Source organism: Pontibacter sp. T17 (assembly GCF_057219875.1).
Window position 1 is genome coordinate 1,140,399 of the sequence record NZ_JBXVVW010000001.1, and the last position, 461,373, is coordinate 1,601,771.

The window sequence follows — 461,373 nt, forward strand, 5'->3', positions numbered from 1 at the left end:
CGCGGGTACCCATGCCCTGCTCACGGCCATTACCGTTCTGGTGATTGCCTGTCCCTGTGCGCTGGGTCTGGCTACGCCTACGGCCCTGATGGTGGGCATAGGCCGAGGCGCAGAAGCGGGTCTGCTCATCAAAGACGCCGAGGCATTGGAAACCGCCTGGAAGATTGACAGCATAGTGCTGGACAAGACAGGCACACTGACCGAAGGCCATCCGCAGGTGATGGAGTGGCAGTGGGCCAAAGGCACCGAGGCGCTACATGCGAAGCTGAAGGGCGCTGTGCTGGAGCTGGAGACACGCTCGGAACATCCGTTGGCGGAGGCTGTAGTAACGCATCTGGCTACCCAGGGTGTGCTGGCCCGGCCAGTGAAGAGCTTCGCCAGCGTAACCGGGCAGGGTGTGCGTGGCGAGCTCAACGATGGGTATCTCTTTCTGGGCAACTGGCGGATGGTGGAAGCCGAAGGCGCCGCACTGCCGGAAGACCTGCAACAGCACGCCGAACGCATGGCGCAGAATGCCCAGACGGTAGTGTTTCTGGGCTGGCAAAACCAGGTGGTAGCGGTGCTGGGCATTGCCGACCCCCTGAAGCCTACCACCGTGGCCGCCATAGCACGGCTGAAGGAAATGGGCCTGACGCCCTATCTGCTGACGGGCGACAACGCACAGACTGCCGCAGCGGTGGCAAAACAGGCAGGAATTGACATAGTGAAAGCCAATGCCATGCCCAGCGACAAAAGCGCGTTCATACGCGGGCTGAAAGCCGAAGGCCACAAAGTGGCAATGGTAGGCGACGGTATCAACGACTCGGAGGCCCTGGCCCTTGCCGACCTATCGGTGGCGATGGGTGCAGGCTCGGCTATTGCGATGGAAGTGGCGGGCGTAACGCTGGTGAAGGGCGACCTCATGCGCCTCCCCGAGGCCATCACCCTCTCGCGTAAGACGATGCAGGTGCTGCGCCAAAACCTCTTCTGGGCTTTCCTCTACAACGTCATCGGCATACCGATAGCCGCGGGGCTTCTGTACCCGGTCAATGGCTACCTGTTGGACCCCATGCTGGCGGGCGCAGCAATGGCCATGAGTTCGGTGTCGGTAGTGAGCAACAGTCTGCGTCTGCGCTTCACCCGCCTTTCCTGAAGAGGCCTCTCATACACCTCATTTCCAAACAACAACCTCACTTTTTCAGACCATGAAAACGCAACAGTTTGAAACCAATATCAAATGCGGGGGCTGTGTAGCCGCCGTTAGCCCCAAGCTGAATGAAATGGAGGGCGTTAAATGGTCGGTAGACCTGACGACCCCCAAACGCATTCTGACTGTGGAAGGGGAAGTAACCGCCGAAGCGATAGAGGAAGCAGTTGAGGCCTGTGGCTTTATGGCCAAGCCTGTGGAAGGCTGATCCGGGCGCACATTCTCTCTCTACCACTCGACTCTTGCAGCCCCCTGCCTCGTCCGGCAGGGGTACTGTTTTTTAACGCTGTAGGGGAGTGTGGCTTGACTATCTTTGCCGCCCTACCCACAATCAATCGACAGAACATGAGTATGCAACGCCTGAAGGGCAAAGTAGCAGTGATTACGGGCGGCGCCCGAGGCATAGGCCGTGCCGCAGTGGAAACCTATGTGCGCGAAGGTGCCGCCGTCGCTATTTGGGACGTCGTAGCCGATGCCGGCGATGCGCTGGTGAAGGAACTGACTGCTGCCGGGGGCAATGCTGCCTTCTTCAAGGTGGACGTAACCCAGCTGGCCGATGTGGAAGCCGCCACGCAGGCAGTGCTCGCCAAGTTTGGGCAGATTGACGTGCTGGTGAACAATGCCGGCATCACCCGCGATGCCTCGCTGGCCAAGATGACGCCCGAGCAGTGGCAGCAGGTGCTGGACGTAAACCTGACGGGTGTGTTCAACTGCACCAAGGCCATCAGCGCCCACATGGTGACCCGCAGCATGGGTTCCATCATCAACACCAGCAGCATTGTAGGCGTGTACGGCAACATCGGCCAGACGAACTACGTAGCCACCAAGGCGGGTCTTATCGGTATGACCAAGACGTGGTCGAAAGAACTGGGCCGCAAAGGTGTACGGGTCAACGCCGTAGCGCCAGGCTTTATCGCTACGGAGATGATCGGCACCATTCCCGAGAAAATCATCCAGACGTTCATCGAGCGTACGCCGCTGGGCCGCACGGGTCAGCCGCAGGACATTGCCAATGCTTACCTCTGGCTGGCATCAGACGAAGCCTCGTTCGTAAATGGCCAAGTGCTTGGCGTAGACGGTGGTCTGGTAATGTAGTACAGGGCTGCTACCTAAAAAGTGGGGGTTGAAACTGGCAATAGATTTGTATATTGCCAGTTCAGCCCCCAATTGCTTTCTGTACGTTTTGCGAATCAGTACACACGTACGGTTGGTCACCAGCCCCAGCTACAGCCTCTCAGGCCTGTATCGGGTGCTGATGGCGGTTCCGCTGTTGCTCACCTTTGCGGTGCCCGCGCTGGCGCAGTCGAATGCTGCGGCCCGGTCAGAGGCGCTGTTCACCTTCAGCAACGGCCGCTCGGTAACATTGGAAGAGTTTGAGCAGGCGTTTGCCAAGCAGATGGGCACCCCGGAACGGGCGTTGAATGCCTCTGAGGCCGAGCGCCGGGCGTTTCTGCAACAGTATATAGACTTCAGCCGCAAGGTATTGGCCGGTGAGACAGCGGGTGTAGACACCACGCAGGAGTTCAAGGCCGAGTATCAGGCCTACATCCGCCAGCTGGCCCAGAGCTACCTGGTGGAGACGGAGATTCTGGAACGGCTCGAGAATGAAGCCATCAGGCGCAGCCGCGAACAGGTATACGCCAGCCACCTGCTGGTAGCGCTGCCTGCGGGCGCCCACCCCGACGACACGCTTTCAGCTTACCGCCGTGCACGGGCACTGCGCGACAGCATCGTGAAGTTTGGCCGCAAGTGGGAGTACATGGTAGCCCGCTACAGTGACGACCCCAACTCGCGCGTCAACCGCGGCGATCTTGGGTTCTTCGGCGTTTTCGAAATGCTGTATCCGTTTGAGTCGGCGGCCTATGAAACACAGGTAGGCAAGGTCTCCATGCCGATTCGCACCCAATACGGCTATCACCTCATTCGAGTAGAGGCGCGGATCCCTGACCAGCGCAGCCGGCGTGTATCGCAGATTGCGACACTGGATCTGCCCAATGGAGGGCCTTACCCTGACAGTCTGGCCTCGCGCCGCCGCGCCGAGATCCTGTACCGGCGCTTGCGTGCCGGTGAGCCGTTCCAGGATCTGGTGGAGTGCTGCTCGGAAGATCCCCAGTCGGTGCTTTCGAACGGCGACATGGGCTTCCAGCATCTTTCGCCCCAGCTGGAAATGGCCAAGGCGCTGTTGAAGCCGGGCGAATTTTCTCCTCCGGTACGGTCCAAGTTCGGCTGGCATATACTGTATATGACCGAGGAGGTGGGGCCCAAACCCGAACAGGCGCTCCGGGCTTCCATCCGTTCGCAGATTACCAGAGATGGCCGTGTTCAGTTGGCCCAGGAGGCATTTCTGAGTCAGCTGCGCCGCACCTATAAACTGCGGGTCAACAAGTCGGTCATCAAGGATTTGCAGAAGGCGCTGGGCGCTGAGTATTTCACGCTCTCGCTGTTCTCGGCCAACAAACTGCCGGTAGAGCTGCTGCGGGCGGTGGTGTTTCGCTATGCCCGCAATCAGGAAGTGCGTGTGCGAGACCTGCTCCAGTTCCGTACCCTGATGATGGACCTCTACGACGAGATTCCTCAGGGCATGTCGGCATCAGATGTTATCACCCGCGACGTTTATCGTCTGGCCGATTCGCGCCTGCTCGAATACGAGAAAAGCCGGCTGCCTCAGCGCTATCCGGCATTCCGGGCGCTTTCCCGCGAGTACCACCACGGCATGGTGCTCTTTGCCATGATGGAGCAGAATGTATGGCAGCCTGCCCAGCAGGATGAAGAAGGATTGCGCCGCTTTTACGCTGAAAAGTTGCAGCGGATACCTGAACTTCCGAGTTTCCGGATGGCTCGCGTAGTGGCCGCTGACAGCCAATCGCTGGTGCTGCTGCGCAGCAGAATCAACGCATCCAAAGGGCGTCCTGCTCCAGAGATAGAAGCCGCACTGGATCTTACGCGGCTGGGTGGGGGCTCGGCTCGGTCTGCCAACAACAGCCAGGCTGCGGCCTCGGCCTTCCAGTGGCAGGAGGAAATCGTCTCCTCGGCTGAGATGACCGACGAGGAAATACAGCGGTTTCTGGCAGAAGGCCCCGGTTTCTGTACGCAGCCGCAACTGGCTGGTGCCGTATATCAGATGGACTGTCTGCTGGAGATTTCGCGTCACAGCACCCGCGACTTTGAAGTGTTACGTCCCGAACTGGTACAGGCCTATCAGCAATACCTTGAGCGCCAATGGCTGGCCCGCCTCCGCGAGCAATACCCTGCCACCATTCATGAAGATGTTTTCCGTCGTGCGTTCCGCCGCTAATCCTGCATGAAGCGTTTACTCACTGCGCTGGGAGGTATGGCGCTGACAGCCCTTCTGGCTTCCTGTTCCAATCCCGCATCGCCCGACGCCGTCGCACAGCAGGGCAGTGCAGCACTGACGGTACAGGAGTTGCGCGACAACCTGCCGCCCAATCTGACACCCGCCGACAGCGAAAGGCTTGCCAAACTCTACATTGATCAATGGCTGCGAGATGAAGTGCTGGCACAAGCTGCCCTAGACTCGCTGCCCGACGCGGAGAAGCGCATTGCGGCCCGTGTCCAACAATATCGCCGGCGCCTGCTGCGCATGGAGTTGCAGGAGCACTGGGCCCGCACCCAACTGGATTCCGCCGTCGCCGACTCGGAGTTGCAGGCCTATTATACTTCACATGCCGATGTGTTTGTCGCCCGTAGGCCCTACTATCGTTTCTTCTATCTCTACGTGCCAAAGGCAATGGCTACACCCGTGTTTTCCCGTCGGTTGGCGCTGCTGAAGCCTGAGGAATTGGCAGGGCTGCGGGCCGAACTTCAGGCTGTGGCAGGTGCCAGGGTGAAGCTGGACAGTCTGTGGTCTGATGGCGCTGAATTACAGCTGATGGAGGCACCTTCGGGTCTACTGGAGACGTATCTGAAAAATCCACCGCGCGATCGGGTGTTGGTGGTTGTACCTCCGGAAGCAGATGCCGAATTTGCACACGTATTTATGATGCTGGGTGCAGTGCAGCCTGGCCAACCGTTGCCGCTGGCCTTGGCCCGCGATGCTGCACGGTCGGCACTGCTCTCGCGCCGGCGAAACCAACTTGTCGAACAGTCTGAATCCCGCCTGCTGAAACAGGCTCAAAACCATGAATAAGTCTCGGGCGCTTGCCTTTTTCTGTCTGATGATCTCGCTGGGGCTGGGTTTGTCTGCCTATGCGCAGATGCCTGCCGCCTCCGCGCCCGCAATAGACCGCGTGTTGGCGGTAGTAGATAATGAAATCATCCTCCAAAGCGAGGTTGATAACCAGTATCGCTACATGATACAGAATGGCAAGAAGGACGATGGGACGCTCCGGTGTCAGGTGCTGGAAGAACTGTTGGCCAGCAAGCTGATGCTGGTGAAAGCCCGGCTGGACAGTCTGGAGGTGAGCGACGACCGTGTGGAGCAGGAAGTGCAGCGTCGTATCGACTACATGGCCCAACAGATGGGCAGCCAGGAAGAACTGGAAAAGGTATACCGCAAGACCATCCCGGAGATCAAAATGGATCTGCGCGACCAGATTCGTGACCAACTGCTGGTGCAGGCGCAGCGCGATGCCATCCTCGATAAGATTACGGCAACTCCTCGTGAGGTGCGTGAGTTTTTCGATCGCATTCCCAAAGACTCTCTACCGTATTTTCCTGCCGAGGTGGAGATAAGCCATATTGTAATTGAAGCCAAGGCCAATGAGAAGTCAAAGGCCGAGACGCGCCAAAAGCTGGAGGGCATACGCGCGCAGATCATGAGTGGCGAAATGACCTTTGAGCAGATGGCCCGGTATTATGGCGAAGATGGTACCCGCAACCGCGATGGGTACCTTGGAGAGTTTGGTCGTGGCATCATGGACCCAGCGTTTGAAGAAGTGGTGTACACGCTGGAAGAAGGCCAAGTGTCGCCTGTGTTTGAAACACAGTTTGGCTTCCACATTGCGAAGCTGTTGAAGCGCGTTGGTGATAAAGTACAGGCCAGCCATATTCTGCTGATGCCCCAGCTGACGCCTGATGCCGAGGAACAGGCCAAGAAACGGCTGCGAGAAATTCGAGAACTGATTACCACCGATTCACTGAGTTTTGCGCGTGCGGCTTCGCAGTTTTCCGAAGACCGCGACAGCAAAGACAACGGCGGCATTATTACCTCTTCGTCTGGCGACTTCCGTATTCCGCTGGATCAACTGGAGGCTGATCTCTACTTCAAGGTGGATGGCATGAAACCCGGAGAAGTGTCAGAGCCGATGGCGATGACTCAGGAGCCGGGCAACCCACGCAAGTCGTATCATATCATCATGCTGCGCAAGCGCCATTCGCCCCACCGCGCCAACCTTGAGCTGGACTTTCTGAAGTTTCAGAATGCCACCATACAGGCAAAAAATGCCACCGAGATGGACCGCTGGTTTCAGCGTGCCCGTCAGCAGGTGTATATTGAAATCAAGGAAAGCGAGTGCAGCCAGGCCCTTACCGACTGGCGCCAGTAAGCTCTCTTTTCGCTCCTCCATCCCCCCGCGCAGACCCGTGCAATTTGCCAACGATGTACAGGCAGCCGAAGTGCTGCAAGCCCGTTACGCCAGCCTCAAGCAGGAGGTAGGCAAGGTTATCATCGGGCAGGAAGAGGTCATTGACCGCCTGTTCATCGCGATGCTGTGCCGCGGCCATGCCCTGCTGGTGGGTGTGCCGGGCCTGGCCAAAACACTGCTCATCAGCACACTGGCACAGGCGCTGGACCTCAAGTTCAGCCGCGTACAGTTCACGCCCGACCTCATGCCCTCCGATATTCTCGGCACCGAGATTCTGGAGATTGAGGCCGAGACAGGCAGGCGCTTCTTCAAGTTTGTGAAGGGGCCAATCTTCGGCAATGTAGTCCTGGCCGATGAGGTAAACCGCACGCCACCCAAGACGCAGGCCGCACTGCTGGAAGCCATGCAGGAACGCCGAGTGACTGTAGCCGGGCAGACTTATCCATTGGACGAGCCCTTCTTCGTACTCGCTACCCAGAACCCCATTGAGCAGGAGGGCACCTACCCATTGCCTGAAGCTCAGCTGGACCGCTTTCTCTTCAACCTCTACGTAGACTATCCCAGTCATGCTGAGGAGGTTGCTATTGTAAAGGCTACTACTGCCGAGCAGACGGCCAAAGTGCAGCCAGTGCTTACGGCTGCCGAAATCGTACATTTTCAGGGTCTTGTGCGCCGCGTGCCCGTGCCCGACAATGTGGTGGAGTATGCCGTCAATCTCAGCTCACGCACCCGTAAGGGCGCCGACCCAGAGATCGACCGTCTGGTGTCGTGGGGGGCAGGCCCGCGTGCCTCGCAGGCGCTGGTGCTGGGCGCCAAGGCGCACGCACTGCTGCGCGGTAAGTACAGCCCGGATATTGAGGATGTGAAGGCCATAGCGCTGCCAGTGCTGCGTCACCGGATCGTCCCCAGTTTCACTGCAGAGGCCGATGGCATCACTGCCGACGCCATTGTGCGTAAACTGTTGGCCTAGCGCTTGAAGAAAAAAAAGAAAAGCAGGGCGGTCTGTTCGCCCTCGCCGCCATCACTGCGGCCCATGTATCGGCCACTGTCGTCATAGACACGCCCACCATCTACTTTGCCCTGATATCGGCCACTGCTGTCGTAAATGCGCCCGCCGTCAATTTTACCTTCGTAGCGGCCGTTGGCGTCGTATACCCTGCCGCCATCCACCTTGCCGAGATAGCGGCCCGAGCCGTCGTACACACGGCCACCGTCCATCTTTCCCATGTAGCGCCCGCTGTCATCGTAGATGCGGCCACCGTCCACGCGTCCGGTGTAGCGGCCACTGCTGTCGTAGGTCCGCTGGGCGTTTGCCGCCGATGGCAGCAGAAGCAGAAGTGCCAGGGCCAGCAGCAGACTAGTGCTTGCGCTGCCACAGACGCCACCAAGGCGTGCCAGGACTGTCGTGATGCTCATAGTGGTAGCCGAAAAAGTAGCAGGAGACAAAAGCCCAGAGGTGATTGCGTCCTTGACTGCGGCTGCGGTGCCGGTTGTCAGGCGCATGGGTGCCTCGATGGGGCAGCCAGGTGCCAAAGAAGAAGAGCTGGAACGTGCTAAGCACCGCTGGCAGCATCCAGAACAGGATAACATTCTCCAGCGGGAAGAAAAAGCGGTACAGCACATTGAACGTGAGGGCCATCAGCAGCATCTGCCACAGGTTCACATATTCCATCAGAAACTTCAGGTACCAGGGAAAGAATGCATCTGAGGCACCGTCAGCATGGTAGTCGGGGTCGTGGTTGGTGCCTGCGTGGGCGTGATGCAGGTGGTGCTTGCTGCGCAGACGGAAATAGCCGTTGTAGGCATGGAGCGTAGCGCAGAGCCAGCCGAGCACATCGTTCAGGCGGCGGTTGCCGGGGGCGATGGTGCCGTGCATGCCGTCATGGGCGGTGATGAAGAGCCCGGTGTAGAGGTGGGTTTGCAGCAGCACCCAGAGCCAGGGCCACGGCGAGCGCCAATCGTGGGCGTAGGGCAGTGCCAACGCCAGCGAGCCAACCCAGGCCATAAGTATCAGCAGCGCCATACCTACGCCGAGCCATTGCGGTACAAGGCTTTGCGGCTGTTTGCGGGAAAGAGGAAGCTGCATGTGTAGCTAACAACATACTGCCGCCGGAGGTGCCCCGACGGATCAGTGAGGCTGCATTTTCTCTACCCGCCGGGTGTGGCGGCCGCCCTCAAAAGCTGTCGCCAGAAAAGTGGTGGCGGCGGCTTCGGCGTCAGCGGTGCTGATGAAGCGGGCGGGCAGACACAGGATGTTGGCATCGTTGTGCTGGCGGGTGAGCGCAGCAATCTCGGGTGTCCAGACCAAGGCAGCGCGGATATCGGCGTACTTGTTGGCCGTCATGCACACCCCTTCGCCCGAGCCGCAGATGAGGATGCCCCGGCCTTCGGGCAGGGCAGGCTTCAGGCCCTGCACCAGTGCGTGGACCACGTCGGGATAGTCCATACTGTCGGTGGAGTGGGTGCCATAGTCGGTGACGGTGTGGCCCTGCTGCTGTAGAAAGGCAATGAGGTGCTGCTTGAGGTCGTAGCCGGCGTGGTCGGCAGCGATATGCAGATGCATGCGGACGGAGGAAGAGGAGGGGTGGAATGAATGCACGTAAAACTACAACGCCCAACAATGCCGTGCTGTATCTTACAGGAGATGAAGGACAGAAACCTCCTGACATGGGCGCTGCTGCTGGTGCTGGCTTTAAGCTGTGACGCATCGGCCGACCAACAGGCCCAGCTTGCAGCACTGGAAGCCCTGCCCCTGGCCGAGCAGATGGCCCGATGGGAAGACCCCGCCCGTATGAAATGGCAGAAGCCCGAAGTGCTGGCCGCTGTGCTGGCAGGGCCAGAGGGGCAGACGATTGTGGAAATAGGCGCAGGGACAGGCTTCGTATCGAGGGTGTTGGTGGGGCTGCGCACACAAGACACCGTATGGGCGCTGGAGCCCCAGTCCGAACTGCTGGCCGAACTGAAGCAGCGTGCAGCTACCCTGCCGCCTGAAGCCGCCAACCGGTTGCGCTATGCCTCACTGCCACTGGACCACTCGGCATTGCCGGTGCAGTCAGCCGACAGGATTGTGCTGGTGAATACCTACGGCCACCTGACCGACCGTGTGGCTTACTTCAGGGCACTGCACATGGCATTGCGGCCCGAAGGGTTTCTCTGCATTGTCGATTTCCGCCGGGGCGACTTTGCACTGGAGGTTGCCACCGATACCATGGCCCGTACGCCAGAAACCGTCATCGCCGAGCTGCGGCAGGCCGGGTATCATTCGTTTGACCTCGATACCCTGAAACTGCCCTATCAGTACATCCTGCTGGCGCGTTAGAGCAGGGTGTTCTGTAGGCGCTTGGCGTGTTCGGGATAGTCGAGGCTGAAGTGCAGCCCGCGACTCTCGTGGCGTATCTGGGCGCTCTTGGTGATGAGGTAGGCCACGGTAACGAGGTTGCGCAGTTCGCAGATTTCCGGGGCCAGTTTGGTGCGCTGGTATACGCTTTCCACCTCTTCGTAGATGAGAGCGATGCGGCGGCGGGCACGTTCCAGGCGAAGGTTGCTGCGCACGATGCCCACGTAGTTGCTCATGATGGTCTGCACCTCGCGCAGGTTGTGGCTCACGAGTACCCATTCGTCTGTGTTGACGGTGCCTTTGTCGTCCCAGTCGGGTACTTCGCTGTTAAAGCTGTTGGAGGCGAGTAAGGATAGCGCTGCTTCCAGTGCGGTGTGGCCATAGACGAGGGCTTCGAGTAGCGAGTTGCTGGCGAGGCGGTTGGCACCGTGCAGGCCCGTATGCGAGCATTCACCGATGGCGAACAGGTTGCGGATGCTGCTGCGCCCCATTTCGTCCACGTCTACGCCGCCACACTGATAGTGGGCTGCGGGCACCACGGGAATCATGTCTTTGGTGAGATCGTAGCCCTGCTTCAGGCAGTGCTCGTAGATGGTGGGGAACTCGTGCAGCAGTTCCTCGCGGGGGATGTGGGTGGCGTCGAGCAGGACGAAGTCGGTGCCCGACTGCTTCATCTCGCTGTCGATGCTGCGGGCCACGATGTCGCGGGGGGCCAGTTCCAGCCGCTGGTCATAGCGGTGCATGAAGCGCTGCTTATTGTAGCTGTTGCGCAGGTAGGCGCCTTTGCCCCGCAGGGCCTCGGTGATGAGAAAGGCCGGGCGGGTGCCGTTGGGGTTGTAGAAGGCGGTAGGGTGAAACTGGTAGAACTCCATGTTGGCCACCCGCGCCTTGGCCCGATAGGCCATCGCTACACCGTCGCCAGTAGCCACGCCGGGGTTGGTGGTGGTGAAGTAGACGTTGCCCGCGCCGCCGCTGGCCAGTACGGTCACCTTGGCCAGAATGGTAAGGATCTCGCGGGTGTTGACGTCAAGTGCATAAGCGCCGTAGCACTCGATGCCAGGGTGGCCGCGGTTGACATACACCCCCAGGTGGTGCTGGGTGATGAGTTCCAGGGCGAAGAGGTGCTCTACGACCTCGATGTTGGGGTTGGCCGCTACGGCGGCGGTGAGTGTGCGGCTGATTTCGGCGCCAGTGGCATCGTGGCTGTGGAGGATGCGGTTTTCGCTGTGGCCCCCTTCGCGGCCCAGTTGCAGGGTGCCGTCGGCGGCGCGGTCGAATTTGGCGCCCAGTGCCATGAGTTCGCGAATGCGTTCAGGCCCCTCGGTGACGACGCGGCGCACTACAGCTTCGTTGCACAGGCCATCGCCTGCGATGAGGGTGTCAGCTACGTGTTTCTCAAAGCTGTCGCCATCGGCAAACACGCCCGCAATGCCGCCCTGTGCCCAGCGGGTGTTGCTGTCTTCGCGCTGGCTTTTAGTAATGAGCAGCACTTTGCCGTGCTGTGCGGCCTTGAGCGCGAAAGAAAGCCCGGCTACACCCGAGCCAATGACGAGGAAATCTACAGTGCGACGCGGCATGGCTGCAATGGGAGGATGAGCCCCAAAGATGTCGGAAAATCGGTACGCTGCTACTCTTTCTCCTGCTTTATCTGGTGCAGGAAAACCTGTTGGAGGAGCAGGCGCTCGGGCTCAGAAGGCGTAAGTTCGAGGATGGGCGGTAAGTACTGTGTCCGGTCATCTTTCTGGTAGCGCAGGCGGAAAGTGTAGCCACCAGTCTGACCAGGGAGCGAGCGGTACTCCCAGCGCTGACCGTCGGGTAGAAGTTCGCGGTAAGTTGGTGGGCCCAGAAGAATGAGCAGGGCACCCTCGCCACCACGCAGCTCGGGGCTGATCCAATGTGTCTGCGTTTCCAGCAGCAGATTCCGTTGGCCGTTCAGCCAGTCAAGCGCTGGCTTGTAAACGGCGCGCGCGCGCGATCGGCCCAGCATTATGTCCAAATAGTCGGTATTGCGGGGTATTCCCGCTTTACGATTCAGCATCTGGTGCTCGTCGGCGGGGACCAGAAGACTCAGCAGGGGTATCCACTGGTCGTAGTCGGATCGTCGGCGCAGGGTATCGGGGCAGTTGAGCCACCATAGGGGCTGCTTCAGACTGGTGTCGGCCAGCACGTACAGGCTGCCCATTTCAGGTTTCAGTGGCAGTTCGCCAGTTATAAGTGTGTTGGCCTTGGGGTAAGCGGGTCTGTTGGGTTCGAGACGGAGCAACGCAATGGGACCCCTGGGGGCCCGGACGATAAGCGCCTCCTGTGGCGAGACGAGAGTGTCGGTGTAGGGGGTCAGGTCTTCCTGCCACACAACGTCAAATGTAGAGTTATCGGCTGGGGGTGGGGTCCACCGGAGCAGGTTGGCGGCGGTGTAAGCCAGACGTTCGCAGCGGAAGCGCAGCCTGACAATGAGGGGTTTGCCAGGGGCTGAATTGGGTATGCGGAGCGAAAGCAGAAGGCCTTGTGCGACTTCCCAGCGGTCGGCAGGACCCAGCTGGGCATATTGCCGGAAAAGCAGGGTATGGGGTTCGGAGACAGCAAACTGTTCAATGTAGAGGTCAGCGGCGGTGGTGAGGCGTGCCTGAAGTACGATGAAAGCGGGTGGCAGGATGAGCCGCAGTTCAAGTGAGTCGGTAGACCAGGGCCGGAGTTCCGCCGGCTGCTGTCGAGGTTGTCCCGGCCCCAGCCGAACAGAAGGCTGAGCGAGGAGGGCGATGGGCACCAGCCACAGCCAAAGGAGGAGGGAGATTCTCATGGATAGTCAGGGCGTGGAAGGCCAATGCCAGAGGCAAAGACAGTGAGAAGGTTGCCGTAGTGACGGGTGAAGAGTGGGTGCTCGGTCTGGAAATGGGGCATGCTGACGCGGCCGATGAAGCGGCGGTCAGATAGGACGTTGGCATCGCCAGTGGCGAGATGACGTTTGAAGGAGCATTCGTGGCCGGCGAGGGCGTGCATTTTGTATAGCACTTCCTTGGAGCACCACACACGGTAGAAGAATACCTCGGCCAGGGCGGGGTCGGCGTGGAGATGGTCTTCATAGGCCTGACGCTCGGTGTCGTTCATGAACATACGGCGTACAGCGAAGTCGCGGGGCTGGCCCAGTTGCTCGATGTCAACCCCGACCGGATGGCGCACGGAGGCTGCGACAGCCACATAGCCTTCGGTGTGGCTGATGCTGACGTGCCAGGCGTTGTTTGCGAGGTAAGGGCGGCGGTGGGCGTCTTTGCGCAGATGGCGCATGGCCTCGGGCCCAATGAGCAGCATCAGGGCGTGACGGGCGGCCAGCCATTGCAGGCGCTTCTCAGGGTGGGTGACGGTGGTGAGCTCGCGCTGGTCGTCGGGGGACAGGTGAAGCCTGCGCGCGAAAAACTCTGGCGGTTCGGCGATTTGCCAGAATAAAATCTGGGCGTCGGTTGCTACGTTATCTTCCAGCGCCAATTGTGGCATAACTTTGAGTGCAGAGCACCAATAGAACGAGCATGCAAAATATCTGGCTTTTTCAATTTGAGGAGGGTTTGGACGAGCAGCAGAGCCAACTGCTGGCCGAGGCCCTGCGTACCAAGCTGGCCGATTGGAAGGCCCACGGCACACCCGTGGCCTCCAAGGTGGTGTTTCGGTACGGGCAGTTTCTCTTCATCGAGGCCTTGAATGAGGTTTCGGGCTGCGGAATTGACTGGCTGCACCAAGAGATGTTTGCCCTGTTCCAGGAGTTGGGCATCAAGTTGGTAGACAACAGCCAGATCTTCTACTGGTACGGCGACTGCATCGAGCGTATCGACTTCCGGGAACTGCAGGACGCCATCCGCTCGGGTAAGCTTACCGCCGACACCATTGTATTTGACAATCAGGCTATACAGCAAGGCGAGTTTGAGCGCTGGGAGGCCCGACTGATGGACACCTGGATGCACCGCTATCTGACAATGGCCGCCCATTGAGGTTAAAAAAATCTTAATCGCTGCAAAGTAATATTAACATCCCTCAACTGAGGGATGTTTTTGTTTGTGGCCGGGCTTAAAAAATGTAGAAAATGGCCATACGCGAAGCTCAAAAAAGACGAAGCCCCGCACTGGGCGGGGCTTCTCGCTTCCTGAAGAACTATTACAAACCCATCCTAACTCCAGTCCTTCATTCGGCGTATATCGTTGAAAATCAACTATCAGTGCGTGTTGCTTATGGTTTCGCCAGTGTTGACTGACGCTACCGTACGGCTGCGGGCTGCAAACCTGCGACCAATCCACGCCTTAAAGTTATCGACTGTGAGATAAACTACTGGCACCACAAACAGGGTAAGGAACATGGAACTGGTAAGACCACCAATGAGTGCCCATGCCAGACCGTTCTTCCATTCAGAGCCGGCACCAGAGGCCAAGGCAATGGGCAGCATACCCAGTACCATTGCCGCGGTGGTCATGACGATGGGTCGCAGGCGTTCGCGACCGGCCTCGATGAGCGCGTCAAAGCTCTTCATGCCGTTTTCCTTCTGGTGGTTGGCAAAGTCGACCAGCAGGATGGCGTTCTTGGCCACCAGACCCGAGAGCATTATGATACCCAGTGCCGAGAAGATGTCGAGGATCTTGCCGGTGAGGGCCAGAGCATAGAGCGCCCCTACCACCGCTACAGGTATGGAGAAGAGAACGACGAAGGGATAGACGTAGCTGTCGTACAGGCCCACCATGATGAGGTACACGAAGAGGATGGAGGCGAAGAAGGCGATGACCATGCTGGCGCCTGATTCATCCTGATTCTTGCGGTTGCCTTCATAGGAGAAGCGTACGCCGTCGGGCAGCTTGATTTTCTCGAGCTTCCGGTCTACCTCGGCGGTGAAGTCACCACCGGGGCGGCCGATAATCTCAGAGTTGATCTGGATGCTGGTTTCGCGGTTGTAGCGCTCCAGGCGGTTGGGGCCAATGGCCTGATAGACATCGGCAAACTGTTGCAGCTGCACCATCTGGCCCAGTTTGGGGCTGAAGAAAGCGAGACGGCGGATGTTGTCGATGTTGGTGCGGTCGAAGTTATCGAGCTGTACACGGATGATGTAATCCTTGTTGTTGTCGCGGTACTTCGAGTCGTCGTTGCCAGTGAGTGCGGTTCGGAGCGTCAGGCCCACTTCAGCGATGGAGAGGCCGAACTGGGAAAGTTTCTCACGGTCAATGTCCACACGGGCTTCGGGCTTACCCTCTTTGGAAGAGAGGCGGGCATCGGAAGCGCCGGGGGTAGTTGCCACAGCGTCAAGAATCATGTTGGCACCTTTCAGTACGTCGGCGTAGCTGCTGCCCGTAACCACGAGCTGTACAGGCGCTTCGTCGGCGGAGCCAAAGAAACCTACTGGACTGGCGCGGAACTTGGCCCCAGGGATGTTGGACATGTCGCGCTTGATGTCAAGCGAGAACTGGTCGGTGCCACGGGTACGCTGCTCGCGTGGAACAAGCAGTACGGTGAGGTCGGCTTGGTTGTTGGCAACCGTCTTTACGAAGCCGTCCTGCGTCTGGCCCACCGAGGTGATAACCCGCACGATTTCAGGGTAGGTAGACAGTCGGCGTTCTACTTCCTGTACAATGCGGTTGGTTTCTTCAATGGTGGCATCTTCAGGGGTTTCGATCTTGAGCACGAACTCGCCACGGTCTGACTGCGCAATGAAGTCGCCACCGATATAGCCCATGATGATAAGCGAGCACGAACTGAGGAAGATCATGAAGGTACCTACCCCGATGATGATCTTGTGGCGCAGCGCCCACTGAAGCGAATTGCCATACCAGTCGATAATGGCGTTGAAGCCCCGTTCGAAAGCGAGGATGAAACGGCCACCAAAGGTATTGGGATTGGGGTGCTCCAGGCGGCTGAAACGGCTGGCCAGTACCGGAGTAACGGTAAAGGACACGAACAGCGACATTAGGGTACTCACGACCACAACGATGGCGAACTCGCCCATGATGTTGCCGATAATACCACCCACAAACGCCAGCGGCAGGAACACCACAACGTCTACCAGGGTGATAGACATGGCAGTGAAGCCGATTTCGTTACGGCCATCTAGAGAAGCGGTACGGCTGTCCTTACCCATCTCCAGGTGGCGGTAGATGTTCTCGAGTACTACGATGGAGTCGTCAACCAGGATGCCAATTACGAGTGAGAGCCCCAGGAGGGTCATCAGGTTGAGGGTGTAGTCGAGTGCATACATCACGATGAACACGCTGATGAGCGAGGCCGGGATGGCTACCATGATGATGAGCGAGTTGCGGAAGCTGTGAAGGAACAGCAGCATCACCGCAGCTACGAGGAACACGGCCAGGACAAGGTCGTGGCCTACGGCATTGGCAGCCTCTAGGGTGTAGGTCGAGGAGTCGTTGCCGATTTCAAACTTTAGGTTGATGTCCTTGTAGAGGTTTTCCAGCCGTGCCAACTCAGCGCGTCCCAGCTTACTCACGGCCACGGCGTTTGCATCGTTCTGCTTGATGATGAGCATACCGATGGAGGGGCGACCATTGATGCGGTTGAGCGATTCAAGGTCGCGGATGCCGTCGGTAATGTCAGCCACATCGCGGAGGCGTACGTCGCCTTTGGGAGTGCTGGCTACTACGAGGTTGCGCAGCTGCTCGATGGAGGAGAATTTACCTGCAACGCGGACAATGAGTTCGTTGCCCTGCCCTTTTACTTTGCCCGTGGGAAAATCAACGTTGAAGGCATTTACCATCTGGGCTACCTGGCCCAGGCTGATGTTGTAAGCCTTCAACCGTTCTTCGTTCACATAGACACGGACTTCGCGGCGTTCGCCACCCACCAGGATGATCTGGCCTACGCCTTCCACACTGGAAATAGTAGGCACAAGGTTGTCTTCCACGAGGGTATAGAACTCGCGGGGCGACATGGTGGAGGTGACACCCAGTGTGAGAACGGGCAGTTCGTTGGGGTTCAGTTTATTGATGACCGGGTCGTCTGCATCATCGGGCAGCTGGGTGCTGATGTTGTTGATGCGTCGCTGGGCCTCCTGCAGGCGCAGGTCGGTGTCGGTGCCTTCAGCAAACTGAACAATTACGAAGGATGCGCTTTCGAGGCTGGTAGAACGAATGGTGCGAATGGAGCCCAGACTGGAGATTGCGTCCTCGATTTTCTTGGTAACGGAGTTTTCGACCTCACTGGGCGATGCTCCGGGATAGGTGGTCTGTATGGTAATAACAGGCCAGTTCATCGACGGCAGCAGTTCATATCCCAGCAGGGAGAAGCTGCCCAAGCCCAACACGCTCAGCACGGAGAAAATCACCACGACGAGCGAGGGCCTCTTGATGACAAGTTCGGTTAATGACATGTTTCAGGAGGAGTGAGTGTGAGGGGGTTCCCGATTACTTCACGATGATGACCTTGGCGTTGTCGTAGAGATTGAGCTGGCCACCCACTACTACTACGTCGCCTGCTTCAAGACCTTCGGTCACGCCGAGTTGGTCGCCAGCTTCACGGCCAATCTTGATTTTGCGGAGTTGGGCAACATTGTCTTTCACAACGTATACCTGCGGAGCTTTGGAACTGCCCACGAGGGCGTTGCGTGGTACGATAAGACCATTGCCACCGGCCAGAGAAATGAAGTCGACGCGGGCAAACATACCAGCTTTGAAGGGGTAGCGAGCTGGGTTGCCCATTACCACGTCAACAGGATATGTGTGCGAGCCATCGGCTTTTACCCCAATGGACTGGATGCGGCCCTCGAAGGTCTGTTCGGGGTAGACGCTTGAAGTGACACGGGCGCGGTCGCCGAGTTTGAGGCGCACAACGTCTTCTTCGGGTACGTTTACGCGAATCTTCAGCGTGTTGATGTCCACGATGTTGCCAATCTGTGAGCCTGGGGCCAGCGTGGCGCCCAGATCTACCAGTTTGCTGGAGAGACGACCAGCGAAGGGCATGCGCACTCGCGTGTTGCTGAGGGCCTTACGGGCCTGAATCAGTTGAGCCTCGGTCATTTTCACTTGCAGCTTCAGGGCCTCGAGGTTGGTTTCGGTGCCGATGTTCTGGCTGCGGAGATTGTTGTAACGGTCGAGGTCTGACTGGGCTTTCTCGTGTGCGGCTTCGGCCGACATAACCCCAGCGCGTGCCAGTTCGTCGTCTACCTGAAGTAACACTGCGCCAGCCGGGAGAAAGTCGCCGATTTTCACATTCATCGAAACTACCCGGCCGTTGGTTTCCGACACCAGCATGACGTCGCGGTTAGCTTCTACGCTACCCGTGAGGCTGAGTGCCTGGTCAAGCTTGCCTTCGCGAACGGCAGTTACGTTGACAGCGATTTCAGAAACGACGGTTTCTTTTGGGGCTGCGGCTTCAGACTTGGCTTTGTTGGTTTGGAGGGTCCAGATAATGAGCGCGATGACTGCTACCACGCCTAAGCCTACCAGAGCTTTTTTCATAACAGAAGGAGGAGTGAAAGGGTGAGTGTGAGTGGTTGAGTTAACGAAAGAAACTTTTTAAGTATTGCGCGTTTCCGGCTGGTTAAATTTTTTTAGTCCCCAAAGGCAGTATTCAGCAGGTGCACAAGAGAACAGAGGGCCGTAAACACGCGTTGAAAACAGAGTCTTATACGTGAAAGTTCAACGTTGACAAAATTGGCAGGCAGTTTTGAAAGCGGCAACCTTTGTACTAATTATGTGGAGCGAAGCGTAAGAGATACGACTCCAAACCGATGAAGCGGACCATCCAATCGTTGCTGCTGGTGTGGGCCCTGACGATAAGTCTGGTGCCGATGCAGTCGATGCGCGAATTGGAGAAGGTGCCAGCACTGCTGGATCACTACCTGACGACACACAGAGTAGAACAGCCCAATCAGTCGTTCTGGGAGTTTCTGGCCGAGCATTACAACACGCCCAACCCCTCGGAGCACAATCCGGCACACAACCACGGCAAATTGCCAATGTTCTCCGGTGCCTGTGGTGTGGCAGCCCAAGTGCCAGCAGGACTTGAGATGAACGTGCCGAGCCAGAGTGCACCAGTTCGCCAAGTGCCACAGCTGCGGTTTGCTCCCACTCGGCTGTCAGTAGCCGATATTTTTCAGCCACCACGAGTGGCCTGAGAACCCGCACTCTTGTGGTGCCTGCTGTCCTGAAGACCAGGGTAGCTAATGCCTGCTGATGTACAGGCGTCTTTTCCTTTACTTTTTTCTTTCAAGAAATGATCGACGCGATCATTCACTACAGCATACGCAATAAGCTGGCAGTGGTGCTGCTGCTGGTGTTATGGCTGGGTTGGGGTATCTGGTCGGTGGCTACGCTGCCGATAGACGCCGTGCCCGATATCACCAACAACCAGGTACAGGTTGTGACACGCAGCCCCAGCCTGGCGCCACTGGAAATAGAACGCTATGTGACGGCGCCTATCGAGTTGGCGATGGCAAATATACCCGGGCGTACCCAGACCCGTTCGGTGTCGCGCTTTGGCTTATCGGTGGTGACACTGGTATTTGAAGACAATGTGGACCTGTATTGGGCCCGGGCGCAGGTGCTGGAAAGGCTCACTTCGCTGCGCGATGTAATTCCGCCGGGGTATGGCACTCCCGAAATGGCACCGGTGACTACCGGTCTGGGCGAGATTTATCAGTATACCCTGCACTTTACCCAGCCCCGTACCGACTCGGTGGCAGCTGCTATGGAGCTCCGCAGCATTCAGGACTGGATTGTGCGCCCCAATCTGCTGGGGATACCAGGGGTGGCTGACATCAGCAGCTTTGGTGGTTATCTGAAAGAGTACCAGGTACAGTTGAAGCCTGATCAACTGACGGCAGCTGGCCTGACAATAGACGATGTATACAATGCCCTTGCCGTCAGCAACGGCAATGCTGGCGGAGCCTACATAGAGAATGCAGGAAAGGCCTACTTCATCCGGGGCGAAGGCCAGGTGGCCACGCTGGACGACATCTCCAAAACGGTTATCCGTACCAAAGACGGGGTGCCCATTCTGATGCGCGATGTGGCCACTGTCGCATTCGGCAGTGCTGTACGCTACGGGGCACTGTCTATGGATGGACAGGGCGAAGTAGTAGGGGGCATTATTCTGATGCAGAAAGGCGAGAACGCCCTTCAGGTGATAGACCGTGTGCATGCCCAGGTGGAGAAAGTGCGGGCTACACTGCCCCCAGGAGTGGTGTTGGAACCTTTTCTTGACCGCAGCGACTTCGTGGGCCGTACCACAGCCACCGTGCGCAACAACCTCATCGAAGGTGGACTGATCGTTGTGTTTGTGCTGGTGCTGTTACTGGGCAGCTTCCGCGCGGGGCTTATCGTGGCGTCAGTAATACCACTCGCCATGCTGTTTGCCGTAGGCCTGATGCGGGTGTTCGGTGTATCTGGTAATCTGATGAGCCTGGGGGCAATAGACTTTGGCCTGGTGGTAGATGGGGCGGTCATTATCGTAGAGAATGTGGTGAGGCGCTTCAGCGAGCATGTCCGCAAGCACCATAACCTGAGCCGGACCGACCAGGAAGATGTGGTGTATCATGCAGCAGTAGAGATACGCAGTTCGGCAGCTTTTGGTGAAATCATCATCCTGATTGTGTACGTGCCGCTGCTGTTTCTGGCAGGTATTGAGGGCAAGATGTTCCAGCCGATGGCCCTGACCGTGTGTTTCGCCATTCTGGGCGCGCTCATTCTGTCGCTGACCTATGTGCCGATGATGTGTGCTGCTTTCCTGAGCCCCAAGGACGCACACGCCGAGGGTGAAGGCAACTTCGCAGACAGGATCATTAACACGCTGTATGGTGGATTCTACCGCTTTTTCCGACGCGCGATGCGGGTGCGTAAAGCGGTGGTTGCGGGTGCCCTGGTGCTGCTGGTGCTGGCTGGCGGCTTGTTTCTGCGGATGGGAGGTGAATTTCTTCCGCGGTTGGACGAAGGTGACTATGCGCTGGAAGTGCGCTTGCCGGTGGGCGTGAGCCTAACCGAGACCCTGCGCATCTCGGCCATTCTGGAGCGTGAGCTGAAAACCCGCTTCCCAAACGAAGTGAAGCACGTGATATCCAAGATCGGTACCGCTGAAATTCCGACGGATCCCATGCCGATCGAAGCGAACGACCTGATGGTTATCCTGAAGCCCCAGGACGGTTGGACTGTCAGCTCAAAGGCCGAACTGACCGAGAAAATTGCAGCGTTCATCCATACGGTACCTGGTGTGGGCATTGCCATTCAGCAGCCGATTGAAATGCGCTTCAACGAACTGATTTCCGGGGCCAAGTCGGATGTAGTGGTGCAGGTGTTTGGGCATGACCTGTCCGAGCTGTCGCAGCAGGCCGACCGCATTGCGGCACTTGTGCGCAAGACGGAGGGTGTAGCCGACGTAGTGGTGCAGGCAGTGGAGGGTTTGCCGCAGATCCAGGTTGTGTATGACCGGACACGCATGGCCACCTATGGTATCACAGTAGACCAGATCAACCGTGCCCTTCAGACGGCTTTTGCCGGAGCAACGGTGGGTACGGTGTATGAGAACGACTGGCGGTTTGGGCTGACGCTCCGATATGGGGCAAGTGATCGCGCAAATGTGGAGTCGGTGAAGCTGCTGCGACTGCCCAGTGCCACCGGAGCCATTGTGCCGCTGGAGGCAGTGGCCGAAGTAAAACTGGAGAACGGCCCGGCGGAGATTACGCGGGAGCAAGGGTCGCGGCGGGTCAACATTGGCTTCAATGTGCGTGGCCGTGACGTAGAATCAGTGGTAGGCGAGTTGTCGCAGGCGGTGGATGCGCGTGTAAAACTGCCGCCGGGCTACCGGGTTGCCTATGGGGGCCAGTTCGAGAACCTGCGGTCGGCCAAGGCGAGGCTCGCTGTAGTAGTTCCCATCGCACTTGCTGCTATTTTCCTGCTGCTGTATCTCACATTTCACTCTGTAATAGAATCGTTGCTGGTGTTTGCTGCTATCCCGTTTGCAGCAGTTGGTGGCGTGTTGGCCCTCACAATGCGGGGGTTGCCATTCAGCATCTCGGCAGCGGTGGGGTTCATTGCGCTGTTTGGTGTCGCAGTACTGAATGGTATTGTGATGGTGGCATTCCTGAATCAGTTGAAAGCTGAGGGGATGCGTAATCGCTGGCGTCGGATTTATACCGCATTGCGCATCCGGTTTCGGCCGGTGCTGGTAACGGCGTTGGTAGCCTCGCTGGGCTTTCTGCCAATGGCGTTGTCGCATGGTGCTGGCGGCGAAGTGCAGCGGCCCCTGGCGACGGTAGTCATTGGTGGCCTGGTGAGCTCAACTCTGCTGACCCTGCTGGTGCTGCCAGCCATTTACTCTTTTCTCTTCCGCAACACGAAAGGAGAACAGGCATGAAGAAGCAAATGAAATGGTTGATGGTACTGATAGGCATGTTGTCAACCGCTTGGGCCCGTCAGGGTGCCACCCCCGCCGAGCAGCAACTGCTGTCGGCTACGCTGGCAAACGACCCTGACCTGCGCGCTGCCAATACAGCCGCTGCACAGTTGCGGGCATTGATACCTTCGGCGGTAGATCTGGGCATGCTGGATGTGATTGCCGAAGCACCGTCCGGCGAATTCTATACGCTGGGGGCTGGGGTGAAAATGGAGATGCCCTGGGTGTATGCTACCCGAAAGCAGGAATTCCGGCAGAATGCAGAAGTGGCCAGTGCCAGTGCGGCCAACTCACGTTTGCTGCGGATTGCGGCGCTGCGCAGCCTGTATCAGACTGCTTGCTGGCGCACAGCCCGGCTGGCACGGCTCACCGAGCAGGACTCCCTGCTGCAACGCCTGGCGGCGGCTGCCGAGCGGCGCTATCAACTGGGTGCCAGCAATTACCTAGCTGCGCTCAATGGCAAGCTGCGTGCCGGCCAGTATCGGGTGCAGGTACGTAATGAACAGGAGAGCGAGCGTACGGCACGTGAGGTGCTGGCACTATATGCCCACGACAGTCTGCTTCGGCAACTCTCATATGATCTTCAGGCCTACGGGTCGCGTGAAATGGACTCCGCAGATGCCGACCATCCCCTTCTTGCAGCCGAGCGTGCGCGGGTACTGGCAGCCGAAACCGGTATCAGGCTGGCGCGCCAGCAGCGGTTGCCCTCCTTTACATTCGGCTACCTGAATCAGGGCCCTACTCCGGGGCATAGCCCTGCGCTGAACTTCCGGGCTGGGCTTTCCATTCCATTTGCGTGGTGGGCAGGCAAAGCCAAAGTGGAGGCGGCACAACTGGTATTGGTGCAGCGCAGCGCCGAGCAGGAAGCGTTGGCCCGCCAGCTGAAGCAGCAGCGCGCTCAGGCACTGGCACGGTATCGGCAGGCCGGGGCACACCTGCGGCTGCTGGAGTCGGAAGGGCTGGCACAGGCCGACGAAGTACTGCGCGCTGCCCAGCGGAGCTTCGAACTGGGTTCCGATGATTTCTTTCTCTATCTCAACAGCATAGACCAGGCGTATCAGGTGCAGCTGCAATACCTCGACGCCGTGCTCGCATTCAACCTTGCAGCCATTGAACTTGACTATCTCCAGGGACTATGATCTTCCAACCTTCCGGCCTTCTCAGAGGTCTTTTCATACTGTGTGCAGCGGCTGTAGTGGCTGGCTGTGGCCAAGATACTGCGGGGCAGAAGCCTGCCGACAGTACGGGGCCAGCTTCGCTGACACTGAGTCGAAAGCAGCTGGCGCAGTATGGTGTGCTGCTGGATTCACTTCAACAGCGTACCATCCGTCCTATGCTCACCTTTAACGGAAAGGTAGTCGTGCTGTCCAACAGCCAGGCATCGGTGCGTACGCAGTTGTCGGGTGTGGTGTCGGCCATTCTGGTGAAAGAGGGCAGCGCCATTCGCAAGGGGCAGCCTTTGCTGCGGCTCAGCAGTCTGGCGCTGGTGGAACTGCAACAGGCCTATTTAAGTGCAGCTGCGGAAATGCAGGCACGAAAGCAGGCCTATGACCGTCAGCGCCAACTCTATGAAGAGAAAATTGGGTCAGCCGCCGACTACCAGACGGCCCAGGCTGCCTATGAGGCTGCACTGTCGCAGTGGAAAGCCTTTGCCGAAAAGCTGCGACTGGTAGGGCTGAACCCCGCCGCCTATGCCTCGGCTGAGAAAGCGGTGATTCAGCGTGAGTTGGTAATTGTGTCGCCGATGGATGGCTATCTCTTCAAGTTGCCAGCTACCATTGGTATGCAGGCCGAGCCCAGTGTAGAACTGGCACATATTCTCAGCCTGTCTGACCTGCACGCCGATCTGTTTGTCTACGAAAAGGACATCAACCGTATCCGGGAGGGGCAGAACGTTGAAATTCTGTTCTCTGACCGGAATATACCCAGTGTTATCGGTCGGATCGAGTTCATCGGCCGCTCGGTGGAAACGGCCGACCGCATGGTGATAGTGCATGCTACGTTTGAAGCCCCTAAAGGATATGTGGTATTGCCGGAAATGGCCATAGTTACCAGGGTGCAGGCACAGGGTGCTGCAAGTGTGCAGCCAGCCCTGCCGATGGATGCCCTTCTGCCCGAAGGGGAAAAGGCGCAAGTGCTGTGCGCTACGCCAGTCGGTGCCGACTCGGTGCGTATTGTGCGACTGGAAGTGGCCACCGGAGCCTCTGATGGCAAATGGACGGCTATTCAGTTCAAGCAGTTGCCTCCAGCGGGTGCACAGTTTGTTACAGCAGGTACACTGCTGGTGGCAGGGGCTTTCAATCAGGAAGGCGAATAGCTGCTTATCAGGAACGAATCAGCCGGGTTTTCAGCGCAGGATCAGTAGCCGATGACCTTGCGCTGAAACGCTTTTTTGCCGCTGTTGTACAGCTCGGCATCGCTGGCATGGCGGGCTGCCAGTTCCAGTTTTATCTGTAGATAGGCTTGCCGTAGGGCCGGGTCTTCGCGCAGCTCGTTGCGAAACGACAGTTTGCGACGCCAGTCTTCGCCGCCCAACTGCACAATCTGAACTTTATAATGACGGCCGCGCTGGTCGTTCCACTCCAGTGTGTGCTTATGGGATTCCTGCTTACGGAAGGCGGGTTCGTGATAGCCCAGGTCCTGCAGAATCTCTTTGTATTGGTAGGCGTAGTTGCAGTCGTCCACCCCCAGCAGAATATCAATGGTGGGTTTGGACGGCATATCGGGCACGGCAGTGCTGCCTACATGTTCAATGGATACCTCTCGCAATTGAGGATGCTGGCGCAGGCGGGCAAGTTCTTCGGCAAACTGCTGTGGCCAAGTAGGGTCATATGGCGCAAGCAGATTGTCGAACCCAGGGGGCGACAAGGTCATAAGTAGGGAAGTCTGACAGGCTGTTGTACCTGAAAATAGGTACAGGCGTATCCGAACACAACAAAATGTCTAAAACGGACCAATAATTTCCCGGGTTATTTCCAGCACGTCGCTGATGGGCGCGGTGTGCTGGTTGTTGGGTTGGCGCAGGGCCATGGTAAGGGCATCAGCTACTACACACTGCTGTGCATCGATGGCCACCAGACGGCCGTGCAAGGTGGTTCCGTTACGGAGTACAATCCCCACTTGGCTGTTTTCCCAAAGCTGTAGTCTGTCAAGTGGCAGGGGAATGCGCAGGCGTTCAGTACGGGTTCCCATAGGCTCAGTTGTTGATGCGCTGATACTGATTGAGGCTGCCGGGGTCCAGTTGCTCCATCACCTGCAGGAAGGCCTGCTTTTGCTCGGTGGGGGCGTTGTAGAAAACCTGAATGAGTTCGTTGGTCTTGGCGTCGATAAACGACTGCACCACGATGATATTGGGATTGGAGCGTATCAGCACCTGCAGTTGTTGGAGACAGTCCAGAATCACGGTGCGCCCCTTGGCGGGGTCTTCACTCATGATGTCCATACCGGCACGATGGTAACGGTAGAGGATGTCGTGGAAGGCACGATAGCTGTTGTTCAGCAGGTTTTCAGTGAGCCAGTAGCGGTTGCGCTGGTTCTCGCCCGACCGCCAGCCGGGTTCGCCAGCATTCTGTGCCAGACTTACGGTTTGCTGTGCCAGCTGAAACCAGTTGTTACCTCCGCTGGGGCTGAAACTGTCGGCATCGTAGCCCAAGGCCAGATAGGCGTAGAAATTGAGTATGCTGGGCAGGTTGCCAATGTAGGTGTTGTCAGAGAACTGTAGCGGCTGAAAAGGCTGGTAGGTAATCTGGAAGTCTTTGTCCTGGTAGTTGACCAAGGCGGTTTCGTAAGTGGAGTTATAGACGGGGCGGGTAATCTGTACCTGAAGGGTGCCCAGAAAGCGGTCCTGCGCGGGTATGCTGGTGAGCACAATGGTGAGGACGCAACGTATCCGTTCGTAGGGCGCGACGGTCAGGTTTGTCCAGCGGCGGTTGTTCAGGTAGCTGGCGATGTCGCTCTTCAGCTGGTCCAGGATAGAGCGGTCGATGCCTTGTGCAGTGGGGGCCTGTAAGTTAACGGTGACGTTAAGCTCCTGTGCATGCAGGGCCTGTGTCAAAGCCAGCGCCAGCGCCAGAAGCAGGCTGCGAATCATCATAGAGGCAATCTAGCAAGCTCAGCGGCAAAAGTCTGCATGAGACTCAGGCCAATATCGGCTTTCGACATAAGCGGGAGAGGCACGGTGCGGCCGTCACGGTGCAGCAGTGTCACTTTGTTGGTGTCGTAGCCAAATCCTGCGCCGGGATCTGCCAGGGTATTCAGGACAATGATGTCGCACTTCTTCCGCTCAAGCTTTTCACGGCCATAGGCTTCGGCGTTGTTTGTTTCCAGGGCAAAACCCACCAGCAGTTGGTTGGGGCGGCGGGTCTGTCCCAGTCCGGCCAGGATGTCGGGGTTGCGTACCAGCGACAGTGTCAGCCCATCGGTGTTGGCGTCCGACTTCTTGAGTTTTTCCGCGGCTGCGTGGGCTGGGCGGTAATCTGCCACCGCGGCTGAGAGAATGAAGATGTCTGCGGTGTCGGCATGTGCCTGTACCGCCTGCTGCATGTCGATGGCTGTAACCACTGGCACTACGTTAATGTCGGGTGAGTTGGGCCGAAGGGTAGTGGGTCCTAGAACCAGTGTTACGTCTGCCCCCATCTGGCGGGCCGCTTCTGCAATTGCGATGCCCATTTTGCCAGTGGAGTGGTTGCTGATGTAACGGACCGGGTCGAGGGCTTCTTGAGTGGGGCCAGCGGTAAGGAGCACCTTGCGGCCTTTCAGGAGTTGCGGTGTCGGGGCCAGTATCGCCACCACCGCTTCCAGCAGAGCTTCAGGCTCGGCCATGCGTCCCAGGCCTTCCAGTCCACTGGCCAGATAGCCGGAGGTTGCTTCTACCAAATGGGTGCCACGGGCTTTCAGCAGTGCCAGGTTATGCTGTGTGGCAGGGTGCTGATACATCTCACGGTCCATGGCAGGGGCCATAAGCACCGGACAATTGGCGCTTAGCAGAACCGCCTGAAGAGCGTCGTCGCAGAGACCGTGTGCAAGTTTGGCCAGTGAATTGGCTGTAGCGGGGGCCACCAGAATGAGGTCGGCGCGATGGCCCAGCTGCACGTGCCGGCTCCAGTCGGGCTGGTTGCCGCTGCCCACTTCATCGGCCCAGAGGTTGGTGAAGACCGACTTTCGCGAGAGGGTAGCAAACGTTAGCGGCGCTACGAATTCGCGCGCCGCTGGTGTCATTACAACTTCCACCTCGGCGCCTTCCTGTTGGAGCAGGCGCAGGAGAAGCACAGACTTATATGCAGCAATGCTGCCTGTAACGCCCAGAACGATGGTTCGGCCCGCCAGGCGCATAGCAATCAGGATTCTTCAGCGTCGCGGAAGTACACCTGACGGTTGGCGTATTCGTCAATCGCCAGCAGGGTAGGCTTGGGCATTGCCTCGTAGTATTTGGCAATCTCAATCTGCTCGCGGTTTTCTACTACTTCTTCGAGATTGTCGCTGCTGGTAGCAAATTCGGCCAGCTTCTCGTTGAGTTCGTGCTTGAGCTTGGCGCCAATCTGGTTGGCCCGGCGGCCCAGTACCGATACAGTTTTATAGACGTTGCCGGAAGATTCCGACAGCTTGGCCATGTCGATGGGCTGAATGCTGTTGCTCATATCGTAAGGTAAGAAAGCGCTGGGGTAAAACGAAAGTCCGGAAGTAAATAGTATCAGTTGGCCGTGGGGGCAGGGGCTGGCTTGTTTTTGGCAATGCGCCGCATTTTGTCTTCCACATCCTGATAGATGCGCTCTGCCGAGCGGAGATACTGGCTGTTGGGATAGCGGGCCAGGAATCGGTTGTACATGGCCATCGCCTCCATGTAGCGGCTTTCCTGCTTGTCGGGTACGCTGTTATCGGCGTATAGCACCTGCGAATGGAAGAGGAGATACTGCGCCCGTTCGCGATAGGGACTGTCGCCATACTCATCCATCACGACCTTGAGGGCTACAGTTGCTGCCTTGAAGTGCGAAATGCGATAGTAGAGTTCACCTTCGTAAAGGGCCTTGCGGGCCATGCGGTCGCGCAGCTCGCGAATGGTTTTGTTGGCCGTCTCCACACGCTTGGAGGTGGGGTAGAGGCTGAGAAACAACTGAAAACTCTCGATGGCTTTGGCTGTTTCGGTTTGGTCGTGCTCAAAATCGAGTGCCATCGCCCGGTGCGACTCACCTACCATGTACATGGCATCTTCAGTGTAGTCGCTGTTGGGGAACTGGTCTACATACTGCTGAAAGTGGTGAGCAGAGGTGATGTACTCCCCCACCTGGTACTTGGTGAGCGCATAGTAGTACGTAATGGATGCAGCGCGGGGCGAGCCACGGTAGGCACCAATAAGCTCTTCAAACAGAATGGAGGCAGCTTCGTATTTCTTCTTGTTATAAAAGTAGAAGGCTGCAGAATCGCGGTCAGCCAGGTTGCGGCTGCGCGACATTTTAACGTACCGGTTACAGCCAGTGCCAGCGAAGGCTGCGGCAACCGCCAGAAGAAACAGCAGAACACGAAAGCGCACGACAAGCGGCATAAGGGTAGACCCAACCATAATCAGGCAAAGGTAGGGAGGAGGAGGATTCGTGCGCCAAAAAAATGGAGAGGGGGGTTTGGGAAGTGCCCTTCTTAACATTAAGATTATTTCACACCTCAAATGGCGCGGGTTTTGGGTCCCCGTTTTGGTTTTTTGCACAACTTGGTTGCGTCCAAATCGATTTGTCCAAAATCGACGTCTATGAGAAAATTCCTTACTCTATTGATCCTAGTCGGGTCAGGGGCAACTGTGTGCGCCCAATCCGACGCCCGAAACCGAGGTGAAGCCTCGGGGACGGAAGCACAGCAGGGGACACGCACGGTACGAGGTACTGTGGTGGACGCTGCAGGTGAACCCCTTGCGGGAGCCTCTGTGAGTATTGTCAACCGTGCCAATGGCAGTGTAGTTGGCGGCACCTATTCTGACGGAACTGGCGCTTTCCAGGTCGCCATTCCGGCAGGTGGAGACTATGTGCTCCGTGTGAGTTACGTCGGCTCAAAAACGCAGGAAATCAATCCTGCGGGGCGCGATAACTTCGACATCAAGCTGGCAGGGGAAACCGAGCTGGAGGCTGTTATCATCTCCGGTCTGGCATCTACCACTACCCGCGCTAACGCCACCACCTCGGTAGGGGTAGTCAGCGCAGACCAACTGGTAGGTACCACCCGCCCAACGACACTTGACAACGCCCTGAGCGGCAAGGTGCTAGGTGCCACAGTTACGCAGAACTCGGGTGCTCCGGGTGGGGGTGTTTCCGTGAAGTTGCGGGGTATTTCGTCCATCTCCCTCTCCAGCGAACCCTTGTATGTAGTGGATGGGGTTATCATGAACAACGGCTCGGCCGTGAACAACTCGGGCAACAGCTATATCACCAACGCTGGCACGGGTCAGGATAACACCACCAACCGTATGGCCGATATCAATCCGGCCGACATTGAAGAGGTGCAGGTGCTAAAGGGTCCTGCCGCGGCAGCCATCTACGGTCTGCGGGCCAACGCGGGTGTTATTGTGATCCGAACCAAGCGGGGCCAGCCTGGCAAAACCCGGGTTACCTTCCGCCAGGATGTTGGTTTTATCGAGGCTACCAAGTTTCTGTATCCAACTTCAGATTATTGGAATGAAGAAAGGGTGGCCATCGGCTGGGGCCCCTCTGAGGTGGCCAACTTCCAGACTGCCAAAGCTGCAGGCAAGCTCTACAACTATGAGCGTGAGTTCTTTGGTAACACGGGTGCCCTGTACGAAAGCAACCTGCAGGTTTCCGGTGGTAACGAGCGTACCACTTTCCATCTGTCGGGCACTACCCACAACGAAACGGGTATCATGCTGCGCACAGGCTACAGCCGTAACAACCTGGCGGTGCGGGCCAGCCATAAACTGACCGACAACATCACGCTGGATGCCTCGATGAACCTGCTGAACTCTGAAAGCAACCGCGGGTTTAACGGAAACGACAACAACGGGGTTTCGGTAGCCTACAACCAGTACAGTATTCCTGCCTGGGCCGAGTTGCATGCCAACCCGTTGACCGGCGTATTCCCCGACAACGACTACGGTTCAGAAAACCCGCTGGCGGTAATCGAGCGGATGGTTAACCGCGAGCGCGTCAATCGTTACTATGGCTCAATATCGTTAGACTGGATGCTCTTTTCGAAAGAGAAGAGTTTCCTGAAACTGAATGCATTGGGGGGCTTTGACATTTCGAACGTAGACAACTTCGTTCATGCGCCCAACGACATGCAGTTTCAGCGCCAGAACTTCCCGGCATCACAGGCGGGTGCGTCCGTTGCTACCAATACCTATCGTCTGCAGGCAAACTGGCAGGCTTTTCTGGTGTACAACTGGCAGCTTGCGGATGTCAACCTCAATAGCCAGCTGGGTGTTACTCGCTTCATTACACGGGGCCAGCGGTCTGCACTGATTGGCCGTGGCCTGCCGCTGAACCAATACAACCCTCAGCGCGGGGCTACACAGTCGCTTGAGTTTACGGATGGTCCCTTCACATGGGACGTTGGTTTTACCTTCCAGCAGGACTTCAACTGGAAAGACCGCGTCATGGGCTCGGTAGGTATCCGTGCCGACCGTACCAGCCTCAATGGTGGCGACCCGAACAAACTGTATTACTTCCCCCGCGCTTCACTGGCGGTGAACGTAGCCAACTTCGATTTCTGGAACGTTGATTTCGTAAGTCAGCTGAAGCCCCGAGTTTCCTGGGGACAGTCGGGTGGAGTGGCCAACTACGGTGACTATACCTTCACGACGGCTACTCAAAACATTGGCGGCAATGCAGGCGTGGTATTTCCAACCACACTGCCTAACCAGAATGTGCAATTCGAGCGCAAGCAGGAGATTGAACTGGGCCTCGACCTTGGCTTGCTGGACAACAAAGTGCGCTTGGAGATGAACTACTTCATCAACAAGACGTTCGACTTCCTCGGTACCTATATTCTGGCATCGTCTGTTGGTTACCAGCAGGTGAACTCGTATCCGATCGGTGATCTGGAGAACCGTGGTATCGAACTCGGTCTGGTGGTTACGCCCATCAACAAGCCAAACGTCAGCTACACGGCGATCTTCAATTTCACGAAGTACAAGACCGAGGTTACCCGTCTGATTGTGCCTGAGATTTCTTCTTATGGCCGTGCATTTGGGGGGCCGTATGGCCAGAATCCGGTTGGGGTAGGCAAAAACCCCACCGACTGGTATGGTCGTGACATTGATGGTACCAACCGTCGGTTTGGCCCCAGCCAGCCCGATTTCGAACTCAGCTGGGCCAGTAACCTCACCTTCCTGAAGAACTTCCAGTTCAATATGCTCTGGATCTGGCGTAAGGGGCAGTACAACTCGCAGTTTGCGACCAACTATCTGGACCTGCACGCACAGTCGCCCGACTTCTTCGATCCGTCACCAGACCCCGCTTATCAGAGTCTGGGCGAGTTTCGCCTGAACGAGTGGGCTGATGCCTATGCTGGTTATTACCTCGTGGATGCCAGCTTCATCCGCCTCCGTGAAATCGGCCTGAAGTATAACCTCCCCACATCGTGGACAGAAAGTTGGAGTAAGGGTGTAGTCAAGGGCTTGAGCGTGGGTGTATCGGCCTACAATCTGGTCACGATTACCAAGTATCCTGGTTATGATCCTGAGGTTTCCAACTTCGGTATCCAAACCCTCGGGGGCCAGCAGGATCTGCTTTCGCACCCGAACACCCGTCGTGTGATCTTCTCGCTCAACGTGCAATTCTAACCCTACTGTTCCTCATGAAAAGAATACTGAAATACATGCTGGCAGTGGGCCTGATGGGTGCTGCCAGTGCGGGCTGTTCGATTCTGGAGGTCCCCTCCCAGCTCGACACCAATAACCCGATAGCAGATAACTATCTGAAAAACGCTACCCGCTCGCAGCTGAAAGAGCTGTTTGTTGGGATGCAGGCGCGCCTTCGTGCGGCATTTGCTGGTGCTAACACCGGGTACATGTCCATGATCACTTCCTTTGGCCGCGAAGCCCTGTACTACTCCAATCAGGACAGTCGCTTTTTCTCGGTTGCCATGGGTAATGTGCCCATGGATAACACGTCCTTCTATCACGCATATTATCTGACTTTCTCTTATGCCCGTAACCAGGCGGCACAGGCAGAAAAAGCTGCCATCAATGCCCGGATTGGCGAACTGTCTACCGGCGAGTTGAAGGCTTATCGGGGGTATGCGATGACGGTTCAGGCAATCTGTATGTTGCATCAGCTGAATATGCTGTACCAGAATGGTATACGTATAGATCTGGCTGATCCGCTGAAGCCTGGCCCCTTTGTTTCATATCAGGCGGCGCTGACTGAGATTCTGCGACTGTTGAATGATGGCTATGCGCTCATGAATGATGTTGAGGCGGATATGAGTGGCACAGATGTCTTCTTCTTCACCAGCGGCTGGAACGATTATGTTACAGCTTCGACGGGTGCCAACACGGCTGAAAAGATGGCTCGTCTGAACCGCGCGTTCGCTGCTCGGGTTTATGCCTATCGTGCCAATGCTACCAGTTCGGCTGCCGACTGGGGTGCTGTGCTGACGGCTATCGACAACTCCTTCTACCCGGATGCCGATGCCCCCGATAGCACCAACTTTAGCAATACACGTTATGTTGGGCCGAAAAACTTCTTCAGTGCCGCTGCTGGTGAAGCGTTGAACCCCCAGTTCTACAATCCGAATCTGGCTACAGGTACCGCACTGGTACCCGTTGCGTTTGTTAATGATGCGGAGCCTGGTGACACACGCGTATTTGGTACACCAATGGCTAACGGAGGTAATGCCAAAATACGTGTTAGAGCCGCCAACATTGCTACGCTCACTAACGGTGTGATTATCAACTTCCAGCATGAGATGGCAATGTATGCTTCCAACACTACGGCTTCCTACATGATCCGTGGCGAGGAGCTTGCACTGCTGGCTGCCGAAGCCAAGTACAACACTGGGCTGGAGACCGATGCGCAGAACATCATCAATGTGGTTCGGGCGCAGTATTCACTGGGTGCTGTGACGCCTACTGGCACCGCACTGCTGGATGAAATTCTGAAGCAGCGTCGTTACTCGCTCGCTTTCGAAGGCCATCGTTGGATTGACCTTCGCCGTTATAACCGACTGGATGCTGCCTGGGTAGCTTCGGTGCGCGACAACGGTGGCAATCCGTATGGAGCTGTCGTAACGCAGATGCCCAAGCGGATTGACGAAATCAACTGGGACAACGCGAACTGAGGAGTGAACTGGAAAAGCAAAGAGGCCCGCATCGCGGGCCTCTTTGCTTTTTGAACATTGCAGAGTGGCCTGGCGTTATAGGTAATATGCTGGGCCACCGCTTTTCTACCTTTGACCCGAATGAGCCACAGGGTGGAGATTTCGAATCGTTGTTGAAACTCTTCCTCGAATTGCTCACCTACACCAGCGGCGACGTACAGGAAGCCCTTTCCTGGATGACGCAGTTGGACAGGCAATATGGCCTCACAACCCCGGAGTATGCCATGGGCGACTTCATTCAGGACCTCAAAGACCGCGGCTATATACGGGAGGAGGAAGGCGGCTCGGGCGTGTTTCAGCCCTCTGGCAAGGCTGAACAGGCCATTCGAAAGCAAAGCCTGGAAGAGATCTTCGGCAAGCTGGCGAAAAGTGGGCAGGGCCAGCACCGGACCTCTTATACAGGGCAGGGCGATGAGAGCACTGCCGACGTGCGGCCCTGGCAGTTTGGCGACTCGCTCGACTCCATCCTGCTGACCGAGTCTATCCGCAATGCACAGGTGAACCACGGCCTGAGCGACTTTGCTCTGGCCGAAGATGATCTGGAGGTCGTCGAGCGTGAGTACAAGACCATCACCAGCACCGTGCTGATGATCGACATCTCGCACTCCATGATACTCTACGGTGAAGACCGTATCACGCCTGCCAAAAAGACGGCCATGGCGTTGGCCGAGCTGATAACTACCCGCTATCCCAAGGACACGCTGGACATTATTGTCTTTGGCAATGATGCCTGGCCTGTAGAAATTAAAGACCTGCCGTACCTTCAGGTAGGGCCTTATCACACCAACACGGTGGCAGGGCTGGAGCTTGCCATGGACATCCTGCGCCGGCGCAAGACGCACAACAAGCAGATTTTCATGATTACCGATGGCAAGCCCACGTGCCTGAAAGAAGCGGGAGACTACTATAAGAACAGCTTCGGGCTTGACCGGAAAATCGTGAACAAAACGCTGAACATCGCCGCTGCCGCCAAGCGCGCCAACATCGGTGTGACAACCTTCATGATCGCTCGTGACCCTTATCTCCAACGTTTTGTGCAGGAGTTTACTGAGACTGCTGGTGGCAAAGCGTTCTACGCCAGTCTGGATGGCCTGGGCGAGTATCTTTTCGAAGACTACATCCGCAATCGCCGCCGCAGGGTACGCTGAAGCCGCTGCGGTGGTTTCTGGGGAGTGCAGTTATTGGTAATTTGCCCCCGTGAAAGGCATCATCCTTGCCGGTGGCTCCGGCACCCGACTGTATCCGCTTACGCAGGTGATCAGCAAACAGCTGATGCCCGTGTACGACAAGCCTATGATTTACTACCCGCTCTCGACGCTGATGCTGGCCGAGATACGCGAGGTGCTGATTATTTCCACGCCCGAAGATCTGCCGGGTTTCAAGCGCCTGCTGGGCACAGGCGAGCGGCTGGGCATGAAGTTTTCCTACGCCGAGCAGCCCAAGCCCGAGGGGCTGGCGCAGGCCTTTACCATCGGTCGTGACTTTATCGGCACTGACAGCGTGTGCCTCATACTGGGCGATAATATTTTCTACGCGCATGGCTTGGGCGAACTGCTGAAAACCTGCCAGCAGCCGCAGGGAGGCATCATCTTCGCCTATCACGTACTCGACCCCGAGCGCTATGGCGTAGTGGAGTTTGATGCGACCGACCGCGTGCTGTCCATCGAGGAAAAGCCGCTGAAGCCAAAGTCGTCCTACGCTGTTCCGGGCCTGTATTTTTACGACAATCAGGTGGTGGAGATTGCCACCAACCTGAAACCCTCGGCCCGAGGCGAGTATGAGATCACGGACGTGAATGCAGAGTATCTGCGCCGTGGGCAGCTGCATGTACGTAAGATGAACCGCGGCACTGCCTGGCTGGACACCGGCACGCATGCCTCGCTGTTGCAGGCGGGCAACTTCGTTCAGATTATTGAAGAGCGGCAGGGCCTGAAAATCGGCTGCATTGAGGAAATCGCCTGGCGGAAGGGCTTCATTACCGCCGAGCAGCTGCGCGAGATAGCCGCCCCGCTGGAAAAGAGTGGTTACGGCACCTATCTGCTGAACCTGCTGAAAGCCCGCTGAGAGTGAATTTTCGACAGTGCGAAGGTGTTCTGTAGAAGATGGCCAATCCGCACCGTACCCTCACCACGCTGGGCGCTCTTCGCGCCAGTGGCTACCAAAGCCGAAGCATCAAGGACGAACTCAGAGAGAATCTGATAGCGGCTCTGCGCGACCGCCGAAAGGTATTCTCTGGCATCGTGGGCTACGAAGACACGGTGATTCCGGAGCTTCAGACCGCCATTCTTTCGCGGCACAACATTTTGCTTTTGGGCTTGCGCGGGCAGGCCAAAACGCGGATTGCCCGCCAGATGGTGGAACTCCTGGACGAGTACATGCCGGTAGTTGCGGGCTCGGAACTGAGCGACGATCCGCTGAACCCGCTTTCTCGCCAGGCCCGCGACCTCATTGCTGAGGCTGGTGACGACACCCCCATCGACTGGGTACACCGCGAGGCACGTTATACCGAGAAGCTGGCAACGCCGGATGTGTCGGTGGCGGACCTTATCGGCGATCTGGACCCCATCAAAGCGGCATCGCTGAAGCTGACGTATGCCGACGAACGGGTCATTCACTTTGGGCTGGTGCCGCGTTCACACCGTGGGATTTTCGTCATCAACGAACTGCCCGACCTGCAGGCCCGCATTCAGGTGGCGCTCTTCAATATCCTGCAGGAGAAAGACATACAGATACGCGGTTTCCGCCTGCGCTTGCCACTGGATGTACAGTTTGTGTTCACGGCCAACCCGGAAGACTACACCAACCGTGGCAGCATTGTTACCCCGCTGAAAGACCGCATCGAAAGCCAGATACTGACGCATTATCCGCGTACGGTGGAGCTTTCCCGCGAGATTACCCAGCAGGAGGCCCATCTGGCAGACGCCCAGCGCAAAGCTGTTGCCAGCTTCCGTCTGGTGGAAGACCTGGTAGAGCAGATTGCGTTTGAGGCACGGCAGAGCGAGTTCGTTGACTCCAAGTCGGGCGTGTCGGCCCGTCTCACTATCAGCGCCTTCGAGAACGTGGTGTCGGCAGCCGAGCGCCGCATGTTGCTGGCGGGAGAAAAGACCACCAGCCTGCGGATTGCAGACCTCTATTCCGCCGTGGCCAGCATCACCGGGAAGATAGAACTGGTGTATGAGGGCGAGCAGGAGGGCCCCGGCAAGGTGGCGCACACGCTGATCAGCAAGGCTATACGCACGGTGTTTGCGCAGCTGTACCCCAATCCGGAAAAACTGAAGCGCAGCAAGCAGCCAAGCCCATACGAGGCAGTTTCTGCATGGTTTGGCAAGGGGGGAACGGTAGACGTGCTGCGCGATGCCCGCAAGCAGGAATATGAAATGGCGCTGAACAGCGTGGAAGGTCTGCGCGAACTGGTGAAGGTCCTTCAGCCCCAGGTGCGTGACGAAGAGCTGTTGTTGCACATGGAGTTTGTACTGCATGGGCTGGCCGAATATTCTCTGCTGGGCAAGAAGATGCTGGTGTCGCCGAATGGGGGTGCTGTGCTGTCGTTCCGCGATATGCTGGGGAGTATGTTCAGTCTGGATTCCCTACAGGACGAAGAAGGCGACGAGGACGATTCAGACAACCGTGGCCGAAAGCGACGTTAACCGGGCAGATGCGTAGCGGCTTCCTGCTAAGTTTGCTGGCATGAATGCCAGCGCAACGGATGCCGTAAAAACAAAGGATTCCTCACAGTCTTTACGCACCTATCTGGTGCAGGAAGCCAAGGCAGTATTGAAGTCCGGCTTTGGTGCATTGTTGCGTACCATGGCAATTGGCATCGCTGTCAACGCCGCAGTTGTAGTTCTGGTGTCGGTTCTGCTCAAAACAGGAGTTCTGCACTTTCAAGACGAGAACACCTTTCTGGGAGTAATACGAGCACTGCTCCTTATTCTGTTTTTCTGTCTGCCCATTTTAGTGGCCGTGGTGTATCTGGTGGTGGGGCAGCGACAGGCGCTGCGCGCTGCGCTAGGCACGTTGGTCGAGCGACATAATGAGCATCTCTGGAAGGCGGTTTTCCGGGCTGTCTGCCAACAGTTGCCAGCTGACGCGGCTTCCATCAACCACAAGCTGTCAAAGGCCGATGCGGTAGCAGGGCTGATCAAGGGGCTGCCGATGCCGGCATATCGGTTGGTGTGGCTTCTGTCCAAGGCGGTACCAGTATTGCCTACGCTTCTACAGACGCTGAAGAGTATGCCGGCCAATACGGAAGAGGCCGTGGAGCTGGCTGGTACTGGCTTTGCCAATCAACTGAAGCCGATGTTGGCCAGGCTGCCAATCATGCCGTCGCAGAAGCCCGTTTGGATAACGGTTGGGATAAACCTGGTGCTTCTGTTGGGGCTTTGCCTGTTCCTGTTTTCCTGAAGCTGACTGGGGCTTTCAGCGCGCGAAGTGGAGTTTGCTGCGGAGCGGTTCGGGAATGGCCTCGCCATAGGTACCGAAGGCCTTCACGAAGACGCCTTTGACGCCACTGGTGCTTTCGATAGCATAGAGGACAGACTCGTCGGACGGATTGGTGGCGCCTTCAAAGCGGTATTGTTCACGCACATCGAATTCATCGTGTTGCAGGATGACGTCCTGGGCGGGGCACTCAAGGCAATCGCCATTCAGGTTGAAGTCGTGCAGGAAGCCGCGCTTGCGCAGGTCCGTCAGGGCTTCAGAGAGAGTATCATAGCTATACATGGCACAAATAGAAAAGGGAATACAAAGTATGTATTCCCTTGGCAATGTGTAAGATTCCGCCTTAGCGGCCTTTCCACTCGGGTTTGCGCTTCTCAATAAAAGCGGCCATGCCTTCTTTTTGGTCTTCGGTGGCGAAAAGGCTGTAGAAGTTGCGGCGCTCGGTGTCCATGCCCTGGCTCAGGACAGGCTCGAATGCCTGGTTTACTGCCTCTTTGCCCATTCGCACGGCCAGTGGCGCCTGCTGTGCCACCTCGGCAGCCAGCTTCAGAGCTTCGGTTAGGTAAATTTCGACAGGTACTACGCGGTTGACCAGGCCAAAGCGGTAGGCTTCGTCGGCGGGCAGAAAACGGCCTGTCAGCACCAGTTCCATAGCACGGGCTTTGCCCAGGGCGTGGGTAAGGCGCTGTGTGCCACCGGCGCCGGGAATAACACCCAGTTTGATTTCGGGCTGGCCAAACTGCGCACTCTCAGACGCGACAATCATGTCGCAGAGCATGGTGAGTTCGCAGCCTCCCCCCAGTGCGAATCCGCTGACTGCGGCAATCAGCGGCTTGCGAACGGCCTTCAGCATGGCCCACTTATGAAACTGCTGGCGGTCGATCATCTCGACAAACGACTTTCCGGCCATTTCCTTGATGTCGGCGCCAGCGGCAAAGGCTTTCTCATTGCCTGTGATGACAATAGCCCGTATAGTGGCATCGGCATCCAGTTGGGTGCAGGCATCGGCCAACTCTGACATGACGCCCAGATTGAGGGCGTTGAGTTCTTTGGGGCGGTTGATGCGGAGGAGTGCAACGCCGGGATAGTCGTCAGGACGCTCAAACAGAATGAATTCGTAAGCCATGGTGGTCTCAGGTGTGAGTCTGGGAGCCCGAAACTACATAAAGCCGGGCAACCCACAAGCAGCCTAAGCGACGGCGGTTCCGTACCTTTGCAGCATGAATGCCAAGCGCAAAGTAGCCCTGTTGATTCTGGACGGGTGGGGGATAGCCGAGGACCCCAGCGTGAGTGCCATTGACGCCGCTCAGACGCCGTTTTATGACAGCATCCGTACCCGTTATCCTTTCACCCGGCTGCGCGCCAGTGAAGGCTGGGTGGGGCTGCCTGCGGGCCAGATGGGCAACAGCGAGGTGGGGCACATGCACCTGGGCGCAGGCCGCGTCATTTACCAGGAGTTGGTGCGGGTAACCAACACCATTCGCGATGGCGGGCTGGCACAGCTGAAAACCTGGACGGATACCGTTGCTTACTGTCAGGTAAACAACAAGCCCCTACACCTGATAGGTCTGGTGTCGGATGGCGGTGTTCACAGCCATATTGACCACCTGCTGGGCCTGCTGGATGCGGCTCAGAAAGCGGGTATCGCCCAAACTTATGTGCATGTCATCACCGATGGGCGCGACACCGCACCCGACAGTGGGCGGCGCTTTCTGATTCAGTTGGAGGCCCATCTTGCGGCCTCGGGCTATGGGCGGATTGCCACGATATGTGGCCGCTATTATGCCATGGACCGCGATAAGCGCTGGGAACGCACCCACCTGGCTTGGGACCTGCTGGTGAACGGCAAGGGCGAGGCTTTCGATACCGCAATGGCTGCATTGGAAGCCAGTTATGCCACCGGTGTGACGGATGAGTTTGTAAAGCCCGCAGTGATAGGGGCACCTGTAACCATCGCTGATGGCGATGCTGTGCTGTTCTTTAACTTCCGTACCGACCGTGGCCGCCAACTGACCTCGGCGCTGTCACAGAAGCCATACTCCGAGCAGCAGATGCACCCCCTCAGGCTGCACTATGTGACCATGACCCGCTACGATGAGACGTTTCAGGGGGTGGAGGTGCTGTTTGAGAAGGACGATGTAAGTCACACACTTGGTCAGGTGCTGGCCGAGAACGGCTGCACCCAGATACGCATTGCCGAGACTGAGAAGTATCCGCACGTCACTTTCTTCTTTAACGGTGGACGGGAGGAGCCCTTCACCGGCGAGCGGCGCATTCTGTGCCCAAGCCCCAAGGTGGCAACCTACGACCTGCAACCGCAGATGTCGGCTTTTGATATCCGAAATGCCATACTTCCGGAAGTGAAAGCGGGCGCAGCCGACTTCATCTGCCTGAACTTCGCCAACCCCGACATGGTAGGTCACACCGGTGTGTTTGAGGCCGCAGTGAAAGCCTGTGAGACCGTGGACCAGTGCGTGCAGGCCGTGGTGGAAGCAGGCCTTGACCACTACACGTTCATCATCCTGGCCGACCACGGCAATGCAGACCGCTTGCGCAACCCCGATGGAACGCCGCATACCGCACATACGCTGGCCGAAGTGCCCTGCATTCTGATTCCCCGCAAGGGCGACAGCAGTCACTTCACGCTGTCTCCCGGTGCCTTGGGTGATATCGCGCCTACCATTCTGCACCTGATGGGGCTGCCGATTCCGTCACAGATGACGGGCAAGGTACTGGCGACTGAAAGCTGATTTACAAGCTTTTCAGCTTCAGGTATATGAACGCGAACGCCCTTCCAATTGGAAGGGCGTTGCTCAAAACCCACTCAAAAACACTCACTAAAGTCGTATAAGCTGGAGGCGCTGGGTGTGCGTCCCGCTGGTAAGGACGAGGTAATAGCTGCCAGTGGGTGCCTGGCTGAGCCAATTGCGTATCTGGGTTGTGATGGATGTCAGTGAGCCTTTAGCGTTCAGTTGTACAGTACCGGAACTGGCAATGACTGTCAGTTGGTGGTCGTTGCTGTAGCTGACATCTGGAGACACCAGCGTGATGTCGAAAGAGGCCGCATCCAATACCGGATTGGGACTCAGTACCCAGACGGTATTGTTGGCGTCAACGGCACTGACAGTACGCTTGATTTCAATGATGGCGGAGTTGGTTGCAGTGCCATCAAAGTCTATCTGTCGTACACGATAGTAAGCAGACTGAGCACTGGCTGGCCAGGTGCGGTCAGTGAGGGAGTAGTTGTTTACTTGGGAAGAAGTACCTGCGCCAGCAACGGTGCCGACAACTTCAAATGCGTGGCCGTCCCAGGAGCGTTCTACTACAAACTCACGGTTATTGATTTCAGCGGCGGTAGCCCAGAGTACATGCGCGCCGCCTTGTACATACTGTCCCTGAACGGCGAGCCAGCGCACGGGGAGAGCGCCCCCGCCAAGGCCGCCAGTAGCTGAGGCCGATATGCCGAAATCGCTGAAGGTAGTAATCCCGTCAGAGGCAGCCCCAACGGTAGAACCCGACTTGGTGCTGGCTTTTTCATTGAGCGTACGGCCCCAAGGAGATGAACCGTTGTTACGCTTTACAATAGCAAAGCCAAGCATACCAGAGGTATTGGTAGAGCCGTTTAATATGGCCTGAGTGTTCACGTGTCCAGTTGTAAGTGGAAGGTTCGGCGCGACTGTCCAATAGCCGCCATCGAGCAGTTGGGTAGCAGGGCTGCCAGGAGCGCCGGGGTAGGGAATGGTAGCCGAGCCACCATTGGCGCCGAGATCTGCGGAAACGCCAGCGGTGAAAGTGCCTTCAAACCATTGAGGACCAGTTACATCAGCGGAAGGGCTCAGCGTGAAGGGCTGATAGTAGGTGCCATCGCCCAGCGGCAGGGTAGCGGTTGTGCCAGGGGCGATACGATAATGCACTTTGCCATTGATGTGACCGGTATTGCTGCCACCAGTATGACTGGCCAGGTCGATGTGCAGACCTGCGGGCACATTGAAAATGGAGGCGCCCAGGTCCAGTGTGGCGGCTGTTTCGCCTTTGTCGTCAATAACGATACTGTTGTCGGCAATGTTGATCGACGTAGGGCCAGTGGCAGTGGTAGTGATGTTGGCCACTGATGTTGCAGCCGAGGGCTTCAGGGTAAGTGCCGTGCCTGACTTGGGCTGTGCAGTACCACGGAACCAGCCGTTGTTGAGGGCGATGGTGCCGGGCATTGTGCCGTAATCAAAAGCCGTTTGCAGACAGCCATCACAATAATCGCCTTTGGTGCCATGGGTGTTGAAACCCACACCGTAAATGGCGGCTGTGATATTGCTTCTATCGCCCGTAAAGCCAAAGTCAGCGAGGTTCTGGTCTGTGGCGGCGTTGAGGTACGGGTTGATGGTTTTGTAGCGCAGAGGGGTGGTTCTGTTGATGCTGATTTTGCCGAGGATGGTGGCTTCATCCGTAGCGCCCCACCAATTGCCTGCGAGCAGAGACTGTTGGGCGCCAGTAAGGTTGGTTTCCTGGTAAGCCAAGCCTGGTGTTGCAAGGTTGTTGCCTACGATTTCATTCAGATGAACGACTGCGGCAGAAGTCGGTTTGGTGACTATGATGCCCTGCAGGTTGCCACTGAAGTGGGAGTTCTCAATGCGTTGATAGTAAGAACCCAATTGTGCTCCTATGCCAGTACCCTGTGTGGAGATAGCGAAGCCTGACACAAAGAGCGAGTCATTGGGGTTAGCCGGGGCCGAGGCAGGCCCCATGAGGGCACGTATGCCGATGCGGTTTGTTGCGGTACCAGGTTCGCTGCTGGCCACGATACGGCCTTTGTCGAATTGGGCGCGGATTACCCCCGCAGTTGCTGTTTCATGCAGGGTGTAGATGCCAGTAGGGAATTGACTGATGTCGGTATTGACAAACAGGACTTTGGTAGGCTGGTTGTTGGGGCTGCCTCCAATGCCCAAGCCCGTCGTAAGCATGACGCCAGCATAGGAAGTAGTGGCTGTGGCAGGAAGATCGGCGGGGCCAATCAGTGTGTTGCTCAGGAAGTACTGGGCGTTTGAGGGACTTTGGGATACCTGTATGCCAGCGATGGTCCCAACCGCAGACTTCGTAGCGGCAGGAATGTTTGAGATGTTTACTGTGTTGTCGCGGACATGAAGCCGTCGGTTGTTCAGCTGACTTTCGACCATGATGCCGTTCACGGCAGTAAGGCCAACGCCACCTGCATAGGTACCAGAAGCATAGCGGAGGGTGTTGTTTCTGACCACTAGGGAATCGGCTAGGCTGAAGTTGTTGTTTACGTAAATGCCTGCACGATAAAACTCTATCGTGTTATTGGCTATTTCGTTTTTGAATCCAGTGTTTACACCATAGTGGTTCTGGTACTGAATACCCAGGCGCACCCGCTGTAGAGAGTTGTCAGTGACATTGCCATAGGTATTGTCGAAGAGCATGATCCCAGCACCCGTCCCCGAGAGGCCAGCAACGTTGTAAATGAGGTTACCTCTAATGGAGAGATCCTTGCTGGTGAGCGAACCTGGGTCCAGATAAATGCCCTCTTCTCCAAAATGCCGGAGGATGTTGTTTATGAGGGTGAAGCCCGAGTTGTCGCGGCTGGAATAGCCGGAGGTGTAAGTGAAGTCTGTAATGCCGAGAGCGGCCTGTACGTTAACCCCATTCACGGAAGTGCCGGTAGGAGTGGCGGGGTTGTTGCCATCAAAGAGCAGGCCGTTGATTGTGGCATTGCGTACCCCATTCACGTGCATAAGGGTTGCGTTGTACGCTCCTGTGACCGAATAGTTGGGTTCGCTGACACCGGCAGGAAGGCAAATGACGGTTTCGTTGGCTGCGACACGCGAGGGGTCGGTGCCAGCTGTTCCTGCATAGAAGCCTGCGATCTGAATGCCATCCAGTGAGTTGTCGGGCCGATTGACGAGGTCAAGGAAGTAGGGGAATCGACCAGACGAGACGTTAATCACCGAGCCGGTGCCCGCAACTGATATGGCATCCTGCAACAGCACCCGACTGTTCTTGCCAGCCGAAATCGCGTTGGAGTTGACGGTGATGCTTTGGGCTGTAAGGCCCACCTGGGTGACACTGATATTATCGATGCTGCCGAGGAATGGAAGCACAGGGTCAAAGTGTAGTTTACCTCCGGTCAGATCGGTACGGAGGTAGAAGATGTAGCGGCCATTGCTTTGAATGATGGGGCTCTTCACAGCTCCAATGCCCACCTGAATAGAGCCCGGTGTGCCTGCCTGAAGGCCCTGTACTTCGAAGCGGACTTCATACAGAGTCAAAGGTTTAAAGGTAAAAGCTTGATATACAAGTGGCGATACCGGGAAAAAGGCAGGATGGGTCATACGGCGGGTTACTGCATCATACGCCCAGTCGGCTGGAACATTCCACTCCCCACCCCCATTGAAGGGCGCATTCAACTGCCCGTTGACTATCAGATTGATTTCGGGGAATTCAACCGATGCATGGTCTTCACCGAGGATAATGCCGTCGAATTGAGCCTGGGCATTGCTGGTAATAGTGAAGTTGGCATCAGTAAATATCTCAAACGCAATCTGTTTGTCGATGTAAACCGTTTCGGTGTAATAACTGGCCACCAGTCGAACGATGTCTCCATTGGCAGCCGTCATGATTGCTTTCGAGGCAGTCTTGAATGGTGAAGACATGTCGCCATAATTGGCATCGTCCCCATAGAAAGGATCAACATAAAAGGTCTGCTGCTGGGCAAACACACTTCCTGCCATCAGCAGTAAGCCCGACAGGAGCCAGCGTAGGCATAGAGTACCGAGTAGCTTCATGGATGAATAGTAGAGAGTTCGGGGCGAAGCTATTCCGGATGGCAATCTGACTTGGTTAAGCAGTTATTAATGACGGAATTAGACAGATGGTCTTTTGATTGGGTTTTTTAACAACTTGTTGGGTACTGGCTGTCGTAAGTCCTCCTTACTTTGTTAAAGAGTCTTACGCAACCCTCATTCCCTCTGTTATGACCCGTATAGGAGCTTTCTTGCTGGCAGCTGCCAGTGTAGTGGTATTGGCATTCGCCCCTGCTGGAGGCGACGAGCGCTATGGTTCCAAAATCAATGAAAAGGGAGCTGTGGCCGCCACACAGCTGCCTCAATTACTGCAAGGCAAGCAGACCGTGACGGCCAAAGTGCGCGGAGTCGTGGGGGCCGTGTGTCAGCAGAAAGGCTGCTGGATGACGATGGACCTGGGCAACGGCCAGACGATGCGTATCCGCTTCAAGGATTATGCCTTCTTTGTGCCAAAGGATTGCGCAGGCCGTGAAGCAGTCATCGAAGGCGAGGCAACCGTAGAGGTTACATCTGTGGAAGAGCAGCGGCATTACGCGCAGGACGCTGGCAAATCGCAGGCCGAGATAGATGCCATTACGCAGGAAAAACGCCAGATTACCTTTGAGGCGGTAGGTGTCATTCTCAAGAAGCGCGGTTGAGCATGAGGCGCTTTTTGAAGTTGCTGCCAGTGTTTCTGCTGGTGGGGAGCTTTTCTACTGCCTGGCTGCCAGTGGAGTCTTCAGAATTGGCGCTGTTGATGCGTGCCATGTATGAAGATGCCGCGGGCCTGCGCAGGAAAATAGAAGCAGGGAAAGTGAAACTGGGCAAGCTGCCCGAGGCCCACCGGAACATTACCAAGGCCAAACCGACCGATGCCAGTGACAGCGGTCCGGCATTCGAGGCGTTTGCTGCCAGTTACGTGAACCAACTGGAGCAGTTGTATAATCCTGCTGACGCCATGCCCAAGCGTGAGCGATGGAACCTGGTGGTGAGCCAGTGCATGAGTTGCCATAAAGTGCACTGCCCCGGCCCACTGAAGCGCATAGAGCGGCTGAAGCTGCCTTGAGCACTCACAGTATACAGGCAAAAAGCCCCGCATTCCAGCGGGGCTTTTTGTTACCACTGGACTTTGCCGCGGAGAATATCTCGGAACATGAGAAAGTCGCTGGCGAGGCTGAATGCCGGGTACTGAAAAGTGGCAGGTTTGTTTTTCTCGAAGAAAGCGTGGCCTACCCAGGCAAATCCATAACCAACAGCTGGAATGAGCAGAAGCCCCCACCAGGTTTGTGTAGCCAGCGCCCAGATGAGCACGAATGGTAATAGCCCTGTTCCAATGAAATGCAGTCGCCTGCTGGTAGCGTTGCGGTGTTCGTGCAGGTAGAAGGGATAGAACTCGGCCAGTGTACGAAAGCGGATTCCATCGGCGGGTTTGGGAGCGTCCATAGGTCACAAAAACAGGTTGCCCACTGAAGTTACGATTTTCAGTGGGCATGATCTTGCTGCTGATGCTGCGTTTTTACCGTATCACGCAGCCTGTTGTGTGGCTGTTTCTTCGCTCACGGCAGGCTGCACGATAGGCAGGCTTACGGTGAAGCGTGTACGGCCGGGTTGGCTTTCCACACGCATGTCGCCATAATGCTTGCGAACAATCTTGCGACAGATATCGAGGCCCAGGCCCGTACCTTCGCCACGGGGCTTGGTGGTGAAGAAGGGCTCGAAGATCTTCTCGATTTTGTCGGCGGGAATGCCTGAGCCACTGTCTGTGATGTGCACCTCGGCGAATTCGCCCACCCGCTCAACCTCTATAGCCAGCTTACCCACGCCGTTCATGGCCTGAATGGCATTCTGGATGATATTGGTCCAAACCTGGCTGAGTTCGTCGGCGTAGGCAGGAATCATGGGCAGGGTGTCATCGTACTTAGCCTCCACCTCAATGCCATACTTCAGTTGGTTGTTGTAAATGATGAGGACCGTCTCAATGTGCTCGCGCAGGTTGATGGGGGCAACCTCCTGCTTATCCTGAGTATGGGCATAACTCTTGAGGGCAAACACCACTTTCTTGGTCTTGTCGGCAGCCAGTGAAATGTTGTCGAGGTTCATTTTCAGCTGGCCCAGCGAGTAGAAGAGTTCGGAGAAGGGGGTGCCCTGTGGGTCGGCGAAAATGGTCAGATAGGGTGTGAGATCGCCGTAGAAACCAGCGTCTACGATTCGACGGGCCATGTCTTCGGCTTCCTCCTGAATGCCAGCTTCGCCGAGGGTTTCGGCAAACTGGCGGCGCAGTTTGCGCTCTTCCTTGGAGGAGAGGTGTTCGCGTTCCTGGTAAAGAATGACCTCAATGAACTTATATACCATGGCGCGTTTCTCTTCCGAGACACTGGCCAGCAGTTCGGGCAGACGGTTGAGCGCTGCAGGTAACAGGTCAATCATGTTGACGGCACTGGCCTTGATGGCACCCAGTGGGCTGTTCATCTCGTGGGCTACACCAGCTACCAGTTGGCCAAGTGCTGCCATTTTCTCGGACAGGACCAGCTGCTGCTGTGCACTTTGCAGGCCATTGAGGGCATTGGCCAATTCGGCCGTGCGTTCATCTACACGGGCTTCGAGCTGGTCGTTGGCGTCTTCGAGCTGCTGTTGGAACAGGCGCATCTGTTCCTGTGCGGTTTCCAGTTGGGAGATGTTCTGGCGCAATTCCTCTTCCTGAACTTCCAGAATGCGCGATTTCTCGTTGGCCTCTTCGTAAAGCTGCTGGATACGTCGTTGGCTGGCAACAGAAGCGAGTGCGCCGCCAAGCTGTTCACCCATGCGTTGCAGCAGGTTGCGGTCGGCTTCGGTCAGGGGGTGGAGGGTAGAGATTTCCAGAAGGCCTTCCACGCGGTCGTTGTGGATGAGCGGCACCATGAAGTTGGCCTTGGGAGCGATTGCTACCAGGCCCGCAGCTGCCATGCTCTTCAGTTGATTGGGATTGTCGATGTACCAGGTTCGGGCACTTTTAGCCACCTGCCCTGCCAGGCCCTGCCCCATGCGGATCTGTTTTGGGGTGTCTTTATGGAGTGCAAAGCCAGATACCAGAGTCAGGTGTGGGCCATCAAGCGGGTTTTCAGTAACCTGATACAAGGCCCCCTGCAACATTTTGAAGTCGGGAGCAATAGACCCCAGTAGCGCGCTGCCCCAGCGTTCCAGGCTTTGGCCAGGCTGCCAGCGGAGTAGACGCTCGAAATCGGCCATGCGCTCGCGTTCGCGCCGGCGGTTTTCAATCAACTCCATGGTGCGCCGAAGCTCTTCCTGGGAGGTTTCCAGTGCAGCATTCTTTTCTTCCATTTGGCGGCGCGAGGCTTCCACCACTGCCGCCGAGGCTTGGAGTTCGGCGGTGCTCTTCTCAATCTGCACCATCTGTTTCTTCAGCCGCGCTTCTGAAATCTTCATCAGCGAGTTCTGCTCACGGGCAGTATTAAGGAGCTTCTCATTCTCGAGAGCTGATGCCGCGAACTGCCGCTGAAGGTAGATAAGGCTTACAATGGCAAGCAGACAGCCAGAGGTTTCCAGCAATGCCTGCAACAGCGGACCTTCATTGGCAGTGGCATGTTCGGTCCGAATGAGGTCGAATGCCCCTGGCAGAAAGAATAGTACTACGTTGGCAACAAGACCTGAAATGAGCAGGGTGCGCTCTTTCTGCGTGAAGAGAATGAGCGGGAAGGAAATAATGCTGAACTGCAACACCCGTATGCCGGTGGGGTCTACATAGTTCAGCGATGAATAGCCGATGATGGCGGGAGGCACCACTGTCAGTAGAAACCTGCTAAGGACATGATAGCCCAGCCTGTTGAGCACCAGATAGCCGATGCAGCTGAAAAAGATGAGGAGCGTGGAGTAGATGTTCAGCCAATCCCAAGCAGCATAGGAGTAGACCATAAACACTACCGAAAGCAGCAGGCTGGTAACGGAGAGGACATTAGACGTCCGGATTTTCTGCCGGATGCCCAGGTCCTGGGTTTTCTGTGTGCCCAGCGACAGCAGCGGTTCTATCAGGGAGGTTAGTGTCATGATGCGTCAGGTAAGCGCAGTATTATTTTTTGTTACGGGCAGTAGCAACCTTTCTTTCAGCGCCGTTGGCTGCATCCATGCTGCGTTTCAGCGTTTCCAGCTCGGTGACGTTACGTGCAACTGCGGCCGCGCCCAGGATGGTTCCGTCGGTATGGCGAACAGGGAAGTAGCTGGTTTCAAAGTAAAAATCGAGGCTTTCCATGACATAATGAAGCGGCTCGATGAAGCTTTCGCCAGAGAGGGCACGGTCGTAAAGTCCTTTGTAGTAGTCGTGCTGTTCGGCGGGGAGCAGCTCGTAAACTGACATGCCGTAGGCCACTTCGCGGCCAATCTGACGGTAATTGGTGCGTACTACTTCGTTTACCATCTGCACGCGATAGTCGGTGTCGATGTAGACGATGGTGTCGGTGCTGCTGTTCAGGAAAGCAGAGAGCATCTGGAACTGGCGGTTGGCCTCGCGCTCCAGCTGCTTGCGATAGGAGATATCGCGCACTACCGCCTGAATGACGGTCTTCTCGCCCATGCTGATGAGCCCCAGCTGTACCTCTGCTTCAAACTCCTTGTGTGTGGTGTAATGCCAGTGGAGCCACTCAAACTGTTCTTTCCCGTTCGACATGGCCTGTTGAATGCGCATCATGGCAGCATCGCCCGATGACATGCCATCGGCCTGGTGCTCGGGCGAGAGGTGCACAGGTGTGAGTGTGCACATGGTGGCTACATCGGGTACACCAAAGAGTTTGAGAGCGGCGGTGTTGCAGTCGATAATAGCGGGGCCATCGATTATAAGGATGGCATCGAGAGAGCCTTCGAAGAGCGCGCGACTCTGTTTCAATGCATCGGCAAGCTGCTGCTGTGCACGTCGCATTTCTTCCTGCGTGGCTTCCAGCTCTTCCAGGTTCTGGCGCAACTCCTCCTGCTGGGCTTCCATTTCCTCATGCGCCTGCTTCAGGGCTATCTCCTGTTCTTTGCGCAGAGTGATGTCTCGGGTAAAGAGGGAGAAGGCAATGACTTTGCCATTGGCATCTCGGATAGGGTTGTAGGAGACATCGAAGAAAGTATGAACCCCGAGTGTATATGAATCAACCTCCAGGTTGAACTGCTCGCCTGACAAGGCACGGTTCCAGAGCACCTTGAAGGTATCGACTTCATTTGGGGGTACGATTTCGAGCAGCGACATACCCTGCCGCATTTCTATACCGGCGGAGCCGTATTCGCGAGTGGCAACATTGTTGAAATAGATGATCCGGTATTCCGAATCGATCACCATGATGGTGTCGGAAGTGGAGTTGATGATGCCGTTCAGCCTGGCTTCATTTTCCATGACAGCCAATTGCGCACGGCGCATTTCTTCCTGAGTGGCTTCCAGTTCTTCGAGGTTCTGGCGCAGCTCCTCCTGTTGGGCCTCCATTTCCTCGTGGGCCTGTCGCAATGCCTGCTCCTGCTCCTTACGAACGGTGATGTCGCGGGTGAAGAGGGAGAAGGCGGTTACGCGGCCCTGCGCATCGCGAATCGGGTTGTAGGTAACGTCGAAGTATTGGTGGCCACCAAACGACTTGGAGTCTACCTCCATGGTGAACTGTTCACCGGCAAGGGCTCGGTCCCAAAGGGCCTTAAAAGTTGGCAGTTCGTCCTGCGGCACAAAGTCAGGCAAGGGGGTGCCGTGCTTGAGTTCAACGCCCATGGCGCCATATGCCTTAATGGCCACGTCGTTGAAGAAAATGATCCGGTACCGGTGGTCGATTACCAGAATCATGTCGGTGGTAGAGTTCAGGATCCCCTGCAGCTGCGCCTCACTGTTTGCGATGGCCTGCTGTACACGGCGCATCTCCTCCTGTGTGGCTTCCAATTCTTCCATGTTCTGGCGCATCTCTTCTTCCTGCGCCATCAGGGCCTCTCGCTGGGCCTGTGCTTCCTGATACAGTTCCTGTATTCTTACTTGACTGCGTACGCTGGAGAGACTGGCGGCCAGACTTTCCGAGAGTGTGCGCAGCAGTTCGAGGTGTTGCGGTTCGAGGCTGCGGATGGCCGCAACTTCCAAGACGCCCTCTACGGTACTGTTATACAATAGGGGTTGCACCAGCAGTACCCGTGCTTCGATACGTGCCAGACTGGACTGTGTATGGGCCTTGAACTCGCTGTTGCCATCGAAGTAAAGCGTTTGCCCTGACAGCATGGCCTGGCCTGTAAGGCCTTCGCCCTCCATGATGGTGTCGATGGCATCGGCAGGGCAGGCATAACCACCTACCCGCTTGAGCAGGCGCTGGCCACTGTGATTGGTTTCGGCAATGTAGAGTGCTGCCTGCAGGCCATTAAGGTAGGGTACCAACTCCAGTAGCAGGGTGTCTGCCCAGGACTCCAGGGTGTGTTCCACTTTCCAGCGCATGAGCTCCGAGAAACGTGCCAGACTGGCATCGACAAACCGTTTCTGTTCCAGCTCGTGTTTGTTGCGGCTCAACTCCTCGATAGTACGTTGGAGTTGCTGAACATCGGCAGTATCAGGTGATGCAACAGACTGCTGGATTGGCGGTGTTTCCATTGTGGGAGGAGTTCAGTTATCAGGTGTGCTGGGCCAAAATAACGGCTTGTATCTGATACACTTAGCGGGTATTCTGAAAATACGCCTTTTGCGCAGTCCTTCAGGGCGGCGGGGTTTCGTCTGGCCCGTAGTGCCGCCTGCAAAAAGGCGTAGGCCAAGTTGTTTCTGCCGCGGCAAGATTGCCAGTAAAAATCGGTAAAAGCCCTTAGGGAATGCTTGTGAACGGCACATTCCAATCAGCCGAACGGCTGAAAATGAAGCAAATTGCCAGTTGGGTTTTTGGGGATGAACCAGCGTTAAGGAGGCGTCTGACTCATACCCCGAATAGGGTAGTCGGTTCAGGCGCCGAAATGCTGGGCCAGCGCCACAAAGTCGGTCAGCGTAAGTTGCTCGGCACGCTTGTCGGCGTAGGCTTCAGGAGCCTCACCCAATGACTTGAGGGCATTGCGCAGCGTTTTGCGCCGCTGCCCAAAGGCCGTTTTGACTACTGTGGCAAAACGGGCGAATTTGAGGCCCAGTGCAGGGCTTTCGGTTCGCCGTTCCAGCGAGATGACCGCACTCTGCACCTTTGGTGGTGGCCGGAAAACGCCGGGCGGAACGGTAAACTCGTATTTGATGTGGAAGTAGGCCCCGAGCAGAACGGAGAGGATACCATAGTCTTTGCCGCCGGGCTGTGCAGCCAATCGCAGGGCCACCTCGCGCTGAATCATACAGATAGCCCGGCGGCAATATTGCCGCTGTTCGATAAGCCGGAAGAAGATGGGCGAGGAGATGTTGTAGGGCAGGTTGCCTACTACCACGAAGGGTTGGGCGGGAAATTCATACTGGAGAATGTCGGCATGCACGATTTCCAGATGAGGGGCTAAGCCCCCCATCTGCTGCCACTCGCGGAGGAAGCCAATGGACTCGGTGTCAAAGTCGACAGCAAGCGTACGATGATTGGTATCGGTGAGGTACTTGGTAAGTACTCCCTGGCCGGGGCCTATCTCCAGCACTGTCTCGCCGGGGATTGGCTGCACCAGTCCCACGATTTTCCGGGCGATGTTTTCATCGGCCAGGAAGTGCTGTCCCAGGTGTTTCTTGGGCCGGAGTGGGGTGGGGGAATCGGCAGCCATAGGCGGGTTTCCGGGCGTTTTTGTGCATTTTTGCCCGGCCTGTGTGTTACAGGTTGCAAACCTACGCTAAATCGTCACGAATCGCATGAACGTAACAGTCGCCCGCCAACTGGATGCCGCCATACCGGTGGCCGTATTTGTGGCTGAAGGAGCCGAGGCCGCCATCACCCAGGCGTTGCCAGATGCCCTGCGAAGCCAGTTTCCGCTGTTGGCCGAATATGCCAAGGCAGATGAGACGGCACTGTTTCATACGCCAGGCGCCTCTGTGTGGTATTATGGCGTAGGCAACGCCAGCAAGCTGGCCGCCGAGAAGCTGCGCAAGGTAATGCATGGGGTTGTGGGCCGTGCCAATGGCCTGAAGCAGACACGTGTGCAGGTGCTGCTGACGGGCATGGGTTCGTCGGAACTGCTGCTTTCGGCTGTGGCAGAGGTGGCAGTACTCTCCAACTACCAGTTCCTGCCCTACAAGACCAAGGACACCGACAAGCAGCGCAACAAGCTGATGGAAGTGGCCATCGTGACGGATGTGCCCAATGCTGAGGCCATAGTAAGCCGTGCCGTGCAGACGGCCAAGGCGGCATGTGTAGCCCGTGACCTGGTAAACGAACCCCCGAACGTACTGACCCCTACCGAGTTGGCTGATCGTGCCGTGGCTTATGGCAAGGAGTATGGCTTTTCGGTAGAGGTATTCAACAAAGCAAAGATCGAGAGCCTGAAAATGGGTGGCCTGCTGGCCGTGAACCGTGGCAGCCAAGGCGAACCCCGTTTCTCTATTCTGGAGTGGAAGCCCGCTGACGCCCGCAACAGCAAGCCTGTGGTGCTGGTAGGCAAGGGCATCACCTTCGATACGGGCGGCCTGAGCCTGAAGCCAACGCCCGGCAGCATGGACAGCATGAAGAGCGACATGGCTGGCGCCGCCGCAGTGGTGGGCACGTTCATTTCGCTGGCGGCGAACAAGGTGCCCGTGCACGTGATTGGTCTGATTCCAAGCACCGACAACCGCCCCGGGGAGGATGCCTACACACCAAACGACGTCATCACGATGTACGACGGCAGCACGGTGGAAGTGCTGAACACAGATGCCGAAGGCCGTATGATTCTGGCCGACGCGCTGGCCTTTGCCAAGCAGTATGAGCCCCTGCTGGTGATAGACCTCGCGACTCTGACGGGGGCTGCCGTTGTTGCGGTAGGCACCCAGGCAACTGCCTTCTACAACACAGCGGATGAAAAACTGGGCCAACACATGCTGGCTACCGGTTTTGCTACACACGAGCGGCTGGTACAGATGCCGCTATGGGACGAGTATGGCGATCTGCTGAAGAGCGACATCGCCGATATGAAGAACATTGGCGGGCGCTATGCCGGCTCCATCACGGCGGCCAAGTTTCTGGAGCGTTTCACGGCCTATCCGTGGATGCACCTGGACATCGCAGGCCCGGCGTATCTGGATGGCGCTGACAGCTACCGTGGCAAGAATGGCACCGGTGTGGGCGTGCGGCTGTTGACCGAGTTTCTGCGTACGCTGCCCGTCTGAGGCGGCCCCACTGTTCCTCTCACTCACCTCAACTCTGATACTCCATGAAAGACGGCAAATTTGTAGTTGGCATCACAATGGGCGACCCGAACGGGATTGGCCCGGAGCTGGCGCTGAAGCTCTTCAGCGACGCCCGCATGTTCCGGACCTGCATACCCGTGGTATATGGCAGCGCCAAAGTGTTGGGCCAGTATAAAGAGCTGTATGGCATGGAGGAGCCAGTGTTGCAGACCCTGAAGCAGGCACAGCATGGCAACGACCGCAAGCTCAGCATCATTGAGACCTCACCGTGGCTGGAAGCGGCCACTCCCGGGGCGCCCAGTGAAGAGGGTGGCAAAGCCGCCTACGAGGCGTTGGAACGTGCCGTGCGCGACCTGAAAGCCGGTGAGATAGACGCCCTGCTGACGCTACCGATTGATAAAGCGACCATTCAGAGTGATGTCTTCAAGTTTGTGGGCCACACCGAGTATCTGGCACAGCAGGCCAGCGCACAGGATGTGCTGATGCTGATGGTGCACGACCACCTGCGTGTGGCAGTGGCGACTACCCACATACCTGTGGGCCAGGTGCCCAAGGCGCTTTCGGCCAATACCATTGCCAACAAGCTGAAGCTGATGGCTGCTTCCATCCGGCTTGACTTTGGTGTGGCCAAACCCAAGCTGGCAGTATTAGGCCTCAACCCCCATGCAGGCGACAACGGTGTCATCGGCACAGAGGACCGCGACATTGTGGTGCCTGGAATTGACAAAGCCCGCAACGAAGGCCTGCTGGCGTACGGCCCTTATCCGGCTGATGGCTTCTTTGCGATGGGCAACTGGCGCAAGTTCGATGGCATTCTCGCCATGTATCACGACCAAGGCCTGGTACCCTTCAAAACGCTGGCCGAGGGCTATGGAGTGAACTTCACTGCAGGTCTGCCGTTCATTCGTACGAGCCCCGATCATGGTACAGCCTACGACATTGCAGGCAAAAACCTGGCCGATGTGACCAGCACCCGGAATGCCCTGTATGTAGCCGTAGATACTGTGCGAATGCGTACTGAAAACCGTGATTTGCTACAGAACGCCCTGAAGCCAGCCCCTCTACCCGACTTCATGCGGAACGAAGTAGACGAGGTGCTGGGCGACGAAGCCTGATTGTATCAGAACAAACAAAAAGGGGCTTTGCCCCTTTTTTCATGCCTGTAAAATGGCAGCGGCATCCTTATAGGGATGCCGCCTGACCAATCATACCAACCTCTCTCTGCTTCTTTTAGAACGTGGGTTCGAAGCCCATGTTATACCAAGTGAAGGCGAAAATATCTGCACTTGTTTCGATATTCTTTTTGGTGTTGCTGGCACCGTGCCCGCTCTGTGTGTCGATGCGGATCAAAGTGGGATTTGGGCAGTTCTGGCATTCCTGTAGGCGTGCGGCAAACTTGAAAGAGTGCGCAGGTACTACACGGTCGTCGTGGTCGGCTGTGGTGACAAGTGTAGCCGGATAGCAGGTGCCGGGCTTCAGGTTGTGGTACGGCGAGTAGGCGTACAGATACTTGAAGCCGTCGGTGCTGTCAGAGCTGCCGTAGTCGGCAATCCAGTTCCAGCCGATGGTGAACTTGTGGAAGCGCAGCATGTCCATTACGCCTACTCCGGGCAGGGCCACGCGGGCCAGTTCGGGACGTTGGGTCATGAAGGCGCCTACCAGCAGGCCACCGTTGCTGCGGCCTTCAACGGCAAGGTGTGCACTGTCGGTATACTTCTGGGAGATGAGCCACTCAGCTGCGGCAATGAAGTCGTCGAACACATTCTGTTTCTTGTCCTTCATGCCCTGCTGGTGCCAGGCTTCGCCGTATTCGCCGCCGCCACGCAGGCAGGCTACTGCGTATACACCGCCCTGTTCCAGCCAGGCTATGCGCAGGGCGTTGAACGAGGGGTTCATGCTGATGTTGAATCCGCCATAGCCATAAAGAATGGTTGGGTTCTGGCCGTTTAGCTCCAGTCCTTTCTTGTAGATGATGAACATGGGCACACTTGTGCCATCCTTGCTCTTGTAGAAGACCTGTTTGGTCTCGAACTGCTTGGGGTCGAACTTCAGTTCGGGCTGGCGGAAGAGTTCACTCTTCTTGCTGGCGATGTCGTACTTGTAAATAGTGCCCGGTGTGGTATAGTCTGTGTAGGTGTAGAACACCACCTTCTCGTCTTCATGGCCACCAAAGCCACCCACAGTGCCAAGGCCAGGCAGGTCTACGTTGTTTTCCAACTGGCCCGCGGCTGAGTAAACAGCCACCTGGTGCACCACATCTTTCATGTAGGTGATGAAGAGCTTGCCGCCGACCCAGCTGGCATTGTCCATCACTTTGTCTTTGCTTTCAGCTACAAGGGTTTTCCAGGCCGCCTCCTGGGGCATGGCGGGGTCTACCAGCACTACCTTGCCGTTTGGGGCATTGCGGTTGGTAAACATGATGAGCTTGTCACCGAGGTTGCCCAGCACGCCGTACTGATAGTCAAAGTCTTGTATGACAGGGGTAAAGCTCTGCTGGTTCTTAGCGAGGTTGCGTACCCAGATGGCGTTGCCATCCTTGCCACGCCCACGGTCTGAGATGTTGAGGATCAGGTAACGCTCGTCTTCCGTAACATCCACGATGTGGAAACGCTCGGGGTTGGCTTTGTCTTCATACACCAGCACATCCTGTTCCTGAGGGGTGCCCAGCTTATGGTAAAACACCTGATGGTTTTCGTTTTTACCGCTCAGTGCCAGTTTTTCATCTTTTGGGGCAGGGTAGCGGCTGTAGAAAAAGCCGTCGTTGTACCAGCTTAGGCCCGATACTTTCACCCACTTCACGCGGTCGGTCATTTCTTTGCGGCCATCCAGCTGCATGACACGAATCTCCTGCCAGTCGGAGCCGCCTTCAGACAGACCGTAGGCGATATACTGCGCCCCTTTAGAGGGAACGAACATTGTCATGCGGGTTGTGCCGTCAGCAGAGAGCTTGTTGGGGTCCAGCACAAGTTCGGGCTGGCCGTCGAGGCCCTTCTGCACATACATGACAGACTGATTCTGCAGGCCATCGTTCTTGCCGAAGAAATAGAACTCGCCCTCGCGGAAAGGGGCGCCAATTTTGGGGTAGTTGTATAGTGCTTCCAGCCGCTGGCGCAGGGCCTCGCGGTACTTGATCTGATCCAGATAGGCGAAAGTCACCTTGTTCTGCTCGGTTACCCAGGCTTTTACATCGCTGGCGGTGTCAGCTTCCAGCCAGTGGTAGGGGTCTGCAACGGCGGTGCCGTGGTAGGTGTCGGTGTGCTCTATTTTGCGTGTCACAGGATATTGTACAGCGGCCTGTTGTGTTCCGTTGCCACATCCAGCAGCGGCAAAAGTACCAGCTGCTGCTACGCTGAGCAGCCATTTTTTTCCAAGGTGAATCATCGGAGAAACCTGTCTGTTTGGTTTCTCCGAAATTAAGGGTCTCGGATAGGAATGCAAGTTTTTTAACAACCCATGCCCAAAAAGGGGCTGTGGCGCAGGTTGGGTCAGCCTTCCCAGGCTGAGAGGCCTTCTGAGCAGTTGCGGCAGATATCGATGTTTCGGCGGCCCTTCAGAATCTGTCTGCGGAAGGTGTTATACGGCCTACTTCGCCAGATGGCTCTGATATCATGGGCTGGGAATTGCCCCATAACATATTGCGCGTCTTTGTCGAAACAGCAGGGCAGAACTTTGCCGTCCCAGGTCAGCTCGGTACCCTGCCACAGCTTCCAGCAGTGGTTGGGCAGTTGACTGTTAATCTGCCATTGACCTTTGGCATCCTGCCGGTAACGGCTGTATTGCGATAGCGTGGGAATGAGTGCGGCTCCTGGGCCGTTGTGGTCGTATACCTGGGCGGTTTTGATGGATACACGGTCTACCCCCAGCTCCCTGCCAAGCTTGCGCACGGCATCTATTTCGTGCTGGTTGTGCCGGAAGACAATGAACTGTAGGTCAATCAGGGGTGTCAGTGATTTCAATTGCCGTTTCCACTTCACAATGTTGCGCACGCCCGACAGCACCTTCTCGATGTCTCCCTCGATTCGGTATTGCGCGTAAGTTTCCTGAGTAGCGCCGTCCAGCGAAACAATCAGATGCGAGAGTCCGCTTTCCACGGTGCGTCGGGCGGTGTCGTCGTCGAGAAAGTGGGCGTTGGTGCTTGTCTGTACATACATATTGCGCTGTGCCGCTTCAGATACCAGATCCAGAAAGTGGGGGTTCAGGAAGGGCTCGCCTTGAAAGTACATTACCAGAAAGGTGGTGTCGGGTGCGATTTCGTCTATCAGCTGGGAAAACAGCCCAGGCAACAAACGACCAGTTGGCCGCGTGAAGCTTCGCAGGCCACTGGGGCACTGTGGGCAGCGCAGGTTGCAGGCGGTGGTGGGTTCTATGCCTATGCTTATCGGCATACCCCAATGCACGAGTCGGCCGGTAGCTCTACTTATATAATAGGAGACCAATACCAGCAGGTAGTTCCACAGGCGGCGCAGGGTCAGGGCCCGGAGTAGTATGCGCAGTTCCTGTGTCATCATGTGGTGGGCTCGAAAAAAGAAAAGGCTACCAGGCTGTAAGCGCGTGTGTCTACACAACCGGGCACGTGGGTGTAATTTTCAGATGCGGGGTGCTCCAGCACGATAACGCCTTCTGAGGCCACCCACCCCGCTGATGCGCGTGTTACCAGCTCCAGTTTGTTTGGCAGGGCATAAGGCGGGTCGAAGAAGAGCAGGTCAAACGAGCGGGGTGGCTGCTGGAGATATCGGAAGATGTCGGCCTGCACCACTTCCAGTTGGGGCAGGGGGAAGCTGGCGGCCAGGTCGCGGAGCCAGCGTGCTACCTTGGGGTGCTGGTCTACAGCAACGACCTTGGTGGCGCCACGGCTGATGCATTCAGCGGCTATGGCCCCAGAGCCAGCAAAACCATCCAGAACGTTGGCATTTTCCAGCGGATAGCGATGGGCCAGAATATTGAAGAGGGCCTCACGCGCGCGGTCGGTGGTGGGGCGAAACGGCAGGCCCGTTGGGGGCTCGATGCGCCGCCCGCGAAATTCTCCTCCAATTATCCTCATGCCTGACGGAAGAGCAGGTGGGCAAACTCGCTGTGAGAATAGCCCGCTGAGGCGAAAGCGGCCTGTTGAGGGAAGTGAGTAGTGACGTCGGTGTAGCCGGGCAGGTGGGTCTGCAACAGAGTGCGGGTAGCAGTCTGATGACTGGCACGACCCAGAACGAAGACTGCCGTTTTATTTGGTGTCAGCCCGAGTGTCTGCAGGGTAGAGGTTGCGTAGTAAAGAACGTCTTCGGCAGTTTCGGTTTCGTAGTCGTTGGCCAACAACAGGCCTGCCGGACCAAAAGCCAGTAGAATTGAGCGTTCGGCAACCAGCGCAATGCAGAGGGAGGCCTCTTTACCCAAGGCGGCATGAATGCGGTTGGCTTCCAGCAGATAGGGGGTAACGCCATGCTTCAGGACATACCGCTTGAAGTAGAACTGAAGGCGTTTGACGTAAAACTGCGTCAGGGCGTAAACGTTATTGATGCCGAGTGGGCGGATGAGATCGCGGTAGAAAGCGTCGTCGGTGTCTGAGACGGTGTGCTCGGTGGCAAGATACTTGCTCTCTGAACCATTGGGTGCGTATTCAGAAGGGACGAGCATCCAGCGGCGGGTGAGGGTATAGATTTCGACAGAGGAATAGCGCTGCTTCAGGGCTTCGTCTTCAAAGCATACTTTATCGAAGAGCTCGTATACCGGTATCCCTGTCGGGTTCTGATATTCGCGCAGCAGCATTACCTCATGTATGTCGTTAAGGACAGCAAATTGAATGGCCTCGCCCGCAATGGCCAGCACGAGGCGGTAAGAGGCACTGCTGCGGAGGTCGTAGACCTTGCTGAGGTATTGGGCCGTTGTTTGGCCAGACGTTGCCGGGGTGTTCGCGAGAGCCATGTGCAGGGAAGCGGGCCGAAAGTTCCGCTTGGGCGACAGGACGAATCTACGTAATCTTGCTTTCTGGACGACAGGAAGGCCAGTACCAGAAACTTTCTGAAAAAAGTTTGTCTCGGTTACAGGCACTTTATATCTTTGCGTCCTTCATTTGGAAAAAAGATGTTTGCCATAGTCGACATAGCTGGGCAGCAGTTCAAGGTGACGCAGGATCAGTACCTGTACGTACACCGTCTGCCGCACGAAGTTGGTACCACCGTAGAGCTGGAGCAGGTATTGCTTACGAGCAGCGATAAGGGTACCAAGGTAGGCGCGCCCACCGTGGCCGGCGCCAAGATTAGCGCCAAAGTTGTTGAGCACCTGAAGGACGACAAAGTCCTCGTGTTCAAGAAAAAGCGCCGCAAAGGCTACAAGAAGTCTATTGGCCACCGCCAATACCTGACCAAGATTCAAATCGAAAAACTCACCTTCTAAAGCTTCCGCTTCGTCATGGCACACAAGAAAGGCGCAGGTAGCTCCAAGAACGGCCGCGAATCAGAAAGTAAACGTCTCGGCGTTAAGCTGTTCGGCGGTCAGCTGGCTATTGCCGGTAACATCATCGTTCGCCAGCGTGGTACCAAGTTCCACCCCGGCAAAAACGTAGGCATTGGTAAGGATCACACCCTGTTTGCCCTGTCTGACGGCACGGTAGCCTTCAGCGAGAGCAAAACCAACGGCCGCAAGTACGTACACGTAGAGCCTCTGGTCTACGAGGCCTAAGACTTACATACGGATGAAGAGGAGCGTCGCCCCCGGGTGGCGCTTTTTGTTTTGGGGGGAATGCATGTTGCTGCCGCTTGCGTTATCCGTTCATGGCAGTAGTGATACGCAAGCAGAATAAGCAGGGTGCCTGGCGTTGCGCTGTAGATGAGGGGCAGCCTGAAGTGCTGCTGTTTCTCCACGGAACCCCGGGATGGGGTTGGGCACATCGCAACCTCTTTACAGGCGCACTTACGCAGAAGTATCAGGTCCTGGTACCCGACAGGCCCGGTTTTGGTGGCAGCAGTGGCGCTGGGTGCATTCCCTATCTGCGGGCACAGGCTGCCTGGCTGTGGCTGTTATTGAAAGCAGAAATCGGTGCCCGGCCAGTTGTAGTAGCTGGCCATTCTTATGGCGGGCCCTTGGCACTGCGTATGGCGTTGGACTATCCAGAGCGTATACGAGCGGCGATACTGATTTCTGCTGGCCTGGACCCCCGTTTGGAACCACAGGGCTGGAAACACCAGTGGTTTGACTTTCAGCGTAAACTGCCTGGATTTCTGGGGGTAAGTGGCGAAGAGATGTGGCAGTTGCCCGCCGAACTGAAGCAGCTGGCGCTGGACGCAGCATCGTTGCAGGTGCCCGTGACGCTGTTGCACGGCATGCAGGACGCCATCTGTCCGCCCGCCAACCTTCCTTTTGCAGAGCGTACGTTACCATCCCGTCTGCTGCACATAAAAACAGAGCCGCGCGCAGGTCACCAGTTGCCCTGGACCCACGCGCGGATTGTAGAAAAAGTACTGCTGGAGGCTTAGTTGCGGAAGGCCGCCTGTACCTCGCCTGCCGTTACGGTAACAGCATCTCCGTTGTCGTTCTCAGCAGTGAAGCTGAAGGTGCCACGGAAGATACCGTCTGCCTGATTGTTGATTTCCGTAATGGTAAAACTGCCGCTGACCGCATTGAAGGTTTGGCCTGTAGCCGCACCTCTTACAATGCTGGCACTGCCTTCGCTGGGGGATACGTTGAAGTCGTAAGTGCCAGGAGTAAGGCCCAGAATGGTCAATTGCAGTGTCGGGTAGGCTCCTGCGCCTGCGCCCTGAGGCAACGTAATGGTCACGGTGACACCGCTGGCCGAGCGTTGGGTGAAAGCACCGGAGAACTGGTAGAGGGTGTCGTTGAGACGCAACTGAGCGTAGTCGCCCGGAATGGGATTCGGTTTCTCAGTATCGCACCCGGCCAGCAGCACCAGAGCTGCCGTGCAAGCCAGAAACAGTGTAGAAAGGGTCTTGAGCATGGGGTTTATTCAGCTGATGTTTCAGAAGTGGATTCTGTTGAAGTATCTACCGCAGAATCAGTGCCAGAAGTTTCCATGTTTTCGTCAACTGGCTCTTCTTCTTCATGACTCAAACGGGCGATGGCGGCGATTCCGTCACTATCGCGGAGGCGTATGAGGCGGGTACCCTGTGAGTTGCGGCCCAGCAGGCGTGTGTCGGCTACGGCCATACGGATGGCAATGCCTTCTCGGGTGAAGATCATGAGGTCGTGCTCATCGCTGGCCTGTAGGATCTTGCAGAGAGGGCCTGTCTTGTCGGTGATATTCAGCGTCTTAACGCCCTGCGAGCCACGCTTGGTCTTGCGGTACTCGCTCACTTCGCTGCGCTTGCCGTAGCCTTTCTCTGACACAACCAGCAGGTGGGCGGTTTCGTCTTCCACCACCACCATACCGATGACGCGGGCGTTTTCCTCCTCGGCCAGGCGAATGCCACGGACGCCGGTGGCACCACGACCCATGTCGCGCACGTCGCTGATATCAAAGCGGTTGGCCATGCCATTGGTAGTGGCCATGATGACCTGGCTGCTCTCCGTGCAAAGGGCTGCGCCTATCAGTTTATCGCCATCGGTAATGTTGATGGCAATGATGCCCGCCTGACGTGGACGGCTGTAGGCCGCGAGTTCGGTTTTCTTCACCACCCCGCGCTCGGTGCACATGAGGATGGAGTGCTGGTTCAGGAAGCTCTCGTCGTTGAGCTTGGGCACGTTCAGTACGGTGCGGATGGAGTCGTCGCTCTCGATCTGCAGCAGGTTCTGGATGGCGCGGCCCTTGCTGGTGCGGGCACCTTCGGGAATGTTGAACACCTTGAGCCAGTAGCAACGTCCTTTCTCGGTGAAGAGCAGCAGGTAGTTGTGTGTAGTGGCAGTGAAGATGTGCTCTATGAAATCTTCTTCCTTGGTGGCCGACCCACGCGAGCCCGTGCCTCCGCGCTTCTGGCGGCGGTATTCGTCAACAGCGGTGCGCTTGATATAGCCCTGCTGCGAGATGGTGATGACCACCTCTTCGTTGGCGATCATGTCTTCCATGGTGAACTCCTCGGCGGAGTATTCGATGGTAGACCGACGCTTGTCACCATACTTCTTGGCTACCTCGGCCAGCTCTTCCTTGATGATGGCCATGCGGCGCTCTACTTTGGCGAGAATGTCGAGGAAGTCGCGGATACGGTCAAGGATTTCCTTGTATTCGGCCTTGATCTTCTCGATTTCCAGCCCGGTAAGACGCTGAAGGCGCATATCCAGAATGGCCTTGGCCTGCATTTCCAGACGGGTGTCAAGGTCCTGTTCGCTGAAGAGGTCCAGCAGTTCGGGGGCGTTGTAGGTGAGGTTGCCCGGGCGCAGTACCTTTTCGATGAGCCCCTTTCGAGCGTCTTCGGGCGTCTGTGCGCCGCGGATGATGGCGATTACTTCGTCCAGTGCGTCGAGGGCCACATTGAGACCGATCAGCAGCACCGCCCGCTGCTTGGCTTCCTGCAGCTCGAATTGTGTACGGCGCGTCACCACCTCGTGGCGGTGTTCTACGTAGTACTTGATGAGGTCCTTCAGGTTCAACAGCATGGGACGGCCATTGACCAGCGCCACGTTGTTTACGTTGAAGGCCAGCTGCAGGGCTGTGTACTTGTAGAGGTTGTTGAGTACGACGTTGGGCACGGCGTCGCGGCCCAGGTCGATGACGATGCGCATACCCTCGCGGTCCGACTCGTCGTTGACGCGCTGGATGCCTTCAATCTTGCGGTCGCGGGCCAGCTCGGCAATCTTTTCGATGAGCAGGGCCTTGTTGACCTGATAGGGGATTTCACGAACGATGATACGCTCGCGCTGCGCCGAGCCGGAACCTACGGTTTCGATTTCAGCTTTGGCGCGGATAACCACACGGCCACGGCCAGTGCGGAAGGCTTCGCGTACGCCCTCAACACCGTAGATGATGCCACCCGTTGGGAAGTCGGGGGCGGGTACGTGCTTGATGAGCTCGTCTATTTCAATGGCCGGGTTGTCGATGTAGGCGTTGATGCCGTCGATGACCTCGCGCAGGTTGTGGGGGGCCATGTTGGTGGCCATACCTACGGCGATACCACTGGCACCGTTGACCAGCAGGTTGGGAATCTTGGCGGGGAGAACGGAAGGCTCGGAGAGTGAGTCGTCGAAGTTGGGGACGAAGTTGACCGTTTCCTTGTCAATATCAGCCAGCATTTCCTCGGCCAAGCCACGGAGGCGGGCCTCGGTGTAACGCATGGCGGCTGCACTGTCGCCGTCTACCGAGCCAAAGTTACCCTGGCCATCGACCAGCGGATAGCGCAGGCTCCAGTCCTGGGCCATGCGCACCATGGTTTCGTACACGGAGGAGTCGCCGTGGGGGTGGTATTTACCCAGCACTTCTCCTACGATACGGGCCGACTTCTTGTGAGGGCGATTGCTGGCCAGGCCCAGGTCGCTCATGCCGAAGAGTACCCGGCGGTGAACCGGCTTCAGGCCGTCGCGCACATCGGGCAGTGCGCGCGATACGATGACGGACATCGAGTAGTCGATGTACGCCGCTTTCATTTCGTTCTCAATCTCCCGCAGGATAATGCGGGCATCAGGCTGTTGCTGTTCAGTGCTCATGCAGCGTTGTTAGTTCGTCGGGGCAAAGGCCACCTGCCTGCGTGGGGCTCACGTGCGTACGCATGCGTGCACGCGCGCGCGAGGCAAGGGTCTAAGATAGCGAGAAAAACCGCTGAAACAGCAGTTGGGACAGCCTATTGCTGTTCGCCGATGAAGATGTTCATTTCCTGCCGACGGGTTTCTACCTGGTGGCGGATGAGGTCGGCGGCCTGGTCGGGGTTGGCGATGGCCTGAAGGATGAAGTTGGGCGCATCGGCCTCGGATGTCACCAGTTCCACATGCCCCAGATTGAACATTCGCAGCAGCAGGGGCTCTACAATCTTGAAGTCCTTGATGCGATAAAGTTCGCAGTTGAGGCGCTGCCGCACCAGCACACCGTGTGTGACAAGTATGCGCGTGGGCGTCAGGGTATAGTGATAACTGGCAGTGATAAGCGCGGGAATGCCGGCCAGCGGAATGGGCGCCAGCAGCCCCCACCAAAAGCGGAAGTAAACAGCAGCGACCGTTGCCACCAAGGCCAAAAGAAACCAATGTAGATTGGTGAGCTGTGATGGCTGGCCGTACCAGAGAATGGGCTCCTGCTGGGGTGGGGTAGGGCGAACGGGCTGCTGCATGGCTGCAATATGCAGTGCGGCAGCCTGACGGGCAAATTCAGAGAGACTCAGACCAGCGATTCGGTGCGGAGTTTGGCTTCATAGCGCCTGCGGAACCAAGCGGAAAGCAGCACTCCCACAAGTGTGGGCCAGGTCCAACGCAGGAGGGTAGGCATGAAGGCCAGATTAACCGAAGAAAAGGCCGTGACGGTGGCAATGTAGGCAGCCATCATCTGTTGAATGTGGTAAAACAACCAGAAGTGCCGCGGCAGGCTCTGTTGGCGGAATAGACGAAGGTCGCGAACGGCCAACGTTACGGATATGCCACCAAAGAACAGCGAAAGCCAGCCGAAGTTATGGGAGAACTGTGAGCGGACAAGCAAGGTGGCACCCAGCCCAAAGAGCCCCAACCCTGCCAGCAGCAGAACCCCGGCCATGGCCCATTCCAGACGGCCAAAGCGCTGGGCTTCGTGCAGTTTCTTGTAGCCAAGAATGCGATAACCCATCGCCGAACTGTAGAAGCTGAGCACAGCAATGAGCATCAGGAAAGGATTGGGTTTCAGCAGTGTCATCAGCACGGCCGATACTGCCACCAGCGCCATAGCCCAGAAGTAGAGCTTGCCCATCAGGCGGTGAGCCCGTTGCCCTTTGCGTGATCCAATGGCCCAGGCACCTGTAACCAGTGCCGTGAAGCCAGCGGTAATGTGGAGTGCGAGAAGTGAAGCGTAGAGTGTCATGTGTTTGCACCAATGGCTGAGCCATCGTTGCAAACCTCATTCACCAAGCAGGGACAAGCCAGCGAAATGGGGCCAGCGTCCGGTGTTGGGGCAATCTGCGGGGCGAGTGGCGATGCGTTGGGGCGAACGGTAAAGCCTCACGGTCAGCATTTAGCCACTGACGGAAGTCATGGGTGCTACGTCACTGCCGTCGAAGTGGATGCGGTAGGTACGGTGCACCTTGCCGGGGCTGGCTCCTGTGCCGCTTTGCAGGGCTCGCGACAGTGGATTCCAGTCGCCCACCCATCCGAGTTCGATTTCCGTCAGGCCCAGTTCGCGGGTAATGGGGAAGGCATAGCCTACCATGCCCACGTCAAGCCCGTACTTCTGGAAGCGCGGCCGAACACCCACGATGATGGTGCGGCCACGGGTCAGGATGCCCTTTTTACGGTACCAGGCGTAGTTGTTGCGGCTGCGGAGCAGAAAGAGTAACTGCTTCCACAAGGGGAAGCGGCCGTTCAGCGGCTTGAAAATCTGGTTGAGGTCGGGCAGGGTGAGGAGCATACCGGCGGGCTCGTCGCCCACGTGTGAGAAGATCATCAGCTTCTCAAGCATAATCTGTTTCAGGTCTTTAGCCAGCGCCTGTGCCTGCTCGTCGGTGAGAGGCGTGAAATGGCGATGGTGCGCCCAGGCTTCGTTGTAGATGGTCTGGAAGCAGCGGACGTAGTGGTCGAAGTTTTTGCGCGTAGCGTGGTCAAATTTTACACCAGGCTTGCGGCTAACCCATTCGTACACTTTCTGGTAGCGCTCTGAAAACTCCTTGGCGTTGTCCAGGTGCATGGACACCTGATCGTAGTAGCGTTGCAGGCCATAGCCCTCCAGCAGTTCGCTGTAGTAGGGTGGGTTGTAGTTCATGCCGAAGGCCTGTTGCGTGAAGCCCTCGACGAGCAGGCCCGAATAGCGGTCGTTCTCGCCGAAGTTGGCGGGACCTTCCATGGCAGCCATGCCTTTGCTTTCCAGCCACTGGCGTGCGGTGTCGAGCAGCAGATGGGCGGCTTTGGGGTCGTTCACACATTCGAAAAAGCCGAAGGCGCCAACGGGGCGTTCGCTGCGGTCGGATTTGCTGCGCTGAAAGAATGCGGCAATACGACCACAGAGGTTGCCCTGAGCATCGGTAAGCAGCCAGCGCATGGCCTCGCCCGTGCGGAAGGCCTTGTTATGCTCGGGCTGGAAGATGCGGGTCAGTTCGGAGTCAAGTGGGGCTACCCAGTTGGGGTCCTGGCGGTACAGGGCCTTGGCTACATCAATGAACTGCCGATTATGGGCCGGTGTCAGCACCGGGAAAATCTGATAAGGCGTGTTGGGGGCAATTCCAGAAGCTGAGTTTGTGCGTATGGCTTCAGGAACAGCGTGCGTCGTCATACCTCTAAAATACGAACGCGCACCAGCGTTTTGCCGATGCGCGTCAGGATTTTTACAAACGAATGGCTCAGTTCAAAGCGGCAAGGCCGGGCAGAACTTTGCCTTCCAGATACTCCAGCAGGGCACCCCCGCCAGTTGATACGAAGCTCACCTTGCTTTCGAGGCCGGCTTTCTCAATGGCAGCGGCACTGTCGCCCCCGCCGATGAGGGTGTAGCAGCCTTTGGTGGTAGCATCGGCCAGCGCCTGTGCCACGCCAAAGGTGCCTTTAGAGAAGGCATCGAACTCGAACACGCCCATCGGCCCGTTCCACAGCACAGTTTTGGCAGCGTGAATGGCGGCGCTGGCGGCTTCTATGGACTTGGGTCCAATGTCCAGCCCCATCCAGCCGTCGGGGATGGCGTCGTTGGCTACGGTTTTATGAGCGGCGTCGGCGGCAAAGCGGTCGGCGATGACGCTGTCAGACGGCAACAGCAGGTTCACACCTTTGGCCTTGGCCTTCTCGATGAGGGCTTTGGCCAGCTCCAGCTTGTCGTCTTCGCAGAGCGACGAGCCGATGTTGAGACCCTGAGCCTTGAGGAAGGTGTAGGTCATGCCGCCACCGATGATGAGGGTATTGACGCGCTCGAGCAGGTTCTCGATTACGCCAATTTTGTCGCTCACCTTGGCGCCACCTACGATGGCCACATAAGGCTTCTGTGCCTGCTCCAGTACCTTCTTGGCATTCTCCACTTCGGCTTTCATCAGGAAGCCGGCGTAGCGGTCGGCGAAGAACTGGGCGATGACACTGACCGAAGCGTGGGCACGGTGAGCCGCACCGAAGGCGTCGTTCACGTAGATGTCGCCATGCTTGGCCAGCTTTTCAGCAAACGCCTTTTCGCCTGCTTCTTCCTCGGCGTAGAAGCGGAGGTTTTCCAGCAGCACGACATCGCCTTTGTCCAGATTGGAGGTAATCTGGTAGGCTTCTTCCGAGATGCAGTCACCGACGAAGAAAACGGGGCGATTGAGCATTTCGGCCAGGGCATTGTGCACCTGACGCAGGCTGTATTTGGCATTGGGCTTGCCTTTGGGGCGGCCCATGTGCGACATGATAACCACTGCACCTCCTTTGTCCAGAATGTGCTGGAGAGTGGGCAGGGCTTCGCGCATACGGCGGTCGTCGGTGATGTTACCGTTATCGTCGAGGGGCACGTTGAAGTCCACCCGTACGATGACGGTTTTACCGGCGAAATCCGCCTGGTCGATGTATTTGATCATGTTCGGGCGTCAGCGAAATCAGCCGAGGTTGGCCATGCGGGTCACGAGGTCGGCGGTGCGGCAGCTGTAGCCCCACTCGTTGTCGTACCAGCCTACTACTTTTACGAGGTTGCCGATTACCGAAGTGCTCTTGGCGTCGAAAATGCAGCTGTGACTGTTGCCGAGGATGTCGGTAGATACCAGCTCGTCTTCGCTGTATTCCAGAATGCCCTTCAGTGCACCTTCAGCGGCAGCCTTGACGGCAGCGTTGATTTCGGCGATGCTGGCTTCTTTCTTCAGGATGACGGTGAAGTCGGTCAGCGAACCATCGGGTACAGGCACGCGGGTAGACACGCCGTCGAGCTTGCCCTTGAGGTGGGGCAGCACTTCACCTACAGCCTTGGCAGCACCTGTGGTGGTGGGCACAATGTTGTTGGCGGCAGCACGTGCACGGCGAAGGTCCTTGTGTGGGGCGTCCTGCAGGTTCTGGTCGGCGGTGAAGGCGTGGATGGTGGTCATGAAGCCGCGGTCAATGCCGAAAGCTTCGTCCAGCACCTTGGCCATGGGGGCCAGGCAGTTGGTGGTGCAGCTTGCGTTTGACACGACGGTCATGCCGGGCTTTAGGATATGGTCGTTGACACCGAGCACGACAGTGGCGTCGATGCTGCCCTTGGCAGGGGCTGAGATGATGACCTTCTTGGCACCAGCAGCGAGGTGCTGACGCGCCTGGTCGCCATCGGTGAAACGGCCAGTAGATTCAATCACAATGTCCACACCGGCTTCGCCCCAGGCGAGGTTGGCGGGGTTCTTTTCGGCCGAGGCCAGGATACGCTTGCCGTCGACAGTGATGCTCTGGTCGTCGGCGGTGACTGTCAGTCCCAGGCGGCCATGCACGGTGTCGTACTTCAGCAGGTGTGCCAGGGTCTGGTTGTCGGTCAAGTCGTTGATCTTGACAACCTCTACATTCTCGTGCTTCAGGAGGGCACGGAATACCAGACGGCCAATGCGGCCGAAACCATTGATACCGACACGAATCTTGGACATTTCCGGGTGTGTGTTGGGTGGTTGAAAGGGAAAGTGGCTGCAAAAATAGTAAAATGATTGACCCTGCACCCGAAAACAAAAATCCCTTGGAATGAGGATTTTGGCGCTTCACCTCAAAATTTTTTCGGGCAAGCTCTTGCGCCGTTTCACCTGACCCTCTACCTTTGCTGCCCGATTCAACGCTGATGGCGACGCAAGTCAAGTACAGCTAGAGTTGAATTGACAATCTGCCCCGTTCGTCTAGGGGTCTAGGACATCGCCCTTTCACGGCGGTAACAGGGGTTCAAATCCCCTACGGGGTACGAACACTACACAGCCTCTCTGGATTCCAGAGAGGCTGTTGTGTTTTGGGGCGGCCTGTATCTGGTTTTCAACCGGCAGAGCCCCTCCGATTATGATGGTTTGATGATGGGAGTTGTAACGGGCGCTTTCCAGGCCCCCTTTGGCTTGATAGTTGTCTTCCTCACCGAAACCTTTCAAACATGAAACGACTCTCATTCCTCCTCCTGGTTCTGCTGACCAGCAGTTTTTCCCAGCGGGCATTTGCTCAGATTGAACTCGGTGCAGGCCTGGCGCTGGTAGCGCCTTCGGGCAGCTTCAGCAGCGTGGCTGGCGCCGGCTTCGGCGTCAACCTCCAAGGGCGCTACTCGCTCAATGACAAGATGCGCCTTGGCCTCAATACCGGCTACTGGAACTTCGGGGAGAAGGTTGTTGCGCTGAACGCCACAGCCAGCAATCCACGCGAGAATGCGTACTCAGCGTCTGCCGTGCCGCTGATCGGTACCTTTGAGTACAGCTTTGACCTCGGCCAGTTCGACCCCTATCTGATTGGTCAGGTGGGCATACTGTTCGTTTCTTCCGAACTCACCTACCGCGAGTACAAGAACAACGTGCTGGACTTCCAGTCTACCACCAAGGCTTCCAGCTCTGAAGCGGGCATTGGTCTGGGCGGCGGTGTGCGCGTAGCGCTGAGCGACAAGTTCGACCTCGATGCCAGCTTTGTCCTCGGCCTCTACGGCGACGCCCGTGTGGTGCCGTTCAACATCGGCTTTATGTACAAGCTGGGCAAGTAACACTCCGCAGCACTGACTCCAGCAGCCCTGCCATTCGGCGGGGTTGTTGTGTTTTGGTACGGGCTGCGCTAACTAGTGGGAAAATCCCCCATCGCCATGTCCACCGAACCCGTTTCCCGTGTTGTATTGCTGGCAGGAGCCACCGGATTGGTGGGCTCTGAGCTGCTAAACGGCCTGCTGGCCGATGTCACCGTCACTACTGTGCATGTGCTGGCCCGGCGTCCATTGGCATTGACCAACCCCAAGGCGGTGGTGCATGTGGTAGATTTCAAGCGGCTGCCCGAACTGCCACCGATAGAAGAGGTGTATCTGGCGCTGGGCACCACTATTCGGGTGGCAGGCAGCCAAGCGGCGTTCCGGGCGGTGGACTATGAGGCCAATCTGGCGGTGGCCCGCGCTGCCGAAGCCTCCGGCGCCCGCTGCTGCGGACTGGTGAGCGCGCTGGGCGCCGATGCTAAGTCGCGCATTTTTTACAACCGCGTGAAGGGCGAACTGGAAGACGCCCTGACTGAACTGCCGTTCGAAGGCCTCACCATAGCGCAGCCGTCGCTGCTGATGGGAAACCGCGAGCGGCTGGGGCAGCCGTTCCGCCCGATGGAGAAGCTGTCCATTATGCTGAGCCGCTTTCTGGCGCCGCTCATTCCCAAAACCTATCGTCCCATTCCTGCCGAGAAAGTGGCCCGCGCTCTGCTGGCCTGCACGCCCACCACACACGGCAAGCGGGTGCTGCCCTCAGCTGAGATGCAGGGGTATTGAGGGGCTGAGGTTTCTTAAGTATGGTTAAGCGCTTGGTCTTTTCAGACGCGGCTCCCATCTTTGTGCTCTGATGGCGAGCCCCTTACGTCAGGGGTAGTGTGAACCCAACCGATACTACAATGGAAATCAACGTGTCTGCTTCCGTCTGTTCCGATTGCATGACCTTGATTTCTACCTGTTTTGAGTATCGTACTTCACAACCTCGCCTATACCCACAGCGACCACACGCCGCTGTTCCACAACCTTAGTCTGGGCATATCCACTGGCAGCCACGTAAGCCTCATCGGCGATAATGGCGCTGGCAAGTCAACGCTGCTGCAACTGATGGCCGGGCGGCTGAAGCCCGTGTCCGGCTCTGTTGTTACCAGCAGTCGGCCGTGGTATGTGCCTCAGCTGACAACGCCGCCCGTGGGATACACCCTTGCTGATGCCCTCGGCATAGCTCAGATATTGGCGGCGCTAACTGCCGTATTGGCTGGGGACGTTACGCCGGAACTGCTGGACCTGCTGGATGGACAGTGGGAAGTGGAAGCCCGTGCACAGGAAGCATTGGCCCATTGGGGGCTGGAGGGGCGCGAGCTTCATCAGCCCCTGTGTGACCTGAGCGGTGGCGAGCAGACCCGGGTGGCGCTGGCTGCATTGCGCCTACACCAGCCCGAAATCATACTGCTGGATGAGCCCACCAACCACCTTGACTACCGTGGCCGCCGGCAACTGGCCGATTTTCTGGCACAGACCAAGGCCACGCTGGTGCTGGTGAGCCACGACCGTGCCCTGCTGGACCAAAACCACCTGACGGTAGAACTGGCGCGGGGGAGCATCACCACCTATGGGGGCAATTACAGTTTCTATAAGGCCGAGCGCGCTGCCATGCTGGACGCGCTTCAGCAGGACCTGCAGAACCAGGCCAAGGAACTGCGGCAGGCCAAGGCAACTGCCCAGCATGCCCGCGAGCGGCAGGAACGCCAGGCGCGCCAGGGGGAAAAGCAGACAGGCATGCCCAAGATTGTAAAGAACACCCTGCGCAATCAGGCAGAACGCAGCGCCGCCCGCTTGAAGGACGTGCACGCAGAAAAGCTGGACAGCCTGGCCGAGCATCTGACCGAACTGCGTAGCCAGTTGGGACGTGAAATGCCGCTGCTGCTGCGTTTACCTGACAGCCAACTGCCAGTGGGCAAGCGACTGATCAAAGCGGAGGGGCTGAACCATCAGTTTGGCGAAATGCCACTGTGGGGCAGTCCACTAGATTTTGAGTTGGCCAGCGGGGCGCGGGTGGCTATCAGCGGGCCCAATGGCGCGGGGAAAACCACGCTGCTGCACCTGCTGTTGGGGTTTCTTTCCCCAGTCATAGGCACAGTAGAGCGGGTGGGCTGCCGGTCGCTCTACCTTGACCAGCAGTACAGCCTGCTGGCCCCCCACCTGTCTGTAACAGAACTACTGGCCTCGTTCAATCAGCAGGGGCTGCAATCGCACGAGCTGAATACGCTGCTGCACCAGCACCGTCTGCACCGCGAGCTGTGGGACAAGCCAGTGGCCAGCCTCAGTGGCGGCGAAAAGCTGAAGCTGGCCCTGTGCTGCCTGTCGGTAAACAGCCAACCCATCGACCTGCTGGTGCTGGACGAGCCGACGAACAACCTGGATGTGTCGAGTCTGGAGGTATTGGTCGCGGCGCTTCAGGCGTACAGTGGTACCATATTGGTGATTTCGCACGATGCTTCCTTTCTGGAGGATATTGGCATTACAGAACGGCTGGAGCTGAGCGCCGGCCTCGCTTAACCGGGTGGTTCATCATCTTCCCATCATGTTGGGTGGTTAGGTTTGCTTTTGTTCAATCGACGTATTCAAAGTCCTTACTGTCCATTTCGATGAAAGCGAGCCTTTTGGTTTCATCCGTTCTGGCAACCGGTATGGTGGTGTTTGGGCAAACGCATGCCCAGACAATGTCTCCGGAAGGTGGTCTGGCCAAGGGTCCTGCCGCTAGTGCAGACCATGGTCAGGCGATACGTACAACAACTCAGGGCACCTTCTCCTCAGGTGCAGACAGGGGGGCGTCAGGCGAGCAATCGCGGCCGCATCCCGACAATCACGGGTTGGAGGTAAGTACCACCGCCCGCAACAGTGAATTGACAGGACAGGCGAAAGGCGCTGCTGTTAGTGCCATAGCTAGTGAAGGGCGTTCTGTCCAGCGAGGGAACAGCAGTGCAGGGCGTGCGCACCGACCGGCGCGTACCGCTCGCGCAAACCGAGCTGGCGAACGAAGTGTCTCCAACCGTTCCATCGGCCGCAGTTCTGCTGCCGCTGGTCGCAGGGGGCGCGCCCACTAACCGTTTAACAGATGGGTTTTATAAAGGTGGATAGGGATGCAGGTCACTGCATCCCTTCTGTTTTCTACCGTAACTTTCAGCCTGGATCTAAAACGGTTATGAAAACGCTATTCCTGTCGTGGCTGTGTTTGCTGGGGGCTACCACGCTCCTACAGGCGCAGGCACCTGCTCCGCCACCACAGACAGGCAGTGGTGAAGAGAAAAGCAATGCACAGGCTGCAACCCCTACGGCGGAGGTTGCCATTGGCACCAATGCAGCTGCCTCTCGGCCAGTAAAGGTGGTGCCTAATGCTACCCGTAAGCCCAAACCGGCGCGTGTACTGCCTGGCGCAGCGGGTGCAGGTCCTGATAATGCCCGTGCTGGCCGGACGGGCCAGGCGGGAAAATCTGCACGGGCTCCACGTGTTGGTGCGCGTGCGGGGCTGCCTTCTGGGGCAGGAAATTCCAATGCTGGCGGCCGCCGCCGCAGCAAGTAATCTGTTTCGCTTCTACCTGCTAATTCATGAAACAGTTACTTGCTGGCCTGCTGGCCACGGTTCTTTTTGTGCTGGGCATCAGTCCGTATGGCTATGCCCAGCTGATGGCCGATGCGGCACTGCCAGCCGTGCGCGACACTGTAGATGTTCAATTGTCTACTGTGACACCCCAGACCGGGAGCCTGGTCGCTGGTATCACACTGGGTAACAATGCCACCTTTTTTGGGCGTACACAGGAAACGCAATATCCTTATGTGGCGCTGGAGCTTACCTACACCACGCCATGGGGGCTCTGGGTCTCGGTGATGGGGCACGATCTATTTGCCACCACCGCCATAATAGACGAGACCGATCTGTCTATCGGCTGGGATTTCTTGCTGACGTCCCGCATGGATGCTTCGGTAAGCTACTCTCACTTCCTGTTTCCTAATAACAGCCCGCTGGTAGCCTCTACCGTCAACAACTCGCTGGACGGCTATCTTGGCTACGATTGGGGATATGTCTACACCCGTTTGAGTACTGCCTACGTTTTTGGCAAAACAAGCGATGTGTTCGTGGTGCTGGAAAACTCGCGCTATTTCGAGCTTGCAAGTGTATGGGGTGGAACGCTTGACGTGGAGCCACGCGTGAGTCTGACCTGGGGTACTCAGCGTTTCGCAGAGACAAGTATCGTTGAGCGTCAGAACCGAGCAGCCGCAGGCCAGGGAGTAGGCAACGGCAACGGTAATGGTGGCGGTAATGGCAACGGCAATGGCAATGGCAACGGCAATGGCAATGGGAACGGGAACGGCAATGGGAACGGTGGTGGCAGTGGTAACGGCAACAGCAACAGTGGCAGGGTCAATGTCATAGAGTCCACCATTGAGCGGTCGCAGTTTCGGCTTCTGAACTATGAGTTGCGCGTACCCGTCACCTACACCCGTGACCGGTACACCTTTCAGCTTTCCTGGCGCTATATTGTTCCGACGAACTTATTGCCGGGTGATGTCACCATTGCCCGCAGCTATCTGACGGCAGGGTTTTATGTATCCTTCTAACGGCAACCAATGACGGCCCTGATTGTTGAGGATGAGCGTACACTGGCACGTGAGTTGGGGCTGTTTCTGCACCAGCACAACTTTGCCGTTACCATCGCGCGAACAGCACAGGAGGCGCGCAAAGAATTGGCGGACAACGAGTATGACTTTCTGCTGCTGGATCTGGGGTTGCCCGACGGCGATGGCCTGGCGCTGCTTTCCGAGGCAAGGGAGAATGGCCTGACAGCTTCGGTTATCATTCTTACTGCCCGCAACGAGGTAGAGCATCGTATTCAGGGGCTGCATGTTGGAGCCGACGACTACCTGCCCAAGCCCTTTTCGTTACCCGAGCTGCTGGCTCGAATGCACGCCGTCAATCGCCGTCGCTTTGGCCTCAAGCGTTCTGTAATTGACTGCCACGGATTTCAGCTGGACTTACAGGCCCGCAAACTCACCTACCAGGAGCAGGAAGTTGCGCTCTCCACCAAGGAGTTTGAGGTGCTGAGTTATCTGGCCCTCAATCGTAACCGGGTGCTGACCCGACTACAGCTTACAGAGCACATCTGGGGCAATGTGTCGGACATCGGCTTCGAATCCAATTTTATCGACGGCCACATCAAAAACCTGCGCAAGAAACTGGGGCGTTACGCCGGCGTAGACTGGCTGGAGACCGTCCGCGGTATCGGTTACAGGGTAAGTATCTAACAGCGCAATTCTGTGAAACTGGCCGCCAAGTTCACGCTCTTCAATGGGCTTTCGCGCACACTGATTCTGGTGTTGTTCATCGGGTTGCTGCCGCCCGTGTTGCGGCGTGTGGCTGTATTCAGTACCGATGCCAAGCTGCGAAAGCAACAGGAACAGGTAGTGAACATGGTGCGCCAGAATGGCATTTCGGCTTTTCTGGATGCAGATGAGAACTCCTACGGCAGCTATAACCTGTTGAAAGACGAGTTTATCTCACTGGAGCAGATTCCACCAGGCCCTACAATTGACATAATAGAAGATTCACGCCGGGCGGTAGAAGAGGAGGTAATAGAGTACAGGGTGCTCAGCTATTCTTTCGATCTGGAAGGGAAGCAGTATCTGCTTGAAATCGGGCACAGTACTACCAGTATCGGTGAAGTGGAAGACACCTTCCGGCAGTATGCCTTCTATATTCTTCTGATAGGCATTCTGCTCACCATGGCCACCGATATTCTCTACTTTACCTATCTGCTGCGGCCATTAGAGCGGATTCGGCATGTCAGGCTGAAGGATGTGCGCAACCCTTCTGCCTTTGACTTTACACCCATAGCCACCACTACCGACGATTTCAGGGAGTTGGACCTTAGTCTGCAATCCATGATGCGGTCTATCCAGACGTCTTTTGCGCACGAGCGGCGGTTTATCGCCGATGCTTCGCACGAACTGCTCACACCGCTGGCGACCCTTCAGCACCGCTTTGAGAATATGCTGGTGGACGAATCGCTGTCGGAAGAAAATACCATTCGCGTCATGGATTCGCTGCGAACGGTGCATCGGCTGCGGGTCATCATCAAGTCGCTGATGCTGATCTCAAAGATCGAAAACGATCAGTTCCCTCGGCACGACCGTGTTTCGCTGGCCGAACTGGTGGAGGAAGTGACCGAGGAGCTGCAGGATCGACTGGCTCTTAGCGATCTCACCCTGCATGTGGAGATACCGGGAACGTTGGTGCTGGCCAATGTCAACCGTGGCCTCATCAGTACGCTGCTGATGAACCTGCTGCACAATGCCATCAAGTACAACCGCCCGAACGGTCGTATTGAGGTGGTGGGCAAAGCGTTGGCCGACGGCGCTGTGCAGCTGGAGGTGCGCGATACCGGCATCGGTATTGCCAAAGAGGAATTGCCACATCTGTTTGAGCCCTTCCACAAGGCAAGTAACTCCGACGCCGACTCCTATGGTCTGGGGCTGTCCATCGTCAAGACAATTGCCGACAAGCACGGCATGCGTCTGGAAGTCAACTCCATCGTGGGTATCGGCACTTCAATTGTGCTGGTGTTTCCAGCGGCCAGCTAAAGCTCAGCGGCTCTGGAGCCACTGGCGCAGCAGGGGCCAGCCGTAGACAATCATCGCGCCGACTGCCATGCCCAGCATCAGCATGGCGAAAGTGCGGGCGTTTTTCTGTGCAGGCGTCATGGGTGCGAAGATAGCGGGAAGTGATTGAGGACAGGTGGAAGTAGCTACTTTCACACATGCTTCCTCCCTTCTCTCCCGGTTTCCAGCAGTTGTCAGTTTTTGACCAAGCCAAAGGGGAGCATTTCCCTGTGCTGGCGTTTTATCCCTCGCAGGGTGCAGCCAGCGCCTTTCAGGCTGGCCCTTACACAGTGGAGGTGGGCCTGAACGCTCCCATTATGGAAGGGCGGCATCCGTTGGTGGTGCTGTCGCATGGCAGTGGCAGCTCGCCGTGGGTGTACCGTGGGCTGGCCATGGCGCTGGCGCAGCAGGGGTGTGTGGTGGCCCTGCCCGAGCACCCCGGCAACAACCGCAACGATAACTCGCGCCTCAATACCCTGCGGAATCTGAGCGATCGTCCACGGCATGTACAGTGCGTGTTGGATATGTTCAGAAGCGGCAATTGGGCGGCGCACACCACTGAGAAAGCTGTTTTATTCGGTCATTCGATGGGCGGCTATACAATGCTTGCATTGGCTGGCGGAAAAGTAACGGCATTGCCCCAGGAATCGTCTGAGCAAATCCCGGTAGATACAGTTACCGACACCCGGATTGCCGGCCTGTATCTGATGGCGCCCGCCACGCCGTGGTTCCGGCTGCCCGGGGCACTCTCGGACCTTCGGGTTCCGGTACGGGTAGTGACCGGGGAGGCTGATGCAGTCACCACTGCCATACACTATCAGATTTTGCAGGAGGCAATGCCCGCTGCTGTGGGAATGAAACATTCGTCTATCCCGAATGCTAATCACTACGCGTTTCTGACGCCCTTCCCGGATGCTCTCCGTTCGCCCGAGTTTGCCCCCTCGCAGGATATGCCTGGCTTTGACCGTGCAGCCTTTCAGGTGTGGTTAGCCAATGATGGCCTATCGTTTGTTCGAAATTGCAGTTAGCGCTTGAATTGTTAGGTTCCCACGGCGCCTACAGAGCGTGTAAGTAGGCTGAGAAATAGCTACTAAGGGCTAAGGGCTCTCTCTTTTAGGTTGTGAGATGGAGATGTTTTAATGTGAAGCAAGTGCGTAAGTGTTAATTCGCTATTGATTAACTTTTATTAGCAGGTATTAACCAAAGAAATGTATTTCCATATGTTAAGAATATGTCTATAACATTGATTATCATAGATTTAAGCCTGTTATATTATTTTAATTTTTGTTGGCAGTTGAGGGTGCAGCGAATTCCGAGTTTGCGTGTCTGTTTTTTGCAATTAAAAACACTCACGAATGCTTAGAAATTCTACCCTGGTAGGATTGGCTCTTCTTTCGCTGGGCGGCAGTGTGTATGCGCAGGACGTGCGCGACCGCGGCACCTCGGCTTCAGCGAGCCAACCCACAGCAGAACGCACCTTCACAGGCCGTGTTCTCGACAAGAGTGGACAGCCCATGGTTTCTGTAACCGTGATGCTGGTAACGCTCAATGGCCAAAGCGTCATGGGCACCTACACCGACATGGACGGTAACTACAAGATGACGACGACCCAGGAGGGACCTTTGCGCATCCGGGTTACAGCCGTCGGCTTCAAAACCTATGAGCAGAACGTTACTGGTGGCTCCAGCACGCTCAACATAGCACTGGAAGAAGAAGGCGTCGGCCTTGACGAAGTTGTGGTGGTAGGTTACCGTCCGCAGCGCGCCGAAGAAGTAACGGGTTCCGTGGCCCGCGTTAGCGGCGAGCGGATTGCCGCACTGCCAGTACAGTCGGCAGAGCAGGCCCTGGCAGGTCGCGTTTCGGGTGTGAATATTCAGCTGCCCAACGGCCGTCTGAACAACCCAAGCCGTGTACGTATCCGTGGCACCAACTCGATTACCCAAAGCGGCGAACCGCTGTATGTGATCGATGGTATTCCGTATGCGCAGGGCGACTTCTCGCAGGGGCAGTCGAGCGTGCAGAACCCCCTCTCGATTATCAACCCGGCTGATATTGAGACGATGACCGTACTGAAGGACGGTGCATCGGCAGCACAGTACGGTTCGCGTGCCTCCAACGGTGTAATCATGATTACCACCAAGCGTGGCAAGGCTGGTGCTACCCGTGTAAGCTACGACATGCAGGTCGGTTTCACCGAAACGCTCAAGCGTCTGGAGCTGCTGAACGCCTACCAGTATGTAGACATCAAGAACGAAATGCGTGCCAATGCAGGGCTTTCGCCCATTGCTAGCCTCTTCACCATGCCCGATGGCTCTATCGCCAATACCGACTGGCAGAACGAGGTGTATCAGCGCGGCCTTCAGCAGCAGCATACGCTTGCTGTTACAGGTGGTAACGAGCGTACCCAGTACTACCTTTCACTCGGCTTTACCGACCAGGAGGGTATTCTGAAGACGAACCGCTTCCGTCGCGGCAGCCTGAAAATGTCGGTAGACCATCAGGCGACCAAGTGGCTGAAGATGGGTGTGAACAGCACCATAAGCCGGGTATACTCTGATGGCCTGAACACAGGTACCAACAGTCTCAGCGGTTCGGTGCTTGCTGCCTACCGTTTGTGGCCCAACGTGCCTGCCCGTCTTAATGGCGATTACTACATCGACCTTGTTGGTAACCGCATTGGTCAGGGTAATAACACACTGGCCATTTCTAGCAACTGGCCCAACATCGCGTATGTACTTGACAAGAACAAGTCCATCACTGATGAGTGGATCATGCTCAGTACTGCCTATCTGGAAGTGAACCCCATTCAGTACCTGACGCTTCGTGGCGAAGTGAGTGTCAACTTCAACGGCATTGAGGATTATACCTACTGGAACCCCACTCACGGTGACGGCGTTGGTTTCCTGGGCTATGTAGAACAGTGGTGGCAACCCCGTTATCGGTACACCTCTCGCGTCACAGCCAATTACACCCGCGCTCTGGGCTCGGATCACAAGATTGGTATTCTGGTAGGCTGGGAAACCCAGCTCGACGATCGTAAAGGTTTCCGCGCACGTGGCACAGGTCTCTCAGATCCCGCCTATGATGATATCATCTCCGGTACTTTTACAACACCACTGGTACAGGGCTTCAAGCTGCGCAACAGCTTTGACTCTTACTTCGGAACGGTAGATTACAACTATCAGGGCAAGTACATTGTGGCTGCCAGCCTGCGTAACGACGGTCTGTCGAACCTGGCTCCCAGCGTGCGTCGTGGTACTTTCTACGGCTTCTCGGTAGGCTGGGTAGCATCCAATGAAAACTTCTTTCCCTTTAAGGACGTCATCAACCAGTTTAAACTGCGTGCCAGCTATGGTCGCAACGGTAATGCCCAGGGCCTTGGTACCTATGCATACCTCGGCAGCTTTGGTGCAGGCCAGTATGGCAGCAATAATGGCTCTGTCTACAATGCGGCAGGTAACAGCCAGCTGACATGGGAAACCAACGACAAGTACGATGTGGGCTTTGACATGGGACTGTTTGAAGACCGCGTACGTGTGACAGCCGACTATTTCCGCATCATCAACAGTGGCCTGATTCTGAACATTCCAGCTGCTCCGTCAGCGGGTCTGCCCTCCAGCATTGCCACGAACATTGGTGCCTCGATGTCGGAAGGCTTTGAACTCAGCATCAACGGAACTGTTTTCCAGAATGGCTCTTGGACTTATGACATGGGGCTGGACCTCACCTTTGTGGAGTCGTTCGTAACCAGCTATCCAGAGCTTGCCACACCCTTCCCTCAGTCGAACCTCTCGATCGTGCGGCCGGGTGAATACCTGGGTTCGTTCTATACTCTGCGATGGGGTGGTGTCAACCCTACCAACGGTTTCGGTACCTGGTACAACCGCTTTGGCCAGCAGATTCAGTACAACCAGTTGCAGAATCCTTCTGTTAACGGTGACGAATGGCTGTTCATGGACGGCACGGCCGCACCTGCCCCCAACCTGGGCCTCGGCGCTACCGACGACCGTGTATTGGCAGGCCAACCCAACCCCAAGTGGTTTGGTGGCTGGAACCACACCCTCCGTTATGGCAACTGGGACCTGTCGGCACTGCTCCGTTTCTCACTGGGCTTCCAGGTTTACAATGAGACTCTGCGCAGCAGCCTTCTGAACCTGAACAACAATAACAACGGTGCGGTGATTATGGGCCGCTGGACACCAGACAACCGGAATACCAACATCCCTCGTCTGTCGTTTGCTGACCCACAGACATTCCAGGCCTCAACCCGCTGGATTGAAAATGGCGACTTCCTGCGCATCCAGAACGTAACGCTGGGCTATACCCTGCCACAGCGCTGGGTAAGCAAGATGTCTATGACCAGCATGCGCCTCTATATCAGTGCCAATAACCTTGCCCTGTTTACCAGCTACTCAGGTATCGATCCTGAAGCCAACTCGCAGGGTCAGGCCAATACCGGCACAGGTCTGGATATCGTACAGGCCCCGCAGGCCCGGACTTTCCTTTTTGGTGCTTCTGTCCAATTCTAACCTCTAACTCACACCATTCCATGGTTTCCAAAACATTGAAAGGCGTTCTGCTGGCCTCGCTGCTGGCAACGGCCTCTGGCTGTGGGGAAGCATTCCTCGACGCAAATCCAGAAGACCGCATCACAGAAGAAGCGGCCTATAATACACCTGCTCGTGTAGAACTGGCCGCCAACGGTTTGTATCACGGCCTGCAAGGGGCCACCAATGCGGCTAACTTCCTTGGCGCGACAGTACAGATTGCGGGCGACGTGCGTGGCGAAGACATCATCACCAAGAGCTTCTTCACCACGATTGCCGAGAATGTGCAGACCCCCAATACGGCCGAGGTGGTTAACACCTGGACGCGCGGGTACTATGCCATCAACCTGGCTAACCTGATGCTGGATGCGCTGACGAATAAATTCCCCAATGTCGTATCGGGCACTGCCAAGAACGGATATCTGGGCGAAGCTTACTTCGTACGTGGCATATCGCATTTCTACCTCGTAAACCTGTATGCCCAACCCTACCAGTGGAATGGCGCAACAGGTATCGGCGGCACGGGCACCCATCAGGGTATTCCGCTGCGCCTGACGCCAATCATTGACCTTCAGGGTAACGATGCACCCCGCGCCACGGTAGCAGGTGTGTATGCACAGGTGCTGGCTGATCTTGACCAGGCTGAAGCACTTCTGCCCGGTGTGCGTGCTACGGCTTCACTTTCGAAGTCGCGTGCTACCAAGGCCGCAGCGATTGCAATGAAGGCCCGTGTGTATCTCTACATGGGTAACTATGCCAAGGTGATTGAGGAGTGCAACAAGCTCGTTCCGGCTGTTGCGCCCTATGCTTCCAGCGGCCCGCTGGGATCGTTGGCGCTCACGGCTACGCCGTCGGCAGTCTGGGTATTCCCTGCTGTTTCCTCCGAGTCCATCTTCTCAATTGCATTCGATTCGTCTGACCCTGCTGGTACGAACAACGCACTGGCTCAGTTCTACAACCAGCGCGAACTGCTGTTCATCAACCGCAGTCTGCGTAATGACTCGCGTTGGGTAGCAGGCGATCTTCGTCGCACCTCACCGATGATTCGCAAAGACTCGCTGGTGAACAAGTACACCCGCTCGTCTACACAGGATGACTGGGCCCCGGTAGTGCGCTACGCAGAAGTGCTGCTGAACCTTGCCGAAGCCGAAGCCCGCGTGGGCGATGAGACCCGTGCGCTGGCGCTGCTGAATGCGGTGCGCGACCGTTCAAAGCCGGCGGCTACCCCCTCTTACGGTGCATTTGTCACTCGTAATGACCTGGTAGATGCCATTCTCTTTGAACGCCGTATCGAGTTCATCGGTGAAGGACATCGCTCTTTCGACCTTATTCGTACCGGCCAGGGGTTGACCGACAAACGGCGTGAAGATTACTCGCTTATCAGTGACATTCCGTTCGGCAATAACCTCATCATCTGGCCGATTCCTTCCGGCGAACTGAACACCAACCGACTGATTGGTGGACAGAACCCCGGCTATTGATTCGTATCAGTACTGCTGAAAAGCCTGCCCGGTATAGGGCAGGCTTTTTTGTTTACTGCAATAGCTGGTTGAGCAGTACCACGCTGAAAATGCTAAGCAGAAACCAACCGAGAAAGCCCTCGATTACCGTGAGATAGCCAACCACACCGCCCACACGCAGTTCGCCAAAGCCCAGGGTTGAGAAGACATTCAGACTGAGGATGACGGAATCTACGGCCTTGCGCAGTGTGAAGTATAAGATGGAGAGGACAACGGCAACAGCCAGCAGCCAGAAGAGCCGACTCTGCTGACGAGGAGTCAGCTCACTCCAGGAGTGGCTTCCGTGCGGCATAAGCCGACGATACAGCCATCCCTCTGTGTGTAGGAAGAGGTTATAAAGAGGTATGCGAGGCAGGTGAAGTAGAGGGCGATAAACTGCCGGAAGCAACTGCCCATGCCGTCGGAGGCGCCGTCGGACATCATCAGCCCGGGCATGGTCATCGAACAGGATCAGGTGTTCCAGATACAGCCGGTATGGGCTGCGGGGCGAAGTCAGAAAGTGGGTGTAGAGGAGGTACTGTGTGCGCAGACTACGGTGCAACACGTCACCGTAGCGGAAGGGGGTAATGAAGTAGATTCCGGCGAAGCCGAGTATCACCCAGAAGGAGAAGAGCAGGGCACGATAGGTGTTGGTGCCATAGTCGGAGAAAACGTACATCAACCGGTTGAGGATATAGAGGACGTACTGTTCACGGCGGCCCTGCCGCTCATAATCGGCTAGATACTGGTTGGTCTCGATGTTCTTGAACTCGATGTAGGACGAGTCGGCGCTGAAGCGGTCTCCAAGTGCCCGATACGTTTGGTACAGGTTGGTGTAGGCGGCTACAAGTGCCGGATACAGCGTCTGGCGTGGATAGGCAGATATCTGATGGGCATTGGCTACGGTGGTGTCGCCCAGCAGTTCGCTGATCCGATGGTTTTTCAGCGAGGCCCACTCCACCTGGGTATTCAGCGGGTTGAGGCTCAGGCCGGTCAATACCACTCCTTTGGGTAGCGCCAGCTGTGTCAGCAGAAACATGTTGGAAACCGTACTGCGCCCAAGTAAAAGGGGCACCTGCAATTGACAGTGAGTAAGCCGCAGATTGGTGAAGGTAGATTGCGACAGGTTAACACTTAACGACGACACTGGCATACGGCGGGTGGAGTCGTGCGCCGAAAGGAAAAACCTGCAACGGTCGAGGGTAAAGTCCAGTGAGGCACTTCGTGCGTCGATAGTGAGCAGGCCATTCTTGGTGTTGTCAAAGGTTTCATTGAAGTGCGTCAGATCTGTGACGGTGAAGCTGCAGTCCCGGAACGATACATAGTCGGTGTAGGCTGCATTGCGGCGCAACACAACACCATTGAGAAAATGGCAGCGTTCGAAGCGCAAAAAGTCTAGGCTGGAGCCCTCGATGCGTACGGCCGACTTGAGGGTGCAGTCTTCAAACCAGATTTTCAGGCCGCTACAGTTAACGAAGTAGAATTCACCCTCAATGGTCGCATTCCGCAGTACCCACCAGTACTGTGGGTCAAACGTGCAGTTTTCAAAGCTGTAAGTGGCCGGAAACCGATGGCGCCGTGTCGTGTCGGCCCACCACGCATCCATGCCGGCTTCATCTTTCACTACGTCGAATCTGACGTTGAGGTTCTGGAACAGAATACGGCCGGGGCGGGCATTGCGCATTGCCTCCATCAGCTGGGTGAAGGTGACGGTGCGCCCGCTGAGATCAGAGGTGTAGATGTTCTGTTGGGCGTTGAGTGTGTGTGGCAAACCCAACAGCAGATAAACGGCCAAGAATCGAAGAATCAGTAGCACAGAGAGAGGAGGCCTGAAATGCAGCACAGCGAGTGTTTGACGGCGAACCTCAAGTTAGCCGATTCGGCTCTTCAGCTGAGCACAAGTCAGTTAGCCATTTTTGATGTATTTTACAGACGAACCTAAACTTATCAAGTAATGAAGCATTCGGTAGTTTTTCTGTTTTCGGTAGTCGCATTTCTGGTGATCCCCGCCGCACATGCACAAACCATGGGTCCTTTGGCCGTGCACTCGCGCAGTAATGTGTTTGTGGCTGGAAAGGTGCAGGATGGCGAAATGGGTGGTGTACTGCCAGTAGCTGTCCAATTGGTGCAGGGGGCCCAGGTTATCTCTTTCGAGGGTGTAACAGGCGAACTGGCCTGCGCTGATGATCAGTTTTTCTCGCCCGACGGAGGCGACTGTGCAGGTGGCAGCACGGATCTCAACAGCAAGGGCGCTATTGCAGGAATTGTCCACCGCCAGAAGTCGCTGTTTCTGGTAGGCGTGTTTCTCGGTGCTACCCAGCCAGCAGCAGCACCCGCACGTCTGGATTTCTCCGATGGCAAGGACAACGCAGAAACTTTCAGCCCGGGGCTGAATCAGGTGTTTTTCATTGGTGACGGGCAGACCGAAGCCGGAACAGCCCAGAAGTTCAAGGTGCCAGCTGGAGCCCGGACGCTGTATCTGGGTATTGCTGATGGCTATTCATTCCAAGGGGATCCTGGGGCCTACAACGATAACAAGGGTACGGTGTTTATCGAGGCCATTCATGTAAATCCGAAGTAAGGGACTTTGCTTCGCTAACTGGGTGGGGCCAGCGCCTCGCCCAGTTTTCTCAGTTCCAGAATGACAGGCAGCACCAGTCTGCCGCGCTCGCTGATGTTGTATTCTACCCGGGGTGGTACCTCGGGATACTGTGTGCGCTCGATGAAGCCGTCGAGTTCCAGTTCGCGCAGCTGCTGCGTCAGCATTTTGGGCGTGATGCCCTGAATCATTTTGCGCAGCTCGCCATAGCGACGTGTCCCGTCTTTCAGTCGCCAGAGGATGGGGAGTTTCCAGCGGCCACCGATTTTCTCCAGCGCCAGTTCTACGTGGCTGTGGTAGGTTCGGCCCTGATAATCGAAAGTTGGCATTTTTATTAGATTGTAAATCAACATTTAACACCAAAAGGTGCGTATGGTACCAAACAGTACATACTTGTTATAGGGAAATATAGAGGTCTAGTTTGCACATATACAACTTCTCGACCTGTATGAGTGCAAACCTTTCTATTCTGAATCCGTCGAAGCCCAAGCGTGTACTGCTGCTGGCTTCCAACGCAGCGGTGTCACCTGTTACCGGCTGGCCCGTGGGCCTGTGGATCGCCGAACTGGCGCACCCGTATCATGTATTTGCGGAGCAGGGCTATGAGATTACCATTGCCAGCCCGGAAGGGGGCAAGTTGGAAATTGACGGCTTCAGTGACCCGCGGCATGAGTCAGGCTATTCGGCCCATGATTTCCTGAGCCTGGGCTTTCTGGAAAGCAGCCAACATTCGGCTCTATTGGCCAATACACAGCGCATGGATACGCTGGACCCCGCCAGCTTTGATGCCGTGTTTATCTGCGGTGGTCAAGGTCCAATGGTTACTATGTATGATAATGCAGCCGTACACCAGTTCGTAGCCAAAGCCTATGAGGCTGGCAAGGCAGTGGCGGTAATCTGCCATGGTACCTGCGTGCTGCTGAAAACCCGACTTTCTACTGGGGAACTGCTGGTGCAGGGCAAAACGTGGACAGGCTTTGCCGACAGCGAGGAAGCCTATGCCGACAGCTTTGTAGGCATGCGCATCCAGCCGTTCTGGATTGAGACCGAAGCCCGAAAGTTGGCTGACTCCAACTTCATTACAGGTCCGCGCTTTGCGCCATTTGCTGTGCGCGATGGCCGCCTGATTACGGGTCAGCAGCAGTATTCCGGCGCGGCTGCGGCCAAGCTGGTAGTGGAGGCACTGGGTGTCTGATATCGCATGCTATGAAAGCGCAATCTCATTTTTCCGTTAGCCGCCTGGAGGCTTTCAGCGATGGGGTACTGGCCATCATCATCACGCTGATTGTTCTGGAGGTGAAGCTGCCGCACGATACGCCGGAAGCGGTGCTGGGGGAGGCTCTGCGGAGCCTTCTACCGAAGGTTGTTAGCTGGGTTATCAGCTTTGGCGTGCTGGGGGTTTTCTGGTTCAATCATCATCGGCTGTTTGCTCTGTTGAAGACCGTAGACGCAGGCCTCCTGTGGCTGAACCTGCTTACCCTTTTGATGCTGTCGCTATTGCCGTTCCCTACCAGCCTGATGGGCGAGTATCCTTCCAGTGCTTTGGCCGTCAGTCTATTCGGCATTACCATGGTGCTGGCCAGTCTGGCCTTTGCCTGTATGCGCTGGTATGCTACCCGCCATCCACTGCTGCTGAAGGATGGGGCGGATATGGCGGCGCATCGGCGGATGATTCGTCGGTCGTTTCTGCTGGGGCCAGCGGCTTGGTCTCTTGCCACTGCCATGGTGATGCTGCACCCTTTTGCCGCACTGGGATGTTATGCTTGTATCCCTCTGTTTTTTGTAACCTCGTACAGCCTGGTACAGCCAGGCACTGACCACTGATTCAACCTCACTTCACTTTCAGTTATGAATATCGCAATCATAGGTCATGGCCACGTGGGTGGCGCGCTCGCCAAGGGTTGGGCCAGCAAGGGCCACTCGGTGTGGGTAGGCGTCCGCGAGCAGCCAAATCCCAAAGCCGAAGCATTGGTAACGGCCGTCCCAGGGCTTAAAGTAACGGATATTGCCGCCGCCGCCGCCCATGCCGATGTAGTGGTAATAGCCGCCGTGCCCGCAGCTGTACACGACATTGCCAGCACCATCAAGCCGCATGTCAAGGGCAAAGTGGTAATTGAAACGATGAACAGCGTGTCGATGAAGCCGCAGGATTTTCATGACACCTACACCGCCTTGCGTACGCTGCTGCCTGAGGCTGATGTAGTAAAAGGTTTCAACAGTACTGGTTTTGAGAACATGGCAAACCCCCATTACAGCGATGCGCTTGCGGCCGACATGTTCATGGCCGGTGGCAGCGCCAAGGCCAAGGAGACGATGAAGCAGCTGGCGCTTGAGCTGGGCTTTGCCAACTGCTACGACTTTGGGGGCGAGGCGCAGGTGCCGCTGTTGGAGCAGTTTGCGCTGGCGTGGATCAACCTGGCCTTCAAACAGGGGCTGGGCCGCGACTTCATGCTGAAGCTGCACTTCAGGCCCAAAGGCCACTGAGGTGCAGCAACCCGCCTGCCGGCACCGCTACGAGCACCAGCCAGGCAGGGTTGAGTTTTGTGCGCCACAGCAATACCGCGCCGCACAGCAGTGCGAGGCCCAGTCGTAGGGGCTGGTGGTGCAGCGGCCAGGCCAACTGAACGATGGTGACTGCCAGTACACCAATGGCTGAGGCCGCTACATACTGCAGAAACTGTTGGAACCACCTGTTGCGCAAGAGGCGTGGCAGGTGGGGTGCCAACGCCGCAATGAGGACAAAGGCAGGCAGAAAGATGCCCGCTGTAGCCGCCAATGCGCCTTTCAGGCCCAGTAGCTTGTAGCCTATCCAGGTGGCTGTAGCGAACAGGGGGCCCGGCGTGATTTGCCCGGCCGCAATGGCATCCAGCAGTTCTACGGGAGTCATCCAGCCGTGCCGGGCTACAAGCTCTTCATTGAGGTAGGCCACCAGTAAGTAGCCACTGCCATAGAGTGTGCCACCTATTTTCAGGAAGATGCCGAAGAGTGTGGGTAGGGTAGGGGCCGCATAGGCACTGCTGCTGGCTCCTGCCGCGCCCAGTACCAGCAGGCTCCGGCTGTAGGGTGGACGGAAGGTGGGGAATAGTGCTGCTGTTGCCCACACTGCTGCCAGGCCCAGCAGGACAGGGGCTTCCGGCAGCCCCAACGCTACCAATAAGGCAGCAATCAGTGCAATGAGTATGCGGGGTGTGGTAGTAAGGGTGCTGCGCGAAAGCCGGTAGACGCCCGCCAATACGATGCCCACTGCGACAGGAGCGATGCCCCAGAGCCAAGGTTCTACTGCGGGCAGTTTTCCGTAGGCAGTGTGAAACCAGGCAAGGCCCAGCGTGATGCCTACCGCGGGCACAATGAAGGAAACCCCCGCCACGATGAGTCCGGCCCACCCTGCCCGGTGATAGCCAGTGTGGATGACCATCTCGGTGGAGTTGGGGCCGGGCAGAAGGTTGGTGAGGCCCAGCATTTCGGCAAAAGCATCGGCACTGAGCCATTTGCGCCGTTCCACTACCGCACGCTGCAACAGGGCGATGTGTGCCGCCGGCCCACCAAAAGCAGTGCAGCCCAGCACGAAACAGACCCAGAAGACTTCACGCAGACGGGAGGGCATGGCTGAAGGGAGACGCGGAAGATGCGATTGGGCGCAAGTTGGCGAGAGATTCCCCCACATCCAGAGCTCTCCACCAAAGGAAAGTACGCGCGTGCAGAGCAAATGTATGTGAAGTGGAAAACCCTTGGGCGGGTAGGGTGTGGACAACCCCGATGACTGTTGGGTTCAGCTGTTTGGTGAACGCAAAAATGCATGCACAGTAATGGGTTTTTCAGGCTGTGCAAGTTCTCCTTTCACAACCTCGCAGGTACCTAAAAGTGGCTGGGTGCATAACCCTCGACTTATCCACCTGGGGGTAAGTGTGACTAGTGTCTAGCGGCAATGCGACGTACCTTTATATCTGCATCCAAGGCGTTGGTTTGGCCGATTTGCAGCGACAGACTTTGGTTTGTAACTGCTTGAGGCTGATGAAAAAGGAATCAGGTGAGAAGCCTGAGCTGACGCGCAACCGTATGGGACGCCCAACTGTTCGTCCAGGCCTGACCCGCAAGGGAAAGGCGGGCAAAGTCACTGGCCCTGAGGCTGGGAAGACGAGACGAAACAGGTCCTGAGCCGGGAGACTTGCCCCACCTTGTGATGGAAGTGTCTGCGCGACTCAGACAGCTTTCCGGTGCTCTGGTAGTGGTGCCTTATATAAGGTACTGCGTCTGGGGTGTCGGCGGGCCATCGGCAGTGCAGCGCTCAGTTTGTTGGTACCTCTCATTTCCATCCTGCCGAATGGCCGAATCTTCTACCCCCTTGCCTACAGCCGCCGAGCGCGAACGGCTGTTGGCTGCCGAAACCCGCCAGTTCATGGCGGTGTTCCCCAATACCACGAATCATTACGATACGCTGTTTGGGGGCACTACGCTGAAGCACATGGACGAAGCTGCCTTCATCTGTGCCACCCGTTTCAGCCGAAAGAAGATGGTGACTGTTTCCTCCGACCGTGTGGATTTTCATCATCCCATTCCGGCAGGCACCTTGGTAGAGCTGGTGGCCAACGTGGTGCATGTAGGCCGCACAAGCCTGCGGGTGCGTGTAGAAGTTTTCGTGGAGGAGATGTACCGTGCACACCGCTACCAGGCAGTATCGGGCGACTTCACCATGGTAGCCATAGACGATACCCGCCGCCCCGTTCCCATCAACGACCTTCCGTCTGCCCACGCCTGATAACTCCTTCCCATGTCACAGTCCATCAACACCGCCAACGAGCCCCTGCTGCGCGACAACCCCAACCGGTTCGTGCTGTTTCCCATACAGAACGATGCCATCTGGAAAATGTACAAGAAGGCCGAGGCAAGCTTCTGGACAACGGAAGAGATTGACCTTACACCCGACCTCGTAGACTGGGAGAAGCTGACCGACGACGAGCGTCATTACATCAAGCACGTGCTGGCGTTCTTCGCCGCATCGGATGGCATCGTAAACGAGAACCTGGCAGTAAACTTCATTCAGGACGTGCAGGTACCTGAGGCCCGCTGTTTCTATGGCTTCCAGATTGCCATTGAGAACATCCACAGCGAGACCTACAGTCTGCTCATTGATACCTATATAAAAGATGGTGCAGAGAAGGACAAACTGTTCCGCGCCATCGAAACCGTGCCAGCTGTGCAGAAGAAAGCAGAGTGGGCAGTGCGCTGGATCACGAACGCAGAGTCGTTTGCCGAACGCCTGATTGCCTTTGCAGCGGTGGAGGGCATATTCTTCTCGGGCAGTTTCTGCGCCATCTTCTGGCTGAAGAAACGCGGCCTCATGCCTGGCCTGTGCTTCAGCAACGAGCTCATCAGCCGCGACGAAGGCCTGCATACCGACTTCGCCTGCCTGTTGTATTCCATGCTGCAGCAGCAATTGCCTACCGATCGTGTACGCTCCATCATCCTGGACGCCGTAACCATCGAGCAGGAGTTTATCCGCGAGGCGCTGCCCGTAAGCCTTATCGGCATGAACGCAGACCTGATGAGCCAGTACATCGCCTTCGTGGCCGACCGTCTGCTGGTGTCGCTGGGCTTGCCCAAGCACTACAACGTAGAAAATCCCTTCCCCTGGATGGAAATGATCTCGCTGGCTGGTAAAACCAACTTCTTCGAGAAGCGGGTTGGCGACTACCAGAAAGCAGGCGTCATGGCCAACAAGGAAGACCAGGTGTTCAGCCTCGATGCCGATTTCTGAGCACCCCTTCATTCACAGAACCAGAACTGACCGAACCCACTCCATATACCGCTCCGATTGTCATGTCAACGCATAAAGCACAACCCAACAATGAGACCCGTCCGCAGGAAGGCGTGGCTCCCCTGCATCCGTACGGCACCGACGGCATGTATGTAACCAAACGCAGCGGTCTGTCAGAGCCGATGGATGTGCGCAAGATTACCCAGCGTCTGGAGCGGCTGATGTGGAACCTGGATACCCGGCACGTGCATGTGACGGAAGTGGTGCGCCGCGTGCAGCAGGGCATGTACAGCGGTATCTCCTCGCGCGACCTCGACAACCTGGCTGCCGAAACCGCCGCCGCGCTCACCGTGCATCATCCCGACTATGCCATGCTGGCAGCGCGTATAGCCGTGAGCAACCTGCACAAGGAAACCCATGCCAGCTTCCGGCAGGTGGTGGAGGCGCTGTTCCGCTTCGTCAACCCAAAGAACAACGAACCGGCGCCTATGGTGTCGGAGCAGTTCTATCGGCTGGTGCAGGAGCACGCGGATGTGATTGATGCACACCTGGAGTTTCGGCGCGATTATGAGTTTGACTACTTCGGTTTCAAGACGCTTGAGAAGTCATACCTGATGCGGCTGGATGGCAAGGTAGTGGAGCGCCCGCAGCATCTCTTCATGCGTGTGGCACTGGGCATTCATCAGCACGACCTCGCCGCTGCGTTCGAAACCTATGATCTCATGAGCCAGAAGTGGTTTGTGCACGCCACGCCCACGCTGTTCAATGCCGGCACCCCCAAGCCGCAAATGTCTTCATGCTTCCTGCTGGCCATGAAGGATGACAGCATCGAAGGCATATACGATACACTGAAGCAGAGCGCTCTCATATCACAAAGTGCAGGCGGCGTTGGGATCTCTATCTCCAACATCCGCAGTTCAGGCGCCTACATCCGCGGCACTGGTGGCACCAGCAATGGCCTGGTTCCCATGCTTCGCGTGTTCAACGACACCGCTCGCTATGTGGATCAGGGTGGTGGAAAGCGCAAGGGCGCATTCGCTATGTACCTTGAACCCTGGCATCCAGATATCTTCCATTTCCTGGAGCTGAAGAAGAACCACGGCAAGGAAGAAATGCGCGCCCGCGACCTCTTCTATGGTCTGTGGATTCCCGACCTGTTCATGAAGCGGGTAAAGGAGAACAGCCACTGGAGCCTGTTCGACCCGCAGGAAGCGCCCGGTCTGGTAGATTGCTGGGGCAAGGAGTTTGAGGCACTGTATGCCCGCTATGAACAGGAAGGCCGTGCCCGTCAGGTGGTGAAGGCTCAGGATCTCTGGTTCCAGATTCTCGACAGTCAAATCGAGACCGGTACGCCCTACCTGCTCTATAAAGACCACGCGAACGGCAAGAGCAACCAGCAGAACCTCGGTACCATTCGCAGCAGCAACCTGTGCACGGAAATCATCGAGTACACCAGTCCCGACGAGGTAGCTGTGTGTAACCTGGCTTCCATTGCGCTGAACCGCTTCATTGTGTCCAACGAAGAAGCCGATGGCCGCTACGAGCTGTCGCGCTACGGCGATGGCTGGGTAGACCACAAGCGGCTGTTCGAGATTTCACGTGTAGCCACGAAGAACCTCAACAAGATTATCGATCTGAACTACTATCCGGTGCCCGAGGCCCAGCGCAGCAACATGCGTCACCGCCCGATTGGCATTGGGGTACAGGGCCTGGCCGATGCGTTTATTGCACTGCGTTTGCCCTTCGAGAGCGAAGAAGCCCGCCGTCTGAACCGCGACATGTTCGAAACCATCTACTTCGGTGCCCTCACCGCAAGTATGGAACTGGCGGCCGAGCATGGGCCCTATGAGACCTATGCGGGCAGCCCAGCCAGCAAAGGCCAACTGCAGTTTGACCTCTGGGGCGTACAGCCTACCGAGCGTTGGGACTGGGCAGACCTGAAGCAGAAGATTGCCGAGCATGGCCTCCGTAACAGCCTGCTGGTAGCGCCTATGCCCACGGCTTCCACCAGCCAGATTCTGGGCAACAACGAGTGCATCGAACCGTATACTTCCAACCTCTACACCCGGCGTGTACTCAGTGGCGAGTTCATCGTAGTGAACAAGCACCTGCTGCGCGACCTCGTGGAGCGTAACCTGTGGAACGAGCAGATGCGCCAGCGTATCATCGCGGGCAATGGCAGCATCCAGCACATTGCTGAAATTCCTGCCGAGCTGCGCGACCTTTACAAGACGGTGTGGGAGATCAAGCAGAAGGCGCTGATTGACCTGGCCGCCGACCGAGGTGCGTTCATCTGCCAAAGCCAGAGCATGAACCTCTTTGTGCAGGAGCCCAACTATGCCAAGCTTACCTCCATGCACTTTTATGGCTGGGAGCGCGGGCTGAAGACGGGCATGTACTATCTGCGCACCAAGGCGGCCACAGAGGCTATCAAGTTCACGGTTGATTCTGCCTATCTGCAGCCTGAACTGCCACTGGAGCTTCCTCCTGTTGACCCTGCCGCTGCCTATGAGGGGATGGCCTGTGCGCTGGATAACCCCGGTGCCTGCGAGGCCTGCGGTAGCTGACTTTTTTCTCCGATGATTGAGGCCCCATACCACGTATGGGGCTTTTTTATGATGGAGAAGGAGTTACCCACTTTTGGCCTTTTCGGTCCCCAGATTGGAAATGAGAGTTTGCTGTCTCGTGCGTATTAAGCCGATGATTCGTGGGCATGTCAGTATTTCCATCCTTTCCCCTCTTTTTGTTTTAGACATTTGGGCAACAAATGGATTTATTTAATGCGTTTATAGTTGTTTGTACATCGGTTTTTATGCGTATAAAAAGTGCCTTCTTGTAGCAGAGAATGGGTGTTCGGTCTGTATCAGAATGGGACGGAATCGATAGTTAATCGATTGTCACTGAAAATGGTGATGACAATAAAGGCTGATTTATGCAACCGAATTAATAGATTTGCATGTCGTCGTTCTACGGGTAATACTGTAGGCCGTAGACGCAGATTAGGCACACCACCTTTATGAAAAACCCTCTACCCAAGCAGTGGGGATGGCTCCTCGCATTCCTGCTGTTGATGATTTCCCCCGCGGCCCACGCCACGATTTACTATTCGGCGAATGGGGTTCCTAACGCCAACTGGAACAGCCCAGGCAGTTGGACGTTGAACGCCACTGGCGGCGGTTTCACACTGGCTTCCTCCGGCCTCATTACGGCTGGTCCAGGCTCAGGACAGGGAAACGGCACTGTCGCCGACTCAGTCGTGATTCTGGAAGGCGCCACCATTGTGATGAACACAGCCACCGCGCGCACGATCGCCTATTTGGAGATTCGTTCTGGTGGCAGGCTGATCATTACCAATAACATCGCCCACAACCTGGGTGTTGTGGTGGGTCAGGGTACCATGCGGTTCACAGTGAACCCTACGGCGGTTACTGCTGCCAACGCTACCGCATTTATGTCTGCTACGGGTGGTACCGTAGAACTGGCGGGTGCAAGTCACACGGTTAGCAACACACTTTTCGGGCAGACCTACAATAACCTGACCCTTACCGGTGGCACTGCCAACAACAAGACCATTACCAGTCTGGTAACGAAAGGTACTCTGCGAGTTGACAGTCTGGCAACGATGGTGATTGACCATGCGGCTGTACGTACGATTTCAATTGGGGGTGACTTCACCATCACCAGCACCCTGCCTGCGGGTCAGTTCTCTGTTAACAGTTCGGCCGATGCCGGTAACCGGGAGCATGATATTACTGTAGGTGGCAACGCAACTTTTGGTGGTGCTGCCACGGTGCGCCTCAGTGCCTCCGCCACAACTTACCGCGTGAATATCAACTTCACTGCGGGTGATAAGAACCAGACTTTCGGCGTTAATTGCCCTACTACTGTCTATCGTGTGGTGGTAGACAAGGGTACGGATGCTACCTACGAACTGCATCTGTTTGCCAACAACACCAGCAACCTGACCATTCAGGGCCCCACCAATGCTTGTGGTGGCACAACAGGCGCCGACCTGCCCACTACCTGTAACAACGGCCTGGCCTTGCGTGCAGGCATTCTGCGTATTGGTGCCAACATCAACCTGGCAATGGCGATCGGTGGCAACTACAACATCGACTTTGATGCCGAGCTGCAGATTGACGGTGGCACGCTCACCTTTACCGGCGCTACTGCGATTGTGCCTTATGGCATTCTGCGTGTAAAGAGCGGTACACTCAATGCTACCATGAACGATGGTATTGCCATCCGCTATGGTGGCCAGTGGATCACCGAAGGCGGTACTACCAACGTGAACGGTTTCCGCGTAGCCCTCGTCGGTGGTGTTAACAACAAGCCCACCATTCGCATCACGGGTGGCACCATCAACCTGGCAGCCAACGGCAGTACCACTGCTAACATGAGTCTGGACGATCCAAACACGGTGTTCCAGATGAGCGGTGGCCAGATCAACATCATTAATAATGCCAACCGTAACTTCTGGAATGTTACCTCTGCTTCTGAGAACATTTCAGTGACAGGTGGCCTGGTACGCGTGCGCACCAGCTCAAGTGCCGGTAACATCATTGCAAACAACCCCTTCTGGGACCTGGAAGTGGTGCGCTACGGCAACAACAACTCTGTAACTGCTGCGTCGGCAATTACGGTTCTCAACGACCTGACAATCATTGACTCCACCGCTGGTGCAGCCAACGTGCTGACCATGGGGGCCAACAACCTGAGCGTAGGCCGGAACTTTGTCATCAATGCCGGTGCCGAGTTTGCACCGGGTACGGGCAGCTCTGTGCTTTCGTTCATTGGTCGGAACGGCAGCCGTTTTGAAAACCGGAACACAACGGGAACCTATGCGCTGCAAAACCTGACGGTAGATAAAGATGCTGATACCAGCACAGTTCGCCTCGTGAGCACAGGCCGTGCCACCAACAGCGTGTTTGCGACGGTAGCCCAAACGTTGAGCATAGTGCGCGGGCGGCTCGATTACAACGCATTTGAATTGGGTATTGCCGGGACGGTTTCCATAACTTCCACCAATACCCGCATCGGCGGCAGCACTTCTGCTGGTCGCCTGCACCTGACCAGCGCTTCGGCTCAGACCATCACGGTGCCAGCATCTGCCAACTTCCGCATTGGCCGCCTGCGGCTCAGCGGTGGGGGCCTCAAAACCCTTTCGGGCAGCAGCATCGACACGCTGAATGTACTTCAACTGGCGGGTGCCATTTTTGACATTGGCCTGAATGGCGTGATGGTGCAGGACTCACTGGTGGCTGGTACGGCCTTCTCTGCCACAAACCACATTCGCACTGCCGGCGATGCGGGCAACTCAAGTCTGATCCGCTTCATCGGTGCCGACGGTACTTATACCTGGCCACTGGGTACGTTCGAGTCGGCCGCAACGCGTTATCGCCCGGTCACCGCTACTTTCACGGGTGTAGCTGCCGCAGCTAACCGCGGCTACCTGGCCATCAGTTTTGATGTAGACCGTTACGCTGGTCTTGGTGGCGCCGACCCCAACGCACTGCAGGCACATTGGTTCACCCGCGTGGTGTCGGGCTTTGCCACACCTCCGACGGTTCGCTATACCTTCCAGTCGGTTGCAATTGACTGGCCTTCCGGTGTGGTAAACAATCCCAATACGTGGTTCCCCGGTGAGGTAAACCTCTCGACAGCAGCCCGCACCTGGCAGAATGGTGCAGGTGCCAGCATTGACGGCACTGGCTTGCTGACCCTGCCTACCGCGGGCCTTCCCGTGCGCAACGCAATGTTTGCAGCTGGCACTGGTACTGCTGCGGGTGATGCCTTCTTCGGCACGGTAGCACGCTTCTGGTATCGTGATGCTGCTGCCAATGGCGACGCGCAGGATGGCCAGCCCTGGAGCAACAACACCATCTGGTCTACCGACGCAACGCTCACCTACGATGGTGCCGCCTGCGCCTGTACGCCTACGGCTGGCTCGATTATCTATCTGTCGCGCGACCCTGACATTGCCGACCGCGACGGTGCACACTGGTTGTATACAGAAGGTGTTGGTGTCAACCTGCCTCCGGCGCTTGCTGGTGTGGTCTTTGAAGACCGTGGTGGCTCTGGCTGGGCACCCCGCATCACCATTCGCCAGACATCAGGTAACGTAAACCTGGGTCTGCTTCGCAAGGTGAGCACAACCTTCACTACGGAGATTTTTGTGGAGGGCCAGCCTGGAACGCCTGATGTGATTCCGACACTGGTAGGTACTGACTTTACCGAGTACAACGCCTCGGCAAACGCCCGCTTTAACTTCCGTGTGATGGGTGCCGGCGAACTGAATGTACTTGCATCGAATGGCTTCCCGACCACTTACCCCGAGCTTCGCATCGAGGGTAACGGCAACAATACCGACCGTTTTGTTGTGTTCGAAGACAACATCAACGTAAACGAATCGATCCTGCTTGACTTCGGTGGTGGCCTGCGCCTCCACGATGGTGCCAATGGCGACATTACAGTTGCAGAAGGTGTTCGCGTAGGCGCTCCAGGTGGTGGTGAATATGGCCGCATCGAGTTCAAAGCATCGGGCGCTGTGGCCCGTCGCCTCGAAATCCTGGGCACCTTTGCCAACGTAGCTGCCAACCCCGGTCTCCAGATCTCCGGCTCCAACTCGGTGTTTACGGTTAACAATGTAACCAGCGGTCCGACTGGTGCCCCGGCGCATCAACTGATTGTACATCGTGGTATTACGCTGTTGGCTGGCAACGCTACGCTGGATCTCTTCAGCGATGCAGCCACCGATCCCCGGCATGTTGACCTGTACTTCCGTGGTACACGTTCGGCTGTGTTTACCAACACGGGCGCAATCACGCCTCAGTTCAACCGACTCGTGATGGACAAGGAGCTGGCGGATTCTACCTTCCGTATCAACTCCAACTTCACCATCAGCACTGCGGCAGCTGGCGCTACCACTACCAAGCCGGTGGAACTCCGTACCGGTGTGCTGATTCTGAATCCGACGAGCACCTTTGTTACGCTGAACCTTACAACCGGTACTACCGATTTCAATATCCCGAGCACGGCGGGTCTGCGCCTGTTGAACAACGTGCGGGCGGTAGTAAGCAACACCGGCACCGATGCTTTCGGTATCAACCTGGATGGCTCTCTGATGCTGCGCGGCAACGCTACGCTTACCATGAGTGGTGGCAACGGCGTGGTCAGCAACATTACCTACTCGGCTTCCGGTCGCTCTACACTCGACTTCGGCGGTGGTAACGTTTATATCGATGGTGGCATCCGTCGCTCGGCACTGTCCAGCGGTGGTGTACTGCGCTATCGCCAGAGCAACGGTACGATTTACCTGGGTGACAGCATCACAACGGCTGCCCAAACGATGGTGCCCACCAATCGCGGCATTTTCGATATCGAGAACAATTCCGGCAGTACCTTCTCTATGCTGGGTGGTACACTGGTGATTGTGCGTCAGCGTACGACTGGTACATTCCCCGAGTTCTATATGAACCTCGTGGTGCCCGATGATTCCATGGCAGTGGGTGCGCAACTGCAACTGGGTACGGCCGCTGTTACCAACCCCACTGGTGTGGGTGTGAACGTGGCTGCAACGCCAGTAGCTCAGAACGGTATTCGTGTACAGAGCCGTATCGTCGGTGGTCTGAACGTAGTAGCAGGTGCAGGTGCGCTTGTTGGCAGCCAGCAGGTGAACAACCTGACTGTGCGTGGCAATGTGACCATCAATGCCAACACCACCTTCAACACAGGTGCACTGAATCTGACTGTACGTGGTAATTTCACCAATGCGGGCACTTACACCAGCACGGGTACTACCATCTTCAGCAGCCCCACCGCAAACCAAACGGTTACGGCTACTGCCAACACGACCTTCGGCAACCTGCAAATCAGCAACACCTTCACTGGTGGAACCGTTACGCTCGCAGGTGCAGGAACGGTAGCTGTAACAAGCAATCTTGAAATCCTCTCCGGCACTTTTGCCGATGGTGGTAAAACCGTGAACGTCGGTGGTAACCTGACCATCAATACCACCCATTCCGGTGCTGGTGCCATTCGGATGACGAAGGCAACCCTGCCACAGGCGGAGATCAATGCAACTGGTGGCGGCGCCCGCCAGGTACAGAACCTGACGATTGCGACCAACTCGGGTGTACGAACACTGGCGGCCTTCAACATCAATGGCACGCTGACATTCGATAACACCTTCTCTCAGCCTACTCTCGACATCGGTAACAACCGTCTGACCTTCACTGCAAACGCAGGCTCGCCCGCAAATGCCAACGGCCAACGTTTCATTGTGATGTCAGGTGCAGTAGGTGCGGAGGGTGTAGCCAAACAGTTTGCAGCCGCACCAGTAGGTGTTACGTTCGACCTCCCCATTGGGGTAACGGGCAAGTATACTCCTGCCAGCTACACTATTTCTGGTACGGGCAGTCCCTTGCTTCGTGTGAAGGCTGTTAACAGCAAGAACCCCGCAACGCAGGGTGCTGGTCGTACGCCTACGCCGATCAACCGCGCGTTGAGCTACTACTGGAACGTTGCGCAGGCTTCTGGCAACATCACTTCTCTCCAGCAGCGTTACACCTACGCCCAAGCCGATGTTCCAGCAGGCGATGAGACAGATTATCGCGCTGGCTACATCAATGCCGGTCTCAATTCATGGATTGTAGAGACGGTGCCTGATACGATGTCGGTAAACACGACGACAAACGTCATCACGTTCAACAACCGTTCGAACATTGCTTCCGACTACACCGCGGGCCAGTATGTAAGCCCAGCGGATCCACGTGAGTTTGGTGATATCGCTGTGTATTACTCCAGCGGTGTTTCCAGCAACTTCAATGCGCTCACTTCATGGTGGACAACGCCCACGGGCCCAACCAACCCAACGGTGGCTCCGAGCCCCTCGGCTGCTGGTGGTGCTGCCCGTCTGGTTATTCAGAATGGCCACTCCATCATCGCCGACCAGGACAACCTGCAGGCATTTGCCGTCGACATCTGTCCCACCTGTACACTTGATGTACAGGGTAACATTGGCCAGGTCTACAACCGAGTTACGGGCTCCGGTTCGCTGCGTATGGCCCCCCTTACTGGTGCTTCGGTAGCCAACCTGCCTGATGCTGATTACAGCTCGTTCACTACGGCAACTGGCGGTACCTTCATTTTTGGTGGTACGGCGGTGAACTACACCATTCCTGCTTCATTGACTCAGGTGCGCAACATACGCCTCGAAGGAACGGGCAACCGTACCATCGGCAATAACATGACGGTGCTCGGAGACGTAGCAGTAGCTGGTGGTAACTTTGGCTTTGGCAGCAACACGCTGACTGTAGGTGGTAACTTCAGCCACACTGGTGGTACGGTTGCCAAGAGCGGTAGCGTAGTGTTCAATGGTACGGCTCAACAGACCTTTACCGGTATTACAGCTGGTACTAACTTCAACAACGTAACCATCAATAATGCGGCCGGTCTGGTAATTGCTCCTGCTGGCGGTAATCTGGTGGTAGACGGTGTGCTGACCTTTACCAATGGTATCATCACCGGTAACGTGAGCAACGCTACCAACCCTGATGCCGCGGGCAGCGTATACTTCACTGCCAACGGTTCGCATACTGGTGCCAGCATTACCAGCCACATTCGGGGCTGGATACAGAAGAAGTCGAACGGTGGTCTCACCTTCAGCTTCCCAACGGGCGACAATGGTGTGTATGTAGACTACCGCCCAATTGAAATTTCCTCGGCGTCAAACAACACCTGGCGCGCGCGCTTCTTCGGTGCGGGTTATCCCGACGTGGATGTAGTAGCCGCTGGTGTAGACCAGGTAGGTGCCACGCGTGAGTGGTGGCGTGTAAGCGATACCACCAACGGCGGCACAGCCTCGGTGCGGGTGTTCTGGGGTTCGGGCAGTTTGGTTGATCCTGCTGCTACTGTTTCCAACTTCCGCGTAGGTGTCTACAATGTTGGCACCGGCCGCTGGGAGCCCTCGCTGAGCTCACCCTCTGGTACCACTGCCGCTGGCAGCGTGCTTACCAACTCGCCTTTGACCTTCAGCGCCAAGGATATCTCGCTGTACTCACAGGGTTCGCCTCTGCCAGTAGAATGGCTGATGTTCCGTGGCTACATGGATCCGGCGGGCAAGGTGTACCTGAACTGGGCTACTGCATCTGAACTCAACAACAGCCACTTCATCGTAGAGCGCTCGGTAGACGCCCTCACTTTCACGCCGCTGGGCCGCGTGCAGGGCAATGGCACCACCAACGTAGTGTCTAACTACCAGATGATGGATGAAGCTGCACCCCAGGATCAGCCGTTCATCTACTACCGTCTGAAGCAGGTAGACTTCGACGGCCAGTCGAGCTACTCGCCGATTATCGAACTGGATGTACAGCAACGCCTCTCCGGCGACCAGCGTGACCGCAACAATCAGTGGACGCTGGCTCCCAACCCTGTAGTGGGCGAAGACCTGAACATCCTGCTGACTGGTTTCGATGTGAACCCTTACGATGCTCACCGTGTGACGCTCATCAGCCCTAATGGCAATGTTGCCTTCGTAGGCCGTGGCACACTGGCCCAAGTGGCTAACAGCCTGCGCCAGCAGATGAGTGCACTACAGGCAGGCATCTACAGCCTTGTAATCGAAAGCGGCAATGCCCGCCAGAACATCCGCCTTGTGAAGTTCTGAGTCGGCTGACGCTGGAAGCACAACAGGCACCCTTCATAGGGTGCCTGTTTCTTTTTGCTTGGATGTGAAAGGCATCACAAAAAAAGCCCCCGTCATATGGCGGGGGCTTTCGGTATCGTGGGGCTGGCTTAGCGGCTTAGATAAAGGTTGCGCTCGGAGTACAGCTTTTGGAAGAACTCATCTTCCAGCGAAGCAATGAAGCGGATTTCCTCGCCCGTAGACTTCATTTCGGGTCCCAGCTCCTTGTTCACGTTGGGGAATTTATTGAATGAGAAGACCGGAAGCTTTATGGCGAAGCCATCGAGATGGCCGGGCAGGTCAAAATCGGTCAGCTTATGCGTGCCCAGCATCAGCTTGGTGGCATAGTTGACGTATGGCTTGCCGTAGGCTTTGCAGATGAAAGGCATGGAGCGCGAAGCTCGTGGGTTGGCCTCAATGACGTACACCACCTCGTCTTTCACGGCAAACTGGATATTGATGAGGCCTTTCACTTTCAGGGCCACAGCAATTTTGCGGGTGTAGTCTTGTATCATCTCCTGCACCTTCGGGCTGAGGGTGAAGCAGGGCAATACCGCTGTGCTGTCGCCAGAGTGGATACCCGCGGGTTCGATGTGTTCCATCAGGCCGCAGACATACACGTCGTCTCCGTCACACAGGGCATCTACCTCACACTCAACGGCGCCGTCGAGAAAGTGGTCGATAAGGACCTGGTTGCCGGGCAGGTCGGCCAGGACGTCAATTACGTGCGACTCCAGCTCGTCGTCGTTGATGACAATGCGCATGCGCTGGCCACCCAATACATAGCTGGGACGCACCAGCACCGGGTAGCCGATGTCATTGGCTACATCTACGGCATCGCCAGCGTTGAGGGCTACGCCGAAAGGGGGGTAGGGAATCCCGAGGTCGCGAAGCAGGGTGGAGAAGCGGCCACGGTCTTCGGCCAGGTCAATGCTGTCGAACGAGGTGCCAATGACCGGGATGCCGTATTTGTGAATCTTCTCGGCCAGCTTGAGTGCTGTTTGGCCACCCAGCTGTACAATGACGCCTTCGGGTTGCTCGTGGCGAATGATGTCATAGACATGCTCCCAGAACACGGGCTCGAAGTAGAGCTTGTCGGCGATGTCGAAGTCGGTGGAGACGGTTTCGGGGTTGCAGTTGACCATGATGGTCTCGAAGCCGGCTTCCTTGGCCGAGAGTACCCCGTGCACGCAGGAGTAATCAAACTCGATGCCCTGACCAATCCTGTTGGGGCCACTGCCGAGAATCAGCACCTTGCGGCGGTCGCTGCGTATGCTTTCGTTCTGTCCGTCGAAGGTAGAGTAGAAGTAGGGGGTCTGGGCGTCAAATTCTGCGGCGCAGGTATCTACCATCTTAAAGACGCGTTCGATGCCCAGTTCTACGCGCCGGGCGTGGATTTCGCTTTCCAGGCAGCCAACGAGGTAAGCGATCTGGCGGTCGGCAAAGCCCATGCGCTTGGCTTCGCGCAACAGCTCTTCGGGCAGCGATTGCAGGTCGTGGCCGGCCAGCTCCTGCTCCACTACCGTCACACGCTTGATCTGGTGCAGGTACCACTTGTCGATGTGCGTGGCCTTCTCGATGGTCCGGGTAGGTACCCCCAGCATCAGGGCATCATGGATGCGGAAGAGGCGGTTCCAGGTGGGGGTGTGAATGTCGGCCATGAGCTTGTCATGGTCGCGCAGCTCCTTGCCGTCGGCGCCCAGGCCGTTGCGCTTGATCTCGAGGCTCTGGCAGGCTTTCTGCAGGGCCTCGGTAAAGCTGCGGCCTATCCCCATGACTTCGCCCACGGACTTCATCTGCAGGCCCAGCGTGCGGTCGGCCCCCACGAACTTGTCGAAGTTCCAGCGCGGAATCTTCACGATGACATAGTCGATGGCGGGTTCAAAGAACGCACTGGTGGTCTTGGTGATCTGGTTGCTGAGCTCGTGCAGCCGGTAGCCGATGGCCAGCTTTGCGGCAATCTTGGCGATGGGGTAGCCCGTGGCCTTGGAGGCCAGTGCCGATGAGCGGCTCACGCGCGGGTTCACTTCGATGACTACGATGCGCCCGGTTTCGGGTTGCATCGCAAATTGCACGTTGCAGCCGCCAGCAAAGTTGCCACCCTTGGTTACCAGTGCGTTTACCACCATGAGGGCTTGGTCGCGCATCTTCTGGTAGTGGGTATCGGCCAGCGTCAGTGCAGGGGCTACGGTAATGGAGTCGCCGGTGTGTACGCCGGTGGGGTCAAAATTCTCGATGGGGCAGATGACGATGAAGTTGCCATCAGCATCGCGCATCACTTCCAGTTCGTATTCCTTCCAGCCGAAAATGCTTTCCTCGATAAGTACTTCATGTACAGGGCTGGCGTGCAGGCCGTGATTGAGGGCGCCATCGAAATCTTCTTTGCGGTGTACAAAACCACCCCCTGTGCCGCCGAGCGTGAACGAAGCGCGGATGACCAACGGGAAGCCAATCTGTTGTGCCACTTCCTTGCCTTCGAGAAAGGAGCGGGCAATACGAGCCTTGGGCACGTCGATGCCGATTTCAGTCATGAGCTGACGGAACTTCTCGCGGTCTTCGGCAAGGTCGATGGCGCGGAAATCAGCGCCGATTACCTTGACATTGTGCTTTTTCCAGAGGCCAGCCTTCTCGCAGTCCATGCAGAGGTTAAGGGCCGTCTGACCGCCCATGGTCGGCAGTACAGTGTCAATATCGTTTTCCTCAAGTATCTGTGCGATACTCTGGCGGGTGAGCGGCTTCAGGTAAACACGGTCCGCGGTGAGCGGATCGGTCATGATGGTAGCCGGGTTGGAGTTGATGAGCGTCACCCTGATGCCTTCTTCGCGAAGCGCCCTCGCTGCCTGAGTTCCACTATAATCAAATTCACAGGCCTGGCCGATGATGATCGGACCACTGCCTATCAGCAGGATGTGGCGGATGGAAGTGTCGCGGGGCATAACGGAGAAGAAGAACGCAAAAACCGCGCAAAGTTAGGGCTTATTCCAAACGATGCCAGAGGCCTGCTGCGTTAAGTTCTTGTTGAAACACTTTTCGGTGCAAATCACGGCCGGGATTGGCATTTTTAACACCCTGCGGGCGGTAATGTTAAGCCTGTCTGCTTTTTTTGCATTAGCCTGATTCCTACAGACAAACAAACCCACGCTATGCAATCTGGTATGACCTCTCCTATGGCGGATTCACCGCCAGCGATGGAACAAGCTGAACTGAAGAAACTTCAATTAGAGCTGGCGCAGTTGCGGGCTTCGCGCGAGGAATTCGAGCGCCAGCGCTTTGTGGATACCAACCTCAACCACTTTCTGCAGCTGATGCGCTGGCAGACGGGCGACTCGCTCCAGACCTGGGCCGAGCGTCTGCTGGACTCGCTTATTCCATTCCTCAATGGGCTGCATGCGGCGCTGTATGTTGTGGATGAGAAGCGCTCCCAAACGCTCATACTTGCAGGTGGATATGCCTGCCCCGAAGACGTAATCCGCGAACTGACGTTCGGGCAAGGGCTGACTGGCCAGGTGGCCAAAAATAGAGAAGCCATTTACCTCGACGACCAGTCGAGCTTTCAGGCTTACACACACTCGTCACTGGCCAAGGTAGAGGCCCGGGTGTTCCTGGTGCAGCCACTCGTGTTTAATGACAAGGTGGAGGGCGTATTGGAAGTTGCGGCACTGGTGCCGCTGAAGCAGGAGATCATGGAACTGCTGCGGATGCTGAGCCAGGCCATTGCTGCAAATATGAACACCATCCGCAGCCAGATGCGGATTCAACTGCTGCTGGAACAGGCGCAGGAGCGAGAGCAGGCCCTGCGAGCGCAGGAAGAGGAGATGCGCCAGAATATGGAGGAGCTGGAGGCAACCCAGGAGGAAATGCGACGGGTGCAGAATGAACTGACCCGAAAGGAGAATAACCTCAACGCCATCATCAACCAGACGACCGACAGCATCACCCTGATTGATGCACAGTATAAGCTGATCGTAGACAACGATGTGGTAAAGGCGCGCCGCCGGGCAGTGTGGGGCGTGGCACTGGAGCCGGGACAGAGTGTGTTTGATGGCTTCCCGAAAGAGTACCACGAGACCTGGAAAAACTACTACGACAAAGCCCTGAGCGGCGAGGCGCAGAAGTTTGTAAACCAGCGTAAGGATGGCGATATAACCCGGTACATAGAGTACAACGTGTACCCTACGCGCGATGCGCAGGGGCAGGTCTTCGGGTGTGCCATCATTTCGCGCGACATCTCGGACCGCTATCACATGCAGGAGCAACTAGAACAGCTGCTACAGGATGCACAGTCGCGCAACGACGAACTGAACTCGCGGGAGGAAGAACTGCGCCAGAATCTGGAAGAGCTGCAGGCTACGCAGGAGCAGATGCGCCGCATGCAGGAAGAGCTGCGGGTGAGCGACGAGCGCCTGCGCAACCTGTCGAGTAATGCGCCAGTAACGCTGTACCAACTGCGGGTTAATCTGAACACAGACGACCGCCAATTCCTGTACGTGTCGGACAACGTGAAGTCGTTGCTGGGGTACACACCTGCCGAGTGGATGGCGCTGGGAAATATGGGTTTTGACGACGTGGTGCACCCAGAGGACCGCGAGGCCATGAGCCGCAGCTTTCTGGAAGCTATGCAGCATCGTACGCCCTTTGACCACACAGCGCGTATGCGCATGAAGAATGGGCGCTACCGTAAAGTGCTGATGCGAAGCAACATGCGTTTCCTTTCGGACGGCGTAGTAGAGAATGACGGATTCCTGCTGGAAGCCTGAAACGAGCCAGGCGGCTGATTGGCTATCTTGGCGCTGCGCTACTGTTCCCGTCTGGCGATTACATGGAATTCTCATACTCTCCCTGGCTGCTGTTGCCGGGCGCGCTATTGGCGCTGGCGGCAGCGGGCTGGGCTTACTGGCCTTACCTGCGCCCGCTTTTTCGGCGCGAGCATCCGGTGCTGCCCACTTATCAGGTAGCACTGCTGACGGGCCTGCGGTTGCTGGCACTATCACTGGTAGTGCTGCTGCTGGTAGGGCCTGTTGCGTCGCTGGTGCGCGAGCGGGTAGAGAAGCCGATAGTGGCCGTGGTGGTGGACAACAGCCAAAGCATGGTGGCCAGCCGCGATTCGGCATTTGTGCGCCGCCAGCTACCCGAGAATGTGAAAGCTCTGTCCCAGGCGTTGGCACGCCAGGATGCTGAGGTGTCGCTGCTTTCTTTCGATCTGGGCATACGGCCTCTGGGCTCGCCCGATTCGTTGCGCTTCGACCAGCAGGGCACCGATGTGGCCCGGGCACTGGATGATGTCACGACGCTGATGGCGCAGCGGAATCTGGCGGCGGTAGTGCTGGTGTCTGATGGCATTTCGACCGAAGGAGGAAACCCTGTTTTGGGTGCAGGGCAACTGTTGGCGCCAGTGTATTCCGTTTTGGTGGGCGACACATTGCAGCAAAAGGACCTTCGTGTCGAAAACATTCTGGCGAATGACATCGCATACAAGGGTGCTGAAACGCCCCTGCGGGCCTCGCTTCGCAGTTTTGGCTTTGCGGCACAACAGGTAGAGGTTCGCCTCTTGCAGGCAGGCAAGGTGCTGGAACGGCGTAGAGTGATGCTGCCTGCCGAAGGCAAGGCTGAAGTTGATTTCATTGTGAAGCCTGGGGTGGCAGGCATGGTGGAATATGAAGTGGCAGTGGAAGTGCTGCCGGGGGAGTTCACGGCCCGCAACAACCGCCAGCGGGCTTACATCAATGTGCTGGAGACGAAGCAGAAGATTGTGCTGCTGGCAGGTGGACCCCACCCTGACATTGGAGCGTTGGAGGCTGCCCTGGGACAGTTGGACCGCTACGAAGTGGTGACCCTGGCACGCAAGGACGAAAGCAGCTTCTACCGAAACCCGACGCCCGCCGACCTTGCCGCTGCTGGGCTCTTCATTCTGCACAACTTTCCTTCCAGTCTGGCCGACCGCGAGCTGCTGAAGCAGGTGCTGGCTCAGGTTGACAGTCGGCAGGTGCCCCTGTTCCACATCATCGGTACCCGAACGCTGACGCAGGTAATGCAGGGGAGCGGCAATTATCTGAGCATCGCCCTGCAGGGGCCAACGGTCCGTCGTGCTACAGAGACGCTCCTGCAACTCACGCCAGGTTATCGCTACCACTCCACCTTTACATTCGACGAGAATTTTTACGAATGGCTGGCCGATGCACCGCCACTGTTGCGGCCCGATGGCGACTGGCAGCCACGACCCGGTGCGGAAGTCTACGGCACTGCCAACATACGTGGCTTTGCACTGGCCGCCCCCATGTTCGCCATACAGGAAGCGCAGGGCCGCAAAACCGTTACGCTGCTGGGCGAGGGACTGTGGAAATACCGTGCCTACGACTTCTCGTCGGGTAAGAGCTTCGACCGCTTCGATACCTGGATGCAGAACCTGGTGCAGTGGCTGGTGGTGAAAGACGACCGCCGGAAGTTTAAAGTGCGGGCCGCGCGTCAGCTGTTTCAGGGCAACCAGCCTGTGCTGTTCAAGGGGCAGGCATACGACGACAGTTACCGCCCACTGGCCGATGCCGAAATCAAACTGGTGCTGACCGACAGCAACCGCCGCAAGCAGGAGTATTTCCTGCGGCAGGCTGCTCCAGGTAGCTACCTGCTGGAACTGCCGCCGCTGCCTGAAGGTGCCTATTCCTACGAAGCGACAGGCCGCAAGGATGGCCGGGACATTGGCCGCGATGCCGGGCGTTTTTCCGTAGGACGAAGTATGGCCGAATATGTGCGGCTACAGGCCGATGCCGGGCAGTTGCGCCAATTATCTGTGCGCACAGGTGGCCGCATGGTGCTGGCCCGCGATATGGCAGCCCTGGCCGATTCGGTTGTGGCTCAGGCTGCGTTCAGGCCCATGTTGCAGCAGGAGGTGCAGAGTACGGCTCTCCACGATCATCTGTGGCCGCTGTTGCTGCTGCTGATCTTCCTCTCGACAGAATGGGTGCTGCGCAAACGCTGGGGGCTGGCTTGAGGGCCGAACCTTTTTCCGCACTTTTGCCTTCCCAATGACAGTGCCAGTAATCGCTGGCCCGACAGCCTGTTTCTCCTGTTTACATGCGCTCAATCCTCTGGTTTCGTAACGACCTGCGCCTGCACGACCATCCAGCATTGCTGCATGCAATAGCCGATGGCGAGGTGCTGCCGGTGTACATTCACACGCCACGGCAGCAGGGCGGTACGCACTTTTACGGCTTCCCGCGGCTCACGGTGCACAAGGCCCGTTTTCTGTTGGAGTCGCTGGCCGAGCTGCGGCAAGCGCTTCAGAAGCGCGACAGTACCCTGCTGTACCGCGAAGGACGCCCGGAAGTTGTGCTGAAGCAGCTGGCCGAAACCTGGGGGGCTCAACAGATTGTCGTTCATGAAGAAGGCGGCACAGAAGAGGCGCAGGATGTGGCACGCGTGACACAGGCCGTAGCCCCGCTGGGCGTATCAGTGGTGAGTGTGTGGGGCTATTCGCTCTATCATCCTGATGACCTGCCGTTTGACCTGGCCCATCTGCCAGAGATGTTCACCGAGTTCAGGAAGCGGGTGGAGGCTGGCGCACTGGTACGCCGGCCCCTGCACACACCTACACGGCTGCTGACGCCCGATGCGCCCGCCGCTGGCAGCCTGCCAACCGTGGAGCAGCTGACAGATTATGCGCATCCGCTGGTAGCCGAGGCGATGGAAGACCGGGGGCGGCTCCCTGCGGGCAACGTGTATGCAGGTGGCGAAACCGCTGGTTTGGCCCGCGTGCAGCAGTACCTGTGGGATGCGGATCTGCTGCGCCGCTACAAGGACACCCGAAACGGCATGCTGGGATTGGATTACAGCAGTAAGTTTTCCCCTTGGCTGGCCGTGGGTGCGCTCTCCCCGCGGTATGTGTGGGAGCAGGTGCAACAGTATGAGCAGCAGCGCGTTCGCAACGACAGTACGTACTGGCTGGTGTTTGAACTGCTCTGGCGCGATTACTTCCGCATGATTCTGCACAAGCATGGGGCACGCCTGTTCTTTGCAGAAGGCATACAGCGGTTGCCATTTCCCTGGAGCGACGACGAAGACCTGTTCCGCGCCTGGGCGCTGGGCCAGACGGGCTATCCCATCATAGACGCGGCCATGCGCGAACTCATCGCCACAGGGTTTATGGGCAACCGCGCTCGCCAGCTGGTGGCCAGCTTCCTGACCAAGAACCTGGGGCTGGACTGGCGCATGGGCGCCGAGTGGTTTGAGGCCTGGCTGATGGACTATGACGTGAGCAGCAACTATGGCAACTGGCAGTATGCGGCAGGCGTGGGTAACGACGCCCGGGGCTTCCGGTACTTCCACATTCCCAAGCAGGCCGAGCAGTATGACCCGCAGGGAGCGTATGTGCGCTACTGGTTGCCCATGTTGGCCGAGATGCCCAACGCGCGGGTACATGCCCCTGGCAGCGTGGAAGGATACCCCGCGCCTGTGGTAGACCTGATGGCGAGCCTGAAGCGCAATGAGCGCCTCTATAGCGAAGCCCTGGCCGATCCGCGCCTGCACAAAGGCAACTTCCGGCTGCAGAAGTTCGTGCGCCGCAGCGCCCACGACCGCCGCCGCAACTAATTGATACAGTTTTGGGTTTTAGGGAAAGGTTTGCCGAACTTTGCGGCGCCAAAACACGCTGATATGGCCATTCACATCACAGAAGAGTGCATCAACTGCGGCGCCTGCGAGCCCGAGTGCCCCAATACTGCCATCTATGAAGGTGGTGCCAAATGGACGTTTGCCGACGGTACCAACCTGACTGGCAGCATTGATTTTGGTGGCGGCATCGTCATTGAAGCTGGCCAGAAGATGGATCCAATCTCGAACGAGATCTACTACATCGTACCCCAGAAGTGCACCGAGTGCCAGGGCTTCCACGAAGAACCCCAGTGCGCGGCCGTGTGCCCGGTAGACTGCTGCGTACCCGACCCCGAGAACGTTGACAGCAAGGACGACCTGCTGGCCCGCAAGGCCTGGCTGCACGCCTGACGGTTACCCAACTGATACAAATGAAAGGGCACCCATTGGGTGCCCTTTCTGCTGGTACAGGGTAGTTGAAGCCTACCAGACCCGGAAATCGTTGCGGAGGTTCTCGGCACGGCTGGTGGGGGTTTGGCGGCCCTCGGTGAGGCGCGGTACCTTGGAGATGACAAACCGCTGAAGCTCGGACAGCGCCACCTTGCCATCGGTGTTGTAGTCGGCCTTGCGGTCTTTCAGGCCCGAAAGCACACAGTAGGTGAACACGCCGTTGTTCCATACGGCGCTTTCCAGCGCAAACTCATTGCCCCCGGCTGAGGAGATGACGACAGTGCCAGTGCCCTGGCGCATGTCGGTAAATAGCACACGGGCCAGTTCGGCAGCATTGTTGGTGCCAAAGGCTTTTTTGCGGCGGCGCATGACACCGCCGGCACGGGCCGTAACGCGCTCGCCGGGCAGTGTTTCAGATGTGGTGACGGGGTGTATGCCGGGTGCGGCTCCCGCTGCGGAGGCATCGTCTACCTCGCCCGAGTGGCAGGTGTCCATGAGCAGGAGTTTGCGCAGGGGCTTCAGGCCGTCGAGCAGGCTCTCTAGGTCATCGTAGCTGAGGCCACGGCCGGCGGGGTTGGCAAAGTCAATGTCGTGCGTGGCAAAGTAGTAGTCATAGTTCTCTGCCAGCAGCCCGTGCCCTGCAATGAACACCACAATCTGGTCGTCGATGCCTGCCGGGCTCAGAAAACTCTGTTTGGCTGCCAGAATGGCCTCGCGGGTGGCTTCGGCGTCGCCAATGAACTTCACCTTCACTTCGCTGTACAGTTCGGGTGTCAGCTTCAGGGTAGCGATGAGGTCGTTGGCGTCCTTGTTGGCGTAAGTGAGGTTAAACTCCGACTGCTGGTAAGCCGATACGCCCACTGCCAGCACATACAGTACGGGCTTGCGCTTGCTGGGGTTGTCGTAGTTGACTTCCACATACTGGGGTATGCTGGCTACGCCTCGCTCGTTGTAGGCCACTACGACAATCTCGTTGGTGCCGCTGCCCAGAGGCACATCAATAGTGCCGTTGAAGCTGTCTCCCGACAGCGCAAAGCCCGTTTTGCCATTGACGGGTACGTCGTTCACCAGCACTTCCAGCCGGCGCAGTTGGTAGCGCGGGTCGTGTATTGCAAGGGGCAGTTTCAGTACAGGCTGCTGCACCAGCAGTGGGATGGAGGTATGTGGTAGCTCCACTACCGGCTGTTCCAACTCGGTTTCCAGATCTTCGGGCTTGTAGCCCAGGCGCTTCAGGCGGTTCTGATACGCCCGTTGGTACGACTGTATGAGCGTTGGGGGTGTGAGGCCGATACGGGCCAGCACCAGGTCGGGACGGTTGTACTTGAGGTCAAATGCCTCGAAGGGCAGCATCTGCTCGCCTTTGCGGAAGGCCAGTGCCCGCGCAGCGCCACGCGAGCAGGTGTAGTAGTTGCCTGGAATGCGGATGAGGTAATCGCCCTCGCCGGTGGTAAAAGCCTCGGCTTTCAGGTCGCCAGTGTTGGCGTCCCACAGGCGGATGGTACCGTCTTCGGTGGCAGTGGCAATGAGCGTGCCATCAGGTGAGAGGGTAGCGGCCACTACGGCTCCTGAATGCCCTGTGAGCTTGCGGATGACGGTGCCAGCGGTGGCATCCCACAGGAAGACTTCCTCATTCCCCGCAGCAGAGACAATGCGGCTGGCATCCTGCGAAATGGAGGCGAACAGCACTTCGGTGTTGTGGCCCTGCAGGCGCTTCAGCTCCTGGCCCGACTTGAAGTCAACCAGCTGAATATCGTTGCCCTGCGTTACGACGGCGGTGCGGTTGTCGCCCGCCATAGCGCCACGGAACAGGCGATTGGGGATTTTCTCCAGTATGGCACCTGTTTCGGCATCCCAGCGGATAAGCTGCTTGTCGCGCCCGCTGGAGATGATGACCTTGCCACCCTCGGCAAAATCCACAAACGTAACAGGCCCCAGGTGGCCCAGGAGCGTACGTTCCAGCGCACCGGTTTCCAGGTTCCAGACTTTGATTTCCTTGCTGAATTTGGTGTAGCTGAGGGCGCGTTTGCCGTCGGGCGACACCGCGGCATAGTCGGTGTCTTCCTTGCCGGAGAAGTTGATGCTCATGCGGCCATTCTCGAGGTCAAGCCGGAGCGACGACTGGAAGCGGCGGGCGATGAGCAGCTGTTTGCCGCCCTGCACAAAGGATAGAAAGAGCGGTTTGGAGAAGTTCTGGGTGCTTCGAAAGGTGCGGATTTCGCGGCCGGTGGCAATGTCCCACAGCTTCATGGTGTTATCGCGGCTGGCAGAGAGGGCCAGTCTGCCATCGGGTGAGGCCGCCAGTGCAATGACGCCACCTCGGTGGGCTTTCATGACGCGCCCTGTGGCTTTGGCCTGTTTGCCAGCACCAAGGGTCCGCATCGAGTCAATGTCCCAATACCGCAGCGTTTTGTCACGGCCGCCTGTGAGCAGGTGTTTCTGGTCGGGCATGAGGCGGGCAAATACGGGTCCGCCGCCATGGGCGCCTACGCCTACGCTTTCGATGGACTTGTCGCCCTCGAAGCTGCGGTACAGGACCACGCTGAAGGGGTTGGCGCTTTCATCTGAGGTACCATAAGCAGAGAGCAGGCACTTGTTGTCGTCAGACAGCTGGATGGAAAACACGTACACATCCAGAATGAACTTGGGCATGGCGGCCAGAAAGGTCCAGCGTTTGACCTCGGCACCGGTGCTGAGGTCGAACAGGATGCTTTCCTTGGGGTCTGACCCGGCCGAGGCTACATACAGGCCGTCTTTGGAGAACGTGACTGCGTTGATGGCAAACTTGTGGCCTTTGATTTCCTTCTGCAGTTTGCCAGTGGCTACGTCCCAGATGCGCACCAGCAGGTCGTCGCCACCAGTGGCCAGGAGTTTGCCGTCGGGAGAGAATGCCAACGTGTTGACCTTGCCCGTGTGGCCTGACAGGAGAGCTTTTTGCTGGCCGGAGCGGCGGTCCCAGAGGCGGACGGTGCCGTCTTCGCTGCCCGAGGCCAGGGTCTCGCCATTGGGATGAAAGGCGACGGCGCGCACATCGCCGGTATGGCCATAGTAGGTGCGGATTTCGTAGCCTGAGGCGATGGACCAGAGCTTAAGGGTGTTGTCGGCGCTGCCGGACAAGGCAAACTGGCCGTCAGGAGCATAGGCCAGTGCCAGAATACGGTCGAGGTGTCCGGTCTGGACAATCGGTTCAACGGCAGGTTCCTGCGCCAGCAGCCTTGTGGGCAGCCAGCACAGCCAAAGAAGGAGCAACAGACGGGGCATGAATGGCAGAGGTTTGCTGCCAAGCTAGCCAAGCCCACCGGAGGGTGTAGAAATCTGACAGTCAGGGACGGTGAAATTGCCGCGTATGGGTCAGCAGTCGCCGTCTACAGTACAAGCACTGCCATCGGCTGCTTCGGGCACATTCACTACGTGGGGCTCGTGCACCTTCTGCCAGGCTGATTGCAGTGCGTTTATGAACGCGAAGGTGTCCTGGGCCCCCTGCACCACAAACTGCTGGTTGAAGAGGAAGAAGGGCACGCCGCCTATGCCAATCTGTTGGGCCAGTTGGGCTTCGCTGCGCACGACATCAGCAAACGAGCCAGACGCCAGCGTACGGGTGGCTTCGGCTCCATCAATGCCCGCTTCCTGTGCCAGCTGCACCAGGGTGGGGTGGTCGCCAATGTTCTTGCCTTCGGAGAAATAGGCTTTCATCAAACGTTCTTTCATGACGTCGCCCCTGCCATGCTGCTTGGCAAGCTGCAACAGGCGGTGAGCATCGAAGGAGTTGGCCACGACGAGGCGGTCGAAGTCGTAGACGAGCCCCACTGAACGGGCCATAGTAGCTACCTGGCGGTGCATTGCGATAGACCAGTTGCGGCTCTGGCCCTTGCGGCGTGCCAGATAGTCGTAGATGTCTACTCCCGGCTGGGGCGCCATATCCGGATCCAGCAGAAAGCTGTGCCACACTACCTCAACTTGGTCTTTGAAGGAAACGGCTTCCAATGCAGCCTCGAGGCGGCGTTTGCCAATGTAGCAGAAGGGGCACAGTACATCTGACCAGATGTCGAGGCGGAGCGTGGGCGTCATAGCAGTATGATAGTGGCTGTAAAACGGAAAAGCGGTAGATGTTGGTACAAACATCACTGGCCGTGGGCCAGTTCATCCAGTGCCGCTTCCACTTCTGACAGCGGAAACTCAGACAGCAGGAAGTTGAGGCGTTCCTCTATGCGGTCATTCCCCAGGTTGCCAATGCTGCCCAGATGCGTGTGCTTCAGGGCGCGGTTGGGCGTGTAGGTGCCCGCTTCAATCTCTTTGGCTACCTCGCGGTAGGCCTGCCGGAAAGGCACGCCTTTGAGCACGCGCTCGTTGACCGCCTCCACGGTAAAGAGCAGGTCATACTGGCTGTTTTCCAGAATGCCCGTGCGGAAGGTGGCGGCCTCGAACATACGGTCAGTCATGTAAAGACAGCGGCACAGGGTATCGTGTGCCGGGAAGAGCATGTCTTTGGTCAGCTGCATGTCGCGATGGTAGCCAGCGGGCAGGCCATGTGACAGGAAAGCGGCTTCGGTGGGCAGTGCCTGCAACCGAGCGCAGTGGCCGCGTACCAGCTCCAGCACGTCGGGGTTTTTCTTGTGCGGCATGATGCTGCTGCCCGTGGTAAAGGCGTCGGGAAACTGGAGAAACCGGAATTCCTGACCGGCATAGAGGCAGGCATCATGGGCCAGCCGGCCTACGGTGTGCGCCACGGAAGCGAAGGCACTGGCAACCAGGCGCTCCATTTTGCCGCGGCCCATCTGGGCGTAGAGCGAGTTGACGACGGGGCCTTCGAAGCCCAACAGCCGGGCGGTAAGGTCGCGGTCGATGGGCAGGCTGGAGCCGTAACTGGCGGCCGAGCCCAGCGGGCTGCGGTTGAGCAGGCGGTACACGGCCAGCAGCTGTTCAAGATCGTCGGTCAGGCTTTCGGCATAGGCCCCCAGCCACAACCCCACCGAACTGGGCATAGCTACCTGCAAGTGCGTGTAGCCCGGCATGAGGATGTCGGCATGGCGGTCACTGAGGATGAGCAGCTGGTCAGCAAGGCGGTGCACATACAGTGCTGCATTGCCCACAGCCCAGCGGAGATACATGCGGACATCCAGCGCCGACTGGTCGTTGCGGCTGCGGGCGGTGTGAATGCGTTCGCCATCGGGGCCAAGGGCCTGGGTCAGCAGGTGTTCTACCTGGCTGTGCACGTCTTCCATCTGCTCAGCGATGACGAAGGTGCCATTCTGCGCCTGTTGGTATAGCTTGCGCAGCTCTGCCACCAGGCGGGTGCAGGCATCGGCAGGCAGCAGGCCCGTCTGCTCCAGCATGCACGCGTGGGCAATGGAGCCGAGTATGTCGAAACGGGCCATCCGCAGGTCCAGCTCGCGGTCGTTACCCACAGTGAAGGCGAAGACGTCGGCGTCGGTGTCCTGGCCTTTGTCCCACAGTTTCATGCCGTTTGAAAGAAAAGGTGATGGAGCAGGTGGATGTAGAACTCGATGCCTGCGCGGAGTTCGGAGAGGAGAATGTATTCGTTTGCAGTGTGGCTGCGGGCGCTGTCGCCGGGGCCTACCTTCAGCGCTGGAAAGGGCATCAGGGCTTTGTCGGAGAGGGTGGGGCTGCCGTAGGGCTTACTCCCCAGTGCCAGACCTGCCTGCACCAAGGGGTGCTCCAGCGCAATGGCCGTGGGCCGCAGACGCTGGCTGCGAGGCGTTACCTCGGCGCGGACGTGCTGGCGGATGACGTCCAGCACCTGTTCGGGCGTGTAGGCGTCGGTAAGGCGCACGTCCACCACAAAGGAACAGCGGTCGGGCACCACATTGTGCTGGCTACCTGCCTGTATCTGCGTGACGGCCATGTGCATGGGCCCCAGCCAGTCAGATGCTTTCGGGAACTGGTAGGTGCGGAACCACTCAATGTCGCTCAGAGCATGGTAGATGGCGTTGTCGCCCTCCTGCCGGGCGGCATGGCCTGCCACGCCGTGGCTCACGCAGTCCAGCACCATGAGGCCTTTTTCAGCGACGGCCAGTTGCAGCTGTGTAGGCTCACCGACAATGGCAGCGGTGATGGGGGGCAACTGGGGCAATAGCGCCTCAATGCCGTTGCGGCCCGAGATTTCTTCTTCAGCCGTTGCGGCCAGCACCAGATTCCACGGCAGGTCGGGGTGGGGCTGCCAGTAACGGAAGGCCGCGATGAGGCACACCAGACTGGCACCGGCATCGTTGCTGCCAAGGCCTGTCAGCCGGTCGCCCTCCACCTGTGGTGTAAAGGGATCGGTGGTCCAGCCCTGTGCAGGCTTCACGGTATCGTGGTGGCTGTTGAGCAGCAGGGTGGGGCGGTCGGGCCGGAAGGCAATGTTCTGTGCCCACACGTTGTTGCCACTACGCAGTGGTTCTGCACCCTGGTGGGTGAGGGTATCGAAGAGCAGGGCGGCGGTGGCGTCTTCCTCGCGGCTGAAGCTGGGCGTGGCAATCAACTGCTGAAGCAGGGCCACTGCATCGGCATATAGCGTGTCTATGGCAACAGGCGTGTGCATGTCAGGCGCTGGTCACGATTCGGGTTCCGGCTGGGGTAGGCTTGTTCACTTCCGTCCAGTGGCCCACCCACACTTCCGCAACACCTGCCTGTGCGGCTTCGGTTGCATTCTTCAGCTTGGGCAGCATTCCCTTGGCAATGATGCCCTGCTCGGTGAGCGTCGGAATCTCAGCGGCGGAGACGGTAGTGATGAGCGAACTGGCGTCGTTTACATCGCGCAGCACGCCGGCTTTCTCGAAGCAGAAGCGGAGATGTACGGTGTAATAGCGCGTGAGGGCAATGGCGACGGTAGCGGCCAGCGTATCGGCGTTGGTGTTGAGCAGGCTGCCCATGCCATCATGGGTCAAGGGTGCCAGTACAGGCACCAGCCCTGTGTTCATCCACTGTTGCAGGCGGAAGGTGTTGACCCCCTCGGGTGTGATGTCGCCCACAAAGCCGAAGTCGATGGGCAGGGGCGGGCGACGCGCGGCATGGATCAGGTTGGCGTCAGCCCCGGTGAGACCAATGGCATCGCAACCACGTGCCTGTAAACCAGCTACCAGTTCGCGGTTGGCCAGGCCGCCGTATACCATGATCACCACTTTCAGCATCTCGGCGTCGGTTACGCGTCGGCCATCAATCATAACGGGCGAGAGGCCCAACTGCTCGGCCAGTCGTGTGGCCAGTTTGCCGCCGCCATGAATCAGCACCTTGGGGCCTTCGAGGGCAGCAAAGCGGTCGAGAAACCGGGCGCAGTCAGTGGCATCGTCCAGCACGTTGCCGCCCACTTTTACGACTGTGAGTTGGGGTTTCATACAGCGAAGGAGGTAAGAATGCGGTGCAGAACGGCCTGCGCCGCAGGCACCCGATTGGCAGCCTGGGGCTGTACCAAGGAGGCAGGGCTATCGAGAATGGCAGCTGACAGCTCGAGGTCGCGGCGCACAGGCAGACAGTGCATCACTCGGGCATTGTGGGTGTGGCGCAGGTGATCGGGCGTCAGCATCCACTCGGGTGCAGATGGGTGTATTCGGCCATAGTCGTGGTAGCTGCTCCAGTTCTTGACGTAAACGAAGTCGGCGTCTTCCAGTGCTTCTTCCAGCGAATAGGCCAAGCGGGCGCCTTTGGTGAAGTCCTCGCTGAGTTCAAAGCCTTTGGGCTGGGCAATGGTGAGGCTGTGCCCAGCGGCCAGCGCCCATTCGGCAAAGGAGTTGCCTACGGCCTGCGGCAAGGCTTTTACGTGTGGTGCCCATGCCAGCACAATTTTTGGTCGTGGGCGGGTCTGGTGCTCCTGTATGGTAAGTAGGTCGGCGAGGCTTTGCAGCGGGTGGCGGGTGGCGCTTTCCAGACTGACGATGGGCCTTCCCGTGAGTGCCACGAAGCGCTCGAGGACGGTCTCGGCGTAGTCGGCGGTGCGGTCGGTGAGCGACGGAAAGCTGCGCAGGGCCAGTATGTCGCAGTAGCTGGCCAGCACGCCAGCTGCTTCGCGGATATGCTCCACCGTGGTGCCATTCATCACGGTGCCGTCGGTCATCTCCATGGCCCAGCCCTCGGTGCCTACGTTCATCACGATGACGTCGAGGCCCAGGCGTTTGGCGGCGATCTGCGTGCTGAGGCGTGTTCGCAGACTGGGGTTGAAGAAAAGCAGGCCCAGTGTTTTGCGGCGGCCCAGCGTTTCGGCCTGCCAGGGGTCGGCTTTGAGCGAAGCGGCCAGAGCCACCAGCGCGTGCATGTCGCCGGCGTCGGCGGCAGAGCGGAAATGAAGGAGGTCAGGCATGGCTGGCGAGTGCGGCTAGCTCCTGTTGCAGGGCGGTGAGGAAAACGTCCGCCTGGGCCTGCGTCAGCGACAGTGGGGGCAGCAGACGCAGGGTGTATTTGTCGCCACTGCTGCCAGTGAAGATGTAGTGCTGATACAGCAGGCGTTTGCGCAGCTCGGCAATGGGCTGTTCCAGCGTCATGCCTATCATCAGGCCCCGGCCCCGCACTTCTTTCACCCCCGGCAATTGGGCCAGTTTTTCCATGAGATACGTGCCCACGGTACGGGCGTTGTCCATCAGTTTCTCGGCTTCCAGTACATCCAGCACGGCCAGGGCGGCGGCGCATGCCAGATAAGCTCCACCGAACGTGGTGCCCAGCAGGCCATGCTTCGGCTGGATGTCCGGGTGAATGAGGACGCCTGCTACGGGGAAGCCGTTGCCCATGCCTTTGGCGATGGAGATGAGGTCAGGACGGATGCCAGCCTCCTGGTGTGCGAAAAACCACCCGCTGCGGCCATAGCCGCTCTGGATTTCGTCGAGAATGAGCAGTGCACCGTGCTTGCGAATGAGCGCATGTGCCTGTTGCAGGAAGCTGGCATCGGGCACATGGATGCCGCCCACACCCTGAATCCCCTCGATGATGACGGCGCAGACATCGCCCTTGGCAAGCTCGGTGCGCAGGGCATCGAGGTCGTTGAACGGAATGCGGGTAACGGCGTGCTGGCTGTTGATGGGAGCCAGAATGGGGGCGTCGTCAGTAACGGCTACGGCGGCGCTGGTGCGACCATGCCAGCCTTTGTCGAAGGCCACCACGCGGGTGCGGCCATTGGTGAAGCTGGCGAGCTTCAAGGCATTCTCGTTGGCTTCGGCGCCGCTGTTGCAAAGAAACAGCTGATAGTCGGGATAGCCGGAGATACGGCCCAGCTTCTCGGCCAGCTCCACTTGCAGGGGCATCTGCACGGCGTTGCTGTAGAAGGCGATGCGCTGCAATTGCTCCTGAATGCGCTGCACAAAAGTGGGGTGGCTGTGCCCAATGCTGATAACCGCGTGGCCGCCGTAGAGGTCGAGGTAGCGGGTGCCATCGGCGCCCCATACGTAGCAGCCTTCGGCCCGCACAGGCTCAATGGAGAAGAGGGGATAAACGTCGAAGGGTTTCATGGGGCTAGAAGGCAATGGATTTGAGGGTGAGGCCAGCGGTTTCAGGCCAGCCCATAAGGAGGTTGAGGTTCTGTACGGCCTGCCCGCTGGCGCCTTTCAGCAGGTTGTCGATGGCGGAGACGACTACCAACGTGCCATCTACGTATTCCAGTTGCAGGGCACACTGGTTGCTGCCTACTACCCGCTTCAGGTGGCTTTCCTGCCCGGCGGGCAGCACCTGCGTGAAGGGATGCTGGGCGTAATATTCCTCGTAGAGGCTGCGGAGCTGGGCTTCTGGGAGGGCCACCTCGGCGTGAACAGTAGCCAGAATGCCGCGCGTGAACGGCCCCCGGTAGGGGATGAAGGACAGGTTGCCACTCCAGTGGGTTTGCAGCGCCTTCAGGGTGTGGCGAATCTCGTTGAGGTGCTGGTGGGCCAGCGGCTTGTACACGCTGAGGTTGTTGCTGCGCCAGTTGAAATGGTTGGTCTCGGTGGGTTTGTGGCCTGCACCTGTAGCACCGGTTACACCACTGGCAAACACGGCCTCGGGCAGCAGGTGATGCTGTGCCAGCGGCAACAGCGCCAATTGCAGCGCAGTGGCAAAGCAGCCGGGGTTGGCTATCAGCCGAGCGGTGCGTGTGGCCTCGCGGTTACGCTCGGGTAGGCCATAGACAAACTGCTCACTGCCCCAATTGTTGGCTACCCTGAAATCCTGACTAAGGTCCACCACTTTACCCTGATAGTTGGCTAGTGGGCCGTCGAGCCATTTGCGTGCTTCACCGTGGCCTACACACAGCAGCAGGGCGTCGGCGGGGAGTGGTACGTCGGCGGTAAAGTGCAGACTTGTGGTGCCGTACAGATCGGCATGGGCCCCGTGGAGAGGATGGCCGGCGTGACTCTGGCTTACGGCCGTCAGCTGGCCCACATGTGGGTGGTTCAGCAAAATGCGCAGGGCTTCGCCGCCTGTGTAGCCCGCCGCGCCAATGACGCCTATGTGTGCTTTGCTGTTCATTGCAGCCACTCCTTTCCGGGGATTTCCATGCCGTTGGTATCGCGGTACAGGGCCAGGGCGTTGCCAAACATGCGCGTGAAGCCCTTCACGTCTTCGCCGCTCCAGGCGTTGTTCATCTCGCCATACTGGCCAAACTTCGACTGCATGAGGTCATGCGGGCTTTCAATGCCTATGAGTTCGAAGCGATAGGGCAGCAGGCGCACGGTTACAGTGCCCGTTACCTTCTGCTGTGTGCTGAGGAAAAACTGCTCCATGTCGCGCATGGCGGGGTCCAGAAACTGGCCTTCGTGCATCCATTGCCCATACCAGGCGGCCAGCTGGTCTTTCCAATAGAGCTGCCACTTGGTGAGGGTGTGCTTTTCCAGCAGGTGGTGTGCCTTGATGAGGATCAGGGGCGCAGCTGCCTCGAAACCCACACGGCCCTTGATGCCGATGATAGTGTCGCCTACGTGGATGTCGCGGCCAATGCCATACGGGGCCGCCAATGCTTCCAGCTGTTGAATCACGCCAACCGGGCCCAGCTGCTGGCCGTTGAGGTGGGTGGGCTCGCCTTGGGCAAAGGTGAGGGTCACTTCCTGCGGCTGGGCGGCAGTTGCCTGTACAGGCCAGGCGTCTTCGGGCAGCGTCAGGTGGCTGGTCAGGGTTTCCTTGCCGCCCACGCTGGTGCCCCAGAGCCCCTGATTGATGCTGTAGGCCGCTTTGGAGAAGTCCATCTCCACGCCTTCGGCTTTCAGGAAGTCGATTTCCTGCTGGCGCGAAAGGCGCTCGTCTCGGATGGGCGTGAGGATGGGCACACCGGGGAGCAGAACATTGAACACGAGGTCGAAGCGTACCTGGTCATTACCAGCACCCGTACTGCCGTGTGCCACGGCGTCGGCTTTCAGTTCACGGGCGTAGTTGGCTGCCAGCAGTGCCTGTGTACAGCGTTCGGCGCTTACGCTCAGCGGATAGGTGTTGTTTTTCAGTACGTTGCCGAAGAGCAGAAACCGCACACAGGTGTGGTAATAGTAGTCAACGGCGCGGATGGTTTTATGACTGGCTACGCCCAGCTGATGTGCCCGCGCCTCGATGGCCGCGAGTTGCTCTGGGCTGAAGCCGCCGGTATCAACGGTCAGCGTATGAACGGTATAACCTTTTTGGGCCAGGTACTTGACACAAAAGGAGGTGTCGAGGCCGCCCGAGAAGGCAAGCACTACGGTTTTCATATGCGGAAGAAAAGGAGAAGGTGGCTTGAATCAGGAAACGAAGGGGTTGCGGAAGAGCGAACGCCGGTTGGCGGCAGAAGCGCTGCCTCCATTGCGGCGGGTAAAGACGAATTGCTTGAGTCGCATCCAACGCTCGAACAAACGGAGGTGCGTGCGCAGATTTCGTCGCTTTTTCCGGCGGCGGGTGGCAGTGGCTGCCACAGTCGGGATGGGTGTTTCCTGAACAGGCGCTGGGGCGGCCTTCTCGGCAGGATCCCACAGCATGGCGGTGCAGAGGCAGTTCTTGCGCTGCTTGCTGGTCAGTATTTCAAAGTTGACACAGCTTCTGCATCCGGCCCAGAACTGTTCGTCCTGGGTTAGTTCCGAATAAGTGACGGGTTCGTACCCCAGGTCAGAGTTGATTTTCATTACCGCCAAACCCGTCGTGAGGCCAAAGAGCTTGGCGTTGGGGTACTTCAGGCGGCTGAGCTCAAAGGCTTTTTCCTTGATTTGGCGGGCCAGGCCATGCTTGCGAAAAGCAGGCGATACGATGAGGCCCGAGTTGGCTACGTAGTCGCCGTGGCCCCAGGTTTCGATGTAGCAGAAGCCTGCCCACCGGGTAGTGCCATCTGGGTGGTGCGCCAGAGCGATGATGGCTTTCCCTTCCCGCATCTTCTCTGCGAGGTACTCAGGGGTTCGCCTGGCAATGCCAGTGCCACGGGCTTTGGCCGATTCGGCCATTTCTTCACAGATGGCAGCAGCATAGACAATATGCTGCTCGGTGGCTACACAGACCTCGAATTCGGGTGTGGGCGTCATGGAACGGAGGCAGAGACAGGAGAGAAAATCAAAACGGCAACGGGTTGAATGGATACACCTGTGACGGGCATACACCACGAATGGGACGCCAGTCTTCGGAAGGATACACTACACCCAGTGAGGGAATGCAGGCGTTTCCGATTTATCAGATGTGGTGGAGGTGGGCCGCGTACTGGCTCAACGACGAATGTAGATCTGAGGCGTACGGTCGTCGAAGCCAAGCGGCAGGCGTCGTCGCAGGGCACGTGCTTCAAGGTGCATCCAGGCACCCAGCGTAAGGTCGTGGCCGTATGTGACGACTGCGTTCATGTGTTCGCAAAAGTATGTAACAGAGAAATCGTTGCAACACACGGGGGGGAATTCTCTCCAGATTGTCCCTAATCAATTTTATTTCAGCAATTTAAATTCGATTAAGGGCAACCCGGCGGGTCTGTAGTGCCTCATGCAGTTGCGGTAAAGCGCAGTTTTTATGCCAGCGCTTTAATCCAATACTCGGCTTTCAGTCGTATTATCCTACAAGAGAACTTTGCCGACCAACCAATCTTCTATTCCTGTGAACGGCACCAGCATCCATGTTTTTCATCTGCCGAATGCCGATCTGTTTCTGCGGCACTTCGCCGCAGTGGTCATTCCAGCCAAGTGGACAGCGCGCCAGCCAGAGCGGGTGGCTTTTCTGCAAGCCGGGGAAATCCGGAATGTCTACCACATAGGGGACCGTGCACTGCTGGCCAATGTAGAAGAACTGTTGAGTTCGCCTTGGCAGGGCATTTGCCAGTTGTATCAGGCCTTAGGCTTGCCCGACGATGGCAAACTGTGGATACTTCCGGCAGGGCAGCGAATGGAACTGCCCCAGCCCATACGCAATGACTTGCAGGACGATGAAGGCCAGCCACGGTCGCTGCCTTTTGGCCTGTTGCGTATTGCTACCATGGAAATGTTGGCACGCGTCACCAGCCTGAAGGAACTGGTGGCATTGGATCTGCTGGAGGAGCCCCCAGCCCAAGAGCCTGTCATCTCATATGTTGAACGTTTGAAGGCCAGCAAGCAACCTTTACGGGAAGACGAGGAAGACCGTCTTGCCGCACTATTGAAGCTGGACATACTGGATACCCCCTACGAAGCCCTGTTCGACGATCTGGTGCAGGTAGCCTCGCTCCTCTGCAATACACCCATCGCGCTCATTACGCTGGTGGATGCCAACCGGCAGTGGTTCAAGTCGAAACTGGGGATGGAGGATGCCCAGACGCCCCGCGAAATCAGCTTCTGCCAGCATGCGTTGCTGAAGCCCGAGCTGATGGAGGTGCAGGATGCCACGCAGGACGAGCGTTTTAGAGAAAATCCACTTGTGACCGGCAGCCCGGATATACGGTTTTATGCCGGGGCTCCACTGGTTACGCAGGATGGATTCCCACTGGGCACCCTGTGTGTGATAGACCGTTTTCCGCGGGCCCTTACAGTTCCCCAGCGGCAGGGGCTGGAGCGGCTGGCTAGGATAGCCAGTGGGCTGATGCAGGCCCGACGGCTGCGTCAGGAATACAACAGCCTGATGCAGAATCAGGCTGTTGGTTGAGGATTAAGCGTGAAAATCAGCGCGGGGTCTAGATTTCGGTACCCATCACAAGCACGTCATCGGTCTGTTTGTTGGGGCCCTTCCAGTCGTGGTAGAACCGGCGTATCAGTTCGTGGTGCTGATTGAACGGCATACCTTGTACCTGTTGCAGGAACTCGCGGAAGCGGGGTGGGGTAAGTTTGCGGCCACTGGCGCCTCCAAACTGGTCGGTTATGCCATCGGTAAAGATGTAGAGTCGGTCGCCTTTTTCGAGCTGAATCTCATTCTGCTCAAAGGGAATGTTCTCATGTATGCCGATTGAGCTGCGGGTTCCTTCGATGAGTTCCATGCCACGCTCTTTGTTGAACCAGATGAGCGGGCGGCGGGCACCTGCAAACTGCAACTTCAGCGTTTTGCGGTTGAGTTTGCAGAGGGCAATGTCCATGCCATCGGCAGGGTTGTTCACGTTCTGCCCGTACTCCTGATGTTGATGGTGCAGGGCGGCCACGAGCATCTTGCGGAGGCGCTCCAACATATTGGCGGGCTCCAGCACTTTTTCGAAGGAGACAACCTGGTTCAGCAGACTGTAACCGAGAACGGACATGAACGCACCCGGCACGCCATGACCTGTGCAGTCGATGGCAGCAAAGAACATTTCGTCATCGCGGTGGAAGAACCAGTAGAAATCGCCGGAGACGATGTCTTTGGCTTCATAAACCACGAAGAAATGCGGCACCAGCGCACGTATCTCCCCCGATGAAGGCAGAATGGAAAGCTGGATGCGACGTGCGTAGTTGATGCTGTCGAGAAGATCATTGTTGATGGTCTGCAGCTCTTCGTTGATTTCGCGAATCTCGGTAGTGCGCTTCTCCACAATCTTCTCAATGCGCATAATCTCTTTGTATGCGCGGAGGCCCCCTACGACCGAAGTGTACAGCTTTTGGGCTGTCATTTCCGTCTTGGCCTTGTAGTCATCGATATCGTAATTCTCGATGATGAACCTTTCGGGCGCCATGCCTGGCTGGCCTGTGCGCAGAATGAGGCGAATCTGACTATTCTGAAGGTCTTCGCGAATGAACTGTACCAGTTGCAGCCCGGCGTCATCCTTCTCCATCACAACGTCTACAAACGCCAGCGCAATGTCGTCGGCATTCAATAGCACCTTGCGGGCCTCTTCGGCCGAATAGGCACTGATAATCTCCAGACCGCGGCCATGGAAAGTGAAGTCCTGAAGGGCCAGACGGGTGACAGAATGAATCTGAGGTTCGTCGTCCACTATAAGAACTTTCCATGGCTCAGCCCCAGCCTGACCAGCTAAGTCTTCTTCAGCGAAGACCATCTGGTCGTCGGTATCAGAGGGAGCGAACATGGCCGAATCGTTCATACGTAAATATTGGCGTGTGGGAGTACGGTGTCAAGAGATAGCCTCGTTCGGGGCAAGAAATACCATTATGCAGGTATCGTAATACAGCGAATGAGGTAGTACACAACCGCGTAAACTTAGGTGGGTACTCATCTCGCCGCTAGTGCTATTTGGCTATAAAAGCTGACTCAGGAAAGGATTTTAGGTATCGTGAGTACGAACGTAGTACCTACACCAGGGGTACTATCTACCCGAAGCATACCCTTGAGGTTGCCAGTAGCCTGGTTGAACGCAATGTGTAGGCCCAGCCCGCTGCCGCCCCCACCACGGTTTGTAGTGAAGAAGGGGTCGAATACCTTTGCCAGGTTCTCCTGCGGAATGCCCTTTCCATTATCCGCAAAACGGATTTCTACTTTTCCTTCGGGAAGTTCAGCAAAGGTGATGTCAATGCGGCCCGTATCCTCAGGGCCAAACGCATGCACCAGCGCATTTACCACCATGTTGATGGAAATCTGTGACAGGGCGCTGGGCTGGGTAAACATCATAATGCCGCTGGGGCCGTGCAGGAAGACTTCGATAGCCGTCTTTTTGATGCGGGGACTGATGCTCATGAGCGTTTCAGACAGGTATTCCCGCAGATCAAACTCACGGAGGTCCTGTATCCCCTGATCTACCGCTACCTTTTTAAAGCTCTGGATGAGTTCGGCGGCGCGGTCAAGGTTCTTTAGAATGATCTGGCTGCTTTCCGAGGCAGTTTCAACGTATTTGTCGAAGTCAGAGCGTTTCATTTGCCCTGAGGTGATCAATTGCTTCAGCTCCTTGGTCTTCATGTCAAGGTGCGAGGCTGCCGTCACGCCAATGCCTACGGGTGTGTTGATTTCGTGTGCCATGCCTGCCACCAGCTGGCCCAGTGCAGCCATTTTCTCACTTTGCAGCAACTGCTCCTGTGTGTCTTTCAGTTCGTTGAGAGCGGTATCCAGGGCTTCATTCTTCTGGTGCAGAGCTTCAACCTGTTCCTCTATCTGTTTTTTCTGTTGAATAACTTCGCTGGTGCGCTCATGCACAATGAGTTCCAGCTTGTGCTTCTCCACTTCCACGCGGCGTGCATAGAGTTTGGCAAACAGGAAGGCGACCATCAGGGCTACGCCTGCATACAGAATGTAGGCAAAGGTAGACTGGTACCAGGGCGCAGGCAGGCTGAAGCTGAGCGCACTGACAGCCGACAGGCGACCAAAGGCGTCGCGGGCCTGTACCTCCAGGGTGTAACTGCCTGCCGGGAGCGAGGAAAACGAAGCAGCTGCAACATTTCCCCAAGCTGACCAGTCGCTGCCATCAAGCCGAGTGCGGTATTGCGTACCTTCTGCATTGAAGAAACTGGGGGCCCCAAATAGCACTTCCAGGTTTCGGAGGCCATCGGGCATGCGCACGTTATCTACTTCGCCAGTGAGCAGATACAAGCCATCCTGCGTGCCCGACTGCCAACCGCCGTACATGAGGGAATCCTGATTGGGCACTGCTACAGCACGGAAAAGCGCAGGTGCCGGAGGTTGCAGTGTAATCGCTTCGGCGCCAAAAGCGAATACCTGACTGAAGGTGGCAAGGTAAACACGGCCATTTGCGAGCGAGGCAGCATTGACGGGCTGGCTGATCAGTGAAGTCAGCCGAACGGTATCTGCTGCGAAGCGGCTGCCCGTGCGGGTGAAGAGTTTTATGCCTTGTTCGGTGCCGATACAGAGACGATTTCCCTGCATGGCCAGCAGAAAGCTGTTATTACCAGCATTGCGCGTCAGCTCGGGGTCCAACGAGGCCTTGTCGTCTTCAATATGATAATACCCTTGTTTGGTGCGGGCAACGATATGGCCCTGTGCACCCAGAATCTGGACCGTGCCTTTTTCGGGCAGGCCCTGAATACGTACTGGGGTGTCGCGCAACAGGAATGCGCCATGGCTTTTGGTGCCATATACGACTTCTCCTGAGGGATCTTCGGCCAGGGCAATCACTTCAGAGGGGGTTTCGGCCCCAGCGGGTTCGCTTTTCCAGGTAGTGCCTTGGCGCTCAAGTTTCAGTATGCCTTTGGAATGGCCGACCCATACGATAGCAGGGTTTACGGCCGACTGCATCAGACGGTAGCAAAGCGGCTGGTCAGATACACGTTTGGCAGCGGTGCCGCTGATCTGATACACCCCTTCGTTGGAGGCCACCAACACCGACCCATCGGCTAGTGGCAGGGCATCCCAGGTTTCCGTACTGATGCCAGAAACCGGCGAGAGCGTTTCATTGCCAGCCAGGACGCCCTGAATGGTAGTAGCGTAGGTTTTACCGTTGGCATGTACTACCTGTGTGATTCTGCTGCTGGCCCCACCGGGTATCATCAGCCGAACAGGAACCTGAACGAGCGCCTGTGAAAGACCACGGGCATGCCCAATCCAGAGACTGCCTTCCTTGTCGACAAACAGCGAATACAGATTGTTGTCGGGCAGACCTGTAGTTTTATTGAGCTGGCCCAATACACTGCCGTCCATTCCAGCCAATATTACACCGCCATTGAGAGTGCCGATTGCCAGGGTTCGGTCGCTGGCAAAAGCGATTTCATAGCTCTGCGATTGCTTCAAGCGAGTGGTCAGTTCCGGGGCTATCTGCTGTGCTTGGCCATTGCGTAACGACCAGACCTCCTCTTTGTCTGAAATGAGCACGAATCCGCTGGCAGGGTTGGCCGCCATGCACACCACTGCTGTTTGGGCAAAGGTGCCTCCGCCGGCAATCACCTGGCTGCCAGCGGCGGTAAGCTCACAAAGTCCTTTTCCACCGATAACGGCATAGGCCTTGCCTTCCATTGATACGCCCGCCATCGCCATACCTCCCAGTTTCAACGGGCTCAGCTTGGGTAGCAGGGGGTCGGTGCCGTCCATCCAGTAGCCGCCATTGTCGGTGAGGAAAAACGCTCCACCTTTCACTGGAAGAATGCGCAGAACCTCTGTAAAAACCTCCTGACCCTTAGGCAGATATTGGCTGATGGATTGATACTTCAGGCTGCCATTGGGCTGCAGTTGCAGCAGCCCCAGGTCGCCTTCACCGCCTACCAGCAGTTGGCCTTCGGGTGTCCGGGCAATAGCCCTTACGGCCATTGGGGTTTCAATGAGTCTCCACCTTACGCCGTCGAAGGTAAGCACACCGTCATTGTTAGCCAGAAACAGCAATCCGCTGGGGTCTTGTACCATCGCCCATATCAGAGGATTAGCTCGATAGTCGGTGCCTTCGTAGTTGCGCAGGAAGTAATTGCCGCCAGCAGATTGGGCCATTACTGCCTGCTGCACCAGCAGGAGCAACAAAATGAGTAAACGGTGTTTCATCGAGGCTGAAGAAAGTAGGCAGAGGAAGGAAAAGACGAAGGAACAGTTGACGCTTAGCGTTTGAAAATCAGTGGATCAAACGTGAGCTGGAGGTAATAGACAGCCCCCACATTCGGGCCGAACGTTACTTCCACATGGCGGTGGTTAAGAATGTTGCTGCCGCCAAGTTTCAGTTGGAAGCCCGATCGTTGGAAGTCGTAGCTGACAGACGCATCAACCAGATTGTAAGCAGGTACAAAGCCAGTGAAGTTGGGGACGACATATTCAAAAGAATCAACCCAGCGATAAGTGAGTCCCACACTGGCTTTCTTCCAGAAGTGACGACCCGTAATGCCCAGGTTGGCTTTGTAGCGTGGCGTGTTGTAGGCATCCACCAGCCCGATATTGGAAGGGCGCCCCAGCTGCTCGAAGCGAATGAACGACATGTTGCCATTTGCCATCCACACATCTGAGATGTCCAACTGCAAACCCAGAGAGTAGCCAAAGCTTACGTAGTTGTCGGGAATGTTGGCCCATACCTGGTAGTTCTCTACACGGGTGATGTCCAGTACGTCGGTTGGCGAAAGCTGTAGGGGTGTCTGTCCTGGAGTATAGCGCGGCCCCACCAGTGGAATCAAGCCAATAAAGTCCTGGTAATCATTGTAAAAGAGGGCGATATCCAGATATGTATTACCAGGCCGCATGGTGGTGCGGAAGCCCAGCTCCCAAGAGGTAATGGTCTCTGAACGTAAAGGTTGGAACACGAAGGTCTGAAGCAGACTGGGGTTCTGATCGCCCTCCTGAAAGGTGTTTGTAAACGCTTTTACTGAAGTGAGCGTGAAGTTGTTGTTCTGCAGACCATAGCGGTTGTAGGTCTCGGGTAGCGTATTGGTTTGGCGATAGATGCCCAGGTTAAGATCCTGAAACTGCTGAACCAGGTTGGGTAGGCGCTTGGTGCGCTGGAAAGACGCCCGAATGAAACCCTTACGGGCATCGTCGGCAGCGAAGGTAAGTGCAATGCGGGGGCTGAAAACAGGGCCGATGTAGCGGGCGCCATCCATGCGGCCCGAAACCTGAATATTGAAGCGGTCATCTGCCAGTTTCTTGCTCAGGTTTACATACGCGCCGTAGTCATAGGCGTACAGGCTTTGTCCAGGCTGGTCTATGTAGAACGAGCCATTCGAGTTTACCAGAAATGAGCGCATACTGCCGCCCACCTGCGCTGTCATCCATTTGATGGACTTGGACAGGTCGTACTGGCCTTCCAGCTGCATCTGGCCCGTGTAGTCTTCTACCTTGCCGCCAGAGCCAGAGTTTGAGTTGGTGCTCCGTGCGGTGGCCAGCGCCTGTGAGAACTCAGCCGAACCTGGCAGGAGCCGGTTGCCACCGACGAAATAGGTAGCCAGAGGGTTGCCCGCTGATTGCAGCGCATTGAAGATGTAGCTGTTGTCGCTTTCGGCGAAAGCGCGCGCAGCTGCATCGCTGCCAGTTGGAATAGGTGGGAGGCCATTCTGCTGACGAATGGCATTGATGTCGCCATTCAGCGATGAATAGAATACGGAGAGATACTGGATGAACCAGTTGATATCGCTTTTGTATGCGCGGTTGATGGCATTGCCCGTAGCCACAAGGTCTACCATGCGCGAGTTTCGCTGAAAGCTGCCATAGCCACGAAGGAAGAATCGCGGGCCGGTGAGCTCCAGCCGGTGCTGGTGAAAGAGGTAGTCGTTCAGCTGGTTGCGTTGAATCAGCGGGGTCATGGCATTGATGAATGCCACGTTAGTCGACATGATGAGTTCGTTGTTCCCAAATCGATGGTGGAGCGATGCGCCAAACTTGTAATTCGAAAACTGGTTGTCGGTGATGGCCTGTTCGGTGTAACCGCTGCGGGCTACACGCAGCACCACGTTGGGGTCTTCAATAGGGCGCTTCCCTGGAAAGTTCAGGAAGTTGAGGAACGAAAAAGTGTAGGACAGCGCATCGCCATAGAGGTTCGTGCCATCATATCCAGGGTTGCCGGGTCCTGGGCGATATTGAAGGTCGTTGGTGGTGCCAGAGTAGTTGGCGCCGTCGGTAGTGTTGGTGCCAATCCAGTCGTCGGCACGGAAACCACTGAGGACAATCTTGTACGCCCATTTGTCGCTGACTTTGCGAGCATAACGGACGGCGGCCTCAAAGAGTGGTGCGGCAGCCTGATCGGCCCGGCCAACATGCGACACGCCGGTGCGAACAGAATAACTGAGCCCGGTATAATCAAATGGGGAGCGGGTGCGAAGATTCAGAAGACCGTTGATGGCATTGGACCCGTACAGTACGGAGGCAGAGCCCACCAGAATTTCGGCATTTTCAATGTCAAGATCTGGGGGGCCCAGAAGGTTGCCCACGCTCGCATTGTTACCCGGGATGGTAGACTCAATGCCATCAAACCGCTGAGAGAAGCGGTTGTTGATTACCGCGAGAAACCCCCGGGCGTTATACACTTTGTATCCAATGCCAACGCTCACGCCTTCCAGCTCCTTACTGATGTTGAGAGCCTCATAGAAGTTGAGTGAGGATGAACTCTGTAACTGGGACAGCGAGAGTTTGGAGATGGAAACTGAGGTCTCTTTGACCTGTTGTGGCATACGGGACGCCGAAATCACAATTTCCTCAGCCGACAGATTGCCCTCGGTAAGGGCAATGCGTACGGTATCCAGGCCGGGCTTTACGGTGAGAATGCGGTTGTTATAGCCAATGTAGCTGACAATGACCGACTGGAAGCCGGTTGTGGGCAGGCGTAGAATGAAAGTCCCGTTGTAATCAGCAAGGGCTCCCCCACTGTTGAAGTTGTCTTTCAGCCGGAGGGTGGCTCCGGGTAGAGGCTCTCCGGTAGCAGCGTCAACAATCTTCCCGATAACCATATAGTTAGGGAAGATTTCTCCCATAGATGCCCGGCCAGTATCCACCGTATCGGAGGTGCGGGTGTTCGCAGCAGGATCGGTGGGGATTCTGCGTCGTCGGGCGTCAGGAATCACCTGTGCTATTGCTGATGCCGAGCAACAGAACAGTAACAGTAGTAGCGATAGACGTTGCACAGAGGAAGAAGAGAGGAGAGTAGTAGTAGTAAGGGCTGGGCGGTGGAAAGGCGCTATCAATACTTCAGGAAACCCCAGCCGTGCTGTTGGCGTCCAATGGTCAGATAAAGAACATAATAGCCGGGGGGCACTGCGGTCAGGTCTATCGGAATCTCGAGGTCGCCATTGAAGGGCGGTAGAGATTGAGTGTACACCACCGCGCCATTTACCGACATCACCTCAATCAGGATGCTGTTGGAGCTGGGGACCGGCTTTCCCTTGAGCACAATGAGACCTGTCGTGGGGTTTGGCGAGATAGAGAAGAGATCTTCGATCTCAAGCTGACTGCGGGGTGTTTCGCCGATCACCCGGAAACGATCGGCGCTGTTGGTGAATGCCGAGATACCTGCATCAATTTGTATCGGGTTAAAACCAACGGAAGCATTCTGCGGTACTTGAAAGCTGATACTGGTCGGAGATATATAACGCAGGTTGGTCACGGGTACCAAACCCAGATACACTTTGATGGAATCATTGAAGTTCTGCCCATTGACGGTAATAGTCGTTCCTTTTTCACCCTCGGCTGGGGAGAAGCTGGAGATAATGGGCTGAGGTATGAGTGTGAAAGGTGTCGGGTAAGTAACATCACCACCTCGGCTCAATACCTTAATTATCCCACCGGTAGTATATCGGTTCGATATGGTAATGAACATAGAGGTGCCAAAACCCGTGATGGAAGGTGTATCAACCACCGTACCGATCATTACGGTACGTACTGAATCGAAATTGGTACCACGAATGGTGAGCGTTGTGCCGATACCGCCAGAGAGTGGCGTCACTGAAGAAATTACCGGAGGACGTACGAAGACAAAGTCTGGAATGGTATCCGTACCGCCAGGAGTCGTGACGATGATATCGCCAGAAGCACCGTTTGCAAGTGTTGCAGTGATTTGCGTAGGACTGTCTACTGTGTAGCTGGCTGGCAGGCTGCCCCCAATTGTGAAACCTGAGACCGAGTAGAAGTCTGCGCCTGCGAAGGTCAGTGTCTCACCAGTTGCGCCGACAAGGCTGCTGGCAGTTAGAAGTGAAGGCTTCCGGAAACCAAATGTTACGTCTTCGCTGCTGGGAGCGATACCACCTGACGTGGCAACTATGACCTTGCCAGAGGATTGGTGGTTGGTGCCGACTCGTATCTGTATGCTGGTGGCAGAGGAAGACACAATCTCAGCTTGGGCACCATTCAGACTAACACTGATGATTTCGTTGAAATTGGTGCCATTGATGGTGATAGTAGAGCCCGGCCAAACATTAGTGGTGGAAAGAGACGAAATAACTGGCGGCGGCAGGTATTCGAAACTTCCGAAGGAGAAAGTCCCCCCCGAGGTGGTAACCTGTATTGGCCCAGTACTGCCAGCACCAACAACTGCTGCAATGGTAAAGCTGTCGACAACTGTGAAGGAGGCGGCGTTAGAGGCTCCAATCCGTACGGTAGTAACACGACCTGCTTCAAATACTCGTCCATTAATACGAACTACCGTACCAGTCGGACCACGGGCTGGGCTGAAACTGTTGATTTCTGGGGAAGGATAAAGCCAGGTGAATGGCCTGGTGACCGTCCCCCCTGGAGTTGTAACACGTATGAAGAGAGAATCGGGGTTTGTAGTAGCCGGAACGGTAAATCGTATGATTCTCGAGTTTACAACCGTAAACTGTGAAGGGGTCAGGGCGATACCGCCAACTCTCACGCGAACATTTCCCAGAAAGCGTGTTCCGTTAACAGTAATCTCAGTGCCAGGGCGGCCAGAAGTAGCGGATATAGATCCGATTGCTGGGGCTTTGTAAAAATAGTTGTAGTTGGGGATGGTGTCACTTCCGTTCAGCAGGTTGATGATGAGTGGGCCATCCTGTCCGATAGTGGCGCGAATCAGAAGCGTTCCAGTTGGTGCCGCAACAGTTGAAGCAGTAAAGGCGAGCACAGTCGCATTAACCCCTCCAATTGTCGCAGAAACGTTGGCTGGTGTTCCAAAGAACTTAAGGCCTCTGATTGTAATGGGATCATCCTCGCCAGCAGAATCGGGCGTTACGGAAGTGATTTCCGGCACGTCATAATACGTGAGTGTTGCTACCGTAAGACTCGAAGAATCTTTTATCCCATTGAAGCGGAAGTAGAGACGTGCTCTGCCGGTAGCACCATTCCCAACGATCACACGTAACGAATCGTTAGAGATACGTTGAATCGGCAATTGGCAGACAACACCCCCAAACTTTACGGAATCAACAATACCAAGATTTACTCCCCGGATGAGTACAGGGCTCCCCAAGCCGATGGTGACAGTAGATACTGAATTGATAGAAGGTCTGGTGGAGTTGAAGGTAAATGTATTGAAGCAGGTAGTAGCGCTCAGCCGATTGGTTACACAGACCTGATTGCCTGAAGCTGAGTCAGGCTTTGCAATGATCAGGGTGTCATTGACAATCCGGAAAGAGAATGCCGACTTGGAGCCAAACTGTACACTGGTGACAGAGCCAAGGTTGGTGCCACGAATCTGTACGGGCTGTAGTGCAACAGCAGTAGCTGGGGTTACTGATAGAATGGTTGGCGGCAGGTTCAGGAATGTGAAACCGTTAAAGACGGCCTGTCCACCCGTAGTATTGACTGTAACAGCCCCTGCAGCCCCGGCGCCCAGCACTACAGTAAGCTGAGTGGAACTGTTGAAAGTGACCCGACGTGCAGGTGTGCCTCCAAAGCTTACTCGTGAGTTCGCTGTGAAGTTCGTGCCAGTGATGACAACGGTTGCTGCTTCCCCAGCCGAAGTGGGCGAAATTGCAGATATGGTGGGTGCCGGTACGTAGGTAAAAGTGTTTCGGCAGGTAGTGCCACCCAGTGTGGTCACGCAAATAGCGCCAGTAGGCGTACTGATTCCGGCAGGAACGGTAACTACTATGGAATCGGAAGTAACGCGGATGAAATTGGTTACACTTACTCCGTTAATGGTAACGGAAGGAGCAGTTTCGTTCAGCTGACGACCCCTGATAACCACTACAGAATCAGTGCCCGCCGTTGCTGGCGAGAAAGAATTAATCTGGGGAGCCGGGTAGGTAAGTGTAAACGCGTTGGTCAGTGTATTGGAGCCACCAGGGGTGGTCACAGTGATGTCGCGCCCTGCGTTTGGGGGCACTGTGACCTGTAAAGAGTTACCAGTTGCCGACACAATAGTGGCAGTGACACCCCCGAATGTGATGGTTGTGTTACCAGGCCTGAAATTGGTGCCGTTAATTGTAATCGTCTGCAATGCAAATGCAGAGTTTGGTGTAGCACTGATTACCTGGGGAGCGGGAATAAAGCGGAAGGTTTTGGCAAGGTAGGTGTATTGCGTGCCAGCGGATGTAACAGAGATGTTGCCAGTTTCACCAGAGCCTACAGTTGCTGTAATTGTAGTGGCATTTTGACTGGTAATGGTGCCTGTAACCGTGCCAAAACGCACTACGGTGGTGTTCTGTAGGTTATTGCCAGTGATGGTTACCGACTGGTCCTGGCCCACTGAGTCGGGGCTGAACCCAGTAATCTCGGCAGGCGGAATAAATTGAAATCCTGCAAGCGAAAAGCTGCCATTGCAAAAGGTGTTCAACACCACGTTTGTCGATCCAAGTGGGACTCCGGAAGGGAGCGTCACTGCCACCGCATTGTTGTTGAGTACGTTGAAGCTGGCGTTGACGCCGCCCACGGTGATTGACTGTGTGTTGGTGAGCGAGATGCCGGATAACGTGATGGTCTGGTTGGCGCCGCCGGTTTTCGGACTGAAATCGGAGAAAGTAGGCAGCGCTCCAAAGCTCCAGACTGCACCTCTATTTCCATTGTCGCCGTAGCCAGCAGAGACAATCAGACTGCCATCCGTTGCAATGGCTGCAGCAAAGCCCTGGCGTGCAGACACTGAGCTGTTACTGCCAAATAGCTTGGTAGGGGCTGAGATAGAGCCTCCGGAACGCGTGTAGAGCCAAACAGAACCACGGCTCACATCGTCGGCGTCACCTCCGATAATCAGGGTGCTGCCGTCGGCGCTAAGGTCTACGCTGATACCAACGCTGGCTTTGGCACTTGTCGGCTCCAGTTTGGTTCCGGAGGCCGACCATACACCACTGGTGCGGGTGTAAACCCAGCCAGCGCCAGTGCCGGCATCATTGCCAGGTGCGCCTAAAATAAGGACGTTGCCACGGGCACTGAGCGATACAGAAGCACCAATGCGGGGAGAAACAAGCCCTCCGATGTAGTCGGTGGGTTTGATTTTGTTTTGGTAAACGAATGTGCCGGAATTGTTGGTGTAAATCCACACAGCTCCAATGGTGATTGCCCCCACGATTTCATCTTCGGGGCCACCTACTGCCAGTGTGCTGCCATCCGCTGCAAATGCAACAGCAGCGCCAAACAAAGGGCGACCCAATGCAGCACCAGCACCGGTAGCCGGTGGTGTGATTTGTACGGGCGCAGCCCATGTTCCACTGCTGAAACGGTAGATGTAAACAGATCCGGTATTAGTGTTTTCAGCCGGAGCTCCTACTGCCAAAGTATTGCCATCTGCCGTAAACGAGAGCGATGCGCCAAGTTGGACGGCCGGAGAGCCTGTGAGCGCCAGCCGCGTTTCATAGCTCCAGATGTTAAGGTCAATCTGGCGTCGAAAGATATAAACAGCACCCGAACCAGAATTTTCACCTGGGGCACTTACAGCAGCGGTTCGACCATCAGCTGAAATGGCAACCTTGGAGCCAAATCGACTGCCTGAGGTCAGCAGCCCCCCACTAACCAGAGAAGCCAATGCTACTGTGCTGTCTACTGTCCAGCCGCAGTTGCCTCGCTTGACTACCCATGCGGCGCCTGTCGCTGAATTTTCCGCTGGTGCGCCAATGATCATGTAACGGGCACTTGCCGACACATCTACAGCCCGGCCTGCTTCTCCGTTGGTGCCAAAAAAAGCAGAGCGGTCATAAACGAGGTCTCGCGGGAAATCGGAGGGGAGGATATCGAAGTTGGTAACCGACTGTACTGTTCCTCCAGAGGTAGAAAGGCTGATACGACCCGAGACAGTGTTGGATAGAATGTAAAGCCTGACCTGATTGGCGTCATTGTATACAACAGGAACGGCTACCGATCCGATGGTAGCCGCTGTAATATTCGATAGGTTGGTGCCTCGTATGGTAACTACCGAGCCAATGGCGCCGTAGTTAGGATTCACCGCCGTAATTGTGGGCGCCTGGGCGTGGCTTTGGGTGATCCCAACCAGCACAAGAAGCAATGTCAGGAGGCCTGCCAGCTTGAGGTGCGAGATTCCCTTAGGGAAGCCTGACTGATTGGGCTTAAGAACTAGACTGACCAGACGCATAATACAAATCCGATTTTTCCCGATGTGTAAAAGTATAGTCGATTGGACAATTAAGGTGACCAATGCGGGGGATTTACCTATCAATAGCGACGATTTTACCACATTAGGGTGACACACAAACACGTCAGTACAGAATGTGCCGTAGTGTAGAATAGACACAGCCCTTAAGTTCGGAATGGCATTTTTTTTAATCGTTCACCATTTGGTTCGAAATTTATACGTAAGCTTTTTAACAGATCCATTATTCGTTATTGGAGTGTTGGATTAGCCAACTCTTCTTGAAATTCAGAAACGACAAAATCGCCTTCGCTGCGGGCTATGACCAAAGTGGCTACGGTATTGCCGACGAGATTGGTAATAGCGCGGGCTTCAGACATGAAGCGATCGATTCCCAAAAGGAGAGCAACCCCCTCTACAGGGATGGTTCCATGTGCGGCAAGTGTGGTGGTAAGGACGATAAACCCGCTGCCCGTGATGCCCGCAGCCCCTTTGCTGGTAAGCATCAGCAGCCCCAACAGACTCATCAGCTGCCAAAAGGGGAGTTCGATACCATACACTTGTGCAAGGAAAATACAGGCCATGCTTAGGTAGATGGAGGTGCCGTCCAAATTGAAGGAATAGCCTGTAGGGATTACGAGGCCCACCACTTTTCGGCCACAGCCTGCTTTCTCCAGTTTCTCAATCAGCCGTGGCAGGGCCGATTCGCTCGACGACGTGCCCAGTACCAGCAGAATCTCTGCCCGAATAAGCCGCAGAATATCCCAGATACGGAAGCCATACCGCCAGGCTATGAGGCCCAGCACCACAAAAACAAACAGCGCCATCGTAAGGTACACGCAGATCATCAACTTCATAAGTGGCAGCAGTGACCCTACGCCAAACTTCCCGATCGTGTACGCCATCCCTCCAAAGGCGCCAATCGGGGCCACCTTCATGATGACCTCTAGGAGTTTAAAGAACGCCGCATTCCACTGCTCCAGCGTGCTGAGGAAAGGGGTTTTCAGGTGCGTTGGCAGGTGGGTAAGACCGACAGCGAACAGGATGGAGAACAACAGCACCTGTAGGATGTTGCCTTCCGCAAATGCCCCCAGTACATTCTCTGGCACCAATGCCAGAAGGGTTTCGCCCCAGCCAGAAGGATGGTCTTCCTGAATGCCCGGTATGGATCTGGCGGCAGTGGCCGCCAGATCGGCAGGTACGGTTACGCCAGCTCCAGGCTGTACCAGCAGGGCAACAGCAATACCAATGGCCAGTGCTGCGGTAGTCACCAGCTCGAAGTACAAAAGCGCCTTGCCGCCGATACGTCCTACCTGTTTCAAATCGCCAACTGCACCAATTCCCAGCACGATGGTGAGGAATATTACTGGGGCAATAACCATCTTGATGAGCCGAATGAAGAGCTTGCCCAGCACCTCCAGTTGTACGGCAACCTCAGGGGCCATGACGCCTACCAGTACGCCTAATGAGATGGCCGTGAGCACCTGGAAGGTGAGGTTGCGGTATAGGGGTTTGGAAGCGGAGGGCGCAGACGAAAGAGCCATGCCTCAACCTACGGCTTGAAGGTGTATCGACAGCAGTTTTATATGCGGACTGGCATTGATTCTATTTTTTATGCTTTGAAAATCACTTTATTATAAAATTGTTCTTGACAGTCTGGAAAATGTGCCGGTAGCTTTGTCCCGTCGTTCTTTTACACTGCTTATCCAGAAAGACTGAGGGAAAGGCCCTATGACGTCTTAGCAACCCCCGGGGGATTCTTAAGCGGAGAATCCAGCGGAACGGTGCTAATTCCTGCCCCACGAGGGGACAGATAAGCCAGAAGAGTTTACCTGCTGCACGATACGGCGTCGTGCTTCCGCTCGCAAATCTCTTCCGGCTGTCCCGGAACGAGATTTTTTCGTTTCAGGCCAGCCAGCTTTGGCCTGCCGTACACTTCCATTTCGGTTGTTTTTGAGGATAATCAGTGCAAAGGCGATGTGTTACATCACCCCTTTTTGCACCACACCCCATGCATCATACAACCGAATGGCTGCACGCTTTGCAGCCCGATCCACTGACTGGCGCCGTTACCACGCCAATCTACCAGACAAGCACGTTTGCTCAGGAAGCCCCTGGCGTTCACAAGGGCTATGACTACAGCCGCACCAACAATCCCACCCGGGCAGTGCTGGAAAACCTGTTGGCCAAACTGGAGCACGGGGCTGCCGGGTTTGCCTTTGCCAGTGGCCTGGCGGCCATTGATGCCGTACTGAAACTGCTGGAAGCTGGCGACGAGATACTGGCTGTTGACGATGTCTACGGTGGCGCCTTCCGCATTTTCACGCATGTGTACCAGAAGTTTGGGGTGACGGTGCGCTATGTTGACACTACACTGGTGGGCAATGTGAAGGCAGCACTGACGCCCCGCACCAAGCTGGTATGGCTGGAGTCGCCGACGAATCCGACGCTCAAGATTTCCGACATAGCAGCCATAGCCGAGGTGGCCCATGCCAACGGCTCGCTGTTGGTAGTAGACAACACGTTTGCCAGCCCAGCACTTCAACAACCCATCCTGCTGGGGGCAGACGTTGTGATACACAGTGCCACCAAATACCTTGGGGGGCATGCCGATCTGATTGCCGGAGCTGTAGTTACACGCAGCGAGGAACTCGGTGCCCGCATCAAGTTCATTCAGAACAGCAGCGGCACCATTCTGGGGCCATGGGACAGCTGGCTTGTAATCCGAGGTATTGAAACCCTGCCCCTGCGGGTGGCTCGGCAGAGCGATAACGCCCTGCGGATAGCCCAATGGCTGGAGCGCCGGCCCGAAGTAAGGCAGGTATTTTATCCTGGCCTGGAAAGTCACGTGAACCATGAGGTGGCCACACGTCAGCAGAAAGGTGGCTTTGGAGGCGTGGTGAGTTTTGTGCTGGTGGAAGACACTGAGGCAGCTGCAGTGGAGTTCTGTAAGAGCACCCGCCTGTTTACGCTGGCCGAGAGCTTGGGCGGCGTTAAAAGTCTGGCCTGCCATCCAGCCTCGATGACGCACAAGAGCATCCCGGTAGCACAGCGCCGCACCGCTGGCATCAGCGATGGACTCATCCGCCTGAGTGTAGGCATCGAATATGCAGAAGACCTCATACACGATCTGGAGCAGGCTTTTGAGCGCGTACCCGAGGCCAATTATTTCACTTCGCTCGCTGTCTGATCGCCATGGCAAACGTTGTGAAATTGGGCATCATTGGCTTTGGCTGTGTGGGCCAAGGACTGTACGAGGTGCTGAAACAAACCGAAGGGGTGCGTGCCGAGATTGTCCGCATCTGTGTGAAGAACCGCGAGAAAGAGCGCCCTCTGCCCGCACACTATTTCCAGTATGACCCCTGGGATCTGATCCTGGACCCAGAGGTGGATGTAGTGGTAGAGTTGACGAACGATCCCGTAAGTGCCTATGAGTGGGTACGTGGGGCGCTCAGAGCGGGTAAGGCTGTGGTTACAGCCAACAAGAAGATGGTGGCAGAGCATTTTGAAAAGCTTCATCGGTTGCAGGAAGAAACCGGTGCCCCTCTACTGTACGAGGGTGCGGTATGCGCGGCCATCCCCATCCTGCGAAACCTGGAAGAGTATTACGACAACGACCTGCTGTCGGCAGTCTCGGGCATCTTCAATGGCAGTACCAACTACATTCTGACACGGATGCTGACCGAAGGGCAATCGTATGCGGATGCTTTGCGTGAGGCGCAACAGTTGGGTTACGCTGAAACCGACCCGCTGCTGGACGTCGGGGGTTTTGACCCAAAGTTCAAGTTGGCAATTGTGTTGGCACATGCCTTCGGCCTGTTCGTAAGGCCGGCGGAGCTACCCAACATCGGCATTGACCGGCTCAGTAGTTTCGATGCTGCCTATGCCCGCGAAAAGGGCTGGAAACTGAAGCTCCTGGCTTTCTGCCGCCGAAACCGCGACCAGATTCTGGCAGGGGTGCTGCCCAGCTTTGTGGAGCCTGACAACCGGCTCTATGGGGTAGATGGCGTGTACAATGCCGTGGTGGTGGAAAGCGCCTTTGCCGAAACGCAATGCTTTACCGGGAAGGGTGCAGGGGCCTATCCTACAGGCAGCGCAGTGCTCAGCGACATCAGTGCCCTGACATACCGCTACAAGTATGAATACAAGAAGTGGCAGCAACGGCAGAAGCGGCACAGCCATCTGGAGATTTCCAATCATGCACTGGTGCATGTATACCTGCGATACCCTACACAGGCCCCGCCTGCTTTCAGCAGCTTCCGGCAGATAGAAGAAGCCTATGCCAACACCGAGGAAGCCTATGTGACGGGCTGGGCTGTATTGGACGAACTACTGGCAGCCACAGGGCCGCGTACCGATTGCAGTGTCGTCCTGCTGCCCGATGCCTTCGTACGCGCGCTCAGTAAAGTGCCTGACGTGTCAGAACACAGTGCGCTGGTACCTGCCTGAGCAGAACAGACTATATGGAGAACCGGCTGTCGCTCCGGCGGAAAGCAAACGTCAGGGGAGGACGTCCGTCAGCGGCAGTCCGGCGCTCCATAGTAACTGAAAGCGCGTCTGAGCGTATTTCGACTGAAACTCTACCAGCTTTACTCTTGCGTCGATTTCAGCACGCTCTCGGGTGTTAACAAGAAAGAGCGAGCTTTCGCCATTGCCAAACCGTTCCACTTCTCCAGCACGAAGACGGGCGGCGTTCTCGGTGAAGGATTGCTGAGAAGCTGTCAGCTGGCGCAATGCATTGGTCTGGTTGAAGAGCTGGGCTACTCCGTTCACGATTTCCCTTTCCAACGACAGCTGCTCCAATTGCACATCGCGTACTTTCAGCTTGGTAGCTTGCAGCTTGCCGCGTTCCTTACGCAGGAACAACGGCATGTAGAAAGAAATGCCGAGCGAATAGTTGTTCTGGATGTAGCGCTCACTGAACTCATTGGTGCCGTTGGGTACCAGTAGCGGCTTGAACTCCAGATTCAGCTGTGGCAGCAGATTCTGGCTTTGCAGGCGACGTTCTATTTCCAGTTGGCGCAGTTTGGTGCGCACCTTCACCAGCTCAGGATGTTCGGCAAAGGCTGCGGCCTCGAGACTGTCGAGGGCAGGTATCCGCACAAAAGCGGTGGCCAGCGAAAGCGTGTCCGGTAACAGCTGCGGGGGCACTTCCAAGGGGTTGCCATTTCCGTCCCAAAGGTGGTTGGAGAGCTGCAGGCGAGCGTTGTCGTAGGCTACCTGCGCTTCGGCCAGCGCAATCTCACGGCGCTGCACCTCCATACGGGCCTCTACGGTGTCGATAGCGGCGGCATCCCCGTTAACCACCCCTGCTGATATACCTTCCAGACGGAAGCGGGCAGCCTCAATCGCCTGCTCCTGCAAGCGCATTTTCAGCCAGTTCTCTACCCAACCATAGTAGTCTTTGATGGCGGTGAGCAACAGTTTGTTCAGCAGCTTGGTCTGTTCGGCGGCATTGAGCTGGCGCAGCAGGCGGGCCTGTTGCAGGGTTGCACGGCGTTCGTCCAGCAGCATGCCACGGCCGATGGAAACTGAGATGCCTGCCGACAACAGCCCGGCGTTGTCGGTATTGTCTTCCGGGTTGATTTTGGGTCCCAAGGCCCGGTCATATCCCAATTTGAAGTCAGCTGCCCACCAGATGGGAATCTTCAGCGAGGTGAAGAGATCACTGTAATTGAGCTGGTCTTTTAAGGTCTTCTCGCGGAAGGTAGTTGCCAGAACAGGGTCGAAGGCCCCACGCGCCATGCGAATTTCGGCCTTGGCCTGTTCGGGCAATAGGCGCGCCTGCTGTGCCAATGGGTGATATTCTATTACCATGGCATAGTAGGCTCCCAATGGGAATAGCGTACTGTCTTTCAGCTGGGCATGGGCGTTGGCCGGAACCAATACTGCCATCAGCAACAGGAGACGGATCAGGAGCTGGCTCATTCTTCCTCCTTAGCAGCTTTGGCCTTGCCTTTGTCTCCGGCCTTTTCGGTGGGCGGTGCTGACAGGGAAGGGGGGAAGCCATTGAGCTGGCGCCAGATCTCAAACCAGACGGGCACTTCATCCAGCATAGCCCAGCCGCGCACGCCGCTGCCTACGCGCAGGCGGTTGGCTGGTGGCCAGGGGTCATCACTTTCATCGGGCACCACCAGAATGCGATAGCGACCATCAACGCTGTTGACGAAATCTACTACCTGCACTTCGCCACCAAACGTGCCTACCGAGATGGAAGGCCAGCCAGAGAACTGGATAACCGGCCAGCCGTCGAACTCAAGGCGAACTTTTCGCCCCGGAGTGATAAGCGGTACATCAGTTGCCGTCACATACAGTTCCACGGCGCGTTGGGGTGCCAGTGGCGTGACGGTGACAACAGGCTCCTGGGCCGCAACCTGTTCGCCAATCCCTTCTTTCAGGGCACGCACTACAATGCCATCTATTGGTGCCCGCAGAATGTAAAAGCCACTGCGGATTTCAATGTTGGCTACCTCATTCTGCATTTTGGCTACCTCGGCTTCAGTCTCCGATGCGTCGGCCAAGGTTGCGCTCAGGTCACTTTGGGCTTTTGCGATTTTCTCCTGGTACTCAGCCTGCACGCCATTGATTTCTATGCGGGCATTGATGAGTTCGTTTCTGGAAAGCAGAAGTTTGTTTTCAGCAGATTGGAGTTTGGCGGTGGCTTCCTGTAGTTTGCCTCGGCGCTGTTCCAGATCGGTCAGCGACTTCAGCCCTTTGTCATACAGGGCTTTCTGGCCCTGAAACTGGCGCTCGGCTATTTCCATGGCCACACGGGCGTTGGCCAACTCGGCGCTGTCAATGGCTACTTTGTTCTGGGCCTGCAATACCTTGTTGCGGGTTTGTGACAGCTTCAGGCGCAGACTTTCCTGCAGCGTGGCAATCTGCCGTTGCAGCGCTTCGGCCTTTTGACGTTTGGCCTTGTAAGCTTCAGTCTTGCTGTCGGTTTGTTCCTGGATGCGTTGCAGGGTTTTAGGATCAAAGTATTTGTCTTTGACTTCGGCAATGCGCACCAGCGGTTGCCCGGCTTTCACGGTATCGCCCTCCTGCACATACCACTGCATAATTTGGCCAGGAATTACGCTGGGTACTTCCTGCGGGCGATCCTGTGGCCGCAGAGCTGTGAGGCGACCTGTGCCAGTAACGTTCTGCTGCCAGGGGAGGAAGAGAATGAGGAGGGTCAGGATCCCGAGTCCAATCATTACCCTGGCGACGTTGCGCCCGCTCTTGGGACTCTTGAGCAGTTCCAGCGAGTAGTAACGCTCTTTGAGACTGCGTTCGGGGAGCGGCTGAGGCGAGAGGCTGAGCGTAGGCCGAACCTCCTCGTGGACGTGGGGTTGGGGTTGGGTGGCCATGCTTACTGACGGGTGGAGGTGAGCGGATGATTCAGCAATGCCTGTACCTCGGCTTTTTCAAGTAACTGCGCAGGCGCACCCTGAAGTACAATATTGCCTTTCACAATGACGACAAGATGGTCCAGTTGGCGTAACAGGTCTGGATCGCGGCTGTATGCCAGGAATGACCATGGGCCTGCTACCATCTGTTGGTACAGTTGATTTCGGATAGGACGGCTGAGGTTACCGAAGGTGTCTTGCACAATCATCATCCGAGGCTGCTCGGCCAGTGCACGGGCAAGTAGTATGCGTGCGCGCGTGGCAGGGTCAATGCCGCGGCCAGTAGCCATCATTTCGGTTTGAATTCCATTGGACTGCTGCTCCAGCCAAGGCTGAAGGCCCGCCACCCGAGCTGCTTGCAGCACCTGCAGGGTTGAGAGGTTGTGGCGGCCAATGGCGATGTTTTCCTCGACGGTGCCTTCGAAAATGTCGTCTGAGCGGAGCAGATGGCCAATGCTGGCCTGGAGATTCGCCAGATTGAGGTCGCGTAGATGGAAGTTGTTGTACGACACAACTCCCTTGCAACGCTCTTCCATTCCCAGAATGGCCTGTATGAGGCGGTCGGCGGAACGGGTGTCATCGGTAATAATGCCCAGCCGTTTCCCAGGTTCAAGGGTGAAGGTCACCTGATTCAACAGCGTGGGGTCGTCGGCTACCGTAAGATCCTTGACTGACAACTGGAAGGCCCCGGTTTCCTCGCCAGCATCAAGATTGCCGCCGCGTGGCATTACGACCGGCAGGTCTGTCACCTGGCCTACCTTCTCAACAGCCGTTAGGAGGTCGTAGATGGTGTCCAGTGCCAGGAAGATTTTTTCGATTGAAGCCAGAATGGTAACAATGACGATTTCAGAAGCAACAAACTGGCCAAGGGTAATCTGGCGATTTACCACCAGTACGCTACCCAGAATGAGCAAGCCACCCGTCACAGCGGTTTTGAATGCAAACATGGCGCCATACTGTGCCACGAGAACTGCAAACTTCTTTTTGCGCTTCTGCAGGTAGCCGCCAACGAGATAGTCCATCTTGTCAACGGGCAGGCGGCTGTCGGGTGCCAGATGAAAAGTGGCATGGTTGCGGGCCAGCTCCTCTGTCCAGTGGGCGACGCGGTACTTGTACTTGCTCTCTTCCAGACTTGCCTTGAGTCCTTTTTTGCCGGTCAGGTAGAAGATGAGGATGAGAATGGCTACCAGCACCACCGAGAAAAAGATGAAGTAGGGGTGGTAGAAGGTGAGCAGCAGCAGGCCGAAGAGAATCTGCAATACGGCGGTGATGAGCTCCAGCAGCAATTTCTTGAAGCCCTTCTGAATGTTCAGGACGTCGAAAAAGCGGTTGAGCAGTTCTGGAGGATAGTAAGGTCGGAGAGCTTCGAGCTTCAGGCGGGGGATACGTACGGCCAATTCAAAGCCAGCCCTGGCAAAAACTCGCTGTTGCAGGGTTTCAACAATATGTGCCTGCAATATCATCAGGACACCTGACAACGCGGTGCCCAGGATAACGAAGCCAATGAGGAGAATAACCGGGTTGAGGATGAGGCCACCAGATACCAGCCCCATGATTGCCTGAATGCCCAGTGGCAGTGTGAGAGAGAGTATGCCAATGGCGATGGCATACACATAGATGTAGAAAATGTCCTTGCGTTCCGACGAAAGGAGGTGCCAGAGTCGCTGCCAGGGCGTGAACTGGACTTCGGGATCTGGGGGCGTAACGAGAGAATGGATCGCCAGCGCAGTGAGAAAGTAGCGTTTGCTGCCCGGCGCTGGTTTTTCGGGGAGTGTCCCGTCGGCCTCACTGTATGCATCCAGCGCGGCATAGGAGAGCAGGCTTTCGTAAAGCTCGTTCACAGGAAGGGCCAGGCTTTCCTCGGTTTCGAGGTCCAGGGCCTGGGCTTCTTTGCGGTGTACGGACAACACCACCAGAGGCTGGATTCGGTTTTCTGACGGATGCCGGCGGAAGACCAGCATCGGCAGCAGCGATTCGTCTACCAGTCGGCTGAGTTCCTGTTCTGTAACCTCATTTTCAAAGAACGTCAGCTGCATGCTGCGGCAGGCCTCGTTCAGTTGCAGCAGAAAAGCAGCCGGCGGGAGCTTCGGGTTGGCGGCTGCGAGGAGTGCTTCCTGTTCCTTGCGCAGCCGTATGGCATCGAAGTCCAGCTTGCTGGCCCTGGCAAAGGCGTCAATTGCGCGTGCGATCCAGATAGGTTTCATGCGAGTGAATGATGGGGCCTGCTGCAAGATGAAACAGGCATTCCACTATCCCCAAAAAAACAACCGGGGAAAATCGTTTCCCCGGGTTTATGAAGATTTTGTGAATGAGCCAATTATAGCTCGTTACCAAGGGAAAAGCTTCTCAAGCGTGGGGTTTTTGCACCAAACCAGCCACGCCACCCATATGGCAAACCCAATGAATACCCAGCCGATGACTTTGTTGACCAGCACCCGGGTTTCACGCTTTAGGGCGGTTTTTTTGCGCATGGTGATGATACTGATGAGGTTCAGCAGCAGGAATGTGCCCACGGCAACCCCCAGTGAAAAGACAATGAGCGGCTCGCGATAGTCAGACAACAAATCGAAACGGCGCAACTGCGTCGCCACCGACATCCACCAGGGCAGCAGGGTGGGGTTGAGGATGTTGAGGCTGATGCCGAGCCAGAAGAACCCACGTGCACGCTTGAGTGGCACTTCCGGTTCGGTCTCTGGTATTTCTTTTCGAAGGGTGAGGATGCCGATAAGCAGCAGGACCGGGATGCTGACAAGTTGGATTAGCGTGACAATGTGGTCGTTATCCACCACCAGTTCAGACCCCAAAACACCCAAAAGGCAGTAGAAAAGCTCTACAGCGGCACTGCCAAGCGCAATCATGACTGCTGACCGGCGGCCTTCGTTGAGCGTGGCTTTGATGACCGCGAAGTTGACTGGCCCAGTGGGCAGTGACGCAAGGAAAGACGCAACGACACCGATCAGAAAATGCGAAATGTATGTCATCAGGCGGGCAAAGCGGTGGCGTAAACGGTTTCCAGTTTGGTACGGATGTAGCGCAGGAAGTGCGCAGGATTCAGGCCCTCGCCTGTTGCCTGCTGGCACAACTGCTCAGAGTTGTAAAGACGGCCCTTATTCCAGATATGTTGCTTGAGCCAGCGGTTGAGGCTGGAAAAATCGCCAGAGGCAAAGGCTTTTTCCATGTCGGGATTGGCCTTAAGTGCGGCGTCGTAGAACTGTGCGGCATAAAAGCTGCCGAGCGAGTAAGTGGGGAAGTAGCCGAAGCTGCCATGGCTCCAGTGCACGTCCTGCAACACTCCGCGCGCGGCATCGGGTACATCTAGCCCTAGATATTCTTTCACTTTGGCATTCCAGGCTTCGGGCAGTTCTGCTACTTTCAGCTTTCCAGCAATCATGTCGCGTTCCAGTTCGTAGCGCAGAATGATATGCTGGTGGTAAGTGAGCTCATCGGACGAAATGCGGATGAGGTTGGGCTGCACTTTATTGACGGCACGGTACAGGTCCTCAACGGTTTTGCCAGTCAGTTTATCGGCAAACAGCTGGCGGAAGTCGTTGAACCAATACTGGCAGAAGGCCATGCTGCGGGCTACGTTGTTTTCCCAGATACGGCTCTGGCTTTCGTGTATACTGAGCGAGCAGGCTTCTGCACCGGGCATGCCATACCATTCGGGGTTGAGGCCCTGCTCATATAGTGCATGACCACACTCGTGGATGGTGGAGTAAAGCATGTCCTGTATGTCATGCTCGTCCAGCCGGGTAGTGATACGCACATCCTCCATGCCGAAACTGGTGGAGAAGGGGTGCGTGCTGCGGTCCTGTCGGCCACGGTCGAAGTTGAAGCCAAGGGCACGCAGTACTTTCAGCGAGAAATTCCACTGGTCCTGCTCCGATACACGCTGGCGTATCAGTTGGTCGTCTACCTGGCGGGCAGCCGCAACCTGATCGATGAGTTTGCGTAAGGGGGTACGCAGCGGGTTGAAGACGCTGTCCACCATTGCGCAGGTCGCCTCGGGCTCATAGTTGTCCAGCAGGGCATCGTAAGGGTGGGCCGAGAAGCCGTAATAGTTGGCTTCCTGCTGCTGTAGAGCCACCAGCTTTTCAAGATGGGGACGGAAGTGACTGAAGTCGGCGGTGCGCTTGGCGTGTTCCCAGGCAGGCTGCGCTGCTGAGGTCGCACGGGTCATGGTCTCCACGAACTCAGTGGGCAGTTTGGTGGCTTTTTCTACTGCCTTCCATAACTGCTGCACGTTCAGTTGTGCTTCCGGGGGTAACGAAGACACCCCTGCCAGCGCACGCTCGGCCAACGGCTTCAATTTCTCCAGTAGTCGGCTGTGTCGGAGCCCAGCGAGGGTGGCCATCTGGGTGGCCCGACGCTCGCCACTGCCTGGTGCCATGTTTACCTCCAGATCCCAGGACATTATGCCCAGGGCGGCGTTGATGTCGGCCAATACTGCGGCCTCGGTTCGTAATGCTTGAATGTCTGTCATGCGCCCTAAAAGAAAAAAGCGGTCGTCCATCGGGCCGCTTCAGGTGCGTTTGGCACTACAAATTACGAGGAAAAACCAACCAGCGAATACCAGCAGGCCCCCAACGGGCGGAACTGGCTTGAACAACGCCACGCCGCCGATGCGATGCAGATAGATGCTGCCGCAGAACAGCAGCACACCTGCCAGTGTAGACAGTATGCTGAGTCGCAGCCATTGTAAAGGCCAGCTCTGGCGCACCAGCGCTGCAAGTGCCACCAGAAACAGACCATGGATCAGCTGGAACTGCGCTGCCAGCTTTACAGCCTCCAGGGCATCGTGCCCCAGATGTTGCAGTGCGTGCGAGCCAACAGCAGAAAGGATGACGCCCGTGAAGCCCAAGAGGGCACCGGAAAGGAGGGCCAGGCGGCTGAGCGATTCGGCGGTCTTCATGCTGCAATATCCAACATGCGTGGCTTTGCTGGGCAATGAAATAACTTGCATCCATGTGCACCCTTCTTTTTGGCTGGCGCGTACACGCACAGGCGCCGCTGGTGCTGGCCGCCAACCGTGACGAGTTTCTGGAGCGCCCCACTGAGCCCGTGCAGGTGTGGGCGCAGGATACCAATGTGCTAGCCGGACGAGACTTGAGTGCAGGCGGTACGTGGTTGGGTGTTACCCGTACGGGCCGTTGGGCCGCCATCACCAACGTGCGCGAACCCCATAACATTAGAAAGGATGCGCCTTCCCGGGGTGCACTGGTAGCTGATTTTCTGCTGGGGACACAAGCTCCCGGCGACTACCTGGCGGGTCTGGTGCCCACGGCCCACCAGTATAACGGCTTCAACCTGCTGGTGGGGACGATGGAAGAACTGTGGTACTACGGCAATCGCGTGGAGGCGCCCCGGCAGCTGCCCCCTGGCATCTATGGGCTGAGTAATGCCACGCTGGATGTGCCCTGGCCCAAGGTGCAGAGAGGCAAGCAGTGGCTGGCGGAGCTGTTGGAGGCAGAGTCTCTGCCAGGTCCGGAAGTATTGCTGGAGCAGTTGGGCAATCCAACCATCTACCCCGACGAGCAGTTGCCATCCACCGGTGTGCCGATGGAGTGGGAGCGAGGGCTTTCAGCATTATGCATCACGCTGCCCAACTACGGGACCCGTTGTAGCACGACACTGTACCTGCGGGCTGATGGAACACTGCATCTGGCCGAGCAGGTGCGCAAACCCCAGCCCTCCTACACCGAGGTCTGCGCGCCGATGGTTCAGTAGGCATCATTCACCCATTCTTGACAGTTTGATAGAAGCAAAAAGAGCGGGCCATCAGCCCGCTCTTTTTGGTATGCTGATGTTAAAGAACTATCAGTAGGGTGTAACCTGACGGTCTTTCGGATACTTCACTTCGAAGGAGAAGGAGAGTTTCCGGCTTTCGCCAGGCTTCAGTTCCAGTGTCCAGGTAATGCGGCCAGTGAAAGGATTGTACTGCCCGCCATGGCCTTCGGCCAGCTTCACTTCTACCGCCGAATTCTGCGAGACAGGGACGTTGTCTTCAACGGTGATGCGCACGGTTTCCTTCTTGGCATTGCGTACCTCGATGGTGTAGCCACGGGTTTCGCGAATCTGGCTGCCGAGGGTCTTGCGGCTGGTGAAGTCCCGTACCTGCTCACGCTTCACGGGCACACGGGCATCGCGGCCCAGGCCGATGTTAAGGGTGTCGCGGGTGTCTGGCGAAATGGAAGTCTCGGCAATGAAGGCTCCTTCAAAATAAACATTGGCGGTGCCGGGCAGAAGGCCCAGTTGTTCCCAGCCACCAATACGTGCCAGCAGGAAGGCGTCACCATCGTTGCGGGGGTAGGTGTAGTAGCCGTAGTCGGCCTGGGCTTGCAGTTGGCGCACATCTACCTGCCGAGCCTTGCCGTCGGCAGGCAGGTCATAGGGCAGTGAAATATCATACTCTACACTCAACGAGGTCTCGATGGCCGTGACGTAGTCGGTGCTGGTAGTGGCTTCAGGGGCCTCTTCTTCTTCTTCGCCCGACCCAGCCACGGTTACTTCACGCAGTTCCATGGCGTCTTGGGTTGCAGCTGGTGCAGCCTGGGCTTTGGCCGCCCGCATCCGCATGCTGGAACCATAGTTGTTGGGGCTGTAAATGGCGATGTACTGAGGTTCCCATTCAGGCGGTGTACCCCCCTGTGCAGGATTGGCAGTAGAAAGCGAAAGGCGCACCTTGTCCCAATCGCGGCCAGTGTTGTTCAGGACATCCGCTTTCATCAGAATGGTAACAGGCTGTCCCAATGCTGAAACCCGAAGGTCATACCGAGGGGCCCAGGCCGCCCCAGTTGCCAGATACTTAAGCTCCAGGGTCACCTTGGTGGCGGCGGCGGCTTTGAAGGTTACCACTACTTCCTTGGTGGGTTGGTCACGGCCAGCGCGCAGTTGGTTCAGTTCTGCCCGCACGCGACTCATCCGCTTACTGGCTTCGCGCAGCATGCTGGCGTTCTGCATTTTTCCCATGCGCACTTCTGCCAGGCGCTTGCGGTAGATGTCGGCCAGCTTCACGAGGTTATCCACGTTGAGGCCGGTCTCGTCGCCTTTCAACTCGCTGTTCTTGAGCAGCAGTTTTTCTTCTTCCTCCAGCACAAACTGGCGGTCGTTGAGCGCCTGAATGGCTTCAGAAAGATTCTGCACGCTGTCTTCCAGTGCAGTGATGCGGGCGGTGCTGGCGCTGCGGTTCAGGTAGCTGATGCGTTCACTGACCGACTGGATGGTGCCACTGCCGGTGCCAGATACCGTGATGCTGCCTGGAACAAGCGACTGCGGCAGTTTGGTGAAAACCAGCAGGTGAGTACCTGGTTGCACCATTTGGCTGGCGGTTTCGGTGATGGCGGCACGGTCGGGATACACCCGCACCGACTGGATACGGGCATCCAGCAACTTTTCAGCCGGGTCGTTTTGGGCAGATGCCACCAGCGGAAGCAGGCAGCACAGCCAGAGGAGTAGTTTTTTCATGGTTCTTGTTGGAAGAAGAAACAGGGTAGTGCAAGGGGAAGTTAGCAAGAGAACCCGCCTTCAATATCACTGAAAGTAGGTGCTCACCAGAAGCGGTTCATCTGGCGGATGCGTTGTTCGTCGCGGCCAATCTGAATCATGGATACGATCATCAGTACCCAGGCCAGCGCCAGAACGTAGAAACTGACCCCCAGGTGCAAAAAAGGATTGGAGGCCGTGAGCGCAGTATCGGCTTCAGCCAGGCTTTCATGCAGGCGGATGGTATGGAATACCCGCCCTCCAATAAGGAGCGCCACTACCAAGGCGCCAAACTTGGCCAGTGAGCCCTGCCGAGGGCGGTTTTCGTACTGCGAAAGTGCGGCTATTACCAGCAGCAGGCCAACGGCGGTAACAATCAGCAGAAACCAGCCGGTGCCGCTGAGGGGCGGATTGGCAGCCGGGGTTTCCACGAAACGGATAGCGTGAACCAGCAACTCTACTGTGCCACGGTCGGCCGAGAGAGACCATGATGCCAGTGGCAGAAAGAAGCCCAGTGACAACAGCGTGCCAGCCAGTAAGAGCAGCCAGGTTTGCGGACGGAAGAACTCGGGGTTCTGGTAGAAGGGGATACGGGGTTTGCTTTCGGTAGCCGACATCTTTTTCGGTAGGTTTGCGATGAGGGCAAAGTACGTCATTACGCTGCGCCCTGCACCTATCAACTCGTTGAATTCTTCCTGTATGACTGAAGTGTTTCTGGTGGACGCCTGTCGCACCCCATTTGGCAAGTATGGTGGAACACTGGGCTCTGTGCGGCCCGATGATCTGCTGGCCCACGTGCTGAAGGCGCTGATGGCCCGCAACCCCAGCGTGTCGCCTGCTGAGATTGAAGACGTAGTGGCTGGTGCCGCCAATCAGGCTGGAGAAGACAACCGTAACGTGGCCCGTATGGCTGCACTTTTGGCAGGGCTCCCTTTAACAGTGCCTGGCACCACTGTCAATCGCCTGTGTTCCTCCGGTCTTCAGGCTGCAATAGATGCTACCCGTGCCATTCGTAGCGGTGAGGGTGAGATATACATTGCAGGTGGCGTGGAGAGCATGACGCGGGCACCTTTTGTGATGGCGAAGTCAGATGCGGCCTGGAACCGCACGCCGGAGATTTATGATACCACCATCGGCTGGCGATTCACCAATCCGAAACTGGCCGAATTGTACCACCCATACACTATGGGTGAAACAGCCGAAAACGTAGCTGAGCGCTGGAAAATCAGTCGGGAGGAGCAGGACGCTTTCGCTGTAAACTCTCAGCAGAAGTGGGCTGCGGCACACAAAGCGGGCAAGTTTGCCGCAGAACTGGTGCCAGTGAGCATTCCGCAGAAGAAAGGTGACCCTCTGATGTTCCAGACCGACGAGCAGCCCCGTCCGGATACCACGATGGAGACGCTCGGTAAGCTGAAGCCCGCCTTTAAGGCTGGTGGCACGGTGACAGCTGGTAATGCATCAGGCGTAAACGATGGCGCCGCAGCCATGATTCTGGCTTCGGGCGATGCCGTGAAGCGCTTGGGCCTGAAGCCGCTGGCCCGCATTGTCTCTGCGGCAGTGGCAGGTGTAGACCCGGCCATCATGGGCATTGGACCTGTGTTCTCAACCCAGAAGGCACTGCAACGCGCGGGCCTCTCCATTGGCGACATTGACCTGGCCGAACTGAACGAGGCGTTTGCCGCCCAAAGCCTGGCCTGCATCCGCGATATGGGTATTGACCCTGCCCGTGTGAATGTAAACGGCGGTGCCATTGCCATCGGCCACCCGTTAGGTGCCTCAGGTGCACGCATTCTGGGTGCATTGGCACACGAGCTTGTGCGCCAGCAGAAACGCTATGGCCTGGCTACGCTCTGCGTAGGGGTCGGTCAGGGTGTTTCGGTCATCATCGAGCGGGCCTAACTCGCTGGAAATCTACACTCCATGCCCGGCCCTTGGCTGGGCATGTGCGTTTTTACAGCGGCTGTTTCCGGGTATTTGGCCGGGTATGTTGGATTTTTGATGATGGGCAGGTGCATTCTGCCGCCTGACCTCACTGGCATGAAGCAATTTCTTCTCTCTCTGCTGCTGCTCGTCGGCACGTGTATCCCCTATACAGTATCTGCGGCCGACACTCCCGCACAGTATGCCGACAAGCTGAACGAGTTTGTTGAGTCCTACACAGGGGCCACGCTCAAAGACCCTTCCAACAAGGGCGCGCGGCGGCTTTCCATCAAGCTGACCAACCTGCATTCAGACCTGAAAGCCTACAGCCAGGGAAAGCTGGCCAAGAGCAAGCTGCTGGAGCGCCTGACGGAAGCCAGTACAGAAACCAAACGCTACAAAACCCCAACAGCCAAAAAACTGGCTGCACTGCTCGCCGAAATCAAAAAGGAAAGCGCCAAGTGGCCGAGCCGTATGAAGGCGGAGGACAAGCCCGCGGAAAGCAGCAGTGAGGCTACACCCACCGAAGCCTCCTCCACATCAACTGCCACGGAGGAAGCAGGCAGCCAGGAAGAAGCCGCAACTGAAACTACAGTTGCCGAAGAAAATGCTGCCGCCGCTGCCCCTGCTGCCGAAGATGCCTCAGCCAATGAAACCGATGCAGCACCCCAGCCTGTGGCGCAGGCGGGCACTCCCCTCTGGGTTGGGCTTGCCATGCTGCTGATTGTGCTGCTGACAGGAGGTGCTATTTTCCTGCAGCACCGCCAGATTACCGAGCTCAAGCACCAGGTAGAACACCTCTCCATCAGCATGGGCACTGGCGACCCTACATTTGCCGTAAACCGCATGCGCGACAGCCAGATGGAGGAGAGTGCTGCCGCGCTCGAAGCCTTCCGCCAGCAGACCGAAGCCCGCCTGGCAGGCCTGGAAGACCTGGGGCACAAAACCGCCACCAACATGGCCCAGCTTACCGAGCGCATCGCCACGCTGGAAACCACCCTGAAAGTGCAGCACGACAAACTGCACACGCTGGAAGTAAGCTCGCTGGGTGGGGGTGTGGTAGTAGCGCAGACAGCCAACGGAAATGGTGCTGTTGCCACTGCTACCGCAACGGCAACGCTTGTGGCCGATGCGCCTATTCACACTACCGAGGATGTAGAAGTGATGGTGCAGATACTGCGGGGCATTGCCTCCACGACTGGTATTCCCCAGCTTACCGACATCAGCAACCGGCTGATGGGTAAATATTCTCAGATGCTGGCCGGTGAGCAGGTTCAGCCGACCAAAGGTGAAATATCGAGCCTCATCCAGTTTGCCTACATCTCTTCGCAGCTGGAAGAAGCGGTAGAACCCTATCTGTTCCTGACTTCTTTCTATCGCAAAGAGAACATCGTAGCAGAAGACCGCATGGTAGGCCGCATGGCCTTCAGCGAGCACTATGCCGACAATGTTACCTTTGATGACTTCCTCTCAGTCGCTGGGAATCCGACTGCCGAAGGGCCCGACTTTCAGTTGATCCGTCGGACGGTAGAGAACAGTCCGCTCTTGCAGGAGGCGGTGAAGCATACCGTGCTTTACACCCGTTGGCCCACGATTCTGCAGCAGAAAGACGGCGTTAAAACCGTGCTCCAGAAAGGCCGTTACATTGTAAAAGGCTGAGCCACACTATGCCCTATACCTTACAGACCCAACCCTTCCGTGTGCCTACCGACGATGGCAAGGTGATTGAAGAACACTTTGGCCACGCCAGTACGCAGGACGGCCGCTTCAGTATTGCGCACATGATAGCGCCAGCAGGCTGGAGCGAGCCATTCCAGGCGCCCGAGTTCGACGAGGTAACCTACGTCATTCAGGGCCGCAAGCTCATAGAAGTGGCCGAGGGCGAAAAAGTCGAGAAGGTAATTCTGGTGTCTGGGCAGTCGATACTCATTCACGGCGGCACGCGTGTGCGCTACAGCAATCCGTTCGACGAGCCTACTGAGTATCTCTCAGTGTGCGTGCCGGCGTTCTCGCCTGCTACAGTCAACCGCGAGGGCTGAGGCGCTTTCAGCCGCGCTTGCGGATGTACGTCTCGAAAGTATAGGAGTGTGGGTTGCGGCTGTCGGGCATGAAGGGCCGCTCGGCTACCTTCTCCCAGTGGTCTGCTCTCAGCGGATCGAAGAACACATCGGCCTCAAATGTTTCGTGAATGCGTGTCAGGTACACGATGTCTACGATGTCCTTCTCCAGTGCTTCGCTGTAGATCTGTTGTCCGCCGATGATGAAAATCTGGCTGCTGTTTCCTGCTGCGGCCAGGGCTTCTTTCAGGCTGTGCACTACGGTAGCGCCTTCGGCCTGATAATCGCGCTTGTTGGTAATAACAATATTCTGCCGGCCTTTCAGGGGTTTGCCCAGGCTTTCGAAAGTCTTTCGCCCCATTACTACAGGGAAGTCCATCGTCAGCTCCTTGAAGTTTTTCAGGTCGGCAGGCATGTGCCAGGGCATCTTGTTGTCCTTGCCAATGGCCCAGTCATCGGCCACCGCCACAACAATGGCAATGGTTTGGGGTGCAGACATGTCAGTTCAGTTAGTGGGTACGGTGGGTGGTTCGGTTCTACACGGCCACCGGCGCTTTAATGGCCGGGTGCGGGTCGTAGTTCAGCAGTTCTATGTCAGCGTAGGTAAAGTCAAAGACAGAGCGGATGGCTGGGTTAAGGCGCACCTGAGGCAAGGGGCGGTGTTCGCGGGTCAGTTGCAGCTTCGCCTGCTCAAAGTGGTTGGTGTAAAGGTGCACGTCACCCAGCGTCATCACCAGGTCGCCGGACAGCAGCTGCGCGTCCTGTGCTACCATCATCAACAGCAGGCCGTAAGAGGCAATGTTGAACGGCAGCCCCAGAAACACATCGGCACTGCGCTGATACATCTGTAGTGACAACTTGCCGTTGGCCACGTAGAACTGAAACATCATGTGGCAGGGCGGCAGCGCCATTTTGCTGATTTCCCCTGGGTTCCAGGCATTCACAATCAGGCGGCGCGAGTCGGGGTTGCGCTTGATTTCGTTCACTACCCAAGCCAACTGATCCACTTCCTGGCCATCGGTGGTTTGCCAGTGGCGCCACTGCGAGCCATACACTGGTCCCAGATTGCCCTCGGCATCGGCCCATTCATCCCAAATGGACACGCCATTCTCTTTAAGGTAAGCGATGTTGGTTTCGCCTTTGATGAACCACAGCAGTTCGTGCACGATGCTTTTCCAGTGGACCTTCTTGGTGGTGAGCAAGGGAAAGCCGGGGCCTTCGGGCGAAAGGTCATAGCGCAACTGATAGCCGAAGAGGCTGCGGGTGCCTGTGCCGGTACGGTCGGTTTTATCTGCGCCTTTGGCCAGGATTTCTTCCAGCAGTTGGTGATAGTTCTGCATGGTTACTTGCCTTTCTTGGGTGGCTGGGGAGTGTTGTTGGCGGCTGGTGCTGGTGCGGCGCAGTAACGCTTGATGAGCCCTTCGGCCTGTTGCAGGCCCAGTTCCTTGGCTTTGTTCAGGTCGGCGCAGGCGATGTTGGGCAGGTTCAGTTGCAGGTGAGTAAGTGCGCGCAGCAGGTAAGCTGGCCCGTAGAGGCCGTCCATCTGAATGGCATTGTTGAGGTCAGGCAACGACTCCTGGTAGCGTTTCAGGTTGTAATAGGCATTGGCTCTGTTGGTATACATCTCGGCGGTGGGGTTCAGCTCCAGTGCGCGGGTAGCATCGTTGATGGTCACCTCATATTCTTTCATCTGCAACGAGCACTGGGCACGCAGGGCATAGGCATTGCCCGAGATGGCGTTGTATTTGAGTACGCTATCGCACAGTGCACGCGCATCGGTATAGCGCATGGCATCGTAGCGCAGGCCGGCCAGTGCAAAGTAGGCCGCGGGGTTTTCCCGCTGTGTGGCCAGCGACTGCTGAAAGGCAGCTTCGGCACCTTCTACATCTTTCAGCAGCAGGCGGGCGGTGCCCAGGTGCACATAGGCTTCGCTGTTTTTGGGGTCAATTTGAATGGCGCGCTCAAGGTCCGTGCGAGCGGGCAGCAGTTTGTCTTCAGCCATGAAGCAGAGGCCGCGCAGTACCATCACTTCGGCATCATCAGGCTTCTGGCTGATGACGCGGTCGAAGTCGGCTCTGGCTTTGGCATATTCGCCGCGGGCATACAGGAGGTTGCCGCGGTTGAAGAAGTGGTCTGGGTTATTGGGTTGCAATTGAATCAGCCGATCGTACTCTGCAATGGCGGCTATTTTGCTGTAAAATTGTCCGTAAAGTGCAGCCCGGAAGGACAGCGCATCAACGTTGTTGGAATCAAGAGACAGGGCTTTATTAGCAGAGGCTATTGCGTACTGCATGCCTCCCGGCGAATTGACAAGTACCTGCGCCAACTCTACATAAATTTTCGGGTTGGTGCTGTCAGCTTTCAGCACCTCGGCATACAGCTTTACGGCTTCGTTGAACTGGAAAGCTTTGGCAGCGGCGCGTGCTTTTTCCAGGTTTTCCGCAGTACTCTGGGCATGGGCAAAAAGCGCTGAAAACACGAGCAAGCCCGTGACCGCCAGTCGAATGAGAGTGGTATTACGCATCATAGTATCCTGACAAATCTACGCAAAAGCCCGACTGGCAGCGGCACTGCCGGTGGAGGAGGGGAATGGTGTAGTTTTGCGGCATGAAAGCCAAAACTCCGAGTCAGAGCCTGGCGCAGATGACCGAAATGGTCATGCCAAACGACACCAATACCCTTGGCAAGTTGCTGGGGGGGCGTCTGCTGCACTGGATGGACATCGTTGCTGCCATTGCGGCGGGCCGACACGCCAACCGGGTAGTGGTCACTGCCGCGGTGGACTTCGTGGACTTCAAGTCGCCCATCGAACTGGCTGAAGTGGTGGTAATGAATGCCCAGGTAACCCGTGCATTCACCACCTCTATGGAGATCAAGGTGACGGTGTATGCCGAAAACCATATTGCCGATCAGCGGCGCCTGACCCACCATGCCTATTTCACTTTTGTGGCAGTAGACCAACTGGGCCGCCCTATCCCCATCAATCCGCTTACTCCGGAGACTGAAGAGGAAAAGCAGGAGTACGAGCAGGCCGCCAAGCGTCGTGAACTGCGTTTGATTTTGGCGGGCAAAATGAAGCCCGAAGAGGCACAGTATCCCCACCAACCCCTAACCAGCATTAAGTAACCGAAATGGATGTGCAACAACTAACCGCGCTGCAACAGCGCGTGGAGGCCGCCTGGAACGACCGCTCGCTGCTACAGGCTGACAACTACCGCGGTGCTGTGGAAACCGTGCTGGACCTGCTGGACAATGGCACTCTGCGTGTAGCTAGCCCGCCTGCTGTCCCCGAAGGTGAATGGACAGTGCATGCTTGGGTGAAGCAGGCGGTGCTGTTGTATTTCGGCATACGTCAGATGGCAGTGGCCGAAGCTGGCCCAATGGAGTTTCACGACAAGATTCCGTTGAAGCGCAACCACGCCAAGTCGGGCATCCGGGTAGTGCCACCGGCTGTGGCCCGCCACGGCAGCTACATTGCGCCAGGTGTCATTCTGATGCCGGGCTACGTCAACATTGGTGCCTATGTAGACAGCGGCACCATGGTAGATACCTGGGCTACTGTAGGCTCCTGCGCCCAGATTGGCAAGAATGTTCACCTGAGTGGTGGGGTAGGCATCGGTGGCGTACTGGAACCGCCACAGGCTGCGCCAGTCATAATTGAGGATGGCGCATTTATCGGCAGCCGCTGTATTGTGGTAGAGGGCGTGCGTGTGGGCGCCGAAGCCGTACTGGGGGCTGGCGTGGTACTGACAGCGAGTACGCACATCATTGATGTTACTGGCCCGCAGCCAGTCATCCTGAGGGGGCATGTGCCCGCCCGCAGTGTCGTGATTCCAGGCAGCTACCCCAAGGAGTTCCCTGCCGGTACTTACCACGTGCCCTGTGCCCTGATCATTGGCCAGCGCAAACCAAGCACCGACCTCAAGACCAGCCTGAACGACGCACTGCGCGAGTTCAGCGTTGCCGTCTGATCCTCGTGCAGTACAGTCTTCAGTCTTCACCGTCACCTCAGCCCGCGTATTGCAGGCTGAGGATGGCGATGTCGTCTGTTTGTGGTAGAATGGGGCCTTTCCAGTCTTCCAGCGCTTTGGCCAGAAGGCCGGGGTGTTCTTCGGCAGGATGACGGGCAATGGCTGCCAGCAGCTCACGCACAGCTGCACGACCCAGCTTGCGGGGCGGATGCTCTTTGCCGCCGTGCTGGTCGCTGAAACCGTCGGACATCAGGTAGAGTGTATCGCCGGGCAGCACTTCAAAGTGCTCGCTGGTAAAGGCTGTATTGCCGTGCAGAGTGCCACCTATGGGCCTGCGGGTGGCAGTCTTCTCAATCAATTCGCCGTTACGCACGAGAATGGCTGAGCGCATGGCCGAGCCGACAGTGACGGTATTGCGCCCCTCAGTCAGTGCGATGATAGACATCTCGATGGAGTCCTGCGTACTGCCCGTCTGGTCCTGGTGCAGGGTGCGGCGCACTTCGGCATCCAGTTCGTCCAGTAGGGAGGCGGGCTCTATCATGCCGCGGTCTTCTACCAGTTTGGTGAGCGTCGTAAGGCCAATGATGGACATGAACGCGCCGGGCACACCGTGGCCCGAGCCATCGCCAAGTGACAGCAACAGCTTGTTTTTCCATTTGCCCAGCCACACGAAGTCACCTGAGACCTTGTCTTTCGGGCGGAAGAAGACACCGGCCTTCCAGCCCGTGGGCAGGTTCAGATTGACGGTAGCCTGATCAGGAATCATGGCCTCCTGGATACGCTGGGCATAGTCTACGGAGTCCTGCAGCTCGTGTTTCTTCTCTTCCACCTGGTTCTCCAGGGCTTCACGGGCATTTTCCAGTTGTGCCTGCAGGGCTTTCTGCTCGGTGATGTCGAAACGCACACCGATGTACTTCACGGGCTTGCCCTCTGGCCCCAGTACGGGTGTAATAGTAGCAGCAACCCAGTAGTAACTGCCGTCTTTGGCGCGGTTCTTTACCTCACCGCGCCAGTATTCGCCCCGGCTGATGGTCTTCCACAGGTTCTGGAACACTTCATCGGGCTGGTGACCACTTTTCAGCATGCGGTGGTTTTGCCCCAGCAGTTCCAGCCGATGATATTTTGCGGTGGCACAGAACGTGTCGTTGACATAGGTGATGGTGCCCTGCAGGTCGGTTTCCGACACGATGGCGGCGTTATTGAGCGCAGTGATCTGGCCACGGAGTTCCAGCTGCGTTTTGTCCAGTTCTTCGGCGGTAGCAGCTACTTCTTCAAGGGTCTGTTGCAGTTCTTCCTCATGCATCTGAAGCTCCTCATAGGCCTGCTTCAGCTCTTCTTCCTGCTGTTTCTGCTCAGTGATGTCGTAGCGTACCGACACATATTTTACTGGCTTGCCAGTGGTGATGTCCAGTATAGGCGTGATAGTGGCGGCTACCCAGTAGTAAGTGCCATCTTTGGCTTTGTTCTTCACAATGCCCTTCCACATTTTGCCCTTAGAGATGGTTTTCCAGAGTTCGACAAAGATTTCGTCGGGCTGGTGGCCGCTCTTCAGGATTCGGTGGTTCTGTCCCAGTAGCTCGTCCAGACTGTATTTGGCTACCCGGCAGAAGGTCTCGTTGGCGAAGGTGATGTTCCCTTCGAGGTCAGTCTCTGATACGATAGCGGAATTATGCAGGGCACTGAGTTGACCCATCAACTCCTGTTGCAGCTTCTGGTAGAGGGCGGCTTCGTTGGCGGCCAGCACCTGCGCATGGTTAGGCTCGCTGTTGCTGAGTTGTTCTTTTTCGGCGGTTGTGGCACTGCGGTCGGTGGCAGGGCCCCGGAACCAAGAGAACAGGGTTTTTACGTCCATGGCGATGCTTGTGAGGAGTTGTTTGTTTGACCGCACAAACATGAACCCCTCCACAGGGCAAAACCCTGATTTCCATCAGGAAAAAGGATGATTGCCTAACCAATAGGCCAAATTCAGTGTAAATACCGGACGCTCTTAGGCTATTTTAACTACCAAGTTGCCCTTACTCTTGTACGGTAGATACTAGTAGAAAGGTGTTACTTAAGGTCTTTCAGGTATTCGAAAATACCAGCCGGGTTCAGAAATTCACCCACACGGTCGGGCCGCGAAGTGTAACGAACAGTGCCGGTTTTGTCTACCAGGAACGAAGCGGGTAGTGGCATTGGGGCAACACCAGGGCGTTTGGCTGGCTTGTAGCGCGAGGAAAAGAAATTACGGTAGTCATCGATTTCCACGCCGTAAGTGGCCGCCATGCGTAGTTTGTCATCGGAAAGCAGACGGTAATCGAGTCCAAGCTTCAGCACCATGGTTTTGTTTACTCCGACAGGATCAGGGCCCACGGCAATGAGCAGGATGTCTTTTTCCTGAAACCGCTGATTGAACTTCTCATAGGTACGGAGCATCATATGGCAGTGTGGGCACCAGTCGCCACGCACGAAAAGCAGCAGGATGTTGCGCTGGCCACGAAAGCTGCTCAGTCGAACAGGATTGCCGTTTTCATCTGGCAACTCAAAGTCTGGCGCCAGGTCACCGGGGTTCACCTGGTAGCCTCTGCGGGTAAACCGAAGCAGTTGCAGCCCTTCGTCTACATACTGGAACGTCATGATGCCCGCAAAGAAGAAATTCACAAGCGGCAACAGCAGGGCGACTACTTTGAGCCCCCAGCCGGGCGCAGCCACAATGGCCATGACCCAGCAGGCAAACATGAAGAACGACAGCCCAAGCTCAAAGAAAATAAAGCGGGTGTGGGTGAAGAATCGAAAGAAGTAAAGCCGCGCCAGGTAAATAACTGCCGTAAGGGCCAGTGTCCATGACATCCAGTGCTGTGTGACGCCTGACAGCCGAAGTGCCCGTTCGAACAGGACAGCCGCAATGAGGGTTGCCAGCAAAACACCTGCAAACTGTGCGTCCTTTGTAATGCGGCGGAGTGCCAGTGCCAGCTTCCAATAGCCGTACTGACAGGGAATAAGCGCGATTAGCACAGCCACCAGCGACTGTTGGCCGATTACGCCTATTGCGAAGGAAAGCAGCATCAGCCCGTAGCCAATGTAGGTGTCTCGGTAGGTATGCTCGCCTTCCAGCTGCGGCGTTTGAGCAAGGGTGGTGTCGGTAGTCATTGGGGAGGTTGAGGCATCTGAATTTACGGAATTGTTCAGGCTTTGGTTTTCCCCGGTTCATGCCGTGGAAGAAGTGCTATTTTTGTCGCTTCCGTAGCGAACTGATATTCTGTTCAGATGAAGTATAGACTAGCGAACAACCTTGCCGGATGGGGCGTTTTCCTCGTGGCAATGGTTGCTTATCTGCTGACAGTAGCACCTACTGCCAGTTTCTGGGACTGTGGCGAGTTTATCGCTACCGCCAACGAATTGGAAGTCCCACACCCGCCAGGAGCACCACTCTTTCTGATGATGGGCCGCTTCTTCGCCATGTTTGCACCAGACCCCACCCAAGTGGCGCTGATGGTGAACCTGGTGTCGGTGGTGATGAGCGCCCTGCTGGCACTTTTCATCTGCTGGACGACGACCATGCTGGCCAAGAAGATTCTGGCCCCCGATACAGCCGAGCCCGAAGGCACTGCCAAGCTTACCATTCTGCTGTCAGGTATTGTGGCAGGCCTTACCTGTACGTTTCTGGATACGGTGTGGTTCAATGCGGTAGAGGCCGAAGTATACGCGGCCAGCTCGGCTTTCACGGCCTGCACCTTCTGGCTGATGATGAAGTGGGAAGCCCGCGCCGATGAGCCCGATAACCTTAAATGGATTGTGCTGGTGGCATTTGTCATTGGGTTGTCTGTAGGTGTGCATCTGCTGCCCCTGCTTACCATCCCAGCGCTGGTGCTCATTTACTACTTCCGTAAGTACGAGTACAGCTTCTGGAGCATGGTGCTGGCCCTGGGCATCAGCGTAGTGATTCTGGTGGTGGTCCAGTATGGCGTGGTGCAGAAGAGCTGGGACGTTGCCTGGGCCTTTGAGCGGTTCTTCACTGGCTCTGAAGCCTACGATGGTTCGAACAAGAAGGGCTTGGGTATGCCGTACGGTACTGGCACGTTCATTTTTGCCCTGCTATTGCTTGGTGGTTTGGGCTTTGGCATCTGGTACAGCCACAAAAAGGGCAACGCCCTGCTCAACGTATCGCTGATGTCGGTGCTGATGATTTACATCGGCTTCTCTTCCTATGCGGTCATTGCCATTCGCTCCAATGCCAATCCGCCAATCGACCAGAACCACCCAGGTAACCTCATCAACTTCCTGAGCTATCTGAAACGCGAGCAGTACGGGAACACCCCGCTGCTGTACGGGCAGATGTACAACAGTGAGCCCATCGGCACAGTAAATCTGGAGCCGCTCTACTTCAAACTCTCCACCCGCGACCGCTACATTCAGGAGGGACAGAAGCAGGACTATAAGTATGAGCCCAGCACGCTGCGCTTTTTCCCGCGCATGCATAACCGCGAGCATTATGCCAGCGGTCCTTTCGGCTACAGCACCTTCGTGAAGAACAAAGGCGCTGACCCCAACAACCCAATGGACGATAAGCCTACTGGCCGCGAAAACCTGGCGTTCTTCTTCCAGTATCAGGTGTATCACATGTATTTCCGCTACCTGCTGTGGAACTACGTGGGCCGCGAAAGCGACATTCAACACGCAGATTGGGAATCGGGCCTGAACTTCCAGGAACTCCGCGATATGCCCAAGGAGATGCGCGAAAGCCGCACCCGCAACCACTACTTCTTCCTGCCGCTCATCATCGCGCTGCTGGGCTTCCTCTGGCACATGCAGTATGACTCCAAGCGGTTCTTCGCCGTTTTTATGCTTTTCCTGTTCACGGGTTTAATGATTGTGCTGTACCTGAATCAGGTGGCACAGGAGCCCCGTGAGCGTGATTATGCTTTCGTTGGTTCTTATCACACCCTGGCCATCTGGTCTGGGCTGGGGGTAGCAGCCATCGCAACCCTTCTACATCGTGCAGGTCGAATGGCACCGGTCATTGCAGGCGTGGTGTGTCTTGCCGGTTCGCCTGCGATTCTGCTGGCCGAAAACTGGGACGACCATAACCGTACTGGCGTGTATGTGCCCCCGGACAGCGCCTACAACCTGCTGAACAGCTGCGACCCTAACGCCATTCTTTTCACCAATGGCGACAACGATACCTTCCCGCTCTGGTACTTACAGGAAGTAGAAGGCGTGCGTACAGACGTTCGGGTGGTAAACCTCTCGCTGTTGAACACCGACTGGTATATTCACCAGCTGAAGCACCAGAAGTGGAACGAGTCGGAGCCGCTGCCCATCAGTGTGGACGAGAACTTCTACATGGGTGAGCGCAATGCGGCGGTGCCCTTCCCTGCGCGTTCGTTCAACGTTCCTTTCGAAACCGAGCAACTCGTGAAGGCGGGTGTTCTCAGTGCAGAGCAGGCCGCACGGTCTACTGGCTTCATGTCTTTTGAAGTACGCCCCCGCGGCTCGAAAGACAACCCTTACTTGATGAAGCAGGATCTGATGGTGTTGGACATGCTGCTTACCAACGCCAAGAATGGCTGGAACCGTCCTATCTACTTCGCCAATACCGTGGGGCGCTCCAGCTTTATCGGGCTGGAAGGCTACTTCGAGATGCACTCGCTGGCCTACCGCATTCTGCCTGTGAAGCCAGCTGCTGTAGACCCAATGATGGGCTATGGTGGCATCAACCTTCCCAAGACCTACGACCGTCTGGTGACCAATGGCAAGTACCGGGGGCTCAACGACCCCAACATTTTCTTCGGCGAAAACATCGACCGAATGGTAGGCAACTACCGCGCCAGCCTGATGCGGCTGTCCAGTGCCCTGCTCGACGAGGCCGAACGCCTGGAGGATCAGCATCCCGTTGCTGCTTCCAGCGCAGGTCGCTCGGAGCAGAAGCGTAATCCTGAGATCCAGTCGCGTATTGATTCGCTGAAGACGAAGTCGAAGGAAGTCATCGCCTTTACCGAAAACACCATCACTGAGCAGGCTATTCCTGTTACCCCTTCGTCGCGCCTGTACTCAGCCGTGATGTATGACCGCATGGGCAACCGTGCACAGGCCCTCGCCGAGCTGCAGAAGCTGGAAGAGGAGTGTGCACCGCGTCTGCAATACCTGCTGAAGTACTACACGCTGATCGAGAGCCGCGACGATATGTCGTATTTCCTCGATCAGGCCCTGGGCTTCTATGTCCGTGCGGGTGAGTACGACAAGGCCAAGGCACTGGCCACGCGCATGTTCCAGATTACCGGTAACACTGTGTATAGCGACCTCATCAAGCAGATTGAGAATCCACAGGCTGCACCAGGTCAGCAGGCTCCACAGGGCCGCTGATACAGTTAGTTGTGCTTCCATACCCGAAAGGCCAGCTTAAAGCTGGCCTTTCGTTTTGCGGGCGTATGCCTGTTCAGGCTGTGGTAGTCGTTTCGCGCTGCCGCAATCTGAGGCGGAGGCGATGAAACATTACGCTGAGGGCAAACAATACGCCGGCCACAGTAGCCATGGCACCTGCGATGGATCCATCGATTTCAGCGGCGAGGTAGTAGCCGCCTGCTGAACTTGCAATGCCTGCAACAACAGCCAGCAATAGCATGATAGACAGTCGCTTAGCCAGTAGCTGGGCGGTGGCGGCTGGTACAATCAGCAATGCCACCACCAGAATGGCGCCCACACTCTCAAAGGCTGCCACTGTTACCAGCGACACCAGCGCCATCAGGCTGTAATGCCACACCTGCGTGCGGAGCCCCAGTGTATGAGCAAAGCCAGGATCGAAGGTGGTGAGTTGCAGTTGCTTGAAGAACACCGCAACAAACAGGGCCACCAGCAGCAGCACTCCGCTGCCTATCCATACGGCACGCGGGCCCAGGTCTGTTCCAGCGGGTGTGAGAATGCGGTCCAGTGGTACGTAGGCGATTTCGCCGTAGAGCACGCACTCCTGGTCCAGGTCTACGTTGCCTGCAAACACCGTGAGCAGCACCACACCCACCGCAAACAGTGCAGTGAACGACAGCCCAATGCTGGCGTCGGCAGGCAGGCGTCCGGTGCGTTGGAGAAATTCGATGAGCAGGGTAGTGGCTACTCCTACGGCTGCGGCACCTGCCAGCATGGTGAAGGGCTCGCGGCTGCCACTGGCCAAAAAGGCCAGTACAATGCCCGGCAGCACTGCATGGCTGATGGCATCGCCTACCAGGGCCATACGTCTCAACACCAGAAAGCAGCCCAGCAGTGCGCAACTGCTTGCCACCAACATGCCAGTGAGGATAATCCAGAACGTATCCATGTGTCAGTAGGGGATGGTACGGTCGTGTGGGTCGGCTGTCGGCTTGTTGAGAATCTGTTCCAGTTCCGCTTCCAGCTCCGGGGTAATCAGGTGTTCAAGTGTCTCTGCATCATCGTGCACGTGGTCGGCAGGAATACGCAGGGCGTGCATCAGGTAGGCTTCCCACAGGCGATGCAGTTTCACAACCCGGCGTGCCCGTTGCATACCTTCAGCTGTCAGTTGGTAGCCCTCGGTATGAAAACTTACCAGGCCTTCGGCTTTCAGCTGCCGCAGACCTTTCATGAGGCTGTCAGGCTCCAGGCCTGTATGGCGGCGCAGTACATCCACGAAGGCAAAGCGCGTGTTCCCTGTCGGCGTTTCTCCCAGGTGATACAGCGTTTTCAGGATGTTTTCGCCAAGGATCTGTCGCCGATTGGCGCGTTGTTTCTGCCAGCGGGCCAGTATGCCACGATTTGGCGCAAAAATCAGCACCACTCCGGCAATAAGCGTAAGGAACAGCACTACCCAAGGCCCTGTCGGCATTTGCGGAAACTGATATGACACATAAGTGCCGGCAATGCCCGAGACTACACCGAACAGCCCTGCCAGAAACAGCAGTTTACCCAGATGATGGGTCAACTGGCGGGCTGCTACGCCAGGTGTTATCAATACGGCCGCCATCAACACAACACCCACGGCCTGAATACCTACTACTACGGCCAGCACGCTCAGGGTAGTAAGCAGCAGTTCCAGCAGGCGCACGGGCAGCCCCAGCGAGCGGGCATAGTCGGCGTCAAAGCAGAGTAGTGTCAGTTCTTTCCGGAAGGCCATTACGGTAATCAAGAGCAGGGCGGCCACCATACCGAAGGTCAGTACGTCGTCGGCTGTGAGGGTAGCTGCCTTGCCGAACAGGAACTTATCGAGGCCACTTTGGGCAGCGTTGCCCGCGCGTTGGATGTACGTCAGCAACAGTATGCCTAACCCAAAGCCTACGCTCAGCACAATGCCGATAGCTGTGTCGGGCTTGATGGGCGTGTGGTTGCTGAGATAATCGACAATGACGATACTAATCCAGCCGGCAATGAAAGCCCCCAGCAGCAGGGCCCAGGGGCTTTTGTCGCCCTGAAGGAGAAACGCCACACAGATGCCAGGCAGGATGGCGTGTGCCACGGCATCGCCCAGCAAGGCACGGCCCCGCAGCAGCGTGAACGTGCCCACCACCGACGCACTGCCGCACAGCAGCAGAATGCCAATCACCACATAGCGGGTATTGGGCTCGGCCAGTGAGAGAAAGCGCAGCAGGTCTTCCATATGCTAGAAGTCTTTACCACTTTCGCGCCGTGGGAACTGCCGCGCCTCAAAGAGCTCGCCCAGGTTGGAGAGTAGGGTAAGGCGGCCCCCATAGGTTTCCTGCAGCAGGTCCTCGGTAAAGGCTTCTGGGGTGGGCGAGCTGGCCACCAGGCGTTGGTTCAGCAGGATGAGCCAGTCGAAGTAGTCGGCGGCGCTGCGCAGGTCGTGGTGCACTACAATAAGCGTCTTGCCCTGGCTTCGCAGCAGGCGCAAGAGGTCCATGATGGCGGCCTCAGTGGCCATGTCTACACCGGCGAAGGGCTCGTCGAGAAAGTAGAGGTCGGCCCGCTGTGCCAGCGCCCGCGCCAAGAACACGCGTTGCTGTTGCCCGCCCGACAACTGTGCGATCTGGCGGTCGCTAAACGCCTGCATGCCTACCTGGTCCAGACAGTGCAGTGCCCATTCCCTTTCGGCTTTGCCCGGGCGGCGGAACAGGCCCAGCTTGCCGTAAGTGCCCATGAGTACGGTATCCAGAACGCTGGCAGGGAAATCCCAGTCGACGCTGCTGCGTTGGGGTACATACGCAATGCGGCCGCGGATGGCTTCCAGCGTCTGGCCAAAGAACTTGGCATAACCGCTGCTGGCAGGCGTAAGGCCCAGCGCCGCTTTGATAAGGGTGCTTTTCCCGGCACCGTTGGGTCCGATGATGCCCGCCAGTACGCCGCCCGGCACCGTCAGGTCTACGTTCCACAACACCGGCCGGCCCGTGTAGCTAACCGTCAGATCGTGGATTTCAAAGGCAGGGTTGTCGACGATGCGGTTCATTTGAGCGCGCCTACAATGGTGTTGACGTTGGCCGTGACCATGCCGATGTATGTGCCTTCGGGTGTGCCATCTGCGCCCATGGCATCGCTGTAGAGCGTGCCGCCGATACGGACCTGATGGCCGCGTGCCGCACAGCCTTCCACTACAGCTTCTATTGCCTTGGCTGGTACCGAGCTCTCGATGAAAATGGCCTTGATTTTCCGCTTCACGATGAAATCCACCAGCTCGTTCACGTCCCGCAGACCCGACTCGGCCACGGTACTGATGCCCTGCAGGCCGCGGACCTCTATGCCGTAGGCCCGGCCAAAATAGCCGAAGGCATCGTGGGCTGTGATGAGCACGCGCTGCTCCTTGGGGATGGATGCAATCTGCACCCGTACCCAGCGGTCAAGTGAATCCAGCCGGTTGACGTACGCTACGGTATGCTCGGCGTAGGTGCTGGCATTGGCCGAGTCCAGTATGGCCAGATGCGCGCCCATTTCGTCCACCGTTCTGCGCCAGAGGGCTACGTCGAACCAGATGTGGGGGTCGTGTGCACCGCCAAACGCGGCTGTCTCGCGCAACTGGGTTTTCAACGCCTCTGCCTCGCCAACAGCAATCACAGGCTTGGAGCGCGCCAGTTTGCTGAGTACATCGCCCATTTTGCCTTCCAGGTGCAGGCCGTTGTAAAAGACGGCATTGGCGCTGGTCAGTCGGCCGAGGTCGCTCTGAGTAGCCTTGTACAGGTGTGGGTCTACGCCCGGCCCCATCAGGGCATGCACTTCTACAAGCGTATCACCAAGGTTGTGCAGGGCATCGGCAATCATGCCCGTAGTAGCTGTGAGAATCAGCTTGTTGTTTTTTGCAGGAGTTTCGGTGGCTTTGCTGCACCCGGCCAAAAGGCTTATAAGGAGAAGTCCGGCAGCGAGAAGCCCGCCCACCAGTCTGAAAGTCGGTCTCATATAAAGCAAAGCTAAATATTATTTTTCGTATGGTCTAAAATTAATTGCTTTTCGCTTTAGTTACTGTCATTTGGCAGCAACTGGCTCAGCTGTTCCTGAAAGGCCATGAGGCTGGTTCCGCCACCTGAATGAATAAGGAGCGCATGGCCCTGCAGCACCTGCTGACTAGCGAGTGTGCGGGCAGTGGCAAACAGCTTGGCGTTGTAAAGTGGGTCGGTGAAGATGCCTTCCTCCCGGGCAGTCTGCAGGATTTCGGCCAGTAGGGCAGGGTTTACGCGGCCGAACTGAGGGGCCACTGACGGGCTATGCAGCTGAACACAGTGGGTCGGATTGCCGTGGAGTGTCTGGCCCAGTACGGGCTCAAGCCAGTGTTTGACACGCGCCAGCTGCTCGTGAAAATAGGCTGGAGTACCTGCCATCTGTACTACGTGCAGGTGTTTAGGATTGGGTAGCAGGCTGTTAAGCCAGGCTGTCACACAGGCCATCAACCCGGTGCCTGCGTCCATCAGAAGGCTGTCGAACCGGATGTGGTGCTCCTGTTCGTTATCCAGTATATCCAGCAACAGGGTGCAGGCTCCGGCCACCGTTTCGGCCTGTGCCCCTCCTTCCAGCACCAGAAACACCTTGCGGCCATCCTGTACTTTGGCTATGGCATAGGCTCCTGCGGTGGCTTCCACCTCATTCCATTCGGGGCGGGGAATCCACCGTATCTGGCTGTCGGGCACTACCATACGGGTTAGCAGTGCATTGCCTCGCTTGGCTGGTTCGCCTCTCAGCCATAGCTGGAAAGGAATCTGTTCTTCGGTCAGCAGCTGGGCCATCCCCAGCGCGTGGTTGGAGCCTGCTCCGCCTATCACGACTACTTCGTCGGGCTTGCGCTGCTGAATCAATGGCAGCAGGCTGGCGTACTTACGCACCTTGCCGCCGCTGATGCCGAAGCCGGTTTCGTCATCGCGCTTTACCCAGAGAGGCCCTTTGGGGGTGTGGATACGGTTGAGTGGATGAATACGGCTGTGCAGTGCCCAGCGTGTATCGAGGCGCTGGGCCAGCCGGGCGCGTAATTCCTGTACATCCAGCATCGGCTCAGCCTTTGAGCGTAACAAGGCAGAGTGCTTCCAGCGTACGCCCTTCGTTCAGCAGGGCCTGCGCTTTCAGGTGCACCTGATCGGGCCCGTGCAGGTGGTCCAGCATACCCATGTGGCGCTCCTTGAAGTGCTCCAGCTCTTCGGGGGTGGGCAGGTGGGTACTGGTAGCCAGCATGCCCAGATCGTTGCCTGTGAGAGTACGGCTCAGACGCACGCTATCAGGCAGGGCATCTACCCCGATACTATGGCCTGGGGGCTTGGGCAATTCGAACAACGCTTCATCGTTGGCCCGGCAGTAGTAATTGGCACCCATGCGTGCCACCAGGTCCAGCTTGCGGGTATCAATACGGCCATTTGCATCCAGTACGTTCTGGTTCACATGCATGCGTACCACCTCGCAGATGATGAGGTTGCCTGCGCCGGGATTGTCGCCCAGCTCCACAATCTGACGTACGGTACACTCCAGCTGTACCGGGCTTTCGGCCACACGGGGTGGCTTCACCAGTTCGCTTGGCAAGGCAGTGAGGCCCGCTTTCGTGAACTCATTGACCCCTTTGGCATATTCGGTACTGGCTACATTGGCCTGGTGCACCAGCGCGTGGTTGACAATGTTGATGACGACCTCGCCTGTAACCTTGGCATTGTGGTAAGTGTCTTTTTGTGCCCCTGTTCTTCCACTGCGGTTGGGTGAGAAGATGACAATCGGCGGGTGCGTGCTGAAGACATTGAAATAGCTGAACGGCGAGAGGTTGGGTGTGCCGTCTTCATCTACTGTGCTGGCAAAGGCAATGGGACGGGGCGCAACAGCGGCCAGCAACAGGCCGTGGGCGCGCGGGTTTTCCAGTGCGCGGAGGTCGAAAGACTGAAACTGCGTATTCACGGCTGCAAATTGTTGAATTGCACGTTCCTAATAACGTTGACGTCAGCGGAATTGCACGTGCTGGCCTGCTACTGTATTGGGCTTTTGCACATTTCCGGTGTAAGTGCTTAAGGATGTTTGGAATAAACAGGAGGCACTGTTACCTTTGCCCTCCCCCGAAAGGAGATTTGTCTAAATGTCTAAAACTCAAACCAAAAACGAGGAGCAGCGCCTCGGTAAACCCGTTGCAGCGTCTACCGATTTCAACTGGGAAGACGAATTCGACTATTCTGCCGACCAGCGGAACAAACTGGCGCAGATGTACGAAGGCACGCTGACGGAAGTCAACGAGCAGCAAATCATCAAAGGCTCCGTGGTATCGGTAAGCGACCGCGAAGTCATCGTAAACATCGGTTTCAAGAGCGAGGGTATCATCCCCCGCACGGAATTCCGCGACACCGACGTGAAAGTTGGTGACTCTGTGGAAGTGTACCTTGAGACGATTGAGAACAAGCTGGGCCAGATGGTCCTCTCGCGCAAGGCTGCCAACAGCATGCGTACCTGGGAGCGTATCAACATGGCGCTGGACAACGACGAAGTGGTTACTGGTGTAATCAAGCGTCGCACCAAGGGTGGTTTCGTAGTAGATCTGGAAGGCATCGAGGCATTCCTGCCCGGCTCGCAGATCGACGTGAAGCCCATCCGTGACTACGACAGCTACGTAGGCCAGAAGATGGAATTCAAAGTGGTTAAAATCAACCACGTACAGCATAACGTTGTTATCTCTCACAAGGCCCTCATCGAGAAAGAGGTGGAAGCCCAAAAGGCCGAAATCATCAACAACCTCGAGCGCGGCCAGGTGCTGGAAGGTACCGTCAAGAACATCACCAACTTCGGTGTCTTCATCGACCTTGGTGGCGTAGACGGTCTGCTCCACATCACCGACATCAGCTGGGGCCGTATCAACAGCCCCGAAGAGGTGCTGAAGCTGGACCAGAAGATCAACATCGTTGTACTGGACTTCGACGACGAGAAGAAGCGTATCTCTCTCGGCCTGAAGCAGCTGGAGCCCCATCCGTGGGAAAACATTGCCGACCGCATACAGGTAGGCCAGAAGGTGAAAGGCAAAATCGTGACCATCGCCGACTACGGCATCTTCGTAGAAGTAATGCCGGGCGTAGAAGGTCTGATCCACGTAAGCGAAATGTCGTGGAGCCAGCACCCCAAGAACCCAGGCGAAATGTTCAAGCTGCATGACGAAATCGAGGCCGTCGTTCTGACCCTCGATACCGAAGAGCGCAAGATGTCGCTGGGTATCAAGCAACTGGGTGAAGATCCCTGGAAGCACGCTGCCGACAAGTACCCCGTAGGCAGCCGCCACATGAGCACCGTTCGTAATATCACCAACTTCGGCCTCTTTGTTGAGCTTGAAGAAGGTATCGACGGCCTCATCCACGTGCAGGACCTCGCCTGGAACAAGAAGATTAACCACCCCTCTGAGTTCACCAAGCGTGACGAGAAGCTGGAAGTTGTGGTACTCGAACTCGACGTTGAGAACCGCAAGCTCCGCCTCGGCCACAAGCAACTCACCGAGGATCCCTGGGAGACCTTCGAAACCGTATTCCCGATTGACTCTGTACACAGTGGTACCATCGTTCGTCTGAACGACAAAGGCGCCAATGTGGAACTGCCCTATGGTGTAGAAGGCTTTGTGCCCGTGAAGCACCTGAAGGTAGAAGACGGCAAGGACGCCCTGAAAGAAGGCGACACCGCTGACTTCAAAGTTCTGGAGTTCAATAAGGACAGCAAGAAGATTCTGCTCAGCCACACCCGCACCTGGCAGGAAGCCTCTCCCGAGGAAGAAGCCGAGCGCAAGAAGGCTGATGGCAAGAAAGCCGCAGGCAAGAAAACTGCCAAGGCTGGCGAAGGTGCCGACGTGAAGGACACCCTGGGTGACCACGGCGCACTGGCCGACCTGAAGGCAATGATGTCGGGCGAGCCCGCTGGCAAGGCCAAGGCTCCTGCCAAGAAGAAAGCCAAGAAGGACGACGAAGCCGAAGGCGAAAGCGAAGAGGCGTAATCTCCGGATTGCATAAGTAACAAACGGGCCGCTCATCAGCGGCCCGTTTGCTTTTTAGATGCTTACGTAAAGAATAGCCTGTTTGTCAAGAGTTGAAGCAGGGTGGGGTTCTCCTATTTTTGGGGCTTCTACATCAACTGCATGAAAACAGCTTACGTATTCCCTGGGCAAGGGTCCCAGGCTCCGGGCATGGGCAAGGCGCTCTTTGATGCCAGCCCCATTGCACGCCGCCGGTTCGACGAGGCCAAGGAAGTGCTTGGCTTCGACATTGCGCAGGTAATGTTCAGTGGCACTGCCGAAGACCTGCAACGCACCTCCGTGACGCAACCGGCCATCTTCGTGCACAGCGTTATTCTGGCCGAGGTAATCAGCGTGCAAAGCCAGGCAGCCATGATGGCTGGCCACTCCCTGGGCGAGTTCTCTGCTCTTACAGCCGCTGGGGCACTGTCATTTGCCGACGGCCTAAGGCTGGTTTCGATTCGCGCAAACGCCATGCAGAAAGCCTGCGACATCACTCCTTCTACGATGGCTGCCATCGTGGGGCTGGACGATGCGCTCGTAGAAGCCGTGTGCGCCGAAGTGGCCGATGTGGTGCCCGCCAACTACAATTCCCCCGGTCAGCTGGTCATCTCGGGTAGCGTTGAGGGTATTGCCAAAGCCATTGAGCTTGCCAAGGCCAAGGGCGCCAAACTGGCTAAGCAACTGGCAGTAAATGGGGCCTTCCACAGTCCCTTCATGGCCCCTGCGGCTGAAGAGCTGGCCAAGGGCATTTCGGAGGCTAAATTCAGCGTTCCCTTCTGTCCGGTTTATCAGAACGTAGACGCCAAGCCGTACACCGACCCTGCTCTGATCCGCGAGAATCTGGTGACTCAGCTTACCAGTGCTGTCCGCTGGACGCAGTCGGTGCAGGCAATGGTGGCCGACGGCGCTACCGAGTTCAAGGAACTGGGCCCTGGCAAAGTACTGGCTGGCCTTGTAAAGCGGATTGCTACTGGCGTAACGGCTGACAGCCAGGACGCGCTCTGAGCCTATGACCTTTGAGTTGCGGGCCGGGATGCACATGGCGCTGGAGATTCTGGCGTTCACCCTGGCCTATCAGCTGTTTCGATGGCAGCGTAAGCGCCGCCCCGATAATCTGGTTGGAGACCAACGCCTGCAGGTGTTGGTCTTCACTGCTTTGGGAGCATTGCTGGGCTCGCGCCTGCTGGGTGCGCTGGAAAATCCCGCCGAGTGGTGGGCCAGCGAGCATTTCTGGCTGTATCTCTACAGCAACAAGACCGTGGCTGGGGGCTTTCTCGGCGGGCTCGTTGGCGCAGAGCTTAGCAAAAAAGTGCTGGGTATCACCCGCTCCAGTGGCGACCTGCTCGTGGAGCCCATCCTGCTGGGGCTGGTAATCGGCCGTATTGGCTGCTGGATTGGCGGGGTGGCCGACAACACCCACGGTCTGCCGTCAGATCTGCCCTGGGCAATGGATCTGGGCGACGGCATTCCGCGGCATCCGGCCCAGTTGTACGAGATTCTGTTCTGCATTGCGCTTTGGCTGCTGATTCGCTGGCTGGGACAGAAATGGCAGTTTGCCGAGGGCGGCAAGTTCCGTCTGTTTCTTGCAGCCTATCTCGCCTGGCGTCTCTTGGCCGACATCTGGAAGCCACATGTAGCCGTTTTGGGGCTGCTTGGCAGCATTCAGATTGCCTCCTTTCTGGGAATGCTGTACTATTGGAAAGTGTTTCTGCGTCCTTCCTCCCTTTTCCGCGCAGAGGCCCCCTCTGAATGCCCAACAGATCCTACACCTACTACGACTTCACCCTGAGCCTGTGCCCTGAGTGCCTGCGCCGGGTGGAAGCAAAGATTGTTTTTGAAGATGGCAACGTGTACATGATGAAGCGTTGCCCAGAGCATGGGCGCCAAACTGTGCTCATCGCTACGGACATCCAGTATTACAAGCAGATACGCAACTACAACAAGCCGAGCGAGACGCCGCTGCGCTTCAATGCGCAGACGCACTTCGGCTGCCCTTACGACTGTGGCCTGTGCCCCGACCACGAGCAGCACTCCTGTCTGACGCTGGTGGAAGTGACCGACCGATGCAACCTCACCTGCCCCACCTGCTACGCCGAGTCCTCGCCCCACCATGGACGGCACCGCACGCTGGAGGAAATCAACGGCATGCTGGACCTCATCGTTGCCAACGAAGGTACACCGGATGTGGTGCAGCTGAGTGGCGGCGAACCTACGGTGCATCCGCAGTTTTTTGAGATACTGGACCTGGCCAAAACCAAGCCCATTCGCCACCTGATGGTGAATACCAACGGTATTCGCATTGCCCAGGACGAGGCCTTTGTGGAGCGCTTGGCCTCGTACATGCCCGACTTCGAAATCTATCTGCAGTTTGACTCTTTCCGCCCCGAGGTGCTGCAGAAACTCCGCGGCAAAGACCTCACCGATGTGCGGCGCAAGGCGCTGGAGAACCTGAACAAGTACAACCTCTCCACCACGCTCGTCGTAACGCTGCAGAAGGACCTCAACACCGACGAGATTGGCCCCATCATCGACTACGCGCTGAAACAGCGATGTGTACGCGGTGTTACGTTCCAGCCTACGCAGATAGCCGGCCGTCTGGAGAACTTTGACCCCAAGACCGACCGCTATACCCTCACCGAGGTGAGGCAGGCCATTCTGGACCAGACCTCGGTGTTTACCCCTGCCGATCTGATTCCGGTGCCCTGCAACCCCGATGCGCTGGCGATGGGCTATGCGCTGAAACTGGGCGGTGAGGTCTTCCCGCTTACCCGGTTTGTAGACCCGGAAGAGCTGCTCGACAACTCGCGTAACACCATTGTGTACGAGCAGGACGAGAAACTGAAGGAGCACATGTTACAGCTCTTCAGTACCGGCAACTCGGTAGACCGCGTTTCTGAGCAGCTGCATACCCTGCTCTGCTGCCTGCCAAGTATTCAAGCCCCGCAGCTCTCTTACGAGAATCTGTTCCGGATTATCATCATGCGGTTTGTAGATGCCTACGACTTCGATGTCCGCTCCATCAAGAAGTCGTGTGTACACATTGCCACACCCGAAGGCGAGCTGATCCCCTTCGAGACGATGAACCTCTTCTACCGCGACCCTGCCAAGCGTGCACGCCTGGCCGAGCTGCGAAAAGAGCAGATTAAAGCCTGATTTGAACTTCATGAACAGGATGACGGTCCTTTTCAGCGGGTGGCTTCTGGTTCTTGCCACATCTCTCGCTAGCTTGCAGGATGGCGCGTAAATGGACTCCCCTGCTGGCATACCTCCTGCTGGCGTTGGTGATTGTCGTATTCTCGTTTCTGGGCGATGACAAGCCCAGAAACACCTCGGGCATCCTGTTGCTGATGGGCGGGGGCTTTACGCTGCCGTTCGCGCTGCTGCTGCTGATCGGAGGAGCCATTGCGAAGAATGCCAATGTTAAAAGAGCGGCGCTGCAACTGCTACTGGGCGGAGTCATTGCCCTGTTGTTGGGCTTTGGCTTTTGCGCCAACGGCGAGGGTATGGGCAGCTTCAACTGATGCAAGAGGTATGAAGAACTGGAAGGGCTGGCTTACATTGGTGTTGCAGCAGGTGCTGGGGCTGGCCGTATGGGCATTTGTCATCTGGCTGGCCATTCTGGAGTGGAACGATGACCCCACCTGGGCCAAGTGGCGTCCCTGGCTGGGATGGAGCATCATGGGCCTGGTGGCACTGGTGGTGCTGAGTATCGTGATCAGCGAAGGGCGCCGCAAGGGCTGGAAGACAGCCTTGAACATTCTGTGGCTGCTGCTGGTTGGTGTCTCGCTCTGCGGAGGCATACCATGGGGGCTGTTTGAGGCTGCCAAAGCATTGTTTGGCTGATTGCCGCAAACCAAAAGTTGGGGGGTATGTCGTAAAGGCTTAACTTCGTGCGGCAAGTGGGGGAGTGTGCATACGCTGCCAATGCTTGCCTTCGTTACGCTGACGAACGGCCTTCCGTATGCCTGAATCCACAGTCGAACAGACCCAGAAAATCGAGGAAGTAAAGCGCATCTTCAGCGCCTATCTCGACAAGCGCGGTCAGCGCAAGACGCCCGAACGCTTTGCCATTCTCGAAGAGATCTACAGCCGCAACGACCACTTCGATGTCGAGTCGCTGTACATCCACATGAAGAATAAGAATTACCGTGTGAGCCGCGCCACGGTGTATAACACGCTGGACCTGCTGGTAGAGTGCGACCTCGTCATTAAGCACCAGTTTGGCAGTAACCAGGCCGTGTATGAAAAGTCCTATGGCTACCGCCAGCACGACCACCTCATCTGCCTCGACTGCGGCAAAGTGTTCGAGTTCTGCGACCCCCGTGTCTCTGATATCCAGAAGATGGTGGGTGGCCTGCTCAACTTTGAGGTGAAGCACCACTCGCTGCTGCTGTATGGCAACTGCCAGAACGCCAACTGCGACCGCATGAATACCGACGCCTGAGGCGCTTACTCCCGCGACAAACCCATTCCAATCCTCTTTTTCCGATGTCTGTAGATGTACTCCTCGGCCTCCAGTGGGGCGACGAGGGCAAGGGCAAAATTGTGGACGTGCTGGGCCACCAGTACGACATTGTTGCACGCTTTCAGGGTGGTCCCAACGCAGGCCATACCCTCGTGATTGACGGCAAGAAGTATGTGCTCCACCAGATTCCCTCGGGCATCTTTCATGCAGGCACCGTGTGCCTCATCGGTAACGGGGTTGTGCTCAACCCGGTGATTCTGCAACAGGAACTCGATGGGCTGAAGGCCGCCGGTGTTGATCTCGGTACGCGTCTGCTGCTCTCGCGCCGCATCCACCTCATTCTGCCTACGCACCGCCTGCTGGACAAAGCCTATGAGGCAGCCAAAGGCACAGCCAAAATCGGCAGTACGCTGCGCGGCATCGGCCCGGTGTATCAGGACAAGATGGCCCGTCGGGGCATTCGTCTGGGCGACATTTCCGCCGCCGACTTCCAGCAGCGTTATGACGAAATCAAGCGCCACCACCTGCAACTGCTCGCCATGCTGGGCCTGACAGAGGCCGAGTACAGCGCCGACCTCAAAGAGTGGGAAGACCTCTTCTTCCATACCCTGCCTGCCCTGCGCAGTCTCACGCTGGTAGACAGCGAATATTATCTCAACGAGGCCTGCCTGGCTGGCAAGCGCATTCTGGCCGAAGGCGCACAGGGCGCCCTGCTGGATATTGACTTTGGCTCCTATCCGTTCGTTACCAGCAGCAATACCACAACCGGTGGTGCTTGCTCAGGTCTGGGAGTTCCGCCCAAGCACTTTGCCAGTGTCTTTGGTGTGTTCAAAGCCTACTGCACCCGAGTTGGGAGTGGCCCATTCCCAACCGAACTCTCTGGCGATTTTGCTGAAAAGCTGCGCCAAATGGGTGGCGAATACGGTGCTACCACTGGCCGCCCGCGCCGCGTAGGCTGGCTGGACCTCCCCGCCCTCAAGTACACCTGCATGCTCAACGGCGTGACAGAGCTGGTGATGACCAAAGCCGACGTCCTGTCAGGGATGGACAGCATTGACGTGTGCACCGCTTACAAGGTAGATGGCGTAGTTACCGACAAGGTCCCCTACGACACCTATGCCCAGATTACGCCTGTGTACGAGACCGTGCCCGGCTGGACGGTAGATCCTGATGCTCCAGGCGAATTGCCAGAAGCGCTCCGGGCCTACCTCGACCGTATCGAGAAGTACCTGGGCCTGCCGGTTCGATACGTGTCATTGGGCGCAGACCGCAAGTACATGGTGGAGCGCCATAAGGCTTTGCACGTCTGAGGCCAATAGACTCAACGAAGAACAAGGGGGCATATGCCCCCTTGTTTGTCGCAATCCCGATTGCTGGTTACAGGAATGGCATGCGCAGTGGCTTGTCCAGCTTTCGCATGTAGAGCGTGACCTCGGCGCGGAAACACACTTCGCCGTCTTTGTCGCGCCCTTCGATGGGGTGTGTCCTGATGAACTTCTCGCCGCGTTCGAAAGCGGCAACACAGTCGGTGATGTCCTGCTCTGCCAGCGTACAGGTAAAAGTAAGCGAGGTGCGTGCTGTGCGAATAAACTCAGCTTTTACTTCCGTGCTGGCCACCTTGGCGTCTATGCCCAGCATATTCAGGCACACGTAATACATCATGCCATGCCAGGGATCGGCGGCAGCCAGCATGGCACCACCCCAGATGCCGCCGTTGAAGTTGGTGTTGATCTTCTGTTTGGCAATACGCACGGTTACCGTCCGGAAGTCGGGCGAGACATGCGTTGCGCGGATGCCGTTAGCCAGCAGTGGGGGCCACATCCGCATGAACCAGCGGAACTGCCAGGGGGTAGGAACGTAACGTTTGCTCATGACCCACGTTGAAGAGTTGCTCAGCCGAACTCTACTGCAACGTCGGCAGTCAGCGGGTGGCTCTGGCAGGTGAGGATGAAGCCTGCTTCCAGCTCTTCGTCGCTGAGGCCTTCGCGTTCGTTCATCTGCACCAGCCCACTCAGCAGTTTGGCACGGCAGGTACAGCATACACCCTCCTCGCATGCATAGGGTGGGTCCATACCCGCATCTACCGCAGCATGCAGAATGGAGCGGTCGGGGTTCACGGTGATAACGCGCTCTTCGCCATCCAGCTTCACCACCACATCCTGTGTTACAATCTCGTAGGTTTCTTCCTCTTCTTCCGAGGCTTCGTCTTCATCGGCCACAGGGGCAGAGTAGTACTCGGTGAAGACGGCACTGTCGGCTATGCCCAGATCGCGCAGGGCATGCTTGCCGCCATTCATCATGGCGTCGGGGCCGCAGAGGTAGAAGCCTGTGTCTGCTTTTCCGTTCTTCAGAATCTCTACCAGCAGTTCGCGCAGCACATTGCCTTCTACCCTGCCTGTGCGACCTGTCCACTGGTGGCTGGGTTGGCTCAATACGTGGTGTACGGCCAGGCGGCCGCCCGCTTGGGCTACCAGTTGCTCCAGTTTGCGCCGGAAGATGATGGAGCCCTCGTTGCGGTTGCCATAAATCAGTGTCACGCGGCTTGCAGGTTCGGCTTCCAGCACAGAGATGAGCATGGAGTACAGCGGCGTAATGCCCGACCCCGCACCAATCAGCACGTAGTGGCGGCCGTTGTCTCCATCAAGGTTGATGAAGAATTTGCCCATTGGCGGTAATGCGTCCACCATGTCGCCCGGCATAAGGTTGTCGCGCAGGTAGTTGGATACCTTTCCGCCAGGAATTGCCTTGATGGTAACCGACAGGTGGTCGTCGCTGATAGGGCTGCTGCTCAGCGAAAAAGCCCGCCTCAGGGTTTCGTTGCCTACGGCTACTTTCAGCGTCAGATACTGACCGGGTTTATAATCAAAGCCTTCCGGTTTTTTGAAGGAGACGGTGTAAGCGTCGGGTGTCTCGTTGGTGAGGCCAAGGACTTCCAGCGGGTGAAACGAAAGAGCCATGTTGGGCAGTAAGTGGGCGGTTGTTTGACGGGCAACAAAGTTAACGCCTGTTTGGTTTGGTGGGGGCGAAAACAAAAGGCCCAACCGCGGAAAAGCAGTTGGGCCTTCAAAGCGTTTGTCAGCGAATTAGATATCGAATTTGATACCCTGTGCCAGCGGCAGCTCGCGGCCATAGTTGACGGTGATGGTCTGGCGGCGCATGTAGGCCTTCCAGGCATCGGAGCCACTTTCGCGGCCACCGCCGGTTTCTTTCTCGCCACCAAAGGCGCCACCGATCTCAGCACCAGAGGTGCCGATGTTGACGTTGGCAATGCCGCAGTCAGAGCCTGCGTGGCTGATGAAATACTCGGCTTCGCGCACGTCGGTAGTGAAGATGGCGCTGCTGAGGCCCTGGGGCACATTGTTCTGGATTTCCAGAGCCTGCTCCAGCGAAGTGTACTTCAGCAGATACAGGATGGGGGCAAAAGTCTCGTGCTGGGCGCAGGGAGCCATCGGGGTGGTCTCCACAATGCGGGGTACCACATAGGTGCCGATGGCGGTGAGCTCGGCGGGCAGCTGTACATCGTCGCCGAAGATTACTTTGCCCTGGCCGCCACGTACGTCGTCGAGGGTGCGGTTCATCATGGTGACGGCATCCTTGTCGATTAGTGGCCCAATGAGTACGCCATCTTTCAGCGGGTTGCCAATGCGGCTGGGCAACTGGCTGTAGATGCTCAGTAGCTGGGCCTTCACCTGCTCGTAAATGCTTTCATGGATGATGAGGCGGCGGGTGGTGGTGCAGCGCTGACCAGCGGTGCCAACGGCGCCAAACACAACGGCCGTCATGGCCATCTTGAGGTCGGCGCTGGGGGTGATGATGATGGCGTTGTTGCCGCCAAGCTCCAGCAGCGACTTGCCCATTCGCTTGGCCACGGTTTCGCCTACTGCCTTGCCCATGCGGGTGCTGCCGGTAGCAGATACCAGTGCCACGCGGGTGTCTTCGGCCATGGCCTTGCCCACTTCGGGGCCACCAACCACCAGGCTGAATACGCCTTCTGGAATGCCATTGCGGCGCAGTACGTCAGCGATGATGTTGATACAGCATACGGCGGTGATGGGGGTCTTCTCGCTGGGCTTCCAGATGGTGACGTCGCCACATACTGCTGCCAGCATGGAGTTCCAGCTCCATACAGCCACTGGGAAGTTGAAAGCGGAGATGATGCCAACAACGCCCAGCGGGTGCCAACGCTCCTGCATGCGGTGGTTGGGGCGCTCGCTCGGCATGGTGAGGCCATACAACTGGCGTGAGATGCCACAGGCAAAGTCGCAGATGTCAATGATCTCCTGTACCTCGCCCAGACCTTCCTGATAGCTCTTGCCCATTTCGTAGCTCACGAGCAGGCCCAGGTGCTCTTTGTGCATGCGGAAGGCTTCGCCCATCTGGCGTACGATCTCACCACGCTTGGGGGCTGGTACGTCGCGCCATACTTTAAAGGCGGCTTCAGCCTTGGCAGCTACTTCATTGTACTCGGCAACAGTGGCCATTCTGGCTACACCCAGTTGTTCGCCGTCGGTGGGCGAAACGATGGTGCGGGTGCCGGCGCTGCCAGCTTTCCAGTCAAGGCCAGTAGAGATGGCATGGGTTTCGGCCCCAATGCCCAAGGCGCGCAGGGCCTCGTTCACACGGGTGCGGATATCAGTGGTTTGAGCGGTTGCGGTAGACATGCGGCAAAGGTAAGAATCCCCGGTAATGGGTGGACTGTCTGCCTAACGATGCCCGCCGGGCACTTCGTGCATTTCCATTTTGTTAGATGTCCGTGACTTTGCCCGCACCGCTGTTTGTTGTCTGGCTGAAACGCGATTTGCGGTTGCATGACCATGCACCATTGATGGCGGCCATTCAGGCAGCTTCTGCGGCCGAAGGGAGAGTCGTGCTGCTCTACTGTTTCGAACCCAGTATCACTGCCGCGGAAGATGCCAGTCCGCGACACTGGCGGTTCGTGTGGCAAAGCCTGTCCGACATCGAAGCCCAGCTACAGACCCCGGGTGCAGTGTGGGTAGCGCAGGAAGAAATGCTGGACGTTCTGGAGCAACTGCGCCTGATGGGGCGCCTGCACAGCCTGTTTGCACATGAGGAGGTGGGCAATGCGCTTACGTTTGCCCGCGACCGTAAAGTATCGACCTGGTGTCGAAAACATGGGGTTACGTTTAGCGAAAGCCCTTTCAGTGCCGTACGCCGGCCGTTATGGCATCGGCAAGACTGGACCTCCCACTGGAATACAGTGATGTCGGCGCCGGTGGTTGCAACGCCGCTGGACCTGCTGCGGACACTCCTGCTGCCATCGCCAGCATCTGCTGAATTGCCCACAAAGTGGACCGGCCAAGATGCCACTTTCCAGCCTGGTGGCGAACGTTATGCCTGGCGCTATCTACGCAGTTTCTTTCAGGAGCGCGTGAAAGGATACGCACGGGCCATCTCAAAGCCTGAGGCCAGCCGCCGCGGGTGCAGCCGGTTGAGTGTTTATCTGGCATGGGGAAACCTGAGTGTGCGGCAGGTGTATCAGCAGTTGGTGGCTGCTCGTCAGGCGGGACAGTCGCGGTTCGACCTCCGCGCCTTCGAGTCACGCATCCGCTGGCGCGACCACTTCATCCAGAAGTTTGAGTCGGAATGCCGGATGGAAACCGAAAACCATAACCGGGCCTATGATTCGCTGCGTACCGAATGGAACGAGGAACTGTATTTGGCCTGGGAAGAGGGCCGGACTGGCTACCCCTTGGTAGATGCCTGCATGCGCTGTGTGGTGCAGACCGGCTACCTGAACTTTCGCATGCGGGCCATGCTGGTGAGTTTTCTTACGCACAGCCTGTGGCTGGACTGGCGCCGGGGTTCACGCCATCTGGCCCGTGCCTTTCTCGATTATGAGCCGGGTATTCATTACCCGCAGTTTCAGATGCAGGCGGGCACTGTGGGCACGCATATCATACGGACGTATAACCCCGTGAAGCAGGCGCAGGAGCATGACCCTGAGGCTGTCTTCATCAAGCAATGGGTGCCTGAACTGGCGTCGTTGCCAGCTGCACTTGCCCACCAGCCCTGGCGCATGACGGCTATGGAGCAACAACTGTACGGCGTGCAATTGGGCCTTCAGTACCCTGCACCCATTGTGCGTCATGAGGATACAGCCAGACGTGCGCAGAAGCTGCTGTGGGACCACCGCAAGAGCCAAGAAGCATTGCAGGAGTCGCGCAGAATACTTCGACAGCACTCAGCACCTGACCCCAAAGCGCAGTAGGCGATACGTGTCAGTCGGGTTTGCGGGTACGCTTGCTTCGAGGCGTCTGCTTTTCCTCCTGCTTTGGCTTGGAGGTAGTGGCTTGAGAGTCGTCCTCGTCGGCCATTTTATCCAGCATCTCAGCCAGTGGCGAGGCTGTCACAAGCGTTACGTTGAAGAAAAGCTCAAAAGTGGTAGGAGATGTAGCGCCGCGTGGTCGCACCTGCACAATCTCGTAAGTAGTATCATCTTCCGTTACCTGCTTGCGGCCCATTACCTCCAGTTGCATCTCGGTCACAATGCGGGTGACATCAGCGGTGGAAATGGCATGAATAGCAAAGTCTTTAGAGCGGCCAGTACCGGTGCCAAAGATGGCTTTCATCAGTTTCACATAGCGGTCACCATAGCGATCGGCCTCCAGTTTGTTCTGGAGTTCCTGATAGCTGAGCGACACAATCAGCATGGCGGTGAGGTTTACTGGGTTACGCGAAAGTACTGCCCGTCCCAGTTCTACGGCTTTTGCATACTGCCGGGCATTGTAGGCCTGTATGGCAATGCGCTCGGGTTCCTCGGTAGGCTGATAGGAAGGCTGGCTGGCAAAGCCCAGATACACACGCATAAGCTCGCTGGGCAGCAGGTAGGGGTCATCCTTTTCAAGGCGGATGCGTAGCCGAGAGTAGTAGTACTCGCTGGTAGGATTGGTGGCATCAGCCAGAATACGGTCTACATCTTCACCCGTAACCTGCGCCGAAGCAGCAGCCGGAAGAAGCAGAGACAGCAGAACAGGGAAGAGCAGCCGCTTCATGTATTGTTTGTTATACTGTAATATACTAACGAAACAAAACCGCCGAAGGTGCATTTCCTTCGGCGGTTAATCCATCAGCGGTTTGGCTTGGTTTATTTGCCTGCAAGCAACTGCGCCAGCTTGGCTTCCAGCGCTTCGCCACGGAGGTTCTTGGCAATGATTTTGCCCTCAGGACTCACAAGGACAGTATATGGAATGGCCTTCACACGATAGGCGGCCGCACCAGCGCTCTGCCAGTATTGGAGGTCGCTGACGTGTACCCAGGTGAGGCCGTCTTTCTTGATGGCCTCCAGCCAGGAAGCACGGTCGCGGTCAAGGCTCACGCCATAAATTTCGAAGCCTTTGGCTTTGTACTGGTTGTAAACCCGCACCACATTTGGATTTTCGGCACGGCAAGGGCCACACCAGCTTGCCCAGAAGTCGATGAGGACATACTTGCCACGCAGTGACGACAGCTTGATGGTTTTGCCATCCGGGGCCGGCAGTTCTATTTCCGGGGCCATACCACCGACGGCGGTATTCTTGCTGGCCTTCACAGCTTCTGCGTATTCCTGAGCTGCCTGTGTGCCAGGGAAACGCTGCACATAGCGGTCAGCGAATGAAAGGAAGAGTTGCTCTTCCTGAACTGCCTGTGACACATCCAGTACAGCGGCCAGCACAGCGCGTTCTGTTCGGCTGCCAGCGGGGGTACGGTTGGCCAGGCGCTCAAGTACCTTCACAGCTGAGTCAGAGGGCAACCCCTGCAGTGCTACCTGCACGTATACGGCCGCTTTCTCGTAGAAAGCAGGCACATAGCCCATCATTGGATCGTTCAGTTCGACGTCGGTAAAGAAGCCGCGGAGAATGTAATCCTGCTGGTTGGCGTAGCCATGACCAGCGGGTAGTTTGTTGAAGGGGATGAAGGTGTAAACCCCAGCCATTTTGCCAACGATACCTGGTTTCGCCTGATAGGTCTTTGCCAGGTTGTTCTGGACGTCAGTCAGAGAATCAATCTGGCGTTCGGCTTTTGCCAGTGCCATAGGATCGCCCCCAGACAGCTGGCGAATCTGAGAAAGGCGGCCCATTTCCGATTGTATGGCTGAGAACTCGCGGGCAAAGCTCCGCAGGTTTGTGTTCATCTCATCCTGCGGAAAACTGGCCTGCTGCTGCAGGTTGGCGAGGTCGCTTTTTACTTCCACTTTGTCTGAGTGGCCAAGGGCAACGTTCAGGTTGTTCTCGCTGTCATTGCCAATCACCAGCGTGTATATGCCGGGGCCTGGGACGTCTACCGTCATATTGAACTTCAGTACAGTGCCTTCGACCTTCACCGGTGCAGCGGCAATGACGCTGGCATCCTGACCAACAATGTCATAGAGCCTGACGCTGTCCTGTTGCAGGTTGGGCCGTGCGTTTGAGAGTTCGCCTACCAGCGTGACAGTCCGTTTGCCTGGATTGGTTTCGGCGGTGGCGGTGCCGCAGGCAGCGAGTGTAGCAGCAGCAGCTACCACGAGCAGGCCATTCAGGGCCTTGGCTTTGAGGTTCATGTTAGTGTAACGTACGGAGAAACAGAAGCGTATGCAGGTCAGCTTTTGCGGGCTTCCAGGGCCTCGCGGGTAAACTGGTTTACAACTTTGGGGTCCATTTTGCCGCCTGAGGCGCGCATCACCTTCCCCACCAGAAAGCCCAGCAGACCTTCCTTGCCGCCCAGGTATTGGGCCACTTGGTCGGGGTGAGCGTCCAGGACCTCGGCTATCTGCTGCTTCAGGGCATCATCGTTGCGCTCAAGCAGCAGGTTTTCCTGGCGGGCCAGTGCCTCTACGTCCAGTACAGTGCCAGCGGCAGCAGCCGACTGTTGAAGCAGCACCGGGAACAGGCCATCGCGAGCTGCCGTGTGGCTGATCTTGCCATCATCAATCAGCTGCACCAGCCGTGCCAGTGTGCCTGGTGCCACCGGGAATTCGGTGATGTCAACTGCGTTCTCGTTCAGGTAGCTCTTCACTGCGCCATTCATCCAGTTGGAGACGCCTTTGTGGTTGGCATGCAGGCGGGTTGCATCCAGGTAGTAATGGGCAAACTCGCGCTGCTCGGTCAGCAGGGTGGCATCGTGCTCAGGCAGGCCATGCTCCTGGGTAAACTGCACGAAAAGCGTTTCGGGCAGCGGAGGCATGCTCTCGCGCAGACGCGCTATGTGGTCCTGTGTTACGCGCAGCGGTTGCAGGTCGGGTTCGGGGAAGTAGCGGTAATCGTCGGCGTTCTCTTTGTCGCGCATGGGCAGCGTAATACCCTGCGTGGCATCCCAGGTGCGTGTCTCGCGGGCTACGGTTCCGCCGCTTTCAATGAGGTTGATCTGGCGTTCGATCTCAAAATTAATGGCGCGGCCTACGTTCGAGATCGAGTTCATGTTTTTCACCTCGGCGCGGGTACCAAACTCGGTGGCATCAATCTTCATCACCGATACGTTGGCATCGCATCGCAGCGAGCCCTCTTCCATGTTGCCGTCGCAGATGTCGAGGTAGCGGACAATCTTCCGAATCTCGGTCAGATAGGCCATGGCCTGCTCGGCAGTGGACATATCCGGGTGTGACACAATCTCGATGAGCCCCACTGAAGCACGGTTCAGGTCAATGAGGGTGTCGTACAGATCCTGGTCGTGGAGGCTTTTGCCGGCGTCTTCCTCCATGTGTATACGCTGGATGCGTACCAGATGCTTGGCCCCGTCTTTCAGGCGAAGCTCAATATGACCTTCTACACAGATAGGGGTTTTGTCCTGCGAAATTTGGTAGCCTTTGGGCAGGTCAGGGTAGAAATAGTTCTTGCGTGCGAAGTAGCAGGTATCGGCAATCTGACAGCCGGTGGCCAGCCCCATCTTGATGGCGAGGTCCAGGCAGGCGGCGTTGAACGTAGGCAACGTACCCGGGTGCCCCAGCGAAATGGGCGATATGCGGGTATTGGCACGTCCACCGAACTCTACGGGGTCAGGGCAATAGATTTTGCTCTTGGACGCGAGCTGTGCGTGTATTTCCAGGCCAATGACAGCCTTGTATCCCTTGTGCATAACAGGTACAGACATAACGAATCAGGCCAGAAACCGGCTCTGAGAATCAGGCGCACAAGTTACCCAATTTGCCCAAGAAAAAGGCCCGATGCAGGGGAATGCAGCGGGCCATAATCTGTAGTTGGCAGTTCCTACTTGCCAGCTTTGGCAGCAGGAGCACTCGCCGAACCAGCTGCAGGTTTACTTACCATAGCAGCACTGCCCATTTTCTTGGCAGCTGGCTTGGCGGTAGTCTTTGCAGCAGCCTTGGGTGCAGCTTTTGCGGCAGGTTTTGCAGCGGGCTTAGCGGCTGTTTTTGCAGCTGCTTTTGGGGCAGCCTTCGCGGCGGGCTTGGCTGCAGTTTTTGCAGCGGGCTTAGCGGCAGCTTTTGCGGCAGGCTTAGCACTGGTTTTCGCAGCAGGCTTAGCGGTGGTTTTCGCAGCTGGCTTTGCGGCTGCTTTGGCAGCAGGTTTGGCAGCCGCTTTAGCAGCGGGCTTCGCGGCAGCCTTGGTTGCAGGCTTCGCAGCGGGCTTTGCGGCCGCTTTAGCGGCAGGTTTGGCAGCTGCTTTAGCGGCAGGCTTTGCCGCTGCCTTGGGGGCAGCCTTCGTTGCTGGTTTCGCAGCAGCTTTGGCGGCCGGCTTGGCAGCGGGTTTTGCTGCTGCTTTGGCAGCAGGTTTGGTAGCGGCCTTGGCAGACGTACCTGCTTTGGCTGCTGGCTTGGATGAAGTTGCTTTTGCCATGACGGTAGAGGTTTGGGTATGATGAATTTGCGTCAAAAATTCTGAACTCACCGCAATGGTTTTCAACGATAATCAATGGGTTTCCTCTCTTGTGTATAAGTAGGGTGTGAATGAGCGGGTTGATTTGTTGTATCACTCAAGTGATACACGTCTAAAAACTGCATTCTCTCGCATGTTGTGCCTGTTTCCTGGTTCTGTATTACTTCGGTGATACGTATGCGATATGGCTGTAATTCACGCTACGATTTGGTCATGCTGTGATGGTGTGGATTAATCGTTGGTGAATCGGCCCTGTTTCAGGCGGATTGTCCTGCCATTCAACGACAAAGAATCGCCCGCAAGTGGCTGTCGGGGTGCGCTGAATTCCAGATCCTCTTCTACACTATGCAGACTGCCACCGGTCTCCCAGGCAATACGCAGCAGGTCAGGATTGACTGGGCTGTTGCGTAATCCGCAGAGCAGGATGTGAACCGGTTTTTTCAGGCGTGGCAACAACGCCATATCCCGCACTGGCGACTTGTTATCGGCAATCAGCACAATGCCATCGTAGTCGCGGTATTTATTTACGGCATACAGCAAGGCCTCAAGGTTGTTCTCAGGTGTGTCGCCTCCGTCACCAGCTTTCATAGCCAGTTCCAGATTCAGCATCACATCTTCCAGATCATCGGGGTCGCAGTCATAAAATCCACCAGTGCGCCCTACATACTTGGGGTCGGTGCCGCGGCCGTTTTTGCTCCGCAGCATATCGTCGCCATCGTTGAACAGCACCAAATGCCGGATGATTCTTTTTTCGAGATGCTTCTGGTGCCACGCGATGATTTCGGCTCCATAGGGATACATGCTGGCGGTCCAGTCCATTACCACCAGCAGATTCTTCCACTCGGGTTTCCGTCGGAAGACGCGGTGGCCGATTGAGTCAGGCGGGGGCTGTATTCCTCGGATGATACGCTGGGCTTCCTGTAAGTGAAACTCTATGAGACCTTCCAGGCTGCCCCCTCTGGTAATGTCAATGCGGTATTTCACCACGAATCCATGGAACATGAGCCGCGCCTCTTCATCACTGGTGCAGCCTGTCTGTGCGATCATGTTCCATCGGATGTCCGGGTTGTCGAAACGCCGGTCCAGTTTTCTAAGCGCCTGTATGCGGGCTGCCATGAGGCCCCGATAGGGGGTCAGCCACTTGTTGGTATCGGCAGGGTAGGCGCTGAATACCAGGTCTACTTCATACGGCACACGGTCTTTGCGGGTGCTGTCCCACGACGTCGGATTCAATATGACAGCCTGCGCGTAGTCGAACGCCAGCATGGCCTGGCTCTGTACCGGGCTGGGGCGCAGGCGGTCGATGGTTCGCACATAGAATTCTTTCCCCGCTATCAAACGGCGAACGGGTGTGCCGGTCGCTGGTTTCTGCGCCCACACACCCGTTACCATCAGGCTCAGCAAGAGCCCCAGTGCTACGCCAAAGGGCTTACACCTTGACAAATGCCCAGCGGAAGAACTCCTTGATGGATACTTTCTTGCCATACATCAATACGCCGACGCGATAGATGCGGCCAGCCAGCCAAGCCATACCTACAACGCCACCAGCAAGTAACACAATAGAAAGGAGAACCTGATAAAGTGGTACTTCGCCACCTGCCAATCGCACCATCATGAGTGTTGGCGAGAAGAGCGGGAACATGGACGTCCAGATGGCCAGCTGACTGTTCGGGTTGCTGATTACAACGTTGGCCAGCATCATGGCCACGATAATAGGCACGATGGCAACCGTAGCAAGCTGCTGGGCATCCTGCGGCTGATCTACCGCCGACCCTATGGCTGCATACAGCGAACCATATATGAGGAAGCCCCCCAGGAAGAATATGATGAAGTAGGCTACAAGACTGAAGTCGAAGCTGCCGATCATCTCGGCGTAGCGTGCAGCGTCAGCAGCCTTGGCGGCTTGGTCGCCGCCCATCGCAGCCAGTTTTTCAGCCCTGCTGGCCATAAAGGCGCCCAGGCCGGTGCCAATACCAGTCATCAGCACAAGCCAAAGCAGAATCTGTGTGAGGCCCACCATGCCAATGCCAATGAGTTTGCCAAGCATGAGGTAAACGGGCTTCACGCTGCTGATTACCACCTCCATAATGCGGTTGGTTTTTTCTTCCATAACAGCCTGCATCACCAGGTTGCCGTACATCAGCATCATGAAATAGGTGAGGAAAGCCATTACAAGGCCTGTGATATATGCCAGCTCAGCACTTTTGTTTTCGGCTTTGCCATCGGCAGTGATTTTGCGCGTCGTGAGCGTGATGTCGACGCTCAGTTTGTCGATTGCTTCCTGCGACAGACCAGCATCCGACAGCCGCGAGGTACGGATGGCATCACTCAGCGCCCGCCGTATCTTGGACTTCACCGTGAGATTGGGGCTGGAGGCTCCGAACACTTCCGCCTCTACGTCGGCTTGGTTCAGATCGGCTGGCAGCACCATCAGCAGTGTCTTTGGCTGTTTCAGTACAGCCTGCTTCAGGGCTTCCACCTCGCCGGTAACGGGGGTGTAGCTGAGGTTCTCGTCGCTTTTGAGGCGAGCAGTCATTTTGCCACTGGGGTCCAGCACCTGCACGGTGTAGCTCTCCCCATCGCTCATAAGGCCTGAAAGTGTGCCAACTGCCATGATGCCGACAAAAAACATTGGCACCAGAAAGGTGGTCAGCAGGAAAGATTTTTGCCGAACGCGAAACAGAAATTCGCGTTGGGCAATTAACCAGAGTTTATCCATAATAGGAGTGGAAGGTGTCAGATGGGAGGAATGGGTTACCGTGTGGCGGGCTGTTGTGCGTTGGACGCAGCCACGGCCTCGATGAAAATCTGGCGCAGATCAGGCAGGTCCAGTTCGAAGCGTACGATGTCGTACTGATCATTGGCCCAGCTGAGGAAAGCCTTGGGCGAAAGCTCGCTGCCCAGGTCTACCTTCATCCGGTGGCCATTCTTTTCCAGCAGACGGGCACCCGCAGGCAGATTGCCAGCAGACAGGTCGCTTTCGGTTTCCAGAATGTAGTGCGGCTTGCGATACTTCATGCGCACTGCTTTCACATCGTCGTCCAGAATGAGCTTGCCATTGTTCACCAGCGCAATGCGGCTGCAGAACTTCTCGACCTGCTCCATACGGTGAGTAGAAAAGATGACAGTGCTGCCCTCGGCTGCCAATTGCTGGATGGTTTCTTCCAGCAGTTGGGCATTGATGGGGTCAAGGCCCGACATCGGCTCGTCCAGAATCAGTACGGGCGGCTTGTGGGCTACCGTAGCAATGAACTGCACTTTCTGCTGCATGCCTTTCGACAGCTCATTTACTTTCTGGTTTCGGGTATGCCAGAGATCAAACTTTTGCAGCCAGTCGCGGGCAGCAGTTCGGGCATCATTGCTCGATTGGCCCTTCAGGCGCAGTAGAAACTCCAACTGCTCAAACACTTTCATTTTAGGGTAGAGCCCGCGTTCTTCTGGCATATACCCAATCAGATGCTGGTGTCGTTCCGACAACTCTTCGTTGCGGAACAGGATGGATCCCTCATCAGGCATGGTGATGTGGGTAATCATGCGGATGAGCGAGGTTTTGCCAGCGCCATTAGGCCCTAACAGCCCCAAAACGGAGCCTTCCGGTATGTCCAGACTGATGTGGTCGACGGCAAGTTTGGTATCGTACCGTTTCACCACTTCCCGGACGGATAAGATGGTTGACATGGAGGAAAGAATGGGAGTCTTGTTTAAGTAAAAAGACCTACGTGCGGCAGAAAAAGATGCACCGCTTACCGCTTATTTTTCAAATATCGGCGTCTTTTTTCGACTAGCCGACCTCATTTTGCTTCTGGCATGCGTTTTGGTCCGTAGTGTTCAGGTGCCTGCGGCGCCAGACTTTGTACATTTGCCAAACTTTCAAACCCTGTTCGTCCATACGATGCGTTCACTCCTTCTGACCCTGCTGGTAGTGGTGTTGGCTGCTGGGAGCCTTCAGGCCCAAAAGCAGAAAATCAACGCTGGCATTGCTGCCGCAAAAGTCCCCACCAAGTACACCGAGGCCATTCAGTTGCTGGAAGAAGGCCTGAAGAACACCGAAGGCATGAAGCCCAAGGAAGTAGCCAAGGCCTGGCTGGAACTTGCCAAGACCTACATGAATGGTGATGAAAGCTATCAGCCACTCAAGAACTTCCGCGATCCGGTGCTGGCTGCCCACCCAGATTATGCCCTGAAGGCCTACAAGGCAATCCTGAGTGCTCGCAAGGCCGATACGGAAGGGGCTGTGTCTGCTGACATCGCTACCATTTACAGCCAAATCGCTGTCAGCCTGTACCAGCTTGCTTACAGTGCCTACTCCAACAAGAATGGCCCACTCGCCGTTGAGGCCATCACTGGGGCCATCACCATCTTCGAAGAGCAGAAGTCGAACGAAAACCTCTTCAATGCTTCAAATCTGGCTGCCTACAGCGCGCTGATGGTACCTGATACTGCCGCATGCGTCCGTTTCCTGGAAAAGGGCGTAAATGTTTACAAAGCCATTCAGAAGCCCGAGTTTCGCGAGTCTGCTATCCAGATGTATCGTACACTCGCTGAACTTGCCATCTTCAGCACTCGCGACTTTGAACGCGCCGAAAAACTCCTCACTGAGTCACGCCAGATGTTTCCAGAAAGTCAGGAGCTGATCGAAACCGAGGTGCGTCTCTACACTCAGCCGGCCATGGCCGACAAGGCGCTGCCCAAAATCAAAGCCGCTTTTGATGCGAATCCCACCAATGAGATTGTCGCGCTGATTTATGCCAATCTCCTCGAGAAGACCGATAAGGACAAGGCACTCGAAATCTACGCCCAGGTAATCTCTCTCAACCCCAACCGGTGGGAAGCCTACATGAATACCGGTGTTATTTATTACAACAACGCCGCCAACCTCAACGACGAGGCCGCCAACATTGAGAAGAAGGACCCCAAGAAGGCAGACGAAATGCGCCGTCAGGCCATGGAACTCTTGAAAAAGTCAGAGCCTTTCTTCGCAAAGGTTTATGCCCTCGACAGTAAAAACTACGACGCTGTTTCTACACTCGTAAACATCTATACCTACCTCAATAACGAGGCGAAGATGAACGAGATGCTGGAAGCTAAGAAGCGCCTGAGCGGTAACTGATTTGCTCAGTCCTGAAAAAGCAAGAGCCCCGTTTTCACGGGGCTCTTGCTTTTTCTCAGCTGTCTGGTTCGCCTCGCAGTTTACGAATGCGCTTCCGGGCCTCTACTTTATAAAGGCTTGCAGGGTAGCGGGTGAGGAGGTCCAGATAATACTGCTGTGCCTGCTCGGGCTGCTGAAGGGTATACTGATATAGTTCAGCTTTCAGAAACAGCGCGTCGTCGGCCAGCACATCGTCTGGAAATTGGGTCAGAATGGCATCCAGCTGCTGAACACACTCGACAGTACGGCCCAGTGCCAGCAGCACATTGGCCTTTTCCCACATTGCTTCATCTGTGATGGGGTGGCGCGGAAAGAGTGCCACAAGACTGTCAAGTACAGGCAGCGAAGGTTTGTAGCTCCGTTGGTAGATCATCAGTTGTGCCTGTGCCAGCAGTTGCAGAGCAGTGGTGGCGCTGTCCAGTCCCAAATTATCCTGTATCACCAGAAACAACTTGATGGCGTCGTTCGAAATGTCGTCGCTTGTGTTGTCTTTGAGAGTCTTCAAACGCGCCTTTGCCAGTTCGAAGTCGCCTTTGAAGTAGCTGAGACGGGCGCTGCGGAATTTTGCTTTGGCACCTGTCTGGCCTTCCAGCATTTCATTCTCTACACGGGCATACAGCTCGGCAGCTTCGTTGTACTCGCCACGCAACAGATGAATATCGCCCAGCAGCAACAGGGCTTCAGCACGGTCGGTTTCGTTGGCCCGCAATTGCACCACCTCGCGCAGTTCGCGTTCGGCGTTGGGCAGCTGGCCCAGATAGAAGATACAGAGCCGGGCTTTGTTCAGCATAGCCTCCTGCAAGGTCTCGTTCCGGCCATAGGTGTCAAACAGCTTGTCGTAATTGGCCACCGCCTGCCGCACTGCGGTGGTGTCAAGTGGGCGTGCAGCAAATGCCTTAAGCTCAAAGTTGCGCGCCTGCTGGGCCAATGCTTCCAATGCATATGGGCTGTCGGGGATGCGAGTGGCAATATGGTCCAGCGCCTCGTTCGACAGCTCATATTGCCCGGCCCGTTGCAGCATCAGGGCCAGCTTGTAAAGCCGTGTACCGCCCTCGCGGCGCTGTCGGTCCAGGGCTTTTGCTTGCAGCAGCGCTTCGCCATAGTTCTCGGTCTGTAGGTAGAAAGCAAGTAACAGTTCGCGCAGGTACAGGTTGTTTGGGGCCTTCTGTGCGCTTTGTAGTAGTTGCTTTTCAATGGCAGCTGCACTACTGGGGCTCGTAAGCAGCGAGATAGAACGCTGAATGGCCGAAAAACTCTGTCGGTTTCCTTCCAGGACGGTCAGCCATTCGGCAGTGGCTTTGTCATATTGGCCCAATGCTGCGTAAACGTTTGCCAGCTCCTCACAGTAAGCTTCGGGCATATTCAGTTTGCGTCGGCCTTCTTGATACAGTGTTTCTGCCCGGGCATAGGCTTTGGCACGGACAAATCCGGCACCTGCGAGTTCAAAGTCGCCAGGCTCCAAAAGGCGGCTTTTCAGCAGACCCACGAAAGCATTGTCTGCCTCAGTTTTGCGGGTGGGGTCCTGGTCAAGTAGTACAATCTGCAACGCCGCATACTGAGGCCGATCGGGGTTTTGTTTCTGCACTTTCTGCAGAAAAACCGTTGCTTCATTGCTGCGCTTCAGTTGCACGTAGCATTCTACCATCCGCTCGATGTAAAGATCAGTCCGGGGCTCCTGCCGGTGCAGCTGCTCATACATTGCAAGGGCCTGCTCCCATTCGCGGTCTATGAAATAGGCGTTGGCCAGGCCCGCTTCCGCCGACCCGTTTTCTTCCTGCGCCTGAAGTTGATATGCCGTCCCCCCAAAAAGGAAGAAGCAGATTGCCAGAATTTTACTCATCATTCCCATTACTACCTCAAGATAACGCTTGGCACTGCTGTGCCAACATAGAACCGGATGGTAATTACATCTGATACTCAGGGTAGGAATGAATCAGAGAAAAAGCGTAGATAAACAAGTGCTGGATGCGGCAGTGGCGTGGTATTGAATGTGCGGTACGGTTTTTAACAGCGCAATTACCGCAGGTATACAGAGTGAACATACGGAGAACCCGGTACGCCTTCCCTGCATTGCAAAATACAGGCATTACTGTATTGAATTGCCTCAGTATCAGCACCACCTTTGTAAAACCGAGAACACAAACCGACAGGAAAGGAGCCCAGCCATGGAAAAGCATTTGAACAAGCACAGTTACCTGCACGGGAATCGTTCCCATCTGACCACACTCCTGGTGGCCTATGTGGTTCTCTTCTCGTTCCTGCTTATTGCCAGCCTCGTAGCCAACTGAGTGCTGGTGCTGCTGACTTGCAAAAGTCTACTACTTACCGCAAACAACACAGACAGACGAAACGCAAACGCCCCATTGGGGCGTTTGTGCTTATATGCGGTTTCTCCTTGCTTTATTGCTGTTCACTGTTCCTGCCTTGTCCGTGCTAGCACAAGGCAAGCTGACCATTACCATTACGGGCCTGCGCTCTTCGCAGGGGCAGGTGCTGGTCAAACTCTGTAACAAAGCCGACGGCTTCCCCAACGATGCGCCCCCTGTAAAGGCGCTCAAACTGGCCATTCAGAACAACTCCGCCTCCGCTGTTGTGGAAGGGCTGCCACCTGGTAACTATGCTGTGGTATTCTTCCATGACGAGAACAGCAATGGAAAGCTGGATACCAACTTCATGGGAATTCCCAAGGAGGGGTATGGTGCGTCGAACAATGCGAAGGGCACTCTGGGACCTCCCAAGTTTCATGACGCCCGCTTTCAGCTGACGGCTCAGCCGCTGGAAGTAACAATGCAGCCCAGTTACTGAGTGGCTATACTTTCATCACGCGGGTGGGGCGTATGCGCGATACGGCCCATGTAGGCAGAATCATCAGGGCTGTGCAGATGATAACCACCGCTGCATTTACCTGAAGAAACTTCATCCAGGGCCAGCTCACAGGCACCTCGCGTACAAAATACGACTCGGGGTTCAGTTGCACCAGTCCGGTAAGGTCCTGCAATGCCAGAAGGCCTAAGCCCAATGCATTGCCTGCCAGTACGCCGATGGCTGCCAGGGCCAGCGACTGCCACAGAAATACCTGCTGCACCTGCGCCACTCGTGCCCCCAGTGCCCGCAACAGCCCAATGGTACGAGCGCGCTCCGTAATTAGAATCAGGATGGCGCACGCCAGATTGACCACTGCTACGCCTGTCATCAGTACCAGAATGAACTGCACATTTTGGTATTGCAGTCCCAGCCAGTTGAATAGGTCGGCATGGCGGTCCAGCACCGAGGTGGCACGTTGAGTGCGGAGCACGGTTTTGTCTATCCGCTCGGTCAGCAATGGGAGAGAGTCCAGTTGTGCATCGGCGCTGAGATGCAGTTCGATGCCCTGTACCTGGTCGGCCTCCCAACCCAGAATGCGCTGCGGCAGCGAGAGGTCGCAGTACACCATCACGGCGTCGAACTCAGCGAAACCCGTTTCATAAATGCCTGTTACAGTGACTCTGCGTGCCCTGACCCGATTCTTGAGGAAGAAAATGGATGCTCGGTCGCCTACCTTCAGTTTCAGCAACTGCGCCAGCTTGCGCGAAATCAATACTTCTTCAGCGGCTTCTGTGGTGCCGAAGCGGGGAATGCGCCCTTCGAGTAGCGCTGCGGCAAACGGAGCAGCATTCCACAGGCTGTCTACACCCTTCAGCACGATGCCTTCCAGTCCTTCCTTAGTTTGCAGAATCGAGGCCTGCTGTAGATAGGGGCTTGCTGCCACCAGATTAGGAACCTTTCGTTGCAGGCTGGCGAGATATTTGGGATTGCGGGGCTGTGGGCGCAGCGAATCGTCGGCCTCGGGCAGATAGGATGTAATCTGTATGTCTCCGACAAATCCGATGAGTTTGCGCTGCACCGCCTGGTCGAAGCCGCCTACAACCCCCAGCGCCACTTCCATTACAGCTACGGCCAGTGCAATGCTGATAAGCGCAAGCAAAACGCCCAGGCGCGTTACCTGGCGGGGATTGTCGAACAGCAGGCGGGCAGCAACGTAGCGGGAAAAGGACACCAGAGCAGGGCGATTGGGCATGCAAAATACACAACCTGCCGCCCATTGGGACGGTAAGCTGCTGGCACTAACTTTGTACCTCTGCCGCCGACCCCCCCCGGAACTACCGAATGAAGGAAATACTGGCGCGTGTGCGCGAAATCGAAATCAAGGTACGCCGCAAGGTTGTCAGCACCTTTGCCGGTGCCTATCGCTCGGCATTTCGCGGCAGTGGGCTGGAGTTTGAGGAGGTGCGGGCCTACCAGTATGGCGACGACGTACGCTCCATCGATTGGAATGTGTCGGCCAAGAACCCTGCAGGCCAACTGTTCGTGAAGGTGTTCCGCGAAGAGCGCGAGCTCAACGTGTTCCTGCTGCTCGACGTATCGGGGTCGCAGGAGTTTGGCCCTGCCCACGAGCGGAAAATGCAGATAGCCACCGAGCTGGCAGCCGTCCTTGCGTTCTCCGCCCAGACCAACAATGACAAGTTTGGCCTTGTGGCTTTCTCCGACAGGGTAGAGCTGTACTGCCGTCCTGCCAAAGGGCGCAGACAGGTGCTCAGTCTAATCTCGCGTATTCTGCGCCTGACCCAACCGGGTGCGCACCGCCAGAGAGGCACCAACCTGCGCGCCGCGCTGGAGTTTTTTCGCCGCACGCAGAAGCGCCGCTCGGTGCTGTTTGTCCTGTCCGACTTCATAGACGATAACTACGAGAAGCAACTGGTGCTGCTTTCGCGCAAGCACGAGGTGACACTCATCCGGCTCTTCCACCCCGAAGAGCGCATCACTGCCAATCTGGGTATCGTGCCCGTGCAGGACGCAGAGACAGGTGGGGTGTCGTGGGTGTTCAGCAGCAACCCACAGTTTCGCCAGCAGCTGTCCAATGCTTTTGACCGAATCGAAGGGCGCATGCTCTTCCTCAACCGGAAGTATGGCATCGGCTACCTGCCCATCAACACTACCGAAGACCATCTGGAGGCTTTGGAGCGCTATTTCTTCAGCCGTTCTGCAGGAGGGCGCCGTGCGGGTTAAGCTGTTGCTGCTTTCTTTTCTGCTGGGGGCAAACCCACTGTTGGCGCAGCAGGTGCCACAGGCAGGGCGCTTGGAGTTCGACTCCGACACCACTGCCGTCGGCAAGCATTTCCATGCCACCGTCGTGCTGCGCTATCCGCTGGGCGCCAAACTGGTTCCGCTGGATTCGGCCAAGGTGTTTGACCCCTTCGAGCTGGTGGCCGTAGAACGCATGGGTGAAACCCGAACTGTTGGCAATGAGCAGGTAGACTCGCTTTGGGTCACGCTCCGCACCTTCCACCTCAACCGCACGCAGGGCACCGCGCTTGAGTATGCCTGGTTCGACGGCACAGACACACTGCGCCGTGTTACGCCGTCCGACTCCATCCGCCTCAACCTCCGCATCGATCCTTATTCCGAGGCCCTGCAACCCAAGCCCGATCTGGACCTCATCCACATCGAGCGGCCGTTCAACTTTCAGCTGCTGCTGGCATTTCTTTCTTTTCTGGGTTTTCTGGGGGTATTGGGCTACGTTTTCCTTCGGAAGCCAGTGTTGCTGTGGTTCCGCCGCCGTCAGCTGACAAAGAGGTACGAGAAACTTCAACTGGCACTTGCCAGCCTGCAAGCCCAGAAGACCGATGCACTGTTGTTCGTTAACGCACTGAATGTGCTGTGGAAAGACTGGCTCGACGAACGCCGGAACCTGCATCTTCGCAGCCTTACCCCGAAAGAATTACGCGAGCAGCTCAATGCCCATCCCTTCCTGGCACCCGAGCACATTCAGCTGCTGGAAGCCTGGTGCAAGGTGGAAGAGCAGCTCAACTATGCCCGTGCAGCTGTAGCACAGGAAGAGCTGGACCGCCTCTATGACCCGCTCGTACAGCTGCTGGAAAATGACTATCAACGCCGAATGGACGCCCTGCGATGATCACTGACTTTGCCGCGCCGTTCTGGCTGCTTTTCCTCTGGGCCATCCCGCTGTTTCTGGTGTGGTACTTCGGTATCTACAAACACCGCCGCCTGCGCATTCAGCTCAGTTATGATCCAAACCGCCTCGTCAAGCGCCGCTTTACCTGGGCCTGGATCCGCTTTCTGCCGCTGACGCTTTTCGTCACGGCTGCGGTGCTCATGATCATTGCACTGGCGCGGCCCCAGAAAGCCAATGATGTTTCGCTGAAGCAGTCTTCCGGAATCGATATTCTGCTGGCGCTGGATGTGTCAGAGTCTATGCAGACGCCCGACTTCGACCCTTCGCGGCTGGAAGTGGCCAAGGAAACCGCCATTCAGTTCATCAACGGCCGCAAGGACGACCGCATCGGGCTGGTGCTCTTCGCAGAGGATGCTTTCTCCTACTCGCCCCTCACCCTGGACTATGACCTCCTCAAAACGCTCATCCGCCAGATGAACCCTACGGTAATTCCGCGACAGGGTACAGCCATGGGCGACGCAGTGGCCATTGGCATCAATCGTCTGAAAGCGGTATCGGGCAAGAGCCGGGTGCTCATTGTACTCACCGACGGTGTCAGCAATAACGACCGGGTAGACCCGGTGTCGGCAGCGCGTTTGGCCGCTGAGTACGGAATCAAGATCTACACCATTGGTGTGGGCAAGCCGTCTTACATCGACGGCAAGGGGAAGCTGGTGAAGACCGATCTGGACGAGGAAAGCCTGAAACAGATGGCCGAGGTGACGGGTGGGGGTTTTTACCGAGCCACCGACGAGCGCAGCCTCTCGGTCATCTTTGCCCGCATCAGCACCATGGAACGCACCGCCGTCAACGAGCGCGTCATTCGTGAGGTAGTGGATCTCTATCCGCTGTATCTACAGTGGGCAGTTATCTGCATGGCACTGGCCATTCTGCTCACGTATCTGGGCATACAGAACGGTCTGGAGGAATAAGCAGGCACCCGGGCCCTCAGTCAATGATTCGACGGGCGTGCAGGTAGCGTTTGGCCCAATACTCCTGCGCCAGATCATCTATGCGTACGCCTTTGCTGGTACTGGAGTGAATGAACTTCACCACGCCCTTCTCGTGGCTTATGACCAGGCCACTGTGACTCACGCGACCGGGGCGGCCCGTCGCAAAGAAAATGAGGTCGCCGGGGCGCAGGTCGGCTTTCTTTACCAGTTTGCCTCGCTGGGCTTGATCGCCACTGGTGCGGGGCAGGGTAACACCTGCTTCCTCAAAGCTCTTCATCATCAGGCCAGAGCAGTCGATGCCGCTGCGGCTGGTGCCGCCAAAACGGTAAGGAGTGCCCATGTAGCTGCGGGCCGCTTTCAGCACCTGTTCTACTTTGGGTGCTGGGCGGGCAGAGGCACGATCGCCTGCAGGGGGGCGGGTGGTAGAAGGGGTGGAGGTGGGGGCTTTGGCGCCGGGCTTCTGCTGCCCATAACTGGGGCCGCCATAGCGTTCAATGAGCGATGGACGGGGCAGGTTCTTGCCTTTCTTGCTGCGTGTGGGCGTGGTCACGCGGCGCCCGTCGGCCGTTTTTTGGCTGTGCTTGCTGCTGCCGCAGCCTGCAACCGCTACGGCCAGAATCATCGCTGCTGTGTAAGAAACCCACTTCATCAGTGGCAAAGTGCACAATTGCCTGTACATCAAATGTCTAACGCCTGAATTCGCTTTCTACATCCCAGTGTCGGACGCCGGGGTAGCCTGTCAGTAAGCAACTGCGTACCTTTAAGGTCTGGTTGCTCCATGCGTATACCTCGCCACATAGTCGATAAAATCTACGCCTCCGCCGACATTGTGGAGGTAGTGGGCGACTACGTGCCGCTGAAGAAGCGCGGCCAGAACTTCTGGGGCCTCTCGCCCTTCAAGGCCGAGCGAACTCCCAGTTTCTCCGTCTCGCCGGTCAAACAGATCTACAAGGACTTCGCCTCTGGTAAAGGTGGCAACGTCATCTCCTTCCTCATGGAGCTGGAGGGCTACACCTATGTGGAAGCCCTGCAACACCTGGCCCGGAAGTACAACATAGAACTGGAGATGGAGGATGGGCCCTCTGCCGAGCAGACCGACCGCCGCGCCAGTCTGCTGGCCCTCAACAAGTGGGCAGCGCAATGGTTTGCCGACCAGCTGAACACCGAAGAGGGGCAGATGGCGGGTCTGTCGTATTTCCGCGAACGTGGCTTTCCGCCCAAGACGCTGGAAGAGTTTCAGCTGGGCTACAGCCCAGAAGCCTGGACCGCCCTCACCGAGGCGGCCATGAAGCACCAGTTTACAATTGAAACGCTGCTTGAAACCGGCCTGACGCTGGAGAACGAAGACCGGACCCGCCGTTACGACCGTTTCCGCGGGCGCGTCATCTTCCCGCTGCACGACGTAACGGGTAGGGTAGTGGGCTTCGCTGGCCGCATCCTCCGTTCCGATGCCAAAGCTGCCAAGTACGTCAACAGCCCCGAGAGCATTGTCTACAACAAGTCAGCCCTGCTGTATGGCCTCTATTTCGGGCGACAGGCCATCCGCGAGGCGGGCGAATGTCTGCTGGTAGAGGGCTACACCGATGTCATATCCCTGCATCAGGCGGGTGTGCGCAACGCCGTGGCCAGCAGCGGCACCAGTCTTACCGAGCAGCAGGTACAGCTCATCAGCCGCTATGCCAAGAATGTACTGATTGTCTATGATGGCGACACTGCCGGTGTCAACGCGGCCAGCCGTGCCGTTGACCTCCTGCTGGCTGGAGGACTCACGCCCAAGGTGCTGTGGCTGCCCGACAACCACGACCCCGACAGCTATGTGCGGCAGTTCGGGCCCTCGCAGTTCCAGGCCTATGCCAAGGAGCAGGGCATGGACTTCGTGGCCTTCCGCATCCGGGTGTTCAATGGCGGTGCCGCCGGCTTGCCCTCTGATCCCGCACGGCACACTGCACTGGTGAGTGCTGTTGCCGAAACCATCGCCCGCATTCCCGACGAACTGGCCCGAAGCCTGTATTGCCGTCACGCCGCCAGCCAGTTGGCTGTAGATGAGCAGATACTCATTTCCACGGTCAACAAGGCCGCACGAGAGCAGTACAAAGCGCAACGGCCACCCCGCGAGCGGAACCCCAACACGGCGCAGCAACCCAGCGACGGCCAGCCGACCTTCAACCCCGATTTGCCGCCCCTGCCCTTCGACGAAGACATGCAGGGCGTGGTCATCATCGGCGAGGACATGCCGCCCCTACACGGCGACCCTGTTTCAGGTAATGGGAATGCCGCTGTGCGTGAGCCTGAGGTTGCAGGTATCGTAGATACCTATCACCAGGAACGCGAGCTGGTGCGGCTGATGCTCAACCACCCTGAGGGCATCGTCTCCCCGCCGGATGGTGCTGGCCCCGTACACCTGTACGACTACCTGATGACCGAGATTGGCGACGTACCCTTTGCACACCCGCCCTTCGAGACGCTCCGCCGCCGCCTCGAAGCCCTGCGGGAAGCCCAGGAGGTCATCAAGCCCGCTCACCTGCTGCACGAACTTCCAGAGATCGAAGCACAGCTGGTGGCCGAGCTTCTGAGCTTTCCCTATGAGCTGTCGGAAAACTGGCTTGCCCGCGAAATCGTGGTGCCCCCCATGGACGCCAACCTGTGGGAGGCTGCCGAAGGTGCCGTCCTGCACTTCATGCACAAGAAAATGCGCGACCTCATACGCCAGAACCAGCAGGAGCTTGCCTCCGCCACCGATGAGGCCGACCTCTTCCGCATCATTTCGCGGAAAAAGCGCCTCGACAAAACCCGTGTAGAGCTTGCCGCCAAGCTGGGTATTGTTATTACACTCTAGTGTAGCCCCAGCCGCTATCTTTGCGCAGCGCCGCCCAACCCCGGCGCCTTTGCTGTGAATCCCACCTGGGTTATTTTCCGGAAAGAAGTCGCCAGCTTCTTCAACTCCCTCATTGCCTACGTGGTGCTGACGGTGTTCCTCGTCGGCATCGGCCTGTTCTTCTGGGTGTTTGCCGGCAACGTGCTCGAGTCAGGTCTGGCCGATATGTCGGCACTGTTTGTTTTCGCGCCCTGGTTCTTCCTGCTGCTCATCCCGGCCATCACCATGCGCGCCTTCGCCGAGGAGTTCCGTACGGGCACATTCGAGTGGCTCTCCACCCAGCCTGTCACCGACTGGCAGATGGTGTTGGGCAAATACTTCGCCGCGGTGGGGCTGGTGGTGTTTGCGCTGGTGCCCACGCTGCTCTATTACTTCACCCTGCAATACCTTGGCAACCCTGCCTGGAACCTTGATTCCGGTGCCATCTGGGGCTCGTACCTGGGCCTCATCGGCATTGGGGCCACCTTTGCGGCCATCGGCATCTTCACTTCCACTCTCACCGATAACCAGATCGTCTCCTTCATCCTCGCGGCCTTCTTTTCCTTCCTCCTTTTCCAGGGGCTGGAGATGCTGGCCAACCTTACCTCGCTGGCCGAGGTAAATGAGTTTGTCTCGGGGTTGGGCCTTCAGGCGCACTATGAGAGCATCTCCCGTGGGGTGGTCGACAGCCGCGACGTCGTGTACTTCCTCTCCGTTATTGGTTTCTTTCTGGCCCTCAGCCGTCTTTCCCTGCAAGCCCGCAAACGATGAGCACTCCTGTTACTTCTGCTGCTGCACGTCCGCGCCCATTCTGGCTGCAGGCACTGGTCGTTTTGGCCATCGCGCTGGTTGTCAATGTGCTGGCCGGGCAGTTTTTCTTCCGGGCAGACCTCACTGAAGACGACCGCTACACGTTGTCAGAAACCACCCTCGCCACGCTCGACAGTATCAAGGCACCGCTGGTGGTGCGTGTGTATGTAGAGGGCGCTTCGTTTCCGCCCACCATCAAGCGTTTCCAGCAGTCTATCCGCACGCTGCTGGAAGAAATGCGCGCACAGGCCGGCAGTAACCTGCAAGTCCGTTTTGTCAACCCGCTGGAAGACACCAGTGCGCTGCGCCGCTTCCGCGAAATGGGCATTCAGCCTGTGCCTGTCCGTGTTTCCGAAAACGAACTGGCTACCCAACAACTGGTCATGTTCCCTGTAGCCGAGGTGGTTTACGGATCTGACCTTGAGGTTATTGACCTGATGAAAGGCACGGCGGCCGAGAAAGACCTCGGCGCGCTGATGCTGGCCGAGCAGCAGTTGGAATACAAGTTCGTTTCCACTTTCCGTCGGCTCATTCTGTCCAGCAGGCCCACCATTGGTCTGTTGCAGGGGCATGGCGAACATGGGCCCGAGGACCTCGGCTATTTCCTGTCCGAAGCCAGCCGTTCGTTCCAGATTGTGCCGGTGGATTTCGCCAAGGGCACTCCGCTCATTCCGCGTGTACTGCCGCCGGATGTACAGCCGATTCCAGGTGCTGCGGCCGTGGATGTGCTGATGATTGCGCAGCCCCAGCGGGCCCTCTCCGAAGCCGACAAGTTTCTCATAGACCAGTATGTGCTGCGCGGCGGAAAAGTACTGTGGGTGCTCGATAACGAGGAGTACTCCCAGATTGATCTGGAACAGCAGGGGCGTACGCTTGCTCAACCACGCCGCCTCAACCTCGACGACCTTTTCTTCAAGTATGGTTTCAAAGTCAACGCCGACCTGGTGCAGGACCGCTACTGCGGCTTCATCGATGCCATACAGACCATCAATGGCCGCGATGTTACATCGCCTCAGAAGTATGTGTTCTTCCCCCGTGTGCTGGTGACGGAGAAGCATCCGTTGCTGCGCAATGTCGATGAAGTGCTTTTCCGTTACGCCAGCACCATCGACACGCTGTCCCGTTCAGGCCTGCGCCACACCGTGCTGCTGAAGAGTTCGCCGCTATCACGCATACAGGCAGGCACTGTCGCCATCGATTTCAACCTGGTGCTGGAAGAAAGCATGGCCAAGCTGCCTCCTCGTCAGGCGTTTATCGACGCTGGGCGGAACGATGGTCTGCTGATGGGGCTGCTCACCGAAGGCACCTTCAGCCCGCTGTTCGCCGGGCGCGGCAGGCCAGAGAACTCAGGCACCTTCCCCCAGTTGGAGAAAGCCGCCGCACCTTCCGCAATGATTGTGCTGTCGGATGGCGCCCTGCCGCTGGGCAACCACTCGCGCGTGGGCAGCCCCATGCCGCCGCTGGATAACACGACGCTGTTGCTCAACTCGGTAGAGTATCTGGCCGGTGACGAAGCACTTACTGCCATCCGGGGGCGCCAGGTGCGCATCCGCGTGCTCGATGCCGTCAAGGCCCGCAGCGCAGCACTGGAGTGGCAGTTGCTCAACATGTTGGGTCCTGTACTGCTGGTGGTGGGCTTCGGAGTGGGGCGGTACTGGCTCCGTCGGCGCCGGAATGCCCGCTGAGGCTCTTCCTCCCGAATTATCCACACATGTGGGCGACTGCGTTTCTCGCGCCCCCCTGCCTGCTAATTTTGACCCTCCCGCAAATCGCGGACCCTGCTACTGATTCATTCTCCTATCGATAGTCTATTGTACCGATGAGCTTCGTCGTATCGTCCTCCGAACTGCAGAAACACCTCTCAGTCATCAACGGGGTGGTGCCCTCCAAGTCGGTGCTCCCCATTATCCAGAACATCCACTTCAAGCTGCAGGGCCCGACGCTCACGCTGTCGGCTACCGACCTCGACAATGCCATGCAGACTGCCCTTACCGTAGAGCCCACTGGCAACGGTAAGATGGACATTGCCCTGCCCGCCAAGCTGCTGATGGATACCCTGAAGGCCCTGCCCGAACAGCCGGTCACTTTTCAGGTAGACAATGAGACTTTCGCCGTAAAGCTCACCACCGACAACGGTGAGTACGAGCTCACAGGTGCCAACGGTGCCGACTTCCCGTCGCTGCCTGCGCCAGATAACACCAGCAGCATCGAAATGCCCCTGGCAGCTCTCACCAAGGCCATTTCCAAAACCCTCTTCGCCAGCAGCAACGACGAACTGAAGCCGGCTCTCAATGGCATGTACTTCGACTTCCGTCAGGGTGGTGCCACCTTCGTTGCTACCGATGCCCACCGCTTGGTGCGCTACCGTCGCCTCGACGTTGCCGTGAGTAACGAAGTAGCCTTCATCCTGCCACAGAAGGCCCTGAAGCTGCTTATGTCTGCCGCCGCTGGCCTGATGGAGACTACCACCATCGAGTACAACCAGAGCAACGCGTTCTTCTCGTTCGGTACCACCCAGCTGGTCTGCCGCCTGATTGACGCCCGTTTCCCCGACTACGAGAACGTAATCCCCAAGAGCAGCAGCAGCAAGCTGGTACTCAACAAGAAGGAGCTGCTGGGCTCGATGCGCCGCCTCGATATCTACTCCAACAAGACCACGCACCTGGGCCGTTTCAAGCTGGACAACAACCTGCTGGAAGTTTCTGCCGAGGATCCCGATTTCTCCAACCGCGCCAAGGAAACCCTCCATTGCCTCTACGAAGGCACCAACATGGAGATTGGCTTCAACGTGTCGCTCATGACAGATCTCATTTCCAACGTTGAGACCGACGACCTGGTGGTAGAACTGGAAAGCCCCAGCCGCGCTGCGGTAGTGCTGCCCAGCAGCCAGGAGCAGGGCGAACACATTCTGATGCTCCTCATGCCTGTGATGCTTAGCGCCACTGTCTAAGCTGTTGATAACCCGTCTAGGAAGGGGACTTTTCTTCCCAAAGCCGGAAGAGGTTCCCTTTTGTATTAAGCCAAGGTTAAATACCTAGGAGAAAACGCGTTAGATAGTTGCACCGAACAGTCTAACCTTCTATTTTGCGTCCGCCTGAATAGAACCATACCGCATGTAGGGTAGACCAACTGCTGAACCGCCAACTGAACCTAGATGAATAGACCGCTATACCGCTTTAATCCTGAGACATTTACCTATGAGCGAGTCCGCGTAGAAGTACGTGCGATCATGCGCAATCTGGGTATCGCTTTTGTGGTGGGCGTTGTGGTAGCTTCTGCTTTCATTGGCTACAGTTTTTATACCGACCATCACGTAGAAGATCAGTACCTCGCTGAGCGCAATCTGGTGCTTGCTGCGTCACTCAAGTCGGTTAATCAGCGCTATGGTACCCTGCAGGCCAGTCTCGATAAGCTGCATCAGAACGACAACTCTTTCTACCGCAGCATCCTGGCACTCGACCGCATTGAGGATGGTGTTTGGAACGGCGGTACGGGTGGTTCAGACAAGTATGAGGCTATTTCGCCGGCAGTGCTTCGCGAGGCGGTGCTCAACAACGATCAGATGCAGTATCGTTTGCTGTTGATGGCAGAAAGCTATGCCATGCTGGAGAAAGCTGCTGCTGAGAAAACAGAATATCTCTCTCACGTTCCTGTTATCCGGCCAGTTCCGGGACGGGTGGTTGGTGGCTTTGGCTACCGCCGCGATCCCTTCCACGGGCATCACCAGTTTCACGCGGGCATCGACTTCGACGCCGATATGGGCACGCCCATCAAGGCTACGGGCGCTGGCATCATCATTACCTCGGGTCTCAACGGCGAAAGTGGCTACGGTATTCAGGTGGAAATTGACCACGGCTTTGGCTTCATCACCAAGTATGCCCACCTGTCGCGTACCAAGCTGAAGATTGGCGATGCTGTGAAGCGTGGCGACGTCATCGGCTACTCTGGTAACACTGGCTACAGCACGGGCCCACACCTGCACTACGAGGTAATCGTACGCGGCAAGAAGACCAACCCCAACGAGTACTTCATCGGCAACTGATTACCCGTTTTCCCACAGTATAAAGACAAAGCCCCGGTATCGCCGGGGCTTTTCATTTGTAGGGGTTGCTGTAAGGCGTTATTCGCTTTCGTCCTTGCCCTGATTACTCTTCATCTCGGCTTTGCGGCGCTGCCAGGCTTCTTCGGTCTCGTCTACGGCTACACGCTCCACACGCAGGGCTTTGCCTGTGGCCAGTTCTATCTCTACCACTGCGCCACGCAGCGCGATAGGCCCGTCAGCCAGTTCGTATTTGTGTGGCGTCTGCAACAGGAAGCGCTGAATGGCCACCTGCGCCTGCATGCCAATCACACTGTGGCTGGCGGCAGTGCAGCCGGCATCGGTCAGGAAGCCGGTGCCGGCGGGTAGAATGCGCTCGTCGGCAGTCTGGACATGCGTATGGGTGCCTACTATGGCGCTGACGCGGCCATCAAGGTAATGGCCCAGTGCAATCTTCTCGGCAGTGGCTTCGGCATGAAGATCTACAAAGAGGAGATTGGTCTCCTTGCGGATTTCACCGATGGCCCAGTCGGCCGTACGAAACGGGCACTGGATAGGGTTATTGAAGAACACCTGTCCCCGCAGGTTGAGCACGCCAATCTTAACACCCAGTGCCTCCAGCGCATACACGCCAAAGCCAAAGCCCGGCACACCGCGCGGATAGTTCATTGGGCGCAAAAGCCGGGGCTCACGGGCCATGTAAGGGAATATCAGGTGCTTGTCGAAGCTGTGGTCGCCGCCAGTCAGTACATCGGCACCAGCTTTGAACAGCCGCTTGGCAATCACTTCATTCAGGCCCTTGCCCTGGTGGGCGTTTTCGGCATTCACTACCACGAAGTCGGCGCCGTAGCGCTGAATCAGGCCCGGTAGCTCGGCACAGGTGAAGGCTACAGCGCTTTCGCCTACTTGGTCGCCGATAAACAGCAGGTTCAGGCTTGTTTTGGTCATGGCAGTAAAGTCCTGGGATCCGCGGGCATCAGTCGTGCTGGGGGCCCCAGTTGTCGAGGTCCTCGCCTTGGTAGTCGAAGTCGGGCATCAGTTCTTCCATCACATGGTCCATTACGTCCAACAGACCGTTGCGGAACTTCAGGAAGTCCTCTTTGTAGAGGAAAATTTTCTGCTTCTGTACCGACTCGTCGTCCAGGTTGCGCTTCCGCTCGGTGATGGTGATATAGAAGTCGTTGTTGCGGGTGGCGCGTACATCGAAAATATACGTGCGCTTGCCAGCCTTTACCTTGTGGGTATACACCTCGCGGGGTTCACGGTACGATTCCACTTCTGCAGTTGGGTTAGATTGCGGGCCAAAGATAGGCACGGGCCTGTCATTATTAGGTATGACGCTTGAGGAAATGCCAATAGAAAGGTTGCGTATAAGCGCCTAGAGGCCTGTGTCTTGAATGGGCTTCTTATCGAAAGGCTGTGCTTTTTCTTCGCTACACAAACGAATCAGCCCTGCCCGGCGTTATTATAGCGGCAATTGGACTTTGACCCCAAGCTGCAATTTCCATGAACATTTACACCGAGGTTACTCCCAATCCAGCGAGTCTCAAGTTTGTAGTAGACCGCACCATTCTGCCCAGTGGCACTGCCGAGTTCCAGACCCGCGAAGCAGCGGAGGAAGGCAGCGTGCTGGCAGCCAAAATATTCCAGTATCCCTTCGTGCAAGGGGTATTCATTGGCCGCAACTTCGTAACTGTTACCAAGACGGAGACCGCCCGCTGGGAAGACATCATCCCTGCCGTGAAGGACGAAGTAAAGAAAGTGCTGGCCGAGCACCAGCAGGTGGTGAAGAATGCCGAATATGTAGCTCCTGCTACCGCTGGCGACGAAGTAGAACAGAAGATCATCAGCCTCATTGAAGAGCAGGTGCGCCCTGCCGTGGCTATGGACGGCGGCGACATCGTATACGAAGGCTTTGAGGACGGTGTAGTAAAGTTGCGGCTGCGCGGCAGCTGTGCTGGGTGCCCCAGCAGCATGATGACACTCAAGAGTGGTATCCAGGCCCTGCTCACCCGCATGGTGCCTGAAGTGCAGGCCGTTGAGGCCGTATAAACCAGCAGGGTACAGCCCCGCTGTTCTCTCACTTGCGGAATTCGAAATCCTGCGACACCCCGGCAACACCGGGGTGTTTGCATGTTAGCCCCTCATGAAACGACAATACCCCGCCGGGGCGGGGTATTGAAGGGATTACAACTCTTCGGGCCTGACTTGGCCTGCCAGCTGCTTAGAAGTTGATGCCGTAGACAGCCTCGCTGCCATCTGGGTAGCGGCCTTCCACCAGCGCACTGTTGCGGCCTGATTTCTTGCGGGTATCCAGAATACGCTGGATGTCTTCTGCCGACTTCACAGGCTGGTCAGAAACGTGCGTGATGATAAACCCTTCGCGAATACCGGCAGAGCGGAGAATGCCAGGCTGCACACGGCTTACCTGTACACCCGCACTCAGGTTCAGCTTTTTCATTACCTCGACTTTGGGGCTGGTAAACTCAGCACCCAGTGTGCGGGCAGCACCCGTTACCTCGCGGGCTGCTACCTTGGTTTCACCAGCGCGCGAGCGAAGGGTTACCTCAACGGTCTGGCTGTTTGATCCGCGCAGGAAGGTCACTTTTACCTTCTCGCCAGGTCGATGCCGGGCTACAATCTCCTGAAGTTCAGAGCTGTTTTTTACCTTCTGGCCATCCAGTGCCACAATCACGTCGCCAGCTTTGATGCCCGCGGCGCCCGCAGCACTGTTGTCACTGGTGCCACCTACATATACACCCTGCTGGGTGCTCAGGCCTTCGCGGGCTACGAGTTCGGGAGAAACATCAGCGATGCTGATGCCCAATACTGCGCGCTGCACCGAGCCAAAATTCAGCAGGTCATCCATCACCTTCTTCACAAGGTTGGACGGGATGGCGAAAGAATAACCGGCATAGGTGCCCGATACACTGCCTGCAATGGCAGTGTTGATGCCTACCAGTTCGCCTTGCGTGTTCACAAGTGCGCCACCCGAGTTGCCAGGGTTAACGGCAGCGTCCGTTTGGATGAAACTTTCGATACGGAGGCTGTCCTGCAGAATGCCAAGTGCACGGCCTTTGGCACTGACAATGCCTGCGGTTACTGTGCCTGTGAGACTGAAGGGGTTGCCTACAGCCAGTACCCATTCGCCTACTTTCACGGCATCGGAGTTGCCCAGTTTCAGGGCTGGGAGGTTGCTTTCCTTGATCTTCAGCAGGGCCAGGTCAGTCTGTGGGTCTGTGCCAACGATGGTGGCCTTGTAGCTTCGGTTATCCGACAGTACTACCTCAATGTTGTCGGCTTCGGCGATCACGTGGTTGTTGGTAACGATGTAACCGTCGGCACTGACGATAACTCCTGAGCCGCTGGCTGCACGTGGGCCGCCTCGGTAGCGTCCGCCTTCTTCGCCAAAGAACTCCCGGAAGAAATCGCGCTCTTCGTTGCGGCGGAGGTCGTTGGCCACTACCTGCTGGGTGGCTTTGATGTGCACCACTGAGGGTAGGGTTATCTGCGCCGCTGATGTGAAATCTACCGCGCCCTCTGGGGCGTAGCGGGCATAGCGGGCGTCGATGCCCTCGGCAGCCTGCTTGGCATCGAACGTAAGCACCTGCCGTGGGGCCAGCAATGAATAGGCACCCAGCGAAACCAGGCCGCCAGTCACTGCAACGGCCAGGTATTTGAGCATTTCAGCAGAACGTTTCATAAGATCGGTTTCGAGTGTGTTTGATGTCCTCGGGTAGAAAGGCTCAATAGGAACAAGCGAGTTCGTTTACCCAAATAAACGCAACTCCTACGAAAGTTGTCGTAGCTTTAGAATCTTTTAACAAGCAGGCTGCCGGTGGGTTTTCTACAAACCCAACATGCCCCAATGGGGCATGCGGGTCTCTTGGCAGCGCTTGGCTGCTCTCACTCCTGTCAGTTTACGGCAATCTGGTTCACTAGGGTGCGGGCTTCATCCTTGGGCAGCGTTACCGTCAGGATGCCGTCCACATAGCTTGCCGCGATGCTTTCCTTCTTCAGGTTGTCGGGCAGGCGGAACACCCGGCTGAACACGCCATACTGGCTTTCCAGTACATGGTACTTGCGGCCGTCGCCCTCGCTCTTTTCAAACTTGCGTTCGCCACTGATTACCAGCTTGCGGTCCTGCACTTCGATCTTGAAGTCTTCTTTCTTCATGCCCGGTGCGGTTACATGAATCAGGTAGCTGTCTTTTTCCTCTACCACGTCCACCCGAGGCTTGAAACTCGTCACCTCAGGGGTGGCTTCCAGTTCGTTGAACAGCCGGTCCAGCATCCAGGAAAAGGAAGTGGGGTAGAGGGCGGGGTTTTGAAACTTGGTCAGCGTCATGGCTTGAAAGATTTTGTGTGGGGTGTGATGTGATTACACCCTTGATGCCTCACAGCCCGTGCCACTGCATTTTGCCTGACATAATGTTTTGATAAGCAGGTAATTGTGGCATACGTTGCTGTCTTTTTTGCAGGCTTTGCAGACAGTTTGGCTTGGGTGGGCCTGTAAAAATGACAACCTTGCCTTGGCGCATCCTTTGCGGTTTGCGTTGTATCCCTAGCTAAACCGTTATGCAGTATCAGGATTATTACCGCGTGCTTGGGGTAGACCGCGCTGCCTCGCAGGACGATATCAAGAAGGCGTACCACAAGCTGGCACGGCAGTATCACCCCGATGTGAAGCCCGGCGACAAAGTTGCCGAGGAGAAATTCAAGCAGATTACAGAAGCCTACGAGGTGCTCGGTAGTGCCGAGAACCGCAAGCGATACGACGAGATGGGCTCCAACTGGAAGCAGTATGAGCAGTATAAGGCGTATCAGGACCAAATGCGGCGTGCGCGTTCGCAGCGGAGCACCGCTGGGTCAGCAGGTGGCTACGGCGCTGAAGAAGGCGCTGGTGGCTTTTCCGATTTCTTTGGCGGCGGCTTTTCCGATTTCTTTCGCACTTTCTTTGGCGGCAGCGACGAAGAACCCATGCAGCGCACCTCAGGGCTGGACCAGCGCGCCGACGTCACGCTGACCCTCGAAGATGCATTCCAGGGTGGCACAAAGCTGTTGGGCGTGGCCGATCGCACCTTGCGGCTGAACCTGAAACCGGGTATTGCCGATGGTCAAAAGCTGCGACTCAAAGGCAAAGGCCGGGTGGCCAGCGATGGAACCGCAGGAGACCTTTATCTTACTATCCACATACAGCGTCATGCCCGTTTCGAGCGGAAAGGCGACGACCTGCACCTTGACGTGCCCGTGGACATCTACACTCTGCTGCTGGGAGGTGAAATCACCGTTCAGACATTGTCTGGAACCGTAAAAGTGCCAGTTGCGGCGGGGGCACAGCCCGATGCCATACTGCGACTGAAAGGCAAAGGTATGCCTGTCTACAATCGTCCGGGGGAATACGGGGCTCTTTATCTCAAGCTTAAGGTCCAGATGCCCAGTTCGCTCTCTGCCAAGGAGAGGGAGTTGCTGGAACAGGCACGAGCCCAGCGTAAGGCCTGAATCTCTCCCCCTTTTGGGTGAATTCTGCTCCGATCGTCTGTTAGGTGGGGTAACGCACATCCAGTTAAAACCCCATTCTGTATCTTTTAGGAACTAACAGACAAGGTGAGGCGCGTAATCCTTCTTCTCACAGGTATGCTGGCTTTGCTGCCTGTTTCGCTTGTGGCCATCGACTGGTCTACAGCCCTGACCACGCGCAAAGCAGAGATTACTGTTTATTACATACAGGAGGACCCTTACATCATCGAGGAGCCCGATGGTCATCATCGAGGCATCGAGATGGAAATACTCTGGGGCCTACAGCGCTACCTGGCCCAGAAGTACGGGGTTGAGATAACCTATCGCTTCGTCAAATGCCGGAATATCGATGAGACGCTGCGCCGCATACAGGCTGCCAAAACGGATGCATATCTGGGCTTGGCGGCCCTCAGCATCACAGATGAGCGACGCAAGCGTATGGGGTTCACTGTCCCCTACCTGATGGACGTAGAGCTGCTGGTGACCACCGCAGACGTGCCTCAGGCTACCTCACAGGATTTCCGGCAGGTGCTGGCAGGCGTCAAAGCCCTGGCAGGGCCCAACACCACCTTCGAGGAGAACTTCCTCAAGTTGCGCGAGCGGTATTTCCCACGACTGGTAATTGATACCTCTTACGCCAGCATGGCCGATGTCCGGGTGGCTATGCGCACAGGCGCGCGAATGGCTACCTATTGTCCGTTGCCCATCTATCTGCAATCCTTCAGCAAAGAATCAAACCTGCGCCGACAGCCCCTGTTCCGCACCACCCGCCAGGGTCTGGCCTTCGGCCTGCCACTGGGCAGCAGTTGGCAAAGCCCCATAGACCGTTACCTCTCTGACCCCGAAACCCGTCAGGAAATCCAGAAAATACTCTCGCGCTATCTGGGCTCTGACATCGGCGCTCTTCTGCAGGAACTGGCACGCGAAGACAGCAGTTCGCACTCTGAATTACAATTGCTGTTGCAGGAGAATACCTTACAATTCAACGCCATTCAGGAAAGCCAGGCCATTATATCACGCCAGACAAATTGGTTGGTGGCACTGATTTCGGGGGTTAGCCTCCTGGGGCTGCTGACCTTTCTGTTGGTGCGGGCTAACAGTCAGACGCGCCGGGCCAATCGGCAGTTGGAGGAAAAGAGCGCAGAAATTGCCCGACAGAATGGGCAGATCGCTGCACAGAATGGCCAGTTGACCGATGCGCTGGAAGAATTGCAGCGAACGCAGGAGCAGCTGATTCTGTCAGAGAAAATGGCAACCGTAGGTCGTTTTGTCCGCAACCTGGCCCACGAGTTGAATACACCGCTGGGGGCAGTGCGGGCGTCGGCCAATCTGCTACAGGAAATGGGTCCCCTGCTAGTGCGCGATCTGCCCGACTTCCTGCAGTCACTGACGCCGGAAGACCGCGAGCAGTTGGCGCAGCTGATCCTTGAGCCAGGACGCCCCGCAGGCGAACTCGCCCTCAGTACCCGTGAAGAGCGCCTCCTTCGCCGCCAACTGGAAGTACAGTTGGCGGGCATCACAGATGGTGCTGAGGTTGCTGCATTGCTGGCTCGGATGGGGATAACCGACGTTGCAGACAAGCTGGAGTGGCTGGCCCGACCTGGGGCCCGGCATAAGCTCGAACAGGCCATTCGCTTTCAGTTCTTTCAGCGTTCTACCCAGAATATTCTCAAGGCCATTGACAAAACCAGCAGGCTCATCACTACCCTTAAGACCTTCTCCGGTGATTATGACAGCCGGAAACCCGAGGTGGTTTCGCTTGCAGATTCACTCGAGATGGCCTTGGCGGAATTTCAGGCACACTTCAATTACGGCTTGGTGCTTACGCGCGATTATCAGCCCCAGCTGAAAGTATGGGCGTTGGCGTCAGACCTTCACATAATCTGGACAAGCCTGCTGATGAACGCCCTTCAGGCTATGCAGGCGGTGGGCACCCTGGAGGTTCGCACCTGGGCCGACGAAGAATGGGCTTACACCACGGTTGCCGACAGTGGCCCAGGCATACCGGAGGATGTGCTGCAACGATTGTTCGAGCCCTTTTTCACCACCAAGCCCAGTGGCGAAGGGAGCGGGTTGGGGCTTTACTCCAGCCGGCGGCTGGCCGAGCGCTGGTCGGGAAACGTGAGTGTGAAAACAGGGCCTAGCGGCACCATGGTGCAAGTGCGCTTGCCGCTAGTTCACTGATTCCTAAGCCTTCGCGCGGCAATGCCGTTTAGGCTGCCGGTTACTCCGCCCTTTTTTGTAGTTTAGCGGCGCACAGCAACCCGCCCTTGGGTTGTTGTAACAGAAACTGCCATACGGACATGAGTATCCTGGTCAATAAGCACTCCAAGGTTATGGTGCAGGGCTACACCGGTAGCGAAGGCACCTTTCACGCCTCTCAGATGATCGAGTACGGAACCAATATTGTTGGCGGTGTGACCCCCGGCAAAGGTGGCTCCAAGCACCTCGAGCGGCCCGTGTTCAACACCGTAAAGGAGTGCGTTGACACCACCGGCGCCAATGTTTCCATCATCTATGTGCCCCCGGCATTTGCTGCCGACGCCATCATGGAAGCCGCCGATGCTGGCATCCCCCTCATCATCACCATCACCGAGGGCATCCCGACCCGCGACATGATTTACGCCAAGGCGTATCTGGAAGAGCGTGGTGTGCGCATGGTTGGCCCCAACTGCCCTGGCGTTATCACCCCCGGTGAAGCCAAGGTTGGCATCATGCCCGGCTTCATCCACCGCCCCGGCAAAATCGGTATCGTAAGCCGTTCTGGCACGCTCACCTATGAGTCTGTAGACCAGGTTACCAAGCTCGGCATGGGCCAGAGCACCTGTGTTGGCATCGGTGGCGACCCCATCATCGGCTCTACCCACCGCGATATCATCGAGCTCTTCAACAACGACCCCGACACCGAAGCCATCGTTATGATTGGCGAAATCGGTGGCAGCAACGAGGAAATCGCTGCGGAGTGGATTAAGCACAACGTGAAGAAGCCCGTTATCGGCTTCATCGCAGGTCAGACTGCGCCTCCCGGCCGCCGTATGGGCCACGCTGGTGCCATCATCTCTGGCGGCAAAGGCACTGCCAAGGAGAAAATGGCTGTGATGGCCGCTTGCGGCATCCATGTTGTGGAAAGCCCCGCCGAAATAGGTGCTACGGTAGCCAAGGCACTCGGCAAGTAATCTTCGATCTCTGCTGACAGATGCGGGCTGGTATCTGGGCGTTGCTGCTAGGCTGCGCACTTCCGCTCGCTTGTCAGGCACAGTATTTTCCGCGGCTGCTCTGGCAGCGCTTTTACGGCACTCAGGGTCACGACGAGCCAACACGGCTGGTTGCTGGCCCTGATTCTGTTTTGTACCTGGCCTTCAATTCCCGCTCTGCGGTCTCTGGGCGTAACGTTGCTACAGTCGTAAAGCTCAATGTCACGGGCAAAGAGCTTTGGCGCCGCCGTTTTGCTTCGGCTAATGCCCGTGTCACCACATTGGCATTGCGCGATACCGTAGTAGCAGCTGGCGGGCAACTGGCCGCACAATCCGCTGAGGAAGAAGGAGGGAGTCAGTACGGCAGCGATGCCTGGTGGGGTGGTCTCTCGGCCCGAACTGGTCAGGAACGCTGGTTTCAGGGTGCCCGCTCGCCTGGCGGCGACTACACCGCAGCTGTAGCCTTCGACCGCTATGGTGGCTGCATGGCTGCGGGCACAGCTGGGGCCATCAGCACCGACTTTCCTGCCGACCGCGGGCAGGTTGCGCCCAATCTCTGGTTTCATCTGATGAATCGGAAAGGGCAGGGGCTGCGTACCCAAGTGATGGGAGAGGGGCTGGCAGAATACCTGATAGACATGGTAGCAGTGCCCTCCGGCGACTACTTCGTGCTGGTGGAGAAACACCTGCCCAGCAGCAGTGGGGGCCTCCCCATAGCTGCCTGGTTCCTCTTGCGGCTCGACTTCGCAGGGTCGCTCCAATGGGAACGTCAGCTCACCGATCTGCCTTTGGGAGCATTGCCCATGCGGCTGGCACCTTCGCGCAGTAAAGGTGTATGGATTGCCGGAACAGATGGCGAGGGCGGTAGCAGGCAGTTTTGGGTCTCGCGTTTGAATGAACAGGGAGTGCAGTTGTTCTCGGCTTCCTGGGGCGACTTTGGCCACGAAGTGCTCACTGCCCTGCAGGAAATGCCCGATGGCGGTGCCATAGCCACTGGCTGGAGCCAGTATGACGACTGGAAGGATCCTCGCTTCAAGGGCCGCGAAGACCTGTGGGTCTGGCGGCTGGATGCCAATGGCAACCGTTTGTGGGGGCAGACGTACGGCGGCCCGGCCAATGAACGGGGTGTAGACGTTGCCGTGCTGGATGCCAATACGGTGGCAGTGTTGGGCCAGAAAGTTAACGTGTTCGACAGGGCCAATCCCGGTGGCTCGGGAGAAGATGCCTGGGTGCTGCTGTTGCAGGAATCGCCATGCCCCTCACAGCCCGTGCAGATAGGTTGGGCCGCAACCGAGTCGGGTGTTGCACAGCCGGGCAGGCCAGTTCAGTTCCTGAACCAGACGCCTGCTATCGGCGGCGAGCTCTGGCACTGGGATTTTGGCGATGGCACCGAGAGTACAGAGCGTCAGCCCACCAAGACCTATGCCCGCCCCGGAGCCTATCGTGTGCAGGTCAGCCGTTGGCTTAGCGAGGGGTGTGTGGATACAGTGATGCTTGACAGGTCCATCATTGTTCGCTGAAAAGGAAAAGGGCGGCCCACAGGCCGCCCTTCTGATGTACTGATACAGACAACTGGTCAATTGGTCAGTAGCCTGCTGCATGCCCGTCTTTGCGGCTTTCGCTGGCTCCAAAGTAAACAGGCCTTCCATCGGGCTCCCAGCGTACGCCAATGCCTTGGTAGCCACCATACGCGCTGATGCTGAAGCCCAGCTTGTGGCCGCGCCGCAAAAGATCGCGCACTACCTGGTGCGTCATCAGACCGGTTTCCATCTGCACTTCGCCGCCATCAGTCATTGGCGTCACAAGACCAGTAGGCTCCGTGCTGCCTTCGTGGTTGATACGCGGGGCATCCCCTGCTTCTTGAAAGTTCATTCCGAAGTCCACGATGTTCATCAGTACCTGAACATGCCCAAGTGGCTGAAAGCCACCACCCATCACACCGAACGAGAGGAAGGGCTTGCCATCTTTCGTCACAAAGCCGGGAATGATGGTGTGGAAGGGGCGCTTGCCGGGTGCATACACGTTATTGTGGCCTTCTACAAAGCTGAACATCTCGCCACGGTCCTGTAGAATGAAGCCCAGGTCGTCGGGCGTCATACCCGATCCCATGCCGCGGTAGTTGCTTTGAATCAACGATACCATGTTACCCTCGCCATCGGCTACGGTCATATAGATGGTGTCGCCTTCGCGCAGGACTTCGGGGTCGCCTGCGGTGGGCTTGCGGGCCGCACCGTTCTTGATGAGCTTGCGCCGCTCTGCTGCATACTCCTTGGAAATCAGCTTGGTCACAGGTACCTGTGTAAAGGCTGGATCGGCGTAGTACTTGGCGCGGTCTTCAAACACCAGCTTCTTGGCCTCCACAAAGTGGTGGATATGCTCAGCCGAGCCAAAGCCCATCGCCTTCATGTCATAACCTTCCAGAATGTTCAGCATCTGTAGCGCCGCAATGCCTTGGCCGTTCGGGGGCAGCTCCCACAGGGTATAGCCACGGTAATCGGTACTCACGGGTTCCACCCAGGTGCTGGTGTGGCTGGCCAGGTCTTCGTAGCTCAGGTAGCCACCATTACGTTGCACATAGGCTGCGATGGTGCGCGCAATGTCGCCTCGGTAAAAGGCATCACGGCCACCCTTGGCAATCTTCTCCAGCGTGTTGGCCAGATAGGGATTGCGGAAGATCTCGCCTTTCTGGGGCGCCCGGCCATTGGGCATGTAGATTTTGGAAAAGTTCTCAAACTGCGCGAGTGCGCGGCTGTTGCTCTGCCAGTAATAGGCGATGAGCTCGCTTACCGGGAAGCCCTCACGTGCATACTTGATGGCGGGCGCCAGAATCTGCTGCATCTTCAGCCGGCCAAACCTGCCATGCAGTTCAAACCAGCCGTCTACCGCACCGGGTACGGTTACGGGCAGTGGCCCCAGTGCCGGAAATTCGGTCAGGCCTTTGGCTTTCAGCATTTCCAGGGTTAGGCCTTTGGGGCTACGGCCACTAGCATTCAGGCCGTAGAGCTTCTGGGTTTTTGCGTCCCAGACGATGGCGTAAAGGTCGCCCCCGATGCCATTACCAGTAGGCTCTACCAGGCCCAGCACAGCGTTGGCGGCGATGGCAGCGTCAATGGCAGTGCCCCCCGCTTTCAGTATATCGAGGGCGGCTTGCGTTGCCAAGGGCTGGCTGGTGCAGGCCATACCGTTGCGGGCAATGACCTCGCTGCGGGTGGCAAAGCTCTGCCCTGTAATGCGGTCTTGCGCCCCAGCCATTAGGTGTGTGGCCAGCAGACACAGCAGTAGGTATACTCGTTTCATGCGGGGATGGATTTGTTTGTTCATACAAGTTACTGGTCACAACCATAATCCCAATGCCAGAGTGCCACTTCTGGCACGTCTTTGGGTAGCTTTGCAGCCGATGAAAGCATTCATTTTTCTGCTGATGTTGCTGGGGGCTGCACTGACCGCAATGGGCCAGGGACCCAAGCCACCGACGAAGGCATTTCAGGGCCGGGTGGAGTACCGTGTTACCCTTACAGGACCCGAGGCCCAGGCCTTTCAGGGGCTCACGGCTCAACAGCAGACCGTATGGATAGGCGATAGTGCCATGCGCTTCGAGCAGAAGGGTGGGGTACAGTCACAGGTGCTGCTGTTGGACGCCCGCCAGAAGCAGGCCTATGTACTGGACACTGCCGCTGCCATGGCCTGGACGATGGTCGATTCGCTGGAGCATGACACGCTGCTGCCCAAGGTTATCCCCACCGCCGAGCGCTCCACCATCGCTGGCTACAGCTGCGTGAAGTACAAGGTAGAAGTTCGCCACCCCCGCACCCACCAGAAGCAGGTGCAGTATGTGTGGGCTGCCGCGGCATTGCCACTTTCGTCGGGGCTGCGTACAGTGCTGGGTAAAAGTCCTTGGCTGTTCGGCCCCAAGGGCAAAATTCAGGGGACCCCTCTTCGCATCGTCACGGAAAAGCCGCTGGGCAACAAGCTGACGCTCACTTTTGAAGCCGTGAAAGTGGTGCGCGAAGCACCCGCATCGGCACTGCTGGCCCTCCCCAGTCACTACCAGGTGCGGCCCTTCGATCGTCTCAAGTCGTTGCCGCCAGCCGATGAAGCCCGCTGAGACTGTAAGTTCCGCGACCCCCAAAAGACTTAGCCCCGACCATCTGGCCGGGGCTTATGCTGTTGAGCCTTAGGGCAATTACTTGCCTTTCAGTGCGTCTTGGGCTTGCTCGGTCGGAACGATCTCTTCCTTGAAGGAGTACGAACCGGTGTCGGCATTCTTCACCGCACGGATGATTTTCACCATTGCGGCGCCCTTGGTCTTGTCGCGCAGGGTAGCAACTACTTTCTTAGCCATTTCGCTGAAGGATTAGCGGTGTGCGAATTACTTGATTTCCTTGTGCACGGTTACGCGCTTGAGGATGGGGTTGAATTTCTTCAGCTCCATGCGCTCGGGGGTGTTCTTGCGGTTCTTCACGGTGATGTACCGGGAAGTGCCAGGCATGCCGCTCTTGGCATGTTCGGTACATTCCAGAATCACCTGTACCCGGTTGCCTCTTTTCTTAGCCATGACGGTCGATCCTTTGTTGGGACGGCAAAGGTATAAAACACTCTGGGTTTCTACAATGCCGAAGCAGAAATTTTAGACCTGGGCTCAAAGAGCGGAGAGCGGGAACAGGTCGCCACTGCCGAATTTGCCGCGCTCGTCCTTTGCAACCGTGCCGCACGACCACACGGGGTCGTGTTCATAGTAGAGCACCACCTGGTTCTGCACCAGCCAGTCTAGAATGCCTTCTCGCTCGGCCAATGTTACCAGCGGCTGCACATCATAGCCCATCACATAGGGTAGGGGCAGGTGGCCGTGCGTCGGGAAGAGGTCGGCTGCATACAGTAACATCCGGCCCTTGTACTCAATGATGGGCAGCTGCATGCCAGCTGTGTGGCCATCAAAGGTGCGCACCTTGATTCCCGGTATCAACTCTTCGGTAGCACCGGCGGGGGTGTCCACCAATTTCAGCTGGCCAGCATCTGCAATGGGCTGAATGTTTTCGCGGAAGAAAGAGGCTACCTCGCGGGCATTGGGGTGGGTGGCCGTTTCCAGGTGCCGCTTCTGTACCCAGATCTGTGCATTGGGGAAGGCCAGCACAGGCTTGCCTTCGCTGTTCAGTTCGGTTGTGCCGCCGCAATGGTCAAAGTGCAGGTGGGTGAGCAGCACGTCGGTGATGTCGCTTTTGCTGTAGCCCGCGGCGTTCAGCGATTTCTCCAGCGTCTGGCTTTCGTCAAGGCCGTACAGCAGTTTGAACTTCTCGTTCTGTTTCGTGCCCAGGCCATTGTCTATGAGCACCAGGCGGTTGCCTGTGTTTACAAGCAGACAGCGCATGGCCAGCTCTATCCGGTTGCGGCTGTCGGCGGGGTTGGTTTTTTCCCAGATGGGCTTGGGCACCACGCCGAACATAGCACCACCGTCCAGCCGGAAAATGCCTGTGTCAATGGTATGTAGTTGCATGAGAATGAGCGCGGAAGGTGGAGGGAAATAGGATGTCTAATTAGGCACACGCATGCCTGTATATGCACTTTGGCGTGTTGGCAAACATACCCTTTTGGCGAGTTTATTTTTCAACAGACAGGCGTTAAAAAGTCGTGAATTATCCCTCTCCAAATGGCAATCGCCCGCGCCCTTTCGTGCCGTATTATTGTCTCCCCTTCGGCACCGAACGGTTGGCTTCTGGACCTGGGATACAAACCCGGAACGCGCCAACCGCCCGGTCATCGAAGCCCTCTCGAACCTACGCTGAATCCCTGACTCTAGACTGTTTTTGCAGCTGATGACCGACATGCCACAAGGACGGCCGGCCGGAACCGCGTCCCGTCTCCGCAAGCCCCAACAAACGCCCATCCTCACGCAGTTGGGCCGTGTGCCACCTCAGGCGCCCGACCTCGAACAGGCCGTACTGGGTGCCCTCATGCTGGAGAAAGATGCCCTCACCAAGGTGATTGACATCCTGTCGCCCGACGTTTTCTACAAGGACAGCCACCGCGCCATTTTCGAGGCCATACACCAGCTGTTCCAGAACTCAGAGCCCATTGATATTCTCACCGTCACCCAGCAGCTGCGCAAGACAGGTTCGCTGGAGATTGCTGGTGGCGCTTTCTACATCACTGACCTTACTTCCAAGGTTGCCTCGGCCGCGAACATCGAGTTCCATGCCCGCATCATCGCTCAGAAGCACCTGCAACGTGAGCTCATCCGTATCTGCTCGGAAGTGCAGCGCGATGCCTTCGAGGATACCCACGATGTGTTTGACCTTCTGGACCAGGCCGAGAGCGAGCTCTTCAAGCTGTCGGAGAACAACCTTCGCCGCGACAACGTCTCCGTAGGGGACCTCATGACCCAGACCATCAAGCAGCTGGAGGAACTGAAAACCCGCGAGGATGGCATCACGGGGGTCTCTACAGGCTTCCGCAAGCTCGATGAGTTGACCTCGGGCTGGCAGCCCTCTGACCTGATTATCGTGGCCGCCCGTCCTGCAATGGGTAAAACGGCTTTCACGCTATCGCTGGCCCGCAACGCCGCTGTCAAGAACAATGTGCCGGTGGCCTTCTTCTCGCTCGAAATGGCCGCGCCACAGATTGCCCAGCGTCTGCTGTCTGCTGAAGCCGAACTGGACCTCAACCGTCTGCGTACCGGCAAGCTTGAGCCCTACGAATGGGAACAGCTTACATACCGTAGTTCGGCCCTGGCATCCGCTCCGCTCTACATCAACGATACCCCGGCCATTTCCATCTACGACCTTCGGGCCAAGTGCCGTCGTTTAAAGGCTGAGAAGGACATCAAGCTGGTGATCATTGACTACCTGCAGCTGATGAGTGCCGGTGGCACCAAGGCCGGTAACCGCGAACAGGAAATCGCCACCATCTCGCGGGGGCTCAAGGAACTGGCCAAGGAACTCAACGTTGCCATTATTGCGCTGTCGCAGCTGTCGCGTATGGTGGAGCAGCGTGGCGGCGACAAACGGCCTCAGCTCTCCGACCTTCGCGAATCGGGCTCTATCGAGCAGGACGCCGATATGGTGTGCTTCCTTTACCGGCCTGAGTATTACGGCATGGAAACCGACGAGGACGGCAACAGCACACGCGGCATTGCCGAGGTTATCATTGGCAAGCAACGTAACGGCCCAGTGGATACCGTGAAGCTGAATTTCGTTGGCCGCTTCGCCAAATTCGCTGATCTGCACGAAGCTGCTGGCAGTGGAGGAGGCTTTGTGCCTTACGACGGCGGCGGAAGTGGGGGCGGCAGCAGCTACATGCCTCCCGTCAACGACGATCCCGGTCCGAAGTTCAAAACCTTCCCCTCGCGTATGAATGACGACACGACGTTCGAGGGTGGTTACGAGCCTGCCCCTTTCTGACGCGTCGTCGCTGAAAGCAAAAGGCCTCCGCAAGGAGGCCTTTCTATTTTCTGAGCATTTAAGGCGTCTAGATTAAATCAGCTTCAGCCAGCGCAGGAACAGCAGGCCCAGGCCAATGAGCAACACAAACTTCAGAATGCCGAACACAAACTTCAGTACAGTGACGGCTAACACCAGAAGCACCACCAGCAGGAGGACGGTTTTGAGCGTTTTCATCTTCTATTCGATACAGCGGAGATAGTGGCGCTGTTCAGTGTAATGACGCAGCCTCGCAGGGGAAGTTGCATCGCATCGGGTTCTTAACATTTGATAACCGTCAGAAAGGCTTCTCTCCGCGGATAATTCTTAAGAGCACGGCAATCACGGCCAGCACCAGCAGTAGGTGAATGAGGCCCCCAATATTGAAGGCCAGAAAGCCCAGAAGCCATAGAATGATCAGGATAACAGCGAAGAGGTAGAGCATGTGTTGCGGAGAGTAGCTGTCCAGGTTAGGCAAGTTAAATGCCAGATGACCGAAACGCACAGCCATAAAGTGGCACGGGCTACCAATAGCCTACGGTGTCTTGTTTTGTAGACAAACTGGCATGGGCAGCGGCGCATCGTCCACCTAAAGCGAAGACGGATAGCAATACGTTGGGTCTGTCTAACACTTCGTGGAAGGTTTTTAACGCCTTTGAGTTTAAAGTTTGGAACCATTCGGAATCTCAACTACTTTTGCAGCCTGATTTTGCAAACCCGCACAATCGTATTCAAAGGCTTCAGATAATGAGCAGCAACGCCGCTACGAACGTGGGCAAAATTGCCCAGATCATCGGCCCGGTCGTCGACGTCGACTTCAGTGCCGACAGTGCCTCCATCCCCCAGATCTACGATGCACTGGTGGTAACGCAGGCCGACGGTACAGACCTGTACCTGGAGGTACAGAAGCACCTTGGCGAAAACCGTGTTCGCACCATCGCTATGGACAGCACGGATGGTCTGAAGCGTGGCACCGAGGTCAAGCACACGGGCCGTGCCATTTCCGTACCTGTAGGCGCTGCTATTCGTGGCCGTCTGTTCAACGTAGTAGGCCGTGCAATTGACGGTCTGCCTCAGCCCGCCGCCGACGACTACTACCCCATTCACCGTCAGGCCCCCAAGTTCGAAGACCTCGCTACCGAACCCGAAGTACTCTTCACTGGTATCAAGGTTATCGACCTGCTGGCTCCTTACCTCAAGGGTGGTAAAATCGGTCTCTTCGGTGGTGCTGGTGTAGGTAAAACCGTACTCATCCAGGAGCTCATCAACAACATCGCCAAAGCGTATTCCGGTCTGTCCGTATTCGCTGGGGTAGGTGAGCGTACCCGTGAAGGTAATGACCTGATGCGGGAAATGATTGAAGCCAACGTTATCAAGTACGGTAACAAGTTCAAAGAAGGTCTGCACCATAACAACTGGGACCTCGGCTCGGTTGACCTGAACGAACTGAAGGAGAGCACCCTATCCCTCGTGTTCGGCCAGATGAACGAACCCCCCGGAGCCCGCGCCCGTGTAGCCCTCACCGGTCTGTCCATCGCAGAATACTTCCGCGACGCACCTGGCGAAGCCAAAGGCCGCGACATCCTCTTCTTCATTGACAACATCTTCCGTTTCACCCAGGCGGGTTCGGAAATGTCGGCGCTGCTGGGCCGTATGCCTTCGGCCGTAGGTTACCAGCCCACGCTGTCGACGGAAATGGGTGCCCTGCAGGAGCGTATCACCTCCACCAGCCGTGGCTCCATCACTTCTATCCAGGCCGTATACGTACCTGCGGATGACTACACCGATCCCGCTCCGGCTACGACCTTCGCGCACCTGGATGCCACTACCGAACTTTCCCGCGACATCTCGAACCTCGGTATCTACCCTGCCGTAGATCCCCTGACTTCGTCCAGCCGCATCCTGACCCCCACCATCGTTGGTGAAGCCCATTACACTGCTGCCATGCGTGTGAAGGTAATTCTCCAGAAGTACAAGGAACTTCAGGACATCATCGCGATTCTGGGTATGGAAGAACTCTCCGACGAGGATAAGCTGACCGTAGCCCGCGCCCGTAAGGTGCAGCGATTCCTGTCGCAGCCCTTCCACGTTGCCGAGCAGTTCACCGGTATGCCTGGTAAGTTCGTAAGCATCGAAGACACCATCCGTGGCTTCAACGCCATCATCGACGGTGAAGGTGATGCTTACCCCGAAGCTGCATTCCTCTACGTAGGTACCTTCGAAGAGGCTGTAGAGAAGGGCAAGAAACTGCTGGCAGAAGTAGGTGCCTAATCTCTTTCCTCCGCTCCCATGAAAGCACTGAACGTAGAAGTAGTGACCCCCGCAGGCCGCGTTTTCGCAGGCGAGGCCATTGCTGTGCAGCTGCCCGGCTCGGAAGGGAGCTTTCAGGTACTGTACAACCACGCCCCCATCATCAGCACCCTCGGCAAGGGTACGGTGACAGTGCGCATCGCCAAGGGTGAAGAGAAAGTCTTCAACATCGAGGGGGGTGTCGCCGAGGTGGCCAATAACCAGATTTCGGTGCTCGCCAACAGCGCGTCCGAGGCCTGAGCTACAACATCTATCACGGAAAAGCCCCTGCAAAGGGGCTTTTCGCATTTGCTATAGTTGTTAAAACGAAAGATGAATTTTCTTATAATCGTTTTGAACGAATAGTGTTTGAACATGGTTTTGCTTCTGTACTCACATCTGAAGCAATGTCAAACTCTAGCGTACTCTTTTCTCCTGCCCGTATGGGCGCTCTGGAGCTCCCCAACCGTGTGCTCATGGCCCCCATGACGCGCAGCCGTGCCACAGATGAGGGCGTGCCAACGCCTGTAATGGCAACCTACTACGCGCAGCGGGCCAGTGCTGGGCTTATCCTCACCGAGGCTACCGCGGTATCGCAACAAGGTATTGGCTACACCAACATTCCTGGCATGTACTCGGAAGACCAGGTGGCAGGCTGGCGCCAGGTGACTGATGCAGTGCACGCAGCTGGTGGCCGCATCTTCATTCAGCTCTTCCATATGGGCCGAATCTCACACCAGAACTTCCAGCCCAATGGCGAGCTGCCCGTAGCACCCTCTGCCATTGCCGCCGAAGGCCAGCTCTATTCGTATCAGGGGCCTGTAGACATGCCTACACCCCGTGCACTGGAAACCAGCGAAATCCCGGGTATTGTAGCCCAGTTTGCACATGCTGCCCGCATGGCCAAGCTGGCGGGTTTTGACGGCGTGGAGGTACACGGTGCCAACGGCTATCTGCTCGACCAGTTCCTCCGCGACGGATCCAACCAGCGTACTGACAATTATGGCGGCTCCAAGGAGAATCGTGCCCGTCTGCTGCTGGAAGTGACCCGCGCCATCGTGGAAGTGTGGGGTGCCGATCGCGTTGGGGTGCGACTGTCGCCTACCAACCCCTTCAACAGCATGAGCGACAGCAATCCTGAAGAAACCTTTGGTTATGCCGCCGCTGAGCTTGCCAAACTGAACCTGGCTTATCTGCACGTCATCACCCCGATGTCGGCCGATGTGAAGCCCGAAGCGCAGCCCATGCTCAACGTCATCCGAAGCAACTACAAAGGCACTCTCATCGCCAACGGTAGTTTCGGCAAAGAAGCAGCTGAGGCAGTCATTGCCACTGGCAAAGCCGACTTCGTAGCGTTTGGCGCGCCCTTCATCTCGAACCCCGACCTGCCGTATCGCCTGCTGGTGAATGCCGAGCTGGCCCAGCCTGATGTCAACACCTTCTATCAGGGCGGCGAGAAAGGTTATACCGACTACCCAGCCTTGGCCGTGGCTTCTGCCACCCTCTGATTGCGCTTTGTACTTAACAGGAGAGGGCAGCCCGAAAGGACTGCCCTTTTCCATTGGCATGGCCAAAAGAAATCAGAACTTGCACTACGTTTCCGTTACATACCCGCTATGCGTATAGACATCATCACCTGCCTGCCCCAACTGTGCGACAGCCCCTTGACGGCCAGTATCGTGCACCGTGCCCGGCAGAAGGGGATTGTCGAGATTCAGGTGCACGATCTGAAAGAGTATAGCCCCGACCTCCGGCACCGTAAAACCGACGACTATCCTTACGGCGGAGGGGCAGGCATGGTCATGACGGTTCAGCCCATTGCCAATTGCATCCGCAAGCTTCAGGAAACCCACACCTACGACGAGGTCATTTACCTCACGCCTGATGGTGAAACCCTGACTCAGGAAATCTGCAATGAACTTTCGTTGAGCAAGAACCTCATTCTGCTGGCCGGCCACTACAAGGGCGTGGACCAGCGGGTCCGCGATGTCTTCGTCACACGCGAAATTTCCATCGGCGATTACGTCCTGTCTGGCGGCGAGCTCCCCGCGCTGGTTCTCACCGACGCCATCGTTCGGCTGCTGCCCGGGGCCATCTCTGACGAGACCTCGGCCCTGTCCGACTCTTTTCAGGGGGACCTGCTGGATGCCCCGGTCTACACCCGTCCGGCCGACTGGGAGGGCCACAAGGTGCCCGATGTGCTGCTTTCCGGCCACGACGCCAACATCGCAGCCTGGCGCGATGCCCAGTCGCTGGAGAAGACCCGCCTGCGCCGCCCCGATCTCCTGGCCCGCCTGGGTGTCGATGCCATCGAAAATGCCGAGCCCCGCGTAAAAAAATGATAGACAGGTCTAACTGTCTCAGAATTTTTCTATTTTTGCCGTCCGCTAAGTAAAGCCGCCATGCAAGAGCTTGTTAAACTGCTGCACGCTGAAACACTGCGCAGCGACATCCCGGAATTCAAAGCTGGGGATACCATCAACGTTCACGTTCGTATCCGCGAGGGTAACAAAGAACGTATCCAGCAATACCAGGGCGTAGTGATCCAGCGCCGTGGCACTGGCGCTACCGAAACCATGACCGTTCGCAAAATCAGCAACGGTGTTGGTGTAGAGCGCGTGCTCCCCATTCACAGCCCCGCTATCGAAAAGATCGAGGTGATGAAGCAGGGTGCCGTACGCCGCGCCCGCATCTTCTACCTGCGTAACCTCGCTGGTAAAGCTGCCCGTATCAAGGAAAAACTGTCGCCCGAAAAGGCTGCCAAGAAAAACTAAGGCTTCGCTGAAGTTGAACAAGCATCCGGTATCCCCGGATGCTTTTTTGTTTTACTCCCTGCCCATCTGTTGAATTCGGCACTTCACTATCAGCAGTTGTGCCTCATGGCACTCCTGGCCGTTGAGGGGGTGGGGGCATTGCGGGCGCGTAACCTCATTCGTTTTTGCGGTTCACCGGCGGCAGTGCTTGAAACGCCACCTGCAAGGCTGGCATTGGTGCCGGAAGTGTCGCCCAAACTGGCGCAGGCCATTCATGCACCGGGTCTCCGCGCCAAAGCCGAGCAGGAGTGGGAATATTGCCAGCAGCGTGGCATCCGTATTCTGTCCTATCTCACGGCCGATTTCCCGCCACTCCTCCGTGTTGAGCCAGGACTGCCGCTGCTCATCTATGTAGAAGGTACACTGCCTCTGCATGCGGTGAATGGAGTAGGCGTTGTGGGCACACGCCGGCCATCGGAGTATGGCCGCCGGCAGGCCCAGCGCTTTGCCAGTTTCTTTGCCCAGAACAACCTCAATGTGGTGTCGGGGCTGGCGTATGGAATTGATGCTGAAGCCCACCTGGCTGTGCTTGAAGCTGGCGGAGTTACCACTGCTGTGCTGGGGCATGGGCTTGGCAGTCTGTACCCTGCTGCACATAGACCCTTGGCGCGGCGCATTGTAGAATCGGGCGGCGCACTGGTATCTGAGTATCCCTCCTGGGTAGAACCCAGTCACTCGCAGTTTCCCGAACGTAACCGGATCATTGCGGCGCTGTGCCGGGCAACGGTGGTGGTGGAAGCGGCCGAGACGGGCGGGGCGCTCATTACGGCGCGGCAGGCCTTTGAGATGAACCGCGAAGTCTTTGCAATCCCCGGCGCACTGGACAGCCCCACCAGTGCCGGCTGCCACGCGCTGATCCAACAGAACATTGCCCGGTTGGTAGCCACGCCAGAAGAAGTGCTCACAGAGATAGAACCACTGTTCGAGCAGCCTATCTTGGCCCTGCGCCCACCCCGTTCATCGGTGCAGGAGAAGGCACAAGAGGCGCTAACCCTTTTTGCTTTGCCGCAGGATTTGGCCACTACCATCTCCACAGCTCCTGTTGCGGTGTCATTACCTGGAGAGGCCCAGATAGTCCCTACCGAAGCCTCTCTGCCGCCCATATTGCAGACGGTGGTGGCGGCACTTACACCTCAGGGTGTGCATCTGGACCTCCTTTCCACCAGCTTGAGCATCCCCCCGGCCAAGCTGTTGGCACACCTCCTTGAACTGGAGATGATGGGGTTGGTGCAGCCCCTCCCAGGTGGGCGTTATTCCATCGTCAGTGCTTAGCGGCGGTAATCAATGCCGTCCAGTTTGAAGCCCTTCGGTACGGCAAATGACTCCGCAGGCAGTGATTTACGCACGACCTTTGTCGCCACGTTGGTAGTGGTGAGGGTGGGAGTGCGCACGATGGTCTTCAGTGGAATACAGCCATTCAGTCCATCGATCAGGAAGAATGCCTGGCTCTTGTCCTTGTTGGCGAAATAACCCATGTCTACACGAATCTCGGGCGTGATATACACGGTGATCTTCTTTTCAGGGTCGCGCCCTACGGCTGGCCGCACAAAGCTGTAGGCATAGCACGTGTAGGTCTTGCGCTCTTGTCCATTGCCTGTCGAAACGGTGATTTTCAGGCTGTCGCCAGTGGCCACGGCTTTGGGCGCCTGCTTGATGCGTTCGCGGTAGGGCTCGCTCTTGAACAGACGCCTGTTTTTCATGTCCACTACAAAGACATGGTCATACTTATTCAGATACAGCAGTGTCTTGGGGAATGCGCCCTCATACATGTTGATGATGAAGTCGCCCTGGCGATAGTGCTGGTCCATCTTCTGGGGCACCTTGGCTTCCTGCAGCTGCATGGCATCCGGACCTGTGAAGCTGTTCTGGTAGGTAATCGAACCCTCAAACGGCTCGCCAGCCGTCAGGGTACTTTGGGCGTTGGCCTGTATGCAGAGAATTGCCGAAACGGCCAGCAGGAGAAATTTCTTCATGGCAGAGTAGAGTGCCACAAAGATAGTGCCCTTCCTCAGCCGTTGGCGATGATGGTGCCCAGTTGGCTGGCCGAAAGATGGATTTCCACGCAGCGGTTGCCTGAGATGAGCAGTTCGTATGAGAGTGGACTGCCGCTGTTCCGGAATGGGAAGACATCGCCGTCCAGTGCCCGCACGTCAGATTCACTGCGGCCAGTGCTGCCATTTACATCATTCAGGCTGATGCTCACCGAGCCACAGAGGCCAGCGCCCTGATTCAGGTGAAAGTGCGCTGGGTGCTGTGCCCCGGATGCGGTACCTGCAAGCTGTACGGTCACTTTGGCGTAGCCATTTTTCCTGCGGGCAATGGTGACCGTGCCCGAAACGCCCTCACCAGTGGGGGCTGCCAGAGTTCGGGTCAGTTGCTCTCCTGTCAGTTCATTGCCGCCGATGTCAGTACCGGCCAGCCTGGTGCCATTGCGGCGCACCAGCACATGGCCATCCATTGTCAGCAGTTGGTCATATCGTATGTTCTCAGAAGAGGCCAGCCGGGCTACATCTGTAACGCTGGAGCCCGCCTGTAAGGCATTCAGCAGCAGGGCATCGTTGCCGGGATCGGCGAGCGAGCCAAATCGTAGCGCTACCTCAGCACCGTCGGGCAGGCCGGGGGCCGACAGTTCCAATGTAGTGGTGCCATCGGTCCGCTCGCGCAACAATAGGGTCGCAGGGGAAGAGGTACCGGTTTCCTCCAGTGTATAGCGCTTCTCCCGGCCGGTAAAGCCTAGAGTGGGGGTCGGACCTTCATTTCCCGTGCAGGCTCCCAGCAGTGAGCCCGCCAATACCAACATGCGCAACAGCTTCATACCTGTAAGTTAGCCAGTTCAGGGGATGACTCTATGGGTTACAGCGTTTTTCCAGTGCTCTTAGTTCCGGTTGTGTCAATGCGCCCAGTTGGTTATCCCAACTGTTGCCCACATACACCATGATACTTACCAGTTCCATATCCGAGAGCGTAGTGTGGGCAGGCATTGCCTGATTGTAGGTCTTGCCATTCACCAGTATGCTGTCTTTCAGGCCCAGTTTCAGGGCGCAGAGAAACCCCTGATAGCCCTCTTCGCGCAGCCACGAACTGTTGGCTACTGGTGGGTACAGCCCCCCAACGCCCTCTCCCTTGTCGCCGTGGCAGTTGGCACACTGCTCCTTGTACAGCTCGAGGCCATTGGCGTAATACTGCTGCTGTTCGGTGGTGGCACCAGGCGCACACCCTTCCTGCAATAGCAACAGGCCCAACAGCAGCAATGGAAGCGCGAGAAAAGTAAGTTTCATTTGTGCTCGTATTCAGCCAGAAGTACGGGGATGTCCGCAATGAGACGATCTACGTCGGCAGGGTCGGTGCCGTTGTAGAGGCCACGGATTCGTTTCTGCCGGTCGATCAGGATGAAGTGTCCACTGTGGGTGATGTCGTCTGGCCGCTCGCTTTTGCTCACTGCCGGTACCAGATACGAGGCGGCCATGGCATAGATGCTGTCACGCTTGCCGGTCACCATGTGCCATTGGCTGGCTTCTATGCCCAGTTTTGCGGCATAGGCTTTCAGCACCGCCACAGTGTCATATTCCGGATTGATACTGTGGCTGAGAATCTTCACTCGGCGGTCACCCTTATAGGCTTCATATACCCTGAGCATCTGCGCTTTCATGCGAGGACAGATGGTGGGGCAGGTGGTGAAGAAAAAGTCGGCCACGTAGATGCTGCCCTCAAAGGTACGGTCGGTAACGATGGCGCTGTCCTGGTTTACAAACTCAAACGGCTTGATGGTGTGGTACAGGGTATCGGCTGGGGTGCCCGGTGCTTGAGGAATGGCTTCGCGCTCGCCATAGATTGGCAGTCGCCGCGCTTCATCTTGGCACGATAGGCCCATCAGGCCCACGAGTAGTAATAACCAGTATCGCATGGAATGGAGATGTTTCAGTCGTAATATTCAGCTATCAGTCGAAAAGTGTTGCAGTTGGCATCTACGCTGTGACGGATGTCGCGGCTGTAGCCACCCCCCATTACTACCACGCAAGGTATGCCCAGCCGGTGCAACAGCCGTAGGATGCGGTCGTCGCGGTCGGCGGCGCCTTGTTGGGTCAGCGCCAGTTTTCCCAGCCGATCTGTGGCCAACACGTCGCTGCCTGCGATATAGTACACCATGTCGGGCTTGTGGCGGTCTACCACCAGCGGTAACTGCTGGTTCAGAACAGACAGATAGGCGGCATCATCCGTGCCCGTCGGCAGATCAATATCCAGAGTCGATTGCTCTTTTGGTATCGGATAGTTGTCACGCGCGTGCATCGAGAAAGTGAAGGCTTCTGGTACATCGCGCAGCATGACGGCGGTGCCATTGCCCTGGTGTACATCCAGATCAATCACCATGGGCCGACGGATGCGGCCTTCGCGCAACAGGTGCCTTACACTGATAGCCACATCGTTCAGAAGACAGTAGCCCTCTGCGCGGTCGGCATAGGCATGGTGGGTGCCGCCACCCAGATGCGCGGAAACACCGTCCTCCAGCGCATAGAGTGCCGCATGAAACGAGTTGGTGGCACTGGAATGTGCCCGCCGGACCAGTTTGTCGGTGAGTGGGAGGCCAATGCGTCGAACCTCCTTGTCGGTCAGCGACAGTGTTTTCAGCCGATGCCAATAGGTAGCATCGTGTGCACCCAGAAGAACGTCGTCAGGCAGCAGTTCGTCAGGCTCAAAGAACTGCTCGGGTCGTGCGATGCCCAGATATTCCAGCTGGTCGCGCAGCAGTTCGTATTTCCGGTAGGGGAAGGGGTGTTCCGGTGGCAGGTCCAGCAGGTAGCGGTTACTGTAAGCCAGGCGCACCATGGTCAGCGGATTTCCTCAAAGTCTACTTCTTCGGCAATCTCGCGCAGGTCGCGTTTGGGGCTGCTGGCTGGCGTTTTCACTTTGGCCTTCATGCGGCCATCTATTACAATTTCCTGTTCAAAAGCCTGCGTGTGGCTATTGCGCACGTTCTGCTGCCGCCGCACCTCATCCTGCATTTTTCGGGTCAGGCGTCGCAGCATCCATTTCAGTATAACTGGCCCCATGAACGACCATAACAGCCGCAGGGCCAGGTAGCCAACCAAACAATAGAGCAGGAACTTGATGAACATGCGCCGTGGGAAGAACTCAGGCAGAGTGGAACTCGCGGATCACCCGCTCATAGTACGCTTCATAGTCCGGTACGATGGCATCGGCTGTGTAGCGCTTGGCAGTTTGATACGCGTTTTCCGAGTAACGCTGGTAAGTGGCTTCGTCTGATAGAATGGTGTAGGCATTTTCTGCCAGTGTGTCTACATCGCCAACGTCGCTCAGCAGGCCACTCACGCCATGCTCCACCACCTCGGGCAGACCGCCGGCATTGGTACACACTACTGGCAGCCCACAGGCCATGGCCTCCAATGCCGCCAGACCAAAACTCTCCGTCTCGCTGGGCATCACGAAGAGGTCGGCCATGGGCAGAATCTGCTCTATCACATCCTGCTTGCCCAGAAACACCACGCGGTCGGTCAGGTTGTTTTCGCGTACACTGCGCTCGATGGGCGAACGTTCGGGGCCGTCGCCTACCAGCAGCAGTTTCACGTCCAGTCGCTTGCTCACGCGGCAGAACGCCTGATACACATCCTGCACACGCTTCACGCGCCGGAAGTTCGACACGTGAATCATCAGCTTTTCTCCTTTGGGCGTTATCAGCTTGCGCAGCCCTTCCTTTGGAATGCGTTTAAAGCGCGTCAGGTCCACAAAGTTGGGAATCACTTCAATCTCGCGCCGGATGCGGAAGTTCTCGAACGTGGCCTTCCGCAGGTAGTCCGAAACTGCCGTTACGCCATTCGAGTGGTTGATCGAAAAGGTTACCACCGGTTCGTAAGCTGCTTCCTTGCCTACAAGGGTAATATCAGTGCCGTGCAGGGTAGTAACGAATGGCAGGTTCAGCCCCATGTCCTTAAGAATCTGCTGGGCCAGGTAGGCAGACGACGCATGCGGAATGGCGTAATGCACATGCAGAATGTCCAGCTTATGGTACCCCACGGTTTCCACCACCTTGCTGGCCAGTGCCGACTCGTATGGCACGTGGTCAAACAGCGGGTACCCATGTGGGTCTACCTGATGGTAGTAGATATTCTGGGCGAAGGTGTCCAGCCGGACAGGGCGGTCGTAGGTGATGAAGTGTACCGTGTGTCCTCGCTGCGCCAACGATTTGCCCAGCTCCGTTGCTACCACGCCGCTGCCACCAAACGTGGGGTAGCAGACGATGCCGATGTTCATAGGAGTGCTTGCTGAATGAGTGGAGTGAGCCGCAAGGTACGCACCGGGCGTTTGACAACCGGTTAATAATATGTTATTGACGAACTCCAACGCATTCGCGGTATTTAAGGTTCGGTGGGATACTTTTTTGCCTTTCCTGCGTTAATAATCCCGACTTTCAACCAGCAATCCACAACAAGATGAATTCCCCGCTGCCGCGTCTTGCCCGTCGCATGTTCCGGCATTCCGGCGCCGCGCTGGGAATGGGCATTCTCCTGCTGGCCGAGTCGCCCTGCGCGAAGGCACAGACGCCACCCCAGAAAATTGCGGTGGCTCACAACCCTACTGATTCTTCCCGCTTCCGTTCTACTCGGGCGCGTGCGCTGCCCAGCACCCGCCGGCCCGTGGTGGTTACCACCTGGCAGCAGAGCATCGAGATGGCCAACGATGCCTATGCCGAGAAAGCCTACAACCTGTATCTCGAGCGCCTGATGCAGGCACAGCAGTTGGGCCTGGCGCACCCGCGGCTGCTCCTCTCGCTGGCCAGAGCCTATGCCCTGCTTGACCGCCCTGCCGAAGCTTTTCGTGAATTGGATAGGCTCGCTGCTACCGGAGTTTCGGTGCAGCTGGCCGAAGAACCTGATTTTGCGGCCTTGCTTCGCACGCCTGAGGGCATCGCTGCATCGCTGCGCCTGAAGGCCAATGCCAGCCCCATGAACACCAGTGTGGAAACGGGTGCCGTGTGGGAATCGGGGCTGGGCACATCTGCACTGTTGCGCGATTCCCAAACGGGCAAGTGGATCATTGCAGCGAGCCGTAAGCGCAAGGTCATGCTCTATGCTCCTGTGCAGCGCAAGGCTGCCAGCCTTGTAGATGGGCCTCGTGCCCAGTTGGACGGCCTGCGCGCGCCACTTGACCTGGCCCTCGACGAAACCCGCCGCGAACTCTGGGCCGTTTCCGCCGATTACTCCACGCCCATCCCGACAACCGCTCTCCTCCAATACGACCTCGGCACGGGATTGCTGGTGCGCAGCTACAGCCTGCCTGGCAGCACCCCCAGTGCGCTTACGGCACTCGCAGTAGGTGCCACACAACGCTTTGTTCTCGATGCGCTCAACAGTGCCGTCTGGTCGCTGGATATGGCGAATGGTTCATTGACGCAGGTTCAGGGCCTCGCGCACCTCTCACGGCTGGAAGCGCTCGCCCTTTCCGCTGACGAACGGTTTCTCTACCTCGCCGACCACGACATGGGGCTTTTCCGCCTCGACCTCCGCACTGCCCAACTGGTGCGTCTGCAGGCCGCCCAGCCCTTTGGGTTGGCTGGCATCACCGACTTGCTTTACTACCAGAACAGCCTCATTGCGGTGCAGGGCGGGCTCACGCCTCAGCGGATTGTGCGTTTCTTCCTGTCTACCAGCACTACGGCTGCCCAGCAGGTCGTGAGCCAACAGGTACTCGATTCCGGGAATCCCCTTTTTCGCAATCCGGCGCTCGGCTTCGTGCAGGGTGGCAAACTTTACTATCTGGCTGCCAACGTACAGGAACCCCCTATCGATGCCAGTGCTATCGCTACCGATACCAAAGCTGTTATATTGGCCGTGCCTTTAGGCACTCGAAAATGACACAGCCAGCCACTGCTACACTTACTCTGGTTCAGCAACTCATTGTACAGGAGCTTGGCAATAGTGTTGTTGCGACAGACGACTCCAATACCACTGCCGGGCAGCCCTGGCTAGCCATTGCCCCGCAGCACTTCCGCACAGTTATTGAGTTGCTGCGCACGCACCCTGATTGCTACTTCGATGTGCTGGCGTCGCTCTCGGGCGTAGACCTCGGCCCCGATGCCAACCGGATGTGCGTTGTCTACCACCTCCATAGTGTTACACGAGGTCATCGTCTGGCGCTGAAGGTATTCACCAACCGTCAGGCGCCCGCGGTGCCGAGCATCGCCGATCTCTTCCGTGCAGCCGACTGGCACGAGCGCGAAACCTGGGACCTGCTTGGCATTCACTTCGACGGCCACCCCGACCTCCGTCGTATCCTCCTGCCGGAAGACTGGGAAGGCCATCCTCTCCGTAAGGATTACAAGGCCGCCGACGAATACCACGGCATCAAAATTGACTACTATACCTCCTAGACCGCCCGACAGCGGTCTTTTTTGTTTCCTGACCATGACACACGCAGACCGAACCCAGCTCATTGCTTCCTATGCCGCTGCTCCCGACATGCTGGAGCAGGCGCTGCCTCACTTTCCCCGCGAAATGTGGCAGTATCGTTACGCCCACGACCAGTGGACTGTTCATGAGATTCTTGTGCACCTGACCGACTCGGAGACCAACAGCTACGTGCGGTTGCGACGCCTGTTGGCCGAACCCGGCAGCCCCGTGTTGGGCTACGACCAGAATGGCTGGGCCGTGGCACTGAAGTACCACGCACAGGACGCCGATCTCTATGTCCGCCTGTTCCGTCTGCTGCGCGAAGCCTCCGCCCAATTGCTGCAACTGGCAGACCCCGCTGCATTCGATACTGCAACCATCGTCCATTCAGAGCGCGGCGTCATGACCTTTGACCAGTGGCTGCACGATTACGAGCGCCACACGCCTGGGCATATCCAGCAGATGCAGCGCGTGTACGACCACTGGGTGGCTGCCGGCAAACCAGCTGCACGGTAGTTACTTGGGCGCTACCCGCACAAGAAACACCGCCAGTCCCAGAAAAAGCGCATTGGGCAGCCATACTGCTACCCAAATGGGGGCACTGTCGCCTATGATGAGCGAGGCCGTGTTGAGAATGAGAATGTAGAGAAAGCAGAGCACCAGCCCCAATCCCAGTTGCATGGAAATGCCACCCCGGCGTTTGGTGGTGCTCAGTGCTACACCTATCACTGTGAGAATAATGGCTGCGAACGGGTAGGCATACCGCTCCTGTTGGGTCCTTATCAGTTGCGGCAAAAAGTTCGATCCCCGGTCACGCTCTACTTCTATATAATCTTCCAGCTCGCTCAGGGTCATGGTTTCGGCCTGGTTCTCGCGCTGGAAAATATCCTCTGGCTTCAGCTTCAGCGTTGTGTCGGCTTCGCCCCGCTCGCGGTAGGTGTGGGTGCCATCGGGCCGGAAGAAGAATTCCTTCATGCCTACCATCTTCCAGCTGCGGGTGCTGTCTACCCAATTCAGGGTAGCTACGTCCAGGCGCCGAACAATCCGCCGTGCCGAGTCGCGCTCCAGCAACGATACGTTGTTGCCGCGGTACTCATTCTTTTGGTAGCTCTGCATGAAGAAAAACGACTGGTTGTCGATCTTCTTCGCGATGTTTACCAGGGTAGCGTTGTGGTAAGGGTTGTCGGTCCGGCGTTGCTCGAAGGCCAGCCACCGTTGCGTGGCATGGGGCACAATGTAGGCGTTGAGGTAGAACGACGCTGCCGCCAGAACGGTTGCAATTACCAGATAGGGCCGCAACAGCCGATAAAAGCTGATGCCCCCACTCAGTATGGCCACTATCTCGCTCTGGGTGGTCATTTTACTGGTGAAGAAGATGACCGCCAGGAAAATGCAGATGGGGCTCAGCTTGTTCACCATGAAGGGCAGGAAGTTGGCGTAATACTCAGAGAGTATCTCGCTGAAGGGCAGCTTCTTCTCCACGAAGTCGCCCAGCTTCTCGGCCAGGTCCATCACGAAAATGATGACCGTCACCGCCAACACAATGAAAATGAACGTCGTCAGAAACTTCTTGACGATATAGCCATCGATTTTCCGCAGGTACAGCTTCATGGGGAGGGTCAGTCGGCGGCGCGGCGATTCAGTTGGGGTACCAGGTCGTTTTTCCAGGCCACAAAGGTTCCGTCTTCAATCCGCTGTCGGGCTTCACGCACCAGTGCGAGGTAGAAGTGCAGGTTGTGCAGGGTGGCAATTTCCCAGGCCAGCGCTTCACCTGCCACAAACAGGTGGCGCAGATACGACTTGCTGTACACGAGGTCAATCTCACAGGTGGAGGTTGGGTCCAGCGGTGAGTGGTCGTTGCGATAGCGGGCGTTTTTCAGGTTACGGATGCCGTCGCGGAAAAACAGCAGGCCGTGGCGGGCGTTACGGCTGGGCATCACGCAGTCCATCATATCTATGCCGCGGGCAATGGATTCCAGCAGGTCGGCTGGGGTGCCTACACCCATCAGGTAGCGGGGTTTGTGGGCGGGCAGTACGCCACAGCACAGCTCGGTAATGTCGTACATCACCTGGTTTTCCTCGCCTACGGCCAGGCCGCCAATGGCGTTGCCCTCAAAGTCCATTTCGGCAATGGCCTCGCACGAGGCTTTGCGCAGGTCATGATAGGTACTGCCCTGTACAATGCCGAACTGTGCCTGCCGATGGCCATACTTTGGCGGCACCGACTTGAAATAGCTCCGGGCTTCACGCGCCCAGCGGTGCGTCAGGTCCAGGCTTTTACGCGCATAGCCATACTCGCACGGATTGGCCGGGCACTCGTCCAGCACCATCAGTATGTCCGAGCCGATGCTCCGCTGCATGTCCACCACGCTCTGCGGCGTGAACAGGTGCTTCGAGCCATCAATGTGGCTGGCGAAACGCACGCCTTCTTCCAGAATCTTGCGGCGGTGGGCCAGACTGTACACCTGATAGCCGCCGCTGTCGGTCAGGATAGGCCGGTCCCAGGCCATGAAACGATGCAGGCCGCCTGCCGCTTCCAGTACCTCGGCCCCGGGCCGCAGATACATGTGGTAGGTGTTGGCCAGGATGATGTCGGGGTTCACGTGTTGCACCAGCGCCTGCTGCAACACCGCCTTGATAGTGCCCTGCGTGCCAACCGGCATGAAAATTGGCGTGCGGATGGTGCCGTGCGCCGTCTCGATACGGCCCGTACGGGCCGCACCCAGCGTCTTTTCCAGTGTGAAGAACGAAGGGGTTGTCACGCCTGCTTCTCCTTCTTCGTCAGGAAGCCAACCTTGCTCTCGTTGCCAGCCCGTATGCGCTGGATGTTGCTGCGGTGGGTAAACATCACCAGCAGCGGCACCAGAATGGCAGCACCAAGCAGCACATGGTCGCCGATAGGTTGTTGGGTGTATAGATAACCCACGTAGGCAGGCATTACCCATGCAGCGCCCATGCTGGAGAGCGATACCATCTTGCTCACCAGCAGCAGTACAATGAACACGCCAAGCGCAATGAGCGCAGCCCACGGAAAGATGGTCAGCATCATACCGAGCAGCGTATTCATGCCCTTGCCACCCCGAAAGCCCGCCAGCACCGGCCAGATGTGGCCTATAACTGCCAACAGGCCGCACAGGCACTGCACCGTGGCGTAGTCCAAAGCCGTTGCCCCCGCCAGGCTGTCGTCAGACAAAAAGGCTACTGGCAGCAGTGCAGCTGCCACACCTTTGAGGATGTCCACCACCTGTACCGTCATACCGGGCCAGAAGCCCAGGTTCCGGTAGGTATTGGTGCTGCCTGCATTGCCGCTGCCCATCTCACGGATGTCTTTGCCCGATACCAGTTTGCTCACCCACACGGCTGTAGGTACACTGCCAATGAGATAAGCCACGGCGAGCATGGCCCAGAAGGGTAGGGGCGCGGCCGAATAAAGTTGTCCCAGCGTCAGCAGGTTCATATGTTGTTTGTCAGGGAAGTCACGAAACTACGAAAACCCCGCCAAGCACCTGCTGGCCCTGTAACGCAACAGGGGCCCGAAGGCCCCTGTGCAGTAGTAGAAACAGTGTTCTGCTTACTTCAGCACATGCACCCGTATGGCACTGGGGGCCTCGGTGTTGTGGTAAATTCGGATGTTGGCCGGCTTATAGTCTTCCGGCTTGGCGCGGTAGATGTTGATGAACTGTTGCGGGTTGCGGTCTACCAGCGGAAACATCGAGCTCTGGATCTGGATCTGGATGCGGTGGCCCTTGCGGAAGGTGTGCATCACGTCGGGCAGCGTCACCTTCACGTCGGTCACCTGGCCGGGCACAAAGGCTTCTGGTTTTTCCCAGCTGTTGCGGTAGCGGCCGCGCAGCACTTCCCAGCGTACCATTTCCTGATAGCCGCCCATTACCACGGGGGCACGGCCTGGGCGTGGGGCAGGGCTGGCTTCGCTGTTGGGGTGTACGTCCACCAGTTTCACCACAAAATCGGCATCGGTGCCAGTCATGGCCGCTTTCAGCAGGGCTTCGATGGGCCCGGCAAGCGTCACGTCTTCTGTCAGCACCTCGGTTTCAAACACCACTACGTCCGGGCGTCGGCTGGCGAATCGCTGGTCCTGGATCATGTAGTCGGTCGAGCGATTCCACTCAATACGCCCTTGGTAGGGAACCGGGTTCGCTGGGTCCGAAACGTACTCTGAGTAAGCACCGGCAACCGTGGGGCGCTGGGTGAAGGAAAGGCCACCACCGGGCAACAGGTTCAGGTCCTGCGCTACTACGTTACGGGGCGGCCAGGTCTCAAACTTGCGCCAGCGGTTGGTACCACCTTCAAATACAGTGGCCTCGGCGATGGACGGTGCCGGACCTTTGTCCTTCAGGTGGTAATTCATGAAGGGCATGAACAGGCTGTCGAGGTAGTAGTCGCCAGTGCGCTGGCCAAAGGAGATGTCGCCCAGCGACTCGCCCGTGCCCCACCAGCAGCCATGACACCAGGGGCCCATCACCAGTTGGTTGCTGGTGCCGGGGTTTTGTGCTTCGATGGCTGCGTAGGTTTTCAGGGCGCCGTACAAGTCTTCGGCGTCATACCAGCCACCAACGGTCAGAATGGCGGGCTTCACCTGCTTGGCGTGGCGCAGCGGGTTGCGTTCCTGCCAGTAGCTGTCATAGTCTGGGTGGTCCATTATGTCACGCCAGAAGGCAATGGTGTCCTTCAGAAAACGCTCATTTGCCAGTGAGGGGGTTTGCACCTCGCGAAGGAAGAAGTCGTAGCTGTCGGGGTTGCCATAGTCGTTATAATCGCCACCCGAAGCTTTTGGATTGTCGCGCTGGAACCAGGGCAGGAAGTTGAAGAAGTCCATCCAGAAGAAGGCACCACCGTGGTGTACGTCGTCACCGATGAACCACTCAGTCACAGGAGCTTGCGGCGATACGGCTTTCAAGCCTGGGTGGGCCGAGAGTGCGCCTACTGTGCTGTAGAAGCCGGGGTACGAAACACCGTGGATACCCACACGGCCATTATTGCCCACGATATTCTTGATCAGCCACTCAATGGTGTCGTAGGTGTCGGTGCTTTCGTCTATCTGCTTCTGTTTCTTCTTGTCGAGGTTGGCTACCTGCGGGCGCACATGTACGAAGTCGCCCTCAGAGCCCCAGCGGCCGCGCACATCCTGCCGCACAATGATGTAGCCCTCTTTCAGCAGCTTCAGTTGCGACTGCGATACGAACCGCGGCCAGGCCTCTTCGCCATAGGGCGCGCAGCTGTAGGGCGTCCGCGTCATCAGGAAAGGATACTTCTTGTCCTTGCTGGCATCTTTCGGGATGTACAGCGAGGTGAACAGCTTTACGCCATCACGCATCGGTACCATGATTTCCCGCTTGATGTAGTTGTCTTTCAGATACTGGACGGCCGCCTGGGCTTCCGTAGCCTGGGCTGGCTGCTGTGCCAGCACTGCGCCAGCTGGTACCGACAGGGCACCCACCGCCAGCGCTGTCGCCGTCAGCAGACTGCGTAAACGGGTCAGTTGCATGTGATAAAGGGTTGTTGAAGTGTGGACGGGTTTATTCAGGGAGCCCCAAGTTAGCAAAAGCCGTTTCCGCTCCATTCGCGCTTTGACGCCTGTAAAAGGAAACAGCCCGGCTTTCGCTGGGCTGTTGTGTATCTGTGGAGGCAGGACCTGCTACTTGTCCGCTTCGCCCATTACAGGGTCAATCGAGCCAATCAGTACCACGGTGTCGGCCACCATCGAGCCTTCCATCATACGCTCCAGTACCTGGAGGTTGGCAAAACTGGGGCTCTTCATCTTCATACGCCAGGGGCTGCCGGTTCCATCGCTGTAGATGTAGAAGCCGAGCTCGCCTTTCGGCGCTTCGATGGCGTGGTAGGCTTCAGCGCCTTTGGGCGGGCAGGTGCCTACATCGGTCATCATGAAGTCGTGAATCATGCCTTCCATCGAGTAGTACACTTCCTGCTTCGAGGGGTACGACTTCTTGGCGTCGTCGGCACGGACAATGCCCTTCGGCATTTTGTCGAGGCACTGCTCAATAATGCGCAGGCTCTGGCGCATCTCTTCGAAGCGTACGAAGTAGCGGGCCAGGCTGTCACCTTCGGTGCGCACCGGAATGTCAAAGTCCAGCTGATCGTAAATCAGGTAAGGCTCTGAAATCCGAATGTCATGAGCAACACCGCTGCCACGCAGGTTGGGGCCCGTAAAACCATAGGCAATAGCCTCTTCCTTCGTCACCAGGCCTACACCAATGGCGCGGTTCAGCCAGATAGGGTTCTTATCCAGGAACTTGTGCCAGCCGGTGAGTTCTTTGTGCAGGTTGGCAACAAAGCGACGGATTTCGCCAATAACTTCCTCGGTAATGTCAAACTGTACACCACCAATACGACAGTGGCTCACCGTGAAGCGAACACCAGCCAGTTTGTCGAAGATGTTGTAGATGTTCTCACGCTCACGGAAGGTGTACATGAACATGGAGATGGCGCCGGCATCCATCAGCATGGTGCCAAGCCACAGCAGGTGCGCAGAGACACGGGCCAGTTCGCAGGCTACTGTACGGATGTACTGGGCACGCTCAGGGGCTTCAATGCCAGCTACTTTCTCAACTGCCAGACAGAAGGCTACGTTGTTGGAGTAGGGCGAGAGGTAGTCCATGCGGTCCGTGTAGGGCATGAACTCCTGGAAAGTCTTGTACTCGGCCAGCTTTTCGATACCGCGGTGCAGGTAGCCAATGTCCAGCACGCACTTGGCAATGCGCTCACCGTCGAGGTGTGTTACAACGCGCAGTACACCGTGGGTGGCTGGGTGCTGAGGCCCGATGTTCAGGATCATCTCCGTGCCCAGCGGATCGCTCTCGTCTATCTGTACCGAGCTGTGCTTGGTTTCCAGGCGGTGGTAAATGGCGCGTTGGTGTTTCGGGAAGAACGTAGGATTTACCTTCTCCTCGAGTTTCACAAGATCGTTGCTCATATCGCGGGCCGTCGGCAAGTGATGTCTGTTGTTGCGGGGAAGAACATTCTTCTCCAGCGTGCGGTAAAATTAACCCTAATTTCGGAACACCGTACGCTCTGGAAAGTTTCACTTTCCACCAACCCCCCGCAGAATCCGGCATTTAGGTTGATTCTACCGAAACCCCTATCCAAATGGCAATTATTTCTCTCCGGGAAATGGAGTTCCAGGCCTTCCATGGTGTCTATTCGGCCGAGCGCCAGCAGGGCAACCGCTTCCGGGTGACGGTGCAACTGGAGGTGCCCGATGCTGTAGTGCGGCAGGCCGCCGCCTCCGACGACCTTGCCGATACCCTCGACTATGCAGCAGTCTATGACATTGTAGCCAATGGCATGCAGGCGCCTGTCAACCTGCTGGAAAAGCTGGCCGTCAGCTACGCCGACCAGATGCTGGCCCTCCAGCCCTATATCGAGCGCGTTTCAGTGACTGTCGAAAAAATGGCTCCACCGCTGGGCGGAGCGTGTGTCTCCTCGGCGGTAACCTACACGGCCAGTCGGGCGTTTGTCTGAGGTTTATGATGTCGCACCCTCACTGAAACACCCAGTAGCGGCCGATGTCTTCAAAGCCGAGCCTTCGGTAAATCCCCACGCCCATATCCGACGCCTGCAACACCACCCGCTGGCAGCCGTGTTGTTGGGCATGGTAAATCAGGTGTTCTGTCATGGCGCTGCCATAACCCGCACCACGATGGCTGGGCCGTGTCGCAATCCAGTACAGTCCGGCTGTGCCCTGGTCGTCCAATACCACCTCACCCGAGCAAACAGGTAAGTCGTTCAGGTAGCCGACAAAATAGTGCAGTGGACAGGCGGGAGAAAGAATGGCAGGGGCGGCCTTCATGTAGAAGGTGTGAATGATGGGGTTGGGCGGTTCCCACAGCAGGCCCGATATCGATATCAGGTCAGAGAGCGTTGCAGGCGTCGCCACCCGCTCAATCCTGAAGCCTTTGAGATACAGGGCTGGCAATGCCGAAATGGACTTCAGGTCCAGTACCATGCTGGGCAGCAGTTCAGTACGGTGCAGTCGTTGGCTCATCAGTTCAATACCCCATTCGGCCTGGTGTTCATCTGGGGGCACCCACCACGAGAAGCCCTGTCCTGTTGTGGCAAAATGCTCCAGTTCGCGTTCAAAGCCCGGACAGTAGGCTGGCAGTACGCCCGCTGACGTTGTTATAAGATTGAAAGTGTCATCGGTCAGGCCGCTGTCCATTATCCACAGAGGGCCACAGTGTCTCACCATCATGCCTGTGGTGTGGGCGTGCAGCCAGGAAAAGTGCAGCATGAGATTACGTGCCGTGGCACTGACCAATGAAATCCGATCCATTTCGATGGGCTTAAAGCGGGCGTTCGACTGGGTAAAAAAAGTAAAAATGAGCCTTGGTTCAGGGTCTTGCCTGTCTATCTTCGCGCACTCTTACTCCTCCTTATGCGGTATATCCTGATATCTATTTCCCTGATAGTGTTCGGATTGATGCAGACGGCTGAGGCCCAGCAGCAGGCCGATTCCGCACGTGTCGACTCCCTGAATCTAAACGAAATCATCATCACGGCGGGGCGTATACCGGGCCGCTACAGTGAAGTCACCCGCAGCCTCACGGTGCTTTCCCGCACCCAACTGGTGCAGTTGCCCGCCACTAGTGTACAGGAGGCCCTGGCTTTTGTACCCGGTATAGACATCACCCAGCGCGGGCCATTGGGTGGGCAGGCTGACATCTCCGTTCGGGGGGGGACCTTCAACCAGACCGCCGTCCTCCTCGACGGCATTCCCGTAAACGACCCTCAGACGGGCCACTTCAGCCTCAACCTGCCCATCATGGCGCAGGACATCGAGCGCATAGAGGTACTGCGGGGGCAGGCGTCTACAGCTTTTGGCGCCAATGCCTTTGCCGGAGCTGTCAACGTCGTGACCCGCGCCTATGATCGCCGGATGGTGCGCGTGGGGCTGGTAGGTGGCTACTACGGCTACCGGGAGGCCAGCCTGACCGCCGCTTTTCCTGCTGGTCGTTTCCGCCAGCTCATTTCATTGGCGCACAAGGGCCACGATGGCTACATGGTAGATACCGACCTGCGCCAGAACAACCTCTATTACAATGCCCGGCTCACCACCAGCCGCGGCGAATTGCGCCTTACAGCTGGCTATAACCAGCGCGAGCTTGGGGCTTACAAGTATTATCAGGCTACCCCGCCCAACCAGTGGGAGGAAAACGAGGCCGTATATGCTGCCATCACCTGGCAGGCCAATGGCAAATGGAATTTCCGGCCCGAGGCGTTCTTCCGCCGGCATTACGACGACTATCGTCTTTTCCGCGAGCGGACCGACACCGCCCGCAACCTGCACCGCACCCATGTGGCAGGTTTTCAGTTCAACACCCACCGCGAGTGGAGCCTCGGCACTACGGCCATCGGCGGCGACTTCCGGCAGGAATACCTCGCCTCCACCAACCTTGGCGACAACCAGCGTACCAACGCCGGGGTATATATCGAACATGCGTTTGTGTTGCTAGGTCAGCGTCTCACCATCAAGCCCGGCCTGTACGGCAACTGGTTCAGCCCGGTTGGCTGGAATGCCTTTCCCGGTCTGGACCTCGGTTTTGTAGCCTCGGGCTCCCTGCGTTTCTACGCCAATGCGGGCCGCGCCTATCGAGTGCCCAATTACACCGACCTCTATCTCAACCGATTCGTGCCGGGGGCGCGGGTCAAAGGCAACGCCGACCTGCAGCCCGAGGATGGCTGGAGCTACGAGGTGGGTTCTGTATATCAGCGCGGCGCACTCCGTACCTCTTTTGCAGCCTATCAGCGTTACGCCGAGCGTGTAATTGACTTCTCGAAGTTCGACGGCAACAATGCCGCCGAGCCGCTGGTCTCCCGCAATGTAAACAACGTCACGGCTACAGGCTATGAGCTCACGGCTGCACTGGATGTTCGCCAGTTGTGGCCCACAGGACCTCTTACTAGAGTGCAGGCTGGCTATAATTATCTCACCCTCACCAACAACCCCGGCCTCTTCAGCCGCTATGCGTTTAACTACCTCCGCAACCAGCTGTCCGTGCTGGCTACCGCCCAGATTGTCCGCAATCTCACGCTGACTGTTACCTGGCGCTGGAACGACCGCCGCACGCAGCCAACCCCTTACAGTCTGCTTGATGCCCGTCTGCTGTGGCAGCAGAAGAAGGTACAGGCGTGGGTAGAAGGCAGCAACCTCACCACTACGGTTTACTTCGAGAACCTGCTGGCGCCCTCGCAGGGGCCCCCACCCATGCCCGGTTTCTGGCTGCGCGCAGGCATTGCGGTAGAAATCTGGTAACCGCCGTCACACGACACGAAAAAGGGAGGCATTGCCTCCCTTTTTGCATCTGTTCTGTTCGTGCAGTCAGCGTACTTCCGGTGCCAGTACGTAGTTCTTGCTGTTGAGCCCGCGGTGGTACTGGCCGGTGCCGTCCCACTTGCGGCGGCGGGGCGAGGCCAGGCACGCATCGCTGCAACAGCCTTCCATCTTGTCGCCACAGTCGGGGCACAGCAGTACCTGGTCGTTGCAGGCGGCGTTGGCACAGTTTACCATCTTCTCGGTGGCGGTGCCACAGCACACACACGCGCCAATCACCTTTGGGTTTACGGTGTTCACTGGCACTACAATGCGCTGGTCAAACACATAGCACTGGCCCTCAAAGTCTTCGCCGCCAGTCTCATGCCCATAGCGGATAATGCCGCCGTGCAGTTGGTACAGCTTTTCTTTCGGAAAACCGTGGCGCAGCAGCAGCGAGGTCACTTTCTCGCAGCGGATGCCGCCAGTGCAGTAAGTCACCAGCTTTTTGTCGCGCAGCTCTTCTATCCGGTCCATGAACTGCTGCAGGTCGCGGAAGTGGTCTATGTCAAAGGCCACTGCCCCTTTGAAGCGGCCTACTTCATACTCGTAATTCGACCGCGTGTCCAGTATCACCACATCCTCGGGTGTGTTCCGCAGCAGCTCCTGCATTTCCTGCGGTTCTATGTAGTTGCCGGTCTCTTCGGCCGGGTCGTAGGCTTCTTCAATGCCCAGGTTCACCAGCTCTTTCTTCACCCGCACATTCAGTTTGCGGAAGGCATGGGTATCGTAAGGGTCTACCTTGAACTCGGTGCCGTGGAAGAGGGGGTGTGCGTTCATGGCTTCCCGGTAGGCCTGGCAGGCTTCGGGTGTGCCCGAGAGTGTGCCGTTGATGCCTTCCTTGGCAATGAGAATGCGGCCCAGCAAGCCCAGCGATTTGCACAGTGCTTCGTGCTCGGCGCGGGTGGCGACAGGGTCGGGCACGTGTACAAACTTGTAATACAGAAGAACCTCGTAGGCGGGGCGGTCAGTCATCTTGTCTATCCGGGAAATCGAAACGTCAACGCAAAAATACGGCACTCAGTGTACGAACAACGGAAAATGATGTAAATCAGCTTGTCGGCTGAGCCGCGACAAACCGTATACTTGAGTACCGTTTTCCACTCTTTCGGCAACTACCATGGACATTCCAATTGGCATTTTTCTGGGGCTGGGGCTCATTGGGTTTTTCCTCTTCCTCTACTTCGTGCCCCTGGGCATCTATTTCCGCGCTTTGTTTTCAGGCGTTCATGTGGGTCTGTTTACGCTTGTCGGTATGCGTCTGCGTAACATCGCACCCGCACTCATCGTCGACAATCTCATCAAGTCTCGCAAGGCAGGGCTGGCAATCAGCACCAGCGACCTTGAGACACACTACATGACCCGCGGCAATGTCAACAACGTGGTCAATGCGCTGATCTCGGCCGACAAAGCCAGCATCGACCTTACTTTCAAGCAGGCTGCGGCCATTGACCTCGCTGGCCGCGATGTGTTCCAGGCCGTGCACGACTCCGTCAACCCCAAGGTTATTGAGTCGCCGCCAGTTACTGCTGTTGCCAAAGACGGTATTCAGCTGGTAGTGCGCAGCCGCGTTACCGTTCGCGCCAACATCCACAAGCTGGTGGGTGGCGCTGGCGAGCAGACCATCCTGGCGCGTATCGGCGAGGGTATCGTCAGCACCATTGGCTCTGATGAAAGTCATAAGCACGTACTCGAGAACCCCGACCGCATCTCCAAGGCCGTACTGGAAAAGGGCCTAGACAGCGGCACCGCCTACACCATCATTTCAATCGACATCGCCGATATCGACATCGGAGCCAACGTCGGTGCCAAGCTGATGGCCGATCAGGCCGAAGCCGACCTCAAGGTGGCCCGTGCCAAAGCCGAAGAACGCCGCGCCATGGCTGTGGCCGAAGAGCAGGAGTTCATTGCCCGTGGACAGGAAGCCCGCGCGAAGGTTATCGAGGCCGAAGCCCAGGTCCCCCTTGCCATAGCTGAGGCCTTGCGCTCTGGCAACCTTGGTATCATGGATTACCAGCGTCTGCGTAACCTTCAGGCCGACACCGATATGCGACAGTCTATCGCCAAACCCCAGTTGGGTCAGGGCTCCTGATGCCGCTTTCTCCGCTATATTCGCCCGGCTGATTTTCTCGGTCGGGCTTTTTTATCCCTTGTCTGCTTGTATGGGTGTTTCTGAAATGCTGTTTTCGTTTTTGGCCGCTTCCATCTGGATCTGGATTGCCTATCGCATGTGGAGCCGACGAAAGGAAAGCCGTGCCCTGGATACGCTCAAAGACATAGAGTTTCACCTGGCAACGGGCAATGTTGAGCGCGCCGCAACATTGCTCTCCCAGCTTGATGGAATGGCTGTGCAGGACATTGGCGTGCAGATTCTTAAGGGCAAAGTCTTTGTGCAGGTAAAGCGCTGGCAGGATGCCATCAATGCTTTCGAGATTGCCCTGCAACTGTGGCCGGAAGAAGTGCGCGGTACTGAAAATTTCAAACTCAAGGCCGATCTGCATTTCAACAAGGGCCTGGCAGAATTCTTCCTAAACCGAACCGAAGAAGCTCGCGCCGACTATCTCAGCGCCATCAACAACGACCTGACGATGGGGCCGGCCTATCTGGCACTTGCAGAAGTAAGTCTGGCCTTGGGCGACTTCAACGAAGCCAATATCATTGGCCAGTCCAAAACACATCTGGCGGTAGACGCCAGACAGGTGACGGTGTTCCGCTACATGCAGGCCGTGGCACAGCACGCGCTGGGGCAAAGCACTGCCGAGGCCGAAGACCTCATGCGTCGCGAGCTCACCAATGTGCGCCTGGCCAATCTTGAATTCAAGTGGGAAGGACTTCACAGTACAACGCTGGCTGCACTGCCCGAAGCCACCCGCAGTTATGCCGTTCTGCTGAAGCAGAACTGGTAACTCCGGCTCAGGTCTTCTGCTTTTTCTTCTTGCTGGCCGGGAACAGAATGTTGTTCAGGATCAGCCGGTAACCAGGTGAGTTCTTGTGGTTCTTAAGGTCGGTTGGCTCTTCGTTCACAAGGTGCTGGTAGTCCTCGGGGTCGTGCCCGCCATAGAACGTCCACATTCCGCGCCCAAGGTTGCCGTGAATGTAGCGGGCCTCATTGGCAGCGGCCAGCTCGCCCAACACCATGGCACTGGGTTTCAGCTTTTCCTTGCGAAAGGCCGTGGTCTGCCCCATGAAGCCTTTGATCAGCGTCGTGTGGTTCTGGCACAGCATGGTAGGCACTGGGTCCCACTTGGCCGAGAACTCAAACAGCGTGAAATAGTCGGTCTCCTGCGATATGTTGCGGTACTGCGTGGCGTCAATGTCTGAGAACTCTACAAACGTGGGGTCTTCTTCCAGTTGAAAGTTCTGAAAGGCAAACGTGCGGCTGAAGTCCAGCTTGCGTTGTGCATCCGGGTCGGCAGCGTCGCCATCGTACATGGCCTCGCAGATGTCGGTATTGGCCGACGCCAGCGCAATGTCGTAGGTATCGGTGGCGGTGCACATGGCAAACAGGAATCCGCCTTTCTCCACAAACTCGTAGATGCGCGTGGCTACGGCCAGCTTCAGTTGCGACACTTTGCCATAACCATATCGCTGTGCCAGGTTCTCGTTTTCTTCTACCTGCTGCCGATACCATTGTGCCGCCGAGAAGTTGCGCCAGAACTTGCCATACTGCCCCGTAAAGTCTTCGTGGTGCAGGTGCAGCCAGTCGTAGTCGGTCAGCTTTCCGTCCATCACCTCGCCGTCGTATATCACGTCGTACGGTATCTCGGCGTAGGTGAGCACCAAAGTCACGGCGTCGTCCCAGGGCTGTGCGGTCTTGGGCGAGTACACGGCAATCTTGGGCGCTTTCTCCAGCTTCACCGCATCCATGTTTGTAGACTCGCTCGAGATCTGTGCCAGCAGATTCAGCTGTTGCCCATCACTCAGCAGCTCATATGAGATGCCCCGGATGCGTAGCTCCGCCTCCAGTCGGCCAATCTGCGGGATCAGAAAACTGCCGCCACGGTAGTTCAGCAGCCATTCCACAGTCTGGCCCTGAGCCAACAGCCAGTATGCTATACCATAGGCTTTCAGGTGGTCGCTTTGGCGGCTGTCCATTGGAATCAGCACGTAGGTTGCATTGGCCCGGAACACCACCGAGCAGAGCAGAAACAGGAATACGAGGCGCCGCATGCAGGAAAGTTTGTCTACGAGTGTAACGAATCTACAGCCGCAATGTGCATCCTGTGCGCTTTTTCCCGATTTTTAACCTCTCTCCGCTCTTACCCACCCGAATGTTCATACCCGAACTCGCCTACCAACACCTACTGCGGCCCCTGCTCTTTCGCATGGAGGCCGAAAATGCGCACAGGCTCACGTTCCGTCTTGCTTCTCTCCCTGGCTTTGCGGCATTGGCAGGCTTGGGCAAGCCTCCAGTGAATCTTCAGCGCAAGGTGTTTGGGCTGCCGTTCCAGAGCCCTGTAGGACTTGCCGCCGGGATGGATAAAAACGCCGAGTTGCTTGAAACCTGGCAAAAGTTGGGCCTCGGATTTGTGGAAATCGGTACCGTAACACCCCGGCCACAGGCAGGTAATCCCCGGCCACGCCTGTTTCGACTTCCTGCCGACGAAGCCCTGATGAACCGTATGGGCTTCAATAACGAGGGCATGCTGGCCATCGCCCGCCGCCTCGAGAAGCGCCCTTCGGGCCTCATTGTGGGCGCTAACATTGGCCGTAACAAAGACACCCCCAACGAGCTTGCCGCTGAAGATTATCTGGCCTGCCTTCGGCATCTGCATGGTCTGGCCGACTACTTCGTCGTCAACGTCTCTTCGCCCAATACCCCGGGTCTTCGTTCTCTCCAAGACCGTGAGCCTCTTACGCGGCTGCTCGCTGCCCTCCAGCACTTCAACCAAGGCCAGCGTGTTGCCAAACCGCTCCTTCTTAAAATCGCACCTGACCTGGAAGACTCCCAGCTCGACGACGTCATTGCCGTTGCTGCCGACACCCAGCTGGCGGGTATTGTCGCCACCAACACCACGCTTAGCCGTGCGGGCCTCCAGACCCCCCCCGAAGTGGTAGCCGCACTGGAGCCAGGTGGCCTCAGTGGGCGTCCGCTGGCCTCCCGTAGCCGCGATGTCGTTCGCTACCTGCGGTCCAGTGCGCCCGAACTGCCCATCATTGGGGTGGGGGGTATCTTCAGCGGTGCCGATGCCCGCTCCATGCTATCAGCTGGGGCAAGTCTGGTGCAGGTATATTCGGGGCTGGTATATCGTGGCCCTCGCCTCCTTCGTGATATCTATTCGGTGCTAGCCGCATGACCAATCTGATTCCGCAGCTTTTCAGGGTTGTCGTGCCCGTTCGCAACATTGACCAGGCCGTGGCCTTCTATACTGCACTGCTGGGCTTCCCGGGCAAGCGCGTCAGCAAGGGGCGCCACTATTTCCACTGTGGTCCCACCATTCTTGCCTGTTACGACGCTGTGGCTGAAGGGGATGCCGATGATCATGCCGACTTCCGTCGCAACCCCCACTATCTCTTCTTCTCCGTTCTGGACCTCAACCGGGCGCTGCTGGCGGCGGAAACCGCTGGCGCCTTTGTGATGGAAGGTGTAGCAACACAGCCTTCTGGCGAGCAGACCCTCTATCTCACCGATCCATTCGGCAACCCACTCTGCCTGGTCCGTCAGGGTACAGAATTCACCGGGCTTTCCTAAAAAAGGTAAAGGCCCGCATCTGCTTGAACTGGCATATCAATACCTGCTAATTTGTGGGTATGGCTACCAACCGTCTGCAACGCAGCCTCCTGCAATTGAATCGTGTTCCGGCGTTTCTCCGGCCCTGGCTGCAGGACCGGCTGATAGGTCGTGCTGTGCCCTTCACGGGTACGGCAAGCATTCACTTTGAGTTGATGTCGCCCGAGCGCGTTGTGTTGTCACTGGCCAATCGTCGCCCTGTGCAGAACCACATCCGGCAGGTACATGCCTGTGCCACCGCGCTGCTGGGCGAAACCGCAACGGGCATGGTATTGGGCATGAACATTCCCGACCACCGCCTCCCGCTACTCAAGTCGCAGAGTATAGAGTATGTCCGCCGCTCGGAAGGGGCCCTGCGTGCCGAGGCCACCCTGCCAGCCGGAACGCTGGAGCGCATGGAGGCCGACGACAAGGGCGAAGTGGAAATCCCTGTCCGCATTACCGACTCCACTGGCACCGAAATTGTCCAGTGTCGTTACGTCTGGGCCTGGATTACCAAGACACCCAAAGCCTGATACCCATGGCACACGTACCACGCATGCAGGGCCAGAAGTGCTGGCTCACGCCGCTCACCCAGGCCGACACTGAGACGCTATACCGCTGGTTCAACGACCCCGAGGTTTCCATTGGCACCCGCGCCTATGAACGTTACCAGACCCTGGTTTTCCAGCAGAAATGGATGGAGAATCTCCTGTCAGGTGCAACCGACCAGCGATGGTTCGGCATTGTGTCTGAAGAACTCGGCAGCATGGTTGGTACCGTTGGCCTCATGGGAATCGAACCCAGTAATCGAACCTGCGAGTACGGCATTGCTATCGGCGATCCCGCCGCCCGAGGCAAAGGTCTAGCCTACGAAGCTACCCGTCTTATTCTGGACTATGCGTTTGGGGTGCTCAACATGAACAGTGTCTACCTCTGGGTGTACGAGTATAACCAGAAGGGCGTGAAGCTTTACGAGCAGCTGGGCTTTCAACATGCAGGCCGTCGGCGGCAGGCACGTCTGTTGGGGCCGAACGCCTACGATTCCCTGCTCATGGACCTCCTCGCCAGCGAGTACACCTTCTACACCGAAGGGCTGTTTCCGGCCAGGCCCTGACGCCGCCCCCGCTTCACCGGGGGCTCCAGCAGCTTGATGAGTTTCCGCGCCCGGGCCGCAACCGACGGTTTGGGGTACCCCAGAGCTTCCTTCACCAGTCGTGTTGCCATTTCCCTCACATCTGCGTGTCGCAGGCCCAGTTCGGCCAGTGCAGTAAGTGCCGTTGCTTTGGCAAAAGTTAGCGTGCTGGGGCTGTAATACCAGTCGTGCAGGGTGGTTGCTATTTCCAGCACTTCGTCGTCACTCCATTCCATGCGGCCCAGTACAGGCGCAAACTGCAGCCGCATCCAGCCGTCAGCACCCAGCGCAGGCAGGTGTTCCAGTATATAGGTGCGGTATGGGGCCAGCCATTCGGGGTGGTTGCGGGTGGCGGTTTCTATGGCATCCGCTGCCCGCATGCGCACTTCGGGCAGGGCATTGTGCATCAGTTCCAGTGCTTCGCGCAGGGTTTCAGGCCGCCGAGCTATTTCCGCTGCCAGTTCGCCTGAACGGCCATGCGCAGCCAGCCTTCCCCCAGACAGAATTTCTTCCCAGTTCGCCATGAGCGAAAGATAGGGAGGGGCGGGCTTCTTCCCTTTCCCGTAGCTTTGGGGGCGCTATGATGGAAATCCTGTTTTTGCTGGTGGCCCTGCTGTCAGAAGTACTGGGCACCATAGGAGGCTTTGGGTCTTCCATGTTTCTCGTCTCCCTGGGCCAGTTTCTTTTTCCGCTGCAGGTGGTGCTGGCGCTCACAGCCTTGCTGCATGTGTTCAGCAATACCTCCAAGCTCATTCTCTTCAGAAAGGCTGTGGACCTCAGGCTGCTGGCTTGGATGGGCATCCCCAGTCTGCTGATGGTGCTGCTGGGTTCCTGGCTGGGCACACAGCTGGCCTTCGCCTGGGCCGATCTGCTGCTGGCCCTCTTTCTCATTTGCTTTTCCATTTTCATGCTCACCAACCCCGATTATGCGGTTTCGCCAACACCAGCCAGTGCCATTTTGGGTGGCGGTGTGGCAGGCTTTCTGGCAGGTATGGTAGGCACCGGCGGCGCCATCCGCGGTGCTGTAATGGCAGGCTTCAACCTCGAGAAGAACGTCTTCGTGGCCACCTCGGCTGCCATAGACTGGGCCGTTGACGCCAGCCGACTGGGCGTCTACCTTTCGGCAGATTATCTCCCCAAAGCCTACCTCTGGATGATAGCCCCGCTGGCTGTTACGGCTTTTGTGGGCTCCTGGCTGGGCAAGCGCCTCCTTGATACCCTGCCGCAGCAGACGTTCCGCATTATTGTGCTGGTGCTTATTCTGCTGGTGGGCTTCGCCACCCTGACGCGCCTGTACCTGGAGGCAACCGACTACGCCCTTTTACAGGCGTTCGTCGGCTGACAGCAGTACCTTTACGATGGCATCGGCAGTCCGATAGTAGAATGCTGGCATCAGGCGCTCAAACGTGTCGGTTGGCTTATGATAATCGGGGTGGTCTTCTACCCCGAGGTATAGAAAGGGGATGCCCGCTGTGTGAAACGGCCCATGATCCGACGACTGTATCCAGGAGTCCTTCCCGTCTTCTCCGTCGTGCCCATGAGGCAGTTTGATCTGCGTCTGGGCTTTTACGGCATCCACCACGGGTTTCAGAAAGGGGTAGGGTTTTGTCCCGCACACATACAGTTCGCCCTGTGTGTTGCGGCCTACCATATCCAGGTTCAGGTTAAGCTTGATGGCTTTCAGGGGCACAGGGGCGGCTGCAACAAATGCTTTGGCGCCCAGCAGGCCATGCTCCTCGCCGTCGAAAAGTGCAATGATGACGCTGTGACGGGGAGGATGCTGTTTCAGCCAGGTGGCAGCAGCCAGCACGGCTCCCACACCCGACGCGTTGTCGTCGGCCCCGGGGTACAGCTCGCCTTTCATGATGCCCATGTGGTCGTAGTGGGCAGAGATGACAATGAAACTGTCAGGCTTTGCGGTGCCACGTATTACGCCAATCAGGTTGACCCCTTGCTTCTTGCCATCAAACGTTTGCTCAAATCCGTTGCCCAGCGGGGCAATGCCAATGGCCATCAGCCGTTCTATAAGATAACGCCGCGCTTTGGCGCCACCAGCCGTATTGACGCCTCGGCCTTCCAGGCTGTCTGACGTCAGAATCCGAACGTCGGTCAGCAGTTGGGTGCTGTCCACTTTTGGGTCGGCCAGCGGGGCATAGGTCAACATCTGTACGGGAGCCTCGGTCTGGGCGGGGGTCTCTTTGCAGCCCAGCAGGCAGACAAAAAGAGCGGCGGCAAATGGCAGCACATATCGCTGCCGGGTAGTAAACTGCATCACGTTTGAAAGTTACGCGGAGATGTCGATCAAAGAAACCATTCAGCGCCTGTCGCGCGAACTCCATCCTACGGTTGTGGCCTGCCGCCGCGACCTTCACGCCAACCCCGAGCTCTCCTTCGAGGAATACCGCACCGCCGAGGTTGTGGCCAAGCGTCTCACCGAGCTCGGCATTCCCTTCACGCCCGGCGTGGCCAAAACGGGTGTGGTAGGCATAATTGAAGGAAAGGCAGGCGATGGCCCCACACTGGCCCTCCGCGCGGATATGGATGCTCTGCCCATTCTGGAGGCCAACGACACTCCCTACACCAGCCGCAACCCCGGCGTAATGCATGCCTGCGGCCACGATGCCCACACCAGCAGTCTGCTCGGCACGGCCGCCATCCTCAAGCAGCTGGAACCCCAGCTCAAGGGCCGCGTGAAACTCATCTTCCAGCCCTCTGAGGAGAAAATCCCCGGCGGTGCCAGCGTCATGGTGAAGGAAGGCGTACTGAAAAACCCCGAGGTGAAGCAGATCTTCGGACAGCACGTCATGCCCTACCTGCCGGCGGGCAAAGTCGGCATACGATCGGGCACCTATATGGCCAGCACCGACGAAATTTACATGACCATCCATGGCAAAGGTGGCCACGGTGCGCATCCCCACACTACCATCGACCCAGTGCTTATTTCCTCGCATATGGTGGTGGCCCTGCAGCAGGTTATCTCGCGCATCAACGATCCCCGTCGTCCATCCGTCCTCACCATTGGGCGCTTCATTGCGGAGGGTGCTACCAACATTATTCCGGAGAAAGTAACTATCGAAGGCACCTTCCGCGCTTTCGACGAGCAGTGGCGCAACGAGGCCCATCGTCGCATCGAGCAGATTGCCCGTGGCGTGGTGGAAGGCATGGGGGCCAAGCTGGACCTCAATATCATGCGCGGCTACCCCGTGCTGGTCAACGACCCCGCTACCACCGAGGCGGCCCGTCGCCACATTGTAGACTACGTAGGTGCCGAGAATGTCGTAGACCTCGACCTCTGGATGGCGGCCGAAGACTTCTCGTTCTACACCCACGAGGTACCCGGCTGTTTCTACCGCATTGGCACACGCAACGAAGCCCGTGGCATTGTGCACGGCCTGCATACCCCTCAGTTCGACATCGAGGAAAGTGCACTGGAAACCAGCGTTGGCCTCATGGCCTGGCTCACCGTACAGATGCTCAACGGCCAGAACTGACCAGCGTCTGCTTCCTCATTGATTCGCCAGCCCGAGCCTCAGTAGGTTCGGGCTTTTCCTTCTGCGATAATGGCCTTGATGAAGCCCAGCGGCGAGTAGCCGGCAAGTGCGCATTGGTGAAAAATGCACGTGGCGGGCGTCATGGCGGGCAGGCTGTTAGCCTCTATGAAGATGGTTTTCACCTCGCCGCTTGGCTTGATTTTGACGAAGGCGTCAATCCGGGCGTAGCCTTCGATGCCCAGCGTGCGTGCCCCTTGTTCGATGGTGGCGCGTACTGCCGTGCTGATACGCTGTTGTTCGGCGGCATCGCGGCTGAAGCGCGCGGGCGTGATGTTCTGCCCTTCGCCTGCCAGAAACTTCTCTTCCAGCGACAGCACCTCGCCCGTCGCCAGCGTTTCACTCGGCTCAAACACCTGATAGCGGAGGCTGCCATCGGCTTCGTGGTGTGTCAGCATACCCACGGTTACTTCCATGAACCGCTCGCCCGGCTCCATGTCTATCAGTGCCTCCAATAGCGCGACCGGCTTGCTCGGAAACTCATCCTTCGGCCCCACCTTCAGCAGGTCGGCATCAGTAGGCGTCAGCCAGGTGCTGCGGTCACGGAAGGCCGAGCGCAGGTACGCAGCCAGCGCCTCCCGCGTCTTGATCTTCTTTACCGCGCTCGAGCAGCCATCGTCGGCAGGCTTCGCTATCAGCGGATAGGGCAACTGGCCCTCCACCTGCTGCAACACCGCATCGGGGTTCTGCAAAAAGGCTTCTTTCTGCACCAGCAGATGCGCCGGTATGGTCAGGCCCTGCGCTTGCAGGCGCTCGTTGGTCTCATACTTCTGTATGGTCACCTGGCTGGAGGCCGGGCCACTGCCGTTGTACGGTATGCCCAGTTGGGTCATTACGGTCTGCATCTGGCCGTCTTCGCCGGGGCGGCCATGCACCGTAATGAAAGCAAAGTCTATGTGTTGTTTCAGCTCGGCAAAGGGCAGGTGCCTGGGGTGGCGCAGCGCCTGGCCCGCATACAACTGCGTGATGCCACTGGCCCGCTGTTGTATTTCGGCCACCACCGGGTGCGTGGCGGGTGCGCCCTGTTGCATGGTTTGTGCCACGGTCTTGGCAATCTTCTCGGCTATGTCGTCGGCGTTGTCCTTCAGCAGCACGTTCACCGGCAGTTGCCAGAAGCTGAAAGGCGGTTCGGCCGTCAGTCCCAGAAAAGCCTGCTCTTCGGCGCTCAGAAAGCTGTGGTGCAGTACAAAGAGGGGCTTGGCCTCGTACGCCGGGTCCGACGACAGCTTCTCGTACACGTTCCGACCCGACTCCACCGCGATATGGCGTTCGGTGGAGTAGCCGCCCAGAAATACCCCGATTTTCTCTGCCACCTGTGCGCTGCCGCCATGTTGTTCCAGCCGCGCGCGAATGTGCGCTGCCAGCGCATGGGCTTTGCGCTTCAACTTCCCTTCCGCCATGCGGGCCCGCAGCGATGTAAGAATGATGTAGCTGAGCAGTTGCGACGGGTTGAGGCCAATTTCCGCTGCCTGATGAAAGAAGAACGACCCCGGCAGCATGCCGCTGGTGGTGTTCGGGTCGTTGAAATACACCGTGCCGGGCTGTCCATCGGCAGTGGGCGGCGCAATAATGCCGTCTATGCGGGCATACACACGGAAGAACAGCGCCTGCATCAGCCGTTCGGCCTCGTTGCAGATCTTCCTGATCTGGTCGTCAGGCAGTTCGATGGGCGTCACCTTGCGGGCAAGCCCTGGCAGGTACTTGCTCCGATAGTCAAACAGCGCCTGTGGTTTCTTGATCTGTGTGGGGGGCAACGCCAGCGGGGTTCCGTCTGCGTTTTCCACCACTATCACCGAAAACTCCTCGCCTTCGATAAACTGCTCCACCAGCAGGGTTTCGGGCGCATCGGGCGCGCGCAGTTCGGCAGGTGCGGTCAGGCTGTCCAGTGCTTTCAGCAGCAGGTCGGGCTGGCGGAAGAGTTGCACGGGCTGGCCTGGCACATGCAGCTCCAGTGGTAGGCAAAGGGCTTCGCGCAGGTCGGTCAGCCGTTGGGCAAAGGCTATGCGCGCCTCGGCGTTCAACTGCTTCCATTCGCTGGGCACAATCGTTTCCGAGAAGCAGGCTTTGCGGATGCTGGCGGCAAGGTCGTTGCCCTTCTGCACAATCTGCACACCGATGCTGCTGCCCTGTGTAGGGTGCTTTACCACGCACGGTATGCCCACCTGGTCGTGTATCTGCTTCAGTACGGCATCGGGATGCTGGCGGAAAGCCTCTACCGAGATTTCGGTGCTGCGGGGTGTAGCAAAACCCAGCCCCGGCAGCAGGCGCCGTAGCGTGCTTTTGTCCATTCCCATCGTGCTGCCCAGTATGCCGCAGCCGCTGTAGGGTATGCCCAGCCACTCCAGCAAGCCCTGTATGGAGCCATCTTCGCCATATGCGCCGTGCAGCGTCAGAAAGGCAAAGTCCATCAGTTCGGGCAGCTCTTCCCAGCGCAACTTGCGGCCCACCTGTGCTATGGCGGCGTCATGGGCTTCTGGCGTCAGCCCTTCGATGTGCTCCAGATACAGCTGCACCGGAAAGTCCAGCGTGGGCAATGAAGAGGCCGGCGGATAGAAGTCGCGGATGGTGCCCTTGTATACATACTGCCATTCCAGCAGAATGGGTGTGCCCAGGCTGTCGATGAAGATTGGCAGGGCCTCGAAGTGGCGCTTGTCCAGGTTGTCGTAGACAGTGCGGCCACCTGCAAAGCTGATTTCGCGCTCGCGGGAGGGGCCACCCATCAGGATGCCTACACGGGTCTTGGTTGCCATGTGCGTGGTACGGGGTCGGAGAGGGGAGACGCGGCTCAGCGCACCTCGAAGTCAAACATCTTGCGGCCTTCCAGGAAGCCTTCCAGCCGGTCGCCAATCTTCACTGGGCCTACACCTGCCGGGGTGCCTGTGTAAATCAGGTCGCCATTGCGCAGAGTGAAGTACTGGCTCACAAATTCCAGCAGGTATTCTACCTTGTACAGCATCTGCGCTGTGTGTCCTTGCTGGCGCGTCTTGCCGTTCACTTTCAGCTCGAAGTGTATGTTCTGCCAGTCGGGGTAGCCTTCAGGTGGTAGAATGTCTGAAATCACGGCCGAGTCATTGAACGCCTTCGACAGCTCCCAGGGTAGGCCTTTGGCTTTCAGCTGGGCTTGCAGGTCGCGGGCCGTGAAGTCTATGCCCAGCCCTATGCCGTCTACATAAGACCGCGCAAAACCTGGCTGTATGTGCTTGCCAATCTTGCCGATGCGGAACACCAGTTCGCACTCGAAGTGCACATCCTGCGAGAAAGCCGGAATGTAGAATGGATCATTGTTCCGCAGCAGGGCGGTGTCGGGCTTCAGAAAGATCACCGGCTGCTCGGGCACCGGGTTGCCCAGTTCAGAAGCGTGCGCAGCGTAGTTGCGCCCTACACAGATGATTTTCATATGGGCTGCAAGTTACATCCCCGCAGCCCATCTTCACAGGTCTTCGGAGTAGCGGCCTCTGCAACTACCCGACCCTTTACTTCTTCAGGGTGTTGATATAGGCCACCACTGCATTTACCTGGTCGTCGGTCAGGTAGTCGTAGGCTGGCATCCGGTTGTGGTCCAGCATTTTGCCAGAGCCAATCTTGATAATCTGCGCCTTGTAGCCGTTGTCCTTGTCGCTCTCGGCCAGCTTCTTGCTCTTGTAATAGTCGTGCATGCCTTCAGGACCGTGGCAGCGGGCGCAGGCTTCCGTGTAAATGGCTTTGCCAAGCGCTATCTGATCGCCAGCAGGTGCCGTAGTGATTGCCACAGTCACGCGGTCCTGCTCGCTTGTCAGCAGTGTACTGCGGGTTTTGGCAATACCATAGGCATATACCATACCCAGAAAAGCCATCCCCGTCAATACCAGATTAAAGCGCTTCACACCGACGGTGCCCAGCACAATCACTGCTAGGATAGTCGAGTACTTCGCTACCATGTAGGGCGCCGCGCTGTTGGGTGCCATGAATACAAGCGCCAGGCCAGTAAGTGTCATGCCAGCGGCCAGCACTATGTGCAGCACTTTGGTTTTACCATTGAGAGTAGCCAGCAGGCCGCGTTGGCCCATGCCAATGACAACCACTTTTGCCAGCAGGAGAATGGCGTAGAGCACCACCAGCAGATGGTGGGTATGTAGTAGACCTATTTCCACAGTATGGGGAGTTGAAAAGAGTGTTCCGAAAGATAACAGGCCCCGGCACATGGCCGGTCAGTCTCAGGAGGCAACCGCCGGAAATGCGCCCTGAAGAATCGCATTCCGTACTTCTTCCATCAGCCACATCGGCGTGGAAGTGGCTCCACAGATGCCTACGGTGGCAGCATCGTCAAACCACGAGGCGTCGAGTTCGGCAGCTGATGAAACAAAGTGTGTCCGCGGGTTCACGCTTTTGCATACCTCGTACAGCACCTTGCCATTCGAGCTCTTTTTGCCCGACACAAACACCACTACGTCATACTTAGGAGCAAACTCACGCAGTTGTGGTTCGCGGTTGCTCACCTGACGGCAGATGGTGTCGTTGGCTTTGAAAGCCTGCTGCTCTGCGTGGGCTGCGATACGGCGCTCAATTTCAGCCTTGAGCGTGTAGAACTTATCGGTGCTCTTCGTCGTCTGGCTGAACAGCTGAATCGGCCGGGAATAATCCAGCTTGTCCAGGTCTTCCATCCCGCTGATCACCAGTGCTTTTCCGCGGGTCTGGCCCACTAGACCATTCACTTCGGCATGGCCTTCCTTGCCATAAATGATAATCTGTGTTTCCTCGTCTACGGCGCCACGTACACGGTTCTGCAACTTCAGTACTACCGGGCACGAAGCATCCACCAGCGTAATGTTTCGCTCCAGCGCTGTCAGGTAGGTTTCGGGAGGCTCGCCGTGGGCACGAATCAGTACCGTCGTGTCGCGCAGTTGTCTCAGGTCATCGTGGTTGATAATCTGAAGGCCTTTTGCTTTCAGCCGTGCGACCTCCTCGTCGTTGTGAACAATGTCGCCCAGGCAATACAGTGTGTCATTCTCAGCCAGAAAATCCTCGGCCATTTCAATGGCATACACCACACCGAAGCAGAAGCCCGAGTTCTGGTCTATCTCTACGGTTAGTAGGCGAGGGGAGTCGGCTGTCATCATGCGTGAAAGGAATTACACAAAATACGCCTGAATAACGGAAAGAACGGTGAGAATGTTCGGCGTTCAGCGGTGGGCAGGCGTCAGTTCTATGATTTCCTGCGCCCATCGGCATACCAGGTCTATCTGCTGGTCTATGGTCATGTGGGTGGTGTCCAGCAGGCGGGCGTCTTCTGCACGGCGCAGCGGCGACTCCGCACGGGTCGTGTCTATCTCGTCGCGGTGTAACAGGTTGCGCTTCAGGTCTTCTTCGTTGGCAGGCTGCCCCAGGCGCTCAAGTTCTTCACGGCGGCGGCTCACGCGGGCATCCAGCGAGGCCGTCATAAACACCTTCAACTCGGCATCCGGAAACACTACGGTACCAATGTCGCGGCCATCCATCACTACGCCACGGTCTTCGCCCATCCGACGCTGCTGCTCCACCATTTTTACCCGTACTTCCTTAATCGCCGCTACTTCGCTCACCAGCGCCGATACTTCCATCGAGCGAATGGCCTCAGAAACATCTTCGCCGTTCAGCAGCGTGCGGCGCAGACCATCTTCCGACAGCCTGAAACTAATCTCGGTTTGAGCCAGGCCAGCAATTACCGCCGGAAGATCCTGATAGGAAATGTTTTGCCGGATACAGTAGAGCGTAAACGCCCGGTACATGGATCCTGTGTCGATGAAGATGTAGCCGAGACGGGCGGCTACTCCCTTGGCAGTGGTGCTTTTTCCGCAACCAGCGTAACCGTCCAGGGCAATGTTGATTCTACGCACGGGTTGGGGCCGCCGGACTTGGGGTGTACCTGCGGCCCCACAAAAATAAGCAGATGTTCCGCTCGGCAGCCCGGAGGGCACTGCTTTTTGTGGTGTGTGGATTAACTTGCCGTGGAACAATCCACATCTATGGAAAAAATATGAACACAGTGTTTCACGGCCTGTTTCATTTTTAGTTTAAATAATTGATATAAAATGATTTATGCAGTCAACATATAAGCTTTGGTTTAATTGTGTTTCACGTGGATAAATCACAAAGTTGTTCCATGGAGCACTTTTGTTAAGTGGATAAGCCTGTGCATATTGTGTGTATTACCCTTTCCGTCTGCCACAGAAATGAAGCTTCCTGACCGCGTCTATCTTATCGGATTGCCCGGCTCTGGAAAGTCTACCTTGGGCAAAGAACTGGCAGAGCGCTACGGGGCACCTTTCCTCGATACCGACACCCTCATCGAGCAGCAGGCGGGCAGCTCCATTCCCCAGCTTTTCCAGCAGGGCGAGTCAATTTTCCGCCAGTATGAACACGACACTCTGGTCAGCCTGGCTGCCAGCGCGGTCGGCATCATCTCCTGTGGTGGGGGGCTCCCCTGTTTCCACAACAACCTCGAGTTGCTGCGTGCGTCCGGCCTTGTGCTCTGGCTTGATGTCCCGCTGGCCGAGCTCACAGACCGGCTCATGGGGGCGGCTACTGTCAGGCCGTTACTGGCATCTGTTCAGCATGAACCAAACCCCCGCGAAGCATTGTATCAGAAACTCGCCGCCCTCAACACCGCCCGTCGCCCATTCTACAGCCAGGCTCACATACGGCTGCATGGCCGGCGCCTCTCTGCTGACGACCTCCAGCGGTCGGTCCGCGCTCATCTCCACCTTCAGGGGCACAAATGAAAAAGTGCCCCGCAGGGCACTTTCACACATTACTTTCCAGTAGCAGGGGCTGGTGTTTTTGTCAGCGTTGCCCCTTCGTCATACACCACTTGGGCTACAGTTTCACCCACAGCCTGTAGAACCGGCTTTCGTATCTGTTGCAGGTTGTCGCTGCTGCGGTGGTGATGGGGGAAAAAGTCGCCCGAAACCAGATCCCGGTGAATGATATCGATAGTCGGGATTCGCTGGTCGCGGTTCACGTACAGGTGGTCGTCGATGATTTCGGTGTCAGGTGCAAACACAAAGTATTGCCCATGACCAATGCGATGTGCCGTCTGCCACACGCGGTCCAGTACGTTCTGGGCAAACTGCTTGCTGATGCCTTCCTGTGTAAACTGGGCACCTTCGGCACCTACCATGTCCAGCAGAATGCCAAAACGGGCGGTATAGCCTGCTTGGTGGGGGTTTTTTGCCCAGTACTGAGATCCAATGCAGTAGCTGTTCTCCACATTCGATTCGCCCAGGTCTTCCATGTCCCAGAATACCAGGTCTATCCCAACACCTGGATCCTGGAGGGCAAAGCCACGGGCCAACTCTATCAACACGCCCACACCGCTGGCACCGTCATTGGCTCCATCGAAGGGTAGGCGTTGCTTGGCCGGGTCTGCATCGCGGTCGGCACGGGGGCGGGTGTCGTAGTGCGCGCTCAGCATCACTCGGTCCTTGCGCTCCGGGTGCCAGCTGGCAATAATGTTCCGCACGTTTACCACCCCAATGGCCGAAGGGGTCTTTACTTTCTGCTCCCTCACCGTCAGGCCATAGCTTTTCAGTTTGGCAATGAGCCAGTCACCCATTTTCAGGTGCGCGGCAGTGCCGGGTATGCGGGGGCCAAATGCCACCTGCTTTTCTACGAATGAGTAAGCCGAATCCGGATTGAAGGCCGGACGTGCTGCCAGTGGGGGTGGGGTATAGGCAGCAGTTGCGGGCTTTTGCCCGTTTTCACTGCACGCGCTGGCTGTCAGCAGCAGAGCTGCCACTGGCAGCAGTAAGGTTCTAATGTGCATAGTGTTCAGCAAACCAGTCCAGTGTCAAGCGCATTCCATCCTCCAGAGTGTAGGCGGGTGTCCAGCCAAGCTGATCCTTCGCCAGTTGGTTGTTCAGTACGCTTCGGCGCTGTTCCCCTGCTTTGGCGGGGCCATACACTTCCGCGCAACGGTTGCCATAACGGGCGTTCACGATCCGGAAAAGGGTGGTCACATCGGTTTCCTGCCCTGTCCCTACGTTGAATGCTCCAGACCCTGCAAAAGTCAGGGCTTTCAGGTTTGCTTCCACCACATCGGCTACAAAAACATAGTCGCGCGTCTGGCCGCCATCGCCGTTGATGACAGGCTGCTCACCTCTCAGCACCTTCTTGGCAAAAATGGCTATCACACCAGCCTCCCCGTGGGGGTTCTGACGCGGCCCATAAACATTGCCATATCGCAAAGCCACATATTCCAAGCCATATTCATGCTGGTAATAATATAGGTAGCGCTCTACAGTTACTTTGGTAATACCATATGGCGACAGGGGCCTGATTGGGTGGTTCTCGTCGGCAGGGAAGTAGTCTTGTTCGCCATAAGCTGCGCCACCGCTGCTCGCAAAGATGAACTTCTTTACTCCGGCTTTCCGGCAGGCTTCCAGCAGGTTAAGGCTGCCTATGATATTCAGGTTCGCGTCAAACCCAGGGTCTGTTACCGACTTACGCACATCTATCTGTGCGGCCAGGTGGTAGACTACATCGAATTTTTCCTGTTCGATGACTGACGCCGCCTCTGGTGATAGAATACTCAGTTGATGAAAAACAGCACCTGCCGGTAGGTTGTGAACAAAGCCAGAGCTTAGGTCATCCAACACATGCACCTGATGCCCTTGAGTGGTAAGCGCGGCGCTCAAATGAGAGCCTATGAAGCCTGCTCCCCCAGTGACTAGGATTTTCATGCCGAAAGATAGACACTACAGATGGAGTCTGCATTAACCGCAGTTGAACCTTTTGATGGTGACAGGGCTTCAGGCCGACTGAAGTGCCTGAAATTGAAGATGTAACCCGCCGTCCAGCACAATGGCGCCGCCCAGCAGTTTTACGCGGGCAATGGCGTCCGAAAGCTCATTGTGCATCAGGTCTTCCTCAGTGTAGGCATACAGCCCGGCGGGTGCTTTCACAGAGAGATGCACCTCCAGGTCGCCAGCAGCCTCGCTGTGCAGCGCAATGGTCAGCACTTTCCCTCGTAGGTGTACCAGCGCATGGCTCACAAATTCCTGTATCAGTTTGAACAGGTGAAATTCGGTGGCGGCTGGCAGACGGTCGGTCAGATGGGGGGGAACAAAGTGAATCTCTACCCCTGCTTCTTTCGCGGTCCGCTTCAGGTAGCCTTCCAGCGCAGGTATCAAGCCAAAGTCATTCAGCATCGCGGGCATCACGCTTTGCGTCAGTTTGCGCACGCGGCTCACAGCTTCATCCAACAGATTCTTGCTGATTTCCAGATTGGGCGCCGAATTCTGGTCCTGCAGGTTCAGGCTTTCGAGGTTCATCTTGGCTGCCGACAGCACCTGCCCCAATCCTTCGTGCAGGTTGTGTGCCAGTTCTTTCTGCGCCTTATGCTGCAACAGGAACAGGTCCGACACAATTTCAGATGACATCGTTGCCTGGCTTGGCTCAGTCTCGCGGAAGACGAATAGCATACCAGAAATCCCCGTCACGGTATCACCCACTGGTGTAAAAAAACCCTGTATCGGAACCACCCGTTCGCCTAGGTTTATCAGCGTCACGCCAGGGGGTAATTCCAGTTGCCGGCCAGTATTGAGTATGTGTGCGAGGGGGTCCAGTGGAGCCGTGCCAACTGGGTACTCCAGTTTGATAATCTGCTTGTAGGAAGTGCCCAGAAGTTGGTCGTGCGACGACGACAGCACCGCCTCTGCATTCGGGTTACAGAATGAAATCAGCCCATCGGGTTCCACTACCACCACCGCATCACCTACATAGCGCATGGCCTGCATCAGTTGCTGCTGACGCATCCGCTGTTGCTGCTCTACATTAAAACGGTACAGAGCCAACTCTATGTTTGTGCGCAGGTCATTCAGCTGAAAGGGCTTGATGATGTAGCCGTAGGGGCTGCAACGCTTCACCCGGGCTATCGTCTCATCGTCCGAGTAAGCCGTCACAAAAATCACAGGTACGTGCACCTGCTCTCTGATTTTTTCGGCCGTCTGAATCCCATCCAGATCGCCTGCCAGGCGTATGTCCATCAGAATCACGTCAGGACGCGCAACCCCTACAATCGACAAGGCCTCCTCGCCCGACATAGCCATGCCTGCGATCTGGTAGCCGAGTTTCAGGAGCTTGGTCCGGACGGTCTCGGCTATCAGCACCTCATCTTCTACAATCATGACTCGAGGCGACGACATAGCGGATTGGGGGAGGTGCGTACGTGCGTTGGGCGTTTGGCCCAATTGGATTGACTGAACCTAAACAAGGGTTTTTTGCACCTACTAGATAGCGAAATACTGTACCAGTTGGGTGTTACGCAGGTTTCTATTTCCGAAAAATACTGGCTTTACGTGAGGCTACTGCGTAAAAAGCCCTATGTATTTTTAGAAAAACTTAAAATACCGCGTACCCCTTTTTGGCTAGAGCCGGTTCCGGCGCATGCTGTTCGCCTCTCGGCCGGGACCTCGATATTTATTGTCAAAAGGTTGTATGTGCCGTCAAAGTCGCTAACTTTGCAGCCGTTACAGTAATAGGAAGCTAGGAAAATGTACCTCAACCCGCAAGTGAAGGCAGGCATTTTTAGCCAGTACAGCCCCAACAAAAACGCCAAGGACACGGGTTCGCCAGAGTCTCAGATCGCGCTGTTTTCTCATCGCATCAACCATCTGACCGAGCACCTCAAGGCCTCCCCAAAGGATAAGGCTACGCAGACCGGTCTGTTGCGTCTCGTTGGTAAGCGTCGCAAGCTGTTGGCTTATCTCGCCAAGACCGACATTGAGCGCTACCGCGCTATCATTAAGGAACTCGGCATCCGCCGCTAAGCCACTCCACTGCCATGACAGGAGTTCACACCGAAACCCTCCAATGGGAGGATGGCAGCGTATTGCATATTGAAACAGGCCGTCTTGCCCGCCAGGCAGACGGCTCTGTTGTTCTCAAGCAGGGCGATACAATGCTGCTGGCTACCGTTGTAGCCAAGAAAGAAATCGATCCTAAAGTCGATTTTCTCCCACTCACCGTTGACTACCAGGAGAAGTATGCTGCTACGGGTAAATTCCCCGGGGGCTTCTTCAAGCGCGACGGCCGACTTAACGAGTACGAAATCCTGACCTCCCGTCTGGTAGACCGTGCCCTGCGTCCACTCTTCCCGGAAGATTACCACGCAGACACCCAGGTTATTGTCTCGCTCATCAGCAGTGACCGCGATACCCAGGGTGATCACCTGGCTACCATCGCCGCCTCCTGCGCAATCATGTGCTCTGACCTCCCCTTCCCCGACCCCGTGTCTTCAGTGCGCGTCGGCTACAAGGACGGTAAGTACATCATCAACCCCAAGGTCTCTGACCTCGAAGGCACCCGAATGGACCTCATGATCTCCGGTACCATGACCAGCATCGTCATGGTCGAAGGGGAGATGCAGGAAGTGTCTGAAGAAGAATTCCTCGGCGCTATCAAGGTTGCGCACGAGTGGATCAAGAAAATCAATCAGGTACAGTTGAGTCTTCGCGCCAAAGTCGGCAAGAAGACCCGCGAGTACTCCAAGCCAGTCAAGGACGAGGCGCTCATTGCCCGCGTTCGTGAACTTGCTACCGCCCGTGTCAAGGAAATCACCTACACCCCTGCCGAGAAGCAGGTGCGCAGCGATGCCTTCAAGGCTCTCAAGGATGAAATCGTAGCCAAGCTGGCAGAAGAAAATCCTGAGTGGACAACCGAAGATAAAGTCCGTGCCATTAAGGCTGAGTACGATATGGTGCAGTACGATGTCATGCGCAGCATGATATTGGACGACGCCAAGCGCCTTGATGGTCGCCGTACCGACGAAATCCGCCCCATCTGGTGCGAAGTCGGCTACCTGCCCCGTGCACACGGCAGCGCAATCTTCACACGTGGCGAGACCCAGAGTCTCACTACCGTGACCCTTGGCTCCAAGCTCGATGAACAAACCATCGACTACGCTACCAATGAAGGCTCCAAGCGTTTCATGCTTCAGTACAACTTCCCCTCTTTCTCTACGGGTGAAGTGAAGCCGCAACGGGGTCCAAGCCGTCGCGAAATGGGCCACGGCAACCTTGCCGAGCGCGCGCTGAAGGTTCTCGTTCCCAGCGATGTAGAATATACCATTCGCGTGGTATCAGACATCCTTGAGAGCAACGGCTCCAGCTCAATGGCTACTGTGTGCGCAGGAACCATGGCACTGCTCGACGCCGGTATTCCTCTCAAGCGTCCCGCTTCCGGCATTGCGATGGGTCTCATCGTGGAAGGCGACAAGTACGCTATCCTCTCCGACATCCTCGGCGACGAAGACCACCTTGGCGACATGGACTTCAAGACCTGTGGCACCATCAATGGCCTCACCGCCTGCCAGATGGACATCAAGTTGCGGGGCCTGAACTTCGAGGTGCTCGAAAAAGCACTGATGCAAGCCAAGGCTGGCCGCGAGCATATCCTCAGCAAAATGATGGAAACCATCTCTGAGGCTCGTCCCGACATCAGCCAGTATGCCCCCCGCCTCCTTAAGTTCGATATTCCTTCCGACAAAATCGGTGCGGTTATCGGTTCTGGTGGTAAGGTCATCCAGGAAATCCAGCGCACCACCGGCACTACCATCACCATCGAAGAAGAAGGTGGCAAGGGGCTGGTTACCATCGCTTCTGCGAACAAGTCGGCGCTGGAGGCTGCTTACGCTCGTGTTCGTGGTATTGTAGAAGATCCTATCGAAGGCGAGACCTACATGGCTCGTGTCAAGTTCCTCAAGGAAGCGGGTGCAGTCATGGAGTTTATGGGGGGTAAGGAAGGCTGGCTCCACATCTCTGAAATCAGCTATGCCCGCATCGAGAAGATGGAAGGCACACTGGAAGTAGGCGAGGAGTTTCCTGTCCTGTACATTGGGCCCGATCCCAAGAACGGTCGTCTTCGCCTCAGCCGCAAGGCACTTTTGCCCAAGCCTGAGGGTTACGAAGAGCGTCCGCCCCGCCCCCCGCGCGACTGGGGTGACCGTGGCGATCGTGGTGATCGTGGCGGCTTCCGTGGACGTCGATAGTCTCTCTTTCTGATCAACCTGCTCTAAATCACCCACTTACTTCGCATGAACGTACTTGTTACGGGAGGTGCTGGCTTTATCGGCTCCAATCTGGTAGCCAAACTGTTGGAGCGTGGCGATAAAGTTGTGGTCGTCGATACCCTGGTGACGGGCAGTATCGACAACGTGAAGTTGTTCGAATCGAACCCCAACTACACGTTCCACAAACACACCGTTACCGACAAAGCTTTTCTCGAGCCCCACATTCAGTGGGCCGACCATGTGTATCATCTCGCTGCACCCGTCGGCGTGAAGTACATCATGGATAATCCCGTCATTACCATTCTGGACAATATCCGGGGGATTGATGTAGTGCTCGAATTGTCCAATAAGTACCGTAAGCGGGTGATGGTAGCATCTACCAGTGAAGTCTACGGTAAAAGCCTTGACCTCCTGGATCCTACCGGAGTGCGGAAGCTCAAGGAAGAAGACTACCGCGTCGAAGGTTCTACCATGAACCACCGTTGGGCCTATGCCAACACCAAGGCGATGGACGAGTTTCTCAGCCTCGCTTATCACAAGGAGTTTGGTACCGAAGTAGTTGTCGTGCGTTTCTTCAACACGGTTGGTCCTCGCCAGTTGTCGCTTTATGGCATGGTGATCCCCAACTTTGTGCAGAAAGCCGTCCGCAACGAAGACATCGTCATCTTCGGTAGTGGCAAGCAGAAACGCTCATTCATGCACGTGAATGATGTGCTGCGGGCTATCACGGCTTTGATGGATACAGGCAAGGGAATCGGTCAGGTTTTCAACGTGGGCAATCCTTTTGAAGTTACCATTGAGCAGTTAGCACAACGCGTCATCGCTCTTTCCGGCAGCACTTCCAACCTGAAGTATATCAGCTACGAAGAGGCATACGGTAAGGGATTTGAAGACATGGACCGTCGCACCGCCGATATTTCCAAGCTGAAGAACGCTGTAGGCTTCGAAATCGAGTACGACCTCGATATGATTCTCAATGATGTCATTGACTATCACCGCGCAAAGCTGGTGCAGTCATAACCATCAGATACAAACGGTTAGTACGGAAAAGCCCTCAGATGAGGGCTTTTCTCATTTGATACGATCAGGATTCTGATCCGCAAAGGCTGCCCAGCTCCCTTGTTTGCCCCCCCTTTTACTACTGGAGACAAAAGCCGATTTTGGCAGGCTGGGGTTTCCCTGTAGATAATGGCACATCGCCACTGCCAGCGCGTCAGTTGCATCCAGCGGCTTGTCGTTGGGTAGGGCTTTGAGTTCTGGCAACAGACTGGCCAACATGGCCGCCACCTGCTGCTTGCTTGCAGCTCCGTTGCCGGTAACGGCTTGTTTCACTTTACTGGGCGCGTATTCTGTTACAGGCAGATCGCGCAGCATGGCCGCCGCCATGATTACTCCTTGTGCTCGTCCCAGTTTCAGCATCGACTGTACATTCTCTCCATGAAACGGGGCTTCTACAGCCACTTCGTCTGGCTTGAACTCATCGATAAGGCCCAGCGTTCCAAGCAGAATTTTCTTCAGCCTCAGTGGATGTGATAACCCTGTTTTCTGCAATTGGATTACCCCATGCGCTAGCAGTGCCAACCCTTTCCCTGTGTGGTGTATGAGGCCATAGCCGGTTACCGCTGTTCCAGGGTCTATCCCCAGGATAATACGGTCGGTTTCTGCTGTCGTTTTGCCCATCACCGCTGCTGCTGGTTGGCAGCCATTGCTTCTACTGCATCTTTTGCAGTCTTCAGGTCGCAGTCGGTCAATTCGCGATACATCTTGATGGCGTCAATCAAGCGGTTTTGCTGTATCAGCACTTCCACTTGTGACATGCTGGCAGTATCTGCAGTTGCAGAAGGATAAACAGTGCTTGCGGTCGCAGGCAATTGCCAGTTATTCTTCATCAGATAGTTCAAAGCATCTCGGCTTTCCTTCAAGCCCTGACCGCTTGCATCTTTGTACAGCTTCAGGGCCTCTATATACTGGTGCCTCTCCATCGCCGACCGTATTTCCAGCATTTTGGAGGGCGCTATTGCCGCTATCGGCGGCGGAACTTTGATAGGGGAGGCGCTCCCGCTTTTATTGCGCAGCCACCTCCGTAGCAGAACGAGGCCCAGAAGACCCGCTGCGACCCATATAACGATGGTGATCAGGCTTTCCAGGCTGGTGTTCATGGGAGTTATCAGCTGGGGTATGATTCTTCGATGCGCATACCGAACACTGTAACGTCGTCCAGCTGCTCGCGGTCATCTTTCCACTCTTTCCACTCCAGGTTTACGAGCGCACGCTGGGTTGCCATGCTTTCGTGCTGGGTACGCAGTACAAGGTCGCGGAAGCGTCGTGTCGAGAAGCGTTTCTCATCAGGGCCGCCCAGCTGATCTACAAAGCCGTCGGTGTACAGATAAATACCGTCGCCCGGCTTCAGTTGTATCTCGTGGTTGGTGAACACACGCTCTTCCTCCATCTGCTCGCCACCAATCGAATACTTGTCCGGCTTGATAACATGCAGTTCCCAATCCTGATAGTAGTTGAACGGCAGGTTCGCGCCAGCAAACTGGGCCATGTTGGTGGCGGTATCCAGTGTCACGATGGTAACGTCCATACCATCACGGCTCTCGCTGCCCTCTTCATCCTGCTTCAGGGCCGTACGTACGCCAATGTGCAGGTGATAAAGGATGTCAGCAGGCCGTGTAATCCCCTTCTCGTTCACAATCTGGTTCAGCAACAGATACCCAATCAGTGTCAGGAAGGCCCCGGGTACGCCGTGGCCTGTACCGTCGGCTACAACAATGACCTTCTTGCTGCCTTGTGCCGCAAACCAGTAGAAGTCGCCACCGACGATATCCCTTGGGCGGTAGACAATGAAGAAGTTCGGGATGTGCGCTTCTATGAATTCCTTGGCCGGTAGGATGTTCGTCTGAATACGCTTGGCGTACTTGATCGACTCCGTCAGGAACTGTGCTTGCTCTTCAATAGCCGCTTTCTGCTGTTGTACTTCCAGCGATTTCTCTTCCAGCTGCGTGTAAGCCAGTTTCAGCTTATCGGTCAGCAGGCGCTCCTTCTGTTCCAGTACCAGACTTACGGTGTCGGCCAGTGATGTCGCGAACGACTGCTCATCCAGCGTCCAGATACGCGCTGTTTCGCGGTGCTCAAAGCTGATAACGCCCACTGTTTTGCCGCCCTGTCGGATGGAGGCATCCAGCACCGCTGAAATGCCATTGGCGCTCAGCAGCGACTGTGCCAGCTCGCGTGTTCGTGGGTCGATGGCCGCATCGTTGGCTGCGATGATGCGGTCGCGCTCCAGGGTGCGGAAATAGACCGGGAACAGTTCTTTGTCCAGCGTGGTGCCAACTGTATGAGGGTGGCCCTCAGTTGGATAGGTGGCAACACACCGGATGGTGGTGCCGCCGTCTTCATACAGCCAGATGGCGGCACGGCTGGTATGCAGCGTGTCTGAGCCAACCCGCGTTATCAGTTCAAAGGCCTCTTCCACCCGGCCTTCTTTCACCGACTCATTCGACGTCAGTTCCAATAGCGACGACTGCTGCTTCTTCAGGCGGAATTCCTGCAACTTCTGCGCCGTCACGTCGAACATCACGTTGATCGACTTGATGGGCTCACCACTGCTGTCCAACACCGGGGTATTGGTCACCATCACCCAGATGTATTCGCCTTTCTTGTTCTTCTTCTCCAGCTCGCCACGCCAGATTTTGCCATTCAGCACGGTGCGCCACTGCTCCTGATAGAGCGAGTCGGGCTGTCGGCCCGATTTGATGATCGTGTACCGGTGCCCAATCAAGTCCTCGCGGCTGAAGCCCGTCACTTCCAGCAACTCTTCATTCACATACGTGATGTTGCCTTCCATGTCCGTCTCATATACCATCGAGCTGTTGTTCAGCGCGTTGATTTGGCCCGCCAGTTCTATCTGGGTACGACGCATCTCGTCGTTGGCATACTCCAGCTCTTCGGCGTTCTGGCGCAGCATATCCTGCTGTTGCTGGGCTACGTCCAGTGCTGCTTTTATCTGCTCTTCCTGTAGCTTCTGCGCCGTGATGTTGAAACCTACCCCAATGAACTTGTAGGGCTTGCCATCAATGCCCATTACTGGCGTAATGGTGAGCAGTACCCACAGGTCGCTGCCGTTGCGTGCTTTGTTCTTGATTTCGCCTTTCCACACCTTGCCCGCCGAAATGGCCGTCCACAGGTGGTGGAAGAAGGCAGGCGGGTGGTGGCCCGATTTCAGTATGCTGTGGTTTTGGCCCAGCACCTCAGCCTTTTCATACCCATATAGTTTGGCAAACTCAGCATTGGCATAGGTGATGAGCCCCGCGGGGTTCGTTTCCGACACAATGGCGGCGTTATTCAGCGCCGATATCTGGCCACGAAGCTCGGCCTGTGTGCGCCGCATCTCCTCATTGGTAGCCTCGATTTCTTCCGCATTCTGGCGCAACTCTTCTTCCAGTGCCTGGCTTTCTTCCAGCGTCATCCGCAGCTCTTCCTCCATCACGCGGCGGTTGCCCTGCTCCAGCGCCAGCGACACCACATCCGCTACCGACATCACAAAATTCTGCTCATCCAGTGTCCATGAGCGGGGTTCGCCCACACGTTCCACCATCAATGCGCCCACTATGCCACCACCCAGGTGAATCGGCGCTGAAAGCAGCGATTGCACACCAGCAGGTTTCAGATACGGATCGGCCAGCACATCGGTGCGGCCATCGGTCAGGGCCTGTTCCACTGCCAGCACGCCTTCTTGATCTATGGCCGTGAAGAAAGGCGTGTAGGCGTCGCGGCGCAGTTCGGTGCTGTCATAGTGACGCAGTGTAGTGCGCTCATACAGGTCGAGGCAGCGTAGGCGGCCACCGTTTTCGATAAACAGCCACAGGCCTACACGTTCTTCGTCCAGGGCATAGGCGGTCGTTTCGGTTACGCTGCGCAGGGCCTCGCGGACATTGCCCTCTTTCAGGTCGGCATTGCGGGTCAGTTCCTGCAGAGCGCTCTGCTGCTGCATCAGGCGATACTCCAGCTGCTTCTGGCTCTGGAAGTTCGTTACCAGACTTTGCTGCTCGTTCTGCAAGCGGCTGATGCTGGTTTTGTACTTCTCCAGGTCGTCCGATACCGTTTGCAGGCTGCGGCGCAGTTCGCTTTCCTGGTGCTTCAGCGTCGATATCTCATAACCAGCCAGCAGGTACTTCTGTTTGCCATCTCCGTTGGTTGCTAACGGCGTGATGGCGCTGGCCAGCCAGAAAGTGCCGCCCTGTTTGTTCTGGTTCTGCATCACCCCATACCAGGTTTTGCCCCCGCGCACCGAGCTCAGAATGCTCGAAAGCATTTCTCCTTCATGGCTGCCTGTTGCCAGTAAGGCATAGTCACGCCCTTTCAGTTCGTCTGAGGTGTAACCAGTTAACTGACTGAACACACGGTCGGCATAGACCAGCTTCCCGCTGTCGTCCAGTTCAGCAATTGCCAGGGTGCTCTCTACAGCCGATAGCTTGGCTTTGGCGTGTGATAGCTCCGAGGCTGCCAATGCAGCTTTTTTCTCTGCTTCACTGGCCAGTTGTTTCTGCCGGTTTACGTCCGACTCCAAATGGCGCTTGCTCTCGCTCAGCTCATCCAGTTTTCGGGTGATGGTTGCCAACGCAATGGCAACCGATTCCTCATACTGTGTCTTATCGAAGTTGGGCAGCAGATCGCCTTCGGCTATGCGCTCCAGTGTATGGCGCAGGCGTGCGTCGCGCTGCTGTACATAATTCAGATGACTGCCAATCTGCCCCAGTTCACTGTCGCTCTCCGGATGGGGTTGGCCGTCTTGAATGCGTTCCACCATTCGGCTCAGGGGCTGCGCCAGTGTCGATTTCAGACTCAACAGCGATATTACTGTGAACAGCACCCCAACCAATGTCAGAATCCCGATAACTATTACCCCTGGAAGGTTGAAGCCATTGACCCGGCTGCGTACAGTCTGTGCGGTCTGTGCGTGGGGTTTGGCCAGCATGTTGGTCAGTTGCGTGACGCCTTTGGTCAGCTTATCCAATGCCGTGGCATCTTTCAGGCGGGCTTCCAGCGCAGCCTCCGGCTCCTGCTTGGGGCCACTCAGGCGGGTAGTGATGGCTACGCTCAGGCGGTCCAGTTCGTCCAGTGTCAGTGCCAGTTCATCCAGGTCGGCACGTTCGTTGGCGGCCGCCAGGTAATTTTCCCGGTACTGCTTGAAATAATACTGTGGAGAAAGCTCTGCGGTGTCGGTACCTGGTTGCTCGGGTAGCGTGTCCTGTAGCAGCGCCGTCTGCAGCCGTGCAATCCGGATATCGGCGGCATGCGCCAACTCCTGCAGCGTTTGCTGTGCCGTAACGGCCCGCTCCAGTTCCTGACGGTCCTGTTTTCCCGCCAGCGCCGACCAGTAAATACCCGCCGCGCCTCCCAGCAACAGGGCCAGCAGTACTGGTATCAGCAGCAAATTAAGTTTTCCGCTTAGCTTCATGTGCACAGATTGGACAGGGCAGAAATGCCCACCCTCCAATTAGGCGAAAATACGTAAATCCAGCCCGTTTCCGCGCGCCATGCAGGCCAGTTTTCAAGAGGCTGGTGTTGCGCAGAACGAGGCATGTTAACCACCTGACTTCAACTGCCAGCCGCCCCACCGTATATTTGGCCAATGAGATATGCCAACGCCTTGCGCCAGGCCTACCGTGCCGTTTCCCAACGATGGGTGTGGCCTTTTCGTCTGGCGGTCTCGGTGTTGTTGCTTGCCTTCGCATACCACGAGCTCGCCAGCCACACTTACAACTGGCACTCGCTGTTCCCCATAGATACTGCCGGCCCGCTTTGGTTTGCTCTGTTGGCTATCCTGTTGGTTATCCCCAATCTAGGGCTCGAAACTGTCAAGTGGCGTTATATATTGGCTCCGCATTTGGCGGTTTCTATCAAGACTGCTTGGCGGTCTATTCTAGTGGGACAAACCCTCGGTTTCATCACTCCCAGTCGTCTGGGGGAATACGCTGGCCGTCTTTGGCCAGTGCCGGCTCAGTTTCATGCCACGGCGGGCTGGGCCACTTTCGTCTGTCGGCTTGCACAGTTGTCTGGGGCGCTATTTGGAGCGGCAATGGCCTCTTTTTCTTTGGCCTTAGAGAAAACGTCATTTCCATTCGGTCTGGAAAGCCCCGCCTATTGGACACTTCTGGGCAGTGTCTTGCTGGTAGCTACAGCCATCGTCGTTCTCCTGGGTACGCATCCGGGTATCATCGCGGGTGTGCTGCGCTTTACTGTTGGGCGCCTGCTGCGGTTCGTCAACCCATATCTGGAGGCAGCCAGCACGTTTCAGCTGCGGCGGCTATACGGCCTCCAACTGCTCGGCTTTGTGCGCTACCTGGTGTTTGTGCTACAGTTCTGGGTGCTTCTCAAGGCTTATGACAACGCCTCTTCTCCTGCGTTGGCTTTACAGTTTTGCGGTCTGCTCTTTCTTCTCAAGAGCCTCATCCCCTCCATTGCTCTGGCCGAGCTCGGTATACGCGAAACCCTGGCTTTGGCTGTAGCTGGATGGCTGCTGGTGCCGCCAGTGCTGGCCTTCAACGCAACGCTTGGGCTTTTCATCGTCAATCTCCTGATTCCCGCGTTGTTGGGGCTGTTTTTGCTGGGCCGGCAGGCCGATGTCCCAACTGAGGAGGTGGCCGCATGATGCCTTCCTTCTGGCTGTGGCTGTTTGCCGGGCTCTCGCTTCCTATGTTGGGCTACGCCACTTACCTGTTGTGGCATGCCATTCTATTCCGGTATGGGCGCAGAAGCGTAGGGCAAACCACCGAATGGCGCCCTCGTGTTGCCGTCATTGTACCTGCCCGCAACGAAGCTGCCACCATCGGCAAGTGTTTGCGCAGTGTGCTCTACCAAGACTATCCCTCCGATCTCCTCGACATCGTTATGGTCGACGACCAGAGCTACGACGGCACCCGCAATGTGGTAGATGGCATTAGCAGACAGCACCCGGGCCGCATCCAATACGTCAAGCTGCCGTACGACCCACAGTCTGTCGCTCACAAGAAGCGCGCTCTTGCATTGGGCATGGAACAGGCACCTGATGCCGAAGTCATTTTCACCCTCGACGCAGACTGCTGGGCCGAGCCTGGCTGGCTGCTGGCCATGCTGGCACAGATGAAGCCTGGAATCGCTGCCGTAGCGGGGCCCATCCGCAAGGTCACCCGGCGCAATTCCACTTTCGAGAATCTTCAGGCCGTTGAGTCGGCAGGCATGGTTGCACTTGCCGCTGGGGCCATCCTTGCCGGCACCCCTACCATGGCCAATGGTGGTAACCTGGCCTTTCGGCGCAGTGCGTTTGGGGCTGTCGATGGATACAAGGGTATCGACCATGTGGCCTCTGGCGATGACGAACTGCTGCTGCATCGCATGCATCGCATCCTTCGTGGTAAGCAAGGTTTTGCTCCCCGGCCCATCAACTGTGCCCTGCTCCCCGACGCCATCGTCGAAACCCAGGCGCTTCGTATTTGGGAAGACCTTCGTGCCCAGCGTATCAGGTGGGTCAGCAAGGCCAGCGCCTATCGGAATTGGCCCATGACGCTTGCGCAGGTCAACACCTACCTCGCGATGGTCTGCTGGGTAGTAACCCTGTTACTCATTCCATTTTCCCCTGTGTGGGGTGGCATCGCTTTTGGGGTGCAGGCCCTCCTGAAAATCATTGCTGATACCGCCATACTGGCCCCAGCCCTGTCCTTCCTCGGTCAGGGCCGCTATCTGTACTATGCTGTACTCGGACAGCCCATACACGCGGCCTATGTTCTGTGGGTCGGCATTGCGGGCACCTTCAGCAAAGGCTATGAGTGGAAGGGCCGGAAAGTGCGCTGAGGCAGTTATTGATCAGCTTTTGAACCACTTGCGCAGCACCTGGCGATCAAAGCGCTCCCACTCAAACTTCAGGCTTTCATACACGCTGTCCAGCAGGTTGTAGCCCATCAATTCCAGTGGCAGTTTGCTTTTCACTTCTATCGCGCGCTCCGTTTCTACAAACTGCTCGCTGGTGTCGTCCAGCCAGAAACAGATCAGGTCTTCGTGCAGCTTCCACAGCAGGGTGGGGTAGTAGCTCGAGAGCGACAACCGTTCCTTCAGTTCGTCCATTGCGATGCCTTCCATCACCAGGTCGTTGTGGAAGTGCAGGAAGTCTTCCTTGTATAGCGCCACCGCATTTGTATCGTGCGTCGCAGCGATGAAAGAACGTTTGGCTACTGCCAGCTCAAAAAAGGTGAACTGATACGCCAGCACCCGTTCGCGTGCACCATAGCCCTGATAGGCCTGCGAGGCCATCAGGCGCTGCTGGATTTCCTGTCCCAGCCCTTTCCATATCTGTTTGCCAATGGCCTCGGGCGAAGAGAAATGAGTGTAGAATTCACTTTCGGCAATGCCTGTGTCTGTGCACAGGTCGGTTACACTGGGCCTTTCTCCTGCTGCCACACGGCGCTCATAGGCGGCCTGCAGGCGGCTGGTTACATCCTGATTCTTGTCGCCGCTCTCGGGCGTGGTGTATTCAGTTTGTTCAGACATGGTTGCTCGGTTACACTGTTACTAACACAGTTTCCTGAGGAAAGATTACGAATTGGCCGGGGTGTTGCACAAAAAGAAACAGCCGGGCTGGAAAGCCCGGCTGTTGTCTTATGGAAACGGTTCGTATTAGAACTTGCCGCGCAGGCGCAGGCCGCGGGCTACGCGGTCTACAGCTACCACGTAAGCACCGATACGCATCGAAACCTTGTGCAGAACAGAGGCCTGGTAGGTTTCTTCGAAGGCGGCAGCGATGATCTGGTCAACGCGCTCGTTCACTTCGTTCTCGGTGTAATAGTGGCCGCGACGGTTCTGTACCCACTCGAAGTAAGAGCAGGTTACGCCACCGGCGTTGGCTACGATATCGGGTACAGCCAGAATGCCTTTCGACTCAAGGATGGCATCGGCTTCGGCGGCAACGGGGCCGTTGGCACCTTCTACGATGATCTTGGCCTTGATGTTGGGGGCGTTTTGGGCAGTGATTACGTTCTCCAGCGCACAGGGGGCCAGGATGTCGCACTCAAGCTCCAGCAGTTGGGCGTTGGTGATTTCCTCACCGCCCTTGAAGCCTTTCAGTACGCCACCATTCTGGTCTTTCCACTGGATAGCCTGGTGAATCAGGATGCCTTCTTTGTTGTAGTAAGCGCCAGTGTGGTCGCTGATGGCTACAATCTTGATGCCCTGCTGGCTCATCAGCTTGGCGGCATTGCTGCCTACGTTGCCAAAGCCCTGTACCACTGCCGTGCACTTTTCAGGCTGCATGTTCAGCTTGCGCAGTGCGGCCAGTGCGGTGGTCATGACAGAACGGCCAGTGGCTTCTACGCGGCCTTTCGAGCCACCCAGTTCCAGCGGCTTGCCGGTTACCACGGCAGGAATGTATTTGCCGCTCATGAGCTTGGAAAACTCGCTCACAATCCACGCCATTTCGCGCGGGCCAGTGCCCATGTCAGGAGCCGGGATGTCCAGGTCTGGGCCGAATACTTCAATCATCTGGTCGGTGTAGGCGCGGGTCAGACGCTCCAGTTCACCAGCCGACATCGTGCGGGGGTCGCACTGGATACCGCCTTTGGCACCGCCGTAAGGAATGTTCACGGCGCCGCACTTCCACGTCATCCAGGCCGACAGAGCCTTCACTTCGTCCAGGTTCACTTCCATCGCGTAGCGGATACCGCCTTTCGAGGGGCCCAGTACCGTGCTATGGATGACGCGATAGCCTTCGAATACCTTCGTCGTCCCGTTGTCCATCGCGATGGGCAGGTGCACCATCACGATTTTTTGAGGTTGCGAGAGCACATCGCGCTCGTGTTGACCCAGCTTCAGGATGTCGGCCGCAAGGTTGAAGCGGCTCAGCATCGACTCGTAGGGGTTCAGCTCGTGATTGGCAGTGTTTTTTGTGGCGCTCATATGCGTGAGTTTAGGTTGCCCGTCAGGCCAAAGGTGATTTAGGTTATAAGTCTTCGCCTAACGGACGTTTGGTAGTGGTGCGTATGAATCGGGACGCAAGTTAGCAAAGTTGTTTATCGCAAATACGTGTGCTGGAGGTACACATAAATCACTGGCATCGCCAGCAGAAACCCGTCGAAGCGGTCCAGCAGCCCGCCGTGGCCCGGCAGCAGTCCGCCCGAGTCCTTCAGCCCCAGCCCTCGCTTCAGCATCGATTCCACCAGGTCGCCGAGTGTCCCCACCACCGTAGCAATGATTGCCATCACCCACCAGTGGGGCGCAAGTTCGCCCGAGGCATAGAACAGCGCTGTCCAGGCTGCCCCAGCGCCAATTGCCAGCAGCAGGCTTCCGGCCAGCCCCTCCCAGGTCTTTTTGGGGCTCACGCGGGGAAAAAGCGGATGCTTGCCAAACAGCTTGCCGCCGAAGTAGCCCCCCACATCCGACGCCCAGATCAGCACCAGCAGGCCCATTGGCAGTCGCCAGTCATAGCCGCTCGGCAACAGGTAGCCCGCCTGAAACAGCAGCAGAAACGGCACCGCCACATAGGCTATACCAAACACCAGCAGCGCCGCCTGTCGGAAGCCCTCTTCCGGCGTGTTGCGGAACAGTGTCAGGATTAACAGCACAGGCAGCCCCAGCAGTATGAAATGCCAGGCAGGTGGTGGCGGCAGCATCGGCAATACCACCGAGGTCGCATAGCTCCACCCTGTCAGGATGAACAGGAAGCACAGCAGCGAATACGACGCATTCCACTGCACGCCTACTATACGTACAAACTCGGCGTAGGCCAGCAGTGAGAGCGCTATGCACAGAATCAGCAGGCCCAGCCCGCTCCACGTCACCAGCCCTACAACAGCACCAGCCGCTATTACGGCCGTTATTATTCGTGGTACCAGATCTTTGCGGTCAAACCGCGAGGTTGCTTCACGCATGTGGGGTCGAAGTGGGGATAGGGCTTGGGGTTTCTTTAAACTGCTGAATCCGCCATATAAGAAAGCCGGTCATCACTGCCGAGGCAAACGCCACAGCAGCCGGCAGGCTGTCGGGAGAGGTGGCCAGGCCAGCTGGCAGCTGCCCCTTTTCGCTCAGGTACAGTACGGTTACGGCGAGTCCATTGTTTACAAAATGCGCCAAAACGGCGGGCCAAACGCTGCCACTCCAGTGCCGCAGGTAGCCGAACAGTACCCCCATGGCCATCCGTGCCGGAAAGCCCAGAAACTGTAGGTGAATCGCGCTGAACAGTACGCCCTGCACCCAGATGGCCCAGTGGGTGGGCATCACGCGTTGCAGCGTCCGTTGCAACCAGCCTCTGAACAGCAGTTCTTCAGTTACGGCTGGTACAAGGGCAATGACAAGCAGGTCTATCAGCAGGTTGTGGGGTATCAACTGCATCAGCCGTTCGCTCAGGTCGCCTTCCGTCGATTCCACCCATTGCTCAAGCCCTTTCATGGATTCCGGCAGTACAAACTGCTCGGGCGTCAGCGTCAGGCGTTCCAGCAGCGGAAGTGAGATAATGGTAACGGCAAATGCCAGGCCCAGCCAGCGCGGTTGGGGTGGGGCCTGCAAGCCCAGTTCGTCCTTGGTATTACCTGCCAGGTGGCCCAGCAGAACTGCTGCCAGCCCCATGCCAATTACCTGAAAGCAGGCCTGCATCAACAGAATGCCTTGTGCTCCTGCCGGACTCAGCGCCTCCGTGCCTGCCAGTGCAGCTACGGTGTCAATGCCCAATAGAGTATTGGCCAGCGCAAGCCCCATGAAAGCTCCCAGAAGACAAAGCACGAAAGTGGCACACACGCCCCAGATCAGGGCAACCAGTGGTTGGGCGCCTGCGCGGTAAAACAGGCTCGCCGACGGATAATGAAGCATCTCCCAAAAATAAAGGGATGTTTCGCTCTTGCCCGTTTTTTCTTCTCCAGTGGGCGTATTGCGCGCTAAATCCTGCTGCATTTCCGTTAAAGCCCCGTATCAGCCTTCGGATGAACATAGCTCAGATTACCCTGCCAGAGTTTCCACTCCTCCTCGCGCCGATGGAGGATGTGTCTGACCCGCCTTTCCGCGCCGTCTGCAAGGAGCTCGGGGCCGATCTTATGTACACCGAGTTCATCAGCAGCGAAGGCCTCATCCGCGACGCATGGAAAAGCCGACAGAAGCTCGACATCTTCGACTATGAGCGGCCAATTGGTATACAGCTCTTTGGCGGCGATACCGATTCCATGGTCGAAGCCGCGCGTATTGCAGCCAGTGTTGGCCCCGACCTCATCGACATCAACTACGGCTGCCCCGTCAAGAAGGTTGTCTGCAAGGGCGCAGGTGCAGGCATCTTGAAGGATGTTCCCAAGATGGTCGAGATGACCGCCCAGATTGTCCGTGTGGTGGGCGTGGAGTTCGGCCTGCCCGTCACCGTCAAGACCCGCCTCGGCTGGGACGAAGACTCCATCAACATCCTCGAAACAGCCCTGCGCCTTCAGGATGTCGGCATCAAAGCCCTCAGCATTCATGCCCGCACCCGTGCCCAGCTCTACAAAGGTTCGGCCGACTGGTCCTGGATTCACAAGGTCAAGTCGCACCCCGACATCGAGATTCCCATCTTCGGCAATGGCGACGTAGACAGCCCGGAAAAGGCCGTTTTCAACCGTCAGACGTACGGCGTGGATGGCATCATGATAGGTCGTGCCGCCATCGGCTATCCTTGGATTTTCCGCGACATAAAGCACTACATGGCCACCGGCGAGCTGCTGCCACTGCCCACGGTCGAAGAGCGCGTGCGCATCTGCCGCCGCCACCTCGAGGAATCGGTCAAGTGGAAGGGTGACTTCAAGGGCATTGTCGAAATGCGCCGCCACTACGCCAACTACTTCAAGGGCTTGGCTGGCTTCAAGCCCTACCGCATGCAGTTGGTCATGGCAGATACACTGGTGGAGGCCAACGCCCATCTCGACGAAATCCTGGCCAAAGCCGACACCTTCGAGCTGGCCCACCCCGACGAGCGTCCTGTCGTGCAGGTTTATGAAGGCCTTGACGGCTGAGCCCCTAACAGGCGCACAGAAGTTTACAGCAGCCCCTTTTCTTTCAGCAGGGTTCGCAGGGCCTCGACATCGGCAGTATTGGCAAATGCGCTGTCTGGAACCAGTGTAAACGAGTCGCGGTTGAAGTACAGCACCGTGAACCCTGCCAGTCGCTGGGCTTTCATCAGGTTGTTCCACTGGTGCTTGGAGGTTTTACCGTTTGTGAGCTGGGTCTGAAACCCTGCTTCTGTAAACACATGGCGTCGCGGCAGCAGCGCTTCCTGAAACGACGCCTGCCGTGGGTAGCGGTAGTAGCCCGTAAACGTAAGGCCCAGGTACATCAGCAGCACCACCGGGCCCACGATCAGTACAACGGGCGCTTTATAAAGGTAATACCCCACCACGCTGATGGTCAGCAGCACCAGTGACAGCATCACCGTATACATCTGCGACTTCAGCAGCAGAATGCGGGTATAATCGTTCGCTGTGGGCGCAAACGCTTTCGTTTCCAGTGTCATGAGTGGAGTGGGGGAGTGTGGGTGTGTCAAGGAATGCGGTGCAGGCAGGTGTTGCGGCAGGTTTGCAGGTGTTCGCCCGCGTCGTTGTAAAAATCCCAGCGCCATACCACTACTGCCTGCCGTTTCTCGGGGTTGTGCTTCACTTCTTCCATCGTTAAATCGGCGGTGTAGGGCTGGTCGGCAAACAGTGGCTTGTGAAAGGTAACGTCCATCCGAATGCCGCATACCAGGGTATGCACATTGGCGGGCAGCCAATACTTCATGTGCATGCGGTTGCCGGGGTGCAGGCCACTGGAAATCAGTTTGCCAAAGCGGGTGGTCTTGGCAAATTCCGGGTCAGTATGGACAGGCAGGGGGTCTACAGTCTGCCCAAAAGCGATGATATCGGCTTCGGTCAGCACTTCTGGCCCCAGGCGAAAGGTTAGCCCCTGCTCAAAGTGGTGTATGGGTTCCATGCTTGTCGTTCGTGCGGCGCAAAGCTAGCGGAGAAACCCGATCAGTCGTCGCCACTCTGCATACTGTGTTTCTGGTTCTGGATCAGGCGGTCCTGCGTCCAGTCCAGGTGGGCAGCAAAGGGTGCCGTACGGACCGGGCAGTCGGGCTGCTCGCAGGTCGGGCAACAGGCTGGCAGACAGGGGTCAGCGTGAATGAAAATCTCCAGTCTGCGGCCTGCCCCGGCCAGTTGGTCGCGCAGCAGGTGCTCCACGGCTTTCACCTCGTCATGGATAGGGTCCAATGCCAGATAGCGAGGTAGGGTAATGTGGCAGTCGATGTGTATGTCGGCACCATGCCGCACGATACGCAGGTTGTGCAGGTCCACCCACGCTTTACGCCGCGCCGCCGACAGGATTGTCGCGGTCTGCTTCAACAACGCATCGTCCGACTCATCCAGCAGCCCTCCCAGCGCTTCGCGTATCAGTTTGATTCCGTGCCAGATGACCCAGCCGCCCAGTAGCGCCGCAATGACGGGGTCGGCCCAGGTCCAGCCCGTGAAGTAGATGAGAATCAGACCCGCCAGCAGTCCTCCGCTGCTCGCGCTGTCCACCACCAGGTGGCGTCCATCGGCTTCTACCGCTGCCGAGTGGTGCTTTTTGCCAGCACGTATCAGCGCCCAGCCCATTACCAGATTGGCCACCAGCGTCAGGCCAATGATGCCCATGCCATAGTCCAGGCTTTCCAGTTGCTCATGGGCCTCAATGGCCCGCCACGCCTGAAACCAGATGCCAGCCCCTGCCATCAGTATAAGCCCCCCCTCAAAGCCTGCCGCCAGAAACTCTACTTTGCCATGGCCATAGGGGTGTTGGGCGTCGGGCTCCTGCGCACTCACACGCACCGCCCACAGGCCAAAGCCTGCGGCACACACGTTCACAATGCTCTCCAGCGCGTCGGAGAAAATGGCCGCAGACCCCGTCAGTTCATACGCCAGAAACTTCGCCCCCATCAGCACGATGCCCACTATCAGGGCCAGCAACATGTAGCGGGCGCGCAGTTGTTGCGTCAGTTGGGTTTCGGTCATGGAAATGAGGGCCAGATTGGAAGAGGAAAGTTAGCAGAAACTCCAGCCTTTGCCTGAAGGAAAAAAGTACGCCCCGGCCGATGCCAGGGCGTGTATACGGTGCGACAGGCCTGTAAGCCGGATTCTGTACCACTTGCGCGGTTGCCATCATTTATCTGGTGCGACCTACCCCCCGACGCAGTCTTGGACGGGCAGCCCTCGTCCCGGCCCTTGCAGGCTGGAAACGCCGGTGTATGTGGTCTTGCAGCCCCCGGGGTTTACCCAACACGGATGTCACCATCCGCCCGCGTGCGCTCTTACCGCACGGTTTCACCCTTACCAGAGTCGCCTCTGGCGGTTTGCTTTCTGTTGCACTTTCCGTCCAGCAGACCTTCCGGCCTGCCAGCCTGTCGTTTCGACAGCAGGGTGCCCTGCGCTGTCCGGACTTTCCTCCCTTTTTGCAAAGAGCGATGGCACGTCCTGTCGCGGTGCAAACTTCGCATTTTTTCGCCCCCATCCGGCATTTGCATTCCGTTTGTTGTGTTCTGTCGCTGCGGGCAGTAACGTTGTGCCCCATCTGTCTGCTTATGAATACCCTTGCCTCGGCCCTCTTCCGTCTGCACCAGGGTAAGGCCGCCGCCCCCGAAGCTCCACATGTGCAGCGCTTTGTTTTCGAGGCGCTTCGCATTCTTTTCCCTCAGTTCAGGGCGCAGCCCGTTCTCGATGCCAATGCCCTGGAAGTAGATCTCCGCCGTCTCCAGATCGACCTCGTCGAACTGCTGCACCCCCTCGCCAGCCGCCTCCCTCGCTCCTGCGATCTACTCTCAGCCGACTTCCTCTCCGCTCTGCCACAGCTGCAACAGGCACTCCTCGAAGATGCCAGCGCCATTGCCGCTGGCGACCCCGCCGCCGAGGGTATCGACGAAGTCATCGCCGCATATCCCGGCTTCTATGCCATTGCCGTCTATCGCATGGCCAACTGGCTTTATCGGCAGCAGGTACCGCTACTCCCCCGCATGCTCTCCGAGCAGGCCCACATGCGCACCGGCATCGACATCCACCCTGGCGCCACCATCGGCAGTCACTTCTGCATTGACCACGGCACCGGCATTGTCGTCGGCCAGACGGCCCACATCGGCAACCATGTCAAGCTCTATCAAGGCGTTACCCTGGGTGCGCTAAGCGTAGAGAAAGACCTTGCCGGCCAGAAACGACACCCAACCCTCGAAGACAATGTCGTCATCTATGCTGGCGCCACCATCCTGGGTGGCTCGGTGGTGGTGGGGGCGCACAGTATCATCGGTGGCAATGTCTGGCTCACCGAGAGTGTGCCCGCCCACAGCAAAGTCTACCACCGCGGCCAGATCCGTATCAACGCTGGCGTAGCCGAGTACCTCGAGTTTCACATTTAGCAAACTGTTTATGATCCGGCGGTTGCGCGTATGCAATCCGGTAGTTACTTAGACCACTGTATTTAGTCTAATTCGCAACATGCGAGCCCATTCCATTCTCGAAACCATTGGCAATACGCCACACGTACGCCTGAACAAGCTGTTCGACCAGCGGGTGCAGGTATGGGTCAAGCTTGAGCGCGCCAATCCCGGTGGCAGCATCAAGGACCGCATCGCCCTCGCCATGATCGAGGACGCAGAGAAAAAAGGCCTGCTGGCCCCTGGGGCAACCATCGTTGAGCCCACCAGTGGCAACACCGGTGTCGGCCTCGCTATGGTAGCCGCGGTCAAGGGCTATCGCCTCATACTTGTCATGCCTGAGAGTATGTCGGTAGAGCGCCGCCGACTCATGAAGGCCTACGGCGCCGAATTCGTCCTCACACCCCGCGAGAAGGGCATGAAGGGCGCCATCGAGAAAGCCAACGAGCTTCTCACCCAGATTCCCGGTGCCTGGATGCCCCAGCAGTTCGACAACCCCGCCAACATCGATGTCCACGTCCGTACCACAGCCGAAGAAATCCTTCGGGACTTTCCCGAAGGGCTCGATTACCTCATCACCGGCGTAGGTACTGGTGGCCACATCACTGGCTGTGCCCGTGTGCTTAAGCAGCACTTTCCCAATCTCAAGGTCTTGGCTGTCGAGCCCGAGCTCTCGCCTGTTATCAGCGGCGGGACCCCCTCGCCACACCCCTTGCAGGGCATTGGTGCGGGGTTCATTCCCGGCAACCTCGACAAGTCTACCCTCGATGGCGTGGTGACGGTGGCCAAGGAGGAGGCATTCTCCTATGCCGCCCGCGCTGCCCGTGAAGAGGGCATCTTCCTGGGCATCAGCTCCGGCGCATCCCTGGCCGCTGTTGCCAAAACCATCCCGCAGATGGCCCAGGGGGCTCGTGTTCTCACCTTCTGCTACGACACCGGCGAGCGGTATCTCTCCATCGACGGCCTGTTTCCCGCCGAGCAGTAACTGTCAGACCTTTGGTACAAAAGAAAAGCGGGCCACCTCATCAGGTGGCCCGCTTTCATTCAGCTTCTTATCGAAGGCTTACTGTACAGGCTTACCGTCGCTGTTCAGTTCAATCACTTCGTAGCCAAGGCGCTTCAGGCCTTCGCCCACTTTGGCTTTGTCGCCTACTACCACAATCACCATCTGATCGGGGTTGAGGTATTTCTTCGCCAGTGCATTCACTTCATCCACCGTCAGGCGCTGCAGAAGGGCGTTCTGCTGCTCCGTGAAGTTGGTCGGAAGGCCGAAGCGGACCAGGCGCGTCAGGAAGGCCGCCTTCTGGAAGTTGGCCTCGTAGCGCAGGGCATCCTGCTGGCCTACAGAGCGGCGCATGAAGTCGATTTCGTCCTGGCGCACGCCTTTTTCGCGGTACTCCCGGATTTCGCGCATGAACTCATATACCGAGCTGTCAGTCGCCGTTACCAGCACACCTGCGTTAGCTACCCACACGCCTTTCAGCTTGCCAGCGCCATTCAGGCCAAAGCGGGCACCATATGTCCAGCCTTTGTCTTCGCGCAGGTTCATGTTGATGCGCGAGTTGAAGTTCGTGCCCAGCGGATACACCATCAGCGTGCTGCGGTAGTAATCGCCAGTAGCATCGAAAGGCATACCCATCTGGCCAATACGGATTTCGCTCTGTGCGGCACCCGGCTTGTCAATCAGGTAAATGCGTGTCTTCTCGATTTTCGGTACTTCGGGCAGCGTGGCCAGTTGCAGAGCAGGGCCCTTCCAGTCGCGCAGGAAGCCCAGTTTCGTCGCAATGGTCTTCTGCTCTACATCGCCTACAATCGTCAGTACGGCTTGTTGCGGGCTGAAGTACTTCGCGTAGAAGTTCTTCACGTCGTCCAGCGTCAGTGTGCCTACCGAAGCGGCAGTGCCCAGCTGAGATACGCCCAACACATTGCCTTCGCCGGCCAGCAGCATGCTGAATACATTGTTGGCAATGACCGTGGGCTGGGTGGCCTGGTTGGCGATGAACGCCAACTGTTGCTGCTTCAGGCGGTCGAAGTCAGCCTGGTCAAAACGGGGATGAAGCAGGCGCTCGGCGGCCAACGCCAGCGTAGCATCCAGATTCTTCACCTGGGCATTGATCGCCAGCGTGAAGGTCTCGTCGTCCATGCCTATGTTGATGCTGCCACCCAGGCGGCGCAGTTCATCCTGGAACTGTTCTGCCGTGTAGCGCTCTGTGCCTTCGTTCAACAGGCTCATCGCCAGTTGGGCCAGGCCAGCCTTGTCTGGCGTCAGCTGCTCTTGGCGGCGGCCACCTTCCATCGTCAGTACAATCGATACAGTCGGCACTTCCGAGTTGCGGGTGCCTACTACCGAAATGCCGTTACCAAACTTCTCAGTCCAGAAGCTGGGCACCTTGATCACCGGGTTGGGGCCGGCACCGGGCTGCTTGCTGCGGTCAAAGTTGTCCTTCGGCTTGTTGTATTTCAGGCCTGTGTAGTCCACCTGCGGGAACGCATTGCGCGAGCTGTCCGGGCGGAATACTTCGTTCGCTTTGGCGGCCAGTTGACCTGCATTCTCGCCTTTGGGGACCACGCTCACGATAACAGCAGGCTTGCCCAGAATATACTGGCGGAACACGCGCAGTACGTCTTCGCGTGTCAGCGCGTTGATCTCGGCCAGTTCTTCAGCTGTACGGTCGGGGCGGCCAAAGAAGGTCTGGTTGTAAGCCATGGTCACACCTTTTGCCTGTACCGATGACAGGCTCTGGATCAGGCCAGCTTCAGCCGAAGCCTTGTAGCTCTTGATGTCGTCTTCGGTGATGCCGCGTTGCTCCATTTCGGTCAGGGCTTCACGAAGCATTTTCTCAGCTTCGGCTAGCGGCAGGTTCGGCAGGGCACGAACCAGCAGGTTGAACTCGCCCGACAGCTCGCTGCCATTGTTGAAAGCCTGTGCCGCCAGCGCTTTGCGCGACTTCACGAACTTCTGGAACAGAATCGAGCTCTTGCCTTGGCCCAAAATCTGTGCAAGGCAGTCCAGTGCCTGCTCATCCTTGTGGCCGGCAGGAACCGTCGGCCAGGTCATGGATACCTGCGGGAAGCGGATGGCATCAGCGTAGTAGGCATACCGGTCGCTGGTAAGTTGTACTGCCGGCAGGCTCATCTTGTCTACTTTCGGACCAGTCGGAATCGGGCCGAAGTACTTCTCTGCCCACGCAATGATCTGCTTGGGATCTACATCGCCGGAAATGGTCAGGACGGCATTGTTCGGGCCATACCAGCGAAGGAAGAAGTTCTTCAGGTCATTTACGTTCACCCGATCAAGATCCTCCACATAGCCAATGGTCAGCCAGCTGTAGGGGTGGCCATAGGGGTAAAGCGTACGCGCCTGCACCTCAAACGACAGGCCGTACGGAGCATTGTCCACACGCTGGCCGCGTTCGTTCTTCACAGTTGCACGCTGAATCTCAAACTTTTGCTGTGTCACCGCATCCAGCAGAAAGCCCATACGGTCGGCTTCCAGCCACAGCATGGTTTCTACCTGATTGGAAGGTACGGTCTCAAAGTAGTTCGTGCGGTCACGGTTGGTGGTGCCGTTCAGTGTGCCACCCGAGGCCGTTACAATTTTGAAGTGCTGGTCGTCACCTACGTTGTCCGAGCCCTGAAACATCATGTGCTCGAAGAAGTGGGCAAAGCCGCTCTTGCCAATCTCTTCCCGGGCCGAGCCTACGTGGTACGTCACGTCCACATACGCAACCGGATCAGAGTGGTCTTCGTGAATCACAACCGTCAGGCCGTTGGGCAGAAGCCACTTCTCATAGGGAATACCCAGTTGGCCCGCCTTGGGCGTAAACTTCTCCAGCAACTTGGCTTTGCCCGAGGCGGCCGCTGCTGTCGCTGCACCCTGGCTCCGCTGGGCCAGCACGCCTGTGGGCACACTCAGTGCCAGGCCTGCCATTGCCAGCACACCCAGTGCTTTGCGCATGCTTGTAAATGTGTTCATGGATGGATTTGAATGGGTTGGAATAACCTTCCTCAAGATAGGACTACCCCTAGTGGGGTAGGTAAGGTATTGTCGGCTCGTTAAGAATCCTTAACATTTTACTCAGTTTGCTCCCGCTGTCTGGCTCCCCTTCAGGCTGGAGCGCAACAGCAGCGAACCCACTATGCCGCTCAATAGGGTCCCAAGCAGAATGCCCATTTTGGCAATGGTCAGGTGCTGCGAAGGACCATATGCCAGCTCGGCTACAAACAACGACATCGTAAAGCCTATACCCGCCAGGACACTCAGGCCAAATACCATCCGCCAGTTGGCACCTTCAGGCATCTGCGCCCACCCCAGCCGGATGGTCAGCCAGGCCGCGGCCATAATGCCAATGGGTTTGCCCAGCAGCAGGCCCAGTGCCGCGCCCAATGCAATGGGGTCGGCCATGTCACTTGCCTGCACTACTGCCAGCGACACTCCTGCATTTGCCAGCGCAAAAACTGGCATCACGGCATAGGCCACAAAGTTCTTTAGGCTGTGCTCCAGCCGTTGCAGCGGCGGCTGCACGTCTACCGCCAGCCCATCCAGGTATTCCACGGCACTCAACTGCGTGTCGTTCAGCAGCACCTCATCTTTCTTGTGCCGCGCATCCTTGAATGTAGTCAGTGCTTTCTGCACCTGCGCCTGAAACTCATCGGCGTTGAACCGCGCCCGCACCGGTATGGTCAAGGCCAGCAGCACCCCGCCTATCGTCGCATGCACGCCCGACTTCAGCAGCGCCAGCCACAGCAGAAAGCCTACCGCCAGATACGGCCACAGGCTCCGCACATTCATTCGGTTGAGTATGACCAGCACGCCGAAGGCCAGGCCTGCCAGTGCCAACATATTTACCTGTAGGTCGGCTGTGTAGAAAACAGCAATCACCACCACTGAGCCCAGGTCGTCTACGATGGCCAGTGCCGTCAGCATCACTTTCAGTCCAAGCGGCACACCACTGCCTGCCAGCATCAGTATGCCCAGCGCAAAAGCTATGTCTGTCGCCATCGGAATGCCCCAGCCGTGGGCCGCAGGCGTCCCAGCGTTGAACAGCGTGAAAATCAGAGCAGGAGCTACCATGCCCCCCAACGCCGTCGCAATCGGCAGCATCGACTTCCGTGGCGAACTCAGTTCGCCTATCACCACCTCTCGTTTGATCTCCAGCCCCACCACCAGGAAGAAAATCGCCATCAGGCCATCGTTGATCCAGTGCAGCAGGGTTTTGGTCAGGGCAAACTTTCCCACCTGTAGCGTGAACGGCGTATCCCACGTTTCGGTGTAGGTATTTCCCCACGGGCTGTTGGCCCACACAATGGCTAGTATCGCCATGCCAAGTAGAATGATACCACTGGCACTTTCGGTAGCGATGAAGCGCTGAAAAGTCGATACGATGCGAAAAGGAGCAGCCTGCAGCCGCGCTCCCAGGGTCTTCGGTTGTTTCGTCATGTCGTTTCAATAACAGGCCAGCCCCCAGATGGGTGCCCGTTGGCGTTGGGTCAGTTGTGGCGGCAAGATAGCCACCCGCTTCTTAACGCAGCTGCTTCAGCGACGCCCGCAGCCGGCTGAGCATGGCTTCCAGTGCAGGCACACTCACAGCTCCTACGCTGCATCGGCACCAACCCGTCGTCTCCTTCACACCAAAGGCATGAAACGGCACCACTGCCAACCGGGCATCCTCCAGCAGATACAGATAGAGGTCAGTGCTGGTGGTCAGGGTACGGCCCTGTAGGGTGCTTTTGCCCAGTATGTCAAACTGCACCGACAGATACAGCCCTCCCTGTGGCGGCAGCGCGGTTACAGGCAGCCCCTCGGCTTTCAGCTCCATCAGGCCGTTGTACAAAACGTTCAGGCGTTCCACCACTTTGGCGTCCATCGTGGCGCGGAATGCCTGACGCTGGGCATCAGGAAGGCTCAGGTACTCGGCAAGCCCCAACTGTTCTGCTTTCGGGCTCCACGCACCAATCACGCCTAGTATGGCACCTGCCTTTCGAATCAGGTCTTCCGGCGCGGTCATCCAACCTACCCGCAGGCCTGTCGCAGCCAGGCTTTTGGTGGCCCCATCTACGTAAATGGTGTAGTCGCGAAGGCCCGGCACCAGGTGTAGCGGATGGTGATGCTGCTGGCTGTAGCGCAGTTCCTGGTATATCTGGTCATACATCAGGTAAACGGGCTTGGCGCCACGCGGGGCCCGTCGCTGGTTTTCGGCCAGTATCATCTCGCAGATGGTGCGCAGTTCGCTTTCCTCATACATGGTGCCGCTGGGGTTGCCGGGGCTGGTCAGCACCACCAGCACTGCCCGCGACAGATACGGCTCCAGCTCCTGGGCCGTCAGCAGAAATCGGTTTTCGGGTAGCGTGGCAATCTCCACCGGCCGTCCACCCACTATGTGCGTGAACAGGCTGTTGTTCCAGCTCGGCACCGGGTACACCACCGTGTCGCCGGGGTCTACCACTGCGGCATACACCGCATAGAGCAGCGGCCTTGCCCCGCCTCCCACCAATATCTCCTGTATGCTGTAGTCAAGCCCGAAGCGGCTGCTCATGTAGCTGCTCAGGGCTTTGCGAAGGGCCAGTTCGCCCACGGCGGGAGGGTAGTTGGTGGCGCCCGCCCGATACTGGGCTATCACCATTTCGGTCAGCTCGGCTGGTATCGGAAAAAGCTTCGGGTCAAAGTCGCCTACGGTCAGGTCGGCAATGTCCTGCCCTTCGGCTTTTCGCGCCCGCACCTCACCGGCTATCTGAATGATTTCACTGCCCTTCATGTCCTGCGCCAGGGCGCTGAAGCGTTCGGTGGTGTGCGGCATATGTCAAATGGCGGTTGTTTGGAATTTTGTTAACCGTGGTCCAATATCTAGCAAATTCTCAAACAGACAATAACCGTCGTTTAAAAATGGAAAACGATTAACATTCTGCCTGATATGTTGATATTTTATGTCGTTTATGGGCTGTTTGTTGATGCATTCGAAAGAATTTGGGTGGTTATTTATGCAGAGAGGGAAGTGCAGTACTCTGGCGTTCCGTCACAAAAGCTGCACGGCCTGCGTTATACCCCACCATGAAGCAGAAACTCGTCGAGGGCGAAGACTTCTACTACAACGAGCAGGGCCTCATCGTCTTCACGGCCAAATACCTCCGCGACCGTGGCTATTGCTGCGGCTCGCGCTGCCGTCACTGTCCCTATTCCCCCGAGGAGTTCGAGCAGGCGCAGGCGCGCAAGCGCCGTAACCGCCTGGGTTTCTGATTGCGCCGGGTTACTTCGCCAGCGGTGGCCGCCGCTTGTGCCAGTCGGTGCTCTGCTGATAAGCGCGTGCCACTGCCATCAGCGTCCCTTCGTCAAACAGCCGGCCCGTGAACGTGATGCTGCTCGGCGTCCCATTCCTCCGGAAGCCATTGGGCACTACCACGGCTGGGTGGCCGGTCAGGTTGGTCAGCAGCAGGTTGTCGGCCCATGAAGGCGCCAGGTATACATCGACCTGTTCCATCACCAGCGCCATCTCGGCTATCAGTTGGCTGCGCAGGCGCTGGGCTTGCAGGTATTCTACCGCTGGTATCAGCCGTGCCGACCGGAACAGGCTGGGCCAGGCGTCCTTGTGTTGCTGTTTCAGCCGGTCGTCGCCATTCCGCAGGGTCAGCGTGTCAAAGGCTGCGGCAGCTTCCACCATCAGAATGATGGACAGCGGTTCGTAGGCCATCTTCGGCAGTTCTATCGGCACCAGCGTGGCACCCAGTTTGCGCATCTGTTCCAGTGTCGCGCTGTCCTGCGCAGCAAAGCCAATCTTCCGGTCAAAGTCGGCTTTCACGTAGCCGATACGCAGTCCTTTGAGTGGCAGCAGGGCGTCGTAGTTCAGCCCTGCGGCGATGGTGCTGTTGTCCTTGGGGTCTGGCCCCTGAATGGCCCGCAGCACAATGGCGCAGTCGTCCACATCGCGGCAGATGGGGCCAATCTTGTCCATGCTCCACGACAGCGCCATGGCACCGGCCCGGCTCACCCGCCCGAAGGTGGGGCGCAGGCCCGTTACGCCACATACAGTGCTGGGGCTCACGATGCTGCCCCACGTTTCGCTGCCAATGGCAAACGGCAGCAGGCCCGCTGATACCGCTGCCGCACTGCCCGCGCTGCTGCCGCTGCTCCCTTGCTCGGGGTTCCAGGGGTTGCGCGTCTTCCCGCCAAACCACTCGTCGCCGTTCGCCAGTTCACCCAGTGTCAGCTTGGCGCACAGCACAGCCCCGGCTGCGGCCAGTTTCTTCACTACCGTGGCGTCTTCCATCAGATACTGGTTCCGGTATGGGGTCGCACCCCAGGTGGTTGGGTAGCCTCGGGCAGCCAGCAGGTCTTTGGCACCATAGGGGATGCCATGCAGCGGGCCTCTGTAGCGGCCGCGGCGTATCTCGTCATCGGCGCGGCGGGCTTGTGCCAGCGCGGTGTCTTCGGTCAGGGTAATCACGCATTCCAGCTTGGGCCCCAGTCGCTTCAGGCGATGCAGGTAAAAGCGTGTCAGTGCCTCGGACGTAATCTGCCGCGTCCGAAGCAACTCGCCCAGCTCCCGGATGGTCAGGTAAGCAAGGTCGGTGCTGTCGGTGGGCAGGCTTACATGATCTGCTGACGGCATGCGCCACGTCACAGAAGCAAGGGTTGGCGTGAATCCTGCCGGCAGCGGATTGAACACCATCGCTGGGGCCACGGCATTTGGAGGCGACTGCGCCCGGATGGCTGCATAGTAGGCGCGGTATTCCCCCAATCCCTTCAGCATCGAGTCGCGCTCCGCTGGGGTAAATTCCAGCCCCGCAATTGCCTCCGCCGCTTCCACTCGGCCAGTGGTTATCGGCGCTGGCTCAGCAGGTTGGCTGTATCTTCCAGCAACGAAGGCCCCACCCAACAGCAGTGCCAGAACGGCCATCCAGAATAGTTGGTTAAACTTTTTTAACATAACCGAGGGTTGGAATCGCTTTAGTCCCTACTTTCTTGTCTGTCCAAACTTAACTCTATATGCACAAACCCATGTACTCCCGCTTCCTTTTGGGGCTGGTGACGATGATGGTCGTTGGCATTGCGGGCATTCAGGCACAGCAGCTGGACCTCAGCCGCCTCAAGGCCATGAAAGCCCGTGCAGTAGGCCCCGCCGGCATGAGTGGCCGGGTCACAGCCATCGACGTTGTCCGCAACCGTCCCGAAATCATTTACGTCGGCAGCGCCTCGGGCGGCCTCTGGAAGTCTGAGAGTGGCGGCATCCGTTGGGAGCCCCTCTTCGACAGCCAGCGCGTAGCCAGCATCGGCGCCATTGCCATCTTCCAGAAGAATCCCAGCATCATCTGGGTAGGCACTGGCGAGGGCAACCCCCGCAACAGCCAAACCTCTGGCCGCGGCGTATACCGCTCTATCGACGCCGGCAAGACCTGGCAGTTCATGGGCCTCGAGAAGTCCTATAATATCCACCGCATCATCGTCCACCCAGACAATCCCGATGTCGTGTACGTTGGTGTGCACGGCTCCTCCTGGGGCGACCATCCCGACCGCGGCGTCTTCCGCACCACCGACGGCGGCAAAACCTGGAACAAGGTCCTCTTCACCAACGAGCGCTCCGGTGTCGCCGATATGGTCATGGACCCTTCCAACCCCAACAAGATTTTCGCTGCTATGTGGGAGTTTCACCGCGACCCCTGGTTCTTCAAGTCGGGTGGCAAAGGCTCTGGCCTCTATGTCACCATGGACGGCGGCAACACCTGGGAGCAGCGTACCAACCGCGACTCACTCCCTGCTGGCGACCTCGGCCGTATCGGCCTGGCAATCGCCCGCAACAACCCCAACGTGGTCTACGCCAATGTTGAAGCCAAAAAGAACGCTCTGTATCGTTCAAACGATGGCGGCAAAACCTGGCGCAAGGTCAACGACACCCAGGTTGGCGAACGTCCTTTCTACTACAACGAAATCTACGTTGACCCTTCCAACGAAAACCGTCTTTATGAACTCACCAGTCTTGTCAAGATGAGTGAGGACGGGGGGCGTACCTGGCGCGTCATTCTGCCATACTCAGGCGTCCACCCCGACCACCATGCCTGGTATATCCACCCCGACAATCCCAGCTACCTCATCGAGGGCAACGACGGGGGCCTCAACATTTCCCATGATATGGGCCGCAGTTGGCGCTTTATCGACAATCTGCCGCTGGGCCAGTTTTACCACGTTCGTGTAGACAACGACGTGCCCTACAACCTTTATGGGGGCATGCAGGACAACGGGTCGTGGGTAGGCCCCAGCGCTGTTTGGCGTACCGCCGGCATCCGAAACTCCTACTGGCAGGAGCTCCTCTTCGGCGACGGCTTTGACGTTCTGCCTGATCGCGCCAACTCCCGTTACGGCTGGGCCATGAGCCAGGGCGGCAACGTCTCTCGCTACGATCGCCTTACCGGCTATACCAAGCCCGTAAAACCGGCACATCCCAACGGAACCAAGCTTCGCTTTAACTGGAATGCGGCCATTGCCGAAGATCCCTTCGAGCCCGGCACCATCTATTTCGGCAGTCAGTTCCTCCACAGGAGTGCCAACCGTGGCGATACTTGGGACATCATCTCGCCCGACCTCACCACCAACGATTCTACCAAGCAGAAGCAGAGCGAGTCGGGCGGCCTCACCTACGATGCCACCGGTGCCGAGAACTATTGCACCATCATCGCCATTGCTCCCAGCCCTAAGGACCGCAATGTCATCTGGGTTGGCACCGACGACGGCAATGTGCAGCTCACCCGCGATGGCGGTAAAACCTGGACCAACCTGGTTTCACGCATGCCCGGTGTGCCAAAAGGTGGCTGGGTGCCCGTCATCGTAGCGTCCAACCACAACCCCGGCGAGGCCTTCGTCGTAGTCAACAATTACCGCCAGAACAACGACTGGCGCCCCTTCCTCTACCACACCCGCGACTACGGCCAGACCTGGACCAACCTCGTGGATGAGAAGAAGGTTGACGGCTACATGCTCTCCGTAGTACAGGATCCCATCGAGCCCAAACTGCTCTTTGCCGGCAGCGAATTTGCCCTTTACGTCTCCATCGACTACGGCAAAACCTGGACCCGCTGGACAAACGGATACCCCACCGTCTCTACCTACGACCTCGCCATTCACCCCCGCGACCACGATCTCGTCGTCGCAACCTTTGGCCGGGCCTTCTACGTGCTCGACGACATCCGCCCGCTCCGTGCACTCGCTCAGCAGGGTACGGCCGTTCTCGACCGCACCGTGTCGCTCTTCCCCATTCCCGATGCCTACCGCGCCGAAATCCAGCAGTCCGAAGGGCTGCGCTTTGAGGCCGATGGTGTTTTCAATGGACAGAACCGCCCCTTCGGTGCCATGATCTCCTTCTCGGTGAAGGAAGGCAAGAAAGAGGGTGGTGCAGGCATGGGTGCTGGTCGTCCGGGCGCTGGCGCTCCGGCCGCGGCTCCTGCGGGTAAGCCTGCTGAAAAACCCGCTGCTAAGCCTGCGGGTAAGCCCGGCGCTCCTGCCGCGGCTGATACCACCAAGCCTAAGGCTCCGGCAATCCCAACGGCCAACAACGACACCCTGAAAATGGAAATCCTCGACGGTACCAACGCCGTCATTCGCACCCTCAAGTTCGTTCCAGAAACCGGCCTCAACCGTGTGCAGTGGAACCTTGACCGTGCAGGGGTTCGCGGTTTCGGCGGTGGCTTTGGCCGCGGCAATGCCGAGCCCGGTGGCAACACCGTGCTGCCCGGTCGCTACAAGGTGCGGGTCACCTACCGCGATGGCCGCGACAGCCAGTATGTTGAAGTGAAGATGGACCCCCGCACCAACTTCTCCCCCGAGAAGCTGAAGGAGACCGACGACATGCTTCGGCGCATCGAGGTAATGGTGCCTGCTGGTGCCTCTGCCATCGAACGCATCACCGAAATGCGTGCTGCCATCAACGCCACCAACGCCCAACTGCCCACTGGCAGCAAGGAAGAGCAGGCCCACAAGGATGCCAAGAAGCGTGGAGCCGAGTTGCTCGACTCGCTCAAGACCCTTCGCGAACTGTTCCTGGCCCGTGAAGGCGGAACGCAGGGCATTCAGCGTTCAGAGGAACACGTATCGGCAAAGTTCCAGGCTGCCTACTACTCCATTGCCTCCAGCAATGAAGGCGTCGATGCCACCCATCAGATTCTCTTCCGCGACTTTGAGGCCCGCCTCAAGGCCGCTGTGGCGCGCGTCAACTTCTTCATGGCCAACAGCTGGGTCCAGTACAAAGCCCAGATCGACGCCCTGAAGCTCTCGCCCTTCAAGCCTACCGATCCCATCGAGATCAAGAACTGACGGGCACCATAACCGCCGTAAACACACAGGGCTCCCATTTCGGGGGCCCTGTCTTTTTTAGGATCGTGATTGTCAGCGTAGGCCGTGCTGCTGTACCCAGTTGCGTATCATCATCTCGCCATCTTCCGTCAGAATGCTCTCTGGATGAAACTGTACGCACTCTATTGGTAGTTCGCGATGGCGTATGGCCATCAGTTCTGTGGGTTCCGCCGCAGTTTCTGGCACAGTCCAGGCCGTCCGCAGCCAAGTACGGGGCAGTGTGTCCGGTGCTACTACCAGCGAGTGGTACCGCATCACGGTCAGCGTCTCCGGCAGTCCAGCAAACACACCTTGGCTGTCTGTCCTTATCACCGAGGTCTTGCCGTGTACAGGCTTGTGGGCCCGCACCACCTGCGCGCCGTCAAGCCAGCCTGCCAGCTGCTGCCCCAGACAGATGCCCAGAAGGGGTACACGTCCCCAATAGTGCCGCATCAGCGCCTGCGAAAGGGCGGCATCTGCGGGTGCTCCCGGCCCTGGCGATACCACCACGCCCGTTACTTCCAGTTCTTGGGCTTGCGCCAGTGCATTCGCTTCTGGTCGCAGTGTGTGCACGGCTAAGCCACACACCTCCAACAACGCCACCAGATTGTAGGTGAACGAGTCGTAGTTGTCGATCATCAACACCATGGGGCGGCAGCGGCTTTGCAGGCCGTGTTACTTCGTCAACAGGCGCTTGGCCGTCTCACTGATGGCTTTGCCGTCGGCTTTGCCGGCCAGTGCAGCGCTGGCGGCTTTCATCACCTTGCCCAGGTCGGCCGCGCTGACCGCGCCCACTTCGGCTATCACCTGCTTCACGGCGGCTTCCAGTTCGGCGGCATCCAGCTGTTTGGGCAGCAGGGTTTCTATCACGGCCAGCTCTTCCTGCTCGGTTGCGGCCAGGTCTTCCCGTCCGTTCGCCCGGAACTGCTCTATGCTGTCGCGGCGCTGCTTGGCCTGTTTTTGCAGTATCTGCATTTCCTCGGCCTCGGTCAGGGGGGCGTCGGGGTTGCGGCCCTCGGCTGTTTCGGCCAGCAGTACAGCTGCTTTCAGGGCGCGCAGTGCCCGCAGCTGACCCTGTTCCTTGGCCTTCATGGCCGCTTTTATGCCTTCGTCAAGGCGTGCTTTCAGTGACATATTGTTATAGAGAGAAAAAGGTGGAGTGGGGTGGCGGGGTTACTTCAGGGCATTCACCAGTTCATCCACGCCCACCTCGTTGCTGTAGGCTTTCTTCAGCTTGCCAGTGGCGTCGTACACCAGCACCGTTGGTGCTACAGAGTAGCCGAACACGTCGTCGAACACATACTTCGTGTCGCGCACCCAGTAGGCGGGCAGCGTGGTTTTCGGCAGGTACGTCTTCTGGAACTGCTGCACGTCGGCTGCTTCGCTGATGGTCACCCACAGCAGCTGGGTTTTGCCCAGTTTGGCGCCATCTGCCGCCAGCCATTTGGCCTGTGCCTGGCAGTGGTCGCAGAAGGGGTCGTAGTAGATTACGATGGTCGCGTAGCCAGGCTTCAGCTGCTGGCGTGTCAGCTGTTCCTGTTCCTTCCCTGCTTCAGCACGCTGGAAGCTGAAGGCGGGCAGCTGTGCCGCATGGGGCTTGCGCTGCTGGGCCACGGTGGTGCCAGCCATCAGCAGGATGGCCATCAGCAGAAACAGTGCAGTACGAATCATCTGGTTCTTGTTTGTGTTACGCATGCAAAACTAGGGCCGAATTCCTTCCCTCCTTAGCTTTGCACGCAAATTCAAACCCGTGGAATCTACAAACATCCTGACTCCCGAAGCCAAGTCGGCGCTCTTCGCCGATATCTATGTCCGCCTCGAGGAAGTGTTCCATTCCTCCATGCCCGCCGACGAGAAGCTCCATTTCCTCTGCAACATGCTCCGCAACGACGTCCCACACTACGACTGGGTGGGTTTCTACATGGTGGATCCCAACGCACACCGCGAGCTCGTTCTGGGCCCCTACGCCGGCGACGAAACCGACCACGTACGCATCGGCTTCGGCCAGGGCATCTGCGGCCAGGCTGCCGAAACCCATAAGAACTTCGTCATTCAGGACGTCAACGCCGAGAGTAACTACCTCTCCTGCTCCATCCATGTCAAGAGCGAAATCGTGCTGCCAGTGTTCCTCAACGCTGAGTTCATCGGCGAGCTCGACATCGACTCCCACATCGTTGGCCCCTTCTCGCCCGAAGACGAGCGGTTCCTCGAGAAGGTCTGCACCCTCTGCGCCGCTGCCGTCGAGGCCGTGCGCATGGCCTGATGCCCTGAGCGTCAGTTGCGGGCGTCCACGCCCCAGTTCAGCCGGTTGCGCAGCGTACTGAAGTAGCTCCGCGATTGCAACTTCACCAGATTGGCCGTGAACGGACACCGTTTCACGGCCAGTTCGGTGCTGTCGGCTATCAGTTCGGTGCGGTTGTCAAGCGCCACCAGTGCCTGCCCGCTCCGGCTCTCTATCTCAAAGGAAATCACGCTGTTGTCCGGTATCACCATCGGCCGCACAGTCAATGAATGTGGCGCTATCGGTGTTATCACAAAGCTGGCCGTCTGCGGCGAAAGAATGGGCCCGCCACACGCCAGGTTGTAGGCCGTACTGCCCGTCGGCGTGCTGATAATCAGCCCGTCTGTCCAGTAAGAATTCAGGAACTCCCCGTTGATGAACGTGTGCACCACTATCATCTCATTGGTGTTCGCTTTGTGTATCGTCACCTCGTTCAGGCCAAAGTTATGGCCCTCGAAAATGGCATGTGGCCGGCTCTCGATAGTCAGCATCGCGCGGGCATCCAGTTTCCAGCCGTTGCGCAACAGGTCGGCGGTGGCCTGCTTCAGTTCAAACTGGCTCACGCTGGCCAGAAATCCCAGTCGTCCGGCGTTCACACCCAGTATCGGCACCTGAAGCTCGCCTATGAAGCGCGCAGCATCCAATATCGTTCCGTCGCCGCCCACCGAGTACAGAAAGTGGCAGTCGCGTATCTCCTCCCGCCGCTCAAAGGTCTCAATAGCGTCGCTGGGCAGCGCCCCCAGTTCATGCAGGCTTTTCGCATAGTCGGCGTGGATTATCACCCCCAGTCCCTCGGCCCGCAGATACAGCAAAAAGTCGCGAAGGGCTTCGTAGTTGGTGGTTTTCGTCACCCGGCCGAACAGGGCTATTTTCATCGGAGCGCTACAGAGAGGTTCAGGAGGAAGCCAAATCGGCCGAAGTTGTTCTGCACAGCCTCGATCCGCAGTACGTTGTCGTAAAAGTAAGGAACGTCCAGCCCAACGCCATACCCGATCAGCGCACGGTTTTTGTACGTCGGGTCCAGGTTGTTGTACGTGTGGTCCTGGGCTATGCCAATGTCCAGAAAGGCAAAAGGATAGATGCCGAAAGGAAAGTCGCGGAACTGGCGTGGCAGCTTCTGCCAACTTACAATCTTTCGCTCCACCACGGCGTACCGCAGTTCGCTGCGCGCCGTCGCCACAAACGAGGCATCCACCACATAGGTGTCGAAGCCGCGCACATTGGCCTGGTTCAGGTAAAACTTTTCGGGGTAGGGCACGTTGCGTCCTGCCAACCACAACACCTGCGCCCCAAAGGCCGAATACCACCGCGTACGCTGTCCCAGCGGGTGGTACCGGAAGTATTTCGCTTGGAATGTCAGAAACCGTGTGGTTGACAGCCCTTCATAGCCGTTCAGCCCCATAATCGCCTGAAACCGTCGCCCCCGCAATGGAAACGCCCGTACGTCGCGCGAGTCATACCAGAACTCCACTTCCAGGCTTGCATACTGGTCGTACGTCCGTCCAGGCGATGAAAGATATACCGCTGTGCTGTCAAGCACTCCGTCACGTATCCGCAAAGAGTGCCAGCCCGCCGTCACCACTATCCCGTGGTTCTGCGAGAAGCGCTTTTCAAGTCCCGCTTCCACCACCAGTGTGCGTTGCAGGGCAGCTCCTGTCTCTCGGATCCGCAGAGGTACTCCCTCGCGGGTAGAATAGATCAGTTCATCGTTTTCGCCATAGGCAAGCCCGGTTCGCAGCCCTATCAGCTTCTCCGGAATAAGGAAGGGCCGTACATAGCCAAAGCTGTAACGCCGCGAGAAGCCCGCCGTGATACGCAGGCCCAGTTTGTCGTTTCGGCCGGTAAAGTTGTTGAAGGTTACCCCACCTCCATAGGTTGTTCGGTTCAGGCTTGGCCGTTGCAACCACTCAATGATGGTCCGCTCTTCGGTCTTCAGGTACAGCTCTGGCCAGATATACCACCGCTCGGCTACCACAAACCGCAGTTTCAGGCGGGTCCCCTCCAGCTCATAACTCAGCTCTACTTTGTTGAACAGATTGGTGTTGTATACCAACTGCTGATTGCGTTCCAGTACTTTGGGCAGGTCGACCAGGCGTATGCTGTCGCCAATACGCACGTTCAGCTCGCGTATCAGATACCGCTCCCGGGTGCGCTCCAACCCAGTGAACAACACCGAATCCAGCACTACCTGTCGGCTGCTGTCGCTGACAAAGAGATGAGCCTGGGCCTCCGCATTGGGTAGGCTATTCTGTGCGTTAAGTCCAGCGGGCAGCCACAGCAGTAGCATCCACCAGAGCCTGCAGGTCGCGTGCAGCCTGCTCAGGGTCTTCTGCACAGCAGAACGCCGACAGAACCGCCACTCCATAGGCTCCAGCTTCCAGTACCGATACAAGTGTTGATGCGTCAATAGAGCCGATGGCAATTACCGGGAAAGGACTCAAGTTACACAGCCGTGCCAGCCCGTCCAAGCCCAGCGGCGGCAGGCCGGTATCTTTGCTTTTTGTCCCAAACACCGGGCCAACGCCTATGTAGCTCAGTGGCAGGTGCCGCACGGCCTCCAGTTCGGCTTCATTGTGTACGGTAGCGCCAACAACAGCATCGGCTCCCAGCAGTTCCAGTGCCAGCGCGGGGCTCGCGTCGCCCTGACCCACATGTAAACCCCGAGCGCCGATTTCTAAGGCTACATCCAAATAGTCGTTGATAATCAGCCGCGTTGTCCCGTGGGCCAGTAGGCATTTGATGTCTTTCAGTTCTGCCAGATGTTGCCCCCGGTCAAAGCGCTTTTCCCGGTACTGAATGGCATTGGCACCTGCGGCTTGGGCGGCTGTCGCCAGTTGCAGATGACTGTGCCGGGTTTGTATATGGGTGTCGGTCAGCAGGTGCAGACGCGGCAGGGCGGACAGGTTCATCAGCCTCAGACGTTCAGGAAGCGCATCAGCCCCTCGTAGCGGTCATCATTCCCATCTGACTGGCGGGTGTCGGTGAAAGTGTAGGACACCGTGTAGCCGTAGCGCTCGAAACTCATCAGTATCTGCGTCACTTCTGTCACCGAGAGTTTCAGCGTCACATACAGCGCCGTTGTCTCCGGCACGTTTGAAATATTCAGACTCAGAATGGCCGCGCCATTACTCTCAACGATGTCTGCAATCTGCCGTAGCTGATAGGCATGTCGTGGGACTTCCAACACCAAAATGGCACCAGGCTCACTGGCGGCAGCAAGTTCGCCAATGAACTTCAGCAATTCTTTCCGGCCAATGGATCCCTGGTACTGCTGGTCAAGGTTCAGCACCGGTACCACGGCATTGCCTGTTTGGGCGGCAAGGCTCACCGCATCCAGCGCATGCTGGGTATTGTACACAAACGAACCAGCTGCAGGGTACATGAATGCGTCAATAACCACTGCGGCGTCATTCAGCGTGACAGCTCGTTGCAAAGCCTCCGCCGATACCAGGCCCAGTAGTTCACGCTCTTCTACCACAGGCAGCTGTTCTGTGAAATGCTCGCGCATCAGCGCCAGCACCTGGGTGCCTGCGTCCTGGGGCCGGGCCTCCGGCAGCGTAGGGCTGATAAGCGTTTCTGCTAGCATCTTGTGGTTACGACGTAACGAATCGGTCGAAGGTTTAGTTTGTTAACCCATGTTGGCGGTCCAGAAATTCCCGCGCAATCACATTGAACACACTCGGTTGCTCCATCATCGCAGCGTGCCCGCAGTGGTCTATGAAGTGCAGTTCGGCGTGCGGAATCAGCTTTCTGAATTCATGCGCAACATATGGCGGCGTGATATTGTCGTTCAGCCCCCAAATGAGGCAGGTCTTCATCTTCAGCTTTGGCATCTGGTGCGCCATGTTCATCCGCTGGGCTTCCCGCGCAATGTTCAGAATGCGCATGGCCGCCAGCCGGTTGTTCACGATGTCAAACACCTCGTTCACCAGATCTTCCGAGGCCGTCTTGGGATCCCAGAAGGTAAATTCTATCCGCTCGCGGATGAAACTCCGGTCGCCACGCCGTACGAAGCCAACTCCCATACCTGCTTCAAACAAGCCCGAGCTGCCCGTCAACAGTAGCGACTTCACTTTGTCGGGGTGTGCCAGTGCATACATCATGGCCAGGTGCCCACCCAGCGAGTTGCCCACTACGGTCATGTCGCTCAGTTTCATGTGCTCTACAAACTCGTGCACAAATTGCACCAGGCCATCCAGCGTCGCATCTCGGCGCGTCGGCGTGTAGATGGGCAGCAGCGGTATCAGCACTGTGTAACGGTCCGAGAATGCGTCCAGCATGTCGTTCCAGTTGCTCAGCGCACCAAAAAGACCATGCAGCAGCAGCAGGTTGGGGCCAGTGCCCTCCCGGATGTAGTCAAACCCGCCATCATGCCGTATTGTGAGTTCCATCGGGTGCAAAGTTCGCAATTTCCGGCTTGGTCTGCCTAGACTTTTGTCGGCCACTCAAGCGAAAACAGCCAGTCTCCTTGCGGGCTGGCTGTTTATGTTGTGTTAAGGGCAGTATCAGAGCAGCATCCGCATTGGATTTTCCAGCAGGTACTTAAGCGTCTGCAGGAATTCCGATCCTACGGCGCCGTCTACTACGCGGTGGTCGCACGAAAGCGTTACGCGCATTACCTGGCCCACACGGATGGCGCCATCCACAACTACCGGCTGTTCGATGATGGCTCCTACAGCCAGAATGCATGCATCCGGCGGATTGATGATGGCCGTGAACTCCTCAATGCCATACATCCCCAAATTGCTGATCGTGAAGGTGTTGCCTTCCCAGTCGCTGGGCTGCAGCTGTTTGTTGCGTGCTTTGCCAGCCAGGTCGCGGGTTTCCAGTGAAATCTCCTTCAGGCCCTTGGCATCGGCGTTACGAATAACTGGCACCAGCAAGCCTTCTTCTACGGCAACGGCTACACCCACGTTCACCTGCTTGTGGAAACGGATGGTGTCGCCGAGCCAGCTCGAATTAACCTTTGGGTGCTTGCGCAGCGCTACGGCACAGGCTTTTACCACGATGTCGTTGAAGGAGATCTTTACGTCCTTTTCTTCCTCGTTCAGCATTTTGCGGAACGCGGCGGCCTTGTCCATATGGATCGGCATCGTCAGGTAGAAGTGCGGCGCACTGAACTTGCTCTCACCCAGGCGGCGGGCAATCGTCTTGCGCATCTGCGACACTACTACTTCCTCATACTGGGCAGCGACGGGTGCTGTTGCGCCTTTGGCAGCGGGTGCGGCCTTGGCGTTTTCCAGGTCCTTCTTTACGATGCGGCCGTTTTCGCCAGTGCCCTGCACCTGCTTCAGGTCTATACCTTTCTCGGCTGCAATCACTCGGGCCAGCGGTGAGGCCGATACCTTGCTCGTTGTTACCGCATCGAGAATAGGAGCATAACCCGACCGCGGCGAAAGCGCACCCGGAGCCAGATTCGTAGGCTCGGGCATCCGAACAGGGGCAGCAGGGGTACTCGTCGCCACAGGAGCCGTCACCACGGGCGTTGCAACGGGTTCAGCTGCGGGCGCCACTGCGGGTGCAGCCCCAGCGCCTTTGTTCTTGTATTGGGCAATAATGCCGGATACATCTTCGCCGGGCTTGCCTACGATGGCAATCAGCGCGCCTACGGGCACAGAACTGCCAGCGGCTGCGGCAATATGGAGAAGGGTGCCGTTGAAGTACGACTCCAGCTCCATCGTGGCCTTGTCGGTTTCCACCTCGGCCAATATCTCGCCAGATTTTACCGCGTCGCCTTCCTTCTTGAGCCAGTTTACGAGGACACCTTCGGTCATCGTGTCGCTCATCTTCGGCATTTCAATGATCTCTGCCATGCGGGTGAGTTGATGCGTTGGATGGTACAGCCAGAAACCCCGGCTGGTTGATGAGCCGCAAATCTAACAGAAAAGCCGCTATCCAGCGGCATCTTTCCCTCTACTAGTTCTTTCTCCCTGTGTCCATTTGTTACTTATTTTATCGCTTGTATGAAATAGACTTTTTTGCTGATTTTGAATACTTAACAATCTGTTGGTTCAATTTTGGAGTCTTAATTAACGCTTCACATCGCCTATGAGAAGACTATTTACAACTCTCGTGGTGTGCTCGTTGGTTTCTCCAAGTCTATTCGCGCAAAGCGATTACAGAAACAGGGACCAACAGGCTACAACCCAGACTGATCCTGTTCGACAGATTTCCGGTAAGGTGCTCGACTCTGATGGTCAGCCGCTCATCGGAGCTTCTGTTTCAGTGGTCAACAAAGCTAGCGGACAGATTGTTGGGGGCACTTACACCAATTCGGAGGGCGCATTTGCAGTCTCTGTCGACAATCCCGCACAGTATCTGCTCCGCTTCAGCTACGTCAACTATAAAGACGTTAACGTCGCGGCAACGGCCAATTCCTTCAACATCACACTCCAGATGGATGACAACCAGTTGGAGACTGTGATTGTAACAGGCTATCTCACCACTGAGAAGAAACTGTCTACAGGCTCAGGCGCGCTCGTCAGCGGGTCTGCCATCCGCAACCAGCCCGTTCAAAGCTTCGACCAGGCCCTCGCAGGACGCGCCTCCGGCGTCATGATTTCTGCCGCTCCGGGTCTTAACTCACCTCCGGTTATTCGTATCCGCGGTACGGCTTCCGTTAACGGTGGGGTAGGCCCACTCATCGTTGTTGACGGCGTAATCATCGAAAACGGTAACATTTCCGGTAACCGCTTCCTCCCCAATAATGCACTGGGTGGAATCAACCCCGCGGATATCGAGACCATCTACTTCGTGAAAGATGGCGCTGAGGCGGCCCAGTACGGTTCTCGTGCTGCCAACGGGGTGGTGGTAATCACCACCAAGCGTGGTAAAGAGGGGGCTGCTCAGGTCTCCTTTGAAAGCTGGTTCTCTACCGAGCGGATTGCACGCAAAATGGAAGTCCTCAATGCCGAGCAATACATGCGCATTACCAACCAGCGCTGGAAAAACACGCCGGGTGCCGTGACGGAGCCTGCTAAGCCTTCTTACGACATCAACGGCCGTCTTGTAGACACCGACTGGTCTAAAGAGTTTTTCCAGAACGGCTTCGGACAGAACCACACCCTCACCATTTCGGGCGCAGCCAAGGGCGGTAACACCACTTACTATGCGGCCTTTACAACAGGCGAACAGTCTGGCATTATTCAGACGACCCTCTTTCGCCGTAACGCAGCCCGTTTGAACCTCGACCACAAGCTGAACAATTGGCTCAAAACGGGTTTCGCTGCCAGTTATGCCAGCATCTACAACCAGGGTAATTTCATTGCTATATCCCCCGGTACGGTTACTGCTACCGCCAATGCGGCGCGTATGGCTTGGGCGATCCAACCCAACGTGCCCGCTTACAACAGCGACGGAACCCCGCATGTCAGCTCAAATGGTCTTAATGTGGGAAATGGCAACAACGTCCTCCCGGCTCTCAACCAGCCATGGACGCACCCATACTATGACCGGAATTTCAACCGATACAACACCCGCGATGCCCGCATTGTGGCGAATGGCTATCTGGAAATAACCCCTCTTCCAGGGCTTTCCATTCGCTCGCAGTACGGCCTCGATCAGAATACGGTGCTGTCTGATGAATACAACAACCCATATCACGGCGTTTTCAAATTCCTCAATGGCTACATTATCAGCCGTAGCTCGTTGTTTGATACCTGGCAGTGGACTAACTCAATCCGCTATGGGCGTATCATTGCTGAAAAACACCGGGTTGACATTGGCTTCTTTTCAGAACATTACCAACGCACTTATGCTCAGGTTAACGCCTCCGGCTCTGACGTAACAGATCCTTTCTACGTCAACCTCGGCTCAAGTGCCTTCCGTACGCCTGCCGCTACCAGTTCCAATTCCCGCCAGGCTGTTGTATCGTATTTCGGTACGCTCAACTACACATACGCCGATAAATACATCCTTGCAGCTTCACTCCGTCGAGACGGACTTTCTAACCTCCCCGTGAACTCACGTTGGGGTACCTTCTTCGGTGTATCTGGTGGCTGGCGTGTAGGCGAAGAGGCCTTCTGGAAGAATGCTTCGTTCTCCAGTTGGTTCAACGAGTTTAAACTCCGTGGCAGCTATAGCCGTGTCGGTAACGCTTCGCTACCTGGAGGGGCCTACACTTCATTTTCACAGTGGGGGAGTGTGCTGTACAACACGTATGGTGGTCTCGCTCCACTCCAGCTGGCAAACGGCACCCTCAAATGGGAAACCTCATTTGTTACCGATTTTGGTATCAACATGGGCTTCCTCGGCGATCGCTTTTCGCTCAGTTTCGACTGGTATCGCAAAGAGAGTGATGAGCTGGTGCTCGCCAACCTCATGCCTCCCTCGGCAGGTATCCCCAGCAATGTTATTTTCCAGAACATCGGTAAAATCCGCAACCAGGGAATCGAGCTCGAAATCACTGGGACCATTCTCGAAAGGGGCAAGTTCTCCTGGGTGTCTACCCTCAACTACTCGACCCTCCAGACGCTGGTGGTTAACCTGAATGAAAAGAATGATGACATCTTTTCTTCCAGTACGTCTGCGGTTGGGCCCTTTATACTGCGGGCTGGTGGGGAGTTTTCCCAGTTCTTCCTCGTGCCTTACGAAGGCGTGAATCCCGAAAACGGCAACCCCATCTACCGCCGCGCCAATGACCAGCTCGTCCAGTGGGATACCTACACCGCTACATGGCGCGATATGAATGGTAATCTGGCAGCCGCCATCAACGCTGCCGACCGCCGTGTAATGGGCCGTACCCAGCCTACCTATTTCGGCGGCTGGCAGAACACCGTAAAGTATGGCAGCTTCGATCTTTCCTTCCTTATCCGTTTCAGCGGGGGTAACTATGTTTTCAATGGCTCGCGCCAGACCCTCATGAACAACAGCGGGTGGAACAACGGCACAGACGTGCTCAATGCCTGGTCTCCCGACAACAAAGGTGGCTCTGAGCCCCGTCTGGTTGCCGGGGCCTATGCCACAAACGTCCTCTCTGCTGGCGGTCAGTCTACCTCTCGTTTCCTTGAGAAAGGCGACTACGTCCGCATGCAGAATCTTACCCTCGGCTATACCCTGCCTACTGCATTCGTACAGAAGGTCAAGCTGTCCAGCGTACGCTTCTACTTCATGGCGCAGAATCTCTTCCTCATCACTGGCTACCGGGGCGTAGACCCCGAAGCCGAGCGAAATGGCGACGTCGCCATCGAAAGAGGTCTGGACCAGAACTCGATGCCGCTCTCTCGTTCTTTCACTCTTGGCTTTAACGTCACCTTCTGAGTTCTATGGCTATCAAGAACATAATCAAAAGCACACTCTGGGCGGTGCTCGTGGCTGCTACCGTTACCGGCTGTGATGGCATATTGGACCAGGCACCCATCAACGCGCTCAATGACAAAGTCATTTTTCAGGATGCGACCCGCGCCGAGTCCGCCCTCATCAGCGTATATGACGGCGTGCAGAACAACCAGTTCTACGCTGGTCGTGTACAGCTTTATGGTGACATCATGTCGGATGTTTTTGAGAACGTCACCAACAACGGCTCAACCGCGCTGTCGGTTTACCGTTTCACCAGTGTCTCCAACAGCAGCGAGGTAGAAAACGTGTGGACTGCCGCCTACCAGGCAATTGGCCGGGCGAATGTGGTCATTACCGGGCTGGATAACAGCGCTGGGGTTCCCGCGGATAAGTCTACCCAGTTCCGTGCGGAGGCACGCTTCCTCCGGGCGCTGTCCTACTTCACCCTGATGACCTTCTACACTAAGCCGTATAACCTTGCGGCCGATGTTAACACCGAGCTTGGCGTTATTCTTTACACCAAACCCGAAAATGGTGTGCCTCAGCCACGGTCCAGAAGCTCTATCAAGGCTTGCTATGACATGATCCTTGACGACTTGAATTTCGCCGTAGCGAACCTGCCCATGAGTCATGGGAGCGCCAGCGCCAGTGCACAGCGTGCTACCACAGATGCCGCACGCGCACTCCGCATGCGTGTCTACATGAGCATGAATCGCTGGGACGATGTGATTGCTGACGGCCAGATTTTGGCTCCCGCTGGTCTGGTTACGCCCGGTGGCCGTAGGCTTGTAGCTGCCATTACAACCCTGCCGACGTTCAACTCGGAAACTCTGTTTTCGATTCCCCACGCCAGCAACGATGGGCCAAACACCCAGAACCACCTGCCAGGTTTCTACAACCCTCCTGCACTGGGTGGTGCTGGCGACTACTTTGTCGCCGATACACTCGTGAATGATGCCCGTTGGTTGGCTGGAGATGCTCGTCGCACCACGCTGCTCACCACATCGGGTGGTCTTACCTGGCTCATTAAGTACCCCAGCGTCAACCCTCCCATTAACTGGGCTCCGGTTCTTCGCTATCCGGAGGTGCTCCTGAACTATGCCGAAGCACTTGCTCGTAAGTCTGGCACCATTGATGCTACCGCGCTAACCCTGCTCAATGCAGTACGTGGTCGGGCGGTTAATCCTCCTCATCCAGCCCCACCATTGGATTATACTGCTGCCGACTTCGCTACCCAGGACGACTTCTACGATGCAATCCTCCTGGAAAAGAAGATTGAGCACCTGGGCGAAGGCCTCCAGATCTACGACATCCGTCGCCTGGGGCTGTCTTTCCAACCCAAGGATGATCCTATCGGTGGCTTTACGCCACTGGTGGCCCCTACAGATACGCGTTACATCTGGCCAATTGCCAACTCCGAGATTACCCGCAATCCTGCCTGTCAGCAGAATCCGCAGTAATCAGGTGCAGGCAGTCTACGCATGCCAACAGGGCCACTCTATGAGTGGCCCTGTTTTGTTTTCAGCAGCACAAAATCCGCCAGCACCAGCGCCGTCATTGCCTCTACGATGGGCACGGCCCGCGGCAGCACACACGGGTCGTGGCGGCCTTTTCCCGCCAATTCCACTGCATTCCCTTCGGCGTCCACACTCAGTTGCGGGCGCAGTATTGTTGCTACTGGCTTGAAGGCTGCTGCAAAGCGCAGTGCTTCGCCATTGCTGATGCCGCCAAGCACACCGCCTGCGTGATTGGTCTGGGTGCGTATGAGCCCTGCATCGTTGTACAAGAGGTCGTTGTGCTGGCTGCCCAGCCACTGGCTGCCCTCAAACCCACTGCCGATCTCGAAGCCCTTACAGGCATTGATTCCCAGCATGGCCGCGCCGAGACGTGCGTGTAATTTGTCGAAAACAGGCTCTCCAAGCCCATTGGGCATTCCCGTCACCAGGCAACGCACTATTCCGCCAATCGTGTTGCCGGCTTTGCGCACTTCCTCTATCCGGGCAATCATGGCTGCGGCCTGTGTAAGGTCTGGGCAACGAACAGGTGTGGCCTCAATATCGGCTTCTGCTACAACATTGGGCCATTCGCTCGGCATGGAAATAGTGCCCACGCTGTGCACCCACGCTCGGATGTCAATCTCAGTCCGGCTGCGCAGAAATAGTTGTGCCACAGCCCCGCCTGCTACGCGCGCCAGCGTTTCCCGCGCACTTGAGCGGCCGCCACCGCGGTAGTCGCGGTGGCCATACTTTACATGATATGTATAGTCAGCATGCGACGGCCGAAAGGCTTTGGCCAGGTGGCTGTAGTCTTGGCTGCGGGCATCGGTGTTGCGCACCATCAGCGCAATAGGCATGCCCGTTGTCAGACCTTCGAATACCCCGCTCAATACTTCCACCTGGTCAGCTTCATCGCGCCGTGTGGTAATATGGCTTTGGCCAGGGCGACGCCGTGCCATCTGCGTCTGGATGAACTCCAGGTCAAATGCTACGCCTGCCGGGCAGCCATCTACCACAACGCCCACAGCTGGGCCATGGCTTTCGCCGAAGGTGGTTATGCGGAAGTGCCGCCCAAAAGTGTTCGACATCGTCCTTAGAGGGGAGTTTCGGAAAGTTCCAACAGCACTTTTGCCTGCGCTTCTGTGAGACCCATTACGGAAAGTCGTCCCTGTTTAATCAGGCCAATCTCATTCAGGCGGCTATCCGCTTTCATTTGAGCCAGGGTAACAGATTTCGTCAGCGGCTTTTCCGGCACCAGCTCCACACACACCCAGCGCGAATCGTCGGTGGTGGGGTCGGGGAAAGCGGGCTTCGTCACACGCGCAATGCCTACTACCTCCAAACCTATGTTTGAGTGATAGTAGAACACCAGGTCGCCAACTTGCATGGCCTGTAGATTGTTACGTGCCTGATAGTTCCGCACCCCGGTCCAATCGGTGGCGCCATCCTTCACAAATTGATCCCAACTGTATGAATCGGGCTCCTGTTTAACCAGCCAGAATGCCATGTGGTATAATCCCTAGTTTGTAAGTCAACGCGTTAGCCAGTATATAGGTGCCCCGAGGTGGGCTATTTGGCTCTTTCCAAAAACCCACGCCCGCCCCTTTGTAACTCCGGCCAAAACCCTAAATTTGTGCCCTCAAATTACGTAAAAACCGAGGAAGTCAACCCGCTACTGGGTTCAGGGTCATTGCAACGCACGCATGAAAAGCAACAAGAATTTTTTCCTAACGCTGCTGGTCATATTCAGCTTGATCTGCGGCTACAACATCTACTGGTCGGTCAACCGCCTGTCGATGGACGCCGAGCTCTCGGCCATGACGCCCGAGCAGCGCAGCAAGTGGCTGCAGGACGACGCCAACAACAAGACCTATCAGTCCGCCGTAGATAACTCCTTCTCTCTGGGCCTCGACCTCCAGGGTGGGATGTTCATCACCATGGAAGTAGGAGTGGAGTCTGTCGTTTCAGGCCTTGCCCAGAATCCGCAGGACAGCACCCTCCAGCGGGCCCTGCGTATGGCGGTGCAGAAGAAGGCTTCCAGCCAGGACAACTTTGTGGACCTCTTCATTGCGTCCCTCAAGGAAATCAACCCCAACGCCCGACTGGCATCTTTCTTTGCTGGCAAGAACAAAATCGGCTATAATGCCTCCGACAGCGAAGTTGCCGACCTCCTCCGCAAAGAGACCGAAGATGCCATCGATCGCACCTTCAAGATCCTTCGCCTCCGTATCGACCAGTTCGGTGTTGCCAGCCCCAACCTCCAGCTTCAGCCTGGAACCGGCCGCATCCTCATTGAGCTTCCCGGTGTCAAAGACCCCGAGCGTGTACGTCGTCTCCTCCGTGGCACTGCCCGTCTGGAGTTCTGGCCTACTTACACCGCGCAGGAGGCTTCTGCTTACCTCGGTCGTATCAACGAAATCTCCAAGCGCCTGGCAGGTGCTGCGCCTGTAATGGCAGCGGATACCGCCAAGCCAGCCGTCAAGCCCGGTGAAAACGCAGACAGCGCCAAAGCTGCGGCTACCCTCGCCGAAGTCCTTGGTGCCGATTCCAACAAAGCCCAGACCGACTCCAGCATCGCTAACCAGCGGGCTAAAGTCCGTCGCGAGAATCCTTTCTTCGGTACGTTCGCTTCATTTAACGAACAGCAGCCCAATTCGCCCCTTATCGGCGCCGTCTCTGTAGTAGATACGGCCGCGATGAACCGCATCCTGGAAAACCCCCAGGTGCGTGCGTCTCTGCCTGCTGACATGAAGTTCCTCTGGACGGCTAAGCCTGAAGGTGACGGCGCCAAGACCCTTGCGCTGATTGTCATCAAGTCCAATCGCGAAGGCAAAGCCCCCCTCACAGGTGATGTTATTGCCGATGCTGAGCAGGACTTTGACCAGCAGAATGGCAAAGAGCCCATCGTTTCCATGAAGATGAACCCCGAAGGGGCACAAATCTGGAAGCGGCTGACCGAGCAGTACATCGGTAAGTCTATTGCTGTCGTACTCGATAACCTCGTTTATACCTATCCGACTGTTAACGGTGTCATCCCCACAGGGTCCTCTACCATCTCGGGCAACTTCACCGTAGACGAAGCCCGCGACCTTGCCAATATCCTCAAGGCTGGTAAGCTGCCCGCACCTGCTCGTATTGCTGGTGAAGAAACCGTTGGTTCTTCCCTCGGTGCCGATACCATCAGCAAGGGTCTGCTCAGCTTTGTGCTAGGCTTCCTCGCCGTAATGGTGTTCATGGTTGCATACTACCGCGGCTCGGGCTTTGTGGCTGTGCTTGCGCTGGTGGCCAACCTCTTCATGCTCCTCGGCGTGATGGGTGCCTTCAATGTGGTACTTACCCTGCCTGGTATCGCCGGTATCGTACTTACCATGGCAATGGCAGTAGATGCCAACGTACTGATCTACGAACGTGTTCGCGAAGAGATGGAAGCAGGCCGGAACTTCCGCACGGCCCTGGAAACAGGCTTCTCCAACGCGCTTTCCGCTATCGTTGATGGCAACATCACCACGTTCCTTACGGGTGTTATTCTCTTCGTTTTTGGTAGCGGCCCCATTCGTGGCTTCGCTGTGACCCTGATGATTGGTATCGCTACCACGCTGATCTGCGCCCTGGTGATTACCCGTCTCATCATGGAGTACTACGCCAACCGCTCCGACAATCCCACCATGGACTTCGGGTCGCACAAGGTGTCTGCGTACTTCCGTCACATGAAGGTCCCCTTCATCACCAATCGCAAGCGCTACTACGTGGTCTTCACTGTTGCTACGGTGCTCTCGATCGGTGCAATCGCTGCCTTCAACTTTAAACTCGGTGTCGACTTCCTCGGTGGTCGTCAGTACGTAGTTGAGTTCCAGGGGCAGGCGCCAATCGACGAAGTGCGTGCATCGCTTACGACAGCCTTCGATGGCGAACAGCCTGTTGTGAAGACACTCGGTGCCAACAACCAGCTGATGGTTACCACTGGCTTCATGGCCGCAAACGCCGAAGCCGGTGAAGAGGTACAGGGCCGCCTTGAGAAAGGCCTGGCCAAGTTCTCTGGTGCCAAAGTGCTCCGCAGCACAACCGTAGGACCGGCTGTCGCTTCCGATATCCAGACCGGTGCTACGTACGCCGTAGTCTTCTCGCTCATCGCCATCTTCCTCTACATCCTGCTGCGTTTCCGCAACACGGCAATGTCTACGGGTGCTGTTATCGCGCTGGCGCTGAACGTACTCTTTGTACTTGGCCTCTTTGCCCTGCTCGGTCAGGTAGAGTCTCTGCCGTTCTCGGTTGAAGTGAACCAGGACCTTATCGCTGCTCTCCTCACCATCGTGGGTTACACCATCAACGATACCGTGGTTGTGTTTGACCGTATCCGCGAGAACACCGAAGGCCATAAGGAAACAGCTGAGACACTCCCTGCACATTACAACAAGGCCCTCAACGACACCCTGTCGCGTACCATCATCACCCCCACGACGGTCATCATCACTACTGTGGTAATGTTCTTCTTCGGTGGCGATGTACTCAAGGGCTTCATGCTGGCGCTGTTCTTCGGTGTAGTGGTAGGTACGCTTACCTCTATCCTCTTGGCTGCGCCTATCTCGCTCGACATGCTCCTCGCCCGCTTCCGCAAGGGCGCCAAGACTACCGTCTGATAGGCGGCTGTCCGTATCGGCATGCCGCGGCACACACCCTGCCGCGGCATGTTCTGTTTAGTAGGGTGCCGTTTCTCGTCGTATGTTTGTGTTACATCATGCAGGTTAACGTTTCGGAAATCCAGATTACGCTGCCCGACGGCAGCAAGCGTATGGTGCCTTCTGGCACTACGCCCCTCCAGGTTGCTGAGTCCATCAGTGCTGGCTTGGCACGCAATTGCCTCGCCGCCAAAGTCAACGGCACCACCGTTGAGCTCGGCCGACCCATCACCACCGATGCCACCCTGCAGCTCCTCACCTGGGACGACGCCGACGGCAAAAACACCTTCTGGCATAGCTCGGCTCACATTCTCGCCGAAGCCATCGAGTTCTATTACCCCGAAGCCAAGCTCACCATCGGCCCCCCCATCGAGAATGGCTTCTACTACGACATCGATTTCGGCGCTACTACGTTCTCGCAGCCCGACTTCGCCAAGATCGAGCAGAAGTTTCTTGAGCTCGCCCGCTCCGGCGAAACCTTCGAGCGCCGCTCGGTCTCGAAGGCCGAAGCCATCCAGTTCTACTCCGAGCGTAAGAACCCCTATAAGCTTGAGCTCATCGAGAACCTCCAGGATGGCGACATTACCTTCTACTATTCTGGCAACTTCGTTGACCTCTGCCGTGGGCCCCACGTGGCCAACAGCAAGGTCATCAAGGCCATGAAAATCATGAACACCGCAGGGGCCTACTGGCGCGGCGATGAAAACCGCCCCATGCTCACGCGTGTGTACGCCATCAGTTTCCCCAAGCAGAGCGAACTGGAAGAGTATCTCCAGCGCCTCGAAGAAGCCAAGAAGCGCGACCACCGCAAGCTCGGCAAGGAGATGGAGCTTTTCACCTTCTCCGAGAAAGTCGGCATGGGCCTGCCTCTCTGGCTGCCCAAAGGCACCGCCCTGCGCGAAGAACTCGAGCAGTTCCTTCGCCTGACTCAGAAACGTGCTGGCTACCAGCCCGTCGTAACGCCGCACATCGCCAAGAAGGACCTCTACATCACTTCGGGCCACTTCGCCAAGTACGGCAAGGACAGCTTCCAGCCCATCAGCACTCCTGAGGCCGAGGGCGAGTTCATGCTCAAGCCCATGAACTGCCCCCACCACTGCGAGATCTACAAGAGCAAGCCCCGCAGTTACCGCGATCTGCCCCTGCGGCTCGCCGAGTTCGGTACCGTGTATCGCTATGAGCAGAGTGGGGAACTCCATGGCCTCACCCGCGTCCGTGGCTTCACCCAGGACGACGCCCATATTTTCTGTACCCACGAGCAGGTGAAGGCCGAGTTTCTCTCCGTCATCGATATCGTGCTGCACATCTTCAAGCTGTTCGACTTCAAGGATTTCACCGCCCAGATTTCGCTCCACGATCCCGCCAACCGCGAGAAGTATCTTGGCACGGATGAAATGTGGCGCACCGCCGAGAATGCCATTCGCGAAGCCTGCAAGGAAAAAGGTTTGCCAGCGGTGGAAGAGGAAGGGGAAGCTGCATTCTATGGCCCTAAGCTGGATTTCATGGTCCGCGATGCCTTGGGCCGCAAGTGGCAGCTTGGCACCGTGCAGATAGACTACAACCTGCCCGAACGTTTCGAGCTCGAGTACACCGGTGCCGACAACCAGAAGCATCGCCCCGTGATGATTCACCGTGCGCCTTTCGGATCCCTCGAGCGGTTCATCGCCGTGCTGCTCGAACACACTGGTGGCGAATTGCCCCTCTGGCTTGCACCCGTACAGGCCACCGTGCTCCCCATCTCCGATAAGTTCCTCGACTACGCCCGCGAACTCCGCCTCAAGCTCGAACTCGAGGGCATCCGCAGCGAACTCGACGAACGTTCCGAGAAGATTTCCCGCAAGATCCGCGACGCCGAGGTCCGTAAGCTTCCCTTCATGCTCGTCGTCGGCGAGAAGGAGCAGGAGCAGGGTGGGGCCAGCCTCCGACGCCACGGTGGCGAAGACCATGGCATCCTTCCTGCCGAAAACGCCGTGGCAACTATTCGCGCGGCAATACTTGATAGCAAAACTTTGCGTTAATTCGCTTATTAATCCCCTGGAGTTTCAAAGTGAGTCTACCCCCCCGTTATCCCCGTCGTCCACCTGTCAAGCAGAACCCCCACCGTACCAACCGGGAAATCACTGCCGACCCTGTCCGTTTGGTCGGGGAAGAAGAAGAAGCCGCTAATGGCGTGGTATCGCTCGCCAGTGCGCTGGCAATGGCAGAACAGCGCGGGGTAGACCTTGTTGAAATCGCGCCCCAGGCCGTTCCCCCGGTCTGCCGCATTATCGAGTATTCCAAGTTCCGCTACGAGCAGAAGAAGAAAGAGAAGGAGTCCAAGGCAAAGGCGCATGTCACAGTCGTCAAGGAAATCCGCTTTGGTCCCAACACCGACGACCACGATTTCAACTTCAAGCTCCGCCATGCCGAGGAATTCCTCAAAGAAGGCAACAAGGTGAAAGCATACGTTGTGTTCCACGGCCGTTCCATCGTACACAAGGAACGCGGCGAAAAGCTCCTTCGCGCCTTTGCAGAAGCCCTCGCTGAACTCGCCAAAATCGAACTTGAACCCAAGCTCGAAGGAAAGCGCATGTTCCTCATCCTCATTCCGAAAAAGTAATCGGACAACTTTTTTAAAAAACATCCTGGCGGTTTTGGTACCTCCGGGATGTTTCCTATCTTTGCCCTCCCATTTATACGGATTACAAGGCCATGCCGAAAGTAAAAACGCATTCGGGCGCCAAGAAGCGCTTCAAGGTAACCGCATCGGGCATGTTCAAGCACAAGCGCACTGGCATGCGTCACATCCTTACCAAGAAGGGCACCAAGCGCAAGCGTCACTTGAACATCGACTCTGTTGTAGGTCCTCAGAACTTCGAACAGGTTCGCACCATGATGAAGACCCGTCGCCCCAAGCGCGGTCCCATCGTTATCTATCTGGACATGGCTGAGTTCGAAGCCCTGCAAGCTGAAATCGCAGCGGCCGAAGCCAAGTAACCCCACTCACCAATCGCTTAAGCCGAAAACGCCATGCGCTCCGTTAACAACGTCGCTTCCCGCGCCCGCCGCAAAAAGGTGCTCAAGCTTGCCAAAGGCTACTGGGGCAAGAAAAAGAATGTCTGGACCGTCGCCAAAAACCAGGTTGAGAAAGGTCTGGCTTACGCTTACGTTGGCCGTAAGGTCAAGAAGCGCGATTACCGCTCACTCTGGATTCAGCGTATCAACGCTGCCTGCCGCATGAACGGTATCAGCTATTCTGTCTTCATCAGCGGCCTTCACCGCGCCGGCATCACCCTTAACCGCAAGGCTCTCGCCGATATGGCCATGAATGCTCCCGAGGCTTTCAACGCTGTAGTCGCCCAAGCCAAAGCGGCTGTTGCAAAGGCTGCCTAAGGGTTAGTCCCTTCGGTACGATCTACGAGAAAGGCTCCGCTATGCGGAGCCTTTCTCGTTTTCATGGGTCTGATTTCCTCAAGCACGGCCCATTGCCCAGGCAATCAGGGCCGTATCCGTGAACTGCTCAAAGCGGGTCACTTTGCCATCGTGCACTTCATACAGGTGGGCAAATCGCGCCGAAATCGTACGGCCTGTTGTGGCGTAAGTGCCATTGTAGGCCCCAAGGGCTATCACTTTGTGTCCTTGCGTCACATAGCTGTCCACATCGGCGCGCCAGGCACTCCAGTGTTCCCGGAAGCCTTGAAATACGCCCTCGAAAATGGCGTCAGCTCCGTGGTATACTCCACCGTTCGGAAAGCCTTCCATCTGTTTCCACACGATGTCATTGGCAAACAGTGCGCGTATGGCTTCGTTGTCTCGGGCAGCAAAGCGCTGATATAGCGCTTCAATAGTCTCTTGCGGTGTCATGGTTGGTTTGGTTGTGGTTCAAAGGTATCGATCTGTAAGCGCCCCAGCTACTTTTCGGGCAAAAGGCACTACAGTCCATGCTACCGGGAAGGCCACCACAAAACCCAGGGCCCAAGCTTTCGGCCACAACATCAGCGTCGGCAGCGACACGCCGTTCCGAATCATCAGGTTCGCCAGTGATATCGCCCCGCTCATGATCAAGCACATCAGCAGCACAAAAAACAGCCGGAACAGCACGTCTCTGTCCCGGATTCCCATAAAACCCTTCTTCGGGCTCGTGACTTCATTCATGGTTGTGTGAGTAAGAATCGACTTTCACAACCTGCCCTCCAGGCAAAAAGTTTGGCCCCTGCCCAGTGAACCGTTTACTTTCGGCCACAGTTAACACGAATTATACTTTCATCTCACTATGGCACTTTCCATCGGCGATCTCGCCCCCGACTTCACCCTCGTTTCTGACGAGAAGAAGGAAATGAAGCTTAGCGACTTCCGCGGCAAGCCCGTCACCCTGCTGTTCTTCCCCCTCGCGTTTACCAGCGTCTGCACCGCCGAGCTCTGCTCTGTTCGTGACAGCCTCGCTGCCTACAACGCCGCTGGCGGCCAGGTGATTGGCATCAGTGTAGACAGCCCCTTCACCCTCGCCAAGTTCAAAGAAGAGCAGAAGCTGAACTTCCCCCTCCTGTCCGACTTCAACCGCACCGTCTCCGACCAGTACGGCGCCCTCTACACCGACTTCGTCCTCGGCCTCAAGGGTGTCAGCAAACGCGCAGCCTTCGTCGTAGATAAAGACGGTAAGATCGCGCATGCCGAAGTACTTGAGAATGCTGGTAATATGCCCGACCTCGACGCCGTGAAGGCCACCGTCGCCAAAATGTCCTGAGTCTTTTTTACGAAACCTCTGCGAGGGTTCGTTCTTGGTGCGACATCCGTCACCATGTATCTCCTATCGACACCTCCTGCCGCCGGATCGCGGGGCAACGCATGAAACGTAATACGTTCTTCGGCGTCGCTGCCCTCGGTACGGCGGCGGTTTTGTTTGCTGGCACCACCGTTTTCGCCAAGCTCGCCAACCACTCCGGGGTCGATTCCCTCCAGGTGGCCTTCCTCCGTTTCTTTGCCGGCCTCATCTGGATCTCGGCAACCGTCCTTTTCGCCAACGACGGCCACTCCCTCGCCCAGCGCCTACGCCCGGTCAACCTCCGCTATACGCTGCTCCGCGCGTTCTTCAACATCATGGCCTCGGTGTTCTTCTTTCTGGGGGTTCAGCACACCACCATCACCAACGCCAACCTCCTCAACATGACCAGCCCGGTCTATATTTTCCTGCTGGCCCCTTTCTTCCCGGGCTATCAAGGAAGTAGTCGGCTGCAGTATCTTTTCCTGCTCCTTACTATGGTAGGCATGTACCTCGTCGCCGTGCCCGACTTCTCCTCTGTCCGCCTTGGTGATTTCTACGCCGCGCTCAGTGGCCTCATTGCGGGCATTGCCATTACCATGCTGCACCAGGCCCGTAAGTACGACAGTTCCCGCATCATTCTCTTTTACCAGTTCGCCCTAGGCTCGCTAATGGTCGGTATCCTGGCGTGGCCTACCTTCCGGTTCGACGCCTCTGCTATCACCTGGCTGTGGCTGGCGGGTTCGTCTGTTTTGGGTGTGGCGGCTCAGGCACTGCTCACCGTTGGCTACCGATACATCGACGCACCCCGCGGCTCCATCATCTCTGCCAGTCAGATTCTACACGCCACCCTCATGGGTGTCATCATCTTCGCCGAACACCTCACATGGCGCGAGGTTCTGGGCGCATCCCTCATTTTCATCTCGCTCGTGGGCGTCAGTGGGGTAGTGCAGTTTACCCTGCGCCGTGTGCGCCACGTGATGTAGGTTCCTCGCGTCCGCAAGTGTATCTTGTTATTGCATCTGCTTCCGCTCCACCCCCATGTTTCAGGAGAAAGCCTTTTTTCGGAACCTGCCCCTGCTGGAAACCCCGCGGCTCTTTCTCCGTAAGCTGGTGCTGGAAGACGCCCACGATATGTTCCGCTATGCCCAGGATCCCGAGGTCGCCCGTTACGTCCTATGGTCTCGTCATCTCACCCTCAGCGACAGCGTTGAGCATATCCGCGCGGTTCTCGCCAATTACCGCGATGGAAAAGTGTCTGAGTGGGGCGTTATCGAGAAACACTCCAATCGTCTCATGGGTACCTGTGGGTTTGTAGCGGTCGATGCCGAGAACGACCGTGCCGAAATTGGCTATGCCCTGGGCCAGCAGTGGTGGGGCAAAGGCTTCATGACCGAAGCGGTGCAGACTGTCATGCGCCTCGCCTTCCGACAGCTTCGCCTCAACCGCCTCGAGGCCCGTTGTGTTATCAGCAACCTCGCCTCCCAGCGCCTGCTTGAAAAAGTCGGCATGAAGTACGAGGGTCTGCAACGCCAGCTCGTCAAAATCGACGGCCATTACCATGATGTCAAACTGTATGGAATGCTGTACGCTGACTATCAGGCTGCTATGCAGGCAGGGCTAAACCCTGCGGCCATTACGGCATCCAAACCCTAACTGCCAAACGAGGCATGTTTTTTGCTAGAATCTTCTGTGTTATGAAAGCGCGTCTTGTTGCCCCCCGCCTGCTCTTCCTGATGCTTACCGTGGGTGGCGCCAGTATGGTGCCTGTGCAGCGGCAAACTCCGCTCACCGACTCCCTCGTTACGCCTACCCCTGACAGGCCCGCACGCAAGTTCCCTGTCGTGCGCAACGAAAGCTTCAACCTGGGCGAGAAGGTCACCTACCGCCTGCGCTATGGCTGGCTCAACGCCGGAGAGGCCGTATTTAGCGTCTCCGGCCAGATGGCGGCTATCAATGGCCGCAGTTGCTACTATTTCAAGGGCACTGGTCGGTCAATGGGGCTCGTCGAAACCTTCTTCACCGTCCGCGACGAGTTCGACACCTGGGTTGACGCCGAGACCATGCTGCCACAGCGTTACATCCGCAAAGTCCACGAGGGTAAAATCCGCTTCACCGACGAAGTCTATTTCAATCATGAGGCAGGCACCATTCGCGGCGGCAAAGGCGAGTTCTCGACCATCGGCCACACCCGCGATATCCTCTCTGCTTTCTATTACGCCCGCACCCTCGACTTCGGCACCATCCCTGCTGGCCAGTTTGTTGAGGTCCCTATTTTTCTCGACGACAAAGTCTACCGCCTTGGCTTCAAAGTAATCGGCCGCGAAGACGTTGAGGTATCCGCAGGTACCTTCCGCTGCCTCAAAATCACCCCACGTGTGGTTGCAGGCACTGTTTTCAAGGACGAGGACAACATGATCATCTGGGTCACGGATGATGCCAACCACTTGCCTGTCAAAATCTACAGCCCGCTTGTAGTAGGCAACATCAACGCCGAGATTCGCGATATGCAGAATCTCCGCCACCCCCTTACCAGCCGCATCGACGACTAACCGCCGCCACCTGCTGGTTTTCTGCGCGCAGTGGTGCAACTTTGCGCCACTCTACAGCTCCTTCATCTCCACATGACCCTCGCTGCTATCATCAGTCTCTTGTCGCTGGTGGCAATGGAAATTGCCCTCGGTATCGACAACGTCATCTTTGTAGCCATTCTGGCGGGTAAGCTGCCCCCCGAACTTCGGGCCAAGGCACGCCGCTATTGGGCTGTTATTGGCCTCATCATCAGGGTCATTCTGCTCTCGCTGCTTACTGTTCTCATCCGCGAACTGCAAACCCCCATTTTCTCAATCGACTTCGACGCCGCCAACTACCATCATCAGGTTACTGGCAAGCACATCATTCTCTTTGTGGGTGGCCTCTTCCTGCTGGTTAAAGCGGTGAAGGAGATTGACGATAAGCTCGAAGGCCCTGCCGACGAAAACGATGGCTCTGCCAACCTTTCCGGAAAGTCCTTCTGGAGCGTCATGTCACAGATTATCCTCATTGATCTCGTATTCTCTGTTGACAGCATTGTTACCGCCATCGGCCTGGCCGAGCAGCTCTGGGTAATGGTTACTGCGGTGGTCATTGCGCTGGCTGGCATGCTCATCTTTGCCAAGCCCATTGGTAAGTTCGTCGAGCGGCACCCCACCTTCAAGATGCTGGCGCTCTGCTTCCTGCTGCTGGTGGGTATCGTGCTGGTATCCGAGGGCATCGGCCAGCACATCAGCAAGGGCTATATCTACTTCGCGATGGTCTTTGCATTGGGAGTGGAGGTTCTGAATATCCGAATCCGACACGCCCGCGGCCACACCGTCCGCATCAACATGCCCGACCCCGACAAGCTCAACGGCGACAGCGCCGTCTAGAACGCTATTCCGAGTATCGAAATACAGAAGGGCAGCTTCATCGGCTGCCCTTCGTCGTTTTTTCAGGTAATGGCCCTTCCGGCTACATCTGCTCCGGCGAGAAGGCCCTGCCCCCGGCCAGCAGGTACAGCACGGCCATGCGCGTGGCTACGCCGTTCAGCACCTGGTCCAGGATGATGGCATGGTCGCCGTCGGCGACTTCGCTGGTCAGTTCCACCCCCCGGTTGATGGGGCCAGGGTGCAGAATCACCAGCGGCTCGGCGCGGTGGTGGTTCAGGTCTTCCAGCGTGGGCAGCGTCAGGCCATAGTGCCGTGCATACTCCCGCACACTCGGGAAATAGCGGATATCCTGCCGTTCGTGCTGCACACGCAGCATGTTGGCGGCGTCGGCCCACAGCAGGGTTTCCCGCAGGTCATACGACACCTCTACGCCCAACTCGGCTATGTGCCGCGGCAGCAGGGTGGGCGGGCCGCATACCCGCACTTTGGCACCCAGTTTGTTCAGGGCAAAGATGTTGCTCAGCGCCACGCGGCTGTGCAGAATGTCGCCCACGATGGCCACTTTCAGGTCCTCCACGCGGCCAAACTTCTCCCGCAGGCTGTACGCGTCCAGCAGGGCCTGCGTGGGGTGCTCGTGTGTACCGTCACCCGCGTTCACGATCTGCGCATCCACGTGCCGCGACAGGAAGTGCGGCGCACCCGGTTTCGAGTGGCGCATCACCACCAGGTCCACCTTCATCGCCAGTATGTTCTGCACGGTGTCTACCAGTGTTTCGCCCTTGCTCACGCTGCTTCCGCTGGAGGAGAAGTTGATTACGTCGGCACTCAGGCGCTTGGCTGCCAGCTCAAAGCTGATGCGTGTGCGCGTGCTGTTCTCGAAGAAAATGTTCGCGATGGTGATCTCCCGCAGGCTCGGCACCTTCTTGATCGGCCGGTCCAGAACCGACTTGAAGCCGTCCGCCGTCTGAAAAATCTTCAGAATGTCTTCGCGCGTAATGTCCTTGATGCCCAGCAGGTGGCGGGTCGATAGCTGGCTCTGGCGGTGGGGAGCGGTGGGCTGCACGGCGTCGGACATGGCTCGGGGGATATCAGAAGGGGGCTCAGGCGTTCGGGGTGGGGGTGCGCTGCTGTATGTACACCGAGTCGGCGCCGTGGGTCTCTTCCCACTCCACCAGCACTTTCTCGTGGTCCAGCGTGTCTACGGCTATTCCGCGGTAGAACGGCTCTACGGGCAGCTCGCGCATGCGCTGCCGGTCTATCAGCACCAGCAGCTCTACCGACTTCGGCCGGCCATAGCTCAGCATGGCGTCCATGGCGGCGCGCACCGTGCGTCCGGTAAACAGCACGTCGTCTACCAGCACCACGTCGCGGCCCTCCAGGTCAAAGGTGATGTCGGTGGCTTCGGGCAGCAGCGGCGAGTCGCCACACCGGAAGTCGTCGCGGTGGAACGTGATGTCCAGCTCCCCGTAGTAGATCTTCGCCTCGGGCCGCAGGGCTTTCAGCAGCGCAATGAACCGCCGCGAGAGGCGCGCGCCTCGGGGCTGTATGCCTATCACGCACAGGTTTTCCAGCTTCGGGTGGTGCTCCAGCACCTGCCGCGCCAGGCGTTGCAGGGTTACGTGCAGGCGGGCTTTGTCGAACAGCAGGCGGGTGCTCATGGCCGGGACGGGCTTGGGGTCAGGTGGAGACAGGCCTTACGGCCGAACCGGGTACGAAGCTACGCCTTTTGCCCCATTCCGCCCGCACCTTCGCTCAGCAGAATCAGCGCAAACACCGCGTAGTTGATCATGTCAATGTAGTTCGACCCAATCCCCTCCGAAACCTTTGTCTGCCCGGCGTTGTCTTCAATCTGCTTGATTCTTACCAGCCGCACCAGCAGCATGTCCGTCATCGACGTCAGCCGCATTTCCCGCCACACTTCGCCGTAGTCATGGTTCTTCGCCAGCATCGTCGTTTCGGCCTCTTTCGCCCAGCGGTCATACTCCTGCATCAGTTCGGCCAGATTGGGGCGGTAGTTGGCCGCTTCGAAGCGCGCCCGCAGCGCAGGGTCCAGCAGCATCAGCGCAATGATGCAGTAGTTCACGATGCCGATGTACTCGCTCTCGATGCTGTCGCCCACACGGTTCTCGCCCGTCTCTTCCAGCGTGCGGATGCGCCGCGCCTTGATGAACAGCTGGTCCGTGGCCGACGACGGCCGTTGGATGCTCCACGACGCGCCATAGTCCTGCGCTTTGGCGGCAAACAGGGCGCGGCACTGGGCCAGCACCCCTTGGTATTGGGTCAGGGTATCTGCCATAACGAATGGGCCCACGAATATCCGCTAATTTTGTCGCATTGATGACGCCCCTCCCCCGAATTGCGCACGCCCTCAACTGCCGGGGCCACCTCCTGACGCTCGACCGCCCGCGCATCATGGGCATCCTCAACGTCACGCCCGACAGCTTCTCCGACGGCGGCCGCTACAACACCCCCGACGCCGCCCTGCGCCACGCCGCCCAGCTGCTGGCTGACGGCGCCGACGTCCTCGACATCGGCGGCTACAGCACCCGCCCCGGTGCCCCCGACGTCGCCCCCGAAGAAGAACTGCGCCGCGTGGTGCCCGTCATCGAAGCCCTGGCGAAGGAGTTTCCCCACGCCCTTCTCAGCGTCGACACCTTCCGCGCCAGCGTAGCCCAGGCCGCCATCGAGGCCGGCGCCCACATCGTCAACGACGTCTCCGCCGGTAGCCTTGACGCCGATCTCCTGCCTACCGTTGCCCGCCTGCGCGTGCCCTACATCCTCATGCACATGCAGGGCACACCCGCCACCATGCAGCAGAACCCCTTCTACGTCAACGTAGTGGCCGAGGTGTTCGCCTTCCTCGCCGGCAAGGTGATGCAGCTGCGCCAGCTTGGCGTGCACGACGTCGTGCTTGACCCCGGTTTCGGCTTCGGCAAAACGCTCGACCACAACCTCACGCTCCTCCGCGGCCTCTCGCACCTCCAGCTGCTGGGCCTGCCCCTGCTCGTCGGCATCTCGCGCAAGCGCATGTTACGCCAGCTCGCCCACGCCCCCGACGGCCTCGACCTCCCTGCTCTCGACGCCCACCTGGCCCCCACTTCCACCGCCCTCCACTGGGAGGCCCTCCGCGCTGGGGCTCGCCTGTTGAGAGTTCACGACGTCCGCGCCGCCCGTCAGGCCACCGATTTGTTTAGCTTGCTGTATGGAGCTCTTTAGGGTCGGTTTCCTCTCCGTTCGCCTCATCGACGTGCTCGACGTCCTCCTGGTGGCGTTCATCATCTACCGCCTCCACAAGCTGTTCCAGCGCACCATCGTCGTGCAGCTGTTCGTCATCCTCATGGGCATGGTCTTCGCCTGGCAGCTGAGCGAGTACCTCGACCTCGCCCTGCTCAAAACCCTGCTCAACCAGCTCGTCCAGATTGGCGCCATCCTCGTCGTGGTGGTCTTCGCCCCGGAAATCCGCCGCTTCCTCATCACGCTGTCGCAGAATTCCTCGCTGAGGGCCCTGCGCAAGCAGTTTGGCGGCGAAAGCGCCAGCGACCAGCACATGCGCGAAATCATCGAGGCCTGCGAGGCCCTCTCCGCCACCCGCACCGGCGCCATCATCGTCATCGAGGGCAACAACAACCTCTCCAGCATAGAGCAAACCGGCGACACCATCAATGCCGAAATCTCCAAGCGCCTGCTGCTCAGTATCTTCAACCGCACCAGTCCGCTGCACGACGGCGCGGTGCTGGTACGGGGCACGCTCATTGTGGCGGCGCGCTGCGTGCTCCCCATCTCCGACGACCCCGACATCCCCGCCGAACTGGGCATGCGCCACCGCGCCGCCCTGGGCATCACGGAGGTATCAGACGCCGCCGCCATCGTCGTCAGCGAGGAGACGGGCAAAATCTCCGTCACCCAAAGCGGCCGCATCAAGCGCAGCCTCTCCTCCGACGAACTCTTCAGTTTTCTAAGCAACTACCAAAGCCAGAGACTGGGGTAGGGGGGGCTGATGAAGTTTTTTAAGGGAATCGGCTTGATGGCCTAGTTTTTCTGTTTATTTTCGGAAAAAAGTTGCCATGATTCTGGGTATTTTAGCTCGAAACTACAAGACTTACGCTAGTGATGTCTTTATTCCTTTGTTTAGTAAATCTGGAGAACAACTGGCAATCTTTGTTGGGGACAATGGTGTTGGCAAGAGTACTATCTTGGAAATTTTAGATTCATTTTTTAATAATCGAGCTTGGAATATCACAAAAGGAAAGAGCTCTGCTGATTGTTATATATGCCTATTTTGTATAGTACCTATTGAAGGGCTGAAGTCGTGCCGCCAACCACTTAGGAATGCTATTGATGTAATCGACTCTGTTTTACGAAATATACCTGAGCAGATTAGTCTTGATGATTTTGCAAATAATGCTACTAATGGGTTAATCAATTTGTATGAAAATTTAAAAAGAATTAATTTAGTTGATGATTTTTCTAGGAAATCGCACAGGCTTGTTTTTATTGGTATTCGAAATTCTGCTTCTGATGACATATTTTTTGGCAATGAGCTTAGTAATTTCTTTAATGGAGAGATGAAAAAGAATAAGATTAGTAAAAATGATTTAGAGGATGTTCTTTTTTTTATAAGAGGGTATTATAGTTATATACATATACCCATTGAACTTAATGCATTTGATGCTTTGCAATTAGAAGGAGATTTAGTTCAGAAGCTTGTAAGTAATAAACTGGAAATGCAAGTTGCGAGATATTTGAATGAAAAACGTATTCCTTTTGATGGAAAGAATAAAAAATCAGTTCTGGATATTATGAATCAAAGATTGTCTGAGTACATCAATGATCTAAATGAGAAGGTAAAGGCAATTGATCCTAAGTATGAGTTTAAGGTGAAATACGCAAAGAAAGAAATTGTCAATTCTGGTGATCTGACCGACCTTATAATTAAAGCATACTTTTCTCAGAAGGACTTAAAATTTAATGAACGCGATGTTAATGAATTGAGTAGTGGAGAGCAAAGAGTTGCCTTATTGGATGTAATTAGCGCTTTGGTTACTAGGGATTCACGTGTTGAGAATCTGATAATTGGGATTGATGAGCCGGAGGCCTCATTGCATGCAAACAGGCGTTTAGGGCAACTTCAGCGTCTAACTAGCCTCGCAAGTGATAAATGCAGTATAATATTGACTACTCATTGGTATGGGGGGCTTCCTGTATTAGACAGGGGGACTTTGCATCACATTACTAGCAAGCAAATATTTACAAGTGCTGATTGTGCTAAGACATTTGCTAATGTTTCTCTTTTTCCTGAAGATGTTTCACTTAGATCATATTTTGAGCTCGCTATTTCAATTATATCTGCTATGCGCGTAGGAGTTAATTGGATTATTTGCGAAGGCGTTGATGATCTTTTTTATATCAAGAAATACTTGAGTGACAAAATTGAATCATTGCGAATACTACCAGTCGGAGGTTGTGGGAATGTTATAAAGCTATATAATATAATTTTTGGTGCATTATCTCATGGTGATATAGATATTTGCACTGGAAGAGCATTATTTTTGATCGACACTGATCAAGTCAGGGTAAAATTTGATGGACACTCAAGGTTGCCCGATTCAAAAAGAAAATGGGTTATTATGATTCGGCGTATTCAAATTGTTAAGAATCGTTATGAGTTAAAGCCTTTGGAAGCGGCAGGAGACTATGTTGAAACAGAAATTGAAGATTGTTTAGAGCCTGAATCTTTATTAAGTTCAATTAAGTACGCGGTAAATTTAAAAGGTGATGCTGAAGTAAAATCTAGCTTTAGAAGTTTAAATTTTTCAACTAATAATTATTTATATACGATTAAAGGGGGTGGGTTTATTGTTGGTTCTAAGAGTGATGATTTTTATGCAAGCCGAAATGCTCTGATTGATTTCGTATTTCGAAACGATGTTAAATATATAATTGCCGAGTTTTATTATAAGTTGCCTATTAAATTTATTCCGCCTTTGTTTTCATTACTTGAGGAAGAGTTTCAATCATAATTTGGCTACACTCACCCTCCCATCGGGACACTGACCCCGCAGCGGCGTGGATGCCTACGCGCAGGCCCAGCGTCAGGCGGCGGCGCGGCTGCCAAGGCGCTTTCCTCTCTCCTTCACACGTCATTTCGAAGGTTGCCGCAGGCTTCCTAAGAAATCTACTTTTGGCCTTCGCAGAAGGCCAGCCTCGGGTGGCGGGAGAAGGCGGCAAGCGCCTATAGGTAGATTTCTCACTTCGCTGCGCTCGTTCGAAATGACGTGAGTGGTGCGGTGCTGTGCCCCCCCTTTCACCCGCCCATACTCACCCTCATCACCCCCTCCCATCGGGGCGCTGACCCCGCAGCGGCGTGGACGCCCACGCAGGCCCAGCGTCAGGTGGCGGCTCGGCTTCCCAGGCGCTATCCTCTCTCCTTCACACGTCATTTCGAAGGTTGCCGCAGGCTTCCTGAGAAATCTACTTTTGGCCTTCGCAGAAGGCCAGCCTCGGGTGGCGGGAGAAGGCGGCAAGCCGCCTACAGGTAGATTTCTCACTTCGCTGCGCTCGTTAGAAATGACGTGAGTGGTGCGGTGCTGTGCCCCCCCCTTTCACCCGCCCATACTCACCCTCATCACCCCCTCCCATCGGGTCACTGACCCCGCAGTAGCGTGGACGCCCACGCGCAGACCCAGCGTCAGGCGGCGGGGCGGCTGCCCAGTCGTACCCTCTCTCGTCATTTCGAAGGTTGCCGCAGGCTTCCTGAGAAATCTACTTTTGGCCTTCGCAGAAGGCCAGCCTCGGGTGGCGGGAGAAGGCGGCAAGCCGCCTACAGGTAGATTTCTCACTTCGCTGCGCTCGTTCGAAATGACGTGAGTGGGTGCGGTGCTGTGCTTCCCCCCTTTCACCCGCCCACACTCACCCTCATCACCCCCTCCCATCGGGGCACTGACCCCGCAGTAGCGTGGACGCCCACACGCAGGCCCAGCGTCAGGCGGCGGCGCGGCTGCCAGTCGGTGAGGAGCACGCCCGCCACCCCGCGCCCGGTGTATTGTCCCAGTGTTTGCAGTCCGGCAAAGTCGCTGAGGGCGGCGTAGAGGCGCTCGGGCATTTGATGGGTCCACCATCCCACTACGTCTGAGCGCAGCAGCACACCCCGGTGCGGCTTCCACGCCATACTGCCCAGCAGCAGACCGCCGGTCAGCGGTTCGGTCTGGCGGTAGCGCAGCCCTTCGGCGCGCAGTTTCCAGCGCAGGAGGCCGCTGTGGGCATATTCCAGGCGCAGCCGCACGGTCTGCCACGGCACGGCGGACCGCAATATGGTGCTGCCGGTGTCGCGCTGGCCGCTTTCCCACACCACACGTAAGGTGAGGCTGCGCGTGCGGCTCGGCTGCCACTGCACCTGTAGGAAGGTCTCGCTGCCGGTGGAGGGCGCGCCCACGCCGTAGCGCGGGGCCGGGTGGCGAAACTGCTCGTGCCAGCCCTGTAGCACCCAGCCGCGCTGCGGGCGGTACGTCCATCCCAGATATACGGCCTGCTCGTTGGCGGGCGCGCCGGGTATGCGCCCCAGCGACTGTGCCCGCAGCCCCACATAGCCCGCCTCGAACCACCGGACGCCCACTGCCGCCTCGCTGCGGTCGCCCAGGATGGCCAGCACGCCCGCGTGTGCCGCATGACGGCCCCCCAGTTCGTAGCGGCTGCGCGCCACCTCGCCGAAGAAGTTGGCCCCCGGCAGGCGTATGTCCCAGTCCAGTTGCGTCCACCCGAAGGTGCTGCCGCTCAGGGGCTCACGGCGGTAGTAAGTGGCGGCCTGCTGCACGGGCACGGCGTAGTGCTGGAGGTGCTGACTCGCTCCCAGCCGCCATTCGCGGCCCCGCTGCTGACGCTGCCACTGCACCCGCAGGCCGCCCACGGCTTCACCCAGTGTGTTGCGGCGGGCCCATTCGCCTTCGGTGCGGTGCAGGCCACTCACGGCCATACTGCGGGCTTCGGTGTAGTCTCCGGTGCTGTCAGTCAGCAGGTTGGCGTCCAGCCACCGCCACGAGGCCCAGGCCATCGCCTGCCAGTTGCGCTCCAGCGACACCTGTGCCGCCGCTCCCCGCAGAAAGCCCGCTTCGCCACTGCTCCGCCACGGTTGCAGGCCCACGGCCAGCCGCCGCGCCGACAGCACGGCATCGCCACCGCGCTGCCAGCCCAGGCCGTTGCCCATCACCAGCCCCTGCCCCAGGTCTACGGCGAAGTCCCCCACCACAGCCTGCCAGCGCGGCTGGGTATATGCCACAAAGCCGGAAAGAAAGTCGGCTGGGCTGCGCTCGCCGGGGTCTTTGTCGGTGAGGACTCCTGCCGCCCACGGGCCCCGCTGCCACCGCAGCCGCTGTTGCAGGCGCAGGCCACTGCCGCGAAAGGTGCCCCTGGCCGCAGGTGCCCGCACCCCCACCAAACTCCGATACTGCCACCCTGCGGCTGTGGCCGTGGGCTCCAGCAGGACATCGCCGGGCACGTATACCAGCGGGCGCCAGCGTTCCAGCAGGGCGTCGGTCATGCCCGGCAGGGCCTGTAGCTCGTAGAAGGACGTGAGGCCGCCGGTGCTGTCGCGGTGTGCAGCGAGGCGCTGGGCCAGCAACAGATTACTGCCGGGCAGGCGCGCCAACTCGTCGGTAATGGCGGTGTTCAGGTTCAGCGGTCGTTCGGCCAGCTGCGCCCACCAGCCTGCCAGCTGCTCCAGATCGGCGTCGTCGGGCTGGGCGTTGCGGAAGGCCGCATCTTCCAGTTCGGTGGGGAAGAGCGCGGGCGTCTGGGCCTGTGCGGTCTGGGCCAGCACCGCCAGCAGCACGAGCAGCAGGTGTTTCATCGGGGCAGGCGGAAGTAGGTGAGGCCCACGGTGGTACTTACCCCCAGATGCACCTGCCAGGCGCTGGCAAACAGCAGTTGCCAGTGGTGCCACAGTACGGTTAAGCCCGCACTCAGCAGCGCTGGAGTAGGGGCATAGCCCGCCATCACTTCCAGGTCGCAGCTCAGGCGGTGGCGCAGGCCCATCCGGATGGTGGTGGTTTGCTCGGGCGTGGTAGGTTCCAGTGGCAGCAGAACGTCCAGTTGCGCGGTGGTGGCGCTGCCCAGCCGGTGCCAGCCGCTCAGTGTCAAGGTGCGCTGGCCGTGCAGTCGGGTGGTGTGCACGCCCACACTCAGACGGTCGCTGGCGTGGTACAGCAGCCCGGCGTCCAGTTGGTGGCCTGTACGGGTGGGGCCTTCGGGCCATTGCTCCAGCTGCCCCTGCCAGCGTATGCCCAGCACCCAGCGGCGCAGAAACGGGGTGGCGTAAGCAAGGGAGAGGCGGTTCTGCCGCCAGCCACCGAAACCAGTGGTTTCCAGCGCCAGTCCGGCGTGGTGCTGGCCGTGGCTGGCATGGGCGGCAAGGGTATATACGGCCAGTTCAGGCAGGCTGTAAGGGCGGCTGGCGGCGAGGCCCAGTTCATGCGACTGAAATTCGACCAGTGCCGCGCTGTGGCCCATTACGCTCCAGCTGCCCAAGCCCCGCAGCCAGGCGGTTTGTGCTGTGGCAGATGCGGGTCCTTGTGCATAGGCCTTTATGCTCAGGAGAACCAGAAGCCCCAGCAGTAGCAGTAATAGCAGCGAGCGCAGCATTGCCACAAATAAGAACAGCCGGCTGTTGAGGCCGGCTGTAGCTTTTTGACAATCTGCGCGATTGCTTACTTTTTCTTGTAGCGGTTGTAGAATTTGTCAACCCGACCAGCGGTGTCAACAAACTTCTGCTTCCCGGTGAAGAAGGGGTGCGAGGCGCTGGAAATATCCAGCTTCACCAGCGGATAGGTCTCGCCGTCTTCCCACTTCAGGGTGTCGGTCGTTTGGGCAGTCGACTTGCCCAGGAAAGCATAATCGCACGACATGTCCTTGAACACTACGGTGCGATAGTTCGGGTGGATATCTTTTTTCATCGCGAGCGGACTTTCGACTTGCAGGGCTGCAAAGATACAAACCCTCCGCAACTTTCCAAATGCTTTGGCAACTGTTTGTGCTGAAAGTCGTTGCTGCGCCCCCTGTAACGTGGTTTTGGTATGTTTCCGACTTTTTGCCGCCGCCTATTGTCCCTCCCAGAACCCCCTGGCATGCTGCGTTCCATATGCACAGCCTCACCGCCTGTATGTGCAGGTGCACTTTGGCCTGTTTGGCTGTGGCATGCCGTAAAAGGCAGGAGGCATCTTCGCCGCAAAATGTTACCAAGAGGTAAAATGGGCTACTCCACCACGGTCAGCTTCACCATGTTGGTGCGGCCCTGGTCCTGAAGGGGCATGCTGGCGGTGTTGATCACCACGTCGCCGGTGGTGACATAGCCGTCTTCCTTCAGCAGGTGGATGACGTCCTTGATGGTTTCGTTGGTGCCCACGAAGCGGTCGTAGTAGAAGGCGCGCACGCCCCATACCAGCGACAGCGTGTTCAGAATGGCCTTGTTGTCAGTGAAGATGAAGATGTTGGCCTTGGGGCGGTGGCGGCTCAGCTGAAAGGCGGTGTAGCCGCTGCGGGTCATGCTCACGAGGGCGCGGGCATCCACGCCGTTGGCCATTTTCACGGCCGTGTAGCAGATGGCGTCGGAGAGGAAGGTGGGCGAACTGCGGTCGGGCTTGGTGCCGCGGCGGTAGACGGTTTCCTCCTGCTCGGCCTTGGTCAGGATCTTCTGCATGGTCTTGATGACCTCCACGGGGTACTTGCCCATCGAGGTTTCGCCGGATACCATCACGCAGTCGGCGCCATCAAGCACGGCGTTGGCCACGTCGGTGGCTTCGGCGCGGGTGGGCCGCATGTTCTCGATCATGCTCTCGAGCATCTGCGTGGCGACGATGACCGGCCGGCCGGCGTCGTTGCACTTGCGCACGATGCGCTTCTGCCAGAAGGGCACTTCCTCGGTCGGGATTTCCACGCCGAGGTCGCCACGGGCCACCATGATGCCGTCGGCGGCGGCGATGATTTCGTCGATGTTGCTCAGGGCCTCCGGCTTCTCGATTTTGGCGATGACCCGCGCCTGACTGCCTTTCTCGCGCAGCATTTCGCGCAGCATGCGCACGTCGTCGGCGCGGCGCACGAACGAGAGCGCCACCCATTCCACCTTGTTGCGGATGCCGAAGTCGAGGTCGGCCAGGTCCTTGTCGGTCATGCTGGGCAGCGACACGTTGCTGTAGGGCAGGTTCACGCCCTTGCGCCGGGCTATCTCTGTGCCTGCAATGACCTCCAGCTTCACGGTGTGGATGCCGTCGGTGTGCAGCACGCGCAGAATGTGCTTGCCGTCCTCAATGAGGACGAGGTCGCCGGGGCGCACGTCGCGGGCGAAGGTGTCCATCTGAATGGGGATGACACCGTCGGTCAGCTTGGAGATGCCGTTGGAGATGGTGATCTGGTCGCCGGGACTGATGGGGATGGGCGCGTCTAGGTCGCCGATACGCAGCTTGGGGCCCTGAAGGTCCAGCAGAATGGGGATAGAGACCTTCTCGTCCTCGTTGATGCCGCGGATGAGGTCGATGATGCGTTGGTGGTCTTCATGGGTGCCGTGCGAGGCGTTGAGGCGGCACACGTCCACGCCCGAGCGGATCATCTCGGTGAGGATGGGGCGGGTGGTACACGCCGGGCCCATCGTGGCAATCATCTTGGTCCGGTTGAATACGGGTTCAATCATGGTATCGGGAGGAGCAACTACCCCAAAATAGGAGATTGTTGCCACAGTCACGGTTAGAAAGGCATTAGCGTTCCGCACAGTCTGCGTTACGTGTGGCACACAGGTGGATAACACGTGCAACCCGGTACGGATTCCCGGCAACCTGCCACGGGGTGTTTGTGCATAGGCGCGCCAGCCCGCAGGTTTGCACCATGACAGCCACCCAAGCCAACAGCCCCCGTCTCATCCTGCAGCACGACTGCTTCCGGAAGCTCCAGTATGTGTCCGACCTCTTCGACACGGCAATGGGCCAGCTCCAGGCCGACCTCGTGGAGGGCACGCCCTCGGCCAAGGGGCTGCTGACCACCCTGGGCAAGCTCACCAGCCTGTACAGCACGCTGGTGCGCACCGCCGCCGCGCTGGAACCCAAAGCCCCACGCTCCAAAGCCCAGCCCGAGCCCGAAAAGACTGCCGCACCGACTGCCTCCCCCGCGACTGCCGCCGACAGCAAGCCAGCCCCGCCGCAGCAGGCGTCTGCCCCTGCTGCCAGTCCGGCTGCCGCTACGCAGGCTCCTAAGCCCGCACACGCCGCCGCCCCACCGGTGCCGTCTGTCCATCGCTCCAGCGCCACCCAGATGCCCAGCGCCCCCGGCATGCCCCTGCCAGGAAGGTGAGACTGAAAACGCTTCGCAGACCCACCACGTCATTTCGTGACATCAAATCACCGCCATCCGCCTACACGTCATTTCGTAGCGTAGCGGAGAAATCTACCTGTGGGCGGCGTAGAGCCGCCCGACAAAATGCCAGAGAGGCCTTCTGCGAAGGCCAAAAGTAGATTTCTCAGGAAGCCCGGAGGGCAACCTTCGAAATGACGTGCTGTATGAAATGGCTAAGAGCTAGCCCCGATTTTTCTTGCCTTCTGTCAAGTCTTGTTGTATCTTCCAGCATGACACGCACCCATCTGTCGTATATACTTGCTGGTACCCTCGTTGCGCTGGGTATTGGCACCGCGCTCTTGCAGCAGGTGACAGAGGGCAGTGTAGCCTTCGTGCTTACGGGCACGGCCATGCTGATACTGCTGACCCTTCGCAGCCAGGTGCAGCGCTGGCGCGGCCTACCCACAGACTGGGGCCTTACGCCCCGCAGGCTGCTGTGGGCGCTGCTGCCATCGGCTTATTTCTGGAACTGGGGCAGCCAACACATGCAGCTGGTGCAGTTTCAGTACCTGGGCGGTGTGCTGCTGGCAGGGTTTATCCTTGCCGTCGCCGAGCATTTCTTTCCAGCCCGTGAAAGGGTGTAAGACGCGTAAACAGCCCGCGCCATTTCGAAAGCTGGCACCTTCAACAGCACTCCACATGAAGCCCCTCCTGCTGATGCTTTCTTTCTGCCTGCTGGCGCTGCCGGGGTGGGGGCAAGCCTTACGACCGGGGCATTACAAATGGTGGCCGCGTGGAGGTATGGGCAGCGTCATTGAGCTGACCCTGAATCCAGACTACACCGGAAGCATGTCCTTCTTTGGATGTATGGCTGAAGAAGACAATTCTCCAATGACCTGGCAGATAGTAGCCGATTCGCTTGTGGTAACGCTGGTAACCCCTTGGTTGCCAGATCAAAAGCCCTACAAATACGAAGTTAGAGGCAGGAAGCTCTTTTACGGAGATGGCAGTGTCTTCAGATTCCGAAAGCTGGAAGAGCCCCCTCTTACCCCGGAAACAGCCCCGAGTGGGTCTTGAACAGCTTCACGGCGATGGCCAGCAGCACCACGCCGAAGGCTTTGCGCAGAATGTCCATCCCGCCCTTGCCCAGCTTGCGCTCCAGATAGGGCACCGACTTCAGCACCACGTACACAATCAGCAGGTTGATGAGGATGGCGATGATGATGTTGAGGATGCCGTAGGACGCCCGCAGCGACAGCAGCGTGGTGAGCGTACCCGACCCCGCGATGAGCGGAAACGCAATGGGCACGATGCTGCTGCTGCTGCCCGCCCCGGGTTCAGACTTGAAGATGTCGATGCCTAGAATCATTTCCATCGCGATGATGAAAATCACGATGGCGCCTGCTGTGGCAAAGCTGGCGAGGTCTATGCCAATGAGCGCAAGAATCTCCTGCCCCAGAAACAGAAAGCCGATCATCAGCACACCTGCCGCCACAGTGGCCTTGCCAGCCTCGATTTCGTCGAACTTGGCCCGCAGGTTGATGATGACGGGCAGCGCCCCCACGATGTCGATGATCGCGAAGAGGATGAGCGTGATGGAGAGGATGTCGCGGAAGGCGATGGTGAAGTCCATGCGGCGGAGGAGTTTTCGGAGGGAATGGCCCTAAAATAAGCAGCCCCGACTGCCAGTAGACAGCCAGGGCTGGTATTTTCCTTCGGTCAGGGTCAGATGATGCGATTTTCGATGCCGAAGCGCACCAGTTCGGCGCCGTTCTTGCAGCCGCTTTTTACCAGCATGCGTTTGCGGTGGCTCACGACAGTGTCGGGGGCAATGTGCAGCTGCTCGGCGATGAGGCGGCTGCTGAGGCCCGAAGCCATGTGCTTCAGTACCTCGCGTTCGCGGTTGGTAAACAGGCCCTGCTGCACGCGTGGCAGGCGTTCGACGGTCCAGTTGCCGCCGTTGTCATGAAACTCGGCGGTGCCGCGTACGGCCGTTTCGGCCAGGTACAGGCTGAGGTCGTCGTAGATGCCAACGGTGATTTCGGGGTTGCCAGCAGCATCCAGCGAGGCCACCACACACTGTTGCAGAATCCAGCGGTAGCCGTGCTGCGGGTGGCGGAAGCGGAACACCAGGGTGCTGCGGAAGCCCAGACGGCGGTAGCTGGTCAGGGCCGAGTAGATGTCGTACATGTCCTGCTGTATCTGCATCACGTGGGGCAGATCGTCGGGGTGCAGGTGGCTGTAGAGCAGGGGCAGCCCGCCCTGAATGATGACGTCGGCGGCGATGCCGAAGACACGCTGGCTGTTGGCCCCGAACTGCAACAGGCTTTGCGAGGGCAGGTGGGCAGAGAAGATGACGCCCGACACGTAGCGTGACAGGTCGGTGGTAACCAGGGGGTGTTGCACCGAGCTCAGCAACTGACCTATGGCCGCCGGGCTGATGGGCTGGTGCGGCTTGGTGGTGTAGTGCGGCGCAAACAAATCCGACACCTCTCTTGGGGCGGCGGCTGGGGTTCGGCGGGAGATTCGGCTCAGCATCAGGCACAATCTACCGCCACTTGGCCCCCTAAACGATTAACCCGAAAGGGGAGCCCCTATTTTACCCCAAAAGCGTGAGGCCGCCGTACCGCGTTTGCGGTGGGCGGCCTCGGGCCAGATGAGAATTATGACTGTAACTTACAGATAATCCGCTTACAACAAACCCTGCTCGATCGCATAGCGCACCAATTCCATCGAATTGTTGCAGCCCGTCTTGCCCAGAAGTCGCTTGCGGTGGTTGTTGACTGTGTTGGGCGAAATCTTCAGCGACTCGGCAATCTGCTTGCTGCTCATGCCATCCATCAGCATGCGGATGATTTCGCGCTCGCGTTTCGTCAGCAGCTTCGAGAACTGCTCGTCCGACGGCAGGCGGATCAGTTCGTAGGTGTCGCGGCCAGTAGGATAGTGGAACGTGCCGAAGGTGACGTTGTCGTGCTTGTAGGGCGTGATGTCGGTGTAAATGTTCATCACGTACACGATGCTGCCATTGAAGTCGATGTACACCGGCTGGCTCTGCTGCAGAATCCACAGGAGGTCGCCGTTGGCGTGGCGCATGCGGTGTACGAACGAAAACTTGAGATACTGCCGCATGCTTGGCGCCAGGCTGTAGGTCAGCTGGAAGGCTTCACGCTGCACCTGCATGGTGCGGTCGCGGTCGTCGGCGTCGATCCGTTCCGACCAGAACTTCAGCCCCTCGCGCATCAGTAGGTCGGCGGGGTAGCCAAGGAGATCAACCACATTGCGCGACAGATGGCAGATGCGCTTTTTACGCAGGTCGGTTACCGATACCACGAATGGCCCAGCCGGTATCCAGGTCTGGTTCAGCAGATGAAAAAGTTGCAATTCGCTGAAGTCGGGTACATTCGGCGCATACGGCACGCTGTCCCACAGCTGGAAAATATCATCCAGTGTGGCGCGGCGCGAGGGGGCACGTTTGGTCAGCATGACAGAAAGGGTTTGGGACGGGTGGACGACTGTTGTAAACAGCAGGTGGAGAATGGCGCTTGAAATCTAGTCACTTTGGCTACCCTAATTTCTACAAATGACAGTCCATAATTAGCTATTGGGGGGCTGTTGGCAGGAATGCATCCGTGAAATGCGACAAATGGGTGACCAAATTGTACCAGTATGCGGAGGCCTCCCCCATTTGCTGCGGCCCCCGCTTGCGGCCCGGTCTCATTTTAGGCGTAATTTTCCCGTGCCGATACTGGCTGTTACTCCCCCGCATGAAGCTCCCATTCCTCAGCCGCTCTACCCAGGAGGCCGTTGCCCCTGTCGATCCTTTGGCTACTGACCCGCCATTCGTGCCACTTGGCTACTTCCTTGATACATTTTCCCAAGCCGGGAAGCGTTTGTTCTGGGGATTGCTGGCACTGCTGCTGCTGGCCTTGGGCGGCGTCCTCTGGGCTCATTACAACCCCACCACCGCTGTCATGCGTGTGGAGGCCATAGCCGATGCCACTCCTGTGGAAGTAGCTGTGGGCACGGCCACCCACGATTGGCTTGAGGTGCCACAGCAGGCCGTGGCGCACAAGGCGTTTGTCAACTACGCCACCACGCCCATCGAGGTGAGCAGTTGGCTGGTATTGGCTATGCTGGTGCTGCTGGCTGCAGGCTGGGCGGCGGTGTTGGCGGCCAGTTCGCGTATGGCGGGCATAGTCGGCTTCCTGCCTTATCTCGCATTTGCGGCATGGCTTATGTTCAGCGCCGTGCCCGACCTTCTGCTGGGCGAGACACCTCTCCGCCTCGGCGCACTGGCCGTCATCATGGTGTTTCTGCTGCCGGCTTTTGCGTTCAAGCAGAAATATCTGGTATGGGGGCAGCCTGCACAGTGGGCTCTGTTTCTGCTGATGTTGCTGGGGCTTTTCGCTATTGTGTACCGCAAGGACGGGTTGGCGGGGCTGCACCAGGTGGCTACTTTTCCTGTACTGCTGATGGGCCTGCTTACGCTGGGCTTCCTGCTGGTGATAAGCCGCGAGCTTGTGAATGCCTTGGCGGCTCTGGCTTTCCTCCACCGCGACCCCAGCCGTCGTCAGCCTCTGTGGGTGTTCCTTATTATGGCGGTGCTGTTGCTCATTGGCGAAGGCTTTGTTTTGGCTCAGCAGCTGCACTGGCTGCCGCCTTCTGGCTGGCTGCAGCCAGCGCATTTCTTTGTGGCGGCAGCGGCTGTAGCCGTCTTTACCATGCAGAACGTCTACCGTTCGGTCTCGGCCACTTTCCAGACACATCTCAGCTTTGTACTGGCCCTCCTCGGACTCGCCCTCCTGGCCGCCGCTACCGTGTTCTACTATTACGCTTCGGCCGAGTATATGTTCCGGGCGCAGTTTCAGCGCAACCTTATGCTGTACTTCACCACGGTACATTTCCTGTACCTGCTGTACCTGCTGCTTCACTTCACGCCCTACATCCAGAAGCGCTTCAACATTTACTTTGGCCTTTCCAAGCCGCCACGCCCCAGCAACATCAGTCTCATCACGGTGTGGTTCCTGTCCCTGTTTCTCTTTCTCTTTCTTGAGGGCACTGGCGAAGGCTCCTATTCCCTGCGCCTGCTGCGGGTGGTACAGGAAAACCAACTGGCCGACAACGAACTCCTGCGCGACCGCCCCGTCAGCGCACTGGCCCGCTACAACCAGGCCCTGCTGACCTCGCGCCGCGACCCCAAGGCCAACTACAACGCCGCGGGCCTCATGCTGTCGCAGAACGCCTCTATCGTGGATTTGGCACCCTACTATCGCGAGGCCGAGGCCTTTGTGCCCTTCCCCGCCGCACGTATTACCCACGCCAATCTGCTGCGAGCCCGCAGCCAGCCCTTCATGGCCATGCAAACCCTGCAGGAAGGGCTGGAAGAGCGCCTCGACCCCCACGTCCTGGCCAACCTCGCCGCCCTGTACCGCTACTACGACAAGCCCGACAACGCCATCGGCGCTTTGAAGAAGGCCATTCTGCTGGCCCCCGACAACGCCGCCCTTTACGCCAATATGGCGATGGTGTATCACGAGAACAACCGCCCCGACTACGCCCGCGACCTCTATGCCGCTGCGCTGGACTTGGATCCGCAGGACCCCTGGGCGTTGGCCGGTGCCGCCTGGTACGAGCTGACAAGCCCATCCCCCCAAAGCCTGCTGCCGGAAGTACCACAGACCCTGCTGACCGACACCCTCAGCCCTACGTCTTTCCGCAACAACCTGGCGCTGCTGGCCCTGCGCCGCGGCGACTTCGCCCAGGCCAATGCCCTTGCCGCCTCGCTCAACACCGAGGAATATGAACTGCCCGAGGCCCTGATCATCCGCCTCATTGCCAAAGCCCGGCAGGACTCGTTCGACAACGCCGTCAGCCGTTACGCCTACCTGTCCGACAGCTACGGTGGGGCCTATAAGGCGCTTGCCGCCCACAATCTGGGCACCGCCTATCACGGTGCCGGAGTGCCGGAAGTAGCTGCCGACTACTTTGCCGTGGCTGGCGAGAATGGCCGCTGGCGCGACTCGGTGTACCTGGCCCAGATGGTGGCGCTGCAGGGTGCACACGAGCCCGCCGCCCGGCTTCTGAGCCAGCTGCGGGCCTATCACCCCGACTTCTACGCCGAAGGTGGCCGCGAGATGGCCATGCTGCTCCGTGCCAACGGCCAGAGCGAACTGGCCCAGCTCGACTGGGACTTCCGCGACGTAACCCTGCCGCAGTATTACCGCATCGCCGTCTACGCCAATCAGGTGAACCAGATGCCTACTGCCATAGAGATGCTGGGGCTGGTGGCCGGAATCGACAGCACCACCACCCAACCGTACATACTGGCAGGTGAAATGCTGATAGCCCGTGGCGAGTATACCGAGGCCTACAACAACCTCACCGAAGGGCAAAAGCGCAAACCCGCCGATGCCGAGGTGCAGGCCCTGCGCGCGCTGGCGCTGCTGAAGCAGAACAAGACCACCGAGGCCGCCCAGCTGCTGGATCCGCTCCTGGCCGGTGCCGCCGCACAGAACACCACCGTGCGCCGTGTGCAGGCCGAGCGTCTGGCCCTCACAGGCAAGATGGACGCCGCCATTGAGACGCTGACCGAGCTGCACACCCGCCAGATCCTCCACACTGACATCACCCTTCGGCTGGGCCAGTTGCTGTTGCAGAAAAAGGACTTCACTGCGGTGGTCAGGCTGGCCGCCGAGGTTATGGCCCTCAACCGCCGCAACAGCCAACTGTGGGCCATGTATGCCCGCGCCGAGCAGCAGCTGGAGAACGTGACCGCCGCAGGCTATGCCGCCCGCGAGGCCCGCAAATACGCCCTCACGCCCGCCGCCCAGAAGGCCATCGAGCAGGAGTTTGCCGCCGTGCTGCCCTACGGCTCCGACTACAGCCCCACCTTCTAGGGGGGCTGTAGGGGCAAGGCTGCAATTGGCCTTTCCGTACGTAATTTCGAGCGCTGCGAAGAAATCTACTTCGCAGCGTCACTCGTAAAAGACACGTCATTTCGAAGGTTGTCCCATTGGGGCTTCCGAAAAAATCTACCTGTAGGCGGCGTTGAGCCGCCTTCTTTGTTGCAGAGTAATGGGCTGCTCCACACAGCCCACAAGTAGATTTCTCACTCACTTCGCGCGTTCGAAATGACGCAGGCTGAGGGGGACTGGCTGGGGAAGATGGATGCCGAGGATATGGAGAAGATTGACGCGGCGCTGAAGCTGGTGCTGCGCATTCGGTAGCCCCCCCCATATCCTGTAAACGCAAACAGCCCCTGTGCGGAGGCTGTGCGTGGTAGTAGCAATAGGGTTGTGCTGGCTCAGCAGCCGAACTGGCGCAGGTGGTGGTTGGTGTGGATGAAGACCTGGCGGCCCCAGTCCTTGGGCGTGAACTTCCCAAAAATGGGATGCCAGTCAGACAGCTGGGTTTTGTCCATGCGACCAAACACCTCCATCATCTCGATCAGCGCCTGCTGGTCGGCGGCAAAGTCGGCAGGCTTGGAGGCCTGGCCTGTGCCGCGCACCTGGTCTATTTCGGGCGCGGTTTTCACTTTTCCTTTGCTGATGGGCACCACATACAGGCCCAGCCACCGGAAAAACGCCGTGCGAAAAAGGGCCGGATAACCAGGGGCGCTGACCTTGCGCTGGCCCAGCAGCACTTCCAGCGAATCGCGCAGGTGCAGCAGCATCTGGTGGCTGTTCATTACACCCCACAGGGCGGGGCTGTCGGGTTTAACACTGGCAATGCGGGTACAGAGCTGCTTCAGTACGGCAGGATCAAGAGCATTGTGAGCCATGGGGATACGTGTGGTTGAGTGGTGCTGCAAAGGAACGGCGTGCGACAACTGCCGCCAACCCTGTTCGGTCTTTTTAACCGTTTTATTCTGCGGTCAGCGGGGAGGGTACGGCTGTTCGGCTCAAGTGTGCGACAGGAGGCTTGAAGCTGGCTGATGTTAACATAAACCGTGCGATTGCGCCGCCCAAGTGTGTTACTGAGGGGAGCGGATACTGATGAAAGTCATGTTTTCGCATGGGCTGCGGCAGGGTCGGGCAGGGTGGGGGCCTCTAGCTTTGCCACTGTACCCGAAAGTCTCACAACGCCATGTCGGTTCTCTTCTTTCTCATCGGATGCAGCCTGCTGGTAGCAGTGGCATTTCTGTGGCTGTTTGGCTGGGCGGTGCGCAGTGGCCAGTACGACGATACCGTCACGCCGGCTTACCGTGCCCTCTTCGACGCCCCAGCACCCGCTGAGCCCCATGAACCTCCGCACCCTGATACTGGCGGCCAGACTCCCACCTGATATTCCCACAACGCCTGGGCGATATACCAATCTCTCGCTGTCTTTCTCACGCCCAGGCTTTCTTCCTCACCCCCCCCTTGTCTCCTGGAACTCCCACCCCTGTTCAACATATGCAAACTGCCTCCGTCCCCGCCTCCGACCTGCCTGGCAGCTCGGGGCACACCGCCGCCCGCGGCCCGCTGGAGCATTTCGCCTACGACAACGCTATCGTGCGCAACTTCCTCGTTGCCTCGGTGGTGTTCGGCGTAATCGGGATGCTGGTGGGGCTGCTGATAGCGGTGCAGCTGTATGCCCCCGCCGCCAACTTTGGTATCCCCTACACCTCGTTCGGCCGCATTCGCCCGCTGCACACCAACGCCATCATCTTCGCGTTTGTGGGCAATGCCATTTTCGCCGGGGTGTACTACTCGCTTCAGCGCCTGCTGAAGGCCCGCATGTTCTCTGACCTCCTCAGTAAAATCCACTTCTGGGGGTGGCAGCTTATCATATTGGCGGCGGCCATTACGCTGCCCCTGGGTATCAGCACCAGCCACGAATACGCCGAGCTCGAGTGGCCCATCGACATCGCCATTGCGCTCATCTGGGTGGTGTTTGGCATCAACATGATCGGTACCATCGTAAAGCGGCGGGTGTCGCACATGTATGTGGCCGTGTGGTTCTACATCGCCACATTCGTGACGGTGGCGGTGCTGCACATCGTCAACAGCTTTGAGCTGCCCATCGGCTTCACAAAAAGCTATTATGTATATGCCGGGGTGCAGGACGCCCTTGTACAGTGGTGGTATGGCCACAATGCCGTGGCGTTCTTCCTCACTACGCCGTTCCTGGGCCTGATGTATTACTTCCTGCCCAAGGCCGCACAGCGCCCGGTGTACAGCTACCGGCTCTCGATTGTCCACTTCTGGTCGCTGATTTTCCTCTACATCTGGGCAGGCCCACACCACCTGCTGTATACCTCGCTGCCCGGCTGGGCACAGGCGCTGGGCGTGGTGTTCTCGGTGATGCTGATTGCCCCAAGCTGGGGTGGCATGCTCAACGGCCTGCTTACGCTCCGTGGCGCGTGGGACCGTGTACGTGACGACGCTGTGCTCAAGTTCATGGTGGTGGCAGTTACCTGCTATGGCATGGCCACCTTCGAAGGGCCGATGCTGTCACTGAAGAACGTCAACGCCATAGCCCACTACACCGACTGGATTCCGGCCCACGTACACGTAGGTACCCTCGGCTGGAATGGCTTCATGATTTTCGCGATGCTGTACTGGATGCTGCCTCGCATGTACAAAACCCAGCTGTTCAGCACCAAGCTGGCCAACTGGCACTTCTGGCTCGGCACGCTGGGCATTGTACTCTACGTAGTACCGATGTACTGGAGCGGCTTCACCCAGGGCCTGATGTGGAAGGAATTCCGGGAGGACGGCCTGCTGAAGTACGACTTCCTGGCTACGACACTTCAGATTCTGCCCATGCACGTGGTGCGCAGCATCGGTGCCAGTATCTACATCGTAGGCTTCTTCATCATGATCTACAACCTGTGGAAGACCGCAGCACAGGGTCAGCTGGTAGCCAACGAGGCCGATTCGCACCCCGCACTGCCCCAGAGCCTGGAAGGTACCGACGGCAAATACGCCTGGCACCGCATTCTGGAGCGCAAGCCCCTGCTGTTTACTGCCCTCAGTACCGTAGCCATCCTCATCGGCGGTATCGTGGAAATGATGCCTACGTTCCTCATCAAGAGCAACGTGCCGAGCATCGCCAGCGTAAAGCCCTATACGCCGCTGGAACTGGAAGGCCGCGATCTCTACATCCGCGAGGGCTGCAACGCCTGCCACAGCCAGATGGTACGCCCCTTCCGCTCGGAACAGGTGCGCTACGGCGAGTTCTCCAAAGGCGGTGAGTTTGTGTACGACCACCCCTTCCTGTGGGGCAGCAAGCGCACCGGGCCCGACCTGCACCGAGTGGGTGGCCGCTACAACGATGCCTGGCACTTTGGCCACATGCTGAAGCCTGACTCCATCTCCAAGGGCAGCATCATGCCGCCATATCCCTGGCTGCATGACAACGCCCTGGACCTGAGCCTGACCCAGAGCAAGGTGCGCGCCATGAAGCAACTGGGGGTGCCCTACACCGATGCCGACATCGAAGGGGCTGTAGCCAGCGCCCAGGCACAGGCCCAGCAGATTCAGGCAAACCTCAAGGGTACCGGTGTGGAAACCCCCGCTGACCGCGAGATCATCGCCATGATTGCCTATCTCCAGCGCCTGGGCACCGACATCAAGGTGAAGCCCGGCGTGGCAGCCCAGGCAGCAACCGCCACCGCGCACTAACCCCGTTCCTTTTCTTCCACGCAATCCCTGACCCTTATGCGCCAGTTTCTGGAAAACGCCACAGGGCTGAGTATCTACCCCCTGTTCTCGTTCGTCCTTTTCGGCTGCTTCTTTCTGGCAGTGCTGCTTTGGATGGCGCTGGAACGGAAGCGCTACTTCGAGGAAATGGCTGTCATGCCCCTCGACGAACCCCGCCCCGACGCCGTGACTCCCACCTCTGATACCCCCGCCAACCGATGAAACCGCTAAGACTGCTGACTATGCTGGCCGTGCTGGCCAGCGCCCCGGGCCTGGCTCTGGCCCAGCAGGCGGCGGCTGCCCCCGCTGCCGACGAATCCCTGTCGCCCCGCTTTTTCGTCATCGCGCTGGGAGTGATGGTGGGCATACTGGCCCTCTTGGTGCTGGTGCTGCTCTCTGTAGTGGCCGTGCTGGTAGACTTTTATACCAAAGAGAAGACGGGCTATTCTCCACTGGGGGCAGCTGGTGAGGCTCTCTCTGGCTGGCTGCCCGACCTCTCGTGGGACCGCATGGTGGCCCTGAAGCCCGCACAGGGCAAAGAGGCCTCTTTTGACCAGGATCTCGGCCACGACTACGACGGCATCACCGAGCTCGACAACGGCGCTCCGCCACTGTTCAACTACATCTTTTACGGCACCATTGCCTTTTCCATTGTCTATCTGGTAGGCTTTGCCGTGCTGGACTGGAAACACCTGGACCAGGATTGGGAGCTGGCCGAAGAAGAGCGCGTAGCTGCCGTACAAGCCGCCGAGTATGCCAAAACTGCCGCCAACGCCGTAGATGAGAACAACATCGTAGCCCTGACCGCGGCCAATGACCTGACGGCCGGTCAGGCTCTGTATACTGAACGTTGTGCAGCCTGCCACGGCCCCGAAGGCCAGGGCGGTATCGGCCCCAACCTCACCGACGAATACTGGATACACGGCGGCGGCATACAGAACGTGTTCCGCACCGTGAAGTACGGCGTGCCCGACAAAGGCATGATTGCCTGGAACACCCAGCTGTCGCCCGCACAGATGGCCCAGGTGTCCAGCTTCATCCTGACGCTGGAAGGCACCAAGCCTGCCAACCCCAAGCCCCCGCAGGGCGAGGTGTGGAAGGCTGCCACCGACAGCACCGCCGCTACGGCACACCCCGCTGGCCACAACCATCCGGGCATGCCAACCGACAGCACCACAACCGCGGGTAACTGATAACCATCAACTACCCTACCTGACTGTAACCGGGGCGTGGCCCACAACCCCACGCCCCTTTTCGGAAACCGAACTCACAGGAACATGTCTACACCGGTCAATACTCCTCCCTCCGCCCCGACCGGTGCCGCGCCTGGCGATGAAGCCTTCCGCGACACAATCGGCACGCTGACCGCCGACGGCAAACGCCGCTGGATCTTTGCCCGCAAGCCCGAAGGCAAATGGACCGACCGCCGCACCCTCGTCTCGGTGGTGCTGCTGACGGTGCTGTTCGCCGCCCCCTTTGTCCGCATCGATGGGCACCCCCTGCTGCTGCTGAACGTACTGGAGCGCCGCTTCGTGGTGTTTGGGCAGCCCTTCTGGCCACAGGATACCTTCCTGTTCGCCCTGCTGATGCTGGCGGGCCTGCTGTTCATTGCGCTGTTTACCGTGGCTTTCGGCCGCCTCTTCTGCGGCTGGGTCTGCCCCCAGACCATCTTCATGGAACATGTGTTCCGCCGCATCGAATACTGGATAGAAGGCGATGCCCCCGCCCAGAAGGCGCTGGCGCAAAGCCCCTGGACCAGCGAGAAAATCCGGAAGACGGTGCTGAAACACGGCATCTTCTACGCCATCTCGTTTCTCATCGGCAACGTTTTCCTGGCTTACATCATCGGCTCGGAGGCCGTCATCAAGCTGATAACCGACCCGCCCGCCCAGCATCTCACGGGCCTGTTTTTCATGCTGGCTTTCAGTGCGGTGTTCTACCTGGTGTTTGCCCGCCTGCGCGAGCAGGTGTGCATAGCTGCCTGCCCCTACGGCCGTTTGCAGGGAGTATTGCTGGACCGCGAGAGCGTGGTCATTTCCTACGACACCGAGCGCGGCGAGCCCCGTGGCAAAATCCGCAAGGGCGAAGAGCGCACCCACGGCGACTGTATCGACTGCCACCTCTGCGTGCAGGTGTGCCCCACCGGCATCGACATCCGCAACGGCACCCAGCTGGAGTGCATCAACTGCACGGCCTGCATAGACGCCTGCAACCCCGTGATGAAGAAAATCGGCAAGCCCGAGGGTCTCATCCGGTATGCCAGCGCTGCCGAGATACAGGACAAGCGGAAGTTCCGCTTCACAGGCCGCATGATGGGCTATACCGCCGTGCTGACAGTGCTGCTGGCGGGCATTGTGACGCTGCTGGCCACCCGCACCGACGTGGAAACCACGCTGTTGCGCATGAAAGGCACCACCTTCCAGAAGCTGGACGACGGCAGCGTGCAGAACCTGTATCAGCTGCAACTGGTGAACAAAACGTTTGACGCCCAGAGGCTCCGCGTGAAAATCGTGGGGCTGGACAGCCGCCTGACCCTGAACCCCGGCAACCCTGACGGGACGCTGGAGGTGCCGGGCACCAACGAGGGTGGCGTGAAAGACTGCATGCTGATCGTGTCGGCCACACCAGCCGCCCTGAAACAGCCCCACACCGACGCCCGACTGGAAATCTGGCGTACCCTGCCCAACGGCGAAGAAGAACGCCTGGCTTCGGAAACCCTCAACTTTATGGCACCCCAACAATGAGTACAAAACTGAACTGGGGCACGGGTCTGGCGCTGAGCCTGGGAGCATTCATGCTTTTCATCCTCAGCTTTCTGTGGCGGGCCATTACCTCTGACACCGTACGCGGCGACGAGCTGGTTAGCAGCCGCGCCTATGAAGACGGTCTGGACCACGAGCGCACACTGGTTGCCCTGCGCAATGCGGCAGCCCTGGACGAAGCGCTGCAGGTAGATACAAAGGCGATTGGAGGAGTTTCGCTGCGTATCGCGCCTGCGGCGCTTCGGCCACCTGTGCGCGGCCAGATCAAATGGGTGCGACCCGGCGACCCGGCTGCCAGCTTCGAACTGCCGCTGTCGGTTTCGGCCGAGGGCACGCAACTGATTCCGTGGGGGCTGTTACGCGATGGCGCCTGGCGCCTCACCGTCACCTGGGATGCCGCTGGCACCCCCTATCGCGTAGAACAGGAACTGTATTTGCCGCCTGCGCCTGCCGCTGCTGGACAGAAGAAAGGAGTTGCCAATGTGGGATTTCGTTAGCCCCGACCTGGCCTATGTGCTCTCGGCGCTGACGCTGGGACTGGCGGCCAGTCTGCACTGCGGGGCCATGTGTGGCCCGCTGGTGGCGCTGCTGGGCGGCCAGAGTATCCGTTCGGGCATCGTCTATCACGTAGGGCGCATTGGCACGTACACGGTGCTGGGGGTACTCTTTGGTACGCTGGGGCGGAATCTGGCGCAGATGGGGCTGCATCAGGGGCTCAGTATTGCGGCAGGTGTTGCCATGCTGGTGCTCATTGTGCTGCAATACGCCCCGGTGGGCAGCCGCTTCACGCCCGGCTGGATGGTACGGTTTCAAGAGGCGCTGCGGCATGCGGTGGCCCGGCTCATGGGCCGCGAGCCTGGCATGTTGCGCACACTGGGTATGGGCGCGCTGAATGGCCTGTTGCCTTGTGGCATGGTGTACGTGGCGCTGGCGGGTGCGTCGGCGGCGGGTACTGCTCCTATGGCGGCGCTCTTCATGGCGCTGTTTGGCCTGGGCACGCTGCCCCTGCTGGCCGCGCTGACGGCGGTGCACAAACGCGCACGACAATGGCTCTCGCCCTTCTGGGGGCGCAGGCTGGCCGTGGGGGCCGGGATAGTGGTGGGCCTGATGCTGGTAGTGCGCGGGCTGGACCTAAACGTGCCCTACCTGAGCCCGCACCTGGTGCCCACCCACGCCGAGGCGCTGGCAGGCACACCGGTGTGCCACTGAGGGGGGCGGTTCGCCATACATCCACGTCTCCCGATTTATCGGGACTACTTTTGGGATGCCAGTGGCATCCCAGCTCTACTGGCGGGGAAGGCGGCAAGCCGCCTATAGGTAGATTTCTCGCTGCGCTCGAAATGACGTGTAGAAGTGAAGCCTTCCGTCTTCAATGCGAAGTTGCCGTAAGGCGGCCAGTCATCGAATCACGTTTCGTTGTAGTTTGTGGGGAAGACGAATCCTCTTCCCTGCTACTGCCATGACCCGGAATCCTCTGCTCTGGTGGCTGGCCTTTACCATGCCGCTGGGCCTTCATCTGCTGATGCGTCTGATAGCCCTGGGCATGCCCGCCCAGCCTGTGTCCGAAGGTGCAGTGTATGTACACGAATGGAAGCTGGTGACGGCGCTGGTGTACGTGACCCTTCTGGGGTGGCTGCTGTGGCTGGGGTTTCGCACACGACAACAGGGCACACTGCCCGTGAAGCGCCTGTTTGTGTTGCTGGCCGGCATGCTGCTGCTGGACCTGAATATCGCCGAGACGGTGCTGCTGCTGATGGATGGGCAGGTGCAGTGGCCTGAGGGCTGGCCACACCTGGCGTTCCTTTTCTCCGATCTGGTGCCCCCGGCCGTGCTGCTGGCGGGTGGGCTGGAAGCTGGACGTGCATAGCTCGTTTTCACCCTGGTATCTGACCATTTCAAGGATGAAAAGGCCGTGGCTTGAGTCATTTGCCTAAATTGGCTCTGCACCCCTATCGTAACAAAGACCCCTTTTCCGTGAAACGATATATCCAAGAGGTCTTGGCACATCCTACACGCCGTCTAACTGCTATCTATCTCGCTGCAATGGGTGCCATTGTGGCGATTTCAATTGCAGGGATGTACCTGCTGGGGTGGGGGTTGGAGAAAATAGAGAACGACGCCTGGGCTGTAAACCACGCAGGCATGCAACGGATGCGCAGCCAGCGGGTGGTGGGGCTGATTTATCGGTTGGCAGAGGAGTGGGAAGAGAACGACACCAATGCGGTGGCAGAGAGCCGAGCCGAGCTGAAACTGCTGCTGGACCAGTGGGCCTCGGAAGAGGGTGAGCTGCTGCGCATGCTGAATGACCGTAATTCTTCGGCCAGTGGCGATGATACCCTGCGGATCCTTTACCAACGAATCACTCCCCTGCGGCAGCAGCTGACCGCCAAAGCCTGGGAGCTGCTTTCACTGTCGCAGCGCCCCTATACTCCCGGCGCATTTCAGGCAGCGCAGCGCCAGGAGTTGTCGCAGCTGAGCGACGATTTTCTGGCCCACATGAATGAGGCGACTTTCCGCTACGCCGCGCTCTCGTTACAGGAAATCAAGTTTATTGAGTTGCGGGGTATGCTGCTTCGGTTTCTGGTGATTGTGGTGGCGTTGTTGCAGGCGCTGCTGCTGTTCCGGCCAACAGTGCGGCGCATTCATCTGCTGATCAAAGACATACAAGCGGCAAATGCCCTGTTGCTGTCGCAGCAGGAAGAATTGCAGGCCTACAACGAGCAACTGGTGACCACCGAGGAGGAGCTGCGCAGCAACAGTGAGCAGCTGGAGAAAATCAACGAAGAGCTGCGGACCAACCGCGACAACCTGCGTCTGATGTTGGGCAGCGCGCCCATGACGCTGTTTTCGCTGGACATGGAAGGACAGATAATGATGATCGAAGGTACCATCAGCAAGCACCTGACAATGAAGCCCGACCAGCTGTTGGGGCAGAACTACTTTGAGCTGAACGCAGCCGATACCAAGGCAATAGCAGCCATGCGGCGGGCAATGACCGGAGAGCGCGTAACCAACCGGCGGGTGATTGGTGAGGTCCATTACCAGAGTGTGCTATACCCCATGTTGGGTGCCGATGGGCGGCAACGAGGAGTAGTAGGTGTTTCCATTGATATCAGTGACCTGGAAAAAGCCCAACTGGAACTGCGCGACCAGAAAGAGCAGCTGGAGCAGATGAACCGGGTGTTGGAAGACAACCAGGCGCGCTTGCGCACCGTGCTGGACAATGCCCCCATGGCGCTGATGGGCATGGACCTGGGAGGCAGACTGACCTTTATGGAGGGCAAGGCGCTGCCGCTGCTGGGCGCCGACAGCAGCCGCGAGTCGTCGGGGCGCAACATATTCGAGGTGTTTGCCCAGAACGCCGAGCTGCTGCTGAACCTTAAGCGGGCCGTTGCCGGTGAGCGGTTTCAGGCTGTGGGCCACTTCAACGACCGGGTGTTTGAGCATGCGTTTTCGCCGATCCGCGACGGCGAGGGGCAGTTGCAGGGATCTCTGTGTCTGTCCATCGACATTACCGATCGGTTCAAGGCACAGAAGCAACTTTCGGAAGTGAACGCCGAACTGATGGCCCAGCAGGAAGAACTGCGACAGAATGCCGAGATGCTGGAAACGGTGAACACGGAATTGCAGGCCTCTCGTCAGGAGGCACTGGAAGCACAGGGCCGTGCGGAATCGGCGTCGAAAGCCAAGAGCGAGTTTCTGGCCAACATGAGCCATGAGTTGCGCACTCCGCTCATTGGTGTCATCGGCTACGCACAACTGCTGCTGGATTACAGTGACCTGGCCGACGAGCACAAGGACAAACTGCGGGTGATAGCCCAGAGTGGCGAGCACCTGCTGGACCTTATCAACGACGTGCTGGACCTGGCGCGCATCGAAGCCGGGGCCGTGCAGCTGGAACTGCAACCCCTGGACCTGGAGGCATTGTGCGAGGAAATGCGGCAGGCGTTCAGGCTGCGCTGTGGCCAGAAGCTGCTCGGGCTGGAAGTGACGCTGGGAGCTGACGTTCCCAAGCGGGTGAAGGCCGACAGCCGCAAGCTGAAGCAGGTACTCATCAACCTGATGGGCAATGCCGTGAAGTTTACGCAGCAGGGCGAAGTGCGTCTCACAATTGAGCGGGAGGGACTGGGCCTGCGGTTCAGGGTATCGGACACTGGGCCCGGCATTCCGGCCGACCAGTTCGACCGCATTCTGCAGCCCTTTCAGCAGATACAGCAGGCCGATGGCCGCGTGGAAAGCGGCAGCGGGCTGGGGCTGGCCATCGTCAATAGCTTTCTACAGCTGATGGGCACCAAGCTAGAGTTGCAGAGCGCCATTGGTGTGGGCAGCCGATTCTCATTCTATCTGGAACTGGAAGTGCTGGAAGTGCCCGCCAAGCCCGAGCGCAAGGCCACCCGTGACCGAAAGGTGATGGGCTACAACCGCTCGAGCCCTGTTCGGGTGATGATTGTGGACGATGTGGAGCTGAACCGTCGCGTGGCCGCCAACGTGTTGCAGACCGTTGGCTTTGAGGTGGCAACTGTAAGCAGTGGCGAGGAGTTTCTGGCGGAAGTGATGGGCTTTGCACCCGAAGTGGTGCTGATGGACATCCGCATGGGCGGGATGTCGGGCGTGGAGGCGTTTCTGAAGATGCGGGAACTGCCACTGGCCCATGTGCCCAAGGTGCTGGCGGTGACGGCCAGTGTGCTGGACAAAGACCGGGAGCATGTGCTGGAGCAGGGCTTCGACGGGTTTGTGGGCAAGCCGTACCGCCCAGCCGACCTGCTGACGGTGATTGGCCAGCAGCTGGGGCTGGAGTACCGCTATGCGGAGTAGGGGTGGCCTTCACAAAAAGGTTGAGTGTGGTGGGCTGGATTGGGCGTAAGTCGCGCCAGCATGGCCGTGGACGCATTGCAGGAAGCCCAGGTGGAACCGTTGTAGTGGACGCCGGCAGCGAAGTTGAGGGTGGCAAGCCAGGTGTTGTCTCAGCTTTTGGCCAGCAGCACCGTAAGCTCAAAGGGCGTAAACGCCGGCGGAATGCAGAAGGCTATCCACCAGGTTGAGGTGATTGTCGCGCGGGTAAGTCGGGTTGCAGGCGGGTCTGGTTTCGGACGATGTGATTTTATTGTTTCGGGTGGAACTGATGCAGTTTCTGGGCAGTATGGTATTTTTGACACAGCAAACGGCCTGATGCAGAAACTCGGTGTATACCTGTTTATGGTCCTGTACCTCAACATCCTGTTTACACAGGGTAACGAGGCGGGCATGCCGTATGCTTCCAATGGCCCAGCTGATGCCATTAACGGGCTTTCCGAGTTTGTTTCGGAGGTGCTTCTAGGGTATGTAGACGACATGCCCGAAGACGAAGATGCTGACGAGAGCGCAAGTTTTGCCTCCAACAGTCTGCCTGAAATACTACTTCCAGGCATCTGTCGCTTGCAGGCTGTAGCTATGGCCTGCCGACTGGATTATGGGTTGTCCATTTTCGTGTCAACAGTGGCCGGCCCCGCACTGGAGATTGCAACTCCGCCCCCCAAGGAAGACTGACGGACGGTTTGCCTCCAGGCATTGGCCTGCCCACACAAGTGTGTAGGGCGGCTGTCACTGTTATTCTTCCAAAAACATGAAAACCCTTTTTTGGGGGGCTTTTAGCCTTCTATCGTTCTTTTTTGCGGGCTGCACTGCGCATCGGGAAAATACCGAGCAGCCGCTGGCCTATCCAGTAGGTCTGGTGCAGGCGTTGGATACTACCTATCAGACAGAATACGTAGCCGACATTCATTCGGTGCGGAAAGTGGATGTGCGCGCACGGCAGCGCGGTTATCTGGCGAAGGTGCACGTTGATGAAGGCCAGACTGTGTCGGCTGGGCAGCTGCTGTTCACGTTTGACAGCCGACTACAGGAGGAAGCCCTTGCCAAAGCGCGTGCGGCACTGAGCGAAGCGCAGGCGGCCTTGCGCGCCACAGAAGTGGAGCTGCAGAACACTGAGGCATTGCTGGCCAAGAAGATAGTGTCGAGGAGTGCACTGGAAAAAGTGCAGGCACAACGCGATGCTGCACAGGCGCAGGTAGAGGCGGCCCGGGCTGCCATTTCAGAAGCCCAACTGCTGCTGTCCTATTCGGCGGTGCGGGCGTCGTTTGCAGGCGAAATCAACCGATTGCCCTACAAGGCGGGTAGTTTGGTACAGGAGGACGAGATCCTTACCTCGCTTTCCGATAACAGCGAGGTGTTTGTGTATTTCCATGTCTCGGAAGTGGACTACCTGCAGCTGGGCAGGGAGCTGGTTGCACGCCGCGGATTGGAAGTGGCCCTCAAGCTGGCCGATGGGAGCGATTATCCGCTGAAGGGAACGATTGAGACCAACGATTCGGAGGTGGATGCAGCATCGGGGAACCTTGCGTTTCGGGCCCGTTTTGCCAATCCGCAGCGTTTGCTGAAGCATGGTTCGGCGGGTAAGGTGGTGTTGACGCACCGTATTCGCAATGCTTTCGTGATAGACCAGCGAGCTACGTTCGAGGTGCAGGATAAAGTGTGTGTCTACACAGTAGATACGGCCAACAGGGTTCAGCTGAGGTCATTCCAACCGTTGACGCGCATCAATGGCGCGTATCTGGTGTCAGAAGGTTTCCAGCCTGGAGAGCGAATAGTGCTGGAGGGTGTGCAACGGCTGCGGGGCGGTATGGTTATCGTGCCGGAAGCGCGTTCGACGGGGATAGTTGCCAACCGTAAGCCCTAAGCTGCACCGCGATGAAGTCCATATTTATCAGAAAGCCAGTGCTTTCGGCTGTGATCTCTATGATCATAGTGTTCCTGGGGCTGCTGTCGCTTGGCAATCTGCCAATGACCCAGTTCCCGAGTATTGCTCCGCCAGAGGTGAATGTGACGGTGGAGTACACGGGTGCGAATGCGGAGACGGTGACGAAAGCCGCGCTTGTTCCGCTGGAGCGTGCCATCAATGGAGTGCCTGGAATGAAGTATATGTCTTCCGATGCCGGGAATGACGGTGTGGGGGTGATTCAGGTGATTTTTGAGGTGGGGACAGACCCCGACATCGCCTCGGTGAATGTACAGAACCGGGTGGCGGCGGTGATGGGCGAGCTTCCGGCGGAGGTGATCCGTAACGGGGTGAAGATTGCGAAGGAAGAAAACGCCATGCTGATGTACCTGAACCTGTACAGCAGCGACACCACACTGGAGGAGAAGTTCCTGTACAACTTTGCCGACATCCAGGTGCTGGCCGAGCTGAAACGGATTAAAGGAGTTGGGTATGCAGATATACTGGGTGCGCGGGAGTATGCGATGCGGGTGTGGCTGAAGCCCGACCGGATGCTGGCCTACGGGATCTCGACGGCCGAGGTGGCGGAGGTGCTGCAGGCATTCAATGTAGAGGCTGCCCCGGGGAAGGTCGGCGAGAGCTCGGACCGAAAGGCCCAGTCGTTACAATATGTTATTCGCTACACTGGCCGCTATCAGACCCCGGAGGAGTATGGTGACATACCGGTGCGTTCGGAGGTTGGGGGGCGGATCATTCGTCTGCGCGACATTGCCGAGGTTGAGTTTGGCACCACGTATTTTGATGTGGAGTCCAAGCTGAATGGCAAGCCTGCCGCGGCCATCATGATCAAGCAGCTGCCGGGGTCGAATGCCAGTGAGGTCATTGCGGCCATCAAGCAGCGCATGGCCGAGTTGCAGGCCGAGGTATTTCTTCCGGGTATGTCCTATGAGTTCAGTTACGATGTCTCCCGTTTTCTGGATGCGTCGATACATGAAGTGGTGAAGACACTGATAGAGGCATTCATTCTGGTATCGCTGGTGGTGTTTGTGTTTCTGCAGGACTGGCGGTCGACGCTGATTCCGGCGCTTACGGTGCCTGTATCATTGGTTGGGGCATTTCTGTTCATGCACATGCTGGGCTTCTCGCTCAACCTGATCACGCTGTTTGCCTTGGTACTGGCAATCGGTATTGTGATAGATGACGCCATTGTGGTGGTGGAAGCGGTGCATGCGAAACTGGAAGAAGGCGAGACAGACGTGCGGAAAGCCACGGAAGCAGCACTGGAAGAAATCAGCGGTGCTATTGTGGCCATCACTCTGGTAATGGCGGCGGTGTTTCTGCCGACGACTTTCCTGTCGGGGCCTTCGGGCATCTTCTACAAGCAGTTTTCGGCAACCATGGCTTCCGCCATAGTGCTGTCAGGGGTTGGGGCTCTGACGCTGACGCCTGCCCTGTGTGCACTCTTTCTGCGTCCTATGGCTCACGGCCACCATCACAGTGGGTTTTTTGGGAAATTCAATCGGTGGTACGACCGCTCGGCGCACCGGTATCAGGGGCTTCTGCGCCATTTTATCACACGGCGGATGGTTACGTTCGGGGTGTTGGCTGCCTTTCTGGTATTTACCGGGATCCTGTCGCGGCTGCAGCCTTCCGGATTCATTCCGAATGAAGACCAGGGGACATTCTATGTGAGTATCACGACACCTGCGGGCGCCACACTTGAGCGGACAAAAGCTGTAGTGAATGAGGTGCAGCGAATTGGACAGTCGGTGCCTGAAATCGCATCGATTGCGACGCTGGCAGGCACCAACATACTCTCGGATGGTACTGGCGCAACGTATGGTACCTGCCTGGTGAATCTGGTAGACTGGGAGGCCCGTGGCCGTTCCTCAGTCGAAGTGATGGAAGCGCTGGAAGAGGCCACGCGCCATATCCGCGATGCCCGTCTGGAGTTTTTCCCGCCACCGCCAGTGCCAGGATATGGCAACGCAAGTGGTTTTGAGCTGCGCCTGCTGGACAAAACGGGCACAGGTGATCTGAAGCAGATGGAGCAGGTGGTTCAGCAGTTTATCGTGGATCTGAAACAGCGACCGGAGATTGCGTCAGCCTTCACGATTTTCGATGCCAGCTTTCCGCAGTATCTGCTGCACATAGACAAGGACAAAGCAGCCCAAAAGGGAGTGACAATTGCGGCGGCCATGGGCACACTGCAAACGCTGTTGGGCAGCGAGTACGCTACCAACTTCATCCGCTATGGGCAGATGTACAAAGTGATGGTTCAGGCTCTGCCGGAATACCGTTCGCGCCCGGAAGACATACTGTCGCTGTATGTGAAAAGCGAGCGAGGCGAGATGGTGCCACTGTCGAGCTTTGTACGACTGGAGAAGGTGTATGGCGTAGACCAGTTGACGCGCTACAACATGTATCCGTCGGCCGAGCTCAATGGCGAGCCTGCCGAGGGCTACAGCAGTGGCAGTGCCTTACGGGCCATTCAGGAAGTAGCGCAGTCGACACTGCCCAGAGGTTATAGCATAGACTGGGCGGGCATATCGCGAGACGAAGTACAGTCGGGCAATCAGGCGCTGTACATATTTCTCATCTGTCTGCTGTTTGTGTATCTGCTGCTGGCGGCACAATACAACAGCTTTCTGCTGCCGATGCCGGTGATTCTCTCACTGCCGACCGGGATTTTCGGTGCCTTCTTTCTGCTGTGGGCCATGGGCCTTGAGAATAACCTCTACGCACAGATAGCGATGGTCATGCTGATAGGCCTGCTGGGCAAGAATGCCATTCTGATAGTAGAGTTTGCCGTGCAGCAGCAGCGAGATGGCCTGCCGATTGTGGATGCGGCAATAGCGGGTGCCCGGATACGTCTGCGCCCCATTCTGATGACTTCATTCGCATTCATCGCCGGGCTGATTCCCTTGGTGATAGCAACAGGGGCAGGCGCCATAGGTAACAGAACAATTGGGGCAGCGGCAGCCGGGGGCATGCTGTTTGGTACACTGTTCGGTGTGCTGGTGGTGCCTGGGCTGTACGTGGTCTTTGTGCGTCTGGAGAAACGGCGTTCGGGGTCTTTGACCTCTTCGCAAACAGAAGGAGGTGCACAATGAACCACTGCCAGAACTTCGGATGCTGGTTGTTTGCCCTGGTACTGCTGTTGACGGGTTGCGGTATTCGGCCCCAGCAGACTCCCAGTACGCGGCTGTCACTTCCGACTGCTTATCCGGTTGACAGTCTGCCAGCCGCACCGGATACCATTCTGCCCAGCTGGCGGTCTTTCTTCAAAGACAGTATACTGGTGTCGTTGATTGACACCGCGCTGGAGCAGAACCTGGAGCTGTTGGCAAACGACCAGCAGGTGATGCAGCGCAGGGCGGAGGTATTGGCTGCCCGCGCACCCTTGGCTCCAACAGCAGAGGTGGGAGCCAGCGCAGGCCTCCGGCGCTTTGGTCTTTACACGATGGATGGGGCAGGCAACATCACTACCGACATACTTCCGGGCCAGACTGTGCCGATTCTGCTGCCCGATTACTTCCTGGGTTTCCAGTCTTCATGGGAGGTTGACCTGTGGGGCAAACTCAAGAACCGGAAGCGTGGGGCGGTAGCCCGTTATCTGGCCAGTGTGGAAGGGCGGAACCTGTTGGCAACCGACGTAGTGGCCCAGACGGCACTTGCCTATTACGATCTGCTGGGGCTGGATGCTGTGCGTGCCATAGCTGACAGCAGCCTGCGCCTGCAACGCCAGGCGTTGGAACTGGTGCGTATACAGAAGGAAGCTGGCAATGAAACCGAGCTGGGAGTGAAGCAGCTGGAGGCGCAGGTGTTTGAAGTGGAGGCCTTGCTGCGGGAAAACGCCCAGCAGACAGTGGAGGTGGAAGCGCAGCTGAACCAACTGCTAGGGCGCTTCCCAGGTGTGGTGAGCAGATCGGAGGCAGGTTTTACGCCTGCGTCGCTACAGGAATTGTGGGCTGGGCGGCCATTGCTCTTGCTGCATAACCGACCGGATCTGCGCCGGGCCGAGTTGGAAGTGCAGGCAGCAAAGGCTGAACAGTACGCTGCCGCCTCTCAGCTGTTGCCCTCGCTTCGGCTCGCTGGTGGTGTTGGTTTGCAGGCATTTCGTCCTGACCTGCTTTCGCGCACACCTGAGTCGGTCGCCTTGAACCTGCTAGGTGGGCTTACGGCGCCACTGCTGAACCGGCGCGCGCTCAAAGCTGCCTTGCAAACCGCCAATGCACAGCAGTTAGAGGCGGTATATGGCTATCACAATCAGATTGTTATCGCATACAGAGAGGTATATGTCGAGCTGAAGCGGCTTGAGAATCTGCAGGCAATCGCCGAGGCCAAAACACGGCAGGCGGATGCTGCATTGGATGCCGTACAGATTTCGACAGAGCTGTTCCAGACCGGCCGGGCAACCTACCTGGAGGTGTTGGTAGCCCAGCGGGCTGCTTTGGAGGCCAATCTGGAATTGGTGTTGGCCAAGACCGCGCAACTAAAAGCCAGGGTCACAATGTACCGGGTTTTGGGCGGCGGGTGGCAATGATTTTCAATGTTTTTATGGGAGGGGGTGGTTTTGATACTGCGTCCTCCCTTTACTGAATCAGCACTGGCATTATGTATTGGCGACAGTTTTTAAAACTAATCTACGGTCTTCTTTTCAGGTTGCTGAAGCGAATCCGTACGGTATGGGCCAAGAGGCGGGATTCATTGCCTCCAGGTGTTGATCGCCCTTAAACCGCTATTTTGGAGCGGCTATTTCCAGTTGAGAGCGTACTCCGCTGCTAGTGGAATAAGTGCGTTACCGCAGCGGTGGGGCTGGGCGGTTTTCAGTAGAGGGAGAGGTACAATTTTTGGAGTCGCCAAAGTGCCTCAACGGGCCCAGATTGTGGGTCTAAGCTAGGTTTCTCGGGCGTTTTTGAGGCAGGATTTTGAGAGATTTTTTGAGATGCGGCGGGAGGTGTGCTGGTAGGGCGGGGTGCCGTGGCGAGGTTGAAGGCGCCGATGAGCTGAAGCTCTTTGCCGTTGTACTGGTAGCGGTTTTGGTAGCCGGGGAGTTCAAATGTACCGCTGACGGCCCGATAGCCGAGGGGCATGTAAACGAAGCGGTGCACGATATCGGCGTCGCCATCGTTGTCGACGTCTGCAAAGCCGATGCGGGTGCTGCCGAGGTGGTCCTGAAGGGTGTAGACGTAGGTGAAGGAGCCGTCGGGGTTGGCGTCGAGGCTGTGGAAACGCTATTCATCCATATATTTGGAAAGCAGCGAAGGGTGCCCCCGGTATCTGTCCATCTTGTGTGACTTAAGGATCCTGTATAGTTTTTTGTCGTTAAAAATTTTACTGAAATTCTCACCATACATAATCTGCTCTATCAGTCCCCTTCTGAATAGAGCCTCGTTATCCTTTTCTTTTTGATTTAGTAATTCAAGAATTTTGTTTATTTTTTTAATGTACTTATCATCTAATGTTATTCTATAGCAGTATGCGCAAAGCTTTATGGTAAATGCTGGTGTATGTTCTTTTTTTAAAATTTCATTCATTATGTCTATAATATCAAGCCAATAGTACATTCCATACATATAGAACGTATAATCTATTATTGGAATATGTATTGATGATAAGTTCTCATTTTTAATTATTTTATAGTATTCCTTTATTTTGTTAAAATCAATAGAAATATCTTGATCTATGCATTCAAGCATGATATAGCTAGTGGAAGCCGAGCTCCCCATTTCTTTATGGATTTCAACAATTCTATTTGCTAAATAGGAGAGCAGTCTTTTAGATGTTATCTTCTTAGCGTCCAATAGCTCGAAGAACTCGTTGGGCGAGTTAATAGCAAGGTTGTAATAGAATTCGAATTCGCTTCGCTTCATAGTAGTGGCTGCTTAGTCATTGCCTTCTTTTCCGTCTCCCTGACGGTCACGCCATTCTTTGTCCACTTCCTCTCTTCGCCGTTCTTCTTCTTCTTTTCTGCGTTGTTTTTCTTCTTTGTCTTTCTTTTTTTCATCTTTGCTTTTTTGAGGTGGTGTTTTGTCTTCGCGATTTTGCCTTGATCGTCTTTCGCCATCTTCTTTTTCTTGTTTTTTTAGTTTTAATTTCTCTTCATTGGTTAGAGGCTCCCCTCTGGCTACTTTCTCTCGTAGCCTTTCGGCTTCTTCTGGTTCAAGCGCATGATTACCTATCGAGGCTCTCAAAATGCCTTTCTCATTGAGCTCTGTTCCAATAGTGATGTCCGCTATTGCAGACATTATTTGCGATAAACTTGCCCCACTTTCAAATATAGTATTGATGTCAAAAAGGAATGCCTCCAGTATTTCAATACCCGCCGCACTTAAATCGGCTTTGGTTAAGGGACGGCCTACACGCTGCCATATCTTGTAAGCTTTGTATGCGGCTCTTGCAATAGCTACGGCAGGGCCAGGGCCACGGCCATCTGGGTCAATGTAGGATAATGGATTGTTGTAAACATAGTTATATGGGCTGAAATCCCAAAACTTATCCGCCAGGGGATCAACGACATGCCAGCGGCCGAGGGCGGGGTCGTACTGGCGGGCGCCGTAGTCGAGCATGCCGAGGTTGAGGCTGCCGATGAGCTGAAGCTCTTTGCCGTTGTACTGGTAGCGGTTCTGATAGCCAGCGGTTTCGTAGGTGTGGGTGGGCGTGCGGTAGCCGAAAGGCAGGTACACGAAGCGGTGCACGATATCGGCGTCGCCATCGTTGTCCACGTCGGCAAAGCCGATGCGGGTGCTGCCGAGGTGGTCCTGAAGGAGCTTTTGAGGCTGTTTAAACTTGACTTTGGTTCCTAAAATTGAATTTTCTTGTTGTGCTCTTCAAGTTTTATGTAAATTCCTTTCACAAATTTCTCATATTTGCCTTCTTCTATTTCCCTGCTGAATTCTTTTATCGTCTCTTTGATATTTCCTTCGAAAAGAATACTGATATCTTCTATGTTTCCCGAGTATACATTATAGTCTTCTACGGTGAAGATAATGACAAAATTTATATTTTCATCAAACACCATATAATTAAATGAGTCGCACTCATCTGATACTTTTATTAAATCAATAGTGTTAACACTGAAACTCATTCTAATAGAGTTTACGTCATAAGTAATTGTGTCTAAATCGAATTCAGATTCATTAAATACGACAAACAGTTTTTCAGTTATATGCTTTTTGAATAATAATTCGTATTTATTCATTATGTCACTGGTTATATACCCCCAGAAGTTATTTTGAGGTACGCATATCCAGTTTCTTTTTTTGCACTCCTCTAAATTTAACAAATAGCCTGAATTAAAAAATAAATTTTGTATTTTTTTAACAAACACCGCATCCTCGGATGACAATGGCGAAAAGCTTGGATTGAGGCCATGAATAATCATTGGTTGTATCGGATTTTAATCTTTTTGTGGTTTGGACTCTGAATCTCAACTACAGGACGCTGTGCCTTGTCTGTTGATTCATTTCTTCGAATAACTGTACTGCCATTTGGGCCTGGTGCGATTAGAAATTTGGGGTTTTTATCAGCAGGATTTGTAGGACCTGTTCGAATTCTGTCATTGTCATTGTTTGCTTGGTCTTCGCCACCCTCTCGGCTACGAACCTCTGATTTATCTATCTTTTCTACTTCGCTATCCTCAAGTATTTCATCGAGAGCCTCCTGTGCTTTCTCTTCAGTATTAGGTGGTCCCTTTTCCGAATCCGCGCTGCTGGATGCCTTTGCCCTCTGAGAGCGTTTCATAACGCGCACTTCTGGGCGATGAGTGTCGCCTGACAAAAATAGTAAAGAGAGGAATACGGAACCACGGCTTGCTATCCCACTACCTGTTTTTACCGTAGCTCTTCCAATACTAGTGAATGTGCTTTTTGCCTCTTCCAGAAAACCTATGAGGGGAGCATTAAGATATGCATGTTGGGCTCTGGCTTTTGGAGATGTATCCGACGCCATTCCATCTTGGTCAATGAAAAGAAGCGGATTATCGAAGGCATAATTGTATGGACTGTGGCGGCGCATCTTATCCGCCAGCGGATCCACCACATGCCATCTTCCGAGGGCGGGGTCGTACTGGCGGGCGCCGTAGTCGAGGGAGTAGAGGTTGAAGGCACCGATGAGCTGGTATTCCTTGCCGTTGTACTGGTAGCGGTTTTCGTAGCCAGGCGTTTCGGCGGAGTGGTTGCTGATACGGTAGCCGAACGGCATGTAGGCGAAGCGGTGTACCTGAAACTAAGCCTAGTTTAATCGAGTACTTAAATAATAAAGTTTTATATTATTTAACAAGTCTGTAGTTTTTTATTTCTACTTCTTCATTGTAGAAATAAAATTCAATTTCGATATCGCGATCTTTCATATACATATAATGGATCTCTTGGTCTCTTTGGCGATTTTGTAGTATCTTGAATTCTAGCTCAACAGGTATTGTCCATATCAAATTTTGATTTGGGCATGGGCAATTATTATTTAATAAAGTAGAGTAATTTATATAAGTATTTGAGTTTTTTTGTATCCATTTTGCGAATGAGCTATCTGCTATCATAAATTTAATTGCAGGTTTTTTATTTGGTCCTGATAATTCTTCGATTCCTATTTTTACTGGGAGAAAATAAATGCCTGATAGGCAATCGCTGTAATTTCCTTGAAAAATAAGGTAACCTTTTTCTCTCTTGACTCCATTATTATTGCAAGAACTGATGAGAAAAAATGTTATAAATAACATTGAGGCAGAAAGAGCTTTCATTTGTGTAAATTGTTAGGGTCTATTTCGCGGTTTTCGTCAACTATGCGATAGCCTTCAATTACGCTTGCTTTCGGGTGCCTTCTGTTGAGGTCTTTGGTATATTCCCCATATGAATCATAGTGAAATTGACTAAAATTACCACCTCGGGCACCCATGAAGTCATTCTCAAAACCATCCATTGGGGCACTAAAATCTCCTTCATAATATCGATCTTTTAGACCAATTAAATGACCTGTTTCGTGAATAATCGTGCCATAATTTTGAGAGTCTTCTGAATATATCTCGCCATAATTACTTGTTAATAGTAGTTTTTCTTCTTTAGTTCTGCCGCGTGATTCTACATGAGATCTATCACGACCTTGAGAAGTTTTTTCATTAAAAACAAGTAGATTTTCTCCAGCCCTGAGCTCTGTTCTGTCCATATTTTCACGGTATTCGTATCTTATAGCGAAAGAAACTTTAACACCGTCTTTTGATTCCCCAGGCCTAAAGAAAGCTGCGGCTCGCTTATTCAGCGCCGCAGCTGTTTCGGCAGAGGCGTTTGGGCCTGTTATATATACAGTTGCGGACACTGTTACACCTGTTACTTTACCTTCTTTGTTTCTCTGAAGGGAATAAATCACATCCTTTCCTTCCCTCCCGTCAATGTCTTTAACGCGTAGAGGATTGTTGTAAACATAGTTGTATGGGCTGAAATCCCAAAATTTACCAGCCAATGGGTCGACGACATGCCATCTTCCGAGGGCGGGGTCGTACTGGCGGGCGCCGTAGTCGAGGGTGGCGAGGTTGAGGCTGCCGATGAGCTGGTATTCCTTTCCGTTGTACTGGTATCGGTTTTGGTAGCCGGGGGTTTCGGCGGTGTGGTTGCCGATGCGGAAGCCGAAGGGCATGTAAGCGAAGCGGTTCACCTGGTCGGCGTCGCCATCATTGTCGACGTCTGCAAAGCCGATGCGGGTGCTGCCGAGGTGGTCCTGAAGGGTGTAGACGTAGGTGAAGGAGCCGTCGGGATTGGCGTCGAGGCGGCCTTCGGCGGTCTGGATGAAGTCGAGCGTGGAGCCGTTGTAGTGGATGCCGCCAGCGTAGGTGATAGTGGCGAACTGGGTGTTGTTCCAGCTCTTGGCCTGTAGTTTACGGCCGGCAGCATCGTAGGTATAAACGACGTACTGATTGGTCGAAAACCGAAGACTATCCACCAGGTTGAGATGGTTGTAGCGCTGGTGAATCAGATTCCGGTTGAGGTTCTTGGTGAGGTTGCCGTTGGCGTCGTAAAAGTACTCCTGAGCCGTAGTGGTGCGGGCGTAGTCGAAGACGGAGTATGGGCTGTTGCCGGTGAGGTAGTTGTTATGGGTGTTCCAGAGGCGGTTGCCTTGGTAGGAATACGCCACGCTATCGCCTGTGGTGGGGTTCGGGCCCGTGCGGGTAAGACCAAGGATGTTGCCGTTGAGGTCGTAGGAGATGGAGCGCTCGTTGAAGAGGCCCGTGTATCCGGCTTGGGTCCAGCGGCCTTCCGCAATGCGGTTCATGCGGTCGTAGCGGTAGTTGTAACCATAAGGAACCGTATAAATGGTGTTGGCGAGGTATCGGAAGCGCTGTCCGCTGATGTTGCCGTTGTACTGGCGGAAGGTGGAATCGGGGTGGTTTTCGTAATAGAGGTCAAACTGCCAGAGGTCGAGAGGTTCGCCGGACTGGCGGGCGAGGGATGTCGGGTTTACCCCGGTGAGCCAGCCCCGGATGTTGTAGCGGAAATCGACCCACTGCTGATAGGTGCCGTTGGGGTAACGGTGGAGCTTCTTCTGGATGACCTGCCCCAATTCGTTGTAGGTGAGGGCGCTGAGTTGCTGGGCCGGCTTCTGGTTGATGCGGTGCCACTGCTCGGTGAGGCGGCCGGCGTGGTCGTAGCGGAGGGAGTCGGTGAGGAGGAGGGTGTAGGCGGTGTCAGGGAAGACGGCGGTGTGCTTGCGGGTGGTTTTGAGGACCCATCCGGCGAAACTGTAGCGGGTCCAGATGGAGTCGGCACCGCCGATATGGTTTTGAGCAGCGGAGAAGAGGACGCGGCCTTTGTCGTCGTAGAACTGACTGGAGCGCAGCCACTTGTTTGAGCGGAGAATGCGGACGCGGCCCCCGGTCTGGAGGCCGTGGGCACTGGGCCAGGGGGTGTCGGGGAAGTCGGGGCGGGGGGTGAAAGCGGCGTCGGGGGTGCCGTCGCGGTTGAAGTCGTAGTCGTCGTACCAGGTGACGGTGAGGAGGGTGGTGTCGGTGGCGGTGGGAAAGGCCTGCCAGGTGTAGCCTGTGGCGGTGGCAGCGCGGTTTTCGAAGAGAACGGCAGCTGGGGCGTCCACCAGTTTCTGCAGGCTGTCGCGGGAGAGCTGGGAGCGGAGGATGCCGGTAAGAATGGGCCGCTTGAGCTGGTCGTACTTGGTGAAGAGCCACTCGCGGGTGGTAAGGGAGCGCTGGTTTGCATCCTGCACGAGGACAGGGAGATCGGCGCGGTTGTAGACGGTGTGAAGCCATCCGCCGCCGGGCACCTTGGACTCAATGACGCGGCCGCGCCCGTCGTATTTATACTGGAAACACCACTTGTCGAGTAGGTCGGCGGAGAGGGTGACGGTGGTGGTTGGGTCGTTCCATTCGGGCAGGGCCTTCAGGGCTTTGACGCCCTCGGGCTGGATGACGAGAGCAAGGCGCCCGAAGACGTCGTAGAGGTAGTAGGTTTCGGCCCAGAGGGAGTCGGCGGCCTGCACACTGGCTAGGGTGCGTTTGAGGAGCATGCGGTCCTGAGGGTCGGTAAAGGACTGGACGAGGCTGCCCTGCTCGTCGCGGGCCTGCGTGAGAGCGAGTTTACCGGCAGGCCAGAAGGCGGTGCTGTGGGCGTCGGGTGCTACGGGTGGCAGTTGCCAACGGCGTACGGATTGCGCCGCATTGCCGAGATAGCGGGTCTGGGCAGTTCGGCCGGAGCCGGTGGATTGTCCGGCTGCATTTCGCTGAATCTGCCAGACGGTGCCGGGCGCGCCCGTTTCGATGCTGCGGGCCTTGGGCAGGCCTTCGAGAATGTGCTCGAGGAAGGGGTTGGGGTCGCGGATGATGCCAGCGGTGGTTTCATTGTCAGAAGTATAAAACTGCTGCTGGTCGGTTTGGGCGGTGGTGCTGTACAGGCCTTCATTGCCAGCTACATAGGCGAGGTATTCTTTCTCTACCCGGCTGTAGGGGTCGTAGACCTGAATCTGCCGTGTATCGTTTTTCCCGGGAGAAGCCTGCGGATTGACGGTCTGGGCGCTACGGCCAATGCCGTCGATGTATTGTATGGCAACAGAAGCGCTGTCGAAATGGACGGTAGCGGCGTCGGCGGCAGACCTGAGATTGGGGTAGAGTGCGGTAACCTGTGCAACGTAGTTCTGGGGCTGAGATGCAAGCGCCGATACGGTTTGCTTGACGGTGACCGTGACTGTGTTGGAGGTTTTAGGCACCCCCGCGATGGTCAGCACGGCGTAGTAGCTGCCGGCTTTGCTTGCAGTGTAAGCAGGTTGATTCCCTACCTGTTGTCCATCTCGGTACCAAGCGACAGACTGCCCGGTCTGGTTGAGACTGAGGGTAACAGACTGGCCGCGGTCGAGGGCAAGCGGCCCGGATGCCTGAATGACAGGCGATTGGCCCAAGGCTCCCAGACAGATGCAGGAGAGCAGCAACGTAAGCAGTGCGCGCATGGCAGTAGAGGAGGAGCTCAGGGCTTGTAGTGGTAGAAAATGGCCTTCAGTACGTTGGCGAACGGATCGGAAATAGCCTGTAGACGGGCGGCCTCGTCGTAGGTGTATCGGTTGAAGACCCCGTTGGGCTGCCCGATGAGAGAGAGCAGGCCCCGCTCGTTGTAGCCAAAGAATTGGAGCTGGCCATCGATGGGATAGATGCGGAGATCGTCGATCTGGGCATCTCCCAGGGTGCTGAACTGGATTTGGGTAGTGAGCGGCGTAACGATGCGGTACAGCTTCCAGCTATTGGTGAGCGTCTGGGTTGTTCCCAGGTTCAGTGTGCCTGTTCCCCGCGCCCAGCATTCGACGACATATCTGGCCTGGGGTAGCGTGTTGGAATTGAACTGTCCCTGTACAGAGCGGTTGCCACTGAAACCGTTGTTGACGAAGGCATACGACGAGGAGGTGCTGAAGAAGGTTGGAGCCATTTCTTCCGATTCGGCGCTCCAAAAGAGCCAGTTGGTAGCGGGCGGCCCAGCGTAGGCGGCAAGCAGATCGGTGCCATTGGCAGACCACAAAAACTGCTTGCTGGGACCGTCGGTGAGCTGAATATGCTCGGGCTTGAGCCAGCGGCTATAGGCGACGTTAGTGACTTTGCGCTCGTAACCGGTAGTGGCTTCCAGGCGGGGCAGCGAAGGGGCGAGCAGATTCTGCGGGTTGCTCAGCAGTTGTTGTGGCGACTGCCAGCGATCGGCGGTTGTGAGGAGCTGAAGGGTGGTATCGGGGCGAGAGATAGACGAATAGCCGAAGCGCCAGCCATCGAGACCATAGGCCTGACCATTGGGGAGTTGAACAAAGGAGTGCTGTTCAACGGGTTCTGCTACCCGGCCTTTTTCATAAAGTGCACGGAGGGGCTGCAATACCGTCGCGGTTGGGGTAGTCCAAAGCGCCTTGTAGTCGGAATTGAAGAGGGACACCTGATAGGTAGCAGCCCCCGGAGCGATGGAGGAAGAGGTTCGGACAACGGTGGGCAGGGTGTGCTCGGCGTTGTCGTAGCGGTACAGTGTAGTATCTGAGCGCGAGAGGCGTTCACCATTGGGGCCGTCGAAGAATTCAGTACGAACTTCAGCAACTTTGCGGACCCAGTCGGTGTGGTGAGTGTACCACTCTCCGTCCCAGCATAAAGTGTATGGATTAATTGAATGATATCTCATTCTAAGAGCAACTATTTTTTTGTCAATATATTCTGAATTATTATCTGAAATATATGGGTATTCGGCTCCAATGTGTAATCCATTGTTTCTTGATGAAAAATAAATATTATTAGTAATATATTTTACTTTTAAATCGCCATTTATGTTTTCAAACAGGGTATCAGAAATTGGTAACCCTCTAACATAATCATAGCTTGTTCTGGTAAATTCACCGAGCTTGTATTCGTCATCATGGAAATAAAATCTTGAAGACCGATACCCGTATTCCCTATTCAGTCCGTATGATGTGTAAACTACCGGGTAAACTATATGTGATGGTGCTGCTGCATCATTTAGTGGGGAGGAGGAGAGATTTGTAAAAAAACAAATTCCGTACGATTGGAGTTCTGCTTCTTCTCCTGCATCGCTTATTGGTTTATCTGTATGGCTAATCGATAAGCTTTCAAATTGTGGTTTGAATAGTAGTTGTACGTGACGTTGATCATATTCGAATGATGTATAACTTGAGGAGTCTATGCCAATCTGTGAGATTGATTTGATTCGTAACCCTCCTATTGGTATGACCTTATATTCTGTATTGAATTTATAGCGTTTTATAATTAATTGAGCCGATGCATGAATATCATTCGGACCGCTCACAATTGTAGCGTCTATTCTGTATTGGTGTCCAGGAATTAATTCAAGTTGTTTTTCGGAAAATTGTGGGATAGAGGATTGGTAAATTATGGAATTTGTTGTTAAGTCGGTAATTCTTCCGGTTCCATAGCCTTCATCTCCGCGTTCGTTTGTTAGCTGCGGCAGGTCTGTTAGGAATAAAACAACATCATTATTTCCATAAGCGGGCATGGTGAATGTTATCGATTTTGTTCCATATAAATTCTGGTAGTCTTTTATCTTTGTAACAATTGCAATGCTGTCATTTTGATAATTATGAGAATCTATTCCAAGCAGTGCATCGTTGGATTCGAATTCGTAATTTGTAATACCTCCAAGTGGATTTTTTATCGATCTGATTTGGGCAAAATTGCTGTATATTTTATTCAGTTCTCTATTCGCAAAAAAACTGCTGTTATTGCGGTAGGAATTTAGTAGAGGTGCGTCAATAATTGTCATAAATGGAGTTTTTGATTCCGGTAATTTGGGTAATAGAGTTGAATTTAGGTGTCCGTTGAAATATCCCCAATAATCTTGTGATAATGAAGTTGTTTTTGGTATTCTGGTCATCTGGTTGTATTTAATTGCATATGTTTCACCAGAAGAGAAAGATAATGAATCGATTTTCAATCTATAACGAACGTAATTTGGCTCCCATTCTTCAAGGTTATCATTACTAGTAAAATAGGACTGAGATAATACTACCTCTTCTATCGGTTGATCATTAAAACTGTAAAGGATTCTCTGGATTGGATAGGTTCCTGGAATATCTTTTCTAGCCGAGTCAGAATATACAAAATGAACTTTGTGCCCTCTGTTCGAGCTGATTTTTTTGATTGTTAACCCGTTAGAACTTAAGTGTGTTATTGTTCTGCTTATTGCACTACCTGTTCCACAGCCAGTTCCTCCATGCGTAAAGCTCCTCGAATCACTAATGTTAGTTATAATTTGGTATGGCATATACTGATACTCATACGTCAAGGTATCCCTTTCCGGTGTATATATTTTTGATAAATGCCAGTTTGCAGTATTTATGTCATATCTAGGTTTGGTGCCAGAATTGTATGCTGTGCTGCGGGTTAAAACAACTTCTGACTTATTGAATATGTAAACAATTCCTGTTGAGTTATCTTCAAGTTTGAATCCAATAATTCTTCCTATTTCATTCTTCATTAATGATATGTTATATGGTTTATTTTCAATTAAATGTGGTATTCCATTTCTGTCAAGAAGAAATTTTCCTGAAATTCCCGGAGCGCTAAATGTGATAATATCTGGCTCGGTATCGATGGCGCCACTACTGCTACTTAATACAAATAATCTCATTTCTTCGCTATTGATATAATAGCTCTCAAATAATGATACATAATACATTAAATCTGTTATTGTTAATGATTCTATAAGTATATCTGAAATATCTCTAAATGCATTAGCGGGTGGGATGTAAGTGTTTCCTACGGTCGGGTATCCACTTATTATGGAAGTATTTGTGGCCATTGATCCGGTATCATTGTATGCTAATGAAGTAGGTATAATATCTGGTAATCCTTTTACGTTGGGTGTTACTAATCCATCGCATGTCAATGACCAATTTAGTCCAATACTTGTTGCTAGTTGATTTACTTTAGTCCCTCCGGAATAATAGCGAATTCCAATTGGAATATCTAGGCGGCCTAATTTGATTGAGAAGAATGGTATTCCGATATCTAAACAACCTGTATAGAGATTTTCACTATTGTTGATAAGGTGTAAAAGAGTAGATGCTTGGGGTGTTTGGCTAGCTGGATCATATAAATAGGGATTTCGTTGGCAATGAGCCACTTTTATGAATGCGACAAGTGATATAATGATGAGGGTGGTGATGCGTTTCATATGCTATTCTTTGACAAAGAACTTCGGTTGGTAGGAATGGAAGAGGACGGAGGAGGCGAGCAGCAGGGACATGGGGACCCACTTGCGCTTCCAGAAGGGGGTGTGCGGTTCGGTTACTGCCAGTAGGGGATTGCTGGGAGGTGGCAAGACCTGATAGGTTTCAGTGAAGGAGCAGCCGCCTAGAGTGCGCTGTAGTGTGTATTGCCCTGGCTCCCAGACTTCCAGCTGTGGGGACTGATGGCCCGTGTTCCACTGGTACTGCCAGCCCTCCAGTCGGCCGGAGCCCAGGACAACGGGGCTGCCGGTTGTAGGCAACTGATGGGTTATGGTGGCGATAGGGGGGGCGAGGTCAGTCGCTGTGATTACCACATTGTGGCTGACGGTATCGCGCAGGCCGTCTTTCCACCGCACGATGAGCCGAGCATTGAAGACGCCGGGCGTGGGGTAGAGGTGTGTGGGATGCTGATCGGTACTGGTTGCGCCATCGCCGAAGGTCCAGTCATAGCTTTCGGCTTCACCGCTCTGGTTTTTTAATTGCGTGGGCATACCGAAACAGCCACTAAGCTGGGCAAAGCGGGCATGGCGGCGGTCGGTGTAATTGGCGATGCTGGCGGGCAGCCCGATGCCACTGTTGAGTCCAGGAGCATCCAGAATGTCGGGATTACCACCGGTCCAGACCAGCAGTTTCTCCTGCCCGCGGATGGCTCCGATTACCCAGCCGTTTGGTGCGAGTTGGAGTGCGCCTGTGCGGAGCCTGTCGGGCATATCATGTGTGTTGACGGCGCCGGAAGCAATCTCCAGCACATGCAGGCGCGGCATCTCCAGTTCCGAAATCAGCAACTGGCTGCCGTCGGCAGAGAATTCAAGGCCATAAGGCTGCCGCACAGTTGCTTTTCCGAAGCCTGCATTGCGCCCAATCAGCTGCTTCACACTCGATACTTTGCCGGAAGCTGCGTCGAAACTGGCTGCCTCTACAGTCCAGGTTCCAGTGATGGCAACGGCAATCTTGCGGCCATCGGCGCTGATTTTCATCTGGCCGAGTGTGCCGTTGTTGTACTGGGGATGGACACTCCCGACCGCACTTACTACAGGTTGTGTGGCAACGCCGGAGCGGCTGACGCGCCAGGCCAGAAACTGGTTGCTTTCGCTTGCGTGGGTTATGACCCACACCTGTTCGCCATCGGCGTGCATGACCGCAGCCATCTTCTCAGTCTGAGCTTTGGCAAGAGGGATATTCTTGCGGACTACGCCCCCGCGCCCAGCGTTCAGGCGGAGGTCAATGAGCGTATAAGTCAGCCCCTGTGTTTCGCCTTCGTAGCCGCCCTGGTCGAGCGTGAAGATGTAGTATTGGCTGTCGTGGCCGGGGGCCGGGACGATAAGGGCAGCCTGTGTAGTAGAGCTGTGTCCTGCCAGACCAGTGGCTCCGGGGATGATATCGTGAAAGCGGTTGAAGACGGTCTGACCGTCGGTGTAAAGCAGAAGATTACCTTCAGCGTCACAGATGCTGGACGTGCCTTCAAGCTGTGTCAGCTGGTTGCCCTGTAGCAGCTCGGGTAGGGGTGTATTGAAGTCGATGCCGGCGCCAGTTCCGAACTGCCATACATTGAAGCGGCGACTGGAAGCCGGGGTGCTTTTAGGGAGTTTTCCGGCAAGGTTCCGGCGCGCACTGGCGGATGCAGGCGCTGATTGCGTTGTGGGTGTAACAACGGCAACACCTGTTTTCGCAGCTGCAGTCGTTGGATTGACTGCGGCAAAAGCAGTAGGAAAGCGCGTCTTCCATTGCGTAAGAATGGCGGGTGCTTGGGACATCCACTCGCTAAGAGGCAGTTGTTTGCCCGAAGCGAACACAGCAGGCAGCTTGCCTTCCGAAAACAGGGATTGAATTTCGTCGGGCGATTTCAGTTCAGCAATCTTCTCGGTAGTTTCTGAGAGGCCAAAGACCTTGGCTTCGCTGGTCTCAGGGTTGAGGGCAACCAAACCTTTGCCATTTGCGAGAATAGCCCAGGAAGTGCTGGGCACCTTGAGCCAGTCGTGCGAGAAACGGATGACGCGACCGTTTTTGTGGAGGTCGTATGCGTAGAAGCTGCTGGCCTGACGTACCAGAAGCCAGCGGTCGCTGAGGTGAAACTCGATCTGGCTCAGCAGTTCGGGGCCCTGAAGAAGTATCTCAGGAGCGGCGACTGCGTTGTCTGTCAGTCGGAAAAGACGGCCATCCTGCACCTGTCCGCGGGCCAGCTGCAACTGAAACCAGTTGTGGCGAGAGCCCGGTACGGGCAGAAATACAACCTGCTGGCTGTCGTATAGCGCCTGCCAGGGGAGGTAGGCGTCGAGCACATTGCCCTCAGGCGTGTATACCCAGTTTCCGTCAGTGAAGGCAAGCTTCTGGCCCGTGCGATTACGCAAAGTATCAAGTTGGGCAGCGGCGAAGACCGGGAAGAGGAAGAAGGAGCACAGCAGGTATTGCCGCAAACTCCGCTTGATCTGGTGCGGCACGTGGTTGGCTGTAGTTGTGCATCAATGTTACAAGAATCATGATTATGCTTGCTAGTTAGGGTGGCTTTTTGTGGAAAAGTTGGGTGTTATTGGCAAGCAGGGTTTGTTTGTAGGCGAAAAAGCCCCACTGCAAAATGGGCAGTGGGGCTTTGAGGGCGGGAGATTGATAAGTCAGGCCCTCACTCGTGTATACTGGGGGCGGTGAAGAGGTCACGGGCAGTGTTGACCGTGCAAAAGTTGGCGTTGTTGAGGTCGGCAAAAGCCACAATGCGGGTGCTGTCGAGGTGGGCTGATGGATGTAGACGTAGGTGACGGAGCCGTCGGGGTTGGTTGAAAGGCGGCCCTCGGCGATAAGTGCGAGTGCAAGCACTTGGTCATAAAGCATTTGTGATGGCTTCCCGGCTTTTCCGTGGGGCGTTACGAACACCAGGGGTAAATGATACAGTAGATTTTATCGAAATTGACTTTCAGTAGTGCACGGGCTGGTGCGGATTGTTACGGGATTTGAGTGCTTGTTAAATTGCTCAAAATCAATATTCTAAATAACTATTTTCGATGAAAACTATTTCCTGCCACGGATATGAGAGTAAGTGTTACTATAAAAGACAACTAACTTTAATACTAACACGCAGAATTGCCACATGCGTGCTTCTTTTGACCTTAGGAGATGAAGATAATTGACAACATTAACACCTTGCTTGGAGACGATCTTAAGAAGTCACTTGCTCCGGGTGCCCGCTTGAAGATAGCGGCCTCATGCTTCTCCATATACGCTTTCGAGTCCCTTAAAGCCGAGTTGGAGAAGATAGACGGGCTCGACTTTATCTTCACCTCGCCCACGTTCGTTGCTAATGAGGTCGCGGACGCAATCCGCAAGGAGCGCAAGGAATTCCACATTCCTAGGCTAGACCGCGAGCGCAGCTTATACGGCAGCGAGTTTGAAATCCAGCTGCGCAATAAGCTGACCCAGCGAGCTGTGGCCAAGGAGTGTGCCGATTGGATACAGCGCAAGGCCAAGTTCAGGAGTAATCGCACAAAAGCGCCCATGCAGCAATTCGCATGCGTGAAGGCTGATGGCGCCGATACAGCATACATGCCATTGCATGGCTTCACTGCCGTCGATCTGGGCTATCAGCAAGGTAATGCAGTCTCCAACCTCGTCAACAAGATTGACGAGACGCACTTTGTGGCCACTTACCTGAGCTTGTTCGATCAGATATGGAATGATCCTGAAAAGCTGGAAGACGTGACCGCGCACCTCTGCGAGCACATCGCCTCGGTCTATCAGGAGAACACGCCGGAGAGCATTTATTTCCTGATGCTCTACAACATCTTTAAGGAGTTCCTTGAGGACATCAATGAGGATGTCTTGCCCAATGACCGCACCGGCTATCAGGACACTCTCATTTGGAACAAGCTTTTCAATTACCAAAAGGACGCGGCCACTGGCATTATAAACAAGCTTGAGAACTATAACGGTTGTATCCTTGCTGACAGTGTCGGCCTCGGCAAGACCTTCACTGCGCTTGCGGTCATCAAGTATTACGAGTTGCGTAACAAGTCCGTTCTGGTGTTGTGCCCGAAAAAGTTGGCGGACAACTGGCTTAACTATAACCGCAACCTCAAGACCAACATCTTCGCTCGCGACCGTTTCAGCTACGATGTCCTTGCGCACACCGACCTCTCCCGCACCAGCGGCGAATCGTTTGGCACGCCACTGAACCGCATTAACTGGGGCAATTACGACCTCGTCGTCTTGGACGAATCGCACAACTTCCGCAATAATGACGCCTCCAAAGACAAGGAAAGCCGCTACCAGAAACTCATGAACAAGGTCATCCGCGAAGGCGTGAAGACCAAAGTCCTGATGCTCTCGGCTACCCCGGTCAACAACCGGTTTACTGACCTGCGGAATCAGCTTGCACTTGCTTACGAAGGCGACTCAAACAACCTCAGTAAAAAGCTACGTACTAGCAAATCGATTGAGGAAATTTTCAGGAACGCGCAGGCAGCATTCAATGCTTGGTCGAAGTTACCGCCGGAGAAGCGCACGCCGCGCGCCATTCTGGATGCCCTGGAGTTCGATTTTTTTGAGTTGTTGGACAGCGTTACTATCGCGCGCTCGCGAAAACATATCCAAACCTTCTACGACACAAAGGACATTGGCCACTTCCCGGAACGTCGTAGGCCCTTGTCGTTCCATTGCGCTTTGACCACCCGCCCGGACGTCATGAGCTTCAACGAAATATTTAATCAATTGTCCCAGCTGAAGCTTTCTATCTATACTCCAGCGCACTATATTCTTGCTAGTAAGAGACAGCAATACATGAAACTCGACGGACTTCAGCCTGGGGAAGCGGGTAGCAACTTGAGCTTGGAAGGCCGTGAAACCGGATTGCAAGCTTTGATGACAACCAATCTACTCAAGCGGCTGGAAAGCTCAGTGCAGTCATTTCGGCTTACACTGCAATCCCTGCAAGCCAATCATCAGGGTGCGCTCGCCAAAATCGCCACCTTCAACCAAACAGGCAGTGGCAACAGCGTAAGCGACCTGACGGACGCGCTGGAAGACCTTGATTCTGATGATGATGATCTGCTTGATGAACTCGGCCGGGGCGACGACATCGGAGGCAAGGTTAAGATCAATTTGGCTGACATGGACTTGCCCTCATGGGAGCACGACCTCAAGGTCGATCTCGCCAACATCGAGGTGCTGCTGGCCTCAATGGCCAAGATCACGCCCGAGGACGATGCCAAGCTTCAGCACCTCAAGGGGCAGGTGCTGAGCAAGATTGCCAGTCCCATCAATCCTGACAACAAGAAGATTCTGATTTTCACCGCCTTCGCAGACACCGCTGACTACCTGTACGACAATCTGGCCCCTGTGCTGGAGGCCTTGAAGCTGCACTCCGCCAAGGTCACGGGCAGCGACCGACCTAAATCGACCTTGTCAAAGGCATATGACTTTCAGGAATTGCTGACGTTGTTTTCGCCACGCTCGAAGGAAAAGACTATCGTGCTGCCGGGTGAACAGGCGGAAATCGACCTACTCATCGGGACCGACTGCATATCCGAAGGCCAGAACCTTCAGGACTGCGACTATCTCATCAACTACGACATCCATTGGAATCCGGTGCGGATTATTCAGCGATTTGGACGTGTGGACCGCATCGGTTCGCCCAATAGCAGCATTCAGTTGGTAAATTATTGGCCCGATATCTCGCTGGATGAATACATCAATTTGAAGGAACGCGTCGAAAACCGGATGATGATTGTGGACGTCACAGCCACTGGCGACGATAACGTCATTTCGGCTCAAGCAAATGACATGTCCTACCGCAGGGAGCAACTGCGCCGTTTGCAAGAAGAGGTTATCGAGCTGGAAGATCTGAAGACAGGCATATCAATCACTGACTTGGGACTGAACGACTTCCGCATGGATCTGATCAATTATGTCAAATCCAATGGGGAACCCGGCAACATGCCTAACGGTATGCACGCTGTAGTACCCGCGCAACCTAAAATAGGTTTGCAGCCAGGTGTGATTTTTACATTGCGCAACCGCAATGCTGATGTCAACTTCAACCAACACAACCGGCTGCATCCGTACTATCTGGTTTATATAAATCAGCAAGGAGAGGTCATCCAAAACCACACCGAGGTTAAACGGCTGCTTGACTTTGTCCGCACCTGCTGCAAGGGTCTGGACCAACCTGTTACCCAACTGTGCCAGCGCTTCAACCAGGAAACAGACGACGGCCGCCGGATGAAGACTTATTCTGACCTGCTGGGCAAAGCCATTCGGTCGATTGTGAATGTGAAAGAAGAAAAAGATGTGGACAGCTTGTTCAGCGGTGGAAAAACGACGGCGCTCACCAATGTCATTTCGGGTTTGGACGACTTTGAACTGATTGCCTTTTTGGTGATAAGGGGGGAGGAATGAACCGAATTGTCCCAACATCCCGGCAGATGGTGCTCATGGCGTACCCACAGCAGGCGGCTGTTGGCCGCGTGGTGCCCAAAGCCAAGATCTACGAACGCAGCGGCGCAAAGACACGACTCAAGGACCTGTTTGCCAAACAGGTGGAGCAAATCGTATGGGCATATAAACTGGCCCCTGAAACCATTCGGTTGTCCGAGCGGCCAGGTGTTTCAGAAATACAAGTATTCAGCCTTCAGCTCAAAACAGCGGACCTTCACCCGGATGTGCTGCGGTGCATCGACAGCGCCATCCCATTCCCCATCCTGTTTGAGCTAACATCGAATAACCAAGTACAAGTGGTTGCTGCTTACAAACGCCCCTCGCTGTCGGGTGGCGAAGCAGATGCCAGCCGCTGGGTAATTTCTGACTATTTTGCAACGGACTGGTTGCCCATGACGACCGAGCGAACTGGAATGCCCGTTGCTCTACATCTGGGGGGGCTGTACGAACAGCTACTGTACCAGCTAATGCCGCTCGCAGCCCGGCCACAAGAAACACTGGACGAGCTCGTAGCACGTATCGCGTTGGTGCAGGCCAAGCAGCGTGAGCTGGACAGAACCATGTCCCGCTTAAGCCAGGAACGACAATTCAACCGCAAGGTAGAGATCAACGCAGCAGTGCGGCAGCTGACAGCAGAACTCGAACGCCTCAGCCAGTAACCCACAACAGCGGCCAACAACGATACCTGATAAGACCATGGATAAACTGAAGATGCACTCACCCAACCTGACCGAAGACAACATTGCGCGTATCCGTGAGTTGTTCCCCAGCTGTGTAACAGAGGCGCTGGGCGCAGATGGTAGTGTGAAGTTGGCCATTGATTTTGACCAGCTGCGGCAGGAGCTATCCGAGTCCATCGTAGAAGGCCCGCAGGAGCGCTACCACCTCAACTGGCCCGGCAAGCGCCAAGCACTTCTTACGGCCAATGCCCCGGTTGCTAAAACCCTGCGTCCGGTGCGTGAAGAGAGCGTGGACTTTGATACCACGAAGAACTTGTTCATTGAGGGTGACAACCTGGATGCCTTGAAGCTTTTGCAGGAAAACTACCTGGGCAAGGTGAAGATGATTTACATTGACCCCCCCTACAACACTCGCAATGATTTTATTTACGAGGATGATTTTGCTGAGAACGCAGCGGAATTTCTGAAAAGATCGAATCAGAAGGATGAAAAAGGTAATCGCCTAGTTCAGAATTCAGAGGCCGATGGGAGGCTTCATTCTGATTGGTTGTCTATGATGTATCCAAGACTGAAGCTGGGAAGGAATCTGCTAAAGGATGACGGGGTTATCTTTATTAGTGTTGACGATGGAGAGCAAGCAAACCTTAAGAAGTTGTGTGATGAAGTAATAGGGGCAGAAAATTTTAGAAACACAATTCTTGTAAGAAGAAGGGTAAAGAGTCTCAATTCGCAATTCGCAGATGATGGCCTTGTCAGCATGAATGTGGGTTTTGAATATATCTTAGTATATGCAAAAAGTACAAATTTTTTAATGCAGGCTTTGCAAATGCAAAAGAAAGATGCCCCAACAAAAGGAAAGTGGGATGTCTTTTGGAGCAATGCTGATAGGCCTACTATGCGATACGATATTTTAGGTTTTACACCACAGACAGGCCAATGGCGAACATCTAAAGAGAAGGCAGATATTGCAATTTCAAATTATCAGAATTTTTTAGATAATTTTGAACAAATAATGACCATAGAAGAGTATTCGTTAAAAAGTGGCATAACCAAGTTTATTCGCCGAATTCCAGGCGGAACTGGTAAAAATGGAGGAGTTCAACATTGGATAGCGCCATCATCAACAAGTTTACGTACAAGCAACTGGACTGATATTGAAGTATCTCAGATTAGTAAGGAAATTGATTTGCCGTTTGATAATCCCAAAAGCAAACAATTAATCATGGAGCTAATAAAATTAGCAAATCTTAAAAAAGATGACATTCTCATCGATTTCTTCGCTGGCTCCGCTACAACAGCTCATGCAGTTATGCAACTTAACGCGGAGGATGGCGGCAACCGACGCTTCATTATGGTGCAGCTGCCCGAGGTTTGTGCACCCGATACCGAAGCAGCCAAGGCGGGCTACAGAACGATAGCTGAAATTAGCAAGGAACGCATCCGCCGGGCGGGCAAAAAGATTCTAGAAGGGGATTGTCACGCGAATTGGAACAAGGACATCGGCTTCCGCGTCCTCAAGATTGACACCTCCAACATGGCTGATGTGTACTACGCGCCTGATGCGCTTGAGAAAGGGGCGCTCGACCTGTTCGTGGACAACATCAAGCCCGACCGCACGTCTGAGGACTTGCTCTTCCAGGTAATGCTGGACTGGGGGGTGGACCTGGCGCTGCCCATCACGCAGGCCACCATCCAGGGCAAGGCGGTGTATTTTGTAGATGGCAACGCCCTGGCTGCCTGCTTCGATGCCAAGGGCGGTGTGGACGAAGCCTTCGTCAAGGAACTGGCCACACACAAACCGTTGCGCGTGGTGTTCCGCGACAAAGGCTTTGCCTCCGATGCCGTGAAGATCAACGTGGCGCAGATCTTCAAGCTGCTTTCTCCCAGCACTGACATTAAAAGCATCTGAGGGGGCAGCCATGAAGCTCAAGTTCAAGACCCAAGCCTACCAAACCGCTGTCGTCCAAGCGGTGGTAGACTGCTTTGCCGGGCAGCCGCCAGCCACCCGCCAAGCCATCAGCTACCGCATTGACCCTGGCAAGGCCCAGAAGGGAGCTGAAAACCTGTTTACGGAAGTGGGGTTTAAAAATGCCGACCTTATGTTGTCGGATGCCGCGTTACTCGACAACATCCGCAAGGTGCAGCAACGGCAGAACCTGCCGGTGTCGGATGTGCTGGTTAAGACCAAAGTTGCGCGGGTGAATCTCGACATCGAGATGGAAACCGGCACCGGCAAGACCTACTGCTACATCAAGACGATTTTCGAGCTGAACAAGCAGTACGGCTGGAGCAAGTTCATCATCGTCGTGCCAAGCATTGCCATTCGAGAGGGCGTTGCCAAGTCTTTGGAAATTACTTCCGAGCACTTTCAGGAGAGTTACCAGAAGAAGCTGCGTCCTTTCATCTATAACTCCAAGGAGTTGCACGAGTTGGAGAGCTTTTCGTCGGATGCTGGCATCAACGTGATGGTGATCAACATGCAAGCATTTAATGCATCGGGCAAGGACAACCGGCGCATTTACGAGGAGTTGGACGACTTCCAGTCTCGCAAGCCTATCGACGTAATCAGTGCCAATCGGCCTATTCTGATTTTGGATGAGCCCCAGAAGATGGAGGGCGGTAAGACGCTGGATTCGCTTGCCAACTTCAAGCCGCTGATGGTGCTTCGCTACTCGGCCACCCACAAAACCACGCACCACAAGGTGTATCGGCTAGACGCGCTAGATGCCTACAATCAAAAGCTGGTAAAGAAGATCGCGGTTCGCGGTATTTCAGTGAAGGGGCTGGCAGGCACGGCGGGGTATCTGTATCTGCAATCTATCGAGATATCAACCACGAAACCGCCTGAGGCCCGCATTGAATTCGAACAGAGACTGGCTGGTGGGAGTATCAAGCGTGTGGTGCGCAAACTCGGCAAGGGCGACAACCTGTTCGAACTCTCAGGGGAGTTGGATCAGTACCGTGACGGCTATGTGGTGACGGATATCAACGCGAACACAGACACCCTGAGTTTCACCAACGGCGTTGAGCTTACAGTTGGGGATGCGATTGGCGATGTCTCCGAAGCTACGCTGCGCCGAATCCAAATCCGCGAGGCTATTAAGGCGCATTTCGAGAAGGAAGAGGCATTGTTCCAGCAGGGGGTGAAGGTGCTTACACTGTTTTTTATCGACGAAGTAGTTAAATACCGAGACTACAGCGCGCCAGATGAGAAAGGCGAGTACGCCCGCATCTTTGAAGAAGAATATCAGCGCTACCTGAACGAGGTACTGGGTCTGTTTGAGACGCCCTACGTCAAATACCTTAAAGGTATCCAGGTGAACAAGACCCACAACGGCTACTTCTCTATCGACAAAGGGAGCAAGCGGCAGGTGGATCCTGAAGTTGTGAGGCGCGGTGAGAACGCGGGGCAATCGGAAGACGTGGGCGCTTATGACCTGATCTTGAAGGATAAGGAGCGGCTGCTGTCATTGACTGAACCAGTGAGGTTCATCTTTTCGCACTCGGCCTTGCGCGAAGGCTGGGACAACCCGAACGTGTTTGTTATCTGTACGCTTAAGCACAGCGATAATACCATCTCTCGCCGCCAGGAAGTCGGGCGCGGCCTGCGTTTGTCTGTCAATCAGCAGGGCGACCGGATGGATAACCCGGCCACCGTTCACGACGTGAACGTGCTGACCGTGATTGCCAGCGAGAGCTACAAGGATTTCGTCAAGGCGTTACAGAGGGACATCAGCGAGTCGCTGTCCGCCCGCCCGCGTGTGGCAGACAAGGCATTCTTCACTGGCAAGATGGTGACTACCCCCACCGGACAGGTTGCCCTGACGGAGGACCAAGCGGCTGACATTGAGTTCTACCTTATTCAAAACGGCTACGTTGACAGGAAGCGTAACATTACTGAAAAGTACCACCAGGCTAAGAGGGATGGGATGCTTGCAGCGTTGCCAGCTGAGCTTTTGCCTTTGGCTGAGCAAGTGTTCAAGCTCGTGGATAGCGTCTTCAGTGAGAGCCTGTTGCCAGAAATCGGCGACGACCGGCGTTCGAAGAAGAACCCGTTAAACGCCAATTTCGAAAAGCAGGAGTTCAAGGAGTTGTGGAACCGCATCAACCGTAAGGCGGTCTACAGTGTCGATTTCGACTCAAATGAGCTGGTGCAGAAGGCAGTCAAAGAGCTGGACACCAGCTTGCGCGTAACGCCGCTTCAGTACACTATCGAGCACGGAGAGCAGTCAGAAGCTGTTACCTACGAGGGAATGACTAGCGGCAATGCCTTTGAGCTGAAAGACTCAGCAACCGAAACAAATCGAAACTCTATCCACTCTGCGGTCAAATACGACCTGATTGGCAAGCTTGCGGAGGGCACGCAATTAACCCGCCAGACGGTGGCGCAAGTGCTCAAAGGGATCAACAACGCTGTCTTTGCGCAGTTCAAAACCAACCCGGAAAATTTCATTGCCGAGGCGATTCGGCTCATTAATGAGCAGAAGGCGACAATCATCATCGAGCATCTGGCATACGACCCGATCGAAGAAAAGTTCGACCTTGACATCTTCACCGCCGGGCAGACCAAGCAGGACTTCAGCAATGCGGTTAAAACGTCTAAGCACCACATCTACGATTACGTATTACCGGATTCCGGAGTGAAGACGGAGCGTGAATTCGCAGATGCCCTGGAGGCCAGTACAGAAGTGGTCGTGTACGCCAAGTTGCCTCGAGGCTTCCTGATCCCGACGCCAGTTGGCGACTACAATCCTGACTGGGCCATTAGCTTCAAGGAAGGCAGTGTCAAGCACATCTACTTTGTTGCCGAGACCAAGGGCTCAATGTCATCGATGGATCTGCGCGAGATTGAGAAGACAAAAATCAAATGCGCCCGCAAGTTCTTTGAGGAGATGAATCGCCGCTTTGCTCCGGAGAACGTTAAGTATGACGTGGTGGATAGCTTCGTCAGGTTAATGGAAATTGTAGCAGGCAATAATTAGCAGATTACATCTAATCATGTTTTGGAAATGCAAAACGGAAGCATCTAGTTTTAGATGCTTCCGTTGTATTTATGCAAACATTATAAGTACTGCCTTGTGTTCTTCAAATCTTCGATCATAACGTTAGAAATTTGATGCATTAGTTCCACCAGTATCAAAAGCCCCGATCCTAGCTGGGACTTTTTGTTTGTGAAGAGAGAGTGGGCACTTACTGAATGATTATCTTTAAGCAATTTTGAGCTGCCTTGGTTTAAAATGCTATTGAAGTCTTAAGTGATTATTTGCATCTTAATATATTTCAATTCTAAAATAAACAATAATAGAAAATAAGAACTTGTAATAGTATTGTAAAAGATTGTGTGTCCGGGCTTATATGTATTTGCTAATACGAATTGAAAATCAAATGATGGCATAAGAATTTAAAGAACAGTCTTAGAGATTATTTGTGGCTAGTTTATTCGCTTTGCTTTATAACAAAATGGTTGTTCTATTTAAGCAGTATTAATGTATTTTCAGGATATGTTGACGACCGTGGAAACATCCCTCCCTACTGAGGGAAAATCGGGTTATAGTGAGGCGCAGACGGCACTACTGAGGGCCAGAAGGGCCTCAATCGAGGCGGGAAAGTATCATATGCACCTTGAAAACCTGTCGTAGAGATTTCAGGGGTATGGTCTGAGGCTCGTAGAGGTAGTTGTCGCTGATAAGGTCCACCTCTCCAGCTGTGTGGATACGGTTGCGGATGCGCTTTACCACCAGGTTGTCGCCGAAGCATACGAGATAGATCTTGCCAGTAGTAAGGTCTGCCCACTTGCCAGAGTCAACTGGAGAGACGACAATATGGTCGCGGGACTGTATGCGGGGCGTCATACTGTCGCCCACTACCTCAATTGCGAAGGCGTCCTCCGGCAGGCGCTGAATTTCCGGAATGCCAATGCGCTCCCAGTATTGGATATGCTCATGCGGGATTACTGCCTCCGTAAATCCGGCCTGCGCTTGGATGGAGGCGAACGGGAGATACCGTGTTCCAGCAGGAGACGCTGTAACCAATCCTCCACAGGCCCCGATTGTGGTCTTAAGCTAGTTTTTGGCGTTTTTAAGGCAGGATTTTGAGAGATTTTTTGAGAAGCGGCGGGAGGTGTGCTGTTTGTTCGCAATGCATGTCGAGCTCGAAGAGAGAAAAATTACTCGAATGTAGTCCGTACGGGAGACACCCGCATTGCAGTTATTTTTGCGGGTTACAACTAAATAGATAGGTGTCTAATACTAAGTTCGCTATGTTGAGACTGACCCTAACTGGTAATAGGCTTCCCATACTAGTTCTGTAGCAAACGATATGTACCATTTCCTCGCCATCGGACCCATAGCCAGTTCTTATTGCTTCGCTGAAGACTCTTTTTTTGCTTACTTTGTACATAAACTTTAGCAACATCTCTCTCTCTTCTTTAGGTATTATTGAATATGATTTTTCTTTATTACTGTAGAAAAGTAATAAATGATTGTCTAGCATTGAATATGAATAATAACAAGTATTAATTATTGAAAGGGATCCATTGTCTGAAAATATTGATATTAAATCCTCATTATTAACAATGATAATATAATGATCTTTCGGGGTTTTATTTTTCTTAATGTATGACCGTACAGCATACTTTAGCTTTTCGTCTAAAAGATTAGATAATGTCGGAGATATTTCCTGCGAAATATATTTTGGTTCTGGTTTTACTCGAAAAGAAGTGCTATCGCTATTTTCTTGCCCATAGGCAATTGAAAATGCGATGGATGCGATGAGTGCGGTTGAAAAAAAAGTTTTCATTAAAAAATCGGAAAGGGGTTAAATTGCCATTTCGGGTTACCGCAGTAGCGCCAATGTGTTAGGGTATCTTTGCAAGATAGTGTGTTACGATTGTTTGCATCCAGTGTCGTACTGATTAAAATTGGATTATATTTAATTAGTATGATGTAGTGTAGTGACTCTTGTGAGTACTGTGTTTATAAGTTATTAGTTGGTTTTTCATTTTCTGAGTTGGCAGGAATTATTCGATTTCATGAATCTGAAATCTAGATTATCTCAAAACAACCATGAGCTTTTAGGCCAAGGTTTCCAGTCATTAATGTAACTACTTCAAAATGGGGATTAGTAGATGGGGGCACACTCGGTGAGGGTTATTGCTGCTAAGCGAGTCATTGTTGACGCCAGTCAGATTTATCGAAGGTTCAGCTTGGTTCTTCTGTCAAGATAATGGCTGGATACTTAGCCTGACAACTTGCGGTCTGGAATCTGCCGGCCCCACAAAGAAAAACCGCCGCAGCGGTGTGGCTGGGCGGTTTTCAGTAGAGGGAGAGGGACAATTTTTGGAGTCGCCAAAGTGCCTCAACAAGCCCAGATTGTGGGTCTAAGCTAGGTTTTTCGAGCGTTTTTGAGGCAGGATTTTGAGAGATTTTTTGAGAAGCGGCGGGAGGTGTGCTGGTAGGGCAGGTGCGCCATAGTCGAGGGTGGCGAGGTTGAGGCTGCCGATGAGCTGGTATTCCTTGCCGTTGTACTGGTAGCGGTTTTCGTAGCCAGGGGTTTCGGCGGTGTGGTTGCCGATGCGGAAGCCAAAGGATATTGTCAAGTAAGCTAAGTATTTATACTTTTAGCTAAATTTTGTTGATAATTAGGCATGTTATTTTATATTTTTTTGCTTGACGTATTCCTTTGTTATTGTTTAAATGATCTAGTTTATTGCATATACTACTAATATCCTTGTAGAATGCGAATCTTAGAACGATTTTCTTTGTCTCATTTGTAATCTTTTGGTAGATGTATTTCTTTCGTAGTAGTATATTTTTTTCGGTTTGTGGAGGTAAGCAAATGAAATCATAAATAAAAAATTTTAATTTAATGCTAGGAAAAAAAATACGATGCCTATCTGTATTTAAATAATTGATCAATGGTGTGAAATTTACGAAAAGACTTTTTTTCTTTATTTGATATAATTCTTCGTTTTCTAGAGATCTGTTGTCTAAAAAAGATGAAAGAATAAATAATGTATCTTTGGAATAGTTTATGAACTTAACAATTATTAAGCTGTCTGTTGTATAATGTTCAATAATTAATTCATGATAGCTACTTTTTTTGAGAGTCTCTTCGCCTATAATATTAGCGCAGTAAGATCTGTTCCAATAGAAATTATCTTGAGCTTGAGAGCTGTTGTAATATAAAATGAGGGCCAATGTGGCTATTGTAATTATTTTCATTTTTTGTAGAGGTTGTGATTCTGATCATATGGACGTTTCTTTAAAGGAGTATTTTGATAAACTCCTTCAGAGTTTTGTGTTTTGTATATTGACCTAAACGCATTTTCATAGTCAATTACTCTGTCTTGTGATCTACCTTCATTAATTAAATGCCCAATTCCATGGAAAACATTGATGGTCGGGTTCGTTTGAACTTGAACATTGGGAGTGAAATTAAGGACTGGCTTTAGCTCGCCCATATTTTGGTAAAAAATCGCTGTTGGGACATTTACGTTTAAATTGGTTGGAGCATTCATGTCAATTAGAATAAAATTTTGATTTGTTGTGAATTGAGAGCCTGCCTTTTTTGCTTCAGAATTTAAAAATTCAGCGGTTGCGGAAGCCTCGCCTCCATGATCGGCTGTATTAAAATTCACGCTATTTCCATTTTCATCTGTTAACGTGGCTTCTGTTCCATATATTATATTTGTAGTTCTCGTTTCATCCATAAGTGTTGCGACTCCTTCAAAAACTGTTCTTTCTTTTCCTTTAAACTCATTTCTGTTTCCATGAAAAGTCAAAAAGCCTGACTGATTGAAAGTAAATTGGGATTTTTTTTCTCCAAAAGCCGCTCCTAATTGCGCTAGGAAAATTTCTCTATGCTCGGTGGCTATTTTAATGCTATCGCCGTTTATATCCATGTACAATACTGGATTATTTGCACCATAATGATATGGGCTCAAGTTATGATATTTCTCTGCAAATCTATCAATCACATGCCATCTTCCGAGGGCGGGGTCGTACTGGCGGGCGCCGTAGTCGAGGGTGGCGAGGTTGAGGCTGCCGATGAGCTGGTATTCCTTGCCGTTGTACTGGTAGCGGTTTTCAAGAAGCGTCAGACCAGCAGGCAGAAATCGGACTCACCACAAAGAAAAACCGCCGCAGCGGTGTGACTGGGCGGTTTTCAGTAGAGGGAGAGGGATTCGAACCCCCGGTACCTTTCGGCACAACTGTTTTCAAGACAGCCGCAATCGACCACTCTGCCATCCCTCTGTGCGGGCGTGTGTCGCAATCGCGATGCGAAGATATTACCCTTCCCGCTCCTGTGCAAGCGTTTTGTTGCCGTTTCTGTGCGCCGCCAGGTCAATGCTTGCATTGAGTTCGAAGCCCAGCAGCAGCACGATGGAATTGTAGTAGAACCACACCATCAGCACCATCACCGTGGCCAGAGTGCCGTAAACTTTGTTGTAGTCCACGAAGTTGATGAAGTACCAGCGCAGCAGCAACTGGGCCAGAAAGAGCAGCGTTCCGCCAAGAATGGAACCCGGCGAAAAGAAGCGCCAGCGCCGTCCGTGGGCTGGCACAAAGTAATAGAGGAACCCGGCCAGCGCGAACAGCAGTAGCAGGTTGACCAGCAGGCTGGACACGCTGAGCAGCACGTAGGACCAAGACTCAAGCAGGTGGAGGCGCTGGGAGAGGTAGAACAGCGTGATTTCGCCGCCAATGAGGATGGTAACTGCCAGCAGGGCCAGCACCGACAGGCCAATGAAGATGCCCAGACTTAGAATTAGAGACTCCCAGAAATAGCGTTGGCGAAAGGCGGTGCCCTCTGTTTTGTGGAAGGCGGCCAGGAGGCTGCGGACACCGCGGGTGGCGGCGAAGAGCACCAGCCCCAGGGAGATGAGTGTAACGCCGAGGCTGCCTTCGTTAAGGGTTTGACGGAGGGTGGGCTCGACGAGAGCGAAGGTGTCGGGCGGGAGGTATTCGCGGACGGCGGTGCGCACCTGGCCCTCCAGATCGTCTACCGGAATGTAGGGTAGGAGGGAGAAGAGGAAGATGAGAGCGGGGAAGAGGGCGAAGAAGAAATTATAGGCCATCGCGGCGGCGCGGATGGTGAAGTCGCTCTCGACGATGGCGTTATAGAAAATGCTGAGTACGCGAAAGGCGCTTTGGCCCTGAAAGCCGGGCAGGGTGGTGCGCATGAGGTAAATACGAAGGGCGCGCCACCAGCGCACGGCGGGCCGTACGACAGTCCAGGCCCAGCGCACGAGTTTCCACCGCTTGAGGCGGTCTTTCCATTTCCCCATGCCGTAAGATACTATGGAAGCGGGTTCGGCGCGTCCCAATTGCGCGCGACGGCGTCGGCGAAACGGGCAGGCGGGCGCACGGGCTTCATGTTATGGGCGGTGACAAACACCAGTGTGATGGTGCCTTCGACACAAAGCTCATCGGCCTGGTTGTAGACGCGGTGGTGGAACACGACCTTGAGCGAGGGCAGCTCGCGGAGCTCGGTGACGATGCGGAGGCGCTCGTCGTAACGAGCGGCCTTGTAGTAGCGGGTAAACATGTCTACCACCGGCATCATGAAGCCTTCGCGTTCGATTTCGGAGTATACGGCGCCGATTTCGCGGCAGAGCTCGGTGCGGCCAATCTCGAAGTAGCGGGCGTAGTTGCCGTAATAGACATAGCCCATCTGGTCGGTGTCGGCGTAGCGGACGCGCTCGAAGGTCTCGTTAACGATCATGTCAACTGCGTTTTGCCTTGGCCTGCTGCTGCTGGCGTGTGAGCTGGCGGCGGTATTTGTTGGCCTGGTTTACGTGGTTGCGGTAGTTGTCGAGGGTGTTGAAGTTGTGATAGCCGGAGCCGTCTGGGCGAGCCGCAAAGAAGTAGTAACTGTGGCTCTCGGGGTGCAGCACGGCCTCAATGGCCGAGAGGGAGGGGCAGTTGATGGGGCCGGGAGGCAGGCCAGTGTACTTGTAGGTGTTGTAGGGCGAGTCGGTCTCGAGGTGCGACTTGAGGACGCGGCGGATGGAGAAGTCGCCCACGGCAAAGATGACAGTGGGGTCGGCCTGGAGGGGCATGTTGATCTTCAGGCGGTTGAGATACACACCTGCCACACGGGGCCGCTCGTCGCTGCGGTAGGTTTCGGCCTGCACGATGGAGGCCAGTACCACTGCCTTGAGGGGGGTGAGGTTCTGGGCTTCGGCGAGCCGGACACGCTCGGCAGTCCAGAACTGCTCGTAAGCGGCATGCAGCTTTGTGATGAGGGCTTTGGGGCGGACGGTCCAGTACACCTCATAGCTGTTGGGGATGCAGAAGGCCATGGCCGTTTGCGGGGTAAAGCCGTCTCCGAGTCTGGCCAGAAAGGCTTCATCGCGGAAAGCAGCGAGGAAGGAGTCGGCTGGCAGTTCGAGTTGACTTGCGAGCTTGTTGGCGAGTGCCTGGGGCGTGCGGACGGTGGTGAAGCTGAGGGTCAGCGGATCCTGATTGCCGTTGCGGAGCTTACGGACAAGTTCGAGGTTGCCGATGTTGCGCTGGATGCGGTAGCGGCCGGGGCGCACGCGCTCGTCAAGGCCGAGGAGCTGGGCGGTGACATGGAAAGTGTGTTCAGACACCAGTACCTTCTCTTCTTTCATCTGGGCCAGCAGCTGGGGATAGGTAGTGCCGGTGTAGATATGGAGGTAGTAGGGCTGCTCGGGCGGGCGGGCGTTGGGCAGGAAGAAGTAAAAAAAGCTGAGGGCCGCGAGTACCACTGCCACCACGCTTCCTGCGAGAACGAGGCGTCCACGAGTACTGGAGAGAAAACGCCGGAAGGCACCTGGCTTTCCTGGCTTGGGATTACGCTTGGAGGGCATCCGAAGTAGGTTGCGGTCGGAGTGAATTGGAGCCGCAAAAATAGGGCTAAAGTGCGGTTATTGACCGTCGTCGATAGCGGCGGAGTCGGCAGCCGTGGGTTCGGGCGCAGGCTCCAGGGGCACAGGAATGGAGACAGAGGCCGATTCGGGGGCATTGGAGTCGGACTGAGCGTCGTCGTCTTTCTTCCGTTTTTTCTTTTTACTGCCTGAGATGGCTGCCTGTTCTGCTGTCTGCTCGGCCTGTTCGGCATCCAGGGCGTCCTCGGTGGCCTTCTGTTTCATGGCGCGGACAATCCAGGCGGCGCGGGTGCGTACGTATCCGTTGGGGGTGGCAGCACTCCATTTGCGTGGGGCGGGCAGAATGGCGGCCAGCAGGGCGCACTGCTGGCGTGAGAGCTTGATGGCAGGCTTGTCGAAATAGTTGCGGGCGGCCATTTCGGCACCATAGAAGCCGTCGCCCATTTCTGCGATGTTGAGGTAGACCTCCAGGATGCGTTCCTTGCTCCAGACGAGTTCGAGCAGGAGGGTGAAGTAGCTCTCGAGGCCTTTTCGCACCCAGTCGCGGCCCGACCAGAGGAAGAGGTTTTTGGCTACCTGCTGGGTGAGGGTGCTTGCCCCGCGTTTGGTTTTGCTGACGCGGTTGGAGGCAGCGGCTTTCTCGATGCTGCCGAAGTCGAAGCCCCAATGCTCGTAGAACAGCTGGTCTTCGGAAAGGAGAACGGCGAGTGGCAGCTCGGGGGGCATTTCGTCGAGAGAGACCCACTTGCTCCGGATGCTGATGGGTTTGCCTTCGTTGTACTGCTCGACGGCGCGCACGGCCTGCATCATGGTGATGGGCGGAGGCACAAAGCGGAAGACAATCACCGAGAGAATACTCAGGGCGAAGAGGGTGGAGAGGATGCGACCTCCCCATTTAAGCATCCATTGCAGCATGAGCAGAGCAGGCGGAATTCAGGAATACGACTGCATGTTAAGGAGTTGGCGGCGGGCGGCAGGTATGCAGCGGCTGAAAAAAATACACCCCTCTGTTTGCGGCAGAGGGGTGCAGGCTTGATAAGCCGTAGACAGAATCAGCGACCAGCAGGTACAGGGGCACTGGCAGGGGCCTGTGCAGCCTGTATGTCGGCACGAAAAGCCAGGCTGATAACAGGCTGGAGAGGGTCGTTGGTGATAACGGTAATGTATTTTTCAACGATGCCCATGGGCTGATGCTCGGAGTTGAAGGTGACCTTGATGTCGGCCGACTCACCGGGCTTCAGCAGGCTGCGGGTAGGCTCAGAAGCGGTGCAGCCGCAGGTGGGCTTTACCTTGCGAATGACAAGATCTGAGCGGCCGGTGTTGGTAACGGTGAAGGTGTAGGGCAGTACCTGGCCTTTGGTGATGGTGCCGAAGTTGTGCTGCATGGTGGCGAAAGAGGCCACGGGCGGGTTGTTGCGCTGCGCTTCGGTCAGCTGGGTGAAGTCTTCGGTGATGTTTGCCCCCACGTTGACGTATTTTTCAGGCTGCACAACGTCGTCGGTAGCAAGCAGCACCGAGTGGAAGACATAGCCCCAGTCGTTGGCGGCCTTGCTGTCGAAGGTGATGGGTACCACAAGGGTATCCTGAGCTTTAAGGACGGTGCCAGCGGCAATGCCCACCTGAACGAACGTGGGTGCAATGACCTGCTTGACGGTGATGGGGTTGGCACCCATATTCATTATCTTGATGACACCCTGCTTTTTCTGGCCAGCGAAGACATCGCCGAGGTTGACCATGCTGGAGCGGTCGGAGAAGGCGAGGTTGCCGGCGCGGCCGGGGTAGCGGTCGGCGAGCGTAGGTTTGCGGGGCGTGACGGTGCCCTTGATGACGAGCACTACCACACGCTCAGCCTCTTCGCCTTCCAGCTTCACGCGCACGAGGATGGACTTCTCAAACGGACCGGGACGGCCGATGGTGGAGTAGATGGCCTCGATCTGGCCGGTCTGGCCTGGGGCTACGGCCTCGGTAGACCATTTGGGCGTGGTACAGCCGCAGGAAGGCTTCACGTCCACAATTTTAACAGGGCGGGTGCCCTTGTTGGTGAAAATGAAGATGTGGGGTGCATTGCCCTGTTCCTCGGTGAGCGTACCGAAGTCGTGGGTGCGGTTCTGGAACTGAACTTCTGGGATGTCGGGCGTGGTTTGCGCCGAGACGGTAAGTGTGGTAGCCAGAAAGGCTGCCAATGCCAGAAGGGAGAAGCGGAAAGATTTCAGCATGCGGCGGACTGAAGGTTGATAAGCAAAGGTATAAGTGCGGAGGTTTCGACGGGCGAACGGTTTGTTAATGACGGAGGTCAACAAGGGGTTCGGTTGCGGGTGGCAATGTCATTGAGCATGCGGGCCACATCGGGTTTGCGGTCGCGGTCCATGCGTTCTTTTTTCTGAAGGCTGGTCTGGAGTGCGGTGCGGGCGTCGCAGAGTTGGCCTTTCTGGAGCAGCAGGATTCCCAGTTGTTCCCAGGCGTCGGCATAGGAGGGGTCGGCGTCGATGGCTGCGCGGAGGTCGGCGATGGCGCGGTCGGTATCGCCGAGGAGCGCCTGTGCCAGAGCGCGACGGTAGTAGGCGGTCCAGCGTTCGCGGGCGTCGAGGGTTGGAAGGTCGAGGGCGTGGTCGAAGCGGCCTTTGGCATCGGCATACTGCTTCTGGTCGAGGTAAAGCTCGCCGAGGCTGATGTGTGCCATGGCAAGGTTGGGATTGTCGGCGATGGCTGCGCGGAGGTCGGCAAGGGCGAGGTCGGGTCGCTTCATCTCGAAGTGGGTGAACCCACGGTTGTTGAGGAGCAGGCCTCGGTTGAGGATGCCTGGGATGGCCAGCGCGCGGTCGTAGGTTTTGAGGGCGAGGTCGCGGCGGCCGGTTTCGGAGTAGGCGAAGCCGAGGTTGACCCAGCCGTCCTTGGAGTCGGGGGCGAGGCGGAAGCAGCGCTCATAGGCCGTGATGGCTTCGGCATAGTTTCGGCTCTGCACCTGCAACTGACCTATAAGGCGCCAGGCTTCGGGCAGGTTGGGCAAGGCTTGAGAGGCCAGGTTGTAGTCGCCAAGCGCTGCGCTGTAATTCTTGAGCATGTAATGCGCATTGCCCCGGTTGAGGTAGATGTTGTAGAGCTTTTCGAGGTTGGCCTTGCGGTACTCGGGGTCCTGCGCCATGCGGGTTTCGAACATGCGGATGGCGCGGGCATGGTAGTCGATGGCGAGCTGATACTCGCTGTTGTTCTGGTAGATGACGCCGATGTTGGAAAGCGAGAGGGGGTCGTTGTCGGCGAATTGGGTGAGGCGGCGGGCCAGTTCGTATACCTCCTGCTGGCGGCCCAGGCGGTCGAGGATGACGAGCTTGCGTTGCAGCACCTGGGTGTTGCCGGGCAGCATGACGAGGGCGCGGTCGATGTCGGTGAGGGCATCGTCGTAGCGTTTGAGGCCCATGTTGGCGAAGGCGCGCCAGAAGGGGCCGTTGGCGTCCTGCGGCGAGAGGCGGAGATAGTTGTCGAGGACGGTGAGGGCCTGGTCGTAGCGCTGGAGGTTGATAAGCGCCTGCGCACGGAGGCCGAGGGGATAGGCGTAAGTGGGAGCCACGGCCAGGGCTTTGTCGGCGTAGACGATGGCATTGTCATACTCGCCACGCTGGAAAAAACCGCCTGACATTCCGGCATAGAACGAGGCTGGGTTTTCCTGTCCTGGGGCGGCGAGTCCCTTCCGGAAGTCCTCAAGTGCGGCGTCGGCATAGCCCTGTGAGAGGAAGGCATAGCCGCGGTGCAGGTAGGCGGTGGCGCTGGGGGCGTTCTGGATGGCACGGGTGAGCAGCTGCACTTTCGTGGCCAGATCGGTGGCCTTGATGCCCTCCTGAAGATAGTCGGTTTGGGCGTGGAGGGGCAGGGCCACCGCAAGCAGTGCGGGCACGAACAGTCCACGCAGGCAGTAGAGAGGATTCATGACAGGGTTTCCAACGCAAAAATCGCACCGAATTGGTGTGTTCCGCTAACTTAACGCCGTGGTATTCTTTTCCGTCGGTCCGTCGCAGCTGCACGCAAGCCTGCCCGGACATATAGATGCGGTGCTGCGCTCTGGTATGCTGAGCCGCTATCACCGCAGCGAGGCCTTCCGCACCCAGATGGCCCAACTGGCCCATGACCTGAAGCAACACCTGGCCGTACCGGACGACTACGCCGTGTGGCTGCTGCCCTCGGCTACGGCGTTCTGGGCGGCACTGGCTACCGACGCCACGCAGGGCCCCAGTGTGCACGTGGCGTCTGGCGCCTTTGGCACCAAGTGGCACCAGCATGCCGAAGCCGCAGGCTGCACCGCCCAGCTGATCAGCTTTTCGCCGGAGACAGCCGTGGAAGAGGTACTGAGCCAACTGCCAAGTGCCGTGGACGTGCTCTGCCTCACCGACAACGAGACCAGCAACGGCACCCGGCTGCCGCTGAGTGTATATGCCCAACTGCGGCGGGCACACCCCGAAGCCCTGATTGCGGTGGACGCCGTGAGCAGTCTGGCGGGCGTGGCGCACCCCTACGCCGAGGCTGACTTTTGGTTTGCGTCGGTGCAGAAGTGCCTGGGGCTGCCGGCAGGACTGGCGGTAGCGTTTGCCTCGCCGCGGATGGTGGCGCGGGTGGAGCAGCTGCGCAACACCGCGCGGTTCGACAGCCTGTACCACCTGCACCGCATGGCGCAGCAGCACCAGACGGTGTGCACGCCCAACATGCTGGGCATTGCGCTGCTGGCGCGGCGTGCCGCCGAACTGCCGCCCATCGCCAGTGTGGACGCCCACCTGCGGCAGCGGGCCGAGCATGCCTATGCCGTGCTGGACGGGCATCCGCTGCTGTCGGCGCTGGTGCAGCGCGAGGCCAGCCGGTCGGGGACGGTGGTGGCGGTGACGGGCCGGACGGAGGTGCTGAAGCAGCTGAAGGCGTCGGCGGGGGCACACGGCTTTGAGCTGAGCGGCGGCTACGGCCCGTGGAAAGACACCACGCTGCGGGTAGCCAACTTCCCGGCCATCGCCGACGCCGATTTCTACGCGCTCTGGGAGCTAGTGGAGCGGTTCAGGGGGTGAAAGGGGGATGATAGATTTCTCGCTGCACTGCGTTCCGCTCGAAATGACGTGGGACTGACGGTGCGTCATTTCGAAGGTTGGCGAAGCCTTTCTGAGAAATCTACTTGTGGGTTGTCGAAGGCAACCCTTCGTACTGTTGAGGTTTGAAGGCGGCAAGCCGCCTAAAAGTAGATTTCTCGCTGCGCTCGAAATGACGTGTTGGGGTGATAGTCCCGATGAATCGGGAGACGTAGGGGGAGGGGCCTCACTCCCACCAAACATCCGTTGGAAGATTGCTGCCGAAGGACACAGGCTGGCCGATGCGGGGTGTGGTGAGCGGCTGGGCCAGCGTGGCGGCGTGGGCGTGTACGCGGCGGATGGAGTCGTTCCAGGCGTGGGTGGAGAGCTTGAACTTGGCCCAGTGGACGGGCAGCAGCACACGGGCGCCGAGGTCGCGGGCGGCCTGTACGGTCTGCTCGGGCTGCATGTGGATGTAGGGCCAGTTGTCGCCGTACTGCCCGGCCTCGAGCAGGGCGAGGTCGAAGGGGCCGAACTGCTGGCCTACGCGGGCGAAGGTGGCATCGTAGCCGGAGTCGCCGCCGAGGTAGGCGCGGAAGTCGTGCAGCTGAAGCACATAGGCAGCCCAGAGCGTGCGGCCCCTTGCAAAGAGGCGGCCGGAGAAGTGGCGGGCAGGGGTGGCGGTGAGGGCGATGCCGGGTGCGGGCTCGAAGGTCTGCCACCAGTCGAGCTCGGTGATGCGGTCGGCGGGAATGCCCCAGTGGCGGAGGTGTGCGCCCACGCCCAGCGGGGTGAGGAAATGGCGCACGCGCGACTGTAGTGCCCGGAGGGTGCGGTAGTCGAGGTGGTCGTAGTGGTCGTGGGTGAGGACGAGGAGGTCGAGGGTGGGGAAGTCGGCAGGGGCCACGACGTCGGAGCCGGGGAAGGCTTTGGCGCCGAAGTTGAAAGGGGCTGCCCAGCCCGACAGCACGGGATCGACGAGGAGGCGGAAGCCACGGTGCTGGAGGTAGTAGGAGGAGTGGCCGAGCCAGAGGAGGGTGGGGCCGTCGGTGGGGAGGGCTGTGAAGTCGGGGCGGAGGCTGGGGAGCGGACCGGGCGGCAGGGTCTCGGGGCGGGGCTTGAGCCACTCGCCCATTAGTTTTATGTAAGAGGCTTCGGGCAGCAGGACGGGCGTGTCCTCCAGATTGTGGAAGATGCCATCGCGGAAGTGGGGCGACTGGCGCAATTGGGCCAGTTGTGTGCCGGTAGGGGCGGCACCGAATGTGCGGAACATGTGAGCGGAGGTGAGTTACCTACGCAAACACAGGCTCTGGGCGATGCGTTCGGCTGTTGGGGCGTATTACTGCGCGCCGTTTCGATACCACTGCTGCAGGCAGGTATCCGAGCAGAAGTCGGAATACTTGGCCGCGTCGTAAGGGGCAAGGTAGCGGCGGCCACAGCGGTAGCAGCATTTATGGGCGGTGTTACCGCGGGCCAGGTGGCGGCTGAGACGGTAGCAGAAAAAAGCGACAGCCAACAGGCCCAGCAGGGCGAGCACAATGGCGACGGCTGGTTTGAGGCCGAGCGCAGGTTTGAGTGCCCACCAGGCGATGGGGAATAGGGCCAGCCCGGTGGCCATGGTTATGCGGGCCGCATAGGCACCGGCGTCAGCGATTTTGCTTGTCATTGCAGTTTGTTAGGTTCCAATGCTAAGTACGATAGAGAGCTGCTGTTGGAACCAGACATCTTAATTTAAGAAAAAGTGAAACGACGAATGACGGATTTGGGGTGGTGAATGCTTAAAAAAGCTGTTTGAAGGCAGTTTGATGGCAAGAAATGGCTACCTCTTCTTCTCAGCAGAAGCGGCACTTACCTGTATTCTCCGTGCCACCGAATCGATTACGGTTTCAGAATAAGTCGTTGCTTTACTGGGAACGATACCGCAATGCCGAACATGAAATCGCAGCCAAGTAGGTCAAAAACGCTTTTTTGACATGTGCAGCCCCTGACTTTTAGACCTGCCTTTCTGCAAATGTTCTACAAAATGGGAGCTTCAGAGGCGATTCTTGGGACTTTTCTGTTTACAAAAAACCCCTCAACGTTGCCATTAAGGGGGTTTTGCTGTTTAAAAGTGGGCCCGGGGGGATTTGAACCCACGACCAACGGATTATGAGTCCGCTGCTCTAACCACTGAGCTACAGGCCCTTTTCGCAGGGCGAACTGCGAAAGTGGCGCAAAGGTAGCAAAATGTACTATTTGCTGCCAGTGGAATCTGCAGACTGACTGGTTTCTACCGGCAGAGTGGGCTGGCCTTCTACGAGTCCCTTCAGGTTCTTGAGGCCGGCTTCGAAGTCGGGGCCAATCATGCCGTCGAGGAAGGGACCCATAAGGCGGCCCATCGGGTAGGCGCACTCGCCGTCCATGCCCCAGGTAACGCGCGTGCCGTTGCCTTCAGATACGAGGGTGTAGGTGAGTTTGGCCTTGTCCTCCATCGGGCGGATGAAGTGCAGGTCCATCTCGATGCGGTCGGGGGCAATGCTGATGATGGACATTGAGCCTTCGCCTGCTTTGTCATTGCCCGTCCAGTAGAGGTTGGCACCTACTGTGTTGGCGGGGTTTGAGATCTTCTCGGCCATATTGGGATCGAGGTGCTGCCAGGGGCTCCACTTCTTGAACTGCGCCAGATCGGCCATGACGGCGTGGACCTGTGCGGCGGGGCGGTCGACGACGATGGAGCGCTCGGTGTGATAGGTGGCAGGCATGAAAATTGCCACTACCAGCAACAGCACTACCAGTGCTACCAGACCCAGGAGAATTTTCTTCAGGACTTTCATAGCGGTGTTACATCAGGGTGAATGTGTTGTATCCACCCGAAAGTAACACCTTCCTGTTCAGGACAAAAGCTTTAGCTCTACTAGGTCTGGATGACACCGGGGTTGAAGGGCCGAAACTCAGGATTGAGGTTTGCGGCCTCGATACCGGTGGAGATCATGCGGCGGGTTTCGCCGGGGTGGATGATGCCGTCGACCCAGAGGCGTGCAGCGGCATAGTAGGGCGAAGTCTGGCTTTCGTAGCGGGCCGAGATTTCGTCGAGCAACTGCTTTTCCTTGGCGGGGTCAATCTTCTCGCCCTTCTTTTCCAGCGCGGCCACCTGAATCTGCAGCAGGGTTTTGGCTGCCTGCATACCACCCATCACGGCAATCTGTGCGGTAGGCCAGGCGTAGATAAGGCGCGGGTCGTAGGCTTTGCCGCACATGGCATAGTTGCCAGCACCGTAGCTGTTGCCCATCACCACAGTGAACTTAGGCACTACGCTGTTGGCAACGGCATTCACCATCTTGGCTCCGTCCTTGATGATGCCCCCCTGCTCTGACCGTGAGCCGACCATGAAGCCAGTGACGTCCTGCAGGAAGACGAGCGGGATGCGCTTCTGGTTGCAGTTGAGGATGAAGCGGGTGGCTTTGTCGGCGCTGTCGGAATAGATGACGCCGCCGAACTGCATTTCGCCTTTCTTGCTCTTGACCACCGAACGCTGGTTGGCGACGATGCCCACGGCCCAGCCGTCGATGCGGGCATAGCCGCAGACGATGCTCTTGCCATAGCCTTCCTTGTACTCGTCCCAGCTGCTGGCGTCGATGAGGCACTTCAGCAGTTCGTGGGTGGAGTAGGGCTTGGCGCGGTCGGCAGGAAGAATTTCAAAGAGTTTGTCGAGGGCGTACTCGGGTGCGACAGGCGTGGCGCGGTCGAAGCCAGCGGTAGGCTTGTGGCCGAACTTGGATACCAGCGACTTGATTTTGTCGAGGCACTCCTGGTCGTTCTTCATCTGGTAGTCGGTGACGCCGGACACCTGGCTGTGCATTTCGGCACCGCCCAGTGCCTCGATGCCCACGTCTTCACCGATGGCACTCTTTACCAGATAAGGGCCTGCCAGAAACACGCTGCCCGTGCCTTCCACGATCAGGGCCTCGTCGGACATGATGGGCAAATAGGCCCCACCTGCCACGCAAGGGCCCATGATGGCGGCAATCTGCGGAATGCCCATGCTGGACATCTGGGCGTTGTTGCGGAAAATACGGCCGAAGTGCTCTTTATCGGGGAAGATGTCGGCCTGCATGGGTAGGTACACCCCGGCGCTGTCTACCAGATAAATGGTTGGCAGGTGGTTTTCCATTGCGATTTCCTGTGCCCGGAGGTTCTTCTTGCCGGTGAGGGGGAACCAGGCCCCAGCCTTTACGGTAGCGTCGTTGGCGACAATCATGCATAGACGGCCTGACACCCTGCCAATGCCACAGACCACGCCCGCCGAAGGGCAGCCACCCTCTTCCTCGTACATGCCCCAGGCGGCCAGTGCGCCCACTTCCACGAAGTCGTCGGGGTTGTCGAGCAGGTAGGCGATGCGCTCGCGGGCGGTCCATTTTCCTTTTTCCTTGTGCTTGGCAATGGCTTTGGCGCCACCGCCCAGCGCCACCTGTTTCAGGCGCTCTTCGAGTTCGGAAATGAGGGCGTTGAGGCCGTTGGCAGCGACGGTAGAGTTAGACATGAGCAGGATGCGTTTTCAGCGCAGCAAACATAACAGGAAAGGGCCATCGGCGGTTTCCGGGCGGTGCGGAAAGGGTGTAGCTTGCGGCATGCGCAAGGCATGGACATGGCTGCGGGCCCGCAAACGGCGGCTGGCAGGGGCGATACTGCTGTTGATGGGGGCGATTGGGCTGCTGTGGCCACACAGAGGTGTAGTGCCCGTGAGAGGTGCCACCCGTGGCAGCTGGCACCCACAGACATTCTGGTACTACCCCTGGGGGCCTTCTGTGACGCACAAGGGGCTGGACATATTTGCCAAGGAAGGCACACCTGTGCAGGCCATGAGCAGCGGGATGGTGGTGTACAAAGGTACCCTGAGCCGAGGCGGCAATGTGGTGGTGATACTGGGCGCCAAATGGCGGCTGCAGTACTATGCCCACCTACAGGACTTTGATACCCACCTGTTTGCATGGGCCAGCCGTGGCGAACAGATAGGCCGTGTAGGCACTACGGGAAATGCCAAGGGCAAGCCCGCGCACCTGCACTACAGCTACATGACACTGATTCCCTATCCGTGGGAGTGGCGCAGCGACCTGCCCCAGGGTTGGCAGCGCATGTTTTACCTGAACCCGGAGAGGTATTTCTCGCTTTAACAACTTGCCAATTCTGCTTGACTTTGCAGGATAAGTGTTAAAATGTGGTATGCTTCAAGTAACGGATTTGGGACTGCTACTGGGTGGGCGCGAGTTGCTGGCAGGTGTTTCGTTCTCGTTGCCACCGGGGCAGATGCTACAGGTGGCAGGCGTGAATGGGTCGGGCAAGACGGTGCTGCTGAAGTGTCTGTCGGGCCTGTATGCGCCGACCTCAGGTACGATGGCGCTTGACGGCCACGCGCTGGAAACTGCCGGGGTGGACATCGGTGTGCTGATCGAGCGGCCAGCGGTGTATCCTCACCTGACGCTGCTGGACAATCTGCGGGTATTTGCCCAGCATCTGGAACGGGATATGGAACCGGCACTGGCGCTGCTGGACCTCCTGGAACTGGATGTGCAGAATCCCAAGCCCGCACGCCTGCTGTCGTTGGGCATGCGGCAGAAACTGGGACTGGCCACCTGTTTCATGGGCAACCCGCGCCTGCTGCTGCTGGACGAGCCCTTCAATGCGTTGGACGCCAAATCGGTGGGCAAGCTCATTGCGTTTCTGAACGCCTATACAATCCGTGAGCAGGCCTATCTGATTGTGGCCTCGCACCAGGCGGAGACAACCGGACTGAACCTGGCCAGCCGGATGGAGCTGGTGGAAGGCCGTGTTGTAAGTGCCATCGCGCTGGAGCCGAAAGGAGTAGCCGTATGAGTACCTATCTGCTGAAAACTGCCGTAGCGAGCGAGTGGCTGAAATTCAGAGGCTCGCGGCTGATGCGTATGACCCTGCTGACGGCGGCGCTGTTTGCGGTGGCATTCGTAGTTGCCGACATCTTCATGGATTCTGCCAACTTCATGGAGCCCAAGCCTGAATGGGTGAAGGTGTTGCAAAACTGGGCGCTGCTGTGGATGGCCTTTGTGCTGCCGGTGCTGGTGTCGGTAGAGGCAGCTGCGGTGCTTCAGCTGGAGCAGGATGCCAACAGCTGGCCCCTGCTACTCTCGCGCAACCGCCCGCACAGCCAGTTGGCGTGGGCCAAGTTTCTGTTGCTGTGGGCCAATGCCGTGGTGGCTACGGGAATTTGCCTGCTGCTGCTGTGGGTGTGCTACAGCCTTCAGTCAGTGCTTTTTCCAGCGCATTTGATTGCCAAAGAGGAAAATCCGGTAGGGACAATTCTGCTGGTACTTCTCGGGGTGATTGGGTATCTGCCGTTTGTGGTGGCGCTGCACCTGTACCTGTCGTCCTACTTCCGCAATTTTGCTTTTGCCATTGTTACAGGCGTAGGCCTGGGATTGCTCAGCCTGGTGGCTGACAGCGAAGGTATAGTCAACCTGCTGTTTCCCTATCGTTACATGTTTCTGGTGGTCAGCACGCAGGTCAATCATCTGCTGAACCGAAGCCCCAGAGATTTCGAAAGCCTGTTGCCCCTGATGTTCGTGCTGGGCCTGGTGCTGGCGGTGCTGCTGGTGTGGCTGGCAGGTCGCCGAATGAAACAGCAGGTTTACTGACAGAACTGCGGGAAGAACTTCGCCTCGATGGCGGGCCACTCGTCGCCGACGTAGCTGTAGTTGACGGTGTCGCGGATGTGGCCGGTGGGCAGCACCATGTGGCGGCGGCTGGTGCCCTCGAAGTGGGCGCCCAGTTTCTCCATGGCGGCGCGTGAGCGCAGGTTGCGGCTGTCGGCGCGGAGCTCTACCCGCAGGCCGGGCAGTGTGCGCAGGGCGTAGTTGATCATCAGGTGCTTCATGGCCGGGTTGAGGCCCGAGCCCTGAAACTGGCGGCTGATCCACGTCCAGCCGATGTGTACGCGGCGGTGCAGCTGGTGTATGTCGCCGTAGCGCGTGCTGCCTGCCACCTTCCCGGTCTTTACGTCGATGATGGCAAAGGGCCAGGCAGTGCCCGCGGCGCGTTCCTTCAGGGCGTCGGCGATGTACTGGTCGAAGTCGGCACGGGAGTACATCGGCATGGTGGTGTAGGTCCACAGCTCGGGCTCGGTGCTGGCGATGGCCCAGAGGGCTTCCACATGGCTGAGTTGCAGGGCTTCAAGTCGGGCAGTGCCGTTTTCCAGTACGTCGGGGCCGAAGAAGAAGGGCGCGTTCATGGCGGGCAAGTTGCGCGCCGGATTCAGGAAGCCCAAGCCAAAAAGTGTAAAAAATAACGGCCTCCGGTTGGGGAGGCCGTTGTGTATCTGTGTATGCCAAAAGTATCAGAAGCCCTTGGACAACGAGATGTTGAGGGCAATAGGCCGGAGTTTACCTTCTTCGAGCGGGAAAGCGAGGTCTACGTGGGCAGGCAATCCCAGAATGCGGGTGCGAATGCCGGTGCCAAAGCTCTGGATGTAGGCTGGTTTGAGCGTCTGGACGGTGATAAGGAAGGGTGGGGCGGTGATAAGGCGCTCTTCTACCACCGAGCGGTCGCGAAGGGGGTTCCCTTCGCTCCAGGCCATACCGAGGTCATAGAAGAAGACCCAGCGGGTATTGTAAAGTGCCTTGGAAGGCAGTACGTTGTTGAACAGGCGCTTGAGCGGGAAGCGGAGTTCGAGGTTGGTGACGGTGTAGTTTCGGCCATAACGGGCGTTGTAGGCATAGCCACGCACGGGTGTCTGAATGCGCCAGAAGTAGAGGTCCTCGGGGTCGCCGATGAGTTTGTTTATGAACGTCAGCGGGTTGGCATAGGTGGTGTTGAACCAGTTGTCTACGCCGCCCACCAGAAACTCCTGGGTGCGGCCCCCGCCCATTCCTACGCCAGCGGCAAAGCGGCCTGCCAACACTACATCGCCAAATACGCGGCGGTAGCCACGGAAATCGGCGAGGGCGGCGGAGTAGTCCCAGGTGCCCCGGTCACGGGAGTAGTAGGTTTCGTAGGTGAAGTTTGCTTTGAAGCCCTGAACGGGGAAGTCGTCGCGGTAGCGGACATTGTCCCAGTCGGCACGGAGGCGCAGGGCCATGAGGTCGCGCTGTGCGCCCACTGGAAGGGGGTCGCGGGGGTTGAGGTCGCGCTGTGTGAGGCTGATGTACTCGCCCTCCACGCCTACGCGAGCCCACCGGTTGATGGGGTAGAAGAGTGCCAGCCGCGTGGTATTGGTGATGTAACGGCTGCGGAAGAGCGTGAGGACGGTGCGGCCACGGAGTTCACTGGGCAGGTATTCGTCGAGCAGGCCACTACCCAGCAGGCGGGTGCTGCGGCGCATGCCAAACTCGGCATAGGGCCGGAACTTGGAGTAGCGGTAGTTAAAGTAGAGATCGTTACTGGCGAAATCAAAGAAGATGGACGCCCCGGCTGTGAGGTTGTGGTAGTTCTTGAGGTCGGCGATACGCGCCTCGATTCCCGTGTTGATACCCAGAAGTCCCTGCCGGAAAATGGGATCGAGCGTGTTATCGTTGGTAATCTGCAGTAGGTTGAGGCCGGGTTTGGGGTTGCGCAGCTTGCTGACAGTAATGTTGTTGATATCGAATTGCTGTGCGGCGGCGCTCCGGCTGCGTAGGCGGCGGAGCAGGCGTGCAGAGGCAGAGATGCGCTTCTCAGACGAGTCCTCGGCTTCGTCGAACACATAGAAACGGCGCGAGGGCTTAGGCTGAAACTGGGCCTGCGCTCTGGCTTTGGCAATGGAATCGGCTGATGCTTTCTGAAGGCTGTCGGCTGCCAGCGAGTCGTTTACGGCCCGCAGGGAATCCTGCATGCGCTGCGCCTCGCGCTCGGCTTTCTCGATAAGGGCTTTGACATAGCGCGAATAACGCTGATTGGCCTCTGGCGTCTTGGCAACGTTGAGGTTTTGGAGGTAGTTGATGCGCGGAAGGGTCACTACCTGCTGGCGACCACCAATCCAGGTAGTGGAAATGGCTTCGGCGGCGGCGCCACGGCCCAGAATGCTGACGGGTCCAAGGCCAGTGTTGAAGTTGGAGATGGCGCGCTCTTCGGTGTTGTTGCTGTCGAGGTCGATGACGGCGATATTGGGCAGACCACTGAGGTCGGACAGGAAGACGAGTCTGCCGTTGTGATTGGTGAGGGCGTACTCGTCGGCGTAGGGGGTGAAGGTCATGCGCTGGGGCATGTTGGCACCAGGAGGGAAAGGGAGCGTGTAGATGTCATTCGCCAGCAGCGAGGTGTTGTAGTTCATTGCTACTCGCTTGACACCCAGTGAATCACCGCCATTGGAGGTGAAATAAAGGCGGCGGCTGTCCATGCTCCAGACGGGCCAAAGCTCATCGTAGGGCGTGGCTGTCACCTGCAGTAGACCTTCGGACTTGGTGGGCTGCACATACAGATCTGTTACGCCGTTTTTGGTGGCCGAAAGCACCATGTTGGCACCATTGGGGGCCCAGGAAATATGACGTATCCAGTCTACTTTGTCTTGCAGGTCAATGTTTTGTGCTTTTCGGGTAGTGACATCATAAACGATTAGCCTTGGCTTGCTTGCCAGCGGGCCGGCAGTAGCCAGTTGCATTCCGTCGGGGCTCCAGGCGAGAGGTAGCACGAGGTTACGGTTGGCGCCCAGGTCAGTCTCGAAACCGTATCGAATGCCCGTGCTGCGCAGTTTGTTGGTGGCGTATTCGTGCAGAAACACCTCATAGAGGCCAATGCGCTCGCCTACCATTGCCTGATACTTGCGGTCGGGGCTGGTGGCGGCGCTTACCAGACGCCACCCTTTGGGCAACTGTGCGCCAGTGCGTTGGGCCTCGGCCAGGGCCACCCGCTCCTGCGGAAACGCTACCGTAGTCCACTCGATCCAGCGGGCTGTCAGCGCATTCATATTCATTCCCAGCAGCGTGATGAAGGCGCTTTCCACACTGCGCGTCAGGCGCGTCATGTAGATGATTTCGAAGAGCTTTTTACGGCCGTACACCTGGTCTACGAAATAGAAAATGGATTTGCGCAGACGGGTAAGTTCAGGTGAGATTTTTTCCGAGATGACTTCGTCGGCAAAAGCTTCGGCGTTTTTGTCGAGGCTGCGCAGGAAGGCTTCGTCATCGGCGGTCCAGCCTTCGCCAATGTAGTTGCTGAGGCCGGCGATGTACCATTCGGGCACATAGAGAAACAGCTGGCTTTCGAAGGCGGAAAAGTCAGAGCCACCGAAGAAGAGCTCGCGCACCATGCCCTCAGCCACACGGCCACGTATCTGTCTGAAAAGTGCCTGCTGGCTGCCATCGAAGGCTACAGGAATGCGGCGCAGACTCAGCTGGCGGTCGAAGGGAACTTCTTCCTGGTTCATCTGAGCCTTGCTGTAATGCAGGGGGCTGGCGTAGACATACAGCTGGAAGCGGGCCTCATTGCGCATTTCCAGCTGACGGCGTATTTCGTTGTAGGCCTGCTCGGCGTAGCGGGCAGCGACATCGGCCAGAGGCCTGTTTTTGTCGTAGAAGTGAATTTCGAAGTGCTCGGAGTTGAGGTAATACCAGTTGCGCGAAGTAGGACGCAGGTCTGCAACAGGGTTTTTGCCAAAAGGCTGATACTGTTGGTTTTGGGCGTATGCGGCGACACCGGCAGTCGCGAGCAGTACTGTCAGCCCAAATGCGCCCAGGCGCTTAGAAAAGAGGCAGAACATTGCCAGCATGTAACAATGATACGATTTTGGCCTGAAGCCACAGTAGGCATTCTGGGTTATTAACACACCAGTGGGCCAGTACGTTTCCCCCGAAAGCACTACTTGTAGGTTGCGCGGTCTTCGCGGGTTTCGATGTGGGGGCGCTGACTGGCTGCGGCTACGGCGCGGGCTGCCAGTTCGGCCAGGCTGCCTGCCTCGGTTTCGGTGATGCGCCCACCCGGCAACTGCGCCCAGGTGGAACTGGCATCAGGGCCAATGTTCAGCACCAGCCAGTGGCTGTGTCGCTGGCTACCGCGGTTTTCCAGTTCCAGCAGAAAGCGCGTCTGGTGGGGTTCTTCGCGCACGCCGCTACGGAGACGGTTGGCCCCACGGGCCCTGCGCAACATTTGCCGCACCTGTTGCCACCGGGTCTGAAAGGAAGTATCTGACGACATGGGGTGAGATTTTTTGCGGTACTGAAAAAGGATTCTGGCAGGCTAAAAATTGCATTACTGTCAAAAAAGTGCCTTTGATAATGGCATTTGGTTAAAGCTCTGCAAAGATGGAGGGATTATAATGCATAAACACCACAGACTGGACGGTGTCACATACAACAAAGTGCGGGGGGCTGCGTTTGTTTTGGTGGATTGAAGAAAGAACCGAACGGTTGTTAGATTGTAACAGAAAACTTACAACTTTGCCGCGCTTGCGACAGTTATTCCTACATATCGCAGTATTGATATTGCTGCTTCAAGTGGCCCCTGCCACTGTTTATGCGCAGTGCGAGGGGTGTGTTACCCCGGCGGATGCGCCCGGAACCCCGTCATATTGCTTCAAGGCCAGTGTGGCCGATGCACGCTGTGCGCAGTTTTTTCAGTCTGACTCGCTGCGGTTCGCCTACTACTCTGGTAAGGGTAGTAAGGCCATTTGGCTGCCACTGCCTGCCTCTGCTTCGCTGGAGGCAGTGATGCCTGTGGTGAAAGCCAACAGCAAGCTGAAAGGACCTGACGCCCTCTTCGTGCAGGCCGCCATCGCTGCCTGGTATCAGGCCAAGCCCACGCTGGGCTTCACGTTCCGGCCTTCGGGGCTGGCCATCAAAATGATCAAATCTGGTACAGGTTCACCGGCTGCTGTTGGGCAGAAGGTGACGTGCCACTATAAAATGTACCTCCGTAATGGTAAGGTGATTCAGGACTCCCGTCAGGCGGGGGTTCCGGTTGCTGCCGTTATGGGTGCGGGACAGTTGCTGAAAGGCTGGGAAGAAGGGCTGATGCAGATGCCGCGCGGCAGTGTGGCGACGCTCCGGCTCCCGTCCGAACTGGCGTTTGGCAATAAACCGTACGGCGATCTGATCCCTGCCAACTCAGAGATCTGGATTGACCTGGAAGTGTTAAATATTGAATGACAACCCTTTTTTGACATGGTAGCTACTGACCTGAGCACCCCCGTCGACATTCGTCGCACCGCCGATTCCCGGCTGTCGAGTGTAGACCTGAACAACGTTGTATTTGGCAGCACCCTCGCTGACCACGTATTCTCCGTTGAATTCAGTGATGGTGCATGGCGACAACCCCGCATCATGCCTTATGGGCACATGGACCACGGTCATGCCATGTCGGCACTGCACTACGGCCAAGCCATTTTCGAAGGTATGAAAGCCTATCGTGGGGTTGATGGCAAGGTTCGCCTGTTCCGTGGCGAATCGCACTGGGAGCGCATGAACCGCTCGGCGGCCCGCATGTGCATGCCCAGCATTGGCCGTGAGCATTTTGTAGGCGGCATTCTGGAACTGCTCCGTGTAGACGAAGCATGGGTCCCCAGTGGCGAAGGCAGCTCGCTGTACCTGCGCCCGCTGATGTATGCCTGCGACGAGTTCATCGGCGTACGCCCCTCGGCTACCTACCGCATGACGGTAATGACCAGCCCCGCCAACCGCTATTACACCAAGGCTGTGAAGGCCCTGGCCAGCACCGAGCACATCCGTGCCGCTGAAGGCGGTGTAGGCGCTGCCAAGTGCGCTGGCAACTACGGCCTCTCCATGCTGGCCGGCAAGATTGCCCGCGAAGCTGGCTTCGACGTAGTGGTATGGCTGGATGCCAAGAACCGCAAGAACATCGAGGAGTTCAGCACCATGAATGCCTTCTTTGTAATTGACGGCAAAATCGTAACTCCTACCGCGGGCATTACCGTACTTGAAGGCATTACCCGCGACAGCGTTCTGACGCTGGCCCGCGAGGCAGGCATCCCGATTGATATCCGTCCTATCAGCATCGACGAAATCATCGAAGCCAGCCAGAAGGGCCGTCTGCAGGAGGCTTTTGGTACTGGCACCGCCGCTACCGTGGCACCGCTGGCCCAAATCCGCTACAAGGACACCGACATCATGCTGCCTGCGGTAGAAAACTGGAAGGTAGGCACCATGCTGGCCAAGAAGCTGGACGACATCAAGTACGGCATTGCACCCGATGTGCACGGCTGGATGACGGCCATCTGAGGCATAAGCAACTGAGAACAAAGGGGAGCCACGCTCCCCTTTTTCTTTGCCCCTTTGACAGTGTGGGCTAACGCTTATCTTACGCCATGCAAAAGCGCATTGTACTGTTCCCCGGCTCGTTTGACCCCATCACGCTGGGGCATATTGAGATGATAGACCGTGCACTGGAGATTTTCGATGAAGTACACGTGGGGGTGGGTGTCAACTCACAGAAGAGCACCATGTTCTCACCCGAACAGCGGGTCGGCTGGATTCGCCTGCACTTTGCTTCCGAGCCCCGTGTAAAAGTAGAGACGTTCTCGGGCCTGACAGTGAACTTCGCCCGTCAGATTGGTGCGCGCTTTCTGCTGCGGGGCCTGCGCTCGTCGCCCGACTTTGAGTACGAAAAGAACATTGACCTGCTGAACAAGCACCTCAATACGGGCATCGATACGATCTACATGATCAGTCGCCCCGAGAGCCAGCATATTTCCAGCTCGCTGGTGCGCGAGGTCATCCGGTTTCATGGCAACCTGCAGGGGCTGGTGCCCGATTCCATCATTTCGGAAATCTACGCAGATACCCCGTCAGCAGTTCGCGGATAGCGGCATAGGTGGGGCGCTCGGCATCCAGCAGCTGGGCTTTGGGCGTCCATTCCACCGCGGTAATGTCTTCAGACTCCTGTGGCACCAGCGTGCCCGGCTTCACTGCCTTCATGCGAAACCAGTGGGTGGTTTTGAAGACCCAGCGGTAATTGAGCTTGTAGATGTGGTAGGTGGGGTCGAGCGGCTCCAGCAGCAGCAGTTCGCCCAGGCCGGCTTCCTCCTGCACTTCGCGGATGGCGGCAGCGTCTACCGACTCGCCGTCGTCTATCTTGCCCTTGGGCAGGTCCCAGGTGCCAAGGCGGAAGATGGTGAGGACAGTTCCGTCCGGGTGTTCGACGATACCACCAGCGGCCTCGATGTGGGTGAAGACGTGGCGGAACTCGTCGAAGAAGTCGGCGAGGGCTTCCGGCGTGGGGAAGGTGAGCTGGCGGTGGTTGCGGTCGGTGTAGGATTGCAGCCAGTTGGCCGCATCGGCGGCTATGGGCTGTTTACCGGACGCGGACCCCACCTCGAGCTGCAAACATGCGTCGCGATGGAAGATTTTCATTTCTTTGCGGCCCTACGGCACTGCAAAGATGACACACGGCACGCAAATATCGGCGGACATCGCCCGGCATTTACTGAAGATAGAGGCGGTGCGCCTGCGCCCCGACCAGCCCTACACCTGGGCAAGTGGCTGGAAAAGCCCCATTTACTGCGACAACCGCATGACGCTTTCTTTTCTCGACGTCCGCGAGACGATTCGAAAAGGGTTTGTGGAGTTTGCCCGAGCGTTGTATCCACAGGCCGAGGTAGTATGTGGCGTGGCCACTGGGGGTATTCCGCACGGCATGCTGGCGGCCGATACCCTGGGGCTGCCGTTCATTTACGTGCGCCCCGCTCCCAAGAGCCACGGCCTGGGCAACCAGGTGGAAGGCGCCATCTGGCCGGGCAAGAAAGTGCTGGTAATTGAGGATCTGGTAAGTACCGGCGGCAGCAGCCTGAAAGCCGTACAGGCCCTGCGCGAGGTAGGCTACGATGTCTGCGGCATGCTCAGCGTGTTCAGCTATGGCTTCCCACAGGCGGTGCAGGCGTTCGAGCAGGCGGGGGTATCGTTCAGGCCCCTGTGTACGCTGGAAGACCTGTTGGGTGTGGCCCACGAACAGGGCGCACTCACCGAGGCGCAGATCGAACTGGTGCGGAGTTTCCAGCGCGACCCGGCCAACTGGGGCACCCAAAGCTGATGCGTTTCGTTTTACGGCTGCCGGTCGCTATCTTTACCACTCCAAACAACCCTGCCGACGCATGAACGCGCTGTTGGAAAAAGCTACCCAGGAGCTGCAGTCCAGCCTCCTCACCATCACCCAGTATCAGGGCGAAGTGTCGCTGCATACGTCAGTTGACAAACTGCATTCGCTGCTGAAGGCCCTGAAGGAAACCTACGGCTTCGACTACATGGTGGACATCGCCACCGTGGACCACTACACCGACGAAGGCCGTTTCGAGGTGAACTACAACCTCTTCAACCTGGAAGCCAAAGTGCGTGTGCGCGTAAAGGTGCGTGTGGAAGAAGACCACCCCGTAGTGCCTACCTGCACCGACCTCTGGCCCGGCGCCAACTGGCACGAGCGCGAAGCCTTCGATATGATGGGCATTGAGTTCAGTGGCCACCCCGACCCACGCCGCATCTTCATGCCCGAGGACTTCCAGTTCTACCCCCACCGCAAGGAGTTTCCGCTGATTGGCATTCCTGGCTCCATCCAGATGCCCGAGAAAGACGCGCCCAAGGGCTACAAATAATCGCTGTAGCTGTTACGATACACAACGCCCGCCTTTACAGGTGGGCGTTTCTGTTTTTTGCCAACTTTTTCAGCAGCACAGTGGTTATATGCCTGAACATAACCCTTGACGACAAGACTATGCCTCTGCTTGAACCCGGTATGCCCGCGCCCGCTTTCAGCGGCAAAGACCAGAACGGCAATGAAGTATCACTGGCCAGCCTGAAAGGCAGCAAGGTGGTGCTGTATTTCTACCCCAAGGACGATACCCCCGGCTGCACCAAGGAGGCCTGCAACCTGCGCGACAACCACGACGCCCTGCTGAAAGCTGGCTACAAAGTGGTGGGCGTAAGCGTAGACGATGAGGCCAGCCACCAGAAGTTCGCCAAGAAATTCAGTCTGCCCTTTCCGCTGCTGCCCGACACCGACCATGCCATTGTAGAAGCCTACGGTGTGTGGGGCGAGAAGTCGATGTACGGCAAGAAGTACATGGGTACCAACCGCGTAACCTATATCATTGACGAGCAGGGCAAAGTAGCCGAGGTGATTACCAAGGTGAAGACCGAAGCCCACGCCGAACAGATTCTGGGCAAGTAAGCCCCCTTCCGACGAACACACGCACAGCGCCCGGCCCATAGGCTGGGCGTTTGTGTTCAGCCGTTTTTCTGGCGGGCGTTGCGTTGCACGTATAGCTGGTCGTTCAGCATGCGCTCGATCATTTCCCACGAGCGTTTGATGCGGGTTTCTTCGCGTTTGGCACTGCGGATATAGTACATGAGCGAACGGCGTAACCCCAGCGTCAGGGCGTTGAATTTCTCGGCTGCTTCGGGGGCCTGTTCCAGTGCCAGGGCGAACTCTTCTGGGATGTCCAGCTCGGAGGGGTTGGGGTGGGGCCACATGGTGACGGTAACGACATCGCCAACGCGTACTTTGGCCGCCTGGCATAGCAGCCTGCCCATCGACAGAAAGTAACCTCCCGACTTCAGCGTACGGATGGCCAGCTCGAAGGGTGCACCATTGAGCGTGCCCAACATACGCATGCCAATGGGCTTCTCATATCGTGCGATAACCTCAGGCGGTATCTCGAGGCAATGAAAGGTCATGCCCATTTCAAAGCGGTCGATCCGGCTCTGGAAGGTGACAGGTTCCATGCCGAAAAGATAGTGCAGCGGCCAACGCAAAATGCAAACAGGCCCCCGAGAGGGCCTGCTGCACAGTAAAAGTACTGAGAGGTACGGTTAGTCGCGGAAGCGTCGCTTGCTGCCACCAAAGCTCTTGCGGCGGTTGCCACCGTAGAAGCCGTTGCGGCGGTTGCCACCACCCTGGCCGTTGCCTTGGCGGGGGCCGCGGTCTTCAAACACACGCAGTTCCTCGGGCGAGAGCATGAAGTCATGCTCGGCAACCACGGGGATTTTGTTCGCGATGAGCTTCTGGATGTCGCGGAGGAAGTTCTTCTCGTCGGTATCGCAGAAGGAGATGGCCACACCATTGGCGCCAGCACGGCCAGTACGGCCAATGCGGTGCACGTACGACTCGGCCTCGTTGGGGAGGTCGTAGTTGAAGACGTGGGTCAGCTCGGAGACATCGATGCCGCGGGCGGCAATGTCGGTAGCCACGAGTACCTGGGTGCGGCGGCGGCGGAAGTTGTTCAGGGCATCCTGGCGGGCACCTTGCGACTTGTCGCCGTGGATGGCCTGGGCACTGATACCGGCACGCTCAAGGTCGCGGCATACGTTGTCGGCGCCATACTTGGTGCGGGTGAACACCAGGGCACTGCCTACGCTCTCGTCCTGGAGGAGCTGGAGCAGCAGGGCCTTCTTGTTGTTCTTCGACACGTGGTACAGCTCCTGGCGGATGTTCTCCGAGGTAGATGCGACGGGCGTTACTTCTACATGCGCGGGGTTGCGCAGGATGTTGTTGGCCAGGCGCTGGATTTCTACGGGCATGGTAGCCGAGAAAAAGAGCGTTTGGCGTTCGGCGGGCATGGCATCTACGATACGGTTGATATCGTGGATGAAGCCCATGTCGAGCATACGGTCGGCTTCGTCGAGCACAAGCACTTCTACCTGGCTGAGGTTGACCCAGCGCTGGTTCATGAGGTCGAGCAGACGGCCAGGAGTAGCTACGAGGATATCAACACCGCGCTTGAGGGCCTGGGTCTGGGGATACTGCGACACACCGCCAAAAATGACAGAGTGATACAGGCCAGTGTTGCGGCTGTACTTGCGGAGGTTGTCGCCAATCTGGCTGGCGAGTTCGCGGGTCGGGGTCAGGATGAGCGCGCGGACCGGACGGGGGCCATTCCCTGAAATACGGTTCTGAAGGAGGCGCTGAATGACCGGCAGAGAGAAGGCAGCGGTTTTGCCAGTGCCAGTTTGGGCGCAACCGAAGAGGTCTTGCCCGGAGAGTGCCACGGGGATGGCCTGTTCCTGAATCGGGGTGGGCTGAGTGTAACCTTCAGCGTCAAGATTGCGGAGAATGGGCTCCGCGAGGTTCAATTGAGAAAATGACATGCTTCCTTATCGGAGGACTAAAAGTGTTTGCGGTCGAGAACCAGCACACAAACGACTCAATGACATGCCCGGGCGCGCACACAGAGTGAGAGCACGGAAACGTGACAGACAGAGGCTTGAAAGGGACAGCCGAACGGAGAAGGTGGCTGTAACAGGAAAGCGTGCTGGCAATGTAACGGAGAGGTTCGGTTGCTATCTCCGCCTATGCCAGAGCCAGAATGAGGGGTCGCACTGGGCGACGGGCTCCTTGAGGTGGTGATCCTAAACCGCACTGATAACGGTGCTTATTTCTGGATTATGCGGATTTCGTGATTTTTCCTGCAAAAAGTTTTTGAGTGTCTGTTTTGGGTACCAGACGGCTCACGAACGGATTGCCCTCTATATAGAAGCGGTAGGGCAGCAGCGCATCGTCACCAGCATAGTCTACGCCGATGCGCGTGGTGGTGACAATGCTGCCGGGCGCGGCACCGGGCGCTACCCACACGCCGCCCGACTGGTGCAGCAGGTGGCCGTTGTGCTGGCGTGTGATGCCCAGGGCACGGGTCAGCAGGCCAGGGCCGCCACTGAGGTTGCGCGGCAGGGCACCCGACGGCTTGCGGCTCAGGTTGCGGTTGTGCAGCTGCTGCTCTATGCCCAGCACAGGCTCCAGCCCACGGATGAGCACGGCACAGGGTTCGTCGGCCCGGTGTGTCACCACATTGAACAGCTCGTACATGCCGTAACACAGATATATGTAGGCAGCGCCACCAGGCAGGTACATGGTTTCGGTGCGGGCTGTGCGCCGGTGGCCATAGGCATGACAGGCACGGTCGTGTGGACCGTTATAGGCTTCGGTCTCTACGATGCGGCCAGCCAGTAACCCGTCGGGAGTATCGTGTACAAGGTAGCAGCCCAGTAGGGCCTGGGCTATCTGCACCACATCCTCTCCCTGGAAAAAGGGCTCGGGCAGGGGCTGGCGGAGCGATTCGGCAGTAGGCGTTTCCACAGAAAGCAGCTGTTGGCGACACCAAGGTCGGAGGTATTTCCGTTCTTGCAACATGCCACTGGTAGCCCCCAAATCCTATCGCCCGGTGCCGCTGCATATGGGCGGGCATTTACAGACCATTCTACCCAGCCTTTTCCGCAGGGTGAAAGGCATACAGTTTACCCGCGAGCGTATTGACACACCCGACGGCGACTTTCTGGACCTGGACTGGGTGCAGGCAACGCCGGGCAAGCCCAGCCGCCGCCTGCTGGTGGTGTCGCACGGGCTGGAGGGCGACACTCAGCGCCACTATGTGACTGGCATGGCACGGCTCTTCCTGAACGAAGGATGGGATGTATTGGCCTGGAACTGCCGCAGCTGCAGCGGCGAGATGAACCGCCTGCTGCGCCTGTACCACCACGGCGATACGCCCGACCTGGGGCTGGTGGTGCGTCATGGCATTGCGAAGCATGGCTACACGCAGGTGGGCCTGACGGGCATCAGCCTGGGCGGCAACCTGACCATGAAATACCTGGGGGAAGACGCCGCCAACCTGCCGAAGGAGGTGATAGGCGGGGTAGGGCTGTCGGTGCCCATTGACCTGCGCGGCTCGGAAGAAGTACTGGCGCTGCCGTCGCGTAAAATCTACTTTCAGCGGTTCATCAAAAAGCTGCACAAAAAGCTGCAATACAAGGCCGAGCGTTTCCCCGGCGCGGTAGACCTCACAGGCTTTGATCAGATCAAACGCTTTCGCGACTTCGATGCGCGTTACACAGCGCCTATCCACGGGTTTGCCAGCGCCGACGACTACTATGCACGCGCGGCCTCGGGCCCTTACCTACCTGGCATAGACCGGCCTGCACTCGTAATCAATGCGGCAAACGACCCCTTCCTTTCCGAAGGGTGCTTCCCTACCACATTTGCGGCAACTCACCCCTTTTTTCATCTGGAAATCCCGAACGAGGGAGGGCACGTTGGGTTCATGGAACGGGGTCAACGGGCCAGTTACGCGGAAAGGCGCGCTTTGGAGTTTCTGTTGGAAACTGCCAATTCGGTGAGTAAGAAAGGCTAATCCTTTCAGGGGAGGGCCTTTTTTCCGAACTTGCCTGTATAACGGAGTAGGCATCTCTGCCTGTTTCGGTCACCCTCTCTCTACTACCCCCACACGCCATGAACCGACTACTCTTCATGGCCCTCTTCGTCGCTGTACTGGCCGCGCCAGTGGTACAGGTGAAAGGGCAAGGACAGGAAGTAGCCGCTTTCCAGGAGCCGGGCGCTACGCCCCTCAGCCAGGAGAAACCCGCCTGGGTTGCCTTTGTCAACGTGCTCAACAGCGACAATGACGCCGACCTCGATGCGTTTCTGGCCGCACCGGATGTGAACATGCACCTGCGTAATGGCATTGGCCGCACCATGCTGCACATGGCTGTTATGGATGGTAACATCACTGCCGTGCGCAAACTGCTCCGCGCCGGGGCCGACCCCAATACCGTTGACAGCCTTTACGGTAATACCCCCCTGCACGAGGCTGCCCTGAAAGGGGTAGTGGAAATAGGCAAGCTGCTGCTGGAAGCGGGAGCCCGAGTATCGGTGCGAGACCGCCAGGGCGCTTCGGCCCTGCACATGGCCGCCGGCAATGACCAGGCAGACTTTGTGCGCCTGCTGTTGACGGCTGGCGCCAATGTCAATGCCCGCGACAAGGAAGAAGTAACGCCCCTGCACTGTGCGGTGCTGAGTGGCAACCTGCAAGTAACCGAAGCCCTGTTGGGTGGCGGTGCCTATCTGGAGGCTAAAACGCTGAGCGCCTGGGATATGCCCGGCCAAACCACGCCGCTGCATATAGCTGCCGAGCATGGCAACCTGGCAATTGTAGAACTGCTGATAGAGAAGGGTGCCCAACTGACCACCCAAAACGAAGACGGCCAGTCTGCGTTGAATCTGGCCTATGCCAACAAGCACACCGAAGTAGTGCGCTATTTGCAGAGCAAGGGCGCCAAGTTCTGATTTAGCGTGCTACCTATTGGCTTACAGCCACTTGTTGCGCTTGAACCACACGTAGATACCAACGGATATCAGCACCATGACGCCGATGGTGATTGGATAGCCGTAGGGTGAACGTAGTTCTGGCATGATGTCGAAGTTCATGCCATAGATTCCGGCCACAAACGTGAGCGGTAGAAAGAATACCGAGAAAATGGTGAGTACGCGCACGACCTCGTTGTTGCGGTGCGAGGCAATGTTGAGATACATGCCCATGAGGTTCTGCGAGTCGTTCACCAGTTCTTCCGACTGGAAGTAGAGTGCGTCGATGGTTTCGCGGACATCCTGTCGCACGGTGCCCAGGTCGGCCGAGCAGAGTTCGTCCAGCTTGGCCAGTATGTCCAGCTTCATGCGCAACATCTTGCGGATGAGCGTCAGGCGGCGTTTGAAGAAGTAGAACTGCTGGAAGTCGAGGTCAATGCGGTCTTCATTGAAGACATTGAACTCATAGCCATCCATGAGTTTCTCCGAGGCGTCGAGCGACTCGTTGTAGCTTTCGGCAGTGGCCTCCAGCAGACGCAGAAACAGTTCGGCGGGCTGGGCAGGCAGGGCTTCTGCACCACTCCGGTAACGATCCGTCAGTTTGGTGAAGAAGGGCATCTCGGCCCGGTGGATGGTGATGAAGGCCTGTTCTGTGACAAAAACCGCAAGTTTGCGGGTAATCTGCTGCACCACGCTGGCAGTGGCAGTGGGCAGCACGGCCTCGTCGTAGGCGCGTAGGATAAAGAAATGCGAGCGGCCAAAACGCTCTACCTTGGGCAGGTGCCAGGGCTCCAGGCAGTCTTCTACGCTGGAAGGGTGTAGTCCATATTCCGCGGCAAGCGACTGCAGCTCTTCAGCCTTGGGCTGAACAACGTCAATCCATTTGTAGCTGCCGGACGGACTTTCCAGCAAGACGGTTTTCATGGCGGAGGAGCGGGGAAATCAGCCGCGGCAAGATACGCTACAGTGCCCCCCGCGCCAAGTGTTTACATGCGGCTGGGGACGCGGATGCCCAGCAGACCCATCACCGTGCGGATGCACGTGGCCACGGCCTGCGACAGCGCCAGACGCACCTGCAATACATCGGGGTTTTCCTCTTTCAGGACGGGGACCTCGTAGTAGAAGCGGTTGTAGTCTTTGGCCAGATCCAGCACATAGGCCGCCAGCAGGCTGGGGTCGTACTGGTTGGCGGCGTCCACCAGCGTGGAGCTGTAGAGGTACAGGCGGCTGACGACGGCGCGCTCGGCCGGATGCAGCTCGGCGGCAGCGGCGGCAGCCTTGGGGCTGTAGCCCTGTTGGCGTGCCCGTTCCAGCAGACTGTGGATGCGTGCATGGGTATACTGCACGAAGGGGCCGGTGTCACCTTGCAGGCTCACGCTCTCCTGCGGGTCATAGAGCATCTTCTTGGCGGGCCCCACCTTCAGCAGGAAAAACTTGAGGGCGCCCATGCCCAGCATCTCGTACAGGTCTTTCAGCTCGGCGTCGGTAAAGCCTTCGATGCGGCCACGTTCGGTGGTTTCGGCTTCGGCGGCGCGCACCACTTCGGCCATCAGATCGTCGGCGTCTACTACGGTGCCTTCGCGGCTTTTCATCTTGCCACTGGGCAGCTCCACCATGCCATAGCTCAGGTGGTACATGCCGGGAGCGTAGGGGCGGCCCAGGCGACGCAGAATCGAGATCAGGACCTTCATGTGGTAGTCCTGCTCGTTGCCGATGACGTAGACCGAACGCTCCATGCCGCCTACGCGGGTGGTCATGTCGCGCAGCTTGAGGTCGGCGGTACCGAGGTCCTGCGTGATGTACACACTGGTGCCATCGGAACGCAGCACTACCTTTTCGTCCAGCCCTTCGTCTTTGAGGTCAGCCCACACCGAGCCATCGGGGCGGCGGTAGAAAACGCCTTTCGTAAGGCCCTCTTCGATGATGTCTTTGCCCAGCAGGTAGGTTTCGCTTTCATGATACTGAACGTCGAAGCGAATGCCCATGCGGCGGTAGGTCTCTTCGAAGCCATCGTACACCCAGCCGTTCATCTTCTGCCACAGGGCGCGCACCTCTGGGTCGTTGGCTTCCCACTTGCGCAGCATCTCCTGTACGTCGGCCATGATGGGGGCCTGCTTCTTGGCCTGCTCTTCGTCTACGCCCTTGGCGGTCAGCTCGGCTACCTGGGCTTTCAGGCGTTGGTCAAAGTCTACGTAGTATTTGCCCACGAGGTGGTCGCCTTTCAGGCCCTCTTCGGCAGGCGACTTGCCTCCTGACAGTTGCCAGGCCAGCATGCTCTTGCAGATGTGCACGCCGCGGTCGTTCACGAGGTTGGCCCGTACAACCGTAGCTCCCGCCTGTGCCAGCATGCTGCTCACGGCATCGCCCAGGAAGTTGTTGCGCAGATGCCCAAGGTGCAGAGGCTTGTTGGTGTTTGGGCTGGAAAACTCTACCATCACACGCTCGCCTTTAAGGGCGGGCAGCAGAAAGCTGGCATCGCCAGCAGACAGATGGTTCAGCTGCTGCACCCAGAAAGCATCGGCTATGGACAGGTTCAGAAAGCCTTTCACCACCGAGTAGGCCGACACCACACCAGGCATCAGCTTCTGAAGTTCGGCACCGAGTGCGTTGCCAATGGCTTCAGGAGCGCCCAGTTTGTGCTTCATCAGCGGGAAGAGCACCAGCGTGTAGTCGCCGGTATGCTCGGCACTGGTACGCTGAACAGTAAGTGTTTCGGGGCCGATGCTGAGGCTGTAGAGCGAGGCAAGCGCTTGTGCGGCAGCGTGCTGTATCTGCTGCCGGAGGTCCAGGGTGTCCATGTGGCGAAGAGCCGTAACGGGAAAGTCGGGGTAGTAGGAAATCAGTCGTCGAGGAGGCCCGAGAGCAGTTCGAAGGCCACCTGCGCGGTCTGATTGCGGTTGTCGAGCAGCGGGTTGATTTCGCAGAACTCCAGCGCAATCATCTTTTCGGCGCTCCAGAATTGCCACAGCAGTTCCTGCGCCTGTACGATGGAAAGGCCACCGGGGGTGGGGGTTCCGGTACCGGGCACGATGGTCTCGTCGAGGCTGTCGATATCGAAGCTGACGTAGATATAGTCGCACTGGGCCAGATGAGCCAGTGTTTCCTCGGCAATGGTGGCGGCCCCCTTCACGGTGATGTCTTCGGGCGTGAAGTGGCAAATGTTGTGCTTGCGGACAAACTCCCACTCGGGCTCGTCGAGGTCGCGGATGCCTACGAGTACGAGGTCCTGCACCTGCACTTTGGGATAGATGCCGCCGATTTCGCAGAGCAGCTGCCAGGCATGTTTGGTCTTGGCGTCTACGGGGTTGCCAGCCGATTCGGTGGAGTCGGGGCCGGTGGCATGGAGGCCCAGCGAGGCGCCCAGGGGCATGCCATGCATGTTGCCGCTGGGGGTGGTCCAGGGGGTGTTAAGGTCGCCGTGGGCGTCAATCCAGATTACGCCGATGCGCTTGTCGGGGTGGGCCATGCGCAGGCCGGCGAGGGTGCCGCCAGCGTTGGCGTGGTCGCCAGCAATGACCACAGGAATATGGTTGTGGCGGCGGCTGTGCTGTACCGAGCGCGCGATGGTGTTGTACAGTGGTACAATGTTGTGGATGTTGTGCGCGTAAGGCGGCTCATCCACATCGACCGAGTCATCTTCGATCCAGTGTTGGGGATAGCGTTCGAAAAGATCTGAGTTGCGCTGGTTGGCTACCAACCAGATGGCCTCAACTCCCAGACTGGACCCGTATGTTCCGGCACCCAGCTCGGACTTTACGAAGATGTACTCAATCGATCGAATAGGCATACCATTTTTTTGAGGTCCCGGGGCACAATATCGGACCCCGATCACGCACATAAAACTATATTTGCGCGTCTCTTTCAGAGGAATGCAAAGCTACTTAGAATTTCTCGATCTCAGCGTCGAGTTCCCACAGGACGGCTTCGAAGTCATAGACGACGAGCTGTATTTCCATGATATCAACCTCATGGAGATGATTGAGACGTATGGCACGCCCATGCGTTTCACCTACCTGCCTACCATCAGCAAGAAGATCAGGCAGGCCAAGCTTTACTTCCAGAATGCCATCCTGAAGGCAAACTACCGCGGCAGTTACACCTATTGCTACTGCACCAAGAGTTCGCATTTCCGGTATGTCCTGGAAGAGGCGTTGAAAAACGACATTCACCTGGAAACCAGCAGCGCCTTCGACATGCCGCTCATCGATGCCCTCGAGAAGCGTGGGCTGGTGAAGAAGGACGTCATGGTAGTGTGCAACGGCTTCAAGCGCGACCAGTACAAGCAGTACATCGTCGACATGCTCCACGACGGCTTCAGCAACGTAATCCCGGTGCTGGACAACAAAGAGGAGTTCAACTTCTACGCCAGCGAGCTGGAAGAGAACATCCCCGTGAAGCTGGGTGTGCGTCTAGCCATTGAAGAGAAGCCCGACTTCCCCATGTATACCACCCGTCTGGGCATCCGCCCCGACGAAATCCTCGACCTCTACGACTCGAAGATCAAGGAGTCCAAGCAGTTCAACATCGAAATGCTGCACTTCTTCATCAACAGTGGCATACAGGACACCCCCTACTACTGGAACGAGCTGGAGAAAGTGGTGCAGTTCTACTGCAAGTTCAAGAAGGTGAACCCCGAGCTGAAGATGCTGAACATCGGCGGCGGGCTGCCTTACCGCAACTCACTCGCTTTCCAGTTCGACTACGAGTATATCATCGGCGAGATCATCCAGCGTATCAAGGACATCTGCTCCGAGAACGACGTGATGGAGCCAGATATCGTGACCGAGTTCGGCAGCTACACTGTGGCCGAGTCCAGCGGCATCATCTTCAAGGTGCTGGGCCGCAAGCAGCAGAACGACCGCGAGAAGTGGCTGATTCTGGATGGCAGCCTCATGACCACCCTGCCCGATGCCTGGGCCCTGAATCACCGCTACATCCTGCTCCCCATCAACAACTGGGACGTGGAGATTGAGCGCGTGAACCTTGGCGGCATGACCTGTGACCACATGGACTTCTATCACCAGGATGCCCACGTAGATGCCGTCTACATGCCCAAGACCCGCAAGCAGCAGTACGTTGGTTTCTTCCACACGGGTGCCTACCAGCAGTCGCTCAGTGGGGTGGGGGGCATTCACCACTGCCTTATCCCCACACCCAAGCACGTGCTCATTCGCCGCAACAAGGACGAAACGCTCAACTTTGAGCTCTTCGCCGAGGAGCAGAACAGCAAGCAGGTGCTCAAAATCCTGGGCTTCTGATTACACCGTAACGCAAACGAAGACGGCGCTGATTCAGCGCCGTTTCTTTTTTCTGCCTTTGCCGCTTTGTTCGGCAGCCACTCGTGCTGCCTCTTCCTCTGGGGTCTCGCCGCGCTTGTTGAGGTTGGCTTCGCGCCCCACCTGTGGCAGCCCAAAAGGGTGGGTGTATAGGTTGAACCGCTCCGACTGGTTGAAGTAGTGCTTCATGAAGAACTTGGCCAGTACGGGGCCACTCTGGTTGCTGCCCAGTTCCTCATAGGCTTCAGCAAAGAACCGGCAGTTGCTGGCCATCAGGCGCAGCAGCTCCAGCCTTTGTTTCAGCCCCATTTCGGGCATGAAGGCGTCTTTCATGGCCGCTTCGAGGCTGTCGGCTTCGCGGTCGTACTTCTCGGCCTTGGTTTCGTACTGGGTCTTCTTGTTCTCGGCATTCTCGCCCACCACGATTGCCTTGAGGAACAAAGCGCGGCTGCGGATGGCATCTTCTTCCAACCGGATGGATGGCGAGGTGGCAATGATGGCCACGTAGGTGTCTTCGCCGCGGTTGTCGACCTGGGCCGAGTCGATGAAGATTTTCTGCGTCTTGACTACGTGGAGATAGTAGTAGCCAAAGCCACTTTGAATCTTGATGCCCGAATTGGTCATCAGCTCGGGGTCGAGTATGGCGACGTCGAAGCCGTTGAGGATGGACAGCCGCTGGTTGACGGTGTCGTTCTTGGTGACAAAGGGCTCCTCGACGGTGTCGATCAGCTGGGCTGCGACTCCCAGGGGTGCCAGTGCCAGAACCGCTACAAAGAGCAGCACGGCGCGCAGGCGCAGGTGGAGTGAGGCGGCAGTCGGCACGTCGCAAATATGGGCAATCGGCGCCGGATTCCGGTGGTCAGTTGTCGGACGGGGGCAACTGGCTTGCCGTGCTGCCTGCAAAGGGTGTCTGGCCGTCGGTGGGCTTGGGCAGGCGCGGCTGTTGCAGCAGGCGCTCCAGATTTGGGTTGCGGGTGAGCCCCACTGGTGCAGCCGAGGGGATGAACGGACAGGCCAAACCCTCCTGATAACTGGCTTGCGGATAGAATAGGGGACTGTCGCTCATAGCTGTTTGTACATGTAAGTAACGAAAACAGCCAGACATACGTCTGGCTGTTCGCTCTCGATTAACAAAAGATAGAGAAAGTAGCCGTAGCTGCCGCTTATGCGGTAGCGGCTTCGGTCATATACGCTTCCATTGGGGGACAGGCACACACCAGGTTACGGTCGCCATGGGTGTTGTTCACACGGCCAACGGCAGGCCAGAACTTGCGGGTGATAATCCATGGCAGTGGGAAGGCTGCCTGCTGACGGCTGTAGGGATGGCTCCACTGGTCGGCGGTGACTACCTCGGCTGTGTGTGGGGCATTCTTCAGCACGTTGTCTTTGGCATCGGCTTTTCCCTCAGCAATGGCGTTGATTTCGCCCATGATGGCAATCATGGCGTCGCAGAAGCGGTCCAGTTCGGCCTTGGCTTCGCTCTCGGTGGGCTCAATCATCAGCGTACCCGCTACAGGGAAGCTGACGGTGGGCGCGTGGTAGCCGTAGTCGATCAGGCGCTTGGCGATGTCTTCTACCTCTATGCCGGTGCTGTGCTTATGGCTACGGAGATCCAGAATCAACTCGTGCGCCACACGGCCGTGGTTGCCGGTGTAGAGTACTGGATAGTGGTTCTCCAGGCGCTTCTTGATGTAGTTGGCATTGAGAATGGCGTAGCGGGTGGCGTCCGTCAGGCCCTCAGCGCCCATCATGCGAATGTAGGTGTAGCTGATGAGCAGGATGCTGGCGCTGCCCCAGGGCGCTGCCGATACCGGCTTCATGCCCTGTGCGCCGCCCGTGGCTATCAGCGGGTGGCTGGGAAGGAAGGGCGCCAGGTGGCTGGCCACGCAGATGGGGCCCATGCCGGGGCCGCCGCCGCCGTGGGGAATGCAGAACGTCTTGTGCAGGTTCAGGTGACAAACGTCAGCACCGATGTTGGCGGGGCTGGTGAGGCCGACCTGCGCATTCATGTTGGCGCCGTCCATGTACACCTGGCCACCGTTGGCATGGATGATGGCGCAGATTTCCTTGATCGACTCCTCGAACACCCCGTGCGTAGAAGGATAGGTGACCATCAGGCAGGCGAGACGGTCTTTGTACTGCTCTGCCTTGGCTTTCAGTTCGGCTACATCGATGTTGCCGTTTTCGTCGCACTTGGTCACTACCACTTCCATGCCAGCCATGACGGCGCTGGCAGGGTTGGTGCCGTGGGCCGACGACGGAATGAGGGCGATGTTGCGGTGGTGGTCGCCGCGGCTGCGGTGGTATTCGCGGATGACCATGAGGCCTGCATACTCACCCTGCGCGCCGCTGTTCGGTTGCAGCGAGGTGGCGGCAAAGCCGGTACACTCGTTGAGGTACTGCTCCAGTTCGCGGAACAGCTGGTGATAGCCCTTGGCCTGGTCGGCAGGGGCAAACGGGTGTATGGCCCCAAACTCTGGCCAGGTCACCGGAATCATCTCGGTGGTGGCGTTGAGCTTCATGGTGCAGGAGCCCAGCGGAATCATGCTGTGGGCCAGCGACAGGTCGCGGGCTTCCAGACGCTTGATGTAGCGCAGCATCTCCGTCTCGGTGTGGTAGCTGTTGAAGACGGGGTGCGTGAGGAAGTCGCTGCGACGGGCAAAGGGCTCAAAGCGGTTGGCAGGCAGCTTGTCGGCCAGTTCGGCAACAGCGGGGGCAGGCTTGCCCAGTACACCGGCAAAGAGGGCTACTAGCTGCTCGATGTCGGCAGGGGTGGTGGTTTCGTCTACCGAAATGCCCATGCTGCCGTCAGCGTTGTAGCGCAGGTTGATGCTGTTGGCTTCCATCACCTTGCGAACAGCGGCGGCATCTACACCACTTACGTGCAGGGTGTCGAAATAGTGGGCGTTGTGCTGCTTCAGGCCCAGCTTTTCAAGTGCGGAGGCCAGCAGGGCTGCCAGCGCATGGGTACGGCGGGCAATGGCGGTGAGGCCTTTGGGGCCGTGGTACACAGCATACATGCTGGCCATGATGGCGAGCAGTACCTGGGCCGTACAGATGTTGGAGGTAGCTTTCTCGCGGCGGATGTGCTGCTCGCGGGTCTGGAGGGCCAGACGCATGGCAGGCTTGCCCTGGCTGTCTACCGACACGCCAATCAGGCGACCGGGCATGCTGCGCTTGAAGGCATCGCGGCAGGCAAAGAAGGCGGCGTGTGGGCCACCGTAGCCCATCGGCACACCAAAACGCTGGGCCGAACCTACTACGATGTCGGCACCCCACTGGCCGGGGGCTTCCAGCAGCGTCAGCGCCAGCAGGTCGCTTGCTACAATGGCCAGGCCCTTCACTGCATGGATGCGGCTTACCAGCTGGGCATAGTCTTCCACGTTGCCAAAGGTGGTGGGGTATTGCAGCACCACGGCAAAGTATTCTTTGCTCTCAAGGTTCGCGGTGGCTACGTCGGCTACTTCAATGGTGACGCCAATGGGCTCGGCACGGGTTTCCAGTACGGCCAGCGACTGTGGGTGCAGGGCGTTGCTAACCAGCAGCTTGGCACCCAGGCCGTCGGCACGGGTGTGGGCAAAGGCCATTGCCATGCCCTCGGCTACGGCAGTGGCTTCGTCCAGCAGCGAGGCGTTGGCGATGTCCAGGCCGGTGAGGTCCATCACCAGCGTCTGGTAGTTCAGCAGGGCTTCCAGGCGGCCCTGGGCAATCTCGGCCTGATAGGGCGTGTATTGCGTGTACCAGCCTGGATTCTCAAGTACGTTCCGCAGGATGACACCGGGCACATGGGTGTTGTAGTACCCCATGCCGATGTAACTCTTGTATACTTTGTTCTGGCTGGCGATGCCCTTGAGCATTTCCAGCACCTCGGGCTCGGTCATGGCGCTGGGCAGCTTCATGTCGGCTGCCCGGCGGATGGCTCCGGGGATGGTCTGGCTGATAAGTTCATCCACCGACGCTACGCCGATGGTTGCCAGCATCTGCTGGGCTTCCTCTGCATTGGGGCCAATGTGGCGGCCACTGAACGATTCGCGATAGCCGAGGTCGGTTTTCATGAAGTGGGATGAAGAGTCGTAGGGTGCGCAAAGATACACTGCCGAAACAACGAAAACACAGGCCTTTTAGCATACAGCAGGCAGTTACAGGTGGCAGGCCATTCCGGTGTATCTTCGCGGTATGCTGCAACGCCTTCTGGTGCAGAATTTCGCACTCATCGACCGCGTGGACCTGCAATTTGGGCCCAATCTAAACTTGCTTACGGGCGAAACCGGGGCGGGCAAGTCATTGCTGGTGGATGCCATTGGCCTGATTCTGGGCAAACGCGCCGACCCCTCCGTGCTTTTCGACGCCAATCAGAAGTGCATCGTGGAGGCCGAGTTTGTGCTGGCGCAGGAAGTGCTGGCAGGCATACAGGAAGCCCTGCTGGCCGAGGAGGCCGATGCCGAAGCCCTGCCCGACCTCAATGACACCCTGCTGGTGTTGCGCCGCGAGATTGCCCCCGGCGGCCGGTCGCGCGCCTTTGTCAACGACACCCCCGTGACGCTGACCGTGCTGAAAGGCATCACCAGCCGGGTGGTAGATCTGCATGGCCAGCACGATGGCCTACAACTGCTTGCACCCGGCGCACAGCTGGCCGTGCTGGACCAGTATGCCGCCGTCAGCGACGAGGCCCGTGCCTTTGGCCGCGACCTGGCCCGCTGGAAACAGCTGCTGGAAGAGGTGCAGCAACTGAAAAGTGCCCTGGCCGAGGCCCGCAAGCAACAGGACTATTACGAATACCAATACAAGGAGCTAGACGCCGCCGACCTGAAAGAAGGCGAAGACGAGGCTATAGAAGCGCAACTGAGTGCAGCCCAGAATGCCGAGACCATACTCGAGGCCCTGAGCCACGCCGTGCAGCTGATAGAAGGCGAAGAAAATGGTCTGGCACCCATGCTGAAGGGTGCTGCCCGCGAGCTGGAACGCATGTCGGTAGCTGACCCCCGCCTGTCGCCCGAGGCCGAACGCCTCCAGGACCTCCGCTTCCAGCTCGAAGAGGTGGCCGGAAACCTGCGCCAGTTGGCCGAAGAAACCGAACTGGACCCTGAGAAGGCCGCTACGCTGCACGCCCGCCTCGACACCTACAACAAGCTGAAAGTGAAGTTTGCCGTGCGCACCGCCGCCGAACTCATTGCCCTGCGCGATGACTTTGCCACCAAGCTGGAAGCCTACGCCGAGACTCCCGAGCGCATTGCCGCGCTGGAGCAGGAGATAGCCATGCTGTCGGCTCAGCTGGAGAAGCGCGGCCTGGCACTGGAAAAAGCCCGCATCAAGGCCGCCACCGTACTGACCGAGCGCGCCCAGCGCCTTTTCCCCGAAGTAGGCCTGCCCAAAGCCGTCTTCGCAATAAAAGTGGAGCGCCGCAAGGCAGCAGCCGAAGGGCTGGTGGTGGAAGGCGCGCCAGTGGAGTGCGGGCCCCGTGGCATCAACACCGTGGAGTTCCGCATCCAGACCAACCCCGGCGTGGGGGCAGGCACCCTGCAACAGGTAGCCAGCGGTGGCGAGCTCTCGCGCGTAATGCTGGCCCTGAAAACTGCCCTGGCCGAAAAGCTGGCCCTCAGCGTGCTGATCTTCGACGAAATCGACACCGGCATCAGCGGCGAAACTGCCATGAAGGTGGGGCGCACTCTCCAGAACCTCAGCGAGGGGCACCAGGTGCTGGCCATTACGCACCTGCCGCAGATTGCCAGTCGCCCTGGCATGCACTTCTTCATCCGCAAGGAGCAGCTGGCTGACCGTACTTTCACCCGCATCGAGGCACTCGATGACACTGCCCGTGTGGAGCAGATTGCCCGCATGATGGCCGGCGACCGGATTACCGACAGTGCCCTGGCCAACGCCCGCGACCTGATGCACAGTTAGATAGCCCCTGTAGCGGTTTTGCAACCCTTTCGGTGGCTTGTTTGCTTTGCTGTAAATGCCACAAAGTTTTCGCGCCTTACCGCTTTTTTTCTGGTAAAAGGGCGGTGGAACGTTTAACTTGTGGAGAACTGTCAAGCAACATCCAATCGATACACGTCTCCCCCGTCGCCTTATGGAAAAAGTGTGGCTAGCGAACTATCCGGCCGGTGTCCCCGTCGAGATTAACCCCGAAGCATTCGGCAGCATCGTAGAAGTAGTGGAGCAGAGCTGCAAGCGGTTTGCCAACCGCCCTGCCTATGCCTTCATGGGTAAAACCATTACGTATGCCGAATTGGACAGGCTGTCGGCACAATTCGCCAGTTACCTGCAGAATGTGGCAGGTCTGAAGCCCGGCGATCGCATTGCCATGCAGATGCCCAACGTCATGCAGTATCCTGTGGCAATGTTTGGTGCGCTGCGTGCGGGTCTGGTAGTGGTGAACATCAACCCGCTCTACACCCCCCGCGAGATGAAGTATCATCTTGGCGACAGCGGCGCCAAAGCCATCGTCATCCTTGCCAACTTCGCCAACAACCTCGAGCAGATCGTGGCCGAGACCGAAGTGAAAAAAGTGATTGTCACTGAAATAGGCGACATGCTGGGCGGCCTTAAAGGCGGTCTGGTCAATTTTGTGGTGAAGTATGTGAAGCGCATGGTGCCCAAATACCACCTGCCACAGGCCGTCAGCTTCAACCAGGCCCTGAAGCAGGGTGCCCTGCACGACCTCCGCACTCCCGCTATCAAGGGTGCAGATATGGCTTTCATTCAGTACACCGGCGGCACCACGGGTGTCTCAAAAGGTGCCGTGCTGACCCACCGCAACATCGTGGCCAACATGGAGCAGATGTCGGCCTGGCTGCCTGTGGAGCCCGGCAAGGAAATCGTTATCACACCCCTGCCGCTGTACCACATCTATGCCCTCACGGTCAGCGCCATGTGCTTCATGAAAGTCGGCGCTCTCAACGTGCTGATTCCCAACCCCCGCGATATGAAGGCTTTCCTCTCAGAGGTGGCCAAATGGAAGTTTACTGCCATGAGCGGCCTCAATACGCTGTTTGTCGGTATGATGAACCATCCGCTCTTCAGCAAAATCGACTGGCAGTATTGCCGCATTGTGTCAGCAGGCGGCATGGCGTTGCAGCGCCCGGTTGCCGAACGTTTCACCAAACTGACAGGTGTGCAGATTGTCGAGGGCTACGGCATGACCGAGACCAGCCCCGTGACGCACTCTAATCCGCTGATTTCGGGCGAACCCCGCCTCGGCTCCATCGGTATGCCCCTGCCCAGCACCGAGATCCGTATCATCGACGAAGACGGCAACGACGTACCCCAGGGCGAACGTGGCGAACTGTGCATCCGGGGCCCGCAGGTAATGCAGGGCTACTGGCAGAAGCCTGAGGAGAATGCCAAAGTATTCCTGTCTGACGGCTACCTGCGCACCGGCGACATTGCCATGATGGACCCCGATGGTTACTTCCGCATCGTTGACCGCAAGAAGGACATGATCAACGTATCGGGCTTCAAGGTGTTCCCGAACGAGGTAGAGGACGTCGTAGCTGGCCACCCCGGTGTGCTGGAAGTTGCGGCCATTGGCGTGCCCAGCGAAAAGACTGGCGAGGCAGTAATGCTCGTCGTTGTGAAAAAGGACCCTGCCCTGACACTCGACGACGTGAAGAGCTATTGTCACGAGAACCTGACCGCCTATAAGCGGCCTACCATCATCGAGTTCCGCGACGAACTGCCCAAGAGCAACGTTGGCAAGATTCTCCGCCGCCCCCTGCGCGAAGAAGCCATTGCCAAGTTGGAAAATGCCAGCGTCTGATAACGAGTACATTACGATTCCACGGAAACGGCAGCCACTGGCTGCCGTTTCTCGTCGGGGGGTCTGGATAATTCGGGCGGTTGACGCTGCGACGGAAGCGCCGAAGGCGGTAGTTTTGCGCCCATGAGCAACCCGACGGACGGTACACCCGTGGAGCCCCTGGAAGACGGCGCGATGGAGCAGAGCACGGCACTGGCTGGCATGTACCAGAACTACTTTCTGGAATACGCCAGCTACGTGATTCTGGACCGTGCTGTGCCCTACGCCGAAGACGGCCTGAAGCCTGTGCAGCGCCGCCTGCTGCATGCCATGTACGATATGGACGATGGCCGCTTCCACAAGGTGGCCAACATCATCGGCCAGACCATGCAGTACCACCCCCACGGCGACGCCAGCATCGGCGACGCACTGGTGGGCATGGGCCAGAAAGAGCTGCTCATCGACACCCAAGGCAACTGGGGCAACGTCTTCACTGGCGACGGTGCTGCGGCCGCCCGTTACATCGAAGCCCGCCTCTCAAAGTTTGCCCTCGAGATCCTCTTCAACCCCAAAACCACGGGTTGGCAGCTCAGCTACGACGGCCGCAAGCAGGAGCCCGTCACCCTGCCGGTGAAGTTTCCGCTGCTCCTGGCACAGGGCGCCGAGGGTATTGCCGTAGGTCTGAGTACCAAGATTCTGCCGCATAATTTCGTGGAGCTCTGCGAGGCCGCCATTGCCTACCTCAAGGGCAAGCCCTTCACGCTGTATCCCGACTTCCTCACCGGCGGCATGATCGACGTGAGCGACTACCGCGCTGGCGAACGCGGTGGCCGTGTACGCATCCGGGCCAATATCCAGGAGCTGGACAAGAAGACATTGGTCATCACCAGCATACCCTACGGCTCTACCACCCAGAGCCTTATCGACAGCATCCTCAAGGCCAACGAGAAGGGCAAGATCAAAATCAAGCACATTGACGACAACACCGCCCGCAACGTCGAAATCGTCATTCATCTGGCCCCCGGTACCTCGCCCGACATCACCATCGATGCCCTCTACGCCTTCACAGACTGCGAGGTGTCGGTGTCGCCCAACTGCTGCATTATCTTCCAGGAGCGGCCCATGTTCACCAACGTGGAGCACGTGCTGCGCCTCTGCGTAGACAGCACCAAAGCCTTGCTGCAACAGGAACTGGACATCCGGATGGCCGAACTGCTGGAGCAGTGGCATCTCTCTTCGCTCGAGAAGATCTTCATCGAGAACCGCATCTACCGCAACATTGAAGAGGCAGAGACCTTCGAGGCCGTACTGGACATCATCGACGAGGGCCTCAAACCGTTCCGCAAGCAGTTCCGCCGCGACATCACCCGCGACGACATCCTGAAGCTTACCGAAATCCGCATCAAGCGCATCTCGAAGTACGACAGCTTCAAGGCCGACGAGTTCATCCGCGGGCTCGAAACCGAGATGGAGGAAGTGGCCAATCACCTGGCCAACCTCGTGGACTACACCATCGACTGGTACCGCCAGCTGCTGAAGAAATACGGCAAGGGCCGCGAGCGCAAAACCGAGATCAGGACCTTCGACACCATTCAGGCAACTGTAGTAGCCATTGCCAATGCCAAGCTGTATGTAAACCGTGCTGGCGGCTTTGTAGGCTATGGCAATGCCATGAAGAAGGAAGAGAATGTAGAGTATGTCTGCGACTGCTCCGATATTGACGACATCATCGTTTTCCGCGCCGATGGCAAGATGATAGTGTCCAAAGTGAGTGAAAAGGCATTTCTGGGCAAAGATATCCTGTATGTCAACGTGTTCCGCAAGAACGACGACCGCATGGTGTACCACATGGTGTATCAGGATGGCGGCGGACGGACCGGCGGCGGCAACTCGATGGTGAAGCGCTTTCAGGTACAGGGCGTCACCCGCGACAAGGAATACGACCTGACGAAGGGTACGAAGGGCTCGTTTGTGGTGTACTTCACCGCCCACCCCAATGGCGAGCGCGAGGTGGTGAAGGTGCAGCTGAAGCCCATGCCCAACCTGCGCAAGCTGGAATACGACTTCGACTTCGGCTCGTTGGCCATCAAGGCGCGCACAGCCGCAGGTAACATTCTGGCGCGCACGCCCGTCAAGAAAATCACGCAGAAGTCGGTGGGCGCCAGCACGCTGGGCGGCCGCGCCCTGTGGTTCGATCCCGCGCTGTCTCGCCTCAATGCCGACGGCCACGGCACGGCGCTCGGCCGCTTCGAAGGCGAAGACCGTCTGCTGGTGCTCTACGCCGACGGCACCTACGAGCAGACCGGCTTTGAGCTGACCCAGCGTTTCGACGGCCAGGTGCTGGAGCTCCACAAGTTCGACCCCGAGCAGGTAGTGTCGGCCATTTATTACGACGGCGAGCGCAAGGAGTATTACGTGAAGCGCTTTGTGCTGGAGCCCAGTGTGCTGGGTAAGAAATACCCGTTCATCTCAGAAGGCGCAGGCAGCAAGCTGCTGTTTGCCACTGCCTGGCCCCAGCCCGTGGTGGAGGTGCAGCAGGGCAAGGGCCAGAAAGAAGAAATGGAACTAGAAGAAGTGGAGGTGAAGGGCTGGAAGGCCCTGGGCCGCAAGCTACCCTATGCCAAGGTGCAGAGTGTTACCATGCTGCGCCATGCCGAACCCGAGCCTGAGGCCGAGGCTGCCGAGGAAGATACCCCTCCGGCCGAGTCCGACGAACTGCGTGGCGGCGTCGAGGCACCTACCCACGGCGAAGGCGGCACCCTGTTCTAACAGTTGTTTCTGCCGAAGAAAGCAAATGGCCTCCCTTAGAAGGAGGCCATGCTGTTCAGTAGAGAGAAGTCGAACGCCTGGGGCGGGGCTTCCTCGCGTCCGGGGTTCGAGCGGCGGCTGACAGGCGTTTCCGCAGAAGATTCTGGTTCCAGCGTGCTGGCCAGTTGGCGTGCGGCCCGGTGGGCTGCTTTGCGTTCAGCTTTGTCAGCCAGTCGTTTACGAAACTCTCCATAGGTCAGGATTTCAAATGTGCCGTCTTTGTGTTCCACCAGCGCCGTCAACGACTCCACCCAGTCGCCGCTGTTGAGGTAGTGTACGTTGCCCAGCATCTTGTTGGCTGGGGTGTGAATGTGGCCGCAGATAACGCCCCGGTACCCACGATCGTGGGCAATGTCCACCAGGCAGTCTTCAAAGTTGCTGATGAAGTTCACGGCGCCCTTCACCTTGGCTTTGATGGCCGCGCTGATGCTGTAGTATTCCAGCCCACGCCAGGCGCGGTAACGGTTGTAGAACCGGTTGATTTTCAGCAGCAGCGAATAGCCGATGTCGCCCAGGTGGGCCAGCCAGCGCATCTTGCTCGTCACGCTGTCAAACACGTCGCCGTGCAGCACCAGATAGTTGCCCTGCGGGGTGCTGTGCACGTGCTTCTCTACCAGCTGAATACCAGCAAACTGCATGGGCAGAAAGCGTTCCAGCAGGTCGTCGTGGTTGCCGCGCAGGTAAATCACCTGGGTGTGCTGCTTCTGGATCTTGCCCAGCACCAGACGCACAAAGCGGGTATGCTTCTTGGTCCATACACCACTGCGCTTCAGGGCCCAGGTGTCAATGATGTCGCCGTTGAGAATGAGCTTCTTGCACTTGACGTGCTTCAGAAAGTCGTTCACTTCATCGATGCGGCAGCCGGCGGCACCCATGTGCACATCGGACAGGATGACGGTGCGGAACTTAAGCTTGGGCATGGGCAGTGGCGTTGGGGTGGACGGTAGACGATGGGGCCGATTGCAGAGTGGCCGGGTGTTCCAGGTGCCAGAGCAGGCGCTGGCGGCCTGCCTCCAGCCAGGCGATGTAGGCTGCGTGCTGTGGCGCATACTGCGGGATGAAGGCATCCAGCAGGGTGGGGTCAAGGGCCTCTACATGTTTGCCAGCACCTACTTTCTCGGCGTCCCAGGCATTGAGGTATTGCTCATACTGTCCCGGCATGGGCAGCAGAATGGCTGGCTTACGCAGGTAGAAGGCCTCGCACACGGTTTCGAAGCCGGCGGTGGTGGCTACCCCTTTGGCAGATGCCAGCAGGTCAAGAAACAGTGTCTCGTGGATGTGGTGAAAGGTGAGGGTAGGACTCACTTCCAGCGGATTGGGCACGTCTTTGCGGCTCCAGAAGGCATGTATGCGCTGTTCTGGATGCTGTCGGTTGAAGGCCTTCACCTGCTCGGCAATGCCGGGGTACACCATATACACCAGCAGGTGGCCGTCGTTGGTGGCGGTGCGCTCAAACACCTCGCGGCGCAGCAGCGGAGCTACCACATAGTTGTGGCCGGGCTGGTGATCGGGCAGTTCGTAAAACGAAAGCGAGAGCGTTTTGCTGCCGGGCGGGCACAGAAAGGCGGTGTAGTTGCGCACCATACTGCGTTCCAGCACACGGTCGGGCGGAAAGCCAAACTGCGGGTGCAGCATCAGGTTTTGGTGGCTGATGTTTACCACTGGCGGCAGCTTGCCATAGCGCAACCCATACAGGCGCACCAGGGGCTCATACAGGTTGATGATGGCGTCGGCGGGATACTGGGCCAGCAGGTCGCGGATCTGACGTAGACTGGCAAGGTAGCGGCCCAGGTGGCGGGTGCCCGTGGCGATGGTGCGCAGCCAGTCGATGCGGTCGCCTTTTCTGTTCAGCATCAGGTTTGGGCTTTCCAGGCGAACCACCGGGCAGCCTGCCCGCTCGTAGATGAATGTCGGGACCTGCGCTTCGGCGGGCGCACCGATGATGACAGCAGCAATTTCGTGGCCGTTGTCGCGTAGCAGTTGGCACAGCGACAGTGTCTGAGTCAGGTGGCCACGGCCGTCGCCCTTAACGAAGAGTAGGTAACGCATCTGTCAGCGAAACAACGCACGGAAGCCGCGCGTGGTGTTACCGCTACCCAAAGACTTGGTTACCAAATTGTAAAAGGCCGTCAGTACGTGTGAAAAGGGCTTGCCAGCTGTTACCGTTGTATGGCCCCTTTGTCCACTTGGGTTTTCTGTATCAACCTCAAGCCTGTCGGCAACTCAGTGTTCCGCCTGTTTCTTCAGGTTCAGATTTCTGATCTGTGGGCTCAGAATCGATGCCCCAGCTACCACCAGGAGGGTCAGGGTGCCGCCCAGCATTACGGCCCCTCGCGCGCCAAACCATTTCGCCGTGACTCCGCTTTCAAAGGCACCAATCTCGTTGCTGCTGCCGATGAACATGGTGTTGACAGACGCTACACGACCCCGCATGTGGTCGGGCGTGTGCAGTTGCAGAATCGTGCTGCGGATCACGACACTCACACAGTCGAACGCGCCAGACAGAAACAGCAATGCCAGCGATACCTCAAAAATGCGTGAGTAGCCAAACCCAATGATACAGCAGCCAAAGCCAGCCACGCTCAGCAGCAGGGCGCGTCCTGCATTCTGGCCCGGTGGGCGCAGCGCCAGTATCACTGCCACCAACACCGCCCCGGCCGCTGGGGCGGCCCGCAGCATGCCCAGTCCTTCAGGACCCACCTTCAGGATATCGCTGGCAAAGACAGGCAGCAGGGCTGTAGCTCCACCAAACAGCACTGCGAACAGGTCAAGCGCCAGTGCACTGAGAATAATGGGGGTAGAGAATACAAAACGCAGCCCCTGAGACAGCGATTCCAGCAGGGGCTCTTTGGCCCCGCCGTTTCGGGTAGGCAGCGGCTTGCGTTCGATGGTAGTGATGGCGATGAACGCGATACCCAACAACGCCACCACGTGAGCATACGTCCATAGCGGGCCGATAAAGGAATAGAGCAGGCCACCCAGCGCCGGGCCTGCCACGGCACCACTTTGCCATACGGTGCTGTTCCAGCCGCTGGCCCGGGCATACTGTTTGCGTGGCACCAGCTGAGAGAGAAACGAGAAGTACGACGGCCCGATGAACGCCCGCACCATCCCAATGGTGAACATCACCGTATAGATGGGCCACACGATGTGCGAAGCCTTCAGGCTGTCGAAGTTCAGCGTCAGACCCATCATCACCGCCGTGCAGAGAACCAGCGCCATCTGTGCGGCGAGTATGATGTTGCGGCGGTCATTCTTGTCTACATAATGCCCACCCAGCAGGGCAAACGAGATGGCCGGGATGGCTTCGGCCAGGCCGATGTAGCCCAGCGACAATGGGTCGTGGGTGATGTCGTAAACCTGCCACGCTATGATGACCGACTGCATTTGAATGGCCAGTGTGGCCATGAGCCGGGCAATGAGAAAGGCGCGAAACTCGCGGTTACCCAATACCTCCCACATTTCCTGTCGGTTGGAAGGGGAGCTGGCGGAAGAACCTTCTGTCGGCATATCTGGTGTGCGAAGGTACAGCGACTGGGCTTGCCGTCAAGCTGAAATCATGTCTGGAGCAACAAAAAGGCCCCTGACAATCAGGGGCCGAGTACGTACAGAGGTTGGTAGTACTTAACAGCTGTTAGAAACAGTTGTTGATCTCGATAGAAGGAGCATCAGCAACCATCTGCTTCACCAGCACCTTAACATTGTATTCGCCAAAGAAGCAGCCCGGCTCTACGGTCATGCGCTCGTTGGTGAGGCTGGCAGGGCTGTAGGCGCGGTAGCTAGTGCCATCCATGAAGATGATACGGCCCGCCTTATCGGCATCAGCTGAAACGGCAACACGTGGACCACCGCCTGTTTCTTCAAACAGAATCAGCACGTCAGCGCTCGAAGTGCCGAAGTTCTTGCCATTGATGGTAACCAGATTGGAAGCCAGGTCGAAGGAGATCGAGGTTACCTCGGCTTTGGGTTCAGCATCGTCGTTACAGCCCGACAGTGCGACAAAACCCACAAGAGCTACTACTGCGAGTGCTCGGGAAAAGATGTTTTTCAGCATGGGGAGAATCAGAAAAGGAAAGAGAGGTAGAGCCAGGCGGCAATTAGTCGCAGTAGTTCATGACGATGGTGTTGGGCGCCTTGGCCGTGAAGCTTTTCACGATAACGCGCACCTCGTTTTCACCCCAGGGGCAGCCAGGGCTCACGGAAATGGCAGTCGAAGTAATGGAGCTGGGCGTGTAGGCGTAGAAATAGTCACCCTCGTAGCTGATCATGCCAGCTTTCTCGGCAGCAGCAGGCGAAATGATGGAGGCACCACCAGCATAGCGTACCAGTACCATTACATCACTGGCGTTGGTGCCAAAGTTTTTGCCATTTATTGTCAGGGTGTTGGTTGCCAGCGCGTAGTCCAGGCTGGTGATTTCAGGCTTGGCCTCAGCATTGTCTTTGCAGCCTGCCAGCGCCATTACTGCCACAGCAGCTGCCACGGCAAATGCTCGGGTAAAGATGGATTTCAACATGTTGGAAACTTAAAAAAGAGTAAAGCTTGAGTGTACGTGGTTTCCCTTAGGATACCGTTGTAAAGATGTAGAAATGCGCCAATTCTTTCCCAGCGGTTCGTCGATTTTTTCCTGTTAGCCTACCTATAAATGACCATTTGGTTATTGGATAATGTCATTTTTAGGCCATTTGGTGCACTGTGCGGCGTGTATGTATGCCAGCACGGTAGCGAGCAATACCTCATTTGAAGCAAAATTGCCATATACGCTTTTACACGTATATGTCAATTTTTCAATCGGTTTGAATACTTATTACAGGCAAAAAGAGTAGACGTCAATTAAAGATGGGGCGGTAGCGATCTGGTCCTTCACGATCACCCGAACTTCAACTTCACTTTCACACAGGCTTGGGGCCACGTTGATGGTTGTGCTGGTGACGGTAGAAGGACTGTAGGCGTAGAAGTACTCGCCTTCAAATGATACCATGCTTCTTTTCTGTGCAGCAGACAAGGCTGCGATCCCCGTGGGGCGGAACAGCACCACTACATCTGCCGTGGAGGTGCCGAAGTTCTCGCCTGTGATGGTTACGGTTTCGCCAAAGTTCACCGGGCTGGGAGTGATGGCGGTAATTCTGGGTGCAGGCTCGGTCCTATCCTTGTTACAGGCAGTTACAGCCAAAGCCATTGCTGCAAACAGCAACAATGCTACGCGGGTAATTGAAGAGTGAAAGTGCATCTGTGCAGTGCGAGTGTGTACGATTCGGACACAAACGTACCACAGCGCTGCTTTTATTACGCTTTAATGCGTAAGGGTTTAACGTAATTTAAGACTTGCCTGACTTAGCATCTCTGTCAGTGCCTTATGATAGATGGCGTATTCCCGCAGATTGCCATGGGTGCCTTCGGGAATCACCACAAAGCGGTCGCGCGACAACTGCAGCACTGGAACCAGCGTCTGGGCATGCACCAGCGGGATGAGTTTGTCGGCAGTGCCATGAAGCACCAGAATGGGGCACTTCAGCCCCTTTAGGTAGCTGCGCGTAGACATGCGGTAGCTGGCCAGCCAGCGGGCGGGCATCCACTGGGCTTTCAGGCCCATGAGCTCGGAAAAGTCGGCGTAGGGTGTTTCCAGAATCAGTAGCCGGGGAGGGTGCTGCTGTGCCTGCCAGGCGGCTAGCCCTGACCCCAGGCTGCGCCCCATGATGACCATGCTGTCGGCGCCACAGCGTGACAACGCGTATTGATATACCCGTTCAGCATCGGCGTAGAGTGCCGCTTCTGTCGGGACAGGGCCGGGGGTTTTGCCATAGCCCCGGTAGTCATACATCAACACATCGTAGCCATGTTCCAGAAGGTCGGGGGCATAGGTGCCCCAGCGTTGCAGGGTGCCGCGGTTACCGTGATGGTAAACGATGAGCCCCTTGCGGGGCACTTGGGCCTTGAAATACAGTGCGTTGATGGGGGGCGCGTCTGCCGTGCCTGGTATCCACACCTCCTCAGCTGCTAGCGAGTCGAAATGAAAAACGTGGTCGGCGGGCAGGCTGCTGTTGTTGAACACAAACCAGTGCTGGGTGCCCCAGGCCACGAACATTGCTGTCAGGTAGATAATAGCCAGCGGTATGACAAAGCGGCGGATACGATACATGGAGCTAGAAGATATCGGTGCGGTCGGCAATGGGGTGGCGGGGTGGTTGGGTTTCGGCTTCGCGCAACACCTTGGCCAGTATCTCATGGTACAGCGGAAAGCTGGGCAGGTCGTTATGGTGCCCGCCTGGCACGGCATACAGGATGGTGTTCAGCGGCTGTATCTGCGCCAGGTCCACGCTGGAGCGGTAGGGAATGAGCCGGTCTTTGGTGCCGTGGATGATGCGGATGGGACAGCGCACATACTTTAGGTAGGTGTGTGTGCGCAGGGGGTAGCGCAGAATCCAGGGGATGGGCAGGAACGGCAGATAGCGCCGCGCCAGCCGGGTGAATGAGTAGTAGGGCGCGTCGAGAATGAGCAGGGCGGGGTAGTTCTGGCTGGCCAGCTTGGCCGCAAAGCCCGACCCAATGCTGCGTCCATATACCACGATCTTTTCCTCGGGCCACGTTTCCAGCAGCTGGCGGTACACAAACTGGGCATCGGCCTTGAGGTCAAACTCGGTGCGGCGGCCGGTGCTTTTGCCAAAGCCGCGGTAATCAATCATCAGCACATCCCAGCCGTGGTCGGTAAAGTCGCGCGAGTACTTGCCCCAGCCCTTGATGCTGCGGGTGTTACCGTGGAAATACACCACGATGCCTTTGCGCTGGGCGGGGTCGTCGCTGGCCAGAAAATGCAGCCCATTGATGCGTACGCCCGTCTTCACATCGAAGAACAGCTCGTAGAACGGGAAGCGGTACTGGTACTCGAAATCCTGCGCCAGCTTCTCGGGCTTGAAAATGAAGCGTTCCTGCACCAGATAGGCAATGAAATTGACCACCAGGTACCCGACCACGAGAATGGGTGCCACAAAGAGGAAATCCATAAACGGCAGCAGTACTACAGTTTACGCATTTCCTCCGGCACTACACCAGCCTTTTGTGGTGCACGGTCAGGCCATCAGGGCCGCGCGGGCTTTGCCCAGTGCTGCGGCTATGCCATCTGGATTTTTGCCACCGGCCGTAGCGAAGAACGGCTGACCACCGCCGCCGCCCTGCACTTCCTTGGCAGCTTCGCGCACAATCTTGGCTGCATCCAGGCCGCCGCTTACCAGCGCCTCGTCAATCTTGATGGCCAGCATGGGCTTGCCGTCGGCTACACCTCCCAGCGCAATCACCGCCTGCGGAAGGGCTTTGGCCAGTTCAAAGGCCAAGGTCTTCAGCTCGTCGGCGTTTTCCACCTCTACCTGCTGCACCAGCACGTTGCGGCCGTTGTGGGCTTCGGCTTTGGGGGCCAGGTCGCGGGCCAGTTGGGCAATGGCGGCACCACGCAGCTTCTCCAGCTTCTGTTGCAGCTGGCGGTTCTGTTCCGACAGGTCGTTGACGGCTTTCTCCAGGTCGCGCGGGTTCTTCAGGGCTTCCTTCACCCGACCCACCAGCGCGGCCTGCTGCTGGTACCAGCTCAGCGCGCCCTCAGCGGTCACGGCCTCCACGCGGCGAATGCCAGCAGCCACGCTGCCCTCGCTCGTCAGCTTGAACAGACGTATGTCGCGGGTGTTGCGCACATGGGTGCCGCCGCACAGTTCTACCGAGTAGCTGGGGTCAAACACGATGACGCGCACGCGGTCGCCATACTTCTCGCCAAAGAGCGCCATTGCGCCCATGCCTTTGGCTTCGTCAATAGGTTTGTCGCGGTATTCGTCCAGCGCGATGCCCTGGGCAATCCGCTCGTTGACAATCGTTTCAATACGTGCCAGCTCTTCTTCCGTCACGCCCTGGAAGTGCGAGAAGTCGAAGCGCAGCAGGTCGTCGGCCACACGCGAACCGCGCTGCTCCACGTGGGTGCCCAGCACACTGCGCAGGGCGGCGTGCAGCAGGTGGGTGGCGCTGTGGTTGGCGGCGATGGCCTGGCGGCGGCTGGCGTCTACACTGGCCTGCCACGTGCCGGCGGCTTCTTCAGGCAGCTGGTGTACAATATGTACAATCAGGTCGTTTTCCTTCACGGTGTCCAGCACACGCAGGGTCTCGCTGCCCTGCTTCAGGGTGCCGGTATCGCCAATCTGGCCGCCCGACTCCGCGTAGAACGGCGTGCGGTTCAGCACCACGTGATACTGCGGGCCTTTGGCCGTCTGCACCGTGCGGTACTTCACGATCTCGGCGTCTATAGCCAGGCTGTCGTAGCCTACGAAGAGCGTGTCGGCATGGCCCTGCACCAGTTCCACCCAGTCGCCGGTCTGTACTTTGGCTGCTGCTTTGGAGCGTGCTTTCTGCTCGGCCATGGCGGCATCAAAGCCTTTCACGTCTACGTCCAGGCCGTTTTCCCGGGCAATCAGCTGCGTCAGGTCCAGCGGGAAGCCATAGGTATCGTACAGTTCAAATGCGACCTGTCCTTCAAGCACCTTGGCGCCTTTGCCGTCTTTCAGGAAGGCTTCGATGCGGGTCAGGCCTTTTTCCAGCGTGTTCAGGAACGACTTTTCCTCCTGCTCAATCACCGTCTGGATGAACTGCTGCTGGGTGGTGAGTTCGTCGAAGGTGCCACGGTAGTAGTCGGCCAGCACAGGTACCAGTGCATGCAGGAAGGGCTGCTTGATGTTGAGGTGCTGGAAGCCGTAGCGCGACGCCCGGCGGATGAGGCGGCGGATGACGTAGCCTGCACCGCCAGCAGCAGGAAGCTGCCCGTCGCCGATGGCCAGCGCAATGGCCCGGATGTGGTCAATGGCTACACGGATGGCAACGTCGGTGAGGTTTGGGGTGTCGCCGGGCAGCACGGGGCCACCAGCGTATTTCACGCCGTGGTGCTTCTCCAGGTGCTGAATCAGCGGCAGAAAGACGTCGGTGTCGTAGGTCGAGTGCTTGCCCTGCATCGCCATGCACAGGCGCTCGAAGCCCATGCCCGTGTCTACGCTCTGCATGGTCAGGGGAATGAGCGTGCCGTCGGCACGGCGCTCAAACTGCATGAACACCAGGTTCCAGATCTCGATTACCTGCGGGTGGCTCTGGTTCACGAGGTCGCGGCCCGGCAGCTTGGCAATGTCGGCGGCGTCGCGCAGGTCTACGTGCAGCTCGGTGCAGGGGCCACAGGGGCCGGTTTCGCCCATCTCCCAGAAGTTGTCCTTGCGGTTGCCCTTCAGGATATGGTCATCTGGCAGCACCTTGGCCCATTCGCTGCGGGCTTCTTCGTCGGCCGGAATGGTGTCCGAGCCCTCGAAGTACGTGGCGTACAGGCGGTTCTTGTCCATGCCCAGCGTGCCCGTGATGAACTCCCAGGCCCAGGCGATGGCGTCTTTCTTGAAGTAGTCGCCAAACGACCAGTTGCCCAGCATTTCGAACATGGTGTGGTGGTAGGTGTCGAAGCCTACTTCCTCCAGGTCGTTGTGCTTGCCACTCACGCGCAGGCACTTCTGCGTGTCGGCAATGCGCTTGTGTACCGCAGGCTTGTTACCCGTGAAAATGTCCTTGAACGGCGCCATGCCCGAGTTGGTGAACATCAGGGTGGGGTCGTCCTTGGATACGATGGGGGCGGAAGCAACGATGGCGTGTTGGCGTTCGCGGAAGAAATCGAGGAAAGCCTTGCGGATTTCGCTGCTGCTCAGGGTACGGCGGGTGTCCATGCAGGTGCTGAAAATGGCATGCAAAAGTACGCAAAGAGCCGACGTCTGCGGCAGCCTTGGGGCAAGTCTTTCGTCGGCAGGCGTACCATTTGGCGCCAGCCACTCGTTATGGCAGGGCATTCGTTTACTTTGCAGCATGCGCGAACTCTACCGCTTCAATCGCGAGGACTTCACCTACACCAAAATCCGCAAGGGAATGGTGTTTTATGCTGTTCGTTCGCTGCCTTACGTATTCACCTCGCTGGTGGTGGCGGTGGCCGTGGTGGGGGCCTTTTACCTGGTGTACGACAGCCCCACTGCCAACAACCTGAAACAGGAGCAGCAGCAGCTCTCTGCCGCCATAAAGGAGTATGGCACAGCCGCCGACACCCTTCAGAACCACCTGGCGCAACTGCAACAGCGCGACCAGGCCCTCTATCGGATGATCCTCAACGCCGAGCCTCCTAAAGATACCACCGGCGATTCTGCTGCTCTTGCCGCGCAGGACAGCACCCGCGAGGTAGACCTCGACGCCGTCGGCTCGCGCCTCGAAGAGCTCTCGACCCGCCTACAGGCCCAGACCGAAACCCAGCACCTGATGTATGAGATTGCCAAGGCCAACCGCAAGGAACTGGCCCGCATTCCCAGCATCCGCCCCGTTTCTACGGTCATCCTCAGTGGTTTTGGCAAACGCCGCAATCCCATCTTCAAAAAGGACATGTTCCACGCCGGCATCGACTTCAAGGCCGACATGGATACCAAAGTGATGGCCACCGCCGACGGCACTGTCACCTTTGCGGGCAACACCACCGGCGGCAGCGGCATCGTCGTGCAGATAGACCACGGCAATGGCTACGTTACCTACTACGGCCACCTGAACCGCGTGCTGGTGAAGCCAGGCAAGCGCGTGAAGCGTGGCGACGTCATTGCCCTCAGCGGTAACAGCGGCCTCACCAAAGGCCCCCACCTGTACTACGAGGTGCGCAAAGACGGCAAGGCCGTAGACCCCATCGACTACTTCTTCAACGACCTGAAGCCCGAAGAACTGGTAACCTTCCGCAGCCAGGCGTCGCAGTACAACGAGTCGATGAACTGACCTCCACGGCTGTATGGAAGCGCCCACCCAGCCCCAGCCCCACGACGCTGATGCCGCCGCGCCAGCCGAGCAGCCCGTGCGCCTGCCCCTCATTCCCCGCAGCGCCGAAGACATCACCAAAAAGTACTTCTCCATCGGCGAGGTGGCCGACCTGCTGGAAGTGAACCAGAGCGTGCTGCGCTTCTGGGAAACGGAGTTCGACCAGTTGCGCCCCCGCAAAACCCGCAAGGGCCGCCGCCTCTACACCCGCCAGGACGTAGAGCTGCTCAAGAGCATCCACTACCTGGTGAAAGTGCGGAAATACACCCTCCAGGGCGCCCGCGAAAAACTTTCTACGCAATCCAACAACCTGTCTATCAAGATGGAACTGCGCGACCGCCTCCTCGAAGTGCGAAAAAACTTGGAGGCATTACGGGAGTTGTTGTAAATTTGCAGCCACTTCAATCGGGGAGTAGCTCAGTTGGTAGAGTACTCGTCTGGGGGGCGAGTGGTCGTGGGTTCAAGTCCCGCCTCTCCGACATTTAACCCCTACAAAACCCTCTGGCTTAACCGCTAGAGGGTTTTTTGTTGGAGAAAATCCGTCATCTGAATGAAGCCTTATTGATAGGGTGCTGGAGGAAGGCATGCAGAGGATGCTTTTCGGCTGCCTTTACTGTTTTGAATACGGGGCGCGAAGCCTCGAAGCTGTAACTAATTGTCATTTTGAGGTTGATTATTTGGGGTGCTTAAATTCAAGGTATCTTTGAGGTATGCGTGAGCAATTGTGATTCTTATGGATTCCGCCCTTCACCTTGTCTTTGAAGAACCCCGTTGGATTCCGCTGGGAAGCACCATCGTTGAGCAGTTAGGGCACTGGACCACTAGAATGCCAGTTCTGCTGCGACGTGTACTTTTGATTGGACCTATACTATTGACTGCTCGCGTTGCCCGTTATGGTAACCATCAGTGGCTGAAACGCTTGCGGCAGTTGCCGCATCTGATTAACTACAAGGTTTCTCCCAATGAGGCTCGCGAGGTTCTACCATTCTTGAATAAGAGCATTGAGCAGATTAAAGGACATCTCGATAAGCTGGAGAAGCGTAATCATGCCGACTTTCCCTTAGCGATTAAACACTGGCTTTTATCTACTTATGAAATACTGGCAATTCAAGAGCAAATAGCGCTTCGTCTTCAAGCAGTAGTAATGCTTGATGCCAGACGGTCTGAGCTGCTTCTTCTGCCGCCAGCAGTTAGTCAACTGGTTACTGAGATTTCTTTCCTTCGGGCAAATGCCGAGGGATACTTTGAGCGTGAGGAAGTAAGGGAATGGCTGAACAGCCCACATCCGCTCAGCAAGTAATCAATCCGCAACAAGGCGAGATCTGGTATATCGATTATAACAATCATGTCGGAAGTGAACCTGATAAAATCAGACCTTCTGTCGTAATTTCGCCTGACTTGCCTTATAACCGTGCCGTGAGAATTGTTGTCCCTATTACGGGATATCAAGAGCGATACGCACGATTGGCATGGATGGTGCCATTACATCCCAGTTCCTGTAATAATCTGGTAAAGCCTTCATTGGCAGAAGCATTATTAATCACCTCTAAGTCTTTACAGGCTTTTTGCACACCTGCTAAAGGCGGCCCTATGGAGCCATTGGGGCATGTCATGCTTGACGAATTGGAGGATATACTGGTGGCCAGCATGCTGGTAACGGGTGTTCACGCATTGGTTGAAACCGCTGTGAAACATCATACCCAAGCGCTACAAGTCCAACTGAAAGATATAAGTGGTAAAATGGATGCATTGGAGCGGCGCTACCAGAAAGCCCAAGCCGAGTTGGAGCTTCTCAGGAATGCTCACTAACCCCCCTCCCTGCCAACTCTTGGCCGCTTCCGCTATCTTTGACTTGTGAAGTGCCCTTATTGCCTGACGGCTGGACCCAAAGTCATTGACAAAAGCAAAACCGGTGGATATCAGTGCGGCAACTGCCGTACCCCCATTCCCCGTGCCTATGTAGAGTCACCAGCAGTGCCGCGCGCCACCATTGGGGTGGTCGGCTTCTCAGGCCACGGTAAAACCGTGTACCTCACCGCCCTGTTCTCGGTGCTGGCCCGCCTCTCCAATCTCTGGGAAGGCTACTACTACCGCAGCCTCGACGACTTTACCCACCGCATCCTCTACCAGCAGGTGCCCCACTTTGAGCGCGGCCTCCTGCCCGAGAGTACCCCCGCCAACTTCCCCAACCCCGCCCTCATTCAGTACCGCGCCCTGCCGTCTTATGGCGACTGCTTTCTGGCTTACTACGACACTGCCGGTGAGGTGTTTCAGGACGTGGAGCAGATTCTCCGCGGCGGCTACTTCGTCGCTCAGGCCGACACCGTGCTGTTCATCCTCTCTCTGCCCGACCTCGACCTCGAGCGCCTCGACGAGGAGATGTCTCGCCTGCTCGATACCTACGTCCGCGCCGTCTACGACCGCCTGAACCTGCCCCTCCGCCAGTCGCAGGATCTCATCGTCATCCTCTCCAAAACCGACCTGATGCTGCACAGGCTGCCCCCCGACCTGGCCGACTGGCTGAAGAAGGGCACTGTTGCCAGCTATGCCGGCACCCCGCTCGCCGATCAGGTTATAGACATCGGCATGCAGTCGCTGGCCATCGAAGAGTGGCTGCGCAGCCTGGGCGTCAGCCGGTTTCTCAACATGGCGAAAGACCACTTCCGCAGCGCCCGCTTCAGCATCATCTCGGCCACTGGCATCGACGACCCTGCCACCGATACCGCCATCAGCGAGCCCTTGCGTGTGCTCGATCCCTTCCTGCTCTTCATGCAGCAGGTGCGGGTGCGCCGCGAGTCCGAGGCCCGTAAGCCCATTCTCGACCGCCTGCGGGCTATCTTCCGTAAGTCCTGACACCGTTCCCGTACCCAGCCATGCCTGTCGCCCAACTGCTCTACGGCAAACTGCCCCCCGGCGAGAGCCCTTGGAAGAAAACCGGGTTTCATACCCTGCTCTACACCACCGACCGGCTCAGCCGTGCCGAAGTGTCGGCAATTGAAAGTGCTCTGCACTACCCTGGAGCAGGCGTCTTGCCAGCCGAAAAGCCGGTCATCTTCTGGCTGAATGTCCGGGGGCTGGCGTATCTGGTAACCATGTGGGTGCGCACCCTCAGTGGCGAGCGCGACGAGTTTGGCCGCGAGGGTATGTTCCTGATGCACGCCGTGGTGCATGCGCCAGAGGAATGGCAGGCCGTAGCCTCTCCCTATGTGTTGGCCGAGGCATTCAGGCATCTGGTGCCACACTCGCTGGAGGAGATTCGGCAGTTCCCTGCTGCCGACTGGGCTACTGGCCACGTGCCTGCTCCTGACAGGTCCGAGCGCGCGACTTCAGTTGAGGAGGCAGTTGTTCTTCCCCCCATTCCGTTGCTGATTGCCGCCGAGCGGCTGGCTGAGGGCAAATGGACCGAAAGCATCGTGGTAAAGGGACCCGTGGCCGATGTTACTGCCACCTTTGACCGTCTCTTCCGTACCCTTCCCCCAACGCTGTGGCCACAGTTGGCATGCGATCCGGTGTTTGATAGCGGCAAGCTGTTCTTCTTTCCCATCAAGTTGGTGGGCTATCACCTGAACGAGCCCGTAACCGGATCGCCCGTGGTGTTTGACCTCTCCCTGCGCGATTTCCGTTCTGGGCAGGGAGTGGCAGAGATAAGCCGGGCCACTACTGTATACCACCAGTACCTGGCCGCCGGGCAAACCGATCGGCTGGAGCTGGTGTGGCAACTGGCCCAGCAGCTGGCAGGCAACAACGCCTACAGGGTAGACATCGGACAGTTGCCACCAAAGTTTTTCGTTGCCTGCGCCGATGCCATCCGGCAGCAGTTCCGCGAGCAGGCCTGCAGTATACTGCCTGCTGAGTGGGCCCAGTGGCTTGCGGATAGTGGGGCGCCTGCACAGTTGCTGGCGGCACTGTTGCAGCCTGCGTCAGCGGTCAGTTACGGCGGACTCATCTGGCAGACGCTTCAGAAGGCAAAGGCCGAAATCCCGAAAAAGGAGCTGCCCAAGGCTGTTGTCCGAGAAAGCAGTGCGCTGGCCGCCTGGCTGCATCTGCGCAAACGCGGCGATGGCGATGCCAATGCCCTGTCGCAACTGATGGCCGAAGACGCTCCTGCTGTGCTGGAGTTGGGATTGGCTAGCGACGTCAGTCCAGACGACCTTTTGCCAGTTTTGGCACGGGTTTCGCCTACCCAACTCACGGCGTACTGCCAAAACCCCCAGTGGCAGCCCCTCATCGAGACCTGGCTGGTGGGCCGCCTCAAGACCCAGATACAGTTTGCCGACATTGCACATTTATTGGCGGGATGTTTGGTGCGGAATCAACGGCTGGAGATAGCAGACCTCCCGATCGCCGAAGCCCTGGCGTTACTTGACCGCGAGCTTCCGGCCTACGGCAGCCCCGATGCATTCGAGGCGCTGGCCGAGGCACTGAAACCGTTTGAGGCCAAGCACCTGGTGCCTGCCAACCTTGCGGCCCTGCTGACGCCACCAGCACAGGAGGCTGCCCTCCCTGTGGTAATCCGCAGCCAGCAGCACCTGCGCGAGGCCTATCTGGCGCTGCTCGTGCGTGAGCATGCCTACAACGATGAAGCCCTGGCCCGCATGGGATGGCCGGAAGGCGAGATCGAAACGGCCCGCAGATTCCGCCCGTTGGGGCTCGTCAGTCGCCTCAAGGGGTTCCTTGGCTTCAAATGATGCGGTAGGGTCCCATTAGTTGGGTGTTGGCGTCTGTCAGGACGCGGACCGAGTTGGCACTTAGTTGGGTTTCTCCCACAAAGACAATCCGCAGCAGGGTATTGGCGCGGGTGTTCTGCCAGTGCTCCAGAAAGCGCAGCAGCGCCCAGTCGTAGGAGATGCCCTGCCCGCCCGCTACTTCCAGTTCGTCCACTTCGGCCAGTATCAGCTGGCGGGTCTCTTCCTGCCACAGCGACAGATACAGGATACGCGAGCCAGTCGATCGTGCCTGATGGCCACCAATCTGCCCGATTACCCGTAGTACATGTGTTTCCAGATGGTCTGGAAGCCTACATCCAGGACAGAGTGCGTATGCAAACTTGCCAGTTGTACGGCGCACACCCCGTAAAAGACAGGCCATGCAATAGGTTTGCTCGGGGTGCTCGCGTGCTGCCAGGGGTATGGTATGGATAACTGCCTCCAAGGCGGCCTCTGCCGCGGCAACCCGTGCACGTAACAGCCCAAGTTTGACCCGGTAATAATCGTCCTTTTCTTCCCAGTGGGCCTGCTTGTACTGCGTCTCCTCCCCTTTCAGTACACGATAGGTTTCAGTCACTGCCTCCAGGTGTCGAAGGTGGGGTTCTTTCTGTATCGCCTCCAGTTCGTCGGGTTTCAGCGGAGTTGGCATTGGGTAGCGTCAGGATTCAGTTGGCTTGTGAAGTCGACTGCCGGGGTGCTGTGTGTACACCCACTTCCTGCAATATCCGCAGGCTGTTGGTGGAAAGCGACATTTCGTCTAGCAAGCGCACCTGCACCTTCGTAAGGTCGAAACCCGCGTGTAAAGTGGCTTCGATCAGTACGGCCAGCGCCCAGTCATGTGTCACGGCAGGGTCTGGCACCAGTTCCAGTACATCAATCTGAGCCGGGGAGGCGGTTTTGTTGGTTTCATCCCAAAGCGCCAGATAACGTGTGGTTTCGGTGGAGGGAGGGAGCACGCCGCCGATACGGCCGATCACCTGCCCGCTAACGGGGGTGGCGTGGCGGTCGCTGAGGCAACGGGGGCAGCGGGTATAGCGGCGTCCGCTCTGGAGTATCGCCTTTTCGCAGCGACAGCGACACTGTATGCAAAAGGCTTTATCACCGGCAGACTGCAAGCTCCTGGATTGCACCTTCAGACAGGTTTCAATGGAAAGAAAGGTCTGGGTTTTAAGTTCCTTTAGCAAAATGCGTTCGCTTGTGGCAAGGCTCTCTGTGCCGTCGTACGAAATACCTTGATCCAGGGCATATCTGATTTGATTCAGCAGACGCTCCAGCACTGGTAGGTACCGCACATTCGGCTGTTCCGCTATTTCCCGAAGAACTGCACTTTTGATGGACATTGTCTCCGACAGCAGATCACCAATCAAGAAGGCCGTGCGCAGTTCGGTGTCTTCCTCTCGCAGGTGTTCCAGTAATTGCTTCCAATATGCAGCACGTACTTCTGCCGTTTGCAGGAGCCAGTCTTTCGGGCTGCTGAGCGGCAGTTTGGGCAGATGCGGGTGTAGCAGCTCATTGTGCCCGGTGCTCTCCAGATGCGCCAGCAGGTCGGGCACGATGTCAGGGCCGAGTGACTCCAGGACGTCCAGAGCCAGCATCGAGGTGCTGTGCGGCAGGCTTGGCTTCACCAGCAGGTCGGTTACGAGGGCGCCTACGTTAATGGTATCCAGATGCCCCGCTCCTTTAAGCAACAACAATGCTTCTCGGGTTACATCTCGGCTGTATTCGCCGTTGGCGAAGTGCAGCCCCAGCTTCAGCGCTTCTGGTGACAGCTGGAGGCTGCGTAGTGCCCGCAACAGCGCCAACCGTACATACTCATAGGGTTCCGTATGCAACATTTCGGCCAACCGCACGCCCCAGTGGTCGCCCTTCTGCCCGGCGACAATCAGCGCCCCTGACAGGCGCAGCCGAGGCCAACGGTGGCTCAGCAGGTATTCTATCAGCTGATCGTCTACCAGCTCGGGCTGTTCCTGCAACGCTTCCAGAAAGTGCAGCCGCTGATTGTCGTCCTTGCGGTTCAGCATCCGCAGGGTAATCTCGGTTCGTTCTTCCGCTGGAACATGCATCAGCAGTTGTATACCCAGATGCCGCACGGCGGGCAGGTCGTCGGTCAGCAGTTTTTCCAGCTGCGGAACCAGTATGCCTGGGTTTTGCTGATACACTTCTTTCAACAGCTGATAATACTGCGTTGGCGTGATGCTTTTCTGTGCCAGCATCATCTTGTAGCTGGAAGTGTCCAGCCCCAGCTTCTCGCAGTAGTTCTGCAGTACGCGCAGCAGGTCTTCGTTGGCCTCGGGCAGGGCGGCCAGCACAGCCTTTTCTGCATCCTCCGCTGACATCTGTGGCAGCAGCAGCACGGCTTCCAGGTACACGTCGTCCTGCTGGTTGAAGGCTGTCCGGGTTTTCGGCATCAACACCTGCGCCAGATTACTGCCCAGCAGGCCCAGCAGCCCTCCAATGACTATGCCACCAGCGTTGTACATCAGGCTGGGGGCAAGCACCAGGGTCAATCCCAATGCCGCCATAAGTCCAACGTTGGCAGCGATGGCTTCTTTCCAGAACAGGTCTGTCGTCAGGCGTTTAAAAGCCCACCGGGCGCGCACGGTCTTGATTCGGAGCCGCTCGGCCCACAGCATGTTCAGGCCCCATGTCACAGGCGACACAATCGCAGATTTGGGGCGCGACAGGTATCTCAGCAGTAGAGGCGCAACAGCTCCTGTCAGCAGACCGACGATGAGCAAGGTCATTGGCCGTAGTGGGTTGGATGTGTGGCCGGGTGTACACCCACTTCCTGCAATATCCGCAGGCTGTTGGTGGAAAGCGACACCTTGCCCAGCAACTGCACTTTCATCCGCTCAAGGGCATACCCCTGCCGCTGCATGGCTTCCAGCAGGGCTGTCAGGGCCCAGTCATGGGCTGTAGCGGTGTCCTCTGCCAGTTCCAGCACATCCAGTTCGGCGGGCAGGGCGGTCTTTGTTGTATCGTCCCACACGGACAAATACAGCGTCTCAGACGTAGAAGGAGGCAGCTCGCCGCCAATTCGGCCAATCACTTCCCGTATAGGTGTCAGCAGATGGGCATCGTTCAGGCAGCGGGGGCAGTGCACATAGGTAGGCCCCCAAAAGTAGCCTGTGCGGCTGCGGCATCGGCATTTTCGGCAGAACCCGCTGTTGCCACTGGTGCGCAACGCTTGTGGCTGGCTTGTCAGGCATTGGTATGCCGCCTGGTGGGCCATGCCTGCCAGTACCTCTACTCCGTCCTCGGATATCTGTGGGAACAGGAATGGTGGTTTGCGCTTGGCTGGGGCAAGGCTGGTCGATTTCAGAAAGGCCTCCAGCTCGGGCAGCAGACGCACGCTGGGGTTCGCCTTTATCTCTTTCAGTGCGGCAGCCTTGACCGGGAAGCCACCTGTGTGCAGGTCTTCAATTAGTTTGCCTACTCGGCGGGTGGCGCTTTCCTGCCGCAGCCGCACCATCAGCACCGACCACGCTGTGGCTGCTGCCTGGGGCGTCAGTTGCGCCCATTCACCTGGGGTAGGCAGATGCAGTTCGACCAGCAGCGCCAGCAGCAGGTCGCGCACCTCTGGTTTTTCCAATAGGGCGGGCAGTTCAGGCAGGCAGGCAGGGCCTATTGCGTCCAGCGTCAGGGCTGCTTCGGCAGCGTGTGCAGACGGCAGATTGGGTTGCTGCAGCAGTTCCAGCATGCGTGCAGCAATCCTTGGGGCTTCCGGCTGGTCGGCGTATGCTCTCAGCAGCTGCGCGGCCAGGGTATTCACCTCTGCCGAATGAAGGCTGCTGGCAAAGCGCAGTCCCGTTTCCAGCAGCGCAATCGGGGCAGGTTGATAGGCCAGCAGCACGTGCAGCAGTTCCAGACGCACTTCTTCTTCCGGCTCGCGGTACAGTTGTTTCAGAATGGCGCCAATCCAGTCGGGCTGAATACGTTCGCGCAGCAGCCGGGCAGCCGCCAGCCGCAGCTTGGGCCAGCCGCTGTTCAGCAGTTCTTCCACATTGGCATCATCCGTCAGCTCAGGCTGGCTCATCAGTATGTTCAGATACTGGTCACGCTTGGCCAGGTCCCGGTTGTTCAGCAGGCTGGCCTGCACATCCTCCCGCTGGTTGTTGGGCAGCCGGGGCAATAGGCGCATGGCAATGCCTCTGATGCCTTCCGATTCGCTTGTCAGTAGCTGCCGGGTATATGGAAGCAGCGCATCGGGCTGGTGTGTGAACACATGCTGCAAAAGCTTCAGCTGCTTCAGGGGTTCGGCTGCTTCCAGTGCCTGGTTGGTGACCGTATGCGAAATGTCAATCTGCAGGCGGACGCTCTGGTCCAGGAGGGTGTCCAGCAGGTCGTCGTTTTTATGGTATAGCGCGGTTCTCAAAGCCAGAACGGCATCGTCAGGCTCCATCTCCGGTATCAGCAAAACCGCCTGGCGGTAGGTAGTTTCTTCCGCACGCTGCCCCAGCATGTCCAGAAAGAGAAAGGGCTCGATCAGGTTCCAGCCACCCAGCCAGGCGCCAATGGCAACCGGCCAGAAGCCGAGGGCTGGCAGCGCCGCGCGAGTCAGCAGCCCGATGCCCAGGCATACGGCCAGAGTGATGCTGCCCGTTACGAGGTGATCTGTTGCGTATCGCGAGCCTCTAATACGTAGATATGCCCATTTTCCACGGTCAGGTGAGCGCAGCCGCCGACGCCAGACAGCCCGCAAGGCAAGCACCACAGGCGACATCGGCCGTTTCAGCGCCAGCAGCGGCAGCATGCTCAGGAAGCACAGTGCCATCGTCATCAGTATCACCTGCGCAGGAGTTTCCATCGGGCTTACTGTCAGTTGGTTTGTAGGGTCTGTACGCCGCCTTCCTCCATCATGCGGCGCGTGTTGCTTGAGAAAGGCAGTTCGCCATCTGTCAAAACTTCCAGTGGAGTCTGGATGTTTTCCTCCTGCCGCCGCTGCAACAGGGCTGTCATGGCCCAATCATAGGACAGCGGCTGGCCAGTGCGCACTTCCAGCCGGTCTATGTCGGCAGGTATCAGTTGTTTGGCGGCCTCGTCCCAGATGGCCAGCCGCAATTGGCCTTTAGCATTGAGGCTCAGGTTGACTTCCTCGATGGTCAGTACGCCGGTAACCTGCTTCACGCCCCCTTTCAGGAATTTGCTACGGTGGCATTTCCGGCATGCCAGGTACACATAGTTGGTTACCGTCTGTTGTTGGGGCCGCGTATGGCACTGCATGCACAGTACGCTATGAGGGTTGCTGCCGATGTCGGCTGGCAGCGTGCGCAGCACATCGCGCACAACATCGCCCAGCTTGTAGAGTTGGCTTCTTACTCCCTCTGCCTCCTCGTAGTCGGGCGCGCCGGGATGGATGTTTCGGCTGGTGAAACGGCTCCACCTTTCCCAGCACGCATGCAGTATTGGCAGAATGCGCTCGTCGGGCGTGCGGGTTATCTGCTCCAGCATACGCTCGCGGGTGGTAAAATCCGGTTGTTCCAGGCCTTGCCGCCACACTTCCAGCTTGTCGTCGGCCGCTACTGCCATCGCCGCCTGATACGCCATGCGGGCTATGCGTTCGTCGGGGTCCTGCCGTTGCCGGGCCAGTTCCTGTAGTGCCTCGGGCGTAGCCATCTGGGCCAGCACACGGTACACGGTTATCCGGTTGTCGGCGGGCAGCCCGCTCGCCAGCTTGATCAGCGTCGGCACGGTCTCCGGCCCCATGCGAATCAGCGCGTCGCCTACCTGCATACGAAGTGGTGCTGGCAGTCCCTCTTCCTGCAACAGGCCGGCGAATTCCGTAACCACACGCGGGGCTTCGGGGCGGTTTCGCCACAGCGACAGCGCCTGAATGGCCACGCGGCGATGAGCTTCCGGGTTCCCGCTTTGTACGTATTCCAGGTATAGTTCCAGCAGGGTAGGGGTGAAGTCGCGGCCAGCCAAAGCGGCCAGCAGGGCGGTGCGGGTTTTGGGGTCCTGCTCCTTTTCCAGTCGTTCCAGCAGCGGAGCTATCAGCTCGGCCCCCGGGCGGCTTGCCAGCAGCCGGGCGGCAGCCGTGCGCAGACGCGGCCAGTTGCTCCCCAACAGGTCCATCAGGTCCGCCACGGTGAAGAACTGCTGGTAATGGTTTGTCAGCACCTCCAGCGCCTCCGCGCGCAGCTTAAGGTCGCCGCTGGTCAGTTGTTTCAGGAACAGGGTCCGTGCTTCTTCATACGGTAGTTGCTGTAGCAGCCGGTATCCCACCGCCCGCACACTGGCCACCTCATCTTTCAGCAGGTTGGGCAGATTGCCCAGCAGGCGGTCGGGCTGGCGTTGGGCCACTTCGTGGGTTGCCAATGCCCGTATTCGCGCTCGGGCGTTGAATAGATAGCCTGCTGTCAGCTCGGTTGTGTCGAAAGGGGCT

380 protein-coding genes, 4 tRNA genes, 1 other RNA gene and 2 riboswitches (2 of these 387 running past the window's edge) are annotated in these 461,373 nt (G+C 57.1%); of the genes, 178 read left to right on the top strand and 207 right to left on the bottom strand.

All coding sequences use genetic code 11. From position 1 onward, the window contains the following. The 7 genes from AC2D8O_RS05125 to AC2D8O_RS05155 form a co-directional block, all read left to right on the top strand. Positions 1-1,132: the 3' portion of a heavy metal translocating P-type ATPase gene (locus tag AC2D8O_RS05125; RefSeq protein ID WP_484677721.1), read on the top strand. It extends 1,190 nt beyond the left edge of the window; 1,132 of the gene's 2,322 nt are visible here — the last part of the coding sequence; its start codon lies beyond the left edge, outside the window; the stop codon is at positions 1,130-1,132. A gap of 52 nt (positions 1,133-1,184) precedes the next feature. After that, positions 1,185-1,394 (top strand): heavy-metal-associated domain-containing protein, encoded by a 210-nt coding sequence (locus AC2D8O_RS05130; protein WP_484677722.1) that lies wholly within the window; start codon positions 1,185-1,187, stop codon positions 1,392-1,394. Between the two features lie 143 nt (positions 1,395-1,537). Further along, a complete protein-coding gene (gene fabG, locus AC2D8O_RS05135; RefSeq protein WP_484678269.1) occupies positions 1,538-2,281 on the top strand; it encodes a 3-oxoacyl-ACP reductase FabG in 744 nt (247 codons plus the stop codon). Positions 2,282-2,369: 88 nt separating this feature from the next. After that, positions 2,370-4,481, top strand: coding sequence for a foldase protein PrsA (locus tag AC2D8O_RS05140; RefSeq protein ID WP_484677723.1), 2,112 nt, complete (start codon positions 2,370-2,372; stop codon positions 4,479-4,481). 6 nt (positions 4,482-4,487) lie between these two features. Further along, positions 4,488-5,333, top strand: coding sequence for a hypothetical protein (locus AC2D8O_RS05145; RefSeq protein ID WP_484677724.1), 846 nt, complete (start codon positions 4,488-4,490; stop codon positions 5,331-5,333). Further along, positions 5,326-6,690, top strand: a complete 1,365-nt coding sequence (locus tag AC2D8O_RS05150) for a peptidylprolyl isomerase (protein ID WP_484677725.1) — start codon at positions 5,326-5,328, stop codon at positions 6,688-6,690. Before AC2D8O_RS05145 ends, AC2D8O_RS05150 begins: the two co-directional genes overlap by 8 nt. A 37-nt stretch (positions 6,691-6,727) precedes the next feature. After that, on the top strand, positions 6,728-7,699 hold the full coding sequence (locus AC2D8O_RS05155; protein WP_484677726.1) for an AAA family ATPase: 972 nt from the start codon (positions 6,728-6,730) through the stop codon (positions 7,697-7,699). Here AC2D8O_RS05155 and AC2D8O_RS05160 read toward each other — a convergent pair. The 3 genes from AC2D8O_RS05160 to AC2D8O_RS05170 are packed head-to-tail and all read right to left on the bottom strand — an operon-like array spanning position 7,696 to position 9,292. After that, positions 7,696-8,145: a 5-fold beta-flower protein gene (locus tag AC2D8O_RS05160; RefSeq protein ID WP_484677727.1), complete on the bottom strand. Its 450-nt coding sequence runs from the start codon at positions 8,143-8,145 to the stop codon at positions 7,696-7,698. The two genes, AC2D8O_RS05155 and AC2D8O_RS05160, sit on opposite strands and share 4 nt — an antisense overlap. Next, entirely contained in the window at positions 8,087-8,815 is a 729-nt protein-coding gene (locus AC2D8O_RS05165; protein ID WP_484677728.1) for a fatty acid desaturase, read from the bottom strand. Before AC2D8O_RS05165 ends, AC2D8O_RS05160 begins: the two co-directional genes overlap by 59 nt. A 42-nt stretch (positions 8,816-8,857) precedes the next feature. Further along, positions 8,858-9,292: an RpiB/LacA/LacB family sugar-phosphate isomerase gene (locus AC2D8O_RS05170; protein WP_484677729.1), complete on the bottom strand. Its 435-nt coding sequence runs from the start codon at positions 9,290-9,292 to the stop codon at positions 8,858-8,860. Positions 9,293-9,373: 81 nt separating this feature from the next. Here AC2D8O_RS05170 and AC2D8O_RS05175 point away from each other — a divergent pair, with 81 nt between their 5' ends. Continuing rightward, positions 9,374-10,048 carry a class I SAM-dependent methyltransferase gene (locus AC2D8O_RS05175; RefSeq protein WP_484677730.1) on the top strand — a complete coding sequence of 225 codons (675 nt, stop codon included), beginning with the start codon at positions 9,374-9,376 and terminating at the stop codon, positions 10,046-10,048. Here AC2D8O_RS05175 and nadB read toward each other — a convergent pair. The 3 genes from nadB to AC2D8O_RS05190 are packed head-to-tail and all read right to left on the bottom strand — an operon-like array spanning position 10,045 to position 13,555. After that, on the bottom strand, positions 10,045-11,643 hold the full coding sequence (nadB, locus tag AC2D8O_RS05180) for an L-aspartate oxidase (RefSeq protein ID WP_484677731.1): 1,599 nt from the start codon (positions 11,641-11,643) through the stop codon (positions 10,045-10,047). The two genes, AC2D8O_RS05175 and nadB, sit on opposite strands and share 4 nt — an antisense overlap. A 50-nt stretch (positions 11,644-11,693) precedes the next feature. Continuing rightward, positions 11,694-12,863: a hypothetical protein gene (locus AC2D8O_RS05185; protein WP_484677732.1), complete on the bottom strand. Its 1,170-nt coding sequence runs from the start codon at positions 12,861-12,863 to the stop codon at positions 11,694-11,696. Further along, positions 12,860-13,555 (bottom strand): 4'-phosphopantetheinyl transferase family protein, encoded by a 696-nt coding sequence (locus AC2D8O_RS05190; protein ID WP_484677733.1) that lies wholly within the window; start codon positions 13,553-13,555, stop codon positions 12,860-12,862. Before AC2D8O_RS05190 ends, AC2D8O_RS05185 begins: the two co-directional genes overlap by 4 nt. Before the next feature lie 32 nt (positions 13,556-13,587). Between AC2D8O_RS05190 and AC2D8O_RS05195 the strand changes: the two genes are divergently transcribed. Then, on the top strand, positions 13,588-14,043 hold the full coding sequence (locus tag AC2D8O_RS05195; protein WP_484677734.1) for a hypothetical protein: 456 nt from the start codon (positions 13,588-13,590) through the stop codon (positions 14,041-14,043). A gap of 221 nt (positions 14,044-14,264) precedes the next feature. Here AC2D8O_RS05195 and AC2D8O_RS05200 read toward each other — a convergent pair whose 3' ends face one another. Next, positions 14,265-17,411, bottom strand: coding sequence for an efflux RND transporter permease subunit (locus AC2D8O_RS05200; RefSeq protein ID WP_484677735.1), 3,147 nt, complete (start codon positions 17,409-17,411; stop codon positions 14,265-14,267). Between the two features lie 34 nt (positions 17,412-17,445). Then, positions 17,446-18,498, bottom strand: a complete 1,053-nt coding sequence (locus AC2D8O_RS05205; protein WP_484677736.1) for an efflux RND transporter periplasmic adaptor subunit — start codon at positions 18,496-18,498, stop codon at positions 17,446-17,448. A 272-nt stretch (positions 18,499-18,770) separates the two neighbouring features. Between AC2D8O_RS05205 and AC2D8O_RS05210 the strand changes: the two genes are divergently transcribed. The 4 genes from AC2D8O_RS05210 (at position 18,771) to AC2D8O_RS05225 (ending at position 24,746) form a co-directional block, all read left to right on the top strand. Then, positions 18,771-19,157 (top strand): hypothetical protein, encoded by a 387-nt coding sequence (locus AC2D8O_RS05210; RefSeq protein ID WP_484677737.1) that lies wholly within the window; start codon positions 18,771-18,773, stop codon positions 19,155-19,157. 98 nt (positions 19,158-19,255) lie between these two features. Further along, positions 19,256-22,390 carry an efflux RND transporter permease subunit gene (locus AC2D8O_RS05215; protein WP_484677738.1) on the top strand — a complete coding sequence of 1,045 codons (3,135 nt, stop codon included), beginning with the start codon at positions 19,256-19,258 and terminating at the stop codon, positions 22,388-22,390. Between the two features lie 35 nt (positions 22,391-22,425). Then, entirely contained in the window at positions 22,426-23,568 is a 1,143-nt protein-coding gene (locus tag AC2D8O_RS05220; RefSeq protein ID WP_484677739.1) for a TolC family protein, read from the top strand. Then, positions 23,565-24,746, top strand: coding sequence for an efflux RND transporter periplasmic adaptor subunit (locus AC2D8O_RS05225; RefSeq protein WP_484677740.1), 1,182 nt, complete (start codon positions 23,565-23,567; stop codon positions 24,744-24,746). Before AC2D8O_RS05220 ends, AC2D8O_RS05225 begins: the two co-directional genes overlap by 4 nt. 41 nt (positions 24,747-24,787) lie before the next feature. On the opposite strand, the gene AC2D8O_RS05230 is transcribed toward AC2D8O_RS05225, so the two are convergent. The 6 genes from AC2D8O_RS05230 to AC2D8O_RS05255 form a co-directional block, all read right to left on the bottom strand. After that, positions 24,788-25,303, bottom strand: coding sequence for a GrpB family protein (locus AC2D8O_RS05230; RefSeq protein WP_484677741.1), 516 nt, complete (start codon positions 25,301-25,303; stop codon positions 24,788-24,790). Positions 25,304-25,372: 69 nt separating this feature from the next. After that, on the bottom strand, positions 25,373-25,621 hold the full coding sequence (locus tag AC2D8O_RS05235) for an LSm family protein (protein ID WP_484677742.1): 249 nt from the start codon (positions 25,619-25,621) through the stop codon (positions 25,373-25,375). Positions 25,622-25,625: 4 nt separating this feature from the next. Continuing rightward, positions 25,626-26,522, bottom strand: coding sequence for a type IX secretion system protein PorD (gene porD / locus AC2D8O_RS05240; protein WP_484677743.1), 897 nt, complete (start codon positions 26,520-26,522; stop codon positions 25,626-25,628). Continuing rightward, positions 26,519-27,760: a bifunctional phosphopantothenoylcysteine decarboxylase/phosphopantothenate--cysteine ligase CoaBC gene (gene coaBC / locus AC2D8O_RS05245; RefSeq protein ID WP_484677744.1), complete on the bottom strand. Its 1,242-nt coding sequence runs from the start codon at positions 27,758-27,760 to the stop codon at positions 26,519-26,521. Before coaBC ends, porD begins: the two co-directional genes overlap by 4 nt. A 5-nt stretch (positions 27,761-27,765) precedes the next feature. After that, complete coding sequence (locus AC2D8O_RS05250) at positions 27,766-28,065, bottom strand: DNA-directed RNA polymerase subunit omega (RefSeq protein ID WP_484677745.1); 300 nt, start codon at positions 28,063-28,065, stop codon at positions 27,766-27,768. 53 nt (positions 28,066-28,118) lie between these two features. After that, positions 28,119-28,985: an outer membrane protein assembly factor BamD gene (locus AC2D8O_RS05255; protein ID WP_484677746.1), complete on the bottom strand. Its 867-nt coding sequence runs from the start codon at positions 28,983-28,985 to the stop codon at positions 28,119-28,121. A gap of 183 nt (positions 28,986-29,168) precedes the next feature. On the opposite strand from AC2D8O_RS05255, the gene AC2D8O_RS05260 reads away from it, so the two are divergent. The 6 genes from AC2D8O_RS05260 (at position 29,169) to AC2D8O_RS05285 (ending at position 38,149) form a co-directional block, all read left to right on the top strand. Beyond that, on the top strand, positions 29,169-32,207 hold the full coding sequence (locus AC2D8O_RS05260) for a SusC/RagA family TonB-linked outer membrane protein (protein WP_484677747.1): 3,039 nt from the start codon (positions 29,169-29,171) through the stop codon (positions 32,205-32,207). A 14-nt stretch (positions 32,208-32,221) separates the two neighbouring features. Then, the gene (locus AC2D8O_RS05265) at positions 32,222-33,706 is read left to right on the top strand and encodes a RagB/SusD family nutrient uptake outer membrane protein (protein ID WP_484677748.1); all 1,485 of its coding nucleotides are present in this window, start codon (positions 32,222-32,224) and stop codon (positions 33,704-33,706) included. A gap of 86 nt (positions 33,707-33,792) precedes the next feature. After that, positions 33,793-34,893 (top strand): vWA domain-containing protein, encoded by a 1,101-nt coding sequence (locus AC2D8O_RS05270; RefSeq protein ID WP_484678270.1) that lies wholly within the window; start codon positions 33,793-33,795, stop codon positions 34,891-34,893. A 49-nt stretch (positions 34,894-34,942) separates the two neighbouring features. After that, on the top strand, positions 34,943-35,809 hold the full coding sequence (rfbA, locus tag AC2D8O_RS05275; RefSeq protein WP_484677749.1) for a glucose-1-phosphate thymidylyltransferase RfbA: 867 nt from the start codon (positions 34,943-34,945) through the stop codon (positions 35,807-35,809). A 38-nt stretch (positions 35,810-35,847) separates the two neighbouring features. Continuing rightward, the gene (locus AC2D8O_RS05280; RefSeq protein WP_484677750.1) at positions 35,848-37,392 is read left to right on the top strand and encodes a sigma 54-interacting transcriptional regulator; all 1,545 of its coding nucleotides are present in this window, start codon (positions 35,848-35,850) and stop codon (positions 37,390-37,392) included. A gap of 40 nt (positions 37,393-37,432) precedes the next feature. Then, on the top strand, positions 37,433-38,149 hold the full coding sequence (locus AC2D8O_RS05285) for a hypothetical protein (protein ID WP_484677751.1): 717 nt from the start codon (positions 37,433-37,435) through the stop codon (positions 38,147-38,149). A gap of 15 nt (positions 38,150-38,164) precedes the next feature. Here the strand turns inward: AC2D8O_RS05285 and AC2D8O_RS05290 are convergent, their stop codons facing one another. Together AC2D8O_RS05290 and AC2D8O_RS05295 are read right to left on the bottom strand one after the other, a co-directional pair. Beyond that, positions 38,165-38,467 (bottom strand): phosphoribosylpyrophosphate synthetase, encoded by a 303-nt coding sequence (locus AC2D8O_RS05290; RefSeq protein WP_484677752.1) that lies wholly within the window; start codon positions 38,465-38,467, stop codon positions 38,165-38,167. A 61-nt stretch (positions 38,468-38,528) separates the two neighbouring features. Next, positions 38,529-39,311, bottom strand: coding sequence for an enoyl-CoA hydratase-related protein (locus AC2D8O_RS05295; protein WP_484677753.1), 783 nt, complete (start codon positions 39,309-39,311; stop codon positions 38,529-38,531). 94 nt (positions 39,312-39,405) lie between these two features. On the opposite strand from AC2D8O_RS05295, the gene gpmI reads away from it, so the two are divergent. Further along, entirely contained in the window at positions 39,406-40,935 is a 1,530-nt protein-coding gene (gene gpmI / locus AC2D8O_RS05300; RefSeq protein WP_484677754.1) for a 2,3-bisphosphoglycerate-independent phosphoglycerate mutase, read from the top strand. 87 nt (positions 40,936-41,022) lie between these two features. Here gpmI and AC2D8O_RS05305 read toward each other — a convergent pair whose 3' ends face one another. Further along, the gene (locus tag AC2D8O_RS05305) at positions 41,023-44,979 is read right to left on the bottom strand and encodes a hypothetical protein (RefSeq protein WP_484677755.1); all 3,957 of its coding nucleotides are present in this window, start codon (positions 44,977-44,979) and stop codon (positions 41,023-41,025) included. Positions 44,980-45,167: 188 nt separating this feature from the next. Here AC2D8O_RS05305 and AC2D8O_RS05310 point away from each other — a divergent pair, with 188 nt between their 5' ends. Continuing rightward, on the top strand, positions 45,168-45,635 hold the full coding sequence (locus tag AC2D8O_RS05310) for a DUF4920 domain-containing protein (RefSeq protein WP_484677756.1): 468 nt from the start codon (positions 45,168-45,170) through the stop codon (positions 45,633-45,635). 2 nt (positions 45,636-45,637) lie between these two features. Continuing rightward, positions 45,638-46,042 carry a hypothetical protein gene (locus AC2D8O_RS05315; RefSeq protein ID WP_484677757.1) on the top strand — a complete coding sequence of 135 codons (405 nt, stop codon included), beginning with the start codon at positions 45,638-45,640 and terminating at the stop codon, positions 46,040-46,042. A gap of 50 nt (positions 46,043-46,092) precedes the next feature. Here AC2D8O_RS05315 and AC2D8O_RS05320 read toward each other — a convergent pair whose 3' ends face one another. The 4 genes from AC2D8O_RS05320 to rsmA all read right to left on the bottom strand — a co-directional run bounded on the left by AC2D8O_RS05320 (position 46,093) and on the right by rsmA (position 52,668). Next, a complete protein-coding gene (locus AC2D8O_RS05320; RefSeq protein WP_484677758.1) occupies positions 46,093-46,419 on the bottom strand; it encodes an Mpo1-like protein in 327 nt (108 codons plus the stop codon). A gap of 81 nt (positions 46,420-46,500) precedes the next feature. Then, a complete protein-coding gene (locus tag AC2D8O_RS05325) occupies positions 46,501-49,017 on the bottom strand; it encodes an ATP-binding protein (RefSeq protein WP_484677759.1) in 2,517 nt (838 codons plus the stop codon). 22 nt (positions 49,018-49,039) lie between these two features. Next, positions 49,040-51,553: a PAS domain-containing protein gene (locus AC2D8O_RS05330; RefSeq protein ID WP_484677760.1), complete on the bottom strand. Its 2,514-nt coding sequence runs from the start codon at positions 51,551-51,553 to the stop codon at positions 49,040-49,042. Between the two features lie 338 nt (positions 51,554-51,891). Further along, the gene (rsmA, locus tag AC2D8O_RS05335) at positions 51,892-52,668 is read right to left on the bottom strand and encodes a 16S rRNA (adenine(1518)-N(6)/adenine(1519)-N(6))-dimethyltransferase RsmA (RefSeq protein WP_484677761.1); all 777 of its coding nucleotides are present in this window, start codon (positions 52,666-52,668) and stop codon (positions 51,892-51,894) included. Positions 52,669-52,753: 85 nt separating this feature from the next. Here rsmA and AC2D8O_RS05340 point away from each other — a divergent pair, with 85 nt between their 5' ends. Together AC2D8O_RS05340 and pdxA are read left to right on the top strand one after the other, a co-directional pair. Then, on the top strand, positions 52,754-54,202 hold the full coding sequence (locus AC2D8O_RS05340) for a leucyl aminopeptidase family protein (protein ID WP_484677762.1): 1,449 nt from the start codon (positions 52,754-52,756) through the stop codon (positions 54,200-54,202). A 44-nt stretch (positions 54,203-54,246) separates the two neighbouring features. Continuing rightward, positions 54,247-55,338: a 4-hydroxythreonine-4-phosphate dehydrogenase PdxA gene (pdxA, locus tag AC2D8O_RS05345; protein WP_484677763.1), complete on the top strand. Its 1,092-nt coding sequence runs from the start codon at positions 54,247-54,249 to the stop codon at positions 55,336-55,338. A 115-nt stretch (positions 55,339-55,453) separates the two neighbouring features. Here pdxA and AC2D8O_RS05350 read toward each other — a convergent pair whose 3' ends face one another. From AC2D8O_RS05350 to AC2D8O_RS05365, 4 genes are all read right to left on the bottom strand, one after another. Further along, positions 55,454-57,604, bottom strand: a complete 2,151-nt coding sequence (locus AC2D8O_RS05350; RefSeq protein ID WP_484677764.1) for a prolyl oligopeptidase family serine peptidase — start codon at positions 57,602-57,604, stop codon at positions 55,454-55,456. Positions 57,605-57,708: 104 nt separating this feature from the next. Next, positions 57,709-58,731, bottom strand: coding sequence for a radical SAM/SPASM domain-containing protein (locus tag AC2D8O_RS05355; RefSeq protein WP_484677765.1), 1,023 nt, complete (start codon positions 58,729-58,731; stop codon positions 57,709-57,711). Next, the gene (locus tag AC2D8O_RS05360) at positions 58,728-59,264 is read right to left on the bottom strand and encodes an RsmD family RNA methyltransferase (RefSeq protein WP_484677766.1); all 537 of its coding nucleotides are present in this window, start codon (positions 59,262-59,264) and stop codon (positions 58,728-58,730) included. The genes AC2D8O_RS05355 and AC2D8O_RS05360 overlap by 4 nt, the downstream gene beginning before the upstream one ends. Further along, positions 59,261-60,133, bottom strand: coding sequence for a DUF3822 family protein (locus AC2D8O_RS05365; protein ID WP_484677767.1), 873 nt, complete (start codon positions 60,131-60,133; stop codon positions 59,261-59,263). The genes AC2D8O_RS05360 and AC2D8O_RS05365 overlap by 4 nt, the downstream gene beginning before the upstream one ends. Positions 60,134-60,292: 159 nt before the next feature. Between AC2D8O_RS05365 and rplU the strand changes: the two genes are divergently transcribed. The 3 genes from rplU (at position 60,293) to AC2D8O_RS05380 (ending at position 61,683) form a co-directional block, all read left to right on the top strand. Further along, positions 60,293-60,604 (top strand): 50S ribosomal protein L21, encoded by a 312-nt coding sequence (gene rplU, locus AC2D8O_RS05370; protein WP_484677768.1) that lies wholly within the window; start codon positions 60,293-60,295, stop codon positions 60,602-60,604. A 15-nt stretch (positions 60,605-60,619) separates the two neighbouring features. Continuing rightward, on the top strand, positions 60,620-60,889 hold the full coding sequence (rpmA, locus tag AC2D8O_RS05375) for a 50S ribosomal protein L27 (protein ID WP_484677769.1): 270 nt from the start codon (positions 60,620-60,622) through the stop codon (positions 60,887-60,889). Between the two features lie 92 nt (positions 60,890-60,981). Further along, positions 60,982-61,683 (top strand): alpha/beta fold hydrolase, encoded by a 702-nt coding sequence (locus AC2D8O_RS05380; RefSeq protein WP_484677770.1) that lies wholly within the window; start codon positions 60,982-60,984, stop codon positions 61,681-61,683. Here the strand turns inward: AC2D8O_RS05380 and AC2D8O_RS05385 are convergent. From AC2D8O_RS05385 to gap, 7 genes are all read right to left on the bottom strand, one after another. After that, positions 61,680-62,162: a DUF6252 domain-containing protein gene (locus tag AC2D8O_RS05385; protein ID WP_484677771.1), complete on the bottom strand. Its 483-nt coding sequence runs from the start codon at positions 62,160-62,162 to the stop codon at positions 61,680-61,682. The two genes, AC2D8O_RS05380 and AC2D8O_RS05385, sit on opposite strands and share 4 nt — an antisense overlap. A 5-nt stretch (positions 62,163-62,167) precedes the next feature. Then, on the bottom strand, positions 62,168-64,798 hold the full coding sequence (gyrA, locus tag AC2D8O_RS05390; protein WP_484677772.1) for a DNA gyrase subunit A: 2,631 nt from the start codon (positions 64,796-64,798) through the stop codon (positions 62,168-62,170). Positions 64,799-64,932: 134 nt separating this feature from the next. Next, on the bottom strand, positions 64,933-65,412 hold the full coding sequence (locus AC2D8O_RS05395) for a PH domain-containing protein (RefSeq protein ID WP_484677773.1): 480 nt from the start codon (positions 65,410-65,412) through the stop codon (positions 64,933-64,935). A 47-nt stretch (positions 65,413-65,459) separates the two neighbouring features. Further along, positions 65,460-66,128, bottom strand: a complete 669-nt coding sequence (locus tag AC2D8O_RS05400) for a DUF2306 domain-containing protein (protein WP_484677774.1) — start codon at positions 66,126-66,128, stop codon at positions 65,460-65,462. A 150-nt stretch (positions 66,129-66,278) separates the two neighbouring features. Beyond that, positions 66,279-67,529 carry a hypothetical protein gene (locus tag AC2D8O_RS05405; protein WP_484677775.1) on the bottom strand — a complete coding sequence of 417 codons (1,251 nt, stop codon included), beginning with the start codon at positions 67,527-67,529 and terminating at the stop codon, positions 66,279-66,281. Between the two features lie 67 nt (positions 67,530-67,596). Beyond that, on the bottom strand, positions 67,597-68,784 hold the full coding sequence (locus AC2D8O_RS05410) for a phosphoglycerate kinase (protein ID WP_484677776.1): 1,188 nt from the start codon (positions 68,782-68,784) through the stop codon (positions 67,597-67,599). A gap of 18 nt (positions 68,785-68,802) precedes the next feature. Beyond that, on the bottom strand, positions 68,803-69,807 hold the full coding sequence (gene gap / locus AC2D8O_RS05415; protein ID WP_484677777.1) for a type I glyceraldehyde-3-phosphate dehydrogenase: 1,005 nt from the start codon (positions 69,805-69,807) through the stop codon (positions 68,803-68,805). 229 nt (positions 69,808-70,036) lie between these two features. On the opposite strand from gap, the gene AC2D8O_RS05420 reads away from it, so the two are divergent. The 11 genes from AC2D8O_RS05420 to AC2D8O_RS05470 all read left to right on the top strand — a co-directional run bounded on the left by AC2D8O_RS05420 (position 70,037) and on the right by AC2D8O_RS05470 (position 83,538). Further along, a tRNA-Glu gene (locus AC2D8O_RS05420) sits at positions 70,037-70,109 on the top strand. A gap of 180 nt (positions 70,110-70,289) precedes the next feature. Then, the gene (locus AC2D8O_RS05425; RefSeq protein ID WP_484677778.1) at positions 70,290-70,880 is read left to right on the top strand and encodes an outer membrane beta-barrel protein; all 591 of its coding nucleotides are present in this window, start codon (positions 70,290-70,292) and stop codon (positions 70,878-70,880) included. A 96-nt stretch (positions 70,881-70,976) separates the two neighbouring features. Continuing rightward, complete coding sequence (locus tag AC2D8O_RS05430) at positions 70,977-71,636, top strand: Rossmann-fold NAD(P)-binding domain-containing protein (protein ID WP_484677779.1); 660 nt, start codon at positions 70,977-70,979, stop codon at positions 71,634-71,636. A gap of 180 nt (positions 71,637-71,816) precedes the next feature. Continuing rightward, positions 71,817-73,412 (top strand): ABC-F family ATP-binding cassette domain-containing protein, encoded by a 1,596-nt coding sequence (locus tag AC2D8O_RS05435; RefSeq protein ID WP_484677780.1) that lies wholly within the window; start codon positions 71,817-71,819, stop codon positions 73,410-73,412. A gap of 646 nt (positions 73,413-74,058) precedes the next feature. Continuing rightward, positions 74,059-74,436, top strand: a complete 378-nt coding sequence (locus AC2D8O_RS05440; RefSeq protein ID WP_484677781.1) for a hypothetical protein — start codon at positions 74,059-74,061, stop codon at positions 74,434-74,436. 26 nt (positions 74,437-74,462) lie between these two features. Continuing rightward, positions 74,463-75,473, top strand: coding sequence for a hypothetical protein (locus AC2D8O_RS05445; RefSeq protein ID WP_484677782.1), 1,011 nt, complete (start codon positions 74,463-74,465; stop codon positions 75,471-75,473). 9 nt (positions 75,474-75,482) lie between these two features. Further along, positions 75,483-76,157 carry a response regulator transcription factor gene (locus AC2D8O_RS05450; protein ID WP_484677783.1) on the top strand — a complete coding sequence of 225 codons (675 nt, stop codon included), beginning with the start codon at positions 75,483-75,485 and terminating at the stop codon, positions 76,155-76,157. Between the two features lie 12 nt (positions 76,158-76,169). Further along, entirely contained in the window at positions 76,170-77,492 is a 1,323-nt protein-coding gene (locus AC2D8O_RS05455) for a sensor histidine kinase (protein ID WP_484677784.1), read from the top strand. 176 nt (positions 77,493-77,668) lie between these two features. Further along, complete coding sequence (locus AC2D8O_RS05460; protein ID WP_484677785.1) at positions 77,669-78,538, top strand: alpha/beta hydrolase family protein; 870 nt, start codon at positions 77,669-77,671, stop codon at positions 78,536-78,538. 327 nt (positions 78,539-78,865) lie between these two features. Next, complete coding sequence (locus tag AC2D8O_RS05465) at positions 78,866-82,039, top strand: SusC/RagA family TonB-linked outer membrane protein (protein WP_484677786.1); 3,174 nt, start codon at positions 78,866-78,868, stop codon at positions 82,037-82,039. Positions 82,040-82,059: 20 nt separating this feature from the next. Further along, positions 82,060-83,538 carry a RagB/SusD family nutrient uptake outer membrane protein gene (locus tag AC2D8O_RS05470; RefSeq protein WP_484677787.1) on the top strand — a complete coding sequence of 493 codons (1,479 nt, stop codon included), beginning with the start codon at positions 82,060-82,062 and terminating at the stop codon, positions 83,536-83,538. 52 nt (positions 83,539-83,590) lie between these two features. Here AC2D8O_RS05470 and AC2D8O_RS05475 read toward each other — a convergent pair whose 3' ends face one another. Further along, a complete protein-coding gene (locus AC2D8O_RS05475; RefSeq protein ID WP_484677788.1) occupies positions 83,591-85,351 on the bottom strand; it encodes a hypothetical protein in 1,761 nt (586 codons plus the stop codon). Positions 85,352-85,510: 159 nt separating this feature from the next. On the opposite strand from AC2D8O_RS05475, the gene AC2D8O_RS05480 reads away from it, so the two are divergent. After that, the gene (locus AC2D8O_RS05480) at positions 85,511-86,137 is read left to right on the top strand and encodes a hypothetical protein (protein ID WP_484677789.1); all 627 of its coding nucleotides are present in this window, start codon (positions 85,511-85,513) and stop codon (positions 86,135-86,137) included. A gap of 14 nt (positions 86,138-86,151) precedes the next feature. Here the strand turns inward: AC2D8O_RS05480 and AC2D8O_RS05485 are convergent, their stop codons facing one another. Continuing rightward, positions 86,152-86,484 carry a winged helix-turn-helix transcriptional regulator gene (locus AC2D8O_RS05485; protein WP_484677790.1) on the bottom strand — a complete coding sequence of 111 codons (333 nt, stop codon included), beginning with the start codon at positions 86,482-86,484 and terminating at the stop codon, positions 86,152-86,154. Between the two features lie 119 nt (positions 86,485-86,603). On the opposite strand from AC2D8O_RS05485, the gene AC2D8O_RS05490 reads away from it, so the two are divergent. Genes AC2D8O_RS05490 through AC2D8O_RS05500 form a run of 3 tightly spaced genes read left to right on the top strand, consistent with a single transcriptional unit; the run spans position 86,604 to position 88,639 of the window. Further along, complete coding sequence (locus AC2D8O_RS05490) at positions 86,604-87,350, top strand: type 1 glutamine amidotransferase domain-containing protein (RefSeq protein ID WP_484677791.1); 747 nt, start codon at positions 86,604-86,606, stop codon at positions 87,348-87,350. An 11-nt stretch (positions 87,351-87,361) separates the two neighbouring features. After that, positions 87,362-87,979 carry a TMEM175 family protein gene (locus AC2D8O_RS05495; protein WP_484677792.1) on the top strand — a complete coding sequence of 206 codons (618 nt, stop codon included), beginning with the start codon at positions 87,362-87,364 and terminating at the stop codon, positions 87,977-87,979. 24 nt (positions 87,980-88,003) lie between these two features. After that, on the top strand, positions 88,004-88,639 hold the full coding sequence (locus AC2D8O_RS05500; protein WP_484677793.1) for an NADPH-dependent F420 reductase: 636 nt from the start codon (positions 88,004-88,006) through the stop codon (positions 88,637-88,639). Here AC2D8O_RS05500 and chrA read toward each other — a convergent pair. Continuing rightward, positions 88,620-89,759 carry a chromate efflux transporter gene (gene chrA, locus AC2D8O_RS05505; RefSeq protein WP_484677794.1) on the bottom strand — a complete coding sequence of 380 codons (1,140 nt, stop codon included), beginning with the start codon at positions 89,757-89,759 and terminating at the stop codon, positions 88,620-88,622. The genes AC2D8O_RS05500 and chrA overlap by 20 nt on opposite strands. Positions 89,760-90,126: 367 nt before the next feature. Then, positions 90,127-90,342, top strand: a riboswitch (cobalamin riboswitch). Positions 90,343-90,476: 134 nt separating this feature from the next. Here chrA and AC2D8O_RS05510 point away from each other — a divergent pair. From AC2D8O_RS05510 to AC2D8O_RS05525, 4 genes are all read left to right on the top strand, one after another. Beyond that, a complete protein-coding gene (locus AC2D8O_RS05510; protein WP_484677795.1) occupies positions 90,477-90,911 on the top strand; it encodes an acyl-CoA thioesterase in 435 nt (144 codons plus the stop codon). 12 nt (positions 90,912-90,923) lie between these two features. After that, positions 90,924-91,910, top strand: a complete 987-nt coding sequence (locus AC2D8O_RS05515; protein WP_484677796.1) for a ribonucleoside-diphosphate reductase small subunit — start codon at positions 90,924-90,926, stop codon at positions 91,908-91,910. Positions 91,911-92,056: 146 nt separating this feature from the next. Beyond that, positions 92,057-94,477, top strand: a complete 2,421-nt coding sequence (locus tag AC2D8O_RS05520) for a ribonucleoside-diphosphate reductase subunit alpha (protein WP_484678271.1) — start codon at positions 92,057-92,059, stop codon at positions 94,475-94,477. 449 nt (positions 94,478-94,926) lie between these two features. Beyond that, positions 94,927-102,576 carry a hypothetical protein gene (locus AC2D8O_RS05525; protein ID WP_484677797.1) on the top strand — a complete coding sequence of 2,550 codons (7,650 nt, stop codon included), beginning with the start codon at positions 94,927-94,929 and terminating at the stop codon, positions 102,574-102,576. 128 nt (positions 102,577-102,704) lie between these two features. On the opposite strand, the gene carB is transcribed toward AC2D8O_RS05525, so the two are convergent. After that, the gene (gene carB, locus AC2D8O_RS05530; RefSeq protein ID WP_484677798.1) at positions 102,705-105,530 is read right to left on the bottom strand and encodes a carbamoyl-phosphate synthase large subunit; all 2,826 of its coding nucleotides are present in this window, start codon (positions 105,528-105,530) and stop codon (positions 102,705-102,707) included. Positions 105,531-105,749: 219 nt separating this feature from the next. On the opposite strand from carB, the gene AC2D8O_RS05535 reads away from it, so the two are divergent. The 4 genes from AC2D8O_RS05535 to AC2D8O_RS05550 all read left to right on the top strand — a co-directional run bounded on the left by AC2D8O_RS05535 (position 105,750) and on the right by AC2D8O_RS05550 (position 111,588). Continuing rightward, on the top strand, positions 105,750-107,351 hold the full coding sequence (locus AC2D8O_RS05535) for a PAS domain-containing protein (protein ID WP_484677799.1): 1,602 nt from the start codon (positions 105,750-105,752) through the stop codon (positions 107,349-107,351). 62 nt (positions 107,352-107,413) lie between these two features. Continuing rightward, complete coding sequence (locus AC2D8O_RS05540; protein WP_484677800.1) at positions 107,414-109,579, top strand: hypothetical protein; 2,166 nt, start codon at positions 107,414-107,416, stop codon at positions 109,577-109,579. Between the two features lie 83 nt (positions 109,580-109,662). Continuing rightward, positions 109,663-111,177, top strand: coding sequence for a DASH family cryptochrome (locus AC2D8O_RS05545; protein WP_484677801.1), 1,515 nt, complete (start codon positions 109,663-109,665; stop codon positions 111,175-111,177). 63 nt (positions 111,178-111,240) lie between these two features. Beyond that, on the top strand, positions 111,241-111,588 hold the full coding sequence (locus tag AC2D8O_RS05550) for a 4Fe-4S dicluster domain-containing protein (RefSeq protein ID WP_484677802.1): 348 nt from the start codon (positions 111,241-111,243) through the stop codon (positions 111,586-111,588). 72 nt (positions 111,589-111,660) lie between these two features. Here the strand turns inward: AC2D8O_RS05550 and AC2D8O_RS05555 are convergent, their stop codons facing one another. From AC2D8O_RS05555 to AC2D8O_RS05605, 11 genes are all read right to left on the bottom strand, one after another. Further along, the gene (locus tag AC2D8O_RS05555; RefSeq protein ID WP_484677803.1) at positions 111,661-114,885 is read right to left on the bottom strand and encodes a WD40 domain-containing protein; all 3,225 of its coding nucleotides are present in this window, start codon (positions 114,883-114,885) and stop codon (positions 111,661-111,663) included. Positions 114,886-114,975: 90 nt separating this feature from the next. Beyond that, on the bottom strand, positions 114,976-115,692 hold the full coding sequence (locus tag AC2D8O_RS05560; protein WP_484677804.1) for a DsbA family oxidoreductase: 717 nt from the start codon (positions 115,690-115,692) through the stop codon (positions 114,976-114,978). Between the two features lie 53 nt (positions 115,693-115,745). Continuing rightward, positions 115,746-117,083, bottom strand: coding sequence for an argininosuccinate lyase (argH, locus tag AC2D8O_RS05565; RefSeq protein WP_484677805.1), 1,338 nt, complete (start codon positions 117,081-117,083; stop codon positions 115,746-115,748). Beyond that, positions 117,080-118,165: a M20 family metallo-hydrolase gene (locus AC2D8O_RS05570; protein ID WP_484677806.1), complete on the bottom strand. Its 1,086-nt coding sequence runs from the start codon at positions 118,163-118,165 to the stop codon at positions 117,080-117,082. The genes argH and AC2D8O_RS05570 overlap by 4 nt, the downstream gene beginning before the upstream one ends. 1 nt (position 118,166) lies before the next feature. Further along, on the bottom strand, positions 118,167-118,958 hold the full coding sequence (argB, locus tag AC2D8O_RS05575; protein WP_484677807.1) for an acetylglutamate kinase: 792 nt from the start codon (positions 118,956-118,958) through the stop codon (positions 118,167-118,169). Then, a complete protein-coding gene (locus AC2D8O_RS05580; protein WP_484677808.1) occupies positions 118,955-119,917 on the bottom strand; it encodes a Rossmann-fold NAD(P)-binding domain-containing protein in 963 nt (320 codons plus the stop codon). Before AC2D8O_RS05580 ends, argB begins: the two co-directional genes overlap by 4 nt. After that, positions 119,910-121,055, bottom strand: a complete 1,146-nt coding sequence (locus AC2D8O_RS05585) for an aspartate aminotransferase family protein (protein ID WP_484677809.1) — start codon at positions 121,053-121,055, stop codon at positions 119,910-119,912. Before AC2D8O_RS05585 ends, AC2D8O_RS05580 begins: the two co-directional genes overlap by 8 nt. A gap of 4 nt (positions 121,056-121,059) precedes the next feature. Beyond that, a complete protein-coding gene (gene argC, locus AC2D8O_RS05590) occupies positions 121,060-122,046 on the bottom strand; it encodes an N-acetyl-gamma-glutamyl-phosphate reductase (RefSeq protein WP_484678272.1) in 987 nt (328 codons plus the stop codon). Further along, positions 122,043-123,251, bottom strand: a complete 1,209-nt coding sequence (locus tag AC2D8O_RS05595) for an argininosuccinate synthase (protein WP_484677810.1) — start codon at positions 123,249-123,251, stop codon at positions 122,043-122,045. Before AC2D8O_RS05595 ends, argC begins: the two co-directional genes overlap by 4 nt. 30 nt (positions 123,252-123,281) lie before the next feature. Next, positions 123,282-124,049: a GNAT family N-acetyltransferase gene (locus AC2D8O_RS05600; protein WP_484677811.1), complete on the bottom strand. Its 768-nt coding sequence runs from the start codon at positions 124,047-124,049 to the stop codon at positions 123,282-123,284. A gap of 177 nt (positions 124,050-124,226) precedes the next feature. Continuing rightward, positions 124,227-124,358 (bottom strand): hypothetical protein, encoded by a 132-nt coding sequence (locus AC2D8O_RS05605; protein ID WP_484677812.1) that lies wholly within the window; start codon positions 124,356-124,358, stop codon positions 124,227-124,229. A 244-nt stretch (positions 124,359-124,602) separates the two neighbouring features. On the opposite strand from AC2D8O_RS05605, the gene AC2D8O_RS05610 reads away from it, so the two are divergent. Beyond that, the gene (locus AC2D8O_RS05610; RefSeq protein WP_484677813.1) at positions 124,603-125,619 is read left to right on the top strand and encodes a GAF domain-containing protein; all 1,017 of its coding nucleotides are present in this window, start codon (positions 124,603-124,605) and stop codon (positions 125,617-125,619) included. A 28-nt stretch (positions 125,620-125,647) separates the two neighbouring features. On the opposite strand, the gene AC2D8O_RS05615 is transcribed toward AC2D8O_RS05610, so the two are convergent. The 5 genes from AC2D8O_RS05615 to dctA form a co-directional block, all read right to left on the bottom strand. Continuing rightward, positions 125,648-126,982: a PP2C family protein-serine/threonine phosphatase gene (locus AC2D8O_RS05615; protein WP_484677814.1), complete on the bottom strand. Its 1,335-nt coding sequence runs from the start codon at positions 126,980-126,982 to the stop codon at positions 125,648-125,650. 167 nt (positions 126,983-127,149) lie between these two features. Further along, the gene (locus tag AC2D8O_RS05620) at positions 127,150-130,311 is read right to left on the bottom strand and encodes an ATP-binding protein (protein ID WP_484677815.1); all 3,162 of its coding nucleotides are present in this window, start codon (positions 130,309-130,311) and stop codon (positions 127,150-127,152) included. Between the two features lie 53 nt (positions 130,312-130,364). After that, entirely contained in the window at positions 130,365-133,190 is a 2,826-nt protein-coding gene (locus AC2D8O_RS05625; RefSeq protein ID WP_484677816.1) for a TonB-dependent receptor domain-containing protein, read from the bottom strand. 230 nt (positions 133,191-133,420) lie between these two features. Further along, entirely contained in the window at positions 133,421-138,718 is a 5,298-nt protein-coding gene (locus AC2D8O_RS05630; protein ID WP_484677817.1) for an IPT/TIG domain-containing protein, read from the bottom strand. 248 nt (positions 138,719-138,966) lie between these two features. Beyond that, entirely contained in the window at positions 138,967-140,259 is a 1,293-nt protein-coding gene (dctA, locus tag AC2D8O_RS05635) for a C4-dicarboxylate transporter DctA (protein ID WP_484677818.1), read from the bottom strand. A 155-nt stretch (positions 140,260-140,414) separates the two neighbouring features. Then, positions 140,415-140,535, top strand: a riboswitch (SAM riboswitch). A gap of 191 nt (positions 140,536-140,726) precedes the next feature. On the opposite strand from dctA, the gene AC2D8O_RS05640 reads away from it, so the two are divergent. Both AC2D8O_RS05640 and AC2D8O_RS05645 read left to right on the top strand, forming a co-directional pair. Then, entirely contained in the window at positions 140,727-141,905 is a 1,179-nt protein-coding gene (locus AC2D8O_RS05640; RefSeq protein WP_484677819.1) for a trans-sulfuration enzyme family protein, read from the top strand. A 5-nt stretch (positions 141,906-141,910) separates the two neighbouring features. Beyond that, complete coding sequence (locus AC2D8O_RS05645) at positions 141,911-143,164, top strand: homoserine dehydrogenase (RefSeq protein ID WP_484677820.1); 1,254 nt, start codon at positions 141,911-141,913, stop codon at positions 143,162-143,164. Positions 143,165-143,215: 51 nt separating this feature from the next. Here AC2D8O_RS05645 and AC2D8O_RS05650 read toward each other — a convergent pair whose 3' ends face one another. From AC2D8O_RS05650 to AC2D8O_RS05675, 6 genes are all read right to left on the bottom strand, one after another. Then, positions 143,216-144,643: a TolC family protein gene (locus AC2D8O_RS05650; RefSeq protein WP_484677821.1), complete on the bottom strand. Its 1,428-nt coding sequence runs from the start codon at positions 144,641-144,643 to the stop codon at positions 143,216-143,218. After that, a complete protein-coding gene (locus tag AC2D8O_RS05655) occupies positions 144,640-146,067 on the bottom strand; it encodes an HlyD family secretion protein (RefSeq protein WP_484677822.1) in 1,428 nt (475 codons plus the stop codon). Before AC2D8O_RS05655 ends, AC2D8O_RS05650 begins: the two co-directional genes overlap by 4 nt. A 2-nt stretch (positions 146,068-146,069) precedes the next feature. Continuing rightward, positions 146,070-148,310: an ABC transporter transmembrane domain-containing protein gene (locus AC2D8O_RS05660; protein ID WP_484677823.1), complete on the bottom strand. Its 2,241-nt coding sequence runs from the start codon at positions 148,308-148,310 to the stop codon at positions 146,070-146,072. Between the two features lie 123 nt (positions 148,311-148,433). Next, positions 148,434-149,087 (bottom strand): LysE family translocator, encoded by a 654-nt coding sequence (locus AC2D8O_RS05665; protein WP_484677824.1) that lies wholly within the window; start codon positions 149,085-149,087, stop codon positions 148,434-148,436. Continuing rightward, positions 149,087-150,589 carry a carboxypeptidase M32 gene (locus AC2D8O_RS05670; protein ID WP_484677825.1) on the bottom strand — a complete coding sequence of 501 codons (1,503 nt, stop codon included), beginning with the start codon at positions 150,587-150,589 and terminating at the stop codon, positions 149,087-149,089. Before AC2D8O_RS05670 ends, AC2D8O_RS05665 begins: the two co-directional genes overlap by 1 nt. A 39-nt stretch (positions 150,590-150,628) precedes the next feature. Then, positions 150,629-151,018, bottom strand: a complete 390-nt coding sequence (locus AC2D8O_RS05675; protein ID WP_484677826.1) for a DUF423 domain-containing protein — start codon at positions 151,016-151,018, stop codon at positions 150,629-150,631. A gap of 53 nt (positions 151,019-151,071) precedes the next feature. Here AC2D8O_RS05675 and AC2D8O_RS05680 point away from each other — a divergent pair, with 53 nt between their 5' ends. Beyond that, positions 151,072-151,833 (top strand): NRDE family protein, encoded by a 762-nt coding sequence (locus AC2D8O_RS05680; RefSeq protein WP_484677827.1) that lies wholly within the window; start codon positions 151,072-151,074, stop codon positions 151,831-151,833. Positions 151,834-151,923: 90 nt separating this feature from the next. Here the strand turns inward: AC2D8O_RS05680 and AC2D8O_RS05685 are convergent, their stop codons facing one another. Further along, a complete protein-coding gene (locus AC2D8O_RS05685; RefSeq protein WP_484677828.1) occupies positions 151,924-153,570 on the bottom strand; it encodes a DUF4139 domain-containing protein in 1,647 nt (548 codons plus the stop codon). 83 nt (positions 153,571-153,653) lie between these two features. Continuing rightward, entirely contained in the window at positions 153,654-154,205 is a 552-nt protein-coding gene (locus AC2D8O_RS05690; protein ID WP_484677829.1) for a DUF4293 family protein, read from the bottom strand. Positions 154,206-154,287: 82 nt separating this feature from the next. Here AC2D8O_RS05690 and pcaF point away from each other — a divergent pair, with 82 nt between their 5' ends. The 3 genes from pcaF to AC2D8O_RS05705 all read left to right on the top strand — a co-directional run bounded on the left by pcaF (position 154,288) and on the right by AC2D8O_RS05705 (position 157,547). After that, positions 154,288-155,487 (top strand): 3-oxoadipyl-CoA thiolase, encoded by a 1,200-nt coding sequence (gene pcaF / locus AC2D8O_RS05695; protein WP_484677830.1) that lies wholly within the window; start codon positions 154,288-154,290, stop codon positions 155,485-155,487. A gap of 138 nt (positions 155,488-155,625) precedes the next feature. After that, positions 155,626-157,167 (top strand): hypothetical protein, encoded by a 1,542-nt coding sequence (locus AC2D8O_RS05700; protein ID WP_484677831.1) that lies wholly within the window; start codon positions 155,626-155,628, stop codon positions 157,165-157,167. A gap of 8 nt (positions 157,168-157,175) precedes the next feature. Further along, entirely contained in the window at positions 157,176-157,547 is a 372-nt protein-coding gene (locus tag AC2D8O_RS05705; RefSeq protein WP_484677832.1) for a cupin domain-containing protein, read from the top strand. Between the two features lie 7 nt (positions 157,548-157,554). On the opposite strand, the gene AC2D8O_RS05710 is transcribed toward AC2D8O_RS05705, so the two are convergent. From AC2D8O_RS05710 to AC2D8O_RS05720, 3 genes are read right to left on the bottom strand one after another with little or no spacing between them, the layout of a single operon-like run. Further along, a complete protein-coding gene (locus tag AC2D8O_RS05710) occupies positions 157,555-158,064 on the bottom strand; it encodes a dihydrofolate reductase (protein WP_484677833.1) in 510 nt (169 codons plus the stop codon). A gap of 37 nt (positions 158,065-158,101) precedes the next feature. Continuing rightward, a complete protein-coding gene (locus AC2D8O_RS05715) occupies positions 158,102-158,905 on the bottom strand; it encodes a thymidylate synthase (RefSeq protein ID WP_484677834.1) in 804 nt (267 codons plus the stop codon). A gap of 2 nt (positions 158,906-158,907) precedes the next feature. Next, positions 158,908-160,092, bottom strand: coding sequence for a tetratricopeptide repeat protein (locus AC2D8O_RS05720; RefSeq protein WP_484677835.1), 1,185 nt, complete (start codon positions 160,090-160,092; stop codon positions 158,908-158,910). Positions 160,093-160,172: 80 nt separating this feature from the next. Between AC2D8O_RS05720 and AC2D8O_RS05725 the strand changes: the two genes are divergently transcribed. Beyond that, entirely contained in the window at positions 160,173-160,691 is a 519-nt protein-coding gene (locus AC2D8O_RS05725; protein WP_484677836.1) for an acyl-CoA thioesterase, read from the top strand. Positions 160,692-160,720: 29 nt separating this feature from the next. Next, entirely contained in the window at positions 160,721-161,536 is an 816-nt protein-coding gene (locus AC2D8O_RS05730; RefSeq protein ID WP_484678273.1) for a 2,3,4,5-tetrahydropyridine-2,6-dicarboxylate N-succinyltransferase, read from the top strand. A 37-nt stretch (positions 161,537-161,573) separates the two neighbouring features. Here AC2D8O_RS05730 and AC2D8O_RS05735 read toward each other — a convergent pair whose 3' ends face one another. Beyond that, complete coding sequence (locus AC2D8O_RS05735; RefSeq protein WP_484677837.1) at positions 161,574-163,388, bottom strand: SpoIIE family protein phosphatase; 1,815 nt, start codon at positions 163,386-163,388, stop codon at positions 161,574-161,576. 197 nt (positions 163,389-163,585) lie between these two features. Continuing rightward, positions 163,586-164,665: a redoxin domain-containing protein gene (locus tag AC2D8O_RS05740; protein ID WP_484677838.1), complete on the bottom strand. Its 1,080-nt coding sequence runs from the start codon at positions 164,663-164,665 to the stop codon at positions 163,586-163,588. Between the two features lie 117 nt (positions 164,666-164,782). Here AC2D8O_RS05740 and AC2D8O_RS05745 point away from each other — a divergent pair, with 117 nt between their 5' ends. Next, complete coding sequence (locus AC2D8O_RS05745; RefSeq protein WP_484677839.1) at positions 164,783-167,878, top strand: glycosyltransferase family 117 protein; 3,096 nt, start codon at positions 164,783-164,785, stop codon at positions 167,876-167,878. 73 nt (positions 167,879-167,951) lie between these two features. On the opposite strand, the gene AC2D8O_RS05750 is transcribed toward AC2D8O_RS05745, so the two are convergent. Genes AC2D8O_RS05750 through AC2D8O_RS05775 form a run of 6 tightly spaced genes read right to left on the bottom strand, consistent with a single transcriptional unit; the run spans position 167,952 to position 173,824 of the window. Further along, positions 167,952-168,824: a metal ABC transporter permease gene (locus AC2D8O_RS05750; RefSeq protein ID WP_484677840.1), complete on the bottom strand. Its 873-nt coding sequence runs from the start codon at positions 168,822-168,824 to the stop codon at positions 167,952-167,954. Between the two features lie 3 nt (positions 168,825-168,827). After that, positions 168,828-170,114, bottom strand: a complete 1,287-nt coding sequence (locus AC2D8O_RS05755; protein WP_484677841.1) for a metal ABC transporter permease — start codon at positions 170,112-170,114, stop codon at positions 168,828-168,830. Between the two features lie 3 nt (positions 170,115-170,117). Next, positions 170,118-170,918, bottom strand: a complete 801-nt coding sequence (locus AC2D8O_RS05760; RefSeq protein ID WP_484677842.1) for a metal ABC transporter ATP-binding protein — start codon at positions 170,916-170,918, stop codon at positions 170,118-170,120. After that, positions 170,915-171,859, bottom strand: coding sequence for a metal ABC transporter solute-binding protein, Zn/Mn family (locus AC2D8O_RS05765; protein ID WP_484677843.1), 945 nt, complete (start codon positions 171,857-171,859; stop codon positions 170,915-170,917). The genes AC2D8O_RS05760 and AC2D8O_RS05765 overlap by 4 nt, the downstream gene beginning before the upstream one ends. 56 nt (positions 171,860-171,915) lie before the next feature. After that, positions 171,916-172,962, bottom strand: a complete 1,047-nt coding sequence (locus AC2D8O_RS05770; RefSeq protein ID WP_484677844.1) for a hypothetical protein — start codon at positions 172,960-172,962, stop codon at positions 171,916-171,918. Beyond that, positions 172,943-173,824 carry a flavin reductase family protein gene (locus AC2D8O_RS05775; RefSeq protein ID WP_484677845.1) on the bottom strand — a complete coding sequence of 294 codons (882 nt, stop codon included), beginning with the start codon at positions 173,822-173,824 and terminating at the stop codon, positions 172,943-172,945. The genes AC2D8O_RS05770 and AC2D8O_RS05775 overlap by 20 nt, the downstream gene beginning before the upstream one ends. A 175-nt stretch (positions 173,825-173,999) precedes the next feature. On the opposite strand from AC2D8O_RS05775, the gene rpsA reads away from it, so the two are divergent. From rpsA to AC2D8O_RS05815, 8 genes are all read left to right on the top strand, one after another. Beyond that, complete coding sequence (gene rpsA, locus AC2D8O_RS05780; RefSeq protein WP_484677846.1) at positions 174,000-175,883, top strand: 30S ribosomal protein S1; 1,884 nt, start codon at positions 174,000-174,002, stop codon at positions 175,881-175,883. A gap of 141 nt (positions 175,884-176,024) precedes the next feature. Then, positions 176,025-176,909: an ACP S-malonyltransferase gene (gene fabD / locus AC2D8O_RS05785; RefSeq protein WP_484677847.1), complete on the top strand. Its 885-nt coding sequence runs from the start codon at positions 176,025-176,027 to the stop codon at positions 176,907-176,909. Between the two features lie 4 nt (positions 176,910-176,913). Continuing rightward, positions 176,914-177,693, top strand: coding sequence for a prolipoprotein diacylglyceryl transferase (locus tag AC2D8O_RS05790; RefSeq protein WP_484677848.1), 780 nt, complete (start codon positions 176,914-176,916; stop codon positions 177,691-177,693). Beyond that, positions 177,654-179,057 (top strand): radical SAM protein, encoded by a 1,404-nt coding sequence (locus tag AC2D8O_RS05795; RefSeq protein ID WP_484677849.1) that lies wholly within the window; start codon positions 177,654-177,656, stop codon positions 179,055-179,057. The genes AC2D8O_RS05790 and AC2D8O_RS05795 overlap by 40 nt, the downstream gene beginning before the upstream one ends. An 80-nt stretch (positions 179,058-179,137) precedes the next feature. Beyond that, positions 179,138-179,425, top strand: coding sequence for a hypothetical protein (locus AC2D8O_RS05800; RefSeq protein ID WP_484677850.1), 288 nt, complete (start codon positions 179,138-179,140; stop codon positions 179,423-179,425). Between the two features lie 10 nt (positions 179,426-179,435). After that, entirely contained in the window at positions 179,436-179,747 is a 312-nt protein-coding gene (locus tag AC2D8O_RS05805; RefSeq protein ID WP_484677851.1) for a hypothetical protein, read from the top strand. Between the two features lie 118 nt (positions 179,748-179,865). Beyond that, a complete protein-coding gene (locus AC2D8O_RS05810) occupies positions 179,866-180,348 on the top strand; it encodes a Fur family transcriptional regulator (protein WP_484677852.1) in 483 nt (160 codons plus the stop codon). A gap of 44 nt (positions 180,349-180,392) precedes the next feature. Further along, the gene (locus AC2D8O_RS05815) at positions 180,393-181,679 is read left to right on the top strand and encodes an adenylosuccinate synthase (protein ID WP_484677853.1); all 1,287 of its coding nucleotides are present in this window, start codon (positions 180,393-180,395) and stop codon (positions 181,677-181,679) included. A gap of 67 nt (positions 181,680-181,746) precedes the next feature. Here AC2D8O_RS05815 and AC2D8O_RS05820 read toward each other — a convergent pair whose 3' ends face one another. The 3 genes from AC2D8O_RS05820 to amaB form a co-directional block, all read right to left on the bottom strand. Beyond that, positions 181,747-182,241 (bottom strand): DUF4442 domain-containing protein, encoded by a 495-nt coding sequence (locus AC2D8O_RS05820; RefSeq protein WP_484677854.1) that lies wholly within the window; start codon positions 182,239-182,241, stop codon positions 181,747-181,749. Between the two features lie 20 nt (positions 182,242-182,261). Beyond that, positions 182,262-183,326, bottom strand: a complete 1,065-nt coding sequence (locus AC2D8O_RS05825) for a 2Fe-2S iron-sulfur cluster-binding protein (RefSeq protein WP_484677855.1) — start codon at positions 183,324-183,326, stop codon at positions 182,262-182,264. Positions 183,327-183,452: 126 nt separating this feature from the next. Continuing rightward, positions 183,453-185,030, bottom strand: coding sequence for an L-piperidine-6-carboxylate dehydrogenase (gene amaB, locus AC2D8O_RS05830; protein ID WP_484677856.1), 1,578 nt, complete (start codon positions 185,028-185,030; stop codon positions 183,453-183,455). A gap of 86 nt (positions 185,031-185,116) precedes the next feature. Between amaB and AC2D8O_RS05835 the strand changes: the two genes are divergently transcribed. Continuing rightward, on the top strand, positions 185,117-186,598 hold the full coding sequence (locus AC2D8O_RS05835) for a cryptochrome/deoxyribodipyrimidine photo-lyase family protein (protein ID WP_484677857.1): 1,482 nt from the start codon (positions 185,117-185,119) through the stop codon (positions 186,596-186,598). A gap of 10 nt (positions 186,599-186,608) precedes the next feature. Here the strand turns inward: AC2D8O_RS05835 and AC2D8O_RS05840 are convergent, their stop codons facing one another. The 3 genes from AC2D8O_RS05840 to gatB all read right to left on the bottom strand — a co-directional run bounded on the left by AC2D8O_RS05840 (position 186,609) and on the right by gatB (position 190,431). Beyond that, positions 186,609-187,382, bottom strand: coding sequence for a DUF4919 domain-containing protein (locus AC2D8O_RS05840; RefSeq protein WP_484677858.1), 774 nt, complete (start codon positions 187,380-187,382; stop codon positions 186,609-186,611). A gap of 92 nt (positions 187,383-187,474) precedes the next feature. Continuing rightward, on the bottom strand, positions 187,475-188,905 hold the full coding sequence (locus AC2D8O_RS05845) for a TlpA family protein disulfide reductase (RefSeq protein WP_484677859.1): 1,431 nt from the start codon (positions 188,903-188,905) through the stop codon (positions 187,475-187,477). A gap of 38 nt (positions 188,906-188,943) precedes the next feature. Beyond that, the gene (gene gatB, locus AC2D8O_RS05850) at positions 188,944-190,431 is read right to left on the bottom strand and encodes an Asp-tRNA(Asn)/Glu-tRNA(Gln) amidotransferase subunit GatB (protein ID WP_484677860.1); all 1,488 of its coding nucleotides are present in this window, start codon (positions 190,429-190,431) and stop codon (positions 188,944-188,946) included. Between the two features lie 315 nt (positions 190,432-190,746). Between gatB and AC2D8O_RS05855 the strand changes: the two genes are divergently transcribed. Further along, on the top strand, positions 190,747-191,157 hold the full coding sequence (locus tag AC2D8O_RS05855; RefSeq protein ID WP_484677861.1) for a hypothetical protein: 411 nt from the start codon (positions 190,747-190,749) through the stop codon (positions 191,155-191,157). Between the two features lie 248 nt (positions 191,158-191,405). Here the strand turns inward: AC2D8O_RS05855 and AC2D8O_RS05860 are convergent, their stop codons facing one another. Genes AC2D8O_RS05860 through AC2D8O_RS05870 form a run of 3 tightly spaced genes read right to left on the bottom strand, consistent with a single transcriptional unit; the run spans position 191,406 to position 194,852 of the window. Then, positions 191,406-192,617 carry a hypothetical protein gene (locus AC2D8O_RS05860; RefSeq protein ID WP_484677862.1) on the bottom strand — a complete coding sequence of 404 codons (1,212 nt, stop codon included), beginning with the start codon at positions 192,615-192,617 and terminating at the stop codon, positions 191,406-191,408. Then, positions 192,604-193,893, bottom strand: a complete 1,290-nt coding sequence (locus tag AC2D8O_RS05865; RefSeq protein ID WP_484677863.1) for an ABC transporter permease — start codon at positions 193,891-193,893, stop codon at positions 192,604-192,606. Before AC2D8O_RS05865 ends, AC2D8O_RS05860 begins: the two co-directional genes overlap by 14 nt. A 35-nt stretch (positions 193,894-193,928) precedes the next feature. Continuing rightward, a complete protein-coding gene (locus AC2D8O_RS05870) occupies positions 193,929-194,852 on the bottom strand; it encodes an ABC transporter ATP-binding protein (protein WP_484677864.1) in 924 nt (307 codons plus the stop codon). A 214-nt stretch (positions 194,853-195,066) separates the two neighbouring features. Between AC2D8O_RS05870 and AC2D8O_RS05875 the strand changes: the two genes are divergently transcribed. Then, positions 195,067-196,284 (top strand): tetratricopeptide repeat protein, encoded by a 1,218-nt coding sequence (locus AC2D8O_RS05875; RefSeq protein ID WP_484677865.1) that lies wholly within the window; start codon positions 195,067-195,069, stop codon positions 196,282-196,284. A gap of 55 nt (positions 196,285-196,339) precedes the next feature. Here AC2D8O_RS05875 and AC2D8O_RS05880 read toward each other — a convergent pair whose 3' ends face one another. After that, on the bottom strand, positions 196,340-198,166 hold the full coding sequence (locus tag AC2D8O_RS05880) for a tetratricopeptide repeat protein (RefSeq protein ID WP_484677866.1): 1,827 nt from the start codon (positions 198,164-198,166) through the stop codon (positions 196,340-196,342). Positions 198,167-198,753: 587 nt separating this feature from the next. Here AC2D8O_RS05880 and AC2D8O_RS05885 point away from each other — a divergent pair. Next, positions 198,754-199,128, top strand: coding sequence for a DUF2141 domain-containing protein (locus tag AC2D8O_RS05885; protein WP_484677867.1), 375 nt, complete (start codon positions 198,754-198,756; stop codon positions 199,126-199,128). Between the two features lie 4 nt (positions 199,129-199,132). On the opposite strand, the gene AC2D8O_RS05890 is transcribed toward AC2D8O_RS05885, so the two are convergent. Next, positions 199,133-200,380, bottom strand: coding sequence for an ABC transporter permease (locus AC2D8O_RS05890; RefSeq protein WP_484677868.1), 1,248 nt, complete (start codon positions 200,378-200,380; stop codon positions 199,133-199,135). Positions 200,381-200,469: 89 nt separating this feature from the next. Here AC2D8O_RS05890 and AC2D8O_RS05895 point away from each other — a divergent pair, with 89 nt between their 5' ends. The 3 genes from AC2D8O_RS05895 to AC2D8O_RS05905 are packed head-to-tail and all read left to right on the top strand — an operon-like array spanning position 200,470 to position 203,247. Next, complete coding sequence (locus AC2D8O_RS05895; protein ID WP_484677869.1) at positions 200,470-201,369, top strand: DUF58 domain-containing protein; 900 nt, start codon at positions 200,470-200,472, stop codon at positions 201,367-201,369. Continuing rightward, positions 201,359-202,276, top strand: coding sequence for a hypothetical protein (locus tag AC2D8O_RS05900; RefSeq protein WP_484677870.1), 918 nt, complete (start codon positions 201,359-201,361; stop codon positions 202,274-202,276). Before AC2D8O_RS05895 ends, AC2D8O_RS05900 begins: the two co-directional genes overlap by 11 nt. Then, positions 202,273-203,247, top strand: coding sequence for a vWA domain-containing protein (locus AC2D8O_RS05905; protein ID WP_484677871.1), 975 nt, complete (start codon positions 202,273-202,275; stop codon positions 203,245-203,247). Before AC2D8O_RS05900 ends, AC2D8O_RS05905 begins: the two co-directional genes overlap by 4 nt. 16 nt (positions 203,248-203,263) lie before the next feature. On the opposite strand, the gene AC2D8O_RS05910 is transcribed toward AC2D8O_RS05905, so the two are convergent. Continuing rightward, positions 203,264-203,917, bottom strand: a complete 654-nt coding sequence (locus AC2D8O_RS05910) for a C40 family peptidase (RefSeq protein ID WP_484677872.1) — start codon at positions 203,915-203,917, stop codon at positions 203,264-203,266. Positions 203,918-204,046: 129 nt separating this feature from the next. Between AC2D8O_RS05910 and dnaG the strand changes: the two genes are divergently transcribed. From dnaG to AC2D8O_RS05935, 5 genes are all read left to right on the top strand, one after another. After that, complete coding sequence (gene dnaG / locus AC2D8O_RS05915) at positions 204,047-206,104, top strand: DNA primase (protein ID WP_484677873.1); 2,058 nt, start codon at positions 204,047-204,049, stop codon at positions 206,102-206,104. Positions 206,105-206,158: 54 nt separating this feature from the next. Beyond that, positions 206,159-206,893 (top strand): gliding motility-associated ABC transporter permease subunit GldF, encoded by a 735-nt coding sequence (gene gldF, locus AC2D8O_RS05920; protein ID WP_484677874.1) that lies wholly within the window; start codon positions 206,159-206,161, stop codon positions 206,891-206,893. Further along, a complete protein-coding gene (gene gldG / locus AC2D8O_RS05925; protein WP_484677875.1) occupies positions 206,890-208,617 on the top strand; it encodes a gliding motility-associated ABC transporter substrate-binding protein GldG in 1,728 nt (575 codons plus the stop codon). The genes gldF and gldG overlap by 4 nt, the downstream gene beginning before the upstream one ends. A 134-nt stretch (positions 208,618-208,751) precedes the next feature. Continuing rightward, on the top strand, positions 208,752-209,882 hold the full coding sequence (dnaN, locus tag AC2D8O_RS05930) for a DNA polymerase III subunit beta (RefSeq protein ID WP_484677876.1): 1,131 nt from the start codon (positions 208,752-208,754) through the stop codon (positions 209,880-209,882). 204 nt (positions 209,883-210,086) lie between these two features. Beyond that, on the top strand, positions 210,087-210,974 hold the full coding sequence (locus AC2D8O_RS05935) for a M23 family metallopeptidase (protein ID WP_484677877.1): 888 nt from the start codon (positions 210,087-210,089) through the stop codon (positions 210,972-210,974). Positions 210,975-211,052: 78 nt separating this feature from the next. On the opposite strand, the gene AC2D8O_RS05940 is transcribed toward AC2D8O_RS05935, so the two are convergent. Further along, positions 211,053-211,919: a TIGR00282 family metallophosphoesterase gene (locus tag AC2D8O_RS05940; RefSeq protein ID WP_484677878.1), complete on the bottom strand. Its 867-nt coding sequence runs from the start codon at positions 211,917-211,919 to the stop codon at positions 211,053-211,055. A 28-nt stretch (positions 211,920-211,947) separates the two neighbouring features. Then, on the bottom strand, positions 211,948-212,247 hold the full coding sequence (locus AC2D8O_RS05945; protein ID WP_484677879.1) for a DUF3276 family protein: 300 nt from the start codon (positions 212,245-212,247) through the stop codon (positions 211,948-211,950). 230 nt (positions 212,248-212,477) lie between these two features. On the opposite strand from AC2D8O_RS05945, the gene AC2D8O_RS05950 reads away from it, so the two are divergent. Further along, positions 212,478-213,023 (top strand): NifU family protein, encoded by a 546-nt coding sequence (locus AC2D8O_RS05950; RefSeq protein WP_484677880.1) that lies wholly within the window; start codon positions 212,478-212,480, stop codon positions 213,021-213,023. A gap of 172 nt (positions 213,024-213,195) precedes the next feature. Here the strand turns inward: AC2D8O_RS05950 and AC2D8O_RS05955 are convergent, their stop codons facing one another. Continuing rightward, positions 213,196-214,674: a Do family serine endopeptidase gene (locus tag AC2D8O_RS05955; RefSeq protein ID WP_484677881.1), complete on the bottom strand. Its 1,479-nt coding sequence runs from the start codon at positions 214,672-214,674 to the stop codon at positions 213,196-213,198. Positions 214,675-214,886: 212 nt separating this feature from the next. Further along, complete coding sequence (locus tag AC2D8O_RS05960; protein WP_484677882.1) at positions 214,887-215,318, bottom strand: Hsp20/alpha crystallin family protein; 432 nt, start codon at positions 215,316-215,318, stop codon at positions 214,887-214,889. A 230-nt stretch (positions 215,319-215,548) separates the two neighbouring features. On the opposite strand from AC2D8O_RS05960, the gene AC2D8O_RS05965 reads away from it, so the two are divergent. The 4 genes from AC2D8O_RS05965 to AC2D8O_RS05980 all read left to right on the top strand — a co-directional run bounded on the left by AC2D8O_RS05965 (position 215,549) and on the right by AC2D8O_RS05980 (position 221,204). Then, positions 215,549-216,472, top strand: a complete 924-nt coding sequence (locus AC2D8O_RS05965; RefSeq protein ID WP_484677883.1) for a DnaJ C-terminal domain-containing protein — start codon at positions 215,549-215,551, stop codon at positions 216,470-216,472. Between the two features lie 135 nt (positions 216,473-216,607). Continuing rightward, entirely contained in the window at positions 216,608-218,674 is a 2,067-nt protein-coding gene (locus AC2D8O_RS05970) for an ATP-binding protein (RefSeq protein ID WP_484677884.1), read from the top strand. A 119-nt stretch (positions 218,675-218,793) separates the two neighbouring features. Next, positions 218,794-219,666 (top strand): succinate--CoA ligase subunit alpha, encoded by an 873-nt coding sequence (sucD, locus tag AC2D8O_RS05975; protein WP_484677885.1) that lies wholly within the window; start codon positions 218,794-218,796, stop codon positions 219,664-219,666. Between the two features lie 20 nt (positions 219,667-219,686). Then, positions 219,687-221,204 carry a PKD domain-containing protein gene (locus AC2D8O_RS05980; protein WP_484677886.1) on the top strand — a complete coding sequence of 506 codons (1,518 nt, stop codon included), beginning with the start codon at positions 219,687-219,689 and terminating at the stop codon, positions 221,202-221,204. A gap of 64 nt (positions 221,205-221,268) precedes the next feature. On the opposite strand, the gene ggt is transcribed toward AC2D8O_RS05980, so the two are convergent. Next, positions 221,269-222,981, bottom strand: coding sequence for a gamma-glutamyltransferase (gene ggt, locus AC2D8O_RS05985; protein WP_484678274.1), 1,713 nt, complete (start codon positions 222,979-222,981; stop codon positions 221,269-221,271). Positions 222,982-223,081: 100 nt separating this feature from the next. Here ggt and AC2D8O_RS05990 point away from each other — a divergent pair, with 100 nt between their 5' ends. Next, positions 223,082-223,789, top strand: coding sequence for a hypothetical protein (locus tag AC2D8O_RS05990; protein WP_484677887.1), 708 nt, complete (start codon positions 223,082-223,084; stop codon positions 223,787-223,789). 78 nt (positions 223,790-223,867) lie between these two features. On the opposite strand, the gene AC2D8O_RS05995 is transcribed toward AC2D8O_RS05990, so the two are convergent. From AC2D8O_RS05995 to AC2D8O_RS06005, 3 genes are all read right to left on the bottom strand, one after another. Continuing rightward, on the bottom strand, positions 223,868-224,026 hold the full coding sequence (locus AC2D8O_RS05995) for a DUF4295 domain-containing protein (RefSeq protein WP_484677888.1): 159 nt from the start codon (positions 224,024-224,026) through the stop codon (positions 223,868-223,870). Between the two features lie 27 nt (positions 224,027-224,053). Beyond that, positions 224,054-224,239: a 50S ribosomal protein L33 gene (rpmG, locus tag AC2D8O_RS06000; protein WP_484677889.1), complete on the bottom strand. Its 186-nt coding sequence runs from the start codon at positions 224,237-224,239 to the stop codon at positions 224,054-224,056. Between the two features lie 84 nt (positions 224,240-224,323). After that, a complete protein-coding gene (locus AC2D8O_RS06005; RefSeq protein ID WP_484677890.1) occupies positions 224,324-225,175 on the bottom strand; it encodes an MBL fold metallo-hydrolase in 852 nt (283 codons plus the stop codon). Between the two features lie 319 nt (positions 225,176-225,494). On the opposite strand from AC2D8O_RS06005, the gene dnaB reads away from it, so the two are divergent. Next, positions 225,495-227,078: a replicative DNA helicase gene (gene dnaB / locus AC2D8O_RS06010; RefSeq protein WP_484677891.1), complete on the top strand. Its 1,584-nt coding sequence runs from the start codon at positions 225,495-225,497 to the stop codon at positions 227,076-227,078. 72 nt (positions 227,079-227,150) lie between these two features. On the opposite strand, the gene AC2D8O_RS06015 is transcribed toward dnaB, so the two are convergent. Then, a complete protein-coding gene (locus AC2D8O_RS06015) occupies positions 227,151-227,294 on the bottom strand; it encodes a hypothetical protein (RefSeq protein WP_484677892.1) in 144 nt (47 codons plus the stop codon). 100 nt (positions 227,295-227,394) lie between these two features. Then, positions 227,395-227,541, bottom strand: a complete 147-nt coding sequence (locus AC2D8O_RS06020; protein ID WP_484677893.1) for a lmo0937 family membrane protein — start codon at positions 227,539-227,541, stop codon at positions 227,395-227,397. A gap of 302 nt (positions 227,542-227,843) precedes the next feature. Here AC2D8O_RS06020 and atpD point away from each other — a divergent pair, with 302 nt between their 5' ends. From atpD to dprA, 6 genes are all read left to right on the top strand, one after another. Further along, entirely contained in the window at positions 227,844-229,367 is a 1,524-nt protein-coding gene (gene atpD, locus AC2D8O_RS06025) for a F0F1 ATP synthase subunit beta (RefSeq protein WP_484677894.1), read from the top strand. Between the two features lie 18 nt (positions 229,368-229,385). Next, positions 229,386-229,646 carry an ATP synthase F1 subunit epsilon gene (atpC, locus tag AC2D8O_RS06030; RefSeq protein WP_484677895.1) on the top strand — a complete coding sequence of 87 codons (261 nt, stop codon included), beginning with the start codon at positions 229,386-229,388 and terminating at the stop codon, positions 229,644-229,646. A gap of 146 nt (positions 229,647-229,792) precedes the next feature. After that, complete coding sequence (locus tag AC2D8O_RS06035; RefSeq protein WP_484677896.1) at positions 229,793-230,893, top strand: alkene reductase; 1,101 nt, start codon at positions 229,793-229,795, stop codon at positions 230,891-230,893. Positions 230,894-231,001: 108 nt separating this feature from the next. After that, entirely contained in the window at positions 231,002-231,727 is a 726-nt protein-coding gene (trmD, locus tag AC2D8O_RS06040; protein ID WP_484677897.1) for a tRNA (guanosine(37)-N1)-methyltransferase TrmD, read from the top strand. A gap of 60 nt (positions 231,728-231,787) precedes the next feature. Then, positions 231,788-232,159: a 50S ribosomal protein L19 gene (gene rplS / locus AC2D8O_RS06045; protein ID WP_484677898.1), complete on the top strand. Its 372-nt coding sequence runs from the start codon at positions 231,788-231,790 to the stop codon at positions 232,157-232,159. Positions 232,160-232,264: 105 nt separating this feature from the next. Then, positions 232,265-233,470: a DNA-processing protein DprA gene (dprA, locus tag AC2D8O_RS06050; RefSeq protein ID WP_484677899.1), complete on the top strand. Its 1,206-nt coding sequence runs from the start codon at positions 232,265-232,267 to the stop codon at positions 233,468-233,470. On the opposite strand, the gene AC2D8O_RS06055 is transcribed toward dprA, so the two are convergent. The 7 genes from AC2D8O_RS06055 to bshA are packed head-to-tail and all read right to left on the bottom strand — an operon-like array spanning position 233,467 to position 238,465. Continuing rightward, the gene (locus AC2D8O_RS06055; protein ID WP_484677900.1) at positions 233,467-234,171 is read right to left on the bottom strand and encodes a hypothetical protein; all 705 of its coding nucleotides are present in this window, start codon (positions 234,169-234,171) and stop codon (positions 233,467-233,469) included. The two genes, dprA and AC2D8O_RS06055, sit on opposite strands and share 4 nt — an antisense overlap. A 35-nt stretch (positions 234,172-234,206) precedes the next feature. Next, a complete protein-coding gene (locus AC2D8O_RS06060) occupies positions 234,207-235,013 on the bottom strand; it encodes a hypothetical protein (protein WP_484677901.1) in 807 nt (268 codons plus the stop codon). A 31-nt stretch (positions 235,014-235,044) separates the two neighbouring features. Next, entirely contained in the window at positions 235,045-235,476 is a 432-nt protein-coding gene (locus tag AC2D8O_RS06065) for a c-type cytochrome (protein ID WP_484677902.1), read from the bottom strand. Continuing rightward, positions 235,473-236,102 (bottom strand): SCO family protein, encoded by a 630-nt coding sequence (locus tag AC2D8O_RS06070; protein ID WP_484677903.1) that lies wholly within the window; start codon positions 236,100-236,102, stop codon positions 235,473-235,475. Before AC2D8O_RS06070 ends, AC2D8O_RS06065 begins: the two co-directional genes overlap by 4 nt. Before the next feature lie 14 nt (positions 236,103-236,116). Beyond that, positions 236,117-237,022 (bottom strand): histone deacetylase family protein, encoded by a 906-nt coding sequence (locus AC2D8O_RS06075; RefSeq protein WP_484677904.1) that lies wholly within the window; start codon positions 237,020-237,022, stop codon positions 236,117-236,119. A gap of 2 nt (positions 237,023-237,024) precedes the next feature. Next, positions 237,025-237,312: a hypothetical protein gene (locus tag AC2D8O_RS06080; protein WP_484677905.1), complete on the bottom strand. Its 288-nt coding sequence runs from the start codon at positions 237,310-237,312 to the stop codon at positions 237,025-237,027. Positions 237,313-237,328: 16 nt separating this feature from the next. Further along, positions 237,329-238,465, bottom strand: a complete 1,137-nt coding sequence (gene bshA, locus AC2D8O_RS06085) for an N-acetyl-alpha-D-glucosaminyl L-malate synthase BshA (RefSeq protein WP_484677906.1) — start codon at positions 238,463-238,465, stop codon at positions 237,329-237,331. Between the two features lie 179 nt (positions 238,466-238,644). Between bshA and AC2D8O_RS06090 the strand changes: the two genes are divergently transcribed. The 3 genes from AC2D8O_RS06090 to AC2D8O_RS06100 are packed head-to-tail and all read left to right on the top strand — an operon-like array spanning position 238,645 to position 241,116. Continuing rightward, entirely contained in the window at positions 238,645-240,066 is a 1,422-nt protein-coding gene (locus AC2D8O_RS06090; RefSeq protein ID WP_484677907.1) for a hypothetical protein, read from the top strand. After that, positions 240,063-240,581, top strand: a complete 519-nt coding sequence (locus AC2D8O_RS06095; RefSeq protein ID WP_484677908.1) for an NADH-quinone oxidoreductase subunit C — start codon at positions 240,063-240,065, stop codon at positions 240,579-240,581. Before AC2D8O_RS06090 ends, AC2D8O_RS06095 begins: the two co-directional genes overlap by 4 nt. A 34-nt stretch (positions 240,582-240,615) precedes the next feature. After that, complete coding sequence (locus AC2D8O_RS06100) at positions 240,616-241,116, top strand: DinB family protein (protein ID WP_484677909.1); 501 nt, start codon at positions 240,616-240,618, stop codon at positions 241,114-241,116. On the opposite strand, the gene AC2D8O_RS06105 is transcribed toward AC2D8O_RS06100, so the two are convergent. The 5 genes from AC2D8O_RS06105 to nuoD all read right to left on the bottom strand — a co-directional run bounded on the left by AC2D8O_RS06105 (position 241,117) and on the right by nuoD (position 247,552). After that, entirely contained in the window at positions 241,117-242,211 is a 1,095-nt protein-coding gene (locus AC2D8O_RS06105; protein ID WP_484677910.1) for an LptF/LptG family permease, read from the bottom strand. 8 nt (positions 242,212-242,219) lie between these two features. Then, positions 242,220-243,362 carry a tRNA guanosine(34) transglycosylase Tgt gene (tgt, locus tag AC2D8O_RS06110; protein ID WP_484677911.1) on the bottom strand — a complete coding sequence of 381 codons (1,143 nt, stop codon included), beginning with the start codon at positions 243,360-243,362 and terminating at the stop codon, positions 242,220-242,222. Continuing rightward, entirely contained in the window at positions 243,359-244,057 is a 699-nt protein-coding gene (plsY, locus tag AC2D8O_RS06115) for a glycerol-3-phosphate 1-O-acyltransferase PlsY (protein ID WP_484677912.1), read from the bottom strand. The genes tgt and plsY overlap by 4 nt, the downstream gene beginning before the upstream one ends. A gap of 114 nt (positions 244,058-244,171) precedes the next feature. After that, the gene (locus AC2D8O_RS06120; protein WP_484677913.1) at positions 244,172-246,106 is read right to left on the bottom strand and encodes a CocE/NonD family hydrolase; all 1,935 of its coding nucleotides are present in this window, start codon (positions 246,104-246,106) and stop codon (positions 244,172-244,174) included. A 150-nt stretch (positions 246,107-246,256) separates the two neighbouring features. Then, positions 246,257-247,552: an NADH dehydrogenase (quinone) subunit D gene (gene nuoD, locus AC2D8O_RS06125; RefSeq protein WP_484677914.1), complete on the bottom strand. Its 1,296-nt coding sequence runs from the start codon at positions 247,550-247,552 to the stop codon at positions 246,257-246,259. 173 nt (positions 247,553-247,725) lie between these two features. Here nuoD and folB point away from each other — a divergent pair, with 173 nt between their 5' ends. Continuing rightward, positions 247,726-248,100, top strand: coding sequence for a dihydroneopterin aldolase (gene folB / locus AC2D8O_RS06130; RefSeq protein ID WP_484677915.1), 375 nt, complete (start codon positions 247,726-247,728; stop codon positions 248,098-248,100). A 19-nt stretch (positions 248,101-248,119) separates the two neighbouring features. On the opposite strand, the gene AC2D8O_RS06135 is transcribed toward folB, so the two are convergent. Continuing rightward, entirely contained in the window at positions 248,120-248,869 is a 750-nt protein-coding gene (locus tag AC2D8O_RS06135; protein WP_484677916.1) for a GNAT family N-acetyltransferase, read from the bottom strand. A 144-nt stretch (positions 248,870-249,013) separates the two neighbouring features. Here AC2D8O_RS06135 and AC2D8O_RS06140 point away from each other — a divergent pair, with 144 nt between their 5' ends. Further along, a complete protein-coding gene (locus AC2D8O_RS06140; protein WP_484677917.1) occupies positions 249,014-250,891 on the top strand; it encodes a TonB-dependent receptor plug domain-containing protein in 1,878 nt (625 codons plus the stop codon). Positions 250,892-250,957: 66 nt separating this feature from the next. On the opposite strand, the gene trhO is transcribed toward AC2D8O_RS06140, so the two are convergent. Beyond that, positions 250,958-251,923, bottom strand: coding sequence for an oxygen-dependent tRNA uridine(34) hydroxylase TrhO (gene trhO, locus AC2D8O_RS06145; protein WP_484677918.1), 966 nt, complete (start codon positions 251,921-251,923; stop codon positions 250,958-250,960). A gap of 145 nt (positions 251,924-252,068) precedes the next feature. Between trhO and floA the strand changes: the two genes are divergently transcribed. Continuing rightward, positions 252,069-253,040: a flotillin-like protein FloA gene (gene floA, locus AC2D8O_RS06150; protein WP_484677919.1), complete on the top strand. Its 972-nt coding sequence runs from the start codon at positions 252,069-252,071 to the stop codon at positions 253,038-253,040. Between the two features lie 70 nt (positions 253,041-253,110). Beyond that, positions 253,111-253,854, top strand: coding sequence for a tetratricopeptide repeat protein (locus AC2D8O_RS06155; protein ID WP_484677920.1), 744 nt, complete (start codon positions 253,111-253,113; stop codon positions 253,852-253,854). A 7-nt stretch (positions 253,855-253,861) separates the two neighbouring features. Here the strand turns inward: AC2D8O_RS06155 and AC2D8O_RS06160 are convergent, their stop codons facing one another. Further along, the gene (locus AC2D8O_RS06160; RefSeq protein ID WP_484677921.1) at positions 253,862-255,118 is read right to left on the bottom strand and encodes an asparagine synthetase B; all 1,257 of its coding nucleotides are present in this window, start codon (positions 255,116-255,118) and stop codon (positions 253,862-253,864) included. Positions 255,119-255,219: 101 nt separating this feature from the next. Here AC2D8O_RS06160 and AC2D8O_RS06165 point away from each other — a divergent pair, with 101 nt between their 5' ends. Genes AC2D8O_RS06165 through AC2D8O_RS06180 form a run of 4 tightly spaced genes read left to right on the top strand, consistent with a single transcriptional unit; the run spans position 255,220 to position 257,775 of the window. Then, positions 255,220-256,245 carry a quinone-dependent dihydroorotate dehydrogenase gene (locus tag AC2D8O_RS06165; protein ID WP_484677922.1) on the top strand — a complete coding sequence of 342 codons (1,026 nt, stop codon included), beginning with the start codon at positions 255,220-255,222 and terminating at the stop codon, positions 256,243-256,245. Further along, on the top strand, positions 256,242-256,640 hold the full coding sequence (locus AC2D8O_RS06170) for a VOC family protein (protein ID WP_484677923.1): 399 nt from the start codon (positions 256,242-256,244) through the stop codon (positions 256,638-256,640). The genes AC2D8O_RS06165 and AC2D8O_RS06170 overlap by 4 nt, the downstream gene beginning before the upstream one ends. Positions 256,641-256,699: 59 nt before the next feature. Then, positions 256,700-257,194 carry a DUF4442 domain-containing protein gene (locus AC2D8O_RS06175; protein ID WP_484677924.1) on the top strand — a complete coding sequence of 165 codons (495 nt, stop codon included), beginning with the start codon at positions 256,700-256,702 and terminating at the stop codon, positions 257,192-257,194. Positions 257,195-257,199: 5 nt separating this feature from the next. Then, on the top strand, positions 257,200-257,775 hold the full coding sequence (locus AC2D8O_RS06180; RefSeq protein WP_484677925.1) for a GNAT family N-acetyltransferase: 576 nt from the start codon (positions 257,200-257,202) through the stop codon (positions 257,773-257,775). Here the strand turns inward: AC2D8O_RS06180 and AC2D8O_RS06185 are convergent. Further along, positions 257,742-258,317, bottom strand: a complete 576-nt coding sequence (locus AC2D8O_RS06185; RefSeq protein ID WP_484677926.1) for a hypothetical protein — start codon at positions 258,315-258,317, stop codon at positions 257,742-257,744. The two genes, AC2D8O_RS06180 and AC2D8O_RS06185, sit on opposite strands and share 34 nt — an antisense overlap. Positions 258,318-258,373: 56 nt before the next feature. On the opposite strand from AC2D8O_RS06185, the gene AC2D8O_RS06190 reads away from it, so the two are divergent. Next, positions 258,374-259,135 (top strand): sulfite exporter TauE/SafE family protein, encoded by a 762-nt coding sequence (locus AC2D8O_RS06190; protein ID WP_484677927.1) that lies wholly within the window; start codon positions 258,374-258,376, stop codon positions 259,133-259,135. Here the strand turns inward: AC2D8O_RS06190 and AC2D8O_RS06195 are convergent. After that, positions 259,115-260,065 carry a M28 family peptidase gene (locus AC2D8O_RS06195; protein ID WP_484678275.1) on the bottom strand — a complete coding sequence of 317 codons (951 nt, stop codon included), beginning with the start codon at positions 260,063-260,065 and terminating at the stop codon, positions 259,115-259,117. The genes AC2D8O_RS06190 and AC2D8O_RS06195 overlap by 21 nt on opposite strands. A 22-nt stretch (positions 260,066-260,087) precedes the next feature. Here AC2D8O_RS06195 and AC2D8O_RS06200 point away from each other — a divergent pair, with 22 nt between their 5' ends. Next, positions 260,088-261,284: a M20 metallopeptidase family protein gene (locus AC2D8O_RS06200; RefSeq protein WP_484677928.1), complete on the top strand. Its 1,197-nt coding sequence runs from the start codon at positions 260,088-260,090 to the stop codon at positions 261,282-261,284. 38 nt (positions 261,285-261,322) lie between these two features. Here the strand turns inward: AC2D8O_RS06200 and AC2D8O_RS06205 are convergent, their stop codons facing one another. The 5 genes from AC2D8O_RS06205 to cmk form a co-directional block, all read right to left on the bottom strand. Next, complete coding sequence (locus AC2D8O_RS06205; protein ID WP_484677929.1) at positions 261,323-264,091, bottom strand: D-alanine--D-alanine ligase family protein; 2,769 nt, start codon at positions 264,089-264,091, stop codon at positions 261,323-261,325. Between the two features lie 35 nt (positions 264,092-264,126). Continuing rightward, positions 264,127-264,738, bottom strand: coding sequence for a fumarylacetoacetate hydrolase family protein (locus tag AC2D8O_RS06210; protein WP_484677930.1), 612 nt, complete (start codon positions 264,736-264,738; stop codon positions 264,127-264,129). Positions 264,739-264,814: 76 nt separating this feature from the next. Then, the gene (locus AC2D8O_RS06215) at positions 264,815-265,471 is read right to left on the bottom strand and encodes a c-type cytochrome (protein WP_484677931.1); all 657 of its coding nucleotides are present in this window, start codon (positions 265,469-265,471) and stop codon (positions 264,815-264,817) included. 63 nt (positions 265,472-265,534) lie between these two features. Then, a complete protein-coding gene (locus AC2D8O_RS06220; RefSeq protein WP_484677932.1) occupies positions 265,535-266,437 on the bottom strand; it encodes a 4-hydroxy-3-methylbut-2-enyl diphosphate reductase in 903 nt (300 codons plus the stop codon). A 63-nt stretch (positions 266,438-266,500) separates the two neighbouring features. Beyond that, the gene (gene cmk, locus AC2D8O_RS06225) at positions 266,501-267,193 is read right to left on the bottom strand and encodes a (d)CMP kinase (RefSeq protein ID WP_484677933.1); all 693 of its coding nucleotides are present in this window, start codon (positions 267,191-267,193) and stop codon (positions 266,501-266,503) included. Between the two features lie 336 nt (positions 267,194-267,529). On the opposite strand from cmk, the gene AC2D8O_RS06230 reads away from it, so the two are divergent. Next, complete coding sequence (locus AC2D8O_RS06230) at positions 267,530-268,078, top strand: shikimate kinase (RefSeq protein WP_484677934.1); 549 nt, start codon at positions 267,530-267,532, stop codon at positions 268,076-268,078. Between the two features lie 29 nt (positions 268,079-268,107). Here the strand turns inward: AC2D8O_RS06230 and AC2D8O_RS06235 are convergent, their stop codons facing one another. The 3 genes from AC2D8O_RS06235 to AC2D8O_RS06245 all read right to left on the bottom strand — a co-directional run bounded on the left by AC2D8O_RS06235 (position 268,108) and on the right by AC2D8O_RS06245 (position 271,501). Continuing rightward, a complete protein-coding gene (locus tag AC2D8O_RS06235; protein ID WP_484677935.1) occupies positions 268,108-269,121 on the bottom strand; it encodes a M28 family peptidase in 1,014 nt (337 codons plus the stop codon). Beyond that, a complete protein-coding gene (locus AC2D8O_RS06240; RefSeq protein WP_484677936.1) occupies positions 269,111-270,037 on the bottom strand; it encodes an NAD-dependent epimerase/dehydratase family protein in 927 nt (308 codons plus the stop codon). The genes AC2D8O_RS06235 and AC2D8O_RS06240 overlap by 11 nt, the downstream gene beginning before the upstream one ends. A 69-nt stretch (positions 270,038-270,106) precedes the next feature. Beyond that, positions 270,107-271,501, bottom strand: a complete 1,395-nt coding sequence (locus AC2D8O_RS06245) for a response regulator (RefSeq protein ID WP_484677937.1) — start codon at positions 271,499-271,501, stop codon at positions 270,107-270,109. Between the two features lie 348 nt (positions 271,502-271,849). On the opposite strand from AC2D8O_RS06245, the gene rpsO reads away from it, so the two are divergent. Genes rpsO through AC2D8O_RS06260 form a run of 3 tightly spaced genes read left to right on the top strand, consistent with a single transcriptional unit; the run spans position 271,850 to position 275,385 of the window. Next, positions 271,850-272,125 carry a 30S ribosomal protein S15 gene (rpsO, locus tag AC2D8O_RS06250; RefSeq protein ID WP_484677938.1) on the top strand — a complete coding sequence of 92 codons (276 nt, stop codon included), beginning with the start codon at positions 271,850-271,852 and terminating at the stop codon, positions 272,123-272,125. 14 nt (positions 272,126-272,139) lie between these two features. Next, positions 272,140-274,344 (top strand): polyribonucleotide nucleotidyltransferase, encoded by a 2,205-nt coding sequence (locus AC2D8O_RS06255; RefSeq protein ID WP_484677939.1) that lies wholly within the window; start codon positions 272,140-272,142, stop codon positions 274,342-274,344. A gap of 45 nt (positions 274,345-274,389) precedes the next feature. Further along, positions 274,390-275,385: a GDP-mannose 4,6-dehydratase gene (locus AC2D8O_RS06260; protein WP_484677940.1), complete on the top strand. Its 996-nt coding sequence runs from the start codon at positions 274,390-274,392 to the stop codon at positions 275,383-275,385. 51 nt (positions 275,386-275,436) lie between these two features. On the opposite strand, the gene ruvC is transcribed toward AC2D8O_RS06260, so the two are convergent. From ruvC to AC2D8O_RS06275, 3 genes are read right to left on the bottom strand one after another with little or no spacing between them, the layout of a single operon-like run. After that, positions 275,437-276,045: a crossover junction endodeoxyribonuclease RuvC gene (ruvC, locus tag AC2D8O_RS06265; RefSeq protein WP_484678276.1), complete on the bottom strand. Its 609-nt coding sequence runs from the start codon at positions 276,043-276,045 to the stop codon at positions 275,437-275,439. Further along, the gene (locus AC2D8O_RS06270; protein WP_484677941.1) at positions 276,045-276,524 is read right to left on the bottom strand and encodes a hypothetical protein; all 480 of its coding nucleotides are present in this window, start codon (positions 276,522-276,524) and stop codon (positions 276,045-276,047) included. Before AC2D8O_RS06270 ends, ruvC begins: the two co-directional genes overlap by 1 nt. A gap of 8 nt (positions 276,525-276,532) precedes the next feature. Next, positions 276,533-280,828, bottom strand: coding sequence for a PAS domain S-box protein (locus tag AC2D8O_RS06275; RefSeq protein ID WP_484677942.1), 4,296 nt, complete (start codon positions 280,826-280,828; stop codon positions 276,533-276,535). Between the two features lie 174 nt (positions 280,829-281,002). On the opposite strand from AC2D8O_RS06275, the gene AC2D8O_RS06280 reads away from it, so the two are divergent. Both AC2D8O_RS06280 and AC2D8O_RS06285 read left to right on the top strand, forming a co-directional pair. Further along, entirely contained in the window at positions 281,003-282,022 is a 1,020-nt protein-coding gene (locus AC2D8O_RS06280; RefSeq protein WP_484677943.1) for a lysylphosphatidylglycerol synthase domain-containing protein, read from the top strand. Next, positions 282,019-283,200 (top strand): glycosyltransferase, encoded by a 1,182-nt coding sequence (locus tag AC2D8O_RS06285; protein WP_484677944.1) that lies wholly within the window; start codon positions 282,019-282,021, stop codon positions 283,198-283,200. The genes AC2D8O_RS06280 and AC2D8O_RS06285 overlap by 4 nt, the downstream gene beginning before the upstream one ends. Before the next feature lie 12 nt (positions 283,201-283,212). On the opposite strand, the gene AC2D8O_RS06290 is transcribed toward AC2D8O_RS06285, so the two are convergent. From AC2D8O_RS06290 to AC2D8O_RS06305, 4 genes are all read right to left on the bottom strand, one after another. After that, positions 283,213-283,893 (bottom strand): hypothetical protein, encoded by a 681-nt coding sequence (locus AC2D8O_RS06290; protein WP_484677945.1) that lies wholly within the window; start codon positions 283,891-283,893, stop codon positions 283,213-283,215. A gap of 126 nt (positions 283,894-284,019) precedes the next feature. Then, complete coding sequence (locus AC2D8O_RS06295; RefSeq protein ID WP_484677946.1) at positions 284,020-285,294, bottom strand: Glu/Leu/Phe/Val family dehydrogenase; 1,275 nt, start codon at positions 285,292-285,294, stop codon at positions 284,020-284,022. A gap of 113 nt (positions 285,295-285,407) precedes the next feature. After that, positions 285,408-286,265, bottom strand: coding sequence for a phosphatidate cytidylyltransferase (locus AC2D8O_RS06300; protein ID WP_484677947.1), 858 nt, complete (start codon positions 286,263-286,265; stop codon positions 285,408-285,410). Then, positions 286,258-287,199 carry a CPBP family intramembrane glutamic endopeptidase gene (locus tag AC2D8O_RS06305; protein WP_484677948.1) on the bottom strand — a complete coding sequence of 314 codons (942 nt, stop codon included), beginning with the start codon at positions 287,197-287,199 and terminating at the stop codon, positions 286,258-286,260. The genes AC2D8O_RS06300 and AC2D8O_RS06305 overlap by 8 nt, the downstream gene beginning before the upstream one ends. Positions 287,200-287,309: 110 nt before the next feature. Between AC2D8O_RS06305 and dusB the strand changes: the two genes are divergently transcribed. Further along, positions 287,310-288,359 (top strand): tRNA dihydrouridine synthase DusB, encoded by a 1,050-nt coding sequence (dusB, locus tag AC2D8O_RS06310; RefSeq protein WP_484677949.1) that lies wholly within the window; start codon positions 287,310-287,312, stop codon positions 288,357-288,359. A 23-nt stretch (positions 288,360-288,382) separates the two neighbouring features. Here dusB and AC2D8O_RS06315 read toward each other — a convergent pair whose 3' ends face one another. The 4 genes from AC2D8O_RS06315 to rnpB form a co-directional block, all read right to left on the bottom strand. Beyond that, complete coding sequence (locus AC2D8O_RS06315; protein WP_484677950.1) at positions 288,383-288,856, bottom strand: YcxB family protein; 474 nt, start codon at positions 288,854-288,856, stop codon at positions 288,383-288,385. A gap of 26 nt (positions 288,857-288,882) precedes the next feature. Further along, on the bottom strand, positions 288,883-289,311 hold the full coding sequence (locus tag AC2D8O_RS06320) for a MaoC/PaaZ C-terminal domain-containing protein (RefSeq protein ID WP_484677951.1): 429 nt from the start codon (positions 289,309-289,311) through the stop codon (positions 288,883-288,885). A 41-nt stretch (positions 289,312-289,352) separates the two neighbouring features. Next, positions 289,353-290,372: a cation diffusion facilitator family transporter gene (locus AC2D8O_RS06325; RefSeq protein ID WP_484677952.1), complete on the bottom strand. Its 1,020-nt coding sequence runs from the start codon at positions 290,370-290,372 to the stop codon at positions 289,353-289,355. A 97-nt stretch (positions 290,373-290,469) separates the two neighbouring features. Then, positions 290,470-290,838, bottom strand: an RNA gene (gene rnpB, locus AC2D8O_RS06330) — RNase P RNA component class A. A 100-nt stretch (positions 290,839-290,938) separates the two neighbouring features. Here rnpB and epsC point away from each other — a divergent pair. Both epsC and cysK read left to right on the top strand, forming a co-directional pair. Then, positions 290,939-291,763, top strand: coding sequence for a serine O-acetyltransferase EpsC (gene epsC, locus AC2D8O_RS06335; RefSeq protein WP_484677953.1), 825 nt, complete (start codon positions 290,939-290,941; stop codon positions 291,761-291,763). Positions 291,764-291,842: 79 nt separating this feature from the next. After that, on the top strand, positions 291,843-292,766 hold the full coding sequence (gene cysK, locus AC2D8O_RS06340) for a cysteine synthase A (RefSeq protein WP_484677954.1): 924 nt from the start codon (positions 291,843-291,845) through the stop codon (positions 292,764-292,766). A gap of 78 nt (positions 292,767-292,844) precedes the next feature. On the opposite strand, the gene AC2D8O_RS06345 is transcribed toward cysK, so the two are convergent. From AC2D8O_RS06345 to AC2D8O_RS06355, 3 genes are all read right to left on the bottom strand, one after another. Beyond that, entirely contained in the window at positions 292,845-295,757 is a 2,913-nt protein-coding gene (locus AC2D8O_RS06345) for a M16 family metallopeptidase (protein WP_484677955.1), read from the bottom strand. 102 nt (positions 295,758-295,859) lie between these two features. Further along, positions 295,860-297,221 (bottom strand): Na+/H+ antiporter NhaA, encoded by a 1,362-nt coding sequence (nhaA, locus tag AC2D8O_RS06350; protein ID WP_484677956.1) that lies wholly within the window; start codon positions 297,219-297,221, stop codon positions 295,860-295,862. A gap of 82 nt (positions 297,222-297,303) precedes the next feature. Further along, positions 297,304-298,578 carry a pyridoxal phosphate-dependent aminotransferase gene (locus tag AC2D8O_RS06355; protein ID WP_484677957.1) on the bottom strand — a complete coding sequence of 425 codons (1,275 nt, stop codon included), beginning with the start codon at positions 298,576-298,578 and terminating at the stop codon, positions 297,304-297,306. Between the two features lie 251 nt (positions 298,579-298,829). On the opposite strand from AC2D8O_RS06355, the gene AC2D8O_RS06360 reads away from it, so the two are divergent. Continuing rightward, entirely contained in the window at positions 298,830-299,015 is a 186-nt protein-coding gene (locus tag AC2D8O_RS06360; protein WP_484677958.1) for a C1orf53 family protein, read from the top strand. Between the two features lie 10 nt (positions 299,016-299,025). Here AC2D8O_RS06360 and AC2D8O_RS06365 read toward each other — a convergent pair whose 3' ends face one another. Continuing rightward, complete coding sequence (locus AC2D8O_RS06365) at positions 299,026-300,672, bottom strand: amidase (protein WP_484677959.1); 1,647 nt, start codon at positions 300,670-300,672, stop codon at positions 299,026-299,028. Between the two features lie 89 nt (positions 300,673-300,761). Here AC2D8O_RS06365 and AC2D8O_RS06370 point away from each other — a divergent pair, with 89 nt between their 5' ends. Continuing rightward, positions 300,762-304,076, top strand: coding sequence for a VPS10 domain-containing protein (locus AC2D8O_RS06370; protein WP_484677960.1), 3,315 nt, complete (start codon positions 300,762-300,764; stop codon positions 304,074-304,076). Between the two features lie 72 nt (positions 304,077-304,148). On the opposite strand, the gene AC2D8O_RS06375 is transcribed toward AC2D8O_RS06370, so the two are convergent. Genes AC2D8O_RS06375 through AC2D8O_RS06385 form a run of 3 tightly spaced genes read right to left on the bottom strand, consistent with a single transcriptional unit; the run spans position 304,149 to position 305,789 of the window. After that, positions 304,149-304,742: an anthranilate synthase component II gene (locus AC2D8O_RS06375; RefSeq protein WP_484677961.1), complete on the bottom strand. Its 594-nt coding sequence runs from the start codon at positions 304,740-304,742 to the stop codon at positions 304,149-304,151. 27 nt (positions 304,743-304,769) lie between these two features. Then, positions 304,770-305,228 (bottom strand): GatB/YqeY domain-containing protein, encoded by a 459-nt coding sequence (locus AC2D8O_RS06380; RefSeq protein ID WP_484677962.1) that lies wholly within the window; start codon positions 305,226-305,228, stop codon positions 304,770-304,772. A 39-nt stretch (positions 305,229-305,267) separates the two neighbouring features. After that, the gene (locus tag AC2D8O_RS06385; RefSeq protein ID WP_484677963.1) at positions 305,268-305,789 is read right to left on the bottom strand and encodes a TlpA family protein disulfide reductase; all 522 of its coding nucleotides are present in this window, start codon (positions 305,787-305,789) and stop codon (positions 305,268-305,270) included. 55 nt (positions 305,790-305,844) lie between these two features. Between AC2D8O_RS06385 and AC2D8O_RS06390 the strand changes: the two genes are divergently transcribed. Further along, a complete protein-coding gene (locus AC2D8O_RS06390) occupies positions 305,845-306,357 on the top strand; it encodes a GAF domain-containing protein (protein ID WP_484677964.1) in 513 nt (170 codons plus the stop codon). An 11-nt stretch (positions 306,358-306,368) separates the two neighbouring features. Here AC2D8O_RS06390 and AC2D8O_RS06395 read toward each other — a convergent pair whose 3' ends face one another. From AC2D8O_RS06395 to AC2D8O_RS06420, 6 genes are all read right to left on the bottom strand, one after another. After that, positions 306,369-307,250 carry an NAD kinase gene (locus AC2D8O_RS06395; RefSeq protein ID WP_484677965.1) on the bottom strand — a complete coding sequence of 294 codons (882 nt, stop codon included), beginning with the start codon at positions 307,248-307,250 and terminating at the stop codon, positions 306,369-306,371. Beyond that, the gene (locus tag AC2D8O_RS06400; protein ID WP_484677966.1) at positions 307,247-308,662 is read right to left on the bottom strand and encodes a BamA/TamA family outer membrane protein; all 1,416 of its coding nucleotides are present in this window, start codon (positions 308,660-308,662) and stop codon (positions 307,247-307,249) included. The genes AC2D8O_RS06395 and AC2D8O_RS06400 overlap by 4 nt, the downstream gene beginning before the upstream one ends. Further along, positions 308,631-309,284, bottom strand: coding sequence for a thiamine phosphate synthase (gene thiE / locus AC2D8O_RS06405; protein WP_484677967.1), 654 nt, complete (start codon positions 309,282-309,284; stop codon positions 308,631-308,633). The genes AC2D8O_RS06400 and thiE overlap by 32 nt, the downstream gene beginning before the upstream one ends. 5 nt (positions 309,285-309,289) lie before the next feature. Further along, positions 309,290-309,961 (bottom strand): CBS domain-containing protein, encoded by a 672-nt coding sequence (locus AC2D8O_RS06410; RefSeq protein WP_484677968.1) that lies wholly within the window; start codon positions 309,959-309,961, stop codon positions 309,290-309,292. A gap of 34 nt (positions 309,962-309,995) precedes the next feature. Beyond that, a complete protein-coding gene (locus AC2D8O_RS06415) occupies positions 309,996-310,766 on the bottom strand; it encodes an alpha/beta fold hydrolase (RefSeq protein WP_484677969.1) in 771 nt (256 codons plus the stop codon). Between the two features lie 114 nt (positions 310,767-310,880). Continuing rightward, positions 310,881-312,188 (bottom strand): pyruvate dehydrogenase complex dihydrolipoamide acetyltransferase, encoded by a 1,308-nt coding sequence (locus AC2D8O_RS06420; RefSeq protein WP_484677970.1) that lies wholly within the window; start codon positions 312,186-312,188, stop codon positions 310,881-310,883. Positions 312,189-312,423: 235 nt separating this feature from the next. Here AC2D8O_RS06420 and AC2D8O_RS06425 point away from each other — a divergent pair, with 235 nt between their 5' ends. Beyond that, positions 312,424-315,633, top strand: coding sequence for a SusC/RagA family TonB-linked outer membrane protein (locus tag AC2D8O_RS06425; protein WP_484677971.1), 3,210 nt, complete (start codon positions 312,424-312,426; stop codon positions 315,631-315,633). Between the two features lie 5 nt (positions 315,634-315,638). Further along, positions 315,639-317,111, top strand: coding sequence for a RagB/SusD family nutrient uptake outer membrane protein (locus tag AC2D8O_RS06430; RefSeq protein WP_484677972.1), 1,473 nt, complete (start codon positions 315,639-315,641; stop codon positions 317,109-317,111). A gap of 38 nt (positions 317,112-317,149) precedes the next feature. On the opposite strand, the gene aroC is transcribed toward AC2D8O_RS06430, so the two are convergent. After that, positions 317,150-318,235, bottom strand: a complete 1,086-nt coding sequence (aroC, locus tag AC2D8O_RS06435; protein WP_484677973.1) for a chorismate synthase — start codon at positions 318,233-318,235, stop codon at positions 317,150-317,152. Between the two features lie 5 nt (positions 318,236-318,240). Then, positions 318,241-318,654, bottom strand: a complete 414-nt coding sequence (locus AC2D8O_RS06440) for an EVE domain-containing protein (RefSeq protein WP_484677974.1) — start codon at positions 318,652-318,654, stop codon at positions 318,241-318,243. Positions 318,655-318,850: 196 nt separating this feature from the next. Here AC2D8O_RS06440 and secDF point away from each other — a divergent pair, with 196 nt between their 5' ends. The 5 genes from secDF to rplT all read left to right on the top strand — a co-directional run bounded on the left by secDF (position 318,851) and on the right by rplT (position 325,195). Next, on the top strand, positions 318,851-321,784 hold the full coding sequence (gene secDF / locus AC2D8O_RS06445; RefSeq protein ID WP_484677975.1) for a protein translocase subunit SecDF: 2,934 nt from the start codon (positions 318,851-318,853) through the stop codon (positions 321,782-321,784). 98 nt (positions 321,785-321,882) lie between these two features. Then, positions 321,883-323,841, top strand: a complete 1,959-nt coding sequence (gene thrS, locus AC2D8O_RS06450; protein WP_484677976.1) for a threonine--tRNA ligase — start codon at positions 321,883-321,885, stop codon at positions 323,839-323,841. Between the two features lie 29 nt (positions 323,842-323,870). Continuing rightward, a complete protein-coding gene (gene infC, locus AC2D8O_RS06455; RefSeq protein ID WP_484677977.1) occupies positions 323,871-324,422 on the top strand; it encodes a translation initiation factor IF-3 in 552 nt (183 codons plus the stop codon). A 92-nt stretch (positions 324,423-324,514) separates the two neighbouring features. Further along, complete coding sequence (gene rpmI / locus AC2D8O_RS06460; protein WP_484677978.1) at positions 324,515-324,799, top strand: 50S ribosomal protein L35; 285 nt, start codon at positions 324,515-324,517, stop codon at positions 324,797-324,799. Positions 324,800-324,832: 33 nt separating this feature from the next. Beyond that, positions 324,833-325,195 (top strand): 50S ribosomal protein L20, encoded by a 363-nt coding sequence (gene rplT, locus AC2D8O_RS06465; RefSeq protein WP_484677979.1) that lies wholly within the window; start codon positions 324,833-324,835, stop codon positions 325,193-325,195. A gap of 78 nt (positions 325,196-325,273) precedes the next feature. Here the strand turns inward: rplT and AC2D8O_RS06470 are convergent, their stop codons facing one another. Further along, positions 325,274-325,666, bottom strand: a complete 393-nt coding sequence (locus AC2D8O_RS06470; protein ID WP_484677980.1) for a nuclear transport factor 2 family protein — start codon at positions 325,664-325,666, stop codon at positions 325,274-325,276. A gap of 18 nt (positions 325,667-325,684) precedes the next feature. After that, positions 325,685-325,957 (bottom strand): DUF2798 domain-containing protein, encoded by a 273-nt coding sequence (locus tag AC2D8O_RS06475; protein WP_484677981.1) that lies wholly within the window; start codon positions 325,955-325,957, stop codon positions 325,685-325,687. A 118-nt stretch (positions 325,958-326,075) separates the two neighbouring features. On the opposite strand from AC2D8O_RS06475, the gene AC2D8O_RS06480 reads away from it, so the two are divergent. The 5 genes from AC2D8O_RS06480 (at position 326,076) to AC2D8O_RS06500 (ending at position 329,968) form a co-directional block, all read left to right on the top strand. Then, entirely contained in the window at positions 326,076-326,546 is a 471-nt protein-coding gene (locus AC2D8O_RS06480) for a redoxin domain-containing protein (RefSeq protein WP_484677982.1), read from the top strand. Positions 326,547-326,647: 101 nt separating this feature from the next. Beyond that, a complete protein-coding gene (locus tag AC2D8O_RS06485; protein WP_484677983.1) occupies positions 326,648-327,547 on the top strand; it encodes a DMT family transporter in 900 nt (299 codons plus the stop codon). A 55-nt stretch (positions 327,548-327,602) separates the two neighbouring features. Further along, the gene (locus tag AC2D8O_RS06490) at positions 327,603-328,217 is read left to right on the top strand and encodes a GNAT family N-acetyltransferase (RefSeq protein ID WP_484677984.1); all 615 of its coding nucleotides are present in this window, start codon (positions 327,603-327,605) and stop codon (positions 328,215-328,217) included. Positions 328,218-328,258: 41 nt separating this feature from the next. Beyond that, positions 328,259-329,113, top strand: coding sequence for a DUF3108 domain-containing protein (locus AC2D8O_RS06495; RefSeq protein WP_484677985.1), 855 nt, complete (start codon positions 328,259-328,261; stop codon positions 329,111-329,113). A gap of 72 nt (positions 329,114-329,185) precedes the next feature. Next, positions 329,186-329,968: a TerC family protein gene (locus AC2D8O_RS06500; protein WP_484677986.1), complete on the top strand. Its 783-nt coding sequence runs from the start codon at positions 329,186-329,188 to the stop codon at positions 329,966-329,968. 82 nt (positions 329,969-330,050) lie between these two features. Here AC2D8O_RS06500 and AC2D8O_RS06505 read toward each other — a convergent pair whose 3' ends face one another. Genes AC2D8O_RS06505 through AC2D8O_RS06515 form a run of 3 tightly spaced genes read right to left on the bottom strand, consistent with a single transcriptional unit; the run spans position 330,051 to position 332,264 of the window. Then, positions 330,051-331,043, bottom strand: a complete 993-nt coding sequence (locus tag AC2D8O_RS06505) for an aspartate carbamoyltransferase catalytic subunit (RefSeq protein ID WP_484677987.1) — start codon at positions 331,041-331,043, stop codon at positions 330,051-330,053. 25 nt (positions 331,044-331,068) lie between these two features. Continuing rightward, a complete protein-coding gene (pyrR, locus tag AC2D8O_RS06510) occupies positions 331,069-331,626 on the bottom strand; it encodes a bifunctional pyr operon transcriptional regulator/uracil phosphoribosyltransferase PyrR (protein WP_484677988.1) in 558 nt (185 codons plus the stop codon). Positions 331,627-331,685: 59 nt separating this feature from the next. Then, entirely contained in the window at positions 331,686-332,264 is a 579-nt protein-coding gene (locus AC2D8O_RS06515; protein ID WP_484677989.1) for a DUF1599 domain-containing protein, read from the bottom strand. A gap of 41 nt (positions 332,265-332,305) precedes the next feature. Between AC2D8O_RS06515 and folP the strand changes: the two genes are divergently transcribed. From folP to AC2D8O_RS06530, 3 genes are all read left to right on the top strand, one after another. Further along, positions 332,306-333,184, top strand: a complete 879-nt coding sequence (gene folP / locus AC2D8O_RS06520) for a dihydropteroate synthase (RefSeq protein ID WP_484677990.1) — start codon at positions 332,306-332,308, stop codon at positions 333,182-333,184. Further along, on the top strand, positions 333,171-333,956 hold the full coding sequence (gene cdaA, locus AC2D8O_RS06525; RefSeq protein ID WP_484677991.1) for a diadenylate cyclase CdaA: 786 nt from the start codon (positions 333,171-333,173) through the stop codon (positions 333,954-333,956). Before folP ends, cdaA begins: the two co-directional genes overlap by 14 nt. Before the next feature lie 76 nt (positions 333,957-334,032). Then, positions 334,033-335,988 (top strand): AAA family ATPase, encoded by a 1,956-nt coding sequence (locus tag AC2D8O_RS06530; RefSeq protein ID WP_484677992.1) that lies wholly within the window; start codon positions 334,033-334,035, stop codon positions 335,986-335,988. Positions 335,989-336,863: 875 nt separating this feature from the next. Here AC2D8O_RS06530 and AC2D8O_RS06535 read toward each other — a convergent pair. The 4 genes from AC2D8O_RS06535 to pyk form a co-directional block, all read right to left on the bottom strand. Further along, positions 336,864-338,810 carry a ComEA family DNA-binding protein gene (locus tag AC2D8O_RS06535; RefSeq protein WP_484677993.1) on the bottom strand — a complete coding sequence of 649 codons (1,947 nt, stop codon included), beginning with the start codon at positions 338,808-338,810 and terminating at the stop codon, positions 336,864-336,866. Then, complete coding sequence (locus tag AC2D8O_RS06540; RefSeq protein ID WP_484677994.1) at positions 338,807-339,601, bottom strand: hypothetical protein; 795 nt, start codon at positions 339,599-339,601, stop codon at positions 338,807-338,809. Before AC2D8O_RS06540 ends, AC2D8O_RS06535 begins: the two co-directional genes overlap by 4 nt. 65 nt (positions 339,602-339,666) lie before the next feature. Next, positions 339,667-339,912 carry a type B 50S ribosomal protein L31 gene (locus AC2D8O_RS06545; protein ID WP_484677995.1) on the bottom strand — a complete coding sequence of 82 codons (246 nt, stop codon included), beginning with the start codon at positions 339,910-339,912 and terminating at the stop codon, positions 339,667-339,669. A gap of 299 nt (positions 339,913-340,211) precedes the next feature. Continuing rightward, a complete protein-coding gene (gene pyk / locus AC2D8O_RS06550; RefSeq protein WP_484677996.1) occupies positions 340,212-341,642 on the bottom strand; it encodes a pyruvate kinase in 1,431 nt (476 codons plus the stop codon). 191 nt (positions 341,643-341,833) lie between these two features. Between pyk and AC2D8O_RS06555 the strand changes: the two genes are divergently transcribed. The 3 genes from AC2D8O_RS06555 to AC2D8O_RS06565 all read left to right on the top strand — a co-directional run bounded on the left by AC2D8O_RS06555 (position 341,834) and on the right by AC2D8O_RS06565 (position 343,354). Beyond that, positions 341,834-342,295 (top strand): hypothetical protein, encoded by a 462-nt coding sequence (locus AC2D8O_RS06555; protein ID WP_484677997.1) that lies wholly within the window; start codon positions 341,834-341,836, stop codon positions 342,293-342,295. Between the two features lie 272 nt (positions 342,296-342,567). Next, positions 342,568-342,921 (top strand): hypothetical protein, encoded by a 354-nt coding sequence (locus AC2D8O_RS06560; RefSeq protein WP_484677998.1) that lies wholly within the window; start codon positions 342,568-342,570, stop codon positions 342,919-342,921. Between the two features lie 55 nt (positions 342,922-342,976). Next, positions 342,977-343,354: a hypothetical protein gene (locus tag AC2D8O_RS06565; RefSeq protein WP_484677999.1), complete on the top strand. Its 378-nt coding sequence runs from the start codon at positions 342,977-342,979 to the stop codon at positions 343,352-343,354. Here AC2D8O_RS06565 and AC2D8O_RS06570 read toward each other — a convergent pair. From AC2D8O_RS06570 to AC2D8O_RS06580, 3 genes are all read right to left on the bottom strand, one after another. Beyond that, positions 343,323-343,910: a MarC family protein gene (locus tag AC2D8O_RS06570; protein WP_484678000.1), complete on the bottom strand. Its 588-nt coding sequence runs from the start codon at positions 343,908-343,910 to the stop codon at positions 343,323-343,325. The two genes, AC2D8O_RS06565 and AC2D8O_RS06570, sit on opposite strands and share 32 nt — an antisense overlap. Before the next feature lie 92 nt (positions 343,911-344,002). Then, positions 344,003-344,815 (bottom strand): helix-turn-helix transcriptional regulator, encoded by an 813-nt coding sequence (locus AC2D8O_RS06575; protein WP_484678001.1) that lies wholly within the window; start codon positions 344,813-344,815, stop codon positions 344,003-344,005. A 153-nt stretch (positions 344,816-344,968) separates the two neighbouring features. After that, positions 344,969-345,760 carry a LuxR C-terminal-related transcriptional regulator gene (locus AC2D8O_RS06580; protein WP_484678002.1) on the bottom strand — a complete coding sequence of 264 codons (792 nt, stop codon included), beginning with the start codon at positions 345,758-345,760 and terminating at the stop codon, positions 344,969-344,971. Between the two features lie 281 nt (positions 345,761-346,041). On the opposite strand from AC2D8O_RS06580, the gene AC2D8O_RS06585 reads away from it, so the two are divergent. Next, the gene (locus AC2D8O_RS06585) at positions 346,042-349,173 is read left to right on the top strand and encodes a tetratricopeptide repeat protein (RefSeq protein WP_484678003.1); all 3,132 of its coding nucleotides are present in this window, start codon (positions 346,042-346,044) and stop codon (positions 349,171-349,173) included. A gap of 407 nt (positions 349,174-349,580) precedes the next feature. Here AC2D8O_RS06585 and AC2D8O_RS06590 read toward each other — a convergent pair whose 3' ends face one another. Then, entirely contained in the window at positions 349,581-350,057 is a 477-nt protein-coding gene (locus AC2D8O_RS06590; protein WP_484678004.1) for a DUF1569 domain-containing protein, read from the bottom strand. A 305-nt stretch (positions 350,058-350,362) separates the two neighbouring features. Between AC2D8O_RS06590 and ccoS the strand changes: the two genes are divergently transcribed. The 13 genes from ccoS to AC2D8O_RS06655 all read left to right on the top strand — a co-directional run bounded on the left by ccoS (position 350,363) and on the right by AC2D8O_RS06655 (position 366,964). Next, complete coding sequence (gene ccoS / locus AC2D8O_RS06595) at positions 350,363-350,560, top strand: cbb3-type cytochrome oxidase assembly protein CcoS (RefSeq protein ID WP_484678005.1); 198 nt, start codon at positions 350,363-350,365, stop codon at positions 350,558-350,560. A 110-nt stretch (positions 350,561-350,670) separates the two neighbouring features. Next, entirely contained in the window at positions 350,671-352,884 is a 2,214-nt protein-coding gene (gene ccoN / locus AC2D8O_RS06600; RefSeq protein ID WP_484678006.1) for a cytochrome-c oxidase, cbb3-type subunit I, read from the top strand. Between the two features lie 36 nt (positions 352,885-352,920). Beyond that, entirely contained in the window at positions 352,921-353,124 is a 204-nt protein-coding gene (locus AC2D8O_RS06605; RefSeq protein WP_484678007.1) for a hypothetical protein, read from the top strand. After that, complete coding sequence (locus tag AC2D8O_RS06610; RefSeq protein WP_484678008.1) at positions 353,121-354,095, top strand: c-type cytochrome; 975 nt, start codon at positions 353,121-353,123, stop codon at positions 354,093-354,095. Before AC2D8O_RS06605 ends, AC2D8O_RS06610 begins: the two co-directional genes overlap by 4 nt. Before the next feature lie 84 nt (positions 354,096-354,179). Next, positions 354,180-355,646, top strand: coding sequence for a cytochrome c oxidase accessory protein CcoG (ccoG, locus tag AC2D8O_RS06615; protein ID WP_484678009.1), 1,467 nt, complete (start codon positions 354,180-354,182; stop codon positions 355,644-355,646). After that, entirely contained in the window at positions 355,643-356,161 is a 519-nt protein-coding gene (locus AC2D8O_RS06620; RefSeq protein WP_484678010.1) for a FixH family protein, read from the top strand. Before ccoG ends, AC2D8O_RS06620 begins: the two co-directional genes overlap by 4 nt. Continuing rightward, a complete protein-coding gene (locus tag AC2D8O_RS06625; protein WP_484678011.1) occupies positions 356,145-356,873 on the top strand; it encodes a sulfite exporter TauE/SafE family protein in 729 nt (242 codons plus the stop codon). Before AC2D8O_RS06620 ends, AC2D8O_RS06625 begins: the two co-directional genes overlap by 17 nt. A 250-nt stretch (positions 356,874-357,123) precedes the next feature. Then, positions 357,124-357,531, top strand: coding sequence for a hypothetical protein (locus AC2D8O_RS06630; protein WP_484678012.1), 408 nt, complete (start codon positions 357,124-357,126; stop codon positions 357,529-357,531). A gap of 131 nt (positions 357,532-357,662) precedes the next feature. Next, complete coding sequence (locus AC2D8O_RS06635; RefSeq protein ID WP_484678013.1) at positions 357,663-360,479, top strand: ATP-binding protein; 2,817 nt, start codon at positions 357,663-357,665, stop codon at positions 360,477-360,479. Positions 360,480-360,833: 354 nt separating this feature from the next. After that, entirely contained in the window at positions 360,834-361,190 is a 357-nt protein-coding gene (locus AC2D8O_RS06640) for a hypothetical protein (RefSeq protein WP_484678014.1), read from the top strand. Positions 361,191-361,266: 76 nt separating this feature from the next. Further along, complete coding sequence (locus AC2D8O_RS06645; RefSeq protein ID WP_484678015.1) at positions 361,267-362,379, top strand: efflux RND transporter periplasmic adaptor subunit; 1,113 nt, start codon at positions 361,267-361,269, stop codon at positions 362,377-362,379. 11 nt (positions 362,380-362,390) lie between these two features. Beyond that, positions 362,391-365,531, top strand: coding sequence for an efflux RND transporter permease subunit (locus AC2D8O_RS06650; protein WP_484678016.1), 3,141 nt, complete (start codon positions 362,391-362,393; stop codon positions 365,529-365,531). A gap of 26 nt (positions 365,532-365,557) precedes the next feature. Then, positions 365,558-366,964 (top strand): TolC family protein, encoded by a 1,407-nt coding sequence (locus AC2D8O_RS06655; RefSeq protein WP_484678017.1) that lies wholly within the window; start codon positions 365,558-365,560, stop codon positions 366,962-366,964. A gap of 691 nt (positions 366,965-367,655) precedes the next feature. Here AC2D8O_RS06655 and AC2D8O_RS06660 read toward each other — a convergent pair. The 8 genes from AC2D8O_RS06660 to AC2D8O_RS06695 form a co-directional block, all read right to left on the bottom strand. Beyond that, entirely contained in the window at positions 367,656-368,294 is a 639-nt protein-coding gene (locus tag AC2D8O_RS06660) for a hypothetical protein (protein ID WP_484678018.1), read from the bottom strand. A 12-nt stretch (positions 368,295-368,306) separates the two neighbouring features. Next, positions 368,307-369,146, bottom strand: coding sequence for an RHS repeat-associated core domain-containing protein (locus AC2D8O_RS06665; protein ID WP_484678019.1), 840 nt, complete (start codon positions 369,144-369,146; stop codon positions 368,307-368,309). Positions 369,147-369,223: 77 nt separating this feature from the next. Then, positions 369,224-369,805 (bottom strand): hypothetical protein, encoded by a 582-nt coding sequence (locus AC2D8O_RS06670; protein WP_484678020.1) that lies wholly within the window; start codon positions 369,803-369,805, stop codon positions 369,224-369,226. Beyond that, on the bottom strand, positions 369,802-370,623 hold the full coding sequence (locus tag AC2D8O_RS06675; protein WP_484678021.1) for an RHS repeat domain-containing protein: 822 nt from the start codon (positions 370,621-370,623) through the stop codon (positions 369,802-369,804). The genes AC2D8O_RS06670 and AC2D8O_RS06675 overlap by 4 nt, the downstream gene beginning before the upstream one ends. Positions 370,624-370,690: 67 nt before the next feature. After that, positions 370,691-371,158, bottom strand: coding sequence for a hypothetical protein (locus AC2D8O_RS06680; protein ID WP_484678022.1), 468 nt, complete (start codon positions 371,156-371,158; stop codon positions 370,691-370,693). Beyond that, a complete protein-coding gene (locus AC2D8O_RS06685) occupies positions 371,155-374,859 on the bottom strand; it encodes a DUF6443 domain-containing protein (RefSeq protein ID WP_484678023.1) in 3,705 nt (1,234 codons plus the stop codon). Before AC2D8O_RS06685 ends, AC2D8O_RS06680 begins: the two co-directional genes overlap by 4 nt. Positions 374,860-374,876: 17 nt before the next feature. Then, positions 374,877-378,581: a hypothetical protein gene (locus tag AC2D8O_RS06690; RefSeq protein WP_484678024.1), complete on the bottom strand. Its 3,705-nt coding sequence runs from the start codon at positions 378,579-378,581 to the stop codon at positions 374,877-374,879. A 3-nt stretch (positions 378,582-378,584) separates the two neighbouring features. After that, entirely contained in the window at positions 378,585-380,984 is a 2,400-nt protein-coding gene (locus AC2D8O_RS06695; RefSeq protein WP_484678025.1) for a PKD domain-containing protein, read from the bottom strand. Positions 380,985-381,741: 757 nt separating this feature from the next. Between AC2D8O_RS06695 and AC2D8O_RS06700 the strand changes: the two genes are divergently transcribed. Genes AC2D8O_RS06700 through AC2D8O_RS06715 form a run of 4 tightly spaced genes read left to right on the top strand, consistent with a single transcriptional unit; the run spans position 381,742 to position 390,718 of the window. Beyond that, positions 381,742-385,017, top strand: coding sequence for a helicase-related protein (locus AC2D8O_RS06700; RefSeq protein WP_484678026.1), 3,276 nt, complete (start codon positions 381,742-381,744; stop codon positions 385,015-385,017). Beyond that, the gene (locus AC2D8O_RS06705) at positions 385,014-385,715 is read left to right on the top strand and encodes a DUF4391 domain-containing protein (protein ID WP_484678027.1); all 702 of its coding nucleotides are present in this window, start codon (positions 385,014-385,016) and stop codon (positions 385,713-385,715) included. Before AC2D8O_RS06700 ends, AC2D8O_RS06705 begins: the two co-directional genes overlap by 4 nt. A 37-nt stretch (positions 385,716-385,752) precedes the next feature. Continuing rightward, entirely contained in the window at positions 385,753-387,645 is a 1,893-nt protein-coding gene (locus tag AC2D8O_RS06710) for a site-specific DNA-methyltransferase (RefSeq protein ID WP_484678028.1), read from the top strand. Between the two features lie 10 nt (positions 387,646-387,655). Next, entirely contained in the window at positions 387,656-390,718 is a 3,063-nt protein-coding gene (locus tag AC2D8O_RS06715) for a type III restriction-modification system endonuclease (protein ID WP_484678029.1), read from the top strand. 609 nt (positions 390,719-391,327) lie between these two features. On the opposite strand, the gene AC2D8O_RS06720 is transcribed toward AC2D8O_RS06715, so the two are convergent. The 4 genes from AC2D8O_RS06720 to AC2D8O_RS06735 all read right to left on the bottom strand — a co-directional run bounded on the left by AC2D8O_RS06720 (position 391,328) and on the right by AC2D8O_RS06735 (position 394,785). After that, positions 391,328-391,768 carry a S24 family peptidase gene (locus AC2D8O_RS06720; protein WP_484678030.1) on the bottom strand — a complete coding sequence of 147 codons (441 nt, stop codon included), beginning with the start codon at positions 391,766-391,768 and terminating at the stop codon, positions 391,328-391,330. Positions 391,769-391,943: 175 nt separating this feature from the next. Continuing rightward, on the bottom strand, positions 391,944-392,534 hold the full coding sequence (locus tag AC2D8O_RS06725; RefSeq protein ID WP_484678031.1) for a hypothetical protein: 591 nt from the start codon (positions 392,532-392,534) through the stop codon (positions 391,944-391,946). A gap of 580 nt (positions 392,535-393,114) precedes the next feature. Next, entirely contained in the window at positions 393,115-393,333 is a 219-nt protein-coding gene (locus tag AC2D8O_RS06730) for a hypothetical protein (protein ID WP_484678032.1), read from the bottom strand. Between the two features lie 621 nt (positions 393,334-393,954). Then, entirely contained in the window at positions 393,955-394,785 is an 831-nt protein-coding gene (locus tag AC2D8O_RS06735) for an RHS repeat-associated core domain-containing protein (protein WP_484678277.1), read from the bottom strand. Between AC2D8O_RS06735 and AC2D8O_RS06740 the strand changes: the two genes are divergently transcribed. Beyond that, positions 394,714-394,890 (top strand): hypothetical protein, encoded by a 177-nt coding sequence (locus AC2D8O_RS06740; protein ID WP_484678033.1) that lies wholly within the window; start codon positions 394,714-394,716, stop codon positions 394,888-394,890. The two genes, AC2D8O_RS06735 and AC2D8O_RS06740, sit on opposite strands and share 72 nt — an antisense overlap. Positions 394,891-394,905: 15 nt before the next feature. Here AC2D8O_RS06740 and AC2D8O_RS06745 read toward each other — a convergent pair. The 7 genes from AC2D8O_RS06745 to AC2D8O_RS06775 form a co-directional block, all read right to left on the bottom strand. Then, positions 394,906-394,990 (bottom strand) — tRNA-Ser (locus AC2D8O_RS06745). A 35-nt stretch (positions 394,991-395,025) separates the two neighbouring features. Further along, positions 395,026-396,024 (bottom strand): YihY/virulence factor BrkB family protein, encoded by a 999-nt coding sequence (locus AC2D8O_RS06750; RefSeq protein WP_484678034.1) that lies wholly within the window; start codon positions 396,022-396,024, stop codon positions 395,026-395,028. A gap of 11 nt (positions 396,025-396,035) precedes the next feature. Then, positions 396,036-396,461, bottom strand: a complete 426-nt coding sequence (locus AC2D8O_RS06755; protein ID WP_484678035.1) for an acyl-CoA thioesterase — start codon at positions 396,459-396,461, stop codon at positions 396,036-396,038. Position 396,462: 1 nt separating this feature from the next. Continuing rightward, the gene (gene mltG / locus AC2D8O_RS06760) at positions 396,463-397,572 is read right to left on the bottom strand and encodes an endolytic transglycosylase MltG (RefSeq protein ID WP_484678036.1); all 1,110 of its coding nucleotides are present in this window, start codon (positions 397,570-397,572) and stop codon (positions 396,463-396,465) included. A gap of 57 nt (positions 397,573-397,629) precedes the next feature. Beyond that, a complete protein-coding gene (mtgA, locus tag AC2D8O_RS06765; protein ID WP_484678037.1) occupies positions 397,630-398,493 on the bottom strand; it encodes a monofunctional biosynthetic peptidoglycan transglycosylase in 864 nt (287 codons plus the stop codon). Positions 398,494-398,642: 149 nt separating this feature from the next. After that, positions 398,643-399,806 carry a DUF1573 domain-containing protein gene (locus tag AC2D8O_RS06770; protein ID WP_484678038.1) on the bottom strand — a complete coding sequence of 388 codons (1,164 nt, stop codon included), beginning with the start codon at positions 399,804-399,806 and terminating at the stop codon, positions 398,643-398,645. Positions 399,807-399,883: 77 nt separating this feature from the next. Beyond that, positions 399,884-401,512 (bottom strand): tetratricopeptide repeat protein, encoded by a 1,629-nt coding sequence (locus AC2D8O_RS06775; protein WP_484678039.1) that lies wholly within the window; start codon positions 401,510-401,512, stop codon positions 399,884-399,886. Between the two features lie 58 nt (positions 401,513-401,570). Between AC2D8O_RS06775 and AC2D8O_RS06780 the strand changes: the two genes are divergently transcribed. Further along, entirely contained in the window at positions 401,571-402,632 is a 1,062-nt protein-coding gene (locus AC2D8O_RS06780) for an aminotransferase class V-fold PLP-dependent enzyme (RefSeq protein WP_484678040.1), read from the top strand. Positions 402,633-402,876: 244 nt separating this feature from the next. On the opposite strand, the gene AC2D8O_RS06785 is transcribed toward AC2D8O_RS06780, so the two are convergent. The 5 genes from AC2D8O_RS06785 to AC2D8O_RS06805 form a co-directional block, all read right to left on the bottom strand. Then, complete coding sequence (locus tag AC2D8O_RS06785) at positions 402,877-403,902, bottom strand: MBL fold metallo-hydrolase (protein ID WP_484678041.1); 1,026 nt, start codon at positions 403,900-403,902, stop codon at positions 402,877-402,879. A gap of 66 nt (positions 403,903-403,968) precedes the next feature. Next, entirely contained in the window at positions 403,969-404,295 is a 327-nt protein-coding gene (locus AC2D8O_RS06790; protein ID WP_484678042.1) for a hypothetical protein, read from the bottom strand. A 445-nt stretch (positions 404,296-404,740) separates the two neighbouring features. Further along, positions 404,741-404,813 (bottom strand) — tRNA-Ile (locus tag AC2D8O_RS06795). Positions 404,814-404,860: 47 nt separating this feature from the next. Further along, positions 404,861-405,442 (bottom strand): SRPBCC family protein, encoded by a 582-nt coding sequence (locus AC2D8O_RS06800; RefSeq protein ID WP_484678043.1) that lies wholly within the window; start codon positions 405,440-405,442, stop codon positions 404,861-404,863. An 80-nt stretch (positions 405,443-405,522) separates the two neighbouring features. Then, complete coding sequence (locus tag AC2D8O_RS06805; protein ID WP_484678044.1) at positions 405,523-407,148, bottom strand: acyl-CoA carboxylase subunit beta; 1,626 nt, start codon at positions 407,146-407,148, stop codon at positions 405,523-405,525. 88 nt (positions 407,149-407,236) lie between these two features. Here AC2D8O_RS06805 and AC2D8O_RS06810 point away from each other — a divergent pair, with 88 nt between their 5' ends. From AC2D8O_RS06810 to AC2D8O_RS06820, 3 genes are read left to right on the top strand one after another with little or no spacing between them, the layout of a single operon-like run. Then, positions 407,237-407,779, top strand: coding sequence for a M23 family metallopeptidase (locus AC2D8O_RS06810; protein ID WP_484678045.1), 543 nt, complete (start codon positions 407,237-407,239; stop codon positions 407,777-407,779). 49 nt (positions 407,780-407,828) lie between these two features. Then, positions 407,829-408,479: an ABC transporter ATP-binding protein gene (locus tag AC2D8O_RS06815; RefSeq protein WP_484678046.1), complete on the top strand. Its 651-nt coding sequence runs from the start codon at positions 407,829-407,831 to the stop codon at positions 408,477-408,479. Next, positions 408,476-409,273, top strand: a complete 798-nt coding sequence (locus AC2D8O_RS06820) for an ABC transporter permease (RefSeq protein WP_484678047.1) — start codon at positions 408,476-408,478, stop codon at positions 409,271-409,273. The genes AC2D8O_RS06815 and AC2D8O_RS06820 overlap by 4 nt, the downstream gene beginning before the upstream one ends. On the opposite strand, the gene AC2D8O_RS06825 is transcribed toward AC2D8O_RS06820, so the two are convergent. From AC2D8O_RS06825 to AC2D8O_RS06835, 3 genes are all read right to left on the bottom strand, one after another. Next, positions 409,267-409,866, bottom strand: a complete 600-nt coding sequence (locus AC2D8O_RS06825; protein WP_484678048.1) for a GNAT family N-acetyltransferase — start codon at positions 409,864-409,866, stop codon at positions 409,267-409,269. The genes AC2D8O_RS06820 and AC2D8O_RS06825 overlap by 7 nt on opposite strands. 105 nt (positions 409,867-409,971) lie before the next feature. Beyond that, entirely contained in the window at positions 409,972-413,316 is a 3,345-nt protein-coding gene (locus AC2D8O_RS06830; RefSeq protein WP_484678049.1) for a hypothetical protein, read from the bottom strand. 89 nt (positions 413,317-413,405) lie between these two features. Then, positions 413,406-413,741 carry a hypothetical protein gene (locus tag AC2D8O_RS06835; protein WP_484678050.1) on the bottom strand — a complete coding sequence of 112 codons (336 nt, stop codon included), beginning with the start codon at positions 413,739-413,741 and terminating at the stop codon, positions 413,406-413,408. Between the two features lie 251 nt (positions 413,742-413,992). Here AC2D8O_RS06835 and AC2D8O_RS06840 point away from each other — a divergent pair, with 251 nt between their 5' ends. From AC2D8O_RS06840 to coaD, 3 genes are all read left to right on the top strand, one after another. Continuing rightward, complete coding sequence (locus AC2D8O_RS06840; RefSeq protein ID WP_484678051.1) at positions 413,993-414,691, top strand: FKBP-type peptidyl-prolyl cis-trans isomerase; 699 nt, start codon at positions 413,993-413,995, stop codon at positions 414,689-414,691. 15 nt (positions 414,692-414,706) lie between these two features. Continuing rightward, a complete protein-coding gene (locus tag AC2D8O_RS06845) occupies positions 414,707-415,780 on the top strand; it encodes a branched-chain amino acid aminotransferase (RefSeq protein ID WP_484678052.1) in 1,074 nt (357 codons plus the stop codon). Between the two features lie 86 nt (positions 415,781-415,866). Then, the gene (gene coaD / locus AC2D8O_RS06850) at positions 415,867-416,364 is read left to right on the top strand and encodes a pantetheine-phosphate adenylyltransferase (RefSeq protein ID WP_484678053.1); all 498 of its coding nucleotides are present in this window, start codon (positions 415,867-415,869) and stop codon (positions 416,362-416,364) included. Here the strand turns inward: coaD and AC2D8O_RS06855 are convergent. After that, positions 416,318-416,911, bottom strand: coding sequence for an NUDIX hydrolase (locus AC2D8O_RS06855; protein WP_484678054.1), 594 nt, complete (start codon positions 416,909-416,911; stop codon positions 416,318-416,320). The two genes, coaD and AC2D8O_RS06855, sit on opposite strands and share 47 nt — an antisense overlap. 28 nt (positions 416,912-416,939) lie before the next feature. Between AC2D8O_RS06855 and pyrE the strand changes: the two genes are divergently transcribed. The 3 genes from pyrE to bcp all read left to right on the top strand — a co-directional run bounded on the left by pyrE (position 416,940) and on the right by bcp (position 418,718). Next, the gene (gene pyrE, locus AC2D8O_RS06860) at positions 416,940-417,587 is read left to right on the top strand and encodes an orotate phosphoribosyltransferase (protein WP_484678055.1); all 648 of its coding nucleotides are present in this window, start codon (positions 416,940-416,942) and stop codon (positions 417,585-417,587) included. Between the two features lie 61 nt (positions 417,588-417,648). Continuing rightward, positions 417,649-418,143, top strand: a complete 495-nt coding sequence (locus AC2D8O_RS06865; RefSeq protein WP_484678056.1) for an NADH-quinone oxidoreductase subunit C — start codon at positions 417,649-417,651, stop codon at positions 418,141-418,143. 119 nt (positions 418,144-418,262) lie between these two features. Next, on the top strand, positions 418,263-418,718 hold the full coding sequence (gene bcp / locus AC2D8O_RS06870) for a thioredoxin-dependent thiol peroxidase (protein WP_484678057.1): 456 nt from the start codon (positions 418,263-418,265) through the stop codon (positions 418,716-418,718). A gap of 56 nt (positions 418,719-418,774) precedes the next feature. On the opposite strand, the gene AC2D8O_RS06875 is transcribed toward bcp, so the two are convergent. The 3 genes from AC2D8O_RS06875 to AC2D8O_RS06885 all read right to left on the bottom strand — a co-directional run bounded on the left by AC2D8O_RS06875 (position 418,775) and on the right by AC2D8O_RS06885 (position 421,619). Beyond that, positions 418,775-419,272 (bottom strand): YdeI/OmpD-associated family protein, encoded by a 498-nt coding sequence (locus tag AC2D8O_RS06875; protein ID WP_484678058.1) that lies wholly within the window; start codon positions 419,270-419,272, stop codon positions 418,775-418,777. A gap of 87 nt (positions 419,273-419,359) precedes the next feature. After that, positions 419,360-420,634, bottom strand: a complete 1,275-nt coding sequence (locus tag AC2D8O_RS06880; protein ID WP_484678059.1) for a DEAD/DEAH box helicase — start codon at positions 420,632-420,634, stop codon at positions 419,360-419,362. 295 nt (positions 420,635-420,929) lie between these two features. Beyond that, on the bottom strand, positions 420,930-421,619 hold the full coding sequence (locus AC2D8O_RS06885; protein WP_484678060.1) for a DNA-3-methyladenine glycosylase: 690 nt from the start codon (positions 421,617-421,619) through the stop codon (positions 420,930-420,932). 52 nt (positions 421,620-421,671) lie between these two features. Here AC2D8O_RS06885 and AC2D8O_RS06890 point away from each other — a divergent pair, with 52 nt between their 5' ends. Both AC2D8O_RS06890 and AC2D8O_RS06895 read left to right on the top strand, forming a co-directional pair. Beyond that, positions 421,672-422,670: a YheT family hydrolase gene (locus AC2D8O_RS06890; protein WP_484678061.1), complete on the top strand. Its 999-nt coding sequence runs from the start codon at positions 421,672-421,674 to the stop codon at positions 422,668-422,670. 98 nt (positions 422,671-422,768) lie between these two features. Then, complete coding sequence (locus AC2D8O_RS06895) at positions 422,769-423,602, top strand: ankyrin repeat domain-containing protein (protein WP_484678062.1); 834 nt, start codon at positions 422,769-422,771, stop codon at positions 423,600-423,602. A gap of 21 nt (positions 423,603-423,623) precedes the next feature. Here the strand turns inward: AC2D8O_RS06895 and AC2D8O_RS06900 are convergent, their stop codons facing one another. The 3 genes from AC2D8O_RS06900 to AC2D8O_RS06910 all read right to left on the bottom strand — a co-directional run bounded on the left by AC2D8O_RS06900 (position 423,624) and on the right by AC2D8O_RS06910 (position 427,407). Next, positions 423,624-424,544, bottom strand: coding sequence for a CorA family divalent cation transporter (locus tag AC2D8O_RS06900; RefSeq protein WP_484678063.1), 921 nt, complete (start codon positions 424,542-424,544; stop codon positions 423,624-423,626). Between the two features lie 62 nt (positions 424,545-424,606). Next, positions 424,607-426,418, bottom strand: a complete 1,812-nt coding sequence (gene argS / locus AC2D8O_RS06905; RefSeq protein ID WP_484678064.1) for an arginine--tRNA ligase — start codon at positions 426,416-426,418, stop codon at positions 424,607-424,609. Between the two features lie 41 nt (positions 426,419-426,459). After that, a complete protein-coding gene (locus AC2D8O_RS06910; protein WP_484678065.1) occupies positions 426,460-427,407 on the bottom strand; it encodes an arginase in 948 nt (315 codons plus the stop codon). 82 nt (positions 427,408-427,489) lie between these two features. Between AC2D8O_RS06910 and AC2D8O_RS06915 the strand changes: the two genes are divergently transcribed. Beyond that, positions 427,490-428,878 (top strand): type III PLP-dependent enzyme domain-containing protein, encoded by a 1,389-nt coding sequence (locus AC2D8O_RS06915; RefSeq protein WP_484678066.1) that lies wholly within the window; start codon positions 427,490-427,492, stop codon positions 428,876-428,878. Positions 428,879-428,911: 33 nt separating this feature from the next. On the opposite strand, the gene AC2D8O_RS06920 is transcribed toward AC2D8O_RS06915, so the two are convergent. The 3 genes from AC2D8O_RS06920 to gcvP form a co-directional block, all read right to left on the bottom strand. Beyond that, positions 428,912-429,718: a hypothetical protein gene (locus tag AC2D8O_RS06920; protein ID WP_484678067.1), complete on the bottom strand. Its 807-nt coding sequence runs from the start codon at positions 429,716-429,718 to the stop codon at positions 428,912-428,914. Between the two features lie 37 nt (positions 429,719-429,755). Beyond that, positions 429,756-429,962, bottom strand: coding sequence for a hypothetical protein (locus AC2D8O_RS06925; RefSeq protein ID WP_484678068.1), 207 nt, complete (start codon positions 429,960-429,962; stop codon positions 429,756-429,758). Positions 429,963-430,059: 97 nt separating this feature from the next. After that, a complete protein-coding gene (gene gcvP / locus AC2D8O_RS06930) occupies positions 430,060-432,951 on the bottom strand; it encodes an aminomethyl-transferring glycine dehydrogenase (protein ID WP_484678069.1) in 2,892 nt (963 codons plus the stop codon). Between the two features lie 121 nt (positions 432,952-433,072). Here gcvP and recN point away from each other — a divergent pair, with 121 nt between their 5' ends. From recN to AC2D8O_RS06945, 3 genes are all read left to right on the top strand, one after another. Beyond that, the gene (recN, locus tag AC2D8O_RS06935; RefSeq protein WP_484678070.1) at positions 433,073-434,797 is read left to right on the top strand and encodes a DNA repair protein RecN; all 1,725 of its coding nucleotides are present in this window, start codon (positions 433,073-433,075) and stop codon (positions 434,795-434,797) included. A gap of 172 nt (positions 434,798-434,969) precedes the next feature. Further along, the gene (locus AC2D8O_RS06940) at positions 434,970-436,658 is read left to right on the top strand and encodes an AMP-binding protein (RefSeq protein WP_484678071.1); all 1,689 of its coding nucleotides are present in this window, start codon (positions 434,970-434,972) and stop codon (positions 436,656-436,658) included. Positions 436,659-436,781: 123 nt separating this feature from the next. After that, entirely contained in the window at positions 436,782-439,406 is a 2,625-nt protein-coding gene (locus AC2D8O_RS06945; RefSeq protein ID WP_484678072.1) for a DNA gyrase/topoisomerase IV subunit A, read from the top strand. Between the two features lie 35 nt (positions 439,407-439,441). Here the strand turns inward: AC2D8O_RS06945 and AC2D8O_RS06950 are convergent, their stop codons facing one another. From AC2D8O_RS06950 to alaS, 9 genes are all read right to left on the bottom strand, one after another. Beyond that, positions 439,442-440,365: a UDP-2,3-diacylglucosamine diphosphatase gene (locus AC2D8O_RS06950; protein ID WP_484678073.1), complete on the bottom strand. Its 924-nt coding sequence runs from the start codon at positions 440,363-440,365 to the stop codon at positions 439,442-439,444. Beyond that, positions 440,352-441,494, bottom strand: coding sequence for a glycosyltransferase family protein (locus AC2D8O_RS06955; protein ID WP_484678074.1), 1,143 nt, complete (start codon positions 441,492-441,494; stop codon positions 440,352-440,354). Before AC2D8O_RS06955 ends, AC2D8O_RS06950 begins: the two co-directional genes overlap by 14 nt. Before the next feature lie 174 nt (positions 441,495-441,668). Next, positions 441,669-442,955 carry an MFS transporter gene (locus AC2D8O_RS06960; RefSeq protein ID WP_484678075.1) on the bottom strand — a complete coding sequence of 429 codons (1,287 nt, stop codon included), beginning with the start codon at positions 442,953-442,955 and terminating at the stop codon, positions 441,669-441,671. A 124-nt stretch (positions 442,956-443,079) separates the two neighbouring features. After that, positions 443,080-443,499, bottom strand: a complete 420-nt coding sequence (locus tag AC2D8O_RS06965) for a hypothetical protein (protein WP_484678076.1) — start codon at positions 443,497-443,499, stop codon at positions 443,080-443,082. A 43-nt stretch (positions 443,500-443,542) separates the two neighbouring features. Beyond that, entirely contained in the window at positions 443,543-443,959 is a 417-nt protein-coding gene (locus AC2D8O_RS06970; RefSeq protein ID WP_484678077.1) for a hypothetical protein, read from the bottom strand. Positions 443,960-444,250: 291 nt separating this feature from the next. Then, positions 444,251-444,622, bottom strand: coding sequence for an IPT/TIG domain-containing protein (locus AC2D8O_RS06975; protein ID WP_484678078.1), 372 nt, complete (start codon positions 444,620-444,622; stop codon positions 444,251-444,253). Between the two features lie 129 nt (positions 444,623-444,751). Then, positions 444,752-445,582: an alpha/beta hydrolase gene (locus AC2D8O_RS06980; protein ID WP_484678079.1), complete on the bottom strand. Its 831-nt coding sequence runs from the start codon at positions 445,580-445,582 to the stop codon at positions 444,752-444,754. A gap of 4 nt (positions 445,583-445,586) precedes the next feature. Beyond that, the gene (locus AC2D8O_RS06985) at positions 445,587-446,444 is read right to left on the bottom strand and encodes an alpha/beta hydrolase (RefSeq protein WP_484678080.1); all 858 of its coding nucleotides are present in this window, start codon (positions 446,442-446,444) and stop codon (positions 445,587-445,589) included. A 66-nt stretch (positions 446,445-446,510) separates the two neighbouring features. Beyond that, a complete protein-coding gene (gene alaS, locus AC2D8O_RS06990) occupies positions 446,511-449,168 on the bottom strand; it encodes an alanine--tRNA ligase (protein WP_484678081.1) in 2,658 nt (885 codons plus the stop codon). A 136-nt stretch (positions 449,169-449,304) separates the two neighbouring features. Here alaS and AC2D8O_RS06995 point away from each other — a divergent pair, with 136 nt between their 5' ends. From AC2D8O_RS06995 to AC2D8O_RS07025, 7 genes are all read left to right on the top strand, one after another. Beyond that, complete coding sequence (locus AC2D8O_RS06995; RefSeq protein WP_484678082.1) at positions 449,305-450,243, top strand: peptidoglycan DD-metalloendopeptidase family protein; 939 nt, start codon at positions 449,305-449,307, stop codon at positions 450,241-450,243. A 13-nt stretch (positions 450,244-450,256) separates the two neighbouring features. Continuing rightward, a complete protein-coding gene (locus AC2D8O_RS07000; RefSeq protein WP_484678083.1) occupies positions 450,257-450,670 on the top strand; it encodes a MerR family transcriptional regulator in 414 nt (137 codons plus the stop codon). A gap of 18 nt (positions 450,671-450,688) precedes the next feature. Then, positions 450,689-450,761, top strand: a tRNA-Pro gene (locus AC2D8O_RS07005). 254 nt (positions 450,762-451,015) lie between these two features. Continuing rightward, positions 451,016-451,582, top strand: coding sequence for a hypothetical protein (locus AC2D8O_RS07010; RefSeq protein ID WP_484678084.1), 567 nt, complete (start codon positions 451,016-451,018; stop codon positions 451,580-451,582). Next, the gene (locus tag AC2D8O_RS07015; protein ID WP_484678085.1) at positions 451,549-452,091 is read left to right on the top strand and encodes a type II toxin-antitoxin system PemK/MazF family toxin; all 543 of its coding nucleotides are present in this window, start codon (positions 451,549-451,551) and stop codon (positions 452,089-452,091) included. The genes AC2D8O_RS07010 and AC2D8O_RS07015 overlap by 34 nt, the downstream gene beginning before the upstream one ends. Before the next feature lie 45 nt (positions 452,092-452,136). After that, positions 452,137-453,135 carry a TRAFAC clade GTPase domain-containing protein gene (locus tag AC2D8O_RS07020; RefSeq protein ID WP_484678086.1) on the top strand — a complete coding sequence of 333 codons (999 nt, stop codon included), beginning with the start codon at positions 452,137-452,139 and terminating at the stop codon, positions 453,133-453,135. A 20-nt stretch (positions 453,136-453,155) separates the two neighbouring features. Next, on the top strand, positions 453,156-454,970 hold the full coding sequence (locus AC2D8O_RS07025) for a hypothetical protein (protein ID WP_484678087.1): 1,815 nt from the start codon (positions 453,156-453,158) through the stop codon (positions 454,968-454,970). Here AC2D8O_RS07025 and AC2D8O_RS07030 read toward each other — a convergent pair. The 4 genes in view from AC2D8O_RS07030 to AC2D8O_RS07045 are tightly spaced (at most 16 nt apart) and all read right to left on the bottom strand, a layout consistent with a single transcriptional unit that may run on beyond the window. Further along, positions 454,963-455,637 (bottom strand): hypothetical protein, encoded by a 675-nt coding sequence (locus AC2D8O_RS07030; RefSeq protein ID WP_484678088.1) that lies wholly within the window; start codon positions 455,635-455,637, stop codon positions 454,963-454,965. The two genes, AC2D8O_RS07025 and AC2D8O_RS07030, sit on opposite strands and share 8 nt — an antisense overlap. Before the next feature lie 16 nt (positions 455,638-455,653). After that, positions 455,654-457,732, bottom strand: a complete 2,079-nt coding sequence (locus tag AC2D8O_RS07035; protein ID WP_484678089.1) for a hypothetical protein — start codon at positions 457,730-457,732, stop codon at positions 455,654-455,656. Then, complete coding sequence (locus AC2D8O_RS07040) at positions 457,729-459,795, bottom strand: hypothetical protein (RefSeq protein ID WP_484678090.1); 2,067 nt, start codon at positions 459,793-459,795, stop codon at positions 457,729-457,731. The genes AC2D8O_RS07035 and AC2D8O_RS07040 overlap by 4 nt, the downstream gene beginning before the upstream one ends. A gap of 11 nt (positions 459,796-459,806) precedes the next feature. Then, on the bottom strand, positions 459,807-461,373 hold the 3' portion of the coding sequence (locus AC2D8O_RS07045) for a HEAT repeat domain-containing protein (protein ID WP_484678091.1). The gene runs 488 nt beyond the window's last position; only the last 1,567 of its 2,055 coding nucleotides appear in the window; its start codon lies off the right edge, out of view — the gene reads right to left on this strand; the stop codon is at positions 459,807-459,809.

Coding starts and splice junctions, on each gene's coding strand:
- AC2D8O_RS05160 (WP_484677727.1), bottom strand. CDS start 8,145: ATGAGCATCACGACAGTCCTGGCACGCCTTGGTGGCGTCTGTGGCAGC.
- AC2D8O_RS06230 (WP_484677934.1), top strand. CDS start 267,530: ATGAAGCTTCCTGACCGCGTCTATCTTATCGGATTGCCCGGCTCTGGA.
- AC2D8O_RS05645 (WP_484677820.1), top strand. CDS start 141,911: ATGGCAAACGTTGTGAAATTGGGCATCATTGGCTTTGGCTGTGTGGGC.
- argH (WP_484677805.1), bottom strand. CDS start 117,083: ATGAAACTGTGGGACAAAGGCCAGGACACCGACGCCGACGTCTTCGCC.
- AC2D8O_RS06645 (WP_484678015.1), top strand. CDS start 361,267: ATGAAAACCCTTTTTTGGGGGGCTTTTAGCCTTCTATCGTTCTTTTTT.
- AC2D8O_RS06240 (WP_484677936.1), bottom strand. CDS start 270,037: ATGAAAATCCTAGTCACTGGGGGAGCAGGCTTCATAGGCTCTCATTTG.
- AC2D8O_RS06345 (WP_484677955.1), bottom strand. CDS start 295,757: ATGAACACATTTACAAGCATGCGCAAAGCACTGGGTGTGCTGGCAATG.
- AC2D8O_RS05820 (WP_484677854.1), bottom strand. CDS start 182,241: ATGAGCAAACGTTACGTTCCTACCCCCTGGCAGTTCCGCTGGTTCATG.
- AC2D8O_RS06910 (WP_484678065.1), bottom strand. CDS start 427,407: ATGCCTATTCGATCGATTGAGTACATCTTCGTAAAGTCCGAGCTGGGT.
- pyrR (WP_484677988.1), bottom strand. CDS start 331,626: ATGAGCACCCGCCTGCTGTTCGACAAAGCCCGCCTGCACGTAACCCTG.
- AC2D8O_RS06425 (WP_484677971.1), top strand. CDS start 312,424: ATGAGAAGACTATTTACAACTCTCGTGGTGTGCTCGTTGGTTTCTCCA.
- trhO (WP_484677918.1), bottom strand. CDS start 251,923: ATGACTGACCGCCCCGCCTACGAGGTTCTTCTGTATTACAAGTTTGTA.
- chrA (WP_484677794.1), bottom strand. CDS start 89,759: ATGCCCTCCCGTCTGCGTGAAGTCTTCTGGGTCTGTTTCGTGCTGGGC.
- ruvC (WP_484678276.1), bottom strand. CDS start 276,045: ATGGGCAAAACGACAGCAGAAACCGACCGTATTATCCTGGGGATAGAC.
- AC2D8O_RS05490 (WP_484677791.1), top strand. CDS start 86,604: ATGAGTGCAAACCTTTCTATTCTGAATCCGTCGAAGCCCAAGCGTGTA.
- AC2D8O_RS05480 (WP_484677789.1), top strand. CDS start 85,511: ATGAAGCATTCGGTAGTTTTTCTGTTTTCGGTAGTCGCATTTCTGGTG.
- AC2D8O_RS05825 (WP_484677855.1), bottom strand. CDS start 183,326: ATGGCTCTTTCGTTTCACCCGCTGGAAGTCCTTGGCCTCACCAACGAG.
- rplU (WP_484677768.1), top strand. CDS start 60,293: ATGTTTGCCATAGTCGACATAGCTGGGCAGCAGTTCAAGGTGACGCAG.
- AC2D8O_RS05495 (WP_484677792.1), top strand. CDS start 87,362: ATGAAAGCGCAATCTCATTTTTCCGTTAGCCGCCTGGAGGCTTTCAGC.
- AC2D8O_RS05870 (WP_484677864.1), bottom strand. CDS start 194,852: ATGTCAACCATCTTATCCGTCCGGGAAGTGGTGAAACGGTACGATACC.
- AC2D8O_RS06650 (WP_484678016.1), top strand. CDS start 362,391: ATGAAGTCCATATTTATCAGAAAGCCAGTGCTTTCGGCTGTGATCTCT.
- AC2D8O_RS06570 (WP_484678000.1), bottom strand. CDS start 343,910: ATGGACTTCACCATCGCCTTCCGCGACATCCTCTCCATCACGCTCATC.
- AC2D8O_RS05430 (WP_484677779.1), top strand. CDS start 70,977: ATGTCCACCGAACCCGTTTCCCGTGTTGTATTGCTGGCAGGAGCCACC.
- AC2D8O_RS06640 (WP_484678014.1), top strand. CDS start 360,834: ATGCAGAAACTCGGTGTATACCTGTTTATGGTCCTGTACCTCAACATC.
- AC2D8O_RS05910 (WP_484677872.1), bottom strand. CDS start 203,917: ATGAAGTGGGTTTCTTACACAGCAGCGATGATTCTGGCCGTAGCGGTT.
- AC2D8O_RS06985 (WP_484678080.1), bottom strand. CDS start 446,444: ATGGATTTCCTCTTTGTGGCACCCATTCTCGTGGTCGGGTACCTGGTG.
- aroC (WP_484677973.1), bottom strand. CDS start 318,235: ATGTCGAACACTTTTGGGCGGCACTTCCGCATAACCACCTTCGGCGAA.
- AC2D8O_RS05270 (WP_484678270.1), top strand. CDS start 33,793: ATGCTGGGCCACCGCTTTTCTACCTTTGACCCGAATGAGCCACAGGGT.
- sucD (WP_484677885.1), top strand. CDS start 218,794: ATGAGTATCCTGGTCAATAAGCACTCCAAGGTTATGGTGCAGGGCTAC.
- AC2D8O_RS05735 (WP_484677837.1), bottom strand. CDS start 163,388: ATGGACGTAAAAACCCTGTTCTCTTGGTTCCGGGGCCCTGCCACCGAC.
- AC2D8O_RS05950 (WP_484677880.1), top strand. CDS start 212,478: ATGAACATTTACACCGAGGTTACTCCCAATCCAGCGAGTCTCAAGTTT.
- nuoD (WP_484677914.1), bottom strand. CDS start 247,552: ATGAGCAACGATCTTGTGAAACTCGAGGAGAAGGTAAATCCTACGTTC.
- AC2D8O_RS05450 (WP_484677783.1), top strand. CDS start 75,483: ATGACGGCCCTGATTGTTGAGGATGAGCGTACACTGGCACGTGAGTTG.
- AC2D8O_RS05810 (WP_484677852.1), top strand. CDS start 179,866: ATGCCTGAATCCACAGTCGAACAGACCCAGAAAATCGAGGAAGTAAAG.
- gap (WP_484677777.1), bottom strand. CDS start 69,807: ATGTCCAAGATTCGTGTCGGTATCAATGGTTTCGGCCGCATTGGCCGT.
- AC2D8O_RS05615 (WP_484677814.1), bottom strand. CDS start 126,982: ATGAACGATTCGGCCATGTTCGCTCCCTCTGATACCGACGACCAGATG.
- AC2D8O_RS05500 (WP_484677793.1), top strand. CDS start 88,004: ATGAATATCGCAATCATAGGTCATGGCCACGTGGGTGGCGCGCTCGCC.
- AC2D8O_RS06355 (WP_484677957.1), bottom strand. CDS start 298,578: ATGCCGCACACCACCGAACGCTTCAGCGCCCTGGCGCAGGACATGAAG.
- AC2D8O_RS06855 (WP_484678054.1), bottom strand. CDS start 416,911: ATGAAAATCTTCCATCGCGACGCATGTTTGCAGCTCGAGGTGGGGTCC.
- AC2D8O_RS05255 (WP_484677746.1), bottom strand. CDS start 28,985: ATGGTTGGGTCTACCCTTATGCCGCTTGTCGTGCGCTTTCGTGTTCTG.
- AC2D8O_RS05640 (WP_484677819.1), top strand. CDS start 140,727: ATGCATCATACAACCGAATGGCTGCACGCTTTGCAGCCCGATCCACTG.
- AC2D8O_RS06680 (WP_484678022.1), bottom strand. CDS start 371,158: ATGAAAGCTCTTTCTGCCTCAATGTTATTTATAACATTTTTTCTCATC.
- nhaA (WP_484677956.1), bottom strand. CDS start 297,221: ATGACGAAACAACCGAAGACCCTGGGAGCGCGGCTGCAGGCTGCTCCT.
- AC2D8O_RS06660 (WP_484678018.1), bottom strand. CDS start 368,294: ATGAAGCGAAGCGAATTCGAATTCTATTACAACCTTGCTATTAACTCG.
- AC2D8O_RS05685 (WP_484677828.1), bottom strand. CDS start 153,570: ATGAAAAAACTACTCCTCTGGCTGTGCTGCCTGCTTCCGCTGGTGGCA.
- AC2D8O_RS05555 (WP_484677803.1), bottom strand. CDS start 114,885: ATGCCCCGTCTGTTGCTCCTTCTTTGGCTGTGCTGGCTGCCCACAAGG.
- AC2D8O_RS06170 (WP_484677923.1), top strand. CDS start 256,242: ATGACCAATCTGATTCCGCAGCTTTTCAGGGTTGTCGTGCCCGTTCGC.
- AC2D8O_RS05265 (WP_484677748.1), top strand. CDS start 32,222: ATGAAAAGAATACTGAAATACATGCTGGCAGTGGGCCTGATGGGTGCT.
- AC2D8O_RS05165 (WP_484677728.1), bottom strand. CDS start 8,815: ATGCAGCTTCCTCTTTCCCGCAAACAGCCGCAAAGCCTTGTACCGCAA.
- AC2D8O_RS06325 (WP_484677952.1), bottom strand. CDS start 290,372: ATGACCGAAACCCAACTGACGCAACAACTGCGCGCCCGCTACATGTTG.
- AC2D8O_RS05660 (WP_484677823.1), bottom strand. CDS start 148,310: ATGAAACCTATCTGGATCGCACGCGCAATTGACGCCTTTGCCAGGGCC.
- AC2D8O_RS05845 (WP_484677859.1), bottom strand. CDS start 188,905: ATGAACCTCAAAGCCAAGGCCCTGAATGGCCTGCTCGTGGTAGCTGCT.
- AC2D8O_RS05960 (WP_484677882.1), bottom strand. CDS start 215,318: ATGACGCTGACCAAGTTTCAAAACCCCGCCCTCTACCCCACTTCCTTT.
- dnaN (WP_484677876.1), top strand. CDS start 208,752: ATGAGCTTCGTCGTATCGTCCTCCGAACTGCAGAAACACCTCTCAGTC.
- AC2D8O_RS06515 (WP_484677989.1), bottom strand. CDS start 332,264: ATGGCAGATACCCTGACCCAATACCAAGGGGTGCTGGCCCAGTGCCGC.
- gyrA (WP_484677772.1), bottom strand. CDS start 64,798: ATGAGCACTGAACAGCAACAGCCTGATGCCCGCATTATCCTGCGGGAG.
- AC2D8O_RS05325 (WP_484677759.1), bottom strand. CDS start 49,017: ATGACACTAACCTCCCTGATAGAACCGCTGCTGTCGCTGGGCACACAG.
- AC2D8O_RS05250 (WP_484677745.1), bottom strand. CDS start 28,065: ATGAGCAACAGCATTCAGCCCATCGACATGGCCAAGCTGTCGGAATCT.
- AC2D8O_RS06100 (WP_484677909.1), top strand. CDS start 240,616: ATGACACACGCAGACCGAACCCAGCTCATTGCTTCCTATGCCGCTGCT.
- AC2D8O_RS05740 (WP_484677838.1), bottom strand. CDS start 164,665: ATGACTACCGACACCACCCTTGCTCAAACGCCGCAGCTGGAAGGCGAG.
- AC2D8O_RS06690 (WP_484678024.1), bottom strand. CDS start 378,581: ATGAAACGCATCACCACCCTCATCATTATATCACTTGTCGCATTCATA.
- AC2D8O_RS06800 (WP_484678043.1), bottom strand. CDS start 405,442: ATGAAAGTCCTGAAGAAAATTCTCCTGGGTCTGGTAGCACTGGTAGTG.
- AC2D8O_RS06410 (WP_484677968.1), bottom strand. CDS start 309,961: ATGCTAGCAGAAACGCTTATCAGCCCTACGCTGCCGGAGGCCCGGCCC.
- AC2D8O_RS05880 (WP_484677866.1), bottom strand. CDS start 198,166: ATGATGAGTAAAATTCTGGCAATCTGCTTCTTCCTTTTTGGGGGGACG.
- plsY (WP_484677912.1), bottom strand. CDS start 244,057: ATGAACCTGCTGACGCTGGGACAACTTTATTCGGCCGCGCCCCTACCC.
- dnaG (WP_484677873.1), top strand. CDS start 204,047: ATGCGTATACCTCGCCACATAGTCGATAAAATCTACGCCTCCGCCGAC.
- AC2D8O_RS06585 (WP_484678003.1), top strand. CDS start 346,042: ATGAAGCTCCCATTCCTCAGCCGCTCTACCCAGGAGGCCGTTGCCCCT.
- AC2D8O_RS05460 (WP_484677785.1), top strand. CDS start 77,669: ATGCTTCCTCCCTTCTCTCCCGGTTTCCAGCAGTTGTCAGTTTTTGAC.
- AC2D8O_RS05895 (WP_484677869.1), top strand. CDS start 200,470: ATGAAGGAAATACTGGCGCGTGTGCGCGAAATCGAAATCAAGGTACGC.
- AC2D8O_RS06785 (WP_484678041.1), bottom strand. CDS start 403,902: ATGTTCCGCACATTCGGTGCCGCCCCTACCGGCACACAACTGGCCCAA.
- AC2D8O_RS05365 (WP_484677767.1), bottom strand. CDS start 60,133: ATGGCTCTCGCGAACACCCCGGCAACGTCTGGCCAAACAACGGCCCAA.
- AC2D8O_RS06700 (WP_484678026.1), top strand. CDS start 381,742: ATGAAGATAATTGACAACATTAACACCTTGCTTGGAGACGATCTTAAG.
- AC2D8O_RS05485 (WP_484677790.1), bottom strand. CDS start 86,484: ATGCCAACTTTCGATTATCAGGGCCGAACCTACCACAGCCACGTAGAA.
- AC2D8O_RS05280 (WP_484677750.1), top strand. CDS start 35,848: ATGGCCAATCCGCACCGTACCCTCACCACGCTGGGCGCTCTTCGCGCC.
- AC2D8O_RS05745 (WP_484677839.1), top strand. CDS start 164,783: ATGAAGTATAGACTAGCGAACAACCTTGCCGGATGGGGCGTTTTCCTC.
- AC2D8O_RS06675 (WP_484678021.1), bottom strand. CDS start 370,623: ATGCCGTTCGGCTACCGTATCAGCAACCACTCCGCCGAAACGCCTGGC.
- AC2D8O_RS05650 (WP_484677821.1), bottom strand. CDS start 144,643: ATGAGCCAGCTCCTGATCCGTCTCCTGTTGCTGATGGCAGTATTGGTT.
- AC2D8O_RS06055 (WP_484677900.1), bottom strand. CDS start 234,171: ATGAAGAAATTTCTCCTGCTGGCCGTTTCGGCAATTCTCTGCATACAG.
- AC2D8O_RS05720 (WP_484677835.1), bottom strand. CDS start 160,092: ATGATGCGTAATACCACTCTCATTCGACTGGCGGTCACGGGCTTGCTC.
- AC2D8O_RS06295 (WP_484677946.1), bottom strand. CDS start 285,294: ATGAGCGCCACAAAAAACACTGCCAATCACGAGCTGAACCCCTACGAG.
- AC2D8O_RS06685 (WP_484678023.1), bottom strand. CDS start 374,859: ATGCGCGCACTGCTTACGTTGCTGCTCTCCTGCATCTGTCTGGGAGCC.
- AC2D8O_RS06080 (WP_484677905.1), bottom strand. CDS start 237,312: ATGTTCATCAAGTTCCTGCTCTATTGTTTGGTTGGCTACCTGGCCCTG.
- dprA (WP_484677899.1), top strand. CDS start 232,265: ATGGCACTCCTGGCCGTTGAGGGGGTGGGGGCATTGCGGGCGCGTAAC.
- AC2D8O_RS05675 (WP_484677826.1), bottom strand. CDS start 151,018: ATGAAGACCGCCGAATCGCTCAGCCGCCTGGCCCTCCTTTCCGGTGCC.
- AC2D8O_RS06190 (WP_484677927.1), top strand. CDS start 258,374: ATGATGGAAATCCTGTTTTTGCTGGTGGCCCTGCTGTCAGAAGTACTG.
- AC2D8O_RS06380 (WP_484677962.1), bottom strand. CDS start 305,228: ATGTCACTGAAAGCACGCCTTGACGAAGGCATAAAAGCGGCCATGAAG.
- AC2D8O_RS06670 (WP_484678020.1), bottom strand. CDS start 369,805: ATGATTATTCATGGCCTCAATCCAAGCTTTTCGCCATTGTCATCCGAG.
- AC2D8O_RS06500 (WP_484677986.1), top strand. CDS start 329,186: ATGACCCTCGCTGCTATCATCAGTCTCTTGTCGCTGGTGGCAATGGAA.
- AC2D8O_RS05235 (WP_484677742.1), bottom strand. CDS start 25,621: ATGGGAACCCGTACTGAACGCCTGCGCATTCCCCTGCCACTTGACAGA.
- AC2D8O_RS06925 (WP_484678068.1), bottom strand. CDS start 429,962: ATGAGCGACAGTCCCCTATTCTATCCGCAAGCCAGTTATCAGGAGGGT.
- AC2D8O_RS05440 (WP_484677781.1), top strand. CDS start 74,059: ATGAAAACGCTATTCCTGTCGTGGCTGTGTTTGCTGGGGGCTACCACG.
- AC2D8O_RS05715 (WP_484677834.1), bottom strand. CDS start 158,905: ATGCAGAACTATCACCAACTGCTGGAAGAAATCCTGGCCAAAGGCGCA.
- dnaB (WP_484677891.1), top strand. CDS start 225,495: ATGACCGACATGCCACAAGGACGGCCGGCCGGAACCGCGTCCCGTCTC.
- AC2D8O_RS06940 (WP_484678071.1), top strand. CDS start 434,970: ATGGAAAAAGTGTGGCTAGCGAACTATCCGGCCGGTGTCCCCGTCGAG.
- AC2D8O_RS06285 (WP_484677944.1), top strand. CDS start 282,019: ATGATGCCTTCCTTCTGGCTGTGGCTGTTTGCCGGGCTCTCGCTTCCT.
- AC2D8O_RS05760 (WP_484677842.1), bottom strand. CDS start 170,918: ATGAACCGCATCGTCGACAACCCTGCCTTTGAAATCCACGATCTGACG.
- AC2D8O_RS06360 (WP_484677958.1), top strand. CDS start 298,830: ATGAAGCAGAAACTCGTCGAGGGCGAAGACTTCTACTACAACGAGCAG.
- AC2D8O_RS05150 (WP_484677725.1), top strand. CDS start 5,326: ATGAATAAGTCTCGGGCGCTTGCCTTTTTCTGTCTGATGATCTCGCTG.
- AC2D8O_RS06965 (WP_484678076.1), bottom strand. CDS start 443,499: ATGCTGAAAAACATCTTTTCCCGAGCACTCGCAGTAGTAGCTCTTGTG.
- secDF (WP_484677975.1), top strand. CDS start 318,851: ATGAAAAGCAACAAGAATTTTTTCCTAACGCTGCTGGTCATATTCAGC.
- AC2D8O_RS07000 (WP_484678083.1), top strand. CDS start 450,257: ATGGAAGCGCCCACCCAGCCCCAGCCCCACGACGCTGATGCCGCCGCG.
- AC2D8O_RS06365 (WP_484677959.1), bottom strand. CDS start 300,672: ATGGCCGTTCTGGCACTGCTGTTGGGTGGGGCCTTCGTTGCTGGAAGA.
- dctA (WP_484677818.1), bottom strand. CDS start 140,259: ATGGCTCTTTCGTCTGCGCCCTCCGCTTCCAAACCCCTATACCGCAAC.
- argS (WP_484678064.1), bottom strand. CDS start 426,418: ATGGACACCCTGGACCTCCGGCAGCAGATACAGCACGCTGCCGCACAA.
- AC2D8O_RS06120 (WP_484677913.1), bottom strand. CDS start 246,106: ATGCAACTGACCCGTTTACGCAGTCTGCTGACGGCGACAGCGCTGGCG.
- AC2D8O_RS05705 (WP_484677832.1), top strand. CDS start 157,176: ATGCCCTATACCTTACAGACCCAACCCTTCCGTGTGCCTACCGACGAT.
- AC2D8O_RS06890 (WP_484678061.1), top strand. CDS start 421,672: ATGCCACTGGTAGCCCCCAAATCCTATCGCCCGGTGCCGCTGCATATG.
- AC2D8O_RS06475 (WP_484677981.1), bottom strand. CDS start 325,957: ATGAATGAAGTCACGAGCCCGAAGAAGGGTTTTATGGGAATCCGGGAC.
- AC2D8O_RS06805 (WP_484678044.1), bottom strand. CDS start 407,148: ATGTCTAACTCTACCGTCGCTGCCAACGGCCTCAACGCCCTCATTTCC.
- gpmI (WP_484677754.1), top strand. CDS start 39,406: ATGAATGCCAAGCGCAAAGTAGCCCTGTTGATTCTGGACGGGTGGGGG.
- AC2D8O_RS05560 (WP_484677804.1), bottom strand. CDS start 115,692: ATGACGCCCACGCTCCGCCTCGACATCTGGTCAGATGTACTGTGCCCC.
- AC2D8O_RS06200 (WP_484677928.1), top strand. CDS start 260,088: ATGTCGATCAAAGAAACCATTCAGCGCCTGTCGCGCGAACTCCATCCT.
- AC2D8O_RS05320 (WP_484677758.1), bottom strand. CDS start 46,419: ATGGACGCTCCCAAACCCGCCGATGGAATCCGCTTTCGTACACTGGCC.
- AC2D8O_RS05875 (WP_484677865.1), top strand. CDS start 195,067: ATGCGTTCACTCCTTCTGACCCTGCTGGTAGTGGTGTTGGCTGCTGGG.
- AC2D8O_RS05540 (WP_484677800.1), top strand. CDS start 107,414: ATGGAATTCTCATACTCTCCCTGGCTGCTGTTGCCGGGCGCGCTATTG.
- AC2D8O_RS06370 (WP_484677960.1), top strand. CDS start 300,762: ATGCACAAACCCATGTACTCCCGCTTCCTTTTGGGGCTGGTGACGATG.
- AC2D8O_RS05355 (WP_484677765.1), bottom strand. CDS start 58,731: ATGATGACACAGGAACTGCGCATACTACTCCGGGCCCTGACCCTGCGC.
- rplT (WP_484677979.1), top strand. CDS start 324,833: ATGCGCTCCGTTAACAACGTCGCTTCCCGCGCCCGCCGCAAAAAGGTG.
- AC2D8O_RS06900 (WP_484678063.1), bottom strand. CDS start 424,544: ATGAAAACCGTCTTGCTGGAAAGTCCGTCCGGCAGCTACAAATGGATT.
- floA (WP_484677919.1), top strand. CDS start 252,069: ATGGACATTCCAATTGGCATTTTTCTGGGGCTGGGGCTCATTGGGTTT.
- folP (WP_484677990.1), top strand. CDS start 332,306: ATGACGCCCCTCCCCCGAATTGCGCACGCCCTCAACTGCCGGGGCCAC.
- AC2D8O_RS06245 (WP_484677937.1), bottom strand. CDS start 271,501: ATGTCGTCGCCTCGAGTCATGATTGTAGAAGATGAGGTGCTGATAGCC.
- AC2D8O_RS06865 (WP_484678056.1), top strand. CDS start 417,649: ATGAACGCGCTGTTGGAAAAAGCTACCCAGGAGCTGCAGTCCAGCCTC.
- AC2D8O_RS06535 (WP_484677993.1), bottom strand. CDS start 338,810: ATGAAACACCTGCTGCTCGTGCTGCTGGCGGTGCTGGCCCAGACCGCA.
- AC2D8O_RS05360 (WP_484677766.1), bottom strand. CDS start 59,264: ATGAGGATAATTGGAGGAGAATTTCGCGGGCGGCGCATCGAGCCCCCA.
- AC2D8O_RS05510 (WP_484677795.1), top strand. CDS start 90,477: ATGGCCGAATCTTCTACCCCCTTGCCTACAGCCGCCGAGCGCGAACGG.
- AC2D8O_RS06975 (WP_484678078.1), bottom strand. CDS start 444,622: ATGGCTTTGGCTGTAACTGCCTGTAACAAGGATAGGACCGAGCCTGCA.
- rpmG (WP_484677889.1), bottom strand. CDS start 224,239: ATGGCTAAGAAAAGAGGCAACCGGGTACAGGTGATTCTGGAATGTACC.
- gcvP (WP_484678069.1), bottom strand. CDS start 432,951: ATGAAAACCGACCTCGGCTATCGCGAATCGTTCAGTGGCCGCCACATT.
- AC2D8O_RS05395 (WP_484677773.1), bottom strand. CDS start 65,412: ATGCAGCAGCCCGTTCGCCCTACCCCACCCCAGCAGGAGCCCATTCTC.
- AC2D8O_RS06090 (WP_484677907.1), top strand. CDS start 238,645: ATGAATTCCCCGCTGCCGCGTCTTGCCCGTCGCATGTTCCGGCATTCC.
- AC2D8O_RS05525 (WP_484677797.1), top strand. CDS start 94,927: ATGAAAAACCCTCTACCCAAGCAGTGGGGATGGCTCCTCGCATTCCTG.
- AC2D8O_RS06770 (WP_484678038.1), bottom strand. CDS start 399,806: ATGCTGAAATCTTTCCGCTTCTCCCTTCTGGCATTGGCAGCCTTTCTG.
- AC2D8O_RS05175 (WP_484677730.1), top strand. CDS start 9,374: ATGAAGGACAGAAACCTCCTGACATGGGCGCTGCTGCTGGTGCTGGCT.
- epsC (WP_484677953.1), top strand. CDS start 290,939: ATGAATACCCTTGCCTCGGCCCTCTTCCGTCTGCACCAGGGTAAGGCC.
- AC2D8O_RS05130 (WP_484677722.1), top strand. CDS start 1,185: ATGAAAACGCAACAGTTTGAAACCAATATCAAATGCGGGGGCTGTGTA.
- AC2D8O_RS06960 (WP_484678075.1), bottom strand. CDS start 442,955: ATGCCGACAGAAGGTTCTTCCGCCAGCTCCCCTTCCAACCGACAGGAA.
- AC2D8O_RS06210 (WP_484677930.1), bottom strand. CDS start 264,738: ATGAAAATCATCTGTGTAGGGCGCAACTACGCTGCGCACGCTTCTGAA.
- AC2D8O_RS06060 (WP_484677901.1), bottom strand. CDS start 235,013: ATGAAGCTGTTGCGCATGTTGGTATTGGCGGGCTCACTGCTGGGAGCC.
- AC2D8O_RS05330 (WP_484677760.1), bottom strand. CDS start 51,553: ATGGAAACACCGCCAATCCAGCAGTCTGTTGCATCACCTGATACTGCC.
- AC2D8O_RS05195 (WP_484677734.1), top strand. CDS start 13,588: ATGCAAAATATCTGGCTTTTTCAATTTGAGGAGGGTTTGGACGAGCAG.
- rsmA (WP_484677761.1), bottom strand. CDS start 52,668: ATGGCTGCCGATTCCCCCACCCCACTCCGGCCCAAGAAACACCTGGGA.
- AC2D8O_RS05520 (WP_484678271.1), top strand. CDS start 92,057: ATGTATGTAACCAAACGCAGCGGTCTGTCAGAGCCGATGGATGTGCGC.
- AC2D8O_RS05470 (WP_484677787.1), top strand. CDS start 82,060: ATGGTTTCCAAAACATTGAAAGGCGTTCTGCTGGCCTCGCTGCTGGCA.
- AC2D8O_RS06540 (WP_484677994.1), bottom strand. CDS start 339,601: ATGCTGCGCTCGCTGCTATTACTGCTACTGCTGGGGCTTCTGGTTCTC.
- AC2D8O_RS06835 (WP_484678050.1), bottom strand. CDS start 413,741: ATGTCGTCAGATACTTCCTTTCAGACCCGGTGGCAACAGGTGCGGCAA.
- AC2D8O_RS05625 (WP_484677816.1), bottom strand. CDS start 133,190: ATGGTTATCGGGAAGATTGTTGACGCTGCTACCGGAGAGCCTCTACCC.
- AC2D8O_RS06015 (WP_484677892.1), bottom strand. CDS start 227,294: ATGAAAACGCTCAAAACCGTCCTCCTGCTGGTGGTGCTTCTGGTGTTA.
- AC2D8O_RS06020 (WP_484677893.1), bottom strand. CDS start 227,541: ATGCTCTACCTCTTCGCTGTTATCCTGATCATTCTATGGCTTCTGGGC.
- AC2D8O_RS05425 (WP_484677778.1), top strand. CDS start 70,290: ATGAAACGACTCTCATTCCTCCTCCTGGTTCTGCTGACCAGCAGTTTT.
- AC2D8O_RS06710 (WP_484678028.1), top strand. CDS start 385,753: ATGGATAAACTGAAGATGCACTCACCCAACCTGACCGAAGACAACATT.
- AC2D8O_RS05310 (WP_484677756.1), top strand. CDS start 45,168: ATGACCCGTATAGGAGCTTTCTTGCTGGCAGCTGCCAGTGTAGTGGTA.
- AC2D8O_RS05290 (WP_484677752.1), bottom strand. CDS start 38,467: ATGTATAGCTATGATACTCTCTCTGAAGCCCTGACGGACCTGCGCAAG.
- gldG (WP_484677875.1), top strand. CDS start 206,890: ATGAGCACTCCTGTTACTTCTGCTGCTGCACGTCCGCGCCCATTCTGG.
- AC2D8O_RS06275 (WP_484677942.1), bottom strand. CDS start 280,828: ATGAAGCTAAGCGGAAAACTTAATTTGCTGCTGATACCAGTACTGCTG.
- AC2D8O_RS06280 (WP_484677943.1), top strand. CDS start 281,003: ATGAGATATGCCAACGCCTTGCGCCAGGCCTACCGTGCCGTTTCCCAA.
- AC2D8O_RS06470 (WP_484677980.1), bottom strand. CDS start 325,666: ATGACACCGCAAGAGACTATTGAAGCGCTATATCAGCGCTTTGCTGCC.
- AC2D8O_RS07025 (WP_484678087.1), top strand. CDS start 453,156: ATGCCTGTCGCCCAACTGCTCTACGGCAAACTGCCCCCCGGCGAGAGC.
- AC2D8O_RS05935 (WP_484677877.1), top strand. CDS start 210,087: ATGAATAGACCGCTATACCGCTTTAATCCTGAGACATTTACCTATGAG.
- AC2D8O_RS06610 (WP_484678008.1), top strand. CDS start 353,121: ATGAAACCGCTAAGACTGCTGACTATGCTGGCCGTGCTGGCCAGCGCC.
- AC2D8O_RS05145 (WP_484677724.1), top strand. CDS start 4,488: ATGAAGCGTTTACTCACTGCGCTGGGAGGTATGGCGCTGACAGCCCTT.
- AC2D8O_RS06625 (WP_484678011.1), top strand. CDS start 356,145: ATGTGGGATTTCGTTAGCCCCGACCTGGCCTATGTGCTCTCGGCGCTG.
- AC2D8O_RS06605 (WP_484678007.1), top strand. CDS start 352,921: ATGCGCCAGTTTCTGGAAAACGCCACAGGGCTGAGTATCTACCCCCTG.
- AC2D8O_RS07040 (WP_484678090.1), bottom strand. CDS start 459,795: ATGGAAACTCCTGCGCAGGTGATACTGATGACGATGGCACTGTGCTTC.
- amaB (WP_484677856.1), bottom strand. CDS start 185,030: ATGTCTACCGCAACCGCTCAAACCACTGATATCCGCACCCGTGTGAAC.
- AC2D8O_RS05205 (WP_484677736.1), bottom strand. CDS start 18,498: ATGAAAAAAGCTCTGGTAGGCTTAGGCGTGGTAGCAGTCATCGCGCTC.
- AC2D8O_RS05315 (WP_484677757.1), top strand. CDS start 45,638: ATGAGGCGCTTTTTGAAGTTGCTGCCAGTGTTTCTGCTGGTGGGGAGC.
- AC2D8O_RS06165 (WP_484677922.1), top strand. CDS start 255,220: ATGTTCATACCCGAACTCGCCTACCAACACCTACTGCGGCCCCTGCTC.
- AC2D8O_RS06630 (WP_484678012.1), top strand. CDS start 357,124: ATGACCCGGAATCCTCTGCTCTGGTGGCTGGCCTTTACCATGCCGCTG.
- rpmI (WP_484677978.1), top strand. CDS start 324,515: ATGCCGAAAGTAAAAACGCATTCGGGCGCCAAGAAGCGCTTCAAGGTA.
- AC2D8O_RS06740 (WP_484678033.1), top strand. CDS start 394,714: ATGCCATCTTCCGAGGGCGGGGTCGTACTGGCGGGCGCCGTAGTCGAG.
- AC2D8O_RS06235 (WP_484677935.1), bottom strand. CDS start 269,121: ATGCACATTAGAACCTTACTGCTGCCAGTGGCAGCTCTGCTGCTGACA.
- AC2D8O_RS05305 (WP_484677755.1), bottom strand. CDS start 44,979: ATGAAGCTACTCGGTACTCTATGCCTACGCTGGCTCCTGTCGGGCTTA.
- AC2D8O_RS05835 (WP_484677857.1), top strand. CDS start 185,117: ATGTCCGTGACTTTGCCCGCACCGCTGTTTGTTGTCTGGCTGAAACGC.
- AC2D8O_RS05595 (WP_484677810.1), bottom strand. CDS start 123,251: ATGAAAACCGTAGTGCTTGCCTTCTCGGGCGGCCTCGACACCTCCTTT.
- AC2D8O_RS06070 (WP_484677903.1), bottom strand. CDS start 236,102: ATGCGATACTGGTTATTACTACTCGTGGGCCTGATGGGCCTATCGTGC.
- AC2D8O_RS05710 (WP_484677833.1), bottom strand. CDS start 158,064: ATGTCTGCACCCCAAACCATTGCCATTGTTGTGGCGGTGGCCGATGAC.
- porD (WP_484677743.1), bottom strand. CDS start 26,522: ATGATGATTCGCAGCCTGCTTCTGGCGCTGGCGCTGGCTTTGACACAG.
- AC2D8O_RS06790 (WP_484678042.1), bottom strand. CDS start 404,295: ATGACAAGCAAAATCGCTGACGCCGGTGCCTATGCGGCCCGCATAACC.
- gatB (WP_484677860.1), bottom strand. CDS start 190,431: ATGTCTGTACCTGTTATGCACAAGGGATACAAGGCTGTCATTGGCCTG.
- AC2D8O_RS05795 (WP_484677849.1), top strand. CDS start 177,654: ATGCCCAACAGATCCTACACCTACTACGACTTCACCCTGAGCCTGTGC.
- AC2D8O_RS06715 (WP_484678029.1), top strand. CDS start 387,656: ATGAAGCTCAAGTTCAAGACCCAAGCCTACCAAACCGCTGTCGTCCAA.
- ccoS (WP_484678005.1), top strand. CDS start 350,363: ATGTCGGTTCTCTTCTTTCTCATCGGATGCAGCCTGCTGGTAGCAGTG.
- AC2D8O_RS06290 (WP_484677945.1), bottom strand. CDS start 283,893: ATGTCTGAACAAACTGAATACACCACGCCCGAGAGCGGCGACAAGAAT.
- AC2D8O_RS05200 (WP_484677735.1), bottom strand. CDS start 17,411: ATGTCATTAACCGAACTTGTCATCAAGAGGCCCTCGCTCGTCGTGGTG.
- AC2D8O_RS05515 (WP_484677796.1), top strand. CDS start 90,924: ATGTCACAGTCCATCAACACCGCCAACGAGCCCCTGCTGCGCGACAAC.
- AC2D8O_RS05585 (WP_484677809.1), bottom strand. CDS start 121,055: ATGAAACCCTTCGACGTTTATCCCCTCTTCTCCATTGAGCCTGTGCGG.
- AC2D8O_RS05790 (WP_484677848.1), top strand. CDS start 176,914: ATGACCTTTGAGTTGCGGGCCGGGATGCACATGGCGCTGGAGATTCTG.
- AC2D8O_RS06005 (WP_484677890.1), bottom strand. CDS start 225,175: ATGCAACTACATACCATTGACACAGGCATTTTCCGGCTGGACGGTGGT.
- alaS (WP_484678081.1), bottom strand. CDS start 449,168: ATGGACACCCGCCGTACCCTGAGCAGCAGCGAAATCCGCAAGGCTTTC.
- AC2D8O_RS05990 (WP_484677887.1), top strand. CDS start 223,082: ATGAAAGCATTCATTTTTCTGCTGATGTTGCTGGGGGCTGCACTGACC.
- coaBC (WP_484677744.1), bottom strand. CDS start 27,760: ATGCGCCTGGCGGGCCGAACCATCGTTCTGGGCGTTACAGGCAGCATT.
- AC2D8O_RS06160 (WP_484677921.1), bottom strand. CDS start 255,118: ATGCGGCGCCTCGTATTCCTGTTTCTGCTCTGCTCGGTGGTGTTCCGG.
- AC2D8O_RS05620 (WP_484677815.1), bottom strand. CDS start 130,311: ATGAAACACCGTTTACTCATTTTGTTGCTCCTGCTGGTGCAGCAGGCA.
- AC2D8O_RS06950 (WP_484678073.1), bottom strand. CDS start 440,365: ATGCCCAAGCTTAAGTTCCGCACCGTCATCCTGTCCGATGTGCACATG.
- AC2D8O_RS05690 (WP_484677829.1), bottom strand. CDS start 154,205: ATGTCGGCTACCGAAAGCAAACCCCGTATCCCCTTCTACCAGAACCCC.
- AC2D8O_RS05670 (WP_484677825.1), bottom strand. CDS start 150,589: ATGACAGACATTCAAGCATTACGAACCGAGGCCGCAGTATTGGCCGAC.
- AC2D8O_RS06970 (WP_484678077.1), bottom strand. CDS start 443,959: ATGTTGAAATCCATCTTTACCCGAGCATTTGCCGTGGCAGCTGCTGTG.
- AC2D8O_RS06140 (WP_484677917.1), top strand. CDS start 249,014: ATGCGGTATATCCTGATATCTATTTCCCTGATAGTGTTCGGATTGATG.
- AC2D8O_RS06135 (WP_484677916.1), bottom strand. CDS start 248,869: ATGCTGCACTTTTCCTGGCTGCACGCCCACACCACAGGCATGATGGTG.
- AC2D8O_RS05580 (WP_484677808.1), bottom strand. CDS start 119,917: ATGCCTGACCTCCTTCATTTCCGCTCTGCCGCCGACGCCGGCGACATG.
- thiE (WP_484677967.1), bottom strand. CDS start 309,284: ATGAACCTGTCCGCCCTGCCGCGTCTGCACCTGCTGACCGACACCCAT.
- AC2D8O_RS06705 (WP_484678027.1), top strand. CDS start 385,014: ATGAACCGAATTGTCCCAACATCCCGGCAGATGGTGCTCATGGCGTAC.
- AC2D8O_RS06480 (WP_484677982.1), top strand. CDS start 326,076: ATGGCACTTTCCATCGGCGATCTCGCCCCCGACTTCACCCTCGTTTCT.
- AC2D8O_RS05340 (WP_484677762.1), top strand. CDS start 52,754: ATGAACGTAACAGTCGCCCGCCAACTGGATGCCGCCATACCGGTGGCC.
- AC2D8O_RS05220 (WP_484677739.1), top strand. CDS start 22,426: ATGTTGTCAACCGCTTGGGCCCGTCAGGGTGCCACCCCCGCCGAGCAG.
- dusB (WP_484677949.1), top strand. CDS start 287,310: ATGAACATAGCTCAGATTACCCTGCCAGAGTTTCCACTCCTCCTCGCG.
- AC2D8O_RS05410 (WP_484677776.1), bottom strand. CDS start 68,784: ATGATCAAATACATCGACCAGGCGGATTTCGCCGGTAAAACCGTCATC.
- AC2D8O_RS07030 (WP_484678088.1), bottom strand. CDS start 455,637: ATGCCAACTCCGCTGAAACCCGACGAACTGGAGGCGATACAGAAAGAA.
- AC2D8O_RS05890 (WP_484677868.1), bottom strand. CDS start 200,380: ATGCCCAATCGCCCTGCTCTGGTGTCCTTTTCCCGCTACGTTGCTGCC.
- AC2D8O_RS05350 (WP_484677764.1), bottom strand. CDS start 57,604: ATGATTCACCTTGGAAAAAAATGGCTGCTCAGCGTAGCAGCAGCTGGT.
- AC2D8O_RS05230 (WP_484677741.1), bottom strand. CDS start 25,303: ATGACCTTGTCGCCCCCTGGGTTCGACAATCTGCTTGCGCCATATGAC.
- AC2D8O_RS06895 (WP_484678062.1), top strand. CDS start 422,769: ATGAACCGACTACTCTTCATGGCCCTCTTCGTCGCTGTACTGGCCGCG.
- atpC (WP_484677895.1), top strand. CDS start 229,386: ATGAAAGCACTGAACGTAGAAGTAGTGACCCCCGCAGGCCGCGTTTTC.
- ccoN (WP_484678006.1), top strand. CDS start 350,671: ATGCAAACTGCCTCCGTCCCCGCCTCCGACCTGCCTGGCAGCTCGGGG.
- AC2D8O_RS05725 (WP_484677836.1), top strand. CDS start 160,173: ATGAAAGCCAAAACTCCGAGTCAGAGCCTGGCGCAGATGACCGAAATG.
- AC2D8O_RS05665 (WP_484677824.1), bottom strand. CDS start 149,087: ATGACATACATTTCGCATTTTCTGATCGGTGTCGTTGCGTCTTTCCTT.
- cdaA (WP_484677991.1), top strand. CDS start 333,171: ATGGAGCTCTTTAGGGTCGGTTTCCTCTCCGTTCGCCTCATCGACGTG.
- mtgA (WP_484678037.1), bottom strand. CDS start 398,493: ATGCTTAAATGGGGAGGTCGCATCCTCTCCACCCTCTTCGCCCTGAGT.
- AC2D8O_RS05905 (WP_484677871.1), top strand. CDS start 202,273: ATGATCACTGACTTTGCCGCGCCGTTCTGGCTGCTTTTCCTCTGGGCC.
- AC2D8O_RS05550 (WP_484677802.1), top strand. CDS start 111,241: ATGGCCATTCACATCACAGAAGAGTGCATCAACTGCGGCGCCTGCGAG.
- recN (WP_484678070.1), top strand. CDS start 433,073: ATGCTGCAACGCCTTCTGGTGCAGAATTTCGCACTCATCGACCGCGTG.
- AC2D8O_RS06830 (WP_484678049.1), bottom strand. CDS start 413,316: ATGCTGGCAATGTTCTGCCTCTTTTCTAAGCGCCTGGGCGCATTTGGG.
- AC2D8O_RS05605 (WP_484677812.1), bottom strand. CDS start 124,358: ATGAACGCAGTCGTCACATACGGCCACGACCTTACGCTGGGTGCCTGG.
- AC2D8O_RS06810 (WP_484678045.1), top strand. CDS start 407,237: ATGCGCAAGGCATGGACATGGCTGCGGGCCCGCAAACGGCGGCTGGCA.
- AC2D8O_RS05380 (WP_484677770.1), top strand. CDS start 60,982: ATGGCAGTAGTGATACGCAAGCAGAATAAGCAGGGTGCCTGGCGTTGC.
- AC2D8O_RS06185 (WP_484677926.1), bottom strand. CDS start 258,317: ATGGCGAACTGGGAAGAAATTCTGTCTGGGGGAAGGCTGGCTGCGCAT.
- AC2D8O_RS06580 (WP_484678002.1), bottom strand. CDS start 345,760: ATGCTGACCAAACGTGCCCCCTCGCGCCGCGCCACACTGGATGATATT.
- AC2D8O_RS06440 (WP_484677974.1), bottom strand. CDS start 318,654: ATGGCATTCTGGCTGGTTAAACAGGAGCCCGATTCATACAGTTGGGAT.
- AC2D8O_RS06420 (WP_484677970.1), bottom strand. CDS start 312,188: ATGGCAGAGATCATTGAAATGCCGAAGATGAGCGACACGATGACCGAA.
- AC2D8O_RS05190 (WP_484677733.1), bottom strand. CDS start 13,555: ATGCCACAATTGGCGCTGGAAGATAACGTAGCAACCGACGCCCAGATT.
- AC2D8O_RS05445 (WP_484677782.1), top strand. CDS start 74,463: ATGAAACAGTTACTTGCTGGCCTGCTGGCCACGGTTCTTTTTGTGCTG.
- AC2D8O_RS05755 (WP_484677841.1), bottom strand. CDS start 170,114: ATGGAAGACCTGCTGCGCTTTCTCTCACTGGCCGAGCCCAATACCCGC.
- AC2D8O_RS06180 (WP_484677925.1), top strand. CDS start 257,200: ATGGCACACGTACCACGCATGCAGGGCCAGAAGTGCTGGCTCACGCCG.
- AC2D8O_RS06590 (WP_484678004.1), bottom strand. CDS start 350,057: ATGGCTCACAATGCTCTTGATCCTGCCGTACTGAAGCAGCTCTGTACC.
- mltG (WP_484678036.1), bottom strand. CDS start 397,572: ATGCCCTCCAAGCGTAATCCCAAGCCAGGAAAGCCAGGTGCCTTCCGG.
- pyrE (WP_484678055.1), top strand. CDS start 416,940: ATGACACACGGCACGCAAATATCGGCGGACATCGCCCGGCATTTACTG.
- AC2D8O_RS05970 (WP_484677884.1), top strand. CDS start 216,608: ATGCTGGCTTTGCTGCCTGTTTCGCTTGTGGCCATCGACTGGTCTACA.
- AC2D8O_RS06385 (WP_484677963.1), bottom strand. CDS start 305,789: ATGCGTAACACAAACAAGAACCAGATGATTCGTACTGCACTGTTTCTG.
- AC2D8O_RS06105 (WP_484677910.1), bottom strand. CDS start 242,211: ATGAAGCTGTACCTGCGGAAAATCGATGGCTATATCGTCAAGAAGTTT.
- AC2D8O_RS05570 (WP_484677806.1), bottom strand. CDS start 118,165: ATGCACACGCCTGTTGCCATAGACACGCTATATGCCGATGCAGTGGCC.
- AC2D8O_RS05995 (WP_484677888.1), bottom strand. CDS start 224,026: ATGGCTAAGAAAGTAGTTGCTACCCTGCGCGACAAGACCAAGGGCGCC.
- AC2D8O_RS06195 (WP_484678275.1), bottom strand. CDS start 260,065: ATGCAGTTTACTACCCGGCAGCGATATGTGCTGCCATTTGCCGCCGCT.
- ccoG (WP_484678009.1), top strand. CDS start 354,180: ATGTCTACACCGGTCAATACTCCTCCCTCCGCCCCGACCGGTGCCGCG.
- AC2D8O_RS05295 (WP_484677753.1), bottom strand. CDS start 39,311: ATGGCTTACGAATTCATTCTGTTTGAGCGTCCTGACGACTATCCCGGC.
- AC2D8O_RS06065 (WP_484677902.1), bottom strand. CDS start 235,476: ATGAAACTTACTTTTCTCGCGCTTCCATTGCTGCTGTTGGGCCTGTTG.
- AC2D8O_RS06825 (WP_484678048.1), bottom strand. CDS start 409,866: ATGAACGCGCCCTTCTTCTTCGGCCCCGACGTACTGGAAAACGGCACT.
- AC2D8O_RS06320 (WP_484677951.1), bottom strand. CDS start 289,311: ATGGAACCCATACACCACTTTGAGCAGGGGCTAACCTTTCGCCTGGGG.
- rpsA (WP_484677846.1), top strand. CDS start 174,000: ATGTCTAAAACTCAAACCAAAAACGAGGAGCAGCGCCTCGGTAAACCC.
- pdxA (WP_484677763.1), top strand. CDS start 54,247: ATGAAAGACGGCAAATTTGTAGTTGGCATCACAATGGGCGACCCGAAC.
- AC2D8O_RS06400 (WP_484677966.1), bottom strand. CDS start 308,662: ATGCTACTGCTGTGGCTGCCCGCTGGACTTAACGCACAGAATAGCCTA.
- thrS (WP_484677976.1), top strand. CDS start 321,883: ATGCAGGTTAACGTTTCGGAAATCCAGATTACGCTGCCCGACGGCAGC.
- AC2D8O_RS06260 (WP_484677940.1), top strand. CDS start 274,390: ATGAACGTACTTGTTACGGGAGGTGCTGGCTTTATCGGCTCCAATCTG.
- AC2D8O_RS06300 (WP_484677947.1), bottom strand. CDS start 286,265: ATGCGTGAAGCAACCTCGCGGTTTGACCGCAAAGATCTGGTACCACGA.
- nadB (WP_484677731.1), bottom strand. CDS start 11,643: ATGCCGCGTCGCACTGTAGATTTCCTCGTCATTGGCTCGGGTGTAGCC.
- AC2D8O_RS06875 (WP_484678058.1), bottom strand. CDS start 419,272: ATGGAACCTGTCACCTTCCAGAGCCGGATCGACCGCTTTGAAATGGGC.
- AC2D8O_RS05465 (WP_484677786.1), top strand. CDS start 78,866: ATGCTTAGAAATTCTACCCTGGTAGGATTGGCTCTTCTTTCGCTGGGC.
- AC2D8O_RS05285 (WP_484677751.1), top strand. CDS start 37,433: ATGAATGCCAGCGCAACGGATGCCGTAAAAACAAAGGATTCCTCACAG.
- AC2D8O_RS05535 (WP_484677799.1), top strand. CDS start 105,750: ATGACCTCTCCTATGGCGGATTCACCGCCAGCGATGGAACAAGCTGAA.
- trmD (WP_484677897.1), top strand. CDS start 231,002: ATGCGTATAGACATCATCACCTGCCTGCCCCAACTGTGCGACAGCCCC.
- rpmA (WP_484677769.1), top strand. CDS start 60,620: ATGGCACACAAGAAAGGCGCAGGTAGCTCCAAGAACGGCCGCGAATCA.
- AC2D8O_RS05865 (WP_484677863.1), bottom strand. CDS start 193,893: ATGGATAAACTCTGGTTAATTGCCCAACGCGAATTTCTGTTTCGCGTT.
- AC2D8O_RS06075 (WP_484677904.1), bottom strand. CDS start 237,022: ATGGTGCGCCTGGCTTACAGTAACCGCTACCTGCTGGACCTGCCACCG.
- AC2D8O_RS06995 (WP_484678082.1), top strand. CDS start 449,305: ATGCGCGAACTCTACCGCTTCAATCGCGAGGACTTCACCTACACCAAA.
- AC2D8O_RS06755 (WP_484678035.1), bottom strand. CDS start 396,461: ATGATCGTTAACGAGACCTTCGAGCGCGTCCGCTACGCCGACACCGAC.
- rpsO (WP_484677938.1), top strand. CDS start 271,850: ATGTACCTCAACCCGCAAGTGAAGGCAGGCATTTTTAGCCAGTACAGC.
- AC2D8O_RS05815 (WP_484677853.1), top strand. CDS start 180,393: ATGTCTGTAGATGTACTCCTCGGCCTCCAGTGGGGCGACGAGGGCAAG.
- coaD (WP_484678053.1), top strand. CDS start 415,867: ATGCAAAAGCGCATTGTACTGTTCCCCGGCTCGTTTGACCCCATCACG.
- AC2D8O_RS05215 (WP_484677738.1), top strand. CDS start 19,256: ATGATCGACGCGATCATTCACTACAGCATACGCAATAAGCTGGCAGTG.
- folB (WP_484677915.1), top strand. CDS start 247,726: ATGGCAATTATTTCTCTCCGGGAAATGGAGTTCCAGGCCTTCCATGGT.
- AC2D8O_RS06270 (WP_484677941.1), bottom strand. CDS start 276,524: ATGAACACCAGCCTGGAAAGCCTGATCACCATCGTTATATGGGTCGCA.
- cysK (WP_484677954.1), top strand. CDS start 291,843: ATGCGAGCCCATTCCATTCTCGAAACCATTGGCAATACGCCACACGTA.
- fabD (WP_484677847.1), top strand. CDS start 176,025: ATGAAAACAGCTTACGTATTCCCTGGGCAAGGGTCCCAGGCTCCGGGC.
- AC2D8O_RS05955 (WP_484677881.1), bottom strand. CDS start 214,674: ATGAAACGTTCTGCTGAAATGCTCAAATACCTGGCCGTTGCAGTGACT.
- AC2D8O_RS05170 (WP_484677729.1), bottom strand. CDS start 9,292: ATGCATCTGCATATCGCTGCCGACCACGCCGGCTACGACCTCAAGCAG.
- AC2D8O_RS06430 (WP_484677972.1), top strand. CDS start 315,639: ATGGCTATCAAGAACATAATCAAAAGCACACTCTGGGCGGTGCTCGTG.
- AC2D8O_RS06750 (WP_484678034.1), bottom strand. CDS start 396,024: ATGGGGAAATGGAAAGACCGCCTCAAGCGGTGGAAACTCGTGCGCTGG.
- bshA (WP_484677906.1), bottom strand. CDS start 238,465: ATGAACATCGGCATCGTCTGCTACCCCACGTTTGGTGGCAGCGGCGTG.
- AC2D8O_RS06490 (WP_484677984.1), top strand. CDS start 327,603: ATGTTTCAGGAGAAAGCCTTTTTTCGGAACCTGCCCCTGCTGGAAACC.
- AC2D8O_RS05385 (WP_484677771.1), bottom strand. CDS start 62,162: ATGCTCAAGACCCTTTCTACACTGTTTCTGGCTTGCACGGCAGCTCTG.
- AC2D8O_RS05655 (WP_484677822.1), bottom strand. CDS start 146,067: ATGGCCACCCAACCCCAACCCCACGTCCACGAGGAGGTTCGGCCTACG.
- ggt (WP_484678274.1), bottom strand. CDS start 222,981: ATGAAACGAGTATACCTACTGCTGTGTCTGCTGGCCACACACCTAATG.
- AC2D8O_RS06945 (WP_484678072.1), top strand. CDS start 436,782: ATGAGCAACCCGACGGACGGTACACCCGTGGAGCCCCTGGAAGACGGC.
- AC2D8O_RS06175 (WP_484677924.1), top strand. CDS start 256,700: ATGGCTACCAACCGTCTGCAACGCAGCCTCCTGCAATTGAATCGTGTT.
- AC2D8O_RS06880 (WP_484678059.1), bottom strand. CDS start 420,634: ATGTCATTTTCTCAATTGAACCTCGCGGAGCCCATTCTCCGCAATCTT.
- AC2D8O_RS05630 (WP_484677817.1), bottom strand. CDS start 138,718: ATGCGTCTGGTCAGTCTAGTTCTTAAGCCCAATCAGTCAGGCTTCCCT.
- AC2D8O_RS06315 (WP_484677950.1), bottom strand. CDS start 288,856: ATGACACTGGAAACGAAAGCGTTTGCGCCCACAGCGAACGATTATACC.
- rplS (WP_484677898.1), top strand. CDS start 231,788: ATGCAAGAGCTTGTTAAACTGCTGCACGCTGAAACACTGCGCAGCGAC.
- AC2D8O_RS06560 (WP_484677998.1), top strand. CDS start 342,568: ATGACACGCACCCATCTGTCGTATATACTTGCTGGTACCCTCGTTGCG.
- AC2D8O_RS06555 (WP_484677997.1), top strand. CDS start 341,834: ATGACAGCCACCCAAGCCAACAGCCCCCGTCTCATCCTGCAGCACGAC.
- AC2D8O_RS06980 (WP_484678079.1), bottom strand. CDS start 445,582: ATGTATCGTATCCGCCGCTTTGTCATACCGCTGGCTATTATCTACCTG.
- AC2D8O_RS06415 (WP_484677969.1), bottom strand. CDS start 310,766: ATGGAACTCACAATACGGCATGATGGCGGGTTTGACTACATCCGGGAG.
- AC2D8O_RS05965 (WP_484677883.1), top strand. CDS start 215,549: ATGCAGTATCAGGATTATTACCGCGTGCTTGGGGTAGACCGCGCTGCC.
- AC2D8O_RS06775 (WP_484678039.1), bottom strand. CDS start 401,512: ATGAATCCTCTCTACTGCCTGCGTGGACTGTTCGTGCCCGCACTGCTT.
- AC2D8O_RS06725 (WP_484678031.1), bottom strand. CDS start 392,534: ATGAAAACTTTTTTTTCAACCGCACTCATCGCATCCATCGCATTTTCA.
- AC2D8O_RS06530 (WP_484677992.1), top strand. CDS start 334,033: ATGATTCTGGGTATTTTAGCTCGAAACTACAAGACTTACGCTAGTGAT.
- AC2D8O_RS06205 (WP_484677929.1), bottom strand. CDS start 264,091: ATGGCAACCAAGACCCGTGTAGGCATCCTGATGGGTGGCCCCTCCCGC.
- AC2D8O_RS05680 (WP_484677827.1), top strand. CDS start 151,072: ATGTGCACCCTTCTTTTTGGCTGGCGCGTACACGCACAGGCGCCGCTG.
- AC2D8O_RS06375 (WP_484677961.1), bottom strand. CDS start 304,742: ATGGTGTTGATGATCGACAACTACGACTCGTTCACCTACAATCTGGTG.
- AC2D8O_RS06155 (WP_484677920.1), top strand. CDS start 253,111: ATGGGTGTTTCTGAAATGCTGTTTTCGTTTTTGGCCGCTTCCATCTGG.
- AC2D8O_RS05805 (WP_484677851.1), top strand. CDS start 179,436: ATGAAGAACTGGAAGGGCTGGCTTACATTGGTGTTGCAGCAGGTGCTG.
- AC2D8O_RS05210 (WP_484677737.1), top strand. CDS start 18,771: ATGAAGCGGACCATCCAATCGTTGCTGCTGGTGTGGGCCCTGACGATA.
- AC2D8O_RS05940 (WP_484677878.1), bottom strand. CDS start 211,919: ATGACCAAAACAAGCCTGAACCTGCTGTTTATCGGCGACCAAGTAGGC.
- bcp (WP_484678057.1), top strand. CDS start 418,263: ATGCCTCTGCTTGAACCCGGTATGCCCGCGCCCGCTTTCAGCGGCAAA.
- AC2D8O_RS06575 (WP_484678001.1), bottom strand. CDS start 344,815: ATGCTGAGCCGAATCTCCCGCCGAACCCCAGCCGCCGCCCCAAGAGAG.
- AC2D8O_RS07015 (WP_484678085.1), top strand. CDS start 451,549: ATGGCTGAACAGCCCACATCCGCTCAGCAAGTAATCAATCCGCAACAA.
- argC (WP_484678272.1), bottom strand. CDS start 122,046: ATGAACAGCAAAGCACACATAGGCGTCATTGGCGCGGCGGGCTACACA.
- AC2D8O_RS05400 (WP_484677774.1), bottom strand. CDS start 66,128: ATGACACTCTACGCTTCACTTCTCGCACTCCACATTACCGCTGGCTTC.
- AC2D8O_RS06495 (WP_484677985.1), top strand. CDS start 328,259: ATGAAAGCGCGTCTTGTTGCCCCCCGCCTGCTCTTCCTGATGCTTACC.
- AC2D8O_RS06505 (WP_484677987.1), bottom strand. CDS start 331,043: ATGTCCGACGCCGTGCAGCCCACCGCTCCCCACCGCCAGAGCCAGCTA.
- AC2D8O_RS05980 (WP_484677886.1), top strand. CDS start 219,687: ATGCGGGCTGGTATCTGGGCGTTGCTGCTAGGCTGCGCACTTCCGCTC.
- AC2D8O_RS06620 (WP_484678010.1), top strand. CDS start 355,643: ATGAGTACAAAACTGAACTGGGGCACGGGTCTGGCGCTGAGCCTGGGA.
- AC2D8O_RS06815 (WP_484678046.1), top strand. CDS start 407,829: ATGCTTCAAGTAACGGATTTGGGACTGCTACTGGGTGGGCGCGAGTTG.
- AC2D8O_RS05185 (WP_484677732.1), bottom strand. CDS start 12,863: ATGAGAATCTCCCTCCTCCTTTGGCTGTGGCTGGTGCCCATCGCCCTC.
- AC2D8O_RS06955 (WP_484678074.1), bottom strand. CDS start 441,494: ATGCGTTACCTACTCTTCGTTAAGGGCGACGGCCGTGGCCACCTGACT.
- AC2D8O_RS06095 (WP_484677908.1), top strand. CDS start 240,063: ATGACACAGCCAGCCACTGCTACACTTACTCTGGTTCAGCAACTCATT.
- AC2D8O_RS07010 (WP_484678084.1), top strand. CDS start 451,016: ATGGATTCCGCCCTTCACCTTGTCTTTGAAGAACCCCGTTGGATTCCG.
- AC2D8O_RS05765 (WP_484677843.1), bottom strand. CDS start 171,859: ATGAGACCGACTTTCAGACTGGTGGGCGGGCTTCTCGCTGCCGGACTT.
- AC2D8O_RS06545 (WP_484677995.1), bottom strand. CDS start 339,912: ATGAAAAAAGATATCCACCCGAACTATCGCACCGTAGTGTTCAAGGAC.
- AC2D8O_RS06820 (WP_484678047.1), top strand. CDS start 408,476: ATGAGTACCTATCTGCTGAAAACTGCCGTAGCGAGCGAGTGGCTGAAA.
- AC2D8O_RS07035 (WP_484678089.1), bottom strand. CDS start 457,732: ATGACCTTGCTCATCGTCGGTCTGCTGACAGGAGCTGTTGCGCCTCTA.
- AC2D8O_RS05750 (WP_484677840.1), bottom strand. CDS start 168,824: ATGGATACGTTCTGGATTATCCTCACTGGCATGTTGGTGGCAAGCAGT.
- AC2D8O_RS06255 (WP_484677939.1), top strand. CDS start 272,140: ATGACAGGAGTTCACACCGAAACCCTCCAATGGGAGGATGGCAGCGTA.
- AC2D8O_RS05800 (WP_484677850.1), top strand. CDS start 179,138: ATGGCGCGTAAATGGACTCCCCTGCTGGCATACCTCCTGCTGGCGTTG.
- AC2D8O_RS06845 (WP_484678052.1), top strand. CDS start 414,707: ATGGTAGCTACTGACCTGAGCACCCCCGTCGACATTCGTCGCACCGCC.
- fabG (WP_484678269.1), top strand. CDS start 1,538: ATGCAACGCCTGAAGGGCAAAGTAGCAGTGATTACGGGCGGCGCCCGA.
- AC2D8O_RS06565 (WP_484677999.1), top strand. CDS start 342,977: ATGAAGCCCCTCCTGCTGATGCTTTCTTTCTGCCTGCTGGCGCTGCCG.
- AC2D8O_RS05600 (WP_484677811.1), bottom strand. CDS start 124,049: ATGACGCCCACACCCGAATTCGAGGTCTGTGTAGCCACCGAGCAGCAT.
- pcaF (WP_484677830.1), top strand. CDS start 154,288: ATGACTGAAGTGTTTCTGGTGGACGCCTGTCGCACCCCATTTGGCAAG.
- AC2D8O_RS06305 (WP_484677948.1), bottom strand. CDS start 287,199: ATGCTTCATTATCCGTCGGCGAGCCTGTTTTACCGCGCAGGCGCCCAA.
- AC2D8O_RS06035 (WP_484677896.1), top strand. CDS start 229,793: ATGTCAAACTCTAGCGTACTCTTTTCTCCTGCCCGTATGGGCGCTCTG.
- AC2D8O_RS05545 (WP_484677801.1), top strand. CDS start 109,663: ATGCGCTCAATCCTCTGGTTTCGTAACGACCTGCGCCTGCACGACCAT.
- AC2D8O_RS05260 (WP_484677747.1), top strand. CDS start 29,169: ATGAGAAAATTCCTTACTCTATTGATCCTAGTCGGGTCAGGGGCAACT.
- carB (WP_484677798.1), bottom strand. CDS start 105,530: ATGCCCCGCGACACTTCCATCCGCCACATCCTGCTGATAGGCAGTGGT.
- argB (WP_484677807.1), bottom strand. CDS start 118,958: ATGAAACCCCAACTCACAGTCGTAAAAGTGGGCGGCAACGTGCTGGAC.
- pyk (WP_484677996.1), bottom strand. CDS start 341,642: ATGATTGAACCCGTATTCAACCGGACCAAGATGATTGCCACGATGGGC.
- AC2D8O_RS06220 (WP_484677932.1), bottom strand. CDS start 266,437: ATGATGACAGCCGACTCCCCTCGCCTACTAACCGTAGAGATAGACCAG.
- AC2D8O_RS06915 (WP_484678066.1), top strand. CDS start 427,490: ATGCAAAGCTACTTAGAATTTCTCGATCTCAGCGTCGAGTTCCCACAG.
- AC2D8O_RS06485 (WP_484677983.1), top strand. CDS start 326,648: ATGAAACGTAATACGTTCTTCGGCGTCGCTGCCCTCGGTACGGCGGCG.
- atpD (WP_484677894.1), top strand. CDS start 227,844: ATGAGCAGCAACGCCGCTACGAACGTGGGCAAAATTGCCCAGATCATC.
- AC2D8O_RS06395 (WP_484677965.1), bottom strand. CDS start 307,250: ATGAAAATAGCCCTGTTCGGCCGGGTGACGAAAACCACCAACTACGAA.
- AC2D8O_RS05840 (WP_484677858.1), bottom strand. CDS start 187,382: ATGAAGCGGCTGCTCTTCCCTGTTCTGCTGTCTCTGCTTCTTCCGGCT.
- AC2D8O_RS05405 (WP_484677775.1), bottom strand. CDS start 67,529: ATGACGACGCACGCTGTTCCTGAAGCCATACGCACAAACTCAGCTTCT.
- AC2D8O_RS05700 (WP_484677831.1), top strand. CDS start 155,626: ATGAAGCAATTTCTTCTCTCTCTGCTGCTGCTCGTCGGCACGTGTATC.
- AC2D8O_RS05225 (WP_484677740.1), top strand. CDS start 23,565: ATGATCTTCCAACCTTCCGGCCTTCTCAGAGGTCTTTTCATACTGTGT.